This window comes from Nostoc sp. CmiVER01, assembly GCF_034531135.2.
Classification (GTDB): domain Bacteria; phylum Cyanobacteriota; class Cyanobacteriia; order Cyanobacteriales; family Nostocaceae; genus Nostoc.
Genome location: NZ_JAVRBU020000004.1, coordinates 57,672 through 419,212 on the forward strand (window position 1 = coordinate 57,672; position 361,541 = coordinate 419,212).

Annotated in this window: 297 protein-coding genes, 1 tRNA gene, 6 pseudogenes and 1 riboswitch; of the genes and pseudogenes, 140 read left to right on the plus strand and 164 right to left on the minus strand. The window is 41.4% G+C overall.

Annotated elements, in window-relative coordinates:
- Positions 1-34: 34 nt before the first annotated feature.
- The 10 genes and pseudogenes from RMZ43_RS07330 to RMZ43_RS07375 all read right to left on the minus strand — a co-directional run bounded on the left by RMZ43_RS07330 (position 35) and on the right by RMZ43_RS07375 (position 13,649).
- Positions 35-370 carry a Crp/Fnr family transcriptional regulator gene (locus RMZ43_RS07330; protein WP_416212420.1) on the minus strand — a complete coding sequence of 112 codons (336 nt, stop codon included), beginning with the start codon at positions 368-370 and terminating at the stop codon, positions 35-37.
- Positions 355-771 (minus strand): Crp/Fnr family transcriptional regulator, encoded by a 417-nt coding sequence (locus RMZ43_RS07335; protein ID WP_416212419.1) that lies wholly within the window; start codon positions 769-771, stop codon positions 355-357. Before RMZ43_RS07335 ends, RMZ43_RS07330 begins: the two co-directional genes overlap by 16 nt.
- A gap of 401 nt (positions 772-1,172) precedes the next feature.
- Positions 1,173-2,186, minus strand: coding sequence for a zinc-dependent alcohol dehydrogenase family protein (locus RMZ43_RS07340; RefSeq protein ID WP_322652673.1), 1,014 nt, complete (start codon positions 2,184-2,186; stop codon positions 1,173-1,175).
- Positions 2,187-2,408: 222 nt separating this feature from the next.
- A pseudogene (nrdJ, locus tag RMZ43_RS07345) lies at positions 2,409-3,482 on the minus strand (ribonucleoside-triphosphate reductase, adenosylcobalamin-dependent); the annotation flags it as partial.
- Positions 3,483-3,767: 285 nt separating this feature from the next.
- A pseudogene (gene nrdJ, locus RMZ43_RS07350) lies at positions 3,768-4,997 on the minus strand (ribonucleoside-triphosphate reductase, adenosylcobalamin-dependent); the annotation flags it as partial.
- A 258-nt stretch (positions 4,998-5,255) separates the two neighbouring features.
- Positions 5,256-7,295 carry a GAF domain-containing protein gene (locus tag RMZ43_RS07355; protein WP_322652672.1) on the minus strand — a complete coding sequence of 680 codons (2,040 nt, stop codon included), beginning with the start codon at positions 7,293-7,295 and terminating at the stop codon, positions 5,256-5,258.
- Between the two features lie 478 nt (positions 7,296-7,773).
- The gene (locus RMZ43_RS07360; protein WP_322652681.1) at positions 7,774-7,941 is read right to left on the minus strand and encodes an outer membrane protein transport protein; all 168 of its coding nucleotides are present in this window, start codon (positions 7,939-7,941) and stop codon (positions 7,774-7,776) included.
- Positions 7,942-8,024: 83 nt separating this feature from the next.
- Positions 8,025-9,794: a beta strand repeat-containing protein gene (locus RMZ43_RS07365; RefSeq protein ID WP_322652671.1), complete on the minus strand. Its 1,770-nt coding sequence runs from the start codon at positions 9,792-9,794 to the stop codon at positions 8,025-8,027.
- A gap of 1,215 nt (positions 9,795-11,009) precedes the next feature.
- Entirely contained in the window at positions 11,010-12,773 is a 1,764-nt protein-coding gene (locus RMZ43_RS07370) for a WD40 repeat domain-containing protein (RefSeq protein WP_322652670.1), read from the minus strand.
- 480 nt (positions 12,774-13,253) lie between these two features.
- Positions 13,254-13,649, minus strand: coding sequence for a hypothetical protein (locus RMZ43_RS07375; protein ID WP_322648934.1), 396 nt, complete (start codon positions 13,647-13,649; stop codon positions 13,254-13,256).
- Positions 13,650-13,962: 313 nt separating this feature from the next.
- Here RMZ43_RS07375 and RMZ43_RS07380 point away from each other — a divergent pair, with 313 nt between their 5' ends.
- Together RMZ43_RS07380 and RMZ43_RS07385 are read left to right on the plus strand one after the other, a co-directional pair.
- Positions 13,963-14,943: an alpha/beta hydrolase family protein gene (locus RMZ43_RS07380; protein ID WP_322652669.1), complete on the plus strand. Its 981-nt coding sequence runs from the start codon at positions 13,963-13,965 to the stop codon at positions 14,941-14,943.
- A gap of 11 nt (positions 14,944-14,954) precedes the next feature.
- Positions 14,955-15,632 (plus strand): SDR family oxidoreductase, encoded by a 678-nt coding sequence (locus RMZ43_RS07385; RefSeq protein WP_322652668.1) that lies wholly within the window; start codon positions 14,955-14,957, stop codon positions 15,630-15,632.
- Between the two features lies 1 nt (position 15,633).
- Here RMZ43_RS07385 and RMZ43_RS07390 read toward each other — a convergent pair whose 3' ends face one another.
- The 7 genes from RMZ43_RS07390 to RMZ43_RS07420 all read right to left on the minus strand — a co-directional run bounded on the left by RMZ43_RS07390 (position 15,634) and on the right by RMZ43_RS07420 (position 22,783).
- The gene (locus RMZ43_RS07390; RefSeq protein WP_322648931.1) at positions 15,634-16,686 is read right to left on the minus strand and encodes an aromatic ring-hydroxylating dioxygenase subunit alpha; all 1,053 of its coding nucleotides are present in this window, start codon (positions 16,684-16,686) and stop codon (positions 15,634-15,636) included.
- 149 nt (positions 16,687-16,835) lie between these two features.
- The gene (locus tag RMZ43_RS07395) at positions 16,836-17,273 is read right to left on the minus strand and encodes a secondary thiamine-phosphate synthase enzyme YjbQ (RefSeq protein WP_322652667.1); all 438 of its coding nucleotides are present in this window, start codon (positions 17,271-17,273) and stop codon (positions 16,836-16,838) included.
- A gap of 99 nt (positions 17,274-17,372) precedes the next feature.
- Positions 17,373-18,566, minus strand: coding sequence for a pyridoxal phosphate-dependent aminotransferase (locus RMZ43_RS07400; protein ID WP_322652666.1), 1,194 nt, complete (start codon positions 18,564-18,566; stop codon positions 17,373-17,375).
- A 464-nt stretch (positions 18,567-19,030) separates the two neighbouring features.
- Positions 19,031-19,249, minus strand: coding sequence for a hypothetical protein (locus tag RMZ43_RS07405; RefSeq protein ID WP_100900927.1), 219 nt, complete (start codon positions 19,247-19,249; stop codon positions 19,031-19,033).
- Between the two features lie 151 nt (positions 19,250-19,400).
- Positions 19,401-20,441, minus strand: coding sequence for a diguanylate cyclase domain-containing protein (locus RMZ43_RS07410; RefSeq protein WP_416212078.1), 1,041 nt, complete (start codon positions 20,439-20,441; stop codon positions 19,401-19,403).
- 469 nt (positions 20,442-20,910) lie between these two features.
- Positions 20,911-21,933: a tetratricopeptide repeat protein gene (locus RMZ43_RS07415; RefSeq protein ID WP_322652665.1), complete on the minus strand. Its 1,023-nt coding sequence runs from the start codon at positions 21,931-21,933 to the stop codon at positions 20,911-20,913.
- 322 nt (positions 21,934-22,255) lie between these two features.
- Entirely contained in the window at positions 22,256-22,783 is a 528-nt protein-coding gene (locus tag RMZ43_RS07420; protein WP_322648926.1) for a GNAT family N-acetyltransferase, read from the minus strand.
- Between the two features lie 75 nt (positions 22,784-22,858).
- Here RMZ43_RS07420 and RMZ43_RS07425 point away from each other — a divergent pair, with 75 nt between their 5' ends.
- Positions 22,859-24,739 carry an ABC transporter ATP-binding protein gene (locus RMZ43_RS07425; protein ID WP_322648925.1) on the plus strand — a complete coding sequence of 627 codons (1,881 nt, stop codon included), beginning with the start codon at positions 22,859-22,861 and terminating at the stop codon, positions 24,737-24,739.
- A 218-nt stretch (positions 24,740-24,957) separates the two neighbouring features.
- Here the strand turns inward: RMZ43_RS07425 and RMZ43_RS07430 are convergent, their stop codons facing one another.
- The gene (locus RMZ43_RS07430; RefSeq protein ID WP_322652664.1) at positions 24,958-27,858 is read right to left on the minus strand and encodes a calcium-binding protein; all 2,901 of its coding nucleotides are present in this window, start codon (positions 27,856-27,858) and stop codon (positions 24,958-24,960) included.
- A 427-nt stretch (positions 27,859-28,285) separates the two neighbouring features.
- Here RMZ43_RS07430 and RMZ43_RS07435 point away from each other — a divergent pair, with 427 nt between their 5' ends.
- Entirely contained in the window at positions 28,286-31,846 is a 3,561-nt protein-coding gene (locus RMZ43_RS07435; protein WP_322652663.1) for a WD40 repeat domain-containing protein, read from the plus strand.
- A gap of 254 nt (positions 31,847-32,100) precedes the next feature.
- On the opposite strand, the gene RMZ43_RS07440 is transcribed toward RMZ43_RS07435, so the two are convergent.
- From RMZ43_RS07440 to RMZ43_RS07450, 3 genes are all read right to left on the minus strand, one after another.
- Positions 32,101-32,736 carry an acetoacetate decarboxylase family protein gene (locus RMZ43_RS07440; RefSeq protein WP_322652662.1) on the minus strand — a complete coding sequence of 212 codons (636 nt, stop codon included), beginning with the start codon at positions 32,734-32,736 and terminating at the stop codon, positions 32,101-32,103.
- Positions 32,737-32,945: 209 nt separating this feature from the next.
- The gene (dnaK, locus tag RMZ43_RS07445) at positions 32,946-34,850 is read right to left on the minus strand and encodes a molecular chaperone DnaK (RefSeq protein WP_322648921.1); all 1,905 of its coding nucleotides are present in this window, start codon (positions 34,848-34,850) and stop codon (positions 32,946-32,948) included.
- Between the two features lie 694 nt (positions 34,851-35,544).
- Positions 35,545-36,360, minus strand: coding sequence for an SDR family oxidoreductase (locus RMZ43_RS07450; RefSeq protein ID WP_322652661.1), 816 nt, complete (start codon positions 36,358-36,360; stop codon positions 35,545-35,547).
- 211 nt (positions 36,361-36,571) lie between these two features.
- Between RMZ43_RS07450 and RMZ43_RS07455 the strand changes: the two genes are divergently transcribed.
- The 3 genes from RMZ43_RS07455 to RMZ43_RS07465 all read left to right on the plus strand — a co-directional run bounded on the left by RMZ43_RS07455 (position 36,572) and on the right by RMZ43_RS07465 (position 39,816).
- The gene (locus RMZ43_RS07455; RefSeq protein WP_322652660.1) at positions 36,572-36,820 is read left to right on the plus strand and encodes a hypothetical protein; all 249 of its coding nucleotides are present in this window, start codon (positions 36,572-36,574) and stop codon (positions 36,818-36,820) included.
- 250 nt (positions 36,821-37,070) lie between these two features.
- Positions 37,071-38,531, plus strand: a complete 1,461-nt coding sequence (locus tag RMZ43_RS07460; protein ID WP_322652659.1) for a sensor histidine kinase — start codon at positions 37,071-37,073, stop codon at positions 38,529-38,531.
- Positions 38,532-39,147: 616 nt separating this feature from the next.
- A complete protein-coding gene (locus RMZ43_RS07465) occupies positions 39,148-39,816 on the plus strand; it encodes an AIM24 family protein (RefSeq protein WP_322648917.1) in 669 nt (222 codons plus the stop codon).
- A 192-nt stretch (positions 39,817-40,008) separates the two neighbouring features.
- On the opposite strand, the gene RMZ43_RS07470 is transcribed toward RMZ43_RS07465, so the two are convergent.
- From RMZ43_RS07470 to RMZ43_RS07480, 3 genes are all read right to left on the minus strand, one after another.
- Positions 40,009-41,487 carry a DICT sensory domain-containing protein gene (locus RMZ43_RS07470; protein WP_322652658.1) on the minus strand — a complete coding sequence of 493 codons (1,479 nt, stop codon included), beginning with the start codon at positions 41,485-41,487 and terminating at the stop codon, positions 40,009-40,011.
- A gap of 270 nt (positions 41,488-41,757) precedes the next feature.
- Entirely contained in the window at positions 41,758-43,254 is a 1,497-nt protein-coding gene (locus tag RMZ43_RS07475) for a UDP-N-acetylmuramoyl-L-alanyl-D-glutamate--2,6-diaminopimelate ligase (RefSeq protein WP_322652657.1), read from the minus strand.
- Between the two features lie 53 nt (positions 43,255-43,307).
- Complete coding sequence (locus RMZ43_RS07480) at positions 43,308-43,616, minus strand: glutaredoxin family protein (RefSeq protein ID WP_322652656.1); 309 nt, start codon at positions 43,614-43,616, stop codon at positions 43,308-43,310.
- 17 nt (positions 43,617-43,633) lie between these two features.
- Here RMZ43_RS07480 and RMZ43_RS07485 point away from each other — a divergent pair, with 17 nt between their 5' ends.
- The 3 genes from RMZ43_RS07485 to RMZ43_RS07495 all read left to right on the plus strand — a co-directional run bounded on the left by RMZ43_RS07485 (position 43,634) and on the right by RMZ43_RS07495 (position 45,685).
- Positions 43,634-43,984: a DUF952 domain-containing protein gene (locus RMZ43_RS07485; protein ID WP_322652655.1), complete on the plus strand. Its 351-nt coding sequence runs from the start codon at positions 43,634-43,636 to the stop codon at positions 43,982-43,984.
- Between the two features lie 115 nt (positions 43,985-44,099).
- Entirely contained in the window at positions 44,100-44,285 is a 186-nt protein-coding gene (locus RMZ43_RS07490; protein ID WP_322652654.1) for a DUF4089 domain-containing protein, read from the plus strand.
- The gene (locus RMZ43_RS07495) at positions 44,282-45,685 is read left to right on the plus strand and encodes an AtzE family amidohydrolase (RefSeq protein WP_322652653.1); all 1,404 of its coding nucleotides are present in this window, start codon (positions 44,282-44,284) and stop codon (positions 45,683-45,685) included. Before RMZ43_RS07490 ends, RMZ43_RS07495 begins: the two co-directional genes overlap by 4 nt.
- On the opposite strand, the gene RMZ43_RS07500 is transcribed toward RMZ43_RS07495, so the two are convergent.
- From RMZ43_RS07500 to RMZ43_RS07510, 3 genes are all read right to left on the minus strand, one after another.
- Positions 45,677-46,306, minus strand: coding sequence for a Uma2 family endonuclease (locus RMZ43_RS07500; RefSeq protein WP_322648910.1), 630 nt, complete (start codon positions 46,304-46,306; stop codon positions 45,677-45,679). The genes RMZ43_RS07495 and RMZ43_RS07500 overlap by 9 nt on opposite strands.
- A gap of 764 nt (positions 46,307-47,070) precedes the next feature.
- Positions 47,071-47,580, minus strand: a complete 510-nt coding sequence (locus tag RMZ43_RS07505) for a GNAT family N-acetyltransferase (RefSeq protein WP_322652652.1) — start codon at positions 47,578-47,580, stop codon at positions 47,071-47,073.
- Positions 47,577-48,086: a GNAT family N-acetyltransferase gene (locus RMZ43_RS07510; protein ID WP_322648908.1), complete on the minus strand. Its 510-nt coding sequence runs from the start codon at positions 48,084-48,086 to the stop codon at positions 47,577-47,579. Before RMZ43_RS07510 ends, RMZ43_RS07505 begins: the two co-directional genes overlap by 4 nt.
- A 289-nt stretch (positions 48,087-48,375) precedes the next feature.
- On the opposite strand from RMZ43_RS07510, the gene RMZ43_RS07515 reads away from it, so the two are divergent.
- Positions 48,376-48,561, plus strand: coding sequence for a hypothetical protein (locus tag RMZ43_RS07515; RefSeq protein WP_322652651.1), 186 nt, complete (start codon positions 48,376-48,378; stop codon positions 48,559-48,561).
- On the opposite strand, the gene RMZ43_RS07520 is transcribed toward RMZ43_RS07515, so the two are convergent.
- The gene (locus tag RMZ43_RS07520; RefSeq protein WP_322652650.1) at positions 48,535-48,954 is read right to left on the minus strand and encodes a hypothetical protein; all 420 of its coding nucleotides are present in this window, start codon (positions 48,952-48,954) and stop codon (positions 48,535-48,537) included. The genes RMZ43_RS07515 and RMZ43_RS07520 overlap by 27 nt on opposite strands.
- Positions 48,955-49,370: 416 nt before the next feature.
- On the opposite strand from RMZ43_RS07520, the gene RMZ43_RS07525 reads away from it, so the two are divergent.
- The 3 genes from RMZ43_RS07525 to RMZ43_RS07535 all read left to right on the plus strand — a co-directional run bounded on the left by RMZ43_RS07525 (position 49,371) and on the right by RMZ43_RS07535 (position 51,485).
- The gene (locus tag RMZ43_RS07525) at positions 49,371-49,931 is read left to right on the plus strand and encodes a Uma2 family endonuclease (protein ID WP_322652649.1); all 561 of its coding nucleotides are present in this window, start codon (positions 49,371-49,373) and stop codon (positions 49,929-49,931) included.
- Positions 49,932-50,051: 120 nt separating this feature from the next.
- The gene (locus RMZ43_RS07530) at positions 50,052-50,243 is read left to right on the plus strand and encodes a hypothetical protein (protein ID WP_322652648.1); all 192 of its coding nucleotides are present in this window, start codon (positions 50,052-50,054) and stop codon (positions 50,241-50,243) included.
- Between the two features lie 90 nt (positions 50,244-50,333).
- Positions 50,334-51,485, plus strand: a complete 1,152-nt coding sequence (locus tag RMZ43_RS07535) for an AI-2E family transporter (protein ID WP_322648904.1) — start codon at positions 50,334-50,336, stop codon at positions 51,483-51,485.
- Positions 51,486-51,942: 457 nt separating this feature from the next.
- On the opposite strand, the gene RMZ43_RS07540 is transcribed toward RMZ43_RS07535, so the two are convergent.
- The 3 genes from RMZ43_RS07540 to RMZ43_RS07550 form a co-directional block, all read right to left on the minus strand.
- On the minus strand, positions 51,943-52,791 hold the full coding sequence (locus RMZ43_RS07540; RefSeq protein ID WP_322652647.1) for a DUF928 domain-containing protein: 849 nt from the start codon (positions 52,789-52,791) through the stop codon (positions 51,943-51,945).
- Between the two features lie 195 nt (positions 52,792-52,986).
- Complete coding sequence (locus RMZ43_RS07545; RefSeq protein ID WP_322648902.1) at positions 52,987-55,317, minus strand: CHASE2 domain-containing protein; 2,331 nt, start codon at positions 55,315-55,317, stop codon at positions 52,987-52,989.
- 168 nt (positions 55,318-55,485) lie between these two features.
- Positions 55,486-56,454: a DUF1822 family protein gene (locus RMZ43_RS07550; protein ID WP_322648901.1), complete on the minus strand. Its 969-nt coding sequence runs from the start codon at positions 56,452-56,454 to the stop codon at positions 55,486-55,488.
- Between the two features lie 563 nt (positions 56,455-57,017).
- Here RMZ43_RS07550 and RMZ43_RS07555 point away from each other — a divergent pair.
- From RMZ43_RS07555 to RMZ43_RS07570, 4 genes are read left to right on the plus strand one after another with little or no spacing between them, the layout of a single operon-like run.
- The gene (locus RMZ43_RS07555; protein WP_322648900.1) at positions 57,018-57,662 is read left to right on the plus strand and encodes a sigma-70 family RNA polymerase sigma factor; all 645 of its coding nucleotides are present in this window, start codon (positions 57,018-57,020) and stop codon (positions 57,660-57,662) included.
- Between the two features lie 43 nt (positions 57,663-57,705).
- Positions 57,706-58,668 (plus strand): DUF1822 family protein, encoded by a 963-nt coding sequence (locus RMZ43_RS07560; protein WP_322648899.1) that lies wholly within the window; start codon positions 57,706-57,708, stop codon positions 58,666-58,668.
- A gap of 26 nt (positions 58,669-58,694) precedes the next feature.
- Complete coding sequence (locus tag RMZ43_RS07565; RefSeq protein ID WP_322652646.1) at positions 58,695-61,028, plus strand: CHASE2 domain-containing protein; 2,334 nt, start codon at positions 58,695-58,697, stop codon at positions 61,026-61,028.
- 25 nt (positions 61,029-61,053) lie between these two features.
- Entirely contained in the window at positions 61,054-61,809 is a 756-nt protein-coding gene (locus RMZ43_RS07570; protein WP_322652645.1) for a DUF928 domain-containing protein, read from the plus strand.
- 408 nt (positions 61,810-62,217) lie between these two features.
- On the opposite strand, the gene RMZ43_RS07575 is transcribed toward RMZ43_RS07570, so the two are convergent.
- Both RMZ43_RS07575 and RMZ43_RS07580 read right to left on the minus strand, forming a co-directional pair.
- On the minus strand, positions 62,218-62,877 hold the full coding sequence (locus tag RMZ43_RS07575) for a sugar transferase (protein WP_322652680.1): 660 nt from the start codon (positions 62,875-62,877) through the stop codon (positions 62,218-62,220).
- 209 nt (positions 62,878-63,086) lie between these two features.
- Entirely contained in the window at positions 63,087-63,425 is a 339-nt protein-coding gene (locus RMZ43_RS07580; protein ID WP_322648896.1) for an STAS domain-containing protein, read from the minus strand.
- Positions 63,426-64,444: 1,019 nt separating this feature from the next.
- Here RMZ43_RS07580 and RMZ43_RS07585 point away from each other — a divergent pair.
- Positions 64,445-64,741: a hypothetical protein gene (locus tag RMZ43_RS07585; protein WP_322648895.1), complete on the plus strand. Its 297-nt coding sequence runs from the start codon at positions 64,445-64,447 to the stop codon at positions 64,739-64,741.
- Positions 64,742-64,743: 2 nt separating this feature from the next.
- Here the strand turns inward: RMZ43_RS07585 and RMZ43_RS07590 are convergent, their stop codons facing one another.
- The 3 genes from RMZ43_RS07590 to RMZ43_RS07600 form a co-directional block, all read right to left on the minus strand.
- Complete coding sequence (locus RMZ43_RS07590) at positions 64,744-65,421, minus strand: response regulator transcription factor (RefSeq protein ID WP_322648894.1); 678 nt, start codon at positions 65,419-65,421, stop codon at positions 64,744-64,746.
- Complete coding sequence (locus RMZ43_RS07595) at positions 65,414-66,865, minus strand: ATP-binding protein (RefSeq protein WP_322652644.1); 1,452 nt, start codon at positions 66,863-66,865, stop codon at positions 65,414-65,416. The genes RMZ43_RS07590 and RMZ43_RS07595 overlap by 8 nt, the downstream gene beginning before the upstream one ends.
- 979 nt (positions 66,866-67,844) lie before the next feature.
- The gene (locus RMZ43_RS07600) at positions 67,845-69,047 is read right to left on the minus strand and encodes a GAF domain-containing sensor histidine kinase (protein WP_322652643.1); all 1,203 of its coding nucleotides are present in this window, start codon (positions 69,045-69,047) and stop codon (positions 67,845-67,847) included.
- Between the two features lie 1,034 nt (positions 69,048-70,081).
- Between RMZ43_RS07600 and RMZ43_RS07605 the strand changes: the two genes are divergently transcribed.
- From RMZ43_RS07605 to RMZ43_RS07670, 14 genes are all read left to right on the plus strand, one after another.
- Entirely contained in the window at positions 70,082-71,296 is a 1,215-nt protein-coding gene (locus RMZ43_RS07605) for a glycosyltransferase family 4 protein (RefSeq protein ID WP_322648891.1), read from the plus strand.
- Between the two features lie 136 nt (positions 71,297-71,432).
- Positions 71,433-72,623: a glycosyltransferase family 4 protein gene (locus RMZ43_RS07610; protein WP_322652642.1), complete on the plus strand. Its 1,191-nt coding sequence runs from the start codon at positions 71,433-71,435 to the stop codon at positions 72,621-72,623.
- A 174-nt stretch (positions 72,624-72,797) separates the two neighbouring features.
- A complete protein-coding gene (locus tag RMZ43_RS07615; protein ID WP_322648889.1) occupies positions 72,798-74,996 on the plus strand; it encodes a GumC family protein in 2,199 nt (732 codons plus the stop codon).
- Positions 74,986-76,455, plus strand: a complete 1,470-nt coding sequence (locus RMZ43_RS07620; protein WP_322648888.1) for an O-antigen ligase family protein — start codon at positions 74,986-74,988, stop codon at positions 76,453-76,455. Before RMZ43_RS07615 ends, RMZ43_RS07620 begins: the two co-directional genes overlap by 11 nt.
- A 48-nt stretch (positions 76,456-76,503) precedes the next feature.
- Positions 76,504-77,469, plus strand: a complete 966-nt coding sequence (locus tag RMZ43_RS07625; protein WP_322652641.1) for a glycosyltransferase family 2 protein — start codon at positions 76,504-76,506, stop codon at positions 77,467-77,469.
- A 34-nt stretch (positions 77,470-77,503) separates the two neighbouring features.
- On the plus strand, positions 77,504-78,925 hold the full coding sequence (locus tag RMZ43_RS07630) for a glycosyltransferase family 4 protein (protein WP_322652640.1): 1,422 nt from the start codon (positions 77,504-77,506) through the stop codon (positions 78,923-78,925).
- Between the two features lie 69 nt (positions 78,926-78,994).
- Positions 78,995-79,954: a glycosyltransferase family 2 protein gene (locus tag RMZ43_RS07635; RefSeq protein ID WP_322648885.1), complete on the plus strand. Its 960-nt coding sequence runs from the start codon at positions 78,995-78,997 to the stop codon at positions 79,952-79,954.
- 82 nt (positions 79,955-80,036) lie between these two features.
- Positions 80,037-81,005 (plus strand): glycosyltransferase family 2 protein, encoded by a 969-nt coding sequence (locus tag RMZ43_RS07640; protein ID WP_322648884.1) that lies wholly within the window; start codon positions 80,037-80,039, stop codon positions 81,003-81,005.
- Between the two features lie 67 nt (positions 81,006-81,072).
- Positions 81,073-82,029, plus strand: coding sequence for a glycosyltransferase family 2 protein (locus RMZ43_RS07645; RefSeq protein ID WP_322648883.1), 957 nt, complete (start codon positions 81,073-81,075; stop codon positions 82,027-82,029).
- A 101-nt stretch (positions 82,030-82,130) separates the two neighbouring features.
- Entirely contained in the window at positions 82,131-83,519 is a 1,389-nt protein-coding gene (locus RMZ43_RS07650) for a glycosyltransferase family 4 protein (protein WP_322652639.1), read from the plus strand.
- Positions 83,520-83,588: 69 nt separating this feature from the next.
- On the plus strand, positions 83,589-84,854 hold the full coding sequence (locus RMZ43_RS07655; RefSeq protein ID WP_322652638.1) for a lipopolysaccharide biosynthesis protein: 1,266 nt from the start codon (positions 83,589-83,591) through the stop codon (positions 84,852-84,854).
- Between the two features lie 241 nt (positions 84,855-85,095).
- Positions 85,096-85,266 (plus strand): hypothetical protein, encoded by a 171-nt coding sequence (locus RMZ43_RS07660; protein WP_322648880.1) that lies wholly within the window; start codon positions 85,096-85,098, stop codon positions 85,264-85,266.
- 132 nt (positions 85,267-85,398) lie between these two features.
- Positions 85,399-86,343 (plus strand): glycosyltransferase family 2 protein, encoded by a 945-nt coding sequence (locus RMZ43_RS07665; RefSeq protein ID WP_322648879.1) that lies wholly within the window; start codon positions 85,399-85,401, stop codon positions 86,341-86,343.
- 19 nt (positions 86,344-86,362) lie between these two features.
- A complete protein-coding gene (locus RMZ43_RS07670) occupies positions 86,363-87,145 on the plus strand; it encodes a hypothetical protein (protein ID WP_322648878.1) in 783 nt (260 codons plus the stop codon).
- 286 nt (positions 87,146-87,431) lie between these two features.
- Here the strand turns inward: RMZ43_RS07670 and RMZ43_RS07675 are convergent.
- A pseudogene (locus RMZ43_RS07675) lies at positions 87,432-87,659 on the minus strand (ISAzo13 family transposase); the annotation flags it as partial.
- 184 nt (positions 87,660-87,843) lie between these two features.
- Between RMZ43_RS07675 and RMZ43_RS07680 the strand changes: the two are divergent.
- The 3 genes and pseudogenes from RMZ43_RS07680 to RMZ43_RS07690 all read left to right on the plus strand — a co-directional run bounded on the left by RMZ43_RS07680 (position 87,844) and on the right by RMZ43_RS07690 (position 91,022).
- Positions 87,844-88,500: a hypothetical protein gene (locus tag RMZ43_RS07680; protein ID WP_322648877.1), complete on the plus strand. Its 657-nt coding sequence runs from the start codon at positions 87,844-87,846 to the stop codon at positions 88,498-88,500.
- A gap of 110 nt (positions 88,501-88,610) precedes the next feature.
- Positions 88,611-88,908: pseudogene (locus RMZ43_RS07685) on the plus strand (IS630 family transposase); the annotation flags it as partial.
- A 287-nt stretch (positions 88,909-89,195) separates the two neighbouring features.
- Positions 89,196-91,022, plus strand: a complete 1,827-nt coding sequence (locus RMZ43_RS07690; RefSeq protein ID WP_322652637.1) for a tetratricopeptide repeat protein — start codon at positions 89,196-89,198, stop codon at positions 91,020-91,022.
- A 342-nt stretch (positions 91,023-91,364) separates the two neighbouring features.
- Here RMZ43_RS07690 and RMZ43_RS07695 read toward each other — a convergent pair whose 3' ends face one another.
- On the minus strand, positions 91,365-92,051 hold the full coding sequence (locus tag RMZ43_RS07695) for a calcium-binding protein (protein ID WP_322652636.1): 687 nt from the start codon (positions 92,049-92,051) through the stop codon (positions 91,365-91,367).
- A 661-nt stretch (positions 92,052-92,712) separates the two neighbouring features.
- A riboswitch (TPP riboswitch) is annotated at positions 92,713-92,809 on the plus strand.
- A gap of 7 nt (positions 92,810-92,816) precedes the next feature.
- Here RMZ43_RS07695 and thiC point away from each other — a divergent pair.
- On the plus strand, positions 92,817-94,190 hold the full coding sequence (gene thiC, locus RMZ43_RS07700; protein WP_322648875.1) for a phosphomethylpyrimidine synthase: 1,374 nt from the start codon (positions 92,817-92,819) through the stop codon (positions 94,188-94,190).
- A 446-nt stretch (positions 94,191-94,636) separates the two neighbouring features.
- Entirely contained in the window at positions 94,637-95,020 is a 384-nt protein-coding gene (locus tag RMZ43_RS07705; protein WP_322648874.1) for a response regulator, read from the plus strand.
- Between the two features lie 46 nt (positions 95,021-95,066).
- On the opposite strand, the gene cheB is transcribed toward RMZ43_RS07705, so the two are convergent.
- From cheB to RMZ43_RS07725, 4 genes are all read right to left on the minus strand, one after another.
- Positions 95,067-96,197, minus strand: a complete 1,131-nt coding sequence (cheB, locus tag RMZ43_RS07710; protein ID WP_322652635.1) for a chemotaxis-specific protein-glutamate methyltransferase CheB — start codon at positions 96,195-96,197, stop codon at positions 95,067-95,069.
- A 308-nt stretch (positions 96,198-96,505) separates the two neighbouring features.
- Positions 96,506-98,842: a hybrid sensor histidine kinase/response regulator gene (locus RMZ43_RS07715; protein WP_322652634.1), complete on the minus strand. Its 2,337-nt coding sequence runs from the start codon at positions 98,840-98,842 to the stop codon at positions 96,506-96,508.
- Positions 98,843-98,865: 23 nt separating this feature from the next.
- On the minus strand, positions 98,866-99,444 hold the full coding sequence (locus RMZ43_RS07720) for an MCP four helix bundle domain-containing protein (protein ID WP_322652633.1): 579 nt from the start codon (positions 99,442-99,444) through the stop codon (positions 98,866-98,868).
- A gap of 21 nt (positions 99,445-99,465) precedes the next feature.
- Positions 99,466-100,872, minus strand: coding sequence for a HAMP domain-containing methyl-accepting chemotaxis protein (locus RMZ43_RS07725; RefSeq protein WP_322652632.1), 1,407 nt, complete (start codon positions 100,870-100,872; stop codon positions 99,466-99,468).
- Between the two features lie 128 nt (positions 100,873-101,000).
- Here RMZ43_RS07725 and RMZ43_RS07730 point away from each other — a divergent pair, with 128 nt between their 5' ends.
- A complete protein-coding gene (locus RMZ43_RS07730) occupies positions 101,001-101,180 on the plus strand; it encodes a hypothetical protein (RefSeq protein ID WP_428850703.1) in 180 nt (59 codons plus the stop codon).
- A gap of 153 nt (positions 101,181-101,333) precedes the next feature.
- Here the strand turns inward: RMZ43_RS07730 and RMZ43_RS07735 are convergent, their stop codons facing one another.
- The 4 genes from RMZ43_RS07735 to RMZ43_RS07750 all read right to left on the minus strand — a co-directional run bounded on the left by RMZ43_RS07735 (position 101,334) and on the right by RMZ43_RS07750 (position 106,491).
- A complete protein-coding gene (locus RMZ43_RS07735; RefSeq protein ID WP_322652630.1) occupies positions 101,334-102,791 on the minus strand; it encodes a methyl-accepting chemotaxis protein in 1,458 nt (485 codons plus the stop codon).
- A 193-nt stretch (positions 102,792-102,984) separates the two neighbouring features.
- Positions 102,985-104,025, minus strand: a complete 1,041-nt coding sequence (locus RMZ43_RS07740) for a chemotaxis protein CheW (protein ID WP_428850704.1) — start codon at positions 104,023-104,025, stop codon at positions 102,985-102,987.
- 10 nt (positions 104,026-104,035) lie between these two features.
- The gene (locus RMZ43_RS07745; protein WP_322652628.1) at positions 104,036-105,589 is read right to left on the minus strand and encodes a CheR family methyltransferase; all 1,554 of its coding nucleotides are present in this window, start codon (positions 105,587-105,589) and stop codon (positions 104,036-104,038) included.
- A gap of 683 nt (positions 105,590-106,272) precedes the next feature.
- Complete coding sequence (locus RMZ43_RS07750) at positions 106,273-106,491, minus strand: hypothetical protein (RefSeq protein WP_428850705.1); 219 nt, start codon at positions 106,489-106,491, stop codon at positions 106,273-106,275.
- Between the two features lie 945 nt (positions 106,492-107,436).
- Between RMZ43_RS07750 and RMZ43_RS07755 the strand changes: the two genes are divergently transcribed.
- Complete coding sequence (locus RMZ43_RS07755) at positions 107,437-108,540, plus strand: sulfonate ABC transporter substrate-binding protein (RefSeq protein ID WP_322652626.1); 1,104 nt, start codon at positions 107,437-107,439, stop codon at positions 108,538-108,540.
- Between the two features lie 49 nt (positions 108,541-108,589).
- Here RMZ43_RS07755 and RMZ43_RS07760 read toward each other — a convergent pair whose 3' ends face one another.
- The 7 genes from RMZ43_RS07760 to RMZ43_RS07790 all read right to left on the minus strand — a co-directional run bounded on the left by RMZ43_RS07760 (position 108,590) and on the right by RMZ43_RS07790 (position 117,432).
- Positions 108,590-110,440: an ABC transporter ATP-binding protein gene (locus tag RMZ43_RS07760; protein ID WP_322652625.1), complete on the minus strand. Its 1,851-nt coding sequence runs from the start codon at positions 110,438-110,440 to the stop codon at positions 108,590-108,592.
- A gap of 399 nt (positions 110,441-110,839) precedes the next feature.
- A complete protein-coding gene (locus tag RMZ43_RS07765; RefSeq protein WP_322652624.1) occupies positions 110,840-111,838 on the minus strand; it encodes an aldo/keto reductase in 999 nt (332 codons plus the stop codon).
- A gap of 67 nt (positions 111,839-111,905) precedes the next feature.
- On the minus strand, positions 111,906-112,580 hold the full coding sequence (locus RMZ43_RS07770; RefSeq protein ID WP_322652623.1) for a class I SAM-dependent methyltransferase: 675 nt from the start codon (positions 112,578-112,580) through the stop codon (positions 111,906-111,908).
- Between the two features lie 6 nt (positions 112,581-112,586).
- Positions 112,587-113,240, minus strand: a complete 654-nt coding sequence (locus tag RMZ43_RS07775) for a dienelactone hydrolase family protein (RefSeq protein WP_322652622.1) — start codon at positions 113,238-113,240, stop codon at positions 112,587-112,589.
- Positions 113,241-113,345: 105 nt separating this feature from the next.
- Positions 113,346-114,884 (minus strand): amidohydrolase family protein, encoded by a 1,539-nt coding sequence (locus tag RMZ43_RS07780; protein ID WP_322652621.1) that lies wholly within the window; start codon positions 114,882-114,884, stop codon positions 113,346-113,348.
- A gap of 326 nt (positions 114,885-115,210) precedes the next feature.
- Positions 115,211-116,575 (minus strand): LLM class flavin-dependent oxidoreductase, encoded by a 1,365-nt coding sequence (locus RMZ43_RS07785; RefSeq protein WP_322648857.1) that lies wholly within the window; start codon positions 116,573-116,575, stop codon positions 115,211-115,213.
- Positions 116,576-116,610: 35 nt separating this feature from the next.
- The gene (locus tag RMZ43_RS07790) at positions 116,611-117,432 is read right to left on the minus strand and encodes a class I SAM-dependent methyltransferase (RefSeq protein ID WP_322648856.1); all 822 of its coding nucleotides are present in this window, start codon (positions 117,430-117,432) and stop codon (positions 116,611-116,613) included.
- Positions 117,433-118,419: 987 nt separating this feature from the next.
- Here RMZ43_RS07790 and RMZ43_RS07795 point away from each other — a divergent pair.
- From RMZ43_RS07795 to ssuE, 5 genes are all read left to right on the plus strand, one after another.
- Positions 118,420-119,244, plus strand: a complete 825-nt coding sequence (locus RMZ43_RS07795; RefSeq protein ID WP_322648855.1) for an ABC transporter permease subunit — start codon at positions 118,420-118,422, stop codon at positions 119,242-119,244.
- A gap of 112 nt (positions 119,245-119,356) precedes the next feature.
- Positions 119,357-120,124, plus strand: a complete 768-nt coding sequence (locus RMZ43_RS07800) for an ATP-binding cassette domain-containing protein (RefSeq protein WP_322648854.1) — start codon at positions 119,357-119,359, stop codon at positions 120,122-120,124.
- A gap of 182 nt (positions 120,125-120,306) precedes the next feature.
- Positions 120,307-121,467 carry an FMNH2-dependent alkanesulfonate monooxygenase gene (gene ssuD / locus RMZ43_RS07805; RefSeq protein WP_322648853.1) on the plus strand — a complete coding sequence of 387 codons (1,161 nt, stop codon included), beginning with the start codon at positions 120,307-120,309 and terminating at the stop codon, positions 121,465-121,467.
- Positions 121,468-121,494: 27 nt separating this feature from the next.
- Complete coding sequence (locus RMZ43_RS07810) at positions 121,495-122,133, plus strand: beta-class carbonic anhydrase (RefSeq protein WP_322652620.1); 639 nt, start codon at positions 121,495-121,497, stop codon at positions 122,131-122,133.
- A complete protein-coding gene (gene ssuE / locus RMZ43_RS07815; RefSeq protein WP_322648851.1) occupies positions 122,130-122,696 on the plus strand; it encodes an NADPH-dependent FMN reductase in 567 nt (188 codons plus the stop codon). The genes RMZ43_RS07810 and ssuE overlap by 4 nt, the downstream gene beginning before the upstream one ends.
- 577 nt (positions 122,697-123,273) lie before the next feature.
- On the opposite strand, the gene RMZ43_RS07820 is transcribed toward ssuE, so the two are convergent.
- The 3 genes from RMZ43_RS07820 to RMZ43_RS07830 form a co-directional block, all read right to left on the minus strand.
- On the minus strand, positions 123,274-124,188 hold the full coding sequence (locus RMZ43_RS07820) for a TauD/TfdA dioxygenase family protein (protein WP_322648850.1): 915 nt from the start codon (positions 124,186-124,188) through the stop codon (positions 123,274-123,276).
- Positions 124,189-124,257: 69 nt separating this feature from the next.
- Positions 124,258-125,124: a CmcJ/NvfI family oxidoreductase gene (locus RMZ43_RS07825; protein ID WP_322648849.1), complete on the minus strand. Its 867-nt coding sequence runs from the start codon at positions 125,122-125,124 to the stop codon at positions 124,258-124,260.
- Positions 125,125-125,172: 48 nt separating this feature from the next.
- Complete coding sequence (locus RMZ43_RS07830; protein ID WP_322652619.1) at positions 125,173-125,844, minus strand: glutathione S-transferase family protein; 672 nt, start codon at positions 125,842-125,844, stop codon at positions 125,173-125,175.
- A gap of 274 nt (positions 125,845-126,118) precedes the next feature.
- On the opposite strand from RMZ43_RS07830, the gene RMZ43_RS07835 reads away from it, so the two are divergent.
- From RMZ43_RS07835 to RMZ43_RS07855, 5 genes are all read left to right on the plus strand, one after another.
- Entirely contained in the window at positions 126,119-126,868 is a 750-nt protein-coding gene (locus RMZ43_RS07835; RefSeq protein WP_322652618.1) for a maleate cis-trans isomerase family protein, read from the plus strand.
- A gap of 384 nt (positions 126,869-127,252) precedes the next feature.
- On the plus strand, positions 127,253-127,909 hold the full coding sequence (locus RMZ43_RS07840; protein WP_322648846.1) for a class I SAM-dependent methyltransferase family protein: 657 nt from the start codon (positions 127,253-127,255) through the stop codon (positions 127,907-127,909).
- A 3-nt stretch (positions 127,910-127,912) separates the two neighbouring features.
- The gene (locus tag RMZ43_RS07845; protein WP_322652617.1) at positions 127,913-129,136 is read left to right on the plus strand and encodes a glutathione S-transferase family protein; all 1,224 of its coding nucleotides are present in this window, start codon (positions 127,913-127,915) and stop codon (positions 129,134-129,136) included.
- Between the two features lie 121 nt (positions 129,137-129,257).
- Positions 129,258-130,952, plus strand: a complete 1,695-nt coding sequence (locus RMZ43_RS07850) for an FAD-binding protein (RefSeq protein WP_322652616.1) — start codon at positions 129,258-129,260, stop codon at positions 130,950-130,952.
- 12 nt (positions 130,953-130,964) lie between these two features.
- Positions 130,965-131,306 carry a 4Fe-4S binding protein gene (locus RMZ43_RS07855; protein WP_193200555.1) on the plus strand — a complete coding sequence of 114 codons (342 nt, stop codon included), beginning with the start codon at positions 130,965-130,967 and terminating at the stop codon, positions 131,304-131,306.
- A gap of 187 nt (positions 131,307-131,493) precedes the next feature.
- Here RMZ43_RS07855 and RMZ43_RS07860 read toward each other — a convergent pair whose 3' ends face one another.
- Entirely contained in the window at positions 131,494-132,513 is a 1,020-nt protein-coding gene (locus RMZ43_RS07860; RefSeq protein WP_322653844.1) for an isopenicillin N synthase family dioxygenase, read from the minus strand.
- 259 nt (positions 132,514-132,772) lie between these two features.
- Here RMZ43_RS07860 and RMZ43_RS07865 point away from each other — a divergent pair, with 259 nt between their 5' ends.
- From RMZ43_RS07865 to RMZ43_RS07880, 4 genes are all read left to right on the plus strand, one after another.
- Positions 132,773-133,810 (plus strand): NADP(H)-dependent aldo-keto reductase, encoded by a 1,038-nt coding sequence (locus RMZ43_RS07865; protein WP_322648841.1) that lies wholly within the window; start codon positions 132,773-132,775, stop codon positions 133,808-133,810.
- A gap of 102 nt (positions 133,811-133,912) precedes the next feature.
- Entirely contained in the window at positions 133,913-135,034 is a 1,122-nt protein-coding gene (locus tag RMZ43_RS07870; RefSeq protein WP_322648840.1) for an aryl-sulfate sulfotransferase, read from the plus strand.
- Between the two features lie 73 nt (positions 135,035-135,107).
- Positions 135,108-135,773: a glutathione S-transferase family protein gene (locus tag RMZ43_RS07875; protein ID WP_322648839.1), complete on the plus strand. Its 666-nt coding sequence runs from the start codon at positions 135,108-135,110 to the stop codon at positions 135,771-135,773.
- 123 nt (positions 135,774-135,896) lie between these two features.
- Entirely contained in the window at positions 135,897-136,730 is an 834-nt protein-coding gene (locus tag RMZ43_RS07880) for a PhnD/SsuA/transferrin family substrate-binding protein (protein ID WP_322648838.1), read from the plus strand.
- A 170-nt stretch (positions 136,731-136,900) separates the two neighbouring features.
- On the opposite strand, the gene RMZ43_RS07885 is transcribed toward RMZ43_RS07880, so the two are convergent.
- A complete protein-coding gene (locus RMZ43_RS07885; RefSeq protein WP_322648837.1) occupies positions 136,901-138,148 on the minus strand; it encodes a tetratricopeptide repeat protein in 1,248 nt (415 codons plus the stop codon).
- A gap of 777 nt (positions 138,149-138,925) precedes the next feature.
- Between RMZ43_RS07885 and RMZ43_RS07890 the strand changes: the two genes are divergently transcribed.
- The gene (locus RMZ43_RS07890; protein ID WP_322648836.1) at positions 138,926-141,265 is read left to right on the plus strand and encodes a cation:proton antiporter; all 2,340 of its coding nucleotides are present in this window, start codon (positions 138,926-138,928) and stop codon (positions 141,263-141,265) included.
- A 766-nt stretch (positions 141,266-142,031) separates the two neighbouring features.
- Complete coding sequence (locus tag RMZ43_RS07895; protein WP_322653843.1) at positions 142,032-143,816, plus strand: diguanylate cyclase domain-containing protein; 1,785 nt, start codon at positions 142,032-142,034, stop codon at positions 143,814-143,816.
- Positions 143,817-144,024: 208 nt separating this feature from the next.
- Here RMZ43_RS07895 and RMZ43_RS07900 read toward each other — a convergent pair whose 3' ends face one another.
- Positions 144,025-144,240 (minus strand): Hfq-related RNA-binding protein, encoded by a 216-nt coding sequence (locus tag RMZ43_RS07900; RefSeq protein WP_322648834.1) that lies wholly within the window; start codon positions 144,238-144,240, stop codon positions 144,025-144,027.
- Positions 144,241-144,309: 69 nt separating this feature from the next.
- On the opposite strand from RMZ43_RS07900, the gene dapF reads away from it, so the two are divergent.
- A complete protein-coding gene (gene dapF / locus RMZ43_RS07905; protein ID WP_322653842.1) occupies positions 144,310-145,149 on the plus strand; it encodes a diaminopimelate epimerase in 840 nt (279 codons plus the stop codon).
- A 95-nt stretch (positions 145,150-145,244) separates the two neighbouring features.
- Here dapF and RMZ43_RS07910 read toward each other — a convergent pair whose 3' ends face one another.
- The 3 genes from RMZ43_RS07910 to ada all read right to left on the minus strand — a co-directional run bounded on the left by RMZ43_RS07910 (position 145,245) and on the right by ada (position 148,102).
- Positions 145,245-146,243 (minus strand): DMT family transporter, encoded by a 999-nt coding sequence (locus RMZ43_RS07910; protein WP_322653841.1) that lies wholly within the window; start codon positions 146,241-146,243, stop codon positions 145,245-145,247.
- A gap of 151 nt (positions 146,244-146,394) precedes the next feature.
- A complete protein-coding gene (locus tag RMZ43_RS07915; RefSeq protein WP_322653840.1) occupies positions 146,395-147,033 on the minus strand; it encodes a DNA-3-methyladenine glycosylase family protein in 639 nt (212 codons plus the stop codon).
- On the minus strand, positions 147,017-148,102 hold the full coding sequence (ada, locus tag RMZ43_RS07920) for a bifunctional DNA-binding transcriptional regulator/O6-methylguanine-DNA methyltransferase Ada (protein ID WP_322653839.1): 1,086 nt from the start codon (positions 148,100-148,102) through the stop codon (positions 147,017-147,019). The genes RMZ43_RS07915 and ada overlap by 17 nt, the downstream gene beginning before the upstream one ends.
- A 175-nt stretch (positions 148,103-148,277) precedes the next feature.
- On the opposite strand from ada, the gene RMZ43_RS07925 reads away from it, so the two are divergent.
- Positions 148,278-148,790: a GNAT family N-acetyltransferase gene (locus RMZ43_RS07925; RefSeq protein WP_322648828.1), complete on the plus strand. Its 513-nt coding sequence runs from the start codon at positions 148,278-148,280 to the stop codon at positions 148,788-148,790.
- A 310-nt stretch (positions 148,791-149,100) separates the two neighbouring features.
- Here the strand turns inward: RMZ43_RS07925 and RMZ43_RS07930 are convergent, their stop codons facing one another.
- Complete coding sequence (locus RMZ43_RS07930; protein ID WP_322648827.1) at positions 149,101-149,688, minus strand: Uma2 family endonuclease; 588 nt, start codon at positions 149,686-149,688, stop codon at positions 149,101-149,103.
- 199 nt (positions 149,689-149,887) lie between these two features.
- Here RMZ43_RS07930 and RMZ43_RS07935 point away from each other — a divergent pair, with 199 nt between their 5' ends.
- The 4 genes from RMZ43_RS07935 to RMZ43_RS07950 all read left to right on the plus strand — a co-directional run bounded on the left by RMZ43_RS07935 (position 149,888) and on the right by RMZ43_RS07950 (position 154,974).
- A complete protein-coding gene (locus RMZ43_RS07935) occupies positions 149,888-150,019 on the plus strand; it encodes a hypothetical protein (protein WP_322648826.1) in 132 nt (43 codons plus the stop codon).
- Positions 150,020-150,072: 53 nt separating this feature from the next.
- On the plus strand, positions 150,073-152,694 hold the full coding sequence (locus RMZ43_RS07940) for a PAS domain S-box protein (protein ID WP_322653838.1): 2,622 nt from the start codon (positions 150,073-150,075) through the stop codon (positions 152,692-152,694).
- Between the two features lie 81 nt (positions 152,695-152,775).
- Positions 152,776-154,533: an ATP-binding protein gene (locus RMZ43_RS07945; RefSeq protein ID WP_322653837.1), complete on the plus strand. Its 1,758-nt coding sequence runs from the start codon at positions 152,776-152,778 to the stop codon at positions 154,531-154,533.
- Between the two features lie 141 nt (positions 154,534-154,674).
- Positions 154,675-154,974, plus strand: a complete 300-nt coding sequence (locus RMZ43_RS07950) for a hypothetical protein (protein ID WP_322653836.1) — start codon at positions 154,675-154,677, stop codon at positions 154,972-154,974.
- Positions 154,975-155,294: 320 nt separating this feature from the next.
- Here the strand turns inward: RMZ43_RS07950 and RMZ43_RS07955 are convergent, their stop codons facing one another.
- Positions 155,295-156,890: an alkaline phosphatase family protein gene (locus RMZ43_RS07955; RefSeq protein ID WP_322653835.1), complete on the minus strand. Its 1,596-nt coding sequence runs from the start codon at positions 156,888-156,890 to the stop codon at positions 155,295-155,297.
- A gap of 335 nt (positions 156,891-157,225) precedes the next feature.
- Positions 157,226-157,798 carry a Uma2 family endonuclease gene (locus RMZ43_RS07960; RefSeq protein WP_322653834.1) on the minus strand — a complete coding sequence of 191 codons (573 nt, stop codon included), beginning with the start codon at positions 157,796-157,798 and terminating at the stop codon, positions 157,226-157,228.
- A 124-nt stretch (positions 157,799-157,922) separates the two neighbouring features.
- Between RMZ43_RS07960 and ureE the strand changes: the two genes are divergently transcribed.
- Together ureE and RMZ43_RS07970 are read left to right on the plus strand one after the other, a co-directional pair.
- Positions 157,923-158,366 (plus strand): urease accessory protein UreE, encoded by a 444-nt coding sequence (ureE, locus tag RMZ43_RS07965; protein WP_322653833.1) that lies wholly within the window; start codon positions 157,923-157,925, stop codon positions 158,364-158,366.
- Positions 158,341-159,033 (plus strand): urease accessory protein UreF, encoded by a 693-nt coding sequence (locus RMZ43_RS07970; protein ID WP_322653832.1) that lies wholly within the window; start codon positions 158,341-158,343, stop codon positions 159,031-159,033. The genes ureE and RMZ43_RS07970 overlap by 26 nt, the downstream gene beginning before the upstream one ends.
- Before the next feature lie 167 nt (positions 159,034-159,200).
- On the opposite strand, the gene ilvD is transcribed toward RMZ43_RS07970, so the two are convergent.
- Positions 159,201-160,892 (minus strand): dihydroxy-acid dehydratase, encoded by a 1,692-nt coding sequence (gene ilvD / locus RMZ43_RS07975; RefSeq protein WP_322653831.1) that lies wholly within the window; start codon positions 160,890-160,892, stop codon positions 159,201-159,203.
- A 105-nt stretch (positions 160,893-160,997) separates the two neighbouring features.
- Here ilvD and RMZ43_RS07980 point away from each other — a divergent pair.
- The 3 genes and pseudogenes from RMZ43_RS07980 to ureG form a co-directional block, all read left to right on the plus strand.
- A pseudogene (locus RMZ43_RS07980) lies at positions 160,998-161,152 on the plus strand (LysR family transcriptional regulator); the annotation flags it as partial.
- 398 nt (positions 161,153-161,550) lie between these two features.
- Entirely contained in the window at positions 161,551-162,039 is a 489-nt protein-coding gene (locus RMZ43_RS07985) for a cupin domain-containing protein (protein WP_322651508.1), read from the plus strand.
- Between the two features lie 165 nt (positions 162,040-162,204).
- A complete protein-coding gene (ureG, locus tag RMZ43_RS07990; protein ID WP_100901384.1) occupies positions 162,205-162,801 on the plus strand; it encodes an urease accessory protein UreG in 597 nt (198 codons plus the stop codon).
- A gap of 65 nt (positions 162,802-162,866) precedes the next feature.
- Here ureG and RMZ43_RS07995 read toward each other — a convergent pair whose 3' ends face one another.
- Complete coding sequence (locus tag RMZ43_RS07995; RefSeq protein ID WP_322651507.1) at positions 162,867-164,732, minus strand: ABC transporter ATP-binding protein; 1,866 nt, start codon at positions 164,730-164,732, stop codon at positions 162,867-162,869.
- Positions 164,733-165,038: 306 nt separating this feature from the next.
- Between RMZ43_RS07995 and RMZ43_RS08000 the strand changes: the two genes are divergently transcribed.
- The 3 genes from RMZ43_RS08000 (at position 165,039) to RMZ43_RS08010 (ending at position 165,726) form a co-directional block, all read left to right on the plus strand.
- Positions 165,039-165,161 carry a hypothetical protein gene (locus RMZ43_RS08000; RefSeq protein WP_428850706.1) on the plus strand — a complete coding sequence of 41 codons (123 nt, stop codon included), beginning with the start codon at positions 165,039-165,041 and terminating at the stop codon, positions 165,159-165,161.
- A gap of 72 nt (positions 165,162-165,233) precedes the next feature.
- Positions 165,234-165,464, plus strand: coding sequence for a hypothetical protein (locus tag RMZ43_RS08005; RefSeq protein ID WP_099100473.1), 231 nt, complete (start codon positions 165,234-165,236; stop codon positions 165,462-165,464).
- On the plus strand, positions 165,445-165,726 hold the full coding sequence (locus RMZ43_RS08010) for a type II toxin-antitoxin system RelE/ParE family toxin (protein ID WP_322651510.1): 282 nt from the start codon (positions 165,445-165,447) through the stop codon (positions 165,724-165,726). Before RMZ43_RS08005 ends, RMZ43_RS08010 begins: the two co-directional genes overlap by 20 nt.
- A 211-nt stretch (positions 165,727-165,937) precedes the next feature.
- Here the strand turns inward: RMZ43_RS08010 and RMZ43_RS08015 are convergent, their stop codons facing one another.
- The 3 genes from RMZ43_RS08015 to RMZ43_RS08025 form a co-directional block, all read right to left on the minus strand.
- Positions 165,938-166,510, minus strand: coding sequence for a single-stranded DNA-binding protein (locus tag RMZ43_RS08015; protein ID WP_322651506.1), 573 nt, complete (start codon positions 166,508-166,510; stop codon positions 165,938-165,940).
- 151 nt (positions 166,511-166,661) lie between these two features.
- Entirely contained in the window at positions 166,662-166,802 is a 141-nt protein-coding gene (locus RMZ43_RS08020) for a hypothetical protein (RefSeq protein ID WP_322653830.1), read from the minus strand.
- A gap of 3 nt (positions 166,803-166,805) precedes the next feature.
- Complete coding sequence (locus RMZ43_RS08025; protein ID WP_322653829.1) at positions 166,806-168,062, minus strand: FAD-dependent oxidoreductase; 1,257 nt, start codon at positions 168,060-168,062, stop codon at positions 166,806-166,808.
- Between the two features lie 176 nt (positions 168,063-168,238).
- Between RMZ43_RS08025 and RMZ43_RS08030 the strand changes: the two genes are divergently transcribed.
- Both RMZ43_RS08030 and RMZ43_RS08035 read left to right on the plus strand, forming a co-directional pair.
- Positions 168,239-169,567: an ABC transporter ATP-binding protein gene (locus RMZ43_RS08030; protein ID WP_322653828.1), complete on the plus strand. Its 1,329-nt coding sequence runs from the start codon at positions 168,239-168,241 to the stop codon at positions 169,565-169,567.
- 604 nt (positions 169,568-170,171) lie between these two features.
- Entirely contained in the window at positions 170,172-170,540 is a 369-nt protein-coding gene (locus tag RMZ43_RS08035; protein WP_322651503.1) for a hypothetical protein, read from the plus strand.
- 16 nt (positions 170,541-170,556) lie between these two features.
- Here the strand turns inward: RMZ43_RS08035 and RMZ43_RS08040 are convergent, their stop codons facing one another.
- Together RMZ43_RS08040 and RMZ43_RS08045 are read right to left on the minus strand one after the other, a co-directional pair.
- Positions 170,557-171,483: a phosphodiester glycosidase family protein gene (locus tag RMZ43_RS08040; protein ID WP_322651502.1), complete on the minus strand. Its 927-nt coding sequence runs from the start codon at positions 171,481-171,483 to the stop codon at positions 170,557-170,559.
- Positions 171,484-171,579: 96 nt separating this feature from the next.
- The gene (locus tag RMZ43_RS08045; RefSeq protein ID WP_322651501.1) at positions 171,580-172,845 is read right to left on the minus strand and encodes a DUF4912 domain-containing protein; all 1,266 of its coding nucleotides are present in this window, start codon (positions 172,843-172,845) and stop codon (positions 171,580-171,582) included.
- Positions 172,846-173,418: 573 nt separating this feature from the next.
- On the opposite strand from RMZ43_RS08045, the gene RMZ43_RS08050 reads away from it, so the two are divergent.
- The 4 genes from RMZ43_RS08050 to RMZ43_RS08065 all read left to right on the plus strand — a co-directional run bounded on the left by RMZ43_RS08050 (position 173,419) and on the right by RMZ43_RS08065 (position 179,114).
- The gene (locus RMZ43_RS08050; RefSeq protein WP_322653827.1) at positions 173,419-175,863 is read left to right on the plus strand and encodes a PAS domain-containing protein; all 2,445 of its coding nucleotides are present in this window, start codon (positions 173,419-173,421) and stop codon (positions 175,861-175,863) included.
- Between the two features lie 307 nt (positions 175,864-176,170).
- Complete coding sequence (locus RMZ43_RS08055) at positions 176,171-176,665, plus strand: response regulator (RefSeq protein WP_322651500.1); 495 nt, start codon at positions 176,171-176,173, stop codon at positions 176,663-176,665.
- Entirely contained in the window at positions 176,631-178,520 is a 1,890-nt protein-coding gene (locus tag RMZ43_RS08060) for a hybrid sensor histidine kinase/response regulator (protein WP_322651499.1), read from the plus strand. Before RMZ43_RS08055 ends, RMZ43_RS08060 begins: the two co-directional genes overlap by 35 nt.
- A 210-nt stretch (positions 178,521-178,730) precedes the next feature.
- Positions 178,731-179,114, plus strand: coding sequence for a nuclear transport factor 2 family protein (locus RMZ43_RS08065; protein ID WP_322651498.1), 384 nt, complete (start codon positions 178,731-178,733; stop codon positions 179,112-179,114).
- A gap of 33 nt (positions 179,115-179,147) precedes the next feature.
- Here RMZ43_RS08065 and RMZ43_RS08070 read toward each other — a convergent pair whose 3' ends face one another.
- From RMZ43_RS08070 to RMZ43_RS08085, 4 genes are all read right to left on the minus strand, one after another.
- On the minus strand, positions 179,148-181,337 hold the full coding sequence (locus RMZ43_RS08070; protein ID WP_322653826.1) for a tetratricopeptide repeat protein: 2,190 nt from the start codon (positions 181,335-181,337) through the stop codon (positions 179,148-179,150).
- A gap of 253 nt (positions 181,338-181,590) precedes the next feature.
- Positions 181,591-182,127, minus strand: a complete 537-nt coding sequence (gene pyrR, locus RMZ43_RS08075) for a bifunctional pyr operon transcriptional regulator/uracil phosphoribosyltransferase PyrR (protein WP_322653825.1) — start codon at positions 182,125-182,127, stop codon at positions 181,591-181,593.
- A gap of 101 nt (positions 182,128-182,228) precedes the next feature.
- Positions 182,229-183,200: an adenosylcobinamide-phosphate synthase CbiB gene (gene cbiB / locus RMZ43_RS08080; RefSeq protein WP_322653824.1), complete on the minus strand. Its 972-nt coding sequence runs from the start codon at positions 183,198-183,200 to the stop codon at positions 182,229-182,231.
- A gap of 44 nt (positions 183,201-183,244) precedes the next feature.
- Positions 183,245-183,685 carry an Rrf2 family transcriptional regulator gene (locus tag RMZ43_RS08085; protein WP_229554448.1) on the minus strand — a complete coding sequence of 147 codons (441 nt, stop codon included), beginning with the start codon at positions 183,683-183,685 and terminating at the stop codon, positions 183,245-183,247.
- A gap of 398 nt (positions 183,686-184,083) precedes the next feature.
- Here RMZ43_RS08085 and RMZ43_RS08090 point away from each other — a divergent pair, with 398 nt between their 5' ends.
- Positions 184,084-184,497, plus strand: coding sequence for an AbrB family transcriptional regulator (locus RMZ43_RS08090; protein ID WP_322651494.1), 414 nt, complete (start codon positions 184,084-184,086; stop codon positions 184,495-184,497).
- Positions 184,498-184,566: 69 nt separating this feature from the next.
- On the opposite strand, the gene RMZ43_RS08095 is transcribed toward RMZ43_RS08090, so the two are convergent.
- The gene (locus RMZ43_RS08095; protein WP_322653823.1) at positions 184,567-186,471 is read right to left on the minus strand and encodes a chloride channel protein; all 1,905 of its coding nucleotides are present in this window, start codon (positions 186,469-186,471) and stop codon (positions 184,567-184,569) included.
- Positions 186,472-187,062: 591 nt separating this feature from the next.
- On the opposite strand from RMZ43_RS08095, the gene RMZ43_RS08100 reads away from it, so the two are divergent.
- The 5 genes from RMZ43_RS08100 to RMZ43_RS08120 all read left to right on the plus strand — a co-directional run bounded on the left by RMZ43_RS08100 (position 187,063) and on the right by RMZ43_RS08120 (position 191,440).
- Positions 187,063-187,449, plus strand: a complete 387-nt coding sequence (locus RMZ43_RS08100; RefSeq protein ID WP_322653822.1) for a hypothetical protein — start codon at positions 187,063-187,065, stop codon at positions 187,447-187,449.
- A gap of 321 nt (positions 187,450-187,770) precedes the next feature.
- Positions 187,771-188,655 carry a lipid kinase gene (locus RMZ43_RS08105; protein WP_322653846.1) on the plus strand — a complete coding sequence of 295 codons (885 nt, stop codon included), beginning with the start codon at positions 187,771-187,773 and terminating at the stop codon, positions 188,653-188,655.
- Positions 188,656-188,704: 49 nt separating this feature from the next.
- Positions 188,705-189,310 carry an exopolysaccharide biosynthesis protein gene (locus RMZ43_RS08110; protein WP_322653821.1) on the plus strand — a complete coding sequence of 202 codons (606 nt, stop codon included), beginning with the start codon at positions 188,705-188,707 and terminating at the stop codon, positions 189,308-189,310.
- Between the two features lie 619 nt (positions 189,311-189,929).
- A complete protein-coding gene (locus RMZ43_RS08115; RefSeq protein ID WP_322653820.1) occupies positions 189,930-190,484 on the plus strand; it encodes a hypothetical protein in 555 nt (184 codons plus the stop codon).
- A 179-nt stretch (positions 190,485-190,663) separates the two neighbouring features.
- Positions 190,664-191,440 (plus strand): SDR family NAD(P)-dependent oxidoreductase, encoded by a 777-nt coding sequence (locus RMZ43_RS08120; RefSeq protein ID WP_322653819.1) that lies wholly within the window; start codon positions 190,664-190,666, stop codon positions 191,438-191,440.
- 74 nt (positions 191,441-191,514) lie between these two features.
- Here the strand turns inward: RMZ43_RS08120 and RMZ43_RS08125 are convergent, their stop codons facing one another.
- Complete coding sequence (locus RMZ43_RS08125; protein ID WP_322653818.1) at positions 191,515-192,294, minus strand: photosystem II S4 domain protein; 780 nt, start codon at positions 192,292-192,294, stop codon at positions 191,515-191,517.
- 151 nt (positions 192,295-192,445) lie between these two features.
- Between RMZ43_RS08125 and RMZ43_RS08130 the strand changes: the two genes are divergently transcribed.
- A complete protein-coding gene (locus tag RMZ43_RS08130; RefSeq protein ID WP_416212440.1) occupies positions 192,446-192,634 on the plus strand; it encodes a hypothetical protein in 189 nt (62 codons plus the stop codon).
- Positions 192,635-192,715: 81 nt separating this feature from the next.
- On the opposite strand, the gene RMZ43_RS08135 is transcribed toward RMZ43_RS08130, so the two are convergent.
- Positions 192,716-192,925 carry a hypothetical protein gene (locus RMZ43_RS08135; protein WP_322653816.1) on the minus strand — a complete coding sequence of 70 codons (210 nt, stop codon included), beginning with the start codon at positions 192,923-192,925 and terminating at the stop codon, positions 192,716-192,718.
- A 426-nt stretch (positions 192,926-193,351) separates the two neighbouring features.
- Between RMZ43_RS08135 and RMZ43_RS08140 the strand changes: the two genes are divergently transcribed.
- Together RMZ43_RS08140 and RMZ43_RS08145 are read left to right on the plus strand one after the other, a co-directional pair.
- On the plus strand, positions 193,352-193,846 hold the full coding sequence (locus RMZ43_RS08140; RefSeq protein WP_322653815.1) for a hypothetical protein: 495 nt from the start codon (positions 193,352-193,354) through the stop codon (positions 193,844-193,846).
- Between the two features lie 8 nt (positions 193,847-193,854).
- On the plus strand, positions 193,855-194,229 hold the full coding sequence (locus RMZ43_RS08145; protein ID WP_322651482.1) for a hypothetical protein: 375 nt from the start codon (positions 193,855-193,857) through the stop codon (positions 194,227-194,229).
- Positions 194,230-194,351: 122 nt separating this feature from the next.
- Here the strand turns inward: RMZ43_RS08145 and RMZ43_RS08150 are convergent, their stop codons facing one another.
- The 8 genes from RMZ43_RS08150 to RMZ43_RS08185 form a co-directional block, all read right to left on the minus strand.
- Positions 194,352-194,876: a GNAT family N-acetyltransferase gene (locus RMZ43_RS08150; RefSeq protein ID WP_322653814.1), complete on the minus strand. Its 525-nt coding sequence runs from the start codon at positions 194,874-194,876 to the stop codon at positions 194,352-194,354.
- Complete coding sequence (locus tag RMZ43_RS08155; protein ID WP_322651479.1) at positions 194,877-195,386, minus strand: hypothetical protein; 510 nt, start codon at positions 195,384-195,386, stop codon at positions 194,877-194,879.
- 247 nt (positions 195,387-195,633) lie between these two features.
- On the minus strand, positions 195,634-196,011 hold the full coding sequence (locus RMZ43_RS08160; protein ID WP_322651478.1) for a hypothetical protein: 378 nt from the start codon (positions 196,009-196,011) through the stop codon (positions 195,634-195,636).
- Between the two features lie 348 nt (positions 196,012-196,359).
- Positions 196,360-198,594 (minus strand): TolC family protein, encoded by a 2,235-nt coding sequence (locus tag RMZ43_RS08165; RefSeq protein WP_322653813.1) that lies wholly within the window; start codon positions 198,592-198,594, stop codon positions 196,360-196,362.
- A 103-nt stretch (positions 198,595-198,697) separates the two neighbouring features.
- Entirely contained in the window at positions 198,698-200,260 is a 1,563-nt protein-coding gene (gene kaiC, locus RMZ43_RS08170) for a circadian clock protein KaiC (RefSeq protein WP_322651476.1), read from the minus strand.
- A 250-nt stretch (positions 200,261-200,510) separates the two neighbouring features.
- Positions 200,511-200,831 (minus strand): circadian clock protein KaiB, encoded by a 321-nt coding sequence (gene kaiB / locus RMZ43_RS08175; protein ID WP_322651475.1) that lies wholly within the window; start codon positions 200,829-200,831, stop codon positions 200,511-200,513.
- A 104-nt stretch (positions 200,832-200,935) separates the two neighbouring features.
- Positions 200,936-201,517, minus strand: a complete 582-nt coding sequence (locus RMZ43_RS08180; protein ID WP_322653812.1) for a KaiA family protein — start codon at positions 201,515-201,517, stop codon at positions 200,936-200,938.
- Positions 201,486-201,626 (minus strand): hypothetical protein, encoded by a 141-nt coding sequence (locus RMZ43_RS08185; RefSeq protein ID WP_428850707.1) that lies wholly within the window; start codon positions 201,624-201,626, stop codon positions 201,486-201,488. Before RMZ43_RS08185 ends, RMZ43_RS08180 begins: the two co-directional genes overlap by 32 nt.
- A 554-nt stretch (positions 201,627-202,180) precedes the next feature.
- On the opposite strand from RMZ43_RS08185, the gene RMZ43_RS08190 reads away from it, so the two are divergent.
- Positions 202,181-205,513, plus strand: coding sequence for an ATP-binding protein (locus RMZ43_RS08190; protein ID WP_416212439.1), 3,333 nt, complete (start codon positions 202,181-202,183; stop codon positions 205,511-205,513).
- 69 nt (positions 205,514-205,582) lie between these two features.
- Here the strand turns inward: RMZ43_RS08190 and RMZ43_RS08195 are convergent, their stop codons facing one another.
- A complete protein-coding gene (locus tag RMZ43_RS08195; protein ID WP_322653811.1) occupies positions 205,583-207,463 on the minus strand; it encodes an ArnT family glycosyltransferase in 1,881 nt (626 codons plus the stop codon).
- Positions 207,464-207,716: 253 nt separating this feature from the next.
- Entirely contained in the window at positions 207,717-208,355 is a 639-nt protein-coding gene (locus tag RMZ43_RS08200) for a hypothetical protein (protein WP_322653810.1), read from the minus strand.
- Between the two features lie 555 nt (positions 208,356-208,910).
- Between RMZ43_RS08200 and RMZ43_RS08205 the strand changes: the two genes are divergently transcribed.
- Together RMZ43_RS08205 and RMZ43_RS08210 are read left to right on the plus strand one after the other, a co-directional pair.
- Positions 208,911-209,243 carry a DUF565 domain-containing protein gene (locus tag RMZ43_RS08205; protein WP_322651470.1) on the plus strand — a complete coding sequence of 111 codons (333 nt, stop codon included), beginning with the start codon at positions 208,911-208,913 and terminating at the stop codon, positions 209,241-209,243.
- An 8-nt stretch (positions 209,244-209,251) separates the two neighbouring features.
- The gene (locus RMZ43_RS08210) at positions 209,252-210,265 is read left to right on the plus strand and encodes a glycerate kinase (protein WP_322653809.1); all 1,014 of its coding nucleotides are present in this window, start codon (positions 209,252-209,254) and stop codon (positions 210,263-210,265) included.
- A 30-nt stretch (positions 210,266-210,295) separates the two neighbouring features.
- Here the strand turns inward: RMZ43_RS08210 and RMZ43_RS08215 are convergent, their stop codons facing one another.
- From RMZ43_RS08215 to RMZ43_RS08285, 15 genes are all read right to left on the minus strand, one after another.
- On the minus strand, positions 210,296-211,387 hold the full coding sequence (locus RMZ43_RS08215; RefSeq protein WP_416212441.1) for a hypothetical protein: 1,092 nt from the start codon (positions 211,385-211,387) through the stop codon (positions 210,296-210,298).
- A 165-nt stretch (positions 211,388-211,552) separates the two neighbouring features.
- The gene (locus RMZ43_RS08220; RefSeq protein ID WP_322653807.1) at positions 211,553-212,281 is read right to left on the minus strand and encodes a hypothetical protein; all 729 of its coding nucleotides are present in this window, start codon (positions 212,279-212,281) and stop codon (positions 211,553-211,555) included.
- Positions 212,282-212,324: 43 nt separating this feature from the next.
- Positions 212,325-214,517 carry a tetratricopeptide repeat protein gene (locus RMZ43_RS08225; protein ID WP_428850708.1) on the minus strand — a complete coding sequence of 731 codons (2,193 nt, stop codon included), beginning with the start codon at positions 214,515-214,517 and terminating at the stop codon, positions 212,325-212,327.
- 416 nt (positions 214,518-214,933) lie between these two features.
- Positions 214,934-215,569, minus strand: a complete 636-nt coding sequence (locus RMZ43_RS08230; RefSeq protein ID WP_322653559.1) for a restriction endonuclease subunit R — start codon at positions 215,567-215,569, stop codon at positions 214,934-214,936.
- 125 nt (positions 215,570-215,694) lie between these two features.
- The gene (gene hisS / locus RMZ43_RS08235) at positions 215,695-217,086 is read right to left on the minus strand and encodes a histidine--tRNA ligase (protein ID WP_322653560.1); all 1,392 of its coding nucleotides are present in this window, start codon (positions 217,084-217,086) and stop codon (positions 215,695-215,697) included.
- Between the two features lie 125 nt (positions 217,087-217,211).
- The gene (locus RMZ43_RS08240) at positions 217,212-217,658 is read right to left on the minus strand and encodes a DUF3598 family protein (RefSeq protein ID WP_322651460.1); all 447 of its coding nucleotides are present in this window, start codon (positions 217,656-217,658) and stop codon (positions 217,212-217,214) included.
- Positions 217,659-217,763: 105 nt separating this feature from the next.
- Positions 217,764-217,940 (minus strand): hypothetical protein, encoded by a 177-nt coding sequence (locus RMZ43_RS08245; RefSeq protein ID WP_428850709.1) that lies wholly within the window; start codon positions 217,938-217,940, stop codon positions 217,764-217,766.
- A gap of 258 nt (positions 217,941-218,198) precedes the next feature.
- Positions 218,199-218,405, minus strand: a complete 207-nt coding sequence (locus RMZ43_RS08250) for a hypothetical protein (protein ID WP_322653561.1) — start codon at positions 218,403-218,405, stop codon at positions 218,199-218,201.
- A gap of 55 nt (positions 218,406-218,460) precedes the next feature.
- Entirely contained in the window at positions 218,461-218,688 is a 228-nt protein-coding gene (locus RMZ43_RS08255; RefSeq protein ID WP_109007171.1) for a hypothetical protein, read from the minus strand.
- A gap of 3 nt (positions 218,689-218,691) precedes the next feature.
- On the minus strand, positions 218,692-219,165 hold the full coding sequence (locus tag RMZ43_RS08260; protein ID WP_322653562.1) for a type II toxin-antitoxin system VapC family toxin: 474 nt from the start codon (positions 219,163-219,165) through the stop codon (positions 218,692-218,694).
- A 60-nt stretch (positions 219,166-219,225) separates the two neighbouring features.
- Positions 219,226-219,426 carry a hypothetical protein gene (locus RMZ43_RS08265; protein ID WP_322653563.1) on the minus strand — a complete coding sequence of 67 codons (201 nt, stop codon included), beginning with the start codon at positions 219,424-219,426 and terminating at the stop codon, positions 219,226-219,228.
- A gap of 3 nt (positions 219,427-219,429) precedes the next feature.
- On the minus strand, positions 219,430-219,702 hold the full coding sequence (locus RMZ43_RS08270; RefSeq protein WP_069069588.1) for a hypothetical protein: 273 nt from the start codon (positions 219,700-219,702) through the stop codon (positions 219,430-219,432).
- A 61-nt stretch (positions 219,703-219,763) separates the two neighbouring features.
- Entirely contained in the window at positions 219,764-220,279 is a 516-nt protein-coding gene (locus RMZ43_RS08275) for a hypothetical protein (RefSeq protein WP_428850710.1), read from the minus strand.
- Between the two features lie 135 nt (positions 220,280-220,414).
- Positions 220,415-221,833 (minus strand): aldehyde dehydrogenase family protein, encoded by a 1,419-nt coding sequence (locus tag RMZ43_RS08280; protein ID WP_322653565.1) that lies wholly within the window; start codon positions 221,831-221,833, stop codon positions 220,415-220,417.
- Between the two features lie 154 nt (positions 221,834-221,987).
- A complete protein-coding gene (locus RMZ43_RS08285; RefSeq protein ID WP_322653566.1) occupies positions 221,988-223,052 on the minus strand; it encodes a nitrilase-related carbon-nitrogen hydrolase in 1,065 nt (354 codons plus the stop codon).
- A 261-nt stretch (positions 223,053-223,313) separates the two neighbouring features.
- On the opposite strand from RMZ43_RS08285, the gene RMZ43_RS08290 reads away from it, so the two are divergent.
- From RMZ43_RS08290 to RMZ43_RS08300, 3 genes are all read left to right on the plus strand, one after another.
- The gene (locus RMZ43_RS08290) at positions 223,314-224,243 is read left to right on the plus strand and encodes an NmrA family NAD(P)-binding protein (RefSeq protein ID WP_322651604.1); all 930 of its coding nucleotides are present in this window, start codon (positions 223,314-223,316) and stop codon (positions 224,241-224,243) included.
- Between the two features lie 256 nt (positions 224,244-224,499).
- Positions 224,500-225,000, plus strand: coding sequence for a hypothetical protein (locus tag RMZ43_RS08295; RefSeq protein WP_322653567.1), 501 nt, complete (start codon positions 224,500-224,502; stop codon positions 224,998-225,000).
- Between the two features lie 46 nt (positions 225,001-225,046).
- A complete protein-coding gene (locus RMZ43_RS08300) occupies positions 225,047-226,663 on the plus strand; it encodes a sensor histidine kinase (RefSeq protein WP_322653576.1) in 1,617 nt (538 codons plus the stop codon).
- Positions 226,664-226,846: 183 nt separating this feature from the next.
- Here RMZ43_RS08300 and pbpC read toward each other — a convergent pair whose 3' ends face one another.
- Positions 226,847-229,231, minus strand: coding sequence for a penicillin-binding protein 1C (gene pbpC, locus RMZ43_RS08305; RefSeq protein ID WP_322653568.1), 2,385 nt, complete (start codon positions 229,229-229,231; stop codon positions 226,847-226,849).
- A 494-nt stretch (positions 229,232-229,725) separates the two neighbouring features.
- Between pbpC and RMZ43_RS08310 the strand changes: the two genes are divergently transcribed.
- Complete coding sequence (locus tag RMZ43_RS08310) at positions 229,726-235,404, plus strand: alpha-2-macroglobulin family protein (RefSeq protein WP_322653577.1); 5,679 nt, start codon at positions 229,726-229,728, stop codon at positions 235,402-235,404.
- A gap of 20 nt (positions 235,405-235,424) precedes the next feature.
- On the opposite strand, the gene RMZ43_RS08315 is transcribed toward RMZ43_RS08310, so the two are convergent.
- Positions 235,425-235,652 (minus strand): type II toxin-antitoxin system HicA family toxin, encoded by a 228-nt coding sequence (locus RMZ43_RS08315; protein WP_322653569.1) that lies wholly within the window; start codon positions 235,650-235,652, stop codon positions 235,425-235,427.
- Positions 235,649-235,852, minus strand: a complete 204-nt coding sequence (locus RMZ43_RS08320) for a type II toxin-antitoxin system HicB family antitoxin (RefSeq protein ID WP_109007161.1) — start codon at positions 235,850-235,852, stop codon at positions 235,649-235,651. Before RMZ43_RS08320 ends, RMZ43_RS08315 begins: the two co-directional genes overlap by 4 nt.
- 32 nt (positions 235,853-235,884) lie before the next feature.
- On the opposite strand from RMZ43_RS08320, the gene RMZ43_RS08325 reads away from it, so the two are divergent.
- Positions 235,885-236,157 (plus strand): hypothetical protein, encoded by a 273-nt coding sequence (locus RMZ43_RS08325; protein ID WP_322653570.1) that lies wholly within the window; start codon positions 235,885-235,887, stop codon positions 236,155-236,157.
- Positions 236,154-236,576: a hypothetical protein gene (locus RMZ43_RS08330; protein ID WP_322653571.1), complete on the plus strand. Its 423-nt coding sequence runs from the start codon at positions 236,154-236,156 to the stop codon at positions 236,574-236,576. The genes RMZ43_RS08325 and RMZ43_RS08330 overlap by 4 nt, the downstream gene beginning before the upstream one ends.
- Before the next feature lie 70 nt (positions 236,577-236,646).
- Here RMZ43_RS08330 and RMZ43_RS08335 read toward each other — a convergent pair whose 3' ends face one another.
- Positions 236,647-236,907 carry a DUF7219 family protein gene (locus RMZ43_RS08335; RefSeq protein WP_322653572.1) on the minus strand — a complete coding sequence of 87 codons (261 nt, stop codon included), beginning with the start codon at positions 236,905-236,907 and terminating at the stop codon, positions 236,647-236,649.
- A 285-nt stretch (positions 236,908-237,192) separates the two neighbouring features.
- Positions 237,193-238,401: a precorrin-6y C5,15-methyltransferase (decarboxylating) subunit CbiE gene (gene cbiE / locus RMZ43_RS08340; RefSeq protein ID WP_322653573.1), complete on the minus strand. Its 1,209-nt coding sequence runs from the start codon at positions 238,399-238,401 to the stop codon at positions 237,193-237,195.
- A 106-nt stretch (positions 238,402-238,507) separates the two neighbouring features.
- On the opposite strand from cbiE, the gene RMZ43_RS08345 reads away from it, so the two are divergent.
- Positions 238,508-238,729: a hypothetical protein gene (locus tag RMZ43_RS08345; protein WP_322651611.1), complete on the plus strand. Its 222-nt coding sequence runs from the start codon at positions 238,508-238,510 to the stop codon at positions 238,727-238,729.
- A 306-nt stretch (positions 238,730-239,035) separates the two neighbouring features.
- Here the strand turns inward: RMZ43_RS08345 and RMZ43_RS08350 are convergent, their stop codons facing one another.
- The 4 genes from RMZ43_RS08350 to RMZ43_RS08365 form a co-directional block, all read right to left on the minus strand.
- Positions 239,036-240,244, minus strand: coding sequence for a 4-hydroxy-3-methylbut-2-enyl diphosphate reductase (locus tag RMZ43_RS08350; protein WP_322651613.1), 1,209 nt, complete (start codon positions 240,242-240,244; stop codon positions 239,036-239,038).
- A gap of 115 nt (positions 240,245-240,359) precedes the next feature.
- Positions 240,360-241,226, minus strand: coding sequence for an SGNH/GDSL hydrolase family protein (locus tag RMZ43_RS08355; protein ID WP_322653574.1), 867 nt, complete (start codon positions 241,224-241,226; stop codon positions 240,360-240,362).
- Positions 241,227-241,392: 166 nt separating this feature from the next.
- The gene (locus RMZ43_RS08360; protein ID WP_416212124.1) at positions 241,393-242,817 is read right to left on the minus strand and encodes an ammonium transporter; all 1,425 of its coding nucleotides are present in this window, start codon (positions 242,815-242,817) and stop codon (positions 241,393-241,395) included.
- Positions 242,818-243,320: 503 nt separating this feature from the next.
- Positions 243,321-243,644: a YnfA family protein gene (locus RMZ43_RS08365; protein WP_322651616.1), complete on the minus strand. Its 324-nt coding sequence runs from the start codon at positions 243,642-243,644 to the stop codon at positions 243,321-243,323.
- Between the two features lie 242 nt (positions 243,645-243,886).
- Between RMZ43_RS08365 and RMZ43_RS08370 the strand changes: the two genes are divergently transcribed.
- From RMZ43_RS08370 to RMZ43_RS08385, 4 genes are all read left to right on the plus strand, one after another.
- Entirely contained in the window at positions 243,887-248,563 is a 4,677-nt protein-coding gene (locus tag RMZ43_RS08370; RefSeq protein ID WP_322651617.1) for a GAF domain-containing protein, read from the plus strand.
- A gap of 182 nt (positions 248,564-248,745) precedes the next feature.
- Positions 248,746-249,171, plus strand: coding sequence for a DUF4363 family protein (locus RMZ43_RS08375; protein ID WP_322651618.1), 426 nt, complete (start codon positions 248,746-248,748; stop codon positions 249,169-249,171).
- 235 nt (positions 249,172-249,406) lie between these two features.
- Positions 249,407-249,688: a peptidase gene (locus tag RMZ43_RS08380; RefSeq protein ID WP_196525661.1), complete on the plus strand. Its 282-nt coding sequence runs from the start codon at positions 249,407-249,409 to the stop codon at positions 249,686-249,688.
- Between the two features lie 743 nt (positions 249,689-250,431).
- A complete protein-coding gene (locus RMZ43_RS08385) occupies positions 250,432-252,222 on the plus strand; it encodes a calcium-binding protein (RefSeq protein WP_428850711.1) in 1,791 nt (596 codons plus the stop codon).
- A gap of 353 nt (positions 252,223-252,575) precedes the next feature.
- On the opposite strand, the gene RMZ43_RS08390 is transcribed toward RMZ43_RS08385, so the two are convergent.
- Together RMZ43_RS08390 and RMZ43_RS08395 are read right to left on the minus strand one after the other, a co-directional pair.
- On the minus strand, positions 252,576-253,193 hold the full coding sequence (locus tag RMZ43_RS08390; protein ID WP_322651621.1) for an NUDIX hydrolase: 618 nt from the start codon (positions 253,191-253,193) through the stop codon (positions 252,576-252,578).
- A 66-nt stretch (positions 253,194-253,259) separates the two neighbouring features.
- Positions 253,260-254,462, minus strand: coding sequence for a phosphoglycerate kinase (locus RMZ43_RS08395; RefSeq protein WP_322651622.1), 1,203 nt, complete (start codon positions 254,460-254,462; stop codon positions 253,260-253,262).
- 89 nt (positions 254,463-254,551) lie between these two features.
- On the opposite strand from RMZ43_RS08395, the gene RMZ43_RS08400 reads away from it, so the two are divergent.
- Positions 254,552-254,962 (plus strand): universal stress protein, encoded by a 411-nt coding sequence (locus tag RMZ43_RS08400; protein WP_322655790.1) that lies wholly within the window; start codon positions 254,552-254,554, stop codon positions 254,960-254,962.
- A gap of 565 nt (positions 254,963-255,527) precedes the next feature.
- On the opposite strand, the gene RMZ43_RS08405 is transcribed toward RMZ43_RS08400, so the two are convergent.
- The 4 genes from RMZ43_RS08405 to RMZ43_RS08420 all read right to left on the minus strand — a co-directional run bounded on the left by RMZ43_RS08405 (position 255,528) and on the right by RMZ43_RS08420 (position 260,127).
- Positions 255,528-256,496: an ABC transporter permease gene (locus RMZ43_RS08405; protein WP_322655788.1), complete on the minus strand. Its 969-nt coding sequence runs from the start codon at positions 256,494-256,496 to the stop codon at positions 255,528-255,530.
- A 6-nt stretch (positions 256,497-256,502) separates the two neighbouring features.
- Positions 256,503-257,450: an ABC transporter permease gene (locus RMZ43_RS08410; protein WP_322655787.1), complete on the minus strand. Its 948-nt coding sequence runs from the start codon at positions 257,448-257,450 to the stop codon at positions 256,503-256,505.
- Positions 257,443-258,999, minus strand: coding sequence for a sugar ABC transporter ATP-binding protein (locus RMZ43_RS08415; RefSeq protein WP_322655786.1), 1,557 nt, complete (start codon positions 258,997-258,999; stop codon positions 257,443-257,445). The genes RMZ43_RS08410 and RMZ43_RS08415 overlap by 8 nt, the downstream gene beginning before the upstream one ends.
- Before the next feature lie 150 nt (positions 259,000-259,149).
- The gene (locus RMZ43_RS08420; RefSeq protein ID WP_322655785.1) at positions 259,150-260,127 is read right to left on the minus strand and encodes an ABC transporter substrate-binding protein; all 978 of its coding nucleotides are present in this window, start codon (positions 260,125-260,127) and stop codon (positions 259,150-259,152) included.
- A gap of 123 nt (positions 260,128-260,250) precedes the next feature.
- Between RMZ43_RS08420 and RMZ43_RS08425 the strand changes: the two genes are divergently transcribed.
- Entirely contained in the window at positions 260,251-260,559 is a 309-nt protein-coding gene (locus tag RMZ43_RS08425) for a hypothetical protein (protein WP_322655784.1), read from the plus strand.
- 299 nt (positions 260,560-260,858) lie between these two features.
- Here RMZ43_RS08425 and RMZ43_RS08430 read toward each other — a convergent pair whose 3' ends face one another.
- The 5 genes from RMZ43_RS08430 to RMZ43_RS08450 form a co-directional block, all read right to left on the minus strand.
- Complete coding sequence (locus RMZ43_RS08430) at positions 260,859-261,650, minus strand: DUF3891 family protein (RefSeq protein ID WP_322651628.1); 792 nt, start codon at positions 261,648-261,650, stop codon at positions 260,859-260,861.
- Positions 261,651-261,954: 304 nt separating this feature from the next.
- A complete protein-coding gene (locus RMZ43_RS08435; RefSeq protein WP_322651629.1) occupies positions 261,955-262,410 on the minus strand; it encodes a DUF1392 domain-containing protein in 456 nt (151 codons plus the stop codon).
- A gap of 328 nt (positions 262,411-262,738) precedes the next feature.
- Positions 262,739-264,115, minus strand: coding sequence for a cytochrome P450 (locus tag RMZ43_RS08440; RefSeq protein ID WP_322655783.1), 1,377 nt, complete (start codon positions 264,113-264,115; stop codon positions 262,739-262,741).
- A 1,624-nt stretch (positions 264,116-265,739) separates the two neighbouring features.
- Complete coding sequence (locus RMZ43_RS08445) at positions 265,740-266,450, minus strand: GDYXXLXY domain-containing protein (RefSeq protein WP_322651631.1); 711 nt, start codon at positions 266,448-266,450, stop codon at positions 265,740-265,742.
- A 172-nt stretch (positions 266,451-266,622) separates the two neighbouring features.
- The gene (locus RMZ43_RS08450) at positions 266,623-268,038 is read right to left on the minus strand and encodes a DUF2157 domain-containing protein (protein ID WP_322651632.1); all 1,416 of its coding nucleotides are present in this window, start codon (positions 268,036-268,038) and stop codon (positions 266,623-266,625) included.
- A gap of 164 nt (positions 268,039-268,202) precedes the next feature.
- Here RMZ43_RS08450 and RMZ43_RS08455 point away from each other — a divergent pair, with 164 nt between their 5' ends.
- Both RMZ43_RS08455 and RMZ43_RS08460 read left to right on the plus strand, forming a co-directional pair.
- Positions 268,203-269,168, plus strand: coding sequence for an RsmB/NOP family class I SAM-dependent RNA methyltransferase (locus RMZ43_RS08455; RefSeq protein ID WP_322655782.1), 966 nt, complete (start codon positions 268,203-268,205; stop codon positions 269,166-269,168).
- A gap of 557 nt (positions 269,169-269,725) precedes the next feature.
- Positions 269,726-270,175, plus strand: a complete 450-nt coding sequence (locus RMZ43_RS08460; RefSeq protein ID WP_322655781.1) for an NUDIX hydrolase — start codon at positions 269,726-269,728, stop codon at positions 270,173-270,175.
- Between the two features lie 533 nt (positions 270,176-270,708).
- Here the strand turns inward: RMZ43_RS08460 and RMZ43_RS08465 are convergent.
- Positions 270,709-271,503 (minus strand): GH25 family lysozyme, encoded by a 795-nt coding sequence (locus tag RMZ43_RS08465; RefSeq protein ID WP_322655780.1) that lies wholly within the window; start codon positions 271,501-271,503, stop codon positions 270,709-270,711.
- Positions 271,504-271,601: 98 nt separating this feature from the next.
- Positions 271,602-272,246 carry a DUF4232 domain-containing protein gene (locus tag RMZ43_RS08470; RefSeq protein ID WP_322655779.1) on the minus strand — a complete coding sequence of 215 codons (645 nt, stop codon included), beginning with the start codon at positions 272,244-272,246 and terminating at the stop codon, positions 271,602-271,604.
- 512 nt (positions 272,247-272,758) lie between these two features.
- Here RMZ43_RS08470 and RMZ43_RS08475 point away from each other — a divergent pair.
- A complete protein-coding gene (locus RMZ43_RS08475) occupies positions 272,759-273,775 on the plus strand; it encodes an NHL repeat-containing protein (protein WP_322655778.1) in 1,017 nt (338 codons plus the stop codon).
- A 193-nt stretch (positions 273,776-273,968) separates the two neighbouring features.
- Here RMZ43_RS08475 and pip read toward each other — a convergent pair whose 3' ends face one another.
- From pip to RMZ43_RS08500, 5 genes are all read right to left on the minus strand, one after another.
- Positions 273,969-274,916, minus strand: coding sequence for a prolyl aminopeptidase (gene pip / locus RMZ43_RS08480; RefSeq protein ID WP_322655777.1), 948 nt, complete (start codon positions 274,914-274,916; stop codon positions 273,969-273,971).
- Positions 274,917-275,046: 130 nt separating this feature from the next.
- Positions 275,047-275,943 (minus strand): hypothetical protein, encoded by an 897-nt coding sequence (locus tag RMZ43_RS08485; protein ID WP_322651639.1) that lies wholly within the window; start codon positions 275,941-275,943, stop codon positions 275,047-275,049.
- An 86-nt stretch (positions 275,944-276,029) separates the two neighbouring features.
- Positions 276,030-276,680, minus strand: coding sequence for a tetratricopeptide repeat protein (locus RMZ43_RS08490; protein ID WP_322651640.1), 651 nt, complete (start codon positions 276,678-276,680; stop codon positions 276,030-276,032).
- Positions 276,681-276,768: 88 nt separating this feature from the next.
- Complete coding sequence (locus RMZ43_RS08495; protein WP_322655776.1) at positions 276,769-277,212, minus strand: retroviral-like aspartic protease family protein; 444 nt, start codon at positions 277,210-277,212, stop codon at positions 276,769-276,771.
- Positions 277,213-277,491: 279 nt separating this feature from the next.
- A complete protein-coding gene (locus RMZ43_RS08500; RefSeq protein WP_322651642.1) occupies positions 277,492-277,875 on the minus strand; it encodes a hypothetical protein in 384 nt (127 codons plus the stop codon).
- A gap of 819 nt (positions 277,876-278,694) precedes the next feature.
- Here RMZ43_RS08500 and RMZ43_RS08505 point away from each other — a divergent pair.
- Positions 278,695-278,973, plus strand: coding sequence for a hypothetical protein (locus tag RMZ43_RS08505; protein ID WP_416212125.1), 279 nt, complete (start codon positions 278,695-278,697; stop codon positions 278,971-278,973).
- A 133-nt stretch (positions 278,974-279,106) separates the two neighbouring features.
- On the opposite strand, the gene RMZ43_RS08510 is transcribed toward RMZ43_RS08505, so the two are convergent.
- From RMZ43_RS08510 to RMZ43_RS08520, 3 genes are all read right to left on the minus strand, one after another.
- A complete protein-coding gene (locus RMZ43_RS08510; RefSeq protein WP_322651712.1) occupies positions 279,107-280,879 on the minus strand; it encodes an iron uptake porin in 1,773 nt (590 codons plus the stop codon).
- Between the two features lie 507 nt (positions 280,880-281,386).
- The gene (locus RMZ43_RS08515) at positions 281,387-282,841 is read right to left on the minus strand and encodes a hypothetical protein (protein ID WP_322651713.1); all 1,455 of its coding nucleotides are present in this window, start codon (positions 282,839-282,841) and stop codon (positions 281,387-281,389) included.
- A 219-nt stretch (positions 282,842-283,060) separates the two neighbouring features.
- Positions 283,061-283,492 carry a hypothetical protein gene (locus RMZ43_RS08520; protein WP_322651714.1) on the minus strand — a complete coding sequence of 144 codons (432 nt, stop codon included), beginning with the start codon at positions 283,490-283,492 and terminating at the stop codon, positions 283,061-283,063.
- A 774-nt stretch (positions 283,493-284,266) separates the two neighbouring features.
- On the opposite strand from RMZ43_RS08520, the gene RMZ43_RS08525 reads away from it, so the two are divergent.
- The 5 genes from RMZ43_RS08525 (at position 284,267) to RMZ43_RS08545 (ending at position 289,348) form a co-directional block, all read left to right on the plus strand.
- Positions 284,267-285,415 carry an HMA2 domain-containing protein gene (locus RMZ43_RS08525; protein WP_322655775.1) on the plus strand — a complete coding sequence of 383 codons (1,149 nt, stop codon included), beginning with the start codon at positions 284,267-284,269 and terminating at the stop codon, positions 285,413-285,415.
- Positions 285,416-285,452: 37 nt separating this feature from the next.
- The gene (locus RMZ43_RS08530; RefSeq protein WP_322651716.1) at positions 285,453-285,575 is read left to right on the plus strand and encodes a hypothetical protein; all 123 of its coding nucleotides are present in this window, start codon (positions 285,453-285,455) and stop codon (positions 285,573-285,575) included.
- Positions 285,576-285,715: 140 nt separating this feature from the next.
- The gene (locus RMZ43_RS08535; protein ID WP_322655774.1) at positions 285,716-287,965 is read left to right on the plus strand and encodes a heavy metal translocating P-type ATPase; all 2,250 of its coding nucleotides are present in this window, start codon (positions 285,716-285,718) and stop codon (positions 287,963-287,965) included.
- A 70-nt stretch (positions 287,966-288,035) separates the two neighbouring features.
- Positions 288,036-288,344 carry a DUF5132 domain-containing protein gene (locus RMZ43_RS08540; RefSeq protein ID WP_322651718.1) on the plus strand — a complete coding sequence of 103 codons (309 nt, stop codon included), beginning with the start codon at positions 288,036-288,038 and terminating at the stop codon, positions 288,342-288,344.
- A gap of 425 nt (positions 288,345-288,769) precedes the next feature.
- Positions 288,770-289,348 carry an HMA2 domain-containing protein gene (locus tag RMZ43_RS08545; protein ID WP_322653734.1) on the plus strand — a complete coding sequence of 193 codons (579 nt, stop codon included), beginning with the start codon at positions 288,770-288,772 and terminating at the stop codon, positions 289,346-289,348.
- Here the strand turns inward: RMZ43_RS08545 and RMZ43_RS08550 are convergent, their stop codons facing one another.
- On the minus strand, positions 289,349-291,703 hold the full coding sequence (locus RMZ43_RS08550; RefSeq protein WP_322653735.1) for a WD40 repeat domain-containing protein: 2,355 nt from the start codon (positions 291,701-291,703) through the stop codon (positions 289,349-289,351).
- Positions 291,704-292,296: 593 nt separating this feature from the next.
- On the opposite strand from RMZ43_RS08550, the gene RMZ43_RS08555 reads away from it, so the two are divergent.
- Together RMZ43_RS08555 and RMZ43_RS08560 are read left to right on the plus strand one after the other, a co-directional pair.
- On the plus strand, positions 292,297-292,941 hold the full coding sequence (locus RMZ43_RS08555; protein ID WP_322653736.1) for an HMA2 domain-containing protein: 645 nt from the start codon (positions 292,297-292,299) through the stop codon (positions 292,939-292,941).
- Positions 292,942-293,197: 256 nt separating this feature from the next.
- Positions 293,198-294,223: a phosphatase PAP2 family protein gene (locus RMZ43_RS08560; protein ID WP_322653737.1), complete on the plus strand. Its 1,026-nt coding sequence runs from the start codon at positions 293,198-293,200 to the stop codon at positions 294,221-294,223.
- Between the two features lie 50 nt (positions 294,224-294,273).
- Here the strand turns inward: RMZ43_RS08560 and RMZ43_RS08565 are convergent, their stop codons facing one another.
- The 7 genes from RMZ43_RS08565 to kdpB all read right to left on the minus strand — a co-directional run bounded on the left by RMZ43_RS08565 (position 294,274) and on the right by kdpB (position 299,462).
- Positions 294,274-294,528 (minus strand): DUF7219 family protein, encoded by a 255-nt coding sequence (locus RMZ43_RS08565; RefSeq protein ID WP_322651723.1) that lies wholly within the window; start codon positions 294,526-294,528, stop codon positions 294,274-294,276.
- The gene (locus tag RMZ43_RS08570) at positions 294,528-295,076 is read right to left on the minus strand and encodes a pentapeptide repeat-containing protein (RefSeq protein WP_322651724.1); all 549 of its coding nucleotides are present in this window, start codon (positions 295,074-295,076) and stop codon (positions 294,528-294,530) included. The genes RMZ43_RS08565 and RMZ43_RS08570 overlap by 1 nt, the downstream gene beginning before the upstream one ends.
- An 83-nt stretch (positions 295,077-295,159) precedes the next feature.
- Positions 295,160-295,498 (minus strand): hypothetical protein, encoded by a 339-nt coding sequence (locus RMZ43_RS08575; RefSeq protein WP_322651725.1) that lies wholly within the window; start codon positions 295,496-295,498, stop codon positions 295,160-295,162.
- Positions 295,464-295,835, minus strand: a complete 372-nt coding sequence (locus RMZ43_RS08580) for a TrkA C-terminal domain-containing protein (RefSeq protein WP_322653738.1) — start codon at positions 295,833-295,835, stop codon at positions 295,464-295,466. The genes RMZ43_RS08575 and RMZ43_RS08580 overlap by 35 nt, the downstream gene beginning before the upstream one ends.
- A gap of 571 nt (positions 295,836-296,406) precedes the next feature.
- Positions 296,407-297,045, minus strand: a complete 639-nt coding sequence (gene kdpC, locus RMZ43_RS08585; protein ID WP_322651727.1) for a K(+)-transporting ATPase subunit C — start codon at positions 297,043-297,045, stop codon at positions 296,407-296,409.
- A complete protein-coding gene (locus tag RMZ43_RS08590) occupies positions 297,045-297,314 on the minus strand; it encodes a potassium-transporting ATPase subunit F (RefSeq protein ID WP_322651728.1) in 270 nt (89 codons plus the stop codon). Before RMZ43_RS08590 ends, kdpC begins: the two co-directional genes overlap by 1 nt.
- A gap of 6 nt (positions 297,315-297,320) precedes the next feature.
- Complete coding sequence (gene kdpB / locus RMZ43_RS08595) at positions 297,321-299,462, minus strand: potassium-transporting ATPase subunit KdpB (RefSeq protein WP_322651729.1); 2,142 nt, start codon at positions 299,460-299,462, stop codon at positions 297,321-297,323.
- Here kdpB and RMZ43_RS08600 point away from each other — a divergent pair.
- A complete protein-coding gene (locus RMZ43_RS08600; RefSeq protein WP_322653739.1) occupies positions 299,456-299,800 on the plus strand; it encodes a hypothetical protein in 345 nt (114 codons plus the stop codon). The two genes, kdpB and RMZ43_RS08600, sit on opposite strands and share 7 nt — an antisense overlap.
- On the opposite strand, the gene kdpA is transcribed toward RMZ43_RS08600, so the two are convergent.
- The 3 genes from kdpA to RMZ43_RS08615 form a co-directional block, all read right to left on the minus strand.
- Positions 299,784-301,529 (minus strand): potassium-transporting ATPase subunit KdpA, encoded by a 1,746-nt coding sequence (gene kdpA, locus RMZ43_RS08605; protein WP_322653740.1) that lies wholly within the window; start codon positions 301,527-301,529, stop codon positions 299,784-299,786. The two genes, RMZ43_RS08600 and kdpA, sit on opposite strands and share 17 nt — an antisense overlap.
- Positions 301,530-302,129: 600 nt before the next feature.
- Positions 302,130-302,441, minus strand: a complete 312-nt coding sequence (locus RMZ43_RS08610) for a hypothetical protein (RefSeq protein ID WP_322651732.1) — start codon at positions 302,439-302,441, stop codon at positions 302,130-302,132.
- 187 nt (positions 302,442-302,628) lie between these two features.
- Positions 302,629-303,864 (minus strand): FIST signal transduction protein, encoded by a 1,236-nt coding sequence (locus tag RMZ43_RS08615; protein WP_322653771.1) that lies wholly within the window; start codon positions 303,862-303,864, stop codon positions 302,629-302,631.
- A gap of 370 nt (positions 303,865-304,234) precedes the next feature.
- On the opposite strand from RMZ43_RS08615, the gene RMZ43_RS08620 reads away from it, so the two are divergent.
- The 9 genes from RMZ43_RS08620 (at position 304,235) to RMZ43_RS08660 (ending at position 311,455) form a co-directional block, all read left to right on the plus strand.
- The gene (locus tag RMZ43_RS08620; RefSeq protein ID WP_322651734.1) at positions 304,235-304,480 is read left to right on the plus strand and encodes a Calvin cycle protein CP12; all 246 of its coding nucleotides are present in this window, start codon (positions 304,235-304,237) and stop codon (positions 304,478-304,480) included.
- Between the two features lie 675 nt (positions 304,481-305,155).
- The gene (locus tag RMZ43_RS08625) at positions 305,156-305,752 is read left to right on the plus strand and encodes a DUF3177 family protein (protein WP_322651735.1); all 597 of its coding nucleotides are present in this window, start codon (positions 305,156-305,158) and stop codon (positions 305,750-305,752) included.
- Between the two features lie 36 nt (positions 305,753-305,788).
- Positions 305,789-306,088 carry a hypothetical protein gene (locus RMZ43_RS08630; protein WP_322653741.1) on the plus strand — a complete coding sequence of 100 codons (300 nt, stop codon included), beginning with the start codon at positions 305,789-305,791 and terminating at the stop codon, positions 306,086-306,088.
- 214 nt (positions 306,089-306,302) lie between these two features.
- Positions 306,303-306,881, plus strand: a complete 579-nt coding sequence (locus RMZ43_RS08635) for a hypothetical protein (protein WP_322653742.1) — start codon at positions 306,303-306,305, stop codon at positions 306,879-306,881.
- 7 nt (positions 306,882-306,888) lie between these two features.
- Positions 306,889-307,167 carry a BrnT family toxin gene (locus RMZ43_RS08640; RefSeq protein ID WP_322653743.1) on the plus strand — a complete coding sequence of 93 codons (279 nt, stop codon included), beginning with the start codon at positions 306,889-306,891 and terminating at the stop codon, positions 307,165-307,167.
- Positions 307,148-307,393 (plus strand): hypothetical protein, encoded by a 246-nt coding sequence (locus RMZ43_RS08645; protein ID WP_322653744.1) that lies wholly within the window; start codon positions 307,148-307,150, stop codon positions 307,391-307,393. The genes RMZ43_RS08640 and RMZ43_RS08645 overlap by 20 nt, the downstream gene beginning before the upstream one ends.
- Positions 307,394-307,583: 190 nt before the next feature.
- On the plus strand, positions 307,584-308,687 hold the full coding sequence (cbiD, locus tag RMZ43_RS08650) for a cobalt-precorrin-5B (C(1))-methyltransferase CbiD (protein WP_322653745.1): 1,104 nt from the start codon (positions 307,584-307,586) through the stop codon (positions 308,685-308,687).
- A 232-nt stretch (positions 308,688-308,919) separates the two neighbouring features.
- Positions 308,920-310,539 carry a glutamine-hydrolyzing GMP synthase gene (guaA, locus tag RMZ43_RS08655; protein WP_322653746.1) on the plus strand — a complete coding sequence of 540 codons (1,620 nt, stop codon included), beginning with the start codon at positions 308,920-308,922 and terminating at the stop codon, positions 310,537-310,539.
- Between the two features lie 511 nt (positions 310,540-311,050).
- Positions 311,051-311,455, plus strand: coding sequence for a response regulator (locus RMZ43_RS08660; protein WP_322653772.1), 405 nt, complete (start codon positions 311,051-311,053; stop codon positions 311,453-311,455).
- 464 nt (positions 311,456-311,919) lie between these two features.
- Here the strand turns inward: RMZ43_RS08660 and RMZ43_RS08665 are convergent, their stop codons facing one another.
- Positions 311,920-312,822, minus strand: a complete 903-nt coding sequence (locus tag RMZ43_RS08665; protein WP_322653747.1) for a cation diffusion facilitator family transporter — start codon at positions 312,820-312,822, stop codon at positions 311,920-311,922.
- A 596-nt stretch (positions 312,823-313,418) separates the two neighbouring features.
- On the opposite strand from RMZ43_RS08665, the gene RMZ43_RS08670 reads away from it, so the two are divergent.
- Both RMZ43_RS08670 and RMZ43_RS08675 read left to right on the plus strand, forming a co-directional pair.
- Complete coding sequence (locus RMZ43_RS08670) at positions 313,419-314,165, plus strand: 3-oxoacyl-ACP reductase family protein (protein WP_322651741.1); 747 nt, start codon at positions 313,419-313,421, stop codon at positions 314,163-314,165.
- A gap of 175 nt (positions 314,166-314,340) precedes the next feature.
- Positions 314,341-314,694 (plus strand): hypothetical protein, encoded by a 354-nt coding sequence (locus RMZ43_RS08675; RefSeq protein ID WP_100901541.1) that lies wholly within the window; start codon positions 314,341-314,343, stop codon positions 314,692-314,694.
- A gap of 520 nt (positions 314,695-315,214) precedes the next feature.
- On the opposite strand, the gene RMZ43_RS08680 is transcribed toward RMZ43_RS08675, so the two are convergent.
- The 3 genes from RMZ43_RS08680 to RMZ43_RS08690 all read right to left on the minus strand — a co-directional run bounded on the left by RMZ43_RS08680 (position 315,215) and on the right by RMZ43_RS08690 (position 316,928).
- Positions 315,215-315,451: a DUF4327 family protein gene (locus RMZ43_RS08680; RefSeq protein WP_012407481.1), complete on the minus strand. Its 237-nt coding sequence runs from the start codon at positions 315,449-315,451 to the stop codon at positions 315,215-315,217.
- A gap of 727 nt (positions 315,452-316,178) precedes the next feature.
- Positions 316,179-316,598, minus strand: coding sequence for a 30S ribosome-binding factor RbfA (gene rbfA / locus RMZ43_RS08685; RefSeq protein ID WP_322651742.1), 420 nt, complete (start codon positions 316,596-316,598; stop codon positions 316,179-316,181).
- Between the two features lie 123 nt (positions 316,599-316,721).
- A complete protein-coding gene (locus RMZ43_RS08690; protein ID WP_322651743.1) occupies positions 316,722-316,928 on the minus strand; it encodes a DUF751 family protein in 207 nt (68 codons plus the stop codon).
- 164 nt (positions 316,929-317,092) lie between these two features.
- Here RMZ43_RS08690 and RMZ43_RS08695 point away from each other — a divergent pair, with 164 nt between their 5' ends.
- A complete protein-coding gene (locus RMZ43_RS08695) occupies positions 317,093-317,950 on the plus strand; it encodes a DNA adenine methylase (RefSeq protein WP_322653748.1) in 858 nt (285 codons plus the stop codon).
- Here RMZ43_RS08695 and RMZ43_RS08700 read toward each other — a convergent pair.
- The 4 genes from RMZ43_RS08700 to RMZ43_RS08715 all read right to left on the minus strand — a co-directional run bounded on the left by RMZ43_RS08700 (position 317,922) and on the right by RMZ43_RS08715 (position 321,545).
- Positions 317,922-318,398, minus strand: coding sequence for a PD-(D/E)XK nuclease superfamily protein (locus RMZ43_RS08700; RefSeq protein WP_322653749.1), 477 nt, complete (start codon positions 318,396-318,398; stop codon positions 317,922-317,924). The two genes, RMZ43_RS08695 and RMZ43_RS08700, sit on opposite strands and share 29 nt — an antisense overlap.
- Before the next feature lie 536 nt (positions 318,399-318,934).
- Positions 318,935-319,156 (minus strand): addiction module protein, encoded by a 222-nt coding sequence (locus RMZ43_RS08705; RefSeq protein ID WP_322651745.1) that lies wholly within the window; start codon positions 319,154-319,156, stop codon positions 318,935-318,937.
- A gap of 117 nt (positions 319,157-319,273) precedes the next feature.
- Positions 319,274-320,494, minus strand: coding sequence for a HetZ-related protein (locus tag RMZ43_RS08710; RefSeq protein WP_322651746.1), 1,221 nt, complete (start codon positions 320,492-320,494; stop codon positions 319,274-319,276).
- Between the two features lie 391 nt (positions 320,495-320,885).
- Positions 320,886-321,545: an L-threonylcarbamoyladenylate synthase gene (locus RMZ43_RS08715; protein ID WP_322651747.1), complete on the minus strand. Its 660-nt coding sequence runs from the start codon at positions 321,543-321,545 to the stop codon at positions 320,886-320,888.
- Between the two features lie 164 nt (positions 321,546-321,709).
- Here RMZ43_RS08715 and larC point away from each other — a divergent pair, with 164 nt between their 5' ends.
- A complete protein-coding gene (larC, locus tag RMZ43_RS08720) occupies positions 321,710-322,996 on the plus strand; it encodes a nickel pincer cofactor biosynthesis protein LarC (protein ID WP_322651748.1) in 1,287 nt (428 codons plus the stop codon).
- A gap of 546 nt (positions 322,997-323,542) precedes the next feature.
- Here larC and RMZ43_RS08725 read toward each other — a convergent pair.
- The gene (locus tag RMZ43_RS08725; protein WP_322653750.1) at positions 323,543-325,150 is read right to left on the minus strand and encodes an NAD(P)H-hydrate dehydratase; all 1,608 of its coding nucleotides are present in this window, start codon (positions 325,148-325,150) and stop codon (positions 323,543-323,545) included.
- A 917-nt stretch (positions 325,151-326,067) separates the two neighbouring features.
- Here RMZ43_RS08725 and RMZ43_RS08730 point away from each other — a divergent pair.
- Complete coding sequence (locus tag RMZ43_RS08730) at positions 326,068-329,376, plus strand: matrixin family metalloprotease (protein WP_322653751.1); 3,309 nt, start codon at positions 326,068-326,070, stop codon at positions 329,374-329,376.
- On the opposite strand, the gene RMZ43_RS08735 is transcribed toward RMZ43_RS08730, so the two are convergent.
- Positions 329,313-329,633 carry a DUF2887 domain-containing protein gene (locus tag RMZ43_RS08735; protein ID WP_322653773.1) on the minus strand — a complete coding sequence of 107 codons (321 nt, stop codon included), beginning with the start codon at positions 329,631-329,633 and terminating at the stop codon, positions 329,313-329,315. The two genes, RMZ43_RS08730 and RMZ43_RS08735, sit on opposite strands and share 64 nt — an antisense overlap.
- A 113-nt stretch (positions 329,634-329,746) precedes the next feature.
- On the opposite strand from RMZ43_RS08735, the gene RMZ43_RS08740 reads away from it, so the two are divergent.
- The 3 genes from RMZ43_RS08740 (at position 329,747) to RMZ43_RS08750 (ending at position 333,543) form a co-directional block, all read left to right on the plus strand.
- Entirely contained in the window at positions 329,747-331,744 is a 1,998-nt protein-coding gene (locus tag RMZ43_RS08740; protein WP_322653752.1) for an NACHT domain-containing protein, read from the plus strand.
- A gap of 462 nt (positions 331,745-332,206) precedes the next feature.
- The gene (locus RMZ43_RS08745) at positions 332,207-333,412 is read left to right on the plus strand and encodes a murein hydrolase activator EnvC family protein (RefSeq protein ID WP_322653753.1); all 1,206 of its coding nucleotides are present in this window, start codon (positions 332,207-332,209) and stop codon (positions 333,410-333,412) included.
- Between the two features lie 58 nt (positions 333,413-333,470).
- Positions 333,471-333,543, plus strand: a tRNA-Arg gene (locus RMZ43_RS08750).
- Positions 333,544-334,602: 1,059 nt separating this feature from the next.
- Here RMZ43_RS08750 and cas12k read toward each other — a convergent pair.
- Positions 334,603-336,510 carry a type V CRISPR-associated protein Cas12k gene (cas12k, locus tag RMZ43_RS08755; protein WP_322653754.1) on the minus strand — a complete coding sequence of 636 codons (1,908 nt, stop codon included), beginning with the start codon at positions 336,508-336,510 and terminating at the stop codon, positions 334,603-334,605.
- A 68-nt stretch (positions 336,511-336,578) separates the two neighbouring features.
- Here cas12k and RMZ43_RS08760 point away from each other — a divergent pair, with 68 nt between their 5' ends.
- The 5 genes from RMZ43_RS08760 to RMZ43_RS08780 all read left to right on the plus strand — a co-directional run bounded on the left by RMZ43_RS08760 (position 336,579) and on the right by RMZ43_RS08780 (position 342,114).
- Positions 336,579-337,007 carry a MerR family transcriptional regulator gene (locus tag RMZ43_RS08760; protein ID WP_322653755.1) on the plus strand — a complete coding sequence of 143 codons (429 nt, stop codon included), beginning with the start codon at positions 336,579-336,581 and terminating at the stop codon, positions 337,005-337,007.
- Between the two features lie 152 nt (positions 337,008-337,159).
- The gene (locus RMZ43_RS08765; RefSeq protein ID WP_322653756.1) at positions 337,160-338,116 is read left to right on the plus strand and encodes a PD-(D/E)XK nuclease family protein; all 957 of its coding nucleotides are present in this window, start codon (positions 337,160-337,162) and stop codon (positions 338,114-338,116) included.
- The gene (locus RMZ43_RS08770) at positions 338,113-340,509 is read left to right on the plus strand and encodes a Piwi domain-containing protein (protein WP_322653757.1); all 2,397 of its coding nucleotides are present in this window, start codon (positions 338,113-338,115) and stop codon (positions 340,507-340,509) included. Before RMZ43_RS08765 ends, RMZ43_RS08770 begins: the two co-directional genes overlap by 4 nt.
- A gap of 30 nt (positions 340,510-340,539) precedes the next feature.
- A complete protein-coding gene (locus RMZ43_RS08775) occupies positions 340,540-340,953 on the plus strand; it encodes a hypothetical protein (RefSeq protein WP_322653758.1) in 414 nt (137 codons plus the stop codon).
- A gap of 3 nt (positions 340,954-340,956) precedes the next feature.
- Positions 340,957-342,114 carry a hypothetical protein gene (locus RMZ43_RS08780; RefSeq protein ID WP_322653759.1) on the plus strand — a complete coding sequence of 386 codons (1,158 nt, stop codon included), beginning with the start codon at positions 340,957-340,959 and terminating at the stop codon, positions 342,112-342,114.
- A gap of 393 nt (positions 342,115-342,507) precedes the next feature.
- Here the strand turns inward: RMZ43_RS08780 and RMZ43_RS08785 are convergent, their stop codons facing one another.
- Positions 342,508-342,786 carry a helix-turn-helix domain-containing protein gene (locus RMZ43_RS08785; RefSeq protein ID WP_416212438.1) on the minus strand — a complete coding sequence of 93 codons (279 nt, stop codon included), beginning with the start codon at positions 342,784-342,786 and terminating at the stop codon, positions 342,508-342,510.
- Positions 342,787-342,866: 80 nt separating this feature from the next.
- Between RMZ43_RS08785 and RMZ43_RS08790 the strand changes: the two genes are divergently transcribed.
- A complete protein-coding gene (locus RMZ43_RS08790) occupies positions 342,867-343,178 on the plus strand; it encodes a hypothetical protein (RefSeq protein WP_322653760.1) in 312 nt (103 codons plus the stop codon).
- Entirely contained in the window at positions 343,171-343,455 is a 285-nt protein-coding gene (locus RMZ43_RS08795) for a helix-turn-helix domain-containing protein (protein ID WP_322653761.1), read from the plus strand. The genes RMZ43_RS08790 and RMZ43_RS08795 overlap by 8 nt, the downstream gene beginning before the upstream one ends.
- On the opposite strand, the gene RMZ43_RS08800 is transcribed toward RMZ43_RS08795, so the two are convergent.
- The gene (locus RMZ43_RS08800; RefSeq protein ID WP_322653762.1) at positions 343,438-343,635 is read right to left on the minus strand and encodes a hypothetical protein; all 198 of its coding nucleotides are present in this window, start codon (positions 343,633-343,635) and stop codon (positions 343,438-343,440) included. The two genes, RMZ43_RS08795 and RMZ43_RS08800, sit on opposite strands and share 18 nt — an antisense overlap.
- 3 nt (positions 343,636-343,638) lie before the next feature.
- Here RMZ43_RS08800 and RMZ43_RS08805 point away from each other — a divergent pair, with 3 nt between their 5' ends.
- Positions 343,639-344,871 carry a hypothetical protein gene (locus RMZ43_RS08805; protein WP_322653763.1) on the plus strand — a complete coding sequence of 411 codons (1,233 nt, stop codon included), beginning with the start codon at positions 343,639-343,641 and terminating at the stop codon, positions 344,869-344,871.
- A 245-nt stretch (positions 344,872-345,116) separates the two neighbouring features.
- Here the strand turns inward: RMZ43_RS08805 and RMZ43_RS08810 are convergent, their stop codons facing one another.
- Together RMZ43_RS08810 and RMZ43_RS08815 are read right to left on the minus strand one after the other, a co-directional pair.
- A complete protein-coding gene (locus tag RMZ43_RS08810; RefSeq protein WP_322653764.1) occupies positions 345,117-348,440 on the minus strand; it encodes a Swt1 family HEPN domain-containing protein in 3,324 nt (1,107 codons plus the stop codon).
- A 127-nt stretch (positions 348,441-348,567) separates the two neighbouring features.
- Positions 348,568-351,372 carry a DUF1156 domain-containing protein gene (locus RMZ43_RS08815; protein WP_322653765.1) on the minus strand — a complete coding sequence of 935 codons (2,805 nt, stop codon included), beginning with the start codon at positions 351,370-351,372 and terminating at the stop codon, positions 348,568-348,570.
- 253 nt (positions 351,373-351,625) lie between these two features.
- Here RMZ43_RS08815 and RMZ43_RS08820 point away from each other — a divergent pair, with 253 nt between their 5' ends.
- Entirely contained in the window at positions 351,626-351,973 is a 348-nt protein-coding gene (locus RMZ43_RS08820) for a helix-turn-helix domain-containing protein (RefSeq protein ID WP_322653766.1), read from the plus strand.
- Between the two features lie 130 nt (positions 351,974-352,103).
- Here the strand turns inward: RMZ43_RS08820 and RMZ43_RS08825 are convergent, their stop codons facing one another.
- From RMZ43_RS08825 to RMZ43_RS08840, 4 genes are all read right to left on the minus strand, one after another.
- On the minus strand, positions 352,104-355,622 hold the full coding sequence (locus RMZ43_RS08825; RefSeq protein WP_322653767.1) for a helicase-related protein: 3,519 nt from the start codon (positions 355,620-355,622) through the stop codon (positions 352,104-352,106).
- A 492-nt stretch (positions 355,623-356,114) separates the two neighbouring features.
- The gene (locus tag RMZ43_RS08830; protein WP_322653768.1) at positions 356,115-356,630 is read right to left on the minus strand and encodes a TniQ family protein; all 516 of its coding nucleotides are present in this window, start codon (positions 356,628-356,630) and stop codon (positions 356,115-356,117) included.
- Complete coding sequence (locus RMZ43_RS08835; RefSeq protein WP_322653769.1) at positions 356,630-357,466, minus strand: TniB family NTP-binding protein; 837 nt, start codon at positions 357,464-357,466, stop codon at positions 356,630-356,632. Before RMZ43_RS08835 ends, RMZ43_RS08830 begins: the two co-directional genes overlap by 1 nt.
- Positions 357,467-357,469: 3 nt before the next feature.
- Complete coding sequence (locus tag RMZ43_RS08840; protein WP_322653770.1) at positions 357,470-359,182, minus strand: Mu transposase C-terminal domain-containing protein; 1,713 nt, start codon at positions 359,180-359,182, stop codon at positions 357,470-357,472.
- A gap of 606 nt (positions 359,183-359,788) precedes the next feature.
- On the opposite strand from RMZ43_RS08840, the pseudogene RMZ43_RS08845 reads away from it, so the two are divergent.
- A pseudogene (locus tag RMZ43_RS08845) lies at positions 359,789-361,339 on the plus strand (N-6 DNA methylase).
- Positions 361,340-361,541 lie beyond the last annotated feature (202 nt).

Sequence of the window (361,541 nt, forward strand, 5' to 3'; positions counted from 1 at the left end):
CTGTACGGTTTCGTACATAGCAGTTTCAAAAAAATTATTTTGGCCGTTTTTTGGACTTATTACCCAATAAACGGACATATTCATCTTCTATAATCTGATAACATTCGCAGGAAGTTTTTTCTAAAGCCTCTCGATTCAAGATGTTAATCTGACCACGGTGGTAGCTGATGATTCCGGCTTGGCTGAGGATGTTAGCTGCTTCGGTGACACCAGGGCGACGTACACCCAGCATCTGTGAGATAAATTCTTGGGTAAGCGGAAACTCGTCTGATTCCAGACGTTCAGAAACTGTTAGCAGCCACCGAGCTAGCCGCGTCTCTAATTTATGAAGACGGTTGCAAGCAACTCCTTGTGCTATTTGAGTGTACATACTTTGCACATAGCGCAGCAGCAAGCTTTTAAGGGCTGTACCCCGATTGAATTCGCTTCTGAGTATATCCGCATCATTTGCATAGCACTGTCTGGAATCTGCACAGATGCTGTTGTGATTGTAGTGTCGTCTCCTAAAATTACCGGGATACCCACCATGCCTTCATTACTTACTAAACCAGCTTCCACAGTCGAGCCATCTTCCATAGTAGTGATTATAGAAACCACTGCTTTATTAGGAAAATAGACTTGTATGATCGGTTCGCCAGGTTGGTAAAGTACTTGCCGATTTGAAAGCGTAACTAGCTTTAGATGGGGAATAAGACGCTCATAATCACTGACTGGCAAAGCTGCTAGCAAATGATTTGCTGGTTGCTCAAAGGCATTTTTGTTTAGTGACATTGGGATTCCCCTAAGTATAGCCGTTTCTAGAAAAGGCAACTAGCGGCATAAGGAGAAAAATCAAGAATTTTATCCTAAATATGTCAAAAGGTGTATTTCCCAAAAATATTTTAATAAAAAATTAGATTTTTATATTTATAATATAACATAATTAAATTTAAAGATTTACAGTAGCAAATAAATTCTGATGTATATCAAAAAAGTTGGTATAAACTGCTAAAGCATCTATCAGTTATCTAAAAGTTGAGAGCAAAATAATAGAAATTGCATAGCAAAATAGCCCGCCTCAGAATGAATTCTGAGTGTAATAGCGAAAGTAGTTTAAAGACGACTGAGAAAAGGTTATAGTCCGTTTTAATGAAGCTCCTGATAGACATTCCCATGCAAAGCATAAGAACGAATTATGAATTACAAATTACGATTTTACCGAAGTGAGCCGCGCTTTTGAGGTAATGATAAGCCTCTCGTGCTTCAGTGAAAGGAAACACTCGCTCAATAATCGGTTTGATTTGATGCTGTTGCATCGCCTGATTCATCGCCTCAAACATTTCCCGACTACCAACATAAATGCCCTGAACTGTTAAGCTCTTAAAAAGTATTGGCATGGGGTCAATTTCACTTCCTCTACCTGATAATACGCCAATCAAGCTAATACGTCCTCCAATACGGATTGCTTGTAGTGATTTTGGCAGAGTACCTGCACCGCCTACCTCAACTACATGATCTACACCTGTACGATTAGTCAATTGGTAAACTTGCTTTTCCCAATCTGGTGTTGTTTTGTAATTAATTATTTCGTCAGCACCAAGCTGTTTACCTCGTGCCAATTTCTCATCACTGCTGGAAGTAATAATTGCTCTAGCACCGTGTATCTTGGCGAACTGGAGAGCAAAAATCGAAACTCCTCCAGTACCAAGTAATAAAATACTATCACCTGCGCGAATATTACCTTTTGTCACCAGTCCATGCCAAGCTGTGACTGCTGCACAGGGTAAAGTTGCGCCTTCAATATAGGATAAGTAGTCAGGTAATATTACTAAACCATCTTGGTGTAATACGACATACTCAGCTAGCATTCCATTGATACCGCCTCCTAAATCGGATTTCATTTTCTCTTTAGTTAAAGAGCCATAAATCCAGTCTTGGAAGAAAATACCAGCGACGCGATCGCCTACTTTTACGCGTGTCACACCCTCCCCCACCGCCACAACTTCCCCTGCGCCGTCAGATAGGGGAATTAAGGGATATTTCTGTCCAGCGCCGTAAGCACCCTCAGCGACGAGCAAATCGCGGTAATTCAGGGATGTTGCTTTGACTTGAATGAGAACTTTTCCCGCAGTTGGTTTTGGTTCAGGGCGATCGACTAATGCGAGGGCATCAATCCCAGCGTTGCTTTGAATTTCGTAAGCTTTCATTGGCGGACTCCTTTTGCCAAAGATTATATACAGGGCTATTTCATTCTCATCTAGCCCGCCTCAGAATAAATTCTGAGGCTAATAGCAAAAGTCGTCTTTAGACGACTAAGAAAGGCTTTTAGTCCACTTTAGTGGACTTAAGCTATTAGCCCGGAACTTTAGTTCTGGGCGGTTTAGGTTTAGAACGAAATAGCTCTACTCTAAATTGATAGTCATTTCGCCTTATGAGCTTGGTTGCTGATCGGGAAACATACACTTATCAGAGTCACAACCACTAGGGCCAGCCTCTGACATTTCGCCTAAATCGTAGCGGCTTAAGACTGCACAGAAATCATCTGTTTTGCGCCGTGCTTTCACCTCTTGATTTAAGCGATCGTAAGTTGTTTTATCTATCGGTTCAAATGGCAAACGTGGGAATGATTGTAAATCATCAAAACGAGCTAAAAGAGCGGCTGAAATATATCCTTCATCATTCTGGATAGTTTCGTAGATGCGCTGTCCTAAAGGTTCGATTTCATCAGAACGAAGTTCTAAAGTTGCTGATGTGTTGTGAGTTACATACCAACGTTGAACCTGGAGGACAAAATCAAATTGGGCTAAGACTGAAAACTTAGAAACATCAATTTCATCAGCACCTGGTAAATCAGCCCAAGATACAGAAATAGGGATTTCTACTAACCATTCACTCACCCGTGGATCAAAGGGATCGTTGAGCAAATTGCCCTGTTCATCTTTATCTGATTGCGAGGGAATGACGTTGTAACCGTAGTCAATACAAGCTAAGGCTACTGGGTCATTTTTGCCAAAGGTGATACGGCGAATAAATCTTTGCGCTTTGGGGGGATGCCATCCTGAACTAGCGTTAGTTAATAATGCCTTCGTGCCACTGGGTTGAACTGTAGTGCAACGATTTGGACGCTTGAAATTGTAGCGATCGCAATAATCCCAAACTACCCGATGTACAATATCTCTCCAAGAACTTAGATATTTTTCTTCCTCACGCTTGAAAGCTAATCCTTGTGGAGTTGCAGGTCTTCCGGCTTCCCACCAGCGCAGCCAATCAACACCAAAAGCATGGACAAAGAAATCAAATAAGCCTGTAAAAGAAACTCCTACAATCGGGTCTAATTCACGGCTGTATTGATAGCGTGGTTCCAAGAATTTGTGATTTAAAAGTGCTGCTACAGATAACGCTCCAGCAGTGAAAGCTTCCTCTTGTTCTTTATAGTTACGTGGGTCAATTTGATTGAGGTGAACCTCTGACAAATTGCAGTGGAAGTTACTACCGATGATTTCCAGATTTGTTATCCTAGAGGCTTTTTATCCCCTAGTTCTACTGCTTAATTATTCGCAGTAGCTCCGCGTACCTTTTGCAGATGTGACTTTAGATAATAAAAGTGTTTTTCACATCCGTCCCCGCACTCTTGGAAAGATTATATTCTAGACACCAATTTTTGATGTAATCTAGTTTCACTCTCTACGCTGTACGGTGTCAAAGGCTTTTTAGTTCCTTTGATTACCACGGGATTAGCATCTCAGCTTTCCCCGTTTTTGCGAGGTTTTTAACGTGAGGCAAAATCACTTACCACACGGATTTAGCCCATAACGAGCTAAACGATGTTCTAGCTCATCAGCATCAATATTTGGATGGCGTTCCTGTAACCACTGTTTTGCTGTTCCTTGTTCATAAGCTTGCAAAAAATTAACTTTGTCAGATTGTGTTGGCAGCAAATCAATGTTTGATCGCGCTACAGCCTCACCAGCCCATTGAATTGCTCCCTCGCCACTATAATATTGTTTGCGAACAGCATTCAAACATTCTTCTAAGGTTGGCTTGCGGTGAAAAACTCTGGTGTGGTTTGCCATCCTGAGTGCATCACGCTCTGGATCAATTCGCCAGTTGCCACTTTCATCTTGTTGCCATAAATTATCTTTGGCGGTGGCTCCTTGTTCATCATCAGCAATAAACTGACGCATCCCCGCGCTTCTTCGGATATTGCCTGCAACAATTGTTACAGCAGCTTGATCAATTAATAGACAGCATTCAACTGAATTTAATTGTCGTCCTACAGCTTTACTCAGGATGGAAGCACAACGCTGATAAAGTCCAGGTAATTTAACAGGATTAGCAACTCCTCCAAAACCGTTGAGAGTTTCTCCGGCTTTACGGACATCACTGATGTTAACTAATACTTCAACTTCTCCTGAAAATCGTTCATTGGTGGAGAGTTCTAATAGGGCTTGATATGATTCAACCCAACCTTCACGGCTATCTCCAACGTGAATAGTGACGTTATTGCCTTCTATATGAATTTCAGTATATTCACGCCGTTGTTGGACAGGAGTGCTGCCAATTTCACCTTGAACAGTAACATTCAGTTGATTACGGATGGGGGGCAAGTGGTTAATAAACTGTGGTTCTATGACGGCTCCAGTACCACAGCCCATCATTGCCAAATCCATCATTAACCCGAAGGCACTCCAGTCTTCGAGATTGGTAGAGGTGCAATTATATGCCCCAGAAAAATTCTTTGGTTTAGTTATCCAGTCAGTACCACCAACCCATAGCCAGCGTCCACTGGGCATAGCTTTCAAGTTACGCTGCATCTTATCCAGTATGGCAGCTTCTTCTTGAGTTAGCTTTCCCAACTCGACTAAGCCGAGTAGAGTGCGATCGCATACTTCATCCCATGTTTCCCTTAGTCCCGCCTTTGTGCGGCGGCTATAGGTTCTAAAAAATACGGGATTAGCAGCCGGTGCAGTTTCGGGAAACTTTGCACTCTGGCGTTTTCTTTCGAGTTCTCGAACCATATACTAAGTGTCTTGCGTTCTTGTTGCGTGCGGACAGATTATGACTATACGCCAAGTAGTTTGAGTATTAAAGATTGTCAAATTGTCCACTTTACGCTACCTATAGGCCGTAGTATTTGCAACAAAAATTTATGATGTATAATGTCCTTCACCCTTGGGTAACATCTCAAACTCAAGTTTTAATTAGCACATACTTTTTTACTGATCCCTGATTTCATCAAATCCATTCTCGATTACACGAATGGTGAGTTACACGTTTCAAGTACTTTTAACCAGAGGCTCAACCGGAATTTGAATCCAGAACTCGCTGCCTTTCCCAAGTTCTGAGGAGCATTTTAAAATGCCGCCATGTTTTTCAACTACAATTTGATAGCTGATGGACAGTCCTAGTCCGGTTCCTTTGCCGACCGGTTTGGTGGTGAAGAATGGATTGAACAATTTTTGTTGAGTTGTTTCTGTCATGCCAGAACCGTTATCTCGAATCCGAATCACTACACTATCTGCGTGGGAGAGTTGGGATAGATCAGAACTACCCGATTCTCTACTAATGAGTTCTGTTTGAATGGTAATGATCGGATTAGGCGTTTCATCTAAGGCATCGATCGCATTACCCAAAAGATTCATAAATACTTGATTCAATTGCCCCGCATAACAATCAACAGGCGGTAAATTTTCGTATGCTTTAATCACTTGAATCTCAAACTTGGCACTGGTTAATTTCAAGCGACTCTTCAAAATTAACAACGTGTTGTCAATCCCTTCATGGATATCTACAGGTTTCATCTCGGCTTCATCCAGGCGCGAGAAGTTCCGCAGAGATAGGACAATTTGCCGAATTCGTTCTCCACCCATTTGCATCGACGACAATAAATTAGGCAAATCTTGCATCAAGAAATCAAGATCGATAGTCTCTATCTTTTCCTGAATAACATCAGTTCCATTGGGATAGGTAGCCTGATAAAGATGCAATAGTTCTAGTAAATCCCGAACATAGTTGCTTGCATAAGCAATATTACCGTTAATAAAGTTGACTGGGTTGTTGATTTCGTGGGCAACTCCGGCTACCAATTGTCCCAGGCTTGACATCTTCTCTTGCTGTACTAGTTGCATTTGAGTTTGCTGCAACTGGCTCAGTGCGTTCCCCAGATAGGTGGCTTGAGTTTGAGCGGCAAAGGCGGTTGCTCGGGTTTGGGCAAATAGTTCTGCTTGATCGAGAGCGATCGCTACTTGATCGGTGACAGCTTTGAGTAACCGGACTTCGCTATCAGTCCATTGGCGCGAACCGCGACAGTGATGACAAACAATAGCACCCAATTGACCAGAATGCGTTCTGAGTGGCAGCAACAGCACCGAGGTTACTGCTAGTTGATGCAGCAAGGCGCGATCGTCCGAGGTGAGTGCTTCTGAGGTAGTAGAAACATCCTCTATTCGTAGCATATCTAGATTTAAGATAGTTTCTGCTAGAACGGAGCCATGCCCAAGGGAAAGTTCCCCTAGCGCCATCTGGATCTCTGGATTAGTCGCTTCGTGAGTCACCATAAAGTTGAAGTGATCTTTGTTGGGTAGACACCACACAAAGTCACAGCGATCGGCTTGCAACAGACTATGAATCTCATTCACCGCCGTTTGTAAAATCGTATCCAGATCCAGAGAATTACGAATTTGATTTGCCAGATTAAACAGAATTGAATCTTGTTGACCAACCAATTCCTGAGTAATCAATTGCTGTTTTAGTTGTTTGATTTCCGGGATCATTTGACGCAGCTTTGTGGTGTTGCGCTTTAGCTCCAATTGCGCTACTACTTGATGGCTGAGTGTCTGTAATCCTTTCTGTTGTTTTTGGCTCAGATCGCCCGGTTCAAAGTCCATGACGCAGAGTGTACCCAGGACACAACCACCAGTTGTTACCAGGGGGACTCCGGCATAAAATCGGATATTAGGAGAATTTATAACGAAGGGATTGGTGGCAAAGCGGGGATCAGCCAAGGTATCTGGAATCACAAATACATCTGACTGGCGAATAGTGTAGTTACAAAAAGTGAGGTCTCGGCGAATTTCTGTTAATGTGATTCCCACCTTAGACTTAACCAACTGACGATCGGCTCCGACAAAACTCACCAGTGCCATTGGAGTTTGACACAAATCAGCTGCTAGTTCTGTCAAGTCATCTAATGCCCGATCGGGTACAGTATCCAAACCCTGAAACTGATACACTGCTTTGAGTCGTGTCAATTCGTTGGTGCAGGGCCTCGTTGTGCAGGAGAGCATGGAATCAAGTAATAATTCGGGGATTTTCATAGTTTTATTTTAATTAAGGTGCGATCGCTAATGTCACAGTAAAATAAGTACATTTGGAATCATTACTCTAAGTTTTTCTAAAGCTTTAGATTTCATAAGTTCTTATTTTGTCGCAATATTTTTTAAATCAAATTATGAATGCGAGTTCAAGTATAACGCCGTTCACTTCAATGCTGTTAATGGCAGACAGATTGTAAAACCTATCCAGACCTAACTGACTGATTGTGACTTCAATTGTGCCTCAGAGATATTACACTAGTTTCTTCACCAAAGCTAACCCTAATTCTGTAGCACTATTTTGCCCAATTTCGCTTTCAGGAATCTGGTAAGACAAGCCGAAAAGGCAAGTTTTTTTATTTTGTTTTGATAAGTTAAATTAAAGTTTTCAAAAATACGAGACGAATTTAGGTAAAGCTGTAGTTAGTATCCCTACCTAGAATAAGAATTAAGATTGATCAGAAAATACTCACAGCCCAAGTTAAAATTGCCAGCTTACTTGTAAGCCAACGATATCCACGCCTGCGACAGTGGGATTAATATTAATAGTAGTGAGTTTAGACTCGACTGCCTGGTAACGTCCAACCCAGTTACTATCGTATTTGCTAGATAGCCCAAAAGGAACGTTAATACCAATACCCAGTTTCAGGCGATCAGAAACGCTTCAAGCAGCATACAAGTTTGGTAGTTTGAAATTAAAAATAATTACAAATTGATAAAAAGAATATCGTTTTAAATTTTGACGCATGAAGCTTTAGTGATTAATTTACCTATGACATTATCAAGCTTGATAACCTTAGTTGAATTCTTTCGTGGGGTGTCAAAGTTACAATGAACGGTGCTGTAGTCCAGTGTAGTAGTGCCAGGGCTTAAGTTGTAAATACCGCCACCATGTCCAGACTCGTAACTACCAGAACTGAGTTCGATCCCAAAAGCTTTATTGTGTTTGATAGTGCTATTTCCCACTGTTAGGGTGGCAGTATTATAGATGCCAGCGCCAAAGTGTGCTTGATTGCCGCTAATAGTGCTATAGTCCACGGCAACAATTCCTAACGGCTCGTTGTAGATGCCGCCACCGTAATCTCTGGCATAGTTATTACTAATGCTACTGTTACTTACCGATAGGGCGCCCTGATTATATATCCCACCTCCAGTAGTAGCCTTATTGTATTTTATAGTGCTATTCTCTACCGTAATGCTGCCATATACTAGTACATCTGGGCTATGATAACCGGGAATGATAAAGCCTGGGTTATAGATGGCGCCGCCGTATTTTGCATAGTTTTTACTAATGGTGCTGTTACTCACGGTTATAGTGCCTTCGTTGTAGATACCGCCGCCTAAGTAGCCGTGGTTCTCACTGATGAGACTATTATTCACGGTTATAGTGCTGCCGATTGTAGTGTCGCCAATTGTATTGCCGCTAACATAGATACCACCACCGGAGCCGTTTATACCTGCCGAATTGTCACTAATGAGGCTGTTATTGACGGTTATAGTGCCATCACCCTGATCAAGACTGATACCGTCATAGATACCACCACCATATTCCGCAGTGTTGCGACTAATGGCACTATCATTTACTGAGAGAGTAACACTGCTGTAGATGCCGCCACCGTTACTGGCGTTATTGCTACTAATGAGACTCTTACTCACGGTTATAGCGCCTTCGTAGATCCCAAAGATACCGCCGCCGTATTCCGCAGTGTTGCCAATGATGCTACTCTTATCCACTGATAGGATGCCAGAACTGAAGATGCCGCCGCCGCCGTAGTAGTTAGACCTGAAGTTGACACTGTTATCACTGATGAGGCTCTTACTCACCGTTATAGTGCCAGATTCGTAACCAAAGATGCCGCCGCCTCCGTATTCCGCAGTGTTGGCACGAATGGTACTATTAGTCACGGTAACGATGCCTAGATTGCGATCGCCGTTCTCCTTGAAAACATAGTTGTAGATGCCTCCGCCTTCTCTGTATGCAGTGTTGTCACTAATGGTGCTTTTCTCGACTGATAGAATGCCAGAGTTGAAGATGCCGCCACCGTTGTTTGTCGCCGAATTGCCAGTGATGGTGCTATTGCTCACCGATAGGCTGCCCTCATTAAAGATAGCACCGCCGTCTTCCGCACTATTGCCAGTGATGGTAGTGTTGCTCAAATTAAGGATGCCTTGATTGGAGATGGCTCCTCCTCCAGCGTCTTTGTAGCTATTGGTAATAGTTAGCCCATTGATTGCAACAGTTACACCATTGCCAATGTCAAAAATACGGTCAGCACTATTATCACTAATAGTTAGTAAGCCTGGATTTGTGCCTTGAATGGTAAGGTCATCTGTGATACTCAGACTACTACCAGCCAAACTGATGGTATGAGCAAGTCCATCGTTAAACATTCCACCAAAATTGATGATGTCTTTTCCTGTCAAGGCATTGGCATTTAAAATTGCCTGCCGCAGAGAACCTGCATCACTGTTCTTGGTGTTAGTTACGGTAAATATAGACATTAAGGTTACTTCAATCCTTTTTTTGGTATAAAATATTTTATTACATACTCATTTCATACCTGACTTTCCCAGTATTTGGAAAATCTCTTCCCTCCCATAAGCTACGGTGTACACACAAGTTTAGAAATCCCATCTGAAAATTGCTTTCATTGCCCTAGTCTTAAAATTAGGGGGAGAAATGGAGTTTCAAGTCACCCATAATTTGGATATTTATAGGGCTAAAAGAGTTGAAACCTTTGCGGCACTTGGGTGTACATGGTAGCCTCCTATGACTGACAGAGATTTTAAATTTCCCTCTCTCCTATCGAGAAAGGGTTAGGGTTCTTCGTCGGCTTTTCTAAATGAGGTGCAAAGTCAGGTAGTCGGCTGTGCCTGAGCGACTAAAGTCACTGCCGTTGGCGTTACCATCGGTTGTCAACTCAGGTCTTTTGCTTTCAAGTGCCAGCACAGGAAAACATCTCAGTATTTTGCTAAAACCTAGATTTTCCTTAGAGTTGTTTTAAGTCAAAAGTGCAAAATTATACCCTTCGGAAATTTTAAAACATCTTTTAAGAGTGTTAATAACGAAAAATAATCTATTATTCGACACTTGGAAATAGGAAACATGCAGATAACCTGATAAAAATTAAATACCGAAAAATTACTTGTATGTCTATAATTTAAGAAAAATCTTCGCATAATCTTTATGTTATTAACTTATAAATGGAAGTAGAACGGCGTAAATAATTAAAGGTTTGTAGTGATGATTTTAGTTCTCAAATAAAGGCTGAATCCCTTGCTATAAAAGATTTTAAAACGTTTTGTATTACTTAATATAATTTGATTTATTCTCGCTTCCTTACTGATATGTTATAAACACTGGGCTTAATATATTCTTTATATTTTGATCTCATCGTTTGCGTAATAACTTGATACTTGGGTTATTAGACAATAGACTTTTTGGCATTTGTCGGGAAAAGGGGGAAAGGTTCTGTATTGTCCTTTTTCCCCTCTTGGAAAAAGCACTTTTGCAAGAGACTCCATGAATACGGTTCACAACGAAGTAATGAAAATATTTCTTCTCCAGTCCCTATTTTCAAGTCAGGTCTAATGAAATCAAATCAGTCAATGCGATTACACTTCCCTAAGTCTCAGCCGATGACGCATCAACTACAGTTTAAAGATTTGTTAACGGAGTTCAAAATGGATGAACAGATGTGATTAATCGCGTCTCTACTAACTGCGTTGCCAAATTTTAATTGTCTTATCCAAACTCCCGCTAACTAACATCTCACCGGAAGCTGTGAAGGCTAATGCTGTGACTATATGAGTATGACCTGTAAACGTACCCAGCAATTCCCCGGTTTGTAGATGCCATAATTTGATGGTTTTATCTGCACTACCGCTAGCGATAATTTGTCCATCGGGACTTAATGCGATCGCATATACTCTATCTCTATGTCCTTTCAGAGTATGCAGTAATTCCCCACTCTCCAATTGCCAAACTTTAATGGTTTGATCCCAGCTACCACTCACTAGCATTTTACCATCTGCACTAATTGCCAAGGAACGAACGATGTGAGAATGACCCATAAGGGTATGCAGTGGTTGTGCGTCCTTTAAACTTTTTATCCCCGTCTGGGGTAAGGTGCGCCAGACTTTGATTTTGCGATAACTACCTGTAACTAAAGTTTCGCCGTCTTGACTTAAAACTAGGGAATGAGCAGCTGTATCATCTAAAGAGAGTGCGATCGCAACCTGACGTTGCATCAAATCCCAAAACAGAATTTTCCTATCATCTCCGCCTGTAGCTAACATTCTGCCATCTGGGGTAAAGGCAGCACACCGCACTACCCCATTATGTTTGTGCAAAATATCTATCAAGTCTAAAGCGCCTACATGCCAAAGCTTAATTGTGGAATCTGCACCGCAACTCACTAAAGTCTGTCCATCTGAACTAAAAGCTACGGAATTCACTTCATCCACCAGCCCAGATATCACCCAAGGATACTCTGATAATGTATCTATTAATTCACCCTTGCTTAAATCCCAGAGTTTCGTTTCTCCTCGACTACCACTTGCCAATATGGGTAAAGTGCCATTATTACACCCGGAACTGAAAGCTAGGCAATTAATACCTCTGGTGTGTCCTTGCAAAGTCTGCCAGCATTCCCAGTCACCGACTATATCCTTGAGGCAATGCTCTGATGGTAGAGTCTGTATTGTATCTGCGATCGCTAAATCATGAATTAATGGCGAGGTGTCTTTTTTACCAATAAGTGATTCTAAATACCAACTCAACCCCCCCGCATACAACAAGTTACTCGGATTAATGTAGAGTTTTGGTTCAGTAAGTTCAATTAGATTTGCAGGTAAAAAGCCTGTAATTATGCTCTGTTTTTCGTCGTATCCTAGCTTACCTGTAGATGGATAAAACAAACATAAAAAAATTAATACTTGGTGCTTTCTTAAGTCTTCCTGAGTAACCGACCACCTAATTTTGTTTTTCTTAATACCATTAAAACTTTCTCCATCAGCAACATAAACTTGAACACTTAGCTGAGGATTATCTTTTAGTACATAAGAGAATTTGCTTTCGCCAGACAAATTTCCCTCATCATCTAAAACCATGTTTTCTACGGTATCTTGTGATACTTTTTTTACCAATTTTCCTAAGCGTTCAGTTATCACCCGGTCAACAATATGCTCCCGTAAAAGATAATCTTGGGCTTGTTGTTGGAAGTATTTGGGAAAAGGTATCGTCCAGTCAGGAGGTTCAGGATATTCAGGTGGCGTCGGCGGCGGATTTTTGGCAAGAATTTCTGCTTGTTGGCGAGAAAGTTCTTGGAGTCTAGCCAATGGCTCGCCCCAAAAAGCCATAATTTCAGTGTGACAACCTTTAACTTGACTTTCCAGCAAAGATAAGTCATAAGTTTTAGGTTTTTTCACACGTTGAAGGAAGTCAGCTTGTTGAGATTTGAGTAAGCTAATCCAATCCATCTGCATTCCTGGGGCAAACTATTGCATACCTACGGTAAGCTATACCAATGCAATTACTCAAGTTTATAACCTTAGTTAATTAAAAATACAGTAATCTTAGTAGTCTAATAAAATACAGCAATTAGCAGATGCTTTCGGGAAGGATAGAGATTATTGTACTTAGACATTTCATTAACTGATGCAGTTGAAGTATATAGAATCAAGTGATCTCAGTCAATTCTAACGGAGATGGAGAACGAGATACTGTTTCCGTAGAAACAGTTATAACCGCAAAGGAAAGTTTAATGTGAGAGGGATTTCAAAGGTTGCCATAACGTTAAGTCAACAAATACTCACAGAAAAATAACGTACTACAGTACGGCGAAAGTAAACCACCCATCCCCAATCAATGAAACTCTTGCGGTATAATAGTTACGAATTGCGTAAAGCCTGGGTCATAAGTTTGCTTAGAGTGTAGCCCATTAAGAATTACGAATTATTTTAACCTTTGCGTTTTGGTTGTCTGGTTGTAGTACTTACATCAGAGGAGCCGCCAAAAGTATCCCTTGCTTCAATCTGTTTAATTTTCATTTGCAAATTCAAGTCATCACTGCTAACAATTGTTTCTAAATTTGCTAATCTTTGCTCTAACAGTTCTATTTGCTGCTGTTGCAAATAGTTAGTTTTTGATTTTTGCTCATCAGAACGCCAAACAGCAACCGTACCAACAGCCGCGCCACCAATTGCAACTAAAGGAAGAATAGCACCGCTTCTAGTAACGGCTGATAGTGGGACACAAACTCCGAGAATGGCGACTGTAATTACCCAGATTCTTGTGGTGGCAGATAATCTGACATCCTGGTATTGTTCTAGATTGGGTTGAAATTTTTTAGCCATAAATTTATCCAAAGAAAAGTTATTTGTTAAATTGGCACAATTGTTATTACGATACTTACTGAAATCTGCTGCAAGTATAATTCTTGTACTAGTATTTTTTAATTACCAGTAGATAAACATCATTCAACATAAAATGCCAATCACTGAAATGATTTTTCTAACTTTTATACAGACGCGATTAATTGCGTCTTCACTGCTACCTTCTTCCTTCTACTTAGTTACTTCGCTATTTTAGATCATTAGATTTTGCTTGCGAGGAGCAGTTGTACACTGAGAGGAAGATTTTCTTGAAGTCATAGTAAGGAAGGTACAGATGACAGTTCGTGCTTTTTTTGAAGCTGCCAAAGTTGAGGGTGTCCAGTCACCTTACGATACCATTCACCTGAAAATTCTCTATCCAGCACAGATACCGGATCAGTTAGAAAAAAGTAGGGGAATTGAGCCAGCTAATCCAGAAAAGGCACCTTTTCCAGTAGTGATTTTTTTCAATGGCTATAACTGTGATGTTCAACAATACCAATGGCTAGCGGTTAAATTGGCTGAACGTGGATTGGTAGTGGTTCTGTTTAATTGGATTACCGAAAGTCTACCAGGCATAATTAGCCTCACACCTGGGATTGATTTGGAAAAGATGAAACCCACAATTTATCGTACTGCTCCCACAGCTTCAGCTTTGCCAGCACTGCTAACTAAACTCGAACAGTTACAAAATCAAGGAGTTTTAGCAGGAATGTTGGATTTACAACGGATCATTCTCGGTGGACACTCTGCGGGTGGTAGGGTATCTATGGAAAATGCTGACCCTCGGTTTTTCCCTGGAGTTGCTGCATCTTTTTCTTATGGCGCAAGTAGCAGAGGAATTTTAACCATAGGGTATGAACCAGGAACTATCTTGCCTTTACCAGATTCCCTACCACTGCTACTGATGGGAGGAACCCGTGATGGATTCATGGTTAACAGTGGTGAACTCTATGGTGTAAGTCCTGGGGATGCTACCACCCCAGTCATCCGTACATTCCAAGAAGCAATCACTGGAGGACGAAATGATAGTTATCTGGTAATTTTAGAAGGAGCAAATCACTTTTCGATAGTTGATGAGCCAGACTCCACTACAGTTAGACCCTATCTCGACTTAGAAGCTACTCAATCCCAAGAAAACTTGCGTTTGCTGATGAGTGAAATTATTGGTCTGTTTATTGACACTTATGTTCACCACCAGCCAGAAGCATCCCAGGAGCTTGAGCAATTATTAACTATTGCCAATCCTCTGATAAAATCCTTTGAGCGTAAGTAGTTAAATTTATTATGACAACTGCATCTTATATTTTTCTGGCTGGAGCAAGTCGCGGTGTTGGTCGAGAAATTGCTCAATATCTCACAGCACAACAGCTAAAAGTTAAAGCACTCCTGAGAACAACAGCAGTTGCTAATGAACTAGAAAAAATCGGTATTGAGGTAGTTCTGGGAGATGCCTTGAATATTGAGGATGTGGAACGCGCAATGCTTACAGATGAACCGATTCACACCGTTATCAGTACAATTGGCGGTTTACCATCAGATGTAGAAAGACCCGATTACCCTGGTAATAAAAATTTGATTGATGCAGCAGTTAAAGCTGGGGTGCAAAAGTTTATTCTTGTGTCTTCCATTGGTGCTGGCAATAGTGTTGTTGCTGCCTCACCCCAAGTTTTAGCGGTACTGGGAAAAGTTTTAGCTGAGAAAGACAAAGCTGAACAACACTTAATTGCCAGTGGACTTACTTATACAATCATCCGTCCTGGTGGACTAAAGTCAGAACCAGCAACGGGTAATGGTGTTTTAACTGAAGATCCGCACATTATTGGTAGCATAAATCGTGCAGATGTCGCACAGTTAGTTGGTCGCTGTTTAAATAGCGAGCGTGCCAATAATAAAATTTTGTCAGCGATAGACCAAAATATGCAGTTTGGACAAAGAGAATTTGCAGAATTTAATTTGCAGTAATTTAAGCACGCCACCGGAGTATCTGACCCTTGACAGGATTCACAAATTCTCGTCTTTCAGCGACAGATTTTGCATACTCTCGCTTTAACTGGTAATACCACTGCGCCTGCATATCTGAGTCTTTAATCAGTCGCAGCACGGGATTATATTTCAGGCCAATCTGCTGCTTTTCTACAACCGTTCGGTCTTGGCCAATGAAAGTCCGCGCTAGCACATGTAACAGTGGCTTGAAAAACCCCACCCACGGAAGCGTCCAGTAAAGAGCAAAAGTTACCTCAGTTTCTGTGTCTGAAATTGGTGTAACTGCCGTTAAATTAACGACTCGATGGTTGCCAATAGTAGTTTCTTCGATTCTGACTCCAGGTAAACGAAAAGAAATCTCCGTTTCTGGCACACCACCGCCAATCAGCCAGTATAATCGACCCCCATTTGCTGGTAATCGGTGTCGTCGCATTGTGAAGCCATAGGGCGAAGCATCGAATTGCTTCACTTCTTCGTGCAGTTTTTCACTTCGCCACCACCAAGCGCGATGAACATAAGGTGAATGAGCAGGGTCCATCAGGCCCACTACCGCATGATCTATAAAACAAGGGAATTTTACCACTTCTACGAACTGGTGAGAGCGATCGCCAAACCCTGGAATTACCGGAATCTCTATCTCAGAAGCAGGTTGAGGATTATCGGGATCAGCCATATATATCCAGATATTCCCTTGGGCTTCCCGGATTGTATATGACTGCACATCAAAGCGCCTCAAATCCATCTGCTGTTCCTCTACAAGAGATGGAATCGCAGTGCAGCGTCCAGCCGGGTTAAAGCGCCAACCATGATAACAGCATTCCACTTCCTGCCCATTGAATCTACCACAACTCAAGGGCACACCACGATGCGGACAAATATCTGTCATCGCAGAAACTTTACCATCCTGGCTGCGGACTAGCAGCACCGGTTCTCCCAAGAAAATGCGGCTGATCATCATACCTGGCTTAATTTGATTACTAGGCAGAGCATAGTACCAAGTATTACGTAATACAAAGTTATCGTTATTTTTCATCACTAATTGCGTCTGCCTTTAACACAACGAAAGTCTTGGTTTGTGGAAAGGAAGGTTATGCTTGAAAACATTTTTTTAGGGTTTTAATTGCTGTAGGTAATTCTCTCAGATTTAGGTTGATTTGAGAGGATTACAGATGTGAAGTTGCATTATTCACCAGAAATTTGGAAAAATACCGTTCTTTTGCGCGGCCCATCCAATTCAAAAAACAATACAGATTGCCAGGTTCCCAAAGCTAATTTACCATCCACAATGGGAATTATCTCACTAGTAGTCAGCATCATTGCCATTAAGTGAGAGTGAGCATTAATCGGCTCATCTTCTGGGACATCTCTTAAATGCAAGTCATTATGTAAATATTTGTCTGATTCAGGTGCTAATTTTTGCAAAAACACTTTTATATCTTCTAATAATCTAACTTCATCTTCGTTGATAGCTAAAGCTGTGGTTGTGTGTCGAGAAAATACTAAAATTTGTCCATTTTTAATTGATGTTGAAGCAAGAAAATCTTGGATTTGTGGTGTTATATTATGAACATTAATTTTTGATTCAGTTTCAATTTCAATTAACTTATTGATAATTGGCATCTCTTCAATTTTATATTTGGGATTGTAAAGGAGGTACGCCAACACAGTCTAACGCCTTCTTTAAGGAGGCAGGGGGCAGGAGGTAGAATTGAATGACTTCTAACTTCTAACTATAGTTTCCAAACCTTGCACTAATCTTTCTATACCATCTTTTGCTGTCTCTTTTTGCAGCGCACCGTAGGCAACGCGGAGATAGCATCCGTCATCCATACCAAAGGTTGTACCTGGAATAACTGCTACTTTATGTTCCTGGATTAGTCTTTTAACTAACTCCAAAGCATTCATCTGAGTATTAACTTTGAGGAAAAAATAGAAAGCGCCATTGGCAGGTGTAATGCTACATAAACCTTGTAGGCGGTTAAGGGAGTCGAGTACTAATTGTCGAACTTGAGCGATCGCACCTATATGACTCTGTAAATACTCCGCTTTTGCTTGCAATGCCCCTAAAGCTGCATATTGGGAAATTACTGGCGGACAAATCAAAATCGTATCCTGGACTTGTTTGATGGAGACAAATAAGTGTTTGGGAATCACCATATAGCCAATGCGCCAACTGGCAAAACCGTAGGCTTTAGAAAGGCTAAAAAGAGAAATGGTGTATTCGCTACTACTCGCAAATGCACCAGGGGAAACGTGTTTTACCCCGTTATAGGTAAAGTATTCATAGGCTTCATCGCTGATATGGTAAATGCCGCGAGTGCCTCCGGCACAGCTTCGCTGAACGCCACAAATTTGATTTACTTGCTGCAATGCTGTTTTTGAATAGACAACTCCAGTCGGGTTATTTGGTGAAATTGTCACCACAGCCCGCGTTTTCGGGGTAATTGCTTGAGCGATCGCATCTGGGCGCAGTTGGTAATTTTCATCTGTCGCCACTAACACTGCACGACAACCAGCCATTGCGATCGCCATTTCGTGGTTGAAATAGTAGGGCGTATTCAGAATAATTTCATCGCCTGGCTCAGTTATTGCAAGAATGGCATTCATAAATCCCATATTGCTCCCGGCTGTCACCACGATACAGTTTTCCCCATTGATTTCAATACCGTTGAAGGTTTGCAATTTTTCTGCAAGTGCTGTCAGCAACGGGGGAATTCCTTCAACTGATTTGTATAAATTATTAGCGGGTTCGGCTAAGAATTTTGGTAAAAATTCTATCGCTTCCGGTGGTGGATTGTAATAAACAACACCCTGTCCTAGAGAGATTGTTCCAGGAGACTTTTTAATCAGTTCCCCAACCACAGGAATAATTGGCGACTGTACCGCCTGCATACGAGAGGTTAGGGATTCCATATTTCCTTGCCTATCTAATTACCTGGCTTTAGTATCCCTTAATGTGGAAGAGATGGAAAGTTCCTTTGTGATGGATTCCCACAACATGTTTATCTCTCGGATATCCCCCCAACCCACGCCAGTCGCTCGACTTGGGGAAACCCCAAGACCGCGCTGGCTCCCCTTAAAAAGAGGGGCTTTTTCTGATATTTCCCCCCTTTTTAAGCTACTGTGTATACACAAGTCGAATTACCCCCCTTAATCCCCCCTTGCAAAGGGGGGAAACCGGAAAATCTAATTCCCTCCCCTTTCCAAGGGGAGGGTTAGGGTGGGGTAAAACCGATATTTATCAACGACTTTAGACTTGTGTATACACGGTAGCCTTTTTAAGGGGGTCGCCGCAGGCGGGGGGATCTCATCTAAACTGCAACAGTGTGGGAGTATGCGACTAAAAAGATTAGTCTGATTTGCGATTACCCAAAAATTTAATCAATCGAAATCTGTTGAGGCCCACTTGCTTTGCCATTATTTGCATCTGTTGTGATGCTGGTGTAACTATTGGAGCGGGTCTGTTGATCCAGCCAGCTTTTTACAGGATCTTCTGCAAGATTGAGCCGAAGCACACCAGAGAATAACCCACCGACAAATGAGACTGGATGCTGGATAAATTCTTTGAATATAGGTGACAATTCACTAATGAACATTTAGAGACTCCTGGCACTGCCATAGAAAATTATTACTTCTTAATTGATCGTAACCTGTTGAGCAATATATGGTTTGCGGTAACGAAAGATACAAATTTTATCTGCTATGAACTGTTCTCCCGCCTATCCCCCTTTCCTCTTCCTTGACTGATTAATATTGCAAACCGCTATATTTAGACTCACATCTAGCTATTTCTTCGCTACTTTTACGCCATTTATAGTTCCAGGTCGAGCCAACTAGTAGGTTATTATGCCTGAAGCGATCGCGTCCTGCTGCCTTTGCCTGATATAATCCTTGATCCGCCGCCGTAACTATTTCTTCAAAGTTAGAACCTGGATTAGGAATTGCTGTGGACAACCCAGCACTTAAAGTTATATAAGAACTAACTTGTGAATGACTATGAGTTATAGCCAATCTCCGCACCGCAAAGCAAATTCTCTCGGCAATTTTCGTAGCACCAAGTTCATCTGTGTCAGGCAAAATCACAGCAAATTCTTCCCCACCATAACGGGCGACTAAATCAGCAGGGCGTTGAACAATATTTTTAAGGGCTTTAGCAATTTCTATAAGAGCGCGATCGCCTGCCTGATGACCATAGGTATCGTTGTAAAATTTGAAAAAATCTACATCAAGGAGGATGAGAGACAGAGGCTGTTGTAAGCGTGCCATGCGCCGCCATTCTTGGTTTATATACTCTTCAAAACGTCGGCGGTTAGCTACTTGAGTTAAAAAATCTATATTCACTAATGTAGCTAATCGCTGCAATTCTTCCTTTGCGGCAAAGAGTTTTTGATGTAGCTGCGATTGCTCAATTAAGCGTCTTAACCGTTGACGCAAAACTTGCCAGTTAATCGGTTTGATAACATAGTCCATTGTGCTGACTTGAAATACTCGCTCAATTAACTCAGTATTTTCAAGTTCTGCAATCATTAAAACTGGAGTATGTTTGTTTTTTTCAGTACTCTGTAACACAGAGCAAAACTCAAACCCATCCATATCTGGCATGATAGCGTCAAGGACTACTAAATCGGGGTGCAATTGGTAAAAAATATTTATTGCTTCCGTGCCATCTTTTGCCTCTACCACTCGATACCCTGATTGTTCTACCAAAAGTCGCAGTTGATGACGGTTAAATTCTTTATTGTCAACAATAAGAACTAAACATTGGTCTCCTTGATGAGTAGCTTTCATTGTTGTCATCAACTATTTTTCATGTAGTTCTAAACTTTTGTGCTACAAATTGTAAATTTTATAACCTTTAGCTATAAAAGCAAAATTGTCGAAAGAGAAAAATTCTTTAATCAACAGCTTAATAACTGGCTCATCCAATATTACATACTCAAACTTAAGAGTCTGTACGGTTTCAGACATTTGGTTCATTAGTACAAAAATTTTGGCAAGGGCTGCCCAGTCATAGGTGAATCGTTGCTATCAAGGTTAACAGTCTTTCTTGAAAATATATACTTAACTAATAAAATTTATATGTTTCTTAAGTATGAGCTTTACTATCAAATAATAATATTCAATGTTTCGGTGTATACAAAAAATCTTTTCAAACATCCTCTTATAGTTATACCAAGTTGAGAACTTTTTGAGCTTCAAGAACAACAAAACTCCCGACTTTTTGAAGAAGTCGGGAATCTGAATTTGCTGCATCAACCTACAGAGAATCTATAAACTGCTGTACTTTTTCTAGGAGTGGCTGATGTTCGATTTGCTCTGCTAACTCTTGGGCGTTTTGATAGCACGATCGCGCCATTTTTTTGCGTTTAGTTGTGGCGTAAAGGCTTCCCATATTCAGCAGAGTTGAAATTTCTCCCAGGCCATCGCCGAGTTGTTGATAAATCGCAATGCCTTGCTTATAGAATTTCATTGCTTGCCGATGCTCTGCCAGAGTGCTGTAGGTATAACCAATGTTATGAAGCGTTGTTGCCTCACCAGAGCGATCGCTGATTTCTCGACGTGTCAAAAGAACTTGATAGTAAAGCAATAGTGCTTGTTTCGGTTTTCCTAAATCACTATAGATTGAGGCAATATTATTTAAAGTGGTTGCTTCACCAACCAAATTCTTGACTGCTCGTTGAATTGGAAGCGCTGCTTGAAAAAATTCTAGAGCTTCCTCAAACTTGCCTAAGACGTTGTAAGCAAACCCAATACCATTTAGGGTTGTTGCCTCACCAGAAAAGTCACCTAACAAGCGGCGCATCCTCAAAATTTGGTGTTGCAGCAACAGTGCCCGTTTTGGTTCTCCTAACCGGGTATAAATTAGTGCTACATCATTAAGAGTAGAAATTTCACTTTGAGTATCTTGCGATCGCCTAAAGATTGGCAGTGCTTGTTCAAAATATTCTAATGCTTGCGAAAAACGCCCTAGATGGCTGTAGGTAGAACCCAAATTGCTAAGTGCAGTTGCCTGTGCTGACACGTTGCCAATTTCAACAGCAACCGAAAGCGCCTGATAAAAATGCTCTAATGCTTTTTGAGGTTGCCAGCAACTGAGGTGAGCTAAACCAAGGTCGTTTAATGTATAACCTTCTCTGGCTCTGTCTGGAATTGATCTAGCCAAGTGTAAATTCTTCGTTGTCAGCTCCAGAGACTCTTGGAATCTCCCCCGTTGGTAGTAGCGGCTTGCTTCGTCACGACGTTGTTCCCACTCTTTGACTTGATTTAAAGATTGCGTCATCTGGCCTCAGTTGCATTCTGCGATAAATGGCAGGACATCTTTTAGGAATGAACCTCTCTTAGGTTTCCCAAATTTTAACCTTAATCATCTACCTTTAGATATAAGACTTTAAGATAAAAATATGGTATTGTTTCATACTTAAAGCATATACATAAAGTAATTAATATAAGTAACATAGTCGCAACGCACAGCTATACGCCCCTACCAAAGACCTAAAGCATATATTCTCTATAGCTTTATTGAATTTGTAGCAGTGGTTTTTATGTGTAACAATTTGTTCGCCGATGATTTTATGGGGTGCGATATTCTAATAGTTTTAAGATTACGAAATGTAAAGGGAATCATCCGCTTGCCATTCTGAGGTTGAAGCAGCATAGTATACTACATCATGTCCGTAATAGCTAGCATTCTTTTCGTACTTCATTCCTACCTTTTGAATTACTCGCCCTGAAGCAATGTTTTCTGGATGAGCGATAGCTACTATCCGATCTAGCTTCACTTCCCAAAACCCGAACTTTAAAGTTGCAATAGATGCTTCAGTTGCCAGTCCCATGTTCCAATAGGATTTGTCAAACACATAGCCAAGCTCAACTTCCGGCGTATTTTCTAGAAATCCAAGTCCACACCGGCCAATCATTACACCAGTTTCTTTGTATATTACTGCCCACATACCAAAGTTGTATTGTTGCCACTGCTGGATATGTTTGTTTAAACTTGCTTGGGTTTGTTCCCTTGTTCTTAGCGACAGATACCTCATGACTTCTGCATCGCTGTAGAGGCGAAATAGGTAATCGAAGTCGTTTAGATTGAAGTGCCTTAGTCGCAATCGTGCAGTTTCTATCTCAGGCATGGTATTAGAAAAACAGGACAAATGCTACTTTAAACATGCGTATTTTTTTATAAACATTAATATAATGCTCTTACTATGAGCATCTACCAATCTCTCAAAAAATCTTATACGCAAGACCATCGCCCTGAAAATGACTGGCGGTTGTTTTTGCGTTTAGTGCCTTATGCGCGTCGTAGCGGACGGCTGTTGGCGCTATCAATGGGCTTACTCGTACCGTTAGCCCTAGCTAATGCCGTACAACCACTGTTGATTGGCCAAGCTATCTCCCTAATTCGTCATGAACCAAGCACTTACGAATTTCTCAGGAATCGCCCCATGTCCGAAGGGCTAAATATCCTGGAGGGATTATTGTTAGTTGCGATCGCCAGCCGACTGATTTTAACAGGCTATCAGGGTTATTTAGTACAAAAGCTAGGGCAAAAAATCACCGCAGCAATTCGCCAAGACTTATTCCAACATGTGACATCATTAGCAGTACGCTTTTTTGACCGTACACCCGTAGGTAAATTAATCACCAGAATCACCAGCGATGTAGAAGTGTTAGGCGATGTCTTTTCTACTGGGGCGATTGGCATAGTGTCCAATTTGTTTTCTATGCTGGTGATTTTGGGTTTAATGTTTTCCCTTGAATGGCAACTTACTTGCTTGCTGCTAGTGATGTTGTTACCAATTAGCTGGTTAATAGTTTACATTCAGCAACAGTATCGCAAAGCCAATTACAAAGGGCGGGAAGAACTTTCTATACTGAACTCACAGTTACAGGAAAATGTGGTTGGCATTAACGTAGTGCAGTTGTTCCGTAGGGAAAAATTTAATGCCGAATTGTTTCGTGCCACAAACAGCCGCTACACTCAGCAAATGGATAAAACCATCTTTTATGATTCATTTATTTCAGCCACCTTGGAATGGATTGGTCTGATTGCGATCGCAGGTGTTTTGTGCTTGGGTGGTTCGTTACTATTAGGAAAAAGTTTAGCTTTTGGAACATTATCTGCATTTATCTTGTATGCCCAGCGATTATTTGATCCTTTAAGGGATTTTGCGGAAAAATTTACAGTAATTCAAGCAGGTTTTACTGCCATAGAACGCGTAGGCGATATATTAGATGAACCGATAGAAATCCGCGATCGCGCCAATGTCCGCTTCTCAATATTGGATGCAAAATTTGGTTACATAGACGAGATTGTTGCAAATCTAGAATCTCCAGACCTAACTTCCCCGCCTGAACTGGGAGAAATTCGTTTTGATCACGTCTGGTTTGCTTACAAAAATGATGATTACGTAATTAAAGACTTAGATTTCACCATTCATCCAGGCGAAAAAATTGCATTAGTCGGCCCCACAGGTGCGGGTAAAAGTTCGATCATCCGTCTTTTGTGCCGCCTCTACGAACCCACCCAAGGACGCATTCTCATAGATGGCATAGATATTCGGGAAGTCCCACAGGCAGAACTGCGGCGTTACATGGCAGTAATTTTCCAAGAAGGCTTTTTGTTTGCTGGCGATGTTAAAAGCAACATTTCTTTAGGAGATGGCTATACCATTGAACAGATTCAACAAGCAGCAGAACAAACCAACATTGCCCAGTTTATAGAAGAATTACCCCAAGGTTATAATACTCAACTTCGAGAACGGGGCACAAATATTTCTAGTGGTCAAAAGCAACTATTAGCCTTTGCGCGGGCTGCCATTCGCAATCCTCAAATTTTGGTACTAGATGAAGCTACCGCTAGTTTAGATGTTGGCACAGAAGCTTTAGTTCAAGAGGCACTAAACCAGCTTTTGCTCAGACGTACTGCCATTATTATTGCTCACCGTCTATCTACAATTCGCAATGTAGACCGGATTTTTGTTCTAAAGCGCGGCGAATTAATCGAACAAGGAAGCCACGAGCAACTAATACAAGAAGGAGGGCTTTATGCCACTTTACATAACTTGCAGATGTTGGGAACTTAGGATATTTTCAGAATAATGTGAAGGGGGGAAACAGCGATCGCTCAGAGGATTCGTTAGGAATAAACAGTAGACTATGCGTAGTTTACCGCCGTAGACATCGTCCAAAATTATCGTGTAAGGGAAGTGCGATCGCTAACTAGGATTAAAGTGAGAGCGATCACATTCAATAAATTATGTAGCGATCGCGCCACACTAACAGAAGTGATGACCCATAACTGTTACCCTAAATTAGTGAAATCCCACAGACTAAGGGTGTTGGCTTGTACCCCAATTAGTGTGGCTAAGAGTTCACCATCCTGTTTACTGACTAGAGTATTGCTGGTATCAGTGCCAATGCCTTGGGTAATAGTGATCTGTTCAAAGGTCAGACCATTCAATAGACCTAGATAATCGCTACCGACTGTAAAGTTGAAAATAGTGTCACTTCCAGACTCGCTCGTTAGCACAAACATATCACGACCGCTACCGCCGTATAGTGTATCTTCACCCGTTCCACCATTGAAGATATTGTCACCGTCGTCATCGTAAAGGCGATCGTTTCCTGTGCCGCCATCAAGGTAGTCATTACCTTCTCGGCCATCGAGAAGATCGGCATCTGTACCCCCAATCAGAAAATCGTCACCGTTTTCGCCATCGAGAGAGTCTTTACCACCTTCGCCAAAAATGATGTCGTTGCCATCTCTGGCGTTAACAACATCATCGCCATCTCCAGCGTGAATGATATTGATTCTGGCATCGCCGATGATTTCATCTCTGAAGGCAGAGCCGATCACATTTTCAACATTAAAGATTTGGTCAGTGCCAGCATAATTGTAGCTGCCATCATCGTTATAGCCGCCAGTGCCAAAGCCATCAGTAGCTTGATTTTGCTCTAAGTTAACTGTGACTGAACTAGGATCACGGCGATAACTAACGGTATCAATGCCATCGCCTCCGTCAAGGGAGTCATTGCCAGCATTGCCAACTAACAGGTCATTCCCAACTAAGCCTAAGATGCTGTTACCTAAGTTGTTGCCAATTAAAACATCATCAAATCCAGAGCCAATGATATTTTCTAGGTTTCGTAAGGTATCTGTAGTGCCAAAGCCGTCTAAAGCTTTGCCTGCGGCGATCGTAAAGTTTGGTTCTGTGTCGGTAGGTATGAGGCTGGTAGAAACTATGGTTGTGTCGAAAGAACCACCGGGATTTTGGTAGTTCTGTGCTTCATCAATATTGACGACTACACCACTGAGGGAGTTGTCGTAGCTGACAGTATCAATCCCCTCACCGCCGCTAAGGGTGTCGTTCCCACCTTCCCCCTTTAGCGTATCACTACCAGAATTGCCTAATAGCTGGTCTGCACCGTCTCTACCTTCTAGAAGATTGGCGGCATCATTGCCGGTAATGACATTATCTAGATCATTACCGTAACCATTGCTGGCACCATTTCCTATAAGATTCAAGTTCTCGACGTTAGATCCCAGAGTATAGCTGCTGCTTGAGGATTGAACGATATCTATGCCGCTTGCAGTGTTTTCAATGACAACATCACCTACATTGTCTATCCAATAAATGTCATTACCTAGTCCACCACTCATTGTATCGACACCTGCGTATCCATAGAACGTATCGTTACCTCGTTCTGTTCTAGTGACTAATGCATCATTACTATTCGTGCCTTTAATGATGTAAAAATCATTAGGATTTAACCCCAGAAGATTGATCAGATCATCTGCATTAGTAGGGACATTAAAGCTTGTAGTTTTGGAAAAACGATAGTTATTAGTTGGTATCGGAATAGTCGCGCTACCACCAACTAGCTTGAAGTCTTTGAGAATTTGCAAATTTCGTTTGTTAAACAAGGAAATATCAACGAGATCAGTGTTTGGACGGATTGTTTTAAAGCCCAACTTAATTTCAGTGCCAATATTGACTTTGAACTTGCCAGCTTCAAGAGTTGCTGAGAGATCTGCATACAGTCCATAATTCAAAACGTAACTGGCTTTGTTATAACCCCAATCAAATTTAACAGTTGCTTTACCATCGCCATCGGTGTCTAGAAATTTCTTAAGCTCAGTTGTGTTTAATACTTCAATACTGTTTGATGATCCGTTGCTAGTTCCACTAAGAGTCAGAGATTTGCTGTTTTCAAAGGTTACGCTAGAACTTTGTTCTGAAAGATTTAATTTTCCATTATATTTAATCTTCAAGCTGGACTCAATAGAAAGGTCTAAAAGTTTGTAGTCAATAACATAGCCACTACCCTCAATTCGTTTTGCTAGAAGATTGAGATATGGAAATGCCTTTGCTCCCAGTTTGTTTAGGCTAGCACCCAGCTTGAACAAAGGGATTTCTCCTGATAAAGATCCGTTCGAGTTGATATTTATTCTTTTAGAGATATTCCTTAGATCAGATGTTAGTTTTATGCCTTCATACTCACTTTCAAGTATGCCCTTACTAGTCTGCTTTTTTCCATATATACCTGTAGCTTTCCCTTCGATTATCTTCTTTATACTGAGATCGACTAGGGAAATTGAGATAGGAGGAGCTGTTTTGATACCACTAAAAACTCCAAATCGAGGTAAATCAATAGTCTTACTTATTTTTCCCAAACTGCCTTTGATTTTACCATCAAAGGCTAAAGCTCCAATGTCAATGTTGGCAAGCAGACTTGCTTTAAGATAAGCTTCGGGTAACTTGACTGACAGACTCGGATTACCACTAAACGCTGATATTGTTTTAGCAGATAATTCAATTCCATTCCCCCCACCACTGGGAACAAAAGCGAGTAAGTCTGTTGAACCTGTTTGCTTGACACCGATTTTGACACCACCCAGATTGTAGCCTGCCGATTCTACTAGAAGTCCAGCCTTGGCATAAACTTTAGCCAGAATCAGCTCACCAGAAGCCTCTATTTTTGCTCCAGATTTCTTAAATCCATAAGAAAAGTTTTCGCTATAACCGCCGTTAAATATCTTTTGAACTTTTGGATAACCTTTAAAGATATCTTGAAAAGCCTTAGTGCTTGTGTCGATTCCGATAAACTTGTTTTTTACATCAAGCGCTTTAAGACCAGCAGCTTGGTTAAAATCAAGATTAACTGTCTGAGCGTCTCCAGTAACATTTAGCTTCAATGGCATAGTAGATTTTAGGTGTAGAGTTTATAGATGCGTTTTCCGAAACAAATTTTGAGCTATGGTCGCCCCTCCCAAACCCCAATAAATTAAGCGTGATCGCATCCCAATTCCAAACCATTAGTCAGAAAAAACTAGCGAACGAATAAACATCGCCGTTCACAACTGCTATGGCTCAACTAGATGGAAAATTTATCGCACTCAACACCTTCCAATGTTTGGGTAAACACTTTACCTGTGTTTAATCATTGGGCAGATTCCTGTGCTACAAATGAATCACATCAATACTCTACAGCCTGGTATAAAGTTTGACGGTCGGAAAAGGTCGGGAAAAAGTCGGATCTTTTTGGTAGATTTACGTAAACTTTAAGAAAAAATAAAGATTATGGTGCAAATATCGTAGTTAACCTGGTTTTTCTACGTGGAAAGATAAATGACGGTTGAAGAAGCGATTGCACTAGTTGAGCAATTATTGAAACGAGGACGCTTAACAAAAGTTCAAGAAATTGTGTTTCGTTATTCCTGGGAAGGGAAAACTTACTTAGAAATGGCCAAAGAAGTCACATACGACCCAGGTCATATCAAAGATGTTGGTTCACAACTATGGCGATCGCTCTCTCAAGCTTTAGGAGAAAAAGTTACTAAAAATAACCTGCACGGAGTACTGAAGCGAACTGCACAGCGACAAAAGGATACAAACGCCTCCTCAAACTTAAATTTTCAACCCGTCACAAACTGGGGGGAAGCAATCGACGTTTCTCAATTCTATGGACGTACTGCTGAATTAGAAACCCTCAGCCAATGGATTGTACGCGATCGCACTCGTGTAGTCACACTGTTAGGTATGGGTGGCATGGGCAAAACCGCACTCTCGGTGAAGTTAGCAGAACAATTGCAGGGAGAATTTGAGTATGTCATTTGGCGATCGCTCCGGCACGCACCTTTTTTCTCTGACAAGGTGACGGACTGCATCAAAATCCTTTCTCATCAGCAAGTTACCACATTGCCTGCTTCCCCTCATGAGCAAATTACTTGTTTAATCGAGTACCTCCGCAAATTTCGATGCTTGCTGATTCTGGATAATTTCGACACATTATTGCAGCAAGGTAAAGGGACAGGCTGTTACCGTGAGGGCTATAAACCTTACGGTGAACTTTTGTGGCGATTGGGAGAAACACAGCATCAAAGCTGTGTCCTGCTCACCAGTCGGGAAAAACCCACTGAAGTCGCCGCTTTGGAAGGCGATGGTTTGCTAGTTCGTACCCTTGCTTTATCAGGATTAGAAGTTGCAGTAGGACAAACAATTCTGACACTCAAAGGGCTATTAGGCTCCGAAGGCGAAACCCGCCAACTAGTTGAATGTTACCGTGGTAATCCATTAGCTTTGAAAATTGCCGCCACCTCAATTCGGGACTTATATGAAGGCAACATCGCCAGCTTCTTTGCCGAAGGCACAACCGTATTTAACGGTATTGGCAATCTCCTAGAGCAGCAATTCAAAAGACTCTCTACCTTAGAGCAGCAAGTAATGTATTGGCTGGCAATTAATCGGGAGAAGGTTTCCCTGACAGAATTGCAAACAGCCTTCACACTGCCATTGCCTAAGCCTAAGTTAATGTCAGTACTAGAATCTTTACGCTGGTGTAGCTTAATAGAAAGCAATACTGGAGGATTCACACAGCAACCTGTCGTCATGGAATACGTGACAGGCTGCTTGATTGAAAAAGTCTGCCAGGAAATAGTCACAGAATCACTACAATATTTGCTGACTCATGCTTTGATGCAAGCCCAGGCAAAAGACTACATCCGCGATAGTCAAATTCATCTGATTGTGCGGCCTGTTTTAAATCAACTACAAATAACCCTTGCCTCTGTTCATCAGCTTGAGTATAAACTTGGCAGACTAATTATAAAGCTCCAAAATGAAGTTATAGATCCAGTTGGATATGGTGGCGGTAATCTGCTGAATTTACTGATACAATTAGAAACCGATTTAACTGGCTATGACTTTTCGCGTCTCACGATCCGTAACTGCGATTTACGTTTGCTTAACTTACATCGGGTCAACTTTACCCAAACAACGTTTCGAGAGTGTGTTTTTGCTGCGACCTTTGGCGGCATTACTAGCGTCGCCTTTAGTCCAGATGGGCGCTGCCTTGCTACCAGTGATACAAATGGTGAAATTCATGTTTGGGATGTTAGCAATAGTAAACAACTCTTTAGCTGTAAAGAACATAACAGTTGGGTTTGGAATATTGCTTTTAGCCCTGTATATCCAGTTTTAGCTAGTTGTGGTCAAGATAATACAATTAAACTTTGGGATACTACCACCGGAGAATGTTTCAAAACGCTGTATGGACACACTAGTATTGTCACAGCGATCGCATGGAGTCCTGACGGTCAACTCCTTGCTAGTACTAGCTATGATCACACAGTTAAAGTCTGGCATCTAGCCACAGGGCAATGTGTGCAAACTCTCCAAGGACATAATGCTTGTGTGTGGAGTGTAGCTTTTCATCCCGCAGGTCAAATCTTAGCAACGGCTGGTGAAGATAACACAATCAAGCTGTGGGATTTAGAAACTGGATGCTGTGTACAAATCCTAGAAGGGCATCAGCATTGGGTAAAAGCGATCGCCTTCAGTCCACAAGGGCAAATATTAGCAAGTGGCAGTTTTGATCAAGCTGTGAAACTGTGGGATTTACATAATAATGTGTGTTTAATGACCTTGCAGGGACACGTAGGAGTCGTGACCTCAGTAGCGTTCAGTCAGGGTAAACAGCTAGCCAGTGGCAGCTATGATCAAACCGTGAAGATTTGGGACATAGACACTGGGAAATGTCTCGATACTTTGGAAAAGCATACCAATCGGATTTGGTCAATTGCTTTCCACCCTCAAGGACACTTAATTGCTAGTGGTGGAGATGACCACGCGGCTAGAGTCTGGGAGCTTCAGACTGGAAAGTGTACTAAAAGCTTGCAAGGACACAGCAATGCTGTTTATGGGATCGCTCACAGTTGGCAGCAAAACTTACTTGCTAGTGGACATGAAGACCAGACAATTAAACTCTGGGATGTAAATCTCAATGCCCCGCAAAGCTTAAAGGCTGACCTCCAGCCTTTTCGTGTACTACATGGACATAAAAATCGTATTTTCTCTGTTGCCTTCAGTGCCAACGGAGAGTTTCTCGCCAGCGCCAGCGCAGATCGTACTATTAAACTTTGGAGTCCGCATACAGGACAATGCCTGAAAACCTTGCATGGTCACGGTAGTTGGGTCTGGGCGATTGCTTTTAGTCCAGACAGTAACTTGCTAGCTAGTGGCAGCTACGACCATACAATCAAGATATGGGATGTGCCTTCTGGTGAATGTTTGCAAACATTGCAGGGGCATCCTGGTTCTGTATTAGGGATCGCATGGAGTCCTGACGGAAAGACTCTCTTCAGCAGTGGCTATGAAAAGATAGCTAAACGCTGGGATATTGAAACAGGAACCTGTCTTCATAGTTGGGAGGCAGACTCAAACCGTGTTTGGGCAGTTGCGGTGAGTCCAGATACTCAATACGTTGCTACTGGTGGTGATGATTCCTTAGTGCGGCTGTGGGATATCCACACAGGGCTTTGTCTGCGTACATTTTCTGGACATACCAGCCAGGTACTCTGTATTTTGTTCAGCAACTGTGGCGATCGCATGATTAGCAGTAGTAGCGATCGTACTATTAAAATTTGGAATGTAGTTACTGGAGACTGTCTTGCTACACTACAGAATCATCTCAATTGGGTATGGTCGCTGAATCTGAGCCACGACGCTCAAACTCTTCTCAGTGGTAGCTGGGATGAAACAATCAACTGTTGGGATATTACTACAGGGCAATGTCGACAAACTTTTAGACCAGTCCGCCCCTATGAAGGCATGATTATTACTGAAGTGATAGGGTTGACTGAAGCAGAGCTAGGAACTTTAAAGGCTTTGGGGGCGTTAAAAGTGAATTAATGTACAACTGAGCGCACTCTTTTTACACTGTGGTACCTATCCCAAACCTCGATATATCAAACTTTTGGGTTTGGGTAGAAAAATTTTTCTGACTTTTTTCTTATTTAGGAACTTCCAAATAACAAAAGTAGGCAAACTTCCGCCATATAGTAATCCGAATTGAAACGTGAGAAAATACGTAGACAAAAACTACGTATTTATAGGCATTTCAGCGATTTTATTTCTCACGAATGATTTAGTATTGCTATAGTCTACTAGATACCCATCTGACCTACAACTTTTGGCGCATCAACCTGCAAACTCATCTGCTCACAACGCACAGTTAACCAGGGCTGACCTAAACCTATTCCAGAAAAAGGACTTTCGGCAGAGATTTCTAACTTAGAACTAATCAAACCCAATACAGACTCAACTTCAGCAGAGAATATCAACAAATCAGCACCCTTGGCGCCAAAAGCAGAAGCACTTAACCACTGTCTCCATGCCAAGCTTTGTTGATTATAGTTAAGACTACACAATTTCCGGTTTTCCTGATGCACAGTAACATGCTTTCCTTGTTTCCAACTAAACTCAGCTAGTTCCTTTGGTAGTCCCCAAATTTCTCGACCACCAGCCACTGAATCAGCATTATCTACATAAATATGGGAAACCCAGCCACCGATTTTGTTTTGGTAATTAACCACAGCTGGGGCAATAATTAACTCACTGTACTCTAGTACTGAGCCTGACCCATAATGAGATAAATAGACACTGGCGAGAGTTTTACCAGGCCATACAGAAATAATTTTTAACTCTGAAGGAATCAAAGGACGCACTTGGTCAACATTTACCAAATGTAGAGTTTGGATAGCATAGCCCTGAAGTGTCCAAGGTGCTTGTGGATATGGCATAAGAAAGTTAGGAGTTAGGAATAAAGTTAAGAATTAAGATTAAGAGTTACCAATATCAGTTTTACTCAAACTTCAAACTCTTGTACGCGATTAATCGCGTCTCCTAACTTTTAATTTATAACTCCTTAAAAAAAATCCCCACTCAGGGGTTTGCCTGAGCGGGTAATATGAGGTGCGACTAAATAATCTTCCCAACAAAAGTAGGGGAATTATTTGCTCTCTGTAAAATCAGCGTCAATTACATCGTCGCCGCTAGCAGAGCCAGATGTGGAACCACTATCTTGTGGTTCAGCACCAGGTGTAGCACCACCACCAGCTTGTTGATAAATATTGCTACCAACAGCAAATAGCGCTTGTTGCAATTCTGGGGTGAGCTTTTTGATTTGCTCATCGTCTTCTTTAGCCACTGCTTCCCGCAGTTCTTTCACCAAACCTTCGACTTTGGTCTTGTCAGCATCGGGAACTTTATCGCCCAATTCTTGTAGTTGCTTCTCGGCTTGGTATGCCAAGGAGTCGGCTTGGTTCTTGCGTTCAATCTTTTCACGACGTTCTTTGTCAGATGAAGCGTTTTGTTCAGCTTCTCTAACCATCCGGTCAACATCAGACTTATCCAGAGTGGAAGCGCCGGTTATGCTGATGGACTGTTCTTTACCAGTACCTTTGTCCTTAGCTGTGACGTTAAGGATACCGTTGGCGTCAATATCAAACACCACTTCAATTTGAGGAACGCCACGTGGTGCAGGAGGAATACCATCTAGACGGAAGGTTCCCAAGCTCTTGTTATCGTTAGAGAATTCGCGTTCACCTTGGAGGACATGAATTTCTACGTTGGTTTGTCCATCTACAGCAGTAGAGAAGACTTCCGATTTCTTGGTAGGAATTGTTGTGTTGCGGGGGATAATTTTGGTCATTACACCGCCCAATGTTTCAACACCCAAAGATAGCGGTGTTACGTCTAACAGCAAGATGCCAGTTACATCACCAGCCAGTACCCCGGCTTGAATAGCTGCACCAACTGCTACAACTTCATCAGGGTTCACACTTTGGTTGGGGTCTTTACCTAATACCTGCTTCACAATCTGTTGCACAGCAGGAATGCGGGTAGAACCACCAACTAACACCACTTCATCAATATCGCCTTTGTTTAACTTGGCATCCCGAAGGGCGTTTTCCACAGGGATACGGCAACGGTCGATTAAGTCAGAGCAAAGTTCTTCAAACTGAGCGCGAGTCAGCGTTGTATCCAGGTGCTTAGGCCCATCCTGGGTAGCGGTGATAAATGGTAGGTTGATTTCTGCTTGGCTAACGCTAGAAAGCTCAATTTTGGCTTTTTCTGCTGCTTCAGTCAAACGTTGTAAAGCTTGCTTGTCTTTCCGTAGGTCAATACCTTCAGCTTTTCTGAACTTCTCAGCTAAGAAATCAACTATTTTTTTATCGAAGTCGTCACCACCAAGGTGGGTATCCCCAGATGTGGCTAGTACTTCAAAAACTCCATCTCCTACTTCCAGCACGGATACGTCGAAGGTACCACCACCAAGGTCAAACACGAGGATGGTTTCGTTACTCTTCTTGTCAAATCCATAAGCCAAAGAAGCAGCAGTAGGCTCGTTGATAATCCGTAGAACTTCAATCCCGGCAATTTTACCAGCGTCTTTTGTCGCTTGCCGTTGCGAGTCGTTGAAGTATGCGGGAACAGTAATTACAGCTTGGGTTACAGTTTCACCCAGATATTTGCTGGCGTCTTCAACTAGTTTGCGAAGAACTTTTGCAGAAATTTCTTCAGGAGCAAACGGTTTACCAGCTATAGGACAATCTAATTTGACATTGCCGTTGCTGCTGAGGACTTTGTAAGAAACTTCCGTAGCTTCATTACTTACTTCGTCGTAGCGGCGTCCGATAAAGCGTTTGACTGAGTAAAACGTATTTTCGGGGTTCATCACCGCTTGGCGCTTGGCGATTTGACCAACCAAGTTGTCGCCATTTTTCGCAAATGCGACTACTGATGGCGTTGTCCGAAAACCTTCAGCATTAGCAATTACTGTGGGTTTACCACCTTCCATCACTGCCACGCAGGAGTTCGTTGTTCCTAAGTCAATTCCAACTACTTTTGCCATTTTAGGTGCTGGCTCCGTATAACTACAAATGAATGAATGAGAATATAAAGGACTAAATTTTGAACCAATAGGGTCAATAAATCAGCCAGTTCAGCATGAATACCTTTGTTTTGGCTTTTCTGGGGTTATAACTCCAGATATGCTGATATATATACTGAAGCTTAGTGTTAGCCAGTCCATGAAGGGTGGTTTCCCGAACCTTGCTTAGGACGGTTAAACTAACTAAACAGTTTTTTTAGTTATTTCATGGATTTATTGCCTTCACTCTGTCTAATGTATGGGAATTAATACTTTCAGTAATTAGGGTGAACCGTAACAGTAGAGTCGTGTTTGCCGCCTTTAAAGGTAATAACTTACAAAAGTACAGAAAATAGAACAAAATTAAAGGACGCGACACCGAATAGCCCGCCGCAAGCATTGCTTCCGTATCCCGTATAATCAGCAGTATTTTGGTATTGAGCATTGCGTATTGGAGAAAATACTACTTAGGGAATCCCAAAAAAGAAATTATACCAATTCGCAATGACGCTCGTTCCTCGCTAACGCTACGCTATCGCTAACGCAATTTGCTAATTAAGAAACTTAGATGCAGCAGGACTTTCCTGATTTACATGTGTTGCCTCATTTTGGAGAATTGGTATTATCCGATTTCTAGACTTCTTTATAGCGATGTTTGGAAGTCCCTTAGCGCTCACTAGAGCTTAGAGAAAAGAGTTTCCCAGTTAATAGCAGATGGTCTTTGTCCCTGATTGACTATTTCAAAAATTTTCCTGGAACTACTTGGGTGTAAAAGGCATTCTACACAAGCGTTTGCTACATCAATCCGGCTGGTATCACCCGAAAGTTTATCCCCAGTACCTACTACCACACCGTATTTACCCCCAGTTTTTGCCTTTAGGAGGGTGTTGAGGTCGTATGAGGTATATGGCCCGTCAATCAAGCGTCCTGGGCGGATAATGGTGTAGGATAATCCTGAGTTAATAATGGCCTCTTCGCCTTTCTGTTTGGCATCCAACACGCCAAAAGCATTAAGAACACTAAAAGGAAACTGATTTTTACGCTCAATTCCGCAAGAAGAGACGAAAACGAACCGCTTCAAATTGCGGGGTGCTGCTGCCACTAAGTTGCTTACACCTTGGGCATCGACTTTTGCCGGACTATTCTTTGCTTTTGCTTCACTAGATTTGGGGTTAAGAAAAGTGATTCCCCATTCAATCAAGTTTGGCGATTGCTCAAACTCCCATCGTGCAGAGGGAAAGGCAGTAGTTCCAGTACAACTTATGATATGGCTGACATTTTGTGTTGCGGCTGGCAGTGTAGCTGGCTGGCGGATGTCACCAACGGCAATTTCTACTCTGTGGTTAAACATTTCTTCGGCTTTTTTAGCATTGCGTGTCAAAACGCGAACTTTCAAACCCTTTTCTAGTAACTTGCCTACCACTAGTTGCCCAACTCCACCAGTTGCACCAGCAACTAGTACCAAATCTTCAACTGAATTAAAAGAAGTCATAAAGTGCCTTTGAGATGGTCTATTGTTAATCTACTCAAAAAATGCGTAGGCGTAGCCAGCCGTAGGCATCGCCATAGATCCAGATTAAAGATTTGGCTAATGGTTGTTGACTCTGTAGCTTTCAGACACATATCTGGAAATTTTAAAATCAGGGCAAACTCCCCAAAACTGAATTAGCGCAGTAGCCAGCACTTGAGGTTTCGAGCCAGGAATGAAAATTAGTCAAAAATTAATTTCGGGAATTTTAGGAATAGCTACTCTCTCAGTAATTATTGGTGCGATTAATGCTCATCAACAATTGAAGATAGCTAAGTATATTGCTCAACAAGAGGCTGAAGAAGTTGCTGGACTATTGGGATATTTCGTAAGTCATGAACTTGAATACCACGAAATCGGATCGCGAGATAAGATGCTAGCTGAATTGCAAGAGCATGTTACCTCGCTACACAAGAAACGTTAGCGTGATCTGGAGATTGTAGACATGTATTTCAGCACCGAGACAGGGTGCAGAGTTTGTAATTGCAATCCCGATTCGAGAGGCGAAATCAGCACAATCATCAATCTGCGATCGCACTTAGAAGGGAAATTGCGCCCGAATTGTTCGGTTCTACCACTTTCAACAGTACACAAATAGCTATAACCTCGTAGGTAGTAGTGAAATGTCTACCCTAGACGCTGTTAGTCGCTCTTGAATTAAGGGGTGAAAGCCTATGTACAAATGGATATTGCCAAGTCTGAGCGAAATCTTGGCCCAAAATCAATCAAGTGTGACTGAATGTTCACCTGCTAAAGCAGAGCGGCAGTGGCGTGTCAGCCTAGTAGCGACAGAACATTTGCTATTAAATACTTTAGCAGACCCTTCAGTTGACACAACCCAAGGATTAGTTTTAGCTGCACCAGCACCTTTATTTAGTCAGCCAAAACTGACTCAAAGTCTACAAACAGTAACTTTTACAGCAAAACCATTTAACCCATTGGCGCTGATGCCATTTCAGATGCCAGATACAATCGCGTCTGTAAATGAAGAAATCGCTCCTCATGAATCGGTACTTTCTTTATTACCTGCTGATCCACTAGGTGCAGAACAATTTTGCTTAGTTTTTACAGAAAAATTTAGTTTAGTACTGGTTTTAGCAACCCACAAAAACGGTAAAAAAACCTTTTCATTTTCTTTTGAGCCAGAAGTCGTGCAGCAGGCTTGGCGATCGCTAGGAGCAAGGGTAATGCTGGCTAATCCAGAATTTTTTGCCCGTCTAGATACTTTAGTACAAGAGTATCCTCCGGTAGCGCCAGATTGCCGGGTCATGATTCAGTTTAGCCAGTTGTTGCTTCAAGAATTAACAGAAGCAGAAGAGACTAAGGACTCTCTAATAGGAACTGGAGACAAGGAAGATAAAGAGAATAACCCATGTCCAATCCCCGAAGCCAAATCCCCAAATCCTGATGTGGAATTGCTCCAAGCTTTTGCTCACGAAGTCCGCACACCTTTAACAACTATTCGCACCATGACTCGTCTGCTGCTGAAGCGGCGAGATTTAGATGCCAGCGTGATCAATCGCTTAAAAATTATCGATCACGAGTGTACTGAGCAAATTGATCGCATGGAGTTACTGTTTAAAGCAGCAGAATTGGAAACTACTACCTCAGCAAAATCGCCAAAAACTCAACTCACGCCGATGTCTTTAGATCAAGTCTTGCAGCAGAGCATTCCCCGTTGGGAACAAGCAGCGCATCGACGTAGCTTAACTTTAAATGTTGTTTTACCCCAGCAACTACCAACTGTGGTAAGTAATCCTATGATGCTGGATCAGGTACTTACTGGTTTGATAGAGAATTTCACTCGTAGCTTACCTGCTGGTAGTCATATTCAAGTACAAGTTATTCCGGCGGGAGATCAACTTAAGTTACAATTATCGCCCCAATTTGGATGCAAAAATTCAAGTAAAACCGCTATACCTGCAACGCCACCAATTCGCAAAGCTCTGGGTCAATTGCTGATGTTTCAACCAGAAACAGGTACGATCAGTTTGAATATTGCCGCAACCAAGCATTTGTTTCAAGCGATCGGCGGTAAATTGATTGTGCGTCAGCGTCCACACTATGGGGAAGTTTTGACAATTTTCCTTCCCTTAGAAGTTAGCAATAAACATAAATTAGGAATTGAAACTTAGGAGTGAATATTCAAGAATTGTTTTTCAAAATTATAAATATTCATTCTAAATTAACCTGAGTTCGATAAACCTCTCCCTGCTTTGAACTAAAGTTCAAGTCTGCCCCTCTCGCTCGTCGGAGAGGGACAGGTTTTACGTATTAAAGCTAGGGAAAGGTTTTTTTATTAAATATTATTAATTATACCAATTCAATTAATAATTGCAACACATCCTTGGGTAAAGACGCGATGAATCGCGTCTCTACAAATGGTCTATTTGTCGGATTCTTTTTTCAAATTGGTATTACACAAAATATATCTCAAACTCTGATTTCTCTGTGCCGCGCCAGTTGCTAAAGAGCGGGAACGCTAAGAGCGTAGTTTGAGCTTGCTTCCTTGTAGGGGTACAAGTCAGGGAACTGCAAGAGCGCACTGGTTTCTCTGTGCCTCTGCGGTAGCCTGCGGCAAGCCAAGCGTCCACGTTATTCCTAACTCATGCGTAAGTCTTAAAATAGACTTTGTTTAGCAATCTAATTAAATTTTTATGACTTGTCATCTGTAAAAATAGATGCCAAAAATGTATATAAATTCTAGTTAAAAGCGAAGTATACATTTCTGCAAAAGTCAAAAGGAAAATTATGGCAAGTTTTGAAGTAATTGAAAAAGAAAGCTTACGTTTAGTCAAGGTAACTTTGCAAAACGAAACAGTACGAACTGAATCGGGTGCTATGTACTATATACGTGGCAACATTCAGATGCAATCTAAAGCTCCTTCAGCAGGCGGATTTTTAAAGTCCTTAGCCACGGGAGAAAACATTTTCCGTCCTACATATACAGGCACTGGTGAATTATATTTAGAGCCTTCTTTATCGGGATATCACATTTTAGAATTAGACGGTAGTGAATGGATTTTAGATAGTGGTGCTTATTGGGCTAGTGATGGCACTATAGAAGTAGGAGTTGAACGAAACAAATTTGTATCAGGCTTAATTGGTGGCGAGGGATTATTTCAAACAAAAGTTAAAGGCAGGGGTACAGTTGTGATGGCAGCACAAGGCCCTGTAGAAGTAATAAATTTACGAAATGACCGATTAGTTGTAGATGGAAATTTTGCGATCGCTCGCACAACTAGCTTAAATTATCGCGTTGAAAAAGCTACCAAATCTCTTTTAGGTTCGATGACTTCTGGTGAGTTTCTCGTCAATACTTTTGAGGGAACTGGTACTGTATTGCTGGCTCCTGTACCTTATTGGCAAGTCATGATGCTCCGCCAAATTAGCGCCGCACTACCAAAAACTTCTAGCTAATCGTAAGTCTTTGCAGCACAGTTGTGCGATGCCTGCGGCGGGCTACGCCTATGCTAATTTTCTTGGATTTCCGTGGGGAAATCTAGTTATTAGTCATTAGTAGTAATGACTAATGACTAAAATTTTTATAACTCAAATAGGATTGCTATAGCACCATAAAGTTAACTCAGGGGATAATTGTAACGTAACTTATCACTCATTTTCTAATGCGATCACTTTCGGGGTATCGCCAACGCTTGGCAGTTGTACTGTAAAAGTGGAACCTTCATATAATTTACTTTTCACAGAAATAGAACCGCCAGAGCGCACCAGCAATTGCTGTACAATTGTTAACCCCAACCCAGCACCACCATAATCTTCATTTGCTGCTGTACGCACACGATAAAACCGCTCAAAGATTCTGGGAATCTCGCTTTCGGCAATACCGATGCCTGTGTCGCGGAATTCTAATTGGACATAATCGCCTTGAATTCGGGCACGCACCCAAACTTCACCCCCATTAGGAGTAAACTTAATGCTGTTATGCAACAGATTAATCACAATCTGCCTTAGCCCACCAGTCACACACCAAATAGATGGAAGTTCAGTGGGTACGGTGTAGCCTAGCATAATCCCTTTTTCTTGAGCTAGAGGTTGGTAGGTACTAACTACCCCAGGTACAATATCTGAAAGTCGCACCGGCTCTAAAGCTGTCCCCTCTAAATTACGTTCTAGCTGCACCAGTTCCAACAAACCAGTAATCAGGGAATTTTGCTGATCGCACTGGGTATTTAACATCTGTAAATAACGTTGTCGCTGGGGGGGTTTAAGATTAGGAGAATTCAATAATGAAAGTGCTGTCTTCATGTGCGTCAAGGGTGTACGTAATTCCTGACACACATTTTTTAAGTATTCATCTTTAAGTTGCTCTTTGTTTTGTAGTTCTTGATTTTGTTGCTGCAACTTGGTAGTGCGTACTGCGATGATTTGACGATTAATTTCATCTTGTCGCAGGAGTTGTTTTGCAAACAGTTGATTCATTAGTACGTCTTGGGGCGCAGTTGGACAAATAAAACCAACAGGTATTGGGGAGGATTCCGGCGTAATCGCTTGTTCCATACCATTTAATACTTGCTGAATTACTCTCCCCTCAAGAGAATTTATAATCAGCAAGGGCTGGTTTTTATTAGTATTTACCTTGCCCGATATTTTATTTTTGTGTTTTTTAAGTGGTCGATGAGCCAAAATTAAACTGCAAAACTGGGGCGATAACACCATCAGAAAGTTTTCCCGTCGCATTTGGCTATCTGGTGATAGGTGAACGGGGACATGATGAGAGAAGGAGGGGGATAAAGAAGATGAGGGAGATGAGGAAGATAAGGAAGTATTTTCTTCCCCTACTTCCCCTGCTCCCTCATCTTCTCTTTTTTCACTCTCATCAATCTGGCAAGTATAAATGAGACTAGACGCACCTACCGAGGATTGATAACGCGCTAGTTCTGATTGCCAAATTTTTTCTGGTGGTAACTTCACCCATAAAGTGGCTGCAATTTGCTGCTCAATTAGTAAGTCAATTTGCGCTCTCACCAGTGATAGCAGAGTAGCAGGACTGAGGGACAATGGTTTAGGAGGCGCTTGCACTCCCATAACTAGTTGATAAACAGACAGATCCTTAGCCAGAGAAACATTCATGAGTTAAGCACAACTTGAATGAAGCAAGAAATAACTCTGTCTTCGATTTTCACCTTTATGTGTGCATTTTTTACAAAAATCCCACCGAAATAAATATTAACTATAAAAAACTACACTTACGAGGGAGTGGAGAGTGGGGGATGAGGCAGCAGGGGAGGCAGGGGAGCAGAGGGGACAAAGTGACATAAGTTTAGAACTTGCAACAAGTGTTTCCCCTTGTCCCCAATTCTCCTTGTCCCCAAGTCCTCTTTCCCATGCCCAATGCCCAAATTAATGTATGTTCAGTCTTTGGTGCAAAGCGTCGCGTGCGTGTTCTCGGTCGTCAAAATGGATTTTTTCAGTGCCGAGAATTTGGTAGTCTTCATGACCTTTACCAGCAAGTAACACTCCATCACCGGGTTGTGCTTGTAAAATTGCGGTACGAATTGCAGTAGCCCGATCGCAAATTACAGTTGGTTGTACTGTATCAGCAATTCCCGCTAAAATATCTTGCAAAATCCTTTCTGGGTCTTCAGTCCGAGGGTTATCCGATGTCACTACTGCAACATCAGCTAACTCAGCCGCAATTTTACCCATTTTTGGACGCTTGGTGCGATCGCGATCGCCGCCACAACCAAACACACAAATCACTTTACCAGGTATAAACGGGCGTGCAGCTTTCAGCAGATTTTCTAAACTATCGGGGGTGTGGGCATAATCCACAATCACGCTAATATCTTGGTCAGCATCAATTTGTACCCGTTCCATCCGTCCGGGAACTCCGGGAAACTCAGGTATTACAGACGCTACTAACTGCAAATCTAGCCCTAAGTGTAAAACTGCTCCTACGGCTGCAAGAAGATTTTCTAAATTATATTGACCGACTAGTGGCGATCGAAAAGCTACATCACCTTTTGGTGTATGTAATGTACCACTGACACCATTAGGCTGATAACTTAAATCACTCATCCATAAATCGGCGCTATTGTCGTTGACACTGTAACTCCAAACACGCTCAGAATTTAACGAGGCAATTAACCGCTTCCCGTAAGAATCATCAGCATTAATTATTGCTCGTCCCTTGAGATAATTAGGGCTAAATAACAACGCTTTGGCGGCAAAGTAATCTTCCATGTCCCTGTGATAATCGAGATGGTCTTGGGTAAGATTACTGAACACCGCCACATCAAATTCACAGCCCAACACTCTACCTTGGGCTAAAGCGTGAGAACTTACTTCCATCACCCCGAACTCACTACCAGCCTTTACAGCCTCTGCTAACTGCTGTTGCAGTTCCACCGCAAAAGGCGTAGTGTGGGCAGCAGTTTGCTCAAAACCTGCCCAACGAGTGTAGAGAGTTCCCATTAAAGCTGTAGCTAGATTAGCTTTGATGAGCAGAAATTCAATCAGATGAGTAGTTGTAGTTTTGCCATTTGTACCAGTCACACCCACCAGCTTGAGTTTTCGCCCAGGATAACCGTAAAAAGCACTGGCTATCTGGGCACAAGCTTGAGTTATGTTACTTGCACTAATGACCACAGCCTCATTTGTGGGAGGATTTTTTTGTGCAGCTTCGGGAGAAACGATCGCAGCTACAGCCCCGGATGCGATCGCACTTTGCCAAAATTCTCCACCATCAACCCGCGTTCCTGGCATCCCAATAAATAAATCTCCCGCACTACAAGCATGGGAATTCGTCTTCAAACCCCTAACTTCCAAATCTTCCATCGGATAGCTAGGCAATTGTTCAACACTGTCTACCGCCGTTAGTAATTCCCGCAATTTCATTTTGTGAACCTCGTCACCTTCTTAATCTTGCGCTTATTCTGCATTATTTTTTTCTAATTGGCTAAATACTTACGCAACATTTGCTCCAACTGCTGCACACTAGCACGAGGAGAAGGACGAGGCAATGGTGCTTCTATAATTTCTCCCTCCGCGCCCTTGGCGGCTTCTCTGCGAGACGCTTCGCGAAGGCGGTTCGATAAATACAGTACTGGCACTTCATACTCATACGCCGCGAACCAATCTTCACGAGTCGTAATATCCCTAATTTCCAACTCGAAACTGAGATTTTGGATTTTTTCTAGCTTTTCTTGCAAGCCTTCACATAAATGACAGCCGGGCTTACTGTATAAAATTAATCGCATTTGTTAATTAAATTACCATGAACACTATTTTACATATCACCAAAAGCGAACAATGGAAACAAGCAAAAATCCTCGGAACTTATCGCGGTGATACCTTAGACTCGGAAGGATTTATCCACTGTTCGACAGCAGCACAAGTTATCTGGGTGGCGAATCGTTTTTTTGTTAATCAAAAGGGTTTGGTAATTCTTTGCATTGATTCTGATCAAGTTAAAGCAGATATTCGCTATGAAGCTGCGGAGGTAGATAATTTATTTCCTCATATTTATGGTGAGTTAAATATTGATGCTGTGTTTCAGGTTGTTAATTTTGAGGCGGGAGAAGATGGATTTTTTGTGTTGCCGAAAGAGGTTATAAGTTTAGAATAATACCAATTTGAAAAAAAGAATGCGACAAATAGACCATTTGTAGAGACGCGATTCATCGCGTCTTTACCCAAGGATATGTTGCTCGCAGAGAAGACGCCAAGGACGCAAAGAAGAGATGGAAGGATTTAATGTGGGTGAATATGTTGATCAAATAGCGTTGTTGTTGTTAGATTTGCAGCTAAGGGATGAGTATCGTGATAGTGTGGTGGCAAATTTTGAGAGAATTAGTGCGATCGCTAATCTGGTAAATTCTTTTCCTCTAGCAGAGGATATTGAAGTTGCACCAGTTTTTGAACCATGAATGATGCTGTATCGATAGCTGCTGCTGTACGTGAAGGTAAAGTTAGCGCGGTGGAAGTTACTCAGAATGTGATCGCACGAATAGCAGTGCGGGATCATCAACTTAACTGTTTTACGGCTGTGACTGCTGAGACAGCTTTAACAGATGCAGCCCGCATTGACAGGGAAATTGCCCAAGGTAATCATCCTGGAATACTTGCTGGTGTACCTTTTGCAGTGAAAAACCTCTTCGATATTACTAGTTTAACGACTCTGGCGGGTTCAAAAATCAATGCAGAAAACCTAGCAGCAAGCCTTGATGCAACCGCAGTAGCGAAGCTGAAACAAGCTGGTGCTGTGCTGGTTGGCGCTTTAAATATGGATGAGTACGCTTATGGATTTGTAACGGAAAATTCCCATTACGGTACTACTCACAACCCCCATGATTTACAGCGAGTTGCTGGTGGTTCATCGGGTGGTTCGGCTGCTGCTGTTGCTGCTGGGTTAATACCGTTAACATTGGGTTCTGATACAAATGGTTCAATTCGGGTTCCGGCGGCGTTGTGTGGCGTTTTTGGTTTTAAGCCGACTTACGGAAGGTTATCTCGTGCTGGGGTAGCTTTATTTTCTAGCAGTTTTGACCACATTGGCCCTTTTGCGCGTTCGGTGCAGGATATTGCTACGGTGTTTGATGTGCTTCAAGGAGAAGATGATCGCGATCCAATTTGTACAAAGCGTCCGCCTGAATTGGTTTTACCACAACTCAAACAAGATATTTCTGATATCAGAATTGCCATTGCTGCTGATTATTTCACCAAAGGCGCAGAACCGGAAGCTTTAGCAGCAGTGCAAAAGGTTGCTGATGCTTTAAATGTCACTGAATACGTAACCATACCAGAAGCACACCGCGCCCGTGCAGCAGCTTTTGTGATTACAGCTAGTGAGGGCGCAAATCTGCATTTGGATAAATTGCGATGTCGTCCTCAAGATTTTGATGCAGCAACACGCGATCGCTTTTTAGCAGGAGCGTTAATTCCTAGTAGCTGGTATCTGCAAGCCCAACGCTTTAGAAAATGGTACCGCGATCGGGTTCGGGAAGTCTTTCAAAATGTAGATATAATTCTTGCCCCAACTACACCAATTTCCGCACCGCTAATTGGTCAACAAACTATGATTTTGGATGGTGAAGAAATTCTTGTCCGTCCTCATTTAGGATTATTTACTCAACCATTATCTTTTATTGGTTTACCCGTTTTATCAGTACCAATTCAGCGCCAAAATGCTTTACCTTTAGGTGTGCAATTGATAGCAGCACCATATAATGAAGCGTTAATTTTACGGGTTGCGGCTGCGTTAGAGGTAAAGGATGTAGTTTCAGCACCAGTGATATCTCCCAGCTTCCCTCCCTCTTCTTCAACCTAAGCGCTGTTTGAGTTCACGAATGGCGACACTGGTATTGCGATCGTAGGCAACTTCAAAGCACCTAGCAACTATATCCTGGAGATTTATATCTGAAAAATATTTGCTTTGAGTTTGAGCAAGATATTCTGTACCTTGTAACTGATAAATACACAGTTGTTTTTTGCGGTATAGCCAGACTTCTGGAACTTGGTAAGGGAGGTAATCATTCACATCAGAATAACTCGTTACATCAATCTCCAGCACCAAATCAGGAGGAGGATCAACACTCCAGTCAATTCGCTCCTTACCAGATACGGCTTCCCAATGGTCAATATAAAAACAATAGTCTGGTTCGATTCCACTCTCCTCTAGTAATTCCATTGTCACAGGAGTAAAAGCATCGTACTCACGTCCAACATAATCCAGCAGAACTGTAATGATATTTGCGATTAAATGGGCATCACGTCCATGTTTAGGAAGAGGAGACATGAGCAAGACTTCTCCATCTTGGAATTTTATGCGAGGAATTGAATTGCCACCTCGTTGCTGACACAAACTCTGATAATCTTGCCAGGTTGCAGGCAACCGCACAACTGCTCCCACAGGTAGCTGAATTTTCTCAAGCGAGACTAATGCAAACATAGCTCAAACTTTAGAAATTGAAAGCTCAAGGTTATTATAATTCTTTTGTTGAATGCTTAAAAATTAATTTTTTGGGACAATTTATTCTTTAGAAATCTCTTAAATAATAATTGAAAATTTTTGTAAATTGCTGCGTCAAACTTTTAGGGCTAAGGCCCAGACGAATACTTTGCTCCAGTGTATCCACAAATTTTTACCTATACTACTATTCCTTTTTCTTCTGCTGTTACCGAAGCATGGTACACGCCCTACGATAACATTCCAGATATTAAAGCATTCAATACGATTGATGTTAGACCTGCCGATAACGCAGTTCAGCTATCAATTAGAGCACAGTCTGGAGTACCAGGAAGGGTACGCCTGAGAATTTATGTTAAGCACTAAGGAGTGTTTTAAAAGGCGTTGCATAATGGCGGTATGAATTGAGATGAAACTGGATATGAATGTGTGCGTTGTCGGTTGTGCCACATTCCTAAAAACGGAAAGATTCATAGATAAACAGAATCAAATTTGCTGTGATTGCAACGTGCATTCCGCCCGGTTCGCTAAAGCTAATTCATTGACCGCTATAGACCTCTTGCAAAAATAATTCATGGTACAATAATAAGCTTTAAAATTTGCGTTCAATTGGAATTAGACATACCAATGAAGTAGTAAAGTTTTCTGCATCGATTTGGATGTGCATTTTTAACAAAATTCTTAATGCATACCACAAAATAATTTTGCAAGAGGTCTACTGAATTTTTGATTAGTGCGAGATAATACTATACCCCATTAAAAGCAGATGGATAAAAAACTTTTCCTTTATACTTTTGATGATAGCTTTGCAGTGGTTTAACCATGAAGACATCCTCTGGTACTGGAAAAGGAGACTCGATTTCATAAACAACAGAAGGCTGAAAGCCAAAGCGAGTATAGAAGTGGGGATGACCAAGGACAATCACTATAGCTTCTTTCTTTGCCTCTGCTATTTCTAACCCTGCTTTTATTAGTGCGCTACCAATACCTTTTTGTTGAAACTTTGGACGAACTGCCAAAGGTGCTAAACCGAGAACCTGTAGTGTTTCTTTACTCACCAGATCAATGTAGCTGAATAAAATATGACCGACTACAATATTTTCAATCTGTGCAACCAGAGAAAGTTCTGGAATATAGCGGTCAGAACGGCGAATTTTCTCTACAAGTTTAGCCTCATTTTCTTGCCCAAAGGCTAATGTATTCACCTCAGCTATTACTGTGTAGTCTGACAAAGTTTCACAACGGATATTGATCATTTTAAAACTAATTCCATAAAAACCCAGTTGGCTCGATATTCTAAAGGAATCTCTGTTTTTTCTAAATACGGCTCGATATCCTGAAAGCCATATAGACGATAAAGTGTATGTGCTTCCTTTGCAAAAGGGGTGCTGTCTAAACGAATCTTTGAGTAACCAATATTAGAAGCTTCATTGATGATAGTTTCTAATAATGCTCTACCGATTCCTTTTTTGCGAAATTCCGGCCTTACATACATCCTTTTAACTTCGCCAATATCTTCACCAATTTTTCGCAAGCAAGCGCAGCCTGCTATTTTTGCTTCGTATTGTCCCAAAAGCAAGCGTCCTAAAGGAGGTATAAATTCGTGCAGTTGAGTCATATATTGCTCAAAGAATTTATTCACATCTAGATTGATGCCAAACTGATGACTGAATATCAACTTAGTCTCGTTAAAATATTCCCAAAAGAGTTGGTGTATGTGAGATTTATATTCGTCAGTTTCTACCTGTATAATTTTCAGCAAAGTTTATGCCTCCGCTAAGTAATTAAATAAAAATCGGTATAACTCACCGTTTGCGTAAATCGCAATACATACACAAACCACCTTCTAGACGTAAAAAAGCCACCTCTACTGCATTTAGCAATTCAAAAGCACCTGCTAACTCTGCAAACAAGGATATTTCCCAGCAAGTATATTCAGGTTCAGCAACAATTACAGTTACTGCCGTTGAGGTCGAAGAATTAAGCTAGGCAAAACAGCGCGATCAGCCTGACGGGATGGCTACGTTTACCGCCTGCATCTAGAACGCCGTGTGGAAAGAGCATTTTTTGAGGCAGGTAAGGCGTTGGCAGAATTGCATGATGGGCTACGCCCCACCGTTAGCGATCGCCGACTATACCGTTCTACGCGCCTGAAAGTTTTTATTGATAATCCGTGCTGGGTAACTAAATTACGAGTTATTAATAACAGATTATCTTCTTCTGCGTCTGTTATCTAATAAATTAACAGCAGCACCAGCAGCAGCACCATTGACACCATTTTTCCAGGTAGTTCTACAACCACCAGAAATTGCACCTGCCAATACACCAGCACCAGCACCTACACCGATATCTTGAACAGGTAAACGTCCGTTTCTTCTTCTGGCTCTGGCGCGTCTTGCACCATTGGCAGCATTAACAGCAGCACCAGCAGCAGCACCTTTAAAAGCATTGTCTAATACCGAACCACACTTTGTTACAACTCCACTTAAGACACCTGCACCGGCTCCAATGGCTGCATTATTAATAACTCGGTCATCAGCAGAAGCAGGTTGAACCGGTATTAAGCTAGTACTAGATAAAGTAGCAGCCATCAAGCTAGGTAAGAATGCGCGTTTTAGCATATTTTGCATGGTAGTACCCTCTAAAAATCTTATGATTGGTGAACAACCAAATTTCAGTGCGATCGCTAATCCTCATATTTCTAATTTTAGACAATAGCAATATTATCTAAAAGAAGGATATTTGGATAATTACACACACTAAAACGTAATTTTAGCCCAAGTTTGTTGTATTTACTGAGTGGACAATAATTAAACTGACCAGAAGAGGCAAGGGGAGCAGGGAGCTTTCTAGCAGATATTGCTATGTTAATAGCTTAGTTTGATCTAAAATGTCTCAGCACTAAAAAAAAAGTTCATCGCCTCATAGGTTTGGCAAAAAGATAATTTATAGCACCTATCAGAAACGAAGGATGCGAGGATAGCAAGCTTTAAGAGTAGGCGATCGCACGCTCATAATAAAACTATCCCCTTCATACTATTTACTTATGGCGATCGCAACTCAACCCCAACTAACTTTAGACGAGTTCCTCACACTGCCAGAAACTGAACCAGCATCAGACTTTATTAACGGAGAAATCATTCAAAAACCAATGCCCCAAGGTGAACATAGCTTGCTCCAAGCTACTCTTTGCGAAACAATTAACAGCATTGCTAGAAATCAAAAAATTGCTTACGCTTTTCCAGAACTACGCTGTACCTTCGGTGGTGCTTCTATCGTCCCTGATGTCTCTGTGTTTCGCTGGGACAGAATTCCTAAAACTGCATCTGGTAGAATTGCTAACCGCTTTGAAATTCATCCCGACTGGGCAATTGAGATTCTTTCTCCAAACCAAAGGTTAAAAAAAGTGTTGAGTAAATTATTGCATTGTTCGCGCAATAGTACTGAACTCGGCTGGTTAATCAACCCAGAAGACGAAAGTGTGCTAGGGATTTTTCCTGGACAGCGATTGGAATTATACGAAGGTGCTGATAAATTACCCATCCTTGACGGTATCAAATTGGAACTGACTGTAGAACAAGTTTTTGGCTGGTTGAGTTTGACGTGAATAAAGCAAAGGTATTTCCTAAAGAAAGTTGGAAAGGATTGTATCTGTAGGTTTATTGTAGAAACTGGGCGGTACAGCGCAAATTCGTGTGTACCACAAAAATTTGTATGCCGTACTTTTATGCAAAATCAACTAGTATTTGTTCTGAAACTGCTTTTACTCTCGGCTTTGTTATCAGTATTAATTAAGTATGCAGGGCCAAGCCTATCAATTCCAGTAACAGCAACTAACGCGCTAATTATAGTATTGTTGCCGATCGCGATTATGGCGATCACGCTACTGTGGCGATTCCAAGCACAGAAACAAAATTAACTCAAACCATAGACGCACAAGTCACTAAAATCAGTTAATCTAGCTGAATTACCAAAAAATTGCATCTCGCCAACCGTCGGGAGTCAGCCTGTGAACCTCGGTCAATGGATCGGCTTAATCGCCATACTTCTTTCTTTATACATCCTGTGGCAAATTCGGGAAGTGCTTTTACTGATGTTTGCCGCAGTTGTGTTAGCTACCACCTTAAATCGGCTAGCGAAACGCTTCCAACGCTTTGGCATGAAGCGTGGATTTGCCGTCCTCCTCGCAGTAGCTATCTTTTTTGCAGTTATTGTAGGTTTTTTCTGGCTAATTGTGCCGCCATTTGCACAGCAGTTTCAAGAACTAACCTATCAGGTTCCTAAAGGGTTTGGGCGCTTTAATGATTGGCTTGATGCCCTGAGAACTCATATTCCTAACCAGTTAATTCCCTACGTCCCAGATATTAATAGTCTCATCCAACAAGCACAGCCCTTCGCCAATCGGCTATTGGGAAACTCCTTTGCCTTTGTATCTGGCTCTTTGGAAGTTGTCCTCAAGATTTTGCTAGTGTTGGTTTTAACGGGAATGATTTTAGCCGACCCCGTGGCTTACCGCAAAGTATTTGTGCGGCTTTTCCCCTCATTTTATCGGCGACGGGTAGATGGGATTTTAGATAAATGTGAAGTCTCTTTGGAGGGATGGATTACAGGCGCTTTCATTGCCATCTTTGTAGTCGGGCTGATGAGTCTGATTGGCTTATCAATTTTGCATGTCAAGGCAGCACTTGCTTTAGCGGTTTTAGCGGGATTTTTTAACTTAATTCCCAATCTGGGCCCCACGATGAGTGTAATACCAGCAATGGCGATCGCCTTTTTGGATGAACCTTGGAAAGCGATCGCTGTTTTAATTCTCTACTTTTTTATTCAACAGGCTGAGAGTAATTTCATCACGCCCGTTGTTATGGCGCATCAAGTTTCATTGCTGCCAGCCGTTACCTTAATTGCCCAATTATTTTTCGTCACCTTCTTTGGTTTTTTAGGATTATTTCTGGCGCTACCCCTGACTGTTGTTGCTAAGATTTGGTTACAAGAAGTACTGATCAAAGATGTTTTGGATGAATGGGGAAATAACCATAAAAAAGAGACTGAGCTTGTGATAGTTCCTGAATCTCTTGCAGCAGATGATAATTGGACAGCAGAAAATCCCGATATTAATCGGGAGCGACGCATTGATGATGATATTTTGCAAAAAGAAGATTAAAACAATTCGCAATGGGCAACTCTTGGAGACGCTAAAAGCAAACGCCCCGCGACACTAAGGCAATTATGTTTTTTTTGGGACGGTGATTTAGATTTGTTCTGATTGATTAGTTTGTTACCAAAACCCTGTAGAGACCCGAAATTTCGCGTCTCTATAACCCCGCAAAATTAATGGGACAGACTACTAATACTAAGTTAATCAATTTTAGATTTTAGTTCTGAAAATCCTAGTTGGTAGTGGTCGAGTTACCGCTCACTACCAATTAGGATTTTATTTTTATATTTAATTATGGCTACCTCCTTATACCAATTCGCAATGACGCTTGTTCCTCTCTACGAGACGCTACGCGAACGCTAACACTATTAAAAAACTTACTTAGCAAAGCTTTCAGGGTTTATATCTGTTTCATTATTTTAGTGAGTTAGTATTAGTTGCTCTGGATAATGTGTTTCTTAGTCTAAGGTTTATCCGAAACTATCGGTTCTGCTGCAACATCATCTAAACGGATGCTGCTTAACAAGTTTTGCCACTCTGCTTGTAGTGCTGCATCTTTAGGATTTTGATCGCGCAGTTGGGCCAGTGTCGTCAGTGCTTCGTACCATATCCCATTTTGGGCATAGATGGCATAGCGCTTTAGAGGTTCTGTAGTTTGTAGCTCTTTGAGAGCGGCTGGTTTGAGTTCGATTCGTTGTATTACTCCTTCAACAAAAGTCGGGGGAGAATTTTCTTGTTTATCACAGTTAACGGTTAAAAACCAGCGATATTGTTTGTTTAGTGCCAAAGCAGGAGCGCTGGTAGGCAGAGAAACGCGGATAACTCCTGGTTTATCTGGTAGAGCGATCGCTTCTTTGTAAATGTCCTTCAAATCCTGATCTTGCAGTACAAATTCGACTGCATAGGGCAAATCTTTAGTATAAGGCACATAGAAAAACAAACTTGGGTGTTCTTCCGTTGTCTGTCCCCAGACATTAGTCACCGAGTTAGCTTCCTCAGTGAAAGGCACTAAAGCAGTCAGATCAGTTTTAGTAATAGGAAGTGGACATGCATCATCCCCGCCGTCGCGCTTCGCTCCACCACGAACGCGACCTGCGGGAGGGGGGCCAGATGGAAGTGAGGGTTGATTAAAAGCAGTGGCTTGAGCAAGGTTCGTTTTAACACCAGGGTGTAGGCGTAGCCCGCCGTAAGCATCGCTAGGTGAAGAACTAAGAGTTGGTTTTGCCAGTACTGGAGTCAGGCTAACTAGTAAACTAGTGCAGCTAAAAGCTACTACTAACAATGGTTTTATTGGTTGTGAATTTGACTTCATAAAAACCTTCCCTTAAGTATGCAAACCTAATAGAATTATCTACTAGTTATCCAAAAATTTCATACAGAAATCTTTTTCCACTCCCTAGTGAACTCTAAGAATTAAATTATCCAAATTTGTCTATCCAATACAATTATCAGATTTTTTTCCCCTACCTGCCTTAACAGATCAATTTTCTTAACTAAGTGTATTGCTCTATTCCCCGGTAGCCGCCCGAACTTTTTTTGGTGAATTAAATATTGACATCAAGCTAACCGTGACAATCAACGACAAAGCCGAAGGTACAAAGGGCACCCAAGCACCCGCAATTAACAGACCAAAGCAAAGTAAATATAGAACACTAGAGGTAATAATAAGTACCAATGCTAACCAAGGGAAGGAAAGCTTTCGCCAAACCAAGACTCCCCCTATTAAAGACCAGCCCCAAATCCAGGCGACCTCAGCCCACAGTGACCAAACCCGCAGTAAGGGTCGCCCATCCTGCACTGCACTGAGGATTTGGCTGATCATCTGCGCTTGTACTAACACTCCTGGCATTTGCTGATCTAAAGGAACGCCGAATGGTGTAGGCCAGGTGTCTGGAGAATCCCCCTTTGCCACCACACCAATCAAAACAATTTTATCTTTGATCGCACTAGGGTTAATTGGACTAGATAAAAATTGGGTTAGCTTCACCTGTTCGGCTATTTGTTTTGGGGAACGGTAATTGAGTAAGATTTGTCCACCATTGGCATCAATATTTTGATAGCCGCCAGTCCGAGATTTCAGGTTCTCAAAAATAGTTTTACCTAACTGCAAATTCCCTTCAGGAGTGAACTTTGGTTCAATCCCTAAAGGGTGCAGATACCGGGAGGCGAGTTCTAGACTGAATGCAAAGGGAGCAGGACACAACGATGTCGCCTCTTGGTTCATGAACAGGAGATGCCGACGGATAACTCCATCACGATCGTGAATAAAGTCACTGAATCCCAAATTTGTCTTAGGGATTTCTGGCGGCGGCTGATTTCCTGGAATATTTACTGTGACATCACTTCCTTTACATACGCCAATCAAATTCTCAGTTTTTTGAAGACGAGTAATTAAATCTGGTTGTTTGGCTTTAAAATCACGGTAGATGTCCAAGCCGATCGCACGGGGTTGGTATTGATTCAGTTTTGCCAGGAGTTTGTTAAGAGATTTTTCGGAAATGGAAGCTCCAATTAAATCCTCGTTATTTTTTCTTTGAATTGCCAGATCGTCATCGTCAATTGTAATTACCAGTAGTCGGGAATCAAGTCCTTCGGCAGGGCGCGATCGCATCATCAAGTCATAGGCTGCGATCTCTAAAGTTTCTACCAATCCCAGCAATCTCGGCCCACAAACAAAGCCTGTAATCACCAAACTGGATAATAAAGTTATTATAAATCTCTGTCTAGTAGACAAAACTAAATTTGCTGCTTCAGTTTTTGTAGACCTTAATTCATTCCAAGTAGGTGGGATCTGCGCTGGATTTTGGCAAATCATTGGTAGCCAAGTCGCACAGGGAAATTTATCCTCAAGTCCTTGCAACCGTTCCCGCGCTTGGCGTACCGACTGATATAAAGGTTCGCCACTGGCAAAACCTTCGAGAAAATACTTTAAGAACTCCTTGGCAACTTGATCTGGGACAGGTTCACGCATGACGATCATCTGAGGGATTTGCAAATCAGCTAGTTCTCGCGCCAATCCCAATCCATCACAGGAGTTGAATATAGCTAGTTGCAAGCCGTTTTCAATGGCTTTCTTTAGAGCATACTTTAACTCGCTAATGCTGAGACTATCAGTTTTATTCAGGTAAATTCGTCCGCTTTCGCCATTTTTGTTACTAGAACTGTGCCCAGCAAAAAAGAGAATATCCCAGTTTTTTCCCCAAAGATGCTCAGTCAATTCCTTCCGTTGTGGTTCTACCAGAAAGCTGACCTCTGCATTACTACACTGTTGCAGTAAAGCTTGATCGGCCTGGGTGTCAATTCCTTGACTATTGCCCACAATCGCTAAAATATTGACTAAGGGATTTTTTGTGCGTGGTTTGTGAATGCGATCGTAAGATGGTGAAGAAAGGGCGATTTCAGCCTTGGGGTAGCGTTCTAACAAATCCCACAGATGCCAGGGTAATAACTGCAATTGGCTATTTTCTGTTTGCAAAATTACCCGTACTTCTTCCGTGGACGACAATCTTTCTAACCATTTTTCCCTCAAAGGGCGAAACTCCTCTGCTCGCAGCCACGTATTAAAGCGGGCCCGCAAAATATGAGAAGCGTTTTCGCAATCTTGAATCATCGATACATTCGTCACCTGCATTTTGTCAGCATGGAGACGATAACGATTGCCTATCTGCCGATAACTAGACTGCCAATGACTATAATAGAGCGGCATTTCGGGAAATGAAGGTAATTTTCCCGTAATTTCTGTTGTAGCACGCTCGTGTTCTTCACCAATTTCGAGGGTTACAGCAAACCCTTGCTCAAAACTACCCTCTCCAAATTTCAGAACCACTAACTTACTCATGCCGTTGCTATCCCCCTGTAGGAAACCATGCCCTGTTCTCATGTTTCATCACAAGCTCTACAAGCATTTATAGATTTTTTTCAAAATCCTTAAAAGCTGGCTTGAATTTTTAATTAACCAATTACCACTTAATAAATTATTGACAAAAAGGGAAGATAGCTAGATGTTTTAAATTCTAAAATATTCGGTAATGCTAGTATCATTTATGGCTATTTTAACGCTAAATTGTTCTCTAGGTTCACCGCGAAACTGCAACTGAATGTAGTTATCTAATTTTCTAGATTGAGCATCTAGAAATACTGTTCCCGAACTATCTAAAACGGTGAGATGAACTCCTGGTGGCAAGTAAATGTGATTACCAGTGGCGTGCAATTGGAGATGAATACTGGTTTGCTGATCCTTTTCTGGGCTGATTTCTACAATCAACATGACAGGTTGGTTGAGAATTTGGATACCCAAATCAATCAGTTTTGCACGTTTAGTAATTGATTCTGGTCGGTTAAGGGCATTTAATTCGATAGTATCAACACTGCGAAAGGCATAAGTTGGTCTGAGTTCTGGCACGTTCCACAGAGATTCAACAGTCTGCCAACCTGTCTCAAATATACCAGCAAACCATTGACTTAGATTCACCATTGGACTAGCTGGGGATTGGCGCAGTTGGCCCAGGTGGTCTATAAACGCTTCCAATGGTTGCAATTGCGCTAAAGGCAACGTTTCATTTTTGACACTGGGAATAAAACCAAGCAACCTCGCTTCTTGGAGCGATTCATCAAATTGAACTACTAAATAACCCACCCGTTCTTCCCAAGTTTCTGGAGGAATGGAACATATCTGTTGATGCAAATGGACAGGGCGACACTCCAGACGACCAATAGAGGGCACTTCTAAATCAGCTACATCCCCACAGAGGCGCATAATTGGGTTCCAGCTGTCACTAGCTTGGAGGTTAGTAGGAATATCCATCATTTCTAAGTAGTCATTTACCACCCACACAGCCAAGGTATTCAGCCGAACTTGCTCTGCTTTTTCAAAATTTGGCTGCTGGTTAGCAAATTGCTCGGCAGTTATCCGAGCTAATTGGGAAATCGGCAATGTTAAAGCGGAATTGTCTAGCTGGTGGGTGGAGTTAGTCATAAGGAACTTCTTAGTTGATCAATGCTGCTGTATACATATCACCCGCATTAACTAAATTTATGCCACAAAATAGAGAATAATTATTGGAAAAAAAATAATTAGGGATTGAGGGCTAGACCTCAACAGTTATCGGTTATCAATTAATTTGTCTGTTGGGAGTCAAAGTCCCCGACGAATACAAGTGGCGTGTTTCATTCAGGGTCAAATCTGCGACTGCTTCCAATGATTAAGCTAATCGCCATTCATTTTTCCAGGTTGATTTGTTTATAGTAAGCAGTTCCAAGCATGCTTTTATGCAACATAAATGCTCATAAGCTTAACTGTTCACTAATTTAATCCGGTTCGGGCAAGATGCTCACCTTACAAGATTAGATAATTTATTTCTTGGAGTTCCCAAACCAAGGTATTCCTTAACTAAACAGTATTAATACTTATTTACATCTCTTTCATGTCTGAGCGAAAAGTTTTGTAACGATTGTGGCTAGTCTGTGTAAAAATCGCAATCCATACATGAGAGATATATACAGATTGGCAAGTTGGTGCGTTTGAATTCGAGGTCTTTTATGACTAACGGCTGGAGAAAAGAACTAGATGTACAACTTAAAGAATTAACGCTCAAAGCCCAACAACACCCATACGCAACCAAAGAACAGCGTGTAGCTTTAACACGGCTGATGAATGCGATTTGGCAGTCGGGTAGACTGATTCATCCTTATAAGGGCCAATTTCAACTAGTTTATGAAGATATTTATGATGAGGCAGTACAAAATTTATTTTTCTATCTTTGCCAAGATAACAATATTAAAAAGTATGATCCAGAACGCGGCGAAGTTCTAACTTGGGTAAATATGCTATTGAGTAAACGCTTTTTTCCAGAAGCTATTCCCAAGGTTATCGGCAAAGGAAATGAAATAAATCTCGAAGACTCTCATCTGGAAAATATCCCATCATCTCAATCTCAACCAATGTCTTTATCTGAACAAATAATAGAATATATAGAATCTGATCCAGAGTTTATTTTTTGCCAAGAACACATCAAAGGTCATCCAGAAGCAAATTTTCAAGCTATAGCTAAAAGAAGATACTCTGGAATTTCCTGGAAAGAGATTTCGGCAGAATGGGGTATTGGAATCACATCTCTACATAGTTTCTATCAACGATGCCTAAAAAAGTTTACTGATAAACTCCAAGAATATATATGTATTTAATATTTAAGAAACTTTAGTCATCTAATCAAAAAATATGGAGAAAATGGCAGATCCTTTAAAATTTACAGGGCCTATACCGCCAGATGGAAGACATCGAGCAGAAGAGTTATGTAGGCGACAAGCCACGCCAAAAAAAGCTGAACAAGTTCATCTCAATACTTTGTCTGTGTCTTTCGTAAACTCTTATCTACAATACATGGGATTTGAGACAGACTTAGGCAAAAGCGATAGTTGGAACCCTGTACAGCAAACACTTATGGATGTAGCCGATTTGTCGCTCAAAAATTTGGGATCGTTAGAATGTCGCCCAGTGTTTGAAGATGCACAATTTATTTACGTACCGCCTGAAGTCCAGTCAAATCGAATTGGCTATGTGGCTGTGCAGATAAAGAAATCATTTCGAGAAGCGACACTGCTGGGATTTGTCAGGCAGGTACAAACTGATTTGTTACCAATCAACCAGTTGCAACCTTTGGACAATCTACTGGAGTATTTAGAAGAGCTTACTCAAGTGAGGCAAGCTGAGTTAGCTTCTCAATTGCCCACTGACAGTAAGACTTTAGTTAAACTCAAACAATGGTTAGAAAATATTTTTGAGTCTGGTTGGCAAGAAATTGAAACTATCTTTAATTATCAAAGTGCTAATCCAAATTGGAATCTAAGAAGTGCTAATGGTTCTTTTGTTAGCAGGGGTAAGCTGATTGATTTAGGAAAGACAGGAATAATTCAATCTGTAATTCTAGTCGTTGGTTTCATTCAAGAGAAGGAGCAGGAAATAGATATTATCGTAGAAGTGCATCCTACATGGGGAGAAATTTATCTACCACCAAATCTCCAACTGATGGTAATTGACTTTGAAGGAGTAGAGGGAGAATCTATTATGGAAGCGCAAACTAGAAGCAGTAACAAGAATATTCAATTGCAGTTTAGTGGCGATGTAGGAGAACGTTTTAGTATTAAATTGGTCTTGGGAAATATTAGCGTGATAGAAAGTTTTCTCATCTGAAGCGAAAAACAATTGGGGTGCTGCAAATGGGAAAGTTAGTTGTTCTGAAGCTTGATGGCGATTTGGAGTTAGGGGTGCGGGTAACGTTGGAGATTGGAGAAGATGGGAAGCGTCCCACCATAGAAACCTCTGGTCATTTACCTCCCAATCTAGAAATAGCTAAAGCAATTGATGAGTGGCGATCAACTTATTGTAGTCTAGGAAGTGGCCGCCTCAAAGCCAAAAAAATTATTTACGATGGTTCTATTAGCCAACGGCGTGATGAGTGTCAAAACAAAGGTTGTGAGTTGCGATCGCACTTAAATCACTGGCTAGAGTCAGAGTCATTTTGGCGGATTCGGGAAAAATGGCTGAAACACTTAATGCCCAATGAAGAAGTGCGAGTGCTGATTCGCACTGCTTCTATGCAGCTAGAGAAACTTCCTTGGCATCTATGGGATTTGCTCGATCGGGACTACACCAAAGCCGAAATAGCTTTGAGCATTCCAGAGTTAGAACAAGGAACTGTATTGCAGACATCTACCTACAGACATAAAATCAACATATTGGCGGTTCTGGGCGATAAAACTGGTATTGATGTGGACAAAGACTGCGAATTATTAAAAAAATTACCCAATGCTACCACAACCTTTTTGACACAGCCCCAACGCGATCAGATTAACGATCAACTGTGGAACCAACCTTGGAACATTTTATTTTTCGCTGGTCATAGTAAAAGCGAAGGTGAGACTGGCCGCATTTATATTAATGACCAAGATAGTTTAACAATTGCAGATTTGAAATATGCGCTGAGAAATGCCGTCACCAATGGGTTACAGTTGGCAATTTTCAACTCCTGTGATGGATTGGGATTAGCGCGAGAACTACAAGATTTACATATTCCCCAAATTATTGTCATGCGGGAACCTGTGCCCGATCTTGTGGCACAAGCATTTTTAAAACATTTTCTGGCAGCTTTTTCTTCAGGCGCATCTTTATATATTGCAGTTCGCACTGCCAGAGAAAAACTGCAAGGATTAGAGGACAAATTTCCTGGGGCAACTTGGTTACCGATAATTTGTGAAAATCCTGCTGCCATAACGATGACTTGGCCAAAGCCCCGAATTAAATCTAATATTGGCCTACTCACAAGGGGATTGCTAATGAGTGTGATGCTCACCATCAGCGTGCTGGGAGTCCGGCAAATGGGAGGATTGCAAACATGGGAGTTACAAGCTTACGATCAATTAATGCGATCGCGTCCTCAAGAAAAGCAAGATCCGCGCCTGTTGATAGTCACTGTCACCGAAGAAGATTTTCAGTTATCAGAACAAAAGGAAAGAAGAGGGTCGCTTTCGGAGCTAGCACTAGCAAGACTTTTGGAAAAACTTGCACACTTCCAACCCAAAGCCATTGGTTTAGATATTTATCACGATCAACCATTACAACGCAACCAAGCTTCTTTGGCAAGTAGATTGAAAACAGATGACAAGCTTTTTGCAATTTGCAAAGTTCAAGAACTTACAAAAGAACGTCCAGGAATTTCAGCTCCTTTGGGGGTTCCGCTAGAACGTCAAGGATTTAGTGATATTATCCCAGACTCAGACCACGTTCTGCGTCGTCATTTATTGGCAATGCAACCAGCAGACGTAACTTCCCCTTGTACGGCACCCTATGCCCTTAATGCTCAACTGGCATTCCACTACTTGGAGGCAAAAGGTATCTCTGCCAAATACAATGATTCTGGGGATTTGCAGTTAGGTAAAGTTGTTTTTAAGCGGTTGCAGCCTCATAAGGGTGGCTATCAACAGGCGGATACGGGGGGCTACCAAATATTGCTCAATTACCGATCTTTCCAAGGTTCTCCTGGAGAAATTGCTCCTAAAGTCACACTCACAGATGTTCTTAGCGGTAAAGTCAACGCTGAACAAGTCAAAGACCGAATTGTTCTCATTGGTACTACTGCCCAAAGCTTTCGTGATTATAATCCTACCCCCTACATGACTGGGCAGGGTTTTTCCGAAGAAATACCAGGGGTGGTTCTGCAAGCACAAATGGTGAGTCAGCTAGTGAGTGCGGTGATGGATGGGCGACCTTTGATATCAGTTTTGCCTGTTTGGGGCGAAGTTTTGTGGGTTTGGAGTTGGTCAGTGGTTGGAGGTGCATTTGTCGTAGCTGGATCAGTAGCGATCGCACCAAGCGATCGGTCAAGACTATATTTAATATTGGCAGGAGGAGGTGTACTTGGAGTCTTATACGTTTTTTGCTTAATTCTCTTTTACCAAGGGATTTGGGTTCCCCTAGTTCCGTCAGCTTTGGTTTTAGTGGCTACTGGCGGTACTGTGGCAATTTACCTATTTTCACAACAAAGCAGAACTTGAGGCATAAATAAAAATGAAGTTATATGTGCAAAAGATTCAAATTTTTCTCGCTGTTAGTTTAACATTCTTTAGCTCTATAGATGTGCAGGCACAGCCTGCATCTAACAGACAATTAAATCAATCATTGATTTTCGCAGCCCCGCCTCCACCAAAAGGCATCGGGGAACCAGGTAAGCGAACAGAAGCAGGTAGTCGTGGCTGTGGTCAGGATATAAATAAGCTCCTGACTTCTTCTCAAAAGCGGCTCACAGCTTTAGTACCTGTTTATTCAAACTCGGAATTGGTGTTTGGCACAACGATCAGAGACCATCCTAGTTTCGTATTCTATGTTCCTTATGCATCAGACTTTGCATCTGGAGAGTTTGTCCTAGAAGATGAAGCAGAACATCAGACTACTTACAAAACTGCTTTAACGGGGACACCAGGAATAGTAAACCTTCGCTTGCCTTCAATTGCAGCACCTTTAGAGATTGGCAAGCAATATCGATGGTATTTTAACATCTACTGCCAGAAGGATAACCAAATTATTGCTAATGTTGAAGGCTATGTAAAACGGGAGCAACTAAAGCCTACTTTGAAAACTCAATTGGAAAAAGCAACACCAAATCAGCAAGTGAATCTTTATGCGGCTAATGGTATTTGGTACGAAGCGCTGAGTGCTGCTAGTGAATTGCGTCGCACCAATTCGCAAGATACTTCTTGGACGGCGCTGTTGAAAGCTGTGGGTTTGAATAATTTTGCAACTGAACCAAAGGTGGAGTGCTGCAATCTTGAGAATTAGGGCGTTGCATAAATCCAATTCGCAATTCGCAATAAATCCCGCAACAATGCAACGCCAGAATTGACAGTATGGACTGTGCCACTTCAAAATTAAGTTCAATTCCAATTCCTGCCGTGAGCGTTGGTTTGTGGGATTCCACCAGAAAGCGATGCTCACTTCTCGTTGCAGTCCATCATGATGATACAGTCCTGTACAACAGTCTGATATTTTTTGAATAATCCTAATGCTTGAGAAAATACTTTTGATTGCTCCTCAAAATTACTATTTTCCAATCTAGGTAAAAATTTTCAATATATTTGGATAGTCATTTTACCATAAATTAAACTAATAATCATCAAATTTTTCGCTGCAATTTAGTCCGATCAATTACCAAATAAATTATTTGATTCTCCTGAAAATTTTGGTATGTTAGCAAGCACCAGTCTTATTTGACACAACTTTTAAAGTTTTTAAGATTAGACTAATATCATAAATGATAGACCACTTACGTTGATAGTCTAAGTCCATGTGAACAATATCTTCAAAGTCTTTAATACTGGAGCGACCATGAGCCTGCCATTCACCAGTTATACCTGGTTTGACATTCAATCTTTTCCAGTGATGTTTTGAGTAGTGTATCACTTCATTGGGAGTGGGAGGGCGAGTACCAACTAGACTCATTTCCCCCACTAGTACGTTCCAAAACTGAGGAAGTTCGTCTAAGCTAGTGCGGCGGAGAAACCTTCCTATACAGGTAATACGGGGATCATTCTCATTTTTGAATATCTGATCGCTTTGAGCTTCATTCTTAACTAGATGCTTAATTTGATCAGCTCCAACTGACATCGTGCGGAATTTCCAAATTCGGAAGTAACGCCCATTCAAACCACAGCGAATTTGACTGTAAAAGATAGAACCCGGGCTATCTAACTTAATAGCGATCGCAATAGGAATTGCTAGCACTACTGTAATTGATAGCCCTACAATAGCACCCAAGATGTCAATCATCCGCTTGGCTTTACTGATTACAGAGGGATGAACTGGAAGTTCAGCTTGAGCAGCATTATGGAGATCATCTATAACTGGCATCTGAAAACGGTTGGAAGTAGAGGTATTAGACATAGTAATTACAGTTTCGGTAAATAAATTTACGAACTCAATCGTCTACACATTTCCTTATTTCAATAGTTTTTAAAAGTAAAAATGGGATTGTTTAACAGGTTCAGCAAATAAATATGTAACCAGCTAATCTCTAATCTATTATTTAAAATATTTGCAGTAGCGTAGCAATAAATACTTCATAGTTGAGCATTAAACATCGTTACGACGGCATCATAATTTTCATAAATTTCAAACACTGAATCCATCTGAGTCAGTTCAAAGATCATCCGAACAGGTGCTTGCAGATTGCAAATTACCAAACGACAACCACTTGAACGTATAGCTGAAATCCCCTTAAGTAAAGCGGCTAAACCCGAACTATCCATAAAATCTACTTTGACTAGATCAATTACCCAAAGATGTTTGGGGTGAGCTACTAAGCTAGATAGCTGTTCTGTTAAGGTATTACTATGTTTTGAATCTAAGCGTTGCTGAGGTTGAATCACGATCAGTTGACTTTCTTGTGTTAGAGTCATAAGTTTTATAAATTTAATTAATTAGCTAAAAAACATCAGAGGTGCGTAATGCACTATATATAGCGTTTCAACATAATTAACCCAAATATCGCTTAAGTATTGTCACAAGCAGTTTTTAATCCAGGGGAAACGCGTCTAAAGTATAAAGATTCTTTAATAGCAAGGGTTTCGGAGTTTTTTAATTTAGCCTATTTTTAGGATAATATCCTTATCCAACATGGGTTTCAGAAATCCCTGCGTTCGCTCTGGCTTTTAATCAGTCTTGGTGGTGACTTCAAAGTTTAAATCGTTGTTAAGTAAAGACTTAGCGAAGCCTACATATACTTTCATACGCAAATACCATCATAAAATACTATCTTATGGCTACTTAATTTATTTTTTATACAGTATCCTAATGAGGAATAAAATTATCCAGTTAACTATCCGCTTGGCTGTAGCATACAGATAGTTTAAATTTCATAATTAAGTAGGCATGATAAAACCCATGTATGTTTAATTTTGTAAAAGCTATAAAATGGGCAAATTTATAAGCTATTAACAGAATTAGTGTTAAACGCATGACATGGTAATTCAAAATATTTCAATTGGTGAGTGAGAAAATTTGTTTATCTTATCATCAATATAGTCAACTAATAATAGTAGTCTATGGACTTGTTAGATGGTGACTTAATCACTCATGCTTTTTATGTTTTAATACTTGAGTTTTTATGAAAAAATAGATTGTTTTCTATTTTTACACTTTAACGGATGATTTAGTCCCACTTATTCGCTCAATATCTTATTTTCATGTCAATTAATTGCTTATAATTTTACTTCCTTTGTAAATAGTAAAACCATTGAAGGGTAAGCATTTAGCACTTGCAGATAAGTCGTAAGTAGATAAAATTATTTCAATATTCTAAAAATCCCTATTTCTTTTTGCAAAATGCTCTTGAAAACCTGAATTTTTAGTTTTAACTTTTCAATAAACTTAAGCTTTGTAACCCAAATATTATTAGTCGGATAGGTTCATAAATTATATGGAAAGACCAAGAATTATGGTTATTGGTAGCAATGTCACTACCGTGCAGCGTGTCAGCAGTCATTGCCTAAAACAAAATGCAGAAGTTTTGCCATATTACTCTATTCCCACACTTGAAGAGATAGCTTTGTTTGCACCTCATGTATTAGTGCTATGCTTGCCCATACCTGAGAAATTCCAGCATCAACTACTTCAGCCTTACATTTTGTGGTCAGAACAACTTATGAATGACATCTCACCAATGGCGGCTACCACTTTTACAGAATTATCTGCCTGTTTACATAAATTTCTCTAAGCTTAAATCAACCCTTGGCGTACAGCTAAAGCTGCTGCTTGGACACGATCATCAACGCTCAGTTTGTTGAGAACCATACGTACATAAGACTTGACGGTTCCAAGTGAGAGGTAGAGTTGGTTTGCAATCTGCTGGTTTGAGTGGCCTTGTGCAATAAGTTTAAGAATCTCGCGTTCACGATTACTGAGAATCGGTTCCGCTATTACTTTAGATACAGGAACATCGGGAGTGACAGCCGTTGACCTAAGCATCCGAGCAACTTTTTGAGCTATTAGAGGATCTAAATAAGCACCACCTTGAAGTATCAATTGAATGACGGCGATGAGCTGTTCCCACTCAATGGTTTTAAGGCAGTAACCATCAGCACCAGCTGCAAGCATTCCCATGACCTGGGTATCTTCGTCAAAGGCACTTAAGGCTAGAACACAAGTGTTCAAACAGCTACTTTTTATCTGCTGAGTAGCTGTAATCCCATCCATAACTGGCAGATCAATATCCATTAAGACTAAATCTGGTTGCAGTTGGCTAGCTAATTCAACAGCCTGTCCACCATCTAATGCTTCTCCAACTATACTAAAACCAGGTTCAAGGCTAAATTGTCCTTTCATTCCTCGGCGGATTAAAGCGTGATCATCAACTAATAGAACACGCACAGTTTTGTCTTCGTCAATCTTAGGCATTATTCCTGTTACATCTGGTTATATTATGTTCATATCTGCAATTAACGTTATTTATGGCACTTGGGAGAGTAAACCAGAAAGTACTTCCCTCTCCAAGAGAGCTTTCGACACCAATGTTTCCTCCGTGAGCCTCAATAATTTGACGACATAAATATAGACCAAGCCCACTTTTTCCACGATGCTTTCGTCCTTGAATAAAGCGGTGGAACAGCTTTTCCTGAGCTTGCGGCGTAATTCCTGAACCGTAATCACGCACCGAAATCTTTACTTCGTCCTCTCCATAAGGCGCTATTTCAAGAACAATTTCCCCTTTAGGCTTACTTACCCGCACAGCGTTATCAAGTAAGTTTTGTAAAACCCGTTGAATTTCTAATTCATCACCGTAGACAGTTGGCAGCAATTGAGAAATTTTACAAATGAAGGCTAGCTCATTTGTAGATATTGCTTTTACCTGATTAATTACTTTAATTAAAATCTTTTCCCAATTCAGGCGATCGCACATTAAACAAGCGCTGCGTGCTTCATAACGGGAGATATCTAAGAGGAGTTCTACAAGCTTAAGCAGATCCTCATTAGCTTCATGGTACTCTTCAAAAACTTCCTTCCAAGTTTCATTTACTGGGCCAAAAGCTCCTCTGCTCATACAGTCTAGGGTATTACGAGTGGCAAGTAAAGGAACACGGAGGTCGTGAGAAAGTGCAGATATCATGTCTTCAAGCTGTTGGTTACGCACCTCAATGGTTTCTTGACGGTGACGAGTCTCATCAGCGATCGCGTTCAGAACTCCAGCTAGTTCCCCGATTTCATCTCTAGAAGAGTAGCACAGTTGCACTTCCATTTGTCCCGCTTGCCAAAGTTTACTAACTTGTGTCAATTTGTCTAATGGAAGCTTGACACGCCGATGCAACAACTGGAGATTTAAAACCGCTCCAAACAAAATGACTAATGTGTTGAAAATGTTTATCGCAGTGTTAATATCATTCAAGTGCTGTACACGATTTTTCCGAACCCTCAAAAGCATCTCTTCGCGCTGAATCAGTTTCTCAATCTCGTTGTGCAAGGAATCAAATAAAATGCTTTTTGCTAGAGCAGAGTTGCTGACAGAACCAGAAAACGCTTTTTGCTTCAATTCCATTTGCCACTGGTTATAGATATATCTAATTTTATCGAGTTGCTTTATTTGAGCAGGGTTGTCTTGTACAAGATTATACAGATGGTTGAAGCTGTTGTCGAAACGGGGCTTTTCCTTACCATAATCTATAGGATTGCTTTGTCCCTGACCAGAATTTTCTAGAAAACCTTCTTCTTGATTATCTATCACAGCATTGAGTAGACGTTCTCCTTCTTGCTCTACCAATAAAGTATGGGTTACCCGGGCACATGCTTCTTTATTTAAGTGTGCTATCAAGAGGTTAAAGGCTTGCTGTCCAAATAAAAACAACACTAGTATTAAAATACTAGTATGGAGAGGAGTTAAAAAATTACCTTTCCTAGATGAATGAATTAGAAAATTTATCAAGCTAATAGCTATCACTATTTAATATCTCCACCACCTTAATTACAGTCACCTAGCATACTAATTAAATTTCTAGACTATAGAACTGCAACAGCTTTACTGATATTAAATTTTCAATGTTGTTATCCAAAAGCCTTAACTGTTTATACATTAGATATCAATATCCTTTATATTTTCTAATTTTCGGTGTTAACAACTTATTTATTGTATTAAATGATGCAGTTAAATTGTGGTGACATTCTTTGCTTTGTAGTTAGATTTATACTGACATTCTTTGCTTTTAATAATAACATGATACATAAAATTAATACATCTTATATAAGATTTCTTGAAAGGGCGGCAAGAATTGTAAAAGTGTTACAGGTAAAGGGATTTAAAGTAAAAGACCTTCTCAAAAAAAATGAAGCTTATTAACAGTAACTGTGCAGTTATTAAACATCTATTTATGAAGTACAGTTTGATGGTAAAAAAGAATGGTCTCGCCCATTTCACAAAACCATTAGTATAATTGTGCCCTCATTTTATCAAAATTAGCTTGAAAAATACCTAAATCAATCACAGTTAATCACATTGAAATTGTTAGTGTGATTGTTACAGAATCAAAAGCAAGTAATACCAATTCACAATGGGCAACTCTTGGAGACGCTAAAAGCGAACGCTCCGCTACGCTAACGCAATTAAAAAACTTAGATACAGCAATGCTTTCAAGCTTTGCATCTGTATCAGATTTTTAGTGAAATGGTATAAGGCTGGAAAGACTTGCAGCACCCTACCTTTACCAATACAACAAAATAGTTGGCGACGATATTTACTGCATGTTTTTAACGCTGAATGCTTTAAGCGTAGTTTTAGTATGGTTTGAAATAATTGAATAAATACTTAACCGACAAGTAAAAATAGGGTCGTTTTAATAAGTGACAGGTAAGGTAAACCAAAATGTAGTATCCTCGACAGTACTTTCTATGTTGATAGTGCCTTTGTGAGCCTCTACAATTTGAAAGCATAAGTAGAGACCTAGCTTATCTATATTATTCCGACCACGTCCTTGAATAAAGGTGCCAAAAAGACTTTCGTTGTCTAAAGGAGCAATTTCCCAGGCATTGGATCGCACTGATATTTTTACTTTCTCAACTCCAAACAATGCTACCTCAAGAGTAATTTCCTGGTCTGGATTATTAACTTTTACAGCATTATCAAGTATTATCTGTATAACTCGTTGAATCTCAAGAGCATTACCATATACAATTGGCAGAGAAGAAGCAATTTTATATCTAATTGCAGACTTTTGTTTGCAAGTACAATTGCTGCGGAGAATAGTTTCGACAAAAATGGTTTTCCAGTTAATAATTTCGCACTTAAAGGTTTTAGAAACTTCGATTTTGTAGCGAGATACATTTAACAAAGCTTCGACAAACTTCAAGAGGTCTTCGTTAGCTTGGCGGCAATCTTCTAGCACATCTCTCCAAGTGTCGCTCACAGAACCAAAAGCTCCACCTAGCATTGCGTACAGAGTGCCACGAGTACCTAGCAAAGGAGTACGTAAATCGTGGGAAAGGGCAGAAATTAGGTATTCAATCTGTTTATGTTTATTATTAGTTATACGTTCTAAGTTGTATATATTACGCTTTAATTCCATTTGAGCCATGACTTGACGGCTTAACGCTTGCAATGCTTCCAGTTGTTCTGAGTTCATCTGTCGTGGTACATGGTCTATCACACAGAGTGTTCCTAAAGCATATCCTTCCGGTGTTATCAGGGGCGCACCAGCATAAAACCGAATACAAGGGTCGGAAGTTACTAATGGGTTGGTAGCGAAACGCGGATCAAGTAGTGTATCTGAAATAATCAAAGTTTCATGGGGCTGTAAAATCGCGTGGGCACAGAATGCAAGATCGCGGGAGCTTGATTCACTGTCTAATCCGACTTTTGATTTGAACCATTGACGGGATTCATCAACTAAACTGATTAAAGCTATGGGAGTACCACAGATTTGTGCCGCTAAACGGGTGAGATCATCGAAGGCAGCTTCATAAATAGTGTCTAAAATGTTATATTGGTGCAAGGCTTGGAGCCTCAGGGTTTCATTTTCAGTTAATATAATTTCATTCATTTGAAGAGTCTAAAATATGATTTACGTATAAGAGAAAGAGAAATTCTAAGATTTACTTTTGTCATCTTTTATATCGGTATAAATCTGCTATTTTTAGCATATAGCGGTTTTCAGTTGAGTGAGATGCACTCAGATGTAGTATAGACTGAACATGACCTAAATATCTAAGCAATGAAAGCATACTCCCCAGCTCTACCGAGGCTGTAACCTCGTAAATTGGCAGAGGTATTGCTAGATATTTATAACTAGTTTACTCATTGTTGCTACTGCCTCGCTGAATATTTAGAATCAGCTTAGAGTCTTGTAGGTAACTTTTCACTTCGATATGTCAACGACTACAGTACATCTGTTCATATTTCATACAATTGTATACCGCTATATTGGCAAATATATACTCCGTAGAAAGTAAATATTTAGAAACCAGATGTAACTAGGTGGATAGCTGAGTGGATACTTTTATTTCACCCTCCAGGATGCTATCTGCATTGATGCAATCTTGACCAATTTTTGTGGTAAATCCGCAGTTTTCAGGTTTAATAAGGTTTTATCTTGTTCACAAATCAGAAATACCCTTAAACGAATACCCGTATCTCAGTTACCTCAGTAGATGCATTCTCCGTATTTATTTATCTTTACATAGTTTGGTTTTCTCGTGCCGATTTACTAGGTATTAAACTGGAAGTGTATTTACTTGGGCGATCGCAAAACCCCATTTAGGCTTAACTGCCACAATTTGTATTAGCTCCAACGATTAATATTAAGTATTTAGCCTTATAATTAAAGTATTATTGATACATATAAGTATAGTATCCAAGCGGATAACTTGGTGGATAACTATATATTTGCCTAGGACGGTATCTATAGATAGTATTACTATTTGAGCTTTCAGAGGATGCTATAGGAGTAAAGATACTTAACTATTTAGTAAAACGCTTAGTATCTTGAACGTAAAAATAAAAGCTTAATTAGCAAAGATTTTTACATAGTAAACAGTTACAAGAATCTTGGCGAGTTATGCTGAGATTATATAAGTCATGCATAAACCTGTTTTAACTATTTTTTACCAGTTTAATCCTTGGCACTCTACTATTGGAGGAATACAAACACTTATTAATACATTTATTAAATACGCTCCCAATGAATTTGAAGTGCGACTAGTAGGGACAGGAAGCGATCACAACCAACCAGTTGGTAAGTGGCAAGAAGCAGAATTGGCAGGTAGAGAAATTAGCTTTTTACCACTATTTACCTTGGAAAATGATAATTTTAGAAGTTTAGTACCAACCACAATCAAGTATACTGCGGCACTGCTAGGGCGTAATTTCACCTCGGACTTTATGCACTTTCATCGGCTGGAACCAAGCCTAGCTGCTCTGAATTGGCAGGGAGAGAAAACCCTGTTTATTCATAACGATATTCACTCGCAGACTAAGGCAGCAGGTGATAAAAATGCGATTTTATGGCGCCGATTTCCCGCAGCATATTTTGCTTTAGAAAGCTTGCTAGTTCGACAGTTTAGCCAGGTTTTCTCATGTAATACAGATTCGGCACAATTGTATAGACAGCGTTATCCCAGCATGGGAGATCGTGTTAAATATATCAACAATTCATTTGATAACGAGATTTTCTACCCCTTAAGTCAAGCGGAACGGGAAGCACAAAGACATGAACTAGCGAAAAGACTCGGTTTGAGCGAGGAAACACGTTTTATCCTCTTCGCTGGTCGGCTACATCCCCAAAAAGATCCAATTTTGTTAGTACGTGCGATCGCAGCTTTAAAGGAACCACATATTCACTTATTAATCGCGGGTGATGGAGAATTAGCAACAGCAGTACGTACAGAAATCGCTCAGTTGGAATTATCTAGTCGGGTGACTATGCTAGGAGCAATTCCAATAGAGGAACTAGCGAAGTTACATAGGATTAGTAATGCTTTTATCCTTAGCAGTGCCTACGAAGGTCTACCTTTAGTAGTTCTAGAAGCACTTGCCAGTGGAACACCAGTAGTTACAACTAGGTGTGGTGAAACTCCAAAATTACTAACGGCTGACAATGGAGTTGTTTGTGAGGTGCGATCGCCAGAGTGTTTAGCAAATGCTTTGCACCAAGTAATACTACATCCAGAAAACTACCCAAGTGTATCCTGTGTGCGTACAGCACAGCCTTATGCTGCGCGTACTGTTGTGAGGGATGTTTACAGCAACATGTTTACTCGCTGGGAGAAGCGAAATTTTCTAGCTATTAGTTAGTTGTAGGAATTAGCACTTAAGCCAAATACAAAGACTGATTGAAGAAAATTAATGATATTGAACTAAGCCCATAAAACAACATTAAAGATGTATTCAGTATCAGATTGTACACCTTTTTTGAGCGTAAATCTTGACTATGAAAATTGCTGTAATCGGTGCAAAAGGTCTACCTCCAAAGCAGGGTGGAATTGAGCATTATTGTGCGGAACTTTATCCCAGGATAGTTGCACAAGGCCACTCTGTAGATTTATTCGCCCGTTCCTCCTATACTCAAGGTTCTTGGCTTGAAAATTATAACTATGAGGGCGTTCGAGTTATATCTTTACCCAGTGTGGATTTTAGAGGGGTAGATGCTTTTGCCACTTCAGCACTGGGAGCGATCGCGTCTATTGCAAAAGACTACAATATTGTTCACTTCCATGCTTTAGGCCCATCTTTGTTTACTTTTTTACCTAGAATTATTAACTCTGCAAAGATTATCGTTACCTGTCATGGGTTAGACTGGCAACGTGCAAAGTGGGGCAATTTTTCTACCCGTTTAATTCAAATGGGAGAGAAGAGCGCAGTCCGTGACGCTGATAGAATAATTGCTGTATCAGAAGCATTGCAAACTTACTTTTGGAAAACATATGATAGAGAAACAGTCTACATTCCCAATGCTCCTGCCAGCTACGGTGAATCAGACCCCCATTTTTCCTACGGTAAGCAATTAGGTTTACAGCAGGGACGCTATATTTTATTTTTGGGCAGATTAGTACCAGAAAAGCGTCCTGATTTGCTCATTGATGCCTTTTCATCTCTCAAATCATCTGGATGGAAACTTGTTTTAGTTGGAGGCGTTAGTGATACTAAATCTTTTACCTCAAACCTATTAGGAAAAGTTGCTAATAATCGAGATATTATCTTTGCCAATGAACTCCGAGGATCTCGCCTTTGGGAGATTGTCCGAGGCGCAGGGTTATTTGTTTTGCCTTCAGATTTGGAAGGACTACCTCTGTCCATGTTAGAAGCTATGCAAGAAGGTATACCAATACTAGCGAGCGACATCCCACCTCACCAGCAATTGATTAATCGGGAACGGGGAGTTCTTTTTGAAGCGGGAAATTTAGCATCGTGCATTAATTCTTTAGACTGGGCAATTCATCACCCCCAACAATTAGCAGTAATGGCTCGAAATTCACAAATGTATGTACAGATGAATTATAACTGGGGATATATTACTACTGAACATCTAAAACTGTATTCTACACTTTTGAAATTACCGGAGCCATCAAGAATTATGAGCTTGAGCAACAGTAGAGTTATTGAGTCTACCAGCAAAAACTAGGCACTGTTTGTTTAATTTCAGAAAAGAAAGGAGCAACTAGTTCATCAATAATTAAAAACTACAATTGATATATTTATACAAAACGTCATACATATCAGTTATTATGGCGGAGTGTAAAGCTTTCTCTAAGTATCCTTTAGTTATGTGCATACTAAGTCGACAAAGGCATTTGTGATGGAAAAAGGCATCTCATCCTTACTAGCAATCTCAAAGCGGCGAAGTTTACCTGCCTTAGCTACTTTTATTGCCGCGATCGGCACTTCAGTTGTCTACCTTGCGGTTACCCCACATTCGTATGAAACTTCAGCACGACTGATGCTTGATGAGAAACGGGTGAGCATTTCCGAATTAGGTCGCGACCTGACACAAGTACCTTCAGGTACAGCTGGTGGACCTAGCCCACTAGCTGACCAAGCAGAGTTTGTTAAGTCACAACCTGTTTTAGAAAAAGCAATAGTACAAGTCAAAAATGATTTACCTCAAAACCAACTCACAGTTTCAGAAATCAGCAGAGGGTTAAAGGTAAAAATTCTTCCTGCTACTAATATTCTAGAACTAACCTATGAAGGTAGAGACTCAAATTTCGCAGCTGAACTACTGAATGCTATCTCCCAGACAATGGTTGAGGAAAATGCTAAAGCTATCAGTTCAGAGGCTACCAAAGTACGCGAATTTTTACAAAAAGAAGTACCATTAGCTCGCCAAAAACTACAAAGAGCAGAAATTGCTGAAAACAGATATAGGCAAAAAAGTGGCATTATTTCTATTGATGACCAAACGAAAAGTTTGGTACTCAGTTTAGCGAATTTAGAAGATCAGGAGCGCACTTTAGTTGCCCAACTGCAAGAGGCAAAGTCTCGTGACATATCCCTGCGGCAAATTACTGATGCTAAAACCATAAATAATGCTTATGCATCTGTACGCAGTGGTCAAGATGAACAGGTCAAAAATTTACGCGCCAAGTTAGCAGATTTAGAGACACAAATCATCCAAACTCGTTTGCGCTTTACAGAAAACCATCCTACTGTCATCAAGCTGATTGAGCAACGAGATTCTATTCGCACTTTGTACACTCAAGAATTGGCTCGTGTGTCACCCCGGAATGAAACTATCTCCCCTAGTAAGATCGCATCCGATTCACTTAGTCAAGAACTCAGCTCCAAGCTGATAGTTAATGAGATTGAGCGCTTGGCAATTGAAAAAAAGCTCAAATCTGTCCAATCTCTCCAAGCTAATCTCCAGACTCGCCTTGCACAACTACCAATTAAAGAGCTACCACTGAGCGCGCTTATTAGTCAACGCCAACAGGCTGCGACCTCCCTAAATATGCTCCAAAGCAAATTAGAAGAAGCACGTATTGCTGAAGCCCAGAAGGTCAGCAATATCCGAATTATAGATAAAGCGCAACCGCCAACATCGCCTACTTCACCGAAAAAAGCAGCTGTGCTGGTGATTGCCACTTTCTTTGGGGCTATTTTAGCCATTGGGGTTGTGCTGCTGCTGGAACTGATGGATAACAGGCTACATGATGGCTCAGAAGTAGAAGAATTGCTCAAGCTACCAATGCTTGGAGTATTGCCGCCTTTGCCTGTGACGATGCTTAATCTTGAACCATCTGAACAATTCTTGGATGATGTTGCCTTGGTTGAGCCTTATCGTATGCTTTTGAAAACGTTAGAGTTTCGTAGTACTCATAAGCCAAGGGTCATTGTTGTTAGCAGCAGCGTCTCCGGAGAGGGAAAATCAGTGGTAGTTTCCCACTTAGCTGCCGTCTCAGCCATGTTATCTCGGCGAACATTAATTATTGATGCAGATTTGCATAAACCTGTGCAGCACAGGCTGTTTGATTTAGCTGCCAATTCTGGGATTACTGAGGTAATTAACGGCAATAAAACTTTATTAGAAGCCGTACAGCGAACAGATATTAAAAACCTGTCGGTATTGACTTGTGGGGAACTGCATACGCGTCCATCACAATTGCTAGAGTCAGCTGCAATCAAGTCTCTGATAGCAGAAGCTGCAACAAAATATGATTTAGTTATTATAGATACTCCCCCGACCAGCACTTTCGCTGATGCCGCTACATTGAGCCAGGAAAGTGATGGAGTCCTTATAGTTACACGTCCAAGTTTTACCATTAAGGGGGTATTACAACAGTCTGTAGCAGAATTAACAGAAAATCGCATATCTATTCTAGGAGTAGTTGTCAATGGCATAAAAAATCAGACTAGAAAGTCCAGCCCCTATCCTCGAAAAGATTCCCAAGCTAAATCCAGTCCCAAGAAGCATTTACCTTATCTGGAAACTCCTCTGAATCATTCTGTAAGAAATCAGATATCTATGTTATCAAAGGGGTTCAAAAATGGTCAGTAATCACCACAAAAACCGCTTCTCTTATCTAGCACTTTCGGTAGGAGTGTTAGGTGTTGGAATTGGTATTATTGTAGGGTTACTCGCAGGCATTCAGCCCCTTTTGCTAGCAGTCGCTTTGGTTGGAGTGGCGACGGTTATCTCATTTTTTACGAGCTTTGAGCAAACTGTATTGGGTTTGTTGATCTTGCGTAGTTCTCTCGATCCTTTCTCGGTTCAGCAAATACCAGCTGCGTTTGCCCTTGGACTAGACGCTCTGACTATACTATATGTAGTTGTGCTGTTATTAACGGGACGGACTGTACAGACTGACAAGTTTTGGTGGTTCTTTGCAGGTTGGGTAGCGCTACAAACCTTGTGGATAATACTCATGCCGTTGGGAGCGCTGGCTTTAGATGGATCATATTTGCCATACGGCATTCGTGAGTGGGTGCGACTGTTTTCATGGGTAATGGTTTATTTACTGGTGATGCAGCTTAAGGACAAGCTTCCTCCCAAAACCATTATTTCCATGCTGTTCCTTGCTCTGGTCTTGCCCATTACGGTAGCGTTGATGCAGATGTTTGTGCCTTCACTCATCCCTTCTTTCCTGTCGGGTGGTGGCGAGGAGATGGGATCACTGCCATCAGAAGGCGAATCTCGCATTAGAGGAACTCTTGGTCTTGCCAATACCTTCGGAACTTTTCTATTGCTGTTTATTGGTCTAACTTGGTGGAAGCTAAATCAGTCACAGCGGCGCTGGCCTTGGCTGCTTTTACTAGGATTACTTGCCTTTCTCTTTGTCGGAACCAAGTCCCTGTTTACCTTGGTGATGCTTGCCGTTTTTCTTCTGGTTTTGATTGCACCTAAATTAAACATTATTAACCTGTTAGGTGGGTTGCTATTGTTTACGATTGTCTTTGGGCTGTTCACCAGTTCAGATTTCGGACAAGAGCGCCTTGGCTCGATTTCTCAAACACCGCTACTTAATCCAAATATGGATAGATGGCGAGCAATTCTCTTATCACAAGGAGACAACAATAGTTTTAACTGGCGAATTGCTCAATGGACTTTTCTACTACAGGCTTGGGAGAATTATCCCATCTTTGGTACGGGTATAGCGACATGTTCCTTCTTAACTGTCTTGCATAACATGGCTCATAACGATTATGTGCGAGCTTTAACAGAACAAGGGGTTGTAGGCCTTTCCCTATTCCTCATCTTTCTGGGCAGTCAGGCTATACGTCTTGTCCAATTATTCCGAAGTACCCACCGTGGAAGCGCTCAAAACGAACTGATATTGGTTATGCTTGCCATTTTGCTAGCCACTTCTGTAGGAATGATTACTGAGAATATTTGGAGTCACACAACTCTGTTTTTCTATTGGTGGACTTTATTTGCGATCGCAGGTTGGAACTGGTCTGAGGAAAAACATCCTAAAAACTCTACCTTTGTCAGTAACTCTTCTGCCTATCTTTCTTAATTTTCATGAGCTTTTAAAATAAAATGCTTAAAATTAAAAATTTTAACTATGCCAAAAGTTTCTGTTGTTATTCCTGCCTATAATTCCCTGAAGTATCTTCCTGCAACGATGGAAAGTGTGCTTAGGCAAACCTTTAATGATTTTGAAGTTATACTTGTCAACGATGGTAGCTCCGATAATACTGAGAATTGGGTTTCTCAAATAGCAGATCCGCGAGTCAAACTGATTACTCAAGAAAATCAAGGATTATCTGGAGCCAGAAATACAGGTATTGCTCATGCGAGTGGAAAGTATATTGCCTTCCTAGATGCTGATGACCTTTGGGAGCCAACAAAGCTTGAAAAACAAGTGCTTTGTCTAGAAGAAAATTCTGAAATCGGTTTGGTATATACTTGGGTGGCATTAATCGATGAAAACGGTAATTCCACAGGAAGAGTGTTCAAAAACTATGCCGAAAATGATGTTTGGCATCAGATCATTGAACACAATATAGTTGAAAGTGGAAGTGTAGCGATGGTTCGTCGCCAATGCTTTGAAACTTGTGGCGTATTTGATCGAAATTTACGCTCATTTGTAGAAGATTGGGATATGTGGCTGAGGATAGCATCTCGTTATCCTTTTAAAGTCCTAAAAGAACCTCTAGTTTACTATCGACAACACTCAACTAGCGCCTCTAGAAATTGGGAGGCGATGGAACAAAGTTTTCGTATAGTTATCGAAAAAGCCTTTGCTTCTGCTCCACCTAAGTTGCATTACCTGAAAGGACGGAGCTATGGTTGTGCTCATCTCTGTTTAGCTTGGAAACCTCTGCAAAGTCGCAATAAAGATTATAAAAAAGCAATGGATTTTCAAAGGCAAGCTCTAGAGTACTGTCCTCAATTGGGTTTCTCAAAAGAGAATATACGTTTGAGCTTGGCGATCGCAGCATTTGAATGGTTTGGATCTGATGGTTACAGCCGAGTACTAAAGCTACTCTATGGTTTAAGACGACGCATCCAACGTTTTGCAAGATAAAGATTCTACATTATTTACTATGGAAGTTCAAACCATGCTGGACTATCAAATTACCAAGCCACAACTAGATACTCCGCAAAAACAGCCTACTATAGCTTTACTCCATTGTTATGACCTAATTGAAGATTTTTTAGACAGCATCAATATCTCCTTCGAGACTTTTTGCGATCGCTTCATTGGTAGCTGGATGTTCGGTTATATAAATGCTCTACAACGAGTGGGTGTACGGACGATTTTATTTTGTATTTCAGCTCGTGTTACCAAGCCATCACGCTTTACTCATAGGCCTACTGGTGCGATGATCTGTATATTGCCAGCTTCTAAAAGCTATCTTGCTTACCGTGCTGTTCGACGTAAAGCACTTAGCCTGTACGGTGGAAATGAAGGGCAATCATTTACAGACATTGAGAACTCCAAGAATAAACGTCGTTCCATAGTTACAAAAATTAAGGATCTAGTCAAAAGTATAGGAAATTACTTGTCTACGCCGTTGGGATTGCTTGCTCAAGAAATGCGGCGTGAAGGCTGTGACGCTCTTTTGTGTCAAGAGTATGAATATGCCCGGTTTGACGCTTGCGTGCTTTTAGGGAAGTTAATGCATCTGCCAGTATTCGCTAGTTTTCAAGGGGGCAATGAAACGCAAAGCTGGATTGAATATCCGTTGCGTCTGCTGGCGCTGAGAGGCTGTACCGGGTTAATCATTGCTCCCCAAACAGAATTACAACGAGTACGCGATCGCTATAAGATACTAACCAGCAAATTAGCCCGGATTTTTAACCCAGTAGACGTAGCTAGCTGGCGCGCTATAGATCGCAGTGCAGCACGAACTGCTGTTGGTATGCCGCTTACAGCTAAAGTTGTAGTTTGCCACGGACGCATAGAAATGCATCGCAAAGGCTTAGACATCCTGTTAGATGCTTGGGATCAGATTTGTCGTCAACGTCTTGAACAAGATTTACGGTTGTTACTGGTAGGAACTGGCCCCGACGCAGATAAACTACGCGATCGCATTACAGCCATGCAACTGCGGGGGGTGATGTGGCAAGACGAATTTGTCAACGATCGCACTCGCATTCAGCAATATTTGTCTGCTGCTGATGTGTATGTGATGTCATCGCGTCAGGAGGGTTTTCCTGTTGCCCCCATTGAAGCAATGGCGTGCGGTTTACCTGTAGTCGCGACTGATGCACCAGGTATTCCTGACATCCTTGAGCAAGGCGAAATTTCAGGTGGATTAGTTGTGCCGCGCAATGATGTTACTGCTTTAGCAAATGCGATCGGCAGAGTTCTTGACCATCCAGAGTGGGCACAAGAACTCAGTAGACGGGCGCGGTTAAGAGTAGAACAAAAGTTTGCTTGCGAAGCTGTCGGTCAAAAACTCCGTGATTTTCTACTTCTAAAAGTAGCGCCAATTGAACAGCAAACATCCCAGACCTTTGAAACTAAATCTCTCTAATAGCTTTGACAATTCTGTATTAAAATTCTACAACAACTCAAATCTAAACATTTTCCGAGGAGGTGCAATATGCCAAAAGTGACAGTAATTATTCCTGCTTACAATGCCATGACATACTTGCCAGAAACCTTGGACAGTGTATTGAAGCAAAGGTTTACCGATTTTGAAGTTTTAATTATTAATGATGGCAGTACCGATAGCATTGTTACGTGGGTATCAAAAATTACGGATTACCGAGTCAAGCTGATTTCTCAAGAAAATCAAGGCTTATCCGCAGCACGTAATACTGGCATTGTTCACGCTCAAGGTGAATACGTTGCATTTCTAGATGCTGACGATTTGTGGGAACCAACCAAGCTAGAAAAACAGGTTCATTGTTTAGACTCAAAACCTGAAGTAGGTTTGGTATATACTTGGACACTTCTAGTAGATCAACAAGGTATATCTACAGGTACAGTCACTGCTTCCCATACAGAAGGAAATATATGGGAGAAGCTATTACTTGGAGATATTATAGGCAGCGGCAGTTCAGCGATGATACGTCGGAGCTGCTTTGAAACTGTTGGTCTTTTTGATACAGAATTATCCAGTATTGAAGATTGTGATATGTGGGTTCGCATTGCAGCTATCTATCCCTTTGCAGTGATTAAAGAAGTATTGGTTTACTACCGACAACATTTTACAAATATGTCTAAAGATTACAACAAAATGATGCAAAATTCGAGATTAAAGATTGAGAAAAAATTTCAAAATGTTCCCTTTGAATTGCTATATTTACGACCGCGAGCTTATGGTCATGCATTCTTATGGTTGGCATGGAAAATTATGTTCGATGGAGGAGATCCTGAGAAAGCGAGTTATTTTTCCCAACAAGCGATTTTGTACTATCCTCAAATGAAGTACTCTGCCAAGTTCTTACGTTTACAGTTTGTGCTGATATTAGTCCGCTTGTTTGGCTCGGATAGTTATACACAGTTGAAAAATTTGACACACAAACTGCGTGGAGGAGTTTTTCAATATCACCAATAATTACTATATTGCTAACATTTACTAGCCGCTCTTTAAATCGTGCGATCGCTCAACCAGACTATACAGCAAAAGGAACCCAATAATGCCAAAAGTGACTGTGGTTATTCCTGCCTACAACGCTATGGCATACTTGCCTCAAACCTTAGCCAGTGTCCTTAAACAAACATTCTCTGATTTTGAAGTACTCATTATTAACGATGGCAGTACAGATAGCATTATACAATGGGCTTCCGAAATCACTGATTCCCGTATCAAGCTCATTTCTCAGCTAAATCAAGGAGTTTCTGTAGCTCGTAATACCGGAATTGAAAATGCTCAAGGTGAATACATTGCATTTTTAGATGCAGATGATTTGTGGGAACCAACCAAATTAGAAAAGCAAATTTGTTGCCTTGATAGTAAACCAGAAGTAGGGTTAGTTTATACTTGGACACTGCTCGTTGATGAAAATGAAAAACCCATAGGTGTTAAATATAATTCTTATCTTGAGGGAGATGTTTGGCAGCAAATTTTAGTTGGGGACATTGTATGTAGCGGTAGTTCGGCAATGGTTCGTCGAAGTTGTTTTGAAGTGGCGGGAGTGTTTGATCCTGATTTATCTTCAGCAGCAGACTTCGATATGTGGACTCGGATTGCAGCGCAATATCCCTTTGCTGTAATCAAAGAGTATTTGCTTTACTATCGCCAGTCCTCTACTAGTATGTCCAGAAATCATCTTAAGATGATGCAAGATTTGCGGATCACATTTGAAAAGCGGTTTCAATCAGTTCCCTTGGAATTGCTTTATCTCAGAAACGTTGCCTATGCTGGTATGTACCGCACGCTAGCCTGGAAAAGTGTGTATGACGGGCAGTATGAGGAGGCAAACGCTTATTGTAAACAAGCAATCCTCCACTATCCTCGCATACGCTACACCAAAATTGTTGTCCAGCTACAATTGGCAATTCTGCTAACACACTGGTTCGGTTCTAATGCCTATTTAAAGCTACAAAATCTGAGACGCAAACTGCGAGGTGATAGTAATAAATCGGAATTTTCGCTCTCCTCTTAAACCTTAACAATTAGATTTTAGATTTGCGGACTCAGCCTTTTCGATATTGATTTAACCCAGTTTAGCTATGCCACAAGTAACTGTCATTATACCTGCTTACAATGCAATGAACTATTTGCCGGAAACGGTCAGTAGTGTGCTAAAGCAAACCTTTACTAATTTTGAAGTGTTAATTATCAATGATGGCAGTACAGATTCCATAGTGACTTGGGCATCAGAAATTATTGATCAGCGAGTTCATCTGATTTCTCAGGAAAACCAGGGATTACCAGGAGCGAGAAATACAGGCATTAGGTATGCACAAGGGGAATACATTGCTTTGCTGGATGCGGATGATCTGTGGGAACCCACTAAGTTAGAAAAGCAAGTTCAATGCTTTCAAGAAAATCCAGATGTTGGCGTAGTCTATACATGGACACTCTTAATCAATGAAGATAGCAAACCGACAGGCAGAATCTTTGCGTCACAAGCACAAGGCAACGTATGGAAAGAACTTTTAGAAACGGATGTGATTTCCAATGGTAGTTCTGCCCTTGTTCGACGAGAGTGTTTTGAGAGGGTTGGCATATTTGATCGCACCCTTACTTCGGCAGAAGATTTAGATATGTGGCTGCGTATTGCTACCCACTACTGGTTTGCAGTCATAAAAGAACCCCTAACGCTTTATCGTCAATATTCCAGCAGTATGTCTAAGAACCGTCAGCGAATGTTTCAAAACCTGAGAACGGTTATTGAGAAAACATTTCAAACGGCTCCTTTGGAGATGTTGTATTTTAGAAATCGAGCGTATGCCAGTATCACGCTAAACCAGGCATGGTGGTCTGTAGATGAAGGAGATTGGGAAACGGGCAGATTTTGGCAGCAGCAAGCGCATTTGCACTATCCACAGATTCAATACTCTGAAAAATACATTCGTTTGAGTCTTGCAATTTTCTTGATTCAATTGTTTGGTTCGCATGGCTATGACGGTGTTAGGAATTGGACTCGTTCTATCTATCGAATAGTCTTGAACAGAGGCACATAACACAGCAGTACAGCCCTTCCCATAACACTTTATTTCCCTGGCTCTAAATCTACCCATTTACTATTTGCATACACCATATTTGCTAAAAATAGTCAAGCTGTATGAATAACCAAGTCGCTCAGTTAATTGATGCTAATGAGTCCCCATTAGCTCACCAACCGATGAAGGAACCAGCAGTTGCTTTCCTACTCGCTGGTGACTTAATTGAGGACTTTTTGGACAGTATCAATGTGTCTCTAGAAACTTTTTGCAGCCAGATGACAGGTGGTTGGCTATTTGGGTATTTTGAAGCACTGAAAATTGCCCACGTACGCAGTGTTTTATTCTGTATCTCAGCCCGTGTCAGCGAAGTTGTGCGTGTTAATCATCGTCCTACAGGAGCAACCATTTGTTTTTTACCAGCTCCAAAGGTTTACCAAACCTATCGCAAAATTCGTACTGTCCGCCGTCGCGCTTTAAACTTAGAAGGAGAATTTTCTGCCTCAAGTGCGCCGCAATCTCCACGCCGTCGCTTCACCTTGCTGAAAAACTCAATTAGTACACTTGGAACCTATTTATCAACACCATTAGGATTGCTGGCGCAGGAAATCCGACGCGAAGGATGTCAGGCAATCCTATGTCAAGAGTATGAGTACGGGCGCTTTGACACTTGTGTACTCTTGGGAAAATTGCTCAATATTCCTGTGTTCGCTACGTTTCAGGGACGTACCTGGGTACACCGTGGCATTAGTGACTATCTAGTTCGTCCCCTTGCTTTAAAAGCTTGTAAGGGACTCATCATTAGTAGTCAGGCAGAAATAAAGCGAGTACAAGCAGATTATGCTATGCCTAGCAGCAAGATTGCCCGTGTTTTCAGCCCCGTAGATATCTCATCCTGGGGCGATCCCGATCGCAACAAAATCCGCACTCAACTGGGTATTTCCGTAAAGACAAAAGTCGTGATTTGGCATGGGCGAGTTGAGATTGACAAAAAAGGACTGGATGTTTTACTGGCTGCATGGGAACTGATCTGTCGCAAGCGACCAAATCGAGATTTGCAGCTTTTACTAGTTGGAACAGGTAGCGATGCTGAAGAATTTCAGCAACGGATCGCGTCTATGCCGCTATCAAACATTCTTTGGCGCAATGAATATATTCAGGATCGCACTTTATTACGGCAATACCTTGCAGCCGCCGATGTTTATGTATTGTCATCCCGATGGGAAGGGTTTCCTGTTGCGCCTATTGAAGCAATGGCTTGTGGACTGCCTGTTGTTGCAGCTGATGCTCAGGGAGTCGCTGATATTTTCGAGAATGGAGAAGCGGATGGCGGATTAGTAGTTCCTAGAGAAAATCCGCAGGCATTAGCAGCAGCGCTAGGTCAAATTTTGGATAACCAAAATCTAGGTGAGGAATTGGGCAAACGGGGATATCATCGTGTCGAAGCCCATTTTTCACTCAAAGCGATCGGGCAGCAACTACGCAGCTTTCTACTCAACCATGAACAGTAATGCCACCCTTGCTTACCTTACTTTCTATATCTAATCCAAAATAGTCCAGAGGTAAAGAACATTTATATAATGATTACCAGGTTCAAAAAAGTCTTATCAGGTGTATATCTTCGCAATGTCGGCTGGATGGCTGGTGCAGAGCTAGCCAATCGCATTATCCGACTGTCAGGGACTGTAATACTGGCACGAATGTTTAGCCCACAAGACTATGGGCTGATGGCAATCATCTACACGATGTCTGACTTTGCCAATGTATTTATGCTAAGAGGTGGAATTGGAGCCAAAATTATTCAGGCAGATGAACAGGACGTAAAGGAAGTTACCAATACAGCCTACTGGCTCAATTGGATCGCCTGCGGATCGATCTGTATCATTCAGTGTTTTATCGCATGGCTCATTCCTTACTTTTCTCACGACCAACACATCACTCTACCGTTATGTGTCGTTGCTCTCACCTACTTAGGATACCCACTTTTTGTCATTCATCTGACGCTACTTGAAAGGGACAATCAATTCAAAGCCATAGCAGTCTGTAACATCGTTATCTCCTTAGTCTCGAACGTTCTCACGGCAATATTTGCCTTGCGGGGGATGGGTATTTGGGCGATCGCTTGCTCAATATTTCTAGCAACACCTGTTTGGATTATCCTTACTTGGAAGTATCACCCTTGGAGACCTCCCCACCGTTTTACTCTGGAAAAGCGGCAGGAAGTTCTTGGCTTTGGCAGCAATCTATTGCTCAACGATCTTTTGAATAGAGTCCGGGCTAACGTAGATTATCTGATTGTTGGTAAATATCTTGGGATTGAAGCTCTGGGGATGTATTACTTTGCCTTCAATGCAGGTTCAGGGATCACGCTCAACCTTCTAAACACTTTTATGTCCCCTCTATATCCCTATATTTGCGCTGCTAAAAGTAACTATTCACAGTTTAGGCAACGCTATTTTAGCAGCCTTAAAAAAATTTCCATAATTCTCGTTCCGCTTATTTTAGTACAGGCTTCTTTGTCTCCTATCTATGTACCAATTATTTTTGGAAAAAAGTGGACTCCAGCAATTCCAGTCCTAATTTTGATCTGCCTTTCCGTTGTTCCAAGAATATATGCTTGGGCATCTTCTTTATTGTTGAATGCAATCAACAAAACTCGGCTTTCTTTATACATCAATATTGCAGCGACGACTATTTTTATCATTTCTATCTTTGCTGCTGTCCAAGGTGGTATAGTTTGGGTTGCATTTGCTGTATTTTTCAACACTCTGGTTGTGTCATTCGTGTCCACATTCTGGACACATCGATTTGCACTACGCAAAGAGCATTTCTTAAATTCAATATAATTAATGGCAGTGTAATTACATACATTAAGTTGTAAATTTATTCATTATAAATGATAGTAGAAGTGACATATTCTGAAAGCAATTTAAATGTATTTTTTGATACAAATGGTACTAACGATAGTAACCTAGTGCATTCAACTTTGTATCTTAAAAAACTTCTACATAATGCTTTGGGAAAGCTAGAGCCATTCTTACAGTGCATTCTGTTAGACCATCTCGATATACTAATGTTGGGGACAGTATGATTTGGTGTGCCGAGCTATTCTACCTGAGCCATGTACTCAAAGCCAGTATTTCTTATGGTGCAAGTATTAAGAGCTTTTCTGAGGAAGAACTGAAGAAACAAGACAGGAATTTGCCAATTATTTTACATGGTGGAGGAAACTTTGGTGATTTATGGTCTGGATCTTAGGAGTTTCATAATTACCTTATTTCCAATGAACCGGGAATATTCTGGATGGGTACAGTAGTTCTTAATTTCTCATCAGGTAGTTAGTGATAACCAATTTTACAGTTTGTGTGCAATTTATTGAAAAGCCAATTTATGCCAACTATATCTGTTATTATTCCTGCATATAATGCTGAACATACAATTTTAGAAACTATCAAATCCGTTCGAGAACAAACATTTGCGGATTTTGAAATAATTGTCATAAATGATGGCTCGACAGACAATACTCTCGCGCTAGTTCAGAGTCTTCAGGATCAGCGTCTCAAAGTTTTATCTTATGAAAATGGTGGCCTTTCACTGGCTCGTAATCGTGGTTTCTCTCATGCTATTGGGGAATTTATTGCATTTCTTGATGCTGATGATTTGTGGACACCAGATAAATTAGAGCTACAGCTAGCAGCCCTGAAACAGCATCCAGAGGCAGGAGTTGCTTATAGCTGGACTTATTTTATGGATGAGCAAGGAAAATCTTCAATTCCTGGTGTTTCCATATTCTTTGAGGGTGATGTCCAGCCTAATTTATTAGTTAATAACTTTCTGGCTAGCGGTTCCAACCCATTAATTCGGCGACAAGCAATAGAAGCTGTAGGAGGCTTTGATCCTGTCTGTGCAGGTTGTGCCGACTGGGATTATTGGCTGCGGTTATCAGTTTCTTGGAATTTTGTTGTAGTCCCTAAACATCAAATTTTTTATCGTCAATCTTCAAATTCAATGTCATTTACCAAAGTCAAACACATGGAGAACGATGGTCTTCTGGTCATTAAAAAAACATTTCAAACAGTTCCAGCAGAGCTTAAACATCTAAAAAAGCAAAGTTTAGCCTGGATCTATCAATATGTTACACAACAATATTTAAAGCAGGATAATAGTATTGATACGATTAATCAAGCTGGTCAAAAGCTATGGATGGCAATTTGTCTGCATCCGCAAATTTTATTACAAGATTACGCTCAAAGTCTTATTAGGTGGTTGATCAAGAAGTGGATAATAACACTGCTACAAGAGGTACGACTTGCAAAAAGTAAAATGCTACTGTAGAGTAGCAAGGAGTAGTGATATGCGTGTCAAAAAAATAGCCTTCTTGCTCTGCCTTTTTGCCGTAGTACTTGGCTGCTGTTTTGCCTACAAAGTAGATGCACGGACTCCAAAACCAATTAATTCGATCGCAACTATCATTTATGATATGCAACCACCCCATGAGGGGATGCCACACGGTGTTCCTTCATATTACAGTTGGGCAACTAAACCTCGTATAGGTAGTAACAACCCAAAACAATTCAAAGCGATGACCGCCTGGGGGCAACTATATGAAGCAGCTCAAGGTAATCCTGCAACTAATACCCGCGTTCAAATCAAAAATATCAAGGCTTATTACCTCAGTAAGTTAGATAATAAATGGCACCTCATTCAAAATTCGACAAAAGTTGAAGGGGCTGCCTATAGAGAAGATTTTTCCGGTAATGCTAGTACAGCCGCAAACATTCGTTATGAATCTGATGGTAGTGTTTCGGTTAAAGCTGGTAATGGTTACAACTACCATTTTTGGCCTTCTGGCAGAGCTGCAATTAATCCCTATGATGTGCGTGGTATGTTTACCACAGTTCAAGCACGGCTTGTAGTTGACAATCCTAAAAAACGTGATGATCGCTCTCAGGCTCGCTACTTACTAAATATGGGTGGAGATTACTGGTTAAACTTAACTGCAAGGTGGGACAATTGGAAGACAAACGAAGATTTCGGTATGGGTAAATTTAAATACGTTACAAGGAAGTGGCGGGCTTTTAATATGATGACTCTGCCACCAAACCAAATTCGTCGTAACCCACCGCCAATTGAGTAGAAGCAAGTTTATAAGCTAAATTGTTCGTTGGTGCACCACACGCTACGAATGGAACAAACAATGTCCGCCTAATTAGTTATAATTCCCGCATTTATGCAAAAACCAGGAAAACTTCTTTCCGCCTGTTCCCCTGCGGTCTTAATGATAAGTCTTTCACCGAACACGATATCACCCCTTCAAAAACAGAAAGAAAAGTCTGCACTCTGTAAATAATGTCAGTGCAATATCATAATTAATATTAATATTTTTAGATTTCAAAGATTTAAAAACTGCTAGCTAATAAAAATTAAGTACTGCCACAACAAATATCAACAAACCATTTGCCTAAATTGGGAAATTTTTCATTTTTAGAGTTAGTGAAACGCTCTATTTGATTTTCAATAGCAGACATAGCGCCCTTGGTAAGCTTGACTCCAGTTTCATAAGTTTGAGATACTAACTTAACTACAGGATGTTTACCTTTCCATGTCATGTTTTGAGCAAATTTTAAAGCTGTTTCAATTTCATCTAAAATTACTAAATTCAGGTATATAACCTTGACCAAACCAGCATTTAAACTTAAGCTTACTTTTTATGAAATTAAATTTTTGCTTATTTTCCTATGCGTATTTACTGCAATACTTACTAGCGGTTTTCCGTACAGGGTAGATTCACAGACACCCAAACCAATCAACTCTATTGAAACTATCATTTACGATATGCAACCACCTCACGAGGGCATACCACATGGGGTTCCTTTGTATTGGAATTGGGCTACCGGGCCACGTTTAGGTAGTACTGATCCAGGTACTTTTACAGCAATGACGGCATGGGGACAATTATATGAAGCAGCCGAAGGTAACCCTGCAACTAACACCCGTGTGCAGATAAAAAATATTAAAGCTTACTATCTGAGTAAAACAGATAAAAAGTGGCATATTCTGCAAAGTTCTGTGATGGTGGAAGGGGCTGCCTATAGAGAAGATTTTTCCGGTAATCTTAGTAGAGGAGCAGATATTCGTTATGAATCTGACGGAAGTATCTCTGTAAAAGCAGGTAATGGTTACAACTTCCACTTTTGGCCACTTGGTCGTGCATCTATTAATCCCATTGATGTTATGGGGATGTTTACCACAGTTCAAGCTAGACTTGTAGTAGATAATTTTAATAAGCCTGACGATCGCTCTAAGGCTCGCTACATTCTTAGTGGGGGGGGTGATTACTGGTTGAATTTAACTGCACGGTGGAATAACTGGACTACTAATAAAGACTTTGGTATTGGTAAATTCAAGTACGTTACAACCAAATGGCAGGCTTTCAATTTGATTACTCTCTCAGCAGACCAAATTCGTCGCAACCCACCACCAATTCAGTAGTGATAAGTTAAGATAAAATTAGTTTTGTCAACAGTAATTAAGCTAGTATTTAACTTAAATAATGAGCATCGTAAATCAGTTAGCAAACACCATTAGTAATAAAACCCATTTGGGATGGTGCTTCTTACCATCGTTCACATTTGGTGCAAAACTTTTTAGGTGAGATAAACCTTGGTTTGTCTCAAGAGCAGTGGAAAATTCACTGCGTCCGCTTTGCTCCTAATTGCCCATCACTCTCATCCAATTGAGGATATTTGGTTACAAGCTAAAACCTGGGTGCGGCGCTTCTGTGCTTTGATTCCTTCGTTCTCTCATCTCAAATGGATGTTCCAGTGGTTTATCCGACACACTACCTTTGATTTTGCCACTCTTCAAATGTACGGAGCTTTTTCAGAAATCAAATACTAGTCCTATATTCATGTTGATAGTAGATACGATCACACTTAGTCAAAGGTGTTATCCGCTACTACAGCAATAGCAGTATAAAAAGGCGAGTCAAACACCCATTGTTATTATTTGTAGTGCTTGCTGCTGTTTAAGTCGCCTGAAATTCGTCGCACTGATTTGGGTTAACAGAAAATCAGGAATTAAAATCTTAGCAAGAGGCACAATAGTAGCTAGAGCGATTTTTAAAACATATCGTAAAAAATCCCGTTGCCTGAAAGCTAGAGAATATCGAAATACCAAAAAATTATATGAATGCTGAAGAATTATTAAACCAAGGATTAAACCACAATTTGCAAGGAGATTATCAAAGGGCAATCGAGGCTTACACCAAAGCAATCAAGCTCAATCCTAACTATGCCGAAGCTTACCATAATCGGGGGATTATTTTAAGTAGTCAACTTAAAGATTATCGTGGTGCGATCGCAGATTTTAATCGCGCTATAGAAATCAATCCCAATTTTGCCACAGCCTATTATCACCGAGGTAATGCACGTTACTTTTTAGCTGATTATAAAGAAGCGATCGCAGACTATAACCAAGCATTACAAATCGATCCAAATCTCGCCCAATCTTACCACAGCCGGGGTAATGCTTACTTTGCCTTAGAAAAATACGACAAAGCGATCGCTGACTATATCCAAACAATTGAAACCAGTACCCAGTTAGCTGATAATATCAATATTGACATTGCTAATGCTTATCATAATCGAGGTGTAGCTTGTTTTGAAAGCGGCGATCATCAAGGAGCGATCGCTGATTTTCAGCAAGCTTTACAGTGGCATCCCAATTTTGCCGCAGCTTACAGTAATCGGGGTAATATTCACCATATCTTAGGAAATTTTCACGAAGCGATCGCTGACCACGACCGAGCATTACAATTAGATCCAAATTTGGCAGAGGCTTATCATAATCGAGGTAATGCCTACTACTCTTTAGCAGATTATCAAAGTGCGATCGCTAATTACAACCGTGCCCTAGAAATCAATCCCAAGTTTTCCGGAGCATATTACAATCGGGGTCTGGTTCTTGCTCATCTCAAAGAATATCACCGAGCAATTGAAGATTTTAACCAAGCATTAAAGTTCAATCCTGATGATGTGCAAGCCTATTCTGAACGGGGTCTGATTCGTAGTACTCTTGGGGATTATCAGGGTGCGATCGCAGATTATGACCGAGCGTTACAAGAAAATCCGACTTTAGCTTTAGTATACGGCTTTCGGGCGAATGCTCGTCGGCGACTGGGAAATTATCAAGGTGCAATTGAAGATAGTAATCGCTTATTACAACTCAATCCTAATTTAGCAGAAGGATATTGCGATCGCGCGGCGGCTCGTCGTTCTTTAGGAAATTATAAAGCAGCAATTAAAGATTACGATCGGGCATTGCAAATTAATGATAACTTAGCCGCAGCTTATTACGGTCGGGGGATTGCCCGTGAAGCCTTGCAAGATTTACAGGGAGCAATTGATGATAACACCCAAGCAATAGAGTTAGTTCCGGAATTTTCTCAAGCGTACTGCAATCGAGGAAATGCTCGTCGTCTTTTGGGAGATGAACAAGGAGCGATCGCAGATTATAATCAAGCATTAGAAATTAATCCCGATTTAGTTGAAGCATATTACAACCGAGGTTCTACCCATTATGCCTTAGAAGAATATGAAAATGCGATCGCAGATTACACCCAAGCATTACAAATAAATCCCCAATCTGCTTCATTTTACAGCGATCGCGCTAATGCTCACTATGCCCTAGAAGATTATCAAGGGGCAATAGAAGATTATAGTCGAGCGATCGCGATCGACCCTAGCTTTGCTGAAGACTGGTACAATCGGGGTCGTAGCCGTTCTCTGTTGGGAGACTTACAAGGGGCGCTTGCAGACTTAAACCAAGCCTTGCTGCGTCAGCCTAATTGGGCTTCAGCTTACATTCTGAGGGCAGATGTCTACCGCAATCTGAGAGACTATCAACGAGCAATTACAGATTTCCAGAAATCAGCAGACTTGTATTATCAAGAAGGAAATATCCAGTATTATCAACAAATTATTGAGCTAATTGAACAACTTCGTAATTCGTAATTTTTGTATTAAATTCCCCTTCTCTAGCAGATGCTGTGTATAGCTTGCTTTCCTAAAAGGATAAGTCTATGAACCTATCCCATTATTCTAAAAATCCCTACTTGTTTTCGTAAAATGTGCTTGAAAACCTTGATTTTTAGTTTTCAGTTCTCAATAAGCTTAAGCTTTGTCGCACACGAATTAATAAAGCAATTACCTTTACGGTTATCGTAAGGGTTGGAATTGTATTTTACCTACTCCACTGTACTTCTGTTTACTTCATGTATAAATGAAAAATAAGAACCCCACTCCTAAGAATTTTCTTTTAGAAGTGGGGTGTTAAGGACTTTTGCAAGAAGTCTATTAAGCGATAATATCGCTTGCCACTAGTAGTGGTGATCCTTCAAGCTTAATCTCGAAATTAGCCGCTAGATTAGTATCAGTGTTACCTTGGAGAATGCCTCCAGAATAACGGATCTGACCTGCTGCGGAGAATGCGCGAGTTCCAATATAAGTGAAAGCTTGGTCGCCTTTTATGGTGGTGTTAGCGTCAATACTAGATAGATCGATTATGTCACCGGGTAAGTTACCGTTTCCAACAAAGTCTTTGATAATATCTCGTGACAAACCAGGTTTACTATCTGATACTGTAAAAAACACGAAAGTATCGTTGCCAGCACCCCCAATGAGGCTATCAGTGCCAACATCCCCAACGAGTTTATCAGGGCCAGCACCCCCATCGAGAGTATCGTTGCCAGCACAGCCATAGAGCTTATCGTCGCCCTCTTCCGCACCCCCAACGAGGTAATCGTTGCCACCAACGCCGCTATACAAATCATCGCCTATGATAACATCTCCGAAAACACCGCCAAAGACGAAATCGTTGCCAGCACCCCCAAACATTTCATAGACAGTAAAAATATCTTGCCCAATGATAATGTCGTCACCGCCAAATCCGTTGATGGTAACTAGACTAATGTAACTATCGAAGCGATTGTAGTCAGTCAAACTGTCAGGACCATTTGTACCGTTAATAGTAAAAACTGCCATTGATAAGTTTCTCCTAAACTTAGAGGGTAAAAAATTACCTCATCACTTGTCCATCATCAAACGGCGTTGCTAATTAAAAGTATGAATTCGGTTTCTTCCAAAGACGCAAAGGAAACAGTTTCCAACATGGACTTTCAAACTTTCATTTAGCAACGCCGAGAAAATAAGTTGGAGAAATAACGAGTATAAAGATATAACAGATTCAGACCTGATTTGAACAGGTCTTTGTCATTAACTATGAAGGTTTGAGAAGCACTGGATTTCTTGATGATGTTAATATCAAAATAGTGCTAAAAGTTAGTTTATATTATTTTTGCGTTTTTCTAACATAACCTCCGATGGAACGTCAAACAGTATATTTTGATTCCTTTATTGACCTTACAACTATCCATATATGGTATGGATTCAAAGGATTTTATTAGTGGGATAGGTTCAATACAGTTCAGTTAAAGCTAAAACTCTTTGCCAAAGTCAATTTTTTTAATGTAGACGCGGAGCGGCTTGCCGCAGGCTACCACAAAGGACGCAAAGAGAAGAAAGAAATGCTTAACTCAAGCGTATTTAGTCTATCGTCAATACAGTTCAGTTAAAGCCAGACTCCGAAAAAACAACATAATTTGTTAACACCCTTGCCCCTAGATATAACGAAGGTGGTACACTACATCCATGCTAGGGGTGCCTACATAATCAGGCTGAGATCACACCCTTAACACCTGAGTCTGGGTAATACCAGCGGAGGGAAGCTGTTTATTGAGGAATTACAATATGCGGACAGAATGGGTTGCTAAACGACGTGGGCAGAGTAATGTATCTCAAATGCACTACGCCCGTCAAGGTGTTATCACCGAAGAAATGCACTACGTCGCCCAACGCGAAAATCTCCCTGCTGATCTCATTCGTGAGGAAGTGGCGCGGGGACGAATGATTATCCCTGCTAATATTAATCACACTAATTTAGAGCCGATGGCTATTGGTATCGCCTCTAGATGTAAGGTAAATGCTAATATCGGCGCTTCGCCCAACTCTTCTAATCTTCAGGAAGAAGTTGATAAGCTGAATCTGTCCGTGAAGTACGGTGCTGATACCGTCATGGATTTATCCACAGGCGGCGGTAATTTGGATGAAATTCGTACCGCCATCATCAACGCTTCCCCAGTTCCCATTGGTACAGTGCCAGTTTACCAAGCTTTAGAAAGTGTCCACGGCACAATCGAGAACCTGACTGCTGATGATTTTCTCCATATCATCGAAAAACACGCCCAGCAAGGAGTAGACTATCAAACTATCCACGCAGGGATTTTAATTGAGCATTTGCCTTTGGTGAGAAGCCGCATCACTGGTATTGTCTCTCGTGGAGGCGGTATTTTGGCACGGTGGATGTTGCATCACCATAAACAAAACCCGCTTTATACCCACTTCCAAGATATTATTGAGATTTTCAAAAGGTATGATGTCTCCTTCAGTTTAGGAGATTCCCTACGTCCTGGCTGCACCCATGATGCCTCAGATGAAGCACAATTAGCTGAATTGAAAACTCTTGGACAGCTAACTCGCAAAGCCTGGGAAGATGATGTACAGGTGATGGTGGAAGGGCCTGGACATGTCCCAATGGATCAAATTGAATTCAACGTCCGTAAGCAAATGGAAGAGTGTTCGGAAGCACCTTTCTATGTTTTGGGGCCATTGGTAACAGACATTGCTCCCGGTTATGACCACATCACTTCAGCCATTGGAGCAGCAATGGCTGGATGGTACGGTACTGCGATGCTGTGCTATGTAACACCGAAAGAACACTTAGGTTTACCAAATGCCGAAGATGTGCGAAATGGGTTGATTGCCTATAAAATAGCGGCTCATGCGGCTGATATTGCTAGACATCGTCCTGGTGCAAGAGATAGAGACGATGAACTTTCTAAGGCGCGTTACAACTTCGATTGGAATCGTCAGTTTGAATTATCACTCGATCCAGAAAGAGCTAAGGAATATCACGATGAAACTTTACCAGCAGATATCTATAAAACTGCTGAGTTTTGTTCCATGTGTGGGCCTAAGTTTTGCCCAATGCAAACTAAGGTTGATGCTGATGCCCTGACAGAATTAGAGAAGTTTTTGGCGAAAGAAACTGTGACTCACGGCTAACAGATTGTCTTGTGTCGTTAGAATAGTTTTTCACCCACAAAACTAAACGTGCTTTGGGGCAATTCATGAATTGCCCCTACCTAAAAACCAGGGTTTCGGCTCTTGTGTGCGAACTTCCAAGTAAAAAGGTGGTAATGAATACAAAAATCACCTTGATAGGCTAGGGATTGGGTGAGTATTTTCTAAAATAATTTAAATTATACGATTATTGAGAATAGTTTCATTTGTGAACCTTATTGACAAAATGATTGCACTTTATATCAAGTCCGGTTAATCACTTATGATTACCGCATCTGTGCAAAAATCGGAAAAACCTCTTTCCCCCTGCTCCCAGCAAGAACTGCCCCCCTGAGGTGTAAAAAATTATCAAAATATTAATTATTCAAGTCTTTCTTTGGGAATGCTAGGGTAAACGCCAACGATGATTGATTCATCCACTGTAAAGTATGTCAAATGGTACGACAAGCTCACCGATTGTTCTCGCGCTTGATGATAGTCCTGTGATTCATCAAATGATTAAACGAGCGTTAGAACCGGGCTATCAAGTAATAACAGCCGCTAACGCGGTTGATGCTCTGTCGGTCATTTATCATCAACGGATTTCAGTCTTGCTATTGGATGTGCAGATGCCGGATGTAAACGGGTTGGAGTTTTGCCGTACGGTGCGGAGCCTGCCTCAGTTTCAGCATTTGCCTGTGATTATGGTGACTTCTCAAGATTCCCCCTTCGACCGGGTGAAGGGTCATCTGGCGGGTGCAACAGAATATCTGGTCAAACCTTTTGATGCTGAACAATTGCGCGAAGCTGTACGAAAATTTATTGGCTCCTGATTACAGATATTACAAGATGATAAAACGTCAAATGGACGAAAGATGTCTAAGAATGTTTAGAGTTGATGTAGCAGATTCGATTCAATAGCATGGGGGCAATTTCGCCGATCGCCAAAATATGTTGGGCGGCTCCCAGAGCGATCGCTTCTTTAGGCATCCCGAAGACAACGCAGGTTTGTTCATCTTGGGCAATGGTAGTGCCTCCGGCTTGGGCGATCGCTTGTAATCCATCTGCGCCATCCCGTCCCATGCCAGTCAGCAAAATACCAACCGCCGATCGCGGGTAACAGGTGGCAACTGCTTGAAACAAAGCTGTGACGGAAGGACGATGCCCGGAAACGGCAGGGGTGCTGACGGTGGTTAATCGCCCTTGAGTGTCGAGTTGCAGGTGTTGTCGTTCGGGAGCGAAGTAGACAGTACCCGGTTTGGGAAATTCTCCCGGTTGGGCGATCGTCACGCGCAGAAAACATTCTGCTGCCAGCCAATCTACCAGTCCTTGCAGAAATCCTTCGCTGATATGTTGGACGCACAGAATGGGTACAGGAAAGTTCGCAGGCAGTTGTTTTAAAATCGTGTACAATGCCTGGGGGCCGCCTGTGGAGGCTCCGATCGCCACAACTTTAGGCAGGGACAGGGAATTACGAATCGGGAATTGCGAGTTATTGACAAGTTTTGAGCTGAATGGTTCTGGCTTACTTTTGGGGCTAACAGGATGCATTCTAGGTTCTACCGTCGCACGGGAAGTGTAGCGAGTAAAGACTGTAACCCCTGCCAGAACTTTGATCCGGTTGATTAATTCGCGCTTGACTTGTTCATAGTCTGAAAGTGAGTCAATGTTGGGTTTGGGAAAAACATCCAAAGCACCCGCTTGCAGCAGTTTAAAAACATTGCGGGAATCTTCTTGGGTGTTGACGGAGGCGCTGATCACTAGAATAGGACGGGGATAGTCTGTCATAATCCGGCGGGTTAGTTCCAGTCCATCCATTTTGGGCATGTGCAAATCGGTGCAGATTACCTGGGGCTGTGCGGCTGGAATTCGCTCCAATGCTTCCACGCCATTGGGAGCAGTTCCCACCACATCCACCTCTGGGGAACTCGCCAAAATCCGCTTGAGGATGGTTAAGGCGACGAGGGAATCCTCCACCAGAAAGACGCGAATTGGGGCAGAGTTTTTCATCAATTGACAGTAAGTTCAAATTTTACGAGATAATTATTTTTCATCGAACAGAATTCAGGAGTCAGGAGTCAGAATTCAGAATGAATTCTTTACAAATGGCGGATGAATAATCGGCGTTTTTGCACCACCAAATCGTAGATTTGATAGTGCAACAATTCGTGGGTCTGAATCCCCAACTGATAGCGTTCGTGAAGCGTCTCCGTCAGGAGAAGCGTCTTTGCATTCGCTTTTAGCGTCTCGTAGAGGGTGTCTTGATTCTGACTCCTGAATTCCGACTTCTGAATTCTTCTTCATTCATTTGAAAACCTCTACACTAACCGTTTGAGGGCTGACAGCAAAGCTTCTTGATTAAAGCTGCCTTTGATAATGTAGGCATTGGCTCCGGCTTCCGCACCCCGGCGTTTATCCTCATCGCTGGCAAGAGAAGTAACCAGGATAATTGGAAGTTCGCTATATTCTTGATATTGGCGGATTTTGGCAGTTAACCCCAAGCCATCAAGATTTGGCATTTGCACATCACTAACAACGGCATCAACGGTGTGCGATCGCAGTTTGTTCAATCCATCCAAACCATCTACAGCAGTAATCACTTGATAGCCTGCGGTTTCTAAAATTCGCTTTTCTTGCGTGCGTGTGGCAATAGAATCTTCCACTAATAAAACGGTTGGTTTTGTAGGCTCAACTTGACGAGTTTGGGTAGAAGAAATGGACTGCGATCGCGATCGGGCTGACTTGACCAAATCCTGGGGATTCAGCACCATACACACATCTCCAGTACCTAAAATTGTTGCCCCAGAAACATTGCGGACTCGTTTAAGTAAATGACTTTGGGGTTTAATCAGTACATCTTGCTCATCCACTAAGGCATCTACCACTACACCCAGTTGTACTTGCCCAACCTGAAGAATAATACAGGAAAGTGCCGTTTCTTGAGTTAATCCAGATGGCATCGGGGGCAGTTCTAATAGATCGGCCAACTGCACAATTGAAATGGGTTGGCTATCCCGAATTATTGTGTCACGTCCCTCCAAGGGAAAAATCTCTTCTGATTTGATTAAACACGCTGTTTGTACAAACTCCACTGGGATAGCGTAAGGCATTTGATTCACTTGCACAATTAAGACATGGGCGGTTGCTAAGGTGATACCGAGATTGACGCGCAGTGTACATCCCTGTCCGGGAAACGATTCTACCTCAATCGTACCTTTCAATTTCTCGACATTGGTTTGCACCACATCCAGCCCTACACCCCGTCCTGATACTTCTGTCACTAGGGGGGCTGTTGAAAACCCCGGTGCGAAGATCAACGCCTGAATCTGGCTGGGAGTCATTACAGCTAATTCTTCCTCCCCGCAAATGCCCCGTTTCACCGCTATTTGTTTGATTTTATCCAGGTCAAGCCCTCGGCCATCATCACTGATTTCCAGCACAATGTTAGTGGGAGTTTGGTAAGCTCTAAGCTGAATTGTTGCCGTTGTTGGTTTTCCTAGCTGTTCCCGTTCTTGTGGTGGCTCAATCCCGTGATCGATCGCATTCCGCAGGATGTGCATTAGCGGATCTTTCATTTCTTCCAACAAGCGTTTGTCGGCAAGGGTGTCTTTGCCTTCTGTGATCAACTCCACCAATTTTCCCTGCTGCTGTGCCAAATCGCGCACCATCCGGGGGAAGAGGTTGAAAATCGTTGCAAAGGGTAGCAATCGCAGGGTACGAATACCTTCTTCTAGATCGCTACTTAGTTGTTCCAGTCGGGTTGTGTCTTCCGAAAGGTAACTCTGCAAGGTTTTCACCAAATGGCCCAATTGCTCTAATCGTTTTTCCGAGTGATGATGAAAAGTTTCTAGACGTTGCAGGGCGAAATCACCTTGTTGCTCTCGGCTGAAGGCAAACCGATTAGTGAATAAATCTCGATTCCATTCTTCCCACAAATTGGCGATCGCCTCAATTTCTCCCAGCCGATGAGCAATCCGAATTTTGGTTACAGTTAACTCCCCTGCTTGCGTCATCAACGTATCCAGGTGGCGAGTACCAACGCGGATGGTTTCGATGCGGTAGCTATTGGTGGGGGATTTTGGACTTCGGCTTACCTCGGCTTTGCTCGGCACAAGTCTCTGAGTCGAACGATTTTGGATTGCTCCGTTTTCCTTTGGCTCCTGATTTCGCTCAAAAGTATTGTTTTTTACTGCACTTATAATTTTAATACTGTTGACTTCTGGTTCATGACTTGGAGTATCTTCCATTTTTCCTGGCTGCGCTCCCATTAATTCGGCCAGAACAGAAAAGGTATCAACCTTGGCAGGTTCTCCGGTGACGGCTTCATGAACGAGTTTGCGGATAGCGGCGATCGCATGAGCGAGGCGTTCATAGGGTGAGTCTGTTGTACCATTGCCCAACGAGGATGCAGGGTTTTCTTGTTGCTTGAGTTGAGTCAAAATATGCTCAATTTGATGTGCAAGAGTGCCTATATCTTTGATTCCTAGCATATTGGCATCCCCTTTGAGGGAATGCGCCTCTCGCATCAAGGCTTCCAGGACAGCCAGATCGTCAGGATGGTTTTCCAGATGCAGTAATCCATCATCCAGGTTTTGCAGGTGTTCTTCGCTGGCTACTTTGAAAATGTCTCTCAGTTCTTCATCATCGATCATCATGGTTTTACCTCAGGGGTTAGGGGTTAGGGGGCAGGGGGCAGGGGAGCAGGGGAGCAGGGGAGAAGTTGCAGTAAGTCTTTCCCCTCTGCCCCTCTGCCCCCCTGCTCCCTGCCCCTTTTCCTCTTCATTAAATGACTGGTCAATTCCAGCTGTCTGGCAGTGGGGTTTACAACACCTAACTGGGTGAAATCCTGGTAAGCCTGAAGATAGGCGGCATGATCTTGCTTCCACGCCTGCCACTGTTGCTTAAACGTCTGATAGAGTTTGTCCTCGTCGGGGCCGCGGGGCGTGGTTTCATATTCCTTAAGACCTGCGTCAATCTGCTTCCAGGCTGCCTGCATTCGATTTAACTCAGACTGTTTGGCTGCGGAGGGTAGGTCGGGGTTGACAATTGCTCGCTCTGCTGAGTGGATCTGGGTCTGCCCTTCATTAACTCTCCATAATCCGTCGATGCTGGGAAGGCTATTATTACTGAGGGTGTCGATATGGCTGCTTAATTGATGAGTACCCCGCCAGCCGAAAAACCCTACAACCATGACGATACCGCCCATCAGCAAAAATGAACCCATCAATCGTCCATGCAGAGATATATTTTTTAACATACTTGTAACTCAAATATATTTTTAGACAACGGCTTTTAGTTCTTGAGCAGCATCATTCAGTCGTTGGGTGCCGACTTTAATTTGACTAATGCCAGAGGCGGTTTCTCTAGCGGCAATATTAAGCGAGTTCATAGTTTCTACCACCTGTTGCACTGCGATCGCTTGTTGATTGGAAGTAAGGGAAATTTGTTGACCATTTATCGTGATCGTTTTGATGGCATCCACAATCTTTTCTACGGTTTTTGTACCTTCATCTGTCACCATGACGGTGGAATTGGTCGATTTTTGAATGTCTAAAACCAGTACATTAATTTTTTCAGCCGATCGCTTACTCTGGTCTGCCAGTTTGCGAATTTCGGCGGCAACAACCGCAAAGCCTTTGCCATTTTCCCCGGCTCGCACCGCTTCCACTGCCGCGTTAAGCGCCAGCATATTAGTTTGACTTGCCAGGTCACTAACCAAGGTGGAAATCGTGCCGATTTGATTGGTTTGTTCGCTTAGATGGAGAATTTGGGCGGCAATATCGCCTACTTTCTCGCGTAGACTCGATTGGCTGAACTGACCGTCTTGAGTGCGACCATCTACCAACAACAACACCTGCTGCGCCCCTGCGGCTGAGGCTTCTGCTTGTTCAGCAGACTGGCGCGAAGAAGCCGCCAATTGATCCATTGTGGTGGTGGTTTGGTTGACAGAACTGGCTTGTTGGATGGTGGCGCGTTCTTGCTGCTCGATAGTTGTAGTAATTTCGGTTGTAGAAGTTGCGATCGCGCTGGCAGAGGCGTTCATCTGGCGGGAAGTGCGGCTAATGACCCAGATGCCAATCAAAGCAGATAGTACTAGGGAGAGTCCACTTGCTAAGATCACTGTGAACTTGAGGGCATTGAGCGCCTCTTCCTGCTGTTTCGCGGTGGTTGCAAAAGCCTGATCTTCTCGCTGCTGCATTTCTTCAATCATGTCTACGACATCCTGCCCTAGAGTGCGGGCATTTCCCTTGCTCCAGGTTTCAATAGCTTCTTTGACTTTGCCCTGATCTATCTTTGCAATCAGGATTTCTTGAAAAGAAAACTGTTTATTCAGCAGTTCCTCCAGTTTGGTTAAAGATTGTCGCTCCTCTTGCGATCTGGCAAGTGCGATCAGTTTTGCTAGAAAGTCCCTGGAGTTCTTTTGAGCCTCTTGGTAGTTCTCAAGCGATTGCTGATTTTTTTCTAACAAATAGCCTCGATTTGCCTTAGAACTACTTTGCACACTAACAGCAAGATCATCAAGTATTGAGTTAATGTCATAAGAAGACAATAAATTTTCTGACCGTTGGTTCACCGTGTTGATATTGACCATCGTCGCTCCGGCAGAAATTAACAATGCCAGCACGGGAACGGCATATCCGCCAATAATCCAGTATCTTAGTCTCCAGTTTCGCTTGCTTTCCATCTTGTTATGTCTTGTGAGTGAACGAGTTCAAAGATTTCCAGATATTGCCATCAGACAATTTTGGATTTTAGATTTTAGATTGACCTCATAAAGCTACGGTGTACACACAAGTCTCTTGATCTGCACCTTTGTTGCATCAACCTGTACCTTTGTTGCATCAACCTGTACCTTTGTTACATCAACCTGCACCTTTGTTACATCAACCTGCACCTTTGCTGTATCAACCTGCACCTTTGTTACATCAACCTGTACCTTTGTTACATCAACCTGTACCTTTGTTGCATCGACCTGCACCTTTGTTACATTGACCCGCACCTTTGTTACATCAACCCGCACCTTTGTTACATTGACCCGCACCTTTGTTGCATCGACCTGCAAAAATTAACGAGGAAGGGGTCATTTCCTCCTGCTCCCGTTCGGCTACGCTCACGGCAAGCCTGCCCCCCTGCTCCCCTGCCCCCCTACACAACACTCTGTAATTTGTCGGCTGCATCATTGAGTTGGTGAGTGCTAAGGCGAGTCTGACTGATGCCGATCGCTGTTTCTCTAGCAGAGCTATTAAGTGCGTTCATTGCCTGTAAAATTTGCTGAACCGCAGTGGATTGCTGGCTAGCGTTTAACGAGATTTGCTGAATATTCAACACCATCCGATTGACAGACTCGGTAACACTGGTAAAGACCTCCACCGTCTGCTTAGTTATTGCCGCCCCCTGTTGAGCAGTTTTTGTACTTTCATCTGTCATCACAACGGTTGAGCTGATGGCGGATTGAATATCATTGACCAGCACATTAATTTTTTCAGTCGATTTCTTGCTCTGGTCTGCCAGTTTGCGAATTTCGGCGGCGACAACTGCAAAGCCTCTGCCCTGTTCCCCGGCGCGGACTGCCTCTACTGCTGCATTTAGCGCTAGCATATTGGTTTGATTTGCTAGGTCACTTACCAACCCGGAAATACTGCCAATTTGCTTAGTTTGTTCATTCAGGCGCAGCATTTGTTCTGCTACCGCACTGACTCTATGGCTCAAGGCTGCCATTCCTTCCAAGGTGCGGCTCAGTGATTGATTGCCTTGCTCTGCCAAATTTAAGACCTGTTGAGCGCTGGTTGAGGCAGTGGATGCTTGCTGGGCAGACTGTTGAGCAGAGGCGCTGAGTTCGTCCATTGTAGTGGTGGTTTCGCTGACCGAGACTGCCTGTTGGTTGGCAGTGCGCTCTTGTTGCTCGATTGTGGCAGCAATTTCAGCCGTCGAGGTGGCGATCGCACTGGCTGATTCATTTATCCGTCGAGCAGTGCGGCTAATTATCCAGATGCCAGTCAAAACTGACAACAGCAAGGAAAGTCCAGTCGCGGACAGAATTGTGAGCTTGAGCCTATCAAGTGCTGCTTGCTGTTGCTTGGCAGCTATAATCACATTCTGGTCTTCTCGGCGCTGAATTTCATTGATCGCACTTGTCAGGCGATCAACCATACTGCGGGCATTTTCGTTACTCCAGGTTTCAATAGCTTCCTGAACCTTGCTTTGATTCACTTTGCCAATCAAATCATCCTCGACAACCATTAAATTATTCAGCAGCCCCTCTAGCCTGGTTAATGACTGTTGCTCTTGCTCTGTTCTGGCAAGCGACATTAGCTTTGACAAAAGCTCTTTGAAGCTTCTTTGAGATTTTTGGTATTCGTCAAAGGATGTCTGATTTTTTTCTAACAAATACCCCCGAACTGACTTAGAACCGCTCTGTACATTTGTGGCAAGGGCATTAATCGCTGAATTAACGTTATAGGAAGAAACTAAACTCTGCGATCGCTGACTCACCAAGTTGATATTAATGAATATTAGCCCCGCAGAAATTACCAATGCCAAAATGGGAACCGCATAGCTGCCCATAATCCAGTATCTCAGTTTCCAACTTCGCTTACTTTGCATCTTGTTATCTCTTGTGAATGAATGAGTTCAAAGATTTCCCAATATTTCTATCATTTGTAATCTTTGCGATCGCACTTTTGAATCAACGGAAGATTGCACAACATTCTGTATATCGACTGCATTATCTCTGCGAGTTTGCTGCGAATCTCATTGATGATCTGTGGAACAAAACCTAACCCTAAATTTATAAGCGTTAGACTTCTTCATTGACAACTAACACCTCTGAAGTGAGCAATTTAGACAAATTGATGATGCTCATCATGCGATCGCGATAAGGTGCAACACCCTGGAGATAGTCGTCTTTAGCAGAATGCAGGGCAATTGGAGGCGTGGTTATTTGGGAAGGATGGATATACGTCACATCAAAAATGTCATCTACGGCAATGCCCGCCACTCGTTGATCCAGACGCACGACAACGGCTTGCTGATGCAATCGCACTCCATTCATGGGCAGATCGACCACATTATTGATGTTAATTAAGGTGACAATTTCGCCCCGCAAGTTGATGTTGCCAACAATATGCGGCGGACAGCAGGGAATCGGGGTAATCTTGTGAATTTCAGTAAACTCATGCACCGTTTCCAAGCCAAACCCAAAGTACTCACCCCCCAACCCCACAACGGCCAGAGGCAAGAGCGATGCCGAATCCTCGTCATTAATTGAACACCGCAGACTTTCAGTTCGCTCTTGAAAAATCTGTCGTTCCTGCGAATCGAAATGATCGTATAAGCCCTGATTTAGCTCTGAATCAGAAGAATGTTTTAGGGCGTCATTGACTGAGCCGTTGTTAAAATCAGAATTTAGATTGAAAACAGTCTCTATAAAGGCGTGTTGCACCAACAGTTCGGGATTAAGCAATGTAACGATGCCTTCCTCAACATTGGCAATGCCAGTCACCAATCTATCCTGCAAACTCTCTTTTGATTGACCGCAAACATTGGCAGCGATCCGATCGGGTGCGATCGCTTGTACACTATCCACTTGATTGACGATGATTCCGATTTGTTGAGTTTGCCACTCCAAGACAATCATGCTGTCAGTCAATTGAAAAGGGGGACGTGCTTGTTCTAAACGGTGATATAAATCCATCACGGGCAGAAACTTCCCTCGCAGGTTAATTACGCCTAAAATTGTGCTGGGAGTTTGTGCGATCGCAGTCACTTCTGGCAGAAAGAAGAGTTCTTGTACGGCTGTAGCCGGAATCCCATATCGTGAGTGATTGAGATTAAACATTAAATAAGATTCATGGCTCATAACTAGTTGAATTTAAGTGCTTAAGAACATGTGCTTTTAATTCAGCAGTGGTTTGCTGGTTATGGGAATCGATCGCTTGTTGGGGTAGATTTTGCAAAATTTCTAGAAGCGATCGCCAGGTTTTTTGAGCCTGTTTTTCATTTCCCTCTCGTTCGTATATAGAACCCAATTCCAGGTGAGCAGTAACAGAATTAGGAGCGAGATAAATAATACGTTTTAAAAATAATTTGGCGCTGTCGCGATCTCCTTGCTCTTCGGCAATTTGAGCCAACAAATAATAGGGTTCGATCGCCAATGGGTTGATCTGGAGTGCCTGCTGAGACGCCTGATTCGCCTGGGAGTAATCGCCAAAATTCGCGTAAGCTTCTGCCATCAAACAATATGCCTGAAAATGTTGGGGGGCGGGGGAGGCAGGGGAGGCAGGGGAGGAAAGAGAGTTATTAATATTAAACAATTTCTCTTCCCCTGCTTCTTTTCTACCCCTGCTTGCCTCAACAGATAACTTTGTTAACCAAACCGGATTGAGAGAGGGGGAAAAAATTTCGGTTTCCCTGCTCTCAATGGCAGCAGGTTTTATGGTATTCAAGACTTTGCTTTGCTCGTTGAGCGAGGTATGCCTTTGATAAACCGCAGATTGCGGAAAATTTTTGACTTGAAACGGTTCAGTTTTTTGCCCGTGTAATTCTGTGTGACCTGTGAGCAGAAACCCTCCCGGTATCAAAGAGCAGTAAAATTTGTCTATAACTTGTGCGATCGCGTTGAAGTCAAAATAAATAAACACATTGCGGCAAATAATCAAATCGAAATCGTGAATCCTGGATGCGTAAGCGGGATAATTATCCTGCATCAGGTTCCCAGGTTGAAACGTGACCATTGCTCGAATAGCAGGATCGATTTTCCAACCCTTTTTGTGGGATCGAAAGTAGCGATTTTTGATTTCTTGAGTGGTTGTCCGAAAAGACCAATCGCTATAAATTCCTTGTTGAGCCAGTGCGATCGCGGGTTGATTAATATCTGTGCCTAAAATCAGAATGTCCCATGTCTGATTGTCAGGGATTAGTTCCTTCACCAAAATGGCAAGTGAGTAAGCTTCTTCACCAGTCGAACACCCAGCACTCCAAAGCCGTAATGTTGGCCGATAAAATTCTCCATTAGCAGCGTTGTACTGAGTTAAACTAAGCTCCCGTTTGCGCTCGATTAACTCTGGGAGCAGCTGATTTTTGAGCAGCGACATCTGCCCCTGATCCCGAAAAAAATAAGTTTCAGTGACAGTGAGTAAAGAAATTAGTTCTTGCCACTCTGTCGCACCAGGAATTAATTGATTTCTTGTCACCAAGAACTGATAGTAATCATTGAGTGAGCATAATCCCAGCGCCCGGATGCGAGTTAAAAGATTTTTCTTTAATGTATCTTGATAGTGGGGCTTGATGTGAATACCGAATTTATCAGCAATCAGATCAACCATCTGTGACAAACTAAAGTCATCACTGTGTTGAGAATTAGATTCAATTAAAATGGGGCGATCGCCGAGCATCTGATTCATCACTACATGACTTTCAAGCTGATACGCTTAGGTTTCCCATTTCAATCTCTTTATTCAGATTTATATGATGTGTGGTATTCAACTTAGATACAAGTAAAAACCTGCAAGTTCGTCTAAAAAACTTGCTATATATAGGTTTTAGAGAATAATATTTTTAAGCTTAACCCGGTTTTTCATTCTATTAATGATGCTGTTGGCGAAATATCTCTTAACAATTTATTCGCAATAAGCTTTATCTAATGACAACATTAGCGGAGTTCTATGAAAAACACCTAAGAGACTTCCAGAAAATAAATTATCCAATTTACTCAGATCATATTTTTCTTTCTCCCCCAGCAAGAACTGCTCCCTGCCCCTTTGCCTACACCACGATAGAATATTTTTTTAGTTGGAAGTCCCTAAGACGTCAGGGCGAACGCACGGTATTTCTGAAACCCCTGCTGGATAAGGATCTTGACGAAAAAATAGGCTAAATTAAAAAACGCCAAAACCCTTGCTATTAAAGGATTCTTATACTTTAGATGCGTTTGCCCTGCCTGAGACGTGTTGAATATTTAATACTAAAAATTCTTTTCGTGATTTATATCTGTTGCCTTCTTTTGGAGAATTGGCATAAGTCAACATATAATCCACTTATTCGGACTGTTCGCTTACAATTCTATGGTGTTGATGCCCATGAATGATTAAAAAGATTTGAATTTATGGAAGTACATTTTTGTTGGTTGTGAACTGGGGCTATTTTCTTTTGGTAACTCCCAGATATCTCGTGTTTGCTGTTGTTCATCGACTAATAATTTAAGATGAGTTGGTAATTGAGGCTGTTGCCCTAATAACCAAGGCACTCCATCTAATAGCTCTCTTTCAACTTGTCCATTAAATATCTGCTCACCGTTGTTAGCCATAAACTGTAATAAATAAGTTGGCAAGAAAAATTCAATGTAAATGATTTTAGATTTCTATTCTTTCAATCTAGGCAACAGTGACTGTTTGTTGTTCTCTTCGCTGTACTTCTTTTTTTACTAACGGAATCACATCTCGACCGTAAGGGATGTCTGACGACAAGCCGCTTCTCTCCGAGACGCTACGCGAACGCGTCTACGCATCTTCCACGGGGTCAAAACCACGAATCAAAAATGTTGTCAGTTGTAACGGGGATTTAGAAAAAGCCACAACACTTGCGGCTTGATAGAAGCCGGGGACTTAAACCCCTACATTTTGTTAAAATTTTAATTTTTGAATTTCATTTAGTTCAAAATAGTAGCTTTCAGCAGTAATGATGACTGTATGCAAACAGAGCGCAAAAGTTGAGGCAAGGGGTTTACACACCTACCTTTTCTGCGGAACGCTATGTAAACAGCGATCGCACTCTCATAAATACTACTTATTGTCGATAGACTTACTGTATTTTTATATAAAAGAGCTTTACACACTTTTTCTTAAAAATCAAGAGCATCTTAATATAAGTTAAACTCGATTGAATAAAGTTGTAAGAAATAGTAAAAACTTGTCGCTCTGCAAAAAGCTTTATTTTAATAAATCGAGCATAAAAAACTAAATTTGCGGCAATTTTACGAATTTATTGCAATTTGGTATTGAAAAATGCATGTTATCAGATTTGGTTGACACAAGCAACTGTATTTTTAGGTTTAAGTTTTAGCCGTAAATACCTATTTACTAAAATTTTTATGAGATGCTAGTATCTTGTAAAAAGTTAAATACTGTAAATCGATTGATTTGGTGTAAATTAATAAAAATATAAATTTAGCAAAATCATCATAAATTACTTGCTCTAATGATACTAAGAATCAATAGACTTAGCATTTTCCCGAAAAAAGAGGTCAAAATTAATGTTTGAGTTTTTATTTAACCGCATAATAATCTATTGGAAACAATGGGTGATTTCCAGATTTGCTAGTCAAACACGGTTATTATCAACTGCTCCTATACAAATTACTGGAGCTTTTATTACTGGCTTATGCCTCAGCTTACTATTTGCTGCTTGTACAGCAAATAATCCAAGTAATACTACAAATGTATCTGCCAATAATTCCACTCAAACTAAAGCATCAGTAGTTAGATTTGGCTATCAGAAATCAGCAATTCTCCTAAAAACTAAAGGGCTTTTAGAAAAGCGATTACAAGGTGAAGGTGCATCTGTTCAATGGATTGAATTTCCGGCTGGTCCACAGCTTTTAGAAGCTATGAATGTTGGCAGTATTGACTTTGGGCATACTGGAGAATCGCCACCAATTTTTGCCCAGGCAGCAGGTGCTGCAATCACATATATTGCAGGAATTGCACCAAGTCCTGCAAGTTCAGCAATTCTTGTTTCCAAAAAATCAGCTCTCAAAACAGTCAACGATCTCAAGGGAAAAAAGATAGCTTTCCAAAAAGGTTCTAGCGCCCATTATATGCTGGTACAAATTTTAGAAAAATATGGTTTGAAATATAGTGATATTCAACCCATATATTTACCGCCAGCCGATGCTCGTGCTGCTTTTATCAAAGGTAGTATTGATGCTTGGTCAATTTGGGACCCATTTTACGCAGCAGCCGAGAAATCTGCTGATGCTCGTGTATTAATTGATGGTACAGGAATTAATAAACAGGGAGGCTTTTACCTTGCCAGCAAAAAATTTGCTAGCCAGCAACCAGAAATTATTAAGACATTACTAGAAGAAATTCAAAATCTTGAACAATGGTCTGATCAACATCGAGATGAAGTAGCAGCAAATCTCTCTCCCATTTTAGGCATTGATTTGGAAACAATGCAAAAAAGTACTAACAGAAGAAAGTTTGGCATCACACCAATTTCTCAAGAATTAATTACTCTTCAGCAGCAAGTTGCTGATAAATTCTATGAACTGAAATTGATTCCCAAAGAAATTAATATCAAAGAAGCGATGCTTACACCTGAGCAATATGCAGCTTTTTCACCCAAAATTAATTGAAAAAGGCAGGAGGTAGGCGCTAAAAATGCGCCTACCTACTTACTCGAAACTATCCTGTTTGTAGTTCGGAGGCATTTTGATTATTGGCTTCTACAGGTAAGAATCCACCTGCCTGCATTTTCCATAATCTGTAGTAAGCGCCACGGCGTGCCAGCAGTTTGGCGTGGGTACCATCTTCGATAATCCGCCCTTGATCAAATACCAAAATGCGGTCTAGATGGGCAATAGTAGAAAGTCGATGAGCTACCACGATGACGGTTTTTCCATCCATCGCTAAATCTAGAGTATCTTGGATTGCTTTTTCGGTGATAGAATCGAGGCTGGAGGTAGCTTCATCTAGAATCAGAATTGGCGCATCTTTGAGAATTACCCGCGCGATCGCAATTCTTTGTCTTTGCCCTCCAGAAAGTTTGACACCGCGTTCACCAACCAAAGAATCATAACCTTCTTTAATCTGCGCGATAAAATCATGAGCATAAGCCTTACGTGCTGCCTCGATCACTTCCTCATCGGTGGCATCTAATCGTCCATAACGAATATTTTCTATTAATGTCCGATGGAACAGAGACGGATCTTGAGGAATCAAGCTGATCTGGGCGTGTAAGGCATCTTGCGTCATGTCTTGAATATCCACCCCATCAATGAGAATCTGTCCCGATTGGGGATCGAATTGACGCAAAATTAGATTTACAAAACTGGATTTCCCAGAGCCAGAAAAGCCAACCAGTCCGACACGCTGCCCTGGTTGAATGGTAATAGAGAGGTTGTCGAATACTTTTTTGCCAGGGGAGTAGCCAAAATTCACTTGCCGAAATTCGATCTTACCTTGGGTAATTGAGTGGGCGATCGCATTCTCTCGATCAATGATCTCGTGGGGCTGAACGATAGTAAAGACACCATTGGCAACATTGCCGACATGTTCAAAAAATTCTAGAAACCGTCTACTTAAATTGCGGGCCTCACTAATAATTAACAGCGACAGACTAGTTGCTACGACGAAATCCGCAGTTGCGATCGTCCCGTGACTCCAAAGTGAGAGCGAGTAATACAAAGTGCCAATTTTCAGGACTGCTGCTGAAATAAACTGAAACCAACGGATTCGCTCCGAGTACCAGTTGGATTTTCTCACCTGTTTGAGTTCGTCCTTTAATTGCTCATTCAAATAACGTCGTTCAAAACCCAGGCGAGCAAACAGTCGGCTACTAGTGAGATTTGTTACTGTATCTACAATTATGCCAGTTGTCTCACTTCTGGCGGCTGCGGCTTTCCGGGAATAAATTCGGCAGCGAGTTGCCAACCAGAACGAAATACTGATGAATAGAACTGCCCATATCCCCACGAATGCAGCAAGCGGAGGATAGGCGCGATACAGTAACATGGTGGCAACACTATACACAACAATTACTGGCATAAATTCAGTAATCATCATTTGCATCGTCTGGGTAACACCTAGAGAAGTTTCACTAATCCGATGTGCCAATGCCCCGGAAAAACTGCTGCTTAGGTAGCGATGGGAATGATGTTGCAAATAGGCATATAGCGATCGCACAATGTGCTGTCGGTGGATCGGATGGAGAATAGTTTGCAAGAGTCCAGCTGATCGCCCAAATACCACTTCACCCACACTCAAGGCTGTGAACAACATTAAGGGTTGCCTCACTGCATCAAAAATTAACTTGCTATCGCCCGTCGATCGCGTCACGCTCCGAATGATCTCGCCAATGGCGTAAGGTAACATAATGCCGCAGGTTGCGTGTATTACCTCCAGAATCACCATTAGCACATACCACCACCGGAACTGGTTAACGAAATAGCAAATGAACCTAAAGGTCGTGTCTGGCAAGTCGGGTGCATTAGCTGCACGTTGAAAGGATTTGGATTGTCTGGACTTTTTATTCATGAAAGTTGATAGATTAGTATCACATATACCAATTCGTAATTTGTAATGAAGAAGGCAGGAGGCAGAGGGCAGAAGGCAGAAGGAACAATTGGGCGGGTCGGGTAAGAGTGGTACAGTAATGTATCCTACTCTTACCCGACCAGGTTTGCTTCGGTCACACCCAGAGGATAGGAAGCAGCATTCCCTTCTGCCTCCTGCCTCCTGCCCGACGCTCGCGGACTCGCTAACGCTGCGCTATCTGCCTTTCTTGATAACAGCCCAAGTCACGCTAGGCGAACGAGATTGAGAAAGTCACATTTCATCTAGGTTTTTGCATCATTTTGGAGAATTGGTATTAGCTATTCTGTCCTCTAATCACTAAATCCTTTCCTAGCAACCAAATTTCTATGCTGATAACCCTTAACGCAGAGAATCTCCCCGACGGTATTCGGCGGTGATGTCGTCTAGTTTTTGTTTCAAATTGTCATCGAGTTGGAATTCTACAGCCTTGAGGGTGTCAGCAAGTTGTTCTGGTCGGCTAGCACCAATGATGGGGGCGGTAATAATGGGATTAGCCAGTACCCAAGCCACCGCTAAAGTAGTAAGTGACAAGCCAGCGAATTCTGCGACTGTACGTAATTCCTCAACAGTATTAAATTCGCGATCGCGCCAGTATCGTTCTTGATAACGTTCTGCGGCAGTACCCAAGGTAAAACGTGTGCCTGCGGTAGGGCCTTGAGTTAGATTGTGTTTGCCAGTCAATAGACCACCTGCTAAGGGATTGTAAGGAATTACACCTAGTCCCTCTTCTTTCGCCAAAGGCAAAAGTTCTCGCTCAATTTCGCGGAATAATAAATTATAGCGGGGTTGAATTGAAACAAAGCGAGTCAGATTTCGCACATCGGCGCGACCCAAAGCGCGGCTGAGTCGGTAAGCCAAGAAGTTAGAAACCCCGATATAGCGTACCTTGCCAGCACGAACTATCGTGTCTAGTGCTTCTAGAGTTTCATCAAGAGGGGTTGAAGCATCGTCAGAATGCAATTGGTACAGGTCAACATAATCAGTTCCCAGTCGTCTGAGGGAAGCATCAATTGCATCCAAAATGTGTTTGCGCGAAGCACCCTGATCCCAAGGTGCAGGGCCAACCTTACCTACAGCCTTCGTAGCCAAAATAAAATGTTCGCGTTTGCCTTTGAGCCAGCGCCCAATAATTTCCTCGGTACTTCCAGCAGTAGCTAGCCCACCCCCAAGGGGATAAACATCGGCTGTATCGAGAAAGTTGATGCCAGCATCGGCGGCGGTGTCAAGAATTTGTCTGGAAGTTTCTTCATCTGTCTGCAATCCAAAAGTCATTGTACCGAGACAGAGACGGGAAACGGTCAATCCAGTTTGACCGAGTTTAGTTGTTGGTAATGTCATGGAGATATTCGTCGTTGTTGATTAAGAATTTAAAAGCTGAGGTTTTTCGTTACAGATTGCAAGCAGACTAATCTGGCTGTATTGCCTTACCCCACCAAACTCTTTTAAACAGCTTGCCCGTTTGCTCATGCAATATTTCATAATGTTTTAGCTCTACATCTTTCCAATCAGATAAGAGGTCTAACAAATATTCTTGAGTGAAAAAGTGCATAGTTTGTCCATGACGTTCTAGAAAGTAATTTGGCTCTATTTCGCGCATGATTGGGTGACGTTCGGCCCGAACTAAAGCATCTTCTGTAGAATTAACGTGGAAAACAAACAATCCGTTGGGGCGTATTATCCGGCGAATTTCTTTAAACAATTCGCGTGTAATCCGATCTGAAAACATGTGGATGGCAACATTGGACATGACAGCATCAAAAGTTGCTTTATTAAAAGGCAAAGGTTTTGCCATGTCGGCAACTACAAACTGTGCGTCCAATCCTAACTTTTCGGCCTTCTCACGTCCTTGTCGTACTGCTTCATCTGAAAAATCCAGACCAATTACTGTAAAACCTTGTTGTACAAGACGTAACACGTCGTTTCCTGTACCGCAACCAAGGTCAAGCACGGTTTTAACTTTAGCAGCATTAAGGAACGGAAGGTGAACCTTCGTCCATTGGTTTCCCCAATCTAAATCAGTGCTAGTATCCTTCAATTTAGTGAAGAATTGATTCCAGTGATCAGATGATGCGTAAGACATAGAGTTTCAGACAACTAGGGGTATATTGCGACGGCTCTGTGAAATCAGCCATTCTTGCAATTTCGGGTCACTGTACACTTCATCGGCTATAAAATGATCCCCTTCAGGTAGTACAGTAAAATCTACTGTCCCCCCTAGTCCGCGCAAGGTATCGACAATATGTTGTGCATCCTCAATCGGCAGTTTTTCGTCCTTTCCACCTTGGAATATTTGGATAGGAATGTTCTTAAGAGCAGCTAGTTGGCTTGCTTCTAATGTTTTGGGTGCACGACCAGACACTGCTACCAGACCAGCGAAGCGACTAGGATGAGAAGCAGCGATATGCCATGCTCCAGCCGTACCTAAACTGAATCCAGACAAAATCACACGGGACGGATCGATGGGTTGGGAAGTGATGAGATTATCCAACAAAGCAATGACGTCAGATTCTCGATCTATCCAGGTTTGTCCTTCAGGAAGTTGGGGGGCTGCAAAGACATAAGGTAACGAGCTTGACTCATTTACAAAACGAGGTAAACCCCATTTGAGTAACACATTTAGATCGTTACCGCGATCGCGCGCTCCATGTAGAAATAACACAAGAGGTGCGGGTTTTTTGGCATCATCAGAGACAGGTGAGAAAATATAAGGCAATAAATCGGAGCGGTGTTCAATAGGCATAGCTGTAATTCCTGAAGTATGTGTTTGATTTAGGAATTGGGGACTAGAAATCATCTAATCCCCATGACTGGTAAAAATCTCTAGATTGTGAACTTGTTTCGTGATTTATGCCACTACAAGTTTCTTATCTACTTGTGGGGATGCAATTTCACTGACTTTGGATTCAATCGCTGTACCCTTGAAGAAGTCGGGGTTAGATTCGGTGTAAAACTTGTAAGGATTATTGAATACATAAGCCTTAAAGTCCGCTTCAGAAATCACACCTTCTTGTACCAAATCCCAGCTTTCCGCTAGTGGGTCGGTCAAATCTGGCACATCCCAGTGGCCAACATCAGAGGAGTAGATGGCGTTGATTTTTACACCCAAGGGATTAGCTTTGTTGTTAAATGCAGCTGCGATGGTGCGATCGTCAGACTCGGAACCAAAGAAGAAACTATTTACCCAGCGATCGCGAATATCTTCAATGCTTTCAATCTCGGCAGCGGCAAAATCTTCTAGTTCGCTACCAACGGGTGAACGGCTATGACGGTTGAAGGAAGAACCCAAGACACTCTTTGTCAGTTCTTCTTTAGTGAGAAGATATTCTTTTAAGAATTCACTACCGAAACGCTCAAACAACAAGAACAACTCATCAGCATTTGTTAGTTCTGGGTTGTAGTTTTGCAGTCCTTTAAGATTGCGCTTGGAGAATCTATCCACTAAATGAATGTAGACATGTGCGCCCCAATCTGCACCGCCTTCAAGCATAGCTACGCGCAACTGTGGGAAACGTTTGGTAACACCACCAAAGAACAGTGCTTTGGCAAATGCTTGTGAGCCATCGGCAAAGTGACCGATATGGTTGTTCATGTAGTTGCTGATGGAAGAGCGTCCAGTCCAGCCTTGACTGCCGTAATGGGTAGTAATGGGTACACCTAACTCAACTGCTTTTGCCCAGAATGGATCGTAGTCATATTCACTATCCAATCCGTAAAAGTCAATGTAAGAGGCATACTTGGCGATTTCAGGGTATTGATCTGCTGGATATTTATCAGCGATCGCCTTAATTGGCCGTTTTACACCACCAGGAATATTAGCTACCTTTAGACCTAGTGTTTTCACTGCAAACTCTAGCTCCTCAACAGCCTCTTGAGGATTACCCATAGGGATACCAGCAACAGGTGTCAGGCGATCGCTATATTTCCGGTACAAGTCAGCGTGATAGTGATTGACTGCGCGTTGCAGTGCTTGACGATTCTCTTTACTAGCTCCAGCTGGTGCGAGAACATTATTCGGAAATAACACTGAATAATCTGATCCCTGCTCCGCCTGACGTTGATAGAACAATTCGGGCAAAGTGTAAGTCGCTAAATCTAAAGTGTTGCGAGTAACTCTCGCCCACCAAGGCGATCGAATTGTGCGGTTGTACTGACGTTCTTCTGGAGTTTGTTGATACCAGTCTTTACCATTGCTCTTGGAATTGAGACGAGAAGATTCCGCCTTGCGTAATTCATCTACGAGTTTCGAGCCACCGTATTTAGCAATGTAATCCTCCAGCGCTGGAGTGAAATCATTAGTGTGAACATCGGTGTCGATTATCGGATAATCAAGGGTTGCTTTGATTGCGGCGGAACGGGAAGTTTTTAATCTGCTATATTCAGTCATGTTTTTTTCCTTGAATAAATGACAGAAGTAGTGCTGAGAAATGAGTTATGAGTGCTGAGTACAACAACCCATCTGGGTATTACTTGGTAATTTATTGGATTGAAAGCCCAATAAAACCCTAAAATTTATAGGCGATTTATCGCATCTGGATAACTCAGCTAAGACAATTGCTACAACTGAAAGAACCTGTAACACAGTGGTTCACTGTAGGAGTGTCTACAGCACTCGAAACTCAATACTTTTTTGATCAGGACTTACGCTTTTTGTTTGTAGTAAGGACTTTAGTCCTGATTTTGTTCAAGTAGCGTTGCGTAAGCCCTATTGATTTACGCCAAAACCAATCTTGCATCGACTTGTTTAGCGGCAAATTGATTACCCGGACGACGCAGCCCCAGATTTTCCCTCAAAGTGCTACCTTCGTATTCAGTACGGAACAGTCCCCGTTTCTGCAAGATGGGAACGACCAAGTTTACGAATTCATCCAATCCTGTGGGCAAAATTGGCGGCATGATATTAAAACCATCTGCTGCACCATTGTTGAACCATTCCTCTAGTTGATCGGCAATACTTTCGGGAGTACCAAGTATGGTGCGATGACCTCGTGCAGTAGCTAGAGACAGATATAACTGACGCAGCGTCAGAGTCCCACGAGTAGCCAAATCTCTGACTAGTTTCAGACGACTCTTGTTATTGTTAGTATCACTGGGCAGTTCAGGAGCTAGATCATCTAGAGAATACTTGGATAGATCCACACCCTTGTAATAGGTCTTTAAAATACCCCAAGCTACATCGGGATGAATCAACGATTGCAGAAATTCGTATTTCTCTTGAGCTTCTTCCTCAGTCCGCCCAATAATGGGGAAAGCCCCAGGCATGATTTTCAGATCCTCTGGAGAACGCCCATATTGTGCTAGCCTCCCTTTGATATCAGCGTAAAATTCCTGGGCATCGGCTAGGGTTTGATTGGCGGTGAAGATTACTTCAGCAGTACGCGCGGCTAAATCCCGTCCAGCTTCAGAGGCTCCAGCTTGCACAATCACCGGGTAACCTTGGGGTGGACGACCGACATTTAAAGGGCCCTTAACAGAAAAATGTTTGCCTTTGTGGTTGAGTATGTGTAGTTTATTCTGGTCGAAATAGATACCAGATTCTCTGTCACGGATGAAAGCATCATCTTCCCAACTATCCCACAATCCTTTCACCACTTCCACAAACTCTTCAGCACGTTCATAACGCTGACTGTGTTCTGGATGATGCTCCAGACCAAAATTAAGTGCGGCGTTTTCATTACCTGTAGTAACTACATTCCAGCCCGCCCGACCTTTACTCAAATGATCCAAAGAAGCAAACTTCCGTGCCAGTGTGTAGGGTTCTTCGTAGGTAGTTGAGGCGGTAGAAATGAAGCCGATGTTTTCGGTTACAGAAGACAATGCCGAAAAGAGTGTGACTGGCTCAAAATGCACAAGTTTACCATTGCGTTTTTGAGTTTCTGGAGCGCCACCCCAAACTCCTGGACTGTCCGCCAGAAAAACTGCATCAAACAAGCCGCGTTGGGCAGTCTGGGTAATTTCTTTGTAATGCTCAAAATTGAATCCAGCGTCTATCTGTGCATCTGGATGTCGCCAGGCAGAAACATGATGTCCAGTAGCTTGAATGAATGCACCTAAACGAAACTTGCGTGTTTTACTCATCTACTTTTTTGTGTATGGCTAAATAGCATTCAAAATTAATGCTTCCAAATTACTTGGATTGTTGCTGTAAGTTCTTCTGTAAAGTGTCCAGAAGGCTCAACTGCTAGTAATGCTTCTTTGATATCTGCTTCAAATGCTTCAGCTTTATCGCCATAGAAAATTTTCAAAGAGAAGGCTGTAGTGTACAAGTAGCCAAGATAGCTGGAGACTGTCCAGGATTTTTCAAATGGCACTTCATACACTTCTTGGCGAGCAAATTTTGAATTGGCAATTACAACTTCGTGGGGAGGATCAACTGGTTTACGAATACCTTGTCCTCGTTGTCCAGTTCGCCTTTCTTCACCTAACCATTTTTTCACTACTTCTACGGCAGCTTGTTTCCAGGGTAAAGAACTTATCCAAGGATTATCACCTGTATTGAGCAGTGCTACACCTCCATCATCTGCCAGCAATTCATAAAGGCGTTCTAGTACGAGTTCCCGTTCCATCCAGTGAAAGGCTCTGCCAATGGTAGCTAGTTTAAATACCCCTAGACTAGGGTTAATTAGTTCTGCGCCTTGTTCGAACCAAGTAATATTGTTTCCTCCTACGCTTGCTGCTTGGCGTTGCGCTTCTTTAAGCATTTCCGGATCGGGATCGATCGCAACTACTTCCTGAAATTTAGTGCTGAGGGGAATGGCAATTAAACCTGGCCCAGTACCCAAATCAAGCAGTCGTCCCTGACCATTAAGATGAAAAATTTCGGTTAATTTGTCGAATACAGCAGGTGGGTATTTAGTTCTGTATTGAGCGTAAACCTCAGCTGCACCCTCAAATAATGTTGGATCGTAAGTAGGAAGTGTTTTCAGTTGGGTCATAAGTTAGTTTTTTAGTGAATCAATCTCTATTTGGCTATTGGCGATTAGGTATTGGCAAAATTATTCTGAATATTTCCCTTGTCTGTGTTGCTAGAACAAATCTATAAAGGAGGACTTGTAGTATGAGAATAACAAGGTTCTTACCAAGTTTGTTTGAATTACTTAGAACATTGATAGGGCGTTTCACTACTACTTGCATCAGGTATACGATTAATTTTTGCCCGATCAATATTTTTTGTAGCTCTGGCTAAGTAGTCAGCCCATAAATGAAATGCTGTAGTTTATTCTTTCTAAAATACTACAACTTGATTGGTTTACCGTATTTTGTCTATTTAACAGAGTTTTTCACACTTACGAGAAAAAGGCAAGTACTGCTTAACACAAATTTGCTAATATTTTCTTTTAAAGAATATATCTTAATGTACTTGTTTTTTTAGCTATTTTATGCAATTATCCAAAGTTAGCGGTAAAACTACTAAAACTCAATCGGTATTTAGTACTTTAATGAGAACCATCGGCAAGACGCACACATTTCTTTGCATTTATAGACTTTTTATTCTTATAGGTTAAACAACAACATACGAATTATTCCTAGCTTGTATCTAATTACCAAGCGCGAACATCCCGAACATAAATAACGAGCCGATTTCGGTGGATTCTCTTTGCACTATCTTTAGTTTCTAGTCAGCAAATCACAGGAAAATCCCATAGCCAAAGCTGAAAAAGGAATATTCCCCGCCCCCTATCTTGAGAATTGCTTTTTAGTTAATTTGGTGTAAAATATCATAAATATACGATAATTCGATCGATATATAGTAGTTTAAAGAATAATACGCAAACGACAAGGTAATTTTTTGGGTTTGTTCCCCATTATGTCCCTGTCTCGCTAAAACAAACATACGTAACACCAAAGCTATTCAGTCCTATTGACGAAATAGCTTTTAAATTGAGAGAGAATTTCATAAAACAACAACTAATTGGTAGCTTATGACTGTTACTCTGAAAAATAAAAGCAGCAAAAAATCCCTAGAAGTATTATTCAACAAGAAAATCGCTGATCCAATCATCCCTTGGGTAGTACCTCTTATAGTACTAATACTTTGGGAAGTTGCTTCTAGAACTGGTTTACTTTCCAGCAGAATTCTTCCAGCACCAAGTAGTGTAGTTTTTACGGCATTTAGGTTAGCCTCAACTGGAGAGCTTTTCCAACACATGGGAATCAGTGCTGCACGCGCTATATCTGGTTTTATCGTTGGTGGCGGAATTGGCTTTATTTTGGGATTACTCACTGGGTTTTCTCGCATTGCAGAACAATTGTTAGATAGTTCTTTACAAATGCTGCGTACTATTCCCAACTTGGCATTAATTCCCCTAGTAATTTTATGGTTTGGGATTGGCGATCAAGCTAGATTATTTTTAGTTTCTATAGGTGTATTCTTTCCAATTTATCTTAATACCTATCATGGAATTCGTAGTGTAGATCCCGCTCTAATTGAAATGGGCAGAGTTTATGGCTTAAAAACATCGCAGCTTTTGTGGCAAATTGTTTTTCCAGGAGCTTTATCTTCAATTTTGATTGGCGTCCGCTTTTCTTTGGGGATTATGTGGCTATCGTTAATTGTAGCTGAACAAATTGCAGCAGATTCCGGCATTGGTTATATGGCAATGAACGCCCGTGAGTTTATGCAAACAGACGTTGTGGTGTTAAGTATTGTCATCTATGCACTGTTAGGTAAACTTGCAAATTCTATTGCCAAAGCTCTAGAAAACAAATTTTTATCATGGAATCCTAATTACACATCTGCTGGATAAGATATTAAATCGAAGGTTAAACAACCGTTTAGTTTTTGAATGTGATTAATTGATTTTAAAAAATCCATCCAAATTCCCGATACCTAAATCACTCAACAAAAGAGAAATACACATGGTTTCAACTCTACAAGGTTCACAACTCAATATTTTGGATTTAAGCAAGGCTTTTGGAAATAAAACTGTCTTAAAATCATTAAATCTAGAAGTAGCACCAGGAGAATTTATTGCTATTGTCGGACGTAGTGGTTGCGGTAAAAGTACCTTACTGCGCCTAGTGTCTGGGTTAGATAAACCAACTACAGGCGGCATATTATTAGATGGGCAACCACTACATAAACTTAGTCAATCTGTAAGAGTAATGTTTCAAGACCCTCGATTACTACCTTGGAAACGTGTGATAGATAATGTGGGTCTGGGTTTGCAAGAAAATTGGCGTGCAAAAGCTGCGCGAGTATTGGAACAAGTAGGACTTAAAGATAGAGCTGATGAATGGCCTTACGTATTATCTGGAGGGCAAAGACAACGAGTAGCATTGGCTAGAGCCTTAGTGAGTCAACCACAACTATTACTACTTGATGAACCTTTAGGAGCATTGGATGCGTTAACTCGCTTAGAAATGCAACATTTAATCGAGGATTTGTGGCAACAGAGAGGCTTTACGGCGTTTTTAGTTACTCATGATGTAGAAGAAGCTGTAGCGCTGGCAGACAGAGTGATAGTAATTGAAGAAGGACGGGTTGCGTTAGATTTACCTGTAAAATTATCGCGTCCACGAGACAGAGCTAGTGAAGTATTTGTAAATATTAGAGAAGCAGTATTAGAAAAAGTTATGAATAATGAAGGCGCTCACGCACATCAATTATTGCAAATGAGTCATTAAGTTGATCCGTTTGAGAACTTGTTTGCCCCCTTCCTTTTCACTAGGACTTGTGTGTATATCGTAGTCTAAAAGGTTTTCAGAAAAACTTCTTCTTTGGTTAAGTAGAATATGTGATACTCTGAAAACTATAAGTAAAGCACGGTGATTCTACCGAATTACCGTAGTTTAAAAGGACAGGACTCATGCAGCTACTATGGTTTATCCCAACCCACGGCGACGGACGTTACCTTGCAACTGCTACAGGTGGGCGGGCAATCAGCTTTCCTTATCTGCGGCAGATTGCCCAAGCGGTGGATGACCTTGGTTATACGGGGGCATTGCTGCCTACAGGTCGCTCTTGTGAAGATGCTTGGATTGTAGCGTCAACACTGGTATCACTGACGCGACAAATGCGTTTTTTGGTAGCGATTCGTCCCGGCTTGGTATCACCTGGAGTAGCAGCGCGGATGGCGGCGACTTTTGATCGGCTCTCTGGAGGACGCTTGCTGATTAATGTCGTGACAGGTGGCGATCCCGTAGAGTTAGCGGGAGATGGCTTGCATTTGGATCACGATCAACGGTATGAATTAACAGATGAATTTTTGACAGTATGGCGAGCGATCGCTAGTGGTGAACAAGCTAATCTTCAAGGCGACTATCTTAATATCCAAGATGGTAAGCTGCTGTTTCCACCCGTCCAGAAGCCATATCCGCCCTTGTGGTTTGGTGGTTCCTCTGCCGTTGCTCAAAAAATTGCTGCCAAGCACGTAGATGTCTATCTAACTTGGGGTGAACCACCGGCGCAAGTAGCCGAGAAAATTGCATCAGTTCGTAAACTTGCTTTATCAGAAGGTCGAACTTTGCGGTTTGGGATTCGCCTACATGTGATTGTGCGCGAAACTGAGAGTGAAGCCTGGGATGCGGCGAATCAATTGATTAAGTATGTAGATGATGAGGCGATCGCTAAAGCCCAAAAAGCTTATGCCCGGATGGACTCAGTTGGGCAACGGCGGATGACTCAACTACACCACGGTAATCGTGAGGCATTAGAGATTAGCCCGAACCTGTGGGCGGGAGTTGGTTTGGTGCGGGGTGGTGCGGGAACAGCCTTAGTAGGCGATCCCCAAACTGTAGCTGCCAGGATATTGGAATATGCTTCTTTGGGTATTGAGTCTTTTATTCTCTCTGGCTATCCCCACCTAGAAGAAGCTTATCGAGTTGCAGAACTTCTATTTCCCCATTTGCCATTAGAGAATCTGCCAACAGTTGAGAAGCAACATGTATTGAGTCCATTTGGTGAGATTGTGGCAAATGAAGATTTCCCTAAAAAGCAGCATCAGGAAAGAGCAACGTCCATATCCTAGTAATTAAGAACTAGAAAATTACCAGCCATGTTGCACCAACAAATTGACCAAAAAATCTCAGAAAAAGAAGCGTGGGCATTACGTCGCCAGTTGGGGATACCTAACAATAAACGCTTGTGGGTGCTGGCGTGCATGGATGAGCGATTACCGATAGAAAAAGTATTGGGAATTGGTGAAGGAGATGCTCATATTTTCCGTAATGCTGGAGGATTAGTTACGGATGATGCTATCCGATCAGCAATGTTAACTACACAGTTTTTTGGCACAAAAGAAATTATCGTTATTAATCATACCGAATGTGGCATGATGACAGCATCAGGAGACTTTCTCAGTGAGGTATTGCAAAATCAAGGTATTAACGTGGATCAAGTTAGTGTCGATCCTGCTTTGCCAGAGTTGAAGCTACCAAAAGGCGTTTTTTCCAAATGGATCAAAACGTTTACCGATGTGGATGAAATCTGTACACAGCAGGTAGAATTACTGCGTAATTCTGTTTTAATTCCTAAAAATGTAGTTATTCATGGCTACATCTGGGAAGTAGAGAGTATGAGTTTACGCCGTCCCTACAAACGACTGAGCGATCAGGTTAATACAGCATCAGCTATGAATACCAAAACCACAAAACATACTGAACCGATTGTAGAAATTGGGAGTTTAATTGAATGACAAATATTTTAGCGATCGCTGGTAGTCCAACCCATCCATCTAGAACCTATGGTGTTGTCGAATACACTGCCAAGCTTTTACAACAAGAAGGCTTGCATGTAGACATTATTTCAGTTCGGGATTTGCCTGCTGAAGATTTAGTTTTTGGACGTTACGATAGTCCTGCTTTAGAGGAGCCAAAAGCTTTACTAGCAAAAGCAGATGGTGTGATTATTGCCACCCCGATTTACAAAGCTGCTTACACAGGAGTACTGAAAACATTTCTAGATTTGCTCCCACAAAAATCATTAACAGGTAAACCTGTTTTACCAATTGCTTTGGGTGGGACGATCGCTCACTTATTGGCAATTGAATATGCTCTTAAACCTGTCTTATCTGAATTAGGAGCGCGGCATATCCTAGCTACTATTTATGCGGTAGACAAACAAATTCAACGACAAGCTGATAACAGCGTCGTGTTAGATGAGGATATTGATCAAAGGCTTAAAGACGTTCTCAAAGAATTTGTGAAAGCTGTAGAATATGATGCCGCAGCGCCTCAAGAATTGGTTCATGCCAATTAAATAATCAAGTTTATACCTCCGCATTTCTGTAGCAGAAAGGTAATTTTTACCCATCTGCTACGTTTTTTTTAAAGTTAATTAGAGTAATACAAATTTATTATAGGAATTTAACAGAAAAGCGGGATAAGAAAATTGAATTAAAACAGTTTTGAGCGCCCCAATTTTCTGCTCATACAAAAGACATCTCCATCAATTAATTATGCGTTACCTGATATCATGCCCGCTTGATTGCTTATTAAACTCTAAGAACCCCACCCCCAACCCCTCCCCGCTCTTCGGGCTACGGTGTACACACAAGTCTGAAGTAGTTTAAGAAGCAGAAGCTGGTTTTTACCCCACCCTAACCCTCCCCTTATAAAGGGGAGGGAACTAGATTTATTTCCGGTTTCCCCCCTTTATAAGGGGGGATTAAGGGGGGTAATTCGACTTGTGTGTACACCGTAGGCTTGCGGGGAGGGATTCTTTTATTATGGGAATTTAGCGGACATGATATGAAACCCTTGTAGAGACGTTGCAATGCAACGTCTCTACATTCATCTTCGGCGATGTCTAAAGATAAAAAAGGTATTGATCTGTTCTAAACTAAAGCGGGTTCACGTCGGTTATATGCAGAAGAATCTCCCTTAATAGCCTCACTCTGCTTACCATCAATACCAACAGGAATATCACCCACAAGTGTAACTCGTTGAACGTGGCGAGGTTGATTATCGTAGTCTGCGATCGCATAATGTTGAGTAGCGCGATTATCCCAGAAAGCTACATCGCCAACTTTCCAGCGCCACCGGACTGTGTTTTCAGGACGTGTGATGTAAGCTTGCAACAATTTCAAGATTTCATCGGATTCATTCTGGGAAAAACCGCGCAGGCGACGCACAAACCCACCAATAAATAAACCACGTTCACCAGATTCAGGATGGACGCGGACAACTGGATGCAGGGTTTCGTATACAGTCGAAGTGAAAACAGCCCGATGCTTTAAGATTTCTTCTGGCAAGTCAATTGTAGCTGCTGCATAATCGTAGGCGTTGCTGTGTACTGCCCAGAGTTGGTCAGCAAGATTACGCAGGTGAGTTGGTAAATCTTCGTAGGCAGTTACGGAGTTTGCCCAAATAGTATCACCTCCCGATGGTGGAATAACAAGCGCCCGCAAAATAGAACCAAGAGGGGGACGATCTACAAATGTCACATCGGTGTGCCAATTGTTGGCGCGACTCACAGTCTTACCGTAATTGAGATCAAGAACTTCTGGGTTTTCTGGCAATGAGGGAACGGTGGGATGGGCTGTGGTGACTTCCCCAAAGCGTCGGGCGAAGGCTACTTGTCCTTGAGCGTCAAGGTTCTGCTCTCGGAAGAAGATGACTTTGTGTTTAACTAAAGCTTTACGGATATCGCTGATGATTTCATTGCTGAGGTTACTGCTTAAGTCAACACCAATGATTTTTGCACCGATACGTCCAGCGATTGGTTTGATGTCAAAGTGTTGGGAAGTCATAATATTTGTATCTCCAAGGGTTAATTTGTTTCACGCAGAGAGTAGGAGTATGAGAGAAGTTTTTGCGATTTATGCCGGGTAAAAGACGAATGTTCGTAATTCAATGCTTTCTCTTGGGGGAGCGTTGGCTGGGCTGGTGGGATCTTCAAAGGCTGTATGGCCGGCAAAACGGGCGCGTCCGTCTTCTGCGGAGTCAAAGCATTTGATAAATAGTGCTTCGTCTCTGTGCATTTGCGGAAAGTAGAACCATTTATGTTTGGAGTTATACGTAATTCCATAAGTTTCACCGACGCGATCGCGGTACACAAGATCGCCAGCTACAATGTCTGTGGGTGCGATACTTTGCGCGTCACACACTGCTAATGGTGACTCTTGGATTGGTTGTGCGATCGCTCGCCAAACATTGATGATGGCAAATCGTTGTTTTAGTAGCGCATCAATGTCATCTATGCCTCGTGCTGCTAGTTCCAAATGGGCGCGAGTATAGCCAGATTTGGCAGTGAAGTCGTTGTGTACGCGCAAGGCAGGTTCTTTAATATTATTCTCACCTGGCTTTGACTGACTGGCATTACGCAGGGTGTGATCGAATATCACTACCTTTGTTGCACCTGTGACTTCTTTTAACAATTGCTCGGCTTCTGGATAGTAGACGCGGCGTACTTCGTCTTCATCGTAAAAGTTGCGGACATTAGTATTATGTCCAGTAAAGGCGAAACCTTCTCGATCTAACGAGATGTTCTCTGAGATAGAACGAGCATTGTAAATTGGCAGTTTGTGCGTCTGATAAGTTGCATTCGTGCGGGGAATCCCGGCTGGTGGTTCGTAAGTATAGTTAACAGGTTTTTCTGCCATTGGAACCAGGTAACTGAGGTTAGCCTCTACGTATGGCAGTTCTGCGGAAATTGGTTTGTCTAGAACTTGGTTATTTAAGCTCATAGGTTATCCCATTTTGGATTTTGGTTAATTTCTGTCAATCCCAATGCTCTATTTTTGTGCTGCACCAACGGGAACAGGTTCACCGAGAATTTTTGCGAATCTTTGCAAATAGAAGTCCACAGGGTTTGCTACTGCTTGAATTGAGGAGCGATCGCTTAAGCTGTTCCACCATGTCTGCAAACGAGGTGTTTCTGCTGGTAATGTAAATTTGCGGAAGTGTTCTAAGAGTGGTAAACGCTCAAACCAAGGATAGAAGCTGATATCAACTAGGCTAAACTGATCTCCTAACAAGTAATCACCTTTGCCTAATCCTTCTTGTTCAATATATAGAAGTGCTTCTGTGAACTCTCTTCGTCCAAGTTCCTGTTCTTGGCTATCTTTACCGCGCAGCAATTTATTAAAAGCTGGGACAAGGCGAGTATTGGCGTAGTCTATCCAGATGCGGGCGATCGCTTTAGCTGCTGGATCGCGGGGTAACAAAGGTGGTTCCGGGAAGACTTCATCTAGATATTCATTGATAATAGCAGACTCGTAAATTACAACATCCCCATGTTTGATAGCTGGAACTTTGCCATAGTAGGAAATCTGAGTGTACCCATCTGGTTTGTTCTGTAAGTCAATTTCTATCGGGGTGAAGTCAACGCCCTTTTCCAGTAAGACTACACGAGTCCGTTGAGAGAAAGTAGAGGCTTTGGCGAAATACAGTTGTATGTTGCTCATGAAATCTTTTCCTTGTAATCATCGTGGATACAGACTATTTGAGATTGCACAACTCCAACTAAAGCAATAAGACAAAAGTGAGATGGATTGATCGGTGCAGTTAAATAATTGACTGGCAGGTATCTATGTCAGTTAAATGATATATTACAGTTTATCGGTCGATTTAGCGTAGTTACTATATTATACAGTCTTCCTGAAAATATGTATACCTAATTATTAGTGTAACTAAATAAATATTTAGACATAATCAGGCTTGTCAAAAAGAGGTATTATTATGTACTCAAAAGCTGACTCTAATAGGCAGATCCGTCTTGGCTTGCTAGTACCCGCAGGTAACACCACATTTGAGCCTGACTTTCACTCTGCTTTTTCCAGTCAAGTCAGTATTCATAGCCATCGTGTGATTGCTCAACGCTCACACGCTTATGAAAGCTATGAATCAATGGATGACATCAACGAAGAAGCTGTTAAGGAAGTAGAAAAATTAGCTAGAGCCTCGGTACATTTTGGAGCATACGGCTTTACAACAGCAACTTTTTACCGAGGGCAAGTTTTTGCCAAACAACTAGAGCAACGTTTGACGCAGGTGCTAGGAGTACCTGTTGTTGTGCCTGCTCTGGCTCTATTAGAAGCGTTGGCATATCTAAAGATTAAGAAAATTTCTGTAGTCACTCCTTATCCAGAATGGAATAACCAAACGCTAAAAACGTTTTTGAGTGAAGCGCCTTTTGAAATAGTGGGGTTTAAAGGTGATGAACGCCCAAAAGAAGTAGCAAAAAAGAATTACCTTTGGCATCAGTCACCCGATAAAGTCGCAGTTTTTATTAAAGAGGTATCTCACAAAGGTGCAGATGTTATTGTGTTGCCTTGTACGGCATGGAGAACATTTGAGGTGATTGAGGAATTAGAGGCAGATTTAAAGATTCCTGTACTTACAGCAAATCAAGCCACAATATGGAGTTTAGCAAGGCGTGCTTCTATTGAATCTGCACTTTGTCCTAGAGGAAAACTGTTTGCTATTTAGTCAGTTCGTTCGCGTTCGCTTTTTGGTTGCGTACTATGTTATTGATGGTTGTGACATTAGTTTATAAAATAGTTGTCGATTGAACTTTAAAAACAGAGTACAACATTTAGATGCCAGCAATTTAAGCGATCGCTCAGAATCAATCATTATAAATTTCTGTATTAGCTATAACCAGAGTTGTTCCTGAGTAATACTGGGTATGTAAAAATAAATACCATAAACTCAATACCGTATAATTACTGCACTGAAGACATTCATAAAAAATCAGGCTTGATTTTCTATGAATGTGTATGATACTCTGCCTTCATCTGTAAACTACGGTTAGTCTATCAAATAACTGTAGCTTGCAATTACACAGTGTGCATCAAATGGGAATCACTCCTTATGCCAAAAGATTGGTATGAATGGCACGACCTCTACAACACTGAGCCAAAATTGCAGCAGCGTCTAGAAATCGTGCAGGAATATATTGCTTATAGCTTAAATGCCTCACCAGATGGCGCTATCCGAATAGTGAGTGTTTGCGCGGGTGATGGACGAGATTTATTAGGAACTTTAAAAAATCACCCCCGTGCGAAGGATGTTTCTGCACGACTGGTTGAAATAAATTCAAATTTAGTTGAGCGTGGACGAGCAAGTATAGAGTCTTTGGGTTTAGCCAAGCAAATTGAGTTTATCAATGGTGATGCAACTCTTGCCACAAACTATGTAGGAGCAGTACCAGCAGATATCGTGATTGTGTGTGGTGTCTTTGGCAATCTGGCTGATGAGGCTGAACTCAATCGCTTACTAGATAACTTAAGTTTTCTGAGTAAACCAGGTGCTTTTGTCATTTGGACTCGTGGACACTCTAACGGTATTACTTACTCTGACAATGTGCGGAAAATTCTAAGTGCATCTGGATTTGAAGAAGTAAACTTCAAGCTTACCGCTACAGGAGATATGGGTGTTGGTCTTAATCGATACCTTGGTGAAAACTTGGCTGCACCTAAAGAGCAACAGTTATTTGTGTTTTCCGGCATTCCTAGTAAAGCGAGGTAAAAAATGTCAATTCAAAACACAGTGTCAACTTGGGAAGAAGTTTTAGAAACTGCTAGAAAAAATACCTCTGCGCGTAGGGTAAAGAGGACAGGACAATCTCCTTCTACTGCACCAATACCCAGCAGTTTAGATAAACTTCCGCCAAATACAGAACCGCCAGTCTTACTTTATCGAGATACTAATTCCTGGTGTCCTTTCTGTGAACGAGTTTGGTTTGCTCTGGAAGAAAAGGAAATTCCCTTTGCAACGGAGTTTATTGATTTAAGTAATAAACCTAAATGGTACACTGACCTAGTTCCCACAACTCTTGTCCCAGCAGCAAAAATTGAGGGAAATTTAGTATATGAATCTAAAGATATTCTCTTAGCTTTAGAAGAAAGGTTTCCACATCCAGCATTATTACCGGAAAATCCAGAGGAAAATGCTGTTGCTAGGCAGTTAGTTGAAGAAGCTGAGACTAACGGTTTTAGAGAGATTACTTACAAATTCCTGAGAGAAGCATCTGTAGATGCTGCTGATGAGTTGGCATTGCAAGCAGCATTTGAGGCGAAGTTAGATGAACTTGAGCAAGCTTTGGCTAAATACCCTGGCCCCTACTTTGTCAGTACATTTAGCTTAGTAGACATTCTGTATAGCCCCCATCTAGATAGATTGGCGGCTAATTTACCTGTGTATCGGGGATATCACCTCAAAGGAAATCCTCGCTTTCCTCGCATTAATGCTTGGTTTGATGCACTTAATCAGCGTCCTGCTTATCACAGGGTGAAGTCGGATAATATCACTAATAATTTATTGTTGCGTCGCAGATGGGGAGTTGAACCGATTGGAAGTCCTTTACCTCTGGATGTAGCAGATAGTGAAAAAATTCAATATCGAGCCGAAGCAGCTGAGAGATTGAGCGATAATCGGGAAGTTGCGATCGCAGATATTATCAAAAATTCTGGAGTCCAAGCAATAGCGGCAGACGGTGACTTTACCACAGTTAAGGACGCTGTTGAGTTTCACCTGCGACAACTGGCTGATTATCTGATTCATGGCAATGGCAATACCTTACCGGGTGGAAGGACTGGTGGTAAAAATAGTAGTGTTGATCCCCTATTCGCTGCTGTCGGAGCTATTACTTTCGCATATTTGAGAAATCGCATCTGCGCCCCTCGTGATATGAGTGCTGGTGCAGCAACGGCGTTTCGGGCTGCGATAGATAAATTGCTGACTTCTGTTTATTAATTTTGTGGGCGTTGCTGATTGAATGTATGAATTTGCCTTATGCACAGACGCAGCGAAAAGTCGGAGGGTTTCTGACTCCTGAATTCTGCTGTACTTTGGAGACTTTATAGAGGAAAAGGAATTGCTAACAGTCCATAGTGAAAATGAACTACAACTAACTGCTGATGTACTGGTAATTGGTGGTGGCCCTGCCGCAGCATGGGCAGCCTGGGCAGCAGCATCTCAAGGTGTCAAAGTCATCATTGTTGATAAAGGTTTTCTGGGTACGAGTGGTGCGGCGGCGGCTAGTGGTAACGGCATCATGGCTCCGTCTCCAGAGAATTGGGAAAAAGTTTTATCGGAGCGTTATCGCGCAGGAAAAAACCTCGCTAACTCACGTTGGATCGAGCGTGTTATCGAAAAAACCTGGCTGAGTTTGCCCCTAGTAGAAAGTTGGGGCTATCGTTTCCCTAAAGAAGATAGGGAATCTGTGCGTCAGAGTTATTATGGCCCTGAATATATGCGGGTACTTCGCAAAAACCTTTTGCGTGTTGGTGTGCAGATTTTCGACCAAAGTCCGGCTCTAGAACTTTTATTGGCTGACGACGGCTCAGTAGCTGGTGCAAGAGGTGTGCAGAGGCAAAATCATCGTACTTATACCGTTCGTGCTGGTGCAGTAGTCTTAGCGAATGGCGGTTGTGCATTCTTGAGTAAAGCATTAGGTTGCAATACCAATACAGGTGATGGATTGCTGATGGCAGTGGAAGCAGGCGGCGAACTTTCTAGTATGGAAGCTTCTAATCACTATGCCATTTCGACGGCTTTCAATGCCACTGTAACTAGGGGTGTTCCCTTTGGCTGGGCTAGTTATAGCGATGAAGCAGGCAATGATCTAGGCGGTTATATAAATGGCCGTCGCGATCCATCATTCCTTCCTAATGCCCTCCTGAAAGGCCCCGTTTATGCTCGTTTGGATCGAGCCACACCGGAAGTTAAAGCAGTGATCGAAAAGTCTCATTTCATTGCTTTTTTACCCTATACAAAAGCTGGTATTGATCCCTATACAGAACGAGTGCCTGTGACACTTGTTTTAGAGGGTACAGTCCGTGGTACAGGTGGGATTCGGATTGTGAATGATAATTGCGCTACAAAGGTTCCTGGTCTCTACGCTGCCGGTGATGCAGCATCGCGGGAGTTTTTAGCCGGTTTAGCTTCTGGGGGTGGTGGCCCCAATGCTGCCTGGGCAATCTCCACAGGGCAATGGGCTGGAGTTGGAGCAGCGCACTTTGCCAAGAGGCTGGGCGCTCATGCAAATGAACGGGTTGCGCGTCCTGCTGGTCAAGTAGGATTGCGATCAGCTACGCTGGGCGGAACGCCATCGCCTAAGACGGAGAGTAGTTCATCATCCTCACCTATTTCTGAAACATTCGATAGTGAGGCGATCGTGCGCGGTGTACAAGCCCAGATGTTCCCGTTGGAGAAGAATTACTTGCGTTCTGAGCAGGGACTTTTGGATTCTCTCGCCAAATTAGAAACGCTGTGGCAGCAAGTACAAGGGAACCCGAAACAAGATACAGTGCGCGATGTGGAATTTTCTAGGCGAGCGGCTGCTTTAACGGCTGTAGCACGATGGGCATATTTTAGCGCCTTACATCGCAAGGAAACGCGCAGCGAACATATTCGCATAGACTATCCTGAAACCGATCCAAATCAGCGTTATTACCAAGCAACAGGTGGCTTAGATAAGCTTTGGGTGAGGCGTGATTGGATTACGGATGCAATCGCTACACCACCAGCAAAAACCACTCAAACCACACCCTCTGTATCAAAGTTGTAGCAGGAGCATATCATGATCGAGCTTGTCAGCCATAAACTTTGTATCAATTGCAATTTGTGCGTCCAAGTTTGCCCTACCAATGTCTTTGACTCTGTACCTAACGAGCCACCTGCGATCGCTCGCAAGGAAGACTGTCAAACTTGTTTCATGTGTGAGGCGTATTGTCCTGCGGATGCACTCTATGTTGCGCCCCAATCTCATACCAATGTTGCAGTCAATGAGGATGATTTAATTGAAAGCGGCATCATGGGTGAATATCGTCGCCTCTTGGGTTGGGGATATGGTAGAAAAAACAATAGTGAATTGGATACGGCTCATAAACTGCGACAATTACCGCGTCCTTATCAAAGTTAATTTGGACGGGAGCAACGCGAAAATGTGAGATCATCGCTTTTTGAAGCAGGGGGAGCAGGGAGAGTAAAGAGAGAATTTAGTAACATGCGCTACTATAAATACTTCAAAATACACTTAATTTATTTTTCCTCCCCTGCCTCCCCTGCTTGCCCACCTCACAAAATCGCATTGCTCCCATTTGGACTCCCTAAAGCACTTTTTGTTGTAGTTCTGGAAATACTTTGGAGACTTTATTCAAAAGATAATCGCCATAAGTCCCGCGAAATTCGTGGACACTAGCTTTATCCCAGCGATCGCTTTTATCATCATTCACTACTACATCCTTCAATTCAATGGGTTTGACTTCAACGTTGAAATTGGGATCAAAGAAGAACGGGAACGAAAGGCGATTACTTGTTGATAAGTTCTGAACGCGGTGGGGTGTTGAACGATACAATCCTTGTGTCATGCGATCGAGCATATCCCCAATGTTGCATACGAATGAACCAGGAATAGGAGGTGCATCTATCCAACCAGACTTTGATTTGACTTGTAATCCACCTACATTATCTTGTTTGAGTATAGTTAATACTCCATAATCTGTATGTTCACCAACGCCCCATTCAGATTTAGATAATGATGGATTGGGAGGGTAATTAAAAATCCGAAATAATATTAATGGATCTTTTGTATAACGTTCAGCAAAATAGGATTTTTCTAACCCCAAACTTAGAGCAATACCAGCCATTAGGGTGTGTCCAAGTTTGGTAATTGAGTCTATATAGTCCAGCACTGTTTCCCTAAATTGGGGAATATTGGATGGAAAAAGATTTCGACCGTGCATTGGTACACCAGCTTTCACAAATGGATGGTCTTCTGCTAGTTCTGCACCAAAGTAAATACCTTCTTTTAAGTCAGGTCTACCTGATGTTAACTCGTTACCCACGGGGAAATATCCTCGCCATGCTCTACCACCAAGAGCCATACGAATCTTCAGTTTAGTTTCTATATCCTGCGCGAAGAATTGTTGACTGAGATGTTCTAGTTGCTCCTGTAGTTGTTCATCAACTCCATGTCCGACGATATAGAAGAAACCGTAATCTTGGCAGGCTTGTCTAATTTGGTCTGTAATTACATCAGAATTGTTGCTAGTTTGAGAGACTAATGTACTAATATCAATGACGGGAACTTCTGAAAGCTCTTTATTTACAAGTTGTAAGATTGTCATACTCTACTTTTATAGTCGTTTTTAGACTAATTATAATGTTGATGTTGGGGATGGCGATCGCTAACCCTAGTAAAATATTTTGAGTATAAATTTGTAAATTTATTTACTAATCCGATAATTCGGTAGAGATAACGTAGTATTATTTAAATAATTCTCAATTATTTCTGCAAACAGCACTAATCTACTGAACAAGGGGTAATTTACTTTTTAATAGCAATTGCGTAAAAACTTTGTTAAATTTAAAAAATAATTCAGAAATATGCAATACAATCAACTAGGTAATAGTGACCTAAAAATTTCCGAAATTTGCCTTGGCACAATGACTTATGGGCAGCAAAATACTATTGAAGAAGCCCATCAGCAGCTAGATTATGCCATTAAACAGGGAATTAACTTCATTGATGCGGCTGAGATGTATCCAGTACCAGTCAGTGCTGAAACATACGGCTTAACCGAAACTTATATTGGAGAATGGTTAAAACATCAGCAGCGAGATCAACTAATAGTCGCTACTAAAATTGCAGGGCCTGGTCGCGGCTTTAAATGGCTACGTGATGGAGCTAAAGCCATTGATCGGGATAATATCAAACAAGCTGTAGATGATAGTCTCAAAAGATTGCAAACAGACTATATTGATTTATATCAAATCCATTGGCCAGACCGTTATGTACCACGTTTTGGACAAACAGTTTTCGACCCTAATCAAGTCGGGGAAACAGTTCCCATAACTGAACAACTAGAAGTTTTTGCCGATGTCATAAATGCAGGTAAAATTCGCTATATCGGCTTAAGTAATGAAACTCCTTGGGGCATTGCACAATTTAGCCATGTAGCTAAACAATTAGGATTACCTAAAGTTGTTTCTATTCAAAATGCTTACAATTTACTCAATAGAGTTTTTGATGGCGCACTTGCAGAAGCAGTTTATTACGAAAACGTTCCTTTACTAGCTTATAGCCCTTTGGGATTTGGCTATTTAACTGGTAAATACCTCAACGGTAAACCAGAGAAAGCAAGAGTTACTTTATTTGAAAACTTTGGTCAGCGATATTTAAAACCAAATGTTAGCAAAGCAGTAGCAGCTTATGTAGAAATTGCCAAACGCCATCAACTAAGCCCTGCACAATTAGCGATCGCATTTGTGCGGAGTCGTTGGTTTGTCGCCAGTACGATTATTGGTGCTACTACACTAGAACAACTTAAAGAGAATATAGAAAGCATCAATGTAGTTCTTGATAAAGATATATTGGCTGAATTGGATTCAGTTCATACTCAATATCCGAACCCAGCACCTTAACAATTAAAAATTAAAAGAAAAGTAGGTTGGGTTAAGCGTAGCGCCACCCAACAAAATAATGCAAATTTGGGTTTAAAAATAGTCTCTAGTACCCTTAAAATTATGACGATCGCAACAGCATCAGTTGACCAAAATACTATTCGTCGCCGTGGTACTGGTTTAAGAGCTTATAATCCTGACAAAGTATTCAAAGGTTATACCCTTTTTACACCACTTACAGGTAACGGAGAAGTATATCTTCTGAATCTAGAAGGAGAAATAGTACATCAATGGAATCTGCCATATTCACCGGGTTTATATGCTTATCTTTTACCCAATGGCAACCTTTTTTATAATGGGAAAACGCTAGATATTCCGGCACATTTTCCTTTGTGGGCTGCCTTTAAAGGTGGCGTTGTCTTAGAAGCAGATCCTAAAGGAAATATTATTTGGGAGTATAAACATCCAGATCATCATCACGACGGGCGCAGACTACACAACGGTAACACGATTTTATTAGCTATTGAAAAGATACCTCAGTCTTTGATTCCCCGTATCAAAGGCGGTGTAGCAGGAACGGAAGCAGACGGTGATATCTATGCTGATGTACTTTATGAAGTTACTCCTGCGGGTGAGATTGTTTGGACTTGGCACGCTCATGAACATTTAGATCCAGATATTTTTACTATCACTCCCCAAGATCAACGACACGAATGGACTCATGGCAATACTGTAGGCGAACTCGCTGACGGCAATATTATAGTCAGCTTTCGTAATATCTCTACCGTCGTAATTATTGATCGCAAAACAGGAGAGATTATCTGGACACTTGGAGATGACGTATTAGCACAGCAGCACTTTCCTAATGAATTAGCTAACGGTAATATCCTAATTTTTGATAATGGCGCACATCGTCGTCACACTGCGTTAAATTTCTCTCGTGTAATTGAAGTAAGCCGTCAAACGAAAGAGATAGTTTGGCAGTACACTGACAACCCACCTCAAAATTTCTTCAGTTCGTATATATCAGGCGCACAGCGTCTAGCGAATGGCAACACTTTAATTACAGAAGGTGCTTTCGGTCGCATATTTGAGGTGACAGTTACAGGAGAGATTGTTTGGGAATATGTCAATCCTCACTTTGCAGTTCGGAATCTTGGTGAGAAGTCAGCAGTAGCTGGTGGGGAACAAAATTCAGTCTTCCGTGCCTTTCGTTATGCACCTGAAGAAGTGCCTTGGCTTTAGTTTAATTTTAGATTTTGGATTGAACTAATTGCCAAAGCTAATAAACAAATCCTATTTATACAGGAATATCAACATGGCTGAAATCAAGATATATAGTGCGGTTGTTTGCCCTTATGCTCACCGTTCGCGCTTGGTATTGCAAGAAAAAGGCATTGACTTTGACTTGATTGAGATTAATTTGCAGAACAAACCTGAGGGATTTACAGATATTTCTCCTTATGGAAAAGTGCCTGCGATCGCACATAATAATAACCGAGTTTGGGAATCAGCAGTAATTAACGAATATCTCAACGAAGTATTTCCTAATCCGCCGCTTTTACCTAGCAGTCCCATTGCTAAAGCACAAGCTCGAATCTGGATTGATTTTGCTAATACTCGATTCGTTCCAGCTTTTTCTACTCTCTTGCGTAGTCCTGATATCCAACAGCAAGAAGCAGCTAAACAAGAACTATACAAACATCTGGAATTTGTCGAGAATGAAGCTTTAGGAAAGTTATCAGGAGACGGCCCTTACTGGTTTGGCGAATCCGTTAGTCTGGTTGATTTCACATTTTACCCCTGGTTTGAACGTTGGGCTGCACTGAAGCACCATCGAGGTTTTGCACTACCAGAGGAATTTACTCGTCTACGTCAATGGAAAAAGGCTTTAAAACAACGTGATTCTGTAGTAGGGATCGCTAATAGTAAGGAATTTTACATAGAGCGATATGCTAGATTTGCTACTCCTGTTGCTGCCTAGCGTTGCTTTTTGGTAGTCAAAAGAATTTTATCTTGCCCTAAGTTTTCGCCGCCCAGAATATTTTTGAGCGGCGAAAAACTAAATATTCTAAAGAATTTTCAGTCTGAAACTGCTATAAAAAAAATGGCTATATATTATAAAAAGAAGTTGCAAATTACATCTTATCTGGCTCCCAATTGGTTCGGATTCTATCAGGCGATCGCAACTTATTTAGGTCGTGTTTTAAAAGCAGAATTCCAACTCCAGCAAGGTGAATGTGACCCCTTAGAAGATCCTCGGTTATTTGAAGACCAAATAGACCTAGCTTTTATTTGTGGATTACCACTAATTCGGTATAGTCAAATAGTTTTAAATCAATTCCAGACATTAGTTGCGCCAGTAATGCAATCATCACGATATAGTAACCGCCCTATTTACTATGCAGATGTAATTGTCAATGCTAATAGTAATATCAAAAAGTTTGCAGATTTAGCAAAAAAAACATTTTGTTATAATGACCTTGGCTCTAACAGTGGTTATAATTTACTTTGTCATAAATTAATTCAAGAACAATATCCTGAAAGTTTTTTTGGCAAAACGCTACAATCAGGTTCGCATCAACATTCAATTCGCTGGGTAGTTGAGGGATTGGCAGATTGTGCATCGATTGATAGTGTAGTGCTAGAACAGGAATTGAAAGATTTTCCCGAATTATTACAGCATTTGCGGGTGGTGGAAGTGTTGGGGCCTTCCCCGATGCCACCTTTAGTAGTAGCACAGCATCTCGGCATATCTTTAATTCAGCAAATGCAGTTAGCACTACTCCAACCAGATGCAGAGTTGCAAACAGTCATGGAACAGTTTGGAGTCAGGCGTTTTGCCGTAGTGGAATTAAAAGACTATCAGATATTAAATCAGATTTATAGCGTAGGCGTAGCCAGTCGTAGACATCGCTCTTGTGTTAGCTTGTCTAGGTAAGAAATAACAACTTCAGTTTTTAACAAAATGCAGGGGTTTAAGTCCCCGGCTTCTATCAAGCCGCAAGTGTTGGGCTGCTTGCCTTTATCCCCGTTACAACACGTAATTGCTCTCTTCGTAGCGGGGCGTTCGCTTTTAGCGTCTCCAAGAGTTGCCCATTGCGAATTGGTTTAAGACATGGCATAATCCCAACTCTGCTTTTGTGCTGACAAAACCACATCTTGATAAACTTGCTCAAATAATACTCGTTGTGCATGACTCCCTCCAATCTCATGCAAGCGTGGTAAAACAGGTTTCAGTTCCGCAACAGTTGTGTGAAAATCGCCTTTGGCATGAGCTACCATTCCTCTAGCTGCGGGAATTGCTACTTCTATCCAACTCCGTCGCAAAAAGGGATTAATATTTAAAGTGTGATACTGCATATTCTGAAGCATTTGGCTCACCCAATCATGGTGTCCGGCTTTGGTAAGAGCATAGACATAATGCAAATCCTGGAATGGTAATGCGTGTTCATCAATCCGGCTGTAAAGATAAGGACTGATGCTTTGCCAACGGTTCTCGACATTTACACCGCGTAATTCTAGGCGCAATAATAATGAAATTGCTCCTACTTGGTCTTTAGGAGATTGTTTGTTGGCACGTTCCCAAATATGCGTATCATAGAGTTTGAAGACTTTCTGGTAGTTTTCTAACTGCAAATAATATAGTGCAATGTGCCACCAGTTGTGAGTGTAGAGCATAGAGTTGCAGTTTTCCCAGGTGTCTGCAAAACTCTCCATCCAAGCTATTCCCTCATCGATTCTTCCCTGAGTTTCCATGACATGAGCGATCGCATGATGCGCCCAAGGATCATATCTATTTAAGGCGATCGCTTGACGTGCCATCTTTTCTGCTGCTGGGAGTTGATCACACTGTTCTAAACCAAATGCCACCATGCCGGATAAATAATGATTTTCAGGATTGCTTGGTAAAACTTTTTGGGCGATTTCCAGTAATTTATCTTTGTTGCCTGTATAAAAATAATGATACTGCCCCTGCTGAACAGAAATCAAATCACGGGGAAACCTACTGGTAATTTCCTCATGAATAGCGATCGCTACATCAATCTCTTGATTAGCCCAAGCTGAAATTGCTTGCACATATAACTTTTCTCTGGCAGTAATCTTGGTGCAATACTGTTGTGCAGTTTGCAGATATGGTAAAGCTTGCTGCCAAGCTTTGCGGTTTTCTTGGGTGAGATAATAAGCAGCCGCATAAGCATTAGCTAATGCACAAGTGGGATCTGCTGCAATTGCTTGTAAAATTACTGTTTCTGCATCTTTACCATAACCAAGCATCTGATCAATAAAATGGTTGATTCCTGCGATCGCATTGATTGAATCTGTTGTAACTACTAGTCCTTGTGCATCTTTAAGCATTATTAATTTCTTGCAGCAGATTTGTGAAGCAATTTATAAACTACGGTAAGTCTATAGGAATAATGGATTTACAAGCTAGAGTATGTCATAGCTACAAAAAAATTGCAATGATTAAACTACTGTAAACCCAAGGTATAACCGTATTTATTTTTGGTAAAGGTATTTCAGGAAACTTCCTTATCTCAAGATATTAATGGCATTCTTAAAATTTCTGGCTCATACTCTTGACAAAATTTTTAAGAGATCGAATGAAACAGCCCTGCCTTTTTAAGGAGGTTGGCGGATCTATAGGACTAATATTTGATTTCTGAAAAGCTCCGTACAGATTGAAAAGCCTAATTCCTTATTCCCTACTCCCTACTCCTTTCAAAGGTAGGTTTTTTAGAATCTCGAAAATAGTTGAGAAAATTCTCAAGTGTTTAACGTAGTTTGGTCGTTTCGGGATTTAAGCATCGGCTGAAATAGTTAAAATATGGCCAAATACAAAATACCTACCTTTATAAGGCAGGGAGCAGGGGGCAAGGAGAAGAGTTTTCCCTCAGCAAGAGCAGCACCCCGCCCTCTGCCTCTTTTTAATGGCTAATATGAAAATTTTGTCGCACCTTCACTAACAGCTAATTTGTAAATTTAAGTAAAATATCTATCTAGTAAGGGTTTCAGGAATTTGAATTCAGTATTCTTAAGATTTCCTTTATGAATAGACTCTAAACAAGCTGTCTGAGATCATAAAACTTTGTATGCTGAATTAATAGGTCTTAAATAGTTCTTTTAAAACTGGTGCAAGAAGATTTTAGGTTAATTGTTGATTTAGTTTTAGTTTTAGGCGTTGCTGCCTGCGGTGGACTGTTGGCGGCACTTTTGCGACAACCCGTGTTGCTAGGGTATCTCATTGGTGGGATGATCATTGGCCCAGCCGGACTGGGATTGATTAAAGAACTTATTCAAGTAGAGACTCTGGCACAGTTTGGTGTCGCCTTTTTGCTATTCGCCTTGGGTGTGGAATTTTCTTTTGCGGAACTTAAGAAAGTAAAAGCGATCGCTCTTGGCGGAGGTGGACTTCAGATTGCTTTGACAATTTTGGTCACAGTTGCGGTATGCGGGTTAACCGGAGCCTGGGGAACCTTACCTGCTAAGGGCATGTTTTTAGGGTGTATTCTATCCTTGTCTTCCACAGCTGTTGTCCTCAAGTGCTTGATGGAGCGCAACGAAACAGAAACCCCTCACGGGCAAGTGATGCTAGGGATTTTGGTAGTACAGGACTTGGCACTAGGACTGATGCTAGCAGTTTTACCAGCCCTTAACCAACCCGCAGAAACCATTGGCATCGCCGTGCTGACAGCACTGCTGTGGATTGCTTTATTCGCTGCTGGTGCAATAGCTGCGGGGATTTGGCTGATACCGCCTTTGTTGCAACTGTTAGCCCGTACTGAAAGCCGAGAACTATTTTTATTAGGAGTTGTAGCTTTATGCTTGGGCATTGCTCTGTTGACAGAGCATTTAGGGCTATCGATTGAGATGGGGGCATTTGTCGCCGGTTTGATGATTTCTGAGGTGGAATACGCCGATCAAACCTTGACTTATGTCGAACCACTGCGAGATATTTTTGCCAGTTTATTTTTTGCCGCCATTGGCATGTTAATCGACCCAGTGTTTTTGTGGAACAACCTGGAATTGATTTTAGGACTAGTGGCACTGGTTTTCGTAGGTAAATTTTTGATTATCACGCCCCTGGTAAAGCTATTTGGCTACCCTGTGAAAACAGCGATAATCGCCGGTTTGGGACTGGCGCAAATTGGGGAATTTTCCTTTGTTCTCGCCAGCGAAGGGCAAACTTTGGGACTGGTATCTCGACAGATATACTTATTAATTTTGGGAACCACCGCAGTCACTCTCATGCTTACTCCCTTTGTCCTGCGGTTAGTGCCATTTTTATTTAATTTTGCCGAATCAATGCCTTGGTTGAAACCGTATTTACAAGAAGATCAGGTACGGGATGCGTCGGAAGATTTGCCTTTTAAAGACCATTTGGTAGTCTGCGGTTATGGGCGAGTCGGCAAGAATTTAGTCAAGTTATTGCTGCAACACGACCTACCTGTGGTAGTAATCGACCAATCAGAGAATCAAATTCAGCAGTTACGTGAGGCTGGGGTGTCTTATGTCTATGGCAATTGCGTCAGTTTACATGTTCTAGAAACTGCCGGGGTGAATCATGCCAAAGGAATGGCGATCGCACTTCCAGATCCCATGAGTAGCCGTCTTTGCTTGAAACGCGCTTTGGAATTGCGCCCAGAATTAGATTTGGTTGTCCGTGCTACCCAGGATAAAAATATTGAAGTGCTGTATCAATTGGGAGCGAAAGAAGTTGTGCAACCAGAGTTTGAAGCCAGCTTAGAAATGGCAACTCATTTATTAACTAGCTTAGGCTTGTTGTCGCCAGCTGTCGTCCAACGGGAAATGCAGCAAATCCGCAACGATCATTATTTAGATTTTCGCCCAGAGCGTTCTGCTACTGAAGTTGCTCGTGATTTGCGCCAAGCAACTCGCGATCTAAATCAGCGCTGGTATCCTCTACCATCTGATTCGCCCTTAATTGGCATGAGCATAGAAGAAGCAGATATGCGCTATTTAACAGGAGCGAGTTTGATGGCAATTCGCCGCGCTAACGGCGATGAAATCGATTATCCCAATAATCAAACCAAATTGGAAGCAGGCGATCGCTTGCTAGTAGTGGGAGCAAATGAAGAACTGGCAGCCTTGGCAGAATTTGCCAAGGGGCAAGCTGCTGTTCCCGGAGAAAATAGTGCTTGTCAGTGGGTTACAGTTAATGCAGATACACCAACCCTTGGTAAAACCCTTGCAGATTTAGATATCGCCAAGCAGTTTGGAGTACAAGTACAGGCAATTCGGCGCGATGGCAAGTTTATTCGCTATCCTGATGGCGGCATGGACTTGCGAGTTGGCGACCAAGTATTGTTATGTGGTGGTTTGACAGGTCTAAGTCAACTACAACAGTTATTTGCCATCGCTACTTCAGTACCCCTTTCTGTCCCAATAATCAAAGCTGCTGAGGCAGAAGCGCTCAAAGACTTTCTACCTGCCGATAGTGTGAGTGATTGAACTTTAAGACTTTGCAAGCTAAGTGGCTCAATATAGCGATCGCCCCTTTGGGATAGTAGTGACTTATACCAATTCGCAATTCGCAATTAAGAAATCTAGCTCTAGTAAGACTTTCCTGATTTCCATCTGTTGCCTCATTTTAGAGAATTGGTATTAGCTATTTGGGGCGTTTTTTCATGTTCTTCTAGGATAATATCGCTTTTGATAATACCCAGATCCAAGATGTTATACCAATTCGCAATACTCGCCAAAGGCGAGAAGCAAGCTACGCAATGGGCTAACGCCCCGCTCCGCTAACGCAATTCGCAATTAAGAAACTTAGATGCAGTAAGACTTTCGTTATTTATATCTGTTGCCTCCTTTTGGAGAATTGGTATTATCTCTGATGGGGGCATTTATCTTTATCATATCAATCGCAGAAGTTTTCGGTTTACTGAATTTGATTAACTTGTTTGATAATTGAATTTACCTAAGATTGAGCTTTACTTTGACAAATTTATTCTATCTTTACAATACTTTTTCATCTCATATTTTCAGTTATCAGATACTTTGGCGATAATAATAATTATTGTATATACTGTGCTTTATCCAAAATCATTTGTGATAAAAGCAAGCTTTTTAAAATTTAACGACAAAAGTCAGATACAGAGAAGCGATCAAGAAACTTCTTTGCGAGATAATAGCTATAAACTACGAAAAATTATGTTTTTATAGATTTTGTAACTGTCTATTATCATGTCTAAATATTACTGAAACTATAATCGTAATGTTTTATACAGGTTTACGTGTTATTACGAAAGTATCTGCGAATCTACTCTGTAAGCTTTTAGGACAGCCTAGTGTTAGTAATTTAGAAACTCAACTCCACGATAAACAAGTTCAAATTCAGCAGCTAGAAGAGCAAGAAAGGGCGCTTTACCGAGTTATTAGCAAAATTCGAGCTTCTCTTGAGTTAGAAACAATTTTTCGTACAACCACTAAAGAAACTTGCAAGTTACTCCGCGTTGAGAGAATTGCCGTTTATTGTTTCTATGAAAACTGGGGTGGAGAATTTGTCAGCGACTTTGAGTTTGCAGAGACTGGATGGGACGATTTAGAGGCATTAGGAAAAAATACAGTTTGGAATGACTCTTATCTACAAGAAAATCAAGGTGGACGGTATCGTAATAATGAAACTTTAGTTGTTTCAGATGTCTATACAGCAGACTTGTCTAAATGCCATTTAGAAATTTTAGAACAGTTCCATATTCGAGCTTATGCAACTGCACCAATATTTGTTGGAAAAAAACTGTGGGGAGTGCTTGCTGCTTATCAGCACTCACAGCCACATGAATGGAAAAAATTAGAAATTCAGTTTTTGTCTCAGATTGCAACGCAGCTAGGATTTGCAGTTAAACAAGCAGAATTTTTAGCTCAAGTAGAACAAAAAGCAGCAGAACTGTATAAAGCGAATCAGCAACAGGATATTCTGTTTAATTTAGTTGCTGAAATTCGTGAATCTCTGAATTTAGACACCTTGTTTAAGACTACTGTACGAGAAATTCGTAAGGCTCTACGGAGCGATCGCGTCAGTATCTTTCGATTTGACTTGGAATCGAACTATACCTCTGGTGAATTTGTTTCTGAGAATGTATTGCCTGACTACGATTCTACAATCGCCATCAAAGTAAAGGATCATTGTTTTGGTGAAAAATATGCAGTTGCTTATCACCAAGGGCGTATACAGGTAGTATCAGATATTTATCAAGCTGGGCTAAAGGATTGCCACATTCAACTGTTAGAGCAATTTCAAATCAAGGCACAAATTGTTGCACCTTTAATGAAAGGAAAAACTCTATGGGGATTACTATGCGTTCATCAGTGCCATTGTTCGCGTGAGTGGAAAAAGTCAGAAATTCAATTTATCCATCAGTTAGCCACTCAGTTTAATGTAGCTTTAGAACATTCTGAATTATTAGAGCAATTCCGCTCTCAAGCTAATCAACTTGCTCAAGCAAATCATGCTTTAGAAATAGCAAATTCTCAGCTAGAAAAACTTAGTAAGCTAGATGCTCTAACCAAAATCGCCAACCGTCATTGTTTCGATCAGTTTTTAGTTCAGGAGTGGAATCGACTAAGACTAAGTGAAAATTATTTATCTTTAATTATATTTGATATTGACTATTTCAAAGATTATAACGATTCTTATGGACATCTAGCTGGAGATGAATGCTTAATACAAGTTGCTCGTGCAGCACAATCTGTATTAAACCATTCTACCGATCTACTAGCTCGTTATGGTGGTGAAGAATTTGTTGTAGTTTTGCCAAATACGAACGAATCAGGTGCGATTAAGATAACTAAGTTGATTCAAAAATCTATTCAAGAATTAAAGATACCTCATAAAAAGAAGAATAACGTTCAATATTTTGTGACCGTCAGTTTAGGTGTTGCAATTCAAAGACCAACAGATAAAAGTTCATCTCAAGATTTAATTAACGCCGCCGACAAAGCTTTATATAAAGCTAAAGAGCAAGGACGCAATAGGTGGGTTTGTGCTGCAAAAATCTAAGTATAGTGACAAAACAATTAAAAATATAAAATTAAAAATACACAACTTTAATTGTGCGCTTGTATCCTAGAATAAGTAAAGAATTGCTTCGCCATGCAAGGTGCAAGGCATCTTTATTCTAAGCCCACAGCTTAAGCGGTGGGCTTGAATCTTTAATTCGACTGAAGTAAGTGATAAAGCGATAGGTTATGATGTTTCTGCCTCATTACTAACTTACTTTCGGCTTGATGTAGGCGATCGCTTGTTTCCAAACGGTGTGCTGACTATTTGCATCAGCAATACAGATACACTGTGGATCTTGCCATACAACCTTTCCTGTCAGCACATCACCAGTCAGCAGCTTTAACTCTACTGGCGTTGTTTGTTTAATCAGGTTTTGGACTTGGATAATACTGGGTAAAGTGGTGTCAAATTCGGTAAGCATTTTTAGTAAAGATGAACCTACAAGGCAAAATAAAGAGTAACTAATCCTTGATAATTCATCCTTGAAGAAATGGCAATCGAATTTACTAAGTATCATGGTCTAGGCAACGACTTTATTTTGATTGACAATCGCTCGTCATCAGTACCTGTAGTGACTCCAGAGCAAGCCATCAAGTTGTGCGATCGCCATTTTGGTATCGGTGCTGATGGTGTAATTTTTGCCCTGCCTGGAGAAAAGGGCACTGACTACACCATGCGGATTTTTAATTCTGATGGTTCAGAACCGGAAATGTGTGGCAATGGCATTCGCTGTTTAGCTGGCTTTTTGGCAGATTTAGAAGGGGAATCCCGAAATCAAGACTCATATCGCATTCATACTTTGGGTGGTGTAATGACTCCCCAACTGTTATCTGATGGTCAAGTTAAAGTAGACATGGGTTTACCAAGGTTACTCGCTAGCGAAATTCCTACCACTCTTGCACCTGCCCAAGAAAAAGTAATTTCTCAGCCCTTAGAGGTGGCGGGGCAAACTTGGGATGTCACTTGTGTAAATATGGGAAATCCCCACTGCATTACTTTTGTGGAAGATGTAGCAGCAATTGAGTTAGAAACCATCGGCCCGAAATTTGAGCATCACCCTGTTTTTCCCCAACGCATAAATACCGAATTTATTCAAGTGGTACGCCGTGACTATTTGAAAATGCGGGTATGGGAACGGGGGGCTGGAATTACATTAGCTTGCGGGACTGGTGCTTGTGCTTCCTTGGTAGCTGGAGTGTTAACCGGGAAATGCGATCGCATCGCCACTGTAGAGTTACCAGGTGGCCCGTTACAAATTGAATGGTCAGAAGTAGACCAACGGGTTTACATGACAGGCCCGGCCCAAAAGGTATTCACTGGTAAACTGTAACCAGCTTCTCATTGGCATTACTCAAGTATTTCAAGGTTTGTAGTAAGCACTAAAGTGCTTAATAAATCAGGACTAAAGTCTTTACTACAAACTTTTTAAGATTCACTTTCTGCTGGAGATTGGATATGGGTATTAACTTTAGATTGTATAGATTCTTTATTAGAAATTGCTAAATATATACCTCCGACAATTAGAGCCAACCCTAGCAAGTTAAAAATACTCAAGTTTTCCGAGAAAAGTATCCAAGCAAGAATCGCAACAATCACGGGATTGAGTAGTAAGAGTAAAGAGATAAATCCTGATGAAAAATTTTTGAGGCTGTATACAATTAGCCCATGACCCAAGGCTTCGCAAATAGCAGCTAGGGCAAAGACTACTAACCACCCCGACAAAGTAACTGGAAAAACTTGTTTTTCAAAGATTAGTACTACTGGGATCATCAATGTAGTTGCGATCGCACAGCGCCACAGAAGGATGGTGATAAGTGAAAACTTATTGCTGATTTGCTCAATAAGTAAAAAATTTGCTGCATAAAATATCGATGAGATGATAGCAACAGCATCTCCTGTAATATTATTATTAGAACGCAATAAATCTTCAAATCCAACAGCGATCGCACCGATTATGGCTAAGATCAGACCTATGATAAATTTACGCCCAAAAATTTGATTAAAAAATAGCCATCCCCCTAAAGTAGTAAATAGCGGATTGAGGCTACCCAAGGCATTAGCATTAGCAGCACCAGTCTGAGTTAGCGCCCAAGTCCAAAATAATCGACCTAATACATGAACTAGACCTACTGCAATTAAAAGCGCTATCTCTTTGATTGGATAAGGTTGCTGTGGTAATACAGGTTTATCTTCTGTAATTTGAGTCCGTACTTGGTTAATCCCACTCCATAAGCCAAAGATAATAGTGGCTATCCATAAACGATTAAATAATGTAGCAACAGCGCTCATTTCTCTAACAGCGACTTTAATAAATATTGCTGTTGAAGATAAAGCTAATAATGCAATTACTACTGCGATAATCGGCAGGATTTTTGAAGTTTTATTAGAGTTTTCTGATGTTAGGCTTAATTGATTTTCTACCATTTAGTTTATATTTATTATACGAATCGCCCTTCGGGTTCACCAGTCGCCTACGGCGGGAAACCCGCCTACAGCGCTGGTTCACCAAGTGCGCCATCTCTACGAGACACTACGTGAACGCGCAGCGTCTCGTTAGAGAAGGGAGAAAGAGTAATTATTTGGGATTACTTAGGTAATAATGCCATAGAAGTCTTGCCGCAACTGCTCGCCACGGTCGCCAGTGCTGTGTCATTGCTTCTAATTGTGCGGGTGTTGGACGCGTCGCCAAGTTTTTGAGTTTTTGTAGAGCGATCGCGATCGCTAAATCTCCTTTGGGAAAGACATCAGGACGTTGCAGCGCCATTAACAAATAAATATCAACTGTCCAGTCCCCGATGCCTTTAAGACGCTTTAACTCAGTTCTAATAGTAGTTTCGTCCATTGTTTCTAGCTTGCTTAAGTCAAGCTGACCAGTTGCAATAGTATTCGCCAACCCACGACAGTATAAAATTTTTTGCCGGCTGAATCCAATTGCTCTCAATTCAACATCATTCAATAGCAGAAAATTTTCTGGCGTCAGAGTTATAACAACCGCACATAGACGCGTAAATACAGCCCTTGCAGCCGCTACGGAAACTTGCTGTTCCAAAATTATACACAACAGCGTTGCAAAACCCGGTTCTCTTTTCCACATCGGTGGAGGCCCCAGTGTTTCTAAAATCCGAGCCAAATCGCTATCAAGTTTGGCAAGCACCATTAAACCAAGGGTAAGACTTTCTTCAGTCAACGATTCTAGTTCAGGTGTTTGAGTCATCTTTGAGAAATTTCGATTCTTGTGTAAGCAGTTTTTGTTTGCGCTCAATTCCCCAGTGATAACCACCAAGACTGCCATCACTCCGCAGCACCCGATGACACGGTACAATTAGCGCGATCGGATTAGCGCCACAAGCATTACCTACAGCACGGACTGCCTGGGGTTTGGCAATATTACGGGCGATATCTGTATAAGTACGGGTTTCGCCATAAGGAATTTTTTGTAATGCTTCCCACACTTGTTTCTGAAATGCTGTTCCACGGACATCAAGTGGTAAATCAAGATGTGTTTCACCTCCTGCAATGAAGTCGAGGATTGCTTGTATCCATTCCTTATGTGTGTGGTCATCACGTATGATGTGCGCTTGGTGAAATTCTTGGTTCAAAATATGTTCAAGCTTGTCTGTTTCATCACCTAGTTTAACGGCACAGATACCCTTCTTTGTTATTGCCACAAGCAAATATCCTAGTGGACATGGAGCGATCGCATAAACAATGCTGATTGTCTTTCCAGCTTGTTGGTAAATTTTTGGTGTCATTCCCAGTTGTTTAGGTGCTTTCTCATACAGTTGGCTACTTGAACCATATCCCGTGTCGTAAACTGCATGAGCAATTTCTTCGCCTGACTGAAGACGCTGCTTCAATCGTTGGCTACGCAGCGCATCTGCATATTGAAAAGGGGATACGCCAATTATTTGCTTGAATATTCTTTGTAGATAACTGGGACTCATTTCCACCTGAGAGGATAATTCTGAGAGGGTTGGGATGCGATCGCCTTGTGCTTCAATATATCGACATGCTGCTAAAACTTTGGACTTAGCTGTATTTGGAACTGTTTCAAGTTGTGGCTGACAGCGCTTACAAGGTCGAAAACCTGCAATTTCAGCCTCTTGTGCCGACTCAAAGAAACAAACTTGATTACGATTTGGTCTGCGACTAGGGCAAATAGGTCGGCAATAAATGCCTGTAGAGCGAACACCATAGAAAAACTTGCCGTCAATTGTAGGATCTCGATTGAGAACGGCTTGCCAAAAAGTTTCTTTCAAGACTAGTGTTTGTTGTAATTGCATTAATGCCTCCTTCAATATATTTTTTATTAAGGAATTAATTTGCTTTCATCACCCTACCGTCAATGACAACTAGATCCGCAAAGATGAACCTGATGCTGGTAAATGTTCACCGAAGAGAAACGTAACCGTTCACAATAATGAATAAACTGATGATAATACGTCCTTAAATGAGATCATGCACAGTTTAAGTCTACGCAAAACACAGGAAGCTGATCTCGATTATGTTCTGCAAGCTGAGTATGATGACGATAATCGACAGTACATCATTCCTTGGTCATATCAACAGCATCTTCAAGCGATCGCTGATTCTGATATTGCTCATCTGATTGTGCAAACAGAAACAAAAATTGGCTACGTTATTTTGGCTGGACTGCTTAATTTAAATCAGAGTATTGAGTTTCGTCGCATTGTCATCACACAGAAGGGGCAAGGTTATGGCAAAGACACTGTTGAAATGATTAAGAAATTGGTGTTTGAGACATACAAAGCACATCGGTTATGGCTAGATGTTAAAGAGCAAAATCATCGTGCTCAGGCTATCTACAAAAATGCTGGTTTTTTTGTAGAAGGAAAACTACGCGAATGTCTAAAATCAGGAAATGGTTATGATTCCCTGATTATCATGTCAGTTTTACGACCTGAATATGAAAAACTGGCTAGTAAGGCAAATGGTGGATTTTCTTCCTAACCTCTGCGGCTTTACTGAGTCTTCGCCGAACGCCCTCCTGCCTTTTTTGATAAAAAAGACCCAGCATCGCCATAATACAGAAACTATCCACTCCAAAAACCTATTATTAATTTCTCCATGTTAGTAAATCTATTCATGTTCTAAATGAGAATAGATTAGCTGTATCGAGAAACTACTTTCTATCTGATTCTTGCGATCAAAGTTGATTATGTCAGTTTGTTAATGTACAAACTCGTGAGCGCAGATCCCCGACTTCATCAAAGTTATCGGGGTTATGATTGATTATGAATGGTTCAGGGAAGGAAATTACTCACCAAACTTCCGCCAAATCTAAAATAAATCCTGGCAAAACATCTTCTCCCAATAAAGTTTTAGGACTTTGTAAAATCTCAACTTCTCGATTGGGACGATAAATTTCTACCTGTTGCTGTCCTCTATTAATTAACCAACCTAATCTAGCGTCATTCTCCATGTATTCCCTCATTTTAGCTCGCGTTTTTTCTAAGGAATCACTTGGAGACATTAACTCAACTACAAAATCAGGACACAAAGGAGCAAATCTTTCTTTTTCTGCTTCGCTTAAAGAATTCCACCGTTCCATTTTCACCCAGGAAGCATCTGGAGAACGCTCTGCACCGTTGGGAAGTTTGAAACCACCAGAAGAGTCAAAGGATTTTCCTAGTTTATTTTGACGACTCCAAGCTCTTAATTGATAAGTTAAATCGGCATTACGGTCACTAGTACTACTCCCCGTAGGTGGCATAATAATTAATTCCCCTGAAGCTGTCCGCTCAAACTTTAAGTCTCGATTATTTTGGCAAAGCTGAAAAAATTGCTCGTCAGTCAAGTCGATATTTAGTTCGAGGGTAGGAGGTAAACTGACGGTGGTAGTATTCATGTTATCAGTTTGGGTGGAAGCAATATCTTTATTCTAGTAGTCTGTCAAGTTAACGATGCCATCGCGTTCGGGCATCCTACAGCAGGCGCTAGTCTCTCCCTTTGTAAGAAGAAGAAATACAAAGTGGAGCATCTGGCACGTAATGACTATGGAATCATAACTAAATTACCTGGACATAATATAACTCAGCACTCCTGAAATGATTCTCTATCTGGCAAATCGTTCACCCGATTGGGGGAATGCGATCGCCTCATCAGGAACTACTCTGAAAGAAGGTGCAGTTTTGATTCTGTTAGCGATTATGCCTACAGAATCAAAACCGTTAAGTTAGTTATTCTGGCTTTTAATTGTACATCAACAGCTTGTGTATCAAAGGGTCAAAGAGTGGATGAAACCGTTGTAAAATCGCTGTATACACCAAATTGCCAGCAAGACGCTATTAACTTGCTCTCAAAAGTTGCTGTCAATTTACCAGGAATGATTTTCCAAGTTCTGCAACAGCAGGATGGTTCTGTGCTAGTCCTTTATATTAGTTCTGGTTGTGAATATTTGTATGAATTAGAACCAGAAACTATACATAAAGACTTTCGGGTGCTATACAAACTGATTCATCCACAGGATATAAAAGCTTTTACAGAATCTATAACTTATTGTACTACAAATAATACATCTTGGCATTGGGAAGGTCGCATCATTACGCCCAGTGGAAAACTTAAATGGATTCAAGCTAGTTCGCAACCTGAATTACAAGAATCAGGTGATTTGCTTTGGAATGGCTTGGTCATGGATATTACAGACCGAAAACAAGCCGAAGAAAAATTGCTTGAGAGTGAGGCGCGTTATCAAGCAATTTTGGACGCTATTCCCGATTTAATGTTTCGCATTAGCCGTGATAGCGAGTATCTAGATTTGAAAAGTGAAGGAGCAAATATCACTCTTTCGAGAGAAGAAATAGTTGGGAAACATGTACAGGAGTTATTGCCTAGTGATGTTGCTGCAATTAGTTTAGAAGCGATCGCTAAAACTTTAGATTCTGGAACTTTGCAAACTTGTGAATATCAGCTACCAACACCTTTGGGAGTCAAAGATTATGAGGCGCGGTTGGTAGTGAGTGGTCAAGATGAGGTAGTAGCAATTGTCCGAGACATTACAGAACGCAAACAAGCAGAAGTCGCCTTACAAAATCTTGCCCAAAAATTTGCTAAAGCTTTTAGTTGCAGCCCCGATTCAATTACTATTAGCACACTCCAAGAAGGACGCTTCATCGAAGTTAACGACAGTTTTGTGAAACTTTCAGGTTATGAGCGAGATGAGGCGATTGGTAAAACTTCTTTTGAGTTAAATCTTTGGGTACACGATCGCGATCGCCAGAATTTGTTACAAGAGTTGCAAGCTACAGGAGTTGTTCGCAACTTGGAATTTGAATTTCGGCAAAAGTCAGGCAAAATAATTACAACGCTGCTTTCAGCCGAAATCATTGATTTAGATGGTCTGCCTTCGATTTTAGCAGTCCATCACGACATTACAGAACGCAAGCAGGTGGAAGCACAATTACATCTATCAGCAGAACGCGATCGCTTGTTGGCAGAAACATTAGTTAGAATTCGGTCTTCCCTTAACTTAGAAGAAGTTCTTCAAACCACAGTGACGGAAGTCAGGCAATTTCTGCAAACAGATCGGGTTTTTATTTGTTTAAATAATACCAAATTAGGAGCCAAAACTCTTGCAGAATCAGTAGATCCCAAGTATCCATCAGTTACAGGATGGTCTACTAATGATGAAGCTTATCTACAAGAATTGAGAAACTTACTCAAAAATAATCTTGTGCGTGTCATTGAAGATGTAACACAAGTAGCATTATCTCCCAAAGTCAAAGCGCACTTTCAAAAATTCCAAACGAAGGCGGCTTTGAGTGTACCAATTATGCTAGGTAATGAATTATTTGGGGCGTTAATTGCCAATCAATGTTCAGGCCCGCGTCATTGGCAACCAATAGAAATTGATTTGTTACAGCAAATGTCAGAACAAGTAGCGATCGCCATTCACCAAAGCCAGATTTACCAAAAACTTGCAGAACTTAACACTAATTTAGAACACCAGGTACAAGAACGAACAGCACAATTGCAGCAGAAAATGCAAGAAGTTGAAGAATTGCATCGGGTAAAAGATGTTGTTTTGCACACAGTTGCCCACGATTTACGAACTTCGGTGATGGGTAACTTGATGGTGTTAAAGAATTTGTTAAATCAGGGAGTGGGGAGTGGAGGAGCAGGGGAGCAGGGGAGCAAGGGAGCAGGGGAGCAGGAGAGCAAGGGAGCAGGGGAGCAGGGGAGCAGGGGAAAAATTACAGCAAGTCTTTCCCCTCTGCCCCCGATCCCCTCTGCCCCTCTGCCTCTTTCCCATGCCCAATCCCCAATTCCAGTATCTCGCTCGATAATTGAGCGGATGATTCAAGGGAATGATCGCCAACTGACGATGATTAACTCATTGCTAGAAATTAATTCTTGTGAAAAACAAGGTATTGACATTAAACCCGAACCTGTGGATTTTAACACTCTACTGGGAGCAACATTCACGCAGCTGGAACCCATACTCAGACAAAATCAAGCAACTCTGAAGAACTTGGTTCTTGCCGATTTACCATTAGTGATGGCAGATGCGACTCGGTTAGAGAAAGTTTTAGCACATTTAATAACATATAGCTTGCAAAATAATCCACCAGGCTTAAATTTTATTCTGAGTGCCAGCGTTGAGGGCAAAATGATTCGCACTCAGATTCAAGATGACGGTGTGATCATGAGTAAACTAGAGTGCGATCGCCTTTTCGATCTGCATGTCCGCGATCCCCAAGATTGTTGTTCCACAAGCATTGGTTTAAAAACCTATCTTTGTCGAAAAGTTATTAAAGCACATGGCGGCGAAATCGGTGTTATTAGTAACCGCAAGCGCGGGTTAACTTTCTGGTTTACACTACCTTTAGCAATATCTCCAACAAATCGCCCATAAGTCACCAAAAAATGAGAGGGTGTTATTTATGGCAATGTTGAGTTAGAGAAACACCCTCAAGGTATGGGCAAAGTTGCTCGGATGCTAATAGCTACTCTGTTTACAACAGTGCAAAGGTGGTGCAGACAAAGCTTTTCTGCACCAATAAAAGATGAAACCACTAATCTTTACAGAGATTGGCGTAACCGTTTTTTGTGGCAGAGATTGCGTTTATGGTTATGGCTGGCGCTGATGTGTCTGTTATCTTTTACTTTGCGAGACATTTACGGCTTATTTTTTCCTTTTGCACAGTTGCAGCACCTGCCAGAAGTACTTAGAACTCAGCGCCTTGTAATTAATATTGCAATGTTGTTGAATATACTAATCTGCCTTGCTTTACATAAAACTAAGTTAGGTCGCGATCGTCCAGATTTATTATTTTTGGGGTCTTCTTGGTCAATTAGTTTAGCCTCACAGTTGTTTGCAACCATCACAGGTTTCGCATTACCTGATACCATCGGCTGGTCACTGTTATTCTTGAGTCAAGCTGTGTTGATGCCCGTCTGCTGGATTCTTCACCTGCTGACTCAAGTAAGTGTGCTAACTTACTATTTTGGTGTGAATACAGTATTTGGACTAAAAACACCAATTCCCGACCATCCAGAAATATATAATGTAACGTTCATTTTATACATTTTTTGGTTTTGTGCTATATGTGATATCGGTGTTTATCTGTACGATCGCCTGCAACGTTCTGAGTTTTACGCCCATAAAGAACTGGAATCTGCCTACCAAAAACTTAAGGTTGCAGAAGCTAAATATCGCAGCATTTTTGAAAACGCCGTTGAAGGGATTTTTCAAAGCAGTCCTGATGGACGTTACATTACAGCAAATCCGGCTTTAGCACGCATTTATGGCTACTCTTTAGCGGAGGAAGTGACAGCAAATTCTACTGTTATTGAACAATTGTATGTTGATCCGAACCGCCGCGCCGAATTTGTCCGCCTGATGGAAAAGTATGGCAGCGTTTCCGAGTTTGAGTCCCAAATTTATCGCCGAGACGGAAGTATTGTCTGGATTTCGGAAAAAGCCTACGCAGTGCATGACGAACAAGGAAAGCTACTTTACTACGAAGGTTTGATTGAAGATATTACCCAGCGTAAACAAACTGAAGAAGAACTACGAGTATTTTTCCATGCAGTTTCCCACGACTTACGCAATCCAGTGCTGGGTACTTTAATGGTGCTGAAAAATTTGCTTGCCCGGAAAGAAGAGAATATTTCGATTTCACGCTCAATTTTAGAGCGGATGATTCAAAGTAGCGATCGCCAACTTAATTTAATTAATTCCTTGATGGAAGCTCATATCAGCGAGGTGCAAGGTGTTGTTTTGCAGCGTCAAGCCGTACAATTACTGACAGTTGTCGAAGCTGCGATCGCAGATTTAGAGCCATTGCTAGAGCAAAATCAAGCCAAGCTGACAAATCTGGTATCCGCAGATTTGCCATTAGTGAATGCAGATCCCACGCAACTATGGCGAGTTTTTTCTAACTTAATTGTGAATGCGCTGAAACATAATCCCCCTGGTTTGCTCCTGACAATTAACGCTACTCGTGAGGATGAGATGATTTATTGTACTGTTAGTGATAACGGCGTGGGCATTAGTCAACAACAAAGCGATCGGCTTTTTGAGCTTTACTTTCGGGATACAAGTATCCGCAATTCTGTAAGTTTGGGATTGGGCTTGTATTTATGTAAGCAAATCATCCATGCTCACGGCGGCGAAATTGGTATTAATAGTGCATTGAATGCAGGGGCAACTTTCTGGTTTACATTGCCTGCGAATTGTGAATTGGTATGACTCCTGAATTCTGCTGTAAATCTTAGTATTAATGACTAAAGTAACTATTTAAGCATGACGTTAGATACAGGCGTGTGCCTGGTTATTCCGATTAAATTAAGAATATACAAATCAAGCAATGCAACGGAGATTAAAGGATATATGAACCGCTTTAAATCTATTCTTCTTGGAAGTTTATTAGCAACTGCTTCAATTGCTGCTCTTTCTCAAAATGCTAATGCTGCTGAATTTAAATCTGAGCAAGATCATTTTAATCGTAGTAATACTGTAGCTTTTAATAACAATAAAGCCCAACACGAACGTCAAGTCCGTGAACAACGCGCTCGTGAATTGCGTGAACGTCAAGCTCGTGAACGACGCGCTCGTGAATTACGTGAACGCCAAGCTCGTGAACGACGCGCTCATGAATTGCGTGAACGTCAAGCCCGTTTTAATCACTAAGCTGAAAGTTTTCCCTCAGATTACGTTAGGAGAGTAGCAATACTCTCCTTTTTTGGCGTTGCATAAATCTATTCAAATTAATACCAAAATAATATTATTAGGACTAACCCTTTCAAGGTGACTTGTAAAATAAAATTGTTTTTTCTCAATGCTGCGCCAGTTGCTTCGAGAGGGGAGCTAAAGCGCAGCTTTGACGGAGTAGGGTTCTTCGGGTTTTATAAGCAATCAAGCAGACATGATATAAAAGCACATAAAGAAATGCGATCGCCTTTTCCCAATGACGTGTTTAGCTACCACCAGAAATCTCTATTGAAAGATTCTCAAAACTTTCTAGCATCTTCAATTTCCGTTCCCGGTAATGCAAGTGTATTTTCAGACTTAGCTCCCTGGAGTCTCCTTGGATCAAGTCCCAGTGCCTCCAATACTGTAACTGCAATCTGTTTGCTAGAAACTTTCTTGATCTGAAAAGTCCCCTTAACACGATCTTCTAGTCCACGACTACTGAGGATCAGAGAAATATGGGTATCATCATCAGAAAAACCGCCGTGTTCTGCCCTTTTATTGCTGTCTGAAATCACATATCCTGGTTTGAGTTTGATAATGACATCAGGAGTACGATCTTCTTGCAATGGATTGCCAAAACCTGCTGCTAATAGTGCGCCACCCGAATAAACTGTATCAATTGCTGAATTTGCCAGTTTCTTTAAAACACTTGTTGCAATGCTGGCTTGGCTTTGATTCTTAAGCCAGAGTAAAGCAACATCATCCTGAGTAGCCTGATTAACTGTAATACCAGCTTTCGTTAAGGCATCTGTAAAAGTATTTTCAGGAATAAGGGTAGCTGTTCCCAAACGAGGATTTTGACCATGTTTCGCTGTCAAAACTATCAGTGTCGATTCAAATTTCCCTTCTTTCTTTAATGTATTTACTATCTTGCCGATACTGCTATCCGTATGTTCCAGAGCATTAATTAAACCTGGCGAAGGTGTGCCATTGCTGGCAATACCACCATTACTGCTAGCATCTTTCTGGGCTACACTGAGAGCTTGGAAATTCATGCCAAAAATCGCGGGAATTCCGGGTTTAGCTGTGCCTTGTGAATTTTTTCCAGCAATTTCGTTCAGTATCGCATTTACCTTCAGATCATCGTAAGCTTCCGTAAGGTTAATGTCTTTAGTTGTCGTTTTAAATGTGAGATTACCAGGATTCTGTGCTGTTGATTGGTCTACAATCTTACCATTTTCTAAGGCAACTTTGGCATTTATTTCTGGAGCGTAGAAATCATCAACTCCCTTACCAGAAGGGCCATTAGCAATGTCATAAGCAGGATGTTTATCAATAAATGCAGTGTGCAAACCTGAAGCTTTAGCTATTTCAAAAATGGTATTTACCTTTAGATAGTTGTGAGGATAAACACGATTTCCATTACTGTCTACTGGTAATTTGCCTGGATCAATACTATTTATCCCGAAGTCACCGCCACCGCTAAGGAGATCCGAGTTTTTATCAACGTTTTCCGCAAATTCAACTTCTATACCAGCAGGAGAACCTAGTTTTTCTGATAATACTCGACTATATGTATCGTCATAATAAACCCCAGTGGTTTTGGGGCTTGCTCCTGTTAAGTAGTTCAATACACCAGGAAAGGAATCGGAAGGAGTGCTAGTAAAAGCGTTAGTGTAACTGATACCCGTTTGTTTCAAACAATTGATGTTCGGCAAATACTTTTGTAGTTTAGGATCAGACAAATCTGCTTGACGCAAACCATCAATTGATAGTAAAAGTACACTCTTAAACTTTCCAGGACGCTTATAGAAGGGTTCATCATCCTTTTTCCGGTTATCAGCTATTCTGACTGTGGGCGAGGAATAGTCATATCTGATTACTGGAGGCTGTAAGTATTGAATTGGTATCATGATATTTGTATTTACTGTGTAAACAGAGTTCTAGAAGTTATTTTTGATAGTCACGCTTGGGCTTATGTCAATAAAGCTTCACAAAAGACTACTAAATTTTCAATAGAAACCCTGATATTTTCAACCTCAAGATACGAATAAAAGATTAAGAGAAGGTTATGTCGAATAGTGACAAAAGGTTATGACATGAAACCAATTAACTGGCAAGGAGGCATGATTTAATGTTGCGGCTATCAACCTTGACCAGAAAATTTCAGGTTCAATATCATCAATTTAAGAATCAAGATTTGCATGTATATTTAGCGATTAGGTTTTCATCAACCTTATCGAGTTTGTTATGATTCAGGGAAAAAGCAATTAATAGAACAATAAAATCCGGGTAAAAGTGGCGATATTATCTCATCATCACCTAACAAAGTAGCAACTAAAACCAACTGTGCTTTTTCTCGCCGATAAACTTCTATTTTTTTAGGAAAGCGATCAACAATCCAATACTCACGCACACCTTGAACTGAATATAGTTTCAGTTTTGCTTCTTTGTCTCGAAGTTCATTTTGTTTACCAGGCGATAAAACCTCTACTACTAACTCTGGTGCGCCTGTTAAATGTCCCGCTTCATCTTCAATTTGTGCCAGTCGTTCTCGACTTATCCAAACTACATCTGGTATGACGCTATCTGCTTGCGAAAAAAGCACCCCTGGAGCTACAATTGTTTCTCCTAAACCACTCGAATCTGACCAAACATCGAGTTGTCGAGCAATCTTAACACAAACTTGTTGATGACGGCGGTGAGGAGTGCGAGTCACAAAGAGTTCTCCATTAATAATTTCATAGCGTGTCCACTCATTTTCGGGTAGAACCTCTAAATCGTGAATTGTCCAGCGTACTCCCTCAACGCCTTGGTTCATAATTGTCCCCGTTTGGCTCGTTGCCTTTATTTTTTTAATTTTATCTTTTCTTCGGGCAAGGTAACTATGAGGTTTAAATTATAACCATAATAAAAAGTGGAAGTTCAGGCAAAAAAAACTCTGTATGCTGACATTTACCCAACTTAAACCACCTAATTACGATGCCGCAGTTACTTTTACTCTGGCGCTGACAGCAGAAGAACGTACTCGTAGCCGTCATCGTTTTGAAACGGAAGATGGTATTGTGTTTTTACATTTACCCAGAGGAACTGTTTTACATGATGGCGATATTCTGCTAGAAGAAACCCATAGCAGTTTAATCAGAATTACTGCCAAACCAGAACTAGTATTGACTGCTTTTGCCCAAACACCACTTTTATTATTACGGGCGGCATACCATTTGGGAAATCGCCATGTACCTGTAGAAATTACCCCAACTTATTTACGCTTGTCTTCAGATTCGGTTTTACGCACGATGTTAGAACAATTGGGGTTAGAAGTTAAAGAGGAAATTTTACCGTTTCAGCCAGAATTGGGAGCTTATGGACAACACCATCATGCTCACTGATAGTCATCTTTTGAGTATTTTACAGTTGGCTAGTCCTGCTTTACCTGTGGGAGCATATAGTTATTCTGAAGGTTTGGAAATGCTGGTAGAAAATAGTATGATCGCTAACCACACACATCTCAAAGATTGGTTAAAAGCAGAGTTGCTCTACGGGGCAATTCGGTTAGAGGCAGGGGTAATGGTACGATCGCACCAATCTGCAAAAATGAGTGATCTAGAATCGCTATGTCGTTGGAATCTGTGGTTATCCGCAGCTAGAGAAACAGAAGAATTACGCGCCTCTAGTTGGCAGATGGGGCGATCGCTCATCCAATTACTTGGTAAACTAGAACCGCAGATTATACCTACTGCCAATGCTGTAGGTAATCCTTGCAATTATGCGATCGCTTTTGGCATTGCCGTTGCCTATTGGCAAATCAGTATCCAAGCCGCATTACTCGCATATCTGCATAGTTGGGCAAGTAATTTGATTACTGCGGGTGTGAAACTTATCCCCCTTGGACAAACAGCAGGACAGCAGTTATTACTAGATTTACAACCATTATTTAGCGTTACGGCATTGGAAATTCTCGCGTTGGAGGATGATGAACTCGCCTGTTGTAGTTGGGGTTTATCACTGGCGAGTATGCAGCATGAAACGCAGTATACAAGGTTGTTTAGGAGTTAGTCATTAGTCTTGTTGCAAAAGTAACACCCCACCCCCAACCCCTCCCCGTTTGGGGGAAAGAAGTTTTCCTAGTTTTTGCATAGATGCGGGAATTATAACTAATTAGGCGGACATGATATCAAATAATGAAAGCGATTTACTAACTTAAATGGCTATTGGCTTAATAACTAGTTATTGAACAAATCCAAATCTGTCACAGCACCAATACTGCTAGAAGATACCAATTTGGCATATTTCGCCAACACGCCTTTAGTGTAACGCGGAGCGGGGGGCTGCCAGTTGGCACGACGACGAGCTAATTCTTCTTCGGATACATTCAACTGCAACAAACGAGCAGGTGCATCAATAGTAATACTATCACCTTCTTCTACAAGCGCGATCGCACCACCCACTGCTGCTTCTGGTGCAACATGACCAACCACCATCCCGTAAGTACCGCCAGAAAAGCGTCCATCAGTAATTAATCCCACAGCATCACCCAAACCAGCACCGATAATTGCTGAGGTGGGAGCCAACATTTCGCGCATCCCAGGCCCACCCTTTGGCCCTTCATAACGGATGACGAGAATATCACCAGCTTGAATCTTACCCGCCAAAATTGCATTTAAAGAAGCTTCTTCCGATTCAAATACCCGCGCGGGGCCAGTAATCACTGGCTTTTTCACCCCGGTAATTTTGGCGACAGCTCCCTCCGTTGCCAGATTACCTCTAAGAATAGCTAAGTGTCCTTGAGGATACATCGGGTTATTCCAAGTCCGAATCACATCTTGATTGGCCGATGGTTCTTCTGGGATATCTGCTAATATCTCTGCGATCGTTTGACCAGTGATGGTGAGGCTATCACCATGTAATAAGTCATGTACAAGTAGCATTTTCATGACTTGGGGAATGCCACCAGCTTTGTGCAAATCTGTAGCTACATATTTACCGCTTGGTTTTAAATCACACAAAACCGGAACACGGGCGCGGATGGTTTCAAAGTCATCCAGGGTTAACTCTACATCAGCAGCGCGGGCGATCGCTAAGAAATGCAATACTGCATTGGTCGAACCACCCACCGCCATAATCACAGAGATGGCATTCTCTATAGATTTGCGCGTGATAATTTGGCGGGGCAAGATTTGTTTGCGGATAGCTTCAACTAACACATAAGCCGATTTTTCGGTACTGTCGGCTTTTTCGGCATCTTCGGCTGCCATTGTCGAAGAATAGGGCAAACTCATGCCCAGTGCTTCAAATGCTGAAGACATGGTGTTAGCCGTGAACATCCCCCCACAGGAACCAGCACCAGGACAAGCCAGACTTTCAACTTCTAATAATTCCTTTTCGTCAATTTTTCCAGCACTGTATTGACCAACGGCTTCAAAAGAACTGACAACGGTTAAATCGCGCCCGTTGTAATGACCAGGTTTAATTGTGCCGCCGTAAACGAATATTGCAGGGATATTCATCCGGGCGATGGCTAGCATTGCCCCTGGCATATTTTTATCACAACCGCCAATGGCTAATACACCATCCATACTTTGTCCGGTACAGGCGGTTTCAATGGAATCGGCAATGACTTCCCGTGATACTAGGGAATATTTCATCCCTTCTGTTCCCATCGAAATCCCATCACTAATGGTAATTGTGCCGAATACTTGCGGCATTGCTCCGGCAGATTTTATACCAACTTCTGCTCTGAGCGCCAGTTGATTTATCCCCATGTTACAGGGAGTGATTGTACTGTAGCCATTGGCAATACCTACAATGGCTTTATTGAAATCTTCATCTTTAAAACCAACTGCCCGCAGCATTGCTCGATTTGGCGATCGCTGCACCCCTTGCGTCACAATTTGGCTTCTTAAATTCTCCGACATAGTTATATCATCCTCTAATTTGCATGTATGAGTATGATATGTAGTAATTTTTGACATGTCCAATATATATTCATGAATATTTAAGACTTATAAAATATCAAAACTATGACACTGCGACACCTGCGCTACTTCGTTGCTGTAGCTGAGGAACTGCATGTAGAGCCGCAGAGCGACTTAACATCGCTAAACCGCCCTAAGAGGAGCAAATTCAGCAGCTAGAAGCATCCCTTGGGATAAAACTTTTTCAACGCATAGCAAAAACCACTACTTTTGACTAACGCCTACTTGCTGTTTTAGCAAATAAGTAACTTTTTATGACCCAGCTTGAATGGTTGCATTTTGAGGAACTAGAATACTCAGAAAAGTTCCTATTGTTGTTGATGGGGCAAGGGTACAATATAAACCAATGAGAACTAAATTTTGGTTTTACTCCTGATTACATTTGGCTTTTTAGCAGCACGATGTAGTGGGATAAAAATCCAGACAGCACAGAGGTTTTCAGATCATCTTGCAGATTTTTACACATATCTCATTACAATGTCCATCCCAAAGTTGGCGCTACTATTTCCAGGAGTAAGTAAGTAAATGGAGTTAAATATAGAGTTTGTGTAAACGAGCTTTAGGCACAAAACCCAACTAAAAAAGGAGAGTAATTGCAATGACAATTAATCAAAACGGACTTGTTGTTCAAGCAGATGAAGGACGTTCTTACTACTTTGGCCAAGACCTTTATACCTTCAAAGCAATTGGTGAGGAGACAGGAGAAGCTTACGCACTTTGTGAGGTAATTGTTGCACCTCAAGGTGGTGCTCCTCCCCATCGGCACAGCCGAGAAAATGAATCATTCTATGTTCAAGACGGAGAGATTGAATTCCAGCTTGACGATCGCACCCTTGTTGCAACAGCCGGAACCTTTCTCTATTCACCCAAAGGTCAGCTTCATCGATTTACTAATACGACCTCTGTACCTGCCAAACTGTTGGTTTGGGTGACACCTGCTGGATTTGAAAAATTTATTGCCGAAGTTGGAAAGGCGGTGAATGGTCAAATTACATCTGCCCCACCATTAAGTTCTGAAGACTTAGATAAAATCCTCACCACTTCACCTAAGTACGGCATCGAGATTATTCCGCCTTCTGAGCAATGAAACACGAGGACTCACCGTAAAACTAAGCTAACGCGCCTATATATTGCACTATTTTCCGTGTAGACCGTCATTAGTCAAAAGTGTTTACTGACTGTAATCTCAAACAAGCCGAAAATTTCTCTGCTTACCTGGAGAAACTGTATCAAGGACAAATAACAAATGACAATGAATGCATTTCGAGTAGGGGTTGCTGGGCCAGTGGGGTCGGGGAAAACGGCTTTGGTGGATGCTTTGTGCAAAGGATTGCGCGAGCAGTATCAGATTGCAGTGGTGACGAATGACATTTACACTCAGGAGGATGCTCAGTTTTTAGTGCGTTCTCAGGCGTTGGCAAGCGATCGCATTTTGGGTGTAGAGACTGGCGGTTGTCCCCATACTGCCATCCGCGAAGATGCTTCGATGAATTTGGCGGCAATTGAACAGTTAGAGGAACGTTTTATCGATTTGGATTTGGTATTTTTGGAAAGTGGCGGTGATAATTTAGCTGCTACCTTTAGTCCCGAATTGGTGGATTTAACGATTTACGTCATTGATGTTGCGGCTGGTGATAAAATTCCCCGCAAGGGTGGCCCTGGTATTACTAAATCTGATTTGTTGGTGATTAATAAAACTGACTTAGCACCTTATGTTGGTGCAGATTTAAGTGTGATGGAACGAGACGCTAAAAAAATGCGCGGTGATAAACCTTTTATTTTTACTAATTTAAAAACTCAGTCAGGACTTGCAGATGTAATTAACTTTGTTTGCACAAATATCTGTTAAAAAGAATTTTATAACCCACGGAGGTGGGTAAAGTCTCGTGTAAACGCGGTTTATAGCCGCCCTTTCTATAAAGCCTTCAGATGCCGACTTCGCACCCGTTCAGCACTACCAGTAGGAATCGCAGCAATTAATTTTTGCGTGTATTCCTCTTTAGGTTTTTGGTAAATGCTTTCGGCTGTGCCTTCTTCAACAATTTGACCGCGATTCATAACTAAAATGCGATCGCTCATAAATTTCACTACACTTAAATCGTGAGAAATAAAGATATAAGTAAGCTGAAAATCTGACTGTAATTCTTTGAGAAGATTTAATACCTGCGCCTGTACTGAAACATCCAGTGCTGAAACTGACTCATCGCAGATGATAAACTTAGGATTTAACGCCAAAGAACGAGCTATACAAATCCGTTGGCGTTGACCGCCAGAAAACTGATGAGGATAGCGGTTAATTGCATCTGCACTCAACCCCACCCGTTCTAAGAGTTCGACTACTCGTTGGCGTCGTTGTTGCTTTGTCTTACCCACGGCGTGAATTAACAATGGTTCCATCACCGCATCCCCAACCTTCATCCGTGGGTCGAGGGAACTAAAAGGATTTTGGAAAACTATTTGCATTTCCCGCCGCAATTTTTGCAACCGTTCTCCTTTGAGGCTAGTAATATCTTGTTTCTCAAAGATAATCTGACCACTCATTGGTTCAATTAATCGCAGCAAGGTTCTGCCAAGGGTGGTTTTACCGCAACCAGATTCTCCCACTAAACCTAGTGTTTCTCCTGGTTTGACATCAAAAGAAACGCCATTAACCGCCATATTGTAGCGTTTTGTCCCACCGAACACCCCGCGCACTGGAAAACCAACTTTCAGGTTACGGATTTGCAGTAAGGGTTCCTTGTGATTGAAGTTTGCCAATCTTGCAGCAATCTCTTCAGTGGTGACTTCTGTGGGTTGTGCAGGTTCTTTCGGCTGAATTACTACTTGTCCAGTTGCTGTCTCTTCTGCACTCATGTAGTCAGAAACGGTAAGTAATTTTTGGGGACGGCGGTTAAGTGTGGGGCGACAAGCTATCAAACCTTTAGTATATGGATGCTGGGGACTGCTGAAAATTTGCTCGGAAGTACCAGATTCGACAACCTTACCTTTATACATCACCGCTACTTGGTCAGCAATTTCTGAAATTAGCCCCAAGTCGTGGGTGATGAAAATCATTGCCATGTCACGGCTTTGCTGCAATTCTCGCAACAAGTCCAAAATTGTAGCTTGCACTGTCACATCCAAAGCTGTGGTTGGTTCATCGGCAATTAAGATTAATGGGTTGCAAGAAATTGCCATTGCAATCATTACCCGTTGCAACTGACCCCCAGAAAGTTCATGAGGGTAGCGTTCTAGCATGGCTTCTTTGTGTTCTTTAAGCAACTGTGACAACTTTGATGGTTCTGGTTTCGATGAAGTTTTGATATACTGCTGCTGGATCTCCTCATCGCTAGGTAGAAGTTTAACCTCTTGTAGACCTGCGATCGCAATTTGTCGTGCTTGGGCTGCTGACACATTTTGATGCCGCATAATCGCTTCTGTTAGCTGAAACCCGATATTATAAACTGGATTAAGCGAACTCATCGGTTCTTGAAAAATCATGGCGATGTCGCCACCCCGGTGTAACTGCATTTGCTCAGGAGGCAATGTTACCAAATCGATGGCATTGACATTCTCCTGGGGACGAAACCAGATTTCACCGCCAGTCACTATACCGGGACTTTGCAACAAACCCATCACAGCTAGAGCTGTCACTGATTTACCACTCCCCGATTCTCCTACTATTCCTAGAGTTTCACCTCGATGCAACCCAAAGGAAATACCATCCAAAGCTCTGACAGTATTGCCATCACCGGGAAATTCAACTTGGAGATTGCGAACCTCTAGGACAGTTTCTCTCATAGGAGTTAGGTAGAAATATTAACTTAAAATTATTTGATTTTAACAATAGTTTTGATGTATGTGTCGGTAAATTTGCTTTTTACAGTCTTTGGCAATTTTTCTGACATCGCATACTTCCATAATATACATGCATTTGCGATATAGAACTGCTTGTGATCTCTGCAAATTGCGAGCGGCTCATGGTTTCCTCGCTTTTCAGGTTCCAGTCTTTACATAACAGCATTAACCACAGAAACTTGCCACCATGAATAAAACAGTCAAAAGAGCAAATCCGTAAATTGGTTAAGGAGCAATCGGCAGTCTGCAATGCTGAGTTATGTTTTTGCAGTGGTTGTTCTTATTTTTGTGATTGCTTCTGCCCTCCAGAAAGATTTGCCGCCACTGCGCCCAGTACCTTATCATATTTTTGCGGAAACTGCCCAAATATAAGAAGCTGAGGCTTTAGATTTAGAGATTAAAATAGAGTTAGTAAAGGTAGGATTTACTTGATTAGGAGGTTCTATGATGACTTTACAAGAAATTATTAATTCTATTGAAAGTTTGCCCACAGAAGATCGAGAGTATTTATTTGAGTTTCTTCGCCAGCAACGAATTGAGAATCGGCGGGTTGAAATTTTGGCTAATGCTCAGGAAGTAATGCAGGCTTTTAAGGATGGGACAGCTCATAGGGGAAGCGTTGATGATTTGATCGCTGATTTACTCGGAGATGATGATGGAAGTTGTCTGGAGTAGTGGATTTAAACGCTCTTTTAAGAAGATTACAAAGAAAAATCCGCAATTAAAGAATCAAATTTTTAATGTATTAAGGCTTTTGGCAGATGATCCATTTACACCGTCTTTGAAGTCTTATAAGTTAACAGGAAATTTAGCGGGTTTGTGGTCTTGTTCTGTTGCTTATGATTGTAGAATTATCTTTAATTTCTCTGAGGATGATAAGTTGTTAGAAATGGTTATTTTATTGATTGATGTTGGCAGCCATGATGAAGTTTATTAAATTGTGAAATGGAGGCTGAAGCTTGGGATTTAGATAGAAAATTCTCTATCCCTAACTGCTCGATACCTAAACTAAGCAATGTCTCACGACAAGACGTAAAGCGTCAACGCAGACAAAAAAATAGCACATCCTCAAGGATGGCTATTTGTAGAAATTATTTAATCGTAATGCTTTTTGCTAAGTATGTAGGCAAATTGAATACACACCAACTTTAGAACGGAATATCATCTGGATCTGGTTCTTCCTCTTTCACTGCTGGATAAGTGGTTCGCTCATAATTTGTGGGTTGGGGTACGGGTTCATAAGTTTTCGCTTGGGGAGCAACGCCAACAGGATTTGTAGCTGGGGTAGGCGCTGGACGTGGTGACTCGTAACTGGGAACGTCTTTCTGTGCAGGACGAGATGCTGCTGGTTGTCGTGGAGCAGTTTCAGTGAATGATGGAGTTACGGTTGCTGAGGGCAATGGATCAGTATTAAAACTACCTCCAACAGGTTGAATTTGTTGTACTGTCAATTCAGCGCGTTTTTCTTTAAAACCTTCTTGACGATCAACAGTATTCATGCTTAAACGTCCTACCAGGATGACGCGATCGCCTTGGTGATAGTTTTGCTGAATTTCTGTCGCTAAATTCCCCCAGCCGACAACTTTCAACGTAGCTGGCGGATCTTCTGGTTTCTGGGAATTAGGAAACTGCACCAGCATTTCCGTGACTCCCAGATTATCGGCTGTATAGCGGAGTTGCGGTTCGTTGATAATTTCTGCCATCAAAACGCAGCTGTTCATTAAAATTACTCCTGACTGCAAAAAGTACTGATTCCAAAAGACAAGGTTTTTCTATGTAGTGCCAATTAATATCTAGATAGGTTTAATCTTTTGCATTTTTTAATAATGTTTGAACAAATTTTCTACGTCCACTCTGAGTTTTTAGTCCTTTCTAGCATAAAAGCCAAGCGATCGCTTTGAACAGCATAGAGTATGCTGCTCTCCACCTTCGCCTGACTAAATGAGCATTGAATTCTGTCTGGAGTAGTATAATTGTACCATCCATCCATTCAATATAAAAAGTTTTTGCCAAAAATTAAGTCTTCACATGAACTGGAAAAACACCCAAGGCAATCAACCTGCCTGGAAGGTCGCGCAATATGGGTAAGCGCAAAAACGCAGGTGGTACAAAGGTGCGATTTGAGGCAAGAACAGGGGCAAACACCCGCTTTTGGATAAAAGTTTGAAACGCCTGAATGATGCGTGTGGGCAACTCGCGTTGACGCTGTACTTTTGCTAGATCGCTAAGTTGTACCTGTCCGTTTTTGAGCGGTTTGCTGAGTACATTCGCTGCGACTACAGCATCTTGAATCGCGTAATTAATGCCAACTCCACCAACGGGGGACATTATATGGGCAGCATCACCAATAAGTAACAAACCTGGACGATACCAGCGTTTGACGCGGCTGGACTCGACCGAGAGAAAAGCTATTTGTGACCAATCATGTAAATTTTGGATGCGTTGCTGGAATTCTGGCACTACTTCCACAAAAGATTTTTTTAATTCCTCCAAACCCGCAGACCGCAGTTGTTGATAGCCTCCCTTGGGGATGACATAGGCAACTTGCCACTCATCACCACGGTCAAGCATGGCAATAATTTTACCTTTACCAAAGCGCCCCATTCCCCCCTCTGGGTCTTCTGGCTGACGGGGTAGGCGGAACCAGAGGACATCCATTGGTGGCGAGGTTTCGATGGACTCAAACTCACCCAGGTGGCGCAAACGTGAGTGGCGACCATCTGCACCCACTGTCACTATTGCGCGGATTTCATGCCAGCCACCGCCTCCCCGATAGCGGACACCTTGAATTACGCCATTTTCCGTAATTAATTCTTGTACATTCGCACCCATTACCAGATGAAAATTAGGATATTTTTGTGCTTCTTGGGTGATGAACTCCAGGAATTTCACTTGCGGAAGCATTGTAATGTAGGGGTAATGGGTTTTTAGATGGCTAAAATCTGCCAATGTGACAGTATCTTCAGGAGTTTTAAACCTAATTTGGCGCATTTTGGCATGGGGAAGTTTTAGCAAGCGATCGCTAAGTCCCAATTCTTCCATAATTTCCATCACCGATGGATGAATCGTATCGCCGCGAAAGTCGCGATCAAAATCTTTGTGTGCTTCCAGCACCATCACCGAAATGCCTTGACGCGCTAACAACAGCGCCAAAACTGCTCCTGCTGGCCCCCCACCCACAATGCAACAATCTGTGGTTTGTGCATCTACAATGTCATGGACAGGGTTAATGCTTGGTTCTTGGGAAAGATTTTTAGGTACATCGGTAGTCATAACAACACCTCTTGATAGCCCTAAAATTCAGGATAGTTTGCTTTTGATGTTGCAAGCTGTTTTTTTTACTTTTCGTATTTACACATAACGTGTATTATGATTGGCGCTAAACTGTCATTGGTCATTAGTCATTAGTCCAATGCCCGATGCCCAATCCCCAATGAAAATAATTAGTTGTGTCCCAAGTTATTTTAGAAAACGTTTATAAAAGTTTTTCCCCGCGTAAAGGGGAAGGTGTTACTTCACAAACTCAATCCCCACTCACGCCTGGGGAGAAAACTGATGCACCCCAAGAACGTGGGGGAAGTGTCAACGTCTTGCGGCGGATTAATCTGACGATCGCAGATGGCGAGTTTATGGTGCTGGTAGGCCCTTCTGGTTGTGGTAAAAGTACCCTGCTGCGCTTAATCGCTGGTTTAGAAGGGATGACTGGCGGTAATATCTGGATAGGCGATCGCTTGATCAATGACCTACCACCCAAAGAACGCGACATCGCAATGGTATTTCAAAATTACGCCCTCTATCCCCACATGACGGTGTACGACAACATCGCTTTTGGGTTACGCCGCCGCTTTGGGAGAGCAGGGGGAGCAGGGGGAGCAGAGGAAGCAGGGGGGGAAATTACTCCCTCATCTCCTTATCTTCGGACGTGGGCAGAAAATCTCTTCGTGAGTGCGACAAGAAAGTTACCGAAAGGACTGCGCTACATTTCTGATAAAGAACGGGCGGTGGATGAACAGGTGCGTAGTGTTGCCCAACTATTGCAAATCGAAACATTGCTGAATCGCTTACCCAAACAGCTATCTGGGGGACAAAGACAACGAGTTGCATTAGGAAGAGCGATCGCGCGTGACCCGCAAGTATTCTTAATGGATGAACCGCTTTCTAACTTAGATGCCAAACTGCGGGCGGAAACCCGCGCTCAAATTGTCAAATTGCAGCGCCAACTGGGGACAACAACAATTTACGTTACCCATGATCAAACAGAAGCGATGACAATGGGCGATCGCATTGCGATTATGTCTGAGGGTAAAATTCAGCAAGTTGCTTCTCCCTTAGAACTTTACAATCGCCCAGCCAATCTTTTTGTCGCAGAGTTCATTGGTTCACCACCGATGAATTTTATTCCTGTAGAATTTCATGCTCCACAGTCGATTACTTATTCCCAGTTTCGTTTCACACTCCCAGAAGTTTGGGGAAGAGCTTTACAAAAATATGATCGAAAAGCTCTAATTTTAGGCATTCGCCCAGAACACTTGAACTTGAGTATGCCTGCTACTAAAAATATACCAGTGCAAGTAGATTTGGTAGAGAATCTCGGTAACGATTCTTTTCTCGCAGTTAAGATTGCTGAACCGGGATCTCAAAGAGCCACTACCAATTACTTACAAGTGCGAATACCACCAGACCGATTTGTACAACCTGGTGAGCAACTATGGTTATCGCTAACTCCAGAGAAAATTCACTTTTTTGACCCGGAAACTGAGCTAGCAATATTTCCCTAAAGTGTGAGTAGGAGAGAAAGAATCTAACCCACCTTCCGCAAAGGGACAAAAAAATCAGAATTGAGAGCAGTTGTTTCAGATTGCAATCTCAAGGCAGAGCATCACAAATTTTATAATAAATTTAATTTATCCTTTTAACAAATAAGACTATTTGCTTTTATTGCATCAATCAATTTATGCTGAAACTAGCAGAGATTTGCACTTTGAACAAATATAAACTTGGCTTGCGATTAATACTAGTCTTTGACTCAGTAATTAACTTTGTAAATCTCTATTACAACACGGCAAAAAGAAACATACCCTTCGGGTGACGCTCCTACGGACGCTCGTTCCTCGCTACTGCTACGCTAACACCAGTCGCCTGCAAAGGAGCCAGTGCGGTCTTGGGGTCTCCCCAAGTGGAGCATCTGGCGTTGGAAACCCTCCCGCAGCGCTGGTTCACCATTTCAAATGGCGCAAGAGCATGGAATACAATTCTTTTGACTTCCGCCTTGTGGTATTAGTGGTATCAAATTTAGGTGTCTTGCCAGCATTCAAACAGCAAACTAATGCTAACTAAATTTCCCAAAGAGACTTTAAGAAAATAAAGGAGAACAATAATTAAATGCTAAATCAGGAGATTGATTATCCTACCATACCCAAGACAAGTGCAATGATCATGAAACTTTTCCAAATCACTCTAGTGGTTTTAGTACTGTTGATAAACTTAGCAATTGCTTTCCCTTCTTGGGCAGACAAAGCGCCGTCTTTAACTAGTAATTCTGACTACTTTCAAGTAGGGCAAAAAGTGATTTGGCTTTACAAACCTCGCGCAGATTCTAGCGATGTCCAAAGAATTCCCGCCGAAGTAGTCAAGTTAAGTTCCAAGCAAGTGCAAATCAAGGTGTATAAACATAATCACGAAATTGTCAATCGTTGGGTGAATCCAAACAAACTTGAGAATTCGCAAAAAGTTAAAGAGTCAGTACTATAAAATTGAGTGATTATTTTTATTTTTTGTAAATCAAAAAAACTGAGCCAATCGGCCCAAGGTTTTCTACATAAGTTTTCTGATTATAATACAATCCTGGAGACATACCGCCATCAAATAATATCGCTTCTTGAATCTTACCTAAACAGTTATTGTTAGCAATACCTTCTAAGACATTATCAAACATGTCTGGCAGTAACTCTTGATTAACTTGAGATAATTCAATATCTGAATTAGCTTTCAAGTCATTAACTAATAAAATTACATAGCCTTGATTAGTAATAGCTGCCATAGAGCGATTTTTAGCATTTTTACAAGCAAATTCTCCTAAATCTTGACAAATATCTTTAAATTTACCCTGACGATAGAATCTGCCATTACCACCCACTAAATTGTAATTGAGAATATCACTTTTTCTTCTACCAGCTTGGATAGTAGCCTGTCGCTGATTAGGTGTACCCCCTGATATCCCAAAGGAAGAACGCTTATTTTTAAATACTCCGGAATACTCGACACCACGAGAAATATTTAAGCCCTGTGGTTTATCATCAGTACCTATATAGTCAGCATTAATTGCGGCAATGGGTAGCTGTCCGTTTAATTTGGCATTCTCATCGCCAATGAGTTCACGAAACTGTTTTGGTACATATTCTTTACGCAGTTTCCCTCTAGCATCTTTGGCGTAGAGTTTATGAGATAGACCAACATTAACTTTGAAATCTAACTCTGCTGATTTAGGATTGAAAATAATCACATTGTTAATACCTCTTTGATTTCTTTTACCTTGATTATTGGTTTTAAAAAAATCGATGCTGAACTTAGCATCTTTACCAGGGCAAGTTTTTGATGCTTTTGGGGCTGAATTCGCCTCAATCTCTTGACAACCTGATAATAAGGTTGCGCCAATTATCAAGATAAATAACAAAAATAATTTTTTTGTATACATAACTAATGCAAAAAAACCGCTACAGAATTACTATAGCGGGGAATAATTTAAAATTTCAGTCTGGAGTTTATCTCAGAGGTTGTTTGAAACCAAAACTTAAGAGAACCATTCTAAAACAGCTTCTTCTTTGGTGTTGGTATTTCTAGATGGTGTCTCACGATTAAATTTCATCTGAATTGACCGGGTTTGCTCACCATCAGCAGCTACAGCCAAAATCGGATAGTCAATTAAACCATCCTGGAAGGACATCTGGAAGCGGAATGTTCCATCTGGATTTAGCTGAATTGGACGGCCGCCAATGGTTACGGTAGCATCTGGTTCGGTTGCACCGTAGACTATCAACTCAGCATCGGCAATTAACCAGAACTGGCGCGGACGCACTGGTACGGCGGAAGCCGAGAAGCCAACACCTGACATTCCTGCACCGGAAGCGGTTAAGCCTGACACGGTAGGAACTGCCCACATACCCACACCAGATGGGAAAACGTAAGAGCTAATAGCTTGTTCAGGACGCGCTGCTCCTGGTACTTGGTGCTGGGAACCGAAGATAGAACCAGCAACCCGTAGTGATTCGGCAGATTCTGCTAAACCAAAGATTTGGTCGTAGATAGGGTTGCCGTTACCATTGACAACAGCAGCATTACCATTGGCGGTAGCTGCAACCTTCTTGGCTGGGGGAACTAGTTCGTATTGAGTCTTACTACGCAAATCTTCTTCAAAGTTAACAGTGATGAAAACATCTTCAATCCAGTCAGAAGGATAAACGGGAGGAATGTGTACTCTAGCAGAACGAGCAAGTACCAACCAGCGACCATCAGCAGCACGATAGCCGATATCTATCACATAATCGCGATCGCTAACTGGAACTGGTAGATACCATTCTCTAGCTAGTTCATCAGCAGGATATTCTTGAATGCTGTGGGGGCTTTGGTATTCGATATTGATGTCGGTGACATCATAAATTCGTAGTGCAAGTTGTTGTCCCCCTTGCCTACGCAGTTCTTCTTTGTGCTCATTGGGAATATCCCAGTAAGTGTAAGCCCACTGAGGATCGCGTGGTAAGAGGACAATCCGGCTTTCACCATAGCCAGAGGGCAAATCTGCGAGTCCTTCATCAACATCAGCCAAAGATCCACCAGTTCGATCTTCCTGACCTAATTCAAACTTTGCAGCTTCCACGGTTTCCTGTGCCTCCAATGAACGAGATGGACTAAGTAAATTTTTACTGCGCTGGACTTCTTGAATTGATGCCAGTAATTGTGATTTACGCATTCGGCTATACCGAGAGATGCTATATTCGCTAGCAACTTTGCGTAGTTGGCGTAAGGTCATCTCCTCTAGGGGCGGGCGTTCTTTTGCCATTATTTTGGCCTCCAGTAGTTTAAGCGGTAAATGATTTCCCCTGGTTAAAGAATGCTATGTAAAATGTCATCCACTCCAGATGAATTTCTTATCCTGACTTCTGGTTTTGCCCAGTTTTTAAGGTTTTTTAGTCTGTTTTTAAATTGGGGTAACATCCAATCAATTCCTTAGTTATGCCATTAGCATTTCTTTGGGATCGAGGAAGTTCTATCTGTTAAGTCAATATTAACCACTAAGCATATCTAGGGATCAAGGGGTCTTAATAGCTTTTTTGCCTGTTTTACGAATTTACAAGCCCTTCTGGGATCGTTTTGTCATAATTTCATGACATTAGTCGCTGCTTAGATGTTGAGCAATAGTAATAATGTCAATTTTTCATGACATTGTGCTTTGGGCATTGAAACCACCACTATAGGGTTTCTAGGTTGAGTCGAATACAGACCTAACCCCCAGCCCCTTCCCTGCAAGGGATGGGGAGTAAGATTCAAAACTTCTCCGGGGTGTATTGCATACAAAAGGAAGGTGCGATCGCTATGATTCAGTCATTACTTAATCAGAAAGAACAAGGAATAAATGACTAACCTGATTCTAGTTGTAGACGACGACGATTTAATGCGATCGCAGCTGTGTGAGCAATTGACACAAGCAGGATATCAGGTGGTAGAAGCGAGTAATGGGTTAGAGGCGATCGCTACCTATACTCGTCTGCACCCAGAGATAGTACTGTTGGATGCCATGATGCCAGTGATGGATGGGTTTAGTTGCTGTGTTCAACTGCAAGCACTTCCCGATGGCAAGAATACACCAGTGTTAATGATTACGGATTTTGATGATCAGGAAACCGTAGAGAGAGCTTTTGCTGTAGGTGCAACTGATTTTATTACCAAGCCGATTCAATGGCTAATATTACGTCAAAGATTACGCCGGATTCTGGGAGCTAGTCAGGCTGTGCAGGAATTACGACAGCAAACTGCACGAGAAACTCAACTCAGGATAGCATTAGACGCGGCTGGCGTGGCCATTTGGAACTGGGATCTGCTAACGCACAAAATTACTTGTTCAGATAATTTGGAAGCGCTTTTTGGCTTAGAGAAAGGGACTTTCAACTACACATATCAAGCTTTCATTAGCTGTATTCATCCCCACGATCGCGATTTCGTGAGGCGATCGCATCAGCAAGCTATTCAGGATCGAGTCAAATACGACATCGAATTTCGAGTCCGGTGTAAAGATGACACCTATAAATGGGTTTTGGATCGCGGTCAGGTAGTATGGGATGAAGATGATAATGTCGTGCGGATGACAAGTTGCTATACAGACATCACTGAACGCAAACAGGCAGAAGAACAACTGCGTCAGAGTGAAGAACGTTTTCAAATAGTCGCCCGTGCTACCAATGATATTTTATGGGACTGGGATTTGCTGACTAATGAGGTGTGGTGGAATGAAGCTTTACAAACACTTTTTGGTTACTCAAAAGAACAAATAACATTCACCGCCCATTGGTGGAGTGAACATATACATCCAGATGACAGGAAGAGAATCGCCACCCAAGCACGGGCACTTATAGATAGCGGTAAAAAATTCTGGTTAAATGAATATCGCTTTCGCCGCAGCGATGGTTCTTATGCTTACATGTTTGATCGCGGCTATGTCGTTCATGACCAGACAGGTAAGCCAGTGCGGATGATGGGCGCGATGATGGATATTACGGAACGCCAAGCTGCCCAGCGTGAGCGCAATCAGGTACAAGCAGAATTAGAACGCCAAAATATGCGATCGCAACTGTTCGCTAATATCACCCTGAAAATTCGTCAGTCTTTACAAATTGATGAAATTCTGCAAACCAGCGTTATAGAGGTACAAAAGCTACTGCTTGCTGACCGTGTATTAATCTTGCGCTTACAGCAAAATGGCTCTTTTCTTGCCGTTCAAGAGGCAGTAGTTCCCGGTTTACCCTTTGTTCTAGGGCAGCAAATTATCGACCCTTGCTTTCGTGACGATTACATTATGCAGTATCGTCAAGGACGAATTAGTTCCATTAACGATATACGAGAAGCTGATATCCAACCTTGCCATGTCGAATTACTGCAACGATTTGCTGTTAGAGCCAATCTTGTAGTCCCCATTTTCATTAAAAATCAACTTTGGGGTCTACTAATTGCCCATCAGTGCGCCCATCCCCGCCAGTGGACTAAATGGGAAGTTGAACTTTTGCAACAGCTGGCAGATCAAATAGGCATTGCCTCAGCTCAAAGCCTAATCCTAGAACAAGAAACTCGGCAGAGGCAAGAACTTATCCGTTCCAATGAAGAATTAAAACAATTTGCATTTGTCGCCTCCCACGATCTGCAAGAGCCACTACGTAAGATTAAAAGCTTTGGCGATCGCCTCAAAACTACCTGTGGCGATACGTTAACTGAACAGGGACGTGACTATCTAGAACGAATGCAGAATGCTGCATCGAGAATGCAAACATTAATTGAAGACTTGTTAACACTTTCACGAGTTACTACCAGAGCGCAACCTTTTGTATCAGTAAATCTCACAAAGATTGCCCAAGAGGTATTGTTTGATTTAGAACTTTATGTGCAACAAACTGAAGGAAGTGTAGAAATCGGGGAATTACCCACCATTGAAGCCGATCCTTTACAGATGCGTCAATTGCTGCAAAATCTCATTGGTAACGCCCTCAAATTCCACCGTCCACATATACCACCTGTTATCAAAATCTATAGTCAATTTTTAAACAATCAAGCAGATAACATACTTACTCATTCTGAACTTTGTCAAATCATCGTAGAAGATAATGGTATTGGTTTTGAAGAAAAATATCTTAATCGAATTTTCAATGTTTTTCAACGATTACATAGTAGCATTGAGTACGAAGGTACTGGCATAGGTTTAGCTATCTGCCGGAAAATTATTGAGCGTCATCACGGAAATATCACAGCCCAAAGTATACCTGGGCAAGGATCAAAATTTATGATCGTATTGTCAATGAATTCGCATTCTTGATTTTTATTTCTGGAGAGGGATAATATTAGACCCCAAAATTAGCTTAATTCTACAACTGCGCTCTGTAATTTGTCGATTGATGCATTGTAAAAACTAGTCATTATGTTAAGTATTAATGAGATTCGATTATTTCGGGCTATTGGCGATTACGACATGCAGTTTAGTGTTAAATATTAACGAAAAAATCAGCTTTCACAGCTAAATATATAAATTGCATATTTGATTCTTTATGTCAATGCAAGAGTTGCCATCTGTGTGTGCCAAGTTAATAATTTGTTTCATACTAATACAAAGGAGAAGATGCATAGTGAAGGGTCGAGAAACAAACGTCACAATCTTAATGGCTGATGATGATGAAGACGACTGCATCTTGGTTCGTGAGGCATTGGCAGAAAGTCAATTACCAATTGAACTATACATCGTCAGTAATGGCGAACAGTTGATGGATTATCTGTACCACCGTGGTGGATATGCTAACAACAGCATACCGCATCCCGATTTGATTTTGTTAGATTTGAACATGCCCAGAATTGGTGGTCTGGAGGCGCTCAAAGAGATAAAAACTGACCCACAATTGCGGCAAATTCCAGTTGTTATCCTGTCAACATCACGAAGGGAAGAAGATATATATAATACTTACAATTTGGGTGCAAACTCCTTCATCACTAAGCCAGTGACTTTTGCTTCATTAGTTGAGGTCATGAAGACTCTAGTTAAATACTGGTTTGAAATTGTGAAACTGCCACTAGAAGCTGTGGGAGATAAACATGAACAACAGCCCTATCAAAGTTCTGTTCATTGATGATGACGAAGACGACTATATTTTGACTCGTTATTGGTTCAGTGAATTTCAAGCAGCAAACTGCGAGTTGGAATGGGTAAATAATTATGAAGCAGCAAGGAATGCGATCGCTTGCGATCAACATGACATTTATCTTGTAGACTACCGCTTGGGTGCAGACAGTGGACTGGAACTTTTGCGCGAAGCAATTGCCAACGGCTGTTGTTCTCCGATAATTTTGCTGACTGGCCAGGGCGATTGGGAAATAGATATTGAAGCGATGAAAGCCGGAGCCGCAGATTATCTTGAAAAAAGCCAGTTGACTGCACCTTTATTAGAGCGTTCTATTCGTTATGCCATTGAGCGCAAACAAACAGAACAGAAAATCCGCGAACAAGCTGCTTTACTAGATGTTGCCACCGATGCAATTTTTGTGTGTGATTTAGAAGAGAAAATTTTATTTTGGAACAAAGCTGCTGAGAGTCTGTACAGTTGGAATAAAGAAGAAGCTATCAATAAAAAGACACGAGTTCTCTGGCATGAAAAACATGTGTCTCAAGTTGAAAAAGCACTCAATATTATGATGAAAAATGGCTCTTGGGAGGGTGAGTTACATCAAAAAACAAAATCAGGTAGAGAAATTATTGTTGAAAGCCGTTGGACGCTAGTGCATGAATTCGGTAATAAAGCACAATCTATTCTGATTGTTAACACTGACATCACGCAAAAAAAACTACTAGAAGCACAATTTCTCCGTGCCCAACGATTGGAAAGTATTGGTACTTTAGCCAGTGGTATTGCCCACGACCTAAACAATATTCTTGCCCCGATTCTGATGACAGCCCAACTGTTAGAGATACAAATTCATGATGAACGTTCTCGGCGACTATTGCAAATATTGATTACAAACGCTAAACGTGGAGCTACTTTAGTTAAGCAAGTCTTATCTTTTACTCGCGGAATTGAGGGCGATCGCACTATATTGCAATTAAAGCATTTAATAGTAGAAATTCAGCAAATTATTAGAGAAACTTTTCCCAAATCCATTGAGGTTTCCACTCAAATTTCGCCAAATCTTTGGCCTGTATGCGGCGATGCTACCCAATTGCATCAAGTACTGATGAATTTGTGTGTCAATGCCCGTGATGCTATGCCAAATGGGGGAACTTTAAAAATATTAGCAGAAAACCTCTTAATTGATGAAAATTACGCCAAAATGAATATAGATGCTAAAGTTGGTCACCACATTGTTATTACTGTTAGTGATGGCGGAATTGGTATTCAAACAGAAATATTAGATCGAATATTTGAGCCATTTTTTACTACTAAACAACTCGGTAAAGGTACTGGTCTTGGTCTTTCTACAGTACTTGGCATTATTAAAAGCCACGGCGGTTTTATCGACGTAGTAAGCGTTGAAGGAAAAGGCAGCCAATTTAAAGTATATTTGCCAGCACAAGAGGCGGCAGTAACTATAGAAGAACAAGAAGAGGGATTACCCTTAGGACAAGGAGAATTAATTTTAATTGTAGATGATGAACCTGCCATTATAGATGTGACAAAAACATCTCTAGAAAGCCATAACTACAAAGCAATCACAGCTAGCGATGGTATTGAAGCAATAGCCTTATATGCAGAACATCGAGATAAAATATCTCTTGTCTTAACTGATATGCTCATGCCGTCAATGGATGGGATAACTACTATCCGCACGCTGCGAAAAATTAACCCAAATGTCAAAATCATTGCTGTCAGTGGACTGACTTCGCAAGATAAAGTTAATACAGCTTATGACATGGGTATCAAAGCTTTTTTATACAAGCCTTATACAGCTAGCCAATTATTGCAAACTATTAGCACAGTCAAAAATAATTAGAAGTTGGGCATTGAGCATTGGAAATTACTAATAGACATAGGAGTGAAAATGAATGTAGAGACGTTGCATTGCAACGTCTATCCAGGGGTTTCAGGTGACGCATAATTAATTTCTGGAAAGATCTAATTTATTTTTCAAAGTTGAGAGTTATAATTTAAGAATTGCTAACTCCCAACTCTTCACTCATAACTCTTAATTATTTAATTACCCATGACTAAGGATGAAGTCTTAGCGGCTAATGCGGCTTTTTATCGAGCTTTTGAAAGAAAAGATATAGAGACAATGAGTGCAGTATGGTCACAAGGAACTGGTAGTTTTTGTATTCATCCTGGAAGTAATATACTGCGAGGTTGGAAGGAAATTCGCACCTCTTGGGAGCAGATATTTAAAAACACCGCTTATATTGAAATAAACACAGATATAATTGCTACAGAAATCACTGAAAAAATTGCTTATGTTGTGCTGAGAGAAAATGTGTTCCAAGTGGTAGGTGGCAGAAGACTTGAAGCACAATCAACAGCTACAAATATATTTCAGTTCCTTGGCGAGAAGTGGTATTTAGTACATCATCACGGTAGCCCAATTTTGCGGTAGATCAACTACTAACCAATGCCCAATGCTCAATGCCTAATGACTAATCAAATCTTGAAACCGCTGGTCTTCTCGAATATTGCCAAAATTAAGATCAGTTTTTGCTGTCTCTCGATATTCAGGATTGAGGTTGATAGCTTGTTGCAAATTATCTATTGCCAAATCGATATTCCCTAGCAAACTATAACAGTAAGCTTTGTTATAGCAAGCATCGTGATAGTCGGGTTTGATTTCGAGGGCTTTGTCATAAGAGGCGATCGCTTTTTCTAATCTTCGCAAATTAAATAGTACAATGCCCCGGTTGTACCAAGCATCGTGATAGTCGGGTTTGATTTTGAGGGCTTTGTCATAAGAGGCGATCGCTTCTTCTAATCTTCGCAAATTAAATAGGGCATTCCCCCGGTTGTTCCAAGCTTCGTGGTAGTCGGATTTAATTTTGAGGGCTTTATCGTATGAGATGATCGCTTCTTTTAATCTTTCCAAATTTTTTAGCGCAATACCCCGGTTGTACCAAGCTTGGTGGTAGTCGGGTTTAATTTTAAGGGCTTTGTCGTATGAGGCGATCGCTTCTTCTAATCTTCGCAAATTAACTAGCGCAATACCCCGATTGTACCAAGTTTCGTGGTCGTTGGGTTTAATTTTAAGGGCTTTGTCATAAGAGGCGATCGCTTCTTCTAATCTTTCCAAATTAACTAGCGCAATGCCCCGATTGTACCAAGCTTCGTGACCGTCGGATTTGAATTTGATGGCTTGGTCGTATGAGGCGATCGCTTCTTCTGATCTTCTCAAATTAACTAGCACATTGCCTTTGGCAAACCAGATAGAAGGGGAATCAGGTGTGAAAGTGAGAGCTTTGTTTAAGCAACGTAGTGCATCTTGATAGCGTTTTAAGTTAATTAGATTCCAGCTAAAACTCAATAGGAAAGCTGGAATTTCTTGGTGTTTCTCTGCTAGCTGCAAAATCAACCGCGTGAAGCGCAATGTGTATTCGCCTGCTTCTACTTGCTTTGGCTTGGCCTCAATTTGCCCATCACGTGGTTCTAGGATGCGTTCAGCTGAAATCAGATAATTGGTAGCCCTGCGTATTTGCCAATAATACCAAAGCTGCTGCCAGAAATTTCTCGCCGCTAACATCCGTGCAGTCGCCTCCACTGTGAAGCGATAAAGTGGAAGGTCGAATTGTTGCAGCAAGTCCACGGCATCATAAATATAGCGGCTCACAGAATACTTCTCTACTGCCTTGTTATAACGATTTTTCCAAGTGTCTTTTAGGGTGTCGCGGTAATTTTGTACAGTCAAAGCCAAGCTTTCATTTTGCAGGCGGTGGAGATTCTCGACTACATTTCTAAATGTGCTGTCATTGCGCCTAGCTAGTTCGGGATATTGTTCTGTCTCTGCTTTGATGTTAGTCTCAGGAACCGTTTTTGCTAACATCGCAATGATGGCATCATCTTCTGGTTGTGGCAATTCATAAGTTTTAAATCGGTTCCACAGCTTGGGGTATTTATCCCATTGCAGTTTTTCCCAAGGACTGGGTTTTCCAATATCTTCGGAGTATCTTTCATTTCGTGCAGTGGCGATGACGCGGATTTCTGTCGGTTCGCATAACTCTTCATACTTATTTAAAGCTTGCAACAGCCTTTCTTGCAAGGGGACTTGAAACCTTTCTGCTAAACTTCTCTCGGCTTCTGGGGATATTTCGTGGCGGCTAGCATACATTTTCTGATTGAGATCATCAAAGAAAAACAGCAATTTGCGGTTTGTGCCTATCTCCTTTGGCATAGCCGCCGGAATATCTAGCCATTCTCCTAATTTGAGGTAAAGCACCGTCCAGCCTTCTTGGTTAAGATACTTTGCCAACTCGGCTGCTTCCCGCGTTTTCCCTAATCCCGTGCGTCCTAAAATCAATATCCAGCGATGTTCTTCTAGCTGCCGCTTTAGCTCATTGCGGATGTGACGATTTGGTACACGTTGTTGGTAAACTATGTTTCTATCAGCCAAAGGGTCATCATCATTACCACCTAAAATTCGCTGCATCAAGTCTTGACTCTTCGGTTTAATCACCTCAAAGGCAAAAGTTTTCTCCGGAATGCGTCGCTGGCGGTATTGCCAAATGAGCCACCAGAAAACACCGACGATCGCAGGGAACGCACCTGAGAGCAGGTTGTTAATAAAGTCTTTGTTGTTGTTGTAGAATTCTACAATTGGCTGGAGAAGGTTAAACACGCAGTTTATTTTGAGCGAACACTACCTAATTGCTCCTTAACCACAGTGTAATTCTTCTTACTACTCGCTATGAAGCCCTTAGCTTTTAAAAATAACTGCTGATTCAACCTTATTTTAGTATTGGTGTACCACCTTTTAACTCGAAACTTCGACCTTTGAACTGGGAACTCCGACCTCTGAACTCGAAACCCAAGCCAAAAGCCTTATAATTTTGTCTCCCAACTCCAAAGGACAAATGACTAATGACAAATAACTAGTGACTAATCAACTCCACTGCATCTCGTTCATCGAAATTTTGTAAGTAAACTTTGACAACTTCTTCCTTAGCAGTAGGTAACTTCTTGCCAATAAAATCGGGGTGGATTGGTAATTCTCGGTGGCCCCTATCTACCAGCACAGCTAAACGAATCACCTCTGGTCTACCGTAATCGTTGACTGCGTTCAAAGCAGCGCGAATCGTCCGTCCTTTGAAAATTACATCATCCACAAGTACAACGGTTTTCCCCGTCAGGTCAAAAGGAATTTCGCTTTTCGCTGGAGTCCGCAATCCAATTTTGTCGAGGTCATCTCGGTAAAATGTAATGTCCAAAGCGCCAACTGACACGGCTACACCTTCGAGCGACTCAATCTGACGTGCCAACAATTCGGCTAATAACGCACCTCTTGTATAAATACCAAGAAGCACCAGTTGAGATAAATCGCGTGTCCTTTCCACAATTTGAGAGGCAAGGCGAGTCAAGGTACGACGGATTTCTTCTGACGAGAGAATTTCAACTATTTTGGCAGACATAGTGAGTGATAAGTTAGGGGTGATGAGTTAGGAGTTAGGAGTTTTTATTCTTAACTCCTGTACAGACGTGATTAATCGCGTCTCTAACTTTATATTTATCATTACCTATTTGGAAGTATTAAGAATATTGCGATCGCTATCCCTAACCATACCAAAAAACAATATCGGGTCAACTGCAAAGCATTCTGAATGGAAGTTGCAGTAATGGGATAAATAGCATCTCCTAGCAGTGGTTTGTACTTAGCTACCCCGCGATACCAATTTGTACCCCCCATCTGCACACCCAAAAAAGCAGCATAGGCGCACTCACTCCAGCCAGAATTGGGACTAGGATCGTTAATTGCATCCCGACGACAAATTTGCCAAACATACATCGGTTTACCCGATAACAGCGCCAGAGTCATAACTGTTAACCGACAAGGTAGCCAAGTCAAACAATCTTCTAACCGCGCACAGAACCATCCCAAATAAGTATAGGGTGCTTCTCGATAGCCCACCATTGAATCAAGGGTACTGCTAGCTTTATATGCTAAAGCCAAAGGAGTTGGCCCCACAACTGGCACAAAGACACCAACAATTGCATAAAAAAGTGGAGCCATCACCCCATCAGTGGCATTTTCTGCAACCGTTTCTAAAACGGCTCGGTAAATTTCTGTTTGTGAGAGGTTTTGGGTATCCCGACCAACATAATTACTTAAAATCTTTCGAGCTTTTTCCAAATCTCCTGTTGTTAAAGGTTCTAAAACAGCCACTGCTGCGGCTCGTAAACTTCTACCAGCAAAACAACTAGCCAAAAGAATGCTATTTATGGCAATTCCCAACAACGGATGAACCAATTTGGCACTTTGAATAATCAAAAAGCCAACAAGCGCACTACCAATTATCAGGATAATACCTAGTAAAATTCCAGCTAGGCGTTGCGTTAGAGAATTTTGACATAATTTAAGAGAAAATTTGGTCAGACCAGAAATTACCCACCCCATAACTTGCACTGGATGAGGCCAATTCCAAGGATCGCCAATTAAGTAATCTAAAAGTGCAGCGATTATTAAGATATAGATGCTATTGCTCATAAGTTACGAGTCAAAAATCAATATTTGAACGTATTGACTTTTGACTAAACCACAAAACTAGCTTCTTCTCCAAGAGCAGCTTGCCAGCTACGAGCATCATAATAAAGGTCTGCCAAAGTAATACTGTATAAAGCTTCTTTAAGCTTTTGGTTGAGTCTCTGCCATAGGCTAAATGTTACCCAATCTTCAGCTTGTGCAGGTGCTGGGGTGTGATGGGGTAAAGGGCTAGTCTCGCCAACTGCTTCTAAAATTTGTCCTATAGATATTTGTGCAGGCTCTCTTGCCAATTGGTATCCGCCGATGCTACCACGAATTGATTTTACTAAAGATGCACGACGCATTTCTATTAGTAGTTTTTCAAGGTAAGGAGCTGGAATATCTTGGCGTTTAGCGATCGCTCTTACAGATACAGGGCCATATTTTGGCTGTAAACTCAAATCTAGCAACGCCTTCACACTATAGTGTCCTCTGGTAGTTAGTTTCATTTTGGTAAGCTTTATTGTTTGTCCTCTGTCTTATGTAAATAACCAATTGACCAATAACCAATTATCAATGGTTAAGGATCAGTTTTACTTATCATTCTGTGACACTGTTATCATCCTCAGCAAGTAAACAACTTTTCGAGCGTCACTTTAGAAAACTTAAAACTTGTATAGTCTAGCAGTGATTCACTAACTATATATAGATAGTTATCAGCATTGCCAGCGTTATCTAAAATAGATTGTCTTAGCAATATTGGTAATGGGATAACAATTGTGCATCTGAGTGTAATATACTTGGCTAGGTTGAGATAAAAACTAAAGGATTATGTTCCTATTAGCTCAACGTCAGCTAAAATAAAATCGATTCCAACACTTCAAACATTCATTTTCGACCTAAGTTGATGCCTAAACAGAAAAAAATTGAACCCCTACTCGGTGAAGAACTGCTCAAAAAAGTCAAAGAGCTAGAGAACGAGAGTAAAGAAGACAAAGCCAAAAAGTGCGGCTACTATACCGTTACCAAAAATGGTATAGAGCGTGTCAATATGATGAAATTCTTAAATGCCCTAATTGATGCTGAAGGCATTCAGTTGGATAGTACACCCAGTGCTAATGGGCGTGGTGGACGTAGTGCTAGCTATAGAATTAGTGTGCAATCGAATGGTAACTTACTGATAGGTTCAGCTTATACAAAACAGATGAATCTAAAACCAGGAGATGAGTTTCTGATCACTTTAGGTAAAAAGCACATTCGTCTAAAACAGGTAGACCCAGAAGATCGGGAAGGTGATGAAGACATAGACGCTACAGCTTAATAAATGGTCATTAGTCAATTGTCATTTGTCCTTTGTGAAAACCAATGACCGATGACCAATGACCAATGACTAATGACTAATGAATATATCTGTGGTTGGTAAGGCCGGAAAATAGTGGAGAAGTGCTTTGCGCGTAACTGCTAAATTGCAGGTTAATGCAATTTGCTCTTTTTCTAGTAAACCCAAAATGCGATCGGGTTTATCTCGTGCTACTACTGGTAATTGATGCAAACCTCTAAGACTCATGCGGTCTAAAGCTTCAGATAATAGTTCATCTTGCCATGCATAAAGGATTTCAGTAGTACAAATGTCTATGAGAGTTTGACTAGATAAATTATCTGGAATTTCAGTTGGTGAATTTGAGTAAGTTTGCCAAAGAGCAAGGGCACGGTTAATATCTTCCAGAGAGAGTATGCCAATTAATTGCTCTGCTTCATCAACTACTAAAGCACTGCGGACGCGATCGCGGATCATTTCTACAGCTGCATCTAATACTCCAAGAGTTGCAGGTAACTTTTTTGGGCAGGGATACATAGCATCTTCTACCAAAATTTGCTGTACAATTTCCGCTTGTTCATCTTTCAATTCAGAAAGACCAATTTGTTGTAAGTTAGAGTTAGAGTTAAAAGTTGGTTTAATCCTTTCCACTAGCCAAACACTCAAACCCACAGCTGCCATCAACGGTAAAACAATGCGATAGTCGCGGGTTAATTCAAACAGCATTAAAATAGACGTTAAGGGCGCTCTAACACTACCAGCTAACACTGCTGCCATTCCTACCATTGCATAAGCTGGGGGAGCCGCCATCAGATCGCAAAGAGCCGGGAATGCCACAGCCAAAATTTTGGCGTAAGCCGATCCGAAAGAAGCGCCTAAAAACATTGCTGGTGCAAACAAACCGCCGATGAAACCACTACCTGCACTAATTGCAGTCATCACTAACTTCACCACCAACAGCACCACCAATAGGTAGAGTGGAAACTCCACATCCTGAAGCATTGCTTCTACAGTTTCATAACCCACACCCAGAATTTGCGGGAAGTGCAAAGCAACTGCGCCAATCATCACACCGCCAATAATTGGATGAATCGGCTCAGGAATTTGTCCCAAAAAGGCAAAACCTGGAACCTTGCCAGCAAAGCAGGCTTTTGCTCCCCGAATTGATTGAGTATAAGTGACAGAAATTAGGCTGGCCCCTAAACCCAAGCCAAGGTAAAGGGGTAATTCTAAAGGACTGCGGACTTGGTAGACAGGTAAATCAAAAGCAGGTTGTGCCCCCAAACCAATTTGGGCAATTAATGCTGCTACCACCGCCGCTAACAGCACCACACTCACCGCAGAAGTAGCGAAAGATGTCGCCCCCATCACCACCTCTAGAGCAAAAAATACTCCAGCGATGGGAGCATTAAATCCAGCCGCAAGTCCAGCCGCCGCGCCAGCACCTAAAAGCAAACGTTGGCGTTCTTGAGATACATTCAGGATCACAGACAACAACATCCCAAAATTTGCGCCAATTTCTACACTCGGCCCCTCTGGGCCCAAAGAAGCACCGCTACCCAAAGAAACAGATGCAGCCAGCATCTTCGTAACTGGTCGTAGTGGTTGCTTAATCTCTGTTCCTTGAGAAGCGGCGATAAGAGATGAAAGTCCAGGGCCAAAATCTTGAGTGCGCCAGCGCATCAAACCAACGATTAATCCCCCAAGAGTGGGAACGCAGGCTAAAGTCCAAGCACCCCAGACGCCGATTTGACCCATTAAATTTTCCAGCATCAACTGGTGAATCAGTTGGATTAAATAGTGAAAGGTGACTATACCCATACCCGTACCACCGCCAATGAGCATGGCTAAAAACAGGACAACGGTTTCTGGGGATGGTTGAAAACGATTAATTAGGTAGGCTAAACGAGCGGAAGGTGTAGGAAAGGCAGGTTGTTCCGTTACCTTCCTTAGTTGAGTGGGAGGCAAGAGAGTCATTGAGAGGCGGGGTAAATGTAAGAAAAAATTTAAATTTTTATCTGTTACTTATCATTGTGAGCCATTATTTAGCAACCAGACAAGTAGACTTTATTTGCTTGATTTACAAAGATTTAGTAAAAAATGTGATTGTGCAAATTTTTATGGGGAAAATGGTTACATGGGAGACAATTATTTAAGGGTCAGCGATGCCTAGTTTGGATGTAGCTGCGGCTAGTGGGGTGGGAGTGAGCGCCAACGCTATTCTTTCTAAAGACAACAAGTTTTTGTGGGCTGGGTGGACGCACCCACGAATATTAACTAGTAGTCCATTAAAGAAACTTTGCGGAGGTTTATGGTAAGAAAATCAAGTTGTTTTCTTCCCCTGCTTCCCTTCACCCGTCATTTTTGGGTTGGTCAAGTACTAGGAGTCATCCTTACCTAAATCTAGCTATACTCGTGTTGCGACCATTGGCCATCCTTGGTAGTAATACAATATATGTATGATTTATGGCTGATGTCAGACCATACTTGGAAGTCTGCTAAGTATTGATCGGAATTCAGTATAGCTATTGTTATAGAGCGAGTAAATGGACTAGGCGGACGAGGTAAATGAATATACACACCTTTGATAATCATTATGTTACTTGCCCAATTTGTCAAAGAAATAATACGCCCAAACTAGTTAAAACGCGCATGGGCTTGTTTTGCTGTCCCAATTGCCAGGAACGGCTAGTAGTTTGCCAAAGTGGTCATTATGTGCGCGATCCATTTACTTGGAGACAATTGATGGTTGCTTCGTCGCTACGTCGTCAAAGCCGACCTTTAGCTAGGATTATCAGAGATTTTGTCTTGCTGAAACGTCCTATGGTAGCCTTGGCTGTAGGGAGTGCGATTTTCTTTAGTGCGATCGCCTTAACTCAAGAAAGGACAAACTACGATCACCCAGGATTACCCACAACAGAGAAAGTTAATAAACCAGGAAACAACTCTCAGTAAATGGATTACTTTGGTATAAATCAAATCTTACTTTGGTTTTTGTAATATTATAACTAAATACTTCTATGAAACCGTGTCTTATTGCCCTAAATAGGACACGATTTTACATTATGTTCGCTTAAATATACCTCTCTGAAAAATACCTAAATTCAGCTATTTAGTGAGTATCAACACACCGACGGCTAATAGAGATAAAATAGAAATTATAAATTTGTAAGCACAATATAATAACCATTCATGAAATAAATTTTTGATAGTCAACTTGAAGCAGAATACATGGATGCGGATAACTGGACATATCAACTACAAAAGGTACAACCCATGAGTTCTCGCGCACTGTTGTTAGTAAATCGTCATGCCCGCCAAGGAGAAAAGGGTATATCGGAAGCGATTGAATATCTAAAATCACTCGGCTTTGATTTAATTGAGGAGTCTACAGAAGACCCCAAACATCTTGCTGAAGTTATAGTTCGCTATCAGCATCAAGTTGACTTAGTAATCATTGGTGGAGGAGATGGAACTCTCAATGCGGCAGTAGATGGTTTAGTTAAGACTCAGTTGCCCTTGGGAATTTTGCCTTTAGGAACTGCCAATGATCTGGCTAGAACTTTGGGAATCCCAAACTCCCTCAGCGAAGCTTGCAACATTATTGGATATAAAAATTCACACCGCATAGACTTGGGTTGGGTGAACGACAAGCACTTTTTTAACGTTGCCAGTCTGGGATTGAGTGTAAAAATTACTCAGCGACTTACCAAAGAAGTCAAACGCCGTTGGGGAGTATTTGCTTATGCTGCCACTGCATTGCAAGTGATTTTGGAAGCTAGACCTTTTACTGCGGAGATTTTAATCAATGGTGAATTAGTTCGCGTGAAAACAGTGCAAATTGCTGTGGGTAATGGCCGCTATTACGGTGGTGGTATGGCAGTGGCTGACGATGCAACAATAGATGATCAAAGGTTAGACCTTTATAGCTTAGAGATTAAAAATTGGTGGGAGATTCTACTATTACTCCCGGCGATGCAACGAGGGCGACATATACATTGGAAGAGTGTACGCTCTCTTCAAGGTCAAGAAATAGAGGTGCGAACTCGCAAACCTCGCCCTATTAATACTGATGGTGAAATTACTACCTATACACCTGCTCATTTTCGAGTTATACCTAAAGCTATAGCTGTTTTAGTACCCCCAGAAATTACGAGTTAAGAGTTATTCTCTCATCTCCCTCTACTAAAAATGTGGGAACTTGCACCAAATGCATCTGAGATTTTCTCAAGATATAAAGTCCTTGTTGCAACGCCTAGCTGAACAACCGTTAACTCTAGGTGATATTTTGGCAGAAACCTCAGAACGGGGGTTCTGCCTAGTAATTACATTATTAATTTTGCCTTTTTTATTTCCTATGCCACCGGGATTAACTGGGCCGTTTGGTGGTGCTTGTTTACTGTTGTCAGTGCAAATGGTTTTAGGGAGGCGATCGCCTTGGCTACCGAAAAGAATTGCTAACTATAAATTTCCTCGTCCCTTTGCTCAGTTACTTTTGCAAAATTTGGGACATCTTACCAAAGTATTACAGAAAATCGCCCGTCCTCGATTGGCAAAAATAGCCCATAATCCTTTGGTTTGGCGAATTAATGGGCTTTGTATCTCTTTGTTAACAGTATTACTAATATTACCAATTCCCTTTACAAATCCCATCCCCACTGTAGGTATTTTACTTTTGACTGTCGCCACCATCGAATCTGACGGTTTACTAATTTGCATCAGCTACAGTATTACTATCCTAATTACCTTGTTCTTTGGATTTATGGGTTATGCAGTATGGTTAGCTCCTAGTTTGCTGCCATCTATATTTAAATAATAAAAGCCCCCAACTTTAGGCTGAAGGCTGTAATTTATTAGGGTGCATCTACCATTTATTAATCCACTTTATTGATTGCCATATCCGGGAAAATTAAACCTTTATTCTTATATTCAAAAATATCAGCAATAAAAAAGCCTTCAACTAAAAGCTGAGGGCTATGATTTAATTAAGGTGCATCTACCATTTAGATATCCGCTTTATTGATTATCATATCCGGGAAAATTTAACTTTGCAAAAAATTATTTGAATTTAAAATCAAAAAATATCAATAATAAAAAAAGCCCCCAACTAAAAGCTGAGGGCTGTGATTTAATTAAGGTGCATCTACTATCTATATATCCGCCTTAGTTATTACTGCATCAGGAAGAATTGAAAAAAATAGATAGCTGTAGAATTAATTTCGTTAGATACAAAAGTAGTACTGATATCATCGAGGATAACCTACGGTTTTTAACTAGGTAATTATTGCTCAACTTCATAGTAATTTTACAATTACCCGAAATTTCCCTTGGATACGCAAAGTTTCTGTTAATATCTTTGAGCCTATATCCGCAATAGTACGAATTTAGTTTATTAGTTGGGTATATAGCTATGAAAGTTAAACGTACCCAACTTGATGAAGCGATCGCAGTTTCTATTAGCCCTTGCTAGTTTGAGTATTGTCGGGGGAAGCTTTTTTCTGAGAACAACTTTTAACAGTACTAAGGAACCTAAAATAATAACCGATACATCACGCTACCAAGAAATTCGTAATCAACTATGGTCTGATAATGACCAAGTAAAACATTTTCCTAATGAGATTCCCACTGATGCCAAAGATGTTCGCATTGCTTACTCTCCCGAATTGCAAGGAAGTAGTTTTTTTCAAATTAGGCTGAAACAGCCACCAAACAAGATAGAAAAACTACTTTCACAATACAGAAGTAGTGCAAAGCACAAATATAGGGGTGGTAACACAAACGATCACATAAATCAACCTAATGGTGTGCCGACAACTTTTTTCTACACTAGTGGCTCTCATACAGAATCTTTTCCACCTAACTATGAAATATTGGTATTAAATACAGAGGATAAAGGTAGACCTGGCTTCAAGTGGAATCATGGAAATAGCTACGGCGTCGCTATTAATGCTTCCGCCTCAGAAATTATTTACTGGTCTGAAAAATGGTGATTAACAATTTCATTTTGAATCGGAATCGCCATGAGAAAAATCATGATTTTGGTCATGTCCCTCACTTCATTACTAAATAGGGCTTTTCAGCTTTTAGGTATATCACTTTGGGTAGTTAAAACTTTTAGCCAACATCACTAAAATTATGATGGTGCTTAAAAACTATCTGAATATGTAGAATGCCAACTGCTTTAATTACTGGTGCTTCTAGTGGTATTGGTAAAGCTTTTGCCCAAGAACTAGCTGCACGCAAGACCAATCTTGTCCTCGTTGCTCGTTCCGAAGATAAACTAAGCCAATTAGCTAAAGAACTAGAAGAACAACACGAAATTCAAATAGAGGTTATAGTTAAAGACCTCACAGAAGATAATGCAGCAGCAGCTATATTTGATGCTACTAAAGAAAAGGGATTAACTATTGACTTATTAATCAACAATGCTGGTTTTGGTTACTATGGCGACTTTGCTGAAGGTGATGGAGAAAGACAAGTCAAAATTGTACAATTAAACATTTTGGCATTAGTAGATTTAACCCACAAATTTCTCCCATTGATGCGCCTACGTCGTTCTGGAAGTATTATTAACGTATCCTCTATTACCGCATTTCAACCGATACCATACCTTTCTGTTTATGCTGCTAGTAAAGCTTTTATTCTCAGCTTTAGTGAAGCACTATGGGCAGAAAATCGTCAATATGGTGTCCGTATTTTGGTCACTTGTCCAGGGCCAATAGAAACGAACTTTTTTGCAGAAGCTCATTTTCCTCCAGCGCTAGCAAGCATTACAGATAAAGTGTATTCTTCCGAAAAAGTTGTTTGGGAATCGTTAGACGCTTTAGAAAAAGGCTATCCAACTGTTATTAGCTCTGATAGTATTACTCAAATTAGAAGCAAATTATCTCGACTTGTACCGCGCAAACTTTTGTTGAATATGTTAGCAAAACACTTTAAAGCCTAAGTATATTTATTTAGGAGTTAGAAGTTAATGAAAGCGTGTAATTTAAAAATCCTAACTTTTCACTCCTAACTTATTTAGATATACCTTGTTAATTGAACTCGGTAACGGTCTTTTTTTGTAACGGCGATTTCCCCAACTTCTAAACGTCCTTTAGAGCGAATGGCGATTAAGTCGCCTGATTTGACTTGAGAACTAGCTTGAGTAACTTCCTTCCAATTGACGCGCACATCACCAGCATCAATAAAATCAACCATTTTGCTGCGGGACATGCCAAAACCAGCAGATGCGATCGCATCTAACCGCAAAGAAGCCTCTACAGTAGTTAATTCTTTTTTCTTCGGTTCCCTAACCCTTAATTCACTTACCTCAATTCGCTGAGTTTTCACAGGAACCGATCGCACCTGTTTAAGATTCAATTCCAAAAATTCCACCAACTCCGGCGTAACAATTGCCTGGGCCCCCCGTTCTCCCAAGACAATAATATCTCCTGTCTTTTCACGAACAATTCCCGTTCCCAACATTGCGCCTAAAAAGTCGCGGTGAGAGGCGGTATCAAACAGGAAATTACCAGCAATTTCTACAGCTACAAGGCTAACTTGAGATTGATCTAAGGGAAGTTCTGAACGAGCGATCGCTATTCTTTGGCGTTCAGCTTGCGGATATCCGCCCCACGCAACTAATTGCACTTCTGTTAATCGGTTAAACACCCGTTGAATTTCTGCCAATTCTGGAGGAGATAGAAAATCTGTCAAAACCACTTCCCAAGTTTTGATGGCTTGCTCTGCTTGATCGATTACACGAGCTACACTATCTCGATTTTCAACGCCTTTTAAAAGTTCTTCTCGTGGCAACATTCTTAAAAATTATGAGTTATGAATTGAGAATTAAGCTGCTATAACTATCTTGATTCTAACTTTCTAAAGCGATTACTGACAGAGGCATTACTTAGCCGACGCGATCGCCTACGGCGGGTGCTTGCGCCATCGCGCTCTGTTTGGGATTTGCGTGTTCACTGGTTGTCGAGTATCAGAAGCACTAGCACTCCAGACGACTGATATCAAATCTAGTGCTATTACTTTTCGCAAGTCTACTACCAAAGGCAAGCATAAAACTCGGATTGTGGATATCCCATCAGCACTAGCATCAATCTTGAACATGCAGGAATATATAAATCATGTTCCCAAGCATCAATAGCTTGCACAAAAAACCAATGCATAATAACATCTCCACAATAGAGAATAAAAAACTGGGTCGCCTTGGTGCGTTAAAATATAGTTAGATTTTGCTGATTATAAAATCATTATTTCTCTTTAATTTAAAGTAAAAATTCCAGAAATTATCTGGGCTATTAATTTCTACCATTTTGTGATGTAAGTCTTGAAAATAAGTATCTTCGCAGATTATATTTTCAATTTCATATTCTTCCTTAAAGCCATTCATCCAATAATCTTCTATTTGTTTTTTGAAAGCATTAATGTTTTTCATAAGGTGGCTTTTTTTAGATTGTGAAACAATGGTCTGTTTACTAACTGGCTTAGATTTGCCATTTTTATTTGCAAGAATAATTTATCCTTGCTCATTTCCATACCCACTAAAATGAACAATTTGTGGCTTATACTGTTTTAGCATTTGTAACAAGTCATCTGGTATAACAGCCTAAGTTGAAAACAAATCAAGAGAGCCACGAAACTCAAATACACGAATCTTTTCACTTCCCCGCTTAGTTATTGCTGACTGATGTTGAACTATAACATGGCATTTTCTCTAATCTAAAAATCTCTCATGCTTTTCTTTTGATAGTTCCAGCAACTAGAGTTTTAATTCCTATTGACCCCTGATGAATAGTACGTACAATTATACGTATGGACTAATAATTTTCTTAAATCGGCGTTGACTAAAAACGCATAACCTATGTCTATCGGGACTTTCGGCAATATCTACTCAGATGAGTTAATTACAGCCACTGAGTTGAATCGTCAGCCTGGGCGAGTTCTGGACAAAGCTTTAGAACGTCCAGTGACAATTACTCGCAACGATCAGTCTTTTGCCTTGTTGCGCCGGGAGGAAGTGACTTTTCTCGTAAAGGCAGCAACACAAAGTAAAGCTGTTGTTGAGGCATTAACTGTCGCCTTCTCTTTGTTACTGGGAAAGGAAATCGGTTTTGAACATCCTTATGGATGGCTGAGTGTGTTTGAAGAAGATGATTTGCAACACTTTATAAACGAGCTGAGTGAGGCTTTTCGGTTGATAGATTCTTCAACTACAGCATGGGAGATAATTGACGCGATCATCCATGAATGGCATGAGAGCGCCGTAGCGATCGCTAGTCCTGAACTGGCAGATGCTTTTAGTGCCGAGACTGATGAAGTACCATTAAAGCCGCCATCTAGTCAGAGTACTGTTTGAATGAGAGTATGTCAGATAACCAACAAGAAAATCCAATAGTGGAGAATGTGGAGCCGCCATTCGTTAAACTGACGGCTCCAGCATTATCTGAGATAGAAAGCACTTGGTTGGTGGTAGCTAAAAATCGTCGGGTGAATCGGGACTGGGAAGCTTTAATGCAGCGCTACCCAGAAAACACACGTCGTTGTTACAAGGATTTATGTACTGCACCAACCGCCAGACAACCTGGGCGTGTTTTCCCTTTAAAGGGCAAACCCTACAAAGGGGCATGGGAATATGAGGTGACAAAAGGGGACAGAGTATTTTATGTTCCTGATCAAGAACAGTTGAAAGTTGTTGTCTACTACGCAGGAAAACATCCAAATCCTTCACCCACGCCGTAATTCATCCTAATAAAGATGAGTGGGCTACAAATTAAAAGTTCTTTTCGTGGAAATATTCTTAAAAATTATGAATTAGTCATTAGCCATTTATCTTTACCAATGCCTCATTCCCCTTTTTAAAACTATCTTGATTCTAACTTTAATTCCCATTCCAGCAGGTTTTCATCCTTAGCAATTTGTTGCATTTCCAGTTTTTCTAAAATGCGAATAGAGGCAACATGATCCTCTGGAGAATGAGCGATAATTCTTTTAAGTTCTGGCTGAGTAAAGGCAAAATTCACCAGTGCTTCTACTGCTTCAAAAGCAAATCCCTGCTGGCGATAAGCTGATAGCACTTCATAACCCATTTTTACAGTTCCTATGCGATCGGGTTTGCCAAGGAAACCCAAATCGCCAATTAAAGTAGAATCGGCAATGTGAATCATTAGCCATACACCCCAACCCAACTGGGAAGGATCGTCTATTAGCATCTGAGCATACATTGGGAAAATATCCAACACCTCAGATCCATACCAATCATCAGGAACTCTTACCCCCAAAAGCCTCTCTACTTGAGGTTTATTTCTTGTCACAACGGCTTGCGCCACTTCCAAAGAACAGGGAAGTAACTCAAGTCGCTGTGTCGTGATGTGTAAATTATGATTCATTCAATACACAGTATTTGTGTCAGCATAACCTTGGATATTTTCTGGATCAAACTGACGTAATATTCGGGTTGCTTGTCGAGTGAGAGTTTCAGAACCTTGAACGGCAACTAAATATTTACCTGCATCTAAACGGTTGCGATAAGGTAAAGCATCACCACCACCTACAAGTAAACCGACTCCGCCACCGACCACTACACCACCCAGAGCACCACTAGCAGCACCCAGCAGTCCGCCAACGATGTGATTGCCAACTTCACCCGCCCAGGCAAAAGTATCTAAACCAGTAATCAGGCTGAATGTAAAACCTGCAAAAAATCCAAATGGTATCAGCCAGGTTGCCATCAGTTGTGCTTGCTTTTTGGCTTGGTCTTTAGGGTCAATTAAGCCAAACTCGTCAGCTGTTTTATATCCTTTTCCCAGGATAGTGCTGTTTATGCCTTGTTCTTCTAAAGCTAAGTAAGCAGCTTCGGCTTGAATACGGTCTGGTAATACGGCAACAAGGTAATTCATTGATTTTACAATTTGTCTAATAGAAGTTTTGCCTTAATTAACAGCGTATCAGTCCTGGTCGAATCATCTTGCATTGATTAGAAGTTAGGAGTACAGACGCGATTAATCGCGTCTGTACAGGAGTTTGGAGAGGCTTTTATTTTTACTCCTCTAGCAGGCAAGGAGTTGGGGGTTAAGTCTGTATTAAACTCAACAGCAAAGCGCGTAGCCTGCCGCAGGCATCGCCCAAGTTAAATGTACCATCCGATTACTTTAGCGAATCTAGTGGCTCACAAAAATTGTTCACGCCTTGCTTGAGGACATAAATCAAAACTGGTGTTGCCAAAATTTTAGGAAACGTTGGCATTGCTTTTAGATGTTCCATCATCTTTTGAGGTGAACTATTAAGCAAATCTTCCCGATATTCTTGTTCGCAAATCACCACACGCCATTTTCTAGCCAAAGCATCTAACCACTCGGAATTTGCTCTTTCTGGTTGTTGTCCTGCTCGGATAGCTAGCGTCATCGCCGCATCTTCTAAATCTCCATCACAGTCTTCAATCAAATCCAGCGCTTCCATATCGCTGGGATCTTCTGCCAATTGAGAGCGAAACTGTGCAATTTCTTGAGATGTTACTTTAGTCATGAGTCTTTGACAAGGCGAGCTATCGGACACTCAGTTATGCTACATCATTTCACAAAATTGCTGTTACAAATACGTTTTTTTAGCAAAAAGCCTCATTCTTCAATGTAATTATTGAAAAATGAGGCTTTTAGAATTTTTAATTGAAAGATAAGTCAACAGTACTAGTTCAGGTTGGCGGAAATAAACTTACCCTTCGGGTGACGCTCGCAGGCTCGCTAACGCTGCGCTAACGGCAGTTCCTCATGAGGGGAACCCCCAAGACCGGACTGCCTCACCATTTCATTACAGCCAGAAAGCTCAAAATTAAAGCATGGGTGACTTTTGACTTTTGACTTCCCCAAAGGGGCACTAGCGTAATGCTCTGAGGGTAACAGACCGTTGTAACTGAGCTAAAGCACGGTTGTAATCCAAAATTGCTGTAACTCGATTACCTTCAGCTTGTGTGAGGTCGTTTTCAGAGTTAATGACATCAGTTTGAGTACCTACACCAGCTTGGAATCGCAAACGCGCTAAACGTAGAGCTTCTCTAGCTTGTTCTAAAGCGGTATTAGCGGTTTGAACATTCGCCAAACTAGATTGCTGGGTAGAATAGGCTTGTTCTACCTGAAAACGAATTTGGTTGCGCTGTTCGGCAAATTGAGTTTCTGCGATCGCAATATTAGCTCTAGACTGAGCTGCCCTTGCTCTTGCGGCTCCTCCATCAAACACATTTAGGGTTGCCCTAACTCCGAATGAATAACCATCAGTAATACTGGTATTATCATTGAACTGATCTAGTAGATTGTAAGTACCTACCAAGCTAATTTGAGGGCCTAGCTCTGCAAGGGCTTGCCTACGCTGTTGCTCATAAGTATTGCGTTGTGCTAGCTGCTGTTGCAATTCTGGACGATTTTGATAAGCCAGCACAATACTTTGTTCTAGCGTTGGGTTCCAAAGACCAGCTAACTGTACAGGATCGGCTGCACTGATATTTACCGCCTGCGGCAAACTTATCCGAGTTGCTAATTGACGACGGGCTATTGCCTGCTGCGATCTAGCATTAGTCAAATTTTGTTGGGCATTTGCTAAATTCACCTGCGATCGCAACACATCAAACCGCGTACCAACCCCAGCTCGCTCTAAAGCTTCTGCATCACGCAAACTAGCCTCAGAGTTCACCACAGCAGACTGGCTAATGCGTACTTGTTCATCCGCTTGTTGCAGATTGTAGTAGTCAGTGGCAACATTCAGACGGATTGTCTCAGACTGAGTTTCTACAGCAAACTCATAGTAACGTAACTGTTCTTCAGCCGCTCTGATATTAGCTTGTACTCTCCCAGAAGTATAAATGTTATATGAAAGTTGTGCTTGACCATTAAAAACTGTACTGGGTTTATCTTGCTGAGGGGTGAACGGATTTTGCCCGTTTAATTCGTCTCTAAGCTGATTATCAGCAGACTGACTACGAGTAATATCCGTGCTAACTCCCAAAGTGGGTAATAAAGCAGCTTGCGCCTCGCGTAGAACCGCTCGATTGCGTTCTAGCTCTAATAAAGACACCTGTAAATCCCGATTATTGCGCCGTGCTAGCTCCAAAGCCTGTGCCAAAGTAATTGGCTGATTTGCCTGAAGTCTCACTTCCTCCGGTTTGGTGGGAAATTGCAGGGGATTTGAGCTAGGAATCAGGTTCTGTGGAACTTGCACCGGCCCTGACGGCGCAGGAGTTATGCTTCTCGGCACTATAGAAGGTTGCACCGAACCCCCTGGCGTAGGAATCACGGTTTCCGGCACTGTGGAAGGTTGCACTGAACCCTCTGGCGCAGGAGTTACGGTTTGCGGTGCATTGGGAGTTGGCGTCGAATCTGTCGGAATTGGGGCATTACTTTGAGCAATGCGTAAGCCAGCAGCATTTTGTTGTGAGCAGGTATTTGAAATCACTAGCAAAGCAGCTGATTTGCTTTTTTCTAACTCCTGTGGACATTGTTGCGCTGACAACAGTTTTGCTGACCTTACACCTGTAGCTGAAGTTTGTAAAAATGTCTGCGACTGAGTAACAGTATTTATCTTTTGAACCACTGGCTGCTGTGCAGAAGACAGGGACAAAATTTCTTTTTGGACAGAAAAGGGTTTTGAAGTGTAGTTGGGAACTACTATGCTCTTTGATTCCTGCCCATAAGCCCTTGAATTACTGTTTTTTTGGTTATTTTGAGCATAACGGCTGACAGCAAGCCGTTGGGAAGCATTAGAGGTAGGTGTCAAACTTAAAAATCTACCTTTATCTTTCTTAAGTACTTGTTTTATTGGCACAACAGTATTTTCAGCCGTAAACACTGGAATACTGTTATTACTTAAAGGCTTCATACTAAGTTTAGTGAAACCGAAAGCAGGTACTAGGGTTGGAACACTAACATTTGCACCGTAATGCAGTTGCGTATTCACAATGCCCCCAACTAAGTCTTGACCATAAGTAGAAGTCAAAACACTAGGAGAAGAGGCCAGCTGTACCCCAGTTAGTTTTACAGTACCAGCCCAAGTTGGCTGAGTTGTTAATACTGCTGCTGTCACACCAGGCAATAAGCTATGGAATAATTGCTGTCCTTTCACCGCATCCCTCACACGAAAATCAATCTAGCGGCAGAAAACCTTTCTTCACCACAGAATATAGCACGATACTAAATTTAGGAGAGAATATACTACGATACTAAATTTAGGGTTCGGAACTCTGTTTGTCTTCAAAACGTCTAACAATGCGAGAAAGTTCCGCCTTTTCATCGATACTAACGCGAGTAGGAGCACCGCTAATAATCCGTTCGTAGTTTCGGAAAGAATCTTTAATATCGGGCCCGTCAGCAGTGATATTATACTCACGAATGCCCTTATCATGCCAAGAGCCTCTCATTTTAAATACGTTAATCGCCCGCGACATTTCTCCACGAATTTCTACGTACTGTAGCATCAGAATTGTATCGGTAATCGTGGAAATATGAGAGTCAGTAATGGAATGCGCTCCCAGGAATTGATCAGTTGTGTTGGTAAAGAAACCAGTAATTTCTTCTTGTTTAGCATAACCCGTCACACCAATTACAAACTGCCGAAATGCATTATTGCTGACTCCTCTGGCTAAAGCTGATAAAGAGTCAATAGCAATTCGGGCTGGTTTAAATACAGCAATTTCTGATTTTATAATTTGTAAGTGATCTTCTAAACCAGTTGATTCAGGATAGGTACAAATTATTTTGAGTAAACCTTGATCTTCTAATTCTTCAAAATCAATTCCCCAGGAGGAAGCATTACGAGATAGTTGAGCGCGTGATTCTTCGTAAGCAAATAATATTGCTTGTTCTCCATTCAGGCAGCCATCTTGAATAAACTTACTTACTAACAGGGTTTTACCAGTCCCTGTGGCTCCTGTTGCCAAAATAATCGAATCTTTAAAGAAACCACCACCGCACATTTCATCTAAGGTTTTTACACCAGAAGATACCCTGATATTAGAAGATCGTTGAGTTAAGCGCATTGCTCCCAGTGGGAAGATGTTAACTCCTTCATTAGTAATCGTAAAGGGATACTCGCCTTTCATGTGAGTTGTACCGCGCAACTTGAGAATTTCAGTTGTGCGACGGCGGCGTTCTCCTTCTAAAACGTTGCGAACAATTACTACATTATCGGAAACAAATTCTTCTACTCCAAAAGAAGCGACAGGGCCATATTCTTCACTACGTTCAGTTGTAATAATAGTGGTGACATTGAGTAGTTTAAGACGAGCTACTAGGCGGAAAATCTCACGCCGGACTACTCCCATTGCTTCATACTGCTGAAATACTGCTGTTATTGAGTCGATTGAAACTCGTTTAGCTTTGTATTTGCGAATCGCATATTGCAATCGCTCAATTAGTGCAGACAGGTCAAAATTCCCAACTATATCTTGTCCTTCAGGATCGGGAGATGCATCGAGAATAAACAACTTACCTTCTTCAATTAGGCGTGGCAGGTTCCACCCAAAAACATGAGCGTTTTTAATAATATCACTGGGTGATTCTTCAAAAGTAACAAATACTCCTGGTTCATCAAAGTAGGTAATGCCGTTATAGAGAAACTGAAGAGAGAATAAAGTTTTGCCTGTACCGGAAGTGCCACTAATCAAGGTAGTTCTACCAATTGGTAAACCACCATGACTAATATCGTCAAACCCTTCGATCATCGTGCGAATTTTTTCTACACCCCCAATTTTTGGTGTGTTTTTTGGTTTTACTTGCTCGGTTTCACTCATTGCTTGATAACAAAAGGGTATTAAAAACTGTTTTTTATAAAAAGAATTCAAAACTCAGAAGTCAGAATTCAGTATGAATTTGGTTTATACGATTGGGTGATACCGCGTCCCTTGCGCGTCTCGTAGACAGCATCTGTAAGTACTTTTGTCCAATAATGACGAAACTAGTATTAAATATTCTCGCCTTAAAACTCTATCTTTTTATAGGTAGAAAATTCTGTATTCTGTATTCTGTATTCTGGCTCCTTCATTAATTTTCCTCTTCAAAATCTCCTTCACTCAGTTCTTCATAGAGCAAATCTAATCCAATCAATACTCTCTCCCTATCTGAAAGATCCCCGATAATTTTGCGAACGGGTGGAGGCAAAATTTTAGATAATGTTGGCGTCGCCAATATTTTATCTTCTTCTGCCAGTTGCGGGCTTTTAAGTACATCGATCACTTTTAAAGCATAAACTCCTTTAAACTCCTGCTCTAAAATATTTTTGAGTGTTTTTAATGCCCGGACTGAATTAGGGGTATTCCCCGCTACGTAAAGTTTGAGAACGTAGGTTTTTCTGGCTTTATCCATATACATACAAGCTAGTCATGAAAATATAAATAGAATATTTGTTTACACATTGTGGGTGGTTAACAGAGGTAGCTTGTGCTAAGTTCAACATTGATAACTTTAATTTATCTAGAAATCGAACTTCTGTAGAGTTCGCATAGGTGAGCCAGGATATCTATCAACGTTAGACGATAATCAAGTAATGCTTCGTTGCTCCTTCCTTCTAATTTTAGCTGGTTAGAAAATTCTTCAATTATCTCCATGTGAATTTCAATGATTTGGGGCACAGGAATATTCGCATAAAATATAGTATTGATAAATTTATCAATTTTTTCTTTGAGCGTTTTATCTGTGGTAAAATAGGTTATAAGAATCAAGCTGTAATCTGATTTAAGGTGTTTTAATAATCCTTGTCTTTCTGCTGGAGTCATCTCCTGGAAAAGCTGTTGGCTTTTTTGGATGTGACTGGCAAATACATAGATATATTTGTCTGTGTATGCTTGATTTAAATTTTGTTGCAGCAAATTTGGTAAATAGTTAATTTTTCCAGAGGTAGTTGCAACAAGGGGTAAATAGCAAAATTGGGCAATAATCGTGTCAATAACTTTCCACAGCCATCGGCTCCAACCTTTTTGGTTGTGTAGATCAACTAGATTATCTAAACATTTCTTAACATCAGGTTGCAGAATCAATATCGGTAATAACATTTATTCTTAAATCTATCTCCTCGATCGCCATGACCAAGAAACGTGGGCTGATAAATTTGGCTAACGCTTCTAAGGGAATACTAGGTGTGCAGTAAACTGGTGATTCCACCCCAAAACAACACTTTATGTTAACAGGTAGTGCTAATAAAGCTTGGCGTAAATCAAGCTACCATTATAAAACTTACAAAAGCCTTGATTTAGAAAAATTTTGACTTTTGCCTTTTGACTTCCGCCTTCCGCCTTGCGACCCCTAGCCACTCAACAACTTAGTGCAGCAACTGAGTAATTAGACTTAGTAGGTCTTTGATGATGAGGTATTTGTCGGCATAGCAAGACACAGTAGCTAATCTATTATTTGCATATTTATGTATATAAATAGATAGATTTTTTGATTTTTCTCCTTGATAAGATACTTAAACGAACTTAAAGGATTGTCCCATTCTAAATCATTATAATTCCTCAAGGTTCTAAAGCGATTCTTTGGGGCCATAATTGTTTTAGCTGTCGCTATCGATGAGGAGTTTAAATACCAGTAAGACACTGGGGAGGCTAGTTGCTAAAACTTAGAAACGTCGCCTCTTGGAAAAATATAAAGGACGCAAAAGTGTCCGTGAGGGTAAATCCCGTTTTTTTAATGGCGTTGAAATAACCAGAGTTGCTTATATGAGTCTTCTTAGAGGATATGGCTTCAGGCGAAAACACCATCAAGATTTGGCAGATGGAAATGCCGGAGGGTTCCACAGGAAGAATGACCCCAAAAGCCCTATGTTAATGCTAGATTACCCGCTTTATGACTTTCAGGCAACCGTACCTAGCTGCCCTCAAACAAGTTCTCTAGCAGTGGTGTTAGAGATTTTTGAGCAAGAGCAGTGCGATCGCTTGGTAGTAGTGAATCAACAGCAATCCCCCATCGGATTGCTGTATTCTGCCCGTTTAATCCAAAAATTATTAGTACATAGTGACGATAAAAATCTAAATTTACACCAATCACTCTCTATTTGGGGTCAAGGTTTAATTGAGCCAATACAGACAATATCAGCTTCTGAGCGTGTAGAGCAATTAGGCTTGCACTTGAGTTATGCCCAAGCCGAAAAGCAGAAGTTGGATTGGGCGCTGATTGACTCTGATGGTCAATATTTGGGGCTGCTGGATAGTTCCCGCCTGTTGCGATCGCTCGCTAAGGAACGCATGGCTGAATTACAAAATTCAGGCATCGAAAGGGCGTCTAGTGAGCAGCCGCCAAATCAACCCAAGTCATTTGGACACCAGCCACTGGTACAGTTACTAGAAAGACTGCCTTGGCCTTTGATGTTGCAAACGGGTACTGGCGAGGTGGTAGCACGAAATCCCGCCTGGTGGGAGCAATTAGGAGCCTTGAAAGATCCAGAAGGAGTTAGGCAACAGGTGGAGGCAATACTTGTCCCTAACCACTCCGAAAAACCAGAATATGCCACCCAAAGAGCCATCAAGGTTTATCCCAATGGTAGGGAGAATGAGCATGGTGGTGAAGAAGAACTAACCCAGCAAGAAGCATCACCAGATCCTGTATACAGTCGCTGCTATTTAGATAGTCAAGTAGGGACTTGTACTTGCGTTGTCGAAGTGCAAAATGGTCAAGAGCGAATCTGGCAGTTTGCCAAAATTCCCTTAGATAGTCCTGAGTTTCAAGTCATGAGTGCTGAAGCTGAGGTTGCACTCAGCGAGGATTTGTGGTTATTTTTAGCTACTGATGTGACTGAGCAGCAACAGCTTTGCAAAGAACTGGCTGCAAAGAATGCCGATTTAATTCAACTAAATCGGTTGAAAGATGAATTTTTAGCTTGTATTAGTCATGAACTCAAAACTCCCCTAACAGCCGTTTTAGGATTATCGCGGTTGCTGGTGGATCAGCAGTTGGGAGAACTTAACGAGCGTCAAGCCCGTTATGCGGGGCTGATTCATCAAAGCGGACGCCATCTGATGAGCGTGGTTAATGACATTTTAGATTTGACCCGGATGGAAACGGGACAAATGGATTTGACGCTAACTCCGGTGAAAATTCAGGCAGTGTGCGATCGCGCTTTATCAGATGCTAAAGCCATGCACACTCAAACTACCAAAACGACATCAGCCTCACCAACTCAAAACGCCCGTTCATCTGCTCCCCAATTTTGCCTTTCCATTGAACTAGGTTTAGACCAGATAGTGGCAGATGAATTGCGCTTGCGCCAGATGCTAGTACACCTACTTTCCAACGCTTTTAAATTCACCGAATTATCTGGCGAAATTGGGCTACGGGTGAGTCGTTGGGAAGGCTGGATTGCCTTTACCGTTTGGGATACAGGCATTGGCATTCCTGAACACCAGCAACACTTAATCTTTCAAAAATTCCAACAACTAGAAAATCCCCTGACTCGCCAATTTGAAGGCACTGGTTTGGGGCTGGTATTAACCCGGGCCCTGGCTCGTCTCCACGGCGGAGATGTCAGTTTCTTATCGCGTGAAGGAAAAGGTAGCCAGTTTACACTACTTCTGCCGCCCAGTCCCCCGAAAACAGGCTTTTCGGAACCAGATATGGAAATCAAAGAAGAGGAGGAAACGCGACACCAATCGACAAGGGAAAATTCCGCAGCCGTTGAGCATGTTATTACTTTCACACAGCATCATCCTGCCAGTTCGCAACGGTTGGTTTTGGTAGTCGAGGCAGTAGCGCGATATATTGAAGACTTGACCGAACAACTTAAAGGTTTAGGATATCGGGTAGTGATTGCGCGATCGGGAACAGAAGCAGTTGAAAAAGCTCGGCGCTTGCAACCAATCGCCATATTTTTGAACCCGTTGCTACCCTTGCTATCAGGCTGGGATGTACTGACTTTACTAAAATCTGACACCGCAACCCGTCATATTTCTGTAATTGTGACAGCGACGGCAGCCGAAAAGGAGCAAGCATTTGCTAACCGAGCCGATGGTTTCTTAAGCTTGCCAGTAGAGAATCACCTTTTAGCACCAGTTCTCGAAAAATTATGTACTTCACCAGCAGTTTTGCCGCAAGGGTCAAACAACAGCGCAATTGTCCCCACTAAAACCCCACTGCGAATTCTCCGGTTGGTGAATCCCCAACTGGAATCGGTCAATCCCCACCCCTCACTTCGAGAACACCGAGTGATTGAAGTAGATGACCTAGATCAAGCAGAACTTCTGGCGCGGGTATGGCAGTTTGATGTCATTTTGCTAGATGTCGAAAGTACCACCGCCCAAATTTATCTACAACAACTAATTCAACACCCACGTTTGGCGGCTATCCCACTAGTTACTTGCGATGTCGCAACTACTCTAATAGCTTCTAAAATCCCAGAATTATCTGTATTTCCTTACTTAACACCATTTGTTAGGGACAACAATAGTCGCACCGAAAACACAGATGCCTTACTATCAGTATTGGAAATTGCTTCTGGGATTTGCTGTCCTCCTAACATCTTGGTAGTGGATTTAACAATGCTGCGTGATTTACCACAGGTAAGACGCAAGCAAGTTAAGGGTTCTCGGACAGCAAAAAATTGCTCAATTAGCAGTGAAACTGCACAACGGGGGTCTGAGTGGTTCCAAGCTTTAATTCAGTACTTACAAACAGCAGGCTTCAAAGCGGCGATGAGTCCTTGCTGGGCAGAAGTATTACAACAAATTCGCCACCAAAGCGTTGACTTACTGCTAATTTGTTTAGGAGAATCCACGATCCACAAAGACGTGCTAAAAGCACTGAAAACATTGGGGGATTCGCCCGATAAATTACCACCAATTTTAGTGCTGAATCAGCGATTAAATCACCCAGAAATCAGTTTCCAGTCTGGGGTAGCTGATAAGGAAATTGACAAGCAGAAGAAGAATAGTTTGGAATCGATAGAAACTGTTGTTGGTGCGATCGCTACTCAAATATTACCGCGATCAATATCAATGGAAGACCTATTAAACCAGATTAATCATGCTTTAGCTGTCAATGGTTACAATGACAAATGTTGATAAATTCATTAGTCATTAGTCATTGGTCATTTATTCTCAAAGGACAAATAACCAATGACTAATGACAATTTATGAAATATCCATTTTTTCACTTTTCTTTTTCTTAAAAGGAACTCGAACCAAGTTATAAGCACCCTTGGTTGATAAATTCTTGTAATCATCTGGCTGTAAGTCCATTTGTAAAAACTTTTTCTGTTCAGCCAACAGCAGCACTGAGGCAGGTTTTAGTCCTTTGGCAGCCTGGTTTTTGATATGCTCGATAGCCTCTTGGGGAGATCCTAAATAATTTACATGAATGTGGCTATAAAATACTACACTAGGCTTTTTGAAGCCAAGCATGATCAATTCTTCATTTGGTTGCTTTGTTTCTAGAATGACAGCAGACAACTCCCTTAAGGGTAATTGACGTTCTCGATCAATAAAGAACGAAGCAGGTGTTAAGACAAAAATTAAAAACGCCACAAACCCGATTAAATTAATACCGATAACCTGTTTCCATTGCCGACTTAGTAATAAACCCGCAACTAAAACGGCACAAACTAGCCATATTACCCCGGCTATCACTGGTAAACCAGTTCGTTGAATTTGTTCGTGGAAGTTGCTTATAGCTGGATCAGTACCTAATATGTGGGTTATGTTAAACAGTGCTGTAGCCAGAACTGATAAAAACACTACATTTACCCAACCACTCACTCGCAGAAAAGAGGGGGAGATGGGAGGAGTGGGAGAAGAATAAACAGGAATTGTTTGCCTAGCTTCAGTATTCTGGAAGAAGTCACTCCACAACAGGGCTACTAGAATGGCTGCTGCTGGCATTAAAGGCAACACGTAGCTAGGGAGTTTGGTAACAGCAACGGTGAAAAAACCAAAAATGGTAGCAAACCAGAACCAAGCGAACAAACCAAACTGCTGAAAACGTTCAAGGGATCGCCAGTGCGATCGCTGCCAAAACTTTAATCTTACTATAGAGAGTGGTAAATACACTGAGTAGGGCGCAAAACCCAGCAGTACTACTAAAAAGTAAAAATACCAAGGTGCTGAGTGACCATTAACGACTTCTGTAAAGCGTTCTAGGTTGTGATAACCAAAAAAGGCATTAATATAATTCCAGCCATTGCGCCAAATTACTAAAGCATACCAGGGCACTGATAAACCTAAAATTATCAATACACCCACGAGAAGGCGCATTTCCCGCAACACCTCTCGAAATTTTCCTACATAAAGCAAAAATACGGTAACAATTAGCCCTGGTACAACAATTCCCACTGGCCCTTTAGTCAAAATTGCGCCAGCAATTAGCACATAAAAAGCTAAGTACCACTTATTAGGGAATAGGGCATTGGTTATTCTTTCTCCCCCTGCTCCCTCATCTCCCTTCCCTGCGTACCCTAGAAAGAAACATAACAAAGCTGATGCCATACATCCGGTGAGCAACATATCAGAGACACCGGTTCTCGCCCAAATAATAGTTTCGGGATTGAGTGCCATGAGGGCTGCTGCTATAAAAGATGTGAAGTAGCGGCGAGTAGGACGTGAAACTTGCTCTAATTCGTCTTGTTTAGCGAAGTACCACTGTATAGTGTAAAAAGCTAAACAAACTAAGGCGAAGGCTGCGATCGCTGAAGGGAGGCGTACTGCCCACTCATTCACCCCTATAATTGCATAAGCGATCGCCTGACACCAGTAAATTAAAGCAGGTTTATCGAAACGAGTGTCACCATTGAAAAATGGGGTAATCCAATCACCTGTGACGAACATCTGGCGGGAAGCTTCGGCAAACAAAGGCTCTGTCTCATCAATCAAACCAATACTGCCCAAGTTCCACCCAAAAGCTATCCAGCCAATCAATATCAACCACAAAATCGACACAGTTATACTTTGGGCTGGATTCTTTGCTATTTTGTTGAACCACTGATCAACATTGTGCTTAACACTCAACTTCATGTTCATTAGTCAATAGTCAACAATCACTACTCAATAGTCGTTGATTATCTATATTTTGTTCTTCGGAGTTTTGAATTCAACAATATTACACTTTTTCCTGTTCAGTAACGCCAGTTGTTCTAAGTCGCCAAAGAAACTTCTCCAACCCACTACTAGTCTGTCAAATACATTTTGACGGATATAAAGACATTTGAGAAACAGAAAAAACTTTTTCCCATTCTCTACTCCCTACTCCCCACTCCCCACTCCTAAATATCGATTATGGACTCAGCACTAGTTGCCATTCTCTGTTTTGGGAATTCCATTTAGGTAATTGAGTTTCGCCAACAACATAGGGGCCCCAGTAACGACGGGAACCATCTTGTGCGAAAGCAACTAAAATATCTCCCTTCTCCAGCTTCAAATTATTCTGAGGTAGGGATAAAATTAGTCCCTTCTCACTTCCTTCTTGGGGAGCAAAATCCCAATGTGCTGGTACATCATAGTTAGCCTGTTTAGTACCAGAGCCTTTTGCAAGCGATTGTCGCGCCAGTAGAGCCAACCGTACAGGCTGATTTGTTTGATTGCTCATTCGCAAAGTTCCTTGATCCTTGCCTTTGCTTGCTGATTTATCACGCTCTGCCAAGACAGGATAAGTATTCTCTTTAATATTATTATGTTCTACTTGATTGGTTGAGGTAGTTACTGGAGTAGATAGATTAGCAGAAATCCCCTTTTCAGGTGAAACGGGTGTAGAGGAAGCCGTCTCCCACTGAGTAGTTTCGGTCGGCGGTTGTGAAGATGTATCTGGGTTTGTGGACTCAAGGGATACTGTCACTCCAAAGCATCCCACCAGAGCAACAAGCAGTCCCAAGCAAAAAACTGTAACACCAATGTTACGATATACTGAGGATTTCATATTGATAGTTATTAGAAATAAATATTTTGTTTAAGCTTGACCAAATAGTAACCTATTATCCCAAAAGGGAATCATAGAAAGTAGTCTAATATAGACTTTCCTAAAATTAGTGATACTTATGTATTACAAGTATCATGTTGATTAGAAAATATTTGCAGGAAGTAATTTCCTTGATGTTTGACAAACAAGGGGTAGAGATGCCCATTGCTTTGTGTTTTGAGCGTAGGCTTGGATAAAAACAAGAAAGTAGATACCGAGCCAGCCAATTCATTTATATAAAGAAAAATTTCGTGAAACCACAAATGGCCCCAACAAGGCGTTTTTTGCCAAACCCTTAGATAAATCTAAGATGTATATTTCATCTAGCGTCAGAATAAGCAGCCTTTTAAGGCGCTAAACTTGCTTAAAGATGATATGATGTACAAATTTGAATCAACGCTGGAAACCCACCATATATCTATAATATTAACAAACAAGCTGAGGCTAAAACCAATATCCTCTTTTGAATATAGAGATATTTCAAGATATCTTGACTTTCACCCAGAAGTGTATGTGATGCAAAACACTCGTCTCAATAACTTATTCGATGCTATTACTACACGGTTGGGCCAATGGTTTTTAAATCCTTGGCGGCGGCTATCGCTGTTGATCATTAGTTTTTTGTTTGGTTTTTTTCTGGCAAACGTAGCTTCCACTACAGCAGGTCAACGAGCAGAATTAGACATTGTGGTTGCTGCTTTTTTAGTAATATTGACGGAAATTACCAGTAGGATATTTTATTATCGCAGCTTTTTAGAAAGGCGATCGCTCTTAGTAGATTCACTAAATCTCCTCAAAGTTGGTTTTATCTACGGACTGTTTCTCGAAGCCTTCAAGCTGGGATCGTAGGGTGGGAGATGAAGGAGATAAACAAGCAGTCAGCAAGAGAAGCGGCGTTAGCAGATAGGTTGAGGGCAAAAGCTTTTGGAATCACGCCGGAAAATGTCGATGAGGTGATAGAAAAGCGATCGCATTTACTAAAATCTGTCTTCCCAGCTTTTAGCCAATTCTGCCAAACTAGCCTCAAAGTCGAACCCCAGGAAATGTTACAGGTGTTGTGGGACTTGTGGCTACCTTTGGGAATCAAGCTAGCATCGCAGCGCCAACAGTTAGAACGCCCTCTAATTCAAGGAATATTGGGAGGACAAGGCACTGGTAAAACCACAATGTCTAAAGTTCTCAGCTTGATTCTCGATCAGTTGGGATACCGGACTGTGAGTTTATCTTTGGATGACTTATATAAAACTTACAGCGATCGCTTGGTTTTAACACAGCAAGATCCCCGCTTGATTTGGCGCGGCCCACCAGGAACCCACGATGTAGATTTAGGTTTAAATGTACTAGACCAAATCCGCCAGTCGCAAAGTCCTGTGATGCTTCCCCGCTTTGATAAATCTGCTTTTGGAGGTGCTGGCGATCGCACTAATCCAGAAATGGTTACAAATGTAGATATTGTACTATTTGAAGGTTGGTTTGTGGGTGTCCGACCAATTAACCCAGATGTATTTGATACTCCACCACCGCCAATTATTACAGATGAAGATAAAGCATTTGCCCGTGATATGAATCATCGCCTCCATGATTATTTACCACTGTGGGAGCGATTAGACAGCTTAATTGTGCTATATCCAATTGATTATCGTTGTTCTTTAGAGTGGCGCAAACAAGCTGAACAGCAGATGATTGCTGCGGGTAAATCGGGAATGAGCAATGCAGAGATAGAGCAATTTGTCAATTATTTTTGGCGATCGCTTCACCCGGAATTATTCATTAAGCCGTTGGTAAAAGATGCGACAGTGGTTGATATGGTGATTGAGATTCATGCCAATCATAGCTTTGGTGAAGTGTATTGCGATCGGGCTAATTCGTAATTCTTGTACAGACGCGATTACTCGCGTCTCCTATGATTTTGACGCAGATTTAGAAGCGTTACTAAATAACCAAGATAGAAGATTTGCAACTGTAGCAGCCCCAAAAGAGAACAGCGCAATAATTGCATCACGAGGTAAAACACCGTCTAACCAGCTACCCTGTATTTGAGAAACTGGAAAATCTTGATCTAAACCAATTTGAATCTCTTTAGTTTTCCCAGAAAAACGAGCTTCTATCCCCTTTTTAGGCACAATTTGTAAATGGCGTATCAGTTCAATATTTAGAGGAGTATCAGAGTTTTCTCCCATTAGAAACTGATTTGCTTTAATGTCCTGTTCCTGTCCTATCATACGGATTTTACCTTCCACAATAGTAGAAATTTTTAAATCGTCTCTGGCATCTTTACCATTTCTGTCTAAATCTAGAAATTTAACATCTTTGGTTTCTATCTTTTCTCTAAACCATTGTTCTGATTCATATTTGGGAGGTTTCGCTAGGGTAATATAAATATTGGTATTTGGTGCTATTTCTAAATTAAATTTTTTATTATTTGGATTTACAATAAATTCTAGCGGTGTTTGATTATTGGGTTGATTTGGTAATTTTAAATCTAGAAATTCATAACCTTCTACTATAACTTTGATTGGTTGTTCGCCTAAATATAAGTCTAATGTTGTATTTTGGTTATTTTTTAAGTCGGATTTAGAGTTAGATTGCAGAGAAAAAGCAAGCTGATTGCGATAAAAGTCATAACTTAGTCCAGCTACTTTTGTATTTGGTTTCACTCGAAGTTCGTCTAAGTTGATATCACTTATCGCTTGGAGATTAGCTGGAGCAATAATCCATCTACTCTCACTGTCTTTAAGCTGGATTTTTAAGGAGTCTAACTGATTAAGTTCTGGCCAAGTTTCACTTTGAAAATTGCCTGTGAAAGTTAAGGTTTGTCTGCCTTCATTTTCTATTTCTTTAATACCGTGAATATCTTGAATAAAGAGTTTAGATACTTCTCCGTTATAGGTAAAAGTCATTTCCTTAAAAATGATATTACCTTCAAATGTATGTGTACCCGGTACAATAGCGGCAAAGGTGACGATAGCCAAAGCTAAAAGTAGCAGCAACACCAACAATGAATTTCGATAATTTGAAATAGTTCGTAGTAAGCGCTTTAGCACTGAAGTGCTGACTACAAACAAAGCAACTAGATATGTTTTCAGAAAATTCAACCATTGGCGAATCTTGATGAAGCGGAAAAACTTTTGTTTGGCTTTTTGCCGAGATGCCATGATTTATTTCAACCAATTTGGGTTATGTTCAAATACTATTCGCCTTTCGATGCGATCGCTAGGTTCATCTCTTCGGTCAATATTAGCAACATAGTGCAGTTCATAGCGCCCAGATGGGGCATTGCGACCATCCCAGGTAAAAATAGTTTCACCCTTTTTCGGGTTAGGGCGGGAAGTGCTATAGATTGCTGGTTGACCTTTGGAGAGGATTTCAAAGTTGGTAAATCTTACTCTGTCTTGGGAATAAAAGACAAATTCATACTTACCCGAAGTTTGCCCCAGAATGACTGGAACATACACAGGCTGGGAACCAAGGCTATAGGATGCTACAGCACGAAGGCTGTTAGCTGGGATTCTTGCTTGCCTGAGAACGTAAGTATCCCAGCTAAAGCTGAAACGTGAACCATTATTAGACAATAACAAGTCATCCATTTGATAGTGATAATTATCTCCCAAAGATTTCACTATTACTTGAGGATTTTTACCACCACTGATGCGGGGAATTTGCACTGTCAGGGTTTTGCCAAAATTAGCAAGGTTGCGGGTAGCAATGGAAATTAAGCTCAAGCTATTGCCGCTTAATTGTTCTTCTTTGACACCTTCGCAACGGTTGGGTGGTTTGCGGCGGATATAATCAGTAGATTTAGGGTTCCCTTCTGGGCAAGAAGCAGCAGCAGGAAGATGGCTGATACTGAGGATTAATAGGCTGGCAAGAATAATTTTATAATTCATAGTTTGTTGAAGGAAAGGCGATTAATCGCGTCTGTACAAAAGGTTATTTAATGTTCCAAGTCGACAGTTGTTTTTGAATCTCAGACATGGAATAAGCAAAATTTTGGTCTTTATCTTTTCTGCGTGTAACAATAATACCTAAAAACCGATTTTGCGAATCAATTACAGGACTGCCAGAATAACCAGGTTCGAGTGCGGCTTGAGATATTTCTAATCGCTGATTGTTATAGCTACTGATTTGTCCTGATTCCATAGACCAATCTTTTTCTCTTTGAGCAGAATGACCGATGATGCGAATGGGCATTTTCGGGGTAATTGCAGTTGAGGAAATGGCTAATGGTTGGATATCTTCTGGAAGATTCTCGGTAACTTCCAAAACGGCTAAATCGAGTTGTTCGTCTACGGAAGTCATTTTGAACAGTTTGGCATTTCGCCGCATTCGCACTCGATTTGATGGCGGTGAACTGAAAAATTCGACTTGAATATTTTTACCTTGTTCATAGTCATCAAAAATGACATGACGATTAGTGAGGATTAATGTCTGGTTGTCTTCTCGCTTAATTATTATGCCAGTTCCACTCTCAGTTCCTTGGCGTTCAATACTCAGAGGAAAATTCGCAGTAATGCGTACCACAGAACGCTTAATGGGTACAGTTGGATCATCTTTAGGCAACCATTGGCGATCGTCTTCTACGCTTCCTAGTTTATTTTGTTGCTCTGTCCATAACCGATGTGCTTCTCTAGCGTTGTTACTGCCATAGACAAAATTAGGATCAATTTGTTCTGCTTTGTCAAAATGTTCAATGGCTTCTTCTAATTTCTCTTGCAGTTGCAACACTAAACCCAAAACATTATGAGCAACAGTATGAGGCGTGGTTAGAGTTCCAAAATTATCTTCTGGCAATGTTAAGGCTTTTTGAAAAGCGGCAACTGCTACATCTAATTTATTCTGCTGTATGAGCGCAATGCCTAGACCGTTATAAGCATGAGCTAAGTTGGGGTTGAGTTGAATTGCTTTTTGGAAGGCGGCAACTGCTGCATCTAATTTATTCTGCTGTGTGAGTGCAATGCCGAGATTGGCGTAAGCACGAGTATGAGCGCTTGGGGTGTCAGAATTGTCTTCTGGCAATGTTAGGGCTTTTTCAAAGGCGGCAACTGCTGCATCTAATTTTTTCTGCTGTGCGAGCGCAACGCCGAGACCGTTGTAAGCAAGAGCTAAGTTGGGGTTGAGTTGAATTGCTTTTTGCAAAGCGGTAACTGCTGCATCTAATTTCTTCTGTTGTGTGAGCGCATTGCCGAGATTGGCGTAAGCACGAGTATGAGCGCTTGGGGTCTCAGAATTGTCTTCTGGCAATGTTAGGGCTTTTTTAAAGGCGGCAACTGCTGCATCTAATTTCTTCTGCTGTGTGAGCGCATTGCCGAGATTGTAGTAAGCAAAAGCCAAGTTAGGGTTGAGTTGAATTGCTTTTTGGAAGGCAGCAACTGCTGTATCTAATTTCTTCTGCTGATACAGCGCAATGCCGAGACCGTTGTAAGCAAAAGCAAAGTTAGGGTTGAGTTGAGTTGCTTTTTGGAAGGCGACAACTGCTGCATCTAATTTCTTCTGCTGATACAGCGCATTGCCGAGATTGGCGTAAGCAAGAGCTAAGTTGGGGTTGAGTTGAGTTGCTTTTTGGAAGGCGGCAACTGCTGCATCTAATTTCTTCTGCTGATACAGCGCATTGCCGAGATTGGCATAAGCAAAAGCAAAGTTAGGGTTGAGTTGAATTGCTTTTTGGAAGGCGGCAACTGCTGCATCTAATTTCTTCTGCTGATACAGCACATTGCCAAGACCGTTGTAAGCAGTCGCCAAGTTAGGGTTAAGTTGCAAAGCTTTCTGATGAGATGCTAATGCCTCCTCTTGTTTACCTTGAGCATTTAGCACGTTGCCTATACCCACGTAAGCTTCAGCATCATTAGGGTTGAGTTGTAATACTTTCTGGTGCGCGACTAATGCTGCATCTAATTTTCCCTGTCGCCGCAAAGCATTACCCAAATTGTTATAAGCCTTGCCATTATTGGGTTCCAGTTGCAAAACTTTACGCCAAATTGTCTCCGCTTGGGAGTTATTACCAACTGTTTCGGCAGCTTCGCCTTGTTGAAATAGCTGTTCTATATTGTTTTGAGCAACTACAAGCTGGGGTGTTGTAGTCAAAGATAGAGTTAAAAATAAAGTAGTAAATATACGGTTGTGCATAATCATGCTAATACCTTCTCAGATTCTATCAGGACTCACGAAAAACTCGCCAAAAACCTGATGAATCTTTAATACATACTTGTGAACGAGTCTTTGATACTCGTGAACGAGTCTTTAATACTCGCGGACGAGTCTTTGATACTCGTGAACGAGTCTTTGATACTCGCAGATGAGTCTTTGATACTCGCAGATGAGTCTTTGATAGTCGTGAATGAGGCTTTGAACTCCGTTAACGAGTCTTTGATACTCTTGGACGCAGTTTGCAGTTGAGTTCAATATAGACCTAACCCCCAGTCTCTTCTCTACTAGCGTTGGGGAGTAAGGCTCAAAGCCTCTCAAGAGCAGGAGAAAGGTCAAAGTTTATTACATATAAAAGCGATCGCTTAAATAATTCTTACCATGCGATATATTTTTTCTTAAAGCTGACAAATTGCTTTTAAAACTTGTAGCAACCGATTTGAACGCTCTGTTTCCATTAAATTTAATTCTGGTAACAGATAATAAATCGGGGGATTTCCTTGTTCAAGATAGACAAACTGATAACTTCTACCATTTGTCACTAATCCCCAAACTGATTTTTGATTATCTAAATTTTTATAAGAGTATGTGAGTAGCTGAGGTAAACCAGTTGATATATCGACCTGACAATTTTTAGATTCAATTAACAGTATCCAAAAATATGTTTGAGGTTTTGTGTGTTTAGCTTTACTAACAGCTAAAATATCAAATCTTCCTTTAATTTTGATATCTTCATCTTCAACTTCAAGATCAGCAATATTTTCCTCCAAAACAATCTCAATAGGATAGCGATAAAAACCAGCTAATCTTAATAATGGGGCAACTGCAAGAAACTTTACCTGACCTTCAGAAACTTTTCCTGCTGTAAGGTATCTATCAAAGTCATGCTGAATTTGTTTGAGTTCCTGCTGTTCTGCCTCCGTGAGAGGTTCCAGAGATAAGTAGTTAGAAAATGATTCACTGTACTGTCTTTGAAAGCCAAACAGACGATGAAATTCTTCTAAGGATAAATTACGAGCGTTGAGAATTGTCATATATTTTTGCTTGATTATTGAGCTAGTGATTGAGATTCATGCTAATCATAGCTTTGGTGAAGTGTATTGCGATCGCACTTAAGAACGTTGATTTAAATTTTTGCAGTTTATATTATTATCAACGTTTATTTGCCAAGTCTTCTTTTAACTTCCTCAGCTAAATTTACTAGTAGCACTTCTACTTGCTCACCTGTTTTCAAATCTTTCAGCGATGACTTTTGTGCTGCTGCTTCCTCAGAACCAATAATTACACAAAATTGAATTCCTTGTTTATCTGCTAGCTGAAATTGTTTACCTAAGGGACGCTTCTCAAAATTAGTGATGACATTAATTCCAGCCTGACGCAGATGTTGCGAAACTTTTAAATAAGTTGGCATTAAATCTTCTTGCATATTCACTACCATCACCTGGGCTGGTGTTGCAGCTAAGGTACTAAGAATACCAGCTTTTAACAAGCGACTAATTAAGCGAGTTAATCCTATAGAAATACCTACACCAGGCATTTTTTCACCCAAGAATACTCCAACTAATTCTTCATATCTGCCGCCAGAGCAAATACTACCTAAAGCTTCATGCCCTAATAAGGTTGTTTCGTAAACTGTACCAGTATAGTAATCAAGACCACGCGCAATTGATAAATCAATACAGAAACGATTTTCAGCAACTCCAAGATTACGTACACCTGCAATTACCGTTTGTAATTCGGTAATTCCCAGACTTAATTGCTCGGTTTCTGCCAGATTCTCTGCAAGATGCTTGAGTTTATCTAATACTTCATCAACAGAACCATCTATTTTAATAAAATCAATAATTTTTTGAGTCTGTTCTCCTGAAACTCCCTCTTTTTCCAACTCTTGTTTTACTTTAGTTTCACCAATTTTTTCTAAATTATCAACAATACTAATACACGATTTAATTTTATCTTCAGTAATTCCTACTGACTTAAAAAAACCTGTAAGAACTTTACGATTATTGATGCGAATCAAGAAATCACCAATATTTATTGCTTCAAATATCTCAGTGATAATTGCAGGCATCTGAGCATCATAAAGCAAGTTGAGTTCACGACGAGCAACTACATCAATATCGCACTGGCGGAACTGACGAAAACGCCCATCTTTCGCTCGTTCACCCCGAAAAACTACATCCATTTGGTAGCGGGCAAAGGGAAAGGTTAACTCATTCAGGTGACGGGCAATATACGCTGCTAAAGGAACTGTTTGGTCAAATTTTAAAGCTCTTGCTTCTGAACCAGTTTCACCCGATTTATCTCTCTCGGCTTGCCGATTTGGTGGCAGGATGGGGTCAATGCCATAAATGATATTGTCACCTTGATTACCTTTAGCTTGCAGCACTTCTAAACGTTCTACAGCAGGTGTTTCGATGGGTGTAAATCCATAGCTTTCAAAAACTCTACGGATGATATCTAGCAAATATAATTCTAGACGCTTTTCACTAGGCAGAAATTCTGGAAAACCGCTAGGAGTAGAAAAGTTTATTTTGTCACCTTTTGCCATGCGTGTACCTTACTAAGTTGAAATTTGAGATGGAAGCTTAACTACTGCAAGCTGCGTCTACACAAACAAAATCCGCCTGCGCGGACTGGAGAATAATAAATAATTATCTCTGAACGAAGAAATTACTATCTTAACCGTTCTTCTTGAATTAAGGTGCGTTGAAAGATTTGATTGTTTTTAAACCAATGCCAAGTGCGGGCACGATTGTTACTATCAGGGCTAATGTAGATCATTTCGTATAAGCTCATATCTGGGTTTGTTTTATATGTAAACCGCAAAATCACAAGTGAATTATCGGCTTCCCAGGCTTCACCTTGGATGCGATCGGTGTCAAACCACAGCTTATTATCTTTATAGCTTCCTGGAAATTCATACTCTTCTTGTTTTCCATCAGACCATTTGTAGCGATTGATTTGATAGTAGGGATGAGGGCCATTTTCTGGAAATTGACAAGTTAAGTGAGACTCATACTTGTCGAGTATTTTTCCTGTTGTATCAACTACTGTATAAGTTCCTACCCAATCTCCCTCATGACGGACAAGCACCGGCATTCCTTCTCGAATATTTGACATAGCAATTCACCTTTTATTGTTCTAACATTTGGAAAAATCGAGTAAAGTAATCGGGAAAAGTTTTCGCTGTACAACCAAGGTCTTTTATTACAATGCCTAGAACCTTTAAGCCAGTGACAGCAAATACCAGTCTTCACTAAATAAGGCATTTTCTAAAATCGAGTTGTCACCTGGTGCTAAGTCCGCGATGAGTAATGCCCGATTGGTAATACTTTTAGAAACAGGAATCTCTACTGTGGCATCTATTGGGCGATTCAGAACAGGGATTGCAATGGTATCCATTTTAAATCTCTGTCCAGGTAGTCAGCTACAACTTAATTATGTTCGCATATTATGAGTGGGTAGTGGGGAAGGTTGTCAAAGATGGCTTTAATCATCGCTGGCATAACTTGAGGCGAAGCATAACGAATTCCGTTTTTCTTCCAAGCGATGCCTGCGGAGGGCTACGCCTACGCATTTCTCGTCAGCTTTTAATATTCTTGTGTATCCATACGAATATCTTTCGCCAGTTTTACCGCGTGCGATCGCTAGTTGACGGTTTTATTGTCCACGCCCTGGCTTGCAATCTGCAAAACCTAATGCCTCTGTATCGAGAAAACTTGCAATTGCCATCTCAATAACTGCTTCGATTGGATATTCAATTTCAGTAGCACGAGCAATTAGAGCGGCGCGAATTCGTTCAGGTAAGCATCCTAAAATAACTTCGGCATCATTAGGGGAAAGTTGCTCTTGGGATTTTGCTTGCATCGCTTTACTACCATTTTTCTTCCAAGCTAAGGCGTTCCTCGTCGGCTTCTAAAGGCTAAGTTAAGCGGTGGCTAGTATCCGTTGTATCACCACAAATATCCTTTACTCGTCCACTCCAACGTGTTGTTATACCGGGCTTCCGCGACAAGTTCACGACTTCTCTGCCGCTTTCTGCTTCCTTCTTACGTAAGTCTGCGAATATTGCATCTAAATCATAGTTGAAAGACTTCGCATACTCTTCACGGATTTGGTGGATCTCTTCGACAATCTCATCTGTCCACATAACCTAATATCCCATTAGTTCGTTGGGTGTGCAAAGGATAGGCAATACATAGCCAAAATCAAGGCTAATCTCCGCTAACTTACCCTGGATTTGAGCATTAGCAATATGTTTACAATTCCACGTTAACAGATAATCCATGCCGTGGACGGTTGCGGCGGCAATGTGAATAGCATCTACCTTTGCTTTCGGAGGCAGATTACTTTGGGTTAGAAATTGAATAGCTAAACTTTGTACGGCTTGATTCAATGCCAATAAAGGAAAGTCTTGCAAAATTTCCAGTCGTTGAGTGGCGATCGCTGTATCTCCCTTAGCTACTTCGTCTAAAACAGCCTCCGAAGTGTAAAGAGTGAATTTGTTTCGACGAAAGTCCCACCAGTCCCGTGTTGTTTCGATATTGGCAGCAATAATCAGGTTTTTGGTCGATCTGGCTGTCAGATAACCAATAACACTGGTTTCAATATAGACGGTTTCACTCACAGCACTTTCTAAATTTTATCTGCCCCTCATCCTACAGCATTTAAACTTTACTTTAAGGGTTTACAGGGGATAGTCATTTTCAAGCCCTTCCCAAAGTTGAGCCACCGGGATAGTTTGCCCAGTCATGGCTTCGTGCCAAGCTTGCCGGAAATCTGCTAAGACTTCTGCTTGAGATTGATTATTTAAAACTTCCTCTTCTGGAATTAGAATAATAACTTCTACACGACTGTTTTTATCTGTTATGAGAAACCACTGTCCCATGTATCACTGTATCGTCCTGACTAATGAACCACCAACAGCATACACGGCATCATAACCAATCCTTTCTGCCCAAATTGCTGCATCAGGCTGTTTGGCTTGCAAACGACGGCTTGTTACCAACAAATCATCACCAATTTCATATTCACCTGTTTCAACATTGATGGAAATTAATTTGCCAATATTCTCTACTGTCTCAACTTGGGAACGGATATGTTTTTCGTAGAATTCTTTACCACGTTGGATAATTTCTTCGTCACTTAGTTTCGGATAAGACATACAGGCAAGCTTTCAAGTAAAGCATTTGATCGCCCTATTTATTATAGTGTGTAACTTATTGTTAAACGACAAGGAAACCAGCAGCGATGCCTGTCATCTCATATTCCCAGCTGTCTTTGCCATACTTCAACATTACGCCACTGACCAAGTAAACGAACAGACTTGTGTTCTGAACGAATGAACTCGTGTTCTGAACGAATGAACTCGTGTTCTGAACGAATGAACTTGTGTTCTGAACGAATGGACTTGTATTCTGAACGAATGAACTCGTGTTCTGAACGAATGAACTCGTGTTCTGAACGAATGGACTTGTGTTCTGAACGAATGGACTTGTGTTCTGAACGAATGGACTTGTGTTCTGAACGAATGGACTTGTGTTCTGAACGAATGGACTTGTGTTCTGAACGAATGGACTTGTGTTCTGAACCAATGGACTTGTGTTCTGAACGAATGGACTTGTGTTCTGAACGAATGGACTTGTGTTCTGAACGAATGGACTTGTGTTCTGAACGAATGGACTTGTGTTCTGAACGAATGGACTTGTGTTCTGAACGAATGGACTTGTGTTCTGAACCAAAACTATGAAAGTTCTTCCAGGTGCTTTGGTTATATTGGTTATAATAGACGAAACTGTGGCAGAGGCGATGTCTACGACGGGCTACGCCTACGCCATTGGTTACAGTAATGAATTGCATAGTGATGATGGCATTGGTCACTCCCCAGTCTCAAACCACCAAGGGTCATTTGTCGCGTTAGTTTTTATCAAAATAGCTTTTTTTCGCATGAACCGTTTCAGTGCCGCCGCACCCATGCGTGACCCTCCCAAACCGGAGAATTTGAAGGCGTTTTTCTCTCCTTCGTGCATGATGGCAGTTAATCCAGCATCGTTGATACTAATAGCACCTGCATCAATCTGTTGGGCAATTTCTAAGGCTTCTGTTTCTGAGGCAAACACAGCAGCACTTAATCCATAAATTGAGTCGTTCGCTAAAGATACTGCTTCCTCTACTGTGGAAAAAGGCATCACTGGCATAATGGGGCCGAAAGTCTCTTCGGTCATCACTTTCATGGAATGATTAACCTGGGTGAGAACTGTCGGGCGACACCACCAACCCCCACCTAAATCTTCAATTACACCGCCACAGTGAATTACTGCTCCCTTTTCCACTGCATCTAAAAGATGGTCGCTAATAATTGCTGCTTGTTTTTCGGCAATGATTGGGCCAATTTCTCCACTTTCTACTGTGGGGTACGCTAGTTGAAGGCGATAAGCTTTGGCTACTAATTGATGGTAAAACTTTTCAAATATCGATTCAGCAACATAAATTCGCTCAATTGATAAGCACGACTGTCCGGTGTTTACGACCGAACCCCACAATATTGCTGAGGTTGCTAATTCTAAATTGGCTGATTCTAAAACGATCGCAGGGTCTTTTCCTCCCAATTCTAAAAAAGCCGGAATAAACCGTTTAGCAGCCGCTTCAGCTACTTTTCGCCCCGTTGCTACACTGCCTGTAAAGCACACTAAATCTACATTGTCAATCAAAGCAGATCCAGTTTCGCCTGCTCCTTCCACAAAAGTTAATACGTCGCGTAATTCAGGAACGGCGCTGATTGCTGTTTTCAGTGGTGCTACGAAGCGGGGAGCAATTTCACTGGGTTTAACAATGACAGCGCAACCCGCCAGTAATGCCGGAATGGTATCAATAGTAGACAGCAATAGCGGAAAATTCCACGGGCTAATTACCCCAACTAGGGGATAAGGAACGGATGTTTGTTGCAAAGCAATAAATGGAATTGCTGTGTTTTTAGCAGAGTCTTGCAGCAATTCCGGCGCTAACTTACACCAGCGATCAATGCTAGAGAGGAAGGAGTCTATTTCTAATACTGAGGTCGATAATCTTCCCGTATCATTTACCAAAGCCTCCATCAAGCGATCGCGTCCTGATAATATCGCTTCCTTCCATTGCTGTAAGGCTTCAATTCTCCCCTCTAAACCCAGTTGCTGCCAGCTAACTTGCGCCCTGCGGGTACGCTTACATTGCTGTGCCAGCAGCCTTGGAGGCGGCGGGATAATTACGTAGTCAAATTTGCCAGTTCGAGGATTGCGGACTTCTATTGTTTTTGTCATTGGTCATTTGTCATTTGTCATTTGTCATTGGTCAATAATTAATAGTTATTCTTCCCCTGCTCCCTCTGCTCCCTCTGCTCCCTCTGCTCCCCCTGCTCCCTCTGCTCCCCCTGCTCCCTCTGCTCCCCCTGCTTCCCACTCCCCACTCCCCAATTCAAATAATTCCCAGTTTGGCTAACCGCTCAATGGTGGCTTGCTGCGTTTGGAGGAAGTGTTTGCGGTCTACTTCTCCCTCCAGCATAGTATTAGCTGGGTAAAAGTGTGATTGGCGATAACTTTCGGCGTATAGTTCAAATCGCTGGCGTGAAAGTAAATTATTTAACCCTGGTCGGCGGCGATCGCGGCGTAATGCTCCTAAATCAATCTCTGCAAATGCTGCCATGCTCTCACCTGCACCTGTTTCTGCTATTACAATTCCGCGATGGTCAATGATTTTAGAGCCACCATCAGCCGAAGCAATGGGGATAGCAATATTAGCGATGCCTGCGGTATTAGCTGAAACTACATAAGCCATATTTTCAACGGCGCGAGTGATTTTTGCTGCGTCTTTGGGGGTGAGGTTTTTGTTATATACTTCCGAAGTGGAATGAACAAAAATCTCTGCTCCTCGCATTGCCAGACATCTCGCCACTTCTGGATACAAAATTTCTTCTGATGCTAAAGCTGCCAAATTACCGATCGCTGTTTTGGCTACGGGAAAAACTCCCTCTAAACCATAGCAGTCAAGATATTTATCCCAAACATCATGGGGTGTGGGAGCAAATAAAGAATTTAGCCGGCGATATCGCAAGACGATTGAGCCAGAGGGGTCAAGAATAAAGCAGGTTTGAAAGTACAATCCGGGAAAGTTGGGGTCAACTTCGTAGGCGTTACCAGCTAAAAAGATTTTATGCTTTTGGGCGATTTTACCAAGTGCGTCATACTCAGCACCAGCCATTTCTATACAAGCTTTTTCTGCCCATCCTGCTAGAGTATCTCCCATCGGGAAACCAGTGAGGAAATATTCTGGTAGTACAATTAAACGACAATCGAAGCCGATGAAAGCGATACTGGCTGCAATTTGTTGCGCTAGGCGGTTGATGGAGTTTTGCATGAGCGATCGCGCTTGTTGGCGTAGGCGTAGCCCGCCGGAGGCATCGCTTGTTTGGTTGACTGCATCACAGGTAATTTGCAGCGCTAAAGCTCGGAATGAATCGAGATTATCGGTGTTATTGTCCAAAATTCCTCACCAAATGCTATAGATGCCTATGGCGGGCTACGCCTACGCCACCCCAGAGATATCGTACAGGTTTATTTGTCAATTCCGATCCAAGGACTTTGTTTTTGTCGCCGCAAATTTCCAGTTGTTCGGGCTTTGTTGAAGCTTTTTCCTTAAATGTTATCGATCTGAGGTCGAATTGATTCTGACTTCTGAATTCTTCTTCAATTCTGATCTTTGGATAAACTTAATTTAAATAAATAACTCCAGGTAGAAGAAAGAATGTCAAATTTCCCCGATCGCACAGAGTCAAACACTGATAAAGTTTTACTCATTGGAGTTACTGGCGGCACAGGTGGAAATGTCGTTAAGGGATTTCTCGAACAGGGAGTTACCAACCTGCGAGTCATTACTAGAGAAATTGACCTTAATCGTCCAACTCTTGCAAAACTCAACGATGCTGGAGTTGAACTGGTAAAAGCCAACCTCGACGATGAAATCTCCCTCATAGAAGCCTTTACAGGAATTTCGGCTGTTTACTGCCACGCTACTTCTGCGGACTCCGCTAAAATTGACCCGTTAGAGGTGGAGAGAGCAAGGCGAGTTGCACAAGTAGCTAAACAGGCTGACATTAAGCACTTTGTCTACAATTCCGCAGGTGGAGCAGACAGGAATTCAGGAATCCCCCGCATAGAGCAAAAGTATCAAGTAGAGAAAATTCTCAAAGAAGCTGGCTTACCGACTACCATGTTGCGAGCCTGCTTGTTTATGGAGGAGTTTTGGAAGAAGTACACGCGACCTTCCATTCTCAAAGGTAGTTTCCCATTTTCCATTCAACCAAACAAGCCCCTTCATCTAATTACAACAAAGGACATGGGCCGCGTTGCTGCTTACGTCATTAAACATCCCACTAAGTATATTGGTCAAGAAATTGAGCTAGCTGGCGATGTGCTGACTCCTCTTGAGATGGCAGAGGCATTCTCTCAAGCGCAGGGGATGAAAGTTGTTTATAAAGAGACACCCGCCTGGATTTTCTTACTCTTGCTGCAAAAGGAACTGTTCGATTTGATTCAGTGGTATCGCAAGCAAGGTTATCAAGCCGATGTCCAGCATTTACGAGAAGAAGAGTTTCCTGAAATTCTGACCACATTTAGGGAATTTTTGGCAGAAACCAACTGGGCAAATACGCAACTTACCTACGAAAGCCTGTGATCGTAAGTATACTGTGGCAGAAGTAGATGGTTATGGAGTTTTGCATGAGCGATCGCAATGACAGTTTATCAGTCTATGATTTCTCATTTAGATACCTTTGCCCTTACTCCAAAATAAGTAATTTTACTGTAAATTCATAGAAAATAGATTTTATTATACTTAATTATAAAAATAAAAATAATTTTATGAGTAAATATAGACAAATCAGAGTAAAAACAAATACTAATAAGTTAGTTCTTTTGTTATTAGTATACCTATGGCTTTTGATTTAGATGAAAAGTTTCAACTAGACATAGCTCAAATGAATTTAAAAAAAGTACATACAGTAATATTTAGTTTACATAACCCAAAAATTCCTTTTGTAATTTGGTTACTAGAGAACCCTAATAGTCCATTGGCCTTACCTGGAAAAATTAGTCTGCGTCATCATGATTATATTCACATACTTTTAGGTAGAGGTCTTTCTCCTCAAGATGAAGCTTTTGTAATTGGATTTACAATGGGTAATGACTTAAAGACTAATCAACTACATTTATTCATTTATAAAACTTTTGCTAAATTTATATATCCATATCCTTACAAATTCTCTTCATTAGATTTAATAAATTTTAACTTTGGTTTTATATATGGCAGAAAAATTAAAATTAAACAAATAAATGAGATTAACTTTGAATTTTATCAAGATGAGCCTATAAAAGATTTGAGAAATATTTTTGGAATTAATCCTTATGATATAAAACTTATAGGAGAGGATTGAATTTAATTAATCCTAAATGACTATATATCTAAAAAATATTATCAAAATGCACCTTTACCTTTCTAAGAAACTGAGATTCGTTCCCTCTCAAATAGTAAGTATAACTTTACTGCTAACATTAATCTTATTTATTCCTCAGATTTGCCTCAATTGGCAAGCATATTATAACTTTAACAGTATTACTAAATATGAATTTAAACTCCAAATACTGAGTGATGAAATTACTTATCTTGATGAAGTCTTAACGATGTCAGCACGCATGAATGCTGCTACAGGAAAATTTATTTGGGAAGAACGGTATCGTCAATTTGAACCTAAACTTGATTTTGCTATTAAAGAATCTATTAAATTGGCTCCTAAAGTATATGAAAATGAGGATGCTAAAAAAGTTGATGCTGCTAATCAACGCTTAGTAGAAATGGAATATCAATCTTTTGAATTGGTTAAAAAAGACAAAAAAGAGATAGCACAAATATTACTTTCTAGCCGTGAGTATGAAAATCAAAAACAAATTTATGCTGATGGTGTTGCCAAAAGAAAGCGTAATATCTCACTTCAGTTACAGCAAAAAGTTGATGATTATTACAAAAGAATGTTTTGGGCAATTTTAGAATCTATTATAAGTTTAGCAATGCTGATTCCAGCGTGGCTTTTAGTATTGCACTTATTACAGCAATACTTAAAAGCTAAAAAAATTGCTCAAGCCGCCTTAGAAGAAACAAATTATAGATTAGAAACGCAAGTTGCAGAGAGAACTGCAAAACTAAAACACAAAAATAATCAATTACAACAGACACTGCAAGAATTGCAACACGCCCAAGTACAACTGATTCAAACTGAAAAAATGTCTTCATTAGGTCAGCTAGTTGCTGGTGTTGCTCATGAAATTAATAATCCAGTTAATTTCATTTATGGTAATCTGGTGCATGTTAGAGAATATAGTCAGGATTTACTAAGTTTAATTAACCTGTATCAACAACAAAAATTTAATTATAATTCAGAACTAAGTAGTCTGATTGATGAGATAGATTTAGAGTTTATTATTGATGATCTGCCGAAAGTTTTATCTTCAATGGCAGTTGGTACTGAACGCATTCGTGAGATTGTGCTAACTTTGCGTAACTTCTCGCGTCTTGATGAAGCAGAAATGAAACCTGTTGATATTCATCAAGGAATTGATAGCACTCTATTAATTTTAGAATATCGTCTTAAAGGAAAGCATAAACAGCAGGAGATTGCAATAATCAAAGATTATGGTGATTTGCCTCTTGTTGAATGTTATGCAGGAGGACTAAATCAGGTATTTATGAATATTTTAAGTAACGCTATTGATGCTTTATATGAATGGGAAGAAGAGTGTTTATGTTTAAAAGGAGAGGCTAAAAAACACTTTAGCTCTATTATTATCCACACTCAAGTTAAGAATAAAGAGTGCGTGCTTATTAGTATTAAAGATAATGGGCCAGGAATACCAGAAGAAGTTAAGACTAAATTATTTGATCCTTTTTTTACTACTAAACCTATAGGTAAAGGCACTGGCTTAGGATTATCTATTAGTTACCAGATTATAGTAGATAAGCACAAGGGAAAAATCGAGTGTATTTCTGCACCTGGTAAGGGTACAGAGTTTTTAATTGAGATTCCTATCAAGCAGACGCGGTAAGCAAATATATCGACTGTGCAGCATTTTTCTCTATCTGTTCTTGCTTCCTTGCTCTTGTTCAAGCTTATTATTTGTGGTCATACCTTTGACATAATTTTGTAATGCCTTTGTCAATATGATCTGCAATAGTTTACTCATCAAACTGTTTAACGGAACTAGGCAGGTAATCCCTGCCTTTTTTATTTATGGACGATTCCCGTTTACCTGAGAATTACTAATAGAAAATCCTCGACGCGTAGGTTTAATACTAGCTAATTGCACCTGAAAACTTACCTTGTCGGCCATTTCGCCGCTTCTTGCTTCCAAAGTCCATTTACCAGGACGCAAATTCCAAAATAAAGAATTAGCTGAGTTTGTATCTAGCTTTTCTCCATTTAGCCACCATTCAATAGACGCAGATTTATTTCCTACTAGTTTAAATTCGAGTTTTTGCTTCGCTTCTTCACCTGGATACAGTAAAAATAAATCGCCATGATGCGGAGATAAAATTCTCAAATTGTTAGAAACAAGGCTCGATTGCTGTTGTTTGGCCAACCACTCATCATACTCTGGTGATAAATTGAATTGGTTGTTACCTTCATAGGCAATTTTATCTTCTGGATAGAAATATTCCTGCACAACTGAGGTACAATCTGGTGTTGGTCGTAACCCCGAAATTGCACAAACAGGTAATTGCAATAAACCTTCTGGAGGCGGAAAACCTGCTGGTTCTTGATGTTCGTGCAGGTGTAACATAATTCGATTCCACAAGGGTGCAGCCCCGGTAACACCTGAAACCTGACGCATCGGTTCGCCGTTGAAATTACCTACCCAAGTAGCGACGGTGTAATTTGTAGTGAAGCCAACTGTCCAAGTATCCCGAAAATTGGAAGAAGTGCCAGTTTTAACAGCAACAGGAAAAGGTAAATTTAACACTGAGTCTACACCAAATGCTGTTGCACGAGCATGGTTATCACTAAGTATGTTGGTAATTAATTGCCATATTGTGTGGTTGGGGAGTGGGGAGTGGGAAGAGACGCGATTAATCGCGTCTGTACTGGGGAGTGGGGTATCTAAAAATGTGCTTATTAGCGGCGTAGCTTCTCCAAGTCGTGCCATAGTAAGGTAGGCACGAGCTAGCTCCCAGAGACTAACTTCGCCACTACCGAGAGTTAACCCTAAACCGTAATGTTCTGGGGTTTGATTAAGGTGTTCAAATCCTAGTTGATGCAATCGTTCTAAGAAAGTTTCTACACCTACTTTTTCTAAAACCCTTACTGCGGGGACATTTAGGGAATTTGCTAAAGCGATTCGCACCCGCACAGGGCCAAGGAAGCGTTCGGTGTAATCTGTGGGGCTATAAAGTTTCGCGCCAGGAATGGCATAATGGGCGGGTACATCTGCCAAAATAGTATTTGGGCGAATTAAACCTTTTTCTAAGGCTAGTTCATAGACAAAAGGCTTAAGGGTAGAACCTGGTTGGCGTAGTGCCTGTACTCCATCATTGCGTCCCAGTTTGGCTTCATTAAAGTAATCAGGCGAACCTACATAAGCCAAGACTTCGCCAGTGTGGTTGTCAATCACCAATGCAGCTGCATCATGGACATTGTTAGCGGCGAGAGAAGAAATCACCTGTTGCACTTGTGCTTCGACAAACTGCTGTAAAGGGCGATTTATCGTGGTGCGAATAACGGATTTATCATCCCCCCTAACCCCCCTTTTTAAGGGCAGGGGGATTAAGCCCCCTTTCTCAAAGGAGGTTGGGGGAATTTGATTGGCTAACCAAAACAAAAAGTGTGGTGCGGCGATAATTCCCCGTTGACGAGATTGAAACACGACTTTTTCGGCGGATGTTCGGCCAGCCATCGCACCACTAATATATTTTTCCTGTACCATCCGATTGAGGATGTATTTTTGTCGCTGCTTCAATCGTTCCCAATGCTGATAAGGGTTAAAGTATGTGGGATTATTAGGAATAGCAGCTAACAAACTAGCTTGGGCAAGATTTAACTCACTCGCTGGGATGGAAAAATAAGTCTGCGCTGCTGCTTCCACACCATATATATTCCCTCCCATTGGCAGGCGATTGATATATGCAGAGAGAATTTCATCTTTGTTCATCCCTGCTGCTAACCGCCAAGATAGCCAAATCTCGCTCAGTTTACCAGAGAAACTACGCGGTACTGGATATAACATCCGCGCTAACTGCATAGTAATAGTGGAAGCGCCGGAAACAATTCGTTTGGCGTGGATGGCTTCTTTGCTGGCGCGGATAATAGCTTTCATATCCAACGCCCCGTGATGATAAAAGCTGCCATCTTCGGCGGCTAAAATAGCGTGGATAAACTGGGGCGAAACCTGATTTAGTGGTATTACTGATGTATGCTCTTGGTCACGGGTGAGTAATGTTCCTAATGGTAAACCATTGCGATCGCTAAATTGTATTGCCAACTGATTTTGAGCAATATCTGCGGCACGAATGGGCGCAAAATAAGGTAGTAGGCGTACAACCAGACAGATTACCAGCACAGCCAGGATAACCTTACTAGTGCGCTTAAGTTTGAGTAGCGATCGTAAAATTAGTTTCATCAGGGAATCCCTGCCCAAAAAACTTACCTTAATTGTGACGCGAAGATTATTACATCTACATCAATAACTATGTCAAATACTTAATAAGTAATTTTTCCTAACTTAGCAGATATAAATTAATATTTGCAGAACTTAAATACTTCTTCATAGTTAAGATTTGTAGTGATTTTGCGGAACAATCACACGGTATTGGTTATCTATGTAAATAAACATAAGTTTTATCCAATATTTGAGTAAAAAATAGTCATCAGCCTTCCCTTATTAGTCTTGGCATTGCCAACTTAATGAGGGAAGACAAACTTTTGTTCTCTATAATTTGTGAATTTTTATTTGTAATTACTAAAAATATGATTATCAGAGCTTTCCTTCGTTTCCACCAAAAAATTCTCTATTTCTTCCTTGGCGTACTTGGCGCACTTGGCGGTTTATTAAAAAAAATTAGTTATTCTTCAAGCCAGAAGAGAAAAATACAGTATCTTCTTCTCTTTACATTTATGCTAGGGATGGCAGGGTGTAACTTTTTTGGTATCAACTCAGGTAAAGAACAACTCCCAACAGTATCCGCACTCACGCCGCCTAAACTACCAGACTGGATTGAACAAATTAGTCCCATTGGGGATGCAAAATCTCTTAATCAAATCCGCATCCGTTTTAAAGAAGCTTTAATCCCAGTTGAAAGTCTTGACAGTCCAGAACAACAGAAAATATTAGAAAAATTTGCCCTTTGGCCGCCTCTACCCGGTCAATTTCGCTTTTTGACACCGCGCATGGTAGGTTTTCAAGCCGAGAAAGCATTGCCAATAGCGACAAGATTTCAAGTTACCCTCAAAACAGGTTTAGCCGATTTAAAAAATCATCGCTTAGACAAAGATTTGCCTTGGACTTTTAATACCGAATCTATCAACCTGACTAATTTACCCGGTGTAAATCCCATTGAAAAAGCTGATATTGAACCAATTGATTTACAACAGAAATTACAGGTTACTTCAAATGTAGAATTAGATTTAGCTTCTGTACAAGAACATTTACAGTTAATTCCCGAAGGTAAAAATAAGGGTGTAGGCTTTAAAGTTGAATTAAATAAAGAAGAAAAACCATTAAAAAATGAAGAAGAACCTTTAGAAAAATTTGACCCTTCAGCACGTAACTGGATTTATAACCTTATCCCCCAGCAAAATCTCGAAAAAGCAACCCCTTATCGTCTAGTATTTTCTCCCGGAATCCGTCCTGCTTATGGTAATCTACCTACAGAGAAAGAATTTGCCAGTAAGTTAGCAACTTATTCGCCTTTAGCATTTCAGAAAATTAACTTTTACGGACAGCCAGATGCAGGTGGAACTTTTGGAAGATTTGTTAAAGGCAGTCCACAGCTAGAATTTAATAACGTCTTATTGCCAGATTCAGCTAAAGAAAATATTACTATTAATCCAGCACCAAAAGAAATTTCGAGAATTTTCCAAATAAATGATGAAGATAAAGTTGTCGGCATCAATCCTTATGCACTAGAACCTGCCAAGACTTATACAATTACTATCGGCGGAAACCTTAAAGATAAGTTTGGGCAAACTTTGGGCAAACCTATCACACTTAAATATGATACTGGAGATTTAGCTGGGGATATCTGGGTACCCTCAGATTTGAATATTTTTCCCACAGGTAAAGATTTACAGCTAAATATTAGTACGGGAAATTTGCCAGAATCGAAGTACAAAGCGGCTTATCGAGTAGTTCAACCGACAGATTTAGTTTATTTTAATAATGGTAGTGATTTATTGCCAGAACCTTCTGATTGGCAAAGTTTTAAGGTATCGGGTAAAAAAAATCAATCAGTTGATATTGCTGTTCCTCTGCGGGAAAAAATAAGTGCAGGTACGGGAATGTTAGCTTATGGAGTGCAAGCCCGCACTAATAAATATCAGGAGAATGGTAAGGAACTCTGGCGAGAACCTACGACTTATGGCATGGTTGAATTGACGAATTTGGGCGTATTTACTCAGTGGTTTCCTGAGTCAGGCTTAATTCGCGTCAATCATCTTACGGATGGTTCGCCAGTTCAAGCGGCTGCTGTGGAAATTTATCAATCAAAGTTACAGGCTAAATCTCGCCCCGAACCAGTACCCTGTGCAACAGGTAAAACTGATGAAAATGGAACTTTGACAATTTCTCGTGAAAGATTACAGCAATGTTATTCGGGAAATGAAAGTTCTAGTAAATCACCACAATTATTAGTAATTGCCCGTGAGAATCAAGATTGGGCATTTGCCAGAGTTGAAGAATATAGCGGCGTTTATGGATATGGTATTGATGCAGGCTGGCAAGTTGGTAAACCTGAATCACGCGGGGTAATTTTCTCGGATAGACAGTTGTATCAACCAGGCGAAAAAGCTTTGTTTACCGGTTTTGCTGACTTTTTACAAAATGGTGTAATCCAACAAGATAAAAATGCTGTTTACCAATTAACTTTAGTTAATCCTGATGGGCAAAAGACTAATTTAGGTACGCAAACTACAAATGAATTTGGTACATTTTCTCTAGAACTGCCCATTAAGACTACTCAACGCTTAGGCTACTATACAATCCAGGCTAAGGGGAAGAATGGGCAAGAAATTTCTGGAGAATTTCGGGTAGCTGAGTTTAAGCCACCCAATTTTAAAGTTGAACTCAATTTAGATAAAGAATTTGCTCTCATTGACGAGAAAGTTAATATTAATGCTACAAGTAATTATTTGTTCGGTGCGCCTGTAGAAGGTGGCGAAGCAAAATACTTTATCACTCGCCAACAGGCTAATTTTGTTCCAAAAGGTTGGGATGAATTTACTTTTGGTAGGCAATGGTTATGGCCAGAAGAAACTCCTACTATATCTAGTGATGTATTGCAAACTAATGCCCAGCTAGATGCTAATGGTAAAAGTAGTCAAACTGTAAATGTGGCTAATGATTTACCATATCCGATGACTTACCAAGTAGATGTGCAAGTTGCAGATGTTTCTAATCTATCTGTAGCCAATTCCAAAACTTTTACAGCCTTACCAAGTAATCGTCTCATCGGGTTAAAAAGTAATTTCATCGCTGATGCTGGTAAGGCTTTTCCCATTGAAGTTATTGTTACTGACCCTACAGGAAAAGCGATAATAGGTCAACGGGTGCGGCTGGAATTACAACAAATTAAATACAGCAGCGTCACGCAGTTGGTGGAAGGTAGCCGAACTCCAAAAAATCAAGTTGAATATAAAACAGTCGGACAAGCAGAAATTACATCTGCTAGCAATCCGCAATCGGTGAATTTGACAGCACCGGAATCTGGTTCATATCGGATTAGAGTTAATTTTAGTGATGCCAAAGACGAATTAAGTGCCACAGATTTACAAATTTGGGCAACTGGGGAAAATCCAGTATTTTGGGGTTATAAAGAAAAAGATGTCTTAGAAATTCAGTTAGATAAAAAAGAGTTTAAACCTGGTGAAACTGCTACTGTACTAATTCAATCTCCTTATCCAGATGCAGAATTGTACTTTGCTGTAATTAAAGACAAACCCCTTTATCAGCAAATTACCAAAACTCAGGGAAGCGCACCACAAATTCAGTTTAAAGTCACGCCAGAAATGCTGCCAAATGCAGCCATTGAAGCTGTGTTAGTCAGACAAGGTAAACCGATAAACCAAGTGGAAGCGGGAAGTTTAGATAATTTGGTGAAGATTGGTTTTACACCTTTTAAAGTTAACTTAGAAGATAAGTATTTAAAACTGCAAGTTAAGCCGATGCAAGCATCATTAGAACCTGGTGCAGAGTCAACGGTACAACTAGAACTGAAGGATAATCAAGGTAATCCCACCAAAGGACAGTTTACAGTCATGGTGGTAAATGAGGCAGTGTTACAACTTTCTGGTTATCGTCCCCCAGACTTAGTAGATACAGTTTATGCAGAACAGGCGATATCTACCCGCTTTAACGATAATCGCGCGGATGTCATATTACAACCACAAGATGTAGCTAAACCTAAAGGTTGGGGTTATGGCGGTGGTTTCTCAACTGGTGCAGCCAATACTCGCACTCGCACAGATTTTCAAGCCTTAGCTTACTACAACGGTTCTGTTGTCACCGATGTAAATGGTAATGTACAGATAACCTTTAAACTCCCGGATGACTTAACTACATGGCGGGTGATGGCTGTCGCTACTGATGGAAATCTGCGTTTTGGGAATGGAGACGCGACGTTTATCACCACAAAGCCACTGCTAACTAATGCCATCTTGCCACAGTTTGCTCGTCCAGGCGATCGCATCCTTGCTGGTTTATCTGTAACTAACAACACTGGGAATACAGGAAATCTCTCAATAAATGGCGAACTTAGCGGTAATGTAAAGTTTGCTGACAAAAACCCTACAGCTACTGCTTTGCAAACCAAAGCTGAATCTGCAACTCACGCTTATCGTTTTCCAATGGTGGCGGATAGTGTGGGAGTTGGAAAAGTTCGCTTTAGCACTCAGCTAAATGGTACAGCCGCAGATGCTTTTGAAGTTCCTTTGGAAATTAAGCCAATTGAAATTACAGAACAAGTCGTTGAAGCTGGTGTTACTGAAAAACAAGTAAAAATTCCCTTGAATGTTGATAAAAATACCTTCCTTAACGCGGGAGGTTTAGATATTCAGTTGGCGAGTACTCTGATACCAGAGATTCAAGCACCAGCAAAGCAGGTTTTAGAAGATAATGATTTGCCGTTTACAGAACCGGCTGCAAGTCAGTTAATGATTGCGGCTAATCTGCAAAATCTTACACAAAAATATGGTCAAACCTTTGCAGAATTTAATCCTAACCAACAGGCAAAACAAGCCATTGAACAATTGCAAAAACTCCAAATAGCAGATGGTGGTTTTGCTGCTTTCCCCAAACAAGAAAAATCTGACCCTTGGGTTTCTTCTTATGCAGGTGAATCTTTGGTTAAAGCTAGTCAGGTGTTTCCTAATTTAGTCGATTCTGCAATGCTATCCCGCCTCAAAACTTATCTGCAAAAAGTTTTGGCGAATCCTGGAGAATACGAGTTTTGTAAACAGCAACTATGTAAAAGACAACTGCAACTTAATGCTTTAATCGCTTTAGCAGAACTGGATGAAAAACGCAATACATTCCTCGCAGATATTTATGAACAGCGCAATAATTTTGATTTAGTAACTCAAATCAAACTGGCGCGATATTTATCTCAATTCCCAGAATGGCAAGATGAATCTCAACAATTAGTGAATAAGCTGCAACAAAGTATATATGAAACTGGTCGCACAGCAATTGTGAGTTTACCCAGTAGTTGGGGATGGATGAGTTCATCTACGACGACGCAAGCGCAAGCTTTACGTTTATTTATTGCCAAACAAAGTAAACCCGAAGTTATAGATAAATTATTCCAAAGTCTTCTGGCACTACGGCGGGATGGCACATGGCAAACTAACTATAATAATGCCCAAGCTTTAACAGCTTTGGTAGAATATAGCCAACTACAACCTACACCACCTAATTTTGTTGCCACAGTACAATTAGCTGGTAATAAGTTAGGAGAAAACCGGTTTGAAGGTTACACAAATCCTAATTTACAACTAATTGTGCCGATAAATCTATTACCTCGTGGGCGTAATGATTTGACGCTACAAAAATCAGGTAATGGCACTTTACACTATCTGGTTGCTTATAATTATCGCTTGCAAGGAAATCAACCAGGCAGATTTAATGGTTTACGCATAACACGAGAAATTGGTCAAGTAAATAAAGATAAAGTTTTACAAAAAACAGGTCTTTATGCGTTCGATAAACCCTTGACTTTAGCCTCTGGACAGGTGTTTGATATTGGTTTAGAAATCATTGCCGATCATCCTGTAGATCATGTGGTGATTAAAGATCCGTTACCATCAGGTTTTGAGGCGGTGGATGCGAGTTTTCAAACTACCACAGCTGCATTACAAGCAAAAGCTGATAGCTGGGAACTTGGCTTTAGAAATATCTACCGCGATCGCATTATCGCCTATGCTGACCACTTAGAACCAGGAGTTTATAGTCTGCATTACTTAGTCCGTTCTGTTACTCCTGGTACATTTTCTTGGCCTGGTGCAGATGTTCATCTGCAATATGCACCAGAAGAATTTGGGCGTACTGCTGAGTCTACATTAATACTGGAGGATGGGAAGTAATTATTTCTGCCATCTTTTGGCTACAACAAATCTAAAAATCTTTCCAAGTCTATACGAGCCTGCTTTAAAATTTTAGCTAGGGTGGAACGCTTAACTGACTGATGAGCCGGAACAGTCAGTTTCAAGACTTCATCCGGTATACTTTTTTCCAATCTAATGTGACTACCTCGCTGGCGTACAACTATCCATCCATCCCGTTCTAAAGCAGCGATAATCTGAGTATAGGGTAAATTGGGAACTTTGCTCACAGTACCAATTCCCTGACAATTACGCCTTCTTGAGTAATCAATTCATCTTCCAATGGTTCAAGGTAAAGTTCTATTGCTTCTTGGATATTCTCTAATGCTTCTTCCACAGTTTCTCCTTCACTGATACAGCCAGGAAGTGACGGAACATGGACGGTATATCCGCCTTCGTCACTTGGTTCTAATACAACTTTGAGTTTCATAACTTGGCAATGAACTTACTTTTCTATTTTTAATGATTTATGGCGATTATATTGTAATTAAAGAGCGATCGCGCAAAGGCACTGGATTTGATTATTGGTTAGGTAGTGAAGATGAAGCTGGTGAACTTCCGTTTCAAAATAAAGTACGGTTGGAAGTTTCAGGTCTACGTAAAGCAGATGATAGCAGGGTTAGAGCTAGAATAAAACAAAAAATCGAGCAAACTAATCGGAACGATAGCAAATTTCCTGCCTATATTATTATTGTTGAATTTAGCAGATCCCTATCTTTTATTGTGGAAAAATGAGTCATATTCAGGAGTTGCATCAACAGGCGATGGATTTAGCTGAAGCAGCCTTTACCGCTAAACTCAGAGGAGACTTAAAGCAAGCTAATCACGTTTCTCGACAAGCTTTTGAAAAAGAATCTCAAGCTGCTGCACTCATTGCAAATCAACTTGATGCCGAGCCGACTCGTTCAGTATTACATCGCAGTGCTGCAAGCCTTACAATAGACTGTGGTGAATTTCAAACAACAGAACGTTTGATTGCGATGCCTGCGGCGGGCTACGCCTACGCATTATCAGGAAATCCACCCCAAGAAATTGCTCAAGAACTAAAAGATTTATTCATTAAAATAAATTTACGCCCATATTTAGAACGTCATGGGCTTAGTTTTGATGAAGAAAAATTGCGAAATCTAATAGTAGATAAACAGGGTAGTTGAAAGACAGGCGATCGCACTTTTATGAGGGTAATTATAAATAGCGATCAATTATCGCGTTTCTTAAACAACTTCAGGGTTTTTCTCGTGGTTCCTCATCAATTAACAATGCTTTTTTGCTACGCTTCAATTCTTTCCAAAGTGCTTTAATCTGTTTGTAAGCATCTTCTGTTTCAAGCTTTCCAGATGTTTCTAAACTGGTAATGTAGCCAACTTTTTGAGCAAATTCTTGAAGGTTGGCATTAAATACTAAGTTCTCTGGCTTAACTTGACCGTAATAGCGACTACGAGGGTAAAGAAATTTATTTTTGTCGTCAAGATTATGCTCGTCCATTACTTCACCCCCAATAAGTGACTTTTTGTCAACGATAATCACAACAAAGACAGAAATCGCTTCAATAAAAAATTGGTGCGATTGTTGCAAACCATGAGCGAGTCTAAAAGGGAACACAAAACTAATTATATAGCAATTAGCTGCTTATTAGCTGCAATAATAGTAAGGTTTTTCAATTATGAACATTAAGTGTGAACTATACCAGCTTGTAGTAATAGTGTTGTAATTATAAGTAATAGAAATTTCAATTTTAAATTAACTTTCCTTAGTTTATGATTGCTCCTGTTATTTGATAACTAGCCATTGCGTCACACCCGCCATTCCTCGCCAGCCCAAAAATTTACCAATAGGTTCAGCCCGTTGAATGGCAATCCGAGTTAAATCACCACCGACTCGTTCATGCCATTGAAACAAAGTTTGCTCACCCTCTACCGTTACCACATTTGCCACTAAACGCCCACCCAGCCGCAGTGCTTCCCAACAAACATCAAAAATTCCCGTTGCTGTCACCCCACCACCAATAAAAATGGCATCTGGTGCAGGCAAGTCTTTCAGGGCTTGAGGCGCTTTACCTTCAATGATTTGCAGATTTGGAGTACCAAGAGTGGCGGCATTATCGGCAATATATAGTAGTCTAGAAGCATTTTGTTCGATCGCGATCGCTCGACACCGAGCATTACTCCGCATCCATTCAATAGAAATTGAGCCGCAACCCGCGCCAACATCCCACAATAATTCTCCCGGTATGGGTGCTAAAGCTGCTAAAGTAATTGCCCTAACTTCACGCTTCGTTAACTGTCCATCGTGGTGATAGGCGTTATCTGGTAATCCTGGTAATCTTGGTAATGGGATAACCCCAGCATCAGCAATACAATCAACTGCGATCGCATTCAAAGCCGCAACTTCAGTTTCACTCCAAGATGCAGCCGTACCTTCCACAATTCTTTCATGAGCGCCGCCCATACGCTCCAATACGGTGATTTTACTGCTACCATAGCCGCGATTTGTCAAAATTTCAGCAACAATGGCGGGTGTGTCCTTCCCCTGGCTCAAAATCAACAGCCGCGCTTTTGGGTAAATGTAAGACTGGAGTAGGGAGGATGGACGACCATTCAAACTCAAGGTTTCCACCTCAGTTAAAGACCATCCAACCCTGGCACAGGCGAGGCTGAAGGCTGAAGGTGCGGGGATAATTGTCATTTCAGAGACGGGAATTCGCCGCATCAAGGTAACACCAATGCCATAACACATAGGATCGCCACTTGCAAGTACGCAAATTGACTCACCCCGACGTTTGAGAATTTCCTCTACAGAAGTACTAATGGGAGATGTCCAGACTAGTTTCTCACGTTGATCATCTTTAGGGAGCATCGATAAATGGCGATCGCCTCCCACAATTACTTTAGCTTGATCGAGTAAAGAACGAGCGATCGCGCTTAACCCCTGTAACCCATCTTCGCCAATACCGACGATAGAAAGCCATTTCTGTGTCATTGCTAATTCATAATTAATAATTAAGATTTGACGCTAATTCTAATTCTGAATTATTCCGTCAATTTTGGTAGGATATAATTCATAGTGCTGGATTGAGGATAATAGGATGAACTCGCTCCCAGAAATAGAAGCTGCTATTATGCAACTGTCTGAAGGTGAAATGCGGGATTTATCAAAGTGGCTTCAAGAATATCTCAATGATGCCTGGGACAAGCAAATTGAAGCAGATGCAAAATCTGGTAGATTGGATCAGTTAATCCAGCGTGCAAAAGCAGATATTGAAGCTAATCGGGTGAAATCGTTAGATGAAATCCTTAACAACCCCTGATTTTTGGCGATCATATTCTGCACTTTCATTTGAAGTTAAAGAGCAAGCTAAAAAGGCATATCGCCTTTGGATTAATAATCAATTTCATCCGTCTTTGCATTTCAAAAAAGTAGAAAATGATCCGTGATTATTTTCATAGTTATCAGCAATCTCTTATGATACGTGCTGTGTTGATGTTTGCTGCTAGTCTTTGACACCTGTGGCGATTTCATATATCAGTGAACACTAATACAATGTCTAAGCTAGTTTTGAAGGTTCGTAGTAAGGATTAAAGTCCTTACTACGAACGTGCTTACTTGACAAATGTTAAACCAGTGCTGCTGTTGCTTTCATTGCAAAAATTTTCTCAATTACATCTTCTACTACCTTATCTGGCGTGGAAGCACCAGAAGTAATTCCGACCACAATTTCTCCATCTGGCAACCAGTTTTCTGTAGTTATTAATTGCCCATTTAATTGCCGATGTTCTATGGAATCTCCTGATTTAATCCGTTCAACAGTATCAATATGATAAGAAGGAATTCCCCGCTCAAAAGCAATTTGTTGTAATTGAGTAGTATTCGATGAATTAAACCCACCAATTACTATCATTAAATCTAAATTTTGTTCCACTAACTCCAACATTGCATCTTGGCGTTCTTGAGTGGCATCACAAATAGTATTGAAGCTTTGGAAATGTTGATTTAACTCAGTGGGGCCATACTTTTGTAACATAGTCCGCTCAAAAAGCTTGCCGATTTGCTCAGTTTCGCCTTTTAGCATCGTGGTTTGGTTAGCAATGCCAACTCTTTCTAAATCTCGATCGGGGTCAAATCCTGCTGAACAAGCTTTAGCAAATTTTGTCAGAAATTCTTCACGGTTCCCACCATTCATAATATAGTCAGCAACATATTGTGCTTCTTGCAAATTCAACACAATTAAATATTTGCCAGCAAAGGAACTAGTCGCAACTGTTTCCTCATGTTTATATTTACCGTGAATTATTGATGTATAATCGATTTTTTTGTGCTTTTCTACTGTATTCCAAACTTTAGATACCCAAGGGCAAGTTGTATCAACAATTTTGCAGCCTTTCTCGTGAAGTATCTGCATTTCTTGAACGCTAGCCCCAAAGGCGGGTAATATCACTACATCACCAGTTCCAACAACAGAAAAGTCTTTATTCTTTCCTTCAATGGGAATAAATTCGACTTCCATCTCCTGCATTCGCTGATTGACAGAGGGATTGTGGATAATCTCGTTAGTAATCCAGATGTGTTCTGTAGGGAAGTGCTGGCGGGTTTCATAGGCCATTGCCACAGCGCGTTCTACACCCCAACAAAAGCCAAAGGCTTGTGCTAGCCGGATTGTCACATCACCTCGTTGTAGAGTGTAATTGCGATCGCGAATTTCTTGAATCAAATTACTCTGATACTCAGACTGCAACTGGGTGGCAACTTCTGCTTGATGACCAAACCCTTTGCGATTGTAATTGTCTGAATGTTGCAGGCTGCGCTTAAAAGCTTTTGTATCCATTAGATTTGTCTACTTAAACCACTATTTCTTATTTTCTCGCGCCCAGACGCAATTTATACAGAGTTGTATTCAAAGATATTATCAGAGAGGGTAAAGGGAAAAGGATTTAATGCCTTTACCCTTTATCCTTTAACCTTTTCCCCTCTTCTTCTTGCTGGGGTTTTAATTCGATCTCGCCATAAAGCTGCAATGCAGAACGCCAAACTATATAGCCTTCAGGACTTAAATGTAAACCATCAGTAGTAAATTCGCGGCGGAGATTACCTTGTTTGTTGGTAAACAGGGGATGTAAATCGAGATATTTGACACCTTTTTTGTTACAAATACTTTGCAGCTGCTGATTTAACTCACGAATGCGACTATTGTCAACAGCCAGAAGTTTATCTCGTCCTTTCCAGGTTGCTTCTTCTGCGCCATGTGGCAAAATCGATTGGACAACAATTTGCGCCGTGGGATGCTTCTTTCGTAGGTAATTAATAATTTGACGCTGATTATCTAAAATTTCTCTGTTGCTCACCCCCCGAATTAGGTCATTAATGCCAATCATCAGAAAAATCTCCTCTGGCTGGGTGCGGTCAAATATCTCCAATCTTTTCAAGAGTCCATTACTGGTTTCGCCAGAAATTCCTTGATTGAGCCAATTTTTACCTTCAGGTAATAACTCAGGCGGAAACCACAAACTCAAAGAATCTCCCACTAGGATGCTTAAATGCGGAGGACGTTGGTCTGCGGCTACCTTGGCTTCTTGCGTAAGGATGTCTACCCACTGCTGGTAAGAGAGTTGGTGACGACGACCTAAATCAGATGTAGCAATTTCGGGTGAGAAGTTACGACTGATTGGCTCTGGGGATGTTACTATCCCAAAAAAAGCGGACAATCTCTGCTGTTGCCAAATTAGCAGGATGACCGCCAACATTAGGATGCCGTTAGTTAACAGCGAGAAAAATGCCCAGATAGGAAAGGTTTTTGCAGATGTAGACACGACTAGCGAAATTTACCAATTATTTGAATCAAATTTTAACGCTAGCGATCGCAAATTACACATTTAAATTGGGGAATGGGGAATGGGGGAGAATAATAACTCGTAACTCCTGTACAGACGCGATTAATCGCGTCTGTACTCCCTACTCCCCACTCGCTACTTTTTACTAAGTAGGACGATCGCCAAACTCGGAGTTGTAACCTTCTTCTCCGTGCTCGTTGATATCCAAACCTTGCAATTCGGCTTCTTCTTTAACTCGCAGACCAACTGTAGCATCGATAATCTTGAGAATAACCCACGTCCCAACACCTGCGATCGCATAAGCAATGGCAATTGCTAGTAGTTCAACTCCCAATTCACCAAAGTTACCACGCAGTACCCCGTCTTTACCTCCGCCGTTGACTTGAGTCGTGGCAAAGATGGCCGTTAAAATAGCCCCCACCGTACCACCAACGCCATGCACGGGAAAGGTATCTAAAGCATCATCAACTTCTAGCTTGTGCTTAAAACTCACAGCATAGAAGCAAACAAAGGCAGTGATGAAACCAACTAAAATCGCCGATAGCGGTGTGACAAATCCGGCGGCGGGAGTGATGCCAACTAAACCAGCAACGGCTCCTGTAGCCGCTCCCACGGCTGTCGGTTTACCCCGTAAAACTGCTTCCAAAATTAGCCACATTAAAGCCGCCGCCGCCGCCGCCGTATTGGTGGCAACAAAGGCTGTTGTTGCTAAATTTGTTGTTAAGTTACCAGAAGTTCCACTAGCAACAGATAAGGCACTCCCAGCGTTGAAGCCGAACCAACCAAACCACAGCAAGCCAGCACCCAGCAAAATGAAGGGGACATTGTGTGGCGGGCTAAGACGATCGGGATGGGTTTTCCGAGGCCCAAGGACGAGCGCAGCTACCAGGGCTGAAACGCCAGAACTAATATGAACTACTGTGCCACCTGCAAAGTCGAGGGCACCTAATCCACCAGCTAAACCTAAAAATCCACCTTTAGCCCACACCATGTGAGCAATGGGGGCGTAAACAAAGGTTGACCACAGCAGCACAAACAGCGAATAGGCGCGGAAACTCATTCGCTCAACGATCGCTCCAGAAATTAGAGCTGGGGTGATAATGGCAAACATGGCTTGGTAGATCATGAATGCCTGGTGGGGTATCGTTCCGGCGTATGAAACGACATCAGCATATTTGGGGTCTGCTGCTTTGAGGGCGTCTTCATAAGGCAGATGCGGCAAGTAGCCTTGAGTTTCTAAACCAACACCATTCAACCCGAACCATTGCAATCCACCAATAAATGGTAAACCTGGTGCAAAGGAAAGACTATAACCCCAGAGAATCCAGGTAACTCCCACGATCGCCATTAACACAAAGCTCATCATCAATGTGTTTAGGATATTACGCGATCGCACAAATCCACCATAAAAGAACGCCAATCCTGGTGTCATTAACAGCACTAGTGCTCCTGAGATCAGCATAAATGCCGTATCTCCAGTATCAGCAGCAGGCACAGCAGCTGGTGTTTGGGCAAAAGCATTGCCCATCAAAGGCCCTCCTAAAAACAGTAGGGTAATAACCCCAATCATCACAACTTTCTTCAACACTTCTTTTTCTTCCTAACCACCAATAATTTGTATACTTGACTACATTTGATTACTTTTAGTTACACATTTTTGTGTTGAAAGTTACTTAATCTTAAATTTCTTGAAATGTTAACAAAAATATAATCCTGTTTGTAGTTGCCAAGATGGGAATAACAATGTATACACTCAATCATTTGATTGTTGATTGCATTTTTTTTTGAACAATAGCATTTTATTCAAGCGCTACAAAATTCTAAATTTTTAGTTACCTACTGTTACAAATCAAGATACTTGTGATCCTTGAAAAGTCTTGTAAATTATCAGAGAATTTTGCCAAAAATGTGATGATTTATCTTCATATCTCCCTTATAAAGGTGTAGATATATATCCACAGGGCTTCTTCTTCGAGCTTAGTTGCTAAAAAACCTTTGCATTGGATGAGGTTATTATCTGCTTAAAAGGGAATACTATAAAAACATTGGTAAAAAATAATACAAACATTCTATTTAAGTTCTGGGTGCAAACATGATAATTAGAACACTCACTAAAGCTAAACATGCTCCGATTAAGTCGTAGCGGTCTGGAGTTACCCCGTCTACCTTCCAGCCCCAAAACATTGCCATTGCAATAAACACGCCACCGTAAGCCGCATACACTCTGCCAAAATTTGCCGATTGGAGAGTTGCAATAATCCCATAAAAAGCTAAAGCAATTCCACCCAATATGCCCCACCACAAAGGCTTACCTTCGCGCAACCACAACCAGACTAAGTAGCCGCCACCGATTTCCAATAAACCAGCCCACAAAAAATACACTAGGGACTTAATCATTTAACAGATTCTTTAATAAAATCGAACTCAGTAAAATTACGCTAACGCTTTTAACTAAAGTGTTGTCATTAATTAAAGTAAGTTTGTTGACAAATTAGGGATTGGAGATTGGGGCTAGGGACTGAGTATTAAGGGGGACAAAACAAGATAAAGACTTCTTTTTTAATAATTCCGCCTAGTCCGCAATCTCCAGCCCCCAATCCCCAATCCCCAGTCCCCAGTCCCTAATCCCCAGAATAAGGATGAAAGCACCATTACCTGATAACGAAGCACAAAGAATCGAGACGCTTTTGCAGTATAAGATTCTCGACACGCCATCTGAAGCCGCTTTTGATGACCTCACCCATTTAGCCTCGTATATTTGTCAGACTCCTATTGCTTTAATTAGCTTAATTGATACAAACCGTCAGTGGTTCAAGTCAAGACTCGGAATAGAAGCCATAGAAACGCATCGAGATTTTGCATTCTGTGCCCATGCTATTCTACAGCCTGATGTTTTTATTGTGCCTGATGCAACAGATGATGAAAGGTTTGCCATCAACCCACTAGTAACATCTGACCCAAAGATTCGGTTTTATGCTGGTGTACCTCTGACTAATCCTGAGGGATATGCGCTAGGAACTCTATGTGTAATTGATTATGTACCACGAGAACTTACACCAGAACAAGTGGAGGCATTACGAACTTTAGGTCGTCAAGTGATCAAGCAACTGGAATTACGCCGAAATTTAGCAAGTTTGGTACTTGTAAGCAAGAAAGGCAAACAGGCGCAGAGAGTACACAAGCAATTTTTTAAAAAGATTGCAGCAGGTTTTGGTTTAGCATCGGCAATTTTAGTTCTGATTGGCGTAGTTTCTTATCAAAATACAAGAGTATCTACTAATAATCGCAGTATAGTAAAAAATACTTATAAAAAAATTGAGAGTCTAGAAAAACTACAGTACCAGATAAAGGATGCTGAGACTGGACAAAGTGGTTACGTCCTTACTGGAAAACAAACTTATCTCAAACCTTATCAAGCAGCACTTGCTAACGTCGAGCAAGAAATTGCCAACCTGAAAAGTCTAACAGCAGATCAACCGAATCAACAAAAGCAAATTGCAACCCTTGAATTTCTAATAACGACTAAATTTACTGAACTAAAACAAACTATTGACTTGCGCCAAAACAAGGGATTAGAAGCGGCATTGCAAGTACTAGTGAAAAATGAGCAACAAAATCTCATGGATGATATCCGCAAGGCGATCAATGAGATGGAAAACGAGGCAAAGGGACAACTTCAACAGCAGTTACAAGCAAAAAAAGCCACTAGTCGCAACACAATTCTGATACTTGCGATCGCCATCTGCCTAAGTTTTATCGTTCTTGCTGTAGTCTACTACTTCATCTATCGTGAGGTCATTGAGCGCAAAAGGACAGAAGAAGCCTTAAACCAAGAACGCAACTTTATCTCAGCAGTCCTGGATACAGCCAGCGCCTTAGTAGTAGTTGCCGACTCCCAAGGAAAAATTGTTCGCTTCAATCAAGCTTGTGAGCAAACAACAGGTTACTCCTTCGATGAGGTGAGGGATAGGCATTTCTGGAACTTGTTCTTACTTCCTGAAGAGGTGGAGTCAGCCAAAGCAGTTTTTGAGCAATTGTTAACTGGTAGAGGCCTCCTAGAATACGAAAACTATTGGGTAATGAAGGATGGCAGCCGCCGACTGATTGCCTGGTCGAATACCTTCTTAAAAGACTATGAAGGATCGGTGGAATACATTGTTGGTACTGGCATTGACATCACCGATCGCAAACGAGTAGAACAACATCTGACTGCTCAATATGTTGCAACTCGCGTTTTAGAAGAGTCCGCCACGATTAGCGAAGCTACTTGGCAAACCCTGCAAGGGATCTGCGAGAGTTTGGTATGGGATTTGGGTGAAATTTGGATGGTGGATGAGCAGGCAAATGTGCTGCGTTTTGTCGATATGTGGTATGAGGCATCTCTTGATGTACAGGAGTTAGCAGCACTAAATCGGCAAACCACCCTTGCACCAGGAATTGGACTACCTGGCCGGGTTTGGGCTAGTTCTGAACCTGTTTGGATCGCTGATATCGTTAAAGAACTCAGTTTCTCCCGCTTCAAAATCAGCCCTGAAGTACAACTACACGCAGCTTTTGGTTTTCCGATCCGCAGTGGTCATAAAATCCTTGGTGTGATTACCTGCTTTAACCGTCAAATCCAACCGCCTGACCAAGATTTGATCAAAACGATGAATTCTATTGGTGAGCAATTGGGGCAATTTATCCAGCGTAAACAAGCTGAAGAAGAGGTACAACGGCAAAACTTGCGATCGCAATTATTTACCGAAATCGCTCTTAAGATTCGCCAATCTTTACAAATTGAAGAAATTCTCCAAATCACTGTCAAGGAAGTACAAAGAATTCTCCAGACTGACCGAGTTTTAATCTATCAAGTTTTGCCTGATGAATCTGTACCTACTGTTATTGAAGCAGTAGTTTCTGGCTTACCAACAATCAAAGAGCAAAATATTAGCGCCCCCTACTTTCGAGCCGAATATTTACAGCAGTACTATTTACAGCAGTACCGTCAAGGACAAATTTTAGGACTAGCTAATTTCGATCTGCCAGAAGTAGAACAAAACCATTTAGAATTAATCCAACAGTTTGGGGTCAAAGTCAATTTGGTTGTGCCCATTCTTGTCAAAGAAGAACTTCGTGGTTTGCTCATAGTTCATCAGTGTGATGATTCTCACCACTGGTCTAGCTTTGAAACTCATCTTTTGCGCCAAATAGCCGACCAAGTAGGTATTGCCTTAGCCCAAGCCCAACTATTAGTAGCAGAAACTCGTCAGCGACAAGAACTTGAAATTGCCCGTCGCCAAGCTGAATTAGCTTCTCAGGCTAAAAGTGCCTTTTTGGCAAATATCAGTCATGAAATTCGCACTCCGATGAATGCTGTATTGGGCATGACTAGTTTGGTGTTAGATACTCCGTTAGATCCAGAACAGCGAGATTTTATTGAAACAATTCGTAGTAGTGGAGACGCCCTTTTAAGTTTAATCAACGAGATTTTGGATCTTTCCAAACTTGAGGCTGGAGAGATGGCTCTTGAAACTCTAGATTTTGACTTATCCACTTGTGTGGAAGAAGTAGTGGAATTATTAGCTCCCTCAGCGCATAACAAGGGATTAGAAATTGGCGCACTGATTGAACATAACGTCCCCACCCACCTCAAAGGAGATACTGGTAGGCTGCGGCAAATTCTCATGAACTTAATCAGCAACGCTATCAAGTTCACTAGTGCTGGCGAAGTATTAATACAAGCCGAATTGCGTTCTCTTACTTCTACTACAGCCACCATCCATTTTGCCATCACAGATACAGGTCTTGGCATTAGCCCTGAAGATCAACGCAAACTCTTTATGCCATTTACCCAAGTGGATGCTTCGACTACTCGCAAGTATGGTGGTACTGGTTTGGGATTAGCCATCTGTAAACAACTAGTAACTTTGATGGGAGGAGTAATTGGGGTAGAGAGTCAGATCGGTAAAGGATCTAAGTTTTGGTTTGAAGTACTTTTTACCAAGCAAGTTGAGCCTGCTTTACCAAAGTGCCAACGCGGACTTTTGAACAATCGCCGTTTGTTATTAGTGGATAACAATGCTATTAATTACAAAATTATCTACTATCAAGCTAATCATTGGGGAATGCAGGTAGATAAAGCTGATAGTATTACTGCTGCCCTCAAAGTTATTCAGTCAGCTTATGAGCAAGGAAAATCTTATGATGTTGCCTTGGTTGATATAAAAAATGACATGACAATAAAAGAACAAATTAAAGCCAATTCTGCAATTACTGAAATACCTTTGATTATGCTCACCTCTACTAATCAACGTGATGAAGTGCAGCAGACGCTCAAAATTGGATTTACTGCTTATTTGGTCAAACCGATTAAGCCATCACGACTTCTCGATACCATTATGACTATTTTAGAAACTCAGTCGGAATCAAAACAAGGAGCTAAAGGCTCTTGGTTAAATGCTACTGAAAAAATCCAGAGTTCAGAAACTTCAAGTATTCTAACCTCCTCTTCCCCTTACGTGGCTACTAAATCGAAATTAAGAATTCTCTTAGCTGAAGATAATTTGGTAAATCAAAAAGTAGCCTTGAAGCAACTCAATAGTCTGGGCTACAAAGCCGATGTCGTTGCTAATGGCAAGGAAGTTTTGCAGCTATTAGAAAAAATTCCTTACGATTTGATTCTAATGGATTGTCAAATGCCAGTTCTTGACGGTTTAGAAACCACAAAAGAAATTCATCGTTGGCAAGAAGATACTTTTGCTCTCCGTCGTCGTCCTGTAGTGATTGCGATGACTGCTAATGCCATGAAAGAAGATCAAGAAAGGTGTCTCAATGCCGGAATGGATGACTATTTAACTAAGCCAGTGTTTAAAGAAAAATTGGCTACAACCCTAGAGCATTGGACAGGTGTGATCCTTTCAAAACAAGAGGCAGTTGTATATGAGCAGACAGTTACTACTGATTTAGCAATTGATTGGGAACACTTGCATCGGATATCGGGAAATGACACAGAATTTGAGTTAAGTCTATTGCAAGTATGCGTTGAAGATATTAAACCCCGTTTAGAAATAATTAAAGCAGCGATCGCATCTCATGACTTTGGGCAAATTGTGCAAGAAGCTCATCACCTTAAAGGCGCTAGTGCCAACATTGGAGCCACAGCCATGTATCTAGCAGCTGATAAACTAGAACGATTGGCTTACCATCAAGACCTTAGAAATACTACTAACTTAATTTTAGAGTTAAAAGAACTTCTTAACTGCATTCAAGATTTTTTAATCAGAAAGCAGGTAACAAATAGCACCTTGTTACCAACCAAAAATGATGATGCATAAACCCGCGATTAATGCAAAAACAGCCTTGATGTACGCGTGCTAGTAAAAAAAATGTATATAATATTACAAATTTAGACTAAACGAAAAGCTGCATTCAATCTTCCTACATTTTCAACAACTTTAGCTGATATAGTAGCTGATATCGTCGGTATTTGGCGATTTATCATTATTCAAGAGGTCTTATGAAACGCTTAATCTACATCATTCCCGTTACTACAATTGCCTTACTGACATTAGTAGGATGCAACAGCGATCAAAAATCTACTACCCAGGCTCCTGCTGCCACTGAAACCACTGCGGGGACAGCAGTATCCAAAACAACTGTTGCGACACAGGGAGGTTTTAAGAGTTTGGTCAGTGTAGTTTCAAATACCAAAACTGCGGTGCAAGGCGGAAACTTTGATAAAGCTCAACAAGAATTTAATAAGTTTGAAAACTCTTGGTCTAAGGTTGAGGATGGTGTCAAAACTAAATCTTCAAAAACCTATAATGTAATCGAAGATACTGCGACCCAGGTGAAGGGTGCGCTGAAGGCAAAAGATAAAGCGAAAGCTCTTAAAGGGTTACAAACACTTGACACAAATATCGCCAGTGTTTCTAAAAAGTGAGGTAAAGCTAACATAGAGCAGAAGTCAGCCCCAACCCTTGGGGACGCTGTTTGCGTTTGGGGAAGTCAAAAGTCACACATTCAAAAGTCAATAATTTGGCCCCATAAATAAAATTATTTGCTCTGTATCCAAATTATTATTTGGTCAAAGGACACAAGATAGGAGAAAAACAGTCTTTATATCTGGCTTTGAACAAATAGCAAAGTGCTATAGTTTCCACTGGAGATTTTGGATAATGCGTTCATTTCGCAAGTACCACCGGACTCTGGCGATTATTCTGGCTTTACCGCTTGCTGTAACATTGTTAACTGGAATTGCAGCTACGCTGGTAGGTGAGTGGTCAGCTAACCTGGGAGTAGGCCGTAGTCTACTGCTTTCTATTCATCGTGGTGAAATATTTGGTTTACAGGGAATCTACCCAATTTTGAACGGACTAGGACTATTGGGATTGTTAGTTACTGGCTTAAGTATGACTAGTTTGTTTGGTAGGAAAAGGCCAAAATCCGAGAAGGATTAGAAAATATATAAGCTGTTACGCAAATAAACATTGTACATCCACTAGTGAGGTTGCCCTTTGTGGTTGGTAAACACAAATGACTAATTACTAATGAAGGTCTACACGGAAAATAGTGCAATATATAGGCGCGTTAGCTTAATTTCACTTTCCGTGCGATCGCATAGTAAAAAGTTTAGTACTAGCCTTTTCAAGGTGTACTTTACCCCAGTTTGATGCTAGCAGTGGATGCATTTTCTTGTGAATATGGTCATGCTTTAGGAGCATTTTACCAAAAGAAATCAATAAGTTGAAATAATAATTAATTAAATTTTACATTTAACACCTATATTTGAATGTATTATCAATCATACTTATTGAAAATTTAAAGTTTTGATAAAGTAGTTGATGTAACCTTGTACTTCATGATAATTAAATAGTTACAGCGTCGGTTTAAAAAAGTTTGGAAAAAGAACCAAAATATTTGATATAGTTGCTTACTATTTGGATTCTTAATTAAGAGACTTTCAAAAAAAACTATCTAATTCTTTAAAGTAGGCGTCTCGCTCGTGCGTAAGCAAAAGCGGGTTTTTTAGGTCAGCCCACAATAAATAGCTGGATATTTTTTCTTTATAAGTTATTAACCAAATAAGTTAGTAGTTTTTAATTTAGATTACACAAATGGTAAGTAATCTACATTGACCTAATGAATAGTTCTTTTACTGAGGCTGAACTTACGTATTAGTGAGAAATTCAGGAGAAATAACATGGCATTTATTTTCGGCAAAACAAGTGCTGACAATCTTTCTGGGACTTCGGGAAATGACACGATAGTTGGTTGGGCTAGTGGTGGTAATGCCAATAGTACTTCTGGTAACGACACTTTGAATGGTGCAAATGGTAACGATTCCCTCGCAGGTGGGACAGCAAACGACAGTCTAAGTGGTGGAAACGGCAATGACACACTTGATGGTGGCACAGGAAACGACACTCTAATAGGTGGTGCAGGTAATGACACCTTCATAGCCAGTCAGGGTAACGACAGCATTAATGGCGGAGATGGCACTGATACCGCAGACTACAGTCAACTAGATCAAACCATTATCTTGTCAGGTTTTGGAACCATTGAAAAATCTGGCGGATTTGGTCAAGACCAACTCTTTAGAGTCGAAAAGGTTATTGCTAATGCTAATGTTGCCAACAACACTATAGATGCATCCCAATCTTTGGCTGGGGTATCTATCACTGTTAATCTGCGAACCCAAAGTTTGGCTGCCAATAACGTTCCTGGCGTGGGAGCATTGTCATTTACAGCAGTCAACTTTGATAATGTCATCGGTACAAATGGAAATGACAGCATTGTTGGTGACAGGCAAAATAATCGATTATCCGGTAATAAGGGTAATGACACACTTGATGGAGGCTTAGGTACTGACACTTTGATTGGGGGAGCAGGCGACGACACTTACCTCGTTGATAGTACTACCGACACCATTACAGAGGCTGCTAATTCAGGCACAGATAGCGTCCGGTCTTCTGTCTCCTATGCACTAGGCAACAATTTGGAAAACCTGACACTGAGGGAAGGTGGTGACATTAGCGGGACAGGTAACAGTCTTAGCAATTTCATTTTTGGTAATACTTCTAACAACACTTTGAATGGTGGAGGAGGCAATGATACTCTAGATGGTAGTGATGGTAATGATATCCTCAATGGTGGCGACGGCAATGATAGTCTACAGGGTGGGCCAGGTAATGAGGTACTCAATGGCGGCGCTGGAGACGATATCCTCATTGGCGTTTTCCCTGGTAGTCCACTTCCACCTGGAATAGGAGAAACTGATCGCTTCACAGGTGGAGCTGGGGCAGATAGATTTATCCTGGGTGACGCTGCAAATGTTTTCTACGACGATAACAATACTACGAATCCTGGTTTTGGGGACTTGGCTACTATTACTGACTTTGACTCTAGCCAAGATCGAATTGAACTCAAAGGAACTCCAGAAGACTACCGCCTGCAAGTTGTTGCAGGCAACACACGAATATTTTTAGAGAAACCGACAGGAGAGCAAGATGAAATCATAGGTGTTCTGCAAGGGACAACCAATCTTAGACTTGATAGTGATAACTTCCTTTTCTATGAGCGGGAAAATGCTGGAGAAGATACAAATAACTCACTAGATAGCGCTGAAGGATTAGGTTCCTTATCATCAGGCTCAAACCTTAATCTTTCAGCGCAGTTGGCAACAGTTCAACCAGGGGATAATTCTGATTTCGACTTTTTTAAATTTTCTGTAGCAAATCCAGGAACTGTCACTATCAGTACGGTGACATCTGAAGATACAGTTCTGGGTCTGTTTAACGCTGCTGGAGCTTTATTAGAAACTAACGACGATAATGGTTCCAACCAGTCATCATTAATCACTACTTTCCTGAATGCAGGTACGTACTCCATTTCAGTGAGTAAATTTAGTTTCTTACCTGAAGATGGCGGAATTTTCTCTGGTAGCAGCTCTATACCTGATTTTTCTTATAACCTAGAAGTCAGTTTTGCATAAGAATGTTGTCAATTTAAGATTGTACTGTCATCTGAAGTAGATTCAAGGATACTTTTCCTCCTGGCTAGGGGAACACGGCAACGTGTCCCCCTTACCCAACAAGAAACTATTTATACCAATGCTTTATGAAGATGCATAGAATTAAAAACGAACCGCCCTTCGGGTTCACCAGTCGCCTACGGTGGGAAACCCGCCTACAGCGCTGGTTCACCAAGAACGCCAAGAGCGCCAAGAATAGAGGGTTAATTATTTTGTGCAGCTTCACATGAAATTTATATTACAAGTCCGGGCTATTTTATGAGTCAGAATAAAGCCATAAATTCTGTATGCCCATCTTCGTAATGCAGAGGTATTTAATCAAAATCTGTCGGTAAATCTGGTTGGCGATAATGTTGAAAAAGTCGCGTGATTTGCGCTGGTGTCACACGTCCGATGGAAAGTTCTGGTAACGCATCTTCAGCAAAAAAACCTACTTCTTCAGTTTCAATACTTGATGATGGAGAACCACCAATAAGTTCACACTTAAAAAACAGCTTGTAGACATAAAACGGAAGCGGTGGATGTCCCTGTTTGTCTCTGTCATAGACTGCTAGTAGTTTGATCGCGCGTGCTTGATATCCAGATTCTTCATATACTTCTTTCATAACTACTTGACTGGGCGACTCGCCGACATCAGCCCATCCACCAGGTAAAGTCCAGCAACCGTCTGCTCGTTCTTTGACTAATAATATAGTATCATCACGAAAAATTGCTCCTCGCACATCAACTTTGGGAGTAGCATATCCTACTTCACGGCTAAACAAATCGAGAACATGGCTGTGTTCTACATTTGAGTAAGTCGCCATAATTTCTGTGGCGATCGCTCGTAATTGTTTATAGCGTTCGATATCAAAAGGGTTTTCAGAATAGGTTAGACCATTTTGAGCGATCGCTTGTAACTTTTGTGCCCATTCCAGCCATTTTGTTTCCACAGTTTTTTCCCTATTTAATATAGAGACGTTATATTTAACGTCTCTACATAATTCTAAAGATGGCTATTAAGCATCATCTAAAGCTGCAATTCCAGGCAATACCTTGCCTTCAAGCAACTCCAAGCTAGCGCCGCCGCCGGTGGAGATGTGGCTCATTTGGTCAGCTAAACCAACTTTTTCCACAGCCGCTACTGAGTCGCCGCCGCCAATGATGGTGGTAGTACCAGTTTTACCAATTTCAGCGAGGGTATGAGCGATCGCTTCCGTACCTTTGGCAAACTTATCAAACTCAAACACACCCATTGGCCCGTTCCAAATTACCGTTTTGGTATCTGCAAGGCTCTCTTGGAAAAATTTCACAGAGTCTGGCCCAATATCCAAACCCATCCAACCATCTGGAATATTCTCAATGCTAACGGTTTGAGAATTGGCATCAGGAGCAAAGTTATCTGCCAATACCACATCTGTAGGAAGCAATAAAGCAACGCCCCGTTCTTTAGCCTTAGCTTCCAAAGACTTCGCTAGTTCTAGCTTGTCTTCTTCTACCAACGACTTACCGACATTCAAACCACGGGCTTTATAGAAGGTGAAAATCATCCCACCGCCGATGATTAGCTTGTCGCACTTCTCCAGCAACGTTTCAATTACGCCAATTTTGCTGGAAACCTTGGAACCGCCAATAATTGCTGCCAAAGGACGTTGGGGATTTTCAATAGCATTTTGCAGATATTGCAATTCCTTCTCAACCAAATATCCAGCCACAGAAGGGCTGAGGAATTTAGTCACACCTTCAGTAGAAGCATGAGCGCGGTGTGCAGTACCAAAAGCATCATTTACATAAAAATCAGCATTAGCTGCCAATTTTTTTGCAAATTCTGAGTCGTTTTTCTCCTCTTCTGGGTAAAAACGGACATTTTCTAGTAACAGCACTTGACCATTTTGCAGAGTGCCAACTTTAGCTGCAACTTCATCGCCAATAGAGTCATCAGTTTTAACGACTTCTTGCCCCAGTAACTCAGAGAGACGCTTGGCAACGGGAGTTAGGCGTAATTTGTCATCCACACCCTTAGGACGGCCAAAATGGCTGGCGAGAATGACCTTAGCTCCCTTCTGCGTCAAATCTTGGATGGTTGGTAGAGCGGCGCGAATGCGAGTATCGTCGGTAATGTTGCCTTGATCGTCCACAGGCACGTTAAAGTCAACCCGCACTAAGGCACGTTTCCCAGAGATATCAGCCGAAGATAAACTTGCTAAACTTTTTTTGGACACACCAAACTCTCCTGATTGCCTTTTTGTTATTGTTTTGAAAGTAGAACCATCAAGATTTTACCGGAGTCAGGGGTACCCAAGTGACAGAGATATTTAAGACAGTACTATTTCCTATTGATCAAAGCCGGGAAACGCGGGAAGCTGCTGATGTTGTTACCAACGTAGTCAAAAAGTACGGCAGTCGCTTGGTGCTGCTGTCTGTGGTAGAAGAACCACTTCCAGATGCGCCTAGTGCAGATGATCCGATGGTGTCACCAGAGGTAGTTGCTAAACTGCTGGAAAATGCCCAATCTTTATTTTCTGGGCAAGGAATTCAAGCTGAAACCTTAGAAAGGCGGGGTAAACCAGCTTTTACCATCTGCGATGTCGCTGATGAAATCGGAGCCGATTTAATAATTATGGGGTGTCGGGGGCTAGGCTTGACTGAAGAGGGAGCCGATGATAGTGTTACTACTCGCGTGATTAATCTTTCCCCTTGCCCAGTGCTGATTGTGCCTTAGCAGTCATAAGTACCCAGGAGCTAGTGTGTTGCTGAATAAACTGTTACGCAAATAATATTGTACGTTTACCTGATGACTGATGACTGAAAACCCGTCAACAGTCATCAGCCAACTGAAACGTGAAGGCAGAAGCTCTTACAGGGAAGACGGAAGCTCTTGCAGGCTGCGCGAAACACCCAAACGTGAAAGCAGAAGCTCTTACAGGGAAGACGGAAGCTCTTGCAGGCTGCGTGAAACACCCAAACGTGAAAGCAGAAGCTCTTACAGGGAAGACGGAAGCTCTTGCAGGCTGCGTGAAACACCCAAACGTGAAAGCGGAAGCTCTTGCAAGTAGAGCGTAATACCAATTTGAAAAAAGAATGCGACAAATAAACCATCTATAGAGACGCGATTCATCGCGTCTTTACCCAAGCATGTGTTTGAAATCATTAATTGAATTGGTATTAAGTAAGTTGGTGCAATAAAATCAAACTATGTAAACAAAAGTAAATAAGGCTCAAACTCTTTCTCCCCCTGCCCCCTGCCCCCTGCCTTATTACAACAATAATTATTTACACCGACCTACTTACCCCCTCTGGGCGATGCGCTGCTGGAAGATCACGACCATAAGTAGAAAGCCACCGCGAAGCACAAGCTGCCACCACGGAGTAATAGTCCCCTCAAGATTCAGAAGGTTGTACATCATTCCTAAGAGAAGAACACCTATAAGCGTCGGAAACACGCTTCCCTGACCGCCTGCGAGAAATGTTCCTCCCATGACGGTTGCAGCGATCGCATCTGTTTCCCAGCCAAAGGCAGCCACAGGCTGACCTGCCCCTAGACGACCTGCGAGAACAACACCAGCAAGCCCTGAAAGCATACCGCTAAATGTGTAGACTGCAAGCTTTACTTGGTTTGGATTCACGCCCATCAGCCGGGAGGCTTCCTCGTTATCGCCAATAGCAAACACATGCAACCCTAATCGGCTTCTGTGTAGCATAAACCAAGCTGCAAAATATAAGAGCGCAACTATAATCACGGGGACAGGAACGAAACCAATAAACCCTCTACCCAGCCAAACAAGTCCCGATGCTGTCGATGATACAGCAATCGACTTCTCCTCAGTGATGCTCAACGCCAGCCCCCGTGCCGCGCTTGCGGTGAATAACGTAACAACGAACGGCTGGAGCCTCGCACGAGACACAAGAAGACCGTTTACCACACCAAGCAAGGTAGTGCTGACAATGCCGCAAACAATTGCTACAAAGCTTCCTTGTCCAGCAAGCAATGCTGCGATGACACCGCCTAGAGCAACAAGGGAACCCACCGAGAGATCGATTCCTCCACTCAGGATCACGACAGTCATGCCCAGTGCCACGATCGCTAGCATACTGTTCTGTCGCATGATGTTCATGAGATTAAGAGGTGTCAGGAAGGTTTCATAACGAAACGATGCGAAAACAGCCAAACTAAGGAGCATGAGCAGCACGCCCTGCGAGGTGAGGAGTCTGGCGAGACGCTTCCCAGCAAGTGCAAGAGACTTTGTAGCAGCCATGACGCGTTAAACCTCCTTAGGACGCTGTAAAAAAATAGCGAAAAGAATGATTACAGATTTTAAAACTAATGACCAGGTGAAGGGAATCAGGAGCATGTTGAAACTTGTGGAAATCACCTGCATAATCAAGGCTCCGACAACAGTTCCGAGTACATTGGCGCGACCACCGGAGAAGGGCGTACCGCCAACAACAACAGCTGCGATCGCCTCGAATTCTGCGTTGACACCTACCTTACTAGGATCGCCTAAACCAAGCCTCGCCGTCTCGACAAGTCCGGCCAGTCCCGCAAGTAGGGCGCTAATTATATAGACAATGTATTTCACGCGTTCCGCACGGATGCCCGCCAGCCGTGCGGCCTTCTCGTTGCCGCCGACTGCAACAATCTGACGCCCAAAAAGCGTAGAGTGGATACAGAAGAAGGCTCCTGCAATGATGACTGCCGCAATCACAACCTGAATTGGTATAAAACCGAGATAGCCTTTTCCGAGTGCTTCAAATGTGGGATTGGTAAAGGGAACGAGCTGACCGTCCCCGATCACCTGAGCAACCCCACGCCATAAGATCAGAGCCGCCAAGGTAGTGATCAGGGGGTCAAGTTTCAGACGTGAGATCAGAAAGCCATTGATCAGACCAACCAACAGGGCACAGCACAAGGCGGACGAAATGGCAACAGTTATTCCATACTTAATAAGCAATGCCACAATGACAGAAACCAATGCCATAGTAGAGCCGACCGTCAAATCGATGCCACGCGAGGCAATGACAAATGTCATCCCAACGGCAATAAACATTGTGGTGGATACTTGGAGCAACATGTTTAAGGTGTTGCTAACTGTAGCGAAACGCGGAGTGAAAACGGCGTTCGCAATATAGAGAATTAACAGTGCCGCAGGTGCGCCAAAGTCTGGGTTCCATAGGGTTCCCCAACCCAGGTAAGGCTTCTTGCTATTCATGATCTGTGCTGCTCTTCACGGCTTCCTGACCTGCACCTTCCGCCATTACGTGCAGAATTGCCTTTATATTCTTCTGCTCGCCACTGAGTTCCGCGATTGACCGCCCGTCACGAAGGACGATAACACGTTGCGAACCTTCAACTAACTCTTCCACTTCCGATGAAATCATCACAACTCCCAGCCCTTGCTCTGCTAATTCGGCGATCAGGCGCTGGATCTCTCCCTTTGCCCCAACGTCAATACCGCGAGTCGGCTCGTCGAGGAGAAGAAGTTTTGTATTCTTGCACAGCCATCGCGCCAGAAGAACCTTCTGCTGATTGCCGCCTGATAATTCGTGGATCTTCTGTTCGGCGCTGGCCGCCTTAATTCCAAGGCGGTGCATGAAACGATCGACAAGCTCATTCTGTCGTTTTCTGGAAACGATGCCCCATTGCGTAAGGTTTGGTAGTGCAGCGAGAGTGAGGTTTTCTCGCACCGAAAGCTCAGGGATGATGCCGTCCGCCTTGCGATCCTCTGAAAGGAAAGCTATGCCAGCGTCGATCGCATCATGAGGATCGCGCAAGGATAGAAGATTACCTTCGAGTTTTACAGTTCCACCTTCAAGTGGTTCTGCCCCAAACAGGGTACGCACTGTTTCACTTCGACCGGAGCCGAGCAAACCCGCAAGCCCAACGATTTCCCCATGCCGCATTTCAATTGAGACACCATTGAGGCTTTTCTTATATTTGAGAGCTTCCGCCTGGAGCAGCACTGGCCGATCTACCGCATTTTGCGATCGCCCTGCAAACGCTGTGACTCCTTTGCTTACTTCTTCTGGCTCACGACCCAGCATAGAACAAACGAGTTCCAGGCGATTGAGCGTGGAGAGTGATCGCGTTATGATGTTACGCCCATCACGCAAAACTGTAACGCGATCGCACACGGCGTAAAGTTCTTCAAAACGGTGGCTGACGTAAACGATGGATGTCCCTTCCGACTTTAGCCGCCGCATGACGTTAAAAAGAACAGAAACTTCAGTTTCGGTAAGCGAACTCGTGGGTTCATCGAGGATCAGCACCCGCGCACTAAAGGATATGGCGCGTGCGATCGCCACCATTTGGCGATGGGCAATATTGAGCGAATCAACTACTGAGTGTGGGTCAATATCCAATCCCAGGCGCTCCAATATCTCCGATGCTTCGGTATTCATACGCCGTCTGTCAATAATACCGAAGCGATGCGGTTCTCTGCCAAGAAAAATATTCTCAGCAACGGTTCGGAAACCCACAAGCTGAATCTCCTGGTAGACAGCTACGATGCCTACCGCCTGCGCTTCGGTCGGGTTCTGGAATGTAACGGGACTCTCCCCATAATCCATAACACCCGAATCTCGTCGATAGGCTCCCGTCATGATTTTAATGAGTGTCGATTTGCCAGCACCATTTTCTCCAACCAGCGCGTGGATCTCGCCCGCCTTTAGCTCAAAATCCACACCCCGGAGCGCCGACACACCGGAAAAACTTTTCTTTATGTCCCTCATGCACAAGACAGTTCGAGTTGCCTGAGTCATAGGCTTTACCTAATTTTTGTCCTGATACCCCATAGTCATCTTCTTTATTCATCATCCAAGTTCAACATATTTCCTGGCTATCTTTTCTTTATTTATATGGCGTAAGAAGCTCGGAATAAATATAATTCTTTTGACTTTTGCTTTGCGGTATTAGTATGCTTCATGCACAAAATCTTTGGCGTTTGTGACGTCGAAGAGTCTGTCCTGAAGAATTATTTTAGGAGGAATCTTTTTGCCAGCAAAATACTTCTCCATCGTAGCGAAAACAAGTGGGCCAAAACGCGGGTTCGACTCGACACTCACGCCAAGTTCGCCGCGAATAATCGCTTCAAGTGCGGCTTTCTGCCCATCGATTGAACCGACGATCACATTCTTACCAGGCTTCATGCCTGCTGACTTGAGAGCCTGGATCGCACCCAATGCCATTTCGTCATTGTGAGCATACACTGCGGTGATATCAGAACCTTTAGCCTGGATGATGTTTTCCATTACACGCACGGCCACAGCCCGCGAAAAATCCGCCGTTTGGGTGGCGATGATCTTCATATTGGGATAACTGGCGATCGCATCCCGAAATCCCTTTGCCCGATCAATTGCGACCGATGACCCTGCTGTTCCAGTGAGTTCCACAATAGACGCCTTGCCATTAGTAGCCTGAGCCAGCCATTTGCCAACGCGGCGGCCTTGGACAATGAAATCCGAACCGAGAAAGCTGACGAAATCCTCGCCTGGTCTTCCCGCAGCTTCACGGTCGATGAGAAACACTGGTATTTTTGCTGCTCTCGCTGTTTCAAGAGCAGGTGTAAGACCCTCATATTCCCGTGGCGCGAGAAATATGGCATCGACTTGTCGAGCGATTAAATCTTCGATGTCGGAAAATTGCTTCGATGTCTGCCCCTGAGCATCCGTCATCAAGAAATCGTAAGTTTTCTTACGCTTGGCAGCCTCCTCTTTGATGCTATTCGTTTCGGCGATGCGCCACGGCCCAATGTTCTCTGTTTGCGAAAATCCGACAATTTTTTTTGTTTTCTCACGCACACAGCCAGACTGCGAGAAAGCCGCAACAATAATCACAGCGTAGACGCTAAATACCAGAAACTTTGACATATAGACTCGGACAGGTTTCATTTTTCATAACCCCATCAGATATTCTATTTCTCGTGTGCGATCGCTAATTATACTTAGATCCATCTTCTGATTTATATTGTCTACCATCTGCTCATGCTAGCGTCGAACAAACAGGAGAGTATCATGGCTCCGTTTCAACCTACACGACGACGGTTTATTAAAGTAGCTGGAGGGGTAAGTTTCCTGACTCTCTTGGGCTGCAATCGACGGGAGCAAGCAATGCTGACGCTATATACCTTTGGGGACTCAATTTTAGATTGCGGACGATATAACGAGTATGGAGTTCATCCAGGACAACTCCTCATCCAGAATGACGATCGCCTGTTTCCAGAGTTTCAAGATCCATCATGGTTCACAGCGATGATCGAGCCAAGTCTGCGCGGTGCATCTGAAGTACGACGGGTTTTTCTTTCCTGTATTGTTGGGCAATAAAAATACCTGTTCTGCAACAGTTACTCAAGAACTTGGAATCGGCGTTTAAAAACTTTTTTGGCAAACGCGTAAGCTTGGTGGGAGAGTGTCAAAAAAATACTCTACCGATTTATTTGCCTCAGTAGAGTATATAGTGTATACGTATCTTATGCCTCTAAGCATTATTTTATCCAATAGTAAATCTTTATACTACAGTGTAAATACTGCGTGTTTTGAACAGCACGCAAATTGTGACGGGTGTGGACACGAAAGCGGCGATATTTCTTGAAGGTGCAGTAAGTTGTTCAAAATATCATCCGTCAGCCTGGTATCAAAGTAGTACTTAGAGTTACCCAACAATCATTTGTCAAAACCTCTCGCATCACTGCTTCATCCTTAAAAGTTTCTTGCAAAAGGCGTCCTTCATAGACTAGCTTGATTTCGCTTTGCTCAAATGCCCAAGGAGATATCATTACTGTATGATGATGCTCTTTATCTTCTGTCAAACTTAACTTTAATGTAGTTGTACCATTAGTGGTTGGAACTTGATTAACATAGTTTTCTCCAGTTTTTCCTTCACATAAAATTATCGAAAGTGCATCCCATGTTGCCACTAGTTTTTTATTGCGCTCTATTAGCTTTGGCATTACATAAGGTGCATAATATCCATCTTTTTTAAGAAGTTCAATAATCTGGTTTTGAAATGCATACTCGTTTTTTAGAAAATCTTGAACAATTTGAGTAGACTTCTCTGAGTTTTGCCAACTTGTGAATCTCTCATACAATCCTGTTCCGTGCAATGAAATCAGTAGCGTTGCATATCTACCTAAAGGAAGTGCTAGCTGTTTAGCACCCGACCAAATATCTATATGCACCTCAGTTGCCAATTCTGTAAATTTGTAAGGGTAGCCAGTTTGGGGGTTAAGTGTAGGCTGCTGCTCCCACCGCAACCACCCAATGTCATGCTGTTCTGCGGCCAGATAAACTTCTTCTTTAGGAATAAACTGACCAAATTGCTCATTTCCCCAAGCTCGTGCTAATTGACCTGAAAGCCAGGCATGATGGGGTTGAGTGATACAAATTACTCCATACTTTGATACACGATGTAGCATGAGTTTAAATTTTAGCCTGTTATTGTATCTTTCAACTTATACAAAACAAGGGCTAATTTTCTACAATCTGTAGGTCTAACTGTAGGTCTAATTTGAGAATTAGCACTGCCTAACTATAAAAGTTACTGTAAATGCCCAAAGTTGAACATTAGCGATGATGCAATTTTTGGAAAGTAATATCGGATTTGGGATTTGGTTGACTTACTATTCAGATTCAATCCCAGCAATAGAAAATCAACCTAAATGATTAAGCGCAGACTTAGATAAACGCACTAACTTTTTTGGTACAGCTCCAAAAACATAGTCATGCATTCACTTTTACTAAATCTACATCCGCAAGCCAGATAATTCTACTTTGAACCGATGCCATTTCTTCCAAAATTGGGGAACGCCATTCTACTGCATAAAGCCAATTGTTTTTCAAGCTAAAAATCCCTTGAATAATCCGACGTGATGGTTCTTCACTAAAATCAACTTCCACCACATCCCCCAATTTAAAAGTTGGTGTAGCAACTGGAGCTTTTTCTACTAAGTTTGTTCCAGAAAATTCTTTTTGAGACAAATAGAGTATTTCACGACAACAGACAATGGCATAAATCCATTCCTGTCTCTCCCATTGAACACCACAACAGTAGCCTGATATATCAGAGTTTGATAAAAAAACTTTTTCCAGGATTTGAACTGCCAATGGTGGCATGTCTTTTCCCCACGGTACAGAACTATGCCAACAAGATTCTAAAGCGACAATTTGATTAATCATGCAAAGTAATCTCTTTTTTATACATAAACTACTTTGCACTTGTATAATCCGGATGTAATTTCAAAATCCAGTCACAGCAACATCTTGGTGAGCTACTCCAGAGAGGCAAGGGGCAGGGAGCAGGGAGCAGGGGGCAGGGGGCGAGTAGAAGCCTGGAAGGACAACGGGAATGATATATATTATCCGCTTCAAGGATGGTTGACCAATCCAGCAATGTCTACGATGAGCTTCTCTACGAGACGCTACGCGAACGCTTACGCAGCACTTTGCAAAGTGATTCCCAAAGCAAATGTTCTAGCTCGATAGGTTTAAAAATATAAGGTCTTTTTTAACCTGAGTTTTTTACCCCCTGTATGGAACGGAAAACTACCTTTAAAGAATCACGGGGTCGGGGCGTGGGTATCATTACTAAATCTAAATCTTGCTCTGGTACAAGTTCCCATTCATAACCACGCAATAGCAAAGCAGCAAATATTTTCATCTCTAATTTAGCAAATTCCTTACCTAAACATTCTCTGATTCCACCTCCAAAAGGAACGTAACCAAAAGGTTTAGATTGATCCTCAACCCTATCTATACCAAACCTTTGCGGCTCAAAATTATCAGGATTTTTATATATGCTCTGATCTCGATGGGTTTTACCTATCTGATATAATACAGACCAACCTTGGGGAATACGATACCCCTTAAACTCACAAGTTTGGATAACCGAACGAAAACCACCACCAACTGGAGGAGTAATTCGCAAAACTTCCTTGAGTATTTGGTCTAGGTAAGTCATTTGTTTCAGATGTTCAGATTTTAGCTCACCTGCACAACTTATTTGTTGTTGTTCTCTTTTAGCGGCTGCTAAAACTTCTGGATTTTGCGCTAACAGCAAACATAGAGAAGATAGTGCAGAAGTTAAGGTTTCATGCCCAGCAAATAGTAAAGTTAGAATTTGATCTTTTAATTCTTCTAGACTTAAACTATTACCATCTTCATCCTTGGAATCTAACAATAAACCTAAAGCATCTTGATGATTATTTCCTTGTTGTTGACGCTGTAAAATAATCTCTTCAATTTTTGCTAATAACTTTTCTCGGCATTTTAATGCTTTACCAAATTTCGTCCAAGGTAACCTAATAGGGAGAGTAAATAATCCGGCACACCATTCTTCAAATACTTCAATAAAATGGGTATCCTTAGTAGTGTCTGTTCCTACTAATAATTTACAAGCTATATCAAAAGTATATTGCCTAAGCTCAGGATACCAAGTGAATTGATTCAATTTTTCCCATTTTTTGAAGTAGCGATCGCTAATTTCTGACATTGCTGGTAGATAACTTGCCAAAGCTCTCGGTTGAAACGCTTGTGATAATAATTTGCGTCTTTTTTGATGAATGCTACCCGTTTGCATTGATAAAGAAGCAGGGCCGAGTAATGTTGCAACGCTCTCTGGCCATTTAATTACAAAATTCTGGTTTTCGTGACTAAATAAATAACGATTAGCTTCTGCTCCCACCATCATAATAGTTGGCGAACCAAATAGATTAGTTTTAAAAATATTGCCGTACTTCTGTTGTCGTTTGGTAGCAAAATCTGGATCACGCAAAAAGCTAATTGTCTCTCCAATCAATGGTAAGCCTAAGCTTCCGGGAGGTAAAGGGAGTTGATTTTGAGTCAGAATGTTTTGGTTTTGTGATTGTTTTTGTTGGATTTTCATGGGTTCAACTATTCAGCCTTGCCATCTACAAGATTTGTCTGTATTTAGGGTAACTGAACAGGTTGGGCTTTGCATCTGAAAATCGAAGCGATCGCCAATTAAAAAGGAAGGGAAAGGCTATACGCCTTTCCCTCATCCCATCAGGAACCCAAAGCATAGTTTACTGGGGAGCAGCGCCAAAGAAGACGATATTCTCAACATTCAAGACATTAAGGGTGAAATCATCACGTTTAATGGTGTAATTGTTGGAGCTTGATGGAATCGTTCCCTTCTCCTCCATTAATATCACTGCCCTCAGTGTTAGAGATTCCTACATGAGTGTCTTCAAATCCAAGTGCAGTTCCTGTGATAAAGTCGTCCCCAAATCCTCCATCAATGCGGCTATCCTGAGTATTATTGATGCCTATAACAAATTTAAGGTCTCCAATAGAAAAGTTGCCTCCGTTTCCGGTTCCGAAGATCGAATCTTTTCCATCTCCTCCATTAATGTAACCGCCCTGAGTGTTAGATATACCTATACCATTTGCAAGGTGACCTCGAAAGCCTTCACCGCCAGCGCCTGTGCCCTCGATAGTATCGTCTCCTATCCCTGCATTGATGATGCCACTGTTAGTAATACCTATGCCTGAGCCGCCAGTTTCGGTGTTATTTTTTCCGCCTCTGCCAGTACCCTTGATAGTGTCTTTACCTGCTTGGGTATCAATGACTCCCTTTTTTTAAACCTCAATTCCAATTGCTGGGAATGCATTATCCTCTAATCCCACCACTGAATCGGAACCAGAAGTACCTATGAACGGGGGCAAAGAAACAATTAATCTGGCCATAATATAACTTTCCTCAATTGAGTGTGATAGAGTTTTAAACCCTGAAAATCTTGCTTTAAGTCAGAATTCACAGAGAACTCTGATATCAGGCTTTCTTTGATCAGAAATTCACAAAGTCATAACTAGAAAGTTTCAGACTTTACAATTGTTGGCTAATGAATTATCTGTTTTGATTCCAACAACTTTTAAGAGTGTTAATAACGACAAATAATCTCTTATTCAACACTTGAAAATAGGTAACACCTGAACATAATAGTACTTGCGTAGCGAAAATTTACTTAAATGTCTATCTTTCAAAAATATCTTTGCATAATCTTTATATTATTTACTAATAAATGTATATAATAACTACTGAACTTTGTATGTCCTTTATATTTTTATTTCACTGTTACAAGTTATAAAATTATAGATGCTTTGTAAGCCTCGGTTCAGGCAATTATACATAGCAAGTTAACGGTTATTTAAGTGCAACAGTAACTTAGAGTTAACTCAATAATAAGAGTGTTAATACCATTTCTTTGTGAGGCTGCGCCAAACCTTCTTAAATTCTTTCTTTGTGTACTTTGCGTCCTTTGCGGTTCGTTTTTCTTCCTTGTACTTAAATATGGTTTAGCGCATCTTCATACAGAATTGGTATAACTCGGCTTTAATTATTAAAATTAAGTTAATAATGCTTTCTATTGGTTTGTCATTTGTATTTACAAACGACAAACAAAGAAGTCTGAGCGCCGGAAGCCGATGCTCAGAACTTTGAAGATAAATCTTGCGTGTAAATATGCAATGTTTATTTGCCTACTAGCTTAAAAGCGATAGTTGCGATCGCGCACCCACATACTAATTGGCACTGCTTTGCCCTGTGGATCAACTTTCGCCTTCACCACAATGGGCGGTACTTGTCCTCTACGGGCGCGTTGGGCTTGCAAATCGTTCCTAATTTGCTGCCGTTGGTTTTCTGGGATGTAATATGTTTCTAAGCCGTAGTTAACAGAACCATCTTGATAAACACCTTTTAAGGCTGCCTGATTAGCTCTTAGAGTTGTGGGGCGATCGCTACTTACTCGTAACGGTCTCCAAGCTCTAGGAACACCGCGACCAGTGGATAGTTGCTCTTGCAAAGTCACGTAGATGTTGGTTCCTTCAGGCAATCTTCTGCCACTTCCACGACCTTTACTGACTAATGTTTGCCAACCAGGTAATCTGCTCAAATTTGCAGTGCGGGATATATTGTAATCTAAGTCTAAGGTGTTACCTTCTAGCACATTGTTAGGGTTTACAGGTACGGTTTGCAAAATCACTGTCTTACCTGCCACATCTGTATAAAGTGCTTGGGCTGGTACTGCCATAATTAGCCCTGTTTGCAGCGCTAGGGGAGCTAGTAACCGCCAAAAAGGCAAAGGCTTATTCGATTTTTGTTCACTCGCAATCAAGTAATCCCGAAAAGTCACTTTACTAGAGAACTCAGCTTCGGGAGACAAGGTTTTATTTTTAGATTCAGAAGAACTATTAGTCATGAGCGTAGTCCTAAAAAGCAGAGGGATTGAGGAGGTCAAAAGTAACGAGATTAGGACTGACGCAGAGAAACTTTAAAAACTTTATTTTGGATTTTATATTTTAGATTTTAGATTCAATCCAAAATCCAAAATTCAAAATCTAAAATTTGCACAGATTCTTTCATCCTTTACACTATTTTTTACTCGCACTACCACCAGGTAAGCGGCGTTCAAACCAGAGTCCAGCACTAATTAAAGCAGAACCGCACAAAACAAAGACTAGGGACTTGAAAAGTAAATCGGTATCGTACTCTTGCACGCGACTGATAATTTGCAGTGTTACTAACAACATACCACCCCAAAAGGAACTTCTGTTGTTTAATTTCAATCCTTCCTGAATTAGTCCCCAGGCTAATGTTGCTAGAAGTACATTGAAAATAAAAACACCAAGTTCATCAATCCGGCTGATAGTTTGATGCCAAAAAGGTACTACAGTAATAAAGGCAAGAAAGGTACTAATGACAGCAGTCGTGAAAATCACTTCGCGGCGCGGAGGGTTATTTCTTTGACGCAGTAGAAACAACCATTGCAATACCGCCAAGCCACTGAGAATCCCCAAATCGATAATCGGCAGAGACGCGAATAAGTTTGTCACATTCGTAGGCTGATTATAACTATAATTTGGAGATTCCCAGACCCAACGAAAAGACAAGATATAAAAGACAATGCCGAAGCTTAACAAGGCTAAATTACGGGCCAGAGATTGAAACAACCTATAATTTATGCTTGGAAACAGCAAGTCATCATAACTCCAGAATAATGCAGGTGGGAGTGCAAAAGCAAAAGATGCCACCCAAGGGGCTATATCAGCATAATTCAGCAGTGGTAGAGGATTAAGGTTGGCCTGTAAAGAACTAGCAAAGACAAAGGCTGCTAGACCAAAAATCCAACGCGAACGACAGAAGTAGGCTAAGGGTACAAATACTATCCATGCCAACAAAGGCATGTGCTGCACCACTAGGCGCGACCAAGTTGGATCGGTTGAAGCGTACCACAAGTCTTCTAATCCTGTCCAATAGCCGATTTCCACGAGGATAATTGACAGAATTCCTAAAGAATTTAAGCACAAACTAAAGGCCATCACTACAACACCCAACCCCCAGGCGAGAAACAGTTGGGAAGTTGAACCAGCAATATTGAACATCTGGGCCATCAGCAGTAAATTTGCACCGAAAATTAAGGCGCTTAAAATGAGCAACCCCTCTCCCAGTAAGCGTTTGCTTTTTTGTGGCTTCTTTCCTTCAGGTGTTATCCAATTGTAAAAACCAGTGATTGCGATCGCAAAAAACAAACTTATCAGCAGAATAAACTTAACTTCTCGCGATCCTCCCTGCCAGTTTCCTGCTACAAAAGTAATTATGCCTAAGCATAGAAGGACGCCGCCTATGGCGATTGCGATCGCTTTATTGCGATCGCGTGTAGCAGCTTCCAGGTTCTTAAACTGATAACGTTCTGCTATTTGCTCATAGAGCGAAGAACTAATTAATCCTTCATCCCTCCATAATTGTGCTTCTTTGCGTAATTTTTGCGGAAAACTATCTAAGAACATGACCTTCTCCGGTGCAGTGGGGTAGCTTGGCCATTGCGTTCCCAATGGCGGTCATTATATTTTGAGTATGAAGCCAAAAGCCTTAATTACATTGTTCTTGTGTAACAGTTTTATTTTGATTTTGATACAACTGAGTAATTTCTAATTCGTAATTAATAATCTACATGGAAAAACCTTCTAATTTATTACTTAAAGTCTCACGGCGTTTGTTCACTAATCTAGATGAGCAAGAAAAATTTATTGAGGCTTTAATGAATCCTCAGCCATTTTCACCTAGCATTCTTTGGTGTAAAGAAAAGCCAGATATTTCGCCTTTGACAGTGGAAACATCAATCTATTGGCAACCACAATTTATAGACCGTTTATGTTTGGGAGAAAAACCCGGTCAACATCCCTTACATCAACAAGGATATTTCTATTGTTTAGACTTTTCTTCGGTGTTTGCAGCTACTACTTTGTTAGCTATTTCTCAACCAGTAAGTTTAGTTTTTGATATGTGTGCTGCACCAGGAGGTAAAAGTATTTTCGCTTGGAAAGCTTTACAACCTGATTTACTTATTAGTAACGAAGTAATTAGCAAACGTCTGGGAATGCTAATTTCTAATTTGAAACGTTGCCAGATTAGCCCCAGTGCAGTAGTTAATAGAGATTCGAGTATATTTGCCGAAATGTTTCCCGACTCTAGCAATCTAGTAATAGTAGATGCTCCTTGTACTGGACAATCTTTACTTGCTAAAGGTGAAAAAGCTCCCGGATGTTTTCACCCAACTGCTATTAACAAGAGCGCCAATCGGCAAAAACGTATTATAGCTAACTCTGCTAAACTTGTTTCATCACAAGGCTATCTTGCTTATATGACCTGCACATATTCACCCGAAGAAAATGAGCAAGTTTGTGAATGGTTTTTGGAACGTTTTCCCCAGTTTCAGGCAATAGAAATTAGTAATTTAACCAAATATCAGTCGCATTTAACTAAAATGCCTTGTTATCGGATGTTTCCTCAAGATATGTTAGGTGCTGGCGCATTTACAACACTGTTTAAAAATACTAACAAGCATGAAAAGGAGGCTAAAGAAGTAGATTTCAATACAATCTCTTCGCTGTATATCTACCAAAATTTGAAAAAGTAAAGTTAGTTAAATTGAGGGCAGATATTTTGGCATTAAGCCTTATAAAATATCTCATGCTTTGAATAGTGTTACATTTGTCAATCAGTCATCAGAAGTACACTTTTTACAGCAATTGATTTTATATTTATAAAGTTACAAACCTAGTACAGACGGTAGAAATAAGCGTACCCTTCGGGTGACGCTCCTACGGACGCTCGTTCCTCGCTACCGCTACGCTAACACCAGTCACCTGCAAAGGAGCCAGTGCGGTCTTGGGGTCTCCCCAAGTGGAGCATCTGGCGTTGGAAACCCTCCCGCAACGCTGGTTCACCATTTCAAATAGCACAAAAGCTTGGAATACAATTATGCGTGAATGCGTGAATGCGTGACTTCCGCCTTGCGGTTGTGCGGTACTACTTCAACAATCAATAACTTTCAATAATTAACTTTTATGGTTAACAAAAACAATTTTAACCTTTTCATAACCTTAAATTAACTAAAATTTATCCGGTATCAGCTCTCGACTTTTTGAAATAAACATTGTACAAAAAAGCTAGACCGTAAAGGATGCAAATTACATGAGTCGAAAAATTAGCAAAGTCTTTAAACAGTCTGGAGTAATTCCTTATAGAGTGAACAATGGCAAAGTCGAAATCTTGCTAATTACAACCCGTAACTTTCAACACTGGGTAATTCCGAAAGGAGATATTCCTAATGGCATGAGTCCGCCCGCTTCAGCAGCCAAAGAGGCCTGGGAAGAAGCAGGGGTAATTGGGCAAGTAGACACCAATGAGCTGGGTAGTTATAAGTACCGTAAAGGAGGAAAAATTTACCGAGTCAAGATGTATTTGTTACCAGTTGAGATGCTAAGTGAAGATTATCCAGAAGCAAGTAAAAGAAAACGGCAGTGGGTAGAAGTTGCTAAAGCTATCAGGCGGGTTAAGTTTAATTCACTCAAACGAATTCTTAAAGGTTTTTTCCAGGTCGAATCTCACTTTTGTGCATTTCGAGATCCTACTCAAGTATAGAAACATATAGTAATTAAATATACATAATTAAACATACAATAAAATCCTAGTTTGTACTAAGCGATTCATTGCTTATAGCAAGGTTTCTACTACATACAAAATTAAATGAATTTATGGCTAGTACAGCATGGCGTAAATAAGCAGCTCATTGAAAAGCCTTGAAGAGCTTATTTCATAACACTTTTGACTTTTGACTTCCGCCTTGCGGTAATAGCTACTTATTGAAAAACCCTGGAACAATTTGAGAGATTGTTTGAAAAGTCATAATTGATGTATCAAATATTTTTTACCCTACCCTAACCCTCCCCTTATAAAGGGGAGGGAACCAGATTTTTCTTGTTTACCCCTAAAACATCGGGGGGATTAAGAGAGGTAAGAATGTGATTAAAATTACAGCAAACTACTTTTAAAACAGCCTCTGAGAGATTTTCAATAAGTAGCTATAGTTAAAACAAGTAAATATTAGACGTTAAACATTACCCATATTTACATTTATTTAATGGTGGTATGGATATATTTATTGAGTGTTCGTTCTAAATCCACAATAAAGCTACCCAAGTTTTGATCCCGACAATTCCATCAGCTTGCAATCCTTTAGATGTTTGGAAACTAACAATTGCATTCTTAACTGACTCAGAAAAAAGCCCATCAATGCTATCAGTATACAATCCAATATCTTTTAATTGCTGTTGTAATTGTTTGACTCTTAGCCCGGAATCTCCTAGCTGTAAGGAATTAAATCTATTCAAATCGGCTCGACCACTAACACCAGCTACACCAGATACGTCACCTTCATATTGATGGATTAGGTATTGTCCCTGCCAAGCACTAGGAATAGTTGGGTTCTTGGTTCCGTAGTGGGCAATCCATAATGGATAACTAGCAAAATCAGATGGATTGCCAATTTGTTCCCAGTAATTAGGGTAAGTATAAATAATCGGTTTGATTGGCTTTTGTGTTTGTTGTAGAAGGGCTTTTTCCACCTCTGCTAACCACTGTTTAGCTGCATTAATTACTTCTTGGCTATTTCCTCCTTTATCAGTTACCTCTACATCCAAAACTGGTGGTAAGTCTCCTGGTTCTAATTTACCCAGCGTTTTCAAGAATTCCTTTGCTTGCTCAACCGGGTTTGATGTATGGGAATGAAGAAAATGATAAGCACCCCGAATAATACCAACAGTTTTCATGGTCTGCCAATGATGAGCAAAAGCAGAATCTTTGATAGTAACTCCTTCTGTGGCTTTGACAAATGCAAAAGTTTTACCAGAGTTTTTTACTGCTGTCCAATCTACTCTGCCGTCTTGATCGAAAACGTCAATTCCTTCCATATAACTCTTTAACCTTTTTGATGAGTACAATAGTGAACTTATCAGAGGCTTTGATTAAATTTATGCTTTTTTTGGGTATTTGAGTGAATTACTGAAATTTACTTAGATTGAGCGTCAGCAGATCGCACTGGAGTCACTCTAACTTTGCCTGTACAAGGATTAATTTGTTCTGTGAGGGTAAAATGCTTGTAAGCATTAGGAGGTGTGATTTCAATCTTACTAGACATTGGGCATTGTTCCTCCGTGGAACGAATGTGGTTATATGCTATCTGAAATGAGGCTTGTTTTCCCGGAGCTAGAGTTACTTGTTGTCGAGGTTGCTTACTCGAAAAGTAAGTGCTCTCGGAGCGAAGAATTTTTACTTTCTTCAAAGGCTGATCTTTTTCATCCAGTAGTGCCAATCCTGGATAACCGTAGAGGGTGCAAGGGGATGAGGCGTTATTTGTGAAGGCGTAGGTAAGTGCAACATTCCCAACTCCAGCATCTTCAGAGACTCGGCGCACTGACAATTGGCTAGTTTCACAGCGCGTCGGATTTGCAGCAATAGTGGCTTCAGGGGTGGAATGCTCTATAGGTTTTGCAGTCGGTGTAGCTGTTGAGTTTAATACAGCTTCTTTCGTCGGCTGCTCAGTGCTTGTTGGCAAAGCTTGCGGCTGTTTTGTAACAGAGGAAGAACCGACACAGCCAGTTGTCATTGCAGTTAGGAGCAACAATATACTGCTTTTCACAATTGAAATTTGCATATCTTTTTTTGTAGTTAACTACTTACACTGATGCTTCACATACAGTATAAGTTTCCAGATTCACAAAGGATTGCCTTGTTGTGCGTTTCATCTTATACAAATTTACTATAAAGATCCACTGAATTATTAAACGAACCGTCAAGTACTCTCCGCGTTCGCAGAGCATCTCTTAGAAAAGATAGAAACTAATAATTAAGTGTAAGTTTATAAAGAAACGTATTGACAAAATGCGATTTCTCCTTTGGAATTTTAAATAATGTAGAGAAATAGATTTATATCTGGTTTAGATCGTCTATCTACATAACCCAAGTTACTAGTTATCAAAAAGCGCCTACTTAGAACTATAAATTTTGAATTTTTGGTATTTAGCAATGCTTCAAATCTCGATTTTTGTATCTTTTTGATACAGGTTAGGAGTATTAACTAGCAACTTACTTTACATAACTATAGAAACGCTACAAATGTATGGTTAACTATAGTAAGTAATTACGATTGTTGTAGCTAACAAAATTATGAGATTTTTCAATTTTTGTCAGATCAGTCTTCCACTGATCGGCTTTGCCTTACTAGGATGGATAGCCCCAAGAGCTAATGCAGCACTTTTAGTCGGGAGTTTTAATAATAATTCCATTCTGCGCTACGACGAAAAAACGGGAGAATTCATTGATGACTTTGTTTCTTCAGGTAGTGGCGGACTAAAGGGAACAACTGGTTTAACTATTGGCCCGGATAATAATCTTTATGTAAGCAGTATTTTGAACGGTAGTATCCAACGCTACGACGGGAAAACAGGGAATTTCATTAGTACCTTTGTTCCTTCCGGTAGTGGTGGACTAGATGCACCTGAAGACTTAGTTTTTGGGCCTGATGGCAACCTCTACGTTACCAGTATTAACAGCCGCACTAGTAATAGTGTTCTCCGCTACAATGGACAAACAGGAGCTTTTATTGATACTTTTGTTCCTTCAAGTAGCGGCGGACTCACTTCACCTTTTGGTTTGAGCTTTGGTTCAGACAATAACCTTTACGTCAGTAGTGCTCTAACGGATAATATTCTTCGCTACAACGGACAAACAGGAGCTTTTATTGACACTTTTGCTACAGAGGCAAAAGGTTCAGAACCTGCTGGTTTGACCTTTGGAGCAGATGGCAATCTATATGTTGCTAACTTTGTGAGTAATAATATTTCGCGCTTTAATGGAAAAACAGGAGCTTTTATTGACACCTTTATTCCTGCTGGCAGTGGAGGACTTAACGGGCCTATCAAGCCAATCTTCGGTAACGATGGCAACCTTTACGTTAGTGGCTTAAATAGTAACAACGTGTTGCGTTACGATGGCAAGACTGGAGCTTTTATTGACACCTTTATCCCTGCCGCTCGAGGTGGGTTAAATGGGGCTGGCTTTTTGGCTTTCACTGAAGACAGCGCTGTTACTCCTGAACCTAGAATGGGGCTAGCTGTGTTGGCACTTGGTGCTGTGCTAGGAGCAAGCAAGGTACTTAGGCGTAAGCAAAAAGCCACATCATAAAAATCCAGCAATTACTGGAGCTTGAGTAGGCAGTCCAGGCGATTTGAGCATTTTGATTCCAAATACCCAAAAATTTGCATCTAAATGGAATTTATTACAATTTGGAGGGGGAGTAGCAGCCAATGATTACTACTCCCCTTCTAATAAGAATTGTTACTACTATTGATTGGCGATTTTATTTTTTGGAAGTCCATTACTCAAATTCGATATTATCTGTTGCTTCAATCAAAGCACTACGAATTCCTGCTTCACTCATCGAATGTCCGGCATCAGGAACCACTATAAATTCAGCTTCTGGCCAAGCGCGATGTAATTCCCAAGCTGATATCATTGGGCAGACTACATCATAGCGTCCCTGAATAATTACAGCCGGAATATGGCGGATACGGTCTACATTTAAGAGTAATTGATCTTCTGTCTCCAAAAATCCCTTATTCATAAAGTAATGGCATTCAATACGTGCAAAAGCTGAAGCAAATTCATTCTCCCCAAACTTTTGCATGAGTTCTGGATCTAAAAACAGTCTACTAGTGCTACCTTCCCAAATTGACCAAGCACGCGCTGCTGTTAATTGAATTTCTAAATCTGGATTGGTCAAACGTTTGTAATATGCTGCGATTAAATCATCACGTTCGTCTATGGGAATTGGTTTGAGATATTCTTCCCAAGCATCAGGAAAAATATAGCTAGCACCCTCTTGGTAAAACCATCGCAACTCTTTTTGCCTTAGCATGAAAATACCACGCAGAATTAATCCCGCGCAGCAAGAGGGATGGGTTTGACTGTAGGCTAATGATAAGGTGCTACCCCAACTACCACCGAAGACCACCCACTTTTCTATACCTAAATGTTGGCGCAGTTTTTCAATATCACTGACTAAATCCCAAGTGGTGTTTTCTCGTAATTCAGCATGAGGCGTACTTTGACCACAACCGCGCTGGTCAAACATGACTAACCGCCATTTTTCGGGGTGGAAATATTGCCGATAAAAAGCTGGACATGCACCACCAGGGCCCCCATGCAGCAAAACGATGGGTTGACCTTGCGGGTTCCCTGACTCTTCAAAATGAATGGTATGAAGGTCAGAAACCTGTAAACTACCTTCTAAGTAAGGCTTGATCGCTGGGTAAAGTTCTCGCATTTTCGATATTTTATCAGTAATATTATCATCGCGATCGCGTCAGCCCTGAGTTGTTAGATCGTTGGCGCGCTCGCACGCATTACACAAGGAAGATTATCTTCTAAAAATTCCTAGTTTTACACGGCTGAATTTAACGACGAAGCCGGGGTAGGATTTTGGTTAGAATAATCCAGAAAACAAGGCTGGCGATCGCACCTGTGCCAATACTGTACCAAAAAGCTTTTGTTTGGTAGAAAAGAATATCTTTAGGTGGAGTTTGTTGAGCGAGAATGACAGAGGATGCAATCTGGCTTGTTGCTAGTCCAATACCTACAATCGCAATATTAGTGTTGAGGTTGCGATCGCGCTGTGCTTCTTCTATCTCCACCATGCCGCGAATTGTAGCGGTCAAGTTTTCTAATATTGCTAATCCTGGATTTAGACCGAGATAGTCTTTTTCTAATTGTACCTGATATTTGTCTTTGACTATCTTGCTAAATTCTTCTAAAAATTTCTCAGTTGTAAAATTGTTTTTACAGTGTTTTTCGTAGTTACGCTCATTAACTTCAACTGTGTGCTGTTGAGTTTGTAGCAGGTTTATATCTTGGACGTAATTAAATACAGTATTAATGTTTTTTTGCAATTCGCTTTTTAGCTCTTGCAATCCTTTCGTTGATAAACTTTCTAAACTATTCTGGTCTATTAAACCATGCTTATATTGCTTCGACAGTCTTTCTTTTAGTTCCCGTCCCTGTTCATAGGCCCAAAGGATTTTATGTCTACAGTAAAACAAGTATCTCCATGAATTATAAAATTTACTAGCTTTTGCAAATGTAGCTTCATCAGGATAGAAAACAACTATCACATGACTGCCTTTTTCAATTTTGTCCCAACGCCCTTCACCACGCCACATTTCATAGACTCTAGCGCCTAAAAATTCTCCTAAATTTTGATGTTGATGTCCTTGTGGAATTATGGCTTTGTAAGCTTGATGAGCGTTTGCTTCAAGAATTGGGTTATTAGCTAGAACTGTCCAGCCTGATATCATCCAAGTTTGCCCTAAGTAGCCATTTTCTGAAATTCCAAGTGCTAAATTGCCATTTTCTGGTAGAAGGTTTAAATCTTTGATTTGAGTTAAGGTATGCTCAATATCAGATAATTCAATTTTTTGAGCGACAGAGCCGCTATAACGTAGGCAGTTACTATCATCAAAATTCGCTTGACTGTAAGAACCATCAACATGATTTGAAATTGTGTTCTGGAAATAAAGGCTTTGTGGATCTTTGTCGTTGGGTTTAGTTGAGAATCCCTTTTGTTTAAGTTGTTCTTTAAGTTGTTCTGCAAGCTTTGACCAATAATCTTGCGTATTGCTCGAACTATCTGCAAGATGGCTTGATCGTAAGATGCAACAGCTTCTTCGTAGCGTTGCAATACATCTAATGCAATTCCTCTACCTCGCAGGGCAAACGCATCTTGGGGGGTAAGTGCGATCGCTTGATCCAAATCTGCTTGTGCTTGCTGCGCTTGGTCAATTTGTTGGCAAACCAATCCTCGCCATACTAGCGCCAAAATGTAGTTTGGCTTAATTCTCAAAGCTTGGTTCAGGTATTCAATGGACTCGTGGTATTGTTCCAGACTATAACAAGTTATACCCAACCCATAAATTATTTGGGGGTTTTCCGGTTCCAGTACAGCAGCTTGCTGAAAAATCTGTAAAGCTGCTTGGTACTCTCCCCAATCTAGTTGGTTGTGTCCTTGCTCTAGTAAACTTGCTACGCTTGGCATTATTACCCAAAGTTCAGTAAGTTTGATTGATATTATAATTTCTGGGCTGAGTAATAGGCTGTTTATAGCAATGCATTTGCAATAATTATTACAAAACCATTAAATAAGTATCTTTTCCTTCCACTGGCAAAACTCGCAATTTCTGATTTTGTAAATCGGGTTCTAATCCTAAATCTTCTAAAGGTATTAATCCCAATAACGGATCTGAACCTTCTGGTAATTCAATACAATTGAATGTCCCTTCTCTTCCCTCAACTGAAAGATTCAACATTTTAAAAATCCGAGCTTTTTGTACTCCTGTAGCTATTTTTACATCTACTTCTCCTTGCAGAGGCAATCCCAAATCAAGAATAATATTTTTAGGCAAGCACAGCCTTGTTGCACCTGTGTCAACTAAAACATCATGTAAAGTAATTGAGCGTATTTGTTCTGTGGGAATAAATCCTCTTTCTGCAAGAGTTTGGTCAATTTGGTTAATAATAGTGATTGTAGTAGTTACTTTGCCCATTTTTTCACTTTTGCTATTTGTCATATCATTTTCCTATAAGAGGATGTTTGAAAAGTGGTATGTTGTGATTTTAATCGAATTATCACAAATTAAAGGGTTGAAGACCCCATCCCTTATGGGTTGCTTGTTTTGTGTTAGGGTCTAAATCCCCATCACAAGACGTAATTGCGAATAGGCCAAAAAGCGAATTGCGAATTGTTTAATACCCCCCTTAATCCCCCTGATACATTAGGGGGGAAACAGGAAATCCAGTTCCCTCCCCTTTATAAGGGGAGGGTTAGGGTGGGGTAAAATCCAGATTTATCAAACAACAGCCCCTTGTTTAGGCTGACGCACCGGACGCTTGCGTAGGCGTAGCCCGTCGTAGACATCGCTTCGACGAACGCCTCCTGCCATTTTGTATTCATCGCTATTCTTGCCGTACTTTGCAGCTACACTGACTAACATGTGTTCTGTTAGTTCCATCAGCGACTTTTCGGCAACTTCAAAGGCTCCCTGAGTCAGATCCACGGTGGAGAGACTTGAGTTATAAGTTTCTAACTTGTCTTGGGTTGTTTTGATGAGGGCTGCAAAAGAGTCAATTGTTACCCCATTGCCTAAGTCTAAGGTAGGACTGATCGATTTCAAAGCTGCAATCCGACGTTGCGCTCTATCAAGTACTTTAGACCCGCGTTTTGGACGTGACATAAATCACTTTCCTGTTTTTAATAATGCGCCAGGACAAAAACTGAGTTCTACCCTGAACTGTACAGCACTAGAATAGACAAAATTAGGGTTAATTGACACCCGCATTATTCAGTATAAATCAATTTATTTATTACAAAAATCTTGAATTGCTTTATGTAAATTCTTGTAGGTTGCCCGAATTCAATAAACGACTGCCCGAATTCAATAAACGACTACCCGAATTCAATAAACGACTGCCCGAATTCAATAAACGACTACCCGAATTCAATAAACGACTACCCGAATTCAATAAACGACTACCCGAATTCAATAAACGACTGCCCGAATTCAATAAACGACTGCCCGAATTCAATAAACGACTGCCCGAATTCAATAAACGACTGCACAAATGCAAAATTCGCCCACCCTGCGGGAAGTGAGCTACATCCCCCGACCCCTTTTCCCAAGTTTGGGAGAGGGATTTAGGGTGAAAGCTCATTGATTCATGCAAGAAGTCTAAATATAGGAACTTAGCAAATTTGCTTTTATCAAACACAAAAGCGATCGCTTTGCCAACGCCTACCGTAGGATGCCCAAAGGGCTGTAGGGCGATCGCAAGATTTGAACTGATACAAAGCATAGACGCAAAACAGCTTATCGTTAGACATTACACAAAAACTTACACCAATTCCTCATGTCTAAATCTATGTAAAAACACTTAAAAGACTATTGACAGGTATAAAAATATACTATATCTTTAAATAAGAAAGGCGATCGCGGACTCTTGGCCGAGGGCGATCGCCTTTCATTTAACCCCTACAATTGGAGTCAAGTATGATCATTGCACAATCAAAAAAGTTTGCCAAATCACAACAAAAGCAGTATTTACCTACCCAAGGTAACAATGCACCCCTTTTGAATCTATCTGACCAAAAGCAATCGCCAAAAAGAGAACCGATTAAACATTTATTGATTGGTTCACCAAAAGCCGTTACCAGCACAATTCACTTGTTGCAAGTTCTCGGCTATGCCAGCGTTGGTGACTGGAGTGCGCTACTACCAACAGGTAATCCAGATGAAGTCATGAGTATTTTAAGCCGTCAGATTTTGATGCAATAACTCAGTCAAACACTATTTAGTTCCCTCCCCTTTATAAGGGCAGGGTTAGGGTGGGGTAAAAACTAAAAATTGAAAAAGAATGCAGAATTCTGAATTCAGAATTCTGCATTCTCGACGCTTTTGCTGTGAACCTTTAGAAGGTGAAAGTTGTTCTCAACGTACCGATAATCGCATCATCATTACCGCTATTTTGACCAGGCGAGGTCAACCAGATGACACCAGGGGTGATTGAGATGTTATCTGACACGCGATACTTGTAAAAGCCTTCAAAGTGATAGGGTATATCATTACCAGCAAAACCTGGTCGGTTAAAGGAATAGGGTTCTGCGCCAGCAAAAATACCTAAAACGTTACCCGGCTTACCGAAGTCAGGTAAGGCTAACCCAAGACCGTAACTCCAAGCTTCATAATCATCATTTGCACCGAAGCCTCTGACATCATGGTAAGAAACGAAGCCACTAATTGAAAGTTTGTCGCTGGGTCTGAAGGCTGCTTCTATACCATAAGAATTACTGGAAGATGCGTTGACGAGGGTGTTAGCTTGATCAGTACCTACGACGCGGCTAGTGCTAGTCAAACCACCACCGGCATCAAATAAACCACCAGTTCCAGCACCATTATACCCGTGAACGTAGGTAGCAGCGATCGCCAAGCGATCGCCAATACTAAAGTTCAACTGTCCAAGAGCTGCATAGTTACCCTCTAACAAACCTTGATTTGCGCCAGGATTATTAGCATTTGACGCTAAGTAGCCTATAGTCAATGAACTTGGTTTGAAAATACTGCCACCGCTACTAAAGGGTAAAGTCAGTGCTGCACCTGCACCACCACCAATGCGATAGATGGGACTTTCAGAGGCAAAGGTAGATAAAGCCCCATTACCACCATCGTAGTCCTCAAAGTAAGGGTTATTAGTGGCAACATAATCGCTATGAATACCTCCGGTGGCCGCTACGTAAACTTGGGCTGGGCCGATGGGTACATAATACGCCAGCCAGTCTATATTGACATTGTTATTGGTGCTTCCACCGTTGAGTTGAAATGTTTGTGTACCTTCAGAAGTATTGAGAACCCCATTAGCGTTATCTCTTAGTGAAAACGCTTGTGCATTACCGGCTGCAAGACGGGTGTGTAAAATGTCTTTACCCGTGAAGCTGGTTTGCAAGTCTAAACGTACCCTATCTTGGAAGACAGTATTGTTTGCATCGCCAGTATTACCGCCAAACACATCAGTAGCGACAAAAATAGCTTCACCCACCAATTTTGTGGTAGTAGAAAACTGATTTGCTTCCAGTTCAGCAGTCCGTGCTTCTATAGCATCTACTCGGCCACGCAGAGTTGCTAGTTCTGCCGAGAATTCCTCTTGCAAACGTTGGAGGGTTGCTAAATCTTGTTTTGTCACCAAATCAGCCGTTGCTGTCGCAATCAGTTCATTAACCCGATCTAAACAAGCATTCAAACCTGCGGCAAATTCATAACGGGTTAGTGCCCGGTTGCCACGGTAAGTGCTGTTGGGGTATCCAGCAATACAACCGTAACGTTCAACCAGGGATTGTAAAGCTTGGAATGCCCAGTCAGTCGGCTGTACATCAGAAAACTGAGAAACTGATGTGACTTGAGACAGTGAATTCTGCTTTTTGCCTTCACTGCTGTAGCGGTTAACTTCTTCTAAAACGTTGTTTTCATCAGTCTTTTGGGCAACCAACTGCCGATTAACTTTTGGTTGCTCTGTTTGGATGAATATTGAAGAACTAGAAGCTATTGGTGCTTCTGTCTGAGCAACTTTTGCCTTTATATCTTCAGAAGAGGCTGGTACTTTAGTAGCCATAGCCTTCGCGGAAACCAACACCGTCACTCCCAAAACTACTGGGCTTAGTACCAGAGTTTTCCACAATAAATGAGACATTTTTTATTTTCCTTTCCCAAAAAAGGCCCAAAATGACTGGCTTCAAGAAAAAGAGAACAAGCAGTTATTCTACTTGTTGGAAATCTTATCAGATTCCAGTAATTTTAAGACATACCTGATAAAATTGTTACGATTAAAAAATCTTAACTCATCCCATAGATTGAAGCAGTGGGGAAATCTAGTCAGCCTCAACTCTGGGAGACGTTGGATTTCGACTCTGCCCAACATAAATTCGCGTTCGGAGAAATCATGCATTCACGCATTCAAAAATTTACCAAGCCCATAAATAAATTGACATTGCTGAATTGAAGTATGAATCCGGATGTAGAGACGTAGCAGTGCTACGTCTCTACAAGGATTTTGGTATTATGCCAAATCATTTTCATACATGAAATCAGCAACGTCAATAAATTTAGTTGCTCTGTACCTTTTTATTTCTAGTCAAGAAGTCATTAATACGTTTTTCACGGTTTTCGTTCTTTTAGGTACTAATGACTGAGTTTATGCTTAAATTTGGCTCAAATTCGTGCCATTTCTTGATTTTAGCTTCTTGTTTTTGACTCTGATTTGTGGTAAATCTTTCTTATCTTTGTAAAAGTAACAGATTTCAACTAGAGTTGGCCATATTTCTAGAGAACCGTGAAATTGGCTAATCACATCATCGATAATTCTGGAAACATTTTGCTGAAAAAAGTCGGGTTCAAACCCATAAAATACTCTTGATAAGTTCTCAGCAAACAATTGGAGTGACACCTTACGTTCTTCATTCTGGGTAGACATTGAGGCTTTGACTACCTGCCTATGGATAGCAGAGATTTTTTCTAGGATTTCTTCAGAGTCTTGTAGTGTGACTTCCCCAGAGTAATCAAACTTGATTCCCAAGTCATCAAGATGATAAACACTGCTCTTAATCTTCTTTTTCAACAGACTACATATTTCCTCATTAAAGAGTTCACTAGCCAGAGGATTACGCATGTAGTTATTTCTAATATGGTTTTGGACAGCATCAACATGTGCAGCCACAATCCCCTCTTGCTGTATCCAAATTCTGTAGATATAATCTTCAAATCTCAGTCGAGTTGGAAAAAAGGGTGGTAAACCTAGTTGATTATCATATCCAGCAACTCCACAATCCATTCTCCAGTTTTTGTTAGTAATAACAGGTCGAAAGTTAGTAAGAATATAAAAATCATTCAGGTCATTTGGACTTATTTGATTTTCATCATTGAGATACATGTGAATAAAATCAAGTGTATCGATATCATTAGTTCCGGTACGAAAAGTCTGGGCAATCTTGACGATTGCATTATTTAATACTCTCCCTTGTTGTAATAAAAGGCTGTTTTCCCGAAAGTAACCCTTGGTTGTATTAGTTTCTAAATCCATTGCTGTATCAAGAACCAATTCTCCAGCCTCGAAGTTTTCTGGTACATGGCTGGCTTTTTGACCTAGAACATCACTAAAAGCCGTGAGTAAGTCAAAAGATTTATGGACAAAGCCACCTTGTTGGTTAGATTTAATTAATTTTCCTCGACATATTTCATCACCTGATAAAGACTCTGGACTAGTTTCTATTAATGCATCTGGTCGCATATCGTCATCTGCACTAACCATTAAATGTCCAAGGGTATACATTAGTGTGAAATTGCGGTTTCCGCCATAACTAGGTCTAAATAAGTTTTTTACTAGTGATTCTAGCTTGCGATCGCGCAGTCTTTCGTTTAAAAATGTAATAAATTGCTCTTTCTGTTGTGGGCCGACATAATATACATCATTAACTGTCTTAGTCTGCTCTAAAAGTGGGTAATACTTCTCGTGGTTGGCAATGCTAGAATCATCAAATACGATAATTTTTAAAGCATGACCATTTACCCAGAAATTCTCATCATACTTTTCGATGGTCTGTGCTACATCTCTCAATCGATGAGTCGGAATAACAAATATCGTCTCTTTCTGTTTCATAAAATCTGTTTAGGTCTTTCAAATGAAGTTTAAAAAGTTCAACTCTAAATCAATGCATCTATTTTGTTACAGTTTCATCATTAAAACAAATTACACGAATAGTTACTTCAATAAAAATCGGGAATCTGGATGTAGAGACGTAGCATTGCAAAGTCTCTACAAGGATTTTGTGATTATGCAAAATCGTTTTCATACATGAAATCAGTAACACCTAAAAATCTATTTAGGCTTGTAGTCAGAGCAATTGAGTGCTTCTTGAGTTAGAGCAGCAGAAGGTTGTACTGCACACTTTAGATAATGGTTGTTGTTAAAAAATTGGCAATTTTTACAGGGATGTTGGTCTAGATGTTTTATGCTTACTATTTCGTCTTTATCTTGTGCCGCCTTTTGTAACGCTTTGGAGACGTATGAAACGAAAAAAACGAAAGTTCCCCAAACAATCATGAAAGAAATGTGAGCCAAAAAGACTGCTAAAAAAGGAATATCCCCGTCGTGTGGTTTTATGTCATTATCTGTTGTATTTGGCAATTTAGCTTCAATGAGACTGGATTGATTAACACTTTTTTGGACGGATACATAAATTCGTAAAAGCTCCGAAGTATCCATATTGAAAACCTTTATTGAGTCAAACTCAGATTCAGCAAATGTCATCTAAATTAAACATTTTTAAATGCTAGGATTTTGGATTGAAATACCAAATAAACTTGGTTTTCAAAAAGTTATTTTTTTCATACACAAGATTTTTTAACTCTAATGTTATTGTGCAAGAAATTAAACAAAAAATATATATATGAAAAATATATTTTTCATATATACAAATTGTTTAGGTAAAAAAACATGTAGTTATCTACTCGCTAAATTCCCATATATTTAGAGATATATCTTTGATATATATAAAGGTTGCCAATAAGTAAGTCGGCACAATAAAACCAAACTGTGTGAAGAAAAGTAAACAAGGCTCAAACCCTTTTTCTCCCAGCTAAGAGACCTCTGCCCCCTGCCTTATCCCAACGAGAATTATTTACGCTGACCTAATTACTGCGTAGGTTTTGAATATTTGTATGTTAGGTTGAGCATAAGAGGATGTTTGAAAAGTCTTCCAGCGTGTGTTTCACTACCCTGGCTACCGATAAACGGCAAAATCTGTGCAGTATTTTAACGGTTATTACTAACCTGAGATGCATTAAAATCCTTAATTGACAAGCTTATCAGCCTCATACATGTATTTCATTTGACAAACAAATGCTATATATTCCACCCAACTGATAAGAAATTTTGTATAGTTGCCTTTGATTATAATAATCATTTTCATAACAAAACGTTATTAAAAATAATTCGGAAGACGCATATTCAACCCGCAGCCTTAAGGTACATTTAATCTATTGTTAACCTTTAACTGGATGTAGCTATTGGCTAATTGGGTAAATGACTAAAAATAGCATTAATCGTGAAAAATTAAATATTTCCGCTAAAATATCTCCTAACTTAATCTCTACACCACAAAGCAACGAAGCGAATCAGAGTCCAAGTAAAGCGATCGCACAGCCTTCAGGTGCCTTGCAAATAGTTCATGTAACTACCGGGCGTGTGCGACTGCGTACTACTGACAGTAGTCTTAACTCGATATTAGATAACATAGCCCAAGATTTACGCTCCATAGAAGGAGTGAAAGAAGTTGCCGTAAACGAACAAACGGGTAGTTTGGTAGTTAATTTTGATGAAGATAAGCTCTCATTACCGCAAATTTTGGCGCTAAAATCCGATCTTGATATCCAACTGCCGCAGGCTTCGTCTGATTCATCTAGCAAGACCGATCCCTTTGCAGCTTGGAAATCGCCTTTATTTTGGAAGGAGCAAGGTATTTCCTTAATTCCAATGATGACAGGCTTGGCGGTAACAGGAGGATTGGGAATTCATGGCTGGGTATCGATTCCAGTTTATATGATTGCGGCGGATGCAACCCGTGGTGTAATTGGTTATCTTGGCTCTCAAGTTTCGACATCAGAAAAAAACGAAGGTAATCACACCAGTTCTGCAATAAAAAGCGATATATCCGAATCTACTATCCAACAAGAAAATAGCAAGGTGGTAGCACCTGAAAAGATTGACTACAACGTAGTTCATCAAATTCCCGGACGTATTCGGTTGAATGTGCCAAAAATTGCCCAAGATCGAGCCTATGGGCGGCGGCTTGAGAGAATAGTGAAAACCGATGCTCAAGTTACCAGCGTGCGTATAAATTTTGGTGCAGCATCGATCGCGATCGCTTATCAGTCTCGTGAGATTCCATTATCTTATTGGGTGAGCCTGATGGAATTAGCGTTGGAGATAAACCCACCAACAGTAGGGACAACAACGGCGAAACAACCCCTAGAAAAAGTTAGTCAGACTCCTGAAATTACAGACGCAACAACGCTAAATCATCCTAATCAAGTTACTCAGACTCCTGAAGTTATCAACTCAACAACAGCAAACCAAAGAACTCCAGAGTTATCTAGTCCGTGGACTAACCTAAAATCGCCTGCGATGTCTTTCTCATTAGGTATTATGGCGAACTTACCCTTGGGAACCTAATATACAGTTTCAAATTGCGCAATACTGGAGGGCAATTATGACTGGTTTAAATTTAAAGACGGTAGTAAATTTAGACAAAAAACAAGAGCAAACAGTCACAGACGAGACTAATTGCCCAGTAACGCCGCCTTCAAATGATCCCGCCACAGCAATAAGTTAGCTAACGAATTCAGCAAATTACAAATAACCAAATCGATAGCTAATCAATCTCACAGGATTGATGGCTTATTTGCTCTCTTTGCCTAAGTTAAGAGCCTGATTTTCATCGAAGTGTAACAATTATTGGATTAAAGAAAAGTAATGGCAAAAGTAGCACTGGAACTACCATCACCCCCAAAATCTCAATTCACTGTTTTGGAAGGGAATGGAAAAGTTTCTTTAATTGACACTAATGGACACTCTCAAGGAGAGTTACCCAAAGTTACCTATAGCGTTGTTCATACAACTCCGGGAAGAGTACGATTTCGTTTACCCCGCTTACGCTGTGATGCAGATTATGCCAAGCGTCTGGAAGTATTGTTAACAGCAGATGCGCTAGTGAAGAATGTCCGTGTCAAGCCTGCGGCAATGTCAGTTGCAGTTACCTATAAATCTAATAAAGTTTCTGATGCGAAGATGCGATCGCACCTTCACGATTTGATTCAGGCTGCAAGTGAAGTAGTAGTTCTGAAAAACTCTAAATCATCGGAAACTGAAAAAGAGCCATCTTGGCCAGGTTTACAACTCTCCGCCGTTGCCACTACTTTAGCAGTACTAGGAGGGCCGTTAGGATTACCGATCCCGCCGTTGATAGTAGTGCTTCCCATCGCCATTGCTACATTACCCGTTATCCAACGAGCCTGGGAAGGTATTAGGGTAGAGCGAAAATTGAATATTGACTTTTTGGATCTGATGGCGATCGCTATTACTACCTTCCAAGGGCAATTTCTCACACCATCGCTGATGCTGGGTTTAATTGAAGTCGGCGAAAATATCCGCGATCGCACGGCTCGTTCTTCTGCTCAACAAACTTTAGATTTGCTTAGTTCTCTAGGACAATTTGTCTGGGTGGAACGCAATGGCGACAAGCAACAAATCCCCATTCAAGATGTGCAGCGTGGCGATACAGTAATTGTTTACCCTGGCGAACAAGTGCCGATTGATGGTAGCATTTTGCGAGGTAAAGCCCTGCTAGATGAGCAGAAATTAACTGGCGAGTCGATGCCGGTGCTGAAGAAAAAAGGACAACCAGTTTTCGCCTCAACGCTAGTACGGGAAGGACGAATTTATATTCTCACAGAACGGGTAGGCAACGATACCCGCGCCGGACAGAGCATTAAGTTAATGCAAGAAGCACCTGTCCACGATACGCGGATGGAGAATTATGCTACGAAATTTGCTCAAAAAGCTGTAGTGCCAACTTTGCTACTTGGTGGGGCAGTATTTGCCGCAACCCGTAACCCTTCACGGGCAGCCAGCGTTTTAACTCTAGACTTTGCTACAGGTATTCGAGTCTCCGTCCCCACAACAGTTTTAGCAGCATTAACTTATGCTGCCCGACGGGGAATTCTCATCCGTAGCGGACGAGCGTTAGAACAATTAGCAGAAGTTGATACCATAGTTTTTGATAAAACGGGCACGCTGACTAAGGGAGAAGTCGATGTTGTCAGTGTGGAAAGTCTCAATCCAGCAACCTCAAGATTGCGGGTGTTGGAATTGGCCGCCGCCGCCGAACAACGTTTAACTCATCCAGTTGCAGAAGCAATTGTTCGCTATGCCCAAGCAGAGCAAGTGGAAATTTTGCCGCGTAGCAAGTGGGATTATCAACTAGGTTTGGGCGTACAAGCTCTGATTGATGGAGAGACAGTTTTTGTTGGGAGCGATCGCTTTTTGCGTACCAGTGGCATTGACATGGAAGCATTAAATGGCCATCAAAAATCTCCAAATTCAGCAATTTATGTAGCCAGCAACGGTCAACTTCAAGGTATTATTAAATATAGTGACCTTCTCCGTCCCGAAAGCCGGGAAGTGATCACGGCACTTTCGACAGTCGAAGGTGTAGAAATTCACATGCTAACCGGCGATAATCAGCGAACTGCTACAGCCGTTGCTGCTCAACTAGGTATTTTGCCAACGCATACTCACGCAGAAGCTTTCCCAGAACAAAAGGCAACAGTTGTCCGCCAACTGCACGAACAAGGTAAAACGGTTGCATTTGTAGGTGATGGGATCAACGATTCGCCAGCTTTAGCCTACGCCGATGTTTCCGTTTCCTTTGCCAACGGTTCCGAGATAGCCCGCGAGACAGCAGACTTAGTGTTGATGCAGAATGACTTGCATGGTTTATTAGAAGCGATCGCGATCGCTCGTCAAGCCAAGCAATTGATTCGGCAAAACACCGGACTTGTTGCTGTTCCTAATTTAGCAGCATTAGCGATCGCCGTTCTCTTTGGTCTTAATCCCTTAGCTGCAACAGTAGTCAACAATGGCTCAACCGTAGTTGCCGGAGTCAACGGTTTGCGTCCAATTCTTAAAAATCGTCAACATAAAGCTCTACCATCGGCAAGATGATGCAACTATGCCGCCAAGAGCATCTTAAAAAGTTTTCCGAGGTTTCTTAATTAATAGGAGAAAATTGAACATGGCACCTAAAATTAGTGATTTTGTTGAAGATGCAGGCGCTCCCGGTATTATAGCCGGAATTGGTGCAGTCCTCTTAGCACCCGTTCTGCTGCCCATTGTTGCTGGAGTTGGTAAACCCTTAGTCAAATCCGTCATCAAAGGTGGAATTGGTCTTTATGAAAGAAGCAAAGGAACCATTGCAGAAATAGGCGAAACTTGGGAAGACATGGTAGCCGAAGCCAGAGCAGAACTTGCTGAAGAAAAAGAAACCCCCGTATTTGAAGCGTCTGCCACCAATGGCGATAATGTCACCGATAATGGTGTGTAATTTCATCCGCCCATTAGCAAGTTAAAATCTTTGCCATAGGCAACTTCCAATTACCAAAATAAAAGAACCCCATCCCCAACTCCTCCCCGCAGGCGGGGCTACGGTGTACACACAAGTCGAATTACCCCCCTTAATCCCCCCTTAGAAAGGGGGGAAAAAGAAATCTATCTAGTTCCCTCCCCTTTATAAGGGGAGGGTTAGGGTGGGGTAATTCGAGGACTGGTAGTGATTCGATAACTTATGTGTACACCGTAGGCAGGCGGGGAGGGGTTCTCCGGGTTTAATAAGTAATCAAGCGGACATATTATTCCTCTGTATTCTCTACGTCCTCTGCGGCTCGTTTTCCATTAATTTTCCACTCATTCCTGTAGATAATAAACCCACAACAAAAAATCCACTATCACACAAGTAAAAAAGGTGGTTGCATGTTGACAAATGGTTATAACACCCACAATAAAATGCCGGAAATTCTAGACAAACCCACTTTCAAAACATCACCAAAACCGATATCCACAAAAGTTATAAGTTCAACCCCCGGAAGATTGCGGTTAAGAGTGGCTCATTCCCATCGTCAACCAGAAAAAATGCAAAGTATCGCCAATGCTTTGTCAGCAAATTCTCACATTACTCAAGTTAAGACAAATTTCCATCATGGCAGTATTGTGATCAATCACGATGGTAAAGATGGCAGTCTAAAAAACGTACTAGCAACACTTAAAGATTTAGGAATAATTTTTGTTGATGTTTCCGAGGGTAACACCGAAGCAGCAGCAGGAGTATCATCCGCGATTGTTGACTTAAACCAGCGCGTCAAACAGGCAACACATGGTGCTTTTGATCTGCGGATTCTTTTTCCTTTGGGATTAGCTAGTCTTTCAGTACGGCAATTATTTAAGAGAGGGTTACAGCTAGAAATAATTCCTTGGTATGTTTTAGCATGGTATGCTTTTGATAGCTTTATTAAATTGCACGGAGCTAGCAAAGAAGAATCAACAAACGAATAACTAAAAAGCATAATTAATCTGCCAAATCTTGATGGTATTATCAGAACTACCACTAGCAAGAAATTGACCATTTTGGCTAATAGCAATAGAGTTTACTGCCCCTAAGTGTTCTGTAATAGTTTGCAATAATTCTCCCGTCCGCAAATGCCAAACTTTGATGGTTTTGTCTGCACTACCGCTAAAGAGGATTTCTCCATCAGGACTAACAGCTAAGGATCTTACCTCTTCTAAATGTCCAGTTAAGGTGTGTAGAACTTTACCTGTAGATAAATGCCAAATTTTAATAGTTTTGTCTGTGCTACCGCTAAAGAGAATTTCTCCATCAGGACTAATGATTACTGATTTCACCCCACCTGAATGTCCGTTGAGGGTGCGTAATGGATCGCCAGTGCGGGGATTCCACAGCCTAATCTTGTTATCAGAACTACCACTAGCAAGTATTGTACCATCAGGGCTGATAGCAGCAGCATTAACTGCGGATGAATGCCAAAGGGTGCAAATACGATTGCCTTTATGCAAATTCCAAATTTTGATTTTATTACTGCCACTAGCAAGAATTTGTCCATCAGGACTGATAGCGATGCAGTTAACCGGTTTTTGATGTCCTAACAGAGTGTGGATTAGTTTGCCAGAATTGAGGTTGTATACTTGCACATTACTTTTGGGATGTTGGCAACTACCAACAGCGAGATAATGTTCATCAGGACTAATCGCAACAGAGGAAATTTCGCCTAAATCTTCTGTGAGGGTGCGAATAAGTTTACCGCTTTTAAAATTCCATACTTTGATGGTTTTATCTGCACATCCGCTAACTAAACTCTCAGAATCAGGACTAATGATAACAGATGTCACTTTTTCTGAATGTCCAGTTAGGGTATGGCTGAGAACGATATGTTGTAGTGTAACTTGTTGTTTGAGGTTGGCAACGCAATTTAAAATTTCCTCAACATCAGCAAGACTCTGAGTATCACCCACCGCGACAAAATATTCTCTTAGCTTTTTCGCATATTCTTCATCTTTGATGCTGACGGCTGATTGCATTGCCTGAAGCGGGTTTGTAGAATCCTGTAGTGATATTTGGCGTAGTTGTAACCATGTATTCACAGAATAATCAAGGTGTTCGTTTGCCCAAAAGCGTAGTTTACCGCCGTAGGCATCGCTTAAATGAGATAAACTCTGAGCTAATTGCAAAGCCAATTCTGGAATCCAGTAACAGCGCTCATTTTCCAGAGCTTGGTAAACTTGCTTGTAACCGGAGGCGATAACTTCTATTGATTGAAAATCAAAAGTATCTGACAGCAAACTCGGTAGCAACTCTGGTAGTAGTGGAGGTATACCATGATTAACCAGGTGGTAAATATCTGCTACCCAACTTGCAACCAAACAATGATAAGTAATCAAAACCTGGCAAAGGTTTTCAAAGTCTTGACGGTTAACCTGATATTGTAAAGATAAATTACTAATATCAATTCCTTTTTCATCCCATTTTTCTACCTTTTCTAAAATTGCTAAATTAACAACATTATCTTTTCCAATGTGCTTAATCTCTTCTATATCTTCTCCCAATGCCAGAAGTTCATCTCTAATTTTTTTCCATTCTAACGCCCGTCTTTTAGCAGACTCTTCCAAAATTTCTCGATAAGGCAAACGAGCAATTGTTTTATAATAATAATTACCTTGTCCCAAACCCCAATAGGCAATCCGAAAATTTAAATAATCGCCATCATTTTCCGACTCTAAAATCAAAATAGGCTCTGTTTTCAACATTCCAAACAGAGCCTTAATACTTGATTCACTGTGAAAACGTTTACTGTCCCAAGCTCCTGCCAATAATTCTGTTGGTCTAACTTGACTGTTTAGAGAGTAATGCTTGTTGAGAAAATCTCGTAATCCTTCAGCCAACATTAACTCAATCTGAAAAATTGTTTCATCTCTATTATTGTTAAATTGGTCAAAATGCACTTGAGGAGGAGCGATAAAAATTTTTAGTGGAGTGCGCCCATAATTGATGTGATCTAAAATCTGTGAAGGATATAATCTTAAAGGCCAGCTATCAAGAATTTTATTGACTTCTGGTAACTTGAGCGCAGTTTCTCGCTCTTGGGCGGCTATTCTTAATTGCGTTTGGTCATTATTAGCTACTAATTGCTGTTGGAAAATTCTTTCTTGTTCAAAGTCTTCAGCATCACTGCTTTTTTTATTGGAAGGATTTAGAACTTTGAGTATTTCGGGAATTACTTCAATTGATTCATATTTACTCAGAGCTAAATCTTTACTTCTCTTTTGTACTAGCTCTGTAATAACAGGTGCAAACTCTATTACCAGTTGAATTAGTAAGCTTAACCCTTGCTGCATAAACAAATACCTAAAAATTAAATAAAATAAATAAGCAAGGCTTGCATGAAATCAGGGCAATACTGCCATTGGGTAAATTCATACATACTCTTGATTTTACTACTTGAGAATATGTAACTCAACTGTAACCTATGAAAATGCTTACATGTCAATAAGTCTATGTAGGGAAATACTTGCAAATAAAAAAGATAGTTATATAAGAAGGAAGGAGGAAGAGCATTTATCAGCAAGGCAGAGAGCAAGAGGGAGTAGGGCTTTAAGTACAAAGCCAAATCTCGGATTTAGCGGCTTTAACTAAGTACGATGCTGAATACCTAAATATATTGGTAAGTGCCTTTTTCCTTTTGGCTTCTTTAACGTTTATCATCTTGATTATTCCATTATTATTAATGACCCACAGTGTTAAAGAAACTTAATCAACCTGATAGCAGCGACAACTAGATTCCCTACTGAGATAGATTTTTAAACTTAAAAAAATATGTATGACTAAAGTAAAGTCAATGTAACTCAATAAAACGCTCTCTTAGAACATCAATAGATAAGTTTATAAACCTGCTTGCATCTTTTGTGTTTTGAAATTAAAAAATAGTACTATGACTTCTATGAAACGGTCTAATTCTGACAAAAACACTAACCTTAATCTGCATTTACCACCAAAAAAGGCAGCTATAAACGTAGCTAATAAAACAGTGCCATCCAAAAAGATATTTTATAGCATTGTTCATACTATTCCTGGGCGAATTCGTTTTCGTATTCCTCTGCTAGCTAGAGATACTGAGTATGCTAATCAACTGAAGTTAGCGATAGAATCCGATCCTAGAGTTACAAATGTCCGTATTAATCCGAAAGCTGCATCTATCGTCATTAATTATAAACTAGGTGTAATTTCAGATAACCAAATACGCGAACATCTAGTCAACCTGATTCAAACTGCTCAAGATGTAGTTGTACCAAAAGAGGTAATGGCAAAATCAATCATAGAGGCTATCTTGGATGCTCTAATCAACCTAATTGATAGTACACGCAAGATAAACCAAGCACGTAATGTTATTGTATATCGAAGGGTTAGAATAGACATTTTGGAACGGATACTTTCTACCTCAAGAAGCATAATCAAGAGGCTAAAATCTGCCACCATGTTTATCTTACCTAACAAGCGATGGCGATTGCGCGGCAATAGTGAGATTAACTCTCAGCCTTTGAAACTGAAATCTGCCAGCGAACCTGAACTTGTGTAATTACTAATACAGTAGCTATTAAAATGATTCCTGGCTAATAGTAAGTAGCTCTAAAATAACTGGGATTTAGATAACTAATCAAAATCTCTCTTCCCTAGTACTCTGTCAAGCCACTTTTACAAGTAGATAAATTTTTCAATTAATCTTCTTTCTTTCTTCGTGTACTTAGCGTCTTTGTGGTTCGTTCTTTTAGCCCTTCAAACTTCGCTTGACAGACTACTAGCCTTCAGTCAAAGCATTCTATTATCAATAACAAATGGGTAATCCTCACTTTCATAAACTTCCTAATCAAAACTGTTGGGTTCAAGCAATACATACTGCTGTTAAAGGAAGAGTTAGATATAAAGTAAATGGACTTTATCATTCAGAAGCTCTTAAAAAATATCTTGAATCAAGATTATTGCAAGAGGAAATAATCTCACAAGCTAGTGCTAATAGTTACACAGGAAATGTTCTTGTCATCTTTCATCCAGATAAGAGTTTAAACGCGATCGCTCTCCTTATTCAAGACATTCTCTTAGATTATCGGCAAAAAAGCAGTAAATCACTTGCTTCTGCCGCAGTCACTAAAAAAAATACTGCTTTCGTTAGGGATAATAACCGAAACATATCTGATTTAGCCATACTGCCTCAAATATCTATGCAGCGACAATTAAACCAAACAGGTAGTCCACTTATTCCGGTATTGGGGGCTGTTGGCGCTCTTGTATGCGCCACCAGACTGTTGTACGCATATAATCTTGACGAAGCCATTTTGCTCTTGATCCAGAAGTTGCATACACCACTGCGCGATCGCATCATGCTTGGTATCACCTTTATGGGCGATCCAGTAGTAATGCTGTTATCTTCTTTGGGGCTGGCGATTAGTCCGTTATTTTATAATCGTCGCCGAGAAGCAATTATCTTGGGCATCGCTGGAGTTGGTGCAACCTTGCTAAATTGTTTGATGAAACTATTCTTTGGTAGAGCGCGTCCTGCGCTGTGGAAGCATATTATTAAAGTGGGTCAACACAGTTTTCCTAGTGGCCATGCAATGGTTTCAATAGTGATTTACGGTTTTATCGGCTATATTCTGGCAAAGCAGTTTCCTGAATGGCGCTTTTGGATTTATGGTTTGACTATTATTTTAATTGCTGCGATCGGTTTTAGTCGGCTTTATCTTGGTGTACATTGGCTAACTGATGTGACAGCTGGCTACGGGGCAGGTTTAGTGTGGTTGATTGCCTGTATTATTAGCTTGGAATTGCAGCAAAAATATCGCTCATCACTGTCAGCAGCCTAATCTGTAGGTTCTTCTTTGGCGATAATGGCGGATAAGGCCGATTTTCAAAACTAAACTGATAGATCGCTACCAATTCCCAACTTATTTTTACTATCCTCCAACTGTTTCCAGAGTGCTTCTATTTGACTAAAAGCTATTTTTGGAGGTAGTTTTCCAGCAGTTTCTAAACTAGTGATGTAGCTAATTTTTTGAGCAAATTCTTGGAGATTGGCATTAAATACTAAGTTGTTTGGCTGAAATTTACCGTGGTAGCGATCGCGGGGATAAAGAAAGCTATTTTTATCTTCATCATTGGACTGTACCATTAATTTACTCCTGATAAAAAACCTGATTGACTATTAGGTGATTGATTGCAGCGACCTGAGATAATTCCATTTGGTAATACTGTTTCACAGAGGGTAACAGAATTACGATACTGGATATCGTTATTTTTTAAAGCTTTAATGAGATTTGCATGACTAAGATTGGCATTTCTTAAATCGGTTCCTTCTAGGTTAGATGCTTCTAAATTTGCCTTTTGTAAATCAGCATCAGTTAGCAATGTATTTTTGAGATTGGCTCCTGTTAAATCGGCTCTTTGTAGATTTGCGTCCCGAATATCTGCCCACTCTAAATTTGCATACCGGAGATTAGCATTTTTGAGGTTAGCTCCCTGGAGATTTGCCGAGCGCAAGTCAATTTTTTGTAAGTTTGCCCCTGAGAAATTCATTCCCGATAAATTACACCCAAAACATTTTTTTGTTTCTTGAAGCTGTTGAATCACATGCTGGCGAAGCAAATTATTACCTTGGCTAAACAATGAGGTAGTAAGGAAAAATGGTATCGGAATCAGCAGTCTTAAAAAGGCATTCATAAGTTTATTTGATACAATTTGCTATTTTACTATGGAGATTTGGAATATTTCAGCAACAGTCTTATGAATAGTGAGAAACTCACCTATTTAGGGCTGTAATCAGAGCAATTGAGTGCTTGTTTGGTTAGAGCAGTGGTAGGATGTACTGCACACTTGAGAAAATAGTTATTGTTAAAAAATTGGCAGTTTTCACAGGTATGTTGCTGTAAATATTTGATAGTTACTATTTCGTCTTTATCTTGTGCCGAATTTTCTGGGGGATCTTCTATTGCTTTGCAGACAGATGAAACTGTAAAAACCACAAGTCCCCAAACAATCATAAAGCAAATGTGAGCAAAAAAAACTGCTACAAACGGTATGTCTCCTCCCTGTGGTTTTGTGTCATGTCTAATAATATATTGAATTGAAACTTGTTGTTGCATCTGAGTCATCTTCATCTGAATTAACAGATTGGCTGTCTATTGGTCGAGCTTCTAATAAGCAACTATTGAGGGAATAGTAAACAGAATGAATTTTCTTGAGAGTGACCTTGAGAGCCGGAACCATCATGTGATGGGTTGCTATTGCTAAAATGTAGTCTCCAGCAAAAATACTAGGATTATCTGTTGCTGAAATGACTTGACTTTCTCTTAAAATTCCTAAAAAAAAGCATTGATCTGGTAATTTAATTTCAGTTAAATAAATACCACAAAAAATGCTATTAGCCTCGATTAAAACACCAAATAAACTTGGTTTTAAAACTTTTTTGCTTTTTAACACACAACATTTTTTAACTCTGATCATATTGTCTAATACTTTAAAGACAAAATAAAATTTTTTTAGATATATTTTTTAGATATATACAATGTGCCAAGCAAATAAAACATGTGTTTATTAATTAGTTATATAGGTATATATTTAAATATATAGATTTGATATACCCCTATTTAATCATTCGTGAAAATCTCTTTTTATTCTCTCTGCGTTCTCTACGCCTCTGCGGTTGGTCTTTGAAGACGCGATAAATCGCTACATGAGGGTTTTGTTGCTCATTCTGAATTGTATTGAGATAGGATTGCTATATAACCCCAATACGGTTCAGTTAAGGCTAAAACTGCTTATTGAAGTGAATTTTTTTAACGAACCGCCAAGGACGCAAAGAGAAGAAAGAAATTCTTAACTGAACCGTATTGATATAGCCCTACTTAATTATTCGTAAAAACAAAGTTCCCAACTTATCTAATAAGTCGGGAATCTAAGCCTTTTGATTTTCAGAAATCATTAATAATTAATTCTGAATCAGGTGCGTAGCAATAGTCAGGAACATCTTTTTTCGCTATTTCCTATGCCTTTATTCTTTAATTTGATCCAGAGCTAAATTCAGCTTCAATACATTAACTCCAGGTTCACCAAAGATGCCAAGAAAACGACCATCGGTATTTTGAGCAATCAAAGTTTCCAACTGGTTCGGCTGAACTCCTCGCGCCTTAGCTACTCGGGCAATTTGTGCGATCGCAGCTTCGGGAGTAATGTGAGGATCAAGGCTAGAACCAGAGGTGTAGACTAAATCGCCAGTCGGCTGCACACCTGCTGTTTTCAGACGAGTGAAGTCACCTTCAACCTTTTTGCTAGGATCTGGATCATCTTTACCTTTGATGCGTTCCATTAATGCGGGATTACTAGGAGCCAAGTTACTAGCGCCAGAAACTCCAGTTTTCAAAACTCCCCCATCATCTTTTTTGGGATCGGCTGTGCTGTAACTGGTGGAACTGGGACGACTGTTAAAATAGCGATCGCTACTAAAAGGTTGACCAATCAAAGCAGATCCTACAACTTGACCAGTGCTATTTTTCAGTAGACTACCGTTTGCTTGAAACGGAAACACAATCTGCCCAATGGCAATCATCGCAAAAGGATAAATAATCGCTCCAATAACCCAAAGTACCAGGGTAGAACGAACAGCTCTACCGGCTTCGCGTGCAAAACTCATTAGAATTTCTCCGGTACAAACATTACAAAAAATAAATAGATAGAAAGCCCTAATGTCACCATTCCTAACAGCCCCAATCCCCAAGATTGACTGCGGGAAAGTTGTTCACCAGTAGCCGCATAGACTAGAGGTGCAACCACTAGGTTGAAACACATCGCCAGGAATAAATACAGTGGCAGCTTTTGTCTACGCCATTGACACCAGATTTCAGTTATTTCTTCTAATACTTGGGATACAGGAATAGTGCGGCGAATATGAACGGGTTTCATAATAAATTAAGACAAAGGTAGGATAATATCTATCAGTTTGATGGCAATAAAGGGAGCAACGATGCCGCCAAGACCATAGATGAAGATGTTACGACGTAGCAGTTGATCTGCTGTTAAAGGTAAAAATTTCACCCCTTTGAGTGCTAGCGGAATTAATGCCGGAATAATTAAGGCATTGTAAATCAGCGCCGAGACGATCGCAGATTGGGCACTCTTTAATCCCATAATATTAAGTGCGCCGATTCCAGCAGCTGCGAAGATAGTCGGAATGATCGCAAAATACTTGGCAATATCGTTAGCAATGGAGAATGTTGTCAACGCTCCACGAGTAATTAGCAACTGTTTACCGATGGTTACTAAGTCAATTAGCTTCGTGGGATCAGAGTCTAAGTCCACCATGTTAGCAGCTTCTTTGGCAGCTTGCGTTCCAGAGTTCATCGCCACACCCACATTTGCTTGAGCCAAGGCAGGTGCATCATTAGTACCATCCCCAGTCATTGCCACCAGTTTACCCTGAGATTGTTCAGAGCGAATCACCTCAATTTTGTCTTCTGGAGTTGCTTCGGCAATGAAATCATCCACCCCAGCTTCCTCGGCAATCACCGAAGCGGTAATCCGATTGTCACCTGTAAGCATGATCGTGCGAACACCCATGCGGCGGAGTTGGTCAAATCGTTCCCGTAAACCAGGTTTGACAATATCTTTGAGGTAGATGACACCATAAATCTTGTCATCTTGGCAGACAGCTAAAGGTGTACCACCTAACCGGGAAACTCGCTCATAAGCTGCGTCTACATCATCAGGAACATAGCCGCCACGAGAACGGACAAATCCCTTAATGGCATCCACCGCCCCTTTGCGAATTTGTTTACCATCGGGTAGATTTGTGCCACTCATCCGGGTTTTCGCCGAAAATTCTACACCTTCGGCTTTGTCAAGATTGAAGTCTACCGCAGCCTGAGACTTTTCTGCTAAAACTACAATTGACTTGCCCTCTGGCGTTTCATCAAATAAGCTAGCAGCTAAGGAGACTTGCGCCACATCTTCTATTGAGTGATTATCCAGAGGAATAAACTCATCGGCCATCCGATTACCCAAGGTAATTGTGCCTGTCTTATCTAGCACCAAGGTGTTGATGTCGCCGCAAGCTTCTACGGCTCGACCAGAAGTAGCAATAACATTAAATTGAGCAACTCTATCCATTCCAGCAATACCGATCGCACTGAGCAAACCACCGATAGTTGTCGGAATTAAAGCTACCAGTAGCGAGATGAGGATAGCAACGCTAGCACCTGCCCGTAAACTGTTTCCCGCTTCAGCACCAAAGGCTGTGCTGATAAAGCTGGCAATGTAGCCGACAAATGGGGGCATTGTCGCCACCACAATCAAGAAAACTTGGGTTAACACTGCCAACAATACCGTTAAAGCAATCTCATTGGGAGTCTTGCTGCGTTCTGCCCCTTCTACCAGGGAAATCATGCGATCAATAAAGCCTTGGCCAGGATCAGCACTAATGCGAATTGTCAACTCATCAGAGAGTAGGCGTGTACCGCCTGTCACCGAACTAGCAATATCTGTACCTGGTTGCTTCAGTACAGGTGCAGATTCTCCAGTAATTGCAGACTCATCCACCGAGCCGATGCCTTTAATTACATCTCCATCGGCGGGAATCATATTGTTTGCAACTACTTTTACTAAATCGCCCCGTCGCAGTTCCGTAGAATTGACTTGTTGTATCGAACCATCAGGAAGGATTTTATTAGCGATCGTATCCGATCGCGTCGATCGCAGCGAATCAGCCTGTGCTTTACCGCGTCCTTCAGCTACAGCTTCGGCAAAGTTGGCAAAAACGAGTGTAAAAAAGAGAATGAAGGTAATCAAACCATTTAACAAGCGTTGTTGATTGATATCTGCCTGAATTGTGCCAAACAAATTTGGGTTAAGGCTAACAAGAAAGGTGACAATTGTCCCCACCCAAACAACAAACATAACTGGGTTTTTGACGGTAATTCGCGGATCAAGCTTGACAAATGACTCACGAATTGCTCTCTGGTAAAGCCCCCGCATATCTGCTTTAGGGGTGTGCTTACGCGAGTCACGAGTTCCAGATGCAATACGGGTGGAGGGAGAATCAGTAGTAATTGGCATACATTAAATTTTGGGAATGGGAACTGGGGAATGGGGCATTGGAAGATAAGGTGGATGAATCCAGTTCCGAGGTGGATAAACGGAGTTCCGAAGTGGATGAACGGAGTTCCAAGGTGGATAAACGGAGTTCCAAGGTGGATAAACGGAGTTCCAAGGTGGATAAACGGAGTTTCGAGGTGGATAAACGGAGTTTCGAGGTGGATGAACGGAGTTTCGAGGTGGATAAACGGAGTTCCGAGGTGGATGAACAGAGTTCTGAGGTGATAAATCAGTCCCCTTGTCCCCTTGTCTCCTTGTCCCCCACTCCCCACTCCCCACTCCCTAACCAATACCTTTAGCGATAAAAAAGGCTTCCCCAATGGGCCCCAATGCAAGTACTGGGAAGAATGTAAGTGCGCCCAGGATTAAAATCACGCCTGCGGTAACGCCTGTAAATAGTCCGGTATCAGTTCGCAATGTCCCAGTCGTGTAAGGAACAGCTTGCTTACGAGACATACTATCTGCTAGAAACAGCAAACCCAGAATTGGAATATAGCGTCCAGCAATTAAACTGAAGCAAGTACTTAAGTTCCACCACAGGGCAGTTGCAGTAGTTTTTGCACCCGTAGCGATCGCTAAAGGCGAAGGTTGTGAATCTCCTAAACCTTCAAACCCAGAACCGTTATTAGCAGCAGCCGAGGCATATTCATAAATAACTTGAGCAAAGCCGTGGAAACCTGGATTACTAATTCCTGATAGTTGATCGGGAAATGCCAAGGCGATACCTGCGGGAATCATAATTGCGATCGGGTGAACCAACAGAATCAGGAAACTAGCAAGTACAACCTCGCGCTTCTCAATCTTACGTCCCAAAAATTCTGGTGTGCGTCCTACCATCAACCCTGTAGCGAACACAGCCAGAATCAAGTAAGCGAACAAATAAGCAGTTCCAGTACCCTGTCCACCCCAAATAATTTGCAGGAACATATTAGAAAGGGTAATAAAACCGCCGTTAGGCATAAAGGAGTCGTGTAAACTATTGACTGCACCGCACATAGTACCAGTTGTACTCGTTGCAAATAGCGCAGATTCTGCCCAACCAAACCGGACTTCTTTACCCTCTAAATTCACTTGCTGACTACCCAGCAGTGAATTCACAGCCGGATTGCCGTTGTATTCACCAATGGCAGTGACGATGACAAATACTAAATAGAGAACGCCTACCATGCCATAGACTAACCAAGCTTGCTTAGTGTTGTTCGCAAACAACCCATAAGTGTAGATTAGGGCAGTAGGAATCGAAAGCATCGCCACGATTTGAATTAGGTTAGTAAATCCGCTCGGATTTTCAAAGGGGTGTGCCGAGTTGATGGCGAAAAAGCCGCCGCCGTTTTCCCCTAATTGCTTGATAATTTCAAAATGGGCAACAGGGCCACGAGCGATAGCTTGACTAATATTCGCATCTTCCAAGGTAGGGAAGACAACTGCACCCCCCAGAGTTTCGGGAACGCCAGCAGCCATCAAGACAATCCCGCCCACAATACAAATAGGCAGCAAAATTCGGGTAATCGAGCGAATTAGGTCTACATAAAAGTTGCCTAACGATCTACCAGTCAATCCCCGAATAAAAGCAATTCCTACCGCCAAACCAGTCGCAGCAGAGGTGAACATGTGATAACCAAGCCCCCACACTTGGCTGCCATAGCTCATGTAGGTTTCACCAGAATAGTGCTGCTGGTTAGTATTAGTAATAAAAGAAATAGTAGTATGCAGTGCTGTATCCCAAGTTGGGGCATTTATCCCCGTAGGGTTGAGGGGCAACCATCCCTGATTCATGATGATAAAGAAAATCAGCAACCCCATTACTACATTGCTATACAGGATTGCCCGGCCATACTGCCAGCCCGTCATATTTTCTTTGTTTTTAACACCAATCAAGGCATAAAGCACTCGCTCAACCGGATTCAAAATTGGGTCAAGAAAAGTCCTTTCCTCTAGGTATACATGCGCCATATAGCGCCCAAAAAATGGAGTAATCGCTACTACAATTAGTAACGTCAATGCAATTTGAATCCATCCTTCTAACATTGGATTAATCGAACTCCGACATAAAGTTAGATGATTAGTAAATATCTTTTACTATGATTTAAAGCAAACAATAAAGTATTTCGCTCTCGTTGTTAGCTAACCTATAAGTATGTGCTTTCTCAATTAATCATCGAGCTTTTTATGAGAGACCACAAGGTATAAATGAATATTTAAACTAGCCTCTGCAAGGAATATATTTGTTTATATATACAATTATTCAGAGCGTTTATCTCGATATATATCTGCAAATATAGAAAGACAGCTAAATGCTAAATAAACAGCTATTTGCTCTCAAGTAAAGCATCCTGTTTGAGCGCAAATAGCCTATCTGATTTTTCACCTAATGAAAAAAGAGTTTGAGGTGACAACCTCATTAGCTCTCACGGATGGGGTAATGTAAAGCTAGTTGGCTTTACAGCGATGACTTCAGAAACGTAGCGATTAAAGTCTCTAAGAGGATGTTTGAAAATGGTATCTTGTGCTTTTAATCACATTTTTACCCCCCTTAATCCCCCCGATATATTGGTGGGAAACAAGAAAAATCTGGTTCCCTCCCCTTTATAAGGGGAGGGTTAGGGTGGAGTCGACAAGATAAGTCACTTAAATATCTTCGTTTTCGTCATCATCGTATATTCCAGCCCGACTTAAAGCATACTCTGATAGTAAGGGTGTATCTCGCCTATGGCTCTCTGCCCATTTCCGAAAAGCTGTTATCCACTCAAGAGCCGTTGCAGTTTTGTAAAATGGTTGCTCCTGTTTTGATTTGATCAACTGCTCAAGCAATGCATCAAAATGTGGCTTAACCACTTCAATAGGGAGCTTAGTTACGTTTGCTAACACTTGCACAACGCCTTCTAACTCTTCTCTGTCAGCTTCTGTTAGTAATGGTATTATTTGATTATTATTTCCCATGCTAGTAGCTTTCCATAAATAATATTTAAATACTGAAATTACTTCTTAGTTTAATAACACGCTACTATAGCAATCCTAAATCATTCGTGAAAAGTTAGATCCCCGAGAACTTTTACGAAGTCGGGGAACTGGACACCGAGAATTTTCACAAATTAGATAGGATACAGTCAGGAGTCTAATTTATAACTCATAACTGATTTTGGCGACAAATTCCAAATGCTGAAGTGTAGGCGTGTAAGAAAGTTCTGCCACCAACAGGGCCGATTTCACCACCACAGAAAAAGCCACCTACAGGAATATCGCTAACGTAGCGTCGAAATAGTTCAGAATCGAAATTGGGTTTACCATAGAGTCCTTCACCTCGCCCCAGACAGGCAAACATTAAGGCAGCTACAGCAGAGGGTTCAGAATCTCGTTGGTGTTGATAACTTTGGAGGAGTAATTCTAGGTCTTCAGCAGAGGCTTGGGCATCGCGGAGGTGGAATTGTAGCCTTTGTCCTGGACGGACGCGATCGCCAATTGCGATCGCTCCAGCTGTGGGATCGACCCCGAGAATACCACGAATTAAAAAGTCTCCCTGTTGTAAAGCCAGCTTAAATTCATCCATCGCCACACCAACAAACAGAGAGTGCTGTGCTAAAACCCGTTCGTGTTCGCTGAGGTTAGCAATCAAATCTCGCAATACCACTAAAGGCACTTGCTCATCTAACTCTAAGATGATGTTGCGATCGGCTTTTGTAACTTGCAATGGTTTGCCAATCGGTCGGCATCCTTGGGCTACAATCGTTTCCAAAACAATATTGCCAGTCAAAGCGATACCAACAGTCCCCTCACGATACAAACTTTGGCATTCCCCGCCTTCAGTATCGTTACAAAAAAGGGCAACACGACCACCCATACCCCCACCACTAGCCTGTCCCCCCACTATCACCGATCCTGGATAAGCAAAATCCAACCCCTGCAATAAATCGTTGATTCCAGAAGCGAAAGAACTAGACAGCAAAATGAACTGTGGTATCGGTGATGCTGGCACACCGAGCAAATCAACCCAAGCATCTGGCGAACTATCTAAATCAGGTAATTCTTCAGCAACAACATGAAAAACTTGAACCTTCACCCCTGGAAGGTGTGCTAAAGTCAAGCTAATAGCTGGTTCAGCTTCTAATTCTTGGATTTCTCCGTTAACTGTCGTCCCAATCACACCTCCACCACTACAGCCAATTAGCACAGGCACAGAAAGTTTCTCAGCTAACAAAGGTAACAGTCGGGAATACTCACTCGTAAAAGCAGACGAAATAAATACCAGTCCTAGATCCGCAGGTGCTGTTAACGATGAGACAGCTCGTTCCACCACATCTGTAACAGCTGCTTCCAAAGAATGACGGGTTGATAGGGCGTTTGCCCACTGCATTTGGTCTGCCATGAGTTTTGAGCTTCTTTCTCTTTTTGGGCTAGTAGGTTTTGATTTTTGATTTTGGGAAGAATTGCATCCTACAAAAATTAGTGCCAGCCTTTTGTCTCCTCCATCCCAAGAAGCTGGGGTTGTCATTCCCTAATAGATGCATCTAAATATATTGTATGATTGTTTATCTATGGTACTAATTCCACAAAATCTTAAAAAATAAAGATGAATGCATTATAGATGCGGCAGTTTACTGTATTGGTTATAAATCAATAGGTTAAAGTACTAAGTTATGAGATGAATGGTTAGAATGGTTATTACTCAAGCTAAAATCTGCCATTTCTGAAGTTTTTCTATACTAGTATTAACAACACACAACGAGACTAAAGCAATGACCAACATCCAAGAAACAGCAAAGAGCGATATTCAAGAGAAAATCCAAGAAGAAGTCGAGCAAGCGCGTACTGTCTGTGATGTTAACGGTAGCAACTCACCAGAGTGTGCTGCTGCTTGGGATGCAGTAGAAGAATTGCAAGCCGAAGCTTCCCACAAGCGCCAAAGCAAGCCCAAAAATTCTCTAGAACAGTATTGTGATGACAATCCAGATGCAATTGAATGCCGAGTTTACGACGACTAAAAATTTAGACAAGTAAATTTTATGTTCGTTTAGTAAACAAGCAACCGAAATTGACTTACTCAAATCTTGGACTCTCACCTCACTCCCGCCTAAAATTTTACTCGCCTCTTTCATCATTTGCCCCAAGAGGTAAATAATTGATGAAATATCTGGAGTTACGGATGTATAAGGGTTAAGATTTGAGGTTTTTTTATCTTAAAAGGAAACTTTTATACCCAAAATTTTGGGGTGTTGTCCGAGAGTGTCGAGTATATAGTCGGTGGATGGGTTTTAGAACTCTTCCTGATGCTACTTGCAAATAGGTGCAAAATCTGAGATGAGGGTCTTTAGTTGCTTGTTTTTTACCAAATAGAGAGATTGAGGAAAGTGAATTAAACAATTTACTATTTAATACCTTTTCCAAAAATCTTTGCAACAAATGAATTGACTGTAGGGGCGTACATCTGTATGCCCCTACAAACGTATTTACAGTATAAATTCCGTGAAATAGTATAAGTTGGGTAGCCACTTGTTTGCACAAAGAAGTTAGAGCGCAGTCTTAAGGCTAGACTTTGTGCTTTGATTAAACTGTTATGTAATTATAGATAGACTAATAGCTAGCTAATAGCTTACAGTTTGTCAGTTATGGATTTTGTTCTTGGTTAAAAATGTTTTATTTATCGTTTGAGAAAAACTATGGACTATAACGTTTGGTTTCGCCCTTTCGTCTGGATGGATTACCGACTGGCAGTATTATTCCTGGTAGTTATTCCGCTAATTCTTCTAATTTGGGCATTTGTGCAAAAAGCGGAAGGCATACAACGCTTATTGGGTATATACTGGCGAGTATCAAGCCTAGTAGCAATCACGGTTTACTTAATGATTGCTCAGTATCCAGTTAGCTTTATTTCTGGATTGATAGCTCAGATATTAATCCCGATTTCGCTGTGGTTCTGGGTAGATATCAACGATGAAATTGAGTATCAAACCAGTGGCGCTTTGAAATTGATTTTTACTTCTTGGCGCTGGGCGACAACTGTTTATTGTATTTTAGGTACACTAGCCTTTATCCCTTTTTTAGGTTGTGCTTTTTCTGGTAGTGCGCTAAAGACTTCCTATTGTCGCGTTTGGTTTGAGGCTCCGTTGCTATTCAAAGAATATTTTCATGCTAATAGCAAGACTGAGTTTTTAGGTTTTCTCGGCATAACTAGTTTAGTAATTTATGTGCTTTACTTAAGCTACTTTGTTCTGATTAAACTGGGCAAGCAGGGACGCTCGGCTACACCACAGTAAGCATTGTTGTACTACCATACCCCTACTCTTAAAAAAATGGATTCCATTGGCAAGCGATTGGAACAATACACTGCTAAACGTCCCCAAGAAGTCCTAATTGTAACGGTAGAAATTGCTGATGAGCAAGATACAATTGCTATTTTCAAAGGCTTTTCTAGTTCTTTGATGCGTCCAACGGCATTTGATGCAGATGTACCAGTTCTACCAGATGGGGCAAACATCCTCAACATTGATCGAGTCGCTAGTCCTTATAATCCTGAAGCACCCCGTTATATTCAACAAGGAATTTCTTGGGAAGCTATGGAAGCTTTATTATCAGAAGTGGGAGTCAACTAATTTATAATTTAGCGGCACGGCTGACTTTGAAATTGTTGATGGAGCAATGTCTACGACGTGCTGTGGCGCTCATTTACCCTTGACGTTTCCTCCTCCCTTGGGAGAATCTCTAACGATTCGCTATCAATGTGCAAGGACGTTACTGAAGCTCCTAGATTGGCATTCAAAGACAAGCTGATAATAAACTAAAGGAAAGTTTGAAGCTTCGATCGCTATGAGTCAGCTTGCCAGCGAGGAATTGAAGTTATTTATTGCTGAAGCCAAGAGACTTTCAGCTAGGTCATTCTATCAGTATTTTAAATCTGGTGAGGAAGTCGGTTTTTCAGATAGCTCTTTCCCTGAAAATACAATTACTGTAGAACAGCTTGAGTCTTACCTTCTTCACTTTCGCAAGTTTATTCAAAAGAATGATCGTGTCCATATTCACCGTGTGAATCAATACGTTCATGAACTTGTAAGATATCAAAGTGTTTTCCTCAAAGACTGGAACGTAGTATATACTACCTTCCAAGAGTTTCTAGAAGCTAAAGCCTTAACTGGCAGAGTTATCACTCGTGTTCCAGAAATTCTTGATTTATCACTACTTGATCTCTTCAAAGTTAGAACTTTTGGTGATCTGTCACATTTCGAGCCAAAAAAGCAAGAACTTCATCATAAACTCTCGTCAACCAAAGAGTTAGATGGCTTGTATCGATTTGAGTACTATAGTTTCTTGTTTGAACCTGGGGAACTTATTGTTGAAATGGCAGACATTTGCACAGGATTGCTTGGCTCTGTAAATAATCAGATATGATTTAGACATGGAGTTTGAGTGGAATGAGTCAAAAGCAACAGCTAATCTAACAAAGCATGATGTCAGCTTTGAAGAAGCTAAAAGCGTCTTTGATAATGTACTGGCAGTTATTTTTGACGATGAAGCTCACTCACTGGGTGAGAAGCGAGAGATTATTATTGGGCACTCCCAAAACAATCGTTTGCTATTAATTTCTTTCACCGAACGTTCTAATACCATTCGCATAATTAGTGCCCGTTTAGCCACTCGAAGGGAGCGTGAAGATTATGAACAAAACGCCTTTTGAGGAGTCATACAATTCAGATGACGAGCTTCTAGGTGAGTACCACTTTAATTATGAAAAGGCGAAGCCCAATCGCTTTGCTGCTCAAAGTAGAAGAAAGCAACTGCTAAAAGTTGTGGTTCTAGATGAAGATGTAGCTCAAGTTTTTACGACACCAGAATCGGTCAATAAGGTGCTTAGGGCACTAATTAAGTCTATGCCACAAATCACAGACGGCGACACAGCTTAATAACCCCAATGCAGGCGATGGATGAAAGCTGGTAATGCTGAGTTTAACCTTGCTTACATTCCCTGACCAGGAACGTTACCCTGAAGGAAGCAAGCTACAGATTGATCAAAATTTCTGTTTGAAAGTGTCTTCTCTACAAGACGTTGCCCAATTAATTTTAAAGAATTATTTTGACTTCTGAATTTAAAAAATGTCGCGTTCTGGATACACACTTCCCGTCTTTGCCTGCGCTGCTGCTGTTGCAGCTTTACATTGGTTACACGATCGCCAACCCCTAAGCATAGCATCAGTAGATTTGATTGAACCCGCTCAAATCGCAGAAATCCCCATTGAACAGGTAGCAGGATTATCTGAAAGTACAGCTTTAGCGATCGCCCGAAGCGATCCTGGCGATAATCTCGATTTAACTAAAAATACACCGATTTGGGCATTGGTAGAGTGGAGGAAAGAGGGTGAGACTGTAATTATTAAAGGTGGGGAAGGAATTGGCAGACAGATGAATGCTGACGACAAGCCAGCTATTTATGCTTATGCTCAAAGGCTTTTACGCGAGAATTTACAACGAATGCTAGCGCCTGGGGAAAAAATCACGGTGACGATTATTCTACCCGAAGGGCGATCGCTTGCTGTTCGCACTTCAAATTCTGCTTTTGGTGTAGTTGAAGGACTTTCCCTTTTAGGGACAACTGGCATTTCTCAACCCTTGAGTACACCAGATCAGCTTGCAGTATTTCGGGCTGAATTACAAAATAAAGCCAGTCGTTTTGAAAGTTTAGTATTCTGTATCGGGGAAAATGGACTAGATTTGGCGCGTAAACTAGGGATTAATCCTGAGCAATTGGTCAAAACTGCTAACTGGCTTGGCCCAATGTTAGTAGAAGCTGATGTGCTAGGCGTGAAAGAAATTTTATTATTTGGCTATCACGGTAAGTTGATAAAACTAGCCGGAGGGATTTTTCACACCCATCACTACTTGGCTGATGGACGGCGGGAAATTTTGGCAGCCCATTGTGCGATCGCAGGTTTAAAATCACTAGATATCCAAGCTGTATTTAACAGTGCAACTGCCGAAGCCGCACTAACATATCTAAAATCTCTAGATGCATCAACTGGTAGTGATTGGGTAAATCAAGTTTACAGTGCGATCGCCGAAACTATCGATGTTCGTTCTCAAGAATACATCCAAAATCATAGGGAAAGCAGCACAGGAAGTACAATCTGTGGCTCTATCCTCTTTGATCGCGATCGCAAAATTATCGTGAAGAGTAAAACTGCTGGTCTGTTGATGGGATAATTATGTTAATTTATTATGAATAATCGTAAACAATTCAAATAAATAATCTTCTAAGTAACCACTCTAGGGTAATTTATCGTTTTAATACCATTTCTGACTCCGGGACTAGACAGACGCACATAAACGGGCGTTTGTAAAGGCTCTCTATACCATTATTAGCCTACCCAGGTTGAATAATAGCATCATCATAGACCACAAAGCATCTACCCTTAACAGACATAACACTCCCGTCATGAATACAGCGGTGATACCAACAGAACAAGCACCCCAAACATTAGAAAATTTGGGGAGACTTGATCGCCAATTGATTGTAATTCTGGACTTCGGCTCTCAATATTCTGAGTTGATTGCCCGTCGCATCCGCGAGACTCAAGTATACTCGGAAGTTTTATCCTATCGCACTACTTCTGAACAATTGCGCCAACTAAATCCTAAGGGAATCATCCTCTCAGGTGGCCCAAGTTCGGTTTATGGTGGTAACGCTCCCCATTGTGACCCAGAAATCTGGCATTTGGGAATACCCGTTTTGGGTGTTTGCTATGGGATGCAACTAATGGTAAACCAACTCGGCGGCGAAGTGGCAAAAGCTGACCGAGGTGAGTACGGCAAAGCTTCATTATATATTGATGATCCCACAGATTTGCTCACTAATGTCGAAGATGGCACTACGATGTGGATGAGTCATGGAGACTCAGTTACCAAAATGCCATCAGGATTTGAACTGCTAGCACATACAGAAAATACTCCCTGTGCTGCGATCGCTGATCACGAAAAGAAACTTTACGGCGTTCAGTTCCATCCAGAGGTAGTGCATTCTATTGGCGGTATAGCATTAATCCGTAATTTTGTCTATCACATCTGCGATTGCGAACCTACTTGGACAACAGCAGCTTTTGTCGAAGAGGCAATTCGGGAAATTCGCGCCAGAGTTGGTGACAAGCGGGTGCTGTTGGCACTGTCTGGTGGGGTGGATTCTTCTACCTTAGCCTTCTTGTTGTATAAAGCCATTGGCGACCAATTGACTTGCGTATTTATCGATCAAGGCTTCATGCGAAAGTATGAGCCAGAGCGATTGGTAAAGCTGTTCCAAGAGCAGTTTCACATTCCTGTAGAGTATGTTAAGGCTCGCGATCGCTTTTTAGCTAAAGTTGCTGGGATCACAGATCCTGAAGAAAAACGCCGCCGCATCGGACACGAGTTTATTGCTGTATTTGAAGAAACATCCAAACGCCTTGGCCACTTTGATTATTTGGCTCAAGGAACTCTTTATCCAGATGTGATCGAATCTGCTGACACCAACGTTGATCCCCAAACTGGTGAACGGGTAGCGGTGAAAATTAAGAGTCATCACAATGTTGGCGGTTTACCCAAAGACTTAAGATTTAAATTAGTGGAACCACTGCGGAAACTATTTAAAGATGAAGTCCGTAAAGTTGGGCGTTCCATTGGTTTACCAGAAGAAATTGTCCAACGCCAACCTTTTCCTGGGCCTGGTTTGGCAATTCGCATTCTAGGGGAAGTCACATCTGAGCGGTTAAATATTTTACGCGATGCAGATTTGATTGTCCGGCAAGAAATTAACCAACGCGGTATGTATCATGATTTCTGGCAAGCGTTTGCTGTATTGCTGCCAATTCGTAGTGTTGGCGTTATGGGGGATCAGCGCACTTACGCTTACCCGATTGTTTTGCGGATTGTAACCAGTGAAGATGGCATGACTGCTGATTGGGCAAGAGTCCCTTACGATGTCTTGGAAGTGATTTCCACTCGGATTGTGAATGAGGTGAAAGGGGTGAATCGGGTGGTTTATGACATCACCTCTAAGCCGCCTGGAACCATTGAATGGGAGTAAGAGACTTCCAATTAAAAAATATCCAGATACGTAGTGACGTGTCAAGACTAAATTATTGCAAAAAAAATTGTAGGTTGGGTTGAAAAATGAAACCCAACACTCCGATCAATATTGGGTTTCGCGTTGCTCAACTAAACCTACATATAACGTACTATTTTAAGCTTGCCACGCCATTACAGTGCGTAATTTTGCTCAAAAATAAAATAGGAATTTTATAACAATAAAACAGTCAGTAATTAATAAGATTATTCTTGAACTTCAATATAGAAGCCGGGGACTTAAACCCCTACATTTTGTTAGTTAAGGAATTAAATACCAATATAATTTTATCCCGTCAATTATAAATGCTAGCCAATAATTAACTATCTATTTGATGGTGGCTGGACAAATTGAGTTATTTTCTAGAAAAATAGACGCGATCGCAGTAAAATTACCATTGGTGTGGTCACTGAGAAAAAACAAGCAGCTCATTAGAAATAACTTTCATGTGATCAACATTAATGGAGATGTTATGGAACCTGCTCTGCCCCTTGCTGGCTTAAACATCCTCGTAGTTGATGATGATGACGATAGCCGATTTTACATTACTACCGTGTTAGAAGCTGATGGAGCTACCGTCATAGCAGTTGCATCGGCAGAGGTAGCATTGAAAGTATTACCTGAATTGCAACCAGAAGTTTTGATTTGTGATATTGCTATGCCTGGTGAAGATGGCTACACTCTCATCCGCAAAATCCGGGCGCTGAAGTCTGATACTTGGGAAAAACTCCCAGCTATAGCTTTAACTGCTTATGGCGACAGCGAGTACCGTAGCCGGGCGCTGGAAGCGGGCTTTCAAACTCATGTGGCAAAACCGGTTGATCCAGGAGAACTAGTTGCGATCGTTGCTAATTTAGTTGCTTCTTATAAGAATTAATGAAAAGATACAGTGATTTGTCAATGGTCATTTGTTATTTTTCTAATCTCCCTCATCTCCCTTCATATTCCTGCTCTAAAAGTAAACTGGTTGTTAGTCAACACGCTACATTGTGTTTCACCAAGATTTAGGGCGTTTTTTGTAAAAATTATTAATTTTGAGCACAGCCGGAAAAGTTTCAGCGTTGCTAATTTCATGTATGAAAATGATTCTGCATGATATTAAAATCCTTGTAGAGACATTCTCCACAAGGAGGCAACAGATACAAATCACGAAAGTCTTACTGCATCTAAGTTTCTTAATTGCGTTAGCGGAGCGGGGCGTTAGCCCATTGCCACTTGCGTTAGCGCAGCGTTAGCGTTCGCGTAGCGTCTCGTAGAGAGGAACGAGCGTCATTGCGTTAGCGTAGCGGGGCGTTCGCTTTTAGCGTCTCGCAGAGAAGCCCATTGCGAATTGATATTAGATTACTTCGCTCCAGCTTCAAAGCTAATTTGCTCAGATTTATAAGCTGGTGGCTCAATGTGAATTAAAATCCTAACTGGACGGAACCGTTCTTCTAATCGGCTTTCTACTTCTTCGGTGATGTGGTGAGCGGTTTCTACGTCTGGTGCATCTACTATTAAATGCATTTCAATGAAGACTTGACGACCAAGAACACCGCGAGAAGCAATATCATGACAGTTAATTACACCTGGAACAGAAGTAGCGATCGCATGAATTGCTTCTGGTGCGATCGCCATTTGATCCACAAGCCAAGGTAAATTCTCTTTTAAAACTGACCAGCCACTCCAAAATACTAACAAAGCGACAGGAAAAGCTAACACCAAATCCATCCATTGATAACCTAGCCAAACTCCTATCAAACCGGCAATTACAGAGATTGTTACCCAAATGTCGCTCATAGTATGTGTTGAGTCAGCTATAAGAATTGAGCTACCTACCCGCCTACCCACACTACGTTCGTAAAACGCCACAAAAATATTCACGCCCAGCACAATTAGTAATAACCACAACTCAGGCGGCGATATTTTCACCGATTCACCACCTTTGAGAATTCGCTCGATTGCTCCTTGCAAAATTTCAAAACAGGCTATTCCTAAAAATGAGGCAATTCCTAAAGCTCCCACAGCTTCAAACTTGCTGTGTCCATAGGGATGCTCGCGATCGGGTTGTGGAGAAGAAAATTTACTTGCAATTAATCCCAAAACGTTGTTTGCGCTGTCTGTCACACTATGCAAGGCATCAGCCAGCAAACTCAAAGAACCAGTCCAGTAACCCACAAGGGCTTTCAATCCCATTACAAACAGGTTGAGTAATAGGGTAATAATTAAAACCTTTCGCACTTCGGCGCGGTTATCGTAAATCATAGATAATTTATCACATCAAGTTCTATGACTTCTAATGTAAAACTTAAAACATAAATAGACACTAATCAAATGTATCAAAGTCTTACGCAGTAAAAATTAAGTCTCTCTATAGGCTCTATGTTTTATACTATTTTGTTGAGATTCTTTATAACTAACAACAGCTACAAGCTTTATATGTATTAATAATATCTCTATAGATAACAGCATATTTTTAGCATTAATTCTAAAAATATTTTAATTAAATTTGTTATTCATACATCTACTTAAGTCAGACCGAATTGTATTCAAAGAGATGATAATGACCATCAGTAAGCTGTACTTACTCAGGAAAATTGATGAGTCGAATGAGTTTAATTTACTACCTTTAAGCAACGGCGAAAAAGTGTCCAACCCCAATTCTTTTCTCTATTCCCTGCTCCCTGCTCCTTTGCCTCTTGTACAATCCCTAATTTCTATCAAGAGTCTGGTGAAACTGCAATTAACAAGCCAGGGGGATGGGTGAACATTTGATACTCTTAGGAGTTTGAGTAAGAAGTTGAGCAATATAATTTCAATGGTCAATTTTCTTCAGACGACAAGTTTCAATCACGAATACTATGAGTACCAAAAAACTTACAGATAAGGTGGCATTGGTAACTGGCGGCTCACGCGGTTTGGGGGCAGCGATCGCCAAACGTCTGGCGGATGATGGTGCAACTGTCGCCCTCACCTACACTAGTTCCCCACAAAAAGCCGATGAGGTAGTGCTTGCCATCGAAGCGGCAGGTGGAAAAGCCTTGGCTCTTCGCGCCGACAGTGCCAATGTGGAAGCTGTGAAAAACGCTGTCGCTGAGACTGTAAAAGCCTTTGGTCGTATTGATATCCTTGTAAACAACGCGGGGATCGCTGCTTTCGCTCTAATCGACGAGTTCTCACTGGATGATTTTGATCGACTTATAGCGGTTAACGTTAAGGGTGTGTTTGTGGCAACTCAAGAGGCTGTTCGCCACATGGGCGAGGGTGGACGGATCATTATGATTGGTAGTGTCAACAGCGATATCATGCCTATTGCTGGCGGCTCCGTCTATGCATTGACCAAGGGTGCGATCGCTAGCTTCACGCGCGGTCTTGCCCGCGATCTTGGCCCTCGTGGTATCACGGTGAACAATATCCAACCCGGCCCAATTGACACCGACATGAACCCGGCGGACGGTACTTTTGCCGACAGGATGAAAAGCATCACCGCCCTTCAACGTTATGGACGAAGCGAAGAAGTCGCCGACATGGTTTCTTATCTCGCTAGTGCAGAAGCGAGTTTCGTCACCGGTGCGAACCTGAAAATTGATGGCGGCTTCGCAGCCTAATTCGGCAACCAAAGCAAAACTAAGAAAAGTCCGATTATGTAAATTTGTCTGGCGACGATGCCAGCGCTAAGGCTGGGGCGCATCCTGGAAAAATGGGGGTTCGCCACCGCCGCTCTCGGTGGCTTCGTCTCTTTTTCCGGTAATATTAGTACTTATCAAGAAGTTTTAATAAAAAATGTCTTCAATTCCTCTAACCTTGAACCTAATTGAAGGTTCTGTCTCCTTCAGTTTTTCACCCCAAGCAGCACGAGAATTAAAAGCAGCAACAGATCAATTGATGGAGCGTCTGAAAGCTGTCGCCGCTAAACCCACTCCCGGCGGTGGTAAAGTAACTCCCCAGCCTCCCTTGGAATATCGTTATACAGGTGAAGTATTTTTAGAAATTTTCTGTAATCCTAATATCTGGCCAACACCCTTCGCAGCCAAAGTTTTGCTGACTGTCCGCAACGTCAACATCCGCTTAACTACTGAAGCTGAACTTACTCGCATCATTGAAGACATTAATAATTACTTAGAGCAAGTAGGATAATAGTTCATCTGATTTTTCTGTACTTTTCGAGATTAAAAAAAATCCTATACAAATTTTGGATTTTGCGAAAATCGAGCCGATTGCTCAAGGAGTTTTTTTCTAGCGTCGCAACTGGTGACGGTTAGCCGGACTTAGCAACTTTTCAAGATGGATTTTGGCTTTTAACAGCAAGCAGACCATCGCTTCCTTAAAGTAAGCGATGCAATGAATTACAAGTCCAAACTGAAATTCCTACATTTACCTATTAGATAAATATAGGAACTTCACAGAATCTACTTACTAGACTCAAGCTATAGCACCAGACGTACACAATAAATGCTTCTGATGCCTTCTTTAACTTGAAAAGTTGTATAAATTCAGACTCCAATGCTTCTAAGTTAATGAAAAACGCAAGATTCTATATGGGGCAATGCTCATAAAAAACCAGAGATTATCCCCCAGATTGGGCGTTGAATAATTGATGGTGATATCCACACATCGAAAATGAAGCCCCAATCCCAAAATTGAAATCAAACATTGATTAGTCGTTATCCCACTGTTCACGACCAATTAGGTCGCCAATGCGATCGCGTAACAAAAAGTCACATTTCTCTAATTCACATTCAACGCAAACCCACTCTCTCGCTGGAATGTATTGGCAAAGGGTATATATTGGCTGTTGTCGGCTAATCATTCCCTTTTGCACCAGTCGGCGTGCTTCGTCTTGAATCAAATCGAGAGAGTAGTAATTGATAGAAGGCACCGTATTCACACTCATGTTTTTTACTCACAAATTAACACTTACGATAGTGTTCCCCTTAAGAATTAGGAACAAACATTACAGAAATTAGACTTGTGGCTAGGATTTTGTAGTTTGCTATACGGAACTATTTTTATTTTGACGCTAGATATCCTGAAATTATTTCAAGAAATGTTAAGAAAGTCAACAAATCCTGACATTTGTCGAAAATCCGCTTTACAAAAAAAATTCCGAGTAGTTAACTTTACCTGCTATGGCGGCTATACAGTTTTTATGCAACAAGTCTGAAAGTCTTGCCATTACTGTATTTAGGCAAGATTTTGCGGTTTCCAGAGTTTAGGGCGCATAGGTGTAGCCCGCCGCAGGCATCGCTGACATATCAAATAATCACCTTAAAGCCAGATTTAGAACTGCTGGTATTTATCTAAGGGTAAACAACATAAGAATACTTGTCAGATACTAGGGTATAAAGTGTTGCAAAACATAACGGCTAAAGTAACCTACGAAGGCTTTTACCCCAGCATCTGTTAACAATTTCTTAAATAGAACCGTAATTACTTGGTTGATTTCAGCACTAGTATTACATAATTTTCTTTGGATAAACATCTAACGTATATATGCAACTACCGATCCCTGAAATAGATTATGGTCATATTAAAACAGACGCGATTTGGTCACGTCTGTAAATTGTTTGGCGGATTTGCTGAGATTAATTGTTCTGAAGTTACATTGTTATTTCAGTTACTCATTCATCAGATGATTCATCATCTTGATCGGTGCTTTCTTCTACTGTTACCAAATTTTCTGGCGGACGCTGATGGTTAAGTTGGTTTAGTAATGCCAGTACTTTATTACCGCGTTCTATGGAGCGATCTTCAAGAAACAGCACCTCTGGTGTACGACGTAGGCGTACCCGCGCCCCAAGTTCACTGCGGACGTAACCTGTAGCCGACTTTAAGCCTGCCATTGTTTCTGCTTTAGCTTCATCTGTACCATAGATACTGACATAGATTTTGGCGTGTTGGAGATCGCCGGAAACATCAACATCAGTAACACTTACCATTCCTGTACCCACACGGTCATCCTTGATGCCGTTGAGCAGCATTTGGCTAACTTCCCGTTTGATCAATTCAGCAACGCGGGAAACCCGGCGATTTGTAGCCATAAAAATTTCGCCTCCTCACAGAGGTTGTACAACAAAAATACATGTAACTTAATTAGACAGTACTCAGCGCAAGCAACGCCAAGAGCAACCGTCTGTGGGGCACAGCCCCGATATAGCACTAGTCTAGATTGTACTCAAGCCCAGCATTGCCCGTAGGGTGAGAGTTAGAAAGACTAGTCCGCTCACAAACAAACCCAAGATAGCGATTAAGGTGACTGGGCGCTTCAACAATGGCACTAACGGCGCAAAGGTGTTAATAAACAGTCCTAAGACGATAGTAATTAAGTACCGGGGGTAGCGAAAGACGTTATCCCAAAATCCGTCAAACATCTGAATGTCAACTGCCTTGTTATATACTTACGTTTGTTTTGATATGCTTTATCTACTCAATTGTAATCTATGCGGCTGGAAAATTAGCAGTTAATATAAAATATACTTCGTCGGTTATATTGGCTTTATTTAGTCACGATTATTTTCAGTTAAATCACAAGTAAATGGTAATTCAAATCCCCAAGGAAACTAGCCCGCGTCCATTTTTGAAGTGGGCAGGGGGTAAAAGTAGGTTGATACAGCAATATATTCCTTATTTTCCTAAAAGTTATAAAAATTACTATGAGCCATTTTTAGGTGGTGGTGCTGTTTTTTTCTATCTTCAACCAACCGCAGCAGTTTTAACTGATATCAATGCCGAATTAATTAACACTTATTGTTGTGTTAGAGATCATGTTGAGGAATTAATTTCTATATTGAAAGAGCATAAAATTCGACATAATAAAGATTATTACTATAGTATCCGAAACCACTCTAGTGGAACTGATATAGAAAAAGCGGCTCGTTTAATTTATCTTAATAAAACTTGTTTTAATGGTCTTTATCGAGTCAACTCACAGGGTAAATTCAATGTGCCTTTAGGCAGATATACAAATCCCAATATTTGTTCTGAGTTTTTATTAAAAGCTGCCTCAGAAGCGCTTTCTCATGCATCAATTAAACAAGCAAATTTTACAGAAGTCTTAAATTATGCAACTAGCAGTGATGACTTTGTATTTTTTGACCCGCCCTACCATCCTATCAGCGACACTAGTTATTTTACTGCTTATAGCCAAAATTGTTTTAGTAAAAAAGACCAAGAACTTTTAAGAGATACTTGTGCAGAGTTAGCAAGTCGTGGTGTTAAAGTTATGGTGTGTAATTCTGATAGCGAATTTATTAACAAAATTTATACTGATATTAATTTTGAAACCTACAAAATTAAAGCAGCCCGATCAATTAATTCAAACGTCAAAAATAGAGGGATGATTTGCGAATTATTAATCACATCTTTTAAAGATTTTTATTTGCCCATGCAATGAATCTGTCTAAACTATAAACTGCTAATAAATTATGGTTATCATTAACTCTTGCTTTTAGCCATTTGCTTGCGCCTTCTCGCATACCTTCACCGCCTAAAATTACAATAGTTGGTGCAGGGTAATAGTTCTGGATGTTCATATTCAAGTAAGGAAATTTTTCATCAACCGAACCGGGGCTTTCTTGCCATTTACACTCGAAAATTAAACCAGATGGCATTGCAGGTGAGCCAACAACATAAAAATCAACTTTCAGCTCGGTATGATAAATTCCACTTCCAATATAAATTTCTTTTCCATAACGCTTTGGTAATAAAGCAGCATTTAAAATAAATTCTTTTGAGACATAGTTCCCAACTTGGAAATAATTATGCCCAGTCAAAATTGCTTCTACATTTCTTTCTAAAATATTCCCAGCCTTATTTGCCCGTCCTCCTTGAGTCAGAGCCATCCTAAATCCCTCTGCCAAAAGTCTTGCTTATTATAGGATTTCACAGAAGTAGTAAAAAAAGGTCAGTTGCTTAATATGAATTTTTGATTTTGACTAAATAAGGTTGGATTAATAGTAAAAAATCTGAAATACTTAGTATTCTTGTACTAAATAAATACAAATGTATTAATAATTTGGATCGACAAGCAGTTACTAATTGAGATAATAATTACAAGAATATATTTTTTCGTTGTCTCAAAAACCAACTATTGCAAGCTACTACAGCATTTTTCTGGGTCTTGGGAACAGTAGAAAACAGCGTAGAGAATAATCTCCTGTTCATTAAACTCGTAAAAACGAGGTAGAGAAAACTCCTGACTGTAGTAGGGCGATAGGTTTCATGAACAATCTGGTATGTGCTGGGGTGACGCTGGATTCAATTTAGGCAGGCATCAATACATCGTAGGAACTGTGTGCCTAACCCAAATTCGCGCCCCTCTTACCAGTCATAAGCTTCAATAATATCTAGTTCTGCGGCTATAAGGATAGTTAAGTTTCTAGCCATGCCGTTGAGAAATTTTGGCTTTTACATCTTCCCAACTGCTACCAATGGCTGAGTTTTGTTGATATTCAACTTTGCGATCGCCTAGCTCTTTTTTCTGCCAATCTAAAACTAGGAGTGTTGCTGGTGTAGCGGCAATCTCATTCCATAAATCTTCTACCAGTTGAACTTTTGCCGCCCTCGAAAGACTAGAGAGTTCGGGAAATACTGGGTTCATGGTCTTCTATGTATTTTATTCACCTTAATTATTACACCCTGAAACCGCCATATCTATAACAACATTTCTAATAACTGGAATTTAGCTTGGATGAATTTTAGTTATTTGGTTTTGACTTCAACCTGTCTGTGCCTCTGTATCACCGTTGCGGATAGACCATGCTAGTTCTAAAAGTTGAGTCCAGCGCTTTTGTAATTGTTTGGGGGTGCATTTGATGGTTTTAGCGATCGCAACGTCATTTTCCCGTGCAGTTTTTAACTCTAATATTTGCTGTTGCTGTTCTGTGAGTTGATTCACAAAGATTTCCCACTGCTGGGAAGATAAACCCAATTTTTGCTCTAAACCCGCACCTAACCATTGATGTACCAATTGCCAGTGGTGTTGTTTGGCAAATTTTTCTACATGGTATTTAAAGCGTTGTTGGAGATAATCGCGCTGACGGCTAGTTAAACCGAGAATTTGGTCAATTTCTGGGGCTGAGAGGTCTTGAAGTTTCAAGCTGAGGTAGTTCATACAGTCAGATTGACCTTGAGAATCTAGGTATTTCATCAATTCACTGATGACGCGATCGCGTTCTGATTCTTCTGAGGGATCGAAATTAGTTTGGGCAATCATTTGCGATCGCAGCTGTTGCACCGCCGAGTTACGCTGGTAAGATTCTGCTTCTTCACCCTTAGCAGACTCTACCGCCATTTCAATATCCACGGTAGTTTCTTGCGGCTGACGACGAGCAAAGCCTTGGGCCCGCAGGATAATCAATTGCTGATTTGCACCACCAGGTAAATTGATCCGGCGTTTGGCATACTGCTCTGTAAACGCCATATATTCAGCTAATTGCAGCTGAGTACGCGGTGTGTGATCGTTAGGTAGTTCGTTTTCTCTGCGGAAAGCTTTGATAGCTTCGATATAAAATGCTTGTAAAAAATCTTCAATCAGGCTGTAACGAGCCTCAAAACCCAACTCAGAGCCAGATATAGTTACGTGGCGGTAAACCATAGCACCCAAATTGCTATGTAATTCCACCCGTCCTTGTTTTGAACCTAGTTGGTAGTAACGTAAGCACTTGTGCATCCGATGCCTTCCCAACGTAATCTGCCAGGATTTGATTTCCCCAGATGTTTGGATACGGGAGCTTTTATCGCAAATGCGTTCTACTTCTACGGCTATGCGGTTTGCTAAAGCTTCTACGCACTTGGGTGCTGCTTTCACTTGTGCTTGCATTTCCTGACACAGCAATTCAATCAAGGTTTCGCTGCTGCTGTCTGAAAATTCTTCAGTCGAAAGGTGGTTATCAAAAATGGGTGTAGAGTTTGGTAGATTAATGACGTTAGATTTCATGACTTTTCCAGTAGTATTGCACCGTAATTACAACGCAGACACAGCAATCAAGGCCGGCCTTGGCTTATGAATCTTTAGGCATTCATCCATCAAGGCTTGCCGCATGTAATGCTCACATCTAAAGCTCATATATAAAACTGTAGGAAATACGAGAGAGTTACAGTTATGGAAATGTGTCGGTTTTTTCACAAGCCACCACATTGACGCTAGGACACAAGTACCTGCCATGTTCTCAAAATTGTCAAATCCCTTGCTGTAGCGACTGTTGCCACCATCCTGTTATTGCATCTGTGCCATCGTAGACATCGGCTTAAAATATGACAATTTAAAAACTGGAGTCGCTTTTATCACAATTTCCGAAACGGAGAGGTGCGCCTGTGAAGTGTAATTTTTATACCCATGCTGCTGCTGCTTCCCAACCTAAACCCCTCCGTATAATTGCTACTTCGTCTCCGGTCATATCCAAAATAGTAGATACTTCATAAGTAGGTTCTTCGCCAGTGTCTACAATTATGTCTACCAACTTATCCAAACGATCAAATAGCTCTACCCGCGACTGAACAGTTTCTGGATCTATCCGAATCATGCCATTATCTGCTTCATCTGGTGGCAGATGTGCTGAAGTTGAAATAATCGGATTGCCCAACGCTGCCAGCAGTTCCAAACACACAGTATGGTTTGGTACTCTAATTCCAGTACTTTTCCGCTTAGGGCTTTGCACCAATCGCGGTACTAATTTAGTCGCTGGGAGCAAAAACGTGTATGGCCCTGGAATCAGGCGTTTCATAATTCGATAGGCTGTGTCACTTACGAAGGCATAAGTTGCCACATTTGAAAGCGAGGGACATAAAAATGTCAGTGGTTTATCATTTGCTAGCTGTTTAATTTGCCGCACTCGTTCTACCGCCGACTTGGCATTCAAATCACAACCGATCGCATAGACTGTATCAGTAGGGTAAAGCATGACTGCGCCACTAGAAAGCGCCGACTTTATTTCCTCTATTCGGCGAACTTGAGGATTATCCGGATGAACTGGGAAAATTTTTGCCATAGGACGGGGAGTAGGGAGTGGGGAGTGGGGGCAGAGGGGGCAGAGGAGGCAGGGGAGGCGGGGGGAGATAAGGGAGCAGGGGAAGCAGAGGAGAATAATTAATAACCAATGCCCAATGACTAATGACTAATGACTAATGACTAATGACTAATGATTAATTTATTATGAATAAAATTGCTTATCTTCAATGTCCGACAGGAATTTCTGGTGATATGTGCCTGGGTGCTTTGGTGAGTTTGGGTGTTCCTGTGGAGTATTTAATTGAAAAACTCAATGGATTGGGTATTGAACAGGAATATCAGTTAAGGGCGGAATTTGTTCAACGGAATGGTCAGCAAGCGACTAAAGTCCATGTGGATTTAGTACATGATCGCCACCACCACCATCACCACGACCACGAACACAGTCACCACCACACACGCCACCTGCCAGAAATAGAGCGGATGATTCTCAAAGCTCAGTTGCCATCACGGGCAGAAGCTTGGAGTTTGGCGGTATTCCGACAGCTAGCAATCGCAGAAGGGGCGGTGCATGGCATTTCTCCTGAAAAAGTTCATTTTCATGAGGTGGGTGCTGTAGATGCGATCATAGATATTGTGGGCACTTGTCTGGGCTTAGATTGGTTGGGCATTGAGAGCAATAAGGAAGGATTGCCATTACTTTATTGCTCGGCGTTCCCGACTGGTGGCGGCACTGTTCGGGCTGCACATGGTCAGATGGCAGTACCAGTACCAGCAGTATTAAAGCTGTGGGAAATGCGGGGTTGTCCAGTTTATAGCAATGGAATTGACAGAGAACTGGTGACACCAACAGGAGCTGCGATCGCTACTACTTTGGCAAGAGATTTTGGTTCACCACCTGCGATCGCTATCAAGCAGATAGGATTGGGAGCAGGAACCATAAATTTACCCATTCCCAATATTTTACGTCTTTGGGTGGGTGAAAGCGCAAGTTTACAGTCAAATTTCAGTGATTCTGAAGCTAATAGCTCAAATTTGGAAACCATCTCGGTACTAGAAACCCAAATTGATGATTTAAATCCACAAGCGATCGGCTATGCGTTTGAGGCGTTGTTTGCGGCTGGTGCGCTGGATGTTTTTACCCAAGCGATCGGTATGAAAAAGTCGCGTCCGGGAATTTTGCTAACTGTGATTTGTCATCCAGAAAATTTACTCAGTTGTGAAGCGGTTGTATTCCGCGAAACTACAACTTTAGGCATTCGGCGAACAACTCAGCAACGTGCCATTTTACAACGGGAAATTCAACAAGTGGAAACGGAATATGGCAAAGTGCGTGTCAAGATAGCATGGAAAGGGCGATCACCAGAAAAAGTTATTGCAAATGTGCAGCCAGAATATGAAGATTGTGCAGAGTTAGCCCGAAAACATAATATTCCCTGGCGCGAAATTCAACGGTTGGCGCTACAGTGTTGGAATTTAGCCAATGGCTGATACAAATTTCTTTCCTCGTTGGAGACTGGGAATGCTATTCTAAAGCTTTGTCATGACCCACATTTTGTAATAGTTAAAGTATCGCGCTCAACCGATATCCCGCCCAGAACTTAAGTTCAGCGGCTCATAGCTAAAGTCCACTCAAGTGGACTGAAATTTTCCTTTACATCAAAACTTACGCACACTCTATCAGAGGATGCGCGTCGGCAAAAGCCGACGCACCAGAAGGCGGTTCGATAAATTGCTTTTTTCAGGGCTGCAAAGTCAGGAGGGATCGAATCCTATAAAGACTTGTTCCTTCTGCCCGACGCTCGCGGACTCGCTAACGCTGCGCTATCTGCCTCCAGCATAGCTGCCTTCTGCAAAGCTTAATAGTCATTGTCAGCCACACAAATGCCTTTACATTTAATACCGTTTGTAGCGGTGCGCTGACAATGAGGACATAGAATTTTTTCGTTTTCTGTTTCTTGATTTGTCTTTAAACTAGTGCTTTCCTGTAGTTTTTCTTTTTTGATGTCGATTTCTAGAGTCATAGTTAAAAGCGGTTTAATTACTTAGAACTTTTATCAAATATTGTGTCAATGTAAACGCATCTACACCCAATTCAGTACGCTCTTGGGCGGCTATTATACCCGCTTGCGAATGCCACCATGCAGCAGTTGCCACAATATCTTCTACGGGAATCTGCTTAGTTGCTGCTTGCGCCAACAATCCACCTAGTAGCCCAGTTAATACGTCGCCGCTACCGCCACGCGCTAAGGCGGGTGTGCTTTCAGGAACTATCCAAACAGCACCTTGAGGGTTTGCGATCGCAGTTCTCGCCCCTTTCAACAATACTATCGCCTTACTTTGTGCCGCCGCTTCCCGTACTGCTTGTACCCTGTCATGTTTAGCATCGGGGACATCAGGAAACAATCGTTGAAATTCGCCAGTGTGGGGTGTGAGTACGGTTACAGCAAGACGTTTTTTTAATGTGGGGATCGCTCCCATTTGTGCCAAGATATTTAAACCATCGGCATCGAGAATTAGAGGGCGTTCGCTGTTGATCACTTCTTGCACAATTGGAGTGGCATCTCGTGTTAAACCGGGGCCACAAGCGATCGCATTAAAGGAACTCAAATCGGTTTTTTCTGGTAATTGTAACTGAGCGATCGCTCCAGTTTCCGTCTCTGGACAACCGACAATTAGCGCTTCTGGCAAATGTGACACCAAAAGAGATTTCAGCGATTCGGGTACGGCAATGGAAAGCATACCCACACCACTAGCCCTAGCACCCAAACCAGTTAAAATTGCTCCACCTGCATAGCGCCGCGAACCACAAATTAACAATAAATGTCCTTCCTTATATTTGTGGGTGACTGGTGGACGAGGTAGGGGTAGAGTTGCAAGCGCCGTTGCTGGTGTAATACGTTTAATGCTGGGTGCATCTTTTAGAACAGCTTCCACATCAGCTAAAGGAATATCAAAATCGATTAACTCAGCTTTGCCGAGATATTCCAGCGCCTGATCTTGGAAGAAAGCTAGCTTCCATAAACCCAAGCAAAAAGTGTGAGTGGCACGAATGGCAGTTCCTAATACAACGCCAGTATCAGTGTGTAAACCTGAAGGTATATCAATACTATAAATCGGCACAGGCAATTCATTTAATTGATTAATTGCAGAGGCGATGGGATCAGTAAGGTTTCTTTCTAAACCAAACCCAAACAAGCCATCAATCAACAAATCAGAATCTGGCAGTTGCTCAATTGTTTGATAAATTGGAATGCCCAAACTCTGAGCATACTGCAAGTGCTGTGAAGTTAATTCTTTAAGCTTAGAGAAAGGAGAATAAATCCAAACCTCATACCCGCGAAAGTATAATTCACGGGCTACTACTAAAGCATCTCCGCCATTATGACCCGGGCCGACAAGAATTCCAACACGAGATCCCCCCGCCTGCGGCGATCCCCTTAAGAACGTTGTGTTTGAAAGGATGTAGCCCTGCTTTATAAGAGGGGTTGGGGAAATCTCTTGAATGCGACGGGCAATTAATCCCGCCACCTTTTCCATCAAAGCGACTACAGGCATTCCTGCTGCAAAGATCCGATCTTCAATATCGCGCATCTGCACAGCAGTCACTACCACTTGTGAAATTTTTTCTTGTCTGTTCTGCATCAGTCTTGAATTCTATTAGTGGATAGCTATGGTTGAGCCAGTGCTGAGTTATTAGTTTCAGTTCCCCTGAAACTTTAGCAGATTTAAAAACCTTTTATAACCTAATAAATTGAGGTTATTTATGTTTTATGGACTATATCAATATGTGTAGTAAAAACTTATAAAAAAATTGATAAAGTTTGCACAAGTCGGCAAATATTTTGTCATAAAAGTGCCTTGAGGTAGTTAGTTATCATCTGCGAACATCAAGATTATCAACTTTCAATAAACTTAGGCAAAAATCATGAAAAAACTACTTTCTCTAATTTTGCTTGGACTTTTTCCTGCCGGAAAATAGAGGAGGATATTTCTTGTAATACCGTTTCTTTGTGAAGCTGCATATATTTACCCCCCGGCTACGCCGTCCCCCCTTATCAAGGGGGGACTACAGGGAAGTCTTATTATGTGCATCCTCATACAGAATTGGTATAAGGTGGTATAAAAGTCAAACATACTTTATCCGTATCTCAAGTATCCAAGTTGAAATGACTGATGAGCAGCAAGATGTACTAAACAGTTGGTTGCGTAAATCATTGCGATCGCTAATCTTCTCACTAAATCTAGGTTTCATCATTTAGCCCTAATTTCGATTTCCCCAGAGCAACAAAAGCGTCCGAGGAAAGCGATCGCATTCCCTATGGATATAAAAAAACATTTCTGTTTCTTGAAAGAGGGTTACCTACACTGCCTCCTGCTATCTTTTAGTTCCGTTGAACTGACGTTAATTAGAATTTAAAGCAATAAATATTTTGCAAGAGTTATACCAATTCTATATAAAGATGCGCTTAATCGACCCCCCTGTAGTCCCCCCTTGGTAACGCAGCAGGGAGTAAATATAGTGCAAGCTTCACAGAGAAACTGTTTAGGAAACACAACTCATGCTTAGTGCTTTTACCAGAAATGATGCTTTATTAGGCATATTACCGGAAACCCCGGTTGAATCTGTTGTTTCTCAAGGAGTTAGTACTACAGATTTAGTCCCGACATCCCCTAATATCAAACCTGCTCAGGACTATAATTTTAGTCAGTCTGATTTATTAGTTAAGCCGGTAACTGGAGAGGAACAAAGCCTTGGAACTAGCCAAGCTCATGCTGATGGAATTGACACAGAAAACACACTTCTGGAGCCAGATACGTTCCTTAATGGCGATTCCAAATGGTCACAACCCTCTGGTAAAGGAACACCAATCACTATTACTTATAGTTACAGTAATCTTCTAGACGGCAACTTACTTGGAGGTCTTGCTGTAAGTACACTGACTTCAGCAATAGAAGAGGCATTAAGGCTGTGGGCAACTTATGCACCGCTAAATTTTGTGGAGATAGCTGATAGTGGCCCTGCACCATCGAACAATTATTACCCCGCAGCTAACCATCCTCAAATACGGTTTGGTTATTCTACGATAGATGGTAGTAGCGGTGATGCTTTGGCAGAAGCCTATCATCCTTCAACCACAGATGGTTTAGGTGGCGATATTCACTTCGACAGCAGTGAGACTTGGGCAATAAAACCTGGTTCTAATCAACAAGACATCCTAGAAACAGCAGTACACGAAATTGGTCACGCTTTAGGGCTTCGCCATGAACTAGTCAATAGCGCTGTCATGAATCCAGTTGACGTTAGTCGTTATTCTGGTTTAGGAAGTGCGTTCCTGCTAGATGATGACATTAAGGAAATCCGAGACATCTACGGAACAGGTGTTGGTTCGGTTGTGCCACTTCCTGCTAGTAGAATCGACGGTACTGCCAACAATGACAACATCATCGGCACCCCAGGCGCTGACATTAATTATGCTTTGCCTGGCAATGATAGCGTCTCTGGCGGCGATGGCAATCACCAGCTTTTTGGCGGTAAGGGCATTCACCTAGTACACACACCTCTAGAGCCGGAGAACTTCAAGAAGTTCGGTTCCAAATGGCCACAACCCTCTGGTAAAGGAACACAAGTCGTTATTACTTATAGCTACAGTAATCTGCTAGACGGCAACTTACTTGGAGGTCTTGCTGTAAGTACACTGACTTCAGCAATACAAGAGGCATTAAAGCTGTGGGCAACTTATGCACCGCTAAATTTTGTGGAGACATCTGATAGTCGTTCTTCTCAAATACGGTTTGGTTATCGTACGATAGATGGAGCTGGTGGTAATGCTACGGCAGAAACGGTGCTTGTCATCAAACCTATACTTGATAAGACCGATATTTACTTCGACATCAGTGAGACCTGGGCAATAAAACCTGGTTCTAATCAATATGACATCCTAGAAACAGCAGTACACGAAATTGGTCACGCTTTAGGGCTTGACCATGAACCTTCACCTCAGGACGGTGGCACTAATGCTATCATGAATCCAAGTAGCTTTCCTCGTTATTCTGGTTTAGGAAGCGCGTTCCTGCTAGATGATGACATTAAGGGAATTCAAGACATCTACGGAACAGGTGTAGGTTCGCTTGTGCCACTTGCTTCTCGTAGAATCGACGGTACTGCCAACAATGACAACATCATCGGCAACCCAGGTGCTGACATTAATTATGTTTTGCCTGACAGTGATAGCGTCTCTGGCGGCGATGGCAATCACCAGCTTTTTGGCGGTAAGGGCATTGACCTAGTACACACACCTCTAGAGCCGGAGAGCTTCAAGAAGTTTGATAAGAACTTCGATTTCAAATGGCCACCATTGTCTGATAAAGATACACGAGTCGTTATTTATTATAGCTATAGTAATCTGCTAGACGGCAACTTACCTGGAGGTCTTGCTGTAAGTACACTGACTTTAGCAATAGAAGAGGCATTAAGGTTATGGGCAACTTATGCACCGCTAAATTTTGTGGAGGTATCTGATAGTAGTTCTTCTCAAATACGGTTTGGTTATCAGAACATAGATGGAGCTGGTAAGGCTGCGGGAGAAACCGAACTTCTTAATGTAGTACACAAAGGAGGTGTACCTGAACCTGCTTCTGACATCAATATTTACTTCAGCAGCAGTTATAGCTGGGGAATAAAATTTGGTTCTAATCAACAAGACATCTTGCAAATAGCAGTACACGAAATTGGTCACGCTTTAGGGCTTGACCATGAACCTTCACCTAAGGACGGTGGCACTAATGCGATCATGAATCCACGTGGCCCTTCTCTTTATTCTGGTTTAGGAAGCGCGTTCCTGTATGATGATGACATTAAGGGAATTCGAGACATCTACGGAACAGGTGTTGGTTTGGTTCAGCCACTACCTAGAATCTACGGTACTCCCAAAAATGACACTCTCATAGGCACCCCACGTGATGAGATTATTTATGCTTTCGCTGGCAATGACAAGCTTAGTGGTCTTGGTGGCAATGACACTCTCATCGGCAGTGATGGTAACGATACCCTTATTGGTGGCGCTGGTAATGACAGTCTAGATGGTGGCTTAGGTGAAGATACTGGGGACTACTCAAATGCAACACAAGGAATAAATATTACACTAGGGGCATCAGGATTCGCTACTAATGATGGTTTCGGTACACAAGACAAATTGACCGGAATTGACCATATCATTGGTAGCCGATACAACGACACTATTGTTGGTGATGCAGGTTGGAATAATACCCTACGTGGTGGCGCTGGTAATGACAACCTTAGCGGTCTTGGTGGCAATGACACTCTCATCGGCGGTGATGGTAACGATACCCTGAATGGTGGTGCTGGTAGTGACAATCTAGATGGTGGCTTAGGTGAAGATACTGGGGACTACTCAAATGCAACACAAGGGATAAATGTCACACTTGGAGGCTCAGGATTTGCTACTAATGATGGTTTCGGTACACGAGACAAATTGACAGGAATTGACCATATCATTGGTAGCCAATACAACGACACTATTGTTGGTGATGCAGGTTGGAATAATACGCTACGTGGTGGCGCTGGTAATGACGACCTTAGCGGTCTTGGTGGCAATGACACTTTAACTGGTGGTGCTGGCGCTGATAGATTTTTATTCGACTCTGTATCAGAGGGGATTGATACTATTACAGACTTTTCTCATTCGTCCAGAGATAAAATTTTTATTCGCTCTACCTTTGGCGCAACTTCCACAAGCCAGTTCAGTTACAACAACACTACAGGTGCTTTGAGCTTTAATTCCACTCAGTTTGCTACTTTAAATACCAATTCTGGTTTCATTACTGCCCAAGACATCATATTTGCATAGTCGAGTCTAGAGTTGAGGTGGATGAAGACCACAACTGGGCGCGACTTTTCAGCTTCCTCTAACAAAAACCGCGCCCCTTCCACTGCTTCTGTTTCAGAAGTAACATTTGTCAGCAACATCAAACCCAATCCCAAAGGTTGTTGTCGCAAATCCCCCAACTCATCCAGATAAACCCGCCTGACTTGACCACTTAACAACAAAGCGCGGGTAATTGAAGAGGAAGAAGGAGTCAAGCACCCATTGTCAACAATTAAAATTCTCGTGCAGTGCGTTGTTTATTCGCCACAAGCAGTCAGATTGCGCGGAGAGTCTGTAAAAGCAAGTACTCTAAATGTAGCAATTATAAACCTTTATATTTAGCAACTAAGTTATGACCCTAACACCAGTAGGTAATACTGCGCGACCAAAAAATCAACGGATACTATTAGCCTTAGTTAAGGAAGAAGTTACTTCCCGATTAGGGCAATCTCTACACAATGCTGTGCTGATTAATTTAGGTAAAGAGTCACAACCCCAGCAGGTAAAAAGACCTTGGAATGCAGAGATAAAAATTGGCTTAAAACCTGCTGAGGCTCTCCCAGATAGTACAACTATTTTATCTGTTTTTGATTCCCAAGAAGTTGCAGGTAAACTGTTAATTTTAGGTGCGCCAGGGTCGGGGAAGACCACGACACAATTAGAACTGGCTCAAGAATTAATCCAACGAGCCAAAGAACAGCCTGATTATCCCGTTCCCGTTTTATTCAACTTGTCCTCTTGGAAAGATGACCGACAATCTATAACTAATTGGTTATTGGGAGAACTTAAATCTAAATATGGTGTCTCAACTGAACTTGGTAAAGAATGGGTAGATAATCACCAATTATTACCATTACTTGATGGTTTAGATGAACTTGAGCCACAACATCAAGAACTTTGTGTCCAGGCAATTAATCAGTTTATAGCAGGCGAGAATAAACCAATTTTCCTAGTCGTTTGTAGTAACATTAAAGAGTATGGTAACTATTCAACTCAACTGCAACTTAACGGTGCTATTTACCTACAAACTTTAAGTAATAATCAAATTTGTGATTATCTAACCACTATTAAATATAGGGAACTGTGGTTAACCATCAGTAGCGACTTAGACTTGCTAGAATTGGCTAAAACTCCCTTACTACTCGACATTATTGTTTTAGCATCTCAAGAAATATCTGTTGAATCATGGCAGGATTTGAATTCTACAACAGAGCGGATTCAGTATTTGCTAGATGCCTATATAAGGCAGATATTGACACGAGATATTAATAGTAGGATATATTTGAAGAACAAACCTGCTAATGCTAGGAAAACACGAATGTGGCTCGTTTGGCTAGCTCAAAAAATGCTTTTAGAATCGAAAACAGAGTTTTTGATTGAAGAAATGCAGCCTAGTTTGTTAAAAAGTAAAATTCCCCAAATTATTTATAATTTGATTGTCTGGGGAGTTATACAAATGCTGATTAATGGGCTGATTCTGGGGCTGTTAGGGGTGATTTTTGGGCTGTTAGGGGGGACTGGAGAGGTTACTGTCCTTGGAAAGGTCATTAATCATGGGGTGGCTGGAGGGGTGATTGTCGGGTTTTTAGGATTGGTTCAAGGGCTGAGTGGAGGGATGATTATCGGGCTGATTGTCGGGCTGATTAATAGTTTATTTGGTAAGATAATTGAGGATAAATTTGAAAATACAGGTTTAATTAAGTCTAATAAAGTTTTTAATAAAACTATTACAAAATGGCTAATTATCGGGCTGATGTGGGGGATAATTAATCAACTGATTTCTGGGACGATTACAGGACTGATTGTCGTGCTGATTTGGGGGCTGATTATCGGGCTGGTTAATGGGTTTATTGGAGATAAAATTGAAGCAACTGAAACTCGAAAAAATTTTTATGATATTTTAAAAAATGGGTTAAATTTTGGGGTGTTTTGGAGATTTAATAGTTTAGCAGTAGAAACTAAAACTATTCCTAACCAAGGGATTTGGCAATCCGCTAAAACTACATTTAATTTATCAGTATTGTGTTTTTTACCTTCTACAATATTAATCTTTTTGATTCAAATAATTCAAAAAAATAATAGTTTAAATAAGGAAGCTTTAATTTCTAGCTTAATGTTTGGGTTATTTTTTGGATTATTGGTGGGGATACTTAGAAGTGGAACACCTGTTATTAAACACTTCACCCTACGCCTTATTCTCTACTGCAACGGCTACATCCCCTGGAATTACGCCCGTTTCCTCGACTACTGTACAGAGCGTATGTTACTCCAGCGTGTTGGTGATCGTTACCGCTTCATCCACAAACTGCTGCAAGACCACTTCGCCCAAATGGAGTTCAAGCGGGACTAAGTACACGTCACCGCGAGCGCGTCCGTAAACAGCTTTTGTCACTTTCGCCAGAGAATAATTTGTAACCCTTGCCCAGATAGGATTTTAATTGTGAGCTTTATTTGAAGGTTTTTATTAGCTTGCGATCGCTAATCTTTCCACTAAATCTAGGTTTCATCATTTAGCCCCAATTTTTATTTCCCCAGGGTAACAAAAGAGGATATAAGTAAAACGGCGTGAATAATTAAAGGTTTGTAGTTAGGATTTCAGTCCCTACTACAAAATCGATTACAATAAGTTTACATTATTTAATATAGTTCGATTTATTCGCAGCGACTTACTTACCTGCTTAATGCTGACATCGCTGGAATCTTTGTGTTACAACTTGGCAGGCAATTTAATCATGCGTTGGAGTGGGTGAATCAGATTTTGGGAATAATCCTCATAGTGTTTGAAAGCATCCTTTTGCTTGGGCTTCACGCTATGAGAGCGCAATTTATAGTAAAAAATAAGATTTTTGGCTGTTTATTTATTGCATTTTGCTGTATTTTGTGGATTTGTTTGTCATTAATTCCAGTCAACGCAACCTCCACAGGTTCTATTGATAATTTGCGACAACAGCAGCAACAAACGAACCAGCAGCGTCAGAGTGTGGTTAACGATCGCGATCGCTTAACAAATCTCCAACAAGAGGCCCAAAAACACCTCACTGGTTTAAAACAAAATTTGCAAACTACAGATAGCTACATTCAAGAGAGCGAATCACGATTACAACTCGCCACCCAACGCCTCCAGCAGTTGGAAACTGATTTAGCTGTAGCGCAACGTTCTTATGAGGAGCGACAAATAGCAACAGTAGCACGATTGCGTTATCTCCAGCGATCGCCTGCATCTATTGGATGGGCAGTTTTGCTCGAAAGTGAAAATATCAGCGACTTTTTCAGCCGTCGTCATCAGTTGAAGTTAGTGTATCAGGCAGACGAACAAATTTTAGTAAAACTCAACCAACAAGCAAAGCTGATAAATAAACAAAAAACGGACGTAGAACAGCAAAAAAACGAAATTGCCTTAATTCATGAGCAATTGTTAGCACAAAAATCCGATTATCAAAACCAGGCAAAGTCACAATCGGAATTGGTTCAACGCCTCAATAGCGATCGCCTAGCCTTGGAAGCAGCACAAAACCAGCTAGAGAGGGAATCCCAAAATCTGGAAATCTTGATTCAACAAAAGGTAGCAGAAGCCAGAGCAACAGAGGAGGCGCAAGCAAAAACCAACAGCCGGACAAGTGTGATTATTCGAGGAACTGGTATAATGGCGTATCCTAGCGATGCTTCTACTAGTAGTCCCTTCGGCTGGCGGATACACCCAATCCTTGGCTATCGTCGCTTTCATGCCGGGTTGGATTTTGCCGCTAGCTATGGTAGTAAAATTCGGGCAGCCGATTCAGGCAGAGTAATTTTTGCTGGGTGGTATGGTGGTTATGGCAGAGCAGTAATTATCGATCACGGCAATGGAATGACTACTCTGTACGGACATACCAGCGAGTTGTATGTTTCCGAAGGACAAGCAGTCGAACGCGGACAAGCGATCGCTGCTGTCGGTTCCACAGGTTTCTCAACTGGCCCCCATCTCCACTTTGAAGTCCGCCGCAATGGTACACCAGTAGATCCAGCTAATTATCTGTGAACCAAGTTTCTCTAAGCTGCAAATTTTATCATAGACGTGATATAATTGGGGAGAGTAAGGGCGCGTGGCTCAGTGGATAGAGCAACAGATTCCGGTTCTGTGGGTCGGGGGTTCAAATCCCTCCGCGCTCGTTAAATGTAGATTAACTAATTATTTGTCACTGTTAACAGATTGATGTCATATTTAACTACTTGATGTCACTGTTAACATATTACCTGTCACATTTATATACTGCTATATATTTATAAGTATGGCAGTATTATCCTTGTGCATCTAACTTATAACCGGATTAATTATTCACTAATAGAGCCAGAGGTCATTCTTTCCAAACAAAGAATCTGTTGCTCTATCCTTTCAACCCACCTAAAAACTGTCAGCTTGGCATCGAAATTGAGAACCAGTCACAAAAAGTCGATAAAGCTTTTAAAGTAATGCTAATACCGAGAAAGAGCTAATTTACGAACAAGATGGTATATATTTTTTCAAGCCGCCTCTAGTTGGAAGGGGCGTTGAAACCTTTGGAACTTTCAGGAATGCCAGATTTGAAAGTCTTTCAACCCGCCTTTAGTTGAGAGGTGTGTTGAAACAGTAGTCCTAATCCGACTATCAAAGCCCTCCCTGCCCTTTCAACCCGCCTTTAGTTGGGAGGGGTGTTGAAACCTGATTTTCCAAGTCTGCAATTATTCTGGCCTGACTTTCAACCCGCCTTTAGTTGGGAGGGGTGTTGAAACTCTGCGCTTCAAACCCTTGACTTACCAATAGTTCTGAAGGCATTTTTGTCACGTCTCCCAAAATCGCCCGTCAGTTAATACTTAAAAAAGTAAATCAACTGGCACGTTAAAGGCTATAAACCTCATTAAACAAGCGATTTAAAGTTTTGGCAGAACCCCAAGGAAATTGATCCCGCTTCGAGTCGCCAAAAAATAATTAAGGTGAGTTCCTCCTTGGTCGGAGGTGATTCAGTAGCCACCACTGCGGTAAACCCGCACCTCTATTACTGGGGGCGCACCTTATTCCTGTCCGCAAGGGACAGCAGCATCAAGGTGGGCAGCTACCAGGGTCAGAAAGCAAGACTGTTTAACAGCAGTCAAACTAACCCAAATTTACACAGCACAGAGGCTTTTAACAAGCATGAACTGCGGCGCTGTTGAATTTTCTTATTTTATTGTCAAGGTTCGGTGTTTTGTCAATCAGTTTATTTTGCGAGAATAGTAAGCTGCGATCACTAATTCTTTCGCTTTCTCTTGCGGGCTTCCTCTAACTGACTGTTTTGCCTCCTCTACAACAATTCCAGCTTTTTTTGCTTGATTTTGAATGTTTGTAATCAATCTGCCATAACTCCACTCATGAAAACTAACTCGATACTGTTTGGCATACTTTTTTTGAACTTCTATTAAGTCTGATTTTTGTTCAGCTTTGGCTTGAACCTCACTTTGAACTTGTTCTCGCATATCGCCCAACTTAGGGAGGACAATACTACCAGCTTTATATGTTTGTGCGCTCGCCACAATCTCTTGAGCTATTAATCTGTCTATATATTCCCCTAACTCCGATTCTCCAAACTGATTTGGTGCAGCAAGCGTTTGAGCTACTTGGCTTTGATGGGATAAAGAGTGCTTTTGCTGTCGCTGTCGATTTAGCAGTTTGTAGTTATCACCAAGTAGTTGTCTAATGCTGCGATAGGTAAGGACTTTACCTGTAGTCCCGTCTACTATTGCTACTGTTGCAGGCTTTTCTAAACCGAGGCTAACACCAACAAGAATATGAGATTGTCCTTTATATAAAGGTTTCGTGGGGCGAGGAAAAGGGTTATTAATTCTGTCTAAGGTAGAGTTTTTCCGTTTTATGTGAGCTTGCTGTTTCTCATTGAGGTTGCCTTTGGCTTTTGTATTGGTGATTGTTTTAGTGATTTCTTCGGCTTTCTCTTCTCTTACTTGATTGGTTCCTTCAGTCGTCCATAGGCGGGTATCTACAGAACAGTAGAGGGTTAAGTGGTTAGCCTTCCAAGGATCGCCTTTGCCTTCTTCTTCTTGCCAAGCAATACGCCCACTACGCAGGGTGAACAAGCTACTGGAGTGTTGATTTTTGCTATTTTTCTTAATTTGTTGATCTTCTAGGAAACGTTGAAACCAGTGAAGTTGGCGAGAATCACAATACACTTGAAAAGTATGCTCACTCAAACCGCTTAATTTTATACAGATGCGCCCAAACTGGTTTTTAAACCAAGTCATGTCTTCGTTGGTTTCGTAAGCTACTGGGAAAGGTACTTTGCTAGATTGCCTTAAAAGACTGTCTTGCCAAGATTTTGCCTCGGCTTCATTGGTTGGAACGTTGTGAGTAGCAGTGAAAAGAGTTGCAAGCCATTTAGTATCGTTTAAATCTCGACCTTTGGGAATTCGTGTTTCTAGCTGTTCTCTGAGGCGTTCAATCTGAATTTCAACTTTACGGCGACGTTGAGCAAATTTTTTAGGGTCTTCCTCTTTCTCGCTGATTTTGCAACCATTTTTGAGTAAATAGCTGATAGCACAACGAGTCAAGTTATTTTCTGTCTTGAAATAGGACTCAAATAAGTTCTTTGATAAACTGTTGCTATCTGAATTTTGAGGTTTTTTGCGCTTTTTAGGTTTTTTCCCATTCGTTGATTGAGTTTCAGCAGTATTGAGTAAAGCAAATTGAGCCAAAATTTCAGCAGCTTTAGTGCGAAGACTATCTAAGCTGACACCACTACTTTCTACCAATTCAACATCACTATTGAGCATTTCCAACCAGCGAATTTTGCCTTCTAGTTGGAACTGCGATCGCTTAATTAGCGCAAACCATGATTTATATATGTAGTTCACCAATGCGATCGCACTCGCGTAAAACCGTCCAGGCTGACCAATAAAGCGAGAGTCAGTTTTCAAAGGTTTGCAGAGTTCTTTGACAATACTAGTGGGGTGTTTGCCCTTTTGTCGCCAACTCTCAAACTCTGGGTGTTGATTTACCTGATGCAATAGTTCATTAATCAGTGGCGTATTTAGCTCTGCCATCAACTTCCATAGTTGGTGGCGTGATGATTCTGAGGCTACAAGACGACACTGAATAGTGATTTGGCTCATTGCTTTAAAACAATACTGTCTAATACTAACATAAATGTATTAAACAAGTCTTCTGTAAAATAAATTGTATGCAGGAGACATTTTTTACAAGCAAAGAAGCTGCTGAAATCACAGGCTGCACCCTTCGTCAGCTACAGTATTGGCGCGAGAGGGGGGTGATTGTTCCTGTAATCAGTGATACTGGGACAGGACGTAGTATTTATTACTCAAAGTCTAATTTGCTAGAACTGGCTGCAATGTCATATTGGCTATCTGTGGGGTTAAGTTTTGACATAGCCAGCACCACGCTGAAAAAGCTGAAAGACCAAGAACCGGAGTTATTTACTTCAGGTAAAGGTAAACGGTTTATGTTGTTGTCAGAAGCACAGGAGCGATCACTTGAGCTTGTGGAGTATGACAGAACAAAGGCGATCGCTTCTTTGGATGAAGGTAAACCTGTGATTCCGGTGTGGCTGGATAAAATTTATCAACGGGTAGTAAGCAGGTTAGTAGGGTAGGATACTCCCTTGATGAGTTCAGTCCAGATAGAAGTTGATAAATTAACAAAATGAATTTGGTTGCTTAGAAACGCTTAAATTTTTATTTTATAGGAAGCAACCACGCTACTCAATCACACAAGAGTTATTGATTTAAAAAGAAGGTATGAAAATTGAAAAATAACTGGTCAGTTAGTCGCGATCAAGTTTTAAATACTTGTGAACGGCAATACTACTTCAATTATGTTGTATCTGCTAGAATTAACAGTCGAGATTCTAAACTAAAGGAAATTGCATTTCTAAAAAAGCTAACAAATATCCCTATGTGGCAGGGAAATATTTTCCATACAGTAGTGGCTAACTCCCTTCAGCGAATTAAGCGGGGAGAATCTTTGCTAGCTAAAACATGGCTTACTAGTTTAAAAAATAAGGTGGAACAGGAATGGGCATTTTCTGAGAGTAGAAGTTTTCGTAGCAATCCACACTTAATTGATAAGGATGGTGGATTAGCTCTTTTTGAGCATGAATATGACGCAGAAGTAGAAGGTAAAAACTCTAAGAACATACTCCAGTTTCTCGAATTATTAGTTAACAGATTTACTAATTGGGCAGAGCAGACTGATCTTATGAAAGCAGTTCAAGGTGCAAAGCAAATCTGGATTGAACCTAATATCTACGGTTCCCACGCGCCAGGTTTTATAATTGATAATGTCCAGGTCATAGCTAAAGTAGATATAGCCTTTGTTACTCTAGAAAACAAATTCAAGATTTTCGATTGGAAAACTGGGACTTCTTCATTAATACCATCAGGGCGAACTTCGCAAGCGGAATTCCAGATGCGTGTTTACCAACTCTGGCCACACTTGACTTTAAAATATCCTTTGGAAAGTATTGAGGCTCATTTAATTTATTTTGGAAGTGATTCCGTAAAGCATGAGACATTTAAAATAGATATGGAACAGCGGGAATATACACTTTCCTTGATCCGTCGTAGTATTGCTCGTGTTATGCGCTTCAATAATGATGGCGAATTAAAATTGACCATAGAAGATTTTGATTTTGCTAACTCTGTTAGAGCTTGTCAGGAATGTAAATTTAAAAAGCTTTGCCAAAGATTACTGGAAGTATGAATAAATTAGAACAAACTCTGCATCTTGCAGCAACACTATATCCCTTAGTAGGTCTAGAAAAGACACGTTACCGCTTTCGTTTATTGAAAGTGATCGAGAAAGTCCCACAAGATAATAATAAATCTATTAGAATTCAGAGATGGGCAGACAGATTATGGCGCGAAGAATTACGCTGCCCAGTTTATCCTACAACACGTTTTGATGGAACTGGATTTCTAATTCCTTATGGAAATAGCCCTGCTGTAGGGAATATTTTTGAAATAACTGATGTACCCGATAAGGTTTATCACATTGAAGTAACAGACAAAAGTTTTGAGGTATCTATTGAAGAAGCTCTTGGAAGTGAGAGAGAGTTAATCTGTAGAATGTTAGAAAGACCTTTTACAGATAAATTTCAAGCTCTAGAATATAAATTTTGGCGTTCAGATTGGACACTATTTTTCCGTCAATTTCCTGAGAACGAAGGAGTAGAAAAAGATATTGTTAATGCTTACCGTGGACTAAAATTTGGTGTTGTCTTATTGCAAGATGTTGGAATTCACTTAGCTGCTGATATAAGAACAAAGTACGTTGGCAAAAAATCTTTACAGGACTATACAGACGAGGAAAAGGAGGATATTTTAAAGCAGCACATAGATTTAAGCATTCGGGCTGATGATAGAGCTTATTTCCTACGTGATAATATTGGTGTAAAAATCCCTTGTCGTTACACAGGAAATACAGAAAAAAGTATCAATGAGTATAGTTTCGATTTACCAGAAAAAACTACTGTATACAAATACTATTGTTCTCGCTATCCCAATATCCCAGTTCATTCCAACGAAGCAGCCATTCTTGTACAAGATCGGACAAAAGAAACATCTATTGCAGTACCTATTTCACGTCTATTTCCTATTTTTACAACAGAATATGAAGGAATTCGGAAATGCTCAATTCGTTCCCAGATGACTCCAGATGAACGAGTCAATACTATCTCAACCTTCCTTAATGAACTGTCTGAAGTGGAATATGAAGATATACCAGTTTCCATTCAGCAGCCCTATTTAAAAAGAGAAAGAAACATTTTTATCCCTCCACGCTTAGAGTTTGGAAAAGGTGAAATTCATAAGCCGTTTCCTAAAGGTTCGGTTCCTCCTAAGACAAATCATATCTTCGATAAGTTGATTATGAGTTGGGCATCAAGTAAACTATCAACCCTTTACAGAAATGGGGCATATCATAATGAGACTATTCCTAACTTAATCCTGTTTTATCCAAAAACATTGGAGCGGGACACTCGTGAGACTTTTGTGCGAGACTTAGAGAGAGAGATTGAACAACAGACAGGGCAACGTCCTCAGATTATTCAGCAGCGACATTACGATATTGGAAAATATGAGCGTCGGGGAAGCTCTTTGCTTCGTATACTGGCAGAGATAAGGTCGAGCAATCCTAAATCTTTAGCAATTATTGTTCTATGGGATCGTTTCTTAGAAAGTGTACATGGTGAATTGAAGGAAGTTCTTAGACCTGTTATGTCACAGTGCGTTACCGAAAGAGTAGTCCGCAATATTGCAAGGAAGCATAATCCTCAATTGGCTACGAGTCAGTTACAGAATCTAGCTCTGGCGGTATCAACTGAAGCTGGTATCCAGCCGTGGGTTATAGCAGATCCGTTACATCACGATTTGCACATTGGTATTGATTTGCTGTTTGGCAAGATTGGGTATCATTTTCTCTACGGAACAGGTGGAAGATTAATCCAACAATACTTTGGGAACTCTACCTTGAGAGGGCGGATGCAGGAAGCTATCAAGAAGCCAGAGTTACGCAATCGTCTTGAGGAAACTATTCGGTCTATCGTTAAAGACCATCATCAAATCAACAGCATTATTATCCATCGTGATGGTCGGTGGTGGTCCAGTGAAAGCTCCGCGCTTCAAGAAACAGTAGCACGCCTGAAAAAGGAGGATATTTTACCAAAAGATTTTCGCTGTGCCGTCGTAGAAATTCGCAAGAGTCACTTACCTGTACGCTTGTTTACTGTGGTAGAGGGAAATTCCAGAGAATATTTGCAAAATGCGCTCTTTGGGACTTACTTAATTTTAGATTCACAAAGAATTATCTTAACCACTACGGGCAGACCAGGGGCATGGGATGATAGTTCGCGTGGTAAAACAGCCAACAATTTGCTCTTGGAAGTTGTGGAAACCATCGGTGAATTTAATACCCAAGATATTGCTGAAGATACGTATTATCTTACACACCTGAATTGGAACGCACCAAACATCGAGATTGGACTTCCAGTAACGATACGGTGGACAGATCAAGCTCTGCGCGAAACGTTCCGTCCACAAGTTGAGGAGGAAGATAACGAAGAGTTACAAGAAATTGAATCTGATGATTTTGGATGATACAATCCTTAATAAGGATAAAGTGATATTATGAGCAAGTTAGGGTTCGTATCTGGACATCTTGAGCGTGAGCAGCAACTGCTACGTGAACTTAACTCAGCTCTACTGGCGTTAGAGGCTGAAGCCCTGGGCAAAACTGTTGACCTGGGTTTTTCAGATGAAGATGTATTGAGTAGCCGACAAATCCTTCACAATTTTGTTATTCGTCTGGAAGCAACACTAAAAGAAGATAGCGCCATCCCGACAGATATTCAGGTGCTTGTCAATCGGATTAAGAATCACAAGAAGCCTCTACAAGACTGGCAGCAGGATCTCGAAAAACTTGGCTTAAGATTACAAGCTTCCGAGCAACTAAGAGATGCAGATATGCCAATTCTAGAAGACATTCTCTCACTTTTAGATAGCCAGTTTGCTGAAGACCTCCAGCGCCTTTATTCCCGATAAGCTATGGCAAATTTGGAGTATCTCAAAGCAAAGACCGCTGAATACGCAGTTGTTTTGTTTAGGCTTGATAAAGAGCTTCAGGCTCTTGGAAGTAAAAAAATAGAACATCAATGGTTGGTAAATTATCTCCAAGGGCAGCTAAAAGATGCACAGACTCTTCACCAACGCCTTCAGTCAATTGTAAAAATTGGTCATTCAAGGCTGCTTTCTAGAGCGCTTCCAATTGTGCATGACATTGAATTTTCTACTTTTATCATTAACTATCATTACTTACCAGCACTTCAGAAGGAAAGTCAAGCTGACTTAGCTTTAAGAAAACTTCTCCTCTTAAGCGCAAAGCAATGTGGTCTTTTTTGGCTCAAGGATATTGCTGTAAATCTGGATGGTCCACTCGCTACTCTTCCAACTCCACCAGAGGCTCCACTAATTATTTCACCACCACAGCAGGCAGTTTCACTATTGGAAATGCCTGGACTTTATCATGAGCTAGGACATGATGTTTTCCAGAATTTTAAGGAAATTGCTAAGAAGCTCGATAAAGTAGTTTACTCGTACTTCTATGAGTTACGCCAGAAGTCTGGACCAATGACTTCTGACCAAAAATTTGAACGTAATCGTAAAATCGATGAAGCAGTACAGTATTGGGATACAGACAGATTAAATGAAATTTTCTGTGACATCTTTGGCACTTTCGCTTGTGGAGTGGCTCACTACGTCTCATGTGTTGATATGGGGCTTCGGTCTGGTCGAGAGCCATTTGATGTTGATTTTAGGGACGAGCATCCACCTTTGTCAGCACGAGTATATGCTTGCTATAAGTCGCTGACTCCTACTCAACAAAGCGAACAGAGTGTAATTACAATACACTGCGCCTGGGAGAACTATACAAAAGCTTATACCCAAGCGTATGATTTTAACTTGATATGTTCAGATGCCTTATTAGACCTTATAGTAGAAGCCGCTATTTCTAATATTCAGAATTTTCTGCCAAATTCGCATCGCTATGAAGTTCCGTTACCGGACAATGGTCAAATTCTGGAAATTCCGCTAGATGCCTCGCTAGAAGACATTCTCAATCGGGCAGCTCATATTCTCCTGACTTGTCCAGAGTGTTATGCCGAGTGGGAAACTAAAGCATTTAAAATATTGGGATTTATATGATTAACATTGCCGTAGTTCAAAGGCAATTTACTGAAAGAGAACTTTTTGATTATTTCTACTTGTATTTATCATAATAATTAGCGTGCAAATGAATGGGACTAATAAAAAAACTAAACAGCTTTTTGATACTTTGCCATCTCTACAAAATTCATAAAATACCTTTGACAGCAACCATCCAGCCACAACGCTGGAACCTTAAACCTTGCCCCACAGTTAGGACGCTCCGACAGCAAGCGTAAGGAATGGCGATCACACCCCTGCATCACCAAGAGTAATCACTAAAAATCTTTTTTAACATTATTTGCAACGTCAAATTTCTAACCAGTCTCCTGGCTCGGATACGCCTTCCATGAGTTGTTGAGTGTAGTGCTACAACGCTTAAAAATCCCAGTTTTACTCACTCTCTGCTTCAATGCCGTAATCTGCAAAAAAAGCAGAAATAGATATGTTCAGCGCCTGTGACAGCTTTTCTATGTTTTTCAGTGAAGGATTACGAGTCCCTGTTTCGATACTGGAAATGTAATTGCGATGAAGACCAGCCCTTTCAGCTAACTCTTCTTGAGAAAGGTCTAATTCTCGTCGCCGCCGTCTAATAGCTTTGCCAAAGCGATATTCAATATCTGGATCTGGGTTTTTTTGCCTCACAGAACCATCGTGAGGGAGTGTGGACAATTAATCTATACACAATAAATTTAGTTTTGCACACTATATGTTAATTTAAAAATATTGGTGCAACGCTATCCGCAATAAATATGACCAATACATTTCCTCAGATTCCGCCAGTAGCGATGCCAGAAGTAATTCCCAGCGAATTACCCCACCAGAAATTTCATCTCGGTGACTGGGTGCGCTGGTTTCAAGTACCCAACGGCGATTTTGGCCGCATTATTGGAGTCATATACACCCAACAAGCCAGTTGCATTGCCACTGGCTTACATTACTTGGTTCTTTTAGATGAGCGCAGCCCCTCTCGTAAAATTTGTACCTGCGACTTCGCTTTCGACGAAGATATCGAACCCCTAGATAACTCATCCTTGGAAGGGCTTCAGCGCAATCATGTCTGAAGCGCAACAACATCAGCAGTTGCTAGAATTGCACAACCAAATGTTCATGTCCCCCCAAGATTTTAGCTATCGTTGGGGATTGGGTTACGAAGAACTAGCAAAAATCTGTGCCATCTCTAAATCTACGGCTTATCACTGGTTGGGTGGACAAGCCAGCCGCCGAGAAGCTGGATTACCTTACCAGAGAATTATGGCTGTGGCTGATTTTCTTTTGGCCAACGCCGAAGTAATTAATCCTCTGTTGGAACAGTGGCATAATTCACCACCACCAAATTAATCCTTCAGTTTTTGCAAATTGACAAAACTTTTCTTCATCACCTTGACTGACATAAAAAATAGGTAGTAGGGTGCAATTTATCGTCACCTGCCTATCCACTGCTCCATGAACCGCTCCACCAATGATTCCTATTACTTGTCCTCCAGTATTGAATTGACCCAAAGCCATGTTCTGATTCATCGCATGGCAATCCCTCTCAAAAATGCAATCAGCTACTTACAACAATTTCCCCAGTCAGAATACGAGGATATTTGCCGGGATGCTTTTGAGTTAGGATTTCTTTGCTTGCAAACTGCTCAAACTCGTCATGGCAACGAATTAATTAAGCAGCAGATGGAATCCTTGTTGGTGGAGTTTCAGCAGGCAGTCAAGGTAATTGCAGAGTCTTTCCAGCAGGAATTAATTAATCAAGTAGGGACAGAGAATGGTCAATTATTAGCTCCACTACAAAATCAAATTAATCTGACCTCAGCCATCCTCACTGAAAAACTCAATAGCGTCGGCACTTTGCTTACACACGAAATTGACCCTGCTAGAGAAACTTCTGTTGTTGGCCGCTTTCTCTCTTCATTACGTCAACTATTAGATGCGAAACGTTCTGATTCTATTCAGGGGGCATTTAAAGCAGCATTAGTAAATGCCACTAAGGAAAATGGTACTCTGGCTGCGGCAGTTAAAGATGTGGTTTCTGAGTCTGTCAAACCATTAACCGAACAAGTAGAAAAGCTGACCAGAGAAATTCGAGATCAACAGGTGACACAACAAGTACTTGAGCAGACAACTACAAAAGGCATCAACTATGAAGAATTAGTCGTTGTCGAACTACGAAATTGGTCAAAGTTGAGTGGAGTAGAGGTGGAGCATATTGGTCGTGATGGGGATACTGGCGATATTCTCCTAAAGTTCACCAGTAAATCGTTAGCTGTCATTGAACTGTCAATAGTCATTGAAGCTAGGAAACGACCTTCAAAACCTTTTGGTCGCCAAGCAATCACTCAACATTTACAGTCAGCAATGGTGCGGCGTTCTGCAAATTCGGCAATTTTTTTAAGTTATTCCCGTGAGGGATTAGCGCAGGAAATTGGTGATTGGGCAGAGGGAGTTTCTGAGTCCGGTTATTGGATTGCCACAACTCATCCATTTTTAATTATTGCTATCCGCTTTTTGGTGATCCAACAAAGGTTAAATAAATTACGTAGCTTTGAATCAGAACTGGATGTAACTGCTGTTGAACAACAAATTCAGCAGATCCGCACAGCTTTGGGACGAATCAGAACTATAAAAAAATCTCTGACGGAAATTGGGAAAGGTGTCTCTGTAATTAAAGTTGAGGCAGATGCGCTGAGTGGAGATATTCAATCAGCGTTGAAATCAATTGAGCAAACCCTGAGTTTTGTTCCAAGTGAAAGTATATAAAAGTAAACAGCAAGGGCTACGGGTAGATTCTCTAAATTCAAATTAAGTTAATAACACTTTGTTTATGATAGTTCTGTTGATCAAAAGCTCCAAATAAGAAAGAGACGTGGATTTAATACGTCTCTAAGTAATAAGAAGAATATTGACTTATAAGCTACATCCGCCACCAGTAAGCCGTTGACAAGTCTTGAGAGTGACGTAATGCTTTACCTCATTACTATCTAACAAGTTTATCTACCTCAACTTCATTCTTGTTCAAATCCCTGATTACTAAATTTGAGAACCCGACAATTCTCGCTGACTGTGCGAATCACGTTCTCTGGCACTCCTTCAGGGACAGTAACATGAAGTTCCAAGGTAATTTCTACTTCAGCATCTACTAAGCTACTGAGGTGTTGAATAACCTCGTCTGCTATCTGTCCTACGTCACGTCTTAGCCGCAATGCGTCCAATTTGACTGAACCATAGAAACGTTTTGGTGGAACTATGACAGCAGAGGAAGCATTATCTGTTATTACAATGTCAATAGTTTTTTCTTTTTCAATCTTGTAGCTTCCTGTTTTTTCTTTAACTGATGGTGGAGTTACTGGTGGAGTTACTTTAGCAGCAGCATCTGCCTCAATTTGGCGTTGCGCTACTTCTGGCTTAACTATCAGATTTTGACTGCTAAGGGTTACGGTAATGTGTTCAGCTGCTTTCAAACCAAGATAACGTCCTTTGGATTCATCCCAGCCAGTGGCATAAGCAAAGTTTTCATTCCACAGTAACGCTGCAACTCCTTCTGCGATCGCTTGTAATAGCACTTGTTGATTTTTGATGCGTGGCAGGTAAAGGTAGTACGCTAAGTATTCCCACAACTTTTTAAGGTCAAGGTGGTTTACATCGCGCCAGAGATATGGATCGAGAGCTTCCAGGCGCAGGCGACTAGCAGCATAGTTAGCAATCAAATGTTCTTCATGAACTGCTTTGCGACTTGCTTGCACAATAGGAGAGTCTTGCTTTTGCAATCGAATTTCTTGCCATTCAATCTCTCCTTGGGGGTCGGGTTGCATTGGCACTAACAACCAGATGTAAGCTTCCTGAATTAAACTTTTTACATCTTTGTCGGTTTGCTGTTGTTTAGTCGTCGCCTGATTGCTTTGAAAAACATCTAAGTTTAAGGCTTCTTTATCACGAATAATCGAATTCCAGGCGAGGTATTGGCAAACAGATTGTTCTAATAGCTCCAGTTTTGCTTTGTCTGGTGCCAGGAACAGCAACATATTTTTGCAGTACCGAGGACTGGCCCCCTTTTGGTTTAGTATTTCTTCGGCTCTAGTGCGGGCTTGGGTTTCGCTTTCCTTATTTTTATGGGGATGTTGTGGCCCCATAACAACCAGCCTTACGGCCATTTCATCAGGAATATCTGCGGAGGAGTCGGGTGCAATATGTACTCCAGCAAACTCACCGCGCTGCTTATCAGCCTTTAATCGGAGAATGATTTCATCCCAAACTTTATCCTGATCCTGTTGGATTTGCTCGGCTCGGTCTTGGGCAAGTCTGGTGACACTAGGCTGAGTTGAGAACCAGTAACGAGTGCTATCGACATAAAGATGTGTGGACTGGTCGGTAAGTCGGCGCAAAGCGTCGCCAAAAGTTGCTGCACTTTCCCCTGGTTGAACACACCCTAACTTGATCCGATGATCTTCTACACCGCGATTGGCTGCTCTTAGAGTAGGAGCAGAACCAAGGTAAATCGTCCGAGCAACGCGGCGACAGGCAGAGTAACGTCCTAAATTCGGGTTTTGGCGATCGCACGCTAATGGTAGAGAATTATATCCATCTACATCTTTTTCAATGACTGGCACCCAGTTATCTTCCAGGTAGCGAGTCAATTCTGTTTGTACCTGTCCATCATCCATTGGTACGCTAGCAGGCATGATTAACAAACTCTTGTCCTGTCCTTCCCAAAGTGAATGAATCACCTTTGCCATCAGTCGCAGCACACCCCGCGTGCGTTGGAATTTGTCGAGAGTTGACCAGTCATTATAAAGTCGGTCAAATAGTTCTGGATGGATAGGATAAGCATTTTCTAGCCGTCGTTTATAAGTAGCTTCTCGGCATTCACTAGGAAATTCCTGAGATTGGTTTTGGTACATTTCTGCAAAGGCACGGATGATGGCATCACGGGCAATAAAGCCATTTTCTTCCGTGATGGGTTGAAACAGCCGCCGCCGCACAATTTCAAAGCTTTCATCGGCACTTGCTGGCCGCCAAGGAGATTCAACTCTGCCAATAGCATTTTTGAGTCTACTTAAGGCTGCTTTACCGCGATCGCCTCCAATCTCATTATCAGATGCAGGGATACTCACGACCAACAGCGTTTGGTTAGCATTTTTTGCTGACTCACTCAAAGTCTGGGCAAAGGTAAAGTGAGTGTCAAAACTACCCCCTGGAAGGTCGTTTACTTCGTGAAGCTGTCGCGCATAAGCTACCCATTCATCAATTAAAATTAGGCAGGGTGCATAGCGGTTAAACACGAGCCGTAGGGTATCACCAGGGTTCGTTGAAGTTTCATCTGCTTCTCGAATCATATCGTAGGCTTCCCTACCGCCCAGTTGCCAAGCTAATTCACCCCAGAGTGTGCGGACAAATGTGCCATCTTTTTTAGGTTGAGGCTGACCGGGAGAAATTTTATTTCCTACCAGCACTGCTGTGTTAACTTTTGGCGGAGGTAAAACATTTGCCGCTTCCAGCACTGGTTCCAATCCGGGTAACTTGGATGCGGGAACTCCCATAAACAGGTGGTATAGTGCCAGCATCGCGTGGGTTTTGCCGCCACCAAAGTTAGTTTGAAGTTCGATAACGGGGTCGCCTTGATTGCTAGCAAGGCGTAGCAAGGCATTTGTGAGCAGTTGCTTTAGCCCTTCGGTGAGAAAAGTACGACTAAAAAACTCTGTAGGTATGCGGTATTCGTCGGAACCTTCATCTAAATAAACTTGCCAAAGGTCAGCAGCAAATTCTGCTTGTTGGTAGCTACCAGAGGCAACATCTGGGTGAGGTGTAACAATTTCTCGCCAGGGTTTTAAACCGCCTACAGGATTGCCTTCTAGGGGTTGGAGAGTAGCACGACGAGTTTCACGACGGGCTTGTTCTGTAAAGCGTAGCCGCAAAAGTTCTTGTTTTTGTTTATCAACTTCATCTGCTTCTGGTGCAGAAAAAGCAGAAAGTAACCGCGATACGCTATCAAGAGCGCGATAGGCATCATCTGTAGAGAGTGGCTTGTTGTGCGCCCAAGAGTTGCGGGTGTCAATTAATTCCCCAACCAAGCTTCTTTCTGCATTGCCCAGAGTCTTTTTGAACACCTCACGCCACTGATTAGACATGAGTTTCAGCAGTGCTGATTCGTCCTGCTTGAGAATTTGCTGGACATTACGTCTTAGGCTGTGGTCTTCTGGAACAAAAGGTGTAGCGGCAACTACCCACTTATCACCATAAATGGAACGCATTTCCCTTTCTACAAAAGGATATAAGCCATCTCTCAAAAGGTCTAGCACCCTGCCAACTCGTTCGCGGTTACTTACGGACATAGATTTTTTATACTAGTTTTTCTTTGAACTCAGGGCTGCTGCCTCACGATCGCTACATCTACTCTGGGCGTTAGAGCCACCCAGAATGTGTTAATAGGCTGAGGCTAATAACGAGAGTCGAAAATAATTAAAGTAAAGCCATTTGTAAGGGAGTCGATTCTTCGGTTTCAGCAGCGAGGCGAGAAATTTCTGGCCAGGAAATCACTAAGCTGTTGTAAGCGACACCTTCAGCAGCCCAGCCTTTTCTGTCGCAAATGTTATACAGCCGATAAGCTAATTCCCTTGCTGCTTCTCCTATGGTTCCCAGTTGAGATAGCAAATTTGCAGCACCTTGATTTCCAGCACCGTCTTGCAATTCCCGAATCATGTGTTGTGTGGCTTCCCAGACCGTGAGGCGGTTATCGGTTTGGGGATTCCAATTTTTGGCTAATTCGTCGCGGCGCAATAGTCGCACTTTACCCACTTTGGCTGTGAGGATGCCAGCGTCTACCAAGCCGTTTACTGCTGTATTCTTAGCTTTGGAGAGGGTTTCAGCATCGCCAAATAAACCTTCATTAAAGGTATGCTGTTCATACCAAATCAAAGCAAAGCGGGTTTCAGCGTCAAATTCTCCTTCTTGTTCGGCGAGGAACTCATCTAAGGTTTGGTTAATTAGTTGCAAGGCTGTGCGAACAGGCATTGGTGTGCCGTCTGATTCCAATACTTTACTGTAGCGGGAATAAATAGCCATCCCTGGGCCAATACTGGCTTGTGCCAAGTCTACGGGAGCAATGTTGCCTTGTTGCAGTTTTTGCAGAGCATCAGGAAATTCGCGTTTGAGGATGTTGACGAATTGGCGACGGGTTGTAGATGGTGCGGTTTCTGGGCGAGGTCGGCAGACAAGTGCAATAGAAGAAGCAAGGGCATTAATTTTTGCCTTAACTCCTGTAGGACGTTCGGTTCGCATGGGCAACGTACCAGTAATGGTAAAACCTGCCTGAATTAAGCCTTCTAGCATGGTTTCCCATCCTGTAGATGCTATGGCCGTAAGACAATTTCCATCTTGTTCATCTGTTTCAGACTGTTTGAAAGCATAATAAATGGTCAATGGATAATCAGAATGTGCCACTTTACGCATTTGAGCAAAAGCTTTACCTAATCCTTTCTCAAAAAATTCTTGTGCTTTTTTCTTATCACCCCCAAAGCGATAAGGAGTAGCAACTAACTCCTGTGCTTTTGGTGTTTGTAATGTACTCAAAATCTCAGGATATATTTTTCCAAGTGAAGAACGTAGCCAGACATAAAAAAAGTCAGAGAGGTCAGCGTAGCCTATATTGTCAAAATAAGGTGGATCGGTAGAAATAACAATTGGATTTATGAATGTGTTTTCAGCACAAGCATCCTTTTGTAAAACTGATGATTTACCTTTAGCAGGTAATGATGCAATGCTTTTAGACATTGACTGAGTTGTTTCGCCAAAATCACCTGCTGCTTCTGCAAATGGGTTAACTTCCGGGAAATCCCAGGTCATTGGAAGAGTCTGTCGGCTAAATACGTTAACACTTTGGTCTCTACTTTGTGACCAAATTGCAAGTGAGCAGATAGTATTAGCGCTCCGACTTACACCAAGCCCTAAATAAGTCGCCACAGCATCAGCATAAGCCTTAGTATCTCTACCACTCTCACAAAGCGGTAAAGTTTTATCTGGGATTCCGGTATTTATAGCATCGGCAAGTACCTTTTCTCTTGCTTTACTTACTAAGTCGCTGAGAGTGGTTAGTGCTATAAGCTGCCGTGGGGTAAATAAATCTGCTGGTGTATCAAGCCCAAAATTTCTACACCAGACATCACGAGGATTAGGCGAAAATTCCACATTTAATCCTGAAATATCGACCTCTGGCATATTAGATGGACAAGGTGAAAAATCGGCGGGAAGATATAATCTCCCTTGCTGACTTTGAACTACAATTGCGGTTTGTATTACCCCCAAACGCTTTGTCTTACCTTCCTCAGACACATAATTTCTAGTAGTTACTGTCTTACAAGCAACACACTCAAACACCCCTGAAATTCCACGCTTCAGACCTTTCTTAGAGTCTTGGTACTCCTTTGCTGGCTTATTGCTTACACTAAACCCTACCTGTCCATTCAATACATGAGGAATAAGATACGCCTCTTTACCCTTCTTAGAGCCAAGAATAAAAGAACTTAAAAGTGGTGTATGCATTCCACAACTAGGATTAGGGCATTTCACTGTTCTAGCCCACAACCAAGCAATAACCGTCGCTTTACCACCGCCATACTCCTGTGGTAAATTCACTTTTGGGTAAAGATGCCCAATTCGCTTAAAAGCCTCATCCCGCATCCATTGCCCGTAATAGCGAACATCTTCAGCTAATCCCTGCGCCCCAAACCATTTTTTAGTAGTCAGAGAGTTTTTGCGAGAATCAGGGTTAACCGGAGGCTGATTTGCAAATTTGGGTGGGATTTCAATCAAAGCTTTGGTAATCAAAACCGCCACCGGATTAATATCACTACCATGCGCCTCCAAACCCAATCTTTGCGCTTCCAAAGGTATACTACCACCACCGCAAAAGGGGTCTAGGACAGGCGGTGGATTATTATTTGTTGATTTGAGAATTTCTGCTTTAGCTGCGCCTAAAACTTCCTGATTATTGATATTTTCCCACTTCACTAATTCCTCGATAATTTCAAACAGGCGTTTTCTTTCTGTATCTTGCGCCTCTTTTGTGGGAAATTTATCAGGATGACTTGACGGATCATCTACCAGAGATGAAAACAAAACTGCCCGACAAGTTGCTAGCGGCCGCCGCGCCCACCATAAATGTAGCGTCGAAGGGTGCCCATGCCTAATTGACTTTTCTCTGGCAGATTCTTTGTTAATTGCTTCCAGTGGTAACGCGACTTCGATTAGCTTCTTGCGGTAGGTCATTATTTTACGAGACTGATATGATGGAAGCGAGTAAATGTCTGAGCAAGAAGCAGCACAAAATATTCCGAGTGAATGGACTTACGGAATATTTACATCAAACATTGGTAGGCTAATTAGTCTTTGTTGATTGCTGCTCGCCTAACTTAGTTACAGAGCTTCGTCCGGCAATTATAATCACGATACTTGCTGGATGGTTCAGTGATAACTCGGAGCGCACATTATTTTTAGCTAAAAGCCTGTAGTTTAAAAAACGATGACTTTTAACACAATTTTTTGGAATTCTATCCGTGATGAGGTTTTAGCAGATCCAGAGGTAAAGGCTGAATACGATGCCTTGGAGTCTGAATTCCAGTGTGCAAAACAAGTTATTGCTTTAAGAAAGGCTAGCGGCTTAAGTCAACGAGATTTTGCCAAGTTGGTTGGCATTAAACAGCCACAGCTAGCTCGGATTGAATCTGGGAAACAGGTTCCTAAAATTGAAACCCTAGCAAAACTTGCTAGGAGTGCAGGTTACGATGTCGAGATTCGCTTTGTAGCACCCAAAGGAAAGCGATCGCATAAAGTCGAGCCTCTGAGAATTTCTGCTAAGGAGTTAGTTTAGTCCTGTGATTGCTCTCACCAAAAGCATCCCTTTTTACTTGGATAACTAGCTATCCAATAAAGGAGGCAGACTTAAGAGCGATTACTCTGACAAAATTGCGATCGCAGATCAATCTCTCTAAAATCTCGAATTATTGCGGTGCTGTCCCCATCTGCCACAATTCTTGTAAATTGTAATTTACACTCGTGACTGCGAAATCTGGCTCTTTATGAAACGGTTGCTGCACATAGCGAATTGAACAATTACTATCGATTATATCTGCCGGAGGCACCTTCACCAGTGCCAAAATAAAATTCTCAGGCTTATTTAAGGCAGTGATAATTTCATTCTTGGTTACTGTCACTGTCTGTCCAGTTGCAATTCTTCCCTTGACTTCAATAAACCGCAACTGCCCTGTTTTCGGGATGCGTGACTCAATATCATAGCCGCATTTCTGGGTACTCACATCTATTGGTTCGTACCCTAAATTGCGTTCTACTTCCATCACAGCCGTCATTGCTGCCTGTTCTACTCGTTCTGTCTCTGTGGCAAACATCGCTGTTGTTGCCTGTTGTTTGCCTTGCATTCGTTGCAGCAAGCCTACTGAAACTACCAACGCACCCCCAACCACCACAGGCGGTAATGGCGATAATCTACGTTCTTGCTCTAATTCCTCCAAGCGTTGCATTAACCGTGCTTGCAAATCATCAGCTCGCTGACGTGCTTTACCTGAGTTAATTTTGGCATTAGGCTTGCCAGCTTCCTCTTGCATTTTCAGTTCTTCTGCCCGATGATCCCAGTAATTAATCTCCTTGGTTAATCTATCTTTTACTGCTGTCATCGTCTTAGCAATAAGTTCCTCTTTGCGCTGCTTGAGTTCTTGAAGATGTTGGGGAACAAGGTGAGCGATCGCATAACTCTTGGCTTTTGCTTCTAAATCTTCTCGCAACCAAGATTCTTCTAAAACTGTTTCCACAATACCCTTTTCCTCGTCTGTTAGCGGACGGTAATTGAGGTAAGGTGCGTAACCTGCATTGTAGGTATTGCCTTCTGGATTGATTTCTACATATTGCATCCGCCGCGATACTAAACGCCTAGAGCCATTTAGATTTGTCCGCGCGTCTTGTATGGAATGTTCTAGATAAACTAAGGCGCGGGTTCCTTCGTTGGAATCATTTTCATCGATTAATATGGTGCCTTGTTTCAACAAATCCCGGTGTCTTTCTAAAGTCAGATCAATTGTGGCATCCAGTAGAGAATGTCCAGAACAGATGAAGGCAGCTAGGGGTTTACCAGAAATGCTGATCAAATCTTTTTCAAAGCAGACACGTTCGTAACGTAGCAGCAACGGTTCTCCTACACCAATTTGCCGCCCTCGATTGCGAATAACTGCCGGAACATGACTGATTTCGTAACGCTGGGGTTCACGTTGACGCAATGTTCCACCTAATTGGGTAAATGCTTCTAGGAAGAAAGAAGCAATAAAATGAGGTTGCAACCGTCGCGCTTCTGCCCTTTCCATTTCTTCTCGAATTTGCTGCACTTTGGCGATATCCATCGAATCCCGTGCCAAAGCCCGTTCTTCTAAAAGTTCGCGTAGTCGCTGTTGGTCGAGTTTATCATGTACGATTTGGTTGAGTCTGTCTCGCACCTCTGGTTGATCGCCATAACGAATTGCTTCAATTAATAACTCTCGTAATTCCGTCCCTGCGATCGCTTTCCCCAATACATCAAATACTTGACCTCCCAGTGCCTTCTGCTCTGCCTCTATCTTTTTCAATAGCGCTAAATATACATCGCCTTCACGAGTGCCTTTTGCCACTAAATTCCATAAATGACAAACCTCCGTCTGCCCAATCCGGTGAATTCGTCCGAAACGCTGTTCTAGGCGGTTAGGATTCCAAGGCAAATCGTAATTAACCATGAGATGCGCCCTTTGCAAGTTAATCCCTTCACCCGCAGCATCCGTAGCTATTAAGACTTGTACTTCGATATCTTGGGTAAACGCCTCTTGCATTTTGCGGCGTTCTTCGCGTCCCATTGCGCCATGTATATTTACCACAGCTTCATTACGTCCAATTAGCGTCCGAATCCGATCTGTCAAATAATTTAATGTGTCCCGGTACTCAGTAAAAATCAAAAGTTTACGCCGATGTCCTTGGGCATTGAACATTTCGGCATCATTTTGCAACAGATTCGAGAGTTCTTCCCATTTTTTATCTTTACCACTACGTCGCACTCGTAGTGCCAATTGCTCTAATTCTTCTAAAAGCTTAATTTCTGTTTGTAATTCTGCGATCGTCCGTGATGCTGTAGCTAGGTCAACTACTTCCTGTTCTGTTGCTTCTCGTTCTTCACCAGGAATATCCTCTAAATCATCTTCTAAATCTTCCAGATCCAGAACCTGCTTAAATTCCATGATGATTGCATTACTTCCCTGCCTCAAAACTTCTTCTTGCCTCAGCCGTTTTTGCAACCTTTCCCGACGGCGTAGCAGCGATTGATATATAGCTTCTGGGGAAGAAGCAAGCCGACGTTGTAAAATAGTCAAAGCAAAGCCAACATTACCTTTGCGCCCTTCATTTTCTAAAGCATCGGCACGATTAAATTCCTCGCGGACATACTCAGTCACTCGCTTATAAAGTACCGCTTCTAAATCCGATAGTTCATATTCTATAGTGCTAGCTTGGCGTTCTGGAAATAGCGGTTTTCCATCAAATTTCAGCAAATCTTCTTTAACCAATCGCCGCATCAAGTCAGAAGTATCTGCTACATGAACACCATCGCGGAAGCGTCCTTCAAATCTGTCACCATCCAATAACGCCATAAACAACTGGAAGTCTTCCTCTTTACCGTTATGTGGTGTCGCTGACATTAATAAAAAATGCCTAGTTAAAGTTGAGAGTAACTTACCAAGTTTGTAGCGTTTCGTCTCTTTAATTTCACCACCAAAAAACGAAGCTGACATTTTATGAGCTTCGTCACAAACAACCAAATCCCAGTCTGTCTGCGCTAGCTTTGCTTGTAAGTCTTGATTGCGGCTGAGTTTGTCCAGTCGCACAATCACCAACGGCATTTCAGCAAAAGCATTTCCAGTCACTGCTGATTCAATGCGATCATTAGTAAGAATTTCAAAGCGTAAATGAAACTTTTGTGACAATTCATCTTGCCACTGTGGGGCTAAACTGCCGGGACAAATCACAAGGCAACGATGCAAATCACCTCGGATGAGCAATTCCCGCATCAGCAACCCCGCCATAATAGTTTTACCTGCACCTGGGTCATCTGCTAAGAGAAAACGCAGAGGTTGTCGAGTCAACATTTCCCCGTAAACGGCAGTTATTTGGTGTGGTAAAGGTTCGACTAGAGAGGTGTGAACAGCTAGCAAGGGGTCGAAGAGATAAGCTAGACGGATGCGGTGCGCTTCTGATGCCAAACGAAAATTAGCCCCATCAGCAGTAAAACTCCAAGCACCACCAGAGGTGATTATTTCCAGAGTCGGTTCTCTATCTCGAAAGACTAACTCATTCCCTAGCGTGCCGCTAGCATCTTTGTATGTCAATTCCACAACATCAGAGCCATGCCACTGAGCATCAACGATGGCGACAATACTGTTTGGCAGGATACCTTGTACTTGCGTGCCTTTTGTCAAATCCTCAAGTCTAACCATATTGCGGTGTTTTCCCTTTTGGCAGATGTCAGTAGCAATGTAGATACCAATGTTTTTTGGCCGGACATTGCTCCTTATGACCATAAGAGACACTAGGCTAGTTAGTAGCTAGTATATTTACTGTTTTTGGCTATGGTAGCTTGATGTTGCTTAGAAAATGGCGTTGCTTAGTTGAGAGATGATTTAAGCGATCGCTCCATGCTAATGGCTACAAGTAAAGTGAAATAGAGTGCGATCGTATCCCTCGAAACTCAAGCTTTTGATTCAGCTTTGTACTTGGAATGCGTAGGCGCAGCCCGCCGTAGGCATCGCCACTAAATCTTGGCGCAAATATTCCCAAATCCTTACAGGGAAATCGGTTGCAAAACTGTACAACATTTTTATTTGTTTTTGGATAGTAGCATGATGAAATTGTAGAACTTTATTTTTTCAAAACTTCCCAGTAGCTAACGATATAATAGTGCTTGTAGCCGCGCAAATTGTACAACTTTTTTAGTTGTCTACATAAATTTCTTTCTGACGTTCTGCCATGTCCGCAAAAGTCGTAAAACACCTTTGACACCATCCATCCAGCCACACTGCTGGAACCTTAAACCTAGCCCCACAGTTGGGACATTCTGAAAGCAAGCTTAACTTGTGGCGATCACACCCCTGTATCACCTTCAACTGCCATTCAATTTTGTGACATGGTGACTCCATATAACAAGCAGCACATAACCGAATCGGCTCAAGCTTCATCCCCACCCCAGCAGGCGGTAACATCTGCGCTAGCCTATGAGCATCAACCTCTACAACCTTAGCCAATGCCTCTAATTGCTGGCGAGACGGTGGGGGATTAAACCGAAATTTTTCCCATCGGGCGATCGCACCCCCAAGTCCTGCGGCTTTACCTAACCCAGTAGGGGTTAAATCATTTGCCTGTCGAAAGCGTCCCAAAAAATGACTCAGGCTTTCTCCTTGGTATGGTTGAACTCTAAACAGCCAAGGCTTAATATTTTCCACTTCCATCACTTGTACTCAGCAGCTACTTCCTTCAAAGTTTCCAAATCAATTTTTTGCAGTCCCTTTTTTAAAGCCCGGATTGCAGTCTCTCGCAGAATCATATCCATCACACCGATATAACCTCCAGTTGCTTCCCCTAACGTCTTTAACATCGTCTCACTCGAAAGGTTGGAAGCAACTGGCAATCTCAGTATTTGCTTCTCCCAAATATCAACCGTTCGCTTAAAATTTTCCCCTGACATCTTTCCAAAACGGTGACAAGACCGAAAACGGTTATAAACCTGCTCATCCCGCTTAATCACTGCATCTAAGCGATCAGTTCCTACCAAAATCACTGCTATTTCCAACCTGTCAAAAATATCACGCACTTCCGCAAAAGTTTTCGGCTTAAAGCGGTCAGCTTCATCAATAATCAACATCTCTACCCCGCAACCTTTAAGAACCCGCAGTGTTCTATCTCGAATTTCTGCCACTGTTCCTTTAGTTACTTGATATTTCAAATGCTCCATAATTACCCCAAAGAATTCCTTGGCACCGCACTCTTGGGGAATTTGGATATAAGCCACAGGTACAGTTGGGGGTTTTCCTGCAACTTGAGAGGGTTTATTCCTAAGCCTATAGGCATCACAACCCATTGTTTTACCCGTTCTCGACTCACCTACTACACGCCCAGATTGTCTTGATTGGCGCTTTCCTTCCAACCAATCATGAAGAATCTGCACTTGTTCAAGTGGAACAAAAGCTTTACGATTTAATCGTTGAATCTCCGCCTGTAATTGTTCACTATTAACGGGAATATCACCCAATTGTTGGGCGACTGTTTGGGCTTCTTTTGAAGTCATTTTCTAAAATCCGTAATCTTCACGCATTTGTTCGTAATCAAAAACTTCCGGCATCTCTGGCTCAGGTTCGCTATCAATAGATACTGCCTTTACTGATTCCTCTGGCTCAACAGGTATAGGTTGTTTAGCTTTTTTGGCCTCAGCCTGTTCTATTTTTTGACGCTCTTTTTTGGTTTTCTTTTGAGTTTGGAATGTTTCGCGTTCCCGAACTTCAGCCAAAATTGATCGATTGCTCATAGCCTTACCCGCTTCCCGCACTTTACGGCTGCTAGCTTTTGCTTCATCTAGAGATAGTTCTTCCGTCTCCAAATCTTGAGCGTAAGCACGAGCAATAAATACCTCTTTATCCCCTTCTATGCTATAAACCAAAATCGTTGTGATGTCTCTGGGGTCATATCGCAATACTACGCTTTCTCCCGCATAACCTGCTAAATATTCACCCCGGTACATCAAGTTTTCAAATTGCAAATATCCCCCGCGTTGAATTTGTCGCCGTGTTTGCTTCATTAGGCAAATATCCAAATCCCTCTCTGAGAGTAAATCAGGAGAAGCAATTAAACCAGATCCCCAGCGAACAAATCTTGTTTGATCGCCCATTCGATGATCAACTCGCTGGTTATAGTTATGAACGATGTAAGCAACCAATATTTGCTCTAACTGACGCAACGTTAAGCAAGCTTCTTTCTCCGCTTGCTCTGGTCGTTCTTGAACGTTTGAACCTGTATATCCTTGTAAAGTTGAGAATAATTCTGTGTTTAGAGTTTTAAACGGACGCTCAACAATACCACCTTCAGATGGGCGATCGCGCAAATGACAAACAAACCCTAACTGCACTCCTATTTGCTGTAAATGGTTGGAACGAAAATCTTTACCCCCATCCGTATAAAAGTATTGCGGCAAACCAGAAGTACCCCATTCTTCGTGAAGTCCATATTCTGAACTATACTGTTTGGGCAAAATTGCATGACGTAACGCCAAAGCTACAACAGTCGAACTTGGTGCATTGTAGCCTAAGTTAATCCCCATAATGCAGCGCGAATAACTATCAATAACCGTTGTTAACCAGGGACGACTAAGAATTTTGCCATGCTGATCTACTAATAAAACATCAACAAGGGTATGGTCGCACTGCCAAACTTGGTTACTGTGTTCTATTTGTAAATCTTTTCCATCACGGGTTTTAACTGATAAGCGCGAACCACGCCAACCCGGACTGCGAATACTTTTAGCTTGCTCAATTTTATCTATTAACGGTTGCAAAATTCGGTAAACCGTCATGTGGGAAGGAGGCTTAACTCCCAGTTCATCAGCTCTGGACTTAGCTTTGATAAATACCTGCTGGCGAGTCATCCTTTTACCTCTTTCATTACCCTTTTTATAGGTATCCAAAATAAACTCTTGCCAGTTTTCATCAACTCGATGCTTCCCTTTATCCACCCGTTGATTTTGCGCCAGTCCAGCTAAACCCTCGTGTTCCCATTTCTCTACTAGCCGTCGTACTGTACGTACTGACTTACCAAGCTTTTCTGCTGCTTCCTTGAGCTTTTGAGTATATGTAGTGCCGCTATTTTCTAAAAGACTTTGAATCACCTCCATTTTCAGCAAAGCTTCATCTGAAAGTTCAGAAACAATAACGTTTGCTTCAGCAAGATCGTTATTAACATCTGTGGAGCTTGCCCCTGTTGTAAAAGTTGTAGAATATTCTGCATCCTGCATACAGTGTTCTATTAAAACATAGTTGTATTATACTACTATATTGACAAATAATTTGTTAATTTATAAAAACTCATGATTTTTCCAGGTTTCTGGAAATTGACAATTAAATTGTGAAATATCTGGTATTTGACATCTAATTAGTGAATATCGGCTTAGATGGGTATAACTGTCTTAAATAGGAAAAACCCTGATATAATCATTGTTATGTAAGGGTTTTAGGTATTTAGGGCGCTGTGACAATATTTTGTTAAATTGACAAATAATTAGTTAATGTACATTAAATTTAAAATTTACACAAAACTATACGCTGTAGGAGCAATTTATTATTGTTCTTACGGCGTGTTTGATTTTGCGTAAGTCCTACTGTGATTCCTGTGTGATTAGAGATCGTTTATCAACAATTAGCCGAGAAACTGCGAAAATAGGGATTCCTTTAAATAAGATAGAAGCGATACCGACGGGTTTGCTTCGCTAACGCAGGAGTTAAGTACAGTGCCGCGTGGAATCAGGAAAAACAGTAAAAAGTCAGCAGAGAAAAACGGTTCTGGAGATTTACCACTTCTACAGTTAGCAAACCAAGCTGGCGATCGCTTGGATATTCCGGCAATGGAACAATGGCTGTGGGATGCTGCTTGTAAGATACGCGGTGCGACGGATGCACCAAAATTTAAGGATTTTATTCTGCCGCTAATTTTCTACAAACGGCTGTCTGATGTCTTTGATGATGAGTATGAAAAGTGCGCCGAGAAATTTGGGGGGGGAGATTTAGCCCGTGCTTTCATTGAAGCGGATCACAAAGATGCAATTAAAAATAACCGTCAGCCGATTGTGCGTTACTATGTCCCCCACGAATACCGTTGGGAGGCGATTCGCTTTCATCCTAAAGATGGCTTAGGGGAGTTTGTGACAACGGCGATGCGGGAAGTGGCAAAGCGCAATCCTGGGTTATCGGGAACGCTGACGCTCAAAGATTATAACGAAAAGCAAAGCAATCAGCGCGTTTTAGATGATGACCGTTTAAAGGACTTGATTGAAGTCATCAGTCGGCATCGGTTGGGGTTAAAGAATACCAATGCCGATGTTTTAGGGGAAGCCTATGAGTATCTGCTGCGGAAATTTGCCGAAGGACAAGGGCAAAGTGCCGGGGAGTTTCTGACACCATCAGAGGTGGGTTGGTTGATTGCGGAAATTATTGACCCTGAACCTTACACGAAGATTTATGATCCCACTTGTGGATCGGAAAGGTTGTTGACTAAGCCGCGTCTGGTGTTCAACCGCAAGCATCCAGGGGAAGAGAGTAAAGCGCCTCGATTATTTGGGCAAGAGTTGAACTGGACAACTTTCGCGTTGGCGTAGCCCGCCGCAGGCATCGCCAAAATGAATATGTTTTTGCAGGATTTTACTGATACACAAATTGAGATTGGTGATACATTCAGACAACCTAAATTTACGGTTGACAAGAAGGTGATGCGCTTTGACTATGTGGTTGCTAATCCGATGTGGAATCAGGACAACTACGGCGCAGATGCTTATGAAGAAGATTCTTTTGAAAGGTTCAAAGACGGAATTGCCTCCAAATCTTCCGCAGATTGGGGATGGGTGCAGCATATTTGGGCATCGCTGAAAGATAACGGACGGGCGGCGGTTGTTTTGGATACAGGGGCGGTGTCTCGCGGTTCCGGGAGTCAGAACAAAAATCAAGAAAGGGACATCCGCAAGAAGTTTGTAGAAAGGGACAGAGTTGAAGGAGTGATTTTGCTGCCTGAAAACCTGTTTTATAACACGACTGCGCCAAGAGTGGTAATTTTGTTAAATCGCCTGAAACCTCTGAATCGTAAGGGTGAGTTTTTGCTGATTAATGCTGCTGATTATTTTGTCAAAGGCGATCCGAAGAATATTTTGACGCAGGAAGGGATTAAGGCGGTTTGTGAGGTTTATCGCAATTGGGAAACGCGAGAGAAGCTGAGTAAGGTTATTAAGATAGAGGAATTGAGGGAAGCGGATTATAATCTTAGTCCATCGCAGTTTGTGGATGTTAGCGATAAAGTTGTGCATCGGGCGATCGCGGATATTTTGGCAGATTTGGCGGTAGCAAGACAAGACAGGGAATGGGCGGATAAAGATTTAGCTGAGGTGTTAGCAAAGTTGAATTTATAGGGTTTTTCATATAAGGCGATGCCTACGGTGGTCACTGAGCTTTGTCGAAGTGCTGGCTATGCCTACCCATTTGTTATTTCGGCGTACCCATTTGTTATTTCGGCGTACTCATTTGTTATTTCGGCGTACTCATTTGTTATTTCGGAGTACTCATTTGTTATTTCGGAGTACTCATTTGTTATTTCGGAGTACTCATTTGTTA

Excerpts from the sequence above, each read along its gene's own strand:
- RMZ43_RS08350 (WP_322651613.1), bottom strand. The coding sequence starts at position 240,244 with ATGGATACAAAAGCTTTTAAGCGCAGCCTGCAACATTCAGACAATTAC.
- RMZ43_RS08810 (WP_322653764.1), bottom strand. The coding sequence starts at position 348,440 with ATGTCCGTAAGTAACCGCGAACGAGTTGGCAGGGTGCTAGACCTTTTG.
- RMZ43_RS08680 (WP_012407481.1), bottom strand. The coding sequence starts at position 315,451 with ATGAGTGTGAATACGGTGCCTTCTATCAATTACTACTCTCTCGATTTG.
- RMZ43_RS08125 (WP_322653818.1), bottom strand. The coding sequence starts at position 192,294 with ATGTTGCCACGAGAAGAACTTTTAAAAGGCGTTGAAAATCGAGATAGT.
- RMZ43_RS07735 (WP_322652630.1), bottom strand. The coding sequence starts at position 102,791 with ATGCAAAGTAAGCGAAGTTGGAAACTGAGATACTGGATTATGGGCAGC.
- kdpA (WP_322653740.1), bottom strand. The coding sequence starts at position 301,529 with ATGTTAGAAGGATGGATTCAAATTGCATTGACGTTACTAATTGTAGTA.
- RMZ43_RS08210 (WP_322653809.1), top strand. The coding sequence starts at position 209,252 with ATGAAGGAGATAAACAAGCAGTCAGCAAGAGAAGCGGCGTTAGCAGAT.
- RMZ43_RS08205 (WP_322651470.1), top strand. The coding sequence starts at position 208,911 with ATGCAAAACACTCGTCTCAATAACTTATTCGATGCTATTACTACACGG.
- RMZ43_RS07855 (WP_193200555.1), top strand. The coding sequence starts at position 130,965 with ATGATCGAGCTTGTCAGCCATAAACTTTGTATCAATTGCAATTTGTGC.
- RMZ43_RS07485 (WP_322652655.1), top strand. The coding sequence starts at position 43,634 with ATGAACACTATTTTACATATCACCAAAAGCGAACAATGGAAACAAGCA.
- RMZ43_RS08670 (WP_322651741.1), top strand. The coding sequence starts at position 313,419 with ATGAGTACCAAAAAACTTACAGATAAGGTGGCATTGGTAACTGGCGGC.
- RMZ43_RS08495 (WP_322655776.1), bottom strand. The coding sequence starts at position 277,212 with ATGACAAATAGCAAAAGTGAAAAAATGGGCAAAGTAACTACTACAATC.
- RMZ43_RS08590 (WP_322651728.1), bottom strand. The coding sequence starts at position 297,314 with ATGAAACCCGTTCATATTCGCCGCACTATTCCTGTATCCCAAGTATTA.
- RMZ43_RS08445 (WP_322651631.1), bottom strand. The coding sequence starts at position 266,450 with ATGACTAATAGTTCTTCTGAATCTAAAAATAAAACCTTGTCTCCCGAA.
- RMZ43_RS08725 (WP_322653750.1), bottom strand. The coding sequence starts at position 325,150 with ATGCAGAACAGACAAGAAAAAATTTCACAAGTGGTAGTGACTGCTGTG.
- RMZ43_RS07405 (WP_100900927.1), bottom strand. The coding sequence starts at position 19,249 with ATGTTCATTAGTGAATTGTCACCTATATTCAAAGAATTTATCCAGCAT.
- RMZ43_RS08565 (WP_322651723.1), bottom strand. The coding sequence starts at position 294,528 with ATGGTACAGTCCAATGATGAAGATAAAAATAGCTTTCTTTATCCCCGC.
- RMZ43_RS07910 (WP_322653841.1), bottom strand. The coding sequence starts at position 146,243 with ATGGTAGAAAATCAATTAAGCCTAACATCAGAAAACTCTAATAAAACT.
- RMZ43_RS08800 (WP_322653762.1), bottom strand. The coding sequence starts at position 343,635 with ATGAATCAGAACATGGCTTTGGGTCAATTCAATACTGGAGGACAAGTA.
- RMZ43_RS08220 (WP_322653807.1), bottom strand. The coding sequence starts at position 212,281 with ATGAATTATAAAATTATTCTTGCCAGCCTATTAATCCTCAGTATCAGC.
- thiC (WP_322648875.1), top strand. The coding sequence starts at position 92,817 with ATGCGGACAGAATGGGTTGCTAAACGACGTGGGCAGAGTAATGTATCT.
- cbiD (WP_322653745.1), top strand. The coding sequence starts at position 307,584 with ATGTCGCGTTCTGGATACACACTTCCCGTCTTTGCCTGCGCTGCTGCT.
- RMZ43_RS07725 (WP_322652632.1), bottom strand. The coding sequence starts at position 100,872 with ATGGAAAGCAAGCGAAACTGGAGACTAAGATACTGGATTATTGGCGGA.
- RMZ43_RS08560 (WP_322653737.1), top strand. The coding sequence starts at position 293,198 with ATGGGTAATCCTCACTTTCATAAACTTCCTAATCAAAACTGTTGGGTT.
- RMZ43_RS08145 (WP_322651482.1), top strand. The coding sequence starts at position 193,855 with ATGTCAGATAACCAACAAGAAAATCCAATAGTGGAGAATGTGGAGCCG.
- ssuE (WP_322648851.1), top strand. The coding sequence starts at position 122,130 with ATGACAAATATTTTAGCGATCGCTGGTAGTCCAACCCATCCATCTAGA.
- RMZ43_RS08805 (WP_322653763.1), top strand. The coding sequence starts at position 343,639 with ATGGCAATCCCTCTCAAAAATGCAATCAGCTACTTACAACAATTTCCC.
- RMZ43_RS08155 (WP_322651479.1), bottom strand. The coding sequence starts at position 195,386 with ATGAATTACCTTGTTGCCGTATTACCAGACCGTATTCAAGCCGAAGCT.
- kdpC (WP_322651727.1), bottom strand. The coding sequence starts at position 297,045 with ATGAGTTTTGCACGCGAAGCCGGTAGAGCTGTTCGTTCTACCCTGGTA.
- RMZ43_RS08240 (WP_322651460.1), bottom strand. The coding sequence starts at position 217,658 with ATGTCAAATATTCGAGAAGGAATGCCGGTGCTTGTCCGTCATGAGGGA.
- RMZ43_RS07970 (WP_322653832.1), top strand. The coding sequence starts at position 158,341 with ATGGACAACACCATCATGCTCACTGATAGTCATCTTTTGAGTATTTTA.
- RMZ43_RS08375 (WP_322651618.1), top strand. The coding sequence starts at position 248,746 with ATGAAACGCTTAATCTACATCATTCCCGTTACTACAATTGCCTTACTG.
- RMZ43_RS08820 (WP_322653766.1), top strand. The coding sequence starts at position 351,626 with ATGACTTTTAACACAATTTTTTGGAATTCTATCCGTGATGAGGTTTTA.
- RMZ43_RS07460 (WP_322652659.1), top strand. The coding sequence starts at position 37,071 with ATGTACAAATGGATATTGCCAAGTCTGAGCGAAATCTTGGCCCAAAAT.
- rbfA (WP_322651742.1), bottom strand. The coding sequence starts at position 316,598 with ATGGCTACAAATCGCCGGGTTTCCCGCGTTGCTGAATTGATCAAACGG.
- RMZ43_RS07640 (WP_322648884.1), top strand. The coding sequence starts at position 80,037 with ATGCCAAAAGTGACTGTGGTTATTCCTGCCTACAACGCTATGGCATAC.
- RMZ43_RS07380 (WP_322652669.1), top strand. The coding sequence starts at position 13,963 with ATGACAGTTCGTGCTTTTTTTGAAGCTGCCAAAGTTGAGGGTGTCCAG.
- RMZ43_RS07785 (WP_322648857.1), bottom strand. The coding sequence starts at position 116,575 with ATGAGTAAAACACGCAAGTTTCGTTTAGGTGCATTCATTCAAGCTACT.
- RMZ43_RS07400 (WP_322652666.1), bottom strand. The coding sequence starts at position 18,566 with ATGGAATCCCTAACCTCTCGTATGCAGGCGGTACAGTCGCCAATTATT.
- RMZ43_RS07430 (WP_322652664.1), bottom strand. The coding sequence starts at position 27,858 with ATGCCATTGAAGCTAAATGTTACTGGAGACGCTCAGACAGTTAATCTT.
- RMZ43_RS07930 (WP_322648827.1), bottom strand. The coding sequence starts at position 149,688 with ATGAATACTACCACCGTCAGTTTACCTCCTACCCTCGAACTAAATATC.
- guaA (WP_322653746.1), top strand. The coding sequence starts at position 308,920 with ATGAATACAGCGGTGATACCAACAGAACAAGCACCCCAAACATTAGAA.
- RMZ43_RS07440 (WP_322652662.1), bottom strand. The coding sequence starts at position 32,736 with ATGCCATATCCACAAGCACCTTGGACACTTCAGGGCTATGCTATCCAA.
- RMZ43_RS07660 (WP_322648880.1), top strand. The coding sequence starts at position 85,096 with ATGATTTGGTGTGCCGAGCTATTCTACCTGAGCCATGTACTCAAAGCC.
- RMZ43_RS07900 (WP_322648834.1), bottom strand. The coding sequence starts at position 144,240 with ATGCTTACCGAATTTGACACCACTTTACCCAGTATTATCCAAGTCCAA.
- RMZ43_RS07615 (WP_322648889.1), top strand. The coding sequence starts at position 72,798 with ATGGAAAAAGGCATCTCATCCTTACTAGCAATCTCAAAGCGGCGAAGT.
- RMZ43_RS07825 (WP_322648849.1), bottom strand. The coding sequence starts at position 125,124 with ATGAGCTTAAATAACCAAGTTCTAGACAAACCAATTTCCGCAGAACTG.
- RMZ43_RS07450 (WP_322652661.1), bottom strand. The coding sequence starts at position 36,360 with ATGACTTCTTTTAATTCAGTTGAAGATTTGGTACTAGTTGCTGGTGCA.
- RMZ43_RS08630 (WP_322653741.1), top strand. The coding sequence starts at position 305,789 with ATGGATTCCATTGGCAAGCGATTGGAACAATACACTGCTAAACGTCCC.
- RMZ43_RS07650 (WP_322652639.1), top strand. The coding sequence starts at position 82,131 with ATGAATAACCAAGTCGCTCAGTTAATTGATGCTAATGAGTCCCCATTA.
- RMZ43_RS08380 (WP_196525661.1), top strand. The coding sequence starts at position 249,407 with ATGCGTTCATTTCGCAAGTACCACCGGACTCTGGCGATTATTCTGGCT.
- ilvD (WP_322653831.1), bottom strand. The coding sequence starts at position 160,892 with ATGTCGGAGAATTTAAGAAGCCAAATTGTGACGCAAGGGGTGCAGCGA.
- RMZ43_RS08005 (WP_099100473.1), top strand. The coding sequence starts at position 165,234 with ATGATGACTTTACAAGAAATTATTAATTCTATTGAAAGTTTGCCCACA.
- cheB (WP_322652635.1), bottom strand. The coding sequence starts at position 96,197 with ATGAAAAACTCTGCCCCAATTCGCGTCTTTCTGGTGGAGGATTCCCTC.
- RMZ43_RS08460 (WP_322655781.1), top strand. The coding sequence starts at position 269,726 with ATGAGTCGAAAAATTAGCAAAGTCTTTAAACAGTCTGGAGTAATTCCT.
- RMZ43_RS08255 (WP_109007171.1), bottom strand. The coding sequence starts at position 218,688 with ATGTGGACAGATGAGATTGTCGAAGAGATCCACCAAATCCGTGAAGAG.
- RMZ43_RS07880 (WP_322648838.1), top strand. The coding sequence starts at position 135,897 with ATGGCTATATATTATAAAAAGAAGTTGCAAATTACATCTTATCTGGCT.
- RMZ43_RS07715 (WP_322652634.1), bottom strand. The coding sequence starts at position 98,842 with ATGATGATCGATGATGAAGAACTGAGAGACATTTTCAAAGTAGCCAGC.
- RMZ43_RS08200 (WP_322653810.1), bottom strand. The coding sequence starts at position 208,355 with ATGAAATCCTCAGTATATCGTAACATTGGTGTTACAGTTTTTTGCTTG.
- RMZ43_RS08835 (WP_322653769.1), bottom strand. The coding sequence starts at position 357,466 with ATGACTTCAAAAGAAGCCCAAACAGTCGCCCAACAATTGGGTGATATT.
- RMZ43_RS08705 (WP_322651745.1), bottom strand. The coding sequence starts at position 319,156 with ATGAACCCAGTATTTCCCGAACTCTCTAGTCTTTCGAGGGCGGCAAAA.
- RMZ43_RS08745 (WP_322653753.1), top strand. The coding sequence starts at position 332,207 with ATGAGAGCGCAATTTATAGTAAAAAATAAGATTTTTGGCTGTTTATTT.
- RMZ43_RS07750 (WP_428850705.1), bottom strand. The coding sequence starts at position 106,491 with ATGGCTAACAACGGTGAGCAGATATTTAATGGACAAGTTGAAAGAGAG.
- RMZ43_RS07530 (WP_322652648.1), top strand. The coding sequence starts at position 50,052 with ATGCAAAATCAACTAGTATTTGTTCTGAAACTGCTTTTACTCTCGGCT.
- RMZ43_RS07720 (WP_322652633.1), bottom strand. The coding sequence starts at position 99,444 with ATGTTAAAAAATATATCTCTGCATGGACGATTGATGGGTTCATTTTTG.
- RMZ43_RS08345 (WP_322651611.1), top strand. The coding sequence starts at position 238,508 with ATGAACTCGCTCCCAGAAATAGAAGCTGCTATTATGCAACTGTCTGAA.
- RMZ43_RS08325 (WP_322653570.1), top strand. The coding sequence starts at position 235,885 with ATGATTTATGGCGATTATATTGTAATTAAAGAGCGATCGCGCAAAGGC.
- RMZ43_RS08060 (WP_322651499.1), top strand. The coding sequence starts at position 176,631 with ATGAACAACAGCCCTATCAAAGTTCTGTTCATTGATGATGACGAAGAC.
- RMZ43_RS08695 (WP_322653748.1), top strand. The coding sequence starts at position 317,093 with ATGGTAATTCAAATCCCCAAGGAAACTAGCCCGCGTCCATTTTTGAAG.
- RMZ43_RS07635 (WP_322648885.1), top strand. The coding sequence starts at position 78,995 with ATGCCAAAAGTGACAGTAATTATTCCTGCTTACAATGCCATGACATAC.
- RMZ43_RS07420 (WP_322648926.1), bottom strand. The coding sequence starts at position 22,783 with ATGCCTGAGATAGAAACTGCACGATTGCGACTAAGGCACTTCAATCTA.
- RMZ43_RS07375 (WP_322648934.1), bottom strand. The coding sequence starts at position 13,649 with ATGGCTAAAAAATTTCAACCCAATCTAGAACAATACCAGGATGTCAGA.
- RMZ43_RS08620 (WP_322651734.1), top strand. The coding sequence starts at position 304,235 with ATGACCAACATCCAAGAAACAGCAAAGAGCGATATTCAAGAGAAAATC.
- RMZ43_RS08045 (WP_322651501.1), bottom strand. The coding sequence starts at position 172,845 with ATGGCAAAAGAACGCCCGCCCCTAGAGGAGATGACCTTACGCCAACTA.
- RMZ43_RS08690 (WP_322651743.1), bottom strand. The coding sequence starts at position 316,928 with ATGTTTGACGGATTTTGGGATAACGTCTTTCGCTACCCCCGGTACTTA.
- ureE (WP_322653833.1), top strand. The coding sequence starts at position 157,923 with ATGCTGACATTTACCCAACTTAAACCACCTAATTACGATGCCGCAGTT.
- RMZ43_RS07415 (WP_322652665.1), bottom strand. The coding sequence starts at position 21,933 with ATGACGCAATCTTTAAATCAAGTCAAAGAGTGGGAACAACGTCGTGAC.
- RMZ43_RS07495 (WP_322652653.1), top strand. The coding sequence starts at position 44,282 with ATGAATGATGCTGTATCGATAGCTGCTGCTGTACGTGAAGGTAAAGTT.
- RMZ43_RS07425 (WP_322648925.1), top strand. The coding sequence starts at position 22,859 with ATGAGCATCTACCAATCTCTCAAAAAATCTTATACGCAAGACCATCGC.
- RMZ43_RS07840 (WP_322648846.1), top strand. The coding sequence starts at position 127,253 with ATGCCAAAAGATTGGTATGAATGGCACGACCTCTACAACACTGAGCCA.
- pip (WP_322655777.1), bottom strand. The coding sequence starts at position 274,916 with ATGCGAGAACTTTACCCAGCGATCAAGCCTTACTTAGAAGGTAGTTTA.
- ssuD (WP_322648853.1), top strand. The coding sequence starts at position 120,307 with ATGCAGCTACTATGGTTTATCCCAACCCACGGCGACGGACGTTACCTT.
- RMZ43_RS08300 (WP_322653576.1), top strand. The coding sequence starts at position 225,047 with ATGCACCTTTACCTTTCTAAGAAACTGAGATTCGTTCCCTCTCAAATA.
- RMZ43_RS07390 (WP_322648931.1), bottom strand. The coding sequence starts at position 16,686 with ATGAAAAATAACGATAACTTTGTATTACGTAATACTTGGTACTATGCT.
- RMZ43_RS07820 (WP_322648850.1), bottom strand. The coding sequence starts at position 124,188 with ATGACTTCCCAACACTTTGACATCAAACCAATCGCTGGACGTATCGGT.
- RMZ43_RS08025 (WP_322653829.1), bottom strand. The coding sequence starts at position 168,062 with ATGACTACCGATGTACCTAAAAATCTTTCCCAAGAACCAAGCATTAAC.
- RMZ43_RS07945 (WP_322653837.1), top strand. The coding sequence starts at position 152,776 with ATGCTAATAGCTACTCTGTTTACAACAGTGCAAAGGTGGTGCAGACAA.
- RMZ43_RS07630 (WP_322652640.1), top strand. The coding sequence starts at position 77,504 with ATGCTGGACTATCAAATTACCAAGCCACAACTAGATACTCCGCAAAAA.
- RMZ43_RS07950 (WP_322653836.1), top strand. The coding sequence starts at position 154,675 with ATGAACCGCTTTAAATCTATTCTTCTTGGAAGTTTATTAGCAACTGCT.
- RMZ43_RS07780 (WP_322652621.1), bottom strand. The coding sequence starts at position 114,884 with ATGACTGAATATAGCAGATTAAAAACTTCCCGTTCCGCCGCAATCAAA.
- RMZ43_RS07755 (WP_322652626.1), top strand. The coding sequence starts at position 107,437 with ATGTTTGAGTTTTTATTTAACCGCATAATAATCTATTGGAAACAATGG.
- RMZ43_RS08180 (WP_322653812.1), bottom strand. The coding sequence starts at position 201,517 with ATGTTATTACCGATATTGATTCTGCAACCTGATGTTAAGAAATGTTTA.
- RMZ43_RS07765 (WP_322652624.1), bottom strand. The coding sequence starts at position 111,838 with ATGACATTACCAACAACTAAACTCGGTCAAACTGGATTGACCGTTTCC.
- RMZ43_RS08245 (WP_428850709.1), bottom strand. The coding sequence starts at position 217,940 with ATGGATACCATTGCAATCCCTGTTCTGAATCGCCCAATAGATGCCACA.
- RMZ43_RS08825 (WP_322653767.1), bottom strand. The coding sequence starts at position 355,622 with ATGGTTAGACTTGAGGATTTGACAAAAGGCACGCAAGTACAAGGTATC.
- RMZ43_RS08430 (WP_322651628.1), bottom strand. The coding sequence starts at position 261,650 with ATGCTACATCGTGTATCAAAGTATGGAGTAATTTGTATCACTCAACCC.
- RMZ43_RS08115 (WP_322653820.1), top strand. The coding sequence starts at position 189,930 with ATGAAGCGATCGCAGTTTCTATTAGCCCTTGCTAGTTTGAGTATTGTC.
- larC (WP_322651748.1), top strand. The coding sequence starts at position 321,710 with ATGAATAAAATTGCTTATCTTCAATGTCCGACAGGAATTTCTGGTGAT.
- RMZ43_RS08760 (WP_322653755.1), top strand. The coding sequence starts at position 336,579 with ATGCAGGAGACATTTTTTACAAGCAAAGAAGCTGCTGAAATCACAGGC.
- RMZ43_RS07475 (WP_322652657.1), bottom strand. The coding sequence starts at position 43,254 with ATGAAATTGCGGGAATTACTAACGGCGGTAGACAGTGTTGAACAATTG.
- RMZ43_RS08575 (WP_322651725.1), bottom strand. The coding sequence starts at position 295,498 with ATGCAACAACAAGTTTCAATTCAATATATTATTAGACATGACACAAAA.
- RMZ43_RS08675 (WP_100901541.1), top strand. The coding sequence starts at position 314,341 with ATGTCTTCAATTCCTCTAACCTTGAACCTAATTGAAGGTTCTGTCTCC.
- RMZ43_RS08780 (WP_322653759.1), top strand. The coding sequence starts at position 340,957 with ATGGCAAATTTGGAGTATCTCAAAGCAAAGACCGCTGAATACGCAGTT.
- RMZ43_RS08465 (WP_322655780.1), bottom strand. The coding sequence starts at position 271,503 with ATGGAAGGAATTGACGTTTTCGATCAAGACGGCAGAGTAGATTGGACA.
- RMZ43_RS08550 (WP_322653735.1), bottom strand. The coding sequence starts at position 291,703 with ATGCAGCAAGGGTTAAGCTTACTAATTCAACTGGTAATAGAGTTTGCA.
- RMZ43_RS08440 (WP_322655783.1), bottom strand. The coding sequence starts at position 264,115 with ATGAAAATCCAACAAAAACAATCACAAAACCAAAACATTCTGACTCAA.
- RMZ43_RS07695 (WP_322652636.1), bottom strand. The coding sequence starts at position 92,051 with ATGGCAGTTTTTACTATTAACGGTACAAATGGTCCTGACAGTTTGACT.
- RMZ43_RS08555 (WP_322653736.1), top strand. The coding sequence starts at position 292,297 with ATGACTTCTATGAAACGGTCTAATTCTGACAAAAACACTAACCTTAAT.
- RMZ43_RS07770 (WP_322652623.1), bottom strand. The coding sequence starts at position 112,580 with ATGTCTTACGCATCATCTGATCACTGGAATCAATTCTTCACTAAATTG.
- pbpC (WP_322653568.1), bottom strand. The coding sequence starts at position 229,231 with ATGAAACTAATTTTACGATCGCTACTCAAACTTAAGCGCACTAGTAAG.
- RMZ43_RS07860 (WP_322653844.1), bottom strand. The coding sequence starts at position 132,513 with ATGACAATCTTACAACTTGTAAATAAAGAGCTTTCAGAAGTTCCCGTC.
- RMZ43_RS07790 (WP_322648856.1), bottom strand. The coding sequence starts at position 117,432 with ATGACCCAACTGAAAACACTTCCTACTTACGATCCAACATTATTTGAG.
- RMZ43_RS08265 (WP_322653563.1), bottom strand. The coding sequence starts at position 219,426 with ATGGGACAGTGGTTTCTCATAACAGATAAAAACAGTCGTGTAGAAGTT.
- RMZ43_RS07810 (WP_322652620.1), top strand. The coding sequence starts at position 121,495 with ATGTTGCACCAACAAATTGACCAAAAAATCTCAGAAAAAGAAGCGTGG.
- RMZ43_RS07885 (WP_322648837.1), bottom strand. The coding sequence starts at position 138,148 with ATGCTTAAAGATGCACAAGGACTAGTAGTTACAACAGATTCAATCAAT.
- RMZ43_RS08615 (WP_322653771.1), bottom strand. The coding sequence starts at position 303,864 with ATGGCAGACCAAATGCAGTGGGCAAACGCCCTATCAACCCGTCATTCT.
- RMZ43_RS07625 (WP_322652641.1), top strand. The coding sequence starts at position 76,504 with ATGCCAAAAGTTTCTGTTGTTATTCCTGCCTATAATTCCCTGAAGTAT.
- RMZ43_RS08610 (WP_322651732.1), bottom strand. The coding sequence starts at position 302,441 with ATGGGAAATAATAATCAAATAATACCATTACTAACAGAAGCTGACAGA.
- RMZ43_RS08230 (WP_322653559.1), bottom strand. The coding sequence starts at position 215,569 with ATGACAATTCTCAACGCTCGTAATTTATCCTTAGAAGAATTTCATCGT.
- RMZ43_RS08625 (WP_322651735.1), top strand. The coding sequence starts at position 305,156 with ATGGACTATAACGTTTGGTTTCGCCCTTTCGTCTGGATGGATTACCGA.
- kaiC (WP_322651476.1), bottom strand. The coding sequence starts at position 200,260 with ATGAGTGAAACCGAGCAAGTAAAACCAAAAAACACACCAAAAATTGGG.
- RMZ43_RS07540 (WP_322652647.1), bottom strand. The coding sequence starts at position 52,791 with ATGAAGTCAAATTCACAACCAATAAAACCATTGTTAGTAGTAGCTTTT.
- kdpB (WP_322651729.1), bottom strand. The coding sequence starts at position 299,462 with ATGCCAATTACTACTGATTCTCCCTCCACCCGTATTGCATCTGGAACT.
- RMZ43_RS07895 (WP_322653843.1), top strand. The coding sequence starts at position 142,032 with ATGTTTTATACAGGTTTACGTGTTATTACGAAAGTATCTGCGAATCTA.
- cbiE (WP_322653573.1), bottom strand. The coding sequence starts at position 238,401 with ATGACACAGAAATGGCTTTCTATCGTCGGTATTGGCGAAGATGGGTTA.
- RMZ43_RS07690 (WP_322652637.1), top strand. The coding sequence starts at position 89,196 with ATGAATGCTGAAGAATTATTAAACCAAGGATTAAACCACAATTTGCAA.
- RMZ43_RS07915 (WP_322653840.1), bottom strand. The coding sequence starts at position 147,033 with ATGACTCAAACACCTGAACTAGAATCGTTGACTGAAGAAAGTCTTACC.
- RMZ43_RS07960 (WP_322653834.1), bottom strand. The coding sequence starts at position 157,798 with ATGAACCAAGGCGTTGAGGGAGTACGCTGGACAATTCACGATTTAGAG.
- RMZ43_RS08150 (WP_322653814.1), bottom strand. The coding sequence starts at position 194,876 with ATGAATCATAATTTACACATCACGACACAGCGACTTGAGTTACTTCCC.
- RMZ43_RS07680 (WP_322648877.1), top strand. The coding sequence starts at position 87,844 with ATGCAACCACCTCACGAGGGCATACCACATGGGGTTCCTTTGTATTGG.
- RMZ43_RS08715 (WP_322651747.1), bottom strand. The coding sequence starts at position 321,545 with ATGGCAAAAATTTTCCCAGTTCATCCGGATAATCCTCAAGTTCGCCGA.
- RMZ43_RS08530 (WP_322651716.1), top strand. The coding sequence starts at position 285,453 with ATGACTGGTTTAAATTTAAAGACGGTAGTAAATTTAGACAAAAAACAA.
- RMZ43_RS07520 (WP_322652650.1), bottom strand. The coding sequence starts at position 48,954 with ATGCAAAATATGCTAAAACGCGCATTCTTACCTAGCTTGATGGCTGCT.
- RMZ43_RS07560 (WP_322648899.1), top strand. The coding sequence starts at position 57,706 with ATGGCAGATCCTTTAAAATTTACAGGGCCTATACCGCCAGATGGAAGA.
- RMZ43_RS08110 (WP_322653821.1), top strand. The coding sequence starts at position 188,705 with ATGCATCTGAGATTTTCTCAAGATATAAAGTCCTTGTTGCAACGCCTA.
- RMZ43_RS07465 (WP_322648917.1), top strand. The coding sequence starts at position 39,148 with ATGGCAAGTTTTGAAGTAATTGAAAAAGAAAGCTTACGTTTAGTCAAG.
- RMZ43_RS07795 (WP_322648855.1), top strand. The coding sequence starts at position 118,420 with ATGACTGTTACTCTGAAAAATAAAAGCAGCAAAAAATCCCTAGAAGTA.
- RMZ43_RS08065 (WP_322651498.1), top strand. The coding sequence starts at position 178,731 with ATGACTAAGGATGAAGTCTTAGCGGCTAATGCGGCTTTTTATCGAGCT.
- RMZ43_RS07670 (WP_322648878.1), top strand. The coding sequence starts at position 86,363 with ATGCGTGTCAAAAAAATAGCCTTCTTGCTCTGCCTTTTTGCCGTAGTA.
- RMZ43_RS07835 (WP_322652618.1), top strand. The coding sequence starts at position 126,119 with ATGTACTCAAAAGCTGACTCTAATAGGCAGATCCGTCTTGGCTTGCTA.
- RMZ43_RS08320 (WP_109007161.1), bottom strand. The coding sequence starts at position 235,852 with ATGAAACTCAAAGTTGTATTAGAACCAAGTGACGAAGGCGGATATACC.
- RMZ43_RS07830 (WP_322652619.1), bottom strand. The coding sequence starts at position 125,844 with ATGAGCAACATACAACTGTATTTCGCCAAAGCCTCTACTTTCTCTCAA.
- RMZ43_RS08710 (WP_322651746.1), bottom strand. The coding sequence starts at position 320,494 with ATGAAATCTAACGTCATTAATCTACCAAACTCTACACCCATTTTTGAT.
- RMZ43_RS07435 (WP_322652663.1), top strand. The coding sequence starts at position 28,286 with ATGACGGTTGAAGAAGCGATTGCACTAGTTGAGCAATTATTGAAACGA.
- RMZ43_RS08520 (WP_322651714.1), bottom strand. The coding sequence starts at position 283,492 with ATGACATTTGCTGAATCTGAGTTTGACTCAATAAAGGTTTTCAATATG.
- RMZ43_RS08485 (WP_322651639.1), bottom strand. The coding sequence starts at position 275,943 with ATGATATCAGGCTGGACAGTTCTAGCTAATAACCCAATTCTTGAAGCA.
- RMZ43_RS08140 (WP_322653815.1), top strand. The coding sequence starts at position 193,352 with ATGTCTATCGGGACTTTCGGCAATATCTACTCAGATGAGTTAATTACA.
- RMZ43_RS07545 (WP_322648902.1), bottom strand. The coding sequence starts at position 55,317 with ATGAGTAAGTTAGTGGTTCTGAAATTTGGAGAGGGTAGTTTTGAGCAA.
- RMZ43_RS08290 (WP_322651604.1), top strand. The coding sequence starts at position 223,314 with ATGTCAAATTTCCCCGATCGCACAGAGTCAAACACTGATAAAGTTTTA.
- RMZ43_RS07705 (WP_322648874.1), top strand. The coding sequence starts at position 94,637 with ATGTCAAATGGTACGACAAGCTCACCGATTGTTCTCGCGCTTGATGAT.
- RMZ43_RS07585 (WP_322648895.1), top strand. The coding sequence starts at position 64,445 with ATGGAAAGACCAAGAATTATGGTTATTGGTAGCAATGTCACTACCGTG.
- RMZ43_RS07935 (WP_322648826.1), top strand. The coding sequence starts at position 149,888 with ATGATTCTCTATCTGGCAAATCGTTCACCCGATTGGGGGAATGCGATC.
- RMZ43_RS07330 (WP_416212420.1), bottom strand. The coding sequence starts at position 370 with ATGTACACTCAAATAGCACAAGGAGTTGCTTGCAACCGTCTTCATAAA.
- RMZ43_RS08095 (WP_322653823.1), bottom strand. The coding sequence starts at position 186,471 with ATGACTCTCTTGCCTCCCACTCAACTAAGGAAGGTAACGGAACAACCT.
- RMZ43_RS08740 (WP_322653752.1), top strand. The coding sequence starts at position 329,747 with ATGACCCTAACACCAGTAGGTAATACTGCGCGACCAAAAAATCAACGG.
- RMZ43_RS07580 (WP_322648896.1), bottom strand. The coding sequence starts at position 63,425 with ATGACTCTAACACAAGAAAGTCAACTGATCGTGATTCAACCTCAGCAA.
- RMZ43_RS08730 (WP_322653751.1), top strand. The coding sequence starts at position 326,068 with ATGCTTAGTGCTTTTACCAGAAATGATGCTTTATTAGGCATATTACCG.
- RMZ43_RS07925 (WP_322648828.1), top strand. The coding sequence starts at position 148,278 with ATGCACAGTTTAAGTCTACGCAAAACACAGGAAGCTGATCTCGATTAT.
- RMZ43_RS08500 (WP_322651642.1), bottom strand. The coding sequence starts at position 277,875 with ATGTCACGTCCAAAACGCGGGTCTAAAGTACTTGATAGAGCGCAACGT.
- RMZ43_RS08000 (WP_428850706.1), top strand. The coding sequence starts at position 165,039 with ATGCTGAGTTATGTTTTTGCAGTGGTTGTTCTTATTTTTGTGATTGCT.
- dapF (WP_322653842.1), top strand. The coding sequence starts at position 144,310 with ATGGCAATCGAATTTACTAAGTATCATGGTCTAGGCAACGACTTTATT.
- RMZ43_RS08010 (WP_322651510.1), top strand. The coding sequence starts at position 165,445 with ATGGAAGTTGTCTGGAGTAGTGGATTTAAACGCTCTTTTAAGAAGATT.
- ada (WP_322653839.1), bottom strand. The coding sequence starts at position 148,102 with ATGCAATTACAACAAACACTAGTCTTGAAAGAAACTTTTTGGCAAGCC.
- RMZ43_RS08570 (WP_322651724.1), bottom strand. The coding sequence starts at position 295,076 with ATGAATGCCTTTTTAAGACTGCTGATTCCGATACCATTTTTCCTTACT.
- cbiB (WP_322653824.1), bottom strand. The coding sequence starts at position 183,200 with ATGAGCAATAGCATCTATATCTTAATAATCGCTGCACTTTTAGATTAC.
- RMZ43_RS08435 (WP_322651629.1), bottom strand. The coding sequence starts at position 262,410 with ATGATTAATCAAATTGTCGCTTTAGAATCTTGTTGGCATAGTTCTGTA.
- RMZ43_RS07565 (WP_322652646.1), top strand. The coding sequence starts at position 58,695 with ATGGGAAAGTTAGTTGTTCTGAAGCTTGATGGCGATTTGGAGTTAGGG.
- pyrR (WP_322653825.1), bottom strand. The coding sequence starts at position 182,127 with ATGTCTGCCAAAATAGTTGAAATTCTCTCGTCAGAAGAAATCCGTCGT.
- RMZ43_RS08420 (WP_322655785.1), bottom strand. The coding sequence starts at position 260,127 with ATGAAACCTGTCCGAGTCTATATGTCAAAGTTTCTGGTATTTAGCGTC.
- RMZ43_RS08295 (WP_322653567.1), top strand. The coding sequence starts at position 224,500 with ATGGCTTTTGATTTAGATGAAAAGTTTCAACTAGACATAGCTCAAATG.
- RMZ43_RS07995 (WP_322651507.1), bottom strand. The coding sequence starts at position 164,732 with ATGAGAGAAACTGTCCTAGAGGTTCGCAATCTCCAAGTTGAATTTCCC.
- RMZ43_RS07955 (WP_322653835.1), bottom strand. The coding sequence starts at position 156,890 with ATGATACCAATTCAATACTTACAGCCTCCAGTAATCAGATATGACTAT.
- RMZ43_RS08470 (WP_322655779.1), bottom strand. The coding sequence starts at position 272,246 with ATGCAAATTTCAATTGTGAAAAGCAGTATATTGTTGCTCCTAACTGCA.
- RMZ43_RS08645 (WP_322653744.1), top strand. The coding sequence starts at position 307,148 with ATGAACAAAACGCCTTTTGAGGAGTCATACAATTCAGATGACGAGCTT.
- RMZ43_RS08815 (WP_322653765.1), bottom strand. The coding sequence starts at position 351,372 with ATGACCTACCGCAAGAAGCTAATCGAAGTCGCGTTACCACTGGAAGCA.
- RMZ43_RS08100 (WP_322653822.1), top strand. The coding sequence starts at position 187,063 with ATGAATATACACACCTTTGATAATCATTATGTTACTTGCCCAATTTGT.
- RMZ43_RS08455 (WP_322655782.1), top strand. The coding sequence starts at position 268,203 with ATGGAAAAACCTTCTAATTTATTACTTAAAGTCTCACGGCGTTTGTTC.
- RMZ43_RS07870 (WP_322648840.1), top strand. The coding sequence starts at position 133,913 with ATGACGATCGCAACAGCATCAGTTGACCAAAATACTATTCGTCGCCGT.
- RMZ43_RS08195 (WP_322653811.1), bottom strand. The coding sequence starts at position 207,463 with ATGAACATGAAGTTGAGTGTTAAGCACAATGTTGATCAGTGGTTCAAC.
- RMZ43_RS08640 (WP_322653743.1), top strand. The coding sequence starts at position 306,889 with ATGGAGTTTGAGTGGAATGAGTCAAAAGCAACAGCTAATCTAACAAAG.
- RMZ43_RS07665 (WP_322648879.1), top strand. The coding sequence starts at position 85,399 with ATGCCAACTATATCTGTTATTATTCCTGCATATAATGCTGAACATACA.
- RMZ43_RS07600 (WP_322652643.1), bottom strand. The coding sequence starts at position 69,047 with ATGAATGAAATTATATTAACTGAAAATGAAACCCTGAGGCTCCAAGCC.
- RMZ43_RS08525 (WP_322655775.1), top strand. The coding sequence starts at position 284,267 with ATGACTAAAAATAGCATTAATCGTGAAAAATTAAATATTTCCGCTAAA.
- RMZ43_RS08475 (WP_322655778.1), top strand. The coding sequence starts at position 272,759 with ATGAGATTTTTCAATTTTTGTCAGATCAGTCTTCCACTGATCGGCTTT.
- RMZ43_RS07555 (WP_322648900.1), top strand. The coding sequence starts at position 57,018 with ATGACTAACGGCTGGAGAAAAGAACTAGATGTACAACTTAAAGAATTA.
- RMZ43_RS07865 (WP_322648841.1), top strand. The coding sequence starts at position 132,773 with ATGCAATACAATCAACTAGGTAATAGTGACCTAAAAATTTCCGAAATT.
- RMZ43_RS07395 (WP_322652667.1), bottom strand. The coding sequence starts at position 17,273 with ATGCCAATTATCAATAAGTTAATTGAAATTGAAACTGAATCAAAAATT.
- RMZ43_RS08795 (WP_322653761.1), top strand. The coding sequence starts at position 343,171 with ATGTCTGAAGCGCAACAACATCAGCAGTTGCTAGAATTGCACAACCAA.
- RMZ43_RS08405 (WP_322655788.1), bottom strand. The coding sequence starts at position 256,496 with ATGGCTGCTACAAAGTCTCTTGCACTTGCTGGGAAGCGTCTCGCCAGA.
- RMZ43_RS08360 (WP_416212124.1), bottom strand. The coding sequence starts at position 242,817 with ATGATTGGGGTTATTACCCTACTGTTTTTAGGAGGGCCTTTGATGGGC.
- RMZ43_RS08490 (WP_322651640.1), bottom strand. The coding sequence starts at position 276,680 with ATGCCAAGCGTAGCAAGTTTACTAGAGCAAGGACACAACCAACTAGAT.
- RMZ43_RS08535 (WP_322655774.1), top strand. The coding sequence starts at position 285,716 with ATGGCAAAAGTAGCACTGGAACTACCATCACCCCCAAAATCTCAATTC.
- RMZ43_RS07490 (WP_322652654.1), top strand. The coding sequence starts at position 44,100 with ATGGAAGGATTTAATGTGGGTGAATATGTTGATCAAATAGCGTTGTTG.
- RMZ43_RS08330 (WP_322653571.1), top strand. The coding sequence starts at position 236,154 with ATGAGTCATATTCAGGAGTTGCATCAACAGGCGATGGATTTAGCTGAA.
- RMZ43_RS07775 (WP_322652622.1), bottom strand. The coding sequence starts at position 113,240 with ATGCCTATTGAACACCGCTCCGATTTATTGCCTTATATTTTCTCACCT.
- RMZ43_RS08450 (WP_322651632.1), bottom strand. The coding sequence starts at position 268,038 with ATGTTCTTAGATAGTTTTCCGCAAAAATTACGCAAAGAAGCACAATTA.
- RMZ43_RS08515 (WP_322651713.1), bottom strand. The coding sequence starts at position 282,841 with ATGAAACAGAAAGAGACGATATTTGTTATTCCGACTCATCGATTGAGA.
- RMZ43_RS08250 (WP_322653561.1), bottom strand. The coding sequence starts at position 218,405 with ATGCAAGCAAAATCCCAAGAGCAACTTTCCCCTAATGATGCCGAAGTT.
- RMZ43_RS08015 (WP_322651506.1), bottom strand. The coding sequence starts at position 166,510 with ATGAACAGCTGCGTTTTGATGGCAGAAATTATCAACGAACCGCAACTC.
- RMZ43_RS07385 (WP_322652668.1), top strand. The coding sequence starts at position 14,955 with ATGACAACTGCATCTTATATTTTTCTGGCTGGAGCAAGTCGCGGTGTT.
- RMZ43_RS07740 (WP_428850704.1), bottom strand. The coding sequence starts at position 104,025 with ATGTTTAATCTCAATCACTCACGATATGGGATTCCGGCTACAGCCGTA.
- RMZ43_RS08135 (WP_322653816.1), bottom strand. The coding sequence starts at position 192,925 with ATGAAAAACATTAATGCTTTCAAAAAACAAATAGAAGATTATTGGATG.
- RMZ43_RS08775 (WP_322653758.1), top strand. The coding sequence starts at position 340,540 with ATGAGCAAGTTAGGGTTCGTATCTGGACATCTTGAGCGTGAGCAGCAA.
- RMZ43_RS07500 (WP_322648910.1), bottom strand. The coding sequence starts at position 46,306 with ATGTTTGCATTAGTCTCGCTTGAGAAAATTCAGCTACCTGTGGGAGCA.
- RMZ43_RS08190 (WP_416212439.1), top strand. The coding sequence starts at position 202,181 with ATGAGTCTTCTTAGAGGATATGGCTTCAGGCGAAAACACCATCAAGAT.
- RMZ43_RS07605 (WP_322648891.1), top strand. The coding sequence starts at position 70,082 with ATGCATAAACCTGTTTTAACTATTTTTTACCAGTTTAATCCTTGGCAC.
- RMZ43_RS08770 (WP_322653757.1), top strand. The coding sequence starts at position 338,113 with ATGAATAAATTAGAACAAACTCTGCATCTTGCAGCAACACTATATCCC.
- kaiB (WP_322651475.1), bottom strand. The coding sequence starts at position 200,831 with ATGGATAAAGCCAGAAAAACCTACGTTCTCAAACTTTACGTAGCGGGG.
- RMZ43_RS07550 (WP_322648901.1), bottom strand. The coding sequence starts at position 56,454 with ATGACTAACTCCACCCACCAGCTAGACAATTCCGCTTTAACATTGCCG.
- RMZ43_RS08635 (WP_322653742.1), top strand. The coding sequence starts at position 306,303 with ATGAGTCAGCTTGCCAGCGAGGAATTGAAGTTATTTATTGCTGAAGCC.
- RMZ43_RS07340 (WP_322652673.1), bottom strand. The coding sequence starts at position 2,186 with ATGAAAGCTTACGAAATTCAAAGCAACGCTGGGATTGATGCCCTCGCA.
- RMZ43_RS07505 (WP_322652652.1), bottom strand. The coding sequence starts at position 47,580 with ATGATCAATATCCGTTGTGAAACTTTGTCAGACTACACAGTAATAGCT.
- RMZ43_RS08410 (WP_322655787.1), bottom strand. The coding sequence starts at position 257,450 with ATGAATAGCAAGAAGCCTTACCTGGGTTGGGGAACCCTATGGAACCCA.
- RMZ43_RS08665 (WP_322653747.1), bottom strand. The coding sequence starts at position 312,822 with ATGATTTACGATAACCGCGCCGAAGTGCGAAAGGTTTTAATTATTACC.
- RMZ43_RS08310 (WP_322653577.1), top strand. The coding sequence starts at position 229,726 with ATGCTAGGGATGGCAGGGTGTAACTTTTTTGGTATCAACTCAGGTAAA.
- RMZ43_RS08790 (WP_322653760.1), top strand. The coding sequence starts at position 342,867 with ATGACCAATACATTTCCTCAGATTCCGCCAGTAGCGATGCCAGAAGTA.
- hisS (WP_322653560.1), bottom strand. The coding sequence starts at position 217,086 with ATGGCAAAAGGTGACAAAATAAACTTTTCTACTCCTAGCGGTTTTCCA.
- RMZ43_RS07455 (WP_322652660.1), top strand. The coding sequence starts at position 36,572 with ATGAAAATTAGTCAAAAATTAATTTCGGGAATTTTAGGAATAGCTACT.
- RMZ43_RS08385 (WP_428850711.1), top strand. The coding sequence starts at position 250,432 with ATGGCATTTATTTTCGGCAAAACAAGTGCTGACAATCTTTCTGGGACT.
- RMZ43_RS08035 (WP_322651503.1), top strand. The coding sequence starts at position 170,172 with ATGCTAAATCAGGAGATTGATTATCCTACCATACCCAAGACAAGTGCA.
- RMZ43_RS07760 (WP_322652625.1), bottom strand. The coding sequence starts at position 110,440 with ATGAATAAAAAGTCCAGACAATCCAAATCCTTTCAACGTGCAGCTAAT.
- dnaK (WP_322648921.1), bottom strand. The coding sequence starts at position 34,850 with ATGGCAAAAGTAGTTGGAATTGACTTAGGAACAACGAACTCCTGCGTG.
- RMZ43_RS08270 (WP_069069588.1), bottom strand. The coding sequence starts at position 219,702 with ATGTCTTATCCGAAACTAAGTGACGAAGAAATTATCCAACGTGGTAAA.
- cas12k (WP_322653754.1), bottom strand. The coding sequence starts at position 336,510 with ATGAGCCAAATCACTATTCAGTGTCGTCTTGTAGCCTCAGAATCATCA.
- RMZ43_RS08840 (WP_322653770.1), bottom strand. The coding sequence starts at position 359,182 with ATGCAGGATGCAGAATATTCTACAACTTTTACAACAGGGGCAAGCTCC.
- RMZ43_RS08830 (WP_322653768.1), bottom strand. The coding sequence starts at position 356,630 with ATGGAAGTGGAAAATATTAAGCCTTGGCTGTTTAGAGTTCAACCATAC.
- ureG (WP_100901384.1), top strand. The coding sequence starts at position 162,205 with ATGAATGCATTTCGAGTAGGGGTTGCTGGGCCAGTGGGGTCGGGGAAA.
- RMZ43_RS07590 (WP_322648894.1), bottom strand. The coding sequence starts at position 65,421 with ATGCCTAAGATTGACGAAGACAAAACTGTGCGTGTTCTATTAGTTGAT.
- RMZ43_RS08050 (WP_322653827.1), top strand. The coding sequence starts at position 173,419 with ATGACTAACCTGATTCTAGTTGTAGACGACGACGATTTAATGCGATCG.
- RMZ43_RS07655 (WP_322652638.1), top strand. The coding sequence starts at position 83,589 with ATGATTACCAGGTTCAAAAAAGTCTTATCAGGTGTATATCTTCGCAAT.
- RMZ43_RS07745 (WP_322652628.1), bottom strand. The coding sequence starts at position 105,589 with ATGAATCAGATGCTCGGCGATCGCCCCATTTTAATTGAATCTAATTCT.
- RMZ43_RS07355 (WP_322652672.1), bottom strand. The coding sequence starts at position 7,295 with ATGAAAATCCCCGAATTATTACTTGATTCCATGCTCTCCTGCACAACG.
- RMZ43_RS08040 (WP_322651502.1), bottom strand. The coding sequence starts at position 171,483 with ATGTATACAAAAAAATTATTTTTGTTATTTATCTTGATAATTGGCGCA.
- RMZ43_RS07800 (WP_322648854.1), top strand. The coding sequence starts at position 119,357 with ATGGTTTCAACTCTACAAGGTTCACAACTCAATATTTTGGATTTAAGC.
- RMZ43_RS08120 (WP_322653819.1), top strand. The coding sequence starts at position 190,664 with ATGCCAACTGCTTTAATTACTGGTGCTTCTAGTGGTATTGGTAAAGCT.
- RMZ43_RS07335 (WP_416212419.1), bottom strand. The coding sequence starts at position 771 with ATGTCACTAAACAAAAATGCCTTTGAGCAACCAGCAAATCATTTGCTA.
- RMZ43_RS08365 (WP_322651616.1), bottom strand. The coding sequence starts at position 243,644 with ATGATTAAGTCCCTAGTGTATTTTTTGTGGGCTGGTTTATTGGAAATC.
- RMZ43_RS08280 (WP_322653565.1), bottom strand. The coding sequence starts at position 221,833 with ATGACAAAAACAATAGAAGTCCGCAATCCTCGAACTGGCAAATTTGAC.
- RMZ43_RS08225 (WP_428850708.1), bottom strand. The coding sequence starts at position 214,517 with ATGCACAACCGTATATTTACTACTTTATTTTTAACTCTATCTTTGACT.
- RMZ43_RS08545 (WP_322653734.1), top strand. The coding sequence starts at position 288,770 with ATGTTGACAAATGGTTATAACACCCACAATAAAATGCCGGAAATTCTA.
- RMZ43_RS08090 (WP_322651494.1), top strand. The coding sequence starts at position 184,084 with ATGCCTAAACAGAAAAAAATTGAACCCCTACTCGGTGAAGAACTGCTC.
- RMZ43_RS08335 (WP_322653572.1), bottom strand. The coding sequence starts at position 236,907 with ATGGACGAGCATAATCTTGACGACAAAAATAAATTTCTTTACCCTCGT.
- RMZ43_RS07620 (WP_322648888.1), top strand. The coding sequence starts at position 74,986 with ATGGTCAGTAATCACCACAAAAACCGCTTCTCTTATCTAGCACTTTCG.
- RMZ43_RS07470 (WP_322652658.1), bottom strand. The coding sequence starts at position 41,487 with ATGAATGTTTCTCTGGCTAAGGATCTGTCTGTTTATCAACTAGTTATG.
- RMZ43_RS07875 (WP_322648839.1), top strand. The coding sequence starts at position 135,108 with ATGGCTGAAATCAAGATATATAGTGCGGTTGTTTGCCCTTATGCTCAC.
- RMZ43_RS07985 (WP_322651508.1), top strand. The coding sequence starts at position 161,551 with ATGACAATTAATCAAAACGGACTTGTTGTTCAAGCAGATGAAGGACGT.
- RMZ43_RS07845 (WP_322652617.1), top strand. The coding sequence starts at position 127,913 with ATGTCAATTCAAAACACAGTGTCAACTTGGGAAGAAGTTTTAGAAACT.
- RMZ43_RS07645 (WP_322648883.1), top strand. The coding sequence starts at position 81,073 with ATGCCACAAGTAACTGTCATTATACCTGCTTACAATGCAATGAACTAT.
- RMZ43_RS08370 (WP_322651617.1), top strand. The coding sequence starts at position 243,887 with ATGAAAGCACCATTACCTGATAACGAAGCACAAAGAATCGAGACGCTT.
- RMZ43_RS07610 (WP_322652642.1), top strand. The coding sequence starts at position 71,433 with ATGAAAATTGCTGTAATCGGTGCAAAAGGTCTACCTCCAAAGCAGGGT.
- RMZ43_RS07525 (WP_322652649.1), top strand. The coding sequence starts at position 49,371 with ATGGCGATCGCAACTCAACCCCAACTAACTTTAGACGAGTTCCTCACA.
- RMZ43_RS08660 (WP_322653772.1), top strand. The coding sequence starts at position 311,051 with ATGGAACCTGCTCTGCCCCTTGCTGGCTTAAACATCCTCGTAGTTGAT.
- RMZ43_RS08105 (WP_322653846.1), top strand. The coding sequence starts at position 187,771 with ATGAGTTCTCGCGCACTGTTGTTAGTAAATCGTCATGCCCGCCAAGGA.
- RMZ43_RS08510 (WP_322651712.1), bottom strand. The coding sequence starts at position 280,879 with ATGTCTCATTTATTGTGGAAAACTCTGGTACTAAGCCCAGTAGTTTTG.
- RMZ43_RS08425 (WP_322655784.1), top strand. The coding sequence starts at position 260,251 with ATGGCTCCGTTTCAACCTACACGACGACGGTTTATTAAAGTAGCTGGA.
- RMZ43_RS08085 (WP_229554448.1), bottom strand. The coding sequence starts at position 183,685 with ATGAAACTAACTACCAGAGGACACTATAGTGTGAAGGCGTTGCTAGAT.
- RMZ43_RS07480 (WP_322652656.1), bottom strand. The coding sequence starts at position 43,616 with ATGCGATTAATTTTATACAGTAAGCCCGGCTGTCATTTATGTGAAGGC.
- RMZ43_RS07370 (WP_322652670.1), bottom strand. The coding sequence starts at position 12,773 with ATGGATTGGATTAGCTTACTCAAATCTCAACAAGCTGACTTCCTTCAA.
- RMZ43_RS08540 (WP_322651718.1), top strand. The coding sequence starts at position 288,036 with ATGGCACCTAAAATTAGTGATTTTGTTGAAGATGCAGGCGCTCCCGGT.
- RMZ43_RS07365 (WP_322652671.1), bottom strand. The coding sequence starts at position 9,794 with ATGTCTATATTTACCGTAACTAACACCAAGAACAGTGATGCAGGTTCT.
- RMZ43_RS08415 (WP_322655786.1), bottom strand. The coding sequence starts at position 258,999 with ATGACTCAGGCAACTCGAACTGTCTTGTGCATGAGGGACATAAAGAAA.
- RMZ43_RS07575 (WP_322652680.1), bottom strand. The coding sequence starts at position 62,877 with ATGCCAGTTATAGATGATCTCCATAATGCTGCTCAAGCTGAACTTCCA.
- RMZ43_RS07410 (WP_416212078.1), bottom strand. The coding sequence starts at position 20,441 with ATGAAAGCTACTCATCAAGGAGACCAATGTTTAGTTCTTATTGTTGAC.
- RMZ43_RS08700 (WP_322653749.1), bottom strand. The coding sequence starts at position 318,398 with ATGGCTCTGACTCAAGGAGGACGGGCAAATAAGGCTGGGAATATTTTA.
- RMZ43_RS08160 (WP_322651478.1), bottom strand. The coding sequence starts at position 196,011 with ATGACTAAAGTAACATCTCAAGAAATTGCACAGTTTCGCTCTCAATTG.